We start from the raw sequence: 452,662 nt of genomic DNA, 5'->3' as shown, positions 1-452,662 counted from the left end.
GTCGCCGTCGATAACGCTTCCGTTTGCAAGCAGTGAATCTTTTACATCGGCCGTTTCGCGGTATTTCACCGGCGGCTCGTTACTGATTTTTGTCTGCACATATTCATTCTTGAAGAAAAGCTCGCGGTACGGATCGGGATCGAGCAGGTTCATGTTATGGCGGAAAAAGCTTTCGATCGAATTGACAAAGAAGCTGTAGCCGTCATATTGAAAATATTCTGCGTGTAGATCGTGCAGATTTTCTTTAATTCCGTGAAATAAAAAGTGGTCTTTATGGAACGCGATGCATTGATCGACGAGACGGAGCAGCACTTCTTTTTTGATGATATAGACGTTCGTAAACGCATGCATATTTTCCTGATCGTTGGTCAGGTTAATGACTTTTCCAGCTCCATCGGTCTCAAGCCTCAGCTGCGGAACGTGCTCCGGCAGTGACTCGTTCAGATGCACGCTGATAAGCGTGACGTCGGCGCCTGTTTCCAGGTGATGCTGAAACGCATCATCAAAATTCGTGTTTGCAATAAACTGGCTGCCGCTCACCAGAACATGATCGGCTTTTGAGCGGTGGAAGTAATCCCGATTATTGTGAAAATGGCGAAGATCCCCTCTTGAAATATCGGTCGGATCATTCCAGTCGGGAGGGAGAATGAAGAGTCCGCCGTGACGTCTTGCCAGCTCCCAGTCGGCGCCGGTGCCGACATGGTCCATCAGGGACCGGTATTTCTTATTCGTAAACACTGCTACTTCTTCAATGCGTGTTTTCACCATGTTCGACAGCGTAAAGTCAATCAGCCGATATCGTCCGGCAAAAGGTGCAGCTGCTCCGCAGCGGAAGTATGTCAGCTCTTCAAGAAAATCATGTTCATGCTCCAGGTTAATAAGCCCCATCAGTGTATTCATCGGCACATCCTCCTTTAAGTTAACTGTTCCACGTATTCGTCGTTGATGACCACCGGCTCGGGTTCTTTCGTTCCGTCAATCACCGTATTATCCGGAATCACGACGTTTTCCATAATAATCGCCCGCTCGATCGTGCAGTTTCTGCCGACCTTGACGTGCGGATGAAGGATCGACTTATTGACAGTCGTGCCAGTTCCAACCTCGACGCATTGGAACAAAATGGAGTTCTTAACGGTGCCGCTGATCCACGATCCGGAATTGATCAGGGAATTTTCGACGACAGCCCGGCTGTCAAGAAATTGAGGCGGGTAGTTAACGTCCTGGGAATACGTGCGCCATTCTTTGTTGTTAAGGGAGACGGAAAGATCTTCTTCAAGCAGATCCATATTCGCTTCCCAGTAGCTCTGAATGGTTCCTACGTCTTTCCAGTAGCCTTCAAAGCGGTAGGCAAACATGCGCTTCCCGTCATTCAGCATCGCTGGGATGATATCCTTACCGAAGTCGTGGTCGGAATCTGTTTTTTCCGCATCCTCCAGGAGGTAGCTGCGGAGTGTTTTCCAGTTAAAGATATAAATCCCCATGGAGGCCAAATTGTTTTTAGGCTCTTTCGGTTTTTCGTCAAACTCGTAAATTTCAAGATTGTCCTTCGTATTCAAAATACCGAAGCGGGATGCTTCTTCCCACGGCACTTCAATCACTGAAATGGTTGCATCCGACTGCTTTTCTTCATGGTGCTGAATCAGATCATCGTAGTTCATCTGATAGATATGGTCCCCGGAAATAACAAGAATATAATCCGGATCGTATTGATCGATGTAATGAATGTTCTGGTAAATGGCATCTGCTGTGCCGGAATACCAGCTTCCGCCGCGTTTAGCCGTGTATGGGGAAAGAATCGTGAGGCCGTCAAACTGACGGTCCATGTCCCACGGCTTGCCAATGCCGATATGCTTATGCAGAGCGAGCGGAGAGTACTGCGTCAGCACTCCGACTGTCTGAATACCGGAATTGGAGCAGTTGGAGAGTGTAAAATCAATAATTCGGTACTTTCCTCCGAAAGGAACGGCTGGCTTAGCCAAATCCTTCGTCAGCAGGCCGAGTCTTTTCCCTTCACCGCCGGCCAGCAGCATTCCTACACACTGTTTTTTCATGACAAATTCCTCCTCTTGAATAAAGCATGCCTTTGTCTGTCAGGAGTCTTTCCGGTACCTGTTTACGAGCGGCGGGCAGCTTTTGATTTCTGAAAAATGCAGACCGCAAAGGGAGGCACTTTTATTTGAATATGCTGCGGCATACTGTGCCATTGCTCAGGAAAGCTGAAATGCTTCTCTTCGTTCACCTGTCCAGAGCCACCGTAACGGTCCAGATCTGAATTAAAAACTTCTTCATACGTACCTGGCTCCGGTACGCCGATTTTGTAGTCGTAGTGAACGACCGGCGTAAAGTTGCAGACAACGAGCAGCGTCTCCTCGGGCTTGCGTGATTTACGCTGAAAACAAATAACACTTTGTTCGCTGTTGTGCGGATCGATCCATTCAAATCCGTTGCCGTCATGGTCCAGCTCATGCAGAGCAGGATAGTCTTTGTAAAGGTGATTCAGTTCCTTCACGTAGGACTTCATCGCATCGTGCAGCGGGTAGTCGAGCAGGAGCCAGTCAAGCCCCTCCTGGTCACGCCATTCGGCGTATTGGGCAAACTCCCCGCCCATAAACAGCAGCTTCTTTCCCGGGTGAGCTATCTTATATCCATACAGCAGCCGCAGCTGGGCAAACTGCTGCCATTGATCTCCCGGCATTTTATCGACAAGTGCCTTTTTCCCGTGGACAACTTCATCATGGGATAGGGGAAGTACATAGTTTTCACTGAAAGCATACATAAAGGAAAATGTCAGCAGGTTGTGATGCCATTTCCTGTAATAGGAATCATATTCCATATACTTCAGCATGTCGTTCATCCAGCCCATATTCCACTTATAGTTGAAGCCTAGACCGCCTGTATAGGTCGGAGCTGTGACGAGCGGAATGTCGGAGCTGTCTTCTGCCATCATGAGCGCATCGGGATTAAAGGCAAAGACGGCTTCGTTCAACTTTCGCAGAAAGGCAAGTGCCTCGAGATTCTCTTCGCCCCCGTACGTGTTATAAAGCTTCGGTTTATCGTCACCGCGGTCGAAGTTTAAATACAGCATACTTGCCACAGCATCAACGCGGATACCGTCAACGTGGCACTCTTCAAACCAGAACAGCGCATTGGAGACGAGGAAGCTTTGAATCTCCGGTCTGCCAAAGTCGAACGTGAGCGTCCCCCAGGATGGTTTGTCCGCTTTTTCAATATCTGCATATTCAAACAACGGCTCGCCGTCGAACATGCGCAGACCGTGGTCATCCCGGCAGAAGTGACCGGGCACCCAGTCCATGATCACTCCGATGCCCTGCTGGTGGCAGTCATCAACAAATGCTTTAAATTCATTGGGGGTCCCGTAGCGGCTTGTCACCGAAAAGTATCCGGTGATCTGATAGCCCCAGGATAAGTCAAAGGGGTGTTCGGCGAGCGGCATCAGCTCTATGTGGGTGTAGCCCATTTCTTTTACATAAGGAATCAGGAGCTCGGCCATCTCCGTATACGTATACAGCGAACCATCTTCTTTCTGCTTCCACGTTCCGAAATGAACTTCGTAAATGTTTACAGGTTTTTCATAGCTGGGAGTTTTCCCTTTCGAAGCCATCCATTCAGTATCATTCCATGTATAACCGTCATAGTCATACGGCACGACAGATGCCGTCGCAGGCCTCAGCTCTGACTGGCGTGCGAAGGGATCCGCTTTCAGGCCGCTCCATCCATTTTCGTGGCGGATGGCATATTTATAGGAAGCGCCGGCCTCAATGTCGGTAAAAAATGCGCCCCATAAGCCAGCTTCCGAGCACGGCTCCAGCGGGTGGCTTTCCCACTCCCAGTCGTTAAAGCTGCCAGTGACGCTGACAGATTTAGCGTGTGGAGCCCATACAACAAAACGGAAACCATGTACGCCATTTTCCTGATGAGGATGACAGCCAAGGATCCGGTGGGAGAAATAATTAGTACCCTGATGGAACAAATAAATGTCATCTTCCGTAATGAGGTTTTGCATGCAGGGCATTCCTCCTTTCATAGAATCAACGCGTAAAAACGCATACTACACTTATTCGATTTTAATAGGAAAAAGTCCTGTATGAATTTTAATTAAATTTAGAAAATTATTGAATGATCATTCATTTTATGCTTTGGCTTGAAACCTGTCGGAAAAGGGAATAGCATGGAACAGAATTCGAAGAGATGAGGGTGGGCAGGATGATGAAAGCATGGCTTGATGAACGTCACATTGTGACGATAGAAGCAGACCGTTTTGAGGACAGGGCAGAATTAATGTCGGAGAGCGGTCTTACTTACAGCTTGTATTACGAAAAGGCGCTTGATCATGAAACAGCGGTGTACCGCTGTACCGATCTGCTGCCGGTCGAACGCAGCATGCGGTTGAAGCTTGGAGCAGCTGAAGCCCCGGTGTATCTGCGCCGTATCGTCCGGGACCCGGCATTCGACGCAGAATTTCCTGGAGATTTGGAGAGACTTGGCGCTGTGCTTGAAAACGGCGTAACCGTTTTTCGTATGTGGTCGCCCTGTGCAGAAGCTGTTTCAGTGCAAATCGGGGAATCCAAAAAAGAAATGGTGATCAATGCGAACGGAACATGGGAAGCATGGGCTGACCGAGACCTTTCCGGCACACCCTATTTATATGAATGTTTCATCCACGGCGAGGAGGTCGTGGCTGTCGATCCATATGCGAAGGCGTTGACTGCCAATGGTGAAGAAGCGGTCGTCTATCACCCGCAGAGCCGGGAGGACGCCTCTGGACGTCCATTTATAGAGCATACGCAGGACAGCATCATTTATGAGCTTCATATCCGCGATGCCACGATTCATCCCGACAGCGGAGTCACATGGAAAGGGAAGTACAAAGGGTTGACGGAACGGGGAACGGTGAACAGCAGCGGAGACAGTACCGGCTTAAGCTATATCAAAGAGCTCGGTGTCACCCATGTGCAATGTCTGCCGTTTAATGATTTTGCACGGGTCGATGACAATCATCCGGACGACTATTATAACTGGGGCTATGATCCGCTTTTCTTTCAAGTACCGGAAGGCAGCTACGCAACGGACCCGCAGGATCCGCTCTGCCGGGTACGCGAGCTTCAGGAGATGATAGATGCTTTTCATGACGAGGGACTTGGCGTCATTGCCGATGTCGTATTCAATCACGTATTCATCCGTGAAGAATCCTCCTTTGAAAAGCTGGTGCCGGGCTATTACTTTCGCTTTCATTTAGACGGATCCCCGAGCAACGGAACGGGTGTCGGCAACGACTTTGCATCTGAGCGCCATATGGCGAGAAAATTTATTCTGGACACGATCGACTACTGGCTGACACACTTCCGACTCGACGGCTTTCGATTTGATTTAATGGGGGCACTCGACAAGCTGACCATAAGGCTGATATCAGCACGCTGCCAGGAGGAGAGCATCCCGGTTGTCCTGCTTGGAGAAGGATGGGACCTGCCGACGGCCCTCGCCTCCGATCAAAAAACGGTTAATACGCAGGCGGGAGATGTGCCGGAAGTCCGGTTCTTCAATGACTTTTTCAGAGACACGGTTAAAGGAGGATTGTTTGATTTTAATGACTTCGGATTTGTAAATGGAAAGGGCCGCTTTATTGAACGGATGCCTCAGCTCGTGAAAGGATCTGCCGATACGATGGAGTGGGCAGAGCCGCACGTTTCTGAAGTGACACAGACGGTTAATTATGTCGAGTGCCACGACAATCATACGCTGTGGGACAGGCTGCGGCGCTCAAACGAAGCGGAGAGCGAGGCGGACCGCAGAGCGATGCATGAGCTTGCTTCGGCGCTCGTTCTCATCAGCCAGGGTGTTCCGTTTCTTCATGCAGGTCAGGAGTTTTTCCGGACAAAATTCGGGGAAGGGAACAGCTACATCTCCGGTGACCGCATCAACCAGCTGGACTGGGAGCGCCGCACCGAATATGATCCGCACATTGATACGGTAAAAGAACTGATTGCTATCCGGAAAAAATACGGTGTCTTCCGGCTTCGCTCTGCTGAATCTGTTCGCAGCAGACTTCATGTTTTAAGTACGCCTGCCCCGGTGTTCGGATTTTTGCTGCTTGCAGCGGAAGGGGACATCGCATTTTATGTGAATCCAACGAAGCGCCGCTATGAGCTGCAGCTTCCTGCTTCGGGTATTTGGCGCCTGCTCGTATCAAATAAAAAAGTGGAGCGCGTGCCGCTCGAAGGTGAATTTATGCACTTGGAGCCATATGAATTTATGCTCGTAAAAAAATCCCGTCAGTAGTTGAACAAACGGGAAAACTTATTTACAATGATAAAAGGCTTTTCCTGCGCTTTTTGAGCGTAAGTACGGAATCGGATAAGGGTGAAACGATTGGAACATTTCAGCATGGGGGAAGGATGGCACCTGCGCCCCGCCGGTGGAGCTACCGGTGAAGCGTACGTGGCCGAACAGGGACAACAAAAAATATTTGTGAAACGTAATTCGTCACCGTTCCTGGCAGTCCTTTCAGCTGAGGGAATTGTTCCAAAGCTGCTGTGGACGAAGCGCCTTGAGAACGGTGATGTTATTACAGCCCAGCAGTGGATCAGCGGCAGGGAGCTTAAGATAGCGGAAATGGACCATTCCCGCGTAGCAGAGCTTCTCGCTAAAATCCATCAGTCGCAGGAGCTTCTCGATATGTTTAAACGGATGGGCAACCGCCCGTTGATTCCGGGAAACATCTTTCGAGCCTTGCAGACACACGTGCGTCATAAAGGACTGGATCACGGCAGCTTGAAGCAGGCACTGCAGCAGCTGGAGTCCAGATTTCCCAATTTGACCGAACAGGATTTTGTCGTCTGCCATGCAGACGTGCATCATAATAACTGGATAGAGGACGAGAAAGGAAATTTATTCCTGATCGACTGGGATGGAGCGCAGGTAGCAGACCCTGCGCTCGATTTAGCCCCGCTTCTCTATGCCTATGTGCCGGAAGAAAGCTGGGAAATGTGGCTTCGAGCTTACGGCCGTAAGCCGGATGATAGCCTTTGGTACAGACTGTGGTGGTACCGCCTGGTGCAAAGCATCGAAAACATTCTCTGGTATAAAGAACGCGGAGATGAGGCACAGGCTGCAGGCTGGAATCTGAAGGTAGAAGAGCTTCTGCATAAAGGAAGCGGTGCACAGAGCTGAAACGCCGGTGCCGTGTGACAGGCTTCATGACGCATCAGCGTCGTGGAGCTCTTTTACTGTGTTTTTTACATGCTGCCTGCATGATGAACGGTACTGGATCATGAACGAACTTATTTGATAAAAGGAGAGACGAACGAAGATGAGATTGCGTAATAAGCCATGGGCCCCGGAATATTTAAAGGAAAACAATGATATTGTCGTGGAAGCACCATCCCGATGGAAAGGAAAGTGGCATGAGCATTTTAACAATGATGGGCCGCTGTATGTCGAAGTTGGGTCGGGTAAAGGAAAATTCGTAAACGATCTGGCAGAAGCCAATCCAGAAGTGAATGTGATCGGACTCGAACTGTATGAAAGTGTAATTGTGAATGGAGTCGAACAGGCGGTGGAAAAGCGAAAGCCTAATCTGCGGTTTCTGCAGGAAAACGCTGCAGATCTGCCGGACATGTTTGCTCCGGAAGAGATCGACCGGCTATATATTAATTTCACGGATCCGTGGCCGAAAAAGAGGCACGCAAAGAGAAGGCTCACACATGAAGGATTTCTGGATCTCTATCGAGAAGTACTACACAGAGAAGCAGAGATCCACTTTAAAACCGATAATCAGGGGCTGTTTGAATTCTCACTGGAGTCGTTCTCACGTGCAGGAGCACGTTTGAAAAATATCAGCCTGGACCTTCATCAAAGCGAAATGGAAGGAAACATCATGACAGAATATGAACAAAAGTTTTCGCAGAAGGGAATGCGGATTTACCGGCTGGAAGCTCAGCTTCATCATGATTAATAAGGTGGGGAAAGCATGGCATTGGAACAGCTGAACATCGGAAATAACATCACGCTTACTTGGCTTGACGGCGGCGACACGTTTATGGACGGAGGCGCTATGTTCGGAGTTGTACCAAAACCGCTCTGGTCGAGAAAGTATCCAGTTAATGAAAATAATCAGATTGAGCTTCGCTGCGATCCGATTCTCGTGCAGACGGAGGAGCAGATTCTGCTGATCGACAGTGGTATCGGCCGCAACAGGCTTTCGGAAAAAGCGCTGCGCAACTATGGCGTTACAGGAGAGTCCCGCGTCGAGGAAAATCTCGCGGAGCTTGGGCTTACGGCTGAGGATATTACGGATGTCGTGATGACCCACATGCATTTTGACCACGCTTGCGGTCTTGTTGCCGAGACAGAGGACGGGCCGGTTCCCGCCTTCCCGAATGCGGTCATTCACGTAAATGAAACGGAGTGGAAGGAGATGAGGGAGCCGAATATCCGCTCCAAAAACACGTATTTCAAAGAAAACTGGCAGCCGATTGAACAGCTCGTGCGCACCTATACAGACGAGCACGAGCCGTCGCCTGCGATTCGCATGATTCATACAGGCGGCCACAGCGCAGGTCATGCGATCATCCGCATTGAAGGTGCAGACAGCGTTTACTGGCACATGGCTGATATTATGCCGACGCATGCGCACCAAAACGCTCTTTGGGTGCTGGCGTATGACGACTACCCGATGGATTCGATTTATGCGAAGCAGAAATACGTGACAGAAGCACTTCAAAAAGAAAACTGGTTCTTTTTCTATCACGATTACAAATACCGCGCGATCCGCTGGGATGAAACCGGTAAAGAAGTAAAGGATGCTGTTGAACGGAAGGCAGCGGCAGAAAGTCCGTCCCGACGTTAACCAGTATTTAATCGAAAAAAGCGCTTCAGGATCTCATCATCCTGAAGCGCTTTTTGCTGCGCATCTACTCTTGCTTTTTGAAGTCTAAAATTGAACCTGTGGCTGCATCTACACGAAATTCGTAGGCGAAAACACCGTCTTCTTCCTCGATTGTGACACCGCCGCGGTAAACGTCATACACGAGCTGATCTTTTTCATATCGCTCTGTGATCATGTGTACCCAAGACCCTTCAATTTTTCCGATATCGGAAGCCTTCTTTTTTACGAGTTTCAATGCTTTCTCCGGTGCAAGCACCGTTTCCTTCTGATCCAGCGTATTTTTTGCGATCATCGTGACGGCAACTCCTGCCCCCACTCCAGCAGCAAAGCGTTTCCAGCTCATGTTGAACACTCCTCTTCCTTCACATCTATTTCCTTCAGTATAGCGAAAGTGGGGGACATTGCCAATGGAAATCAAAGCGGTTTCATGAAAAAATAGGCAGAGAAGCAGAATTATTTCGAATAGCGAAAAAAACTGGAATCCACGTAGCTGCTCCGGTAGAATAGCAGGTGGAACAGATTACAGAAAGGGAGTGCAAGCATGCATCAGGATACATATCAGTTATTTGAAACGTTGACGCAGCTTCCGGGAGCTCCGGGCTTTGAACATGAAGTACGCCGCTTCGTAAAAAACGAACTCAGTCAGTACAGTGACGAAGTCGTTCAGGACAGACTGGGAAGTGTGTTTGGCGTCAAGCACGGGTCCGAGGATGATCCGCGCGTAATGGTAGCAGGTCATATGGACGAAGTTGGTTTTATGGTTACGTCCATTGACGATAAAGGACTGATTCGCTTTCAGCCGCTGGGCGGCTGGTGGAGTCAGGTGCTGCTGGCACAGCGTCTGCATATCATAACGGACAACGGGCCGGTTACCGGTGTCATTGGATCCGTTCCGCCGCACCTTCTTGATGAAGCGAAGCGGAGTAAACCGATGGATATAAAAAATATGTATATTGACATTGGCGCTGATGATAAAGCAGATGCTGAAAAGATCGGTATTAAACCAGGTCAGCAGATCGTGCCGGTCTGTCCGATGGAAAGGCTCGCAAACGAGAAAAAACTGCTCGCCAAAGCCTGGGACAACCGCTACGGTGTCGGCCTTTCTATTGAGCTTTTAAAAGAGCTTCAGGGAGAAACGCTTCCGAATACGCTCTATTCCGGAGCAACTGTCCAGGAAGAAGTCGGTCTGCGCGGGGCACAGACAGCAGCCGCCATGATTCGTCCGGATATTTTTTACGCTCTGGATGCAAGCCCGGCTAACGATGCTTCCGGTGAAAAAGATGCGTTTGGAAAACTCGGTGGAGGAGCGCTGCTTCGTATTTTTGACCGGACGATGATCACACACCGGGGAATGCGTGAATTTATTCTGGATACGGCAGAATCGAACAAGATACCTTATCAGTTCTTTATCTCGCAAGGGGGCACCGATGCTGGACGAGTCCACATTTCCAATAACGGTGTACCATCAGCTGTCATTGGCATATGCTCGCGCTACATTCACACCGCTGCATCAATGATGCATGTAGATGACTACGCAGCGGCGAAAGAGCTGCTCGTCAAGCTGGTGAAAGCAACAGACCGCACGACGATGCAGACGATTCGTGACAACGTGTAACAGACGCGCATCATAAAAGCCTGCCGCAGTAACCTGTTCGGCAGGCTTTTCAGAGTGTGGATAAAGTCATTTTAAGTGAATAACGTTGCACCTGCCTGCATCTACGGACACTCGCTTTCCGGAGGGAACGGCTTCAGCTAACCGCTTCCTCCTGCTGTCCGCCGGATCTTCGCCTCGTTCGGATCCTCCTGGAGTCGAGATCCTCCAATTTGGCAGCTGCCAGTCCGCTTGAAACGCCTGGTGATGATTCGCACGTGCTTGTTCCATATGGGTGGAACCTTTATATAGGCAACGCTTCGATGTCGAATAAGGATTACCAGTGCTTTCACGTATGTACCATGGAACAGTCGTGTCTACCGATCGGAACGTTTTTCTCCAACAAACAAATCCATTTTCCCTTCGTGTCCGGCGTGCCCGTGGAAGCCGCGCAGCCTGAAGATTCCGTGCCGTTCAGATCTGCGAACGGCATCCACGCACGAGCGGAGCCGGACTGGCTTTTGAAGGCTTCTCGTGAGAAGCCTGAGTCCGCGTGAAGCCGCGTCATTCTCCCGTGCCCTTCTTCCCTTCATACGGGATCACCCTGAGAAATAGCTGAAGGCCAGCCCACGGCAGGCTCGGTTAACAGAGGGGAAAGTCAACCAAACGAATAAATAATGAAGTTGAAAGACTTTTTCGTCTTCACAAGGTTTCCAGCTTTCAAGAGGGGCCGGCGGTCTGCTGGTTTATGCCGCTTATGCTACTCGGTCTCAAAGATATAGGACAGAGCTTGCAGTGCTTGATCCGAGGTTTCAACGGTGACCTGTGCCTTTTCAGAGAGCTCTTTTAAGGCATGGTGAAGCTTTTCCGGACGCACGAGAATCAAGGGTTTGTTGAGGGCGATCGCAGCGCCGGCGTCCATCGCGCTGTTCCACTGACGGTAGTCTTCCCCAAAGAGTGCGAGCACTACATCCGAACGGTTCAGCAGCACTCTCGTACGTAAATTGTTCATTTGGGAAGCCGCCTCATCCTTGGCAATTTTATTAGCCTGCTCTCCGAGAATCTCTTCTCCGATATTGTCAGATCGGCTGTGGTTTTCCATCGGACCGGTAAAGTGGATCGGCAGGCCTTGCTTCTGTGCTTTATCCTTCAGATCGCGCCGCCAGTCATCGTGGATTTGTCCTGCCAGATAAACGGTGATTTCCATTCTGAACACTCCTTATCATTTAAGTGATGCCCGATTGAGAGGGCTTCCTCTACTATCATCAAAAACGTACCGGCTTGTCAACTAATTGGAAGCGGTGAACCGCTGACAGCTTGCCATGCTCGGACACGAGAAAAAATTGCGGGCTGCGGGAAGAAGAAATGCAAGAGCTGGTTTATCTGTTTAGAAAGGCAACTAAAGCTCCCATATAACCTCCGCAATTCGCCTTCATTCGACAAATGTTACAAAAATGTTTCGCGTTTGTAACAGAACTGTGATATGATTACAAAGGATTAAACAGCCGGAGTGTGCTCCGGGTCATATACAGCTTGAGCACATGCTCTGGCAAATCAATGAAACCGATTGTCTGGATTGGAGGAATTCCCGTGTGGTGGATGGGAAAACCAGCTGGTCTTGCGGCTGCCTGTATTCTGATGGGTGCGTGCAGCTTAAGTGATGACCAGCTCTCTGAAAAAGCAGAAAAACTGCTTCACGAAAAAGTGGAACAAGAGCCGGAAGAGCCGACCGTTCATCAGAATGGATTTTCTGTCTTTCTGCCCGATCAGGCTGAAATGGAGAAGAACGGCAGCGCTGAGTTTCACATTAGCATGGAAGAGCAAATTTTTATCTTGAACTTGGATGGTGCAGATGCAGAGGCGGAGGAGAGCCTTCTCCCTGAACGGGAGCCGCTTCTTGCCGAAGTGTCCCAAGAAGGGGCGGAAGAAGCCTTCTTTCACATCGCGCCGTTTGATGGAGATGCCTATGAAGTGATGGTAGGGTCCGGAAATGCCAAAATTTCTGCAGTCATGAAGCTTCAGGAGATCTCTGAACAGGCGGGAATGATGTTTGATATTGTTCAGTCTGTCGAAAAACATGATCATATTGGAAGAGGCATGGCTCCCGCAGTCGGGGAGTGATGCCTCTTTTCGTCTGCGCATCCTTCTTGACAAATCAGGTGTCAAGACAGCATGATGAACAAATGAGGAGGCGGAGGCGAAGAAATTATGAAGCAGTTTTTACATAAAAAAGGAATCGAGCTGTCGCTGCGGACTTATTTTATAACGGGTTTAAGCTATATGGCGTTAGGGCTGTTTTCTTCTTTGATTATCGGATTGATCATGCAGACGGCGGGTGACGCTGCTGGCATTGGATGGCTGGAGAATACCGGTACGCAGGCCATGGCGCTGGCAGGACCTGCAATCGGTGCTGCGGTCGCTTACGGCCTTAAGGCGCCGGGGCTCGTATTATTTGCAGCCTTGTTCGGAGGAGCTGCAGGTTACGATCTGGCAGGACCGGCAGGGGCGTTTATTGCTGCGGTTGGTGCAGTGGAAGCAGGCAAGCTTGTATCAGGTGAAACCAAAATAGATATTCTAGTAACACCGTTTGTAACGATCAGTGCCGGGGCAGCTGCAGCTGCGGCAATCGGTCCGCCGGTCAGTGCGTTGTTGATCGGCATCGGTCAGTTTGTCATGTGGGCGACAGAGCAGCAGCCGTTCATTATGGGGATTGTCATCGCAGCAGTTATGGGACTGGCGCTGACTGCACCAATTTCCAGCGCGGCTATCGCCATCATGCTGCAGCTTGACGGACTGGCTGCCGGGGCTGCCGCAGTCGGCTGTGCCGCGCAGATGGTTGGCTTTGCTGTAAGCAGCTATCGGGAAAATAAAGCTGCCGGGCTGATATCGCTTGGCATTGGCACCTCGATGCTGCAAATTGGCAATATTGTTCGTAACCCGCTGATCCTGATTCCGCCTACTGCAGCTGGAGCGCTGATCGGTCCGCTTGCAACGATCGTCTTTCTCATGGAGAATAACCCTGAAGGAGCCGGAATGGGGACGAGCGGATTTGTTGGACAGATCATGACGTTTCATACGATGGGATTTACCCAAAGTGTATTATGGTCCGTGCTTTTATTGCACGTTGTGCTCCCGGCTGTGATCAGTCTCTTGCTGTCGGAATGGATGAGGCATAAAGGCTGGATCAAAGCCGGTGATATGAAAATTGAACAAGCATAGGAGGCGTATTCGCTGTGAAAGAACTGACGCAGGAACACGAGATTCGAAGCGCAATGGAAGAAGGAGAGACCGTACTGATGTTTTCAGCCGGCTGGTGTCCGGACTGCACGGTAATCGAACCAGAACTTCCTGAAGTGGAAACACACTTTTCAACGATGAATTTTTATAAAATCGACCGGGATCTTCACCCTGATCTGGCTTCAGAACTTGATATCATGGGGATTCCAAGTTTTGTCGTCTTCCGCGATGGAACGGAAGCAGGGCGATTCGTAAGCCGGGATCGCAAAACGAAAGAAGAAATTATCCGGTTTTTGCAGGAAGTGTGAAGCCTGCCGCTAAAGCGTGTTAAAATGGCTTCAATGGAGGGATACGAACATGAAAACGATGGAAATAAAGCGGGCGCTTGAAAAAGAGCTGCAGCATGATCATTGGACGACATCATTTGATCGGGACAGGGAAACGTTCCGCATTGAAGACGACCGTGTGGGCAAAGGTATTACGGTCCGCTTAGGAAATGTAAAGCAGGCATTCGAAAACGATCCGGAGGAAGCACTTGCTTCAACCGTTTCAAAAATAAAAGAAGGGATGCGGCTTCTCATTGAGCGAGTTGATTTAACTGGCAAGGAGAAGCAGATCTTCCCGGTACTCCGTACGCCGGACTTCGCTGAGGATCAGAATTTAGTTAAAGACGAGCATACGGCAGAAACGAGCGTATTTTATGCAGTCGATGAAGGCGAGTCGTATTCTTTAATTGATGAGAATATGCTCGCCTCGTCGGGCAAGACGGCCCAGGAAGTGCGAGAAGCGGCTATGTTCAACATTCGCTCGCTTTCAACGGACATGAAGCAGGACACGGTTGCGGGAAACCACTTTTACTTTTTACGCGCAGGTGACGGGTATGAGGCAAGCCGCATTCTCAACGATCAGCTGCTGGAATCGATGAAGGATATGGCAAAGGGCGAGCTTGCGGTCGCAGTTCCTCATCACGATGTGCTCATTTTTGCAGACATTCGCAATGAAGCAGGCTACGATGTGCTGGCACAAATTACGTTTCAGTTTTTCTCAGAAGGCCATGTGCCGCTGACAGCCCTGCCATTTCTCTATGAAAATGATGAATTAGAGCCGATCTTTATTCTGGCTCAGAAAAAACCGAAGAGCACGAAAAAAGATGGATGATTTTTCTATGATGCATCCTGTATAGTTAGTGATGGAAAGGTAACTCATGCTGGGCACAGTCTGCGAGTTACCTTTTCCATATTTTACATAAAAGTCAGGTGAGCGTAGTGAGAGACCCAAAGCATTATATAGATAAAATGAGAGAATGGATGTTTGGCGTTGATGATCGGACAGAGCGTCCGCCGCGTGAGTTCCAAAAGCTGGAGAAGCAGGAGCGCCGGCGTCAAATTCCAGAGCTCGGTGAAGTCAAAATGCAGCATTATTATCCGAAGGAAAAGCGGAATACGGCTGAGCCGCTAAAGCCGCTGGAGCGCAAAAAAACGAAGACGGAATCAAAACCGCCGGCACGTAACAAGCCAAAGACAGAAGCAAAGCCGCCGGAAGAACGTCCGGCTTGGAGGAAACAACCGTTGGAAAAGCGCCGGCGTTCATCCGGTTCAGAGGAACAGGCCGTGCCGAAACCGCCTAAAAAACGTCCGGACGTTTACAGCCGCGGTCCGTTTAAAGCGCAGGAAATTCCTTCTCCTATTTACGGGCTGCAGCTCCAGCGGGAACGTGTTAAGCGCCGTCGTGAAGCGCTCTATCCATCCGCTGCACACGAAGTAGAAGCAGAGGGTCAAACACTGGAACAATTGGGCGTACCAAAAGCAGAGCAGCCTGCAGAGCTTCCCGCGACGGAGCAGCCGGAAGGATTGCCGGATGTCGCTGAAGGATACGGTGAGCAGCTGATAAAAGCAAAGGACGAGGCATCTGCTGACCGTGCGAAAAATGAGCTTGCAGACGCGGTGGAGGAAGTGTATGAGGCAGAGGAGATCGTTCCGGCTCCGGGACCTGATCAGGAAGAGCCTGCCGTCAGTGGCGTTGAGCCAGTGCGAGCTGCTGCAGAACCCGTGCCTCCGGCTGAGCCGAAGCGGAGCGCATCGGAGCAGTCAGATTGGAAAGCGGGACTCAGCCGGGAAGAAAGAAAGCAGCTGAAAGAAGCTGCTTCCGCCCCGCCACCGCAGAAGGAACGGCGTAAGCCCGAGGTACAGTCCGTCCGCAGGAAACAGGAAGACGCAAAAGTTCCTTTTAATGTCATGATGCAGCCATCGGATAAACGAAAGGCGAGAAAGCATGATGAAGGCTACCAAAAGCCCGAGCTCCATCTTCTTTCTATTCCGCCGAAACGGGATGAGAACCTGGACAGCTGGGCAGGTGAAACGGCCCAAAAACTAAACGAAACGATGGCCTATTTCCGAGTCCGTGCAGAAGTAGTAACCTACACGTCAGGCCCCTCTGTTACCCGTTTTGAGCTGCAGCCGGAGCCTGGGGTAAAAATCAATAAAATCGTTCAGCTCACAGATGACCTAAAGCGCAGTCTGGCGGCTACTGAAATTCGAATAGAAGCCCCGATTCCGGGGAAGACGACCGTAGGGATTGAAGTGCCGAACCCATCAGCCGTGCCTGTAATGCTCCGCACCATCCTGAGAGACAACGCCTTTCGTGAGGCCGGTTCTCCACTGACGGTCGCACTCGGAATGGACATCGGAGGCAACGCGATTACAACAGATATCGGCTCCATGCCGCACGGGCTGATTGCCGGTACGACCGGATCGGGTAAAAGTGTCTGTGTTAATTCGATGCTTTTGAGCCTGCTGTATAAAGCGTCTCCGGATGAAGTGAGACTGCTGCTGATTGACCCGAAAATGGTTGAACTTGCTCCGTTTAATGATGTACCGCATCTTGCGGCCCCTGTTATTACGGATACGAAGGAAGCAACAGCTGCCTTGAAATGGGCGGTAGAAGAAATGGAGAGACGGTACCAGCTCTTTGCAAAAACCGGCTCCAGAGATCTGGAGCGGTACAACAATAAAGCAGAAAAGAAGCTGCCGCGATTAGTTATTGTGGTTGATGAGCTGGCTGATTTAATGATGGTTGCCCCGCAGGAAGTGGAGGACGCCATTTGCCGGATTGCTCAGAAAGCAAGAGCGTGCGGCATCCACCTGCTCGTGGCGACGCAGCGGCCGTCGGTAGATGTAATTACTGGCTTAATTAAAGCGAACATTCCTTCAAGAATTGCTTTTTCTGTTTCGTCTTCCGCTGATTCGAGAACCATTTTGGACAGCGGCGGAGCGGAGCGGCTGCTGGGTAAAGGGGACATGCTTTTTCATCCAAACTCGCTCCCGAAGCCGATGCGGATTCAGGGGACCTTTGTCACCGATGATGAAATTGATCGGGTGATTCAGCACACCTCAGCTATGAAAAAGCCGGAACCGCTGTTTGACCCGGCTGAAATTCGTGAGCAGCAGGACAGTGCCTCTTCCGGAGATGAGCTTTACGAAGAAGCGGTTTCGTTCGTGGCAGAACGCCAATCGGCCTCCACCTCGCTGTTGCAGCGACGGTTTCAAATCGGCTATAATCGGGCAGCGAGACTGATCGATGATATGGAGTCCCAAGGAATTGTCTCTCCGGCAAAGGGAAGCCGCCCCAGAGACGTCTACACGTCAGAGGTATAAACCGGCATACGGATTTTTTAAGATATCAGCCGATGTACTGGATTATGTATATGAGGAAAGGGTATAGTAGAGGAAAGGTTGTACAGCCTTCCAACTGTACCCCCTTTTTTATGAAACAGGGAACCGTGATCATGCAGGCGGCCTGAACGGCCGGCCCCATACTTCGTCTGACTACCAATCAGACAGGGAGGGGATCAGAATGCATCAGATTTTACTTGGACATCTCGTAGAACAGATTTCACCTGCGTGGCTGCACCTCCTGACAGAGGAGGAACGGACGAAAGATATTGTCCTGCGCCACGGAGTCGATCAGGTCAACGAAGACGATGTGAAAGAGATCATGGAAGCAGTCATCTCAGAAAAAGCAGACAACACCCTGTACCATTAGAAACCAGCATAATTTTAATGATGAAGAATGAGGAGAACTGGATTAATGAAAGAAATAACGCTAAAGCTGCGTGGAGAGATAGACCGCCTGACAAACAAAACGTTTAAGTTCGATGAACGTGTCGGGGAAGGCTGGTTCTCAGCAGTTTATTTTTTGAAAACAAAAGAAATTGCAGAAAAAGTCATTCCCGATAACGTGGTGACGATGCAGTTTTTTCAAAAGCAGCATGCTGTCCTTTGCGGAACCGATGAAGCGATTGCTCTGCTGCAGGAGTTTGCTGTTGAACCGGAATCACTGGAAATTCATTCGCTTGAAGACGGAGATAAGGTGGAGCCGTTTGAAACTGTCCTGACGATCACGGGACCCTATCAGCATTTTGGCTTTTTAGAAGGAGTTATTGACGGCATTCTCGCCAGAAGAACATCGGTGGCGACGAACGTCTATGAAGTTGTTAAAGCAGCTAAAACGTCCGGAACAGAGAAACCTGTCATCTTCATGGGAGATCGCGATGATCATTTTACCATGCAGTCTGGTGACGGATATGCAGCGTTTATCGGCGGTTCGAAGGCCCAGGCGACTCACGCCATGAATGAATGGTGGGGCAAGAAAGGAATCGGCACGATGCCGCATGCGCTTATTCAGCTGTTCAAGGGAGATCTTGTGCAGGCGACAAAAGCCTATAAAGATACGTTTCCGGACGACGAGCTTCTTGCGCTTGTCGATTACAACAATGATGTGATTGAAGATTCACTTAAAGTAGCCAGGGAATTCGGCCGTGAGTTGAGCGGTGTCCGAGTAGATACCTCTAACCACATGGTAGACCGGTATTTTACAAGAAATCCGGACGTTCTCGGCAGTTTTGATCCGAGAGGCGTTAACCCAAAGCTGCTGTTTGCACTGAGAGATGCCCTTGATGCAGAAGGGTTTCATCATGTAAAAATTGTCGCTTCCGGAGGCTTCGATGCAAAACGGATCAGCCGGTATGAAAAAGACGGTGTTCCAGTTGATATGTACGGAGTAGGAAGCAGCCTGCTTAAGGTACATATCGGATTTACAGGAGATAACGTTCTTTTAAATGGAGAACCTCAGGCGAAAGAAGGAAGGAAATACAGGGAAAATCCGCGCTTAAAGAAAATAGAGCTCGAGGCGGCGGACATCCGGAAGTAAGGCGCCGTTCAGCAGTGCGCCTCATAAAAGAGTGACAGTGGGGAGCTGTGCCTTCGGGACGGCTCTTTTTTCTTCCCAAGTACGTACATAGCTGGAAAGGAGGCGTGCAGCATGCCCGAACGAAAAGCCACGTTTATGATTAATTTTGAGGAAATGAAGCGTGAAAAACAGGAAGCTTATCACCGGGAAGCGGAAGATTTGTACGAATGGCTGTTCCATTTCCTCGAACGGGATTTAAACATGAGAGAAAAGGTAAGGGCCAAGCATATGTTTCGAGATCTGTGCGGATTTCAGACAGAAACCGTGCTGACCCGGGAGGAGGAGCTGCACGCCGAGCACTGGATGCTGTTTGATTACATTACCGTCATCGGGTCCCGTCCATTTGATTTGTTTATCCGCAGCCACAGCAGTGAGCTGACGCCGAAAATGAAAGAAACGGCTGGCATGATGATGCTCATGCACCTGGCCCCGTATCGTGTCCTTCATACGAGCGGCAGTGAACACCTGCTTTCTCCTTTTCAGGAGGAACGTGAAATTGCAGTCCGTGCAGTCGGCAGCCCGCAGCAGGCAGAAGCAGGCGAGCTCATTTTAGCAAGAGTGGCTCAGGTCGGTTTTGAAAAGACAATGGTAGGCCCTTGTATTCGTATTGACCCGAAACATGAGGAAAAAGTACTTGAAAAACTCCGTTACTTTGAAGCGAAAGGGAGAAAATCCTACCATCGGTTTTTGAAGGAAACAGGCATATCGTTTCTGCAGTACCGTCCGTAAAATGGCACATAGCAGGGAGACGGTCTCTCTGTTATAATGAGGGAATGAACCGCCGGGACGATCCGGCAACACGACTTATTCAAAATTCGGAGGCAGTAGGAAATGACAAACTATCATTTCATTGGAATAAAAGGCTCAGGCATGAGTGCGCTGGCACAAATTTTGAGCGATATGAAAATGAACGTACAGGGCTCTGATGTGGAAAAGCGTTTTTTTACACAGATTCCGCTTGAAAATAAAAACATCCCAATCTATCCTTTTGAAGCTGACAACGTGCAGGAAGGACAGACTATCATAGCATCACCTGCGTATAACGAGACAAATCCTGAAGTTCAGCGGGCCGGTGAAAAAAAGATTACCGTCCACTCTTACCCGGACTTTTTAGGATCGTTTATTAAACAATTCACGAGTGTAGCTGTAACCGGGTCGCACGGGAAAACGACGACGACCGGGCTTCTTTCCCATGTCTTGTCTGAAGCCAGACCGACCTCGTACTTGATCGGGGACGGAACTGGAAAAGGAACAGAAAACAGCGAGTATTTCGCATTTGAAGCATGCGAGTACCGCCGTCACTTTTTGAATTATTATCCCGATTATGCAATTATGACAAATATTGATTTTGACCATCCCGACTATTTTAAAGATGTCGATGATGTCTTTCAAGCCTTTCAGGATATGGCTTCCCAGGTCCAAAAAGCAATTATCGCCTGCGGCGACGATCCGCATCTCCAGCATCTGCAGGCAGGTGTTCCGGTCATTTATTACGGGCTGTCAGAAGAAAGTGATTTTCAGGCACGGGACATCAAGACTGACGCGGAAGGGACGCACTTCGACTGCTACGTGCGGCAGGAGCATTATGGTCGGTTTACCATTCCCGGCTACGGCACCCACCACGTCCTGAACGCACTTGCAGTGATCGCGATCTGCCACTATGAGGAGATCGAAAAGGAAACAGTAGCCGCGCAGCTCGCTACGTTTTCCGGAGTGAAGCGCCGCTTCTCCGAAAAACAAGTCGGTACTCAGGTGCTCGTAGATGATTACGCTCATCACCCGACGGAAATTCGTGCAACAATTGAGTCTGCAAAAAAGAAGTACAGCGGCAGAGATGTCATCGCGATTTTTCAACCGCACACCTTTTCCAGAACCGAGGCATTTTTAGACGATTTTGCATCCGCTTTGGGTGACGCAGATTATGTGTATCTTTGCGACATCTTTTCGTCAGCCCGGGAAAAAAAGGCTGAGCTTACGATTCACGACCTGCAGCATAAAATTTCAGGTGCACAGATTCTGGAAGAATCCGGAACAGATGTCCTGATGCAGTACGAACAGGCGGTTCTGCTGTTTATGGGAGCCGGAGACGTACAGAAGTTTCAGCGGGCATACGAAGAAAACCGAAGCAGCCAGGAAGGTGCGCTGTAACGAAAACGATAAGGCTTCCATTCCGTTTCAGGATGGAAGCCTTTCTGCTGCCTGCTTTATAACAAAGAGACCGCTGTCAAGATGCTTCTGGCAGTCTCTTCAGATGACGGTTACTTCAAGTTTTCAGGATTCAGCTGTTCGAGATCAGAAACGATAAACCGTCCGTCGCGGCGAATGACTTCCCCGTCAAAGGAGATCGTACCGCCCCCGTATTCAGGACGCTGAATGTTTACAATGTCCCAGTGTACGGCTGAGTCGTTTCCGTTATAAGCATTTTCATAAGCTTGCCCTGGAGTGAAGTGGAAGCTGCCGTCAATTTTTTCATCAAACAAGATATCCTGCATAGGATGCTGAATGAATGGATTGACCCCAATTGCAAATTCACCAATAAATCGAGCGCCTTCATCCGTGTCGAGGATCTCGTTAAGCTTTTTCGTATCGCTCGATGCGGCATCGACAATTTTACCGTTTTCGAACGTGAGACGAATTTGTTCAAACGTTGTGCCCTGATAAGGAGAAGCGGTATTATAGGTGATGGTGCCGTTCACGGAATCTTTGACAGGAGCAGTGTAAACCTCCCCGTCCGGAATGTTCAGACGGCCCGCGCATTTGATGGCCGGGATATCCTTGATAGAAAAGTGCAGGTCTGTTCCATCCCCCTGGATGTGAACGCGGTCTGTGCGGTTCATTCGATCAACAAGGGCATCCATTGCCTGATCCATGTTGGCATAGTCAAGATTGCACACGTTAAAATAGAAATCCTCAAACGCTTCCGTGCTCATTCCAGCAAGCTGTGCCATCGAATCAGTCGGGTAACGCAGCACGACCCATTTCGTATTTGGTACACGAATTTTGCGGTGTACTTCTGTACCCACCGTTTTCTGGTGCAGGGCCATATTGGCTGAAGGTACATCGGACAGCTCGCTGATGTTGTCGCCGGCGCGAAGGCCTATGTAGGCATCCATCTCCTTCATCACGTCCGCTTCAAAACGAGCGGTCAGCTGCTGCTGTTCATCTGTAGCTCCCATAAGCAGGGAACGGTTTACATCATGCTCTTTCAGGGAAACAAAGGGAATAGCATGGACAGCATACGCTTCTTCCACCAGCGCCTTTACCAGCTCTTTTTGAAGGCCGAAATTTTCAATTAAGATTTTCTCTCCTTTTTGAAGATCAGTGGAATACTGAATCAGGTTTCGAGCAAGGGTTTGAATCCGTGGATCTCTCATGCTTACAGCACGCTCCTTCACACTTATAGTTTATGTATCCGTTTTCCATTCTACCGGCTGTACAGAAAAAACACCAGCCGGTGCTGTTTTCCGGGAGGATTTTGACAATTTATCTCGAATCTAGTTCAATAAGAGTTGGATACGGTAAAGTTAAACCGCAATCAGACAAGGAGGAACTAATTATGGAATGGCTCATGTATGTCAGCATTGCAATTGTCGCAGTGGCATTTGCACTTCTCGTTTTTTATCTCATCAAGACGCTGCAATCCTTGAAGGAAACGATGAACAACGTATCCAAAACAGTGGAGGACCTGCAGGGACAGGTGGAAGGAATCACAAATGAATCCACGAATCTTCTACATAAAACAAATGCGCTTGCAGACGACCTGCAGCGTAAATCAGATTCCTTGAACTCCGTATTTGCAGCAGCTCAGGATCTCGGCGTGACGTTTCAGAATATGAATACGTCCGTTAAACGCGTATCCGATTCGGTATCGCGCCAGGCCGACCAGCGGTCTGAACAGGTAGCAAAGGCCGTTCAATGGGGGAACGTAGCGCTTGAGCTGTGGACCCGCTATAAGAAGCAAAAAGAAACGAATGTGTAAGTATACGTGAAGGAGGCTGTGCCAATGAGCGACGAAGGCATGAACGTAAAGGATTTTGTAATCGGGGCACTGGTAGGCGGGCTGGCAGGAGCATCCGCTGCTTTTCTGCTTACGCCAAAATCCGGACGTGAAATCCGGCGTAATATTAATACGCAGGCAAGAGAGAGCACGAGCAGTCTTGCGGACAAAATGAGAGATTTGTCGCGCTCGGTGCGACGTGATATGAAAGAACTGACCGACTCTGCAGACTATCTGATGGAGGATTTTGAAGGATTGTCCGATGATATTGCAGCTTCTGTCCGTAAAGAAGTGGAAGACTTGCAGCGGTCTGTCGAGCAGCTGATCCAGGAAGTGGAAGAGCGCGAAAAGCAAAATCGGGGAGGAGCTTCTACATGACGTTAAAAAAGCTTGAAGACAACGAAACCCTCCGGACTCTTTATGAGCGCCCAGAGCCTTTTCTGATCTTTAAGCATAGTACGACCTGTCCGATCAGCTCGGAGGCTTGGAGCGAGCTCCAATCTTATGCAGACATTTCCGAACTGCCGATCTATTACTTGCATGTGCAGGAGTTTCGCAGCGGATCTGCCGATATTGCAGAGACCTACAGCGTTAAACACGAATCGCCCCAGGCACTGCTCGTGCACAATCAGCGGGTGCTCTGGCATGATTCACACTGGAATATTACGAAAGACAGCCTGCAGCAGGCAGAGGCCGGTGTACGCCGGTCGTAAATACTATAGCATCGTGATTCGATTCATCCGCCGAAGCAAGCTTCGGCGGATGTTATTTTCGCTCAAAAACAGAAACGAATGAATGAATGAAAAAAAGATATTATTTTTGTTAAATCCTCAACCCTATGAGCGAGAAGGAGTTTCGCGATATTTTGTCGCTTTAATGCTTAAAAGCGTTTAATTATTAAAGAAAAGGGGCTGACAAGCAGGCAAGTATCGTTTATAATGATCATTAAATCTAAAGGAAGCACAAGCTTGGTGCTAATCACGAGAGGAGTTTTATAGAATGGGTAACGAACAGCTGGAAGAGCTTAGAAAACAATTAGATGAGGTGAATGATCAGCTATTTGAACTGATCACAAAGCGTGCCGAGCTTGCACAGGAAGTTGGACGGGTAAAAGCAGCTCAGGGTCTGAACCGCTTCGATCCGGTTCGTGAACGAAAGATGCTTGATGCACTCGCAGCTAAAAACGAAGGACCATTTGAAACATCAACTATTCAGCATATATTTAAAGAAATTTTCAAGGCAAGCCTGGAGCTTCAGGAGGATGATCACAGTAAAGCGATGCTCGTCTCCCGTAAGCGCAAGCAGGATGATACAATTGTTACTATTAAAGGCGAGGCAATCGGGGATGGTCAGCAGCGCATAATCGCAGGACCATGTTCCGTAGAGAGCCGCGAACAAGTGGATCAGGTAGCTCAGACGCTGAAAAAGCAGGGCATTAAACTGATGCGGGGCGGCGCATTCAAGCCGAGAACATCTCCGTACGACTTTCAGGGGCTTGGGATTGAAGGACTTGAAATTTTAAAGGAAGCTGCTGACAAGCATGATCTTGCAGTGATCAGTGAGATCGTCACGCCGCACGATATCGAAAAAGCAGTGGACTACCTGGACGTGATCCAAATCGGTGCCCGCAATATGCAGAACTTCGAGCTTCTGAAGGCTGCAGGTAAAGTAGATAAACCAATTCTGTTGAAGCGAGGCCTCTCGGCAACTCTCGCTGAGTTCATTAATGCAGCAGAGTACATCCACTCTCAAGGCAATGGCAACATCATCCTTTGTGAGCGTGGTATCCGCACGTACGAAACTGCTACACGTAATACGCTGGACATTTCAGCTGTTCCGATTTTGAAGCAGGAAACACACCTGCCGGTTCTTGTCGATGTCACGCATTCTACCGGCCGCCGGGATCTGCTGCTTCCGGCAGCGAAGGCAGCTCTTGCAATCGGAGCCGACGGTGTGATGACCGAGGTTCACCCGGATCCTGCAGTAGCACTTTCCGATTCTGCGCAGCAGATGGACTTCCCGCAGTTTGATGAGTTCCTCAACAAACTGGAAGAATCCGGTCTTTACAAGCGTGGGAGTGTAACAGCAAACTAAGTGATGAAAAAAAGCGGACCAGTTCCTCCAGTTAAGGGAGGGCGGTCCGCTTTTACGTGTGCACTTTTGAAAACAATGTATGAAAACGTGAATATTGAATGTTGATTATGTCGTTTTTCAGGTGCGGCATTAGGGTCGCCCCATTCAGGACTAATCATGTTTTTTCGAGGAAATCACATCGATTCCTTCAGGAAGGAAAGCAGGCTGTCGATATAATCTATAGTTTGCGTGCCTCCTGAAAGTATACTATGATTAGCGTATATTATGAAAATATGAAAGTAAAATTTTTCTATATACCGTAAGGAGGAAACAGCAAATGAATAATGTAACGATTTATGATGTAGCTAGAGAAGCAGGTGTATCCATGGCTACCGTTTCACGAGTGGTAAACGGTAATCCAAACGTAAAACCGACGACTAGAAAGCGTGTTATGGAAGCAATTGAGCGGCTGGGCTATCGACCAAACGCTGTCGCGAGGGGGCTTGCGAGCAAACGGACGACGACTGTAGGGGTTATTATTCCGGACATCTCCAGCATCTTTTTCTCTGAACTGGCACGGGGGATAGAGGACATTGCAACAATGTATAAATATAACATTATCCTCAGCAACTCTGATCAAAACAAGGAAAAAGAAATTCACCTCATCAATACGATGCTTGAGAAACAGGTGGACGGTATTGTTTTCATGGGCGGAGAGATTACAAAGGAACATGAGGAAACGTTTAAACAGTCGCCGGTACCGATTGTGCTTTCCGCAACATTGGACGAAAAACGGGAGCTTCCATCGGTTAACATCGATTACAAGCAGGCTGCTTACGACGCTGTATCAGCCATCATTCGGCAGGGTCACAAGCGTGTCGCAATGCTTACAGGCACGCTGGAAGACCCGATCAACGGTTATCAGAAGTTTTCAGGCTACAAAGAAGCGCTTCACGACGCCGGCATCGACCTTGACGACAACCTGGTAGTGATCGGCGACTATACGCATGACGCTGGTGTGGATGCGATGGAACAGCTTCTGAAACTTGATGATCAGCCGACAGCTGTCTTTGCGAGCACCGATGAAATGGCGCTTGGTTTGATTCACGGTGCACAGGATCACGGCAAGCATGTGCCAGATGACTTTGAAATTGTTGGATTTGATAACACCCGTCTCGCAACGATGGTTCGCCCTACGCTTTCCACAGTCGTTCAGCCGATGTATGACATCGGCGCGGTTTCCATGCGTCTGCTTACGAAGCTCATGAATAAAGAAGAAGTAACAGAAAATGCAGTAGTACTGCCGCATCGTATCGAATACCGCCAGTCGACGTCCTTTTCTGAAGACGAGTAAGTTCTGGTAGGCGGTCATCCGGCGGCAGCTGCAGCGTGGGGAGCGACTTATGAAAAAAACAGATTTACTCACACCGATCGGACTGTTCATCGGCATGACCGCAATGTTTTTAGCCATTTTTTCAAGCACGGCTGGAACAGGAAACCTGACAGATTTTCTGCAGGTGACTTCCATTCTGATCGTACTTGGGGGGCTGACGGCTGCAATTTTCATCAACTTTTCCCTGACAGATATCAAGCTGATGCCCCGTGTATTCAAGGAGGCGTTTCAGACGCGTAATCACGACCTGAGATTGCTCATTGATACATTTGTCGACCTGTCGACGAAAGCGCGAAGGGAAGGGCTGCTAGCGCTTGAAGCTGGGTTGGAGGAAGTAGAGGACCCGTTTATTGAGAAAGGGGTCCTGCTCGCCGTGGACGGCATTGAGCCGGATGTTATTAAAGATATTATGATGGCAGAGGTCGTGGCGATGGAAGAGCGTCACCGGAAGGGCCGTCTTGTCATTGAAAAGGCTGCTGAATATGCACCTGCCTGGGGAATGATCGGTACGCTGGTCGGGCTCGTGCTAATGCTGCAAAATTTAAATGATCCGGCAACGCTCGGCCCTAATATGGCAGTCGCTTTATTGACGACGCTCTATGGTACGCTGCTCGCGAACCTCGTCTTTGGTCCGATGGGCCATAAACTCATGCTTAGTACGGAAGATGAAGTATTCGTCAAGCAAATTATTATCGAAGGTGTCATTGGTGTTCAATCCGGTCAAAATCCAAAGGTGCTGCAGGAAAAACTCGCTGCGTTTCTGCCAGCTTCTTCAAAAAAGAAGGAAGAAGAAGCACCTATAGGGGAGCCGGTTTCGAATGAATAGAAGACGCCGTGAAGAAGAACGCGGGGCTCCAAAATGGATGGTCACGTTCTCCGATATGATGACGCTGATTCTCGTCTTTTTTATTCTGCTGTTTTCCATGTCCGTCGTAGATGCGACGAAGTTTCGTGCGATTGCTGATTCATTTCAGGAACGGGCTGTGTTTGATGGATTCCCTTCCGTACTGCCGTTTGAAAGTCCGGCAGAAGAACGGGAGCTGGAAGCAGAGCCTTCGGACAGTCAAATGGATCCCTTTGAGCCATATGAGGAAATGGAGCAGGATGAGCTGAACGAACAGCTCGATGAACTGCTCGAAGACGTCAATGAATATTTGGAAGAGAATGAATTCACCGAAGAGATTACAGCTTCGCGGGATGATAGAGGTGTCGTGCTGGTTCTGCAGGAGCAGGCGCTGTTTGCAACAGCCAGTGCAGACTTGATTGACGAAGCTGAGCCGTTTCTTGATAAAGTATCTGAGCTGCTTGATACGATCCCTAACATGGTGAAAGTGGAAGGTCATACCGACAGCCGGCCAATCAGCACGATGCAGTTTCCATCCAACTGGGAGCTTTCCGGGGCGCGTGCAAGCAGCGTCATCCGCTATTTAACTGAGGCGGGAGAGCTTAATCCGCAGCGGTTCATGGCTGCGGGCTATGGGGATACGAGACCGGTGGCGCCGAACACGTCGGAAGAGAACCTTCAGCAGAACAGGCGTGTTGTGCTTGTGATTTCAGACCCATCCTTTGACGAGGACGATCTTTATTAAACGCACCCAGCATAGGGGACATAAACGTAAAGAACGGTCACCAAACGGAACAGTAAATGATACAATGGAGTCAGCAGAGGCTGTCGTTCCGCTGCGGCGGACGGCAGCCTGTTTTGACGCTTTTACAGAGGAGGGATCGCATGAAAATCGGATTAATCGGTGCAATGGAAGAAGAAATTGCCCACTTCATGCATCTGCTTACAGTTGAGGAAAAATATCAGCTCGCTAAAAACACGTATGCGGTCGGCAAATTTGGCATGTGTGATGTGGTTCTGACAAAAGCAGGTGTCGGCAAAGTGAACGCCGCAGCCGCTGCTCAGAAAATGATTGATGTGTTTGAAGTGGATGTGCTGCTCTTTACCGGCGTGGCCGGGGCTGCTAATCCTGACTATGAAATTGGGGATGTGGTAATCAGCACCTCATGCCAGCAGCATGACATTGAGGCAGAAGCACTGGGGTTTCCAAGAGGGACCATTCCTATGTCGGACACCCCTGCCGACATTCCGGCAGATGAATCTTGGCAGCAGCGGCTTTTGGAAGCTGCAAATGAGCTGGAGGACGATGTTAATGTCTATGCAGGTAAAGTGGTCAGCGGTGACCAATTCATTGCTGATAAAGACAAAGTAGCGGATCTCAGGCAGACGTTTCAGGCGGACTGTGTGGAAATGGAAGGTGCAGCAGTGGCGCAGATTGCATGGATGCACGATGTCCCCTTCGTGATTCTGCGCTCGATGTCTGACAAAGCCAACGGGGAAGCGCCCGAAGCCTTTCAGAAATGGGTGTACGAAACGGCTGAACGCTCGGCGGCTATTATTTCCAGTGCACTGACGAGGCTGTCATCTGAAATTAGCAGCAGCCAATAGAAGATGCGGGGCTGAAAACCATTACGAAACAAAAACAAGCAGAAGCCGGTCCCTAAAGGGAGGCTTCTGCTTTTTCTATGCCATCAGCACGAAGGCTTGGAACGATCACGTCTGTTTAGAAAGAAATTTGAGGGCTTGTTTAACCGTACGGGCATTTTTCTGATTGATTTCCTTGCGGCGGGGAATTTCCGGATACAGTCCTTTTGGATCGTGCCAAGAGTGGGGCAGCTTCACGGGAGACTCTTCCTGCCACTTTGCAAGCCAATCGTCCGGAATCGGTTCCTCGCGGAGAGCTGTCTGACCGCTCATTTCCATCCACAGGCTCCCCCACGCGCGCGGAACGACTCTCCAGATATCGTATCCGCCGCCGCCGACAGCAATCCATCGCCCATCGCAGTATTCATGCGCCAGCTCGTGGGCAATCCGCGGCACTTCATGAAAAAATTGAAGCGTCCCGCAAAGATGTGTAAGGGGATCAAAATAGTGCGCATCTGCTCCGTTTTGGGTTAAAATCACATCCGGCTTGAACGTCTCCACGACCTTGCGCATGACCTTTTCGCATGCTTCAAGCATCGTGTCGTCTTCCGAAAAAGCTTCAAACGGTACGTTGAAGGCAGTGCCGTAACCGTCGCCGTGACCGCGCTCCGACACATGGCCGGTTCCCGGAAACAGAAATCGTCCGCTCTCATGAAACGACAGCGTGCAGACATCCGGATCGTCATAAAAAGCCCATTGCACACCGTCCCCGTGATGCGCATCGGTGTCAATATAAAGGACTCGTGCCTGGTATTTCTGCTTCATGTATTCAATCGCGATTGAACTGTCGTTGTAAATACAAAAACCGGAAGCTTTGCCCCGGAACCCGTGATGCAGGCCACCACCTAAGTTGAGGGCATGCTCATATTTCTTTTCAAAAACGAGATCGGCTGCTTGCAGCGTTCCGCCGACAAGCCACGAAGCAGCGTCATGCATCATCGGAAAGACAGGCGTGTCTTCCGTACCGATCCCGTATTTCGTTGTAAATGACGATTTATGCTGACCATCTGTTGCACTCATCACGGCCGAAACGAAATCTTCATCGTGAACGAGGAGCAGTTCATCCACCGTCGCCATTCGCGCTGGAATAATGTCAGCCTCATTCAAGGCCCCTGCTTTTACTAAAAGGTCGTTGGTCATCGTCAGGCGCCGCTGGTTAAAGGGGTGATCCTCGTGAAATTTATAGCCAAGCTGCTCTTCAGAAAACACAAAAGCTGCTTCATGTTTCATAGTGTCATCTCCGGTTCTTCAGGCCAGATCAGTTCACAGCCGTTTTCTTTCAGTGCCTGGGCAAAGCGGCCCGGATTCATTGTCTGCAATCGCATCACGATCCGCATTCTGCCGTCCTCGGCGGGAATGACAAAGATGCTGCGGATATTCTGGGCGTGTTCTTTCGCTACTGCCGTCACGTCAGCCAGCTTGCCGCTTTTATCATCGACTTCTACTTCCACGCGGGAGGACGGCCGGTCTGATCCGGTAAGGCGCACGAGCGTCCGCAGCAGATCCGTGTCGGTTAATATGCCGATCACCTTCTCATTTGGATCAATGACGGGAAGACAGTGTATTTTATTTTCGAGCATCTGGTGAGCAGCGTCTTCAACAAAATCCCCTGGCAGGCAGGTATGTACGTGGCGTGTCATATAGTCTGCTACCGTACCGGAATCGACTCCGCGAACATCCCGGTTGGAAAGGACTCCCTCGAGCCCGTCTTCATCAACAACAGGAAGGTGGCGGACATCGTGCTGCTTCATCGCTTTAGCAGCCTCAGTTACAGATTTATTAGAGGATATCGTAATGACGTCTTTTTGCATCACTTCTTCTATTTTCATTGTCTGCACCTCCATCAATTAGATCATATAACGGTTTTGAAAACGGACGCGGTCGAATTCGTGAACGGATTCGGTGCTTACACGGCTGCCTACTCGGGCCATTAAGCAGTTAGCTGGGTGAGAGGTGATTTCCGGATCGTCTGTGGCATACCACATTAAGCCGCCGGACTTCATCACTTTTTCCATGATATCGCGATAATCCCAGATAGAAAGACCGGTCCCGCGAAGGTCCCAGTGCCAGTAGTATTCTGTTGTAATGATAATGTAATCTTCAACGGCATCGTCCATCATGGATACTTTTAAAATTTCTTTTGCGAGGTTATGGCCCCGGTAATCCATGGATACTTCAATGGCACCGAGTTCGATCAGGTTATCAAATCGGTACTGTGACCACCGCTCCATTTCATCCGGATATAAATAGACGGCATAGCCGACGATTTTATTGTTTTCAATGGCAGCAACAATACGGCTCTCCTCGAGCTTCGATACATCAATCAATGCTTTTTTCTGCTGTTCGGGTTGGCGGAACGCTTTCAGTCCGTCATCGAATTCAGCCTGTTCAATTGTATCGGTGCTGAGTGGCCCGGCGATCTGAAACTGTCGGTTTTCATTACCAGTATGCGTGATAGAGTGATATGTTCTCCGATGCTTCAAAGCCATCCCTACCTTCCCTCTTAATATGTCTAATATACCATAGTCTGCCACTCAAACCTACGGTAATACTGGAGGCGCTTTCAAAAAGGTTTGGTATGTATTTAACGAAAAACTCCTGCCGTATGCTCCGGCAGGAGTTCGCATCATGCTATTCGTTATTGTTTCCACTGTCATTTCCCGCCCCGTCATTATTTGCTGTATTTTCGTTATCTGCATTTGATTCTGCTTCGGCGTTATTATTGGAGTCAGCGCTGTTATTGCCACCACTGTTGTTTTCAGCGCTGTTATTCCCGCCATTGTTGCTTCCGGCTTCGTTGCTGCTCTCGTTGTTTCCGCCGGAATTGTTTGTGTCAGCTTCGTTGTTACCTGAGTCATCCGTTGTTTCTTCAGCGTTATTCCCGCCGCCGTTATTGTTCCCAGAGTTGTTTTCGTTGTTCGAGTTGGAGGGGGAGGAGGCCTCGTTGTTCGAGGCCTCCTCATTTGATTCATTATTCCCGCCATTCGAATTGTTGCTGTTATTGTCTCCGTTGTTGGAATTGTTGTTGTTACCATTGTTTGAATTGTTGTTGTTATTATTACCATTGTTTGCATTGCTGCCATTGTTATCTTCGTTATCATTGGCATTGCTGCTGTTGTCCGCATTGTTATCGCTGCTGTCATTCGTACTGGTATCGTTACTGCTGTCATCATTATTACTGCTGCTGTCACTGTCATTGCCATCGTCATTGCTGCTGCCGTTGTCGTCTGATTCGTTGTCTGAATCATTGGAGCCGTTATTGTTATTGTCATCATTATCGTCGTCATCGTCATCGCTGCTCGTGGAGCCAATGGTGACGGTTGAACTCGAGGATGATTCACGGCCGGCAACATCGACTGCTGTGACATAATAGGCTCCGCTGCTGCCTGAATACTCAAAGTCTTCATCCCAGCGGACGCTCGTTACTTCAGAAAAGTCTCCGTCTTCATTAGAAGCGCGGTAGACACGATAGCCGACGACATCGCCTTCCTCATGCTCGTTCCACGTAACGGTATCGCCGCTGGTGCTGATCGATGGGGCACCAGGAGTTCGTCCATTATCCGGTGCTTCTTCATCGGTTGAGATAAGGTTGTCCCAGTCATCCGGAAGGTATTCAGACAGGTCTTCATCTCCAAGATCAAAGAAGTCATCCTGGATCGACACCCCTTGACGGGTGAACTCGGACGGCGTGCTGTCCAGCGCCAGGTACGTATCACCATTAACGCGGACGTAGTCAACACGTTCCAGGCTGTCGTCCGTTTCATCCGGAACGAATTCTTCATTGAAAAGGTCGGTAGTAACAAAGCCGGCTTCTTCACAAAGATCCGATGGAAGCATGCCTGTAATGCCGCAAATCGTTTCTTCCACGATGCCGTCCGGCCGCTCAAAGTCTTCTTCCGGCGCCATCAGGTCCGGGTCAACTTCATAGGCAGCGTTCGCCAGGTCTGCCCAGAGCATCTGTGTACGCGGGCCATAACCGATGCCGTTATGCTCCTGCACAACCCGGAACTGATCATCATCATAGCCGATCCAGAGTCCCTGGGTGATGTGAGGGTTCAACCCGACAAACCAGGAGTCTCGCAGTGCCTGACTCGTTCCGGTTTTTCCGGAGAGATCGGAGTCGAAGTCGAGGTAGCCCGGCAAATTAGGAGCTGTACCGAGTCCGGATTCCATTACATCACGCATCACGTCAATCATCAGATAGGCAGTCTGCGGAGAGACAACCTCAATTTCTTCTTCTGTATCCTGTTCGAAGATCACGTTGCCTTCAGAATCTTCGATGGACGCAATCATATGCGCTTCCTTGCGTTTTCCTTCGTTTCCGAAAACCGAGTAGGCGCTTGTGTTGGCTTCCACGGTCATGCCCATCGTACCAAGCGGCGTTCCTTCGTACGGAAGGTTTTCATCATACATAAACCGCTCAAGACCGTAGTTAATCATCGCCTCACGGGCGAAGTCCTGGTCGACGCGGTGAAATTCGCGAACGGCAGGGACGTTTCGGGATCGGGACAATGCTTCCCGGGCGGTGATCATACCGCTGTGATCATTATCAAAGTTAGTCACTTCGCGGTCTTCTACTGATTCGTATTCATACGGCGTGTCTGGTGTAATGAACCCTGGCTGTAAGTCGCCGGTTTCAAAGCCAAGTGCATAGGTGAGCAGTGATTTCATTGTTGAACCAGTGTGGCGCAGGGCATTTCCTGTCGCGTGGTTGAACTGGCTCTGCTGGAAATCTCGCCCGCCGACGAAGCTGATGATCGCACCGGTCCGGTTGTCGATCAGTACAGAACCGACTTCCTCCTGATAGGTCACTTCGACTTCTTCGCCTTCTTCATTTTCAACAATATCCGTGCGGTCAGGACCGAAGTTTTCGTACTCGGCCACTGCTTCCTGCTGAGCATCGTAAATATCTTTGTCGATCGTCGTATGAATGACGTAGCCATTGCGCTGCAGCGCTTCGCGGGCAGCTTCCCGATAATTGCTGCTTTGCAGCTGACGGTATTCTTCGTCCTCAATCTCTTCGAGTACGACATCATCTTCCTCAAGCAGATGTTCAAAGATCACTTGTTCAGCACGGTCGCGGACGGTGTCTACGATGAACGGGTATTCTTCATAGCTCGACGGCGTCGGGTCCGTTAAACTCTCCCGTATGTCATAGTTCTGCGCCTCTTCATATTCCTCATCCGTAATATAGCCGTGTCTGTGCATCCGGTTTAAAACGGTATTCATTCGATTCAGACCGGCGTCCATGTCCTCCTTCACTTCACCTGAGCCTAGAAAAGGAGTATAGGAGAACGGGCTTTGCGGCATTCCTGCAATGAACGCAGCCTGCGGAATGTTAAGCTCGGAAGAACTGACACCGAAAATACCCTGAGCAGCTGCTTCTGCACCGGCAACCTGGCGTCCGTTGGCATTTCTGCCGAACGGTACGATGTTTAAGTATGCTTCCAAAATTTCGTCCTTCTCCATAAACTGTTCGACCCGCATCGCGAGGAGAATTTCAGCAGCTTTCCGGTCATGCGTGACTTCACTCGAGAGCACCTGGTTTTTCACAAGCTGCTGGGTGAGTGTGCTTCCGCCTGTCTGGGTAGCGGCATTGGAAAAGTCCTGATATACTGCACGCATAAGTGCTTTCGGAACGATTCCGTCGTGCTCGTAAAAGTATTCGTCTTCGGTTGCAATCACCGCGTTAATAAGGTGATCGGATATGTTCTCCAGATCGACCTCGCGTCGTTCAAGCGGAGACGGCAGGTCGCCGAGATATTCCTCACCGGCAAAATAAACTTCTGTCGTTTCTTCATAATTAAATATATCAACTGAGAGTTCTTCTACATCACGTACTGGTTCATCCTGAACGAGAGAAGCAAAATAGCCTGCTCCTGCACCTCCGGCAAACGCTGCACCTGCCAACCCTAAGATAAAGAAAATAAGCAATAAATTCCAGAAAACGGCAGATGTAATACGTACGCCTTTCGTTACAGCAGCTGGTCCGCGGCTCCCGAAAAACCTGGTACGTGAAGAACGTTCTTCACTCACCTGAAAACCTCCTCGCGAAAACATTATCACTCCACATTATAGCATACGGCTGCCGAACGCAAATAGGAGGCAAGCCTTAATTACATACAGGAGTCTCTTGACTTGGTTTTTTGACTGTGCTATTAATAGGAAAGTCAACGTGAAGATTTCCACAAAGAAGAGATAAAGTAGCGGGAAGGAACGTCTGCTTCAGAGAGCCGGTGGTGCTGGGAACCGGTGCAGATCCATCCGGTGAATTACGGTCTTGGAGTGGCCTTTCAGAAATGAGAGGCGCTGTCCCGGCGTTATCAGGGAAGAGTGGGAGAGCTGCGCGCTCTTCAACATGGGTGGTACCGCGTTATTCTATACGTCCCTTGCTGATTTCGGCAGGGGGCTTTTTTGTGCGCGCCTAATAATGAAGGAGGAACGGTCAATGACACTACTGGAAGATTTACAGCATCGCGGACTTGTGAACCAGATGACGAATGAAGAAGGATTGAAGGAGCTGCTGGATAAGGAGCAGGTAAAGCTGTACTGCGGATTTGATCCGACGGGTGACAGTCTCCATATCGGGCACCTGCTGACGATTATCACACTGAGAAGGTTCCAGCTCGCTGGACACAAGCCATATCCGCTCGTTGGAGGAGCGACCGGTCTTATTGGAGATCCAAGCGGTAAAAGTGTGGAACGGACGTTAAACGAGCAGAGCGTTGTAGAGGAGTTCAGTGACAAAATTAAAGGTCAGCTGATGCGTTTTCTGGACTTTGAAGGCGATAACGCTGCGGAATTAATGAACAACTATGACTGGATCGGACAAATGAGCATCATCGATTTTCTTCGTGATACCGGTAAACACTTCGGCGTGAACTACATGCTTGCGAAGGAATCTGTTGAAACACGGATTCAGAGCGGTATCTCTTTTACCGAATTCACGTACCAGATTCTGCAGTCGCTTGATTTTTACCATCTTTATAAGGAACACGGCGTCAAGCTGCAGATCGGCGGAAGCGATCAGTGGGGGAACATCACTGCAGGTCTTGAGCTGATTCGCAGAATGTACGGCAGGGAAGAAGAAGAGCGTGAGGCAGTCTTTGGGTTTACGATTCCACTTGTCACGAAAGCGGACGGTAAGAAATTCGGTAAAACAGAGGGCGGAGCTATTTGGCTCGATGCCGATAAAACATCTCCGTATGAATTTTACCAGTTCCTGCTGAATACGGAGGATTCTGATGTCATTAAGTTTCTTCATTACTTCACTTTCTTAACCGCCGACGAAATCGATGAGCTGAAAAAAGAAGTGGAAGAGCGGCCGCATGAGCGGGCTGCCCAAAAACGTCTTGCAGAAGAGCTTACGACGTTTGTGCATGGTGCGGCAGCACTCAGCCAGGCACAGAACATTACACATGCTCTCTTCGGCGGCGGAAGCTTGAAGGAGCTTACGAAAGACGAGGTCCTTCAAGGCTTTAAGGATGTGCCGTCCGCTGATATTCAAGCGGAAAGCATGCCGCTCGTTGATCTTCTGATTGAAGCCGGTATTGCGCCATCGAAGCGTCAGGCGCGGGAAGATATTAAAAACGGGGCGATTTCGATTAACGGGGAACGCTGCCAGGATCTCGACAAAGTAGTCGAATCAGAAGAGAAGCTGGAAGACAGCTTTACGATCATCCGGCGCGGCAAGAAAAAGTTCTTTCTTATTAAATGGATGTAAACGAAAGAAGCCGTCTCGATGCAGAGACGGCTTCTTTCAGGCTTTTGAAAAAGTCTTTCAATTTACATGTGTATTCGTTTGGTTGTATTTCCCCTATGCTTACAGAGCCTGCCGCGGGCTTGCCTTCAGCTATATTCAGACTGCTTGTTGCGCCTCCGCCGGGCACATCAAGAAAACGGCTCTGCTTGTTGGAGAATAACGTCACAACAGGAAGGTGCGACTGCTTTTTTACGTTTATCATGAATTCGATAAAGAACTGATTCCCCTGTTCAACATGGAAACGTCTCATCCGGAAGGTTCTATCCTGAATGGAAGCCGATCGTGCAGGCCTAACCAGGCACGTGAAACGCACTGCCAGCTGCCGACATCGAAGGACTTCGACTCCGAGAGGATCAGAACGAGGCGAAGATCCAGCGCTTCTGACGAAAGGAAGAAGCGGTTAGCTGAGCCCGTTCCCTCCGGAAAGCGAGGGTCCGCAGATACAGGCAGATGCCATCTTATTCACCTGAAATGACTATATCCACACTCTGAAAGAAGCCGTCTCGATGCAGAGAGGGCTTCTTTGCTTCAAAGAGAAGAGCTGTTTATTGTGGTCATTCGGAATCAGCCGTTAAAACACGCAAATCAGCTGAAGCTGTGACGCGAAACGATAAAAAAGACCCGGACGCAGTGGTCCGGGTCGAGATGTTGAGGCTATTAACGGGAATACCACTCAACGATCAGCTGTTCATTGATTTCTGCAGGAAGCTCAGAACGCTCCGGCAGACGAGTGAACGTACCTTCGCGCTTGTCTTCATCAAACTCAAGGTAAGATGGAACGAAGTCGTTTACTTCCAACGCATCCTTTACTGCATCCAGGTTCATGGAACGCTCACGAAGAGAGATCTTCTGACCAGGTGCTACGCGGTAGGATGGGATATCGACACGCTGGCCATCAACAGTCACGTGACCGTGGTTGACGAGCTGACGTGCTGCACGGCGAGTACGTGCAAGGCCTAAGCGGTAAACAAGGTTGTCCAGGCGGGATTCAAGAAGAATCATGAAGTTCTCACCGTGGATTCCTTCACGCTTGCCGGCAATTTCAAAGAGCTTGTGGAACTGACGCTCGTTCATGCCGTACATGTGGCGCAGCTTCTGCTTCTCCTGAAGCTGAAGTCCGTATTCTGTTACTTTTCTACGGGAATTCGGGCCGTGCTGGCCTGGTCCGTATGGGCGCTTTTGAAGCTCTTTTCCTGTGCCGCTCAGAGAGATTCCGAGACGACGGGAAAGCTTCCAGCTTGGTCCTGTGTATCGAGCCATAAATAGCTCCTCCTTTTTATTGAAAAGAATTCGTGAAATAAACAGGTCGTAATCTCGAGTCCCAGACATTTCATTTTAGGTATCTTCGCCTCGACAGCTAGAGGTTACACAATACCCCTCGACGTTCCGCGGGAATGAAATGAACTGAAAGCCGTTTACGCAGGCTGTCTTATTTGCACAACGTACAGTGTATAATGAAGCTTCCGTTGTGTCAATAGTTTACTGCGGATAATTAGGAGTATCCTAAAAGAGCTCTGCGCTTTTCACCAGCAGACAGAGGCGTACGTCTCAGAATCAGCCAGGGCCGGGTTCTTCGATGATGGTGCTGGCTGCAAACAAAAAAGACCCGGCTGTGCCGGATCCTTTGCCTAATTGCCAGCTGCCTGAAGAAGCGTGACACCGCGTTTATCTGACAGGGAGCGCTCTTACTATTTCCTACAAATGCTTTTCCAGAACGGCTGCGAAGGCTTCAATGCCCTGCTGATCTGTTTCAGTAAAACGGGCTTTAGAAGGACTGTCAATATCGAGCACGCCGAAAATCTCTCCGTCCTTAAATAATGGAACAACAATTTCGGAGTTGGAAGCAGCGTCACATGCGATGTGGCCGGGAAAAGCGTGAACATCTTCGATCCGCTGCGTTTTCTGCTCACTGACTGCCGTGCCGCAAACCCCTTTGCCGTAGGCGATGTGCACACACGCCGGGAGTCCCTGGAATGGTCCAAGAATTAATTCGTCGTTTTTCCAAAGGTAAAAGCCGACCCAGTTGACATCATTCAGGAACTGATTGAGTAGAGCAGAGGCATTACTCAGATTCGCGGTAACATCCGTCTCCCCCTCAAGGAGTGCATCCAGCTGACGGGACAGCATCGAATACTGCTCTTCAAGAGTGCCGGAAGTGGTAACAGCTTCAAACATGGGTCATCATCCTTTTTAGATAAAGTATATGACGAGCATTATAGCACAGCCTCATCAGAGGTGGAAAGGGCTCTGCTCGGTAAAAAATGCGTCTACAGCAGCGCGGGATGCACCGACTTGACTGCTTTTATGCGCATCAGAGCCGTAAACGAGCCGGACGCCCTTTGCGAGAGCGTGTTTGAGTGCTTCTTCAGGCGGGTAGTGCTCTTCGCATAGAGGCTTATAAAGACCGGCCGTATTAACATCAAGCGCCAGCTCTTTTTCTGCCGCTGTATCGATGACTGCCTGAATCCAGGGGCTGTCGTCAAAGCTTCGCGGAAACTGTTTCTGGAATTTACGTACGAGCGTAATATGGCCCAGCCGATCCGGCTTCCACTTTCCTAAATCAGCAGAGGCGGAAGCAAGAACCGTTTTATAATACAGCTGATACACTTCTTCCAGTGAGCCGCAGACTTTGATCAGCTCTGCAAATGTATCCTCATGGTAATCCATACAGACGTAGCCAGAGTCTGTGCGCAAGAAATGCACCGACAAAATCGCATCATCCAGGGATGGTCCAGCCTGATCGAGGAAGCGTTTCGTTTCGTTCTCCCAGCCATCGATATAATCGACTTCAAGCCCTGTCCGTATGATCAGATGCCCGGCATACTCCTGTTTCATTTTTTGGCATGCTTCGAAGTAACGAGACAGATCAGCGGCCTTCATACTGCTGTCCTGGTGCGGAACCGGGTCAACAAAGCCGTCAGGAAGCGGCGCATGTTCGGTGAAAGTAATTTCATGAAGTCCCGCCCGGAGAGCGGCTTCTGCATAGTCGTTCATCGTATCCGCAGATCCGTGCGGGCAAAAAGGAGTGTGTATATGAGCGTCGTGTTTAATGTGCAAGCAGGAACATCCTCTCATTAAATAGCATGCAGCTGCGGACAGCTGTTCGCATTGAAGCAACTTTCCGTGTAAAAAGGATAAAAAAGGGAGATTAATTGAAAGAAATTATGGAATAAGTTATTCCAAACCTTGTCTGTCATGATAAGATAGGAAAAGAAAGCTTTTCAATTCATTTATTATAGCACGACTATATACATATTTACTGCTGTCCAGGACGTTTTTAAAGCAGCAGGCTGGCGAAGGAGGGTTCTGATGAGCTATGTAATTTATGCAGTAATTGCCCTGCTCCTTGCAGGTATTATTTATGGGGCACTGGCACGCAGGAACATTTTCAAAGACGTGGACCGGCTAGGCGGACGGAAAGTGGAGCTGATGAACCGGCCCGTAACCGAAGAGCTGTCTAAGATGAAAGGACTGAAACTCTCCGGGGAGACCGAAGAGCGGTTCAATGAATGGCGGCGCGAATGGGACGAGATTGTAACCGTTCAGCTTCCAGACATTGAAGAAAAGCTTTTTGATATCGAAGAAGCAGCTAACCGGTACCGCTTCGGCAGAGCCCGTCAGCTGATAGGCGTGGTGGAAGAGGCGCTTTCCGCGATTGAAGCACATATTAACGATCTGATTCATGAAGTGCACGAGCTTGTACATAGTGAAGAACAGAACCGGCATGATATTCAACGTGTAGAAGAATACTATCAGGAAACGAAAAAGAAGCTTTGGGTCCATCGGGGCTCGCTTGGCACTGCCGCTGAACGGATTGACAGCGAGCTTGAGGCAGCCCACGGGAACTTCTCCGTGTTCCATGTGCAGACGGAAGAGGGCAACTATTTTCAGGCTAGAGAAACACTCCAGGGTGTCCGGGAAGCACTGGACCGCATCAATAAACTGATCGATGAGCTGCCAGCGCTGCAGCTGAAAGTAAAACGTGACGTTCCCGCTCAGCTGCGCGAGCTTGGGGACGGCATAGCAGAAATGAAGGAGCAGGGCTATCCGGTTGAACTGCTGGATCTGGAGCCGCTTCAAAAAGATCTGGAAGCAAAGTGTGCCAATGCAGAAGAAGCACTGGAGGAGCTCGATGTCGCCAGTTCATCGCTGCTGTTGGATGAAGTGGAGCAGGATCTTCAGCATATTTACGGCAAACTGGAAGAAGAAGCCGTTGCGCGCCAGGATGCAGAAACCGCGTTGCCGGAAACAGCGGCAAAGCTCGAGCAGGCAGGTCAGCTGATTGAAGCGATGAAAGAAGAGCTGGAAACTGTCAGGCTCAGCTATCAGCTGTCGGAAAAGGAAGAAGCAGAGCTTGCCGCAAGCGAAAAGAAGTGGAAAGAGCTTGTCTCCGCTTTTCGCGTACTCGAAGCTTCAAAAGAAGAGCGCAATCAGTCTTTTTCTGCTATTCAAGTCAGGCTGAAGGAGCTTGATGCCGATATTGCTGAAGTGGAAGCAGCGCTGGAAGATATGAAGGTAAACCTTGGGCATCTTCGCGAGGATGAGCTGAAGGCAGTCGAAACGGTTGCGGAAAAGAGGCGCTACCTTCGGGGAATTAAACGCCGGGTCGACCGCTGCTCCCTGCCAAGAGTGCCGGATCTGACAAAGAATCAGCTGCTGGAAGCGGAGAAACAGCTTTCGCAGGCAGAAGCCCAGCTGGAAGAGGCGCCGCTTGTCATGGAGGACGTGCGCCGTGCGGTGTCAGAGGCAGCTTCTGAAATTGATAAAGCTGCGGCGATGGTTGATAAAATGGTTGCAGATGGGGAGCTTGCTGAGCGGGTAATTCAATACGGCAACCGTTACCGCACGAAGCATGACGAGGTTCAAATTCTGCTGCTTCAAGCAGAAGACCGGTTTCGCCAGGGCCATTATGAGGAAGCAGTTGAGCTTTCGGTAAAAGGCGTCGAAAAAGTCGACAAGCAGGTACTGGACAAAGTAAATGGCACGTCGACAGAATGGAACAGTAAAGCAGGCAACGCCTGACTGCAGAGCCAGACAGCGGGGGAGATCCCGTTGTCTGGCTTTGAAATTGTCTCTTATTCTCGGACAGCTTATACGTATTTCCAGCTGCTAATTTCATACAAAACGTTCACTGTAGTTGAATTTGTGCCGATAAGGGGTATAATAGTACCAATATCATGTGAGGCGGAAGGACTGAAGCAGCGTGAAGAAGGAATGGTTGATAATCGGTGCTACTGGGGCAGTCTGTGCGGCGGTCTGGGGCGTGCTATTGATGACCGTATTTGAACCAAGCGGATCCGATCAGACTGAAACAGCTCTTTCAGAGGAAGAACAGGAATTGGTAGACTTTTATGCGCAGCAGCCGGATGATGAACCAGCTGCAGCAGCAGAACCAGATCCAGCTGATGAGCCGCCTGCAGCAGTTGAAGAAGAAAGCGAAGATTTAGAAAAGACAGAGCTCGAAGACGTACCGGAGCAGCTGATTGAGAAGATTAAGGATCAAGGGCTTGAAGTTGAGGACATCCGTGAAGCCGCGCCTGATCAGCGAATGTCAATCGATGACCTGCTTGCTTTCCTCGAGGAATTAGAAGCAATAGACGAGTAGTCAAGTGCACCGGCATCCCTTCACCGAAGCGTCGAATTCGAAAACGAGGCGAAGATCCGGTGGACACCACGAAGGAAGCCGATCCCGTTCCCTCCGGAAAGCAAATGTCCGCAGACAGCAGTCATTCATAAAACGTTATCAACATGCTGGAAACGAGCCAAACGGCTCGTTTTTTTGCTTGGAAGGAGAATGGGAAGCCTGCTGCTTATTCATCGAAATACCAGCGGGCATGTGTCTGACGCCTGGCTCGCTGGGTAAAAAGTGGGGCTGGAAAAGCGGGTCTATGTATGATAGGATTTTCCGGTGAATAAACGCACGGGGGGGGGCATCAGCAATCATGATTTATTTGGATAACAGCGCCACGACTATGCCGCACGAAGAAGTAGTTGAGACGTTCACGCGAGCGTCCACCAGCTACTTTGGCAACCCATCTTCGCTTCATAAGCTCGGCGGACACGCAGCAGCTCTGCTTGAGAAAGCACGTGCCAAAGCAGGGGAATTTCTGGAGGCAAAACAACAGCACGTCGTCTTTACATCCGGTGCAACGGAATCAAATAACCTGGCCGTGCAGGGGACGGCATATGCAAGACAAAGCAGAGGCAAGCATCTCGTCATTTCCTCGCTGGAGCATCCGTCCATTTTAGAATCAGCAGCTTACCTGGAACGGCAGGGCTTTGAGGTGACGCGTGTTCCTCCTCATACGAATGGAGAAGTAACCGTCTCATCTATAGAGAAGGCGCTTCGGAAGGATACCATTCTCGTCAGTTTGATGCATGTCAATAATGAAACAGGTGCGATCATGCCGATTGAGGCAGTCGGACGAATGCTGAAGCAATATCCAACTGTTCATTTTCATGTCGATGCTGTTCAGGCAATCGGAAAGATTCCAGTGTCATTTCAACAGAGCGGGGCAGACTCTCTGTCACTCTCGGCGCATAAAATACACGGCTTAAAAGGTACAGGATTATTGCTTTACCGTGATACAAGGCACATCATGCCGCTCTTGTTCGGAGGAGGACAGGAAGCTGGTGCACGAGCAGGGACGGAGAATCCAGCTGGAGCAGCAGCCGCTGTAAAAGCACTTCGCCTCGCCGTGGAAAACCAGGTGGAACACGCTGCTCATATGCGGGAGCTGAACGTGCAGCTCGAAGCATTTTTTGCTTCACGACCGGAAGTAGTCATCAACTCACCTGCGGAACGGGCACCGCATATATTAAACGTTTCCTGTCCGGGAAGGATGGCAGAAACGATCGTTCATGCGCTTGAAGAAAAGGATATCTATATTTCTACGACAAGCGCTTGCTCGTCAAAAATATCGAACGAAAGCAGCGTCCTTAAAGAGATGGGAGCCGATCAGGCTGTAGCAGAAAGTGCAGTGCGGATTTCGCTGTCCGGACTGACTGCTGCAGCTGAGGTCCATTCTTTCATTGAGGCCTGGGAGCAGACCGTCCCTCAAGTGGCGGCAGCGAAAGGAGCAGGAACATGAACGAAGATGCGATACTGATCCGCTATGCGGAGCTTGCGATAAAAGGGCGTAACCGGAAAAAATTCGAACGGCGCCTGGAAAAAACCATTCAACAGCTGCTGCAGCACCGTTTTCCGCAAGCAGCAACATCAAGAACGTTTGGGAGGCTTTATGTGGAGCTGAACGGAGAGGATGGAGCAAAGGTACTGGAAGCCCTGCGCCACGTTTTCGGCATTTCCTCTGTCAGTCCCGTCGTTCGAACGGCCAACATCGAAGCCGATATAAAAGAGGGAGCGGCAGCCGCGATTTCATCCGCTGTTAACCAGGGGAAACGTACGTTTAAGGTGTCATGCCGGCGAATTGATAAAAAATTCCCAACCGGTTCTCAGGAAATGAACCAGGTGATCGGCAAGTATGTGCTGCAGCAATTTTCTGAGCTGGCCGTAGACGTGCACCATCCGGATGTGGAGCTGTTCGTGGAAATTCGCCAGGAAGGGACGTCAATCACTGGGGAAAAATACAAGGGAGCAGGCGGACTGCCGACTGGAACCGGCGGTCGTGCCCTTTTGCTTCTGTCGGGTGGAATAGACAGTCCGGTTGCTGGTTTTGAAGCGATGAAGCGGGGAGTAACGCTTGAAGCTATCCATTTTCACAGTCCGCCATACACAAGCCCTCAGGCTAAGCAGAAGGTGGAGGACCTTGCAGCTGTCCTTTCTGAGTATGGGGGACCGGTGAAGCTGCACGTGGTCCCATTTACAGAAGCACAGCTGGCGATACATCAGCAGGTGCCGGATAATGTAGAGATCACCGTGATGAGGCGCTTTATGCTGCGAATGGCGGAACAGCTGGCGAATGCTGAGGACATCAAGGCGCTGATCAGCGGGGAAAGCCTTGGTCAAGTGGCAAGCCAAACGTTAGACAGCATGTATGCGATCAATCAGGTGACGTCGATGCCGGTTCTCAGGCCGCTGATCACACAAGATAAACTGGAGATCACTGAAAAAGCCCGGGAGGTCGGCACATACGATATATCGATTCGTCCTTTTGAGGACTGCTGCACGATTTTTCTTCCGGCTGATCCGAAGACGAAACCAAACGCTGAGAAAGTAGCCTACTATGAAAGTTTTCTCGCAATCGATGATATCGTAGCGGATGCAGTTGAACGAACCGAGGTCCGGACGATTGACGGCAGAACAAAGCAGGATAAAGAACTGGAGGACCTTTTTTAAGGTCCGCTGCGGCAGGCAGAATCTTTGAGAAGGGATTCTGCTTTTTTTGATAGGGAGCGCTGGCTCTGCCAAAGCATGCCAGTCGTCTGTCCGCCTGCCGGGCAGAACGGTTTTGGATAACCTGCAGCGGCGTTGGTCGCCGTGTAAGGAAACTGGAGGTGTATACCGTTGTTCTGTGTGCAAATAGGAGGCTACTGCTTGCAGGAGATGGCTCGATAACGCCATAATAGAAAGGTAAAGGAGGAAAGCGGAAATGGGGACACTTTGGTTTGGAGGAACAGTTGTACCGATGACAGAAGAAGAGCGAAGGGAGGAGGCTGTTTTCACGGAAAACGGCATCGTTGCAGCGATCGGTTCAGAAAAAGCGCTGCGCTCGGAATTTGGGGCATCGATTCATAAAGAAGTCGACCTTCGCGGAGGCGCTTTGTACCCGGGCTTTATCGACAGCCATCTGCATATGATCGGCCACGGGGAAAAGCTGCTGAAGCTGGACGTATCGTCAGTTACAAGCCTGGATCAGCTGAAAAAACTGCTCGAGCAGCAGGCTGCGGCAGTACCTGATGGCGAGTGGGTGCTCGCAGAAGGCTTTAACGAAAACTTATATGAAAACCGGACGGTTCCGGACAGGTTGTTTTTGGACGAAATATCAGCGACGAAACCGATCATGATTACACGAGTGTGCAGGCATGCGATGGCGGTAAATTCTGCTGCTCTTGAGCTTGCCGGTGTTTCAAAAGAAACGCAGTCACCGGCAGGAGGAAGGATCGAACGCTGGGACGATGGAGAGCCGACTGGTTATTTACACGACCAGGCACAGGAATTGATTAAGCCTTATTTACCTAAGATCGACCGGAATTATGTGAAGCGCGCCCTGGAAACGGCGCTTGCTGATCTGTATCAGCATGGCTTTACCGGTGGACATACGGAGGATCTGTTTTATTACAACAAGCCGGAAGAAACGGCTTCTGTCTTTCGGGAGGTAATTGGACCCCATCGAAAATTCCGGACCAATTTACTGGTACACCATGAAGCTGTCGATGTGCTGGATTCCTTTCCCGAATCGGAATTTCTGCAGCCGGGATCGATAAAATTGTTTGCTGACGGGGCACTCGGCGGGCGGACCGCGCTCTTAAAAGCTCCTTATTCCGATGCGGACACATCAGGAGTGGCGATACATACTCAGCAGCAGCTGGAAGCGATCGTGAAAAAGGCACGGACGCTGCAAATGCCGGTAGCCGTGCATACAATCGGAGATGAGGCGCTGGAGATGGCAGTGACAGCAATTGAGAACGATCCGCCTCCGGCAGGGAAACGAGACCGCTTGATTCATTTGCAGGTAACGACACCCGAGCTTCGCAGCCGGCTGAGAAATCTGCAAGTGGCGCTCGATATTCAGCCGCGCTTTACGGCCTCTGATTTTCCATGGGTAATGGACCGGCTGGGGGAAGACAGGCTCCCTCATTCATTTGCATGGAAAACGCTGCTCGAGGACGGATTGATCTGTGCGGGTGGCTCGGATGCCCCGATCGAACCGGTCGATCCGCTGCTTGGTATTCATGCCGCGGTTACGCGCCGGCGCCACGATGAAGCTCATGAGGGATGGCTTCCTGATCAAAAGCTCACGCTCTTTGAGGCGCTGCGCCTGTTTACGTCAGGGAGTGCGGCGGCCGTTTCCGAAGAACATAAAGCGGGGATGGTAAAGCCAGGCTACCGAGCTGACTTTACCGTCTTGAGCAGGGATCTTTCATTACTGGAGCCTGATGAGTGGCTGCACGTCAAAACGGTGATGACAGTAGTGGATGATACGATTGTCTATCACCGCAATCCGGAATGTGCAGAACAGCAGTAACCCCGCATCTGCTGAGCAGCGCGGGGCATCTGGTTAAAGAAAGCTTCGTTTGACTTTATGGTAAAAGAGATTGTCTTTCATTCGAAGCGTTTTGACGATCCGGTTTGACACTTTTACGTGAAGCTCGTGGCTGTGCCGGATTCCCATTGCTTCATTGTCGATTCCGACGATTGGATGATCATTGCCGTCCTGTACTATTTTCAGCGTAAGCTCCCGTTCCTTTCCCATCACAAGCGGCGAACCGAGCGTGCGGTACCTGTTGTTGTTCACGGACGCCATTTCTGTCAGCTGCATGGACGGGAGCTTCGGGTCGACGATTGCGCCCCCGAGGGACTTGTTATAGGCCGTGCTTCCTGTTGGCGTGGAAACGAGGAGGCCATCTCCGCGGAAGGTTTCAAAGTAAAGGCCGTCCACGTAAACATCGATGACAAATGTTTTAATAATGTTGGAGCGGATGGATAATTCGTTAAGGCAGTGAAACTTTTGTCCGTCGTCAGTCGTAACTTCCAGTGTCGGATAGCGCAGCACCTCCACCATGTCAGACTGCATCGCGAGTTCTACCCGGTCCGGATCGTGGATGCTGAAGTCGGTATAAAAACCGAACTCTCCGTCGTTGATGCCGATATAGAGGGCGTCTTCCCGGAAGCCTGTTTTTTGAAGCGCCTGCAGAAACGTTCCGTCGCCGCCGAAGCTCGCAATGATGTTGGCATCTTTCGGGTGGTCGACAAGCTTGAATCCGTATTTTCGTCCAAGTTCCCGGAACTCAAGTATTTTTTGTTCAATTTCTTCTGTTTTTTTGGAAAACAGATAGACATTTTTACGGTCAGTCATAGCATAAGCACCCTTTCTGATTCCAGTCATGATACGTACATGTTTATTCTACCAAAACAGACAGAACCGCGCAGTAAGGAAGAAAAACAATGAAAGAGGAGGAGTACATAATGAATGCAAAACGTTGGATTGCCCTTGTGGCAGTATTAGCTATTATTGCCGTATCGGGAGCGGTCAGCCTCGTCACCTCTCCGGCAGATACAGATGATTTTGCCGGCGGATTCCCTGGATTCGCTGATGAACCGGTACAGGAGCGGCTGGTGGAGCAGGGGACCGATGACGGGAAAATTGCGGTTATCCGTCTTGAAGGAATTATTCAGGCTGGAGGCGACGCTCTCTTTGGCGGAGGGTACAACCATCAGCTGTTACTCGATCAGCTGGACCACGCAGCTCGCGACGCATCGGTGGACGGTATCGTTCTGCGAGTAGATACGCCGGGCGGAGGCGTTGTGGAAAGCGATGAAATACATGACAAAATTGTCGAAGTTCGGGATGAGTATGCCAAGGACATTTACGTGTCGATGGGCGGTCAGGCAGCAAGCGGCGGGTATTACGTTTCTGCTCCTGCCGATCGGATTTACGCAAACGGCCAGACGATTACCGGCTCACTTGGAGTCATTATGCAGTCGATCAACTTTGCGGAGCTTGCAGACGAGCTCGGGATCAGTGATCAGACGATCAAAAGCGGAGAATTCAAAGATATCATGTCAGCGACTCGTGAAATGACAGATGAGGATGAGGAAATTCTGCAGTCAATTGTAGATGACGCTTACGAGCAGTTTCTTGATGTTATTGAAGGCGGACGTGATTTGAGCCGCTCAGAAGTAGAGGAATTAGCAGACGGCCGAATTTTCACCGGAAACCAGGCAGTGGAAAATGGCCTAATTGATGATCTCGGAAATCTCGAAGACGTGATTGAGGATATGAAAGAAGACCTCGGCCGTGATACAGATGTGGTTGAATATGAACAAGGTTTTGGATTCGGGTCCTTTTTCGGACTTACGATGGATTCATTGTTTGAACAGCGTCAGCTGAATCAGCTGACAGAATGGCTCCATCAAAATCAGGGCGGCAGACTCCTGTATCTTTATACGAACTGAGGTGAGCAAGATGAATGAACATACAGAAGCAACAGAAACAGTGCAGGCAGAAGAACCACACGCCGTCCCTTACGCTCCTGCTGCAGAATACATGCAGGCCGGTTTCTGGATTCGTCTCTGGGCGTATACGGTCGACATTCTCGTCACGTTCTCTGCAAGCGCAGCTGTAACTGGACTGTATTTTGCAGTTACAGGAACCGACGTAACTATTCTCACGTTCAGTGTGAGCGGCATCTTATCCGGACTGGTGACCTTTTTGTATTTCATCCTGCTCACGAAATATACGGGGCGGACGCTCGGCAAACAGCTTTTCGGCCTGCGCGTCGTTTCCTTCCGACATGAAGAGATATCATGGATGGATGTGCTGTTCCGCGAATTTGTCGGGCGGTTTTTACACCGGTTTTTGATTGTAACAAATGCTTTGTATCTCGTTGTTGCGTTTCACCCGAAGAAGCGTGGGATCCACGATTTTCTTGGTGATACGGTAGTTGTTATGGAGAAGCGTGCCACTGTAACGGTACCAGAACGCAGGGAAGACAGACCGCAGCAATTGGAAAGTTCCCCAGGCGTATGATACAGTAAATTCGTAAACGAATGAATGAGAGGATGGATACCGATGGGAATTACGTTCAAAGAAAAACCAGTTACCCTCAGCGGAGCACAGCCGCAGACAGGGGAGAAAGCCCCTTCCTTTACCGTGCTCGGAACGGATTTATCGGAGGTGACGTTCGAAGCCGGAACGAAAACGCTCATCAGTGTTGTTCCGTCAATTGATACGAGCACATGTGATAAGCAGACGCGCACCTTCAATGAAGAAGCAGCTGCAGTGGAGAACGCTGAAATTTGGACGATCAGTGCAGACTTGCCTTTTGCCCAGCGCCGCTGGTGTGCAAACGCCGGACTTGAGGGTGCTCACATTTATTCAGACCACAAAACGCTCGATTTCGGTACAGCTTACGGTCTCGTGATCGAAGAGCTCCGCTTATTGTCGAGAGCGGTATTTGTTGTAGACAGCTCTGGAACGATTGTGTACAGCGAAATTGTTGGAGAAGTGAGCGGACACCCGGAGTACGACAAAGCAATCGAAGCATTGAAGCAAGCCGATTAAGGCATGAAGCCAGATGAAACAGGATACGGAAAGAACGGAGCTGACCGGCAGATGCCGGGTCAGCTCCGTTCTGTTACGCCGCATGCTGTTGAACTTTGAAAGCTGCTGTATAACAGCAGCATCGTGAAAGAAGGCGTTTTAGGTGAGATGGATTCAGCCATACTTATATATGATTTACACGCCGGTGATTGCGCTGTACCTGCTTGTCGTCTTTACCGGAAATCCGCTGCTGGAATGGATGCTGGCACCGGCTGCAGTCGTGCTGCTCGTACTCTCGTATCCGGGAGCGCCTCGTTTGTTTAAAATATTAGGAGCGGGCTTTATGGGGGCTGGTGCGGTTTTTCACTGGTATGCAGGAGGCTCGCTTGTGGAAATCCCGTTTTTGTTAACAGACAACTACGGGCTGCTGGCGCTGCTGCTCATGCTGCCGTGGATGAAAAGCGTCGTCGAAAGCGGCAAATTTGACCGGAAAATAGCAGAGCTGCTGCGGGTCAACGCGGACAGTCTCGGGAGTCTTTACCCACGCAGCTTGTTTACCTCCGTCATTCTGACTGCCTTTTTAAACCTGTCCGCAGCCCCCATATCACAAGGTGTTTTGCGTCGGAATTTAGCGTCACTGCCAGTGCGGCTTCGTAATACGTTTATCAGCCGGGCGACTTTGCGGGGGAATTCACTTGCATTGATCTGGAGTCCGCTGGAGGTGCTCATTGCCCTCACGATTTTCATCACCGGCACTGCGTATCTGGAGCTTCTCCCGTGGCTGCTGCTGATCGCGCTGCTCATGTTCTGCGGGGATGCTCTCTGGAACTACGTACGCTACAGGAATGAACCGCTTGATCAAGAGGGCATGGTGTCGCTTGACTGGAGCGGGTGGAAGCGGCTCGCAGGCAGCATGATTCATTTATTTGCTGCGCTGAGTATTTTTCTTGCCGCAGTCATTATCATGGGAAACGTAACTGGATTTGATTTTATTCTGACTGTTACGCTCCTCATTTTTCCATTCGCTTTTTGCTGGTCGCTTGTACTGCGGCGGCGCCGGCGCTTCTTGCGTATCGGCTGGCAAACGTGGAAAGAGAAAACAAATACGATGCAGCACTTTTTTGTATTGTTTCTGACCCTCTCATTTTTTGCGGCGGCTCTGGAGCAGACTGGACTGCTGGAGCTGCTGGAAGCCCCGGTGATGTATGTGCAGGATTATCCGATTCTCGTGTTCATGCTGATCCAGATAACTTTTGTATTTCTCAGCCTGTTCGGGGTGCATCCAATTGCGACAATCGGTATTCTCAGTTCTCTTAGTCCGCTGCTCATGAGCGTAATCAGCCCGCTCAGTCTGTCGATTATTTTGATCACAAGTTCGATTGCTACACTGACGGTAAACACGTACGGCCTGTTTGTACAAATTACATCTGCCAACCTCAGTGAGAACCCATACCGGATCTCGCTGCACAATCTCGGATTCGCAGGTGCCTTTTTCATCGTCAGCATATTCGTCGCCTATTTGGTGCTGTAAATGAGGTTTTAGTTTTCCGGATTCGCCATATCTGCTAAGGTGGATGACTGGGTACGACTTTATGAAAGAAGGGATGGACCAATGAAGGAGTCTACAAAAACAGAGCAGTATTTTCAAGTGCTCGATCAAGGTACGGAAAAGATCCGCGCAAAAGAGGATAATCTATATATAGAAGCGCTCGGTACGATGGGAGAAGCACTGTTTCAACGCAATTTTGCATTAGCCGGGGAGGACCTGCGCGCAGAGCTGGAACAAGCTGCTGCTTCGCTTCCAACTGAGATGCATCGGGAAGAAGTCAGAAGAGCTATTCAGCTGGCGGTTTTAAAAGGGATGAAGGAAGCCGTCCAGCCACACCATGCGATGACGCCGGATGCGGTGGCGTTGTTCATGGGGTACCTGACCAACCTGCTGCTGCAAAAGGAAGAAGGCAAGCCAGTGCTGCTTGATCCTGCAGCAGGCAGCGGAAATTTGATGACAGCCGTTTTGAATCAGCTGTCCATGGACGCTCATTTCGTTGCAGCTGAACCAGATGAAACGCTGCTGAAACTGGCATTTATGAATGCAAACCTGCAGGAGCATGAGGTCGATCTTTTCCATCAGGACAGCGTCGCCTCCCCTTTGCTCGATCATGCGGATGCAGTCGTATGTGATCTGCCAGCAGGATACTATCCCGATGATGAGACAGCGTCCGGCTTCCTCGTTAAAGCAGAGGAGGAAAAAACGTATGTGCACCATTTGCTGATAGAGCGGTCTATTCGGCACGTGAAAGAGGGCGGCTTCCTTGTGCTGCTCGTGCCAAATCAGCTGTTTCACTCCAATCAGGCAGCACAGCTTCAGGAGATGATCCGGAAGAGCGCGTACATTTATGCGGTGCTGCAGCTGCCGGAAACAATGTTTAAGACACGTGGTTCCGGGAAAAGTATGTTGATCCTGCGTAAAAAAAAGGATGGGATTGTGCCTCCGTCGCAGGCGCTGCTTGCAGAGATGCCTTCGTTTACAAAAGAAGCGGCACTGGCAGATATGATGAAACGGATCTCTGGATGGATAGAGGATAACGTCCACGAATAACTGTATCAATTCAGAATCGGCATGGTGTAGTATAGTTTTCTTTTTAGTGAAGAAAACCCTTTCATTGCAACGTTTTTGGAATGTTATTGTGTTACAATTCTGTTTTTATTTTTAGTTAGCACAGAGGTTGCATTCTGCTCTGCACAGTGTTTTAATTATGGTTGACAAACAATCGTATACACGATGAAGGAGCGATGAACAGATGTCGAAAATCATGGCGATCAACGCCGGCAGCTCATCACTGAAGTTTCAGCTGCTGACGATGCCTGAAGAGACGGTCGTAACTAAGGGCCTTGTGGAACGGATTGGAATGGATGACGCTGTATTTGCAATAGAGGTAGATGGCGAAAAGAGAAAGGAAACGACGTCCATCCCGGATCATGCAGAGGCGGTGAGACTACTGCTTGATAAGCTGACACGCTACCGGATTATCTCATCTCTGGATGAAATTGAAGGAATCGGCCACCGTGTCGTGCACGGCGGAGAGAAGTTCAACGATTCCGTCTTTATTACAGATGAGGTTATTCAGGGGATTGAGGATGTGTCAGAGCTCGCGCCGCTTCATAATCCGGCCAACCTGACTGGTATTCGGGCTTTTCGGGAGGTGCTTCCAAACGTACCAGCTGTAGCGGTATTTGACACAGCCTTCCACCAGACGATGCCGGAAGAGTCTTATTTGTACAGCCTTCCGTATGAATATTATGAGAAATACGGCATTCGGAAATACGGTTTTCACGGAACGTCGCACAAATATGTCTCGGAGCGTGCCTCTGAAATGCTTGGCCGTCCTGTCGAAAATCTGCGCCTCATTTCCTGCCACTTGGGCAACGGTGCGTCCATTGCAGCGATTGACGGCGGTAAATCGATTGACACTTCCATGGGCTTTACCCCGCTTGCAGGTGTCACGATGGGGACGCGTTCCGGAAACATTGACCCGGCTCTGATCCCGTACATTATGGAAAAGGCAGATCTAAGTGCTGAAGAAGTAATGAACGTACTGAACAAGCGCAGCGGTATGCTCGCATTGTCCGGCTTTTCCAGCGACCTGCGCGATATTGAACTTCAGGCTTCCGATGGCAATGAACGGGCGAAGCTGGCGCTGGATGTGTTTACATCACGAATTCATAAATATATCGGTTCCTACGCGGCTCGTATGCATGGTCTTGATGCCGTTATTTTCACGGCAGGAATCGGGGAAAACAGTGATGTGATCCGCTCCCAGGTGCTCAAAGGCCTCGAATTTATGGGGATATACTGGGATCCTGCACTGAACAAGACGCGGGGCGAAGAGGCGTTTATCAACTATCCGCATTCTCCAGTAAAAGTGCTCGTCATTCCAACGAATGAAGAAGTAATGATTGCACGCGATACGCTGCGACTCGCTCATTAATAAGATAACAAGGCCGTCCCTTCCGAGGGGCGGCTCTATTTATGCTGTAAACATGGACTCGCCAGGCAGGTGTTGCTCCGCTTATCGAGATGGCCGTGAGCTTCTAAGCAGGAGAAGAGCACGGCTTTGCGCGTGCGTGCCGTTCAGCATGGAAACAAAAAGATGACAAATGTCATATGAACAGACTGACAGCTATGCCTACCTGATGGAGTTGTATGGATGTAAACTAAACGTATTGATCAACCATCAGGAGGAATGATTATGAGCCGGCAACAGTTAGCAGAACTTAAAAAGAGCGTCGCACCATTCGCAGCATCGGATACAAAAAAGAGCATCTGGCAGATGGTCAATTCGATCGTGCCACTCGTTCTTCTTTGGTACGGAGCCTATATGAGCCTTTCCGTTTCTTACTGGCTGACCTTGCCATTAGTCATCGTCGCAGCAGGCTTTGTCGTACGGACGTTTATCATTTTCCACGATTGTACCCACGGTTCCTTTTTTAAGAGCGCAAAGGCGAATAAGGCAGTCGGATTTTTAACAGGTGTGATCACACACTTTGCTTTTGATAAATGGAAACGAAGCCATACGATTCACCATGCAACGAGCGGAAATCTGGACAAGCGCGGCACAGGAGATATATGGATTATGACGGTGGAGGAATATGCGGCTGCCGGATTCTGGCAGCGAATGTCCTACCGGCTTTACCGGAATCCGATCGTTATGTTCGGACTCGGGCCCATTTTTCTCTTTCTGATTGACAACCGGTTTAACCGCCGCGGAGCTAAAACGAAAGAGCGTTTAAATACACACCTGATAACAGCTACGATCGCAGTCGTGTACGGTCTTTTGATCTGGGCTGTAGGCCTGCAGGCATTCCTGCTTGTTCAGCTGCCGATCCTCTTCATTTCCGGAGCTCTCGGTATTTGGCTGTTTTACGTCCAGCATCAGTTTGAGGATTCCTATTTCGAGAATGAATCAGAGTGGGATTTTGTCAAAGCGGCAGTCGACGGCAGCTCTTACTATCAGCTGCCGAAAGTGGTACAATGGCTGACCGGCAACATCGGCTACCATCACGTCCATCATCTCAGCCCGAAGGTTCCAAACTATCGGCTTGAGCAGACACATGAAAACACAAAGCCTTTGCAAAAGGTGACCACGATTACGCTCTGGACGAGTTTAAAAGCCGTCAACTTTCGGCTGTACGATGAGAAGAACAAACGGTTTACCGGCTACCAAGCAGCCAGAAAAATCAGAGCTGTACCGGCCAAGCCGACTTCTCCTGTTAAGACACGAAAGGGAGCATAACCAATTGAGAAGCCGTCTCTCCGCTTTGGAGGGCGGCTTCTTCTTAAAATTGCGGTTCACAGGTCCGGCGGCTCCCTGCAGGACCTGCTTTTTGATACAATAGAGGAAGAGCCGGCTGCATGCTGTACAGCCGGGTACTGACGTGTCATGGTTTACTCCGGGGGACCGTCAGATAGGGAGAGGTGCCGTATGAAAAACTGGTTTCACATATTTCCGCAGCACACCGGCTTGAGTTTGTATGCCTGGATTATATTCTGTCTGCTGCCGTTTTATTTCGTTATTGCCAATTCTGCCCCGCGTGAAATTGTAGCAGGGGTGCTGATGATCATCATTTTTTTCGCGGCTTACCGTTTTTCTTTTGTAAAACGGGGCTCGATTGTTTATGCGGCAGTCGGTATTGAACTGGCCGTAAGTATCGGGATGACGCTGTACTTCGGGTACATTTATTTCTTTTTATTTCTGGCCTTCTTTATCGGAAATATCACGCAGCGCCGTGAATTCGTTCTGCTGTACACGTTAAACGTTGTGGCAGGCGTATCATCTGCTGCTTTCGGCTTTTATATCCAAAGTGAGATTTTCATGATGCAGCTGCCGTTTATCGTTATCAGTCTGATTGGCATCCTGCTTCTTCCGTTTACGATATATTTACGAAAAAAGCAGGAGAAGCTCGAAGGGGAACTCAAGGACGCTAATAAAAAGATCTCCCAGCTGATCGTCATGGAAGAGCGCCAGCGCATAGCCCGAGATTTGCATGACACACTCGGTCAAAAGCTCTCGCTGATAGGGTTGAAAAGCGACCTTGCGGAAAAGCTGATTGAGATCAACGGCCAGGAAGCCAAGAAAGAGATCGGCGATATTAACCGCACCGCCCGGCTTGCGTTGAAAGAAGTTCGTGAGCTCGTATCGGATATGCGGGGAACGCGGCTTGCAGAAGAAATGCGGCATGTGCAGGAGATCTTGGAAATAGCCGGAATCCACTTACACGTATCAGGCAGTCCGGAGCTGAAGGAAGTGCCGCTGCTCGCAGAAAACACGCTCAGCATGTGTCTGAAAGAAGCGGTCACAAACATCGTCAAACACAGCAAGGCAACGCTGTGCGAGATTTCGATTTTGGATTCAGCGGGTGAAATTTTGGTGAAAGTAACAGATAACGGCAGCGGTTTTTCGCTTCATACAGTGCAGCAGAATGAAAGCGGAATTCAAGGAATGAAGGAACGACTGGAGTTTGTAAATGGAACGCTCGACATCGTATCGAATGATGGCACAAGCCTGTTTATGCGGATTCCGCGTATCGTGCAGCCGGTTAGAAAGGAGCAGCCGTTATGATTCGAATTGTACTTGCTGAAGACCAGCAGATGCTGCTTGGGGCTCTAGGAACCCTGCTTGGTCTAAAAGAAGACATGGAGGTTGTCGGAAAGGCAGAAAACGGCGAGGAAGCAGTGGAGTTAGTACGCACGCTGAATCCGGATGTGTGCATGATGGACATTGAAATGCCGTCTAAAACAGGTCTGGATGCGGCAGAAGAGCTGGCGGATCATCCCTGTAAAATTATCATTCTGACTACGTTTGCTCGTTCCGGCTATTTTCAGCGTGCAAGAAAAGCCGGTGTGAGCGGCTACCTGCTCAAAGACAGTCCCAGCGAAGAGCTGGCCAATTCAATCCGCACGATTATGAGCGGGCGCAAAGTATACGCGCCGGAGCTGATTGATATTGCCTACAGTACACCTAATCCGCTTACAGACAGGGAAAAAGAAGTCATGAAGCTGATCGCGGATGGGCAGACAACGAAGGAGATTTCTGCCGGCCTTTATTTAACGAACGGCACGGTTCGAAATTATATTTCGTCTATTCTTGATAAACTGGAAGTGCCCAACCGGATTGCAGCTGTCACCCTTTGCCGGGAAGAAGGATGGCTCGATTAATGGGTTGCTGCACGTTAAAACCGCCTGCGCACATTGCGCAGGCGGTTTATGTTTACTCGTGAATCAGCGTCCATCTGTAGCATTTTCTGTACGGACGATCAATACGTCGCACTTCGCATGACGCGTAATGTGTTCGGATACGCTGCCGATCAGGAACCGCTCTACAGCGTTCAAGCCGGTCGCACCGGTGACAATTAAATCCACTTCATGCTTTTTAGCGACATCTTTCGCGATTTTTACCTTTGGAGAACCGTAGTCCAAAATGAGGGTGACATCCGTTAAGCCTTGATCTTCAGCGAGCTTTTTGTACTCATTAAGCATGTCTTTGGCATACTGCTCGGCTTCTGAAAAGATCGTGCGGTCGTAGTGTTCAACCGAGGCGAAAGTCCTTGTATCGACAATGTGGGCAAGTAAGAGCTTGGCGTCGTGATCTTTCGCCAGAAGGGCGGCTTTGCGAAAAGCGCGCTTTGCTTCATCAGAGCCATCAACAGCAACGAGAATGTTAGAATAACGAACAGACATTAGTAACGCCTCCCATTTCCCAAAGTGCCGGTTTACCCGGTTATATTGTCATTCTACCATACTTATTCCCGAAAAAATGGAATGAAAACGCATTATCAGCTACTTTAATGCGTTGCAGTTGAGAACAAAGACGGATTCAGCGACAATAGATATATCACAAGATGAAGGTGGTTTTGGAATTGCGGCATGCTATTATTACGGCTGGAACGAAAGGTCTTGGCAGAAAAATGACGGAAACGATGCTGAAGGCCGGCTACGCAGTAACCGTGAATTACCGTTCGGATATAGAAGCGGTGCGTGAAAGACAGAAAGACTGGCAGGATTATGGCGATCAAATTCAGTTCGTGCAGGGAGATGTCCAGAACAAAGAGGATCTGAACCGGCTTGCTGACGAAGGGCTGAAGCGTTTCGGCAGAATTGATGTGCTTCTTCTGAACGCCGGTCCCTACATCTTTGAACGCAAAGCTCTCGCTGACTATGAGGACAGCGAATGGCATGAAATGATCAACGGCAACTTAAATGCAGCATTCTATTTACTGAAAAAAGTGATACCTGTTATGCGGGAGCAGCAGTTCGGCCGGGTGGTTACATATGGCTTTCAAGGGGCCGACCACTCACCGGGGTGGCTGTTTCGCGCAGCCTTCGCAGCATCGAAGGCAGGGCTTGCTTCTTTAACAAAATCACTGGCAATTGAGGAAGCGCCGAACGGGATCACTGCCAATATGGTATGCCCCGGTGAAATTCTTGATGAGATGAAGGAAAGTTCGATTGATTATTCGCGCCGTCAGCCCGACGATAAAACGCCGGTTGGGCGAAGCGGCACCGGGGAAGATATAGCCAGGACGGTCATGTTTCTCTTAGATGACAAAGCTGATATGATCACGGGCAGTGTTATTGAAGTGACAGGAGGCCTGGACGTTCTCCATAAGCACCGCTCTTAAAGGGAAGAGTGCATGAGCGAAGCCGCCGGCAGGCGGCTTCGTTCATGTTCCTATTCTGGTCGACGAAAAGTGCGGCATGAACTGTCAAACGGCACTGGAAGCTGCCAACATCGGCCGGTGACGACTTCGAAAAGGCTGTGTCTGCAGATGCGGGTTGAAATGGATGATCAATGATCGCGTGAGCCATAGAAGAAGGGACTGCCGCTCTGATGCTGAGTGGCAGTCCCTTTGCTTAACGTCCTTAAATGACGGTCAGGCTCGTCGGAGTCGATGTAAGCGTAACAGCTCCATCCTCTGTTAAGAGAACGTCGTCCTCAATTCGAACGCCGATTTTACCGGGAATGTAGATCCCGGGTTCAATCGTAAACGTCATACCCGGCTTCAACAAGTCAGTGTTGTCTGCGTGCATGGAAGGAAGCTCATGGACCTCGATCCCGAGGCCGTGTCCAATCCGGTGAGGAAAATACTCTCCATAGCCGGCTTCCTCAATAACTGAGCGGGCGGCATGATCGAGCGTGCCAATCGTTTCACCGGGTACGGCAGCCTTCAAGGCTTGTTCCAGTGCAGAACGGACGGTTTCATACACGCGTCGGCTCTCGTCGTCCGGCTCTCCGAAGAAGACAGTCCGGGTAATGTCAGATGCATAGCCTTTCCACATGACACCGAGGTCGAACAACACACTGTCTCCTTTTTTGAGCGGGGCAGTCCCCGGCACACCGTGCGGATCTCCGCCGTTGCCGCCAAACAGAACCATCGGCTGAAAGGACATTTCCCGAACGCCCTGTTTTTTCAAGGAATATTCGATAGCGGCGACAACCTCTACCTCGGTAACGCCTTCCTGAAGAGCGTTAATACCGGCTGAAATGCCTTTGTCTGCAAGAGCAGCTGCTTCCTTCAACAACTCTTGTTCGTCAGGTGCTTTCACAAGGCGGCTGCCCGTTAACACGTCATCTGCTTCGACGAATGTTGCATCCGGTGCAAGGCGCTGCCAGGATTTCAGCCTGCTCCAGGAGATGCCGCTTTCCAGTGCGATCGTCTCCGCACGGACGTGTTGATCTGACAAATACTGCTGCAGCTTTTCCCACGGATCTTCGGTATCGGTGTAGCCGATAATGGGAGCATCGATCATTTGCCTAATCTGATTTATTTCCATTGCGGGACATACGATGAGCGGGTCGCCCTCGGCAAAAAGAAGCACGGCGAGCAGCCTCTCGTGCGGATCGGCATCAAAGCCGCTTATGTAAAACACATTTGGTCTTGACTGAGCCATCAGCACATCGATTCCCTGCTGCATCATCTGTTTTTGAAGAGTTTGTATACGGGTCATCTGCCACCACTCCTTAAAAGTATCTGCACTCAGTCTAGCATACAGACAACCGGTGGGAAGCCGCAGGAAATTAATTTGGGGATTTTCATGCATATTCACGTTGCTGAACGGGTACGGGAAAGAGGAAAATATAAAGGAGGAGAGATGGCAGATGAAAGTATCTTATCATGGACATTCCGTTGTAAAAATTGAAACGAACGGCACGAACATTCTCATTGATCCTTTTATAACCGGTAACGGCCTGACCGATTTGGAGGCTGATAACACGAAGGCAGACGTCATTCTGCTTACACATGGACATAATGACCATGTCGGCGACACAGTAGATATCGCGAAGCGCAACGATGCCCTTGTCGTGGCGCCGTTTGAATTGGCCACATATCTTGGTTTTCAGGGAGTGAATGCTCATCCAATGCATATCGGCGGCAGCCATGAATTTGCGTTCGGTACCGTTAAGCTCACTCAGGCGTTCCATGGCTCTGCCTATACAGAGGAAGAGAACCAGCGGATCGTCTATACCGGCATGCCGGCGGGAATTTTATTTTCGGCAGAAGGAAAAACAATTTATCATGCCGGAGATACAGGACTCTTTTCCGACCTGAAGCTGATTGGCGAGCGCAATAAAATTGATTTGGCTTTTCTGCCGATCGGAGACAACTTTACGATGGGGCCTGAAGATGCTGCCACCGCAGCGGAGTGGATACAGGCCTCCCACGTCGTTCCGGTTCATTACGACACGTTCGATGTCATTAAACAGGACCCTCAGGCATTCGTTGACCTGCTCGATGTAAAAGGAAGCGTTATGAAGGCGGGAGATTCCCTCGATCTGTAGGCAGCTTCTGCATGAAAATACGCCCGGTGCATGAATGCGCCGGGCGTTTGTACGCTTAAGAGGAATTACGGATAGAGCTCATTTCCTGATTCCATATAAAGCATTACTTCCTCATTATAAGCATTGGCGATAGAGATGCTGTTGCCTTCATCAGAGGCGTTGTTATATTCTTCCTCAAGCAGCGGGTACAGCTCTTCCCAAATAACGCTTCGTTCAATATGATCCCGGTCAAATTCAAGAAAAAAATCTTCTGGAGAAATGTCGAGTGCCTCTGACATACCTTGTACAGAAGCCGGCATGTTCCCTTCATAAAGTTCCACGTTATAGCGGGCGTGGTTTTCGACCATTTCTTCTGTTACTTCCACTTCATAAGCGATCAGGGCATATTCCCGCCAGAGCGTTTCAAATTCACTCCGTTCATGTGCGAAAAGAAGGATGTCTTCAGGAGACCATGACTCATTATATTCATAGCGCTGAATGTAATAACGGATAAACCAGCGCTCCAGCTGTGCGTCCAGGCGCTGAGAGGGAGCTGCTGTTTCTGCAAACAGGTCAAGCGCTTCATTCGTCATCCGTTCATAGTGTCCGGCAGTAAAGCTAACTTCCTGATCGCCAAAAATAAGCTCTACCGTGCCGTCTTCTTCAGCAGGTACAGCATCTGGCGATTCATTCGTGCACGCTGCAGCCAGTAATAGCACTAGAAGTGCCGTCAGGATTTTCATCACGCTTCACCCATTTCTGTTCGAACACTATTCTCCCACTCTTCCTATACCCTGAACAATGAGAAAAATATCGTTAATTGTCAAATTTAGTGTGAAATTGGAGCGAAACCTCGAATTTGAGAGCATGGTCCTGATTTGGATCCATCCCCATGGGGAAAAATGGTTCATGTACCCACGCCCCCAAGACTTGCTGCCATTCTTCTCCTTCTCTGCCTTGAACTCCCGTCACGGGAAACGTATACTTGTAGTAGTACAGAGTAATGATGTAAAGGTAAACAGTTTTGAAATAAAGGATGTGCGCCTGCGATGACAAAGCACGAGCAGATATTACAGTTTATCCGATCGCTGGAAGTAGGGAATAAAATATCCGTCCGGCATATTGCCAAGGAGCTTCATGTCAGTGAAGGAACAGCGTACCGGGCGATTAAAGATGCGGAAAACCAGGGAATGGTCAGTACGATTGAACGAGTCGGCACGATTCGGATCGAGAAGAAGCAAAAAGAGAACATCGAAAAGTTAACGTATGCTGAAGTTGTCAATATCGTGGAAGGAACGGTGCTTGGCGGCAGAAACGGACTTTATAAAACGCTGAACAAGTTCGTTATCGGGGCCATGAAGGCAGAGGCGATGATGCGTTACGTAGAGGCAGGAAACCTGCTGATTGTCGGCAATCGGGATAAAGTTCACCATATGGCACTTGAAGCTGGCTCAGCGGTACTCGTAACGGGTGGATTTGACACGGCGGAAGAAACAAAGCAGCTGGCAGATAAGCTGGATCTGCCTGTTATTTCAACGAGCTATGATACGTTTACTGTGGCGACGATGATTAACCGTGCTATTTACGATCAGCTGATTAAAAAAGAAATTATTGCGGTGGAGGATATCTTGATTCCGCTTGATAAAACGGATCACCTTACCCTTCAGCATACGGTGGAAAAATATCAAAACCTGAATAATCAGACCGGCCACAGCCGCTATCCGGTCATCGATGAAAATGGGAAGCTGCAGGGCATCGTGACGGCAAAGGATATAATGGGGACGAGTCCGTTTACCGATATTGAAAAAGTCATGACGAAGCAGCCGATAACCGTGACGCGGCAGACGTCTGTCGCATCCGCTGCGCATATGATGGTGTGGGAAGGAATTGAGATGCTGCCTGTCATCACGTCATCCAAGCAGCTTCTCGGGATCATCAGCCGTCAGGATGTGCTGAAAGCGCTGCAGATGATCCAGCGGCAGCCTCACGTCGGCGATACGATCGAAGATCTGGTCACCCGTCACTTGGAGGATGTTTCGGATAACCGGACAACTTTATACAAGCTCGAAGTGACGCCGCAGATGACGAATCATCTCGGAACCATTTCCTATGGTGTCATCACTACAATCGTAACGGAAGCATCCAGCCGGGTGCTGCGGAAGTACAAGAAAGGCGACCTTGTCGTGGAAAACATGACGGTTTTCTTTATGAAGCCGGTGCAGATCGATGCAAAGATTGAAATTCGGCCACGCGTTCTGGAAGTCGGCCGCAAGTTTGGAAAGGTCGACGTAGAGCTCTATTATAACGAGCAGATTGTTGGAAAAGCGATGCTGATGGCACAGCTGCTTGACCGCTAAGAAACAAAAACCTCCATGACAGATGTCATGGAGGAAGTGTCAGGCAGTCTGCTGTTTTTCTTCTTTGGCAAGCGGACTGAAGTAGCGATGCTGACGAGAGCCGAAGTAGATGTTTGCTGCACCTAAAGCAGTGAAAATCAAGCCGATCACAGCTGCTGTCGTCGTCTGATAGTTGATGTAGGCGTTAACGCCAAAGGACAGAACGAAAATGCCAAGTGAAATCGACGCTTTTGCACCATAAAGCTGGCGCTGGGCAGGCCCGTAACCGCGGGATTGAAACACTTTGAAATATACGAACGCGATCAGAGAAAAAACGATCACCAATGGGAAAATAATCATGATGCATACTCCTTTACATACTTGTAGCCTTCGTTCATTGTACCGGAGCACAAGGAAGGGCGCAACAAACAACGGGAGGGAATCCAGTGACAAAACAAGTAATTTTTAATATTTGGGATACGATTGAGAAGGCAGAGCGTATTATTATTCACCGGCACGTCAGACCGGACCCTGATGCGGTCGGCTCACAGGCAGGACTTGGCGAGCTGATTCAAGAAGCGTTTCCGGATAAGATCGTCAAGCTTGCCGGTGAAGAAGAGCAGTCGCTTACGTTTCTTTCCGGTATGGATGAGGTGACGGCAGAAGAGTACCGGGGAGCGCTCGTTATCGTGACGGATACTGCCAATGAAGCGCGAATTGATGGAGAGATTCCGGAGTCAGATACGTTGATTAAAATCGATCACCATCCAGAAGTCGATGCTTACGGTGATATTCAGTGGGTGAACACGGAAGCAAGCTCGACCTGCGAAATGATTTTCCGGCTTGCAGACGTCACCGGTATAAAAGTAACGGCTCGTGCTGCGCGGCTTCTTTTCGCAGGTATGTCGGCAGATACCGGACGATTCCGGTTTTCCAACACGACTCCGGCTACGTTCCGGGCTGCTGCGTCGTTGAGCGAGCATTCGTTTGACCGTCATTCGTTGTATAACGAAATGGATGTGACGACGCTGCCGATGCTTCGCCTGCAAGGCTACGTGCTGCAGGAAGTGGAAGTGACCGAGGAAGGGGCTGCCAAGGTGTACCTCACACGCGAGCGGATGGAATCGTTTGGTGTAACCTCGCGTGAAGCCGCTTCGATCGTAAACTGCTTTTCTAATTTGGAAGGCCTTCGGGCATGGGTGTTTTTTGTGGAAGAGGAGGATCAGATCCGTATGCGCATTCGGTCAAAAGGACCTGTGATCAACAAGCTCGCAGAAAAGTACCGCGGCGGCGGTCATCCGATGGCCTCAGGAGCAAGTGCGTTCAGCTGGGAAGAGACCGACTCCTTTTTTGACGAGCTTCGTCACGTCTGCCGTGATAGTGAAGCTGCGAACCATGCATAGATTTCCCGTTCAAGCAGACACCAGGTTACGTCAACCCGGTGTCTGCTTTTTGTCGGGATGAAGACGATCGGAAACGGTGATTGCTTGTAATAGGCTGAATAGATAACGGTCGCTTCCTTTTCGGTGGCTGCCCCAGCGCGTGATGAAAGTGGCTGCTTTTAAGCAGGTGCAGCCGGCGGCTTGCAAATCGGTTTCCAGACGAGCAGAATAGAAGAAGAATGAAACGCCTGGATGAAAGAACGTGTGTTCGTGTATAATGAAAGCAACCAAACCGTCTGTTAGAACGGGGAAAGGAAAATAGCGATGACATTTCCTCATCTTCACGTGCACAGTGAATACAGCCTGCTGGATTCGTCGGCCAGAATAGAGGATCTGGCAGTCAGGGCGGCAGCCCAGAAAGCTCCTGCACTGGCACTCACCGATAAAAACGCGATGTATGGGGTTCCGGCGTTTGCTGCAGCCTGCCGAAAAGCAGGAGTCCGTCCAATCATAGGAGCAGAACTGGACTATTCAGGAAACACGAGCCTGATCGTGCTTGCGAAAACGGCTCGCGGCTACCGCGGACTTGTCCGGCTCGTCAGCAGAATTCAGCTCCAGGATACACCGCTCGAATTCGCAGATTTGGAAGCAATTGAAGACTGTGTGATCATCCAGCCGCTTCACGAAGGACCTGTACCCTTCCTGCTTAAACAAGGAAAGCAGGAGGAAGCAGCTGTCCTGCAGGGGCAGTTCGAGCGGCTTGCAAGCGATGTGTATATAGAAGTACGCAATCATTACACGAAAGCGGACAGACATATGCTGCTCGAGCTGAGAAAGTGGCTGGAAAGCTTTCCGGCTAAAGTCATCGCGTGCAATCACGTACATGCAGTTGAGCGGGAAACGACCGACGTTCTTCCGGTGCTGCAGGCTGTTAAGCAGGGCTCACTTCTTTCTGAAACGGAGCCGGAGGCCGGATTGGAAGAAGGCTATTTGAAATCCCATACAGAAATGGAAGAAGCATTGAAGGGATGGGAGCATGCATTAACTGCGGCTGAAGAGATTGTCAGCGAATTCGCTGACAATCCGGTACCGGAGCCGGAACAGCATCTGCCAGCGTATCCGTCCGACGTGCCGGCTGATCAGCTCCTGCGGCAATGGTGCGCAGAGGCATTGGAAGCTGTCTATTCGGACCGGCTAGAGGAAGCCCAAAGCCGGCTCGACTACGAGCTGTCCGTCATCTCGTCTATGGGGTTCTCAGATTACTTCCTAATCACAGCGGATTTTATGCGCTTCGCAAAAAGAAGCGGCATTCGTACCGGTCCTGGACGCGGGTCAGCAGCAGGCTCGCTTACCGCCTACCTGCTGCAAATTACAGATGTTGATCCGCTGGCGTATAACCTGCTGTTCGAACGGTTTTTAAATCCTGACCGGGTTACGATGCCGGATATCGATATTGACTTTGCAGACTCAGACCGGGACCGCGTTATTCAATACGTGGCAGAAAAATACGGCAGGGAGCATGTAGCCCAGATTATTACGTTTGGAACGTTTGCGGCGAAAGCTGCGCTCCGGGACTCCGGGAAAGCGCTCGGCATCGATCCTTATGCGATTGACCGGGCTGCCAAGCTCGTGCCGGCCCGGCCGGGCGTGACACTCGCGGAAGCCTTTCAGCAGAAGCAGCTGGCAATGATGAAGGAGGAACACAGCCACTGGTTTCACGTTGCGGCCCGTATGGAAGGACTGCCGCGGCATACGTCGGTGCATGCAGCCGGAATTGTTATGAGCCGTGCTCCGCTGACAGAGCTTGTGCCGCTTATGCAGGGGCACGACGGCCTCGTTTTGACGCAGTATCCGATGGGAGATTTGGAGCGGATGGGGCTGCTGAAGATGGATTTTCTCGGTCTGCGGAACCTGACGCTCCTCGACAGGCTGGAAGAGCTCTCCGGGTTGTCGGCATCAAACGCCCCGCTTGACGACAGCGCCGTTTACGAGCTGCTGAGCCGGGGAGATACTTCCGGCATTTTTCAGCTGGAGTCAGAAGGCATGCAGCGCGTATTGAAAAAGCTGAAGCCGACAAGCTTTGAAGACATTGTAGCCGTCAATGCTCTCTACCGGCCGGGTCCGATGAAGTATATTCCGGACTACATTGACGGAAAGTACGGCCGCAGGCAGATCCGCTACATTCACCCGGATTTGGAGCCGGTGCTGAAGCAGACCTACGGCGTGCTCATTTATCAGGAGCAGATTATGCAGATTGCCTCGCTTATGGCAGGCTATTCGATGGGAGAGGCCGATCTGCTGAGACGGGCTGTCAGTAAGAAAAAACGCGAGGATTTAGAAGAGGGACGGCAAGGCTTTTTGAAAGGGGCCCGCAGAAAAGGCTACGAAGAAGCAGAGGCGGAGGCGGTCTATGATTTGATCGTCCGCTTTGCCGACTACGGCTTCAACCGGAGCCATGCTGTCGCCTACAGCTTTATTGCCTACCAGCTGGCCTACATGAAAGCACGAGCGCCTGAAGCGTTTTATACCGCCTTAATGGAGAGCGTGACGCATGACAAGGAAAAACTGGCGTTTCTGATTCACGAGGCAAAACGGGCCGGCATCCGGATTCTCCCGCCCTCTGTTCAGGACGGCGGTGCAGCGTTCCGCATGGAAAACGGCGCTGTCCGGCTCGGACTTCACGTTCTGCGTCACGTCAATGCGCGCGCTGCCGCTTCCGTCGAAGAAGCGAGAGGAAGCGGACCGTTTCAAAGTTTGTTTGACCTGTGCGCCCGCATCCCGGCTGTCCATCGGCAGCGGCGCTTTTTCGAAGCGCTGATCGGAGGAGGGGCGCTTGAGGCGTTCGGCGAAAATAAAGCTGTGCTGCTGGCCACACTTGATGATGCGCTGGACTATGCAGCACAGGAAGATAAAACGGCGGAGCGCGGAGAAGCTTTGTTTGCAGATGAAGAGGTAGAAACCACCTACCGGGAAGCGAAGCCGATGCCGCGCATGCAGGAGCTGCAGCTTGAAAAAGAAATGGTAGGCTGCTATATCAGCGGCCATCCGCTGGAAGAAGCTGCAGAACTGCTCGAAAAGTATGGGAGAACGGTCTGTGCAGAAGCCATTCAGCTTTCTCATAAAACACCGGTCCGTATGGCAGGAATCGTCATGTCCATCAGACAAATTCAGACAAAAAAAGGAAAACAGATGGCCTTTATGGAATTAGAAGATGAGACAGGAACGATCGATGTTACCGTGTTTCCGGAGGAATACAGCAGCTGTCAGCTAAAGCTGCAAAAACAGGAAAAGCTGTTTATCGAGGCTGTGATAGAGGAATATGAGGGAACGAGAAAGGCGATTCTGAAAAAATGTATTCTGATTGACGAGCTGGTCGACAGGCAGAAGGCTCACGAGAAGGAAACGCTGTACCTGTATATTACACCGGAAGCAGAACGCCGCAGCCTCGATAAGGTGAAGGAGCTGCTGGAAGACACCCCGGGAAGTGTTCCCGTTGTGCTCAAATACGGCGCAGCAGGGGAGCTTGTCCGTCTGTCTGAAATGTGGAACGTGAAGCCGGATGATCGTCTGGTGGACCGCCTCGGTGCCCTGCTTGGAAAAAAACATGTCTTTCTGAAAAGACCGAGGGTGTAACGCGTTCGAGAATCTGCTATAATAAGTGATGGCTCATGGTGGTCAGACCACCTGAAAAATGGATCTTGATACAGAGGAGAGTGGCGACTGTGCCTACATTGAGAGAAGAAGCACTGCACATGCACCGAATGAAAAAAGGGAAAATCGAAACGACGCCGAAGGTACCGGTACGAAACGCCGACGACCTTTCACTCGCTTACTCCCCGGGAGTGGCAGAGCCTTGCAAAGCGATTTTCGATGATCCTCAAAGCGTGTATGACTACACGGTTAAAGGAAATATGGTAGCAGTCGTATCGGACGGCACAGCTGTCCTCGGTCTTGGAAACATTGGACCGGAAGCAGCGATGCCCGTTATGGAAGGAAAGGCCGTTCTGTTTAAATCATTTGCAGGAGTCGATGCGTTCCCAATCTGTCTGGACACCAACGACGTGGATGAAATCGTCCGCACAGTTAAGCTGATGCAGCCGACTTTCGGCGGAGTGAACCTGGAAGATATCGCAGCACCGCGCTGCTTTGAAATTGAAGAACGTCTGAAGCGGGAGATGAACATTCCGGTTTTCCACGATGATCAGCACGGAACGGCCATCGTTACAGCGGCAGGTCTTGTGAATGCGCTCAAGATCAGCGGCAAAGCGATGAAAGAAATACGTGTTGTCATCAACGGAGCCGGAGCAGCCGGCATTGCAATTATGAAGCTGCTGCAGAGCATGGGCTGCAAGGATATCATCCTGTGTGACTCGAAAGGTGCTATTTATGAAGGCCGTCCGTACGGCATGAATGACCTGAAGCACGAAATTGCCCAGGTCACCAACAGCCAGCACCTTGACGGCAAGCTGGGGGAAGTGATTGCAGACAGCGATGTGTTTGTCGGAGTATCCGTTGAAGGAGCGCTGACGAAAGAAATGGTGGAAAGCATGAACGAAGACCCGATTATTTTTGCTATGGCCAATCCGGTGCCGGAAATCATGCCGGAGGATGCAAAAGAAGCTGGCGCGAGCGTGATCGGAACAGGCCGTTCCGACTTTCCGAACCAGGTAAACAACGTGCTGGCGTTCCCTGGAATTTTCCGAGGCGCACTCGACGTCAATGCGACGCATATCAATGAAGAAATGAAGGTAGCAGCAGTGAAGGCGATTGCCGATCTCGTAGCTGACGCCGAACGGCACGCAGATTACGTGATTCCTGCTCCGTTTGATAAGCGGGTAGCACCAGCAGTAGCGAAGGCTGTTGCGCAGGCAGCTATGGAGACCGGCGTTGCCCGGCGTCAGGTAAATGCGGAGGAGGTTGCCGAGAAAACCCGCCGCCTGACAATGATTGAGCACGATGCCTGATCACCTGCTGAAGCTGTCCCCGTTCCGGCGGACAGCTTCTTCGCCATTTAAGGAAGGAGGCTGGCAGCTTGACAGCAGGATCGAAAGTATACGTTCGTATATTGGAACATATCGAAACGATGATTATGCAGGGAAATCTGGAGGCAGGAGACCGGCTCCCGTCTGAGCGGGAGCTCGCGGAGCGGCTTCAGGTTGGGCGTTCCTCTGTTCGAGAAGCGTTCCGCGCTCTGGAACTTCTGGATTTGATTGAAACAAGAAAAGGAGAGGGAACCTTTCTCCGCCAGGCCGGAAGCCACCGCCTTGCTGAGATTCTTGCGGGCTTCTTTTTAAAGGACGCAAAAGCCCGACAGGATCTTGCCGAGACGAGGCGTATATTAGAAGTGGAAGCAGTCAAGCTTGGCTGTGAGCGTGCAGAGCCGGAAGAGCTGGAAGCACTGCAGAAGCTGGTGTCTTCCTCGCTGGAGACAGGGCAGGACGGCTATTTTATCGATGAAGATATTCAATTTCACAAGTCGCTTGTCGCACTGAGTAAAAATAGGCTTCTGCTGAACATTTGGCGTCCGCTCGTAGAGTACAGCCGGGAGGCGCTGAAACAGTCCCTTTCCAGAGAAGGACGCACCGTTCACGCCTGGGAAGAGCATCGTGACATTCTGGAAGCCATTCGTGAAAAAGACAGTACCCGGGCAGCTGATGCGTTGAACCGGCATTTGAGCAACAGCCGGTTTTAACCGGGGAAGAGGAGGAATCAGCATGATACGAGATTTGTTTTCTAAAAAAGGCCGTAAAGCAAAAGTACCATCCAAAAAAGGCAAAAACGATGTACCGGAAGGAATTATGGCGAAGTGTCCGGAATGCCGTTCCATTTCCTACATAAAAGAGCTTCGTAAAAATGACATGGTCTGTGACCAGTGCGGCTATCATCATCGTTTAACTGCGGGAGAACGGCTTCACTGCACAATCGATGAAGGCTCGTTTGAAGAATTTGACTCCGGCATGATTGCCAAAGACCCGCTGGGCTTCCCGGAATACAAAGAGAAGTCGCAAAAAGACCGGGAGAACTCCGGGTTGAACGAAGCGATCGTGACCGGACGTGCAGCGATCGAAGGCAGACCGGTGATCATCGGCGTGATGGATGCCGGATTCCGTATGGGCTCGATGGGCTCAGTCGTCGGAGAAAAAATCGTCCGGGCCTGCGATCAAGCTGTAAAAGAGCGGATGCCGCTGCTATTGTTCGCAGCTTCCGGAGGAGCACGTATGCAGGAAGGCGTCGTCAGTCTGATGCAAATGGCAAAAACGAGCACAGCGCTTCAACGCCTGGACGAAGCAGGACTTCCATTCATCAGTATTATGACCCACCCGACGACAGGCGGTGTGTCTGCAAGCTTCGCTTCGCTCGGGGATATCAACCTGGCAGAACCAGGTGCTTTAATCGGCTTTGCAGGGCGCCGTATCATTGAACAAACGATCCGACAGAAGCTGCCGGATGATTTTCAGACTGCAGAATTTTTGCTGGAGCACGGTCAGCTAGATAAAGTGGTTCACCGGCACGACATGCGCGGGACGCTGAGCCTGCTTCTTGCTGTACATGAACCTGCTGGAAAGGAGCGTGATGGAGATGGCTGAACACCTGTCATTTGAAAAGCCGATTATTGAACTGCGTGCAAAGATCACGGAGCTGAAGCAATTTACGGCTGAAAAAGAAATTGATTTAAGCGGTGAAATCGAAAAGCTGGAAAAGCGGCTCGAACAGCTCGAAGAAGATATTTACGGAAACATGAAGCCGTGGGACCGGGTTCAGCTGGCTCGTCATTCCCAGCGGCCGACGACGCTCGACTACATTCATCAGCTTTTCACAGGATTTATGGAGCTTCACGGTGACAGGCTGCACGGCGACGACGAGGCAATCGTTGGCGGCGTTGCCATGTTTGAAGGTACGCCTGTAACGGTAATAGGCCACCAGCGGGGCAAGGATACGAAAGAGAATATCAGACGTAACTTCGGCATGCCGCATCCAGAAGGCTATCGTAAAGCGCTCCGGCTCATGAAACAGGCCGAAAAATTCAGCCGTCCCGTTGTCTGCTTTATCGATACAAAGGGGGCTTACCCGGGTATGGCCGCTGAAGAGCGGGGCCAAAGCGAGGCGATCGCCCGCAACCTGCTGGAAATGGCCGGCCTGCAGACGCCGATAATCTGCGTAGTGATCGGTGAAGGAGGCAGCGGCGGAGCACTTGCGCTCGGCATTGGGGACAGACTGTTTATGCTGGAAAACTCGACTTATTCCGTTATCTCACCTGAAGGAGCTGCGGCACTGCTATGGAAGGATGCCGGACAGGCGAAGCGCGCAGCCGAAACGATGAAAATTACAGCGCCGGACTTGCACGAGCTTGGCATTATTGACAGCGTGATTCCAGAAGTGCGAGGCGGCGCCCACCGTGATTTATACGCGCAGGCTGAGGCAATCCGCCAAGTACTGGAGCAGAGCCTGCAGGAATTGCTAAAATTGGATAAAACTGCACTCGTTGAGCAAAGGCACGAAAAATTTAATCGCATCGGAGAGTTCGATGATGTAAACGATGCCATTACCGAAGAATAGGGATTCTTGTCGAAACCGCGCTGTGATGCAGGCTCCAGTCGTCGTCTGATGTCTATTGTGTTTGAAAATCGAAAGTGGTATTTTTAACTCATGCAAGAATATGATGCTTAAGGACGAGGTGAATGCAGTCGATGAAACGTATTGGAGTATTAACCAGCGGCGGGGACTCACCCGGCATGAATGCCGCGATCCGCGCGGTGGTACGAAAAGCGATTTATCACAACTTGGAAGTGTACGGAATTTACTACGGCTTCCAGGGACTGATTAATGGAGATATTGAAAAGCTGGAGCTCGGGTCTGTCGGGGATATTATCCACCGCGGCGGCACGAAGCTGTATACAGCTCGATGCGAAGAGTTTAAGACAGAAGAAGGGCAGCTTAAAGGGATTGAGCAGCTGAAGAAATTCGGAATCGAAGCACTTGTCGTGATTGGCGGCGACGGCTCTTTTCAAGGTGCAAAAAAACTGGCAGAGCGCGGTTTTCCAACAATTGGCGTTCCAGGCACGATTGATAACGACATTCCGGGAACGGACTACACGATCGGCTTTGACACAGCCTTGAATACAGTGATTGATGCAGTCGATAAAATCCGTGATACCGCTACTTCCCATGAACGGACGTATGTCGTGGAAGTAATGGGCCGCGATGCCGGTGATCTGGCTCTTTGGGCCGGGCTTGCAGACGGTGCCGAAACAATCATGATTCCAGAAGTGAATGAGAATATGGAAGAGATTGTAAAGCGATTGAAGCGAGGGCATGACCGCGGGAAAAAGCACAGTATCATTCTCGTAGCAGAGGGAGTCGGATCCGGAGTGGAAATCGGCCGCCAAATTAAAGAAGCTACCGATTTGGAAACGCGTGTGACGGTTCTTGGTCACATTCAGCGCGGCGGTTCTCCGACGGCGCAGGACCGCGTACTTGCAAGCAGGCTTGCAGCTAAAGCAGTAGAACTGCTGCTCGTAGGTGAAGCAGGCCAGATGGTCGGAATTGAAGATAATAAGCTTGTTTATCATCCAATTGATGACGCACTTGCGAAAAAAAAGACGCTCGACCAGGAAATGTACCAGCTTTCGAAGGAGCTTTCTATTTAAACAAACATGGTGCCACGCACCCGGCTGGGACGCCTTCAGGGCGGTCCTGGCTTTTGTATGGGCACCCTGCCCACAACTGAAGGAGGAACAAACGTATGCGTAAAACGAAAATTGTATGTACGATCGGACCGGCCAGTGAATCGAAGGAAAAGCTCGCCGAACTGATTGACTCAGGAATGAACGTCGCCCGCCTTAACTTCTCGCACGGTGATTTTGACGAGCACGGCGCACGTATTAAAAACATTCGTGAAGCAGCAAAGGCGGCAGGCACAGACACGGCCATCCTGCTTGATACAAAAGGACCGGAAATCCGTACACAAACAATTGAAGGCGGAGCGGTAGAGCTTGAAAAAGGCCAGAAGCTGCGCGTATCGATGGAAGAAGTGACGGGGAACAAAGACGTTATCTCCATCACGTATCCAGGACTTGTAAATGACGTTCATGTCGGCTCCAAGCTGCTTCTGGACGATGGACTGATCGAGCTGCTCGTTACTGAAATCAAGGACACAGAGCTCGTGACAGAAGTGCTCAACAGCGGAGAATTGAAGAATAAAAAAGGCGTAAACGTTCCAAATGTGAGCGTGAACCTGCCTGGTATTACGGAGAAAGATGCAGCGGATATCGAATTCGGCATTGAGCAGGACGTTGATTTTATCGCCGCTTCCTTCGTTCGCCGTGCATCTGACGTGCTGGAAATCCGCGAGCTGCTTGAGAAGCATCATGCCGAGCACATTCAGATTATCCCAAAGATTGAAAACCAGGAAGGCGTCGACAACATCGAAGAAATTCTCGAGGTATCTGACGGCCTGATGGTTGCCCGCGGGGATCTCGGTGTGGAAATTCCGTCTGAAGAAGTACCGCTCGTCCAGAAAGATCTGATCAAGCGCTGCAACCGGCTCGGGAAGCCGGTCATTACCGCGACACAAATGTTGGATTCGATGCAGCGCAACCCGCGTCCAACGCGTGCAGAAGCATCTGATGTCTTTAATGCGATTCTCGATGGTACCGATGCGATTATGCTTTCTGGTGAAACGGCAGCAGGTCTGTATCCGGTAGAATCTGTTCAGACGATGCAGAATATTGCGCTTCGTGCAGAAACAGCGATGAAGCATGAAGATGCGCTCCGCCGCATTACGAAGGAAAGCGACCGCACGATTACAGAGGCGATCAGCCAGTCGGTGGCCCATACAGCGCTGAACCTGGAAGCTTCTGCTATTCTGACAGCTACGCAAAGCGGTCATACGGCACGCATGATCTCCAAGTATCGTCCGGAATCGGTTATCATTGCTGTTACAAGCAGTGCACGAGTCAGCCGGGCGCTGTCACTCGTTTGGGGCGTTCACAGCCAGATCGGCCAGCCGGTCAGCTCAACGGATGAAATGCTGCAGCTTTCTGTTGATGAAGCACTCAAATCGGGCCACGTGAAAAACGGCGATCTCGTCGTGATCACAGCCGGTGTACCAGTGGGCGAGCAGGGTACGACAAACCTGCTTAAGGTGCACGTCATCGGAGAAGTAGTCGCTCAAGGTCAGGGAATCGGCCGTAAAGTAACAAAGGGTGCTGTAGTCGTCGCAGACTCAGCTGAAGAAGCAATCAGCAAAATGAAGCAGGGAGATATCCTTGTAACCAACAGTACGGACCGCGACATGATGGAAGCATTTGAGAAAGCAGCAGCCGTGATTACCGAACAGGGCGGCCTGACGTCGCATGCGGCTGTAGTCGGCCTCAACCTTGGTATTCCGGTAGTCGTCGGTGTGGAGAACGCCCGGGCTTCCTTCCAGGATGGGGACGAGGTTACTGTCGACGGCACGCAAGGAAAGATTTACAAAGGCTCTGCGAGTATTCTATAATAGAAGAAGCGAGCAGGTTATTCAGACGTGAAAAAGAGCCAGGCTCTTTTTCACGTCTTTTTTCAAAGCGCGTCTCGTAGGAAAGGAAGGAACCACTGTGAAGAAACTTCTGCTTTTACTGCTGATTGTTGTACCGACGCTTGAAATGATCGTGATTCTGCTGTCATGGAACTTCATCGGCTTGTTTTGGACGATCATCCTCATCATTCTGACCGGTGTTCTTGGTGCATGGCTTGCGAGAAGAGAAGGTCTGCAGGCTATTCGAAAAGCCCAGCTGCGATCCTCCCAGGGACAGATACCGGGCAGTGAAATTCTGGACGGGGTTTGTATTCTGATTGGTGGTATCGTACTGTTGACGCCAGGCTTTATCACGGATACGCTTGGTTTTCTTCTGCTTATCCCGCAGACCCGCGAAATGTTTAAGGCACTGCTTCAGCGCATGTATGAGCGTATGATTCAGGCCGGAAATGTCTATGTCATCAATACACAGAACGGCAGACGATAGCTGTTGCAACCGCCGGATAGGCGGTTTTTTTCTGTTCATAACGAAAGGAAGTGGTTCGATGAATCAGGCGCTTGTCTTTATGCTGCTTTTACTTGCGGTCGGATTCTTTGCTCGCAATGTCACGCTGATGACAGCGGTCGCCGTACTGCTGATCCTATACTACGGCGGAATGGCGGGCAGTGTGCTGCCGTTTTTGCAGGAAAGAGGCATCCAGATCGGGGTGACAATTATTACGATTGCTGTGCTGGTTCCGATCGTAACCGGTGAGATCGGCCTTCAGGATCTGCGGCAGGCAATGGGCTCTTCGTATGCCTGGATCGCACTCATATCGGGCGTGTTTGTCGCTGTGATTGCGTCAAACGGCATCGACCTGCTGCAAAGCGACCCGCATATTACCACGGCGCTCGTATTTGGTACCATTCTTGCGGTCGCCCTGTTTGGAGGCGTCGCGGTCGGTCCGGTAATCGGTGCAGGCATTGCTTATTTAGCGATGCGGGCTGTTCAATTTTTTTTGGGACTAATCGGTTGAGCCAAGGATCTGTATTTATACACATTAAGGTATAATCGTGCAATTGTGAGCCGGGGCAGGAAACGTTCTGCACCGGCTTCTAATCGAAGGGCTACTGCGACGGCTGTCGAAAACTGTATGAATCTTCTTGTCGATTTCAGAACTTTTCGATTCACAAAAATACGAAAAATGGTATAATAGGAATCGTGACACTGCCAAATACATAGAAGAAATGGTTTGGTTTCTGCGGTTAATGTTTTTCGTAACCGCTTTCTATTATCCAGGAAAGCCGGACGAAAACGCACGCCGGCTGCTTCCTTTGTTCAACCCGGGCTTGGCCCGTATTTTGTGTGTAAAGGAGAGATAGCATGAGTCAGACTAAAGGGTTAGAAGGTATTGTTGCAACACAGTCGCAGGTCAGCTCCATCATTGACGGGGTTTTGACATACCACGGCTACAATATTGACGATCTTGCGGACAACGCATCATTTGAGGAAGTTGTCTACCTGCTCTGGAATAACCGTCTTCCGAATAAAGAGGAACTGGATGCATTTGCTAAAGAGCTTGCTCAGGCTTCCAAGGTACCGGATGAAGTGCTCGATCAGCTGAAGTCATTTCCGATCGACAAGGTGCACCCGATGGCTGCCCTTCGTACGGCGGTTTCCAATCTTGCTCTGTTTGATGAGGAAGCAGATGAGATGGAAGAGGAAGCAAACCGCAGAAAAGCAGTAAAACTCCAGGCGCAGCTTCCAACAATTGTGACGGCTTTCTCGCGTATCCGCCAGGGGAAAGAGCCGGTCGCTCCAAAACCGGAACTCAGCTTTGCTGCGAATTTCCTTTACATGCTGAACGGAGAAGAGCCGGATGAAATTTCCGAGAAGGCCTTTAACAAGGCGCTTGTGCTTCACGCGGATCACGAGCTGAATGCTTCCACGTTTACAGCGCGCGTTTGTGTAGCAACGCTTTCCGACGTATACTCCGGTGTAACAGCTGCAATCGGCGCCCTGAAAGGTCCGCTGCACGGCGGAGCCAACGAGCGCGTAATGGCGATGCTGAGCGAAATCGGCGATGTCGATAAAGCGGAAGCATATATCAAAGAAGCTCTCGCCAATAAAGTGAAAATCATGGGCTTTGGTCACCGCGTTTATAAAAACGGCGACCCTCGTGCCAAGCACCTGCGTGAAATGTCCCGTCAGCTGACGGAAATTACCGGGGAATCCAACTGGTATGAGATGAGCGTTAAGATTGATGAAATCGTAACAAATGAAAAAGGGCTGCTGCCAAACGTCGATTTCTATTCGGCTTCTGTTTACCACAGCCTCGGCATTGAGCACGACATTTTTACGCCGATTTTTGCAGTAAGCCGTGTGTCCGGCTGGCTTGCTCACATTCTTGAGCAGTATGCAGACAACCGTCTCATCCGTCCGCGTGCAGAATACACTGGACCGGATAAGCAGGAATGGATCCCGCTCGAGAAACGATAATCACATAAAGGCGGCGGGGCTGTATCGATACAGCCCTGTCCTTTATGATATATTTGTGAAGGAACGAACTATATTTAGGAGGTTTTTTACGAATGGCTGGAGAAAAAATTACGGTAACAAATGGAGAACTGAACGTACCTGCTAAACCGATTATTCCTTTCATTGAAGGGGACGGCATCGGTCCGGATATTTGGAAAGCTGCTTCCAGAGTTATTGAAGCTGCAGTAGATAAAGCGTATAACGGAGAAAAAGCCATCGAGTGGAAAGAAGTGCTCGCAGGTGAAAAAGCACATAATCAGACTGGCGAATGGCTTCCGGAAGAAACGCTTGAAACCATCCGCGAATACATGATCGCAATTAAAGGTCCTCTGACGACGCCAATCGGCGGCGGCTTCCGTTCCCTGAACGTAGCGCTTCGTCAGGAGCTTGACCTGTTTGCATGCGTACGTCCGGTACGCTGGTATGAAGGCGTACCTTCTCCAGTAAAGCGTCCGGAAGATACGGATATGGTTATTTTTCGTGAAAACTCGGAAGACATTTATGCGGGTATTGAATTCCAGGAGGGAACAGACGAAGCGAAAAAGCTGATCAGCTTCCTCCAGGATGAAATGGGCGCAACGAAGATCCGTTTCCCGGAAACGTCCGGAATCGGCATCAAGCCTGTTTCCAAGGAAGGCACGGAGCGTCTCGTACGTTCTGCGATTCAGTATGCGCTTGATGAAGGCCGCAAGAGCGTCACGCTCGTGCACAAAGGCAACATCATGAAGTTCACAGAGGGAGCCTTCAAAACGTGGGGCTATGACCTCGCTGAACGCGAATTCGGCGATAAGGTGTTCACATGGGCTGAGTATGACCGCATCGTAGAAGAAAAAGGCAAGGACGCTGCCAACGAAGCGCAGGATCAGGCAGAAGCTGCCGGAAAGATTATCATCAAGGATTCTATCGCAGACATCTTCCTGCAGCAGATTCTGACTCGTCCGAAAGAATTCTCCGTTGTCGCAACGATGAACCTGAACGGGGACTACGTTTCCGATGCACTTGCTGCGCAGGTTGGCGGAATCGGAATCGCACCAGGTGCGAACATTAACTACGACTCCGGTCACGCGATCTTTGAAGCAACACACGGCACTGCACCAAAGTATGCGGGACAGGATAAAGTAAATCCTTCCTCCGTTCTTCTTTCCGGTGTGCTCATGCTCCGCCACCTCGGCTGGGGCGAAGCTGCTGACATGATTGAAAACGCAATGGATAAAACAATTGCAGAAAAAACGGTAACGTATGACTTCGCGCGCCTGATGGATGGTGCTCAAGAAGTGAAATGCTCCGAGTTTGGTGACGCACTGATTAAAAACCTGGGCTGATCGGACGACCGATTTCCGGCAGCATGCGAAGCCTCTGCACGATAAAGACGAACGTGTCTCCTGCCGGCAAGGCGGGAGCGCGCTCCTTAAGAGGCTGTCTCGCGAATGTTAGTCGAGGCAGCCTTTTTCTCTTTGCAAGCTATTTATTTTCTGGAAGGATGTGTTGGTATGGCTACGATTAAACGCAGAAAAATCACCGTGGTCGGAGGAGGATTCACCGGTACGACGACGGCTTTGATGACAGCACAAAAGGAACTTGGAGACGTGGTCCTCGTTGATATTCCCGATAATGAAGGACCGGTGAAGGGCAAGGCGCTCGATATGCTGGAGGCAGCACCCGTTCAAGGCTTTGATGCCAAGGTGACAGGTACGTCCGACTACGCAGATACCGCTGACTCTGATATCGTCGTCATTACAGCCGGTATTCCGCGCAAGCCGGGGATGAGCCGCGATGACTTGATCAGTACGAATGCCGGCATTATGCGCAGCGTAACGAAAGAAATTGTCCGCTACTCGCCGGAGTGTCTGATTATCGTGCTCACAAATCCTGTTGATGCGATGACGTATGCGGTGTATCAGGAATCCGGATTTCCGAAAAACCGCGTAATCGGACAGTCAGGTGTACTTGATACGGCACGATTTAATACGTTTATTGCCGAGGAGCTGAACGTCTCTGTCGAAGATGTCCGCGGTTTCGTACTCGGCGGACATGGAGATGACATGGTGCCGATGCTTCGCTACAGCTCTGTTGGCGGGATTCCCGTTGAAAAGCTGATTGCACCGGACCGTCTCGAGGCAATCGTCGAGCGGACGAGAAAAGGCGGAGGCGAAATCGTCGGCCTTCTTGGCACCGGCAGCGCCTACTATGCACCGGCCGCAGCCATCACCCAGATGGTGGAAGCGGTGCTGAAGGATAAGAAGCGAGTCCTGCCTGCGATTGCCTACCTGGAAGGAGAATACGGCTACAGCGATATGTATCTCGGTGTACCGTGTATGCTTGGCGGAGCCGGTCTCGAAAAAGTCTTCGAACTGGATCTGAACGATGAAGAGAAAAAGCAGCTGGATCAATCCGCTGAATCCGTCAAAAATGTTATGAAGGCTCTTTAATTACACCGAACGTCCCGTTAGATGACAGGACCAGTCAGCTTCTTATGCTGACTGGTCCTCGTGCGTTCTACCGGAAGAAGAAGTATTCTATCTGTAAAGGATTGGCTGCTTTTCGAGAGCCGAGCGGCATAGCAATATCCATGAAAAGCTGTGCCAGTTCATGCCTGTCTGGTATACTGGTAGTGTAAGCGCTTACGATAGCGAAGTACGACGATGGAAGGGGACGAACGGTATGTTTTCTAAACGAAAAAAGCTTGGGAAAACGCTGAAAGAGCTGCAGGAAGGTTCTTCGGTGTCAAAGGAATTTGAAATAAACGATAAGGATATTCTGCTGTATCTCGGATTCAGTGACGATGCTAATCCGATTTACATTCAGCATGATTATGCGTCGCGGACACCCTATGAGAGACCAATTGTTCCGCAGCTGATGCTGATAGGGTTTGTGACGTCACTCATTTCAACCGGGCTTCCAGGACCAGGTTCTGTCATTCGTGAACAGCAGCTCGCTTTCCCAAAGCCGCTTTATCATTATGGAAAGCTGACGCTTACGCTTACCGTGGAAAAGCTGAACACAGAGAAGGGAACCGCACTGATGACCGTTGATGGACGCGATGAGTATAACGATTCCATTATTCTCGGCACAATGGACGTCACCCCGCCTTACCCGTGGAAGCCGATGACGGAACAAGCAGGTACGTTTGAAAACTTTTAACCGACCGCATATTTACCGAACAGGAGGCATGCAGCTTCCTGTTTTTTGATAGCTTAAACGCAGCTGCACGTGCGCTGCTTGATCCGATGAGGCGGGACAGTCCGCGACGCAGTTGAAGGCTAGCTTCCGCCGGGAAACAGAGTAGAAAAACAGCCAAACGAATCAACATGTGAGTTGGCGGACTTTTGTCATAGAAAAGCACCGCTTCCTTGTCATCCGCATAAAGTATAGTAAGATAAAGGCAGAAGCAGTTTACGATTTTATCTGCCGGCCTGCATCAGGGGGCGGGTCCGGCAACAGGGAGGATGACACATGGCACAGCGCCTGTTGGTGGTGGATGATGAAGAATCAATCCTGACCCTGCTCCAGTTTAATTTGGAGCAGGGCGGATTTGAGGTAACGACTGCAATGGATGGAAAAGAGGCACTCGGAAAAGCGCTTGACGAACAGTTTGATCTGATCGTACTCGATCTAATGCTGCCCGGAATGGACGGCATGGAGGTTTGCAAGGAGCTTCGGCAAAGCAAAGTGCAGACGCCGATCCTGATGCTGACAGCAAAAGGCGACGAGTTTGACAAAGTGCTCGGTCTGGAGCTAGGGGCAGATGACTATTTAACAAAGCCGTTCAGCCCGAGAGAGGTGACCGCGCGGATCCGGGCAATTTTACGCCGCTCTCAATCAGCTCCAGCCGAGGAAAAACGGAAGGAAAACAAGCTGAAAATCGGCGACGTCGAAATCTTTCCGGATAATTATGAAGTGTTTTTAAAGGGACAGGCTTTGGAATTGACTCCGAAGGAATTTGAGCTGCTCCTGTATTTGATCAACAACCGGGGCCGGGTGCTGACACGTGACCAGCTTCTCAATTCCGTCTGGAACTACGATTTTGTTGGAGATACGAGAATTGTTGACGTGCATATCAGCCACCTTCGTGAAAAGATTGAACCGGTGACGAAGAAGCCGGTTTACATCAAAACAGTGCGGGGACTGGGTTATAAAATGGAGGATCCATATCGGGATGAATAGCTATCGTTTTCGGCTGATTGTGCCGCTGTCACTTATCATTCTCGCGGTATTAGCCAGTCTTGGCGCCCTGCTTGGACCGTTCATTCAAGACTTTTACCAGGAGCGGATGAACGAACGGGTACAGAAAGAGGCTGCCGTTGTGTCGTATGCCGTCGCACAAAGCGATCCGGCTTCCGGCGGTGACTTTCAGGAGGTAGTCGTCGAACTTTCGGAACGGCTCGGTGCCCGCATTACGATCATCGCAGAGGATGGCACCGTGCTTGCAGAGAGTGCAGAGGATCCGAACATCATGGAGAATCATGCCGATCGCCCGGAAATCATCGGGGCGCGGGAAGGCTCAGAGGCGTTTGAGGTTCGCTTTAGTGATACAGTCGGACAGGAACTGCTTTATTATGCCGAACCGCTTGCGGTAAACGGAGAAGAGATTGGGTTTTTGCGGCTTGGTCTGGAAATGAGCGAGCTGAACGACGTTTACCAGAACGTCTGGCTGCTGCTGTTCGTTTCCTTCTTCATTGCCTTTATCATCATCGTGATGTTTGCGACAAAGCTTGCAAACCAGCTGATCAAACCGATTGAGGATGCGCGGCGCGTTGCCAATGAGCTGGCCCGCGGCAATTACCAGGCGAGAACCTATGAGGGACTGCACCTGGAAACAGGAGAATTAAACCGGTCGATTAACGTGCTCGCTGAAAATCTGGATCAGATTACGAAAACGTATGAAAATCAGCAGGAACGGCTGGAGACGCTGATTGAAAATATGGGAAGCGGTCTTGTGCTGATTAATTCCAAAGGCGATATTACGCTCGTAAACCGATCATGCCGGGAGCTGTTTGAAGAAGATACGGACCGGTGGCTGAACAAGCTGTATTATAACGCGATCGACCGAAAGGCTGTGATCCGGTTCGTGCAGGAGCTGTTCCTCGTCGAACGGCCGCTGCGCCGTCAGATAAAATGGCCGATCGGTATTTACATCCGTCATTTTGACGTACACGGTGCTCCGATTATCGGACATGATGATGAGCTGAAAGGGGTCGTGCTTGTCTTTCACGATATCACAGAGCTGAAAAAGCTGGAGCAGGCACGAAAGGATTTCGTGGCAAACGTGTCTCATGAACTGAAGACACCGGTAACCTCGTTAAAAGGGTTTACCGAAACACTCCTGGACGGTGCTATGCATGACGAAGCACTAAGGGAAAAGTTTTTAACGATTATTTCCAAGGAGTCCGTGCGGCTGGAGGGTCTGATTACCGACCTGCTCGAGCTTTCCAAAATAGAAGGGGAGCACTTTGAGCTCAACTGGGATGAAGTAGATCTTGGCAGAATGATTGAGGAAACGACAGTGATGCTGAACGAAAAAGCATCCGCGAAAAACATGACGATTCATACAAAGACCGATGGAGATATTCACGTGCCGGCAGATGGAGCCCGACTGAAGCAGGTGCTGATCAATCTAGTGAATAATGCGATTGTCTATACACCGGAAGGCGGCGATATTTTCGTGCGGGCTTACGGGCAGACAGAGACAGTCGTGCTGGAAGTAGCTGATACGGGAATCGGCATTTCGAAAAAGGAGATTCCGCGTATATTTGAACGGTTTTACCGGGTTGACCGCGCGCGCAGCCGCAATTCAGGCGGTACAGGCCTCGGTCTGGCTATCGTCAAGCATCTGGCAGAAGCCCACCATGCGAAGCTTTCTGTCGACAGCAAGCCAGGCAAGGGGACGACGTTCCGTCTCGTATTCAAGCGGCAGCCGTTTGACGACGAGGGGTAACTTTACAATTTCTTTACATGAGCTTAAAACACGCTTAGTATTCACGCGCTATACTACGAAGTGTGAACTGCTTCATGTACTGCCGGCTGCCCCCCGCAGCAGCAGTATATGATACATCCCCTTTTGCGGACTGGAAGCCCTCCCCTGAGCTTCCGGTCCTTTTCTGTTTTTCCAGACAGAAGGAGAAGCATAAGCGAAAGTACGTTCGTTTTTTCGCCTATCGTTTATGTCATCGCCGGAGATTCATGCTAGAATAGCAGAAGGAAGAAATCATGAAACCGGGGTGGATGGAATGACGAACAAACTAGTGTTAATAGATGGAAACAGTATCGCGTACCGGGCCTTTTTTGCATTGCCCCTTCTGAATAATGACAAGGGTGTTTATACGAATGCGGTATACGGCTTTACAACGATGCTGCTGAAGGTGCTTGAAGAAGAAAAGCCGACGCACATGCTTGTCGCGTTTGATGCAGGAAAAACGACGTTCCGGCACGAAACGTTTAAAGACTATAAAGGCACGCGCCAAAAAACACCGCCCGAGCTTGCGGAACAGCTTCCGGTCATGCGGGACCTGTTGAACGCGTTCCGGATTCCATTTGAGGAAGTGGAAAACTATGAAGCGGACGATATCATCGGAACGCTTTCGGTAAAAGCGGCCAAAGAAGGCTGGGAAACGAAGATATATACGGGAGACAAGGATCTGCTTCAGCTCGTTGACGAGCATGTGCAGGTCGCATTGACGCGCAAAGGGATTACCAATGTGGATACATATGATCTGAAGGCACTCGATGAGAAGTACGGCCTTACACCGGATCAGATCATCGATATGAAAGGATTGATGGGCGACAGCTCTGATAACATTCCCGGCGTACCGGGGGTCGGTGAGAAGACAGCTTTGAAGCTGCTGGCAGCCCACAAAACAGTCGAAGGCGTTTACGAAAACCTGGATCAAGTTTCAGGAAAGAAGATGAAGGAGAAGCTGGAAGCCAATGAAGAGCAGGCGCTCATGAGTAAGAAGCTTGCGACGATTTTGACTGAGGCGCCAATTGAAACCAACATCGAGGACCTTCCAGTTCAGGAAGCAGATCAGGGCGCGCTGGCGTCGTTGTTTAAAGAGCTCGGATTTCAGTCGCTGCTGGACCGCATCGGAGCGGAAGCGGAAACGAAAGAGGATCTTAAAGATCTGGAAGTGATCATCCCGGAGAAGCTGACAGATGAGGTGCTGACAGAGGAATGCGCGCTTGTGGTTGAATCACTGGAGGATAATTATCATCATGCAGCCATCATCGGCGCAGCGGCCGCGAACGAGAACGGTGTGTACTTCTTAAAACCGGACATGCTGCAGGACCCGGCATTTCAGGAGTGGGCTGCTGATCCGGATAAGAAGAAATGGGTCTTTAACGCAAAGCGAGCCGTCGTCAGCCTCGGCTGGGAGGAAATTAAGCTGGATGGTGCTGCTTTTGATGTACAGATGGCTTCCTATCTCCTGGATCCGGGGGCATCCTCACATGACATGGCTGATATAGCAGAACGAAAGAGCGGCCTGCAGGTCCAGCACGATGAAGCGGTCTATGGCAAAGGGAAAAAGCAGCAAGTGCCGGATGAAGATGTGCTCAGCCAGCACTTAGGGAGAAAAGCGGCTGCCTTGCTGGAGCTGAAGCCGGCCCTTGAACAGGAGCTTGACGACAATGAACAGCTTGAGCTGCTGATTGACCTGGAAATGCCGCTCTCTGTTATTTTAGGCCGCATGGAGCAGCATGGCGTTGCCATCGATAAAGAGGAGCTGGAGGCGCTCGGGAAAAGTCTTACAGAGCGTCTTGAGGCGATTGAGGCGAAAATTCACGATCTTGCCGGCACTGCATTCAACATCAATTCACCAAAACAGCTTGGAGAGATATTATTTGAGAAGCTGCAGCTTCCGCCGGTCAAAAAAACGAAGACAGGCTACTCGACCTCTGCTGACGTGCTCGAGAAGCTGGAGGATTCCCATGAGATTATTCCCGAGATTTTACTTTACCGCCAGCTCGGCAAGCTGAATTCGACGTACATCGAAGGTCTGCTGAAGGCCGTTAACGATAAAACGGGGCGTATTCATACGATCTTCAATCAGGCATTGACGCAGACCGGACGGCTCAGCTCGACGGAGCCCAACCTGCAGAATATCCCGATCCGGCTGGAAGAAGGACGGAAGATTCGACACGCATTTGTGCCGACAAGAGAGGATTCTGTGATCCTTGCAGCTGACTATTCACAGATTGAGCTGCGGGTGCTCGCACACATTTCCCAGGATGAAAACCTGCTTAAGGCGTTTCAGGAAGACATGGATATCCACACGAAGACAGCGATGGACGTATTCAGTGTCGCAGCAGAGGAAGTGGACGGAGGCATGAGACGCACTGCCAAAGCTGTCAACTTCGGTATCGTCTACGGGATCAGTGACTATGGATTGTCTCAAAGTCTTGGCGTAACAAGAAAAGAAGCACAGTCGTTTATCGATAAATACTTTGAAAGCTATCCTGGAGTAAAAGACTATATGGATACGATTGTGGATCAGGCCCGGGAAAACGGCTACGTCACTACGATGATGAACAGGCGGCGGTACCTCCCGGAAATCACCAGCCGCAACTTTAATCAGCGCAGCTTTGCTGAACGGACAGCGATGAACACTCCCATTCAGGGCAGTGCCGCTGATATTATCAAAAAAGCAATGGTTGATGTGGATGCAGCATTGGAAGAATCGCTATTAGAAGCGGTGATGCTGCTGCAGGTGCACGATGAACTAATTTTTGAAGTATCTGCATCACAAGCGGATGAGCTGTCGGAGCTTGTAAGCCGGGTGATGGAATCGTGTGTAGAACTCGACGTTCCGTTAAAAGTCGATGCCGACTATGGAAAGACATGGTACGACGCGAAGTAGCGCAGCCAGTCTGAAAGGAGTGCTTACATGCCGGAACTGCCGGAAGTGGAAACGGTTAAACAAACATTAAATCAATTGATTCAACAGAAAACCATCGACGATGTTGTTATCACGCTGCCGCGAATTATTCAGCGTCCAGACGATGTGGAAGCATTTCGGACGCTGCTGCAGGGGCAGACGTTCCGCCGGGTTGAGCGGCGAGGCAAATTTTTGCGGCTGCTGCTGGATGACTATGTGCTCGTCTCTCATCTGCGGATGGAGGGCAGGTACGGAATGTTTTCAAAAGAGGACCCGGTTGATAAACATACCCACGTCCGCTTTGTGTTTACGGACGGGGAGGAGCTCCGCTATACGGACGTACGTCAGTTTGGAACGATGCACATCTTTGAGGCAGGTACCGATTTGACAGAGCTGCCGCTGCGTCAGCTTGGTCCCGAGCCGTTGGAAGATTCTTTTACGCCGGAGGTGCTGAAAAGCAGGCTCTTGTCTTCACGGGCGGTGAAAACCCAGCTCCTTGATCAAACGAAGCTCGTTGGATTAGGCAACATTTACGTGGACGAAGCGCTGTTTTCAGCAGGTATTCACCCGGAGACGGTCTCTTCTGAACTGACGGATGAGGAGATCAGCCGCCTGCACGGATGTATCGTCCAAACGCTTGCGGATGCGATAGCAGCAGGCGGATCCTCAGTAAAGTCGTACGTGAACGGCCAGGGCGAAATGGGCATGTTTCAGCAGCAGCTAAACGTGTACGGACGAAAAAATGAACCGTGTAAGCATTGCGGAGAAACGATTATCCGCTTTACCGTCGGCGGCCGCGGGACGCATATTTGTCCCAGCTGCCAGCCTGAAAAGGAGCGTGCTGTATGAAGCTTGGTCTGACAGGAAGTATTGCAACAGGCAAAAGCACGGCTGCCGGATTTTTCCGCGAGGAAGGCTGCCCGGTGATCGATGCGGATGTCATTGCACGGGAGGTAGTCCAGCCGGGAGCACCAGCATTGCAGGAAATTGAGTCCGCTTTTGGAAGCTCAGTCATTGCCGGTGACGGGACTCTGGACCGGGAGAAGCTGGGCACCATTATTTTTAACGATCCTCAAAAGCGCGAGCAGCTGAATGCAATGGTTCATCCTGCCATTCGGGAGAAGATGAAAGAGCAGGCAGAAGAGGCCGAAGCATCTCATCCGATTGTCGTGCTGGACATTCCCCTTTTATTTGAGAATGAACTGTTTTATTTAGTCGATCAAACAGCAGTCGTCTATGTGCCCGAGCAGGTCCAAAAGGAACGGTTAATGAAGCGGAACAACTACTCCGAAGAGGAGGCGCTCAGCAGAATGGACTCACAGCTGTCGATTGAAGAAAAAAAGCAGCGGGCGGATTTTGTGATCTTGAACACAGGCCCGGAAGAAGAGACCTCCAGGCAGGTGAAAAAGCTCGTTGAGGCGCTTCTGAAAAAGCATCAGGACGGTACGCCTTAAAAAGAGCAGGAAGAGTGCGAATGAATAGCAGGACGCCCCTTGTCATCGAAGTGACAGGGGGTTTTTGTATGTACGACTGCTGAACTGTCTGTTCTCTTCATAGTGGGTTAAGCCCGGAAAAAATGTCATGCAGAAAGAACGATGGCATAAGCGAGGGAATATTGTATAATGAGAAAAACAGTTCGTTTTTAAGAACTTTATAGACTCAATTATTCGCTCACAGTGAACGACTGACTATCAGCAGATTTTGAATGGAGGGGAAACGTATGTATGAACGGACGAATCACTTTCCTCACAGCTTGTTTCAGGAAGCCAAACCGCCGTTTTTGTCACTCTATCAGCCTACGGAGCGGGCAGGAAGAGAAAAGCAGTCGAACGAAGTAGTCTTCCGCAATATGCTGAAGGCTCTGGAAGGCGCGCTGGAAGAGCGGTATCCGCACGTCAAAGCAGATAGGCTTCTAAAGCCGCTTCATGACATTGCGAGCGATCGTACCTTTTGGCGTCAAGTAACAGAAGGAATTGCCGTATTCGCTGCGGACGAGCGCTGCATCGTTTATCAGCTTGCAAGACCGGTAAAGGCGATTACAGCGGTCTCAGAGCGCCCATTCATCAGTCCGCTGATCCGCGTATTTCAATCTGCGGATAAGTACCAGCTTCTCGGTCTGACGAAGAATACATTTCGATTATTCGAAGGAAACCGGTACGGCATAAACGAAGTGGAACTGCCGGATGACATTGCGACGACAAAGGAAGAGGCCGTCGGTGCAGAAAAGAAGGAAGCGCACGTTGATCAGGTAACGTACAGCGGCGGAAATGCTGCCTATTTCGGACAAGGCGGACGCAAAGATGAAATGGACAAAGAAACGGAGAAGTTTTTCCGGTATGTCGATCGGTATGTAACAGAGCATCATTCGAATATATCAAAGCTCCCGCTCATACTTGTTGCTGTAAAGGAGCACCACGGGCTGTTCCATAAAGTAAGCAGCAATACGTTTCTGATGAAATCAGGCATCAAACGGGATGTCAGTTCGGTGGAAATGGACGAATTGACCAAGCTTGCTTGGCAGCGTATAGAGCCGGTTTATTTAGAAAAAACGAAAAAAGCGGTCGATGCTTTCGAGTCAGCACGGGCAAATGGCAAAGGCTCCTCCCGATTGGAAGAGATTGCACTGGCCTTAACGGAAAACCGGCTGGCCCATCTGCTTATAGAGGATGGGAAAAACGTTCCCGGCCATATTGAAGAAACAACTGGAGAAGTGATTGGAGCTAAACCAGAAGAGCGACAGGCAGGCGATATTTTAGGAGATTTAACAGAGCTTGCCTTTCGGCGTAACGTCCCGCTTGTGGTGCTGCCGCAGGAACGGATGCCGGCTGATACCGGGGCAGCTGCTGTATTTCGATAGCACTTCATGCTTTGGGATGACTACAATGACAAAGACACCGTCTATACAAACTGGTCAACGTGCCAACGTCGTATGGACGGTGTTTTTTTGGCATCCTCTCATACAGGCTGCATCGAAGGAACTTAGCCGCAGCCATAGCAGCAGAAGTCATCCAAATTCATTATTCCATGACGGCTTCATTCGTCCGCTTATCCATCTATCTCCTCGCTTCCGTTCAGCACAATAGAATGATGAAAGGAAGGGAGCGCCAAGTATACGTGCCCCTTGCCTTAAAGGAAGGAAATCTTTTGTAATTTACAAAAATAGATAGTATCTTTTTTGACTAATGTGCTATACTATATCCATGAAAACGCTTATATAATATAGCACATTAGCTTGGGAGGGGTATTATATGATACGAGTAGCAATTAATGGGTTTGGCAGAATTGGACGGATGGTGTTTCGCAAGGCGATGATGGATGAAAAGGTGGAAATCGCGGCTGTGAACGCAGGGTATCCGGCGGAGACGCTAGCCCACCTCGTAAACTATGATACAGTACACGGGACATTTAAAAAGCGCGTGGAAGCTGTCGACGGAAAGCTGGTAGTAGACGGGAAGCAGGTAGAACTGGTTAATTCCCGTGACCCGCTTGAGCTGCCGTGGAGAGAGCTTGGTATCGATATTGTACTGGAAGCAACAGGCAAGTTCCGCGAAAAGAAAGAAGCGGAAAAGCACCTGGAAGCAGGGGCAAAAAAGGTGATTATCACGGCGCCAGGTAAAAATGAAGATGTGACCATCGTATACGGCGTTAATGAAGAAGACTACGATCACACAAACCATCATGTCCTTTCTAATGCTTCCTGCACAACGAACTGCCTGGCACCTGTCGTCAAAGTGCTGCATGATGAGCTCGACATTGTGTCCGGAATGATGACAACGGTTCATTCCTACACAGGAGACCAGCGAAATATTGATAATCCGCACAAAGATCTGCGCCGTGCACGTGCATGCGGCCAGTCGATCATACCGACTACAACCGGAGCAGCAAAGGCAATTTCGTCTGTGCTTCCGGAAATGGAAGGAAAGCTTCACGGACTTGCTCTGCGGGTTCCGACTCCAAACGTATCGCTCGTTGACCTCGTCGTCGATGTCGGCCGCGATACGTCGGTGGAAGAAGTAAACCACATTCTTCGTGAATCCGGGATGAACGGCATGGCCGGCATTATCGGCTACACGGATGATCCGCTCGTTTCCGTTGATTTTAACGGCGACGCACGCTCTGCTATCATCGACGGACAGTCCACTATGGTCGTGAACGATCGTCAGGTAAAGGTACTTGCCTGGTACGATAACGAGTGGGGCTACTCCTGCCGTCTGCTCGACCTTGTTTACCACGTCGGCAGCTACTTAAATGCCGACCGCAGCACATACGCATCCTGATCGGTCAACATGACGGCCGTCTTCCGGAACATTCCGGAGGACGGCTTTCGCTATGAATGGCTAAAAACAGAGTGAATTGCCCGGCATAATCAGCTTTATACAGCTGGAAGATACGGTAAAAAATGATTGCATTATTGTTGTAAAAAACGTATACTAACTCTCGTAAACTTCGCTTAGCCTGATTATTAAAGGGTTAGGACCTCACCGGACTAACTTTCCCCCCAGTAATCCCGGATTAAGTGATCGACAAACAGCTTTGAAACTGAAGAAGGGGGATTTTGCAATGGATACAATGGGAAGACATGTAATTGCAGAACTATGGAAGTGCAACATCGACAAGCTTAATGATATGGCATTTATTGAACGAACCTTCGTTGACGCCGCACTTGAAGCAGGCGCAGAAGTTAGAGAGGTCGCTTTTCATAAGTTCGCACCGCAGGGTGTCAGCGGTGTGGTGATTATCAGCGAGTCGCATTTGACGATTCACAGTTTTCCGGAACATGGATATGCAAGTATTGACGTATATACGTGCGGAGACCGGATCGACCCGAACGTGGCAGCCGATTTTATTGCGAACGCACTTGGTGCTGGACGATCAGAAGTAGTTGAGGTACCACGAGGTATTGGACCGATTGAAGTCATGCAGAAATCAGGGGAAGGCTCATACAGCAGCACTTCTTCGTAAAATAGCATTATCGTTTTAAAACCGCTCCGGCAGATCAGCCGGAGCGGTTTTTTCAGGGTGGTGATCACGTCCTTTCAGGTAAATCATTTTGCATCTGCCTGTATTTGCGGATACTCGCTTTCTGGAGAGAACAGGCTCAGCTAGCTGCTTCTTTCTTTCGTTGGAAGCGATGGATCTTCACTTCGTTCTGAGCCGAGGTCCTCTGATGTCGGCAGGGGTATATACGCATCTCACTTTACAGCGCCTGAAATTTCCAGATGAAGGAATGCTGAGGATCGACTCGTTCCACCATTTTCCTGCTGATTCCATCCGATGCTCAGTCTTTCATTCCAAGCAATGCGTTTTGACCGGTCTGTCATATTCGATTGAATCAGCGGCCGTTTCTTGCTATTCTTAGAGAAGGCGAGGTGCATATAAATGGGAATCAAACAAACGTTGCAAAAAGCATTCAGTACCAGAACAGAAACAAACGAAAAACATCCGGACGAAACGCTGCAAACCCATTACTATAAAGCCATGAAAGATAAAGTGATGGCGGAGCTTCAGACAATGTTTTCCCAGAAGCAGGGGTACACGGTCAGTTCCGTATCAGAAGAGCATGGGGAAATTATCGTCAATACGACGTCTGGAAAAAAGCAATTTATCGTCATAACGGTCATCATGGTACGTCCGTACCGTACTGCGGTTGATTTTGCTGTGAATACGGATACCGTCCTGTTTACAGACTTCGGAAGCAGCGCCAAGATGGTGCGAAGCCTCTACAAAGAGCTGAACAGCAGGCTGACGTTCGTCGGTACGGCACTCGGAGATGAACTGAGCAGATAAAGTGAGGTGTCCGCAATGATATGTCCGCACTGTTCTCATAACGGAACAAAGGTATTAGATTCTAGACCGAGCGACGAAGGAAGAGCGATCCGGCGCCGCCGGGAGTGTGAAGCGTGCGGCTACCGCTATACAACTTTCGAGCGCGTTGAGAAAACGCCTCTGATTGTGGTAAAGAAAGACGGCAACCGGGAAGAGTTCAGCCGTGAAAAGCTGCTTCGCGGTCTGGTGCGGGCATGTGAAAAGCGGCCGATTCCGCTCGAGCGTTTGGAGCAGCTGACGACGGAAGTGGAAAAAGAGATGCGGAACCGAAGCGCACCGGAAATAAGCAGCAACGATATTGGTGAATACGTCATGCAGCATTTAGCTGATATCGACGATGTAGCTTACGTGCGATTTGCATCTGTCTACAGACAGTTTAAAGATATTAATGTATTTGTTGACGAATTGAAGGATCTGATCAACCGGGAAAACAAACGATCGTAACTACCGGGGCTGTCCCAGTCTGTTTCGGGGCGGCTCTTTTCTATGGAGGGATGACGACATGCGCTGGCAGGACATACAGCCCGCAACACCATTTACCGCCGTCATGTCCGCAGCGGTGCCGGACGAACGTGTCCGCTCGCTGACACTTTTATATCAGCCGCTTATCGGACCAGTCGCTTACAGCCTGTATATGATGCTCGCATCAGAGATCAGCATGAGTGCGGACCTCTCCATCCGGGGCACGCATAAACAGTGGATGACGCATACCGGACAGCCGCTGCCGATGCTGGCAGATGAACGGAGAAAGCTCGAAGCAATGGGGCTGCTCGACACATTTAAAAAGCAGGAAGACGGAGACAGCGTGTATTTATATGAGCTCAAGCAGCCGCTTTCGCCTGCCGACTTTTTTGCGGACGATTTACTGAGCGTGTATTTGTACAATCGAATAGGCAGCCGTGAACGATACCGCAGACTCCGGGAATCCTTTTCCGTACATAAAGCAGATAAAAGCGGCTTTGAAAAAGTGACGCAAGGATTCGATGAAGTATTCACTTCGATCCATCCGTCTGAAATGCGAAGTACGTCCGGGGAAATGGCCGACGCTGTCTCGTCTGCCTCGATCCTGCAGGGGAGCGGCGACGAAGCCTCCTTCAGTTTTGGCAGTGAGGAGCTGACGCTCGAAGAAATTGCAGCTCATCTGCCTCCGTTTGTTAAACGGGAGGAGCTGTACACCGAAATCAATGAAACGTGTATTCGTCAAATTGCGTTTTTATACCGGTACAGCGCGGAAGAAATTGCTTATTTAATTCAGGATGCGATGCTTCACACCGATCATCTCGACGTAAAGGAGCTGCGTGAGGCCGCTAAAAGGCGATACCGTCTGCAGGAAAACGGCAAACCGCCGATGCTTGGCATGCGCAGCCAGCCGCCGCAGCTGCGCACCGTGCAAAAGGAGCCTGCTACTGACGAAGAGCGGCAGATTCAGTACTTTGAAACGACATCGCCTCTTGAATACCTGCATGCCTTGAGCGACGGGGCAAAAGTGTTCCCGGGCGACGTAGATATTATCGAAGAGTTGATGGCCGATTACGGACTTCCGGCAGGCGTTGTGAATGTTTTAATCGACTATTTGTATATCGTCAACAACGGCAATCTGGCGAAAGGGCTCGCTTTTAAAATCGCGACCCAGTGGAAGCGTAAAAAAGTAAAGACTGTCTCGGATGCGATGGCACTGGCCAAGCAGGAGCATGAAGGCAGAAAGAATTATGAACAAAAGCAGAAGCAGCCGCAGGGAAAACAGGTAAAGCAGCCACTCCCGAAGTGGATGCAGGAGCCCCAGGAAGAAAAAAAGCAGGATGAGCAGTCTCTGCAGCGGGCCAGGCAGGAAGCGGAAAAATACAAAGCGCTGCTGCGCGAGAAAAAAGAAAAGAGAGGAGGATAAGCGATGGACCCGATTAACCAGTCGCTGCGCCGGTTTGGTGACGGACGGATTCAGGAGCGGCTGAACAAGCTGACGCGGGAAGTGACAGCAGACAGCAGAGTGGCGGCATTCTTAAACGAGCATCCGGAGATTGGCCGCGAAGCTGTTGAAAGCGGTCTGAACGACCTGTATCAGTATAAAGAACAGTGGCACAACTGCGATCACTGTCCTGGACTTGCCGCCTGTCCGAATGTGATGCAGGGCTATCAGCCGCAGCTCGATGCAGTGCGCGGGCGCATTCATCTTTCCTATCAGACGTGCCCGCTAAAGAGGCGGGACGACGAACGGAAAAGACACGAATCATTTATGAAGAGTCTTTACCTGCCGAAGGATATGCTGACTGTGACGTTCGATGACTTTGAGTCAGATACGGAAACCAGAACAGACGCCTACGTCAAAGCGCTGGCGTTTTGTACCAACACAGTACCTGGGGAAACGGCTAAAGGTCTTTACATCCACGGTCCATTCGGGGTCGGAAAAACGTTTTTGGTCAGTGCGATCGCCAACGAGTTTGCTGACCAGGAAGTAGAAACAATGCTCGTTTACACACCTGACTTTTTACGGGAGCTGAAAAGCGGAATTGCTGACGGATCCTATCAGGATAAACTCGATAACGTGAAACGGGCCAGCGTGCTGATTCTCGATGACATCGGCGCAGAGACGATGACGCCTTGGGTGCGGGACGAAGTATTCGGCTCCCTGCTGCAGTTCCGCATGATGGAAAAGCTGCCTACCGTCTTCACCTCTAATTTCAGCCTGGACGACCTGGAGCTGCACTTCGCCTCCACACAGACGCGCGGAGCGGAAAAGGTAGACGAACTGAAAGCGAAGCGGATCATGGAACGGATTCGTCACCTGACTGATGAAATCCCCATGAGCGGCCGCAACCGGCGGACAGACTGATGAATGGAGACAGAAGAAGAAGCATGCCGTTTTCTATGCAAGCCTGCTCCGCTTTTCGCTAAAAGCTTCCCTTCAGCTATTTCCAGGAGTTCCCTCCGGAAAGCGAGGGTCCGCAGATGCAGGCAGATGCAAGGTCATTCACCTGTAATAACGTTATCAATACTCTGGGAGAAGCTGCCTGATCAAGGCAGCTTCTTTATTTAACAGGGAGGAGATGATCAGAAGTACGTGCAGAAAGATAGATTTGGAGGGGAATGTACAGCTGGAACGTCTGCAGAAGCTGCGTGTGGACACAGACTGTTCACTGGTTGATTACAACGGTTTCTTTTTGACCGCCGCACAGAATGTGGTACGATAGGACAAGAGCTTGTAAGTTATGAATGGGGGATTCCTAGATGAGTATCGATGATATTCTGGAACGCTCTCGGAACGGGGAGCGAATTACTGTAGAAGATGCCATCCGTCTTTACGAATCAGATGAAGTAGAGAAGATGGGTGAGCTCGCAAACGAGAAGATGAAGCAGTGGCATCCGGAGCCGGAGACCACTTTTGTGATTGGACGCAACGTCAACTATACGAACTTCTGCGACACATACTGCCGTTTTTGTGCGTTTTACCGGCCTCCGAACGCGAAGGACGGCTATACGCTGGATAACGAAGTGATTTTTCAAAAGATCCAGGAGACCATCGATGTCGGCGGGACGGAGATTCTAATGCAGGGCGGTACGAACCCGAACCTGCCGTTCAGCTATTATACGGATCTGCTTCGCGAAATCAAGAAGCGGTTCGACATCACGATGCACTCGTTTTCACCTGCAGAGATTTACAAAATGGCCGATGTTTCCGGTCTGTCCGTCGATGAGGTTCTCAAGCAGCTGAAGGAAGCGGGACTGGACTCTGTGCCGGGCGGCGGCGCGGAAATTCTGGATAACCGGACGAGACGTAAGATCAGCCGGTTGAAAGGCACCTGGGAGCAGTGGATCGACTGCATGAAGGCTGTGAAACGCGCCGGGATGCATGGTACGGCTACGATGGTCATCGGCTTTGGCGAATCCATGGAAGAGAGAGCACTGCACCTGCAGCGTGTCCGCGATGCACAGGATGATGCAGACTGCTTCCTCGCCTTTATTTCCTGGACATTCCAGCCAGAAAACACGAATATGAAAGGGGAAAAAGTAACGCCGCGCGACTACCTGAAAAACTTGGCGATTTCCCGTATTTTCCTCGATAACATTCCGAATTTCCAGTCGTCCTGGGTGACGATGGGGCCGGAAGTCGGCAAAACGTCTCTTTCTTACGGCTGTAACGACTTCGGCAGTACGATGATTGAAGAAAATGTCGTTTCCGCTGCAGGCGCCACTTATAAGGTTGATACGAACCTGATTCTGCGATTGATCCGCGAGGCAGGTAAGACACCGGTTCAGCGCAATACGAAGTATAAGCATCTCCGTACTTTTGCAGAAGGCGAAACGGTTGAAAAAGACTTTATTATGCAAAACTGACCGGCTCTTGATTTTTATGAGGAGCCCCGCTATACTAAGTTTCAGATTCATACGCACAGCGTTGAGAAGGACGAGATCGTACTTGAAGGCCGGAACAGAGAGGGAAGCAGCCTGCTGAGAGCTTCCTGCGGTACGGGGTATTGATTACCACCTTTGAGCACCCGTTTTGACCCGGGTTACCGGATAGAGACGGGCGGCAGCCGCCGTTAACGGCTGAACGAAGCGGGCTTTGGCCCGGAATAAGGGTGGAACCACGTCGGCACACGTCCCTTCTGATTTTTAAATCAGAAGGCGTGTGCTTTTTTGTGCTTGATCTTGCAGATATACTTAAAGGAGGAACAGGACAATGGCAGAAATTCAGCTGACTTTTCCAGACGGAGCCGTAAAGGCATTTGAGGCTGGTGTTACGACAGAGGATGTGGCCCAGTCCATATCACCCGGTCTGCGTAAAAATGCGCTGGCGGGCAAGTGGAACGGAGAAGAGATTGATTTGCGCACACCAATTCAAGAGAGCGGAGATATTGAAATTATTACGTATCAGTCCGATGAAGGGCTGCATATACTCCGGCACAGCACGGCTCATTTGCTCGCGCAGGCTGTGAAGCGGCTTTACGGCGACGTGCAGCTCGGTGTGGGCCCTGTGATTGAGGAAGGTTTTTACTATGATATCGACGTAGATGAGCCGATTACGAGCGATGATTTGCCAAAGATTGAGAAGGAAATGAAGAAGATCATCGATGAGAATCATGAAATTAAACGAGTGGAAGTCTCCCGTGAGGAGGCGATCGAGCGCTATAAAGAGCTAGGCGACGAGCTGAAGCTGGAGCTGCTGGAAGAGATTCCGGCTGGAGAAACGATCTCGATTTATGAACAGGGAGAGTTTTTCGATCTTTGCCGCGGCGTCCACGTACCGCAGACGTCCAAGCTGAAGAAATTTAAGCTGATGCAGGTGAACGGTGCTTACTGGCGTGGCGACAGCAATAATAAAATGCTTCAGCGCATTTACGGAACTGCTTTTGTGAAGCAGCAGGAAGTCGATGATTACCTGCAGCTGCTTGAGGAGCGAAAAGAGCGCGATCACCGTAAACTTGGCAAGGAACTGGGCATTTTTGCAGTCAATCAGAAAGTAGGGCAGGGGCTGCCGCTATGGCTTCCAAACGGCGCAACGATCCGCCGCATCGTCGAACGTTACATCGTCGATATCGAAGAAAAGCTCGGCTACAATCATGTGTATACACCGGTACTCGGCAGCGTGGATTTGTATAAAACATCCGGCCACTGGGATCACTATCAGGACGATATGTTTCCGGTGATGGAAATGGACGGCGAGGATCTTGTACTGCGCCCGATGAACTGTCCGCATCACATGATGGTGTACAAAAATGACAAGCACAGCTACCGCAATCTGCCCCTGCGGATTGCAGAGCTCGGCACGATGCATCGGCACGAGATGTCAGGAGCGCTTGCGGGTCTGCAGCGCGTAAGAGCAATGACCTTAAACGATGCCCACATTTTTTGCCGTCCGGATCAGCTGAAGCAGGAATTCATCCGCGTGGTGGAGCTGATTCAGGCCGTGTACAGCGACTTCGGCATCAACGATTACTATTTCCGCCTTTCTTACCGAGATAAAGAAAACACAGAGAAATACGTGGATAACGACGAGATGTGGGAGAAGGCTCAGGATATGCTGAAAGAAGCCGTCGATGATATGGGCGTGGAGTACGTGGAAGCAGAAGGGGAAGCGGCCTTTTACGGACCGAAGCTAGACGTTCAAGTCAAGACAGCGCTCGGCAAGGACGAAACGCTCTCCACTGTACAGCTTGACTTCCATCTGCCGGAGCGATTCGACTTGACGTATACAGGGGAAGACGGCAAAGATCATCGTCCGGTCGTGATTCACCGTGGTGTCGTCTCGACGATGGAACGGTTTATTGCATTTCTGATTGAAGAATACAAAGGGGCATTCCCGGCCTGGCTGGCACCTGTACAGGTGAAGGCGATTCCGGTAAGCGACGTGCATCTTGACTACGTGAAGCAGGTCGAGGACCGGCTGCGACGTGAAGGTGTGCGGGTGGAGATCGATACGCGTGATGAAAAACTCGGTTATAAAATCCGCGATGCGCAAATGAAAAAAATACCTTATCTGCTCGTGCTGGGCGATAAGGAAATTGAGAGCAGCGGCGTCAACGTACGCCGATACGGACAAAAAGAAACAGAAGAAATGAGCCTTGAAGCGTTCGCCTCTCATATGAAGCAGGCGATCGCCGATAAATCCAAGTAAGAGAAGCAGTTGACAGGAGCGGGCGTACCTGATAGAGTGTACTGGTGAACAATATACGGACTCCAAAGCAAGAAGAAGCGCCCGCTTCTCACCTGTTTCGTCATCAGTACGTTCAGGTTATCGTGGATCTATTTTACGATAGGTGAAGTGTGGGCGAAGTGTGCCCACGCTTTTTTTCTGCTTTCACGACACGTGAAAGCTCTTGCTTTGCTCCGAGACATTATGGAGGTGGCTCAATATTAGTAAGGATATGTTCGTCAACGAAAATATTCGTGCCCGTGAAGTTCGTCTGATTGGTGCAAACGGCGATCAGATCGGTGTGAAATCCAAGCAGGAAGCATTGGACATGGCCCGCAATGCTGACCTTGATCTTGTGATGGTAGCACCGAACGCAAAGCCGCCTGTATGCCGTATCATGGACTACGGTAAGTATCGCTTCGAGCAACAGAAGAAAGAAAAAGAAGCGCGCAAGAAGCAGAAAATCATTAACTTGAAAGAAGTTCGACTCAGCCCGAACATCGAAGAACATGATTTCAACACAAAGCTTCGCAATGCACGAAAGTTTCTTGAAAAAGGCGATAAAGTAAAGGCTGCGATCCGCTTCCGCGGACGTGCCATTACGCATTCCGAACTCGGCCGCAAAGTTCTCGTCCGTCTTGCCGATGAGTGCAAGGATCTCGCGACGATTGAACAGAAGCCGAAGATGGAAGGCCGCAGCATGTTCCTCGTGCTTGCGCCAAATAAAGAAAACGAAAAATAGAGCGGCGGCCTGTGATTCAGCCCACGACCGTTTCCGCTTCACCTTGAGACAACAACGATTTCTATAGCAGGAAAGGATGTTTGACCATGCCAAAGATGAAGACGCACAGCGGTGCATCAAAACGTTTTAAAAGAACAGGTTCCGGCAAGCTTAAGCGCAGCCACGGCTACACAAGCCACCTGGCGGCAAACAAGTCCCAGAAGCAGAAGCGTAAGCTCCGTAAATCTGCTCTCGTCTCTAAAGGCGACCAGAAGCGCATCAACGAGCTCGTAAAGTAACGAACAGATAACGGAAGCTGCAGCGCAGCCCGTGAAACTATATCATTTGAGGAGGGATTACGATGGCTCGAGTAAAAGGCGGATATGTATCCCGTCGTCGTCGTAAAAGAGTATTAAAACTAGCGAAAGGTTATTACGGTTCCAAACACCGTCTGTTCCGCGTCGCGCAGGATCAGGTAATGAAATCTCACCTGTATGCCTACCGTGACCGCCGTCAGAAGAAGCGTGACTTCCGTCAGCTGTGGATTACACGAATCAATGCGGCAGCCCGCATGAATGGTCTTTCCTACAGCCGTCTGATGCACGGTCTGAAGACAGCAGGAATCGACATGAACCGTAAAATGCTCGCTGATATCGCGATCAACGACGAGCAGGCGTTTGCAGATCTTGCTGCAAAAGCGAAAGAAAACCTGAAGTAATGAAACAGTCGGCTGCCCCGCACTTATGCCGGGCAGCCTTTTTTCATGGCCGCCGCGCTTTGTATGGCGGGCTTGGATATCGATGATGGAGGCAGTGTGGATGATAACAGCAGCAGTCTATTATATCACCGTCAATGCAATTGGAGCTGCGTTTTTTGCAGCGGATAAGCGAAAGGCCCGGCTCGGCAAGTGGCGGATTCAGGAAAAGACGCTGCTGCTTTGGGCATTTGCGGGAGCAGCGCCGCTGATGATCGTGACTGGAAGGCTTATCCGGCATAAAACGCGTACGCTTGTTTTTCGCGCCGCTATGCCGGCTGCTGTCCTGATCCACGCTGGATTCTGGATCTGGATGCTGATGTAAAGGAGTCTGGTAACGTGGAAGAACTGGAAACGACGATTTTTCAAGTCATTGAACAGGCAGGATGGCTCGCGCCGATCATTTTTGTGCTGCTGCACCTGTTCCGGCCATTCCTGTTTCTTCCGGTCGTCATTGTTTGTATGGCCGGCGGGTACTTTTTTGGTTTTGTACAGGGAAGCCTTTACTCCATTGCCGGTCTTGCCCTTATGTCCGCCGCCTTTTATGCGGTTGTGCAGAAGATGCCCCGTTTTCGCGAACGTGTGGCCCGTTTGAAAAAGAAAGTGTTTCACGACAGGCAGATGACAATCGGACAAGTCATGATTTTACGGATGCTCCCGTTTATTCATTTTCATCTGCTGTCACTTTACTTGATGGAGATGACGAACACCTTTCGACGTTACATGACGTACAGCGTGCTTGGCATTATTCTGCCGGCGATGCTGTTTACCGGCTTCGGGCATATTCTGGTAGAACTATCGTGGATATATGCACTGCCGATTCTCGGACTTCTCGCAATCGCTTTTTTCTATTTAGGCCGTCGGGAAGAGCGGCCTGATCCAATGCGCCCGTCGACGAGCAAGGCCGGATGATGGTTGGCTTCTCTTCCTTCGATTATCAGAAGCAGCGCATCGACAGCACTCAAAAAAGGCACTCATCCCTGACTGCGGGTGAGTGCCTTTTAAGGTGTCGTACCGGTTTAGGTTTTGGACTGCTTCTGCTGATTGCGCAGACGCTTAATGATATCATGCACCGGAAGGCCCCATTCGATCGATGCCTTCGGATAGCGGACAAGAATCTCTTTTTCCATCGTCTCAAAGTCAGCGAGCGTCATCCCCCGCAGTTCATCGAGGTTTTCGGCCTGGATGACGATCGTTGTCACTTCTACTGACTGATCGGCAGTTCCGAGAAATTTTTCACCTTCAAACATGGCGCCCTGGGTTGTGATAAAAAGGTGGCGCCGCACGTTTTCCGGGTCGTCAAGCACGTAAAAGTCATGATTGCGTCTGGCTCTTTCCAGTTTGCGCGTGGGATCGGTTATATATTTAATGATACTGAAGGCGATGATTCCGACAGCGATAAGCAGAAAAAGCCGAAAAAGAATTACGGTCATCATGGTAATCTCTCCTTCTCTCAAGGTCGTACCAGAGTATCTGTATCTATCGTACACGCCAGATGATTTAAACGTAAAGAAATAGCTCTTGTTATGTTACGATAGAGCATGCGGGAAGGTTTCATCATGCATTGATTTTCCTGTTAAAAGACGTGAATAAGGCTCTGTATCAAGGGGAAAAAGAGCAGAAAAAGGAGACGGTTACATATGGATCTGCAGATGCTGTTTAAACGCCAGCAGGAGCTGGACAGTTATATTGAAGAAAAGCGTCAGGTCAAACCGGAGGACGTATTTGAAGAGAAGCTGCTGGCTTTTTCTGTGGAAGCGGGGGAGCTTGCCAATGAGGTCCGCAGCTTTAAATTTTGGAGCAGCCGCGGCCCTTCTGACGACCGTGTGATTTTAGAAGAATATGTAGACGGCCTGCATTTTTTGCTGTCGATCGGTAATACCCTTGCGCTGTCCCCGGAGGTCGATGAGGTGGACTTGGCACAGGAAAAAGCGGATAAGAAAGAGCAGACCGCAGCGTTTCTGGAGCTGTTCGCGGCTGTATCTCTGCTGCGAATTGAGCCGTCTGCTGAAACGTACGGCGCGCTGTTCTCCGCTTATTTGAATCTGGCAGGGCAGCTCGGATATTCGTGGGAGGATGTGACTCTCGCCTATCATGCAAAAAACGAGGAGAATTATTCCCGGCAGGAAAACGGTTATTAATTCGATATACGAAGGAATTGAGACGAAGCCGGAAAAACGCTATACTGAACTAGAGTACATACTAACGGAATACAGGAGGATGATCGATCATGGATGAAATGCTCAGCATGCTGAAGGATCTGACAGACGCGAACGGCGTTCCAGGTAACGAACGGGAGCCGCGTGACGTCATGAAACGCTACATTGAACCGTTTGCGGACGAAGTCGAAACGGATCAGCTCGGAAGCCTGATTGCGAAAAAACACGGAAGCGTTCAAAACGGGCCGAAAATCATGGTGGCAGGCCACCTCGATGAAATTGGCTTCATGATTACAAATATTGATGACAACGGCTTTTTAAAATTTCAGTGCGTCGGCGGCTGGTGGGAGCAGGTGATGCTGGCTCAGCGTGTCACTGTCATGACCAAGGAAGGCGACATTCCAGGTGTCATCGGCTCGAAGCCTCCGCACATTCTTCCGGCAGAAGCACGAAAAAAGTCGGTTGATAAAAAGGAAATGTTCATTGATATCGGTGCCAAGGACCGGGCAGAAGCAGAATCTTTCGGCGTGCGCCCTGGCGATTCGGTCGTACCGGTTTGTGATTTCACGGTGATGAAAAACGAAAAGTACCTGATGGCTAAAGCGTGGGATAACCGCATCGGCTGTGCGATAGCAATTGAAGTGCTGCGCCGCTTGAAAGACGAAGATCATCCAAACACCGTCTATGGTGTTGGCACCGTGCAGGAAGAGGTTGGCCTGCGCGGAGCAAAAACGTCTGCCAATCAGATTCAGCCGGACATCGGCTTCGGTGTAGACGTGGGAATTGCAGGTGACACACCTGGTGTATCCGACAAAGACGCCCTTGCAAAAATGGGGGAAGGTCCACAGATCATCGTCTATGATGCATCGATGATTTCGCACAAAGGCCTGCGTGATTTCGTAACGGATACAGCAGATGCTGCTGACATTCCGTACCAGTTTGATTCGGTCCCGGGAGGCGGAACAGATTCTGGAGCCATTCATTTAACAGCGAACGGAGTGCCTGCCCTGTCGATCACGATCGCGACACGCTACATTCACACACATGCTGGTATTCTGCACCGGGATGACTTTGAAAACGCAGTGAAACTAATCGTGGAAGTGATTAAAAAGCTGGATCGCGACACCGTCAACACGATTACGTTCTCGTAATAAGTAATGTGAACCTGCTCCCTGGTAAGGGGGCAGGTTTTTTTATACAACCAGACAGCTGGCTCTATGAAGGAAATCGGGCCTGCACCTGATTTTTCTAAATAAAAGACAGATGGAGGAGCTCCAGGCTCAATCGCCGGATTGAAAAGAAGCTTCTTTTTATGTTTTATAAACATATTGGAAACGAACCTTTTAACAGGCAGGCTTTTACGTGCCGGACATCAATTGATCATAACTTGGGAGAAGAAAGAGACGTCAGAATAGCAGGACGATGCAATCTCATGTTGACGGGATGGGTCTGTTTCCCTATAATGCAGAGAGTTGTTTACTCTTCGGACGAAAGGAGCCCGCTGTTGAACTATTTTGTTAAACTATCTATTATTGTCGCGGCATCCATTTTACTCGGTTTTGCCTTCAACGTGTTTTTGCTGCCGCATGAAGTCCTGACGGGCGGCGTAACGGGTGTTGCCATGATCTTTGGGCTGATGACACCGGTCAATACAGGGTTTTGGATTATCATCCTGAACATTCCTATTGTCATCTTGGGCTGGATGAAACTCGGAAAAGAGTTTATTATAAACAGTATTATCTCTGTAGCGGTTACATCGGTGTCGATGCTCTACATTCCGATTGTGCAAATCACGGAGGACGCCCTGCTTTCTTCCGTTTGGGGCGGCGTCTTGACAGGGGTCGGCATCGGTTTAATCATTCGCTACTACAGTTCGACAGGCGGTTTTGACGTGATCGGAATCCTGCTCATTAAAAAATGGGACATTCCGCTCGGCGGACTGATTTTTGCGCTGAACTCCGGCGTCGTTGTCCTTTCCGGATTTTTCTTCGGCTGGGAGCTTGCGCTGTATACGATGCTCTCGATCTACATTACGGGAATTGTCATTGACCGGATTCACACCCGCCACGTGAAACTGAACCTCATGGTTGTCACTAGCCACGGGGAAGAGCTCCGGCGTGCGCTGCTGGAAAATCTCGTCAGAGGAATCACCGTGATTGACGGTCAGGGCGCTTACTCCCGTGAGGAGAAAAAAGTGCTTTATACGGTGATCACACGCTACGAGCTGGAAATCATCCGAAATGTGCTGAAGGATATTGATCCGGATGCGTTTGTCAGCATCAGTCAGTCGATGCAGGTGATGGGGAATTTCAGAAAAGACGATTAGTCCGGTATCACTGCCGGCATACAAGAGGGGGGAGTACCGGTGGAAGCTATCTCATCGGTCCAGAATCCACGAATTAAAGCATGGAAAAAACTGCAAAAGAAACGGGAGCGGGACCGCTCCGGCCTCTTTCTCGTAGAAGGCGAGCATCTCGTTGAAGAAGCGTTAAAAGCGGCAGTTTCTGTCAAAGAAATCATCATCCGGGAAGACCGGGAAATCCCGAAGCGCTGGCTCATTGATCATATTGAGCTGGTTTACGTGACGGAGCGGGTGATGACGGAGCTGGCGGAAACAGAGACGCCTCAAGGAATGATTGCAGTCTGCGAAAAGCCCGCGCTCGAAAACATCGTGTTTGAGTCCGGACGCTATCTGCTGCTGGACCGGATTCAGGACCCCGGAAATCTGGGCAGTATGCTCCGGACTGCAGAAGCAGCAGGACTGGAGGGCGTCATTTTTGGTGAGGGCTGCGCGGATCCATTTAACGGAAAAGTTGTTCGTTCCACCCAGGGTGCTATTTTTCATATTTACGTGCAGCAGATGGATCTGCACGATGCGGTGGATCGCTGCAGGGAGAACGGCATTCCCGTTTTTGGAACAAGCTTGAACGGCAGCACATTCACTGCGATAGAGCCGCAGGAATCCTTTGCGCTGCTGATGGGCAATGAAGGGGCAGGCGTCGAGCCGTCCCTGCTCGAGAAGACGGATCAGAATTTGTACATTCCAATATACGGGGAGGCAGAATCCCTGAACGTTGGAGCTGCAGCCGGCATTTTGATCTATCATTTGCGCGGAGATTAAAAAGCAATTGAAAAGCGTCTCCGATCCTTATATAATGAACTACAGATCGAATCATTGAACGCGATGAAGGAGAGCAGTAAGCGGATTCATCTTTTTGCCAGGGAGACAGTGCCGAAGACTGGAAGCACTGTTCGAAAAGAACCGCTGAATTCACTCCCGAGCTGGTGCCGGAGTAAGCTGATCAGCTGAAAAGGCAGCCCGGAAGGAAGACCGTTATCTTCCTGTTTGAGAGAACAGAAGCAGCTGCTTCTGTTAACTAGGGTGGTACCGCGAAGTCTTTTCGTCCCTCGGTCCGGGGCGGGAAGGCTTTTTTTCGTGGCAGGACCCCGATGCAAGAATGGATGACGCGGTTTATATTTAAAGGAGGTAATGACAGTATGCTGGAACGTCTGCAGGAACTGCACGATGAAGCAGTAGTAAAAGTAGCAGAAGCGCAGGACCTTGATTCCCTGCAGCAGGTACGGATCTCTTACCTGGGGAAAAAGGGCCCGATCACAGAAGTGATGAAAGGAATGGGAAAGCTTTCTAACGAAGAGCGCCCGGTCGTCGGCGCAAAAGCCAACGAAGTGCGTCAATCGGTGCAAAAGCTTATTGAAGAGAAGGAGCAGACGCTTCAGGCGGCTGCTGTGCAAAAGCAGCTGGCAGAAGAAAGCATCGATGTGACGCTTCCCGGCAGACCGGTAGCGCGCGGTGCACGTCACCCGCTTACGTCAGTGGTGGAGACGATTGAAGATATCTTTACCGGCATGGGCTTTCAGGTGGCAGAGGGACCGGAAGTGGAAACCGACTATTACAACTTTGAATCACTGAACCTGCCGAAGCACCATCCGGCACGAGATATGCAGGATACGTTCTTTGTCACACCGGATCTGCTGCTGAGAACGCAGACATCCCCCGTGCAGACACGGACGATGGAGAAGCATGAGGGCAAGGGGCCGGTTAAGATCATCTGCCCTGGTAAAGTGTATCGCCGTGACGAAGATGATGCGACCCATTCCCATCAGTTCATGCAGATTGAAGGTCTTGTTGTCGATAAAGGCATCCGTATGAGTGACCTGAAGGGCATGTTTGAAGCCTTTGTAAAAAGTTATTTCGGAGAAGACCGGGACATGCGGCTTCGTCCGAGCTTTTTTCCATTCACAGAGCCGTCTGCTGAGCTGGACGTTTCCTGCGCTATGTGCGGCGGAAAAGGCTGCAGAACGTGCAAGGGAACCGGCTGGATTGAGGTTCTGGGTTCCGGTATGGTGCACCCGAACGTGCTGAAAATGGGCGGATTTGATCCGGAGGTTTATTCCGGGTTCGCATTCGGCATGGGTGTCGAGCGTTTTGCAATGCTGAAATACGGGATCGACGACATCCGTCATTTTTACACGAACGATACCCGTTTCTTGGAACAGTTTATCAGAGAATAGAAAAGTGAAGGAGGAAGCAGCGTGCTTTTATCATATAAATGGCTGAGTGATTATGTGGATTTATCCGGCATTACGCCGGAAAAACTGGCTGAGGAACTGACGCTTCACGGTGTCGAGGTTGATGCCGTTCAGGAGCTTGGAGCAGACATTACGAACCTTGTCGTCGGTAAAGTCGTTTCCTGTGAGCAGCATCCGGATGCGGATAAGCTGAAGGTCTGCCAGGTTGATATCGGGGAAGAAGCCGTTCAGATCGTATGCGGAGCTCCAAACGTGGCGGAAGGCCAGTCTGTGGCCGTTGCCCGTGTCGGAGGCCGTTTGCCTGGCGGGATGAAAATCAAGCGGGCTAAGCTGCGAGGGCAGGTTTCAGAAGGAATGATCTGTTCTCTGCAGGAGCTTGGCTTCGAAGGAAAAGTAGTGCCGAAGAAATACAGCGAAGGCATTTTCGTTTTCCCTGAAGAAGTGGTGCCAGGAACAGATGCGAAGGAGCCGCTTGGTCTAGATGACACAGTGCTGGAGCTGGATCTTACGCCGAACCGGTCGGACTGCCTGAGCTATCTGGGAGCTGCTTACGAAGCGGCTGCCGTACTCAACCGCGACGTCTACATGCCTGAGCCTCGCATTGTGCCTGCAAAGGACCGGACCGAGGAATTCGTCAACGTCAGAGTGGAAGCAGATGAATGGAACCCGTACTACGGAGCTACGATGATCCGCGGTGTCCAAGTAAGTGAATCCCCGCTCTGGCTGCAGACCGCGCTGATGACAAGCGGCGTGCGCCCGCTGAATAACGTAGTCGATATTACGAACTACGTGCTGCTTGAATACGGGCAGCCGCTGCATGCGTTCGACTTTGACCGCTTCGGTTCGGATGAAGTAGTCGTGCGCCGCGCTGAGCAGGATGAAACGATGACAACGCTTGACGGCGAGGAGCGGACTCTGAGCGCCGAGCATCTCGTCATCACGAACGGTATTCGCCCAACGGCACTTGCTGGGGTCATGGGAGGAGCTGACTCTGAGGTGGAAGCAACCTCGGAAAACCTGCTTCTGGAATCGGCTTACTTTAAGCCGGAAACCGTCCGGAAAGCCCAAAAGGATCTCGGCATACGCAGTGACTCGAGCATCCGCTTTGAAAAAGGAGTAGATCCGAACCGCGTAGCAGCCGCTGGCGAACGTGCCGCTTCTCTCATTCAGCAGCTGGCCGGCGGTGTCGTGTTAGCCGATCCGGTGGAGCACGATACGCTGAACCGCGATGAGCTGGAGCTCGATGTTCAGGCAGACCGGATCAATGCTTCACTGGGCACAGACATATCAGCAGATGAGATGACGTCGGTGCTGGAACGGCTCCGCTTTCCTGTGAAGGAAAAGAAAGGAACCCTTCACGTGACGGTCCCGACACGGCGGCAGGACATCTCCATCGAACCGGATATCGTGGAGGAAGTGGCTCGTCTTTACGGCTATGACAACATCCCGGTTACACTGCCGAATACGCCGTCGACAAAAGGCGGTCTTACCGTCGCACAAAAGCGAAAGCGCCGCATCCGCCGCTTTTTGGAAAGTGCGGGCATGCACGAAGCAGTAAGCTATTCGTTGACGACAGCAGAAAAGGAAGCACACTTCCGCAGCAAAGAGGAGCCTCGTGTATCAGTCGCTTTGCCGATGAGCGAGGACCGAAGCAGCTTGCGCACGACGCTGATTCCGCATCTGCTGGAAGCGCTCAGTCACAACCGCAACCGGAATTTGTACAACGTATCGCTGTTTGAGCTTGGTTCTGTGTTTCACACGGCTGAAACAGACGTAACGAAGCAGCCTGAAGAAAAAACGTATCTCGCCGGTGCATTTACAGGCTTGTGGGAATCGCATGAGTGGCAGGGAGAAAAGAAGCCGGTCGACTTTTTCGTTGTGAAAGGCGTTGTAGAAGGACTGCTCGCGGAGCTGAAGGCGGAAGTTTCCTTTGAAAAAGCGGAACGAAGCGGATTGCATCCAGGGCGTACGGCTTCTGTGCTGATCCATGATCGTCCGGCAGGCGTCATCGGTCAGCTTCATCCGGATACAGCAAAAGCGTTCTCGCTCCCGGAAACGTACATCGTAGAGCTCGACATCGACGCCGTGCTGAAGGCAGAGGAAAAAACGGTTCGTTATCGCCCGATTCCGCGCTATCCGTCTGTCGACCGAGACATTGCACTGGTCGTTGATCAAACTGTCAGTGCAGCGGAACTGGAGCGGATTATTAAGGAAAACGGCCAGCCGCTGCTGGACCGGGTGCATCTGTTTGATTTGTATGAAGGCGAGCACATTGCTCCCGGAAAGAAATCAGCTGCCTTCTCGCTCCGTTACTTGGACCGCGACAAGACGCTTACCGAGGAAGATGTAGCGTCCGTCCACCAAAACGTGCTGGACGCACTGGAACAGAAGGCTGGAGCTCAGCTGCGCCAGCAGTAACGCGCGACCAGCTGATCATGATAAACTGCCGAAGAGGGCTCTCCAACGCGGAGAGCCCTCTTCGTTAATACTACCGGTGGTTTATGCGCCAGGCTCATCCGGTCCGTTACGTCTGAACGACGCGGTCCGTATTGGAGAAGTGCCATTTTACGGACTGGCGGAGCGTATCTTCGCCGTGCAGGCGCAGGACGTCGCGGGCGGCCTGGTCGACTTTCGGGCCTGCTCCTTTTGGAATCGGAACGCCAAGCTTTTTCGCCAGCTTGTCCATTTCCTGAAGGAACGCATATCGTGCGAGGATCGAGCCAGCTGCGACAGCCGGGTGCATATCTTCTGCTTTTGTGGCAAAATAGATCGGAATCGAATCCGGCCACTGCTTGCCGCTCTGCTTTAAATAGTTAAAATAGCCTTCCGGTTTGACGAACTGATCGATAAACACGCCGTCGTAGGGTGTTTTGCTTTCTTGGAGCTTCCGGATCACGCCTTTGATCGCCTCGTGGTGAAGGAGAGCCTTCATCCGGCCTTGATTCATGCCCTGCTGCTGAAGCTCATTGTATTTTTCGTTGCGTAAAATGGTCAGACTGTATGTGCATTGCTTCAATAGCTTTGGCGCGGTCTGGCGGATTTCCGGGTCGGTAATCGTTTTGGAATCACGCAGGCCGAGCGCTTCGGTCTGTTGAAGCTGATCGCTCGTTAAATGAACGGCCACGACCGTCATCGGACCAAAGTAATCTCCAGTACCGGTTTCATCGCTTCCAATGACAGACAACGAGCGAATATCAGCAGGCGGAGCCCACCGGTGCGAAGCAGGCGCCGGACGTTTGCGGACCGCTCCTCCAGAAGAACGGCCCCACTTTGACGCTTCGGCGTCAGCCTGCTTGCCTTGAAATAGTACCTTGCCGGACTTATAGGCTGTAACGGTACAGCCGGATGTCTTCGCCTGAAAGACAGCGCCCTGCGGCGGTGACTGAATCGAGCCGGCATAATGCTTTTCCATACTGTTCAAAAGCTGCCGGTCTGCTTGGATGACCTGCTGTCCCATATATGTAACCTCCTTGATTGCGATACCTTTTCGATTGTACCAGAAAGGTCCGTGCTTGATTCACATGAATTTATTTTTCATCTGTCCCTCTGTCATGTTATGATAACAGGTAGTCTATGCTGTCATGTCAGGGGGGACTATTGTGGAACAGGATGAGGAAAAAATCCGTACGATTGTGAAAATAGCGAATCAAACGTATACCGTGATCGGAAAGGAATCATCAGACCACGTAAGGGAAGCTTCCGAACTGGTTGATACTAAAATGAAGCAGCTCCGTGAGTCCAATCCTTATCTGACATCGACACAGCTGGCTGTACTGGCAGCATTGAACATCAGCAACGAATACGTATCGCTGAAGCGCCAGCAGGAGAATGAGACGAAAGACGAGGATGGGACAACATGATTTTGAGTTTATTTTTACTGCTAATGCTTGCCGTAAGTTTTTCTGTCGGCTACCGGCGGGGTTTCATGCTGCAGATCGTACATATTGCAGGACTGGCAGCGGCGTTTATTGTCGCGTGGCTGTACTATGAGCCGTTTGCACAAATGATTCAACTGTGGATACCATTTCCCCAGCTGCCGTCTGAGAGTTCACTTGAATTGTTAAATGAAGCTTTCGGTACAGAACGGGTTTACTATAACGGAATTGCATTTGTCATTATTTTTATTGTCGTTAAAATCATTGCGCAGATCATTGGTTCGCTGTTCGATTTTATTGCGAACCTGCCGATTCTGCACTTTTTCAATAACTGGCTCGGAGCGGTGCTCGGACTGGTAGAGGGTCTGATTATTATTACGATCCTGCTCCACCTGGCTGCTTTGATTCAGGTCGATTTTCTGCAGGAAATTCTGCAGTCATCATCTATTGCTCAATGGATTTTCTACTACACACCGATCGTTTCCAATGAACTTCGTGAGCTTTGGCTCCAGGGAAGCTGGGACTGATACGCTGATTAAAGAGCCTGTTTTTCTGCGCTAGCGTAGCTGAAACAGGACTTTTTTATGCCGGGAGGATACGACTATGAATAAAAAAGAGATCATCAAAACGCTTGAAACGATTGCTGTCTATTTAGAAGTAGAAGGAGCGAACGCGTTTCGCGTGTCGGCTTATCGTAAAGCTGCCGGTGCATTGGAACGCGATGAGCGCAGCATGGAGGAGCTTGACGACCCGGCGGCGTTATCCGGTATCGGCAAAGGGACCGCAGGCATCATTACCGATTTGCGCGAAACAGGAACGACCGAGCTGCTGGAGGAGCTTCGGGAAAGCATCCCTGAAGGTCTGATCCCGTTGTTGAAGCTGCAGGGCCTCGGCGGTAAAAAGATCGGGCGCCTCTACCGGGAGCTCGGGGTAACCAATGCAGCAGAACTGAAGGAAGCCTGTGAAGCAGGCAGGGTGGAAGAGCTGAGCGGCTTCGGAAAGAAATCACAGGACAAAATCCTCGCCGCCGTTGAGGATATGGGGAAACGGCCGGAAAGGCTGCCGGTTGCAGGAGTGATGGGCGCCGTGCATGATTTGCATACCCGGCTTCAGGCAGCTGATGCTGTAACCAGATATGAGCTTGCAGGCAGCTTTCGAAGAGGCCGGGAAACGGTAAAGGACCTCGATTTCATTATCAGTACGGAAGAGCCGGAGGACGTTAAGGAGCTGCTGCTCGGACTGGGAAACATTCATGCCGTGATCGGCAGCGGCGATACGAAAATATCGGTCGAACTCTCCTACGATGATACGATCGTACCGGTTGATTTCAGGCTTGTAGAGGACGGTGCCTTTGCTACGACGTTGCATCATTTTACCGGGTCGAAGGATCATAACGTCCAGATGCGTCAGCTGGCAAAGGAGCGCGGTGAAAAGATCAGCGAATACGGTGTGGAGGATGCTGACGGAAACGTCAAGCAGTTTGATACGGAGCAGGCCTTCTTTGCCCATTTCAATCTTCCTTACGTGCCGCCTGAACAGCGTGAAGGCAGAGACGAACTGGAACAGTCGTTTGATGACCTTGTTGCTCTGGAAGACGTGAAGGGTGACCTCCATATGCATACAACGTGGAGTGACGGAGCGCAGTCGATTCAGGAAATGGCCGAAGCGTGTATCGCAAAAGGCTACTCGTACACGGCCATCACAGATCATTCGAAGTTTCTGCGTGTAGCAAACGGATTAAATGAAGAGAGACTCGCCCGGCAGCATGAAGAAATACGCTCCACGAATGCAGATATTCTTATTTTTACAGGGACGGAAATGGACATACTGCCCGACGGATCACTTGATTTTGAAGATGATATCATTAGCGGCGTAGACATGGTTATCGCCTCCATTCATTCGTCTTTCCAGCAGTCAGAGGAAGAAATCATGAAACGTCTGGAGGCCGCTTGCCGTAATCCATACGTGACGATGATCGCACACCCGACAGGAAGACTAATTGGCAAAAGAGACGGGTACAAAGTGGACATGAAGCGATTGATTGAGCTTGCTGCAGAGACCGGCACCGTGCTGGAGGTAAATGCGAATCCGAGCAGGCTCGATTTGTCTGCGGAGCATCTGCGCATGCTGCTGGATTCCGACGTGCGGATTGCGATCAACACAGATGCTCATCACTTTGATATGCTGGAGGATATGGAGTCCGGCGTCAAAACGGCGCGGCGGGCAGGCATACCGCGAGACAGGATCATTAATACGTGGAGTGCAGACGACTTGAAGGCGTTTCTTCAAACGTTCCGCACAAAGTCATAAGGAGAGAAAACCATGCAGGAACGCGTTCTACGAGTGTTGGAGTACGACAAAATGAAAGAACAGCTGCTTCCGCACGCTGGATCGTCGCTCGGCAAACAGCGTGTCCGCAGTCTGAAGCCTTCTTACAGTCTGGATGAGGTTCAAAAGGGACAGCAGCGAACGGCAGAAGCAGGAAAGGTGCTGCGTTTAAAAGGAAACGCACCGCTTGGCGGTATTCGTGACATCCGCGCTTCCATCAAGCGTGCAGAAATCGGTGGAAGTCTGAATGCCTCTGAGCTGAACGATATCGCATCGATGATATACGCGTCGAGAACGTTTAAGTCGTTTGTTCAGCAAATGGCAGAGGATGAAATCGAGCTCACCGTGCTGCCGGAGCTTACCGAAGATATTGTACCGCTGACCGATCTGCAGCGCGAAATAAATCAGGCACTCGATGATGACGGCCGGGTGCTCGATTCGGCAAGTCCGGAGCTGCGCACGATCCGCCAGCAGATCCGCTCTCACGAATCGGCAGTCCGGTCCCGCCTGGAAGGAATCACCCGCTCTGCTTCCGGCAGAAAAATGCTGTCTGATGCCATTGTGACTATTCGGAATGACCGGTACGTGATTCCTGCGAAGGCAGAGTACCGGTCCCATTTTGGAGGGATTGTGCACGATCAATCCGCGTCCGGCCAGACCCTCTTCATTGAACCGGAGAGCGTCGTGCAGACGAACAATCAGCTGCGCGAGGCCAAGACGAAAGAAGCGTATGAGATTGAACGCATTTTACAGGCCCTTTCTGCTTCTGTCAGCGGGTATACGTATGAACTGAGCGCCATCACAGATATCATGACAGAAATTGATTTTATGTTCGCAAAAGCTTTTTATGCACGGGCGATCCGGGCCAGCGAACCAAAGCTGAATGACAGCGGCAGGCTTCACTTAAAAGAGGCACGTCACCCGCTGATTGCAGACGAGGAGATTGTGCCGATTGATGTGGAACTCGGTGCAGACTTTACCTCATTAGTGATTACGGGGCCGAACACAGGCGGAAAAACAGTCACTCTGAAGACGGTAGGCCTCCTGACGCTGATGGCGCAGTCCGGCCTGCAAATACCGTGTTCGGATGGATCTGAGGCTGCGGTCTTTGGCAGCGTGTTTGCTGATATTGGCGACGAGCAGTCTATCGAGCAGTCGCTTAGTACGTTTTCCTCGCATATGACGAATATCGTCTCGATTTTAGAAAACGTCGGACACGATTCCCTTGTCCTGTTTGACGAGCTCGGGGCAGGCACCGATCCGACTGAGGGTGCGGCGCTTGCGATCTCCATTCTCGATTTTGTTTACAGTACCGGTGCCAGAACAATCGCAACGACGCACTACAGTGAGCTGAAAGGCTATGCGTATAACCGGGAAGGTGTCATGAACGCGAGCGTGGAGTTTAACGTAGAAACCCTTCGCCCCACATACCGACTGCTGATTGGTGTTCCAGGACGAAGCAATGCATTTGCGATTTCGGAACGTCTCGGCTTGGGCCGTGAGGTTATTGATGCTGCGAAAGCCCAGATTTCCACGGAAACGAATAAAGTGGAAAATATGATCACATCGCTTGAGGAAAGCCGTAAAAAAGCGGAGTTGGAGATGGAAGCGGCGGCAGTTATTCGACAGGAAGCGGAGGAGCTGCATCAGGAACTGCAGGAAGAAGTCAGCCGCTGGCAGGAAGAAAAGGACCGCCTTTTGCAGAGCGCACAGGATAAAGCATCAGGCTACGTGCAGCAGGCCCGCGAAGAAGCGGATCTGATCATCGGAGAGCTCCGTGAGATGCAGAAAAACAATCCATCGATCAAAGAACATCAGCTGATCGATGCGAAGAAGCATCTGGAAGAAGCAGAGCCGGAGATTGCGAAGCCTAAGCCGAAGCCGAAAAAGGCGAAACCGTCCGTCGATACGCTGCAGCCAGGGGATGAAGTGAAGGTAGAAAGCATTAATCAAAAGGGCCACATCGTTGAAAAAGTAAACGACAAGGAGTTTACGGTTCAGCTTGGTATGATGAAAATGAAGGTAAATAAGGACAATCTGATTTATGTGAGCCGGCCGAAGCAGGTGGAAACGAAGCCGCTGACAGCCGTACGCGGCCGCAGTGCACACGTGAAAACAGAGCTCGATCTGCGGGGCGAGCGGTACGAGGACGCGATGCTGCAAGTGGAAAAATATCTCGACGACGCCGTGCTGGCAGGCTATCATCAAGTTTCCATCATTCACGGAAAAGGAACCGGTGCGCTCCGGAAAGGCGTGGAGGAGCTGCTGAAAACCCATCGAAATGTCGGTGAAACACGGCTCGGCTCTCAGGGTGAGGGCGGATCCGGTGTGACGATCGCCCAGCTAAGGTAGGTGCATGATGACCGATTTGTTCAGCCATCCATATGTATATACCGCAGGCCTTTACAGCCTCACGACTGCGGCGATTGTATTCTCGCTCGTTGTATTTGAACTCGTGACTAAATACCGGACGTGGGAGGAGATCAAACGGGGAAATGTAGCGGTGGCACTCGCATCGTCGGGGAAAATATTCGGGATCGCGAACATTTTTCGATATTCAATAGAAGCAAATGATTCTGTGATGGACATGCTCGGGTGGGGGTTGTTCGGATTCATGCTGCTTCTGCTCGTCTATTTTGTTTACGAGTTCTTAACACCGGCATTTAACGTGGATGAGGAGCTGTCTGCCGGCAACCGGGCAGCGGGACTCATTTCATTTGTTCTCTCCGTGTCGCTCTCCTTCGTCATCGGCGCAACCATTTAATCCGGAGGTAATAGTATGGAACGACTTGCCAAAATATTGATGATTTTCTGTGCCGTGTTTATGCTTGGCGGCGTGATTTACTGGCTCTTCTTTATTTAAGAAACGGATAAAAAATCCGCCGCTGCCAATCGAATGACGGCCTCTGTTTCCGGCGGGAGCTTGATTCGGCTCTTTCTCAGGATGAGCCTTCCAACTCCTGACCGCACTCTGACAGGCTATGCACACCGCAGCAGATCAGAGCGTGAAAGCGTCTTTCTTTGTCTCTCTGTTAAAGCTGAAGCGCTCCGTATGGCTTTTAACGAGAGAATAGCTGTTAGAAACCAGGGGCCTCGTCCCGAAGAGCATCTTTTCGAAGACGGGAGCAGTCAGCTGTATGCAGACAGAAAAGCTTTTCGAGCCTGTGATCCAACACGGATGGCAGGCTCTTTTTGACGTATTGGCTGAACCAGATTCCGAAACGGACGCCGCATTTCCGACTGGAACAGGGCAGTTTTACAAGCGAAGAATGAGTGTTCATTCATTTTTTTGACTGAATTTATGAAATCTTGTTTCTTTTTGGATGCGTTTTCATTACAATATTAGTAAGAGAGAATGTTTGACTATTCTGTGACAACAGAATATGGTCAGCGTCCGGCTGACAGGGAGAAGATAGACAAACAGGGAGGGAACTATCATGACTACATTGACGCAGAAGCCGTGGCTGGAGTCGTATCCGCAGGAAATACCGCATTCGATCCAGTACGAGGAAAAGACGCTGCAGAGTTATCTGAAGCGTGCTGCCGATGAGTTTCCTGATAAAGTCGCGTTTCATTTCATGGGGAAAGAAATGGCGTACAAGGCGGTTTATGAGGAAGCACTGAAGCTGGCGAACGAACTGCGCGCTCTTGGAGTAGAGCAGGGAGACCGCGTTGCGATCATGCTTGCCAATACGCCGCAGGCTGTTATCAGCTATTACGGGTCACTGCTGGCAGGCGCAGTCGTCGTACAAACGAATCCGCTGTACGTTGAGCGTGAAATCGAACACCAGATGATCGACTCCGGCGCCAAAGTAATGATTTGCCTTGACCTTGTCTATCCGAGAGTGGCGAAAGTGAAAGACCGGACACCGCTGACGCACATCATCGTTACCGGGATCAAGGATTACCTGCCGTTCCCGAAAAATATGGTGTACCCGTTTATCCAGAAGAAGAATACTGGAATCAAGGTCGATTTGACGTATTCGGAGACGCTCTTGTCCTTTACGTCGCTGATTGACAACGGAAAGGCGGAAGAGATTGAGCTGTCGATCGATCCGAAGGAGGATCTGGCGCTGCTCCAGTATACGGGAGGGACGACCGGACCCGCAAAAGGTGTCATGCTCACTCACTACAACCTGACCGTCAACACGCAGCAGTGTGAGGACTGGATGTACAAAATGAAGCCGGGTGAAGAAGTCATTATGGCTGCACTTCCGTTTTTCCACGTCTACGGGATGACGACGGTGATGAACCTTGCCGTCCGGATGGCGTTTAAAATGATTATTATGCCGAAATTTGATCCGAAGGCCATTCTGAAATCGATTGAAAAGCATAAAGCAACGCTCTATCCGGGAGCGCCGACGATGTATATCGGACTGCTGAACCACCCGGATATGAAAAAGCATGATTTGTCCTCTATTAAAGCGTGCATCAGCGGATCAGCGCCGCTGCCGGTGGAAGTGCAGACGAAGTTTGAAGAGCTTTCAGGGGGAAGCCTGGTAGAGGGATACGGACTGACGGAAACCTCTCCGGTGGCCATCGCAAACTTTATCTGGGGCCGACGCAAGCAAGGATCCATCGGTGTGCCGTGGCCGGATACCGATGTGAAAGTGCTCTCTGCTGAAACGGGAGAGGATGCGCGCCCGAATGAAGTGGGAGAGCTGATGATCAAAGGACCGCAGGTGATGAAGGGCTATTGGAACCAGCCGGAAGCAACCCAGGCCTCTTTCCGGGAGGAATGGTTTCTAACGGGCGACATGGGCTACATGGATGAAGAAGGCTTTTTCTACATCGTTGACCGGAAGAAAGACATGATTATTGCGGGTGGATTTAATATTTATCCGCGCGAAGTAGAAGAAGTGCTGTACGAGCACGAAGCGATTCAGGAAGCGTGCGTCATCGGCGTACCAGATCCGTACCGTGGGGAGACGGTCAAGGCATTTATCGTGCTTAAAGAAGGAGCACAGGTGTCGGAAGAGGATCTCGATGAACACTGCAGACAGGAGCTGGCATCGTTCAAGCTGCCAAAGTATTACGAGTTCCGTGACGAACTGCCAAAAACGATGGTCGGTAAAATACTGCGCCGCGTACTGGTGGAAGAAGAAAAAGAAAAGCGCAACAGCTGATCGGACAGGTTCCGGAGGAGTTCTGCTCTTCCGGAACTGCTGTGAATGAGAGAATGTGATGCTGCCGGAAAGTCATCAGGGGGAATAGAGATGCTCACCGAAACGATAACCCAGCCCTGGCTGGAGCAGTACCCGCCGGAAATTCCGGCAAAGCTCGACTATGAGCGAAAGCCGCTTGAACAATACTTGGCAGATGCGGCATTTGAAACACCGGATAAAGAGCTGCTTGATTTTCTAGGGAAATCGATGACCTTCCGCGAAGTGTACGAAGCAGCTGCAAGATTTGCCGCGGCTCTTCAGGGAATGGGACTGAAAAAAGGCGACCGCGCCGCGATAATGCTCGCCAATACGCCTCAGTCGGTCATCAGCTATTACGGCATTCTTCTGGCAGGAGGAGTTGTCGTGCAGACAAATCCGCTTTACGTGGAACGGGAGCTGGAGCACCAGCTTGTCGACTCCGGCGCAGAGATTATCGTCTGTCTTGATCTCGTATATCCGAAGGTAGAAGCAGTTAAGGATAAGACATCTCTGCGGCACGTGATTGTGACGCGGATCAAAGACTACCTCCCTTTTCCGAAGAATATGATTTATCCGTTCATCCAGAAGAAAAATACAGGAATGAACGTAAAGCCTGCCTACAATGAGACGTGCCATGATTTCGTCAAGCTGATCAAACAGGCGCCGGCGAAGCCGGACCCTGTCGAGGTCGATCCGGAAAAGGATCTCGCGCTGCTGCAGTATACCGGGGGCACAACAGGAGCCGCAAAAGGGGTCATGCTCACGCATGCAAACCTGGTTGCGAATACGACACAATGTATCCGCTGGATGTATAACATCAACCACGGAGAAGAAGTGATTCTTTGCGCTCTGCCCTTTTTCCACGTATACGGCATGACCGTCGGGATGAACTTCGCCGTCATGGATCGATCCAAAATGGTCATTCTGCCGAAGTTTGATACAAAGCAGACGCTCGAGGCAATCCAACATCAGAAAGTAACGATTTTCCCGGGAGCGCCTACGATGTACGTCGGGTTGATCAATGACCCAAATGTAACCAACTATGACTTGAGCTCCGTTGAGGTCTGTATCAGCGGATCCGCCCCGCTGCCGCTTGAAGTGCAGCAAAAATTTGAGCAAATGACCGGCGGCAAGCTGTCTGAAGGCTTCGGGCTTACGGAAGCCTCTCCGGTTACCCATTTTAATCTCATGTGGGGAAAACGGCCGCAGGGAAGCATCGGACTTCCGTGGCCGGATACAGACGTGATGATACTGAGCGCGGAAACGGGAGAGCCTGCTGAACCGGAAGAAGTCGGGGAGCTGCTCATCCGCGGACCGCAAGTGATGCAGGGCTACTGGAACCGTCCCGAGGAGACGGCACAGACGCTTCAAAACGGCTGGCTCTACACCGGTGATATGGGCTATATGGATAAAGAGGGCTTTTTCTACATCGTCGACCGGAAGAAGGACATGATCATTGCCGGTGGATTTAACATTTACCCGCGGGAAATTGAAGAAGTGCTTTACGAGCACGAAGCGGTCAAAGAGGCAGTCGCGGTCGGGATACCGGATCCGTACCGTGGAGAAACCGTCAAGGCCTATATCGTGTTAAAGGACGGCCGGGAAGCAGATGAGGCAGAGCTGAATGCCTACTGCCGATCACAGCTGGCGTCCTACAAGGTGCCGCGCCTGTATGAATTCCGTGAAGAGCTGCCAAAAACAATGGTCGGAAAAGTACTGCGCCGGGCTCTCCAGGAAGAGGAAAAAGCAAAGCATGCTGGTCAGACCAGTTCAGATAAGGTATGATACAGATAGAAAGAATTTCCGCTCCGGTCATTGACACACGGAGCGGAGTTCGATATGATTTGATTATGAATGAACAGTCATTCATTTTTGCCGGAGGAGTCGAAAGCCATGGCTAAAAAGCGCGGATTGAAATACGATAAAATTATAGATGCTGCCGTAAAAGTGATCGCACAAAACGGCTATCATCATTCGCAGGTTTCCAAAATTGCAAAAGAAGCCGGCGTCGCAGATGGAACAATCTATCTTTACTTCAAAAACAAAGAAGATATCCTCATCTCCCTGTTTGAAGAGAAGATGGGTCATTTCGTAGACTACATTAAGCATAAGCTGGAAGGTGTTACCTCAGATGAGGAAAAACTGGCGATTTTAATTAACATGCACCTTGCTCAGCTTGAAAAAGATCATAACCTGGCACTCGTTACCCAGCTCGAGCTCAGGCAGTCGAACATCTCGATTCGCTTTAAAGTGAATGAAGTGCTGAAAGGCTACCTCGGGCTGATCGATTCGATTATCGAACAAGGCAAAGAAAACGGCTCATTTGATGAAGCAATCGACACGCGGATGATGCGGCAGGTCATTTTCGGATCGATCGATGAGGTCGTGACCAACTGGGTTATGAAAGATCACCGCTACGAGCTTGCCCCGCTGGCGGAGCCGTTGCACGCCTTTTTAATGAAAGGCATGATATCCCCGAAACGACTGGAGGAGAAACGATGAGCAGCTGGCAGTTTATTTCAGTAGAACTAGATGACTTTACAGCAGTGATTACGATGAATAAGCCGCCTGCCAATGCGTTGTCCAAGGACATGATTCAGGAGCTTGGCAGTGCAATGGAGCAGATAATGGAAGATGACAGCGTTCGCGCGGTCGTGCTTCATGGCGAAGGCCGTTTTTTTGCAGCCGGAGCTGATATTAAAGAATTTACGGAGATTAAGCATGGGAGTGAGTTTGCGGACCTCGCGAGGGACGGCCAGCGGATTTTCCGGCAGATTGAAACTGCTCAGAAGCCGGTTATTGCCGCGATTCACGGAGCCGCTCTCGGTGGCGGACTGGAGCTCGCAATGGCTTGTCACATGCGGATAGCCTGTGAGAACGCAAAGCTCGGTCTCCCGGAATTAAACCTGGGACTTGTTCCGGGATTTGCGGGTACGCAGCGGCTTCCGAAGCTTGTAGGCAGGCCGAGGGCCATGGAAATGCTCCTCACTGGCCAGCCGTTGACCGCAGCTGAAGCGGAAGCGTGGGGACTCGTTAACCGGACTGTTCCGGAAGGAGCCCATCTGGATGAGGCTAAAAAGCTTGCAAAAGCAGCAGCCGGAAAAAGCGTCCGTTCCGTACGGGCAGTCATGGAACTGCTGCAAAATGCAGAAACCGACCCAATTGAGCGAGGTCAGGAGAAAGAGGCCGTCCAGTTTGGTGACGTTTTTGAAACAAAAGATGCAAAAGAGGGCATCGCCGCCTTTCTGGAAAAACGAAAGCCGAGCTTTAATCAACGATAATAAAGCTGTTCTTACAGCTTTTTTATACTAAATTAATGAAAGCGCTTCATTGCAGCGCAGCATAAACAGGAGGGAAAAGCATGAATATTTTTGTTGTACTAAAGCGCACGTTTGATACGGAAGAGAAGATTCAAATCGAAAACGGCAAGATTGTGGAAGACGGTGCGGAATTTATTATTAACCCGTACGATGAGTATGCAGTAGAAGAAGCAATCCAGCTGCGCGACGAGCACGGAGGAGAAGTAACCGTTGTTACAGTCGGAGAAGAAGAAGCAGAAAAGCAGCTTCGCACCGCACTTGCGATGGGAGCAGATAAAGCGGTATTAATCGAAGACGAAGATATTGAAGACGGCGATACGTTCACGACGCAGGCGCTTCTGACTGCATACTTCAAGGATCAGGAAGCAGACGTGATTCTCGGCGGTAACGTTGCAGTAGACGGCGGTTCCGGCCAGGTCGGACCGCGGCTTGCCGACCAGCTCGGCATCAATCACGTGACATCGATTGTAAAGATTGATATCAGTGACGGGCGTGCCGTTATCGAAAAGGACGTGGAAGGGGATCAGATGATCGTGGAAGTGCCGCTTCCGGTTCTCGTGACCGCTCAGCAAGGGTTAAACGAGCCGCGCTATCCGTCGCTTCCGGGAATTATGAAGGCGAAGAAAAAGCCGCTTGAAACGCTTGACCTGGACGATCTGGACCTTGATGAAGAAGATGCAGAGCCGAAGACAAAGACGGTGGACCGCTACCTTCCGCCTGAAAAACAGGCTGGCCGGATTCTCGAAGGTGACGTGGACCAGCAGGTTTCTGAACTCGTATCTCTCCTGAAAAACGAAGCGAAAGTTATATAAACAAAAAACGGACAGGAAAGGGTGACTGGTAATGGCAAAATTTCTCGTGATTGGTGAAGTAAAGGATGGCGCGTTCCGTAACGTTTCCTTTGAAGCAGTAGGAGCAGCAAACATGATCGATGAGAGTGCAGAAACGGTAGGAGTTGTACTGGGAAGCGGGATTGCTGACGCAGCAGACGCGTTTTTTCAGTACGGCGTGGACCGCGTGCTCACGGTAGACGATGAGAAGCTGGAAAACTATACGCCGGAAGGCTGGACGCAGGCGCTCATGACGGTGATCGAGCAGGAAAACCCGGACGGCATCGTGATGGGACATACGTCCATCGGCCGGGATATTACACCGAAGCTTGCAAGCCGTCTCGGCTCCGGTCTCGTATCGGATGTCGTTGCAATCGAGGGCGGAGCGACGTTTATCCGGCCTATCTACTCCGGTAAAGCGTTTGAAAAAGTGGAAATCGAAGACGGTCTCACGTTTGTCACGATCCGTCCAAACAACATTCCAGCTCCGGAGCAGGACAATTCTCTCAACGGTTCAGCTGAAGCAGTCCAGGCAGAGATTAAAGATCTGGATACGATCATTAAAGAAGTTGTGAAAAATACTACATCCGGCGTGGATCTTTCCGAGGCCTCCGTTATTGTAGCCGGCGGCCGCGGCATGAAAAACGAAGAGAACTTTAAAATACTCGATGAGCTGGCCGAGGTTCTGAACGGCGCAGTGGGTGCTTCCCGAGGGGCATGTGACGCAGAATACTGTGATTATGCGCTTCAGATCGGGCAGACAGGAAAAGTCGTAACACCGGATCTGTATATTGCAGTTGGTCTCAGCGGTGCGATTCAGCACGTAGCTGGTATGTCCAACTCCAAAATTATTGTCGCGATCAATAAGGATCCGGAAGCTGATATTTTCTCTATCGCTGACTACGGCATCGTCGGAGACTTGTTCGACATCGTGCCGAAGCTCACCGAAGAATTCAAAAAAGCAGTCGTCTCAGGCTGATAACAGGACAGGCCCGCATCCGGACACTTCTGATGCGGGCTTTTACGTGCGTTGAAGCCTGATCCTAAACCGGTTCAGCTGAGACAGGCAGTTTTTTTGCATTTGAAAATATGGTACGCTACTATTGATGACAGCGAACCGGGACATCTGTGAGCAGACTGTTTTTCAACCCCGGGGAGTATCCGTTATACTGGATTTAACAGCTCAGGCTGATATATGAAGGAGGAGTTAAGAAATGGCAATTACTAACGTTACAGATGCAAACTTCGGTCAGGAAACAAGTGAAGGTCTCGTTCTCGCAGACTTTTGGGCACCTTGGTGCGGACCTTGTAAGATGATCGCGCCTGTTCTGGAAGATCTCGACGGCGACATGGGCGACGAAGTGAAAATCGTGAAGCTCGATGTTGACGAGAACCAGGAAACTGCAAGCAAGTACGGTGTGATGAGCATCCCGACGCTTCTCGTGATGAAAGACGGCGAGGTTGTCGATCAGGTAGTCGGCTTTAAGCCGAAAGAAGAGCTCGTAAACACACTGAACAAGCATAAGTAAGCACATGAGACAACGATACGGCTGTCCGTCTTTCGAGACGGCAGCCTTTTTCTTTCCTGATAAGGCCCTACATAAAACGAGAGGAGGATAACGATGGATCCGCTTAAGGAAAAGCTGCAGCTGCTGCCAGATCAGCCCGGCTGCTATTTAATGAAAAATAAACAGGGCGGCATTATTTACGTCGGCAAAGCGAAGGTTCTACGGAATCGAGTCCGCTCGTACTTTACAGGCTCGCACGACAAAAAAACACAGCGGCTCGTCAGCGAAATCCGCGACTTCGAATACATTGTCACCTCCTCTGATCTGGAAGCGCTCGTCCTGGAACAAAATTTAATTAAAAAGCACGAGCCCCGATACAATATTTTATTGAAGGACGATAAATCCTATCCGTTTTTAAAAATTACAAAAGAAGCACATCCTCGCCTTATTACAACTCGAAAGGTGAAGAAAGACGGTGCCAAGTACTTCGGTCCTTATCCGAATGCGCAGGCAGCGAATCAGACGAAGAAGCTGCTCGACCGATTGTATCCGCTTCGGAAATGCCGTACGATGCCGGACCGGGTGTGCCTGTACTACCATATCGGCCAGTGCCTGGCACCGTGTGAATTTGATGTCACTCAGGAGCAGAACCAGCAGATGATCAGGGAAATTACTCGGTTTCTAAACGGAGGCCATGAGGAGATTAAGAACAACATCGAAGCGAAAATGTACGCTGCCTCTGAAGAGATGGATTTTGAACGGGCAAAGGAATTCCGCGATCAGATTAAGCATATCGAAGCGGTTATGGAAAAGCAGAAAATGACGATGACCGAGCAGACGAACCGGGACGTATTCGGCTACTACGTTGATAACGGCTGGATGTGCGTTCAGGTCTTTTTCGTACGCCAGGGAAAACTGATCGAACGGGATGTCTCCATGTTTCCAGTCTACCAGGACCCCGTAGACGACTTTTATACGTTTCTCGGCCAATTTTACCTCGAGGAGCACCACAAACCGCCGAAGGAGCTGTTTATTCCCCAGGAGCCGGATGCGCAGGTCGTGGAGGAGTTTCTTCAGATTAAAGCCGTCCAGCCGAAGCGCGGCCAGAAGAAAGAGCTTGTGGAACTCGCCGTGAAAAACGCAAAAATGGCCCTGCGTGAAAAGTTCCAGCTGATCGAGCGGGATGAAAAGCGAACGGTGGTCGCTGTCGAAAAGCTCGGGCAGGCGATGCATATCGATACGCCGCACCGGATTGAAGCATTCGATAATTCCAACATCATGGGCGTCGATCCAGTTTCGGCAATGGTTTCGTTTCTGGACGGGAAGCCCGATAAGAAAAACTACCGGAAGTATAAGGTCCGCTCGGTCCAGGGACCGGATGATTACGAATCAATGCGCGAGGTCGTCAGAAGGCGCTACAGCCGTCTGCTTAAAGATGAAGAGTCGCTTCCGGATCTAATTGTCATCGATGGGGGGAAAGGCCAGATCAGCGCCGCCCAGGAGGTCGTCGAGCACGAGCTTGGTTTGTCCATCCCCGTATGCGGTCTGGCGAAAGACGACCGTCACCGGACCTCCCAGCTCATGATGGGCGATCCGCCGGTTGCAGTTGAGCTTTCGCGCACGAGTGAAGAATTCTATCTGCTGCAGCGAATACAGGATGAGGTACACCGATTTGCGATCAGCTTTCACCGCAACGTACGAAAAAAATCGATGTTTACCTCTGTTCTGGATGATATTGAAGGAATTGGAGAAAAACGCAAACGTATGCTGTTAAAGGAGTTTGGGTCGCTCAAACGGCTGAAAGAGGCGTCAGTGGAAGAAATCGAGAGAGTAGGCATCCCTCAGCCAGTTGCCCGCTCCTTAAGAGACCGTTTACAGGAAGATACCGCTAAATAGAGTTTAAAACGGTTTGTCAATAAATCTACCCTTTGTTACGCTTTTAAAGGTGTGAGAAATACCTGAAAAAAGGCGCAAATTCAGGTTTTCTTTTGGTGTAAAGCAGGTATTTAAATATCGAAGCTTTGCGGCTTAAAATTTGAAGGAGGCGTAAACTATTGGCTACGATCGTTCAGAAGTTCGGTGGTACTTCCGTCGGAGATACCGACAAGATTAAGCGTGTTGCTAAACGGATCAAGCAAGGTATGGATGAGGGGCACAGCGTGGTCACTGTCGTATCTGCGATGGGGAAATCAACCGATAAACTGGTGGAACTTGCGGATGAGATCACAGATAATCCGGATCCACGTGAAATGGACATGCTTCTGACGACCGGTGAGCAGGTAACAATTTCGCTGGTGGTTATGGCGCTGAAGGAACTCGGCGTGGACGCTGTTTCCCTGACCGGCTGGCAGGCAGGCATCGTAACGGAAGAAGTTCATCAGGATGCACGTATTACCGACATTAACACGTCGACGCTCGAAGGGCACCTCAATGACGGTAAAGCTGTACTCGTTGCCGGATTCCAGGGTGTCAGCGAAGACGGCAATATTACGACGCTGGGTCGCGGAGGATCTGATACGACAGCTGTTGCACTCGCGGCTGCACTGGAGGCAGAATCCTGCTCGATTTTTACCGATGTGACCGGGGTATATACGTCGGACCCGCGCTATGTCAAAAAGGCGCGCCAGCTCGGCAGCATTTCCTATGATGAAATGCTGGAGCTTGCTCATTTAGGAGCGGGCGTCCTGCATCCGCGTGCAGTGGAATTTGCGAAGAATTACAACGTGAAGCTGGTCGTCCGGTCCAGCATGGAAAATGTAGAAGGAACGATTGTGGAGGAGGAAGCAACTATGGAGCAGAACTTAACGGTGCGGGGCCTCGCATTTGATAAAAACGTCACGAAGGTCACCGTGGAACGTCTGCCAAACCACTACGATACGATGTCCAATCTGTTCAAGCTTCTCGCTGAAGAAGGCATCAACGTCGATATCATTATTCAGCAGATGACTGCCGATCATGGGGTGAACGTATCATTTTCGATTGATTCCGGGAACCTTGGAAAGACGCTGGACCTGATTCACGGGGCGAAAGAAACGCTGTGCTACAGCGAAGTACGCCACGAGAGCTCTCAGTCGAAAGTATCTATTGTCGGCTCCGGGATGATCTCTAATCCGGGTGTCGCCGCTGATATGTTCAAAGTGCTGGCAGAAGAAGAGGTGGCGATTAAGATGGTCAGCACCTCTGAAATTGCCGTATCAGCGGTCGTGCCGGAAAAAGATATGATCCGTGCCTCCGAAGCGCTGCACACGTACTTCGGACTCGACGAAAAAGAACAGGAAAAAATTGAGCTTGCCAAGCAGGCATAAAACAAGAGCCTCCGTCTCGAAGCAGACGGAGGCTTTTCAGGCTGTTGAATAAGTGTTTTCAACTTACATGTTTATTCGTTTGCTTGTATTTCCCTTCTGCATTATTGAGCCTGGCGTGGGCTGGCCTTCAACTATTGCTCAGGGTGACCCCTGTATGAAGGGAAAATGACGCGGCTTCACTCGGACACAGGCTTCTCACAAGAAGCCTTCAAGAGCCGGTCCGGCTCCGCTCGCGCTTGTCATGCCGTTCAAGTTCGAACGGTGATGAGGCTTCACTCGGACACATCGGGAAAACGGCTCTGATTCGTGGGGAACAATGTCACGACAGGCAGACGCGACTGCTTTTTTACGTGCATCATGAATTCGATGAAGGATGGACACCCCGATTCGACATCGAAACGCCTCATCGGGAAAGTTCTATCCTGTATGGAAGCCGATCGTGCAGACCTAACCAAGTACGTGAAACAGACTGCCAGCTGCCGGCATCGAAGGAGCTCGACTCCTGGAGGATCAGAACGAGGCGAAGATCCAGCGCTTCCGACAGCAGGAGGAAGCGGTTAGCTTAGCCCGTTCCCTCCGGAAAGCGAAGGTCCGCAGATACAGGCAGATGCCATCTTATTCACCTATAACGACTATATCAACATTCTGAAGAGCCTCCGTCTCGAAGCAGACGGAGGCTCTTTAATGCGGGAAAATCAACGTATCTTAGAATCAGAGAAGCTTCATAAACGAATGTATGCTGACGGAGCACCCTGCCGGTGGGTTCCGGAAAGAGACCAGCAGCTGACGTTGGCACTGCTCGTTCGTGCCGATTGACTCAGCGCAGCTTTCATTTCTTTGCCGGCGGCTTGAATGGCAGCCAGTTGCTTTCACCGAAGAGTCTGACCATCAGCGGAATGAACAGCGGCAGCATCACAAAGGCGTAAAGCAGAAGGCCTGTGAGGACGAGCGTACCGATCTGGACGAGAGATAAAACGCCGGACGGCATCATTGCTCCGAATGTTCCGGCCAGAATCACAGCAGCGGATAAAATGACGGTTCCGATTTTCGTCATTGCATTGACGAGTGATTCGCGAACGTCCATTGTCTGCATGTTTTCCGCAAAGCGCCCCATAAGGAAGATGGAATAGTCGACTCCAAGCGCCATCAGCATTACGAAGCCGAAAAATGGAACGGCCCAGCTGATTCCCGGATATCCGAGAATCGTAATAAAAATAAACTCCGTAACGGCCATGGAAATAATGTACGTTCCAATCAGCGATGCAAGGATATATACCGGCATGATGAACGAACGAAGCATTACGATCAAGACGATGAAGATTCCGCTCAGCATAATTAAGGCTGTTCTGTCGAAGTCCTGATCAGAGATCGTGGACAAGTCGGCGTTCACGGCAGGAAGCCCGCCGATAGAAAAGGTGACATCGTCCCAATGACTGAGTGCTGCAGCGGTCTGCTCGTTGATCTCTTCTGTAATTTCCATCGCTTCCGTGCTGTACGGATCGACTGCGAGAACCACTTCCAGAGTGGCTGCCTGGCGGTTTGGAGAAAGAAAGGCGTCTATGAGGTCTTCGGTGCCATCTTCACTCCACGTCTCTTCGGGAACGTAAAAGCCTTCCAGCGGATGAGCCGGCTGTTCCGCAATTTCTGCGAGCAGGTCATATACGTCCTCAAGCCCTTCGCGAATGTCCTCCACTCCTTGTGCCAGCTCGCCGGCAGCTTCACCAATTTCGTCAAATGCTTCCGCCGATTCATCCAGAGCGTCAATCAGTTCAGCTTGTCCTTCCGCCAGTTCGGCCTGTCCGTCAGCCGTCTGCTCCAAACCCTGCTGCAGCTCCTGCTGCCCCTCGGCGAGTGAGTTTGTGCCATCGGCCGTCTCGGAGAGCGCAGCGGAAAGTTCTGCTAAGCCTCCGCCGCTTTCTTCAAGCAGCCCGGCTGTCTGCTGATCCAGTGCAGGGTTCGAAGCAGCCTCTTCCAGTCCTGTCTGCACGGCAGCGAGTTCATTGGCGATGCCCTCTTGAGCTTCAGCAAGTTCGCTTGCTGCTTCTGCTGCTTCACCAGCCCCGTCTGCCTGAGTCCGAATACCGTCCTCCAGCTCATCAGCAGCATCAGTAAGCTCAGACGCATCGTCATCCGGGGTTTCAGCTAAATCCTCTTCGAGCTCACGGAGTCCCTCTTCGATTTCCATCAGGCCGTCATCGATTTCTTCCAAGCCATCGCGAAGGCTGTCTGCGAGCTCCGGAATCCGGAAATCTTCTATCCGTTCACCATCAGGTCTCGAAAAGCTGCGAACTTCTTCGACACCTTCCAGTTGAGCCGTCTGCAGAGATACATATTCGATGATGGGTATCCGCTCTGACTGATCCCAAGGCTCGTCAGATTCAAGCACGATCTGCGCCGGGAAAGCAAAGCCGGTACCGAAGCGTTCTCCAACAAGCTCTACGGCTTCGACCGATTCATACTCGCTGCTGATTTCATCGAGAGATTCGAAAGACAGCCGCTGATCATAAAAGAGAAAGGCCGGGACGAGCAGGACGAGCAGCAGCATCGAGGTCCAGCCGGGGCGGGCAATGGAAAACACGCCGAGCCCTTTCCAGATTTTGCTGTCCGTCGCATCAAGTGCCCGTTTGCTCGGCCAGAACAGCTTTTCACCGAGCAGCAGCATCGCGGCCGGCACCCAGACACCGAGCGCAATCACGAGCAGCACGATCCCGACAGCTACGCCCGATGCTGACTGGTAGAGATCAAAATCGGCCAGTCCGATTGCAGCAAACCCGATAAAACCGGTGAGGGCGCTTGAAAATACGGTCGGCCCGACTGCCCGGTATGTGCGGACCACAGCAGCCGTCCGGTCAGGGGAGACGGCAAGCTCCTCTTTGAAGCGGTTCATGAGGAGAATGCAGTAATCCGTTCCGATCCCAAACAGGATAGCGACGATAAAAATCTGCGTAAAGTTAGATACAGGGAAATCGACTCCCTCAATTAAGAAAGAGACAACCGGTACGGTCATAAAGTACGTTGCCCCTACTGTTAAAAGCGGGACAAACGGAGCAACAATCGAACGGAACACGAGCAGCAGGATGCTGATGACGAAAATAACGGTAATTATTTCAGTCGTCTGCAGGCCTTCCTCGGAGCTGATTATCACATCGTCCTCGATAATGGGAGAGCCGCTGACAAGCGTACGGATGCTGTCTGCTTCAACGGCGTCTTCAATATGACTGCGCACAGCAGGCACATCATTCAGAGTCATGTCGATGGTGATGACCGTCATGATTGTCGTGTTGTCATCGCTGCGGAGGGCATCGCTTCCTTCGCCGTCAAAGGGAGTTGCTGTATCTTCAATTGCGAACCCGTTCAGGTTATCCGGCAGCGAAGCAAAAATGCGTTCGACTTCCTCTTCCTGCTCCGCCGTAATGCCGTCCTCTTCATAATAAACAACAAGAATTTCTTCCCCGGCAGCTGCTTCGTTCCGTTCCAATATGTCAGCTGTAACTGCTGTAGGATACGTATCGGGAATATCGAACTGCCCTCGTTCCCGCACGAGCTGATCGAGGTCCGGGCTGATGATGGTGAGCCAGACGGCAACCGCTGCCCATATTAAGGGAAGCAGATAAAAAATCCGTTTCATGACTGATCCTCCTTGAGCATACGGTTTAGTTTGCTGTAGACGCGCAGGAAGACTTCCAACTCATGTTCCTCAAGCTTAGAAAAATAAGGCGCTGTAAAAGCAGTGATTGTTTTCATCCCTTCAGACAGAGCTTCTTCGCCGACAGGGGTGAGCGCAACCAGTACGCTGCGCCGGTCCATGCTCTGCACGGTTCGGGTGACGAGCCCCCGTTCTTCCAGGCGGGAAACCTTGGCCGTCACGGCACTTTTATGTACATCTGTTTCGGCAGCGATCTGTTTGGCAGACAGAGGGCCCTGAGTCTGGAGCACCCGCAGGATGCCGAACTGTTCCAGAGAGAGCGGCATTGCCTGATCGACAAGCACACGGTCGAGCCGTTTAGTCGCAAATAAATACACGTTCGCATATTCTTCAATGAGCTGATGCAGCCTTGATTCATTCATCATTGTTCCTCCATGATTCAGTATGTAAGTAGTTTACCCTGTAAACTAAAAACCGGCAATAAAAAACCTCTCCAGCCAAAAGGCAGAGAGGAGAGGCATTATTCCTGACTGGCGGATGCAGCAGGATCCTTCTTGTCCCATTTCACCGTGACGTGAAAGGTGACAGGCTTTTTCTTTTTAATTTCATAGTTGGCTTCTGCCAGGAGCCCCTTTTCAAGCTCGGTTGCCTGGGCGAGAAAGCCGGTTTCCAGTGAATATGGCCGCTTTGGCTCGTAGCTGCTGGTCGTCACTTCGTAAATACGCTCTGCACGCTTTTCTTTGATGAGGCGGAGCTCTCCCCACTGCGCCGTACGAAACCACTGCATAAGCGCTTCTTCATCCGTTTTCTTTTTCTCCCGTGCGAGGCTTTTCCCCGCCCAGTAAAGGATCACTTCTTCATCTTCCCCGAGAATAATCGGAAGGAGCTCGTGCCGCATGACATCATAGCCCGCTGCTGTTTCGGCTTGCTGCTGTTCTTCAGACATGTATCTCATTCCTTCTCTGCTGATTAAGTATGCTTTCAGTCTATCATAATTCCAGACGGGAAGGTACGGGCGCCGAAAGCTCGTGCTGTAAAACAGCATAGAAGATTATGGGAGAACGTGATATACTAAGGCGCGATATGATTTGACTGGAAAGCCGGGTGTTTTGTATGAAGCTGGGCATGACGAAATTTCTCACGCCTTTTCGCGTTATTGTAATCTCCTATGTGGCAGCGATGTTTGTCATCAGCCTGCTGCTGTTCCTGCCGTTCTCTTCACAGGCTGGAGTGAACGTTACATATGATGAAGCACTCTTTACCGCCGTCAGCGCCGTCAGTGTAACGGGCTTAACGGTCGTAAACGTCTCCGAAACGTACAGTTGGGCCGGCATACTTTTTCTTGCGCTCGGTATACAGCTGGGCGGCATCGGGGTCATGACGCTCGGCACGTTCGTATGGATGGTGCTCGGGCGTAAAATTCCGCTTTCGCAGCGGATGCTGATCATGGTCGACCAGAATCAGATCTCATTTTCAGGCCTTGTACGTCTTATGCGCGGCATTCTGCTCACCGCTCTCGTGATCGAGCTGATCGGGGCAGCGATACTCGGTACGTACTACTTAAACTACTTTGATACGACATTTGAAGCATACTATCAGGGTGCTTTCTCAGCCATGTCTGCCTTCACAAACGCAGGTTTTGATATAACCGGGGAATCCCTGGCTCCGTTCGTCGATGATTACTTCGTGCAGCTCGTGCATATCCTGCTCATTTTTGCGGGCGCGATCGGATTTCCGGTGCTGCTGGAGCTGCGCGAGTATTTCTCGCCGAAGAATCCGAACTTCCGCTTCAGCCTGTTTACGAAAATTGCCACGTCGACCTACTTTATCGTTTTCGGTATTGGGGTGGCAATGCTGTGGATCTTCGAGCGGAACGCCTTTTACGATGGGATGCCGTGGCATTCCCAGTTGTTTTTCTCCCTGTTTAATTCGGCAACGGCAAGAAGCGGCGGCCTTTCTACGATGGACATGAATGAACTGACGCTTGCAAGCCTGCTTTTGATGTCCGGTCTCATGATAATCGGCGCGAGTCCCTCCAGTGTGGGGGGAGGAATCCGGACGACGACGCTTGCCGTCATGTTTCTGACGATTCGCAGCTTCGCGCTCGGTCGTGATGATGTAAAAGTGTTCGGTCGCGAAATTCACACGGAAGATAAACAGAAGGCCTTTATCGTTCTCTCGGTGTTTGCAGTCGGACTGTTCGGTGCGATCATGATGATCGCCGCCTTCGAAGGAACCGGAGAATTTGCACTGATGGCGATTTTATTTGAAGCAAGCTCCGCCTTCGGGACCTCCGGACTGTCGATGGGCATCACGCCGGATTTGTCCTTTCCTAGTCAGGTTGTGCTGATGATTCTTATGCTCGTCGGACGGGTCGGACTCGTCGCCTTCCTGTTCTCGATCCGGGCACAGGAAAAGAAAACGACGTATAAACATCCTACCGAGCGTATTATTATCGGGTAAAAGATATTGCGAAAAAGCAGCGTGTGCATTGCTGAACAGGACCGGAAGGGGAAAGCTTTCTTCCGGTCTTTTTTTCATATATCCGCCCGCTCCCTGCATGATTCGACAAAATTGACGCCTTTACAGGGACGTTCAGCTCGATTTGGATATATTTTGAGAAAACCCTTAAACCGTGTCGAAATTGTGGTACAATTTTATACGTTACATACGGAACGGCTGAATACGGAAAAACGTTTTTCTCTAAAAGCTTCTGTGAATCCGCTTTCTTGACTATGGCGCGAGCCGGGAGTAAAATGAAAATTGTCAAAAACCTTCTGACACCTTGGGGCGGCAAGACATCACGAGCTAAAGGAGGACAATTGATTTATCCGACTTCATCGTTCGAAATCATCGTTTTAGGGGGAAAGACAGATGTCATCTAACCGTGAGTTTTTGTACCGCAGACTTCATTCACTGCTTGGAGTTGTGGCCATCGGGGCCTTCTTGGTCGTTCACCTGACAGTCAACTGGTTTGCTGTCCGCGGCGAGCAGGAATACAACCAGGCAGCAGCGTTCATGGAGTCTTTGCCATTCCGCTACGCACTTGAAATCTTTATTATTTTTCTTCCACTGATCTTCCACGCTGTCTACGGACTTTACATCGCATTTCAAGCCCGTAACAATACTTCCCGGTTCAGCTATTTCCGTAACTGGATGTTCCGCCTGCAGCGGATCTCAGGTGTTCTCGTTCTCATCTTTGTGACGTGGCACGTCTGGGAAACACGAATCGCAGCTGCATTCGGCGCAGAAGTAAACTTTCAGATGATGGAAGAGATTGTAGCCAATCCAATCGCACTTATTGCATACATTATCGGTATCACAGCAACCACGTTCCATTTCGCGAACGGTCTGTGGTCATTCGCAGTAACCTGGGGGATTACGGTAACACCGAGATCCCAGCAGATTTCGACGTATGTGACAGCCGGTGTATTCCTTGCTCTCACATTTGTTGGAATTCGTTCCATCCTTGCGTTCGTAGGGGTATAGCATAAAAGAAGGAGTGACCAACTATGAGTAAAGGCGATATTATCGTTGTCGGCGGCGGTCTGGCCGGATTAATGGCAACGATTAAAGCGGCCGAAAAAGGCAAGCACGTTAAATTATTTTCGATTGTTCCGGTAAAGCGTTCCCACTCCGTATGTGCCCAGGGCGGTATTAACGGCGCTCTCAATACAATGGGGGAAGGGGATTCAACGTGGGAGCATTTCGATGATTCCGTATACGGCGGGGACTTCCTTGCCAACCAGCCGCCTGTAAAGGCAATGGCTGATGCAGCACCTGGTATTATTCATCTTTTAGACCGGATGGGCGTTATGTTCAACCGGACGCCGGAGGGACTTCTGTCTCTGCGCCGCTTCGGCGGAACGCAGCATCACCGCACCGCTTATGCAGGGGCCACTACCGGTCAGCAGCTCTTATACGCTCTCGACGAGCAGGTGCGCCGTCATGAAGCGAACGGGCTCGTGACAAAGTACGAAGGCTGGGAATTCCTGCACGCTGTACTGGACGACGAAGGAGCTTGCCGCGGCATAACCGCCCAGAACCTGAACTCGTCTGAGATCGAATCCTTCCGCGCTGATGCTGTTATTATGGCAACAGGCGGACCTGGTATCGTGTTTGGCAAGTCAACGAACTCAATGATCAACACAGGCTATGCGGCTGCAGCTGTTTACGAGCAGGGCGTTTACTATGCCAACGGAGAATTTATTCAAATTCACCCGACAGCCATTCCCGGCGACGACAAGCTTCGCCTCATGAGTGAGTCGGCGCGCGGAGAAGGCGGACGCGTCTGGACGTATGATGAAGACGGCAAGCCTTGGTACTTCCTCGAGGAGAAATATCCGGCATACGGTAACCTCGTTCCGCGTGACATTGCGACGCGTGAAATATTCCACGTCTGCGTGGACTTGAAGCGCGGCATCAACGGTGAAAACATGGTCTATCTTGACCTGTCTCATAAAGATCCGAAAGAGCTTGACATTAAGCTTGGCGGCATCATGGAAATTTACGAAAAGTTCATGGGGGATGACCCTCGTAAAGTACCGATGAAGATTTTCCCGGCGGTTCACTACTCTATGGGCGGTCTTTGGGTCGACTATGACCAGATGACGAATATTCCAGGCCTGTTTGCTGCTGGAGAAGTGGACTATTCCATTCACGGCGCCAACCGTCTCGGAGCGAACTCGCTTCTCTCCTCCATTTACGGGGGGATGGTAGCAGGTCCGAACGCAGCCAAGTATATTGAGGAACTGGAAACGTCCGCTGAGGATCTTCCGGACTCGGTTTATGAGCATCAAGTGAATGAAGATAAAGCCTTCTTCGATCAGATTCTGAACATGAAGGGCGACGAGAACGCATTCGCGATTCACCAGGAGCTCGGCCAGCTCATGACAGAAAATGTAACGGTAGTTCGTGAAAACAAAAAGCTCAAGGAAACAGATGAGAAAATTCAGGAGCTGTTAAAGCGATTTGACAATATCAATTTGGCTGACACAGCAAAGTGGACAAATCAGAGTGCCATGTTTGTCCGCCAGCTGAAATCGATGCTGAACCTGGCACGAGTGATTACGATCGGTGCCTACAACCGTAACGAGAGCCGCGGCGCTCACTACAAGCCGGAATTCCCGGAACGTAATGATGAAGACTGGCTCAAGACAACGAAAGCGAAGTATAATCCGGATACGAAAGATCCGGAGTTTGAATATGAAGAAGTCGACACTTCGCTGATAAAGCCGCGTAAGCGCGACTATACTTCTAAGAAGAAAGCCGGTGAAAAAGTATGAGCACAGAAACAGCCTCAAAAACAATTGAGCTGATCATCGTCCGGCAGGAAGACCCGGATAGCAAACCGTTCGAAGAAAAATTTTCGATTCCTTACCGTTCGAATATGAACGTGATCTCTGCGCTGATGGAAATCCGCCGCAACCCGGTGAACGCAGATGGCGAAGACACGACTCCAGTTGCCTGGGATGCCAGCTGTCTGGAAGAGGTGTGCGGTGCTTGTTCGATGGTTATCAACGGCAAGCCGCGCCAGTCCTGCACGGCGCTGATCGATAAGCTCGAGCAGCCGATCCGTTTAGAGCCGATGAGCACGTTCCCGGTTATGCGTGACCTCACGGTAGACCGCTCCCGCATGTTTGATTCGCTCAAGCGTGTAAAAGCATGGGTGCCGATCGACGGAACGTACGATCTCGGTCCTGGACCGCGTATGCCGGAAGCGAAGCGCCAGTGGGCGTACGAGCTTTCCAAATGTATGTCCTGCGGCGTCTGTCTCCAGGCATGCCCGAACGTAAACGACAAGTCCGAGTTTATCGGACCGGCAGCACTGTCCCAGGTTCGTCTCTTTAACGCGCATCCGACTGGTGCCATGCACAAGGCAGAGCGTCTGCAGACGATTATGGACGGGGACGGCGGCCTTGCGCAGTGCGGAAACTCGCAGAACTGCGTGGAATCCTGCCCGAAGGAAATCCCGCTGACGACGTCTATTGCGGCGCTGAACCGCGCGACGACGCTGCAATCGTTTAAGAACTTCTTTGGATCAGACAACACGGCATGATCGTTTAAAAGGTGCAACCGGCTTTCCGGCTCTGCACCTTCTTTTCCATTCAATAATGAATGATCGTTCATTTTGAACGCTGTTTCGTATTTTTACAAAAAGGGTCTATTAAAAGGAGGAAGGTTTAATGGGAAAGCCAGCGTACATAGAGGATGAAAAACAATGGGCAGAGGAATTTACGTTTTTTGACGAGATCAGCGTGCGTTTTTCGGAAACCGATGCGTTCGGTCACGTGAATAATACGGTTGCGTTTATTTATTTTGAACAAGCCCGCATCCGCTTTTTCCAGCACGGCGGATTAATGGACGAATGGGTAAACGGACCGTATATGATTGTCACCGGCGACCTGCAGTGCGATTATATCCGTCAGATTACATTCGGCGAAACGCTCCGCGTTGGCGTGAAAGCAGCAAAAATCGGGCGCACGTCCGTCGATATTCATTATATGGTATTGAACGAAAAAGACGAGCTCTGTATGACAGGGCGCGGTCGTATTGTGCAGGTAGATAAGACGACTGGCAAGCCTGCCGCCTGGGAGAACCATCTGCTGGAGAAAATGGAAGTATAACCTGCTTGCACAGGCCCACTCCACTCGTTATGATAGTACAAGATGGTAGGAGGGTCCGGTATGAATCAGGAATTTACGGTACTGAAGGCACTGAACAATAATGTGGTCATCTGCCAGGCAGAAGAAGGCCGGGAAGCGATTTTCATCGGCAGAGGTATCGGCTTTGGAAAAAAGCGCGGCGACCTTTTCAATGAAACATCGTATGACAAAGCATATGCCCTCGTCACGGAATCCGAGCGGGAGCAGTACGACCGCCTGTTTGACCGGGAGCCCGAAGATACGATGCTTGTCATCCACGAGGCGATCGGCATGATTCAAAAAGCGATCGGAAAGCGACTGCATGACAGAACGCTGTTTGCCCTTACGCAGCACATCATCCTCGCGCTTCAGCGGACGCGGGATGATACGGAAATTCAGAATCCGTTTCTAACGGAGACGAAATGGCTGTATCATGACACATACAGAATTGCCGAAGAAGTAGTCCGCTATATAGAAGCCGAAACGGGCGTGCTGCTGCCGGAAGCGGAAATCGGCTTCATTACGCTTCACATCCAAAGCGCGTTCGGCTACGTGGAGCGGTCGGCCCCGGATATCATTACGCGGTGCGTTCATTACGCAGAAGAAAAAAGTGCCACGAATTTTGATCGTGAATCACCTGCATTCCGGCGCCTGATCCAGCACCTGCGCCAACTGATTGATCTGCCGCCGCAGCATCCGGAGCAAAAAGTGGATCGGGAGATGTATTTGTTGTTGAAAAAGTCCCATCCTGTGTGCTATGATATTTCCCGAAACGTCATCCGCATGATGGAGAAAGCATCTGGCATGGAAGCCTCTAAGCGCGACCTTGTCCAGACGGTGCTCACCTTTATGAGCGCAATAGAATCAGGCGAAAAGGTATTACGTGTAACTGATCCGATCAGGCATGAGTAATCCGCTTAATTGCTGTCTATCCGGACAGCAGCGGGCTGCTCATGCCTTTTTTGCGTCTTCTGCTTGCACGTAAGCGTGTTCATTTGTATGATTAGTAGCATATGAGCATTAGGCTTTCCCATAAGCGGGTAATAGACTATGAGTTTAAAACTTTTGAAGGAGTGTTCAATCATGGCAGAAAAAACGTATACGATTACAGCAGAAACAGGAATTCACGCTCGTCCGGCAACACAGCTGGTTAACAAAGCAGGACAGTTTGAATCAGAAATCACGCTCGACTACAAAGGCAAGTCTGTTAACCTGAAGTCCATCATGGGTGTTATGTCCCTCGGTGTCGGCCAGGGAGCGGAAGTAACGATTAAGGCAGAAGGTCCGGACGAAGAAGAAGCGCTCAGCTCTCTTGATGACGTCATGAAGCAGGGGCTTTCCGAATAATGAGCACTTCCCTTACCGGTATTGCAGCCTCGGCAGGGATCGCCATTGCGAAAGCGTTCCGCTACGAAGAACCGGACCTGACTGTTGAGAAAAAGAGCGGCGTAGACGTAAAGGCAGAAATTCAGGCCTTCGATGCAGCGCTGGAAAAGTCTCGCGCTGAGCTTGAAGAAATTAAAGAAAAAACACGCCGGGACATGGGGGATGAGCACGCTGAGATTTTCTCTGCACACCTGCTCGTTCTCCGGGACCCGGAGTTTGTTGATGCAGTCAGACAAAAGGTGCAGGACGATCAAGTGAATGCTTCCTTTGCCCTCGATGAAAAAGCAAATGAATTTATCATGATTTTCGAGAGCATGGATAACGAGTACATGAAAGAACGTGCGGCAGACATCCGCGACGTATCCAAACGTGTACTGGCACATCTACTTGGAAAGCCAATTGTATCACTTGCTGAAATCAACGAAGAGGTTATCGTAGTTGGTGAGGACCTCACTCCGTCTGACACCGCACAGCTGAATAAAGAGTTTGTCAAAGGCTTCGCCACTAACATTGGCGGACGCACGTCTCACTCTGCAATCATGGCCCGCTCGCTGGAAATTCCAGCAGTCGTCGGCACGAAGACGGTGACACATGATACCGGACAGCACCAGTACATCATCGTTGACGGGAACGACGGTACGGTCATCATTGATCCGTCCGAAGACGAGCTGGCAGATTATCGCAGCCGCCAGGAGGCGTTTGAACAGCAGAAAGCCGAATGGGCCAAGCTGAAAAACGAGCCTTCCGTTTCCAAAGACGGGACGCACGTGGAGCTTGTCGCGAATATCGGGACGCCGAATGATCTTGAAGGCGTGCACAACAACGGCGCAGAAGGTGTTGGTCTTTACCGGACCGAGTTTCTGTATATGGGCCGCAGCGAGCTGCCGACAGAGGACGAACAGTTTGACGCCTATAAGCAGGTCGTCGAGTCACTTGACGGCAAACCGGTCGTCATCCGCACGTTGGATATCGGCGGGGACAAGGAACTTCCATACCTTGACCTTCCGGAGGAAATGAATCCGTTTCTCGGCTTCCGAGCGATCCGCCTCTGTCTGGAGATGACGGACATGTTCCGCACCCAGCTGCGGGCGCTGCTTCGTGCCGGCGCATATGGAAACTTGAAAATCATGTTCCCGATGATCGCAACGCTTGAGGAGTTCCGTGAAGCAAAAGCGCTCCTTGAAGAGGAGCAGCAGAAGCTGGAAGCGGAAGGTGTTCAGACAGGGACGGATATCGAAGTCGGCATCATGGTGGAAATTCCATCGACTGCCGTTATGGCGCCTCAGTTTGCCAAAGAGGTTGACTTTTTCAGTATCGGAACAAACGATCTGATTCAGTATACGATGGCTGCAGACCGGATGAATGAACGGGTTTCCTACCTGTATCAGCCGTATAATCCGGCCATTTTAGGGCTTGTAAAGTCCGTGATTGATGCGTCCCATGCAGAAGGAAAATGGACTGGCATGTGCGGGGAAATGGCAGGAGATCCAATTGCGGTTCCGCTTCTGTTCGGTCTCGGCCTCGACGAATTCAGCATGAGCGCTACGTCCGTGCTGCCTGCACGCAGCCAGCTTCTTAAAATGACGAAGCAGGAAGCAGCAGACACAGCAGCCGAAGCGCTGAAGCTTTCCACAGCAGATGAAGTACAACAGCTTGTGGAATCCCGTTTTCCAATGGCATAAAACAGCAGTTTTTGATATACGTGATGGAGGAGCCGGCGATCTTTCGCCGGCTCCTTCTCTTTGTTTACAACAACATTCTGCTTATATGCGAAATGCTGTATCGGAAAGTCCAATCGGTATTTGCCGGCTTGTGCCTGCAGGATGAAAGCGAAAGAACGTTTACCTGGATGAAAAAACACGTTACATCCATAGTATTTATCTACGGAGATTTGTTTGCTTATCGGAATTTGCGGCGGTCGTGCAACTTTTGTGCACGGCTGTCGACCAATAGGAAGAGAGAGCCCTGCTTCTTTTTTTACAAAGACGGAATGTTTTTCTTTCGACTCTCTTGATATTTCCAGTCAAAGTGTGGACAATGAGTACTATACAGATGGCGGCTGCGTCAAAGAAAGGGAGAGGGTCATGACCAACAAACAGGAAGCGGTACCCGTTGAATTGGAGCAGGTAGCAAAAATAGAGAAATCGCTGCGGATGATTGCAGATATTGTGAAGCAGAAGGGGCGGGAGATTTTAAGCGATTTTCCGATTACACCCCCACAGTTTATTGCCTTGCAGTGGCTGCACGAATTTGGCGATATGACGATCGGCGAGCTTTCTACAAAAATGTACCTTGCCTGCAGCACAACGACGGACTTAATTGATCGCATGGAAAAAAACGAGCTTGTGGAACGCGTGAAGGACACAAACGATCGCCGTGTTGTGCGCATTCACCTTTTGGATAAAGGAAAGACGATTATCCAGGAAGTTATTCAGCAGCGTCAGGTTTACCTGCAGGACGTACTGGAAGGCTTTTCGCAGGAAAACGTCGATTTTCTGGATCAAAGCTTGAACTACCTGTATGAGGAAATGAAGAAAGATGCAGAAACGTGGAAGTCATTTTAACGTAGGAAGAAGGCAGACAGTGTGAAGCATCAGCAGCAGACGGAGCAGCCCATCGGCGTAATTGATTCCGGAGTAGGCGGACTAACGGTCGCTTCCGAAATTATGCGGCAGCTGCCAAAGGAAAAAATCATATACATGGGTGATACGAAACGGTGTCCATATGGTCCAAGGCCGGAAGAAGAAGTGCGCCAATACACATGGGAAATGATCGACTATCTTCGATCCAAGTCAATGAAGATGCTTGTCATTGCCTGCAATACGGCGACAGCGGTTGTATTGGATGAAGCAAGAGAGGCGCTCGACATACCAGTGATCGGCGTCATTCATCCAGGTGCCGTGGCGGCGCTGAAGGCGACAAAGCGCCAGCACGTAGGCGTGATCGGCACAGAAGGCACGATCTACAGCGGTGCCTATCATAAAGAACTGACGGACATTAACAACAGCGTCCGGGTTGTGAGTCTGGCGTGTCCGCCGCTCGTTCCGCTTGTGGAATCAGGCGTGCTGGACGGAAAAACGGCTGAAGAAACCGTTCGGCATACGCTGGAGCCGATGCTTGCTTATGACATTGACAGTCTCATTCTCGGCTGCACCCACTACCCGCTGCTCGCGCCGGTCATACGCCGGGTAGTCGGAGACGGGGTGGAAGTGATTTCGTCGGGGGACGAAACGGCAAGGGAAGTTAGCTCGCTGCTTTATCACCAGCATATGCAGTACAGCGGGGACCGAGAGCCCGAGCACTGCTTTTATACGTCAGGCGAGGCAGGGGCATTTGCGGCGATTGCTGATGAATGGCTCGGCCGGAAGCTCCCGGTCCGCTCGGTGGACTTGGAGAAATCCGGACAGGGATTGAGCTCGTTTCGCTGAGAAAATCTGATCATGAATGCAAGCCGGTCTGACGAATGTGCAGGCCGGCTTTTCGACTTAGTGCCCCGCACCGGAGTTTTTTCAGCCTCACAGACGTGCTGGAACAGCCGTCAGAATAGTGCGAATCAGCCGCGGGGTTTGAAATCGGGCCGGCAACCGATTATGATGAAAGTGGGTAACGATACATGAAAAGGAGCGTGACAGCATGAGAGCAGATGAGCGCAGGCCGGATCAAATACGGCACGTAGAGCTCATTCCGGACTATATTAAACATCCGGAGGGATCCGTCCTCGTCTCGTTCGGCGACACGAAAGTGATTTGTTCGGCGAGCGTGGAAGACAGGGTTCCTCCTTTTCTGAGAGGAAAAGGACAGGGCTGGATTACAGCAGAATACGCCATGCTTCCGCGGGCGACATCGCAGCGGAACATACGGGAATCATCGAAAGGGAAGGTAGCAGGACGCACGATGGAGATTCAGCGTCTGATCGGCCGGGCTCTGCGTTCGGTCGTAGACCTGACGAAGATTGGCGAACGGACGATCTGGGTGGACTGCGACGTCATTCAGGCTGACGGCGGAACACGAACAGCTGCCGTAACAGGAGCCTTCGCCGCCGTGGCGCTGGCAGTCAGCCGGATGCTCGAAAAGGAAAAGATTAAGGAAAATCCGCTAACTGGCTATCTTGCTGCAGTATCGGTCGGAAAGACGGCAGATGGAAGCAAATTGCTCGACCTCGATTTTAAAGAAGATTCCGCAGCAGACGTCGATATGAACGTCGTCATGAAGAGCGGAGGACGTCTCGTCGAAGTGCAGGGGACCGGAGAAGAGGCAACCTTTTCCCGAGCAGAGCTGAACGATATGCTCGACCTTGCGGAAGCCGGAATTGAAGAGCTTTTTGAGCTGCAAAAAGAGGTGCTTGGAGAGTTTGGAGAAGAGCTCGCACAGCTTCAAGGAGAAACAGCCAATGCGTGAGATTTTCATTGCCTCCAATAATAAGGGAAAGATAAAGGAGTTTGCGGATTTTTTCCGCGAATATGATGCTGACGTAAAATCACTGGCAGACCTGCCGGAAGCGATTGATGTGGTTGAAGACGGCGACACGTTTGAAGCGAATGCTGTAAAAAAAGCAGAAGAAATCGGCCGCCGTTTCAATCGCGCGGTCCTTGCAGATGATTCCGGCCTGGAAGTGGATTCGTTGAACGGCGCACCTGGTATTTATTCTGCACGCTATGCAGGTGAAGCGAAGAGCGACGAGGCGAACAACGCCAAGCTCCTGCGCGAATTGGATGGTGCTGCAGACCGCCGCGCCCGTTTCGTCTGCGTGCTGGCCTTGTACCGGCCCGGCCGGGAAACCGTTACAGTGCGTGGAACGGCGGAAGGCGAAATTGGAACGGAGCTGCACGGAGAAGGCGGATTCGGCTACGACCCGCTCTTTTACGTGCCGGGGGAAAAACGTTTTATGGCAGAACTCTCTCGGGAAGAGAAAAACAGGATCAGCCATCGCGCCGATGCTGTCCGGAAGCTGCGGGAATATTTGCAGCAAGAAGGAGGGAACCTTCTGTGAAGGTATTAATCATGAGTGACAGCCACGGCTGGACGAGTGAAGTGGCGGAAGTAGTAGAACGACACCGCGGTGAAGTTGAGGGCGTCATTCACTGCGGAGACTCTGAACTTGAAGCGGACGCTGAAGAGCTGAAAGGCACAGCAGTCGTCCGCGGGAACTGTGACATGCACAGCGGATTTCCGGAGGAAGTCACGGAGGATATGGCCGGACTCCGCTTTTTCGCAGCGCACGGCCATCTGCTGAACGTAAAAACGACTGAGATGAATTTGCTGTACAAAGCAGAGGAGCAGGCTGCCGACATCGTCTGTTTCGGTCACACCCACGTTCCGGCTGCCGTTCAGGAAAAAGGAACGATCCTGATTAATCCAGGCAGCATGCGGCTGCCAAGGCAGTATCCGGACGGCACTTACGTGCTCCTCGAAAACGGCGGTGCCCAAGTGACCGTTACGTTTATGACCATGGACGGGGAGCCGGTAGACGAGCTCTCGAAAACTTTCACGTTAAGAGGTTGACACCAAGGAAGGAATTGTTTTATATTTAATATTGTCGCTGAAGCGGCAGGCAATTCCTTCCGCCTTTTACATACTAGATTGTCCCAGTAGCTCAGCTGGATAGAGCAACAGCCTTCTAAGCTGTCGGTCGCAGGTTCGAATCCTGCCTGGGACGCCATATCGCAATGACTCAAACCCTTGCTATGCAAGGGTTTTTCTGTTTTTTTATAGGTGGGTTGACTCCATCCAGCATATCCAGAGCCAGCTCCTCATCCGTTCAGCTTCAAACAGCAGCAGCGCGCTGGATGGCCGTAAACGTTCCGTAAAGCTCCGCTTCTCCGCCTGTAAAGTACCGGATTAACGGGAAGCCGGGAAACGGTTTACATCTGCGCTGTGACGGGAATAAAAAGGTTTGACAGCAGAATTGAGTTTCATGAATACTCCTGCTACACTGATACTAAAGAATCATATACGTCTTGTTTAAGGAGGTGAACCAATGACCAAAGAAGAAAACCGAGACAACGTGGTGCTGTTCCCGGGGCTGATCTCCAGACTGGTCGAACGAGGTATGCAGGCTTTGAAAGAAAAACGGTATTACGATGCCCTTTCCTGCTTTCAGCAGACGACCGACTTGGAGCCGAACCATCCTCAGGCCAGGTACGGCATGGTGATCACCAACATAGAACTGAACAGAATGGAACAGGCTGAATCGCACTGCCGGTCTATGCTCGATGAAGGCGTCGGCGATTATTACGAAATCCTGCAGGTTTACATATCGATTCTCGTCCAGCTGGGCGACTATGAGGAAGTCGTACATATGCTTGAATCCGTGATGGAGGAAGACAGGCTTCCTTCCGATAAAGCAGAGCATTTTTATCAGCTGCTTTCGTTTGCACGGCAAATGACGGAAACCCCTATACATAAAAGTCAGGATGCAGAGTTTGAACTGCCGCGCGGAGAGCTCGTCGAACAGCTGGAAAAAGGCACCGTCGATCAGCAGCTCGGGGCGATCCAGCAGCTGAGCAAGTACGACGTTCAAGCAGTGAAGGAAACATACAGCCAGTTTTTAGCCGACCCGCAGCAAAATCCGGTATTGAAAAGCTATATTTTGCAGCTGTTAAAAGAGCTCGACTGCACGGATACGTTTGAGGTGTACAAATTCGGCGAGACGTATGAAGTGGATATCAACAGGTTGGAAGCGGTGTTTCATGAGCAATTCGGCAAAGCGGTGTTCAAAGAGCTTGAGCAGGAGTTGGACCAGGAAAACCCGTCGATGCTCGACATGATCGGGCAGATGTGGTGGCACTTTCTCTTCGCCCTGTACCCTAAATCTCCGCGTCCAATTGATGCACCGGTTTGGGCCGCGGCACTGCATGCAACGGCGAGGAGAATGTTCGGAGAAGATCCGGGTGACGTGACGGCGCTTTACGGTGCTGAAGAAGCAGATGTGAAACAGGCAGAAGAGCTGCTGCGGGAGCTGGAATCGATTGTGCTTCCAAGTGAAGAGGGACCTACATAAAGAATGAACGCTACCCGTTGAAATGAAATTGTGCTGTGTTATAATTGAATGGTTGTCAACAAGGAAAAAAGAATGAATTGAACAAACATGTTGGAGGGAATAGATCCTATGGCAGTTAATTGGGAAAAACAAGAAGGAAACACCGGCGTACTGACGGTGGAGGTAGACAGCAAGCGAGTGAACGAAGCGCTTGATCAGGCATTCAAAAAAGTTGTGAAGTCGGTTAACGTACCGGGCTTCCGTAAAGGAAAAGTACCGCGTCCGATTTTTGAACAGCGCTTTGGCGTTGAAGCTCTGTATCAGGATGCGCTGGATATTCTGCTACCACAGGCTTATTCAGAAGCTGTAGAGGAAGCAGGCATCGATCCAGTTGCACAGCCGGATATCGACATCGAAGAGATGGCGAAAAACGAGCCGCTTACGTTCAAGGCAACGGTTACAGTAAAGCCGGAAGTAACGCTCGGCGAGTACAAAGGTCTTGAAGTCGAAGCACCGGCTACAGACGTAACAGATGAAGAAGTAGACGATGATATTAAGCGTCTGCAGAGTGAAAATGCGGAGCTCGCCGTTATTGAAGACGGTGAAGTGCAGGACGGCGACACAGTTGTGATGGACTTTAAAGGATTCGTTGACGGAGAGGCATTCGAAGGCGGCGAAGCGGAAAACCATACGCTTGAAATCGGATCCGGTCAGTTTATCCCAGGCTTTGAAGAAAAGCTTGTCGGTGCAAAATCCGGTGAAGAAACGTCCGTCGAAGTAGAATTTCCGGAAGAGTACCACGCAGAAGAGCTCGCTGGTAAGCCGGCTGTCTTTGAAGTGAAGGTTCACGACATCAAGCGTAAAGAGCTTCCGGAGCTGGACGACGAATTTGCGAAAGACGTAGACGAGTCGTACGAGTCGTTTGACGACATGAAGAAGGCAGTTCGTGAGCGTCTTGAAAACGAGAAGCAGCAGCAGGCAGATATGACGATCAAGGATCAGCTTGTTGAAAAGGCGTCCGAAAACGCAGAGATCGACATTCCGGAAGCAATGGTCGATACAGAAGTAGACCGCATGCTTCAGGAGTTCGGACAGCGTCTCCAGTCTCAGGGAATGTCCCTTGACATGTACTATCAGTTCGCTCAGACGGACGAAGAAGGCATGAAGGAGCAGTTCAAAGAAGATGCTCAAAAGCGTGTACGCATGAACCTGACGCTTGAGGCAGTAGCAGCAGCGGAAAACCTCGAAGCCTCTGAGGAAGATATTGAGCAGGAGCTCGAGAAGATGGCTGAAATGTATCAGCGACCAGTTGATGAAATCAAGCAGCTGCTTGAGATGCAGGGCGGAACAGATATGCTGAAAGGTGATCTGCAGGTTCGCAAAGCGATTGAATTTCTTGAGGAAAACAGCAAGAAAGTAGCGCCGAAAGAAGACGCTGAAACGAACGAATAAATTGATACCGGTCAGAATTTATCTGACCGCCTCGGGTGTCCCGGATCATGCTGCCGGGACACCTCTTTCTACATATTTGACATACTGCCTGCGCCTCCCGTATTCTTGTTAGGAAGTGCGGCAGCAAACCGCTTCTAATAGGAAGCGCAAACATAATGTGATACACTATGATTGTATATAAGAAGGACGGTTCGGGGTTCACTCCTCCTTTCGTTCTGCCGCAAGCAGTTTACCAGACCGGGACTTACTCGGCAGCCGGATGTTTTGTGTTCAAGCCGGACATATGATTCAATACTCTTTAAGAGGGGTGAAAGCGGATGTTTAAATTTAATGAAGAAAAGGGACAGCTCAAGTGTTCATTTTGCGGCAAGACGCAGGACCAGGTGCGCAAGCTTGTAGCCGGTCCGGGTGTGTATATATGCGATGAGTGCATCGAGCTGTGTACGGAGATTGTGGAAGAGGAGCTTGGCTCTGATGAAGAAGTAGAGCTTGAAGATATTCCGAAACCGCAGGAGATCCGCAGCATTTTAAACGAATACGTCATCGGACAGGATCAGGCGAAGAAAACGCTCTCTGTTGCGGTGTACAACCATTATAAGCGAATTAATGCAAGTGGCCGGAACGACGAGGTGGAGCTTGCGAAAAGTAACATCTGTCTGATTGGACCGACAGGAAGCGGTAAGACGCTTCTTGCTCAGACGCTTGCCCGTATTTTGAACGTTCCGTTTGCTATTGCAGATGCGACGTCGCTTACGGAAGCCGGTTACGTTGGGGAGGATGTGGAAAACATTCTTCTGAAGCTGATTCAGGCTGCCGATTACGACGTTGAAAAAGCAGAGCGCGGCATTATTTATATCGATGAGATCGATAAAGTTGCGCGAAAATCAGAGAACCCGTCCATCACGCGTGATGTTTCCGGTGAAGGGGTACAGCAGGCCCTTCTTAAAATTCTGGAAGGGACAACAGCAAGCGTTCCTCCGCAGGGCGGACGAAAGCATCCGCACCAGGAGTTTATTCAGATTGATACGACGAACGTGCTGTTCATTATCGGCGGAGCGTTTGACGGCATCGACCAGATCATCAAGCGCCGTCTCGGTAAAAAGGTGATCGGATTCGGATCTGAAAACGAAACGTCCCAGCTGGAGGAGCATCAGTATCTGTCCAAGATTCTGCCGGAAGACCTTCTCCGCTACGGGCTGATTCCGGAATTTATCGGCCGTATGCCGGTCATTGCATCTCTGGAATACCTGGATGAAGAGGCTCTCGTGGAAATTCTGACCGCACCGAAAAATGCTCTTGTCAAGCAGTACAAGAAGCTGCTCGAACTCGATGATGTCGAGCTTGAGTTTACGGATGAAGCGTTGAAGGAAGTTGCCCGCCTCGCGATTGAGCGAAAGACTGGTGCACGGGGTCTCCGTTCCATCATTGAATCGCTCATGCTGGACGTCATGTATGATCTCCCGTCCCGTGAGGATATTGTCAAGTGTGTCATTACAGGCGAAACGGTGCGCGACAATAAAGCTCCAACCCTCATTGATGAGGATGGAAGTGAAATTCAGCGCGAACCGAAAGAGAGTGCTTAATTAACCAGACGGAACCTGGTGTGCAGCTCCGGCGTGCAGCGGTACCGGGAATCTTGATTCCCGGCAGCGGCGCCGGACTGGACACTTTTTTTATGTGCAGGTTTCCCGACTAAGCCAGAAAGGGAACAGATACATACGCTTTCAAATCGTAAGCGATTCAACGGAGGTGCGAGACTATGTCAGAACGAATTAAACAGCTTCCGCTCCTGCCGCTCAGAGGGGTGCTCGTCTATCCGACAATGGTGCTGCATCTGGACGTCGGCCGTAAAAAATCGGTCAGCGCGCTGGAGCAGGCGATGGTAGAGGAGAACGAGATATTTCTGCTGACGCAGAAGGAAGTCGCTACAGAAGAGCCTTCTGTATCGGATTTATATACAATCGGAACGTGTGCACACGTCAAGCAGATGCTGAAGCTGCCTAACGGGACGATCCGGGTGCTCGTAGAAGGGCTGCAGCGCGGCAAAGTACTGTCGGTCAACGAAAAAGACGAGTATACGACGGTGGACATGGAACCGATCGAAGAACGTCAGGAAGCTAATGTCGAAGAACAGGCGCTCATGCGCAACGTGCTGGATGAGTTTGAACAGTATACCCAGCTGTCGAAAAAGATCTCCCAGGAAACGTTTGCGTCGGTTGCCGACATCATTGAGCCTGGACGTCTTGCGGACATCGTGGCGTCCCACCTGCCTCTGAAGGTCGTTCAGAAACAGGAAGTGCTCGAAACGCTGACGCTGGAAGAGCGGTTGAAGCTGATTCTCCGCATTTTATCCAACGAGCGGGAAGTGCTCGGACTGGAGAAGAAAATTGGCCAGCGCGTGAAAAAATCAATGGAGCGCACGCAAAAAGAATACTACCTGCGCGAACAGATGAAAGCGATCCAAAAAGAGCTGGGAGACCGGGAAGGCAAAGAGGATGAAACGGAAGAACTGCGTGATAAAATTTACGCTGCAGGGATGCCCGATCAAATTGAAGAGAAGGCACTCAAAGAGCTGAAGCGCTACGAAAAAATGCCTCCGAACGCAGCTGAGAGCTCTGTCATTCGGAACTACATTGAATGGCTCACGCAGATACCCTGGTCGGAGGAGACAGAGGACCTGCTCGACATTCACCGGTCAGAGGCTGTACTGAATGAAGATCATTACGGCCTGGAAAAGGTGAAAGAGCGGGTGCTCGAATACCTGGCTGTTCAGCAGCTGACGAAAAAGCTGAAGGGGCCGATTCTCTGTCTGTCCGGACCTCCAGGTGTCGGTAAAACGTCACTCGCCCGTTCCATCGCCCGCTCGCTCGACCGGCACTTTGTCCGCATGTCACTCGGCGGAGTACGGGATGAAGCGGAAATCCGCGGCCATCGTCGAACGTACGTCGGATCCATGCCGGGCCGTATTATTCAGGGCATGAAAAAAGCCGGTACGGTCAATCCGGTCTTTCTGCTCGATGAAATTGATAAGATGGCAAGTGATTTCCGCGGAGACCCGTCATCGGCGCTGCTTGAGGTGTTGGATCCTGAGCAGAATAATACGTTCAGCGACCACTTTATCGAGGAACCGTATGATCTTTCCAAGGTGCTGTTTGTCACGACAGCGAATAACATCGGAGCGATCCCGCCGCCGCTTCGCGACCGAATGGAAATCATTCATATTTCCGGATATACCGAAGTCGAAAAGCTGGAGATTGCCAAAGGATACCTGCTGCCGAAGCAGATTGGCGAGCACGGTCTGACGAAGAGCAGTCTGCAGGTGCGGGATGAAGCAGTGCTTTCGATTATCCGTCATTACACGCGTGAAGCCGGCGTGCGTAACTTGGAGCGGGAACTGGCTACCGTCTGCCGAAAAGCAGCGAAAATGATCGTAGCCGGTGAAAAGAAGCGGGTCGTTGTCACCGACAAAACGCTGGAAACGATGCTCGGCAAGCGCCGCTTCCGCTACGGAAAGGCAGAGCTTGAAAATCAGATCGGTGCCGCTACCGGCCTTGCCTATACGGCTGCCGGCGGTGACACGCTCACGATTGAAGTGGCTCTGACACCGGGAGACGGAAAGCTTACGCTTACCGGGAAGCTCGGCGATGTCATGAAGGAATCGGCTCAGGCTGCTTTCAGCTACATCCGCACGAAAGCATCCGAGCTGAACATTGATCCGGAGTTTAACCGGAAAAACGACATTCACGTTCACGTACCGGAAGGCGCGATTCCAAAGGACGGCCCGTCAGCCGGGATTACGATGGCGACGGCGCTTATTTCCGCTCTTACCGGTCGACCGGTCCGCAAGGAAGTCGGTATGACCGGGGAGATTACGCTGCGCGGACGCGTGCTGCCGATCGGCGGACTGAAGGAAAAGGCGATGAGCGCCCACCGTGCCGGCCTTACGCATATCGTCATGCCGAAAGACAATGAAAAAGATTTAGAAGATATACCGGAAAGCGTCCGGGAGGATTTAACCTTCATTTCTGTGTCTCATCTCGATGAGGTGCTGGAGCAGGCGCTCGTTCCCGAAAAGGAGAAATCATGAAAGTAACACAAGCCGAACTGACCATCAGTGCCGCAAAGCCTGACCAGTTCCCTAAAAACCCAGCCCCGGAGATCGCACTCTCCGGGCGTTCCAATGTCGGCAAGTCCTCGCTTATTAATACGCTGCTCGCTCGAAAGGGGCTTGCGCGAACGTCCCAGCGCCCTGGTAAAACGCAGACGCTGAATTACTACTGGATCAACGACCGGTTTCATTTCGTTGACGTCCCGGGCTACGGCTACGCTAAAGTGTCCAAAAAAGAACGGGAAGCATGGGGCCGCGTTATGGAAACGTATTTTCAGGAGCGCGAGCAGCTTAAGGCTGTCGTACAGCTGATTGATGCCCGTCATGAGCCTACAGAAGACGATATCATGATGTACGACTGGCTGAAGTATCATGAACTGCCGGTAATTGTGATCGGAACGAAGGCAGATAAAGTACCGAAAAACAAATGGGATACCCATAAAAAGAAGATCAGGGAAGCGCTTGAACTGGAAGAGGAGGATCCGCTGCTTCTGTTCTCGTCTGAAACAGGATACGGTAAAGACAAAGCTTGGAGCCATATTCAGCGGGCGCTGTTCGACAGCTGAGCAAGGAGCTGAAACACATGATTCGTGTGGAAAACCTGAAGAAATCATTTGATGGAAAAGACGTGCTGCAGGATATCAGCTTTACAGTGGACGAGGGCGAGGTCGTTTGTGTGATCGGGGCGAGCGGCTCCGGCAAAAGCACGATGCTGCGCTGCTTGAACTACTTAGAGCAGAAAGACAGCGGCACGATTGAAATCAGCGGCTCTCTCATTGAAGGAAGGCGCGCCGAGACAGAGCTTCGTCAAAAGGTGGGCATGGTATTTCAGCATTTCCATCTCTTCCCGCATAAAACGGTGCTGGAAAACGTCATAGAAGCCCCGGTGCACGTTCTAGGGAGAAAGAAGCATGAAGCGGCAGCTGAAGCAATGGATCTGCTGGAAAAAGTCGGCATGAAGGAAAAAGCGGATGACTATCCGGCATCGCTTTCCGGCGGACAGCAGCAGCGGGCTGCGATCGCCAGAGCACTGGCGATGAAGCCTGACGTGATGCTGTTTGATGAGCCGACGTCAGCGCTTGATCCGGAGCTTGTCGGTGAGGTGCTGGAGACGATGAAGCAGCTCGCAGCAGAAGGGATGACGATGATGATCGTCACGCACGAAATGAACTTCGCGCGGGAAGTCTCCGACCGCACGATGCTGCTCCACGAAGGCCGCATCGTAGAAGACCGCCCCTCCAAAGAGCTGTTCAGCACGCCGCAAGAAGAAGCAACAAAATCATTTCTGCACCGCGTGCTCGGAAGGGAAGCCGCCGAGTAAGCAGCTGCAAACAGGCAGGTCCCCGACGGAATGGGGGACCTGCCTGTTTCATAAATTGACGAATACTATGTAAAAACAGGTTTAGCGGCGCCGAAAAAAGAGGAAATAAACGCCAAGGAGTATAAACAGCACCGGCCAGTAGGCAAGGAGCCCTCCCAGGTGGTCCTGGACTGCCGGCATCAGTCTGGCAGAGAAAACAGCGGCTGCAGTAACGGTAAGCAGAATCAAGCCGGTACCCAGTCCGTCGCGCCGTCCGAACGCGTATTTCAAAAGGAAGGCAGTGCCGATTACAAGCGTAAAATAGGGCCACTCATAGCCCCACAGGCCGAGCGTATGTACACCGTGGAACAGGATGCCGAGTCCGGCTAGTACGCTGCCGGAGAAAAGACGCTGATCGTCCCGGTTTGAAAATCCCTGCCACATGAGTACGAGGCCGATGCCAAGCAGAATACTCTGCCACGTCAGCAGCAGCTCTACATAAGGGATGGACCATCCCAGCTCGTCGACTAAAAAATAGAGCCCAATTACCAGCAGGATCAGTCCCGGCAGTGCGTAATTTGCTTTCACTTTCCACGTCCCCCAGTCATGTATCCGCTCGTCACAATTTCTTCAAATGTATCGGTTTCTTCCAGTGACGAAGCCAGATTAAAAATGTTATAATGTAGAACGAATGAAGTAAGAGCGGGACGAATGTGTAACATTGTCACGTTCCGTATGATCGTGTAAAATAGATAACGGTTGAAATCAGGGGGGTGTACCCGCAGCATGCATATTTTAGTAACCAGTTTGAATTATAAATCAACTCCGGTTGAAATTCGAGAGAAATTTACCTTTACCGGGGATCTTTCACCTGCACTGAAAACGCTGCGGCAGTCTAAGAGTATTCTGGAAAGTGTCATCGTTTCCACGTGCAACCGGACCGAGCTGTATGTAGTAGCAGATCAGCTCCATACCGGACGCTATTATACAAAATTATTTTTACAGGAATGGTTTGAAGTGCCGAAAGAGGACTTCAGTCACTACCTGCAGGTACGTGAAGACGAGCACGCAATTGAACACTTGTTCCGTGTGGCATGCGGACTGGACTCTATGGTACTCGGAGAAACGCAGATTCTCGGTCAGGTGCGCCAGAGCTTTGATCAGGCGCGTGAACTCGGCACGACCGGTACGATTTTTAATCATCTGTTCCGCCAGGCTGTCACGCTGGCAAAACGCGGCCAGTCTGAAACCGCCATCAATGAAAATGCCGTCTCCGTCAGCTATGCAGCGGTGGAGCTTGGACGTAAGATTTTTGGCGGATTTGACAATAAAAAAGTGCTCGTCATGGGTGCCGGTAAGATGAGTGAACTGACGGCCAAGCACCTGTCATCAAGCGGTGTAACGGACATCACGGTGATGAACCGTACGAGGGAAAAAGCACAGGAGCTTGCGGACCGGTTTTTCGGCCGGGCAGAGGGAATGGATTCCCTCTATGAATCGCTTGCAGAGTCTGACATTCTGATCAGCTCAACCGGTGCAACGGATTATGTCGTCCGTCAGGAAGAAGTGAAAAAGCTTCTGAAAAAGCGCCGCGGACGTCCGCTTTTCCTTGTCGACATTGCGGTGCCGCGTGACCTCGATCCGGCACTTGCAGAGCTTGATAACGTTTATTTATATGACATCGATGATTTGCAGGGAATCGTGAATGCGAATCTGGCAGAGCGTAAAAAGGAAGCAGAAAAAATTGAGCTGATGATCGAAGAAGAGCTCGTGGCGTTCAGCCAGTGGCTCGACACGCTCGGTGTTGTTCCCGTTATTTCTGCGCTGCGCCAAAAAGCGTCTGTCGTACAGGAACAGACGATGGAAAGCCTGGAGCGAAAGCTTTCCAGCCTGTCTGAGCGGGAAAAGAAAGTGATCCGCAAGCATATGAAAAGCATCGTCAATCAACTGCTCCGCGATCCGGTAACGGCTCTGAAAGAAATTCCGGACGAAGAGGACCCGGAAAAGCTGCTTGAATATATGACAAAAGTGTTTGGGCTCGAAGAGGAAATCCGCGACAGCGGCTCTCCGCTCACTCATGATATACAGATCAATAAAGCAGAACGGGAGTGGAGTATTGAACAACGGCGCTCCAGGATGGAAGCAGCAATACAGGAGCCAGCACGGACGTATCTTTCATGAGTCTCCTATACGTGCTGATTCTGGCGCTGTACTCGATCAGCATCCTCGGCTATTTTATTGATTTCATGCAGAACAACCAGAAAGTCAATCGATTGGCTTTCTGGTTGCTTTCTATTGTTTGGGTGCTGCTCGGCCTTTTGTTTGCCTGGCGATTTATGATGTTTGACCGCCTTCCGCTCATGACTGCTTTTGAGGGGATGTTTGTCTACGCGTGGATGCTCGTCAGTATCTCCCTCGTGCTGAACCGGTTTGTACGCATGAACGTGCTGATGCTGCTGTTGAATACGATTGGCTTTATTATGCTTGCCTTCAGCATGGCTGCACCGGATGCCGGGGTGTCTGAAGAACTGAACCGGGTGCTGATCACCGAATTTCTCGTCGTCCACGTCATCCTTCTGCTGCTGTCCTACGCAGCATTTACCATCTCATTTGCGTTCTCCTTGATCTACTTAATCCAGCACCGCTTTTTAAAGCAGAAAAAATGGCTGAAATGGATGCAGAAATTTGGATCGCTTTCCACATTGGAGCGGAATTCGTATGCGTCAGCGCTCATTGGCGTTCCGCTGCTTCTTACCGGACTGATTCTCGGCATTATTTGGGCATCAATCACCGTGGGAGGTGTGCCATGGGCCGACTGGAAGGTGCTGACGTCCTTTCTTGTGCTTGGAGCCTACGCCGTCTACCTGATCCAATATCAGCTGTTTAAGCGGCGCGGCTATAACATTGCACTGTACAACACAGCAGCGTTCCTGCTTTTATTAATCAACTACTTTTTGTCGGGGGCACTCTCCGATTTTCATATCTGGTAAAATGCCGCTCTTCATCCTGATGAAGGAAGCGGAGTCCGGCCGCTGCATGTTACAATAAGTGCGGACCGGAACATGCCGAAGGAGGATTTTGTTAATGCGTAAAATTGTAATCGGATCACGCCGGAGCAACCTGGCGATGACGCAGACACGTTGGGTGATCGACCAGCTTGAGAAACTCGGGCTTCCATATGAGTTCGAAATAAAGGAAATTGTAACGAAAGGTGACCAAATCCTTGATGTGACGCTTTCCAAAGTAGGCGGAAAAGGGCTTTTCGTGAAAGAAATTGAGCAGGCCATGTACGATAAGGAAATCGATATGGCGGTGCATTCCATGAAGGACCTTCCGTCAGAGATTTCACCAGGATTGACTGTCGGTGCCGTTCCGGAGCGGGAAGATCCCCGGGACGCGTTCATTTCGAACAGCGGTGCGAAGCTGATGGATCTGCCTGCAGGGGCTGTCGTCGGAACGAGCAGCCTGCGCCGCGGTGCGATGGTGCTCATGCAGCGTCCGGACCTGACGATACACTGGATCCGCGGGAACATTGAGACACGGCTGCGAAAGTGCCGCGAGGAAGGATTCGATGCGATTATTTTAGCAGCAGCCGGCCTGAAGCGTGTCGGCTGGGATGAATCAATTGTTTCGGAATTCCTTGCTCCTGAAGTGAGCATCCCTGCAGTTGGACAAGGTGCACTCGGAATAGAGTGCCGGGAAGATGATAGCGATCTGCTGGAGCTGCTCGCAAAAATCAATGATCCGGTTACAGCACGGACGACTGCTGCAGAGAGGGCGTTTTTAAATAAGGTGGAAGGAAGCTGCCAAGTGCCGATTGCCGGTTACGCCGAGTTGACAGAAGACAACCAGGTATCCCTGACGGCGCTCGTTTCGTCTCCGGATGGAAAAGAAGTCTTTAAAGAACACATCGTCGGAGACGATCCGGTTGCGATTGGACATCACGTAGCTGAAAAAATGCTGTCAGAAGGTGCGAAGGAAGTCCTGGACCGCGTGAAGGCAGAGCTGGACGGACAGTAGCACATGAATAAGCCGCTGCGTCTCCTCATTACGAGAGCTGCCCATCAACAGCAGCCGGTCGCAGATCTGATCCGACGTGCCGGAATGGAGCCTGTGTCACTGCCGCTTATCCGCATTCAGATGCTTCCGGCGCAATTGCCGGAACCAGCGAACAGCTGGGTGGCGTTTACGAGCGTCAACAGCGTCACCTGGTGGAAGGAAAGCGGCGCCGGGGCTCCTGAAAAAACGGCCTGTGTCGGAGAGAAAACGGCGCACGCCTGCCGGGAAGCCGGCTATCCTGTATCGCTCGTGCCGGACGTGTATGACGCCGAGCACCTGGCTGCGGCGCTGGAAGTGGCTACGAGCGAGGGGGACGTTGTGCTTTATCCGCGCAGCGCCAAAGCAAGAACCTACTTACGCGATTATTTGATGAACCGGGGCAGAAACGTGATCGATCTGCCGGTTTACGATACGATTCCGAATGAGAACGGCCGGGAAGCGCTCCAGCAGCAGCTGCCTGACCTGGATGGTGTGCTCTTTTTCAGTCCAACGGCTGTACGGGCTTTTTTTGAGCTCGGCGGCAGCGACGCCGGTCTTTTTTTCGGCTGCGTTGGTACGAAGACCGAAGAAGAGCTGCGCCGCTTCACGGATGCAGAAGCACTGACGCCGGATACGTATACGGCGGAAGCGCTGATTGAATTGATTTCACTACGCAAAGGAGTACGATAGCATGCAGTCATTTGACCGTCACCGCCGTCTGCGAACGTCGGCTGGAATGCGCGATCTCGTTCGTGAAACACACCTTCACACAGAAGATTTGATTTACCCGCTGTTTGTGATGGAAGGGGAAGACATTAAAAACCCGGTGAAATCAATGCCGAGGGTTTATCAGTGGTCGCTGGACCGTGTCGATACCGAAGTGCAGGAAGCGGTCGATCTCGGCATCCGGTCGATCATTTTGTTCGGCGTCCCGGCTGAAAAGGATGCAGTAGGCTCCAGTGCCTATGATCCGGAGGGGATTGTGCAAAAAGCGGTGCGCCAGGTAAAAGCTGCACACCCAGAACTGACGGTAATTGCGGATACGTGCCTGTGCCAGTTTACCGATCACGGCCACTGCGGCGTCGTGGAAGACGGCGAGATTCTTAACGATGAATCGCTTGATCTTCTCGTCAAAACGGCTGTTTCTCAGGCAGAGGCTGGAGCAGATATCATTGCACCGTCCAACATGATGGATGGATTTGTAACAGCGATTCGCTCCGGGTTAGATGAAGCCGGATTTAAGCACGTTCCGGTGATGAGCTATGCGGTAAAATACGCGTCTGCCTTCTACGGCCCGTTCCGGGACGCTGCCCACTCTTCCCCGCAGTCCGGGGACCGGAAGACGTATCAGATGGACCCGGCGAACCGGCGCGAAGCTTTTCGGGAAGCACGATCAGACGTGCAGGAAGGGGCAGACTTTCTGATTGTAAAGCCGGCTCTTTCCTATCTCGACATTATCCGCGACATCCGGGAGCGCGAACAGCTGCCGATTGTGGCGTATAACGTGAGCGGAGAATATTCCATGATCAAAGCGGCTGCCGAAAACGGCTGGATCGATGAAAAGGCGGTCGTACTGGAAAAAATAACGAGCATGAAGCGTGCAGGAGCTGATCTGATCCTTACGTATTTCTCCAAAGATATCGCACGCTGGCTGCAGAATTAATTCTATTGCGGGGTGAAAACATGAACTGGAACAAATCATCAGAAGCATTTCAAGAAGCAAAGCCCCTCATGCCGGGGGGCGTGAACTCGCCGGTCCGCGCGTTTAACTCGGTCGGACGCGATCCGGTTTATTTTGAAAAAGGAAAAGGCTCCAGACTCTGGGACGTAGACGGCAACGAATACATCGACTACGTGCTTTCCTGGGGGCCGCTCGTGCACGGTCACGCGGATGATCAGGTGATCGACGCGGTGAAAGACATGGCGGATAAAGGCACAAGCTTTGGCGCTCCCCATGAAATGGAAACGAAGCTTGCGGAGCTTGTAATTGAGCGTGTTCCTTCTGTCGAGGTGGTCCGCATGACGAGCTCCGGCACCGAAGCGACGATGAGCGCGCTGCGGCTTGCGCGCGGATACACGGGACGCAGCAAGATCGTCAAGTTCGAAGGCTGCTACCACGGGCACGGAGATTCTCTGCTGATTAAAGCAGGCTCCGGCGTGGCGACACTCGGCCTTCCGGACAGTCCCGGCGTACCAGAGGAAGTGGCAGCGAATACGCTGACGGTTCCCTACAACGATCTCGAAAGCCTCAAGCTCGCTTTTGAAAAATTCGGCAATGAAATCGCGGGTGTGATTTTGGAGCCGGTGACGGGCAACATGGGTGTAGTAAGGCCTGAGGAAGGCTATCTGGAAGGTATTCGGGAGCTGACGAATGAACACGGGTCCCTGCTCATCTTTGATGAAGTGATGACCGGCTTCCGCGTCGGCTACAACTGTGCACAGGGAGAGCTCGGTGTGACGCCTGATCTCACGTGCTTAGGCAAGGTGATCGGCGGCGGCCTGCCAGCTGGAGCATTTGGCGGACGTCGGGACATTATGGAGCAGATTGCGCCGGCCGGACCGATTTACCAGGCAGGCACCCTGTCCGGAAATCCGCTTGCTATGACGGCAGGCTACGAAACGATTCGCCAGCTGACGCCGGAAAGCTATACCTACTTCGACCAGATTGGCGATAAGCTTGAAAAAGGACTGGCAGCTGCGGCTGAAAAGCACGGCATTCCGCACTGGACGACTCGTGCAGGCTCCATGGTCGGCTTTTTCCTTACAAATGAGAAGGTGAAGAACTTTGAAACGGCGAAAACGTCGGATCTCGACATGTTCAGCCGTTTCTTCAACCTGATGCTAGAAAACGGCGTATCACTGCCGCCGTCACAGTTTGAAGGGTTGTTTCTTTCTACGAAACATACGGAGGAAGACATTGACCTGACGCTGGAAGCAGCGGAAAAGGCGTTTCAGACAATCGCTGCAGAACGCGGTTAGGATAAGGTATGAAGAGCGGTCTGCGCGTCAGCAGGCCGCTTTGCAGCATGCAGGGCTTAGAAGACCGGATTAGTCGAACAGCGTGAGACTTGACGGATGGAAACTAACTGTCGCACGCGGTCCTGCGTGAAACGTCGAAAAGACAGAAGGGAGAACCTGCATGAGCTACGTGAAACGAATACGGGAGAAGGTCGGTCAGGAAACGCTGCTGCTGCCTGGCTCCGCCGTTATTATACATACTCCGGACGGAGAAATTCTGCTGCAAAAGCGCGAGGATGGAGATTGGGGGCTTCCGGGCGGTCTGATGGAGCCGGGAGAGAGCTACGAAGAAACGGCCGTACGCGAAGTGGAAGAAGAAACGGGTGTCACAATTCGGAAGCAGGATCTGCAGCTCTTCAACGTCTTCTCCGGCGAAGACTATTTTGTGGAGGCACCGAACGGCGACCCCTATTATGCAGTGACCGCGCTGTATACGTGCGCCGATCCTGCACAGCCGTTATCGGACGGGGACGAAGAGACGCTGGAGCTCCGTTACTTTCCGCTCACTGCACTGCCCGAAAAGCTGAGGCGTTCCCACCGGTATTTTCTCGGTCTGTTTGCAGATCATGCAACAGATCGTAAACGAGGTTGATTCCGGCAACGGACCGTTGTAGAATAAAATCAGAATGCACCGATGGAGAAGAGTAGGATGGAAATTCCGCCAGAGAGGAAAGCCGGCCGCACCGGCCGCTGTGAGGCTTTCCCGGAAGGAACATCCGAAGGTCGCTCCGGAGCAGCCGCGTGGAAACACTCGGACGAATCAGCCGCGTTAAGGCCGTGAGTGTACCGGGGGAATGCTCCGGTGAACAAAGGTGGTACCGCGGGAGACAGCCCTCTTCGTCCTTTCAGACAAGAGGGCTTTTTGTATGCGCACATAACTGGGAGAGAGGATGATTTAGATGGATGAAAAACAGGTTTCCATGCCGCCGAAATACGATCCGCAGGCGGTTGAATCAAAATGGTACAGCTACTGGGTGGAGGGAAAGTTTTTTGAGGCAGGAAAAAATCCGGAAGCAACGCCTTACACGGTAGTTATTCCGCCGCCGAACGTAACGGGAAGGCTGCACCTCGGTCACGCCTGGGACACGACGCTGCAGGACATCTTGATCCGCACGAAGCGCATGCAGGGATACGATGCCCTCTGGCTTCCGGGTATGGATCATGCCGGAATTGCGACACAGGCGAAGGTAGAAGGCAAGCTGCGCGAGGAAGGCATCAGCCGTCATGATCTCGGTCGTGAAGCATTCCTTGCTAAAAGCTGGGACTGGAAAGAAGAGTACGCGTCATTTATCCGTGATCAGTGGTCTAAAATGGGGCTTTCCCTCGACTATTCTCGTGAGCGGTTCACCCTCGATGACGGCTTGTCGGATGCTGTAAAGGAAGTGTTCGTCCGCCTGTATGAAGAAGGTCTGATTTACCGCGGCGAATACATTATTAACTGGGATCCATCGACGAAAACAGCACTTTCGGATATCGAAGTCATTTACGAAGATGTGAAAGGCGCGTTTTATCATATGCGCTACCCGCTTGCCGATGGGGAAGGTTCGATTGAGGTAGCCACGACGCGGCCGGAGACGATGCTCGGAGATACGGCTGTCGCTGTGCATCCGAAGGACGAGCGTTATGCACATCTGATTGGCAAAACGGTAAAGCTTCCAATCGTCGGACGGGAAATTCCGATTGTGGCAGACGACTACGTTGATCGTGACTTCGGTTCCGGTGCGGTTAAAATCACGCCGGCGCACGATCCAAACGACTTTGAGATCGGCAATCGCCATGACCTTGAACGTGTTCTTGTAATGGACGAAGGCGGCGTGATGAATGAAAATGCCGGACGTTACGAAGGGCTGGACCGGTTCGACTGCCGCAAGCAGATTGTACAGGACCTGCAGGCAGACGGTATTCTGTTTCAGATCGAAGACCATGATCACAGCGTCGGCCACTCTGAGCGCAGCGGCGCGGTCGTAGAGCCGTATTTGTCCACGCAGTGGTTCGTTAAAATGGGGCCGCTTGCTGAGCAGGCGATTGAGCTGCAAAAACAGGACGGCAAGGTTCACTTCGTACCGGACCGCTTCGAGAAGACGTATATGCACTGGATCGAAAATATACGTGACTGGTGCATTTCCCGCCAGCTCTGGTGGGGTCACCGGATTCCGGCATGGCATCATAAGGAAACCGGAGAAATCTACGTCGGACGCACGGCGCCAAAGGATGCGGAGAACTGGGAGCAGGACGAAGACGTTCTCGACACGTGGTTCTCTTCTGCGCTATGGCCGTTTTCGACGATGGGCTGGCCGGATGAGCAGGCGGATGACTTTAAACGCTACTATCCGACTGATACGCTCGTAACCGGCTATGACATTATTTACTTCTGGGTGGCACGCATGATTTTCCAAGGGAAACACTTTACCGATGAGCGGCCGTTTAAAGATGTGCTCGTTCACGGACTCGTCCGGGACGCGGAAGGCCGCAAAATGAGTAAATCACTTGGGAACGGTGTCGACCCGATGGATGTAATCGATAAATACGGTGCGGATGCGCTGCGCTTTTTCCTCAGCACAGGCAGCACGCCCGGTCAGGACTTGCGCTTTTATTGGGAAAAAGTCGAAGCAAACTGGAACTTTGGCAACAAGATTTGGAATGCTTCACGGTTTGCGCTCATGAATCTCGACGGTCTCTCTTTTGAAGATATGGATCTGTCCGGGCCGAAAACGATTGCAGACGAATGGATTTTGACACGTTTGAATGAAACCATTACGCACGTGACGAAGTACATCGATGCGTATGAATTCGGAGAAGTAGGGCGCTCCTTGTACAACTTTATCTGGGACGACTTCTGCGACTGGTACATTGAAATGGCAAAGCTGCCGTTAAACGGCGACGACGAACAGGCGAAGCACACGACTCGCTCCGTTCTTGCTTACGTGCTCGACCAGACGATGCGTCTGTTGCATCCATTTATGCCGTTTATCACCGAAGAAGTGTGGCAGCACCTGCCGCATGAAGGGGAGTCAATTACACGCGCATCATGGCCGGAAGAAAATCCGTACGGCAACGATCAGGCAGTAAAAGACATGCAGCTGCTGCAGGAAATCATCCGCTCTGTCCGAAATACACGTGCGGAGCTGAATGTGCCGATGTCACGTGAAATTACGCTGCACGTAAAAGCAGCCGATGAGCACGTAAAAGAGCAGCTTGAGCGCGGCCAGGCGTATCTGGAGCGGTTCTGCAACCCGTCAGAGCTTTTGATCGGCACCGAACTGGAAGCACCGGAAAAATCGATGAGCTCCGTGCTTTCAGGCGTTGAGCTGTACATGCCGCTTGCCGGCCTGCTCGATCTTGATGCGGAAGTAAAGCGTCTGGAAAAAGAAGTGAAGCGGCTCGACGGGGAAGTCACGCGAGTCGAGAAAAAGCTTTCGAATAAAGGCTTCACGGACAAAGCGCCGGAGCATGTGGTAGAAGAAGAAAAGCGGAAGCAGAAGGACTATGCGGAGCAGTGGGAAAAAGTGCAGGCGAGGCTCGAGGAACTGAAGCAGTAGGGAGGAACGAGCAATGAAAGAGATTGCCTATTATCACGACCGGTTCGTCGATGTTGATGAACGGGTTATACCGATCCAGGAACGCGGGCATCAGTTCGGCGACGGTATTTATGAGGTTATCCGCGTCTATGATGGCGAACCGTTTACGATGAAGGAGCACATGGAGCGTTTGGAGAAGAGTGCTGAAGCGATCGGCATGGGACTTCCATACAGCCGGGAAAAGATCGAAGCTCTTGCGCTGGAGGCGCTTGAGCGGTCCGGCATCCAGGAGGCAGAGATTTACATGCAGATCACCCGCGGGATCCACCTGCGGCAGCATCATTATCCGGATCCGTCAGAGCCGGTGCTCTCGATGGTCGTCAAAGAGGCACGCAAACTGACGCCGGAAAAGCGTGCTTCCGGTGTGCCGGTGATTACAACAGAAGAGATTCGCTGGAAAATGTGCTGGATCAAGTCGCTTAATCTGCTGCCTAACGTCATGGCAAAGCAAAAGGCGATGGAGGCCGGTGCACACGAAGCTGTCTTTGTCGACGAAGGCATAGTGACAGAAGGATCAAGCTCCAATTTGTTTATCGTTAAAGATGGGACGCTGCTGACACATCCGGCGACGAATGCCATTTTACACGGGATTACGCGCCGCGTTATCCTCGACATTGCAGAAGAGCTCGGTATTCCCGTGGAAGAACGAACGTTTACACTGGAAGAGCTTTTAGAGGCCGACGAAGCGTTTCTCAGCTCGACGACGATGGAAGCTGCGAGTATTTCTGCTGTCGATGGAACGCCGCTGAACGGCGGCCGGACGATTCTCGACCGCATTCACGCCAGGTTCGTCGAAAGGACCAGAAGAGAAACCGTCGATTCCTGATCGGCGCGGTAACATGCGAAGGCCCGCTGCAGAAGCAGCGGGCCTTCGTACGTGCCTTCCGATCGCCGGCCTATCAGCAGTACGCCTCCGGTCTTAGAAGAAAATACGGCCACGGCTCATTCCGGCGCTTGCGTGTGCCGCGGTATGATACAGACAGAAGGAGGGATTGAAGATGAAATTACTTGCTGTACTACTCGGAATTGCGGCATTTTTACTTGCGATCGGTAATCTCGGCTCGATCATCCTGTTTGCCCTTTCCGCCTGGCTGCTCTGGCTCGTCTGGAAGCAGTTCGTGAACACAACGTCCACCGGCGGACGGATTGGATGGGGAATTGCAGGCGCCATCATTATTCTCGTCATGCTCGGCAACCTGCAGGCAGTGATCGGTCTGGCCGCTCTTTACGTGCTGTATGTCCTGATTAGAAGCTGGAAGGAAAAAGAAGATGGAGGGATGCACCATGCGTAACATTTGGGAACGAATGGCAGATACGATGAAGCAGGATCTGGCAAAGCTGAAAGGAACGGCTGCAGGCGTAACGAAAAAAACTGGCGAGAAGCTGCGCAAAGCGGAAATGCTGCAAAAGCAGATAGCAGCTCAGCGTCTGGAAGCCGATGAGCTGCGGACGCGCCGCGATCAGGCCCTCGTTCAGGCAGCGGACAGACGCCGCCAGCAGCAGCTTGCGGAGGAAGCCGGAGAGAAAGCGCTCGCTGCCTTTGCTGAACGGGATGCAGAAGCATTTGACCAGGAAGCAGAAACACTTGCCCGTATGACAGATGATGCAGATGCACGTATCGTCGAGCTTGAGCAGCTGTTTCAGGAGGTCCGGCACGCATTAACGAGGCAGGAGCTGGAAGAACAAGAGCTGGTACGCCGGGAAACGACAGCGAAGCTGCGCCGGGAGATGAGCGGGCTGAAAGAGACCGAGCCGGCTCATGCAGAGCAGGAAGAGCCCTCAGCAGATGAGGTTCGCAGCAGCATGGAACGACAGCTGATGCTGCTCGAAAAGCGGCACGGCGAGCGTAAAAATCCATCCGATTATTTGGAAACATGATACAATAATTACAACGAAGGGGGAGAAGGCCATGATCAGGGAAATTCCAGTGAACCGATTGAATCTGCTTCTCCTCCTGTCCGTTTTTTTTCTCGTCACCGAGCTGCTCTCCCGCGGAGCGGGCATGCTGCTTGGTGTCGGGATTCTGTTGTTTATGGTCTACCTCGGCTGGAAGGAATACGAATCTACGTTCGGTAAAGTCATCTGCTGGATCGGCGTCATTGGGCTCATCATTCAAGTGCTGAGCCTGTTTGCTGTTGGTTTCTTTATCATCGGATTTCTGATTCTGCTCGTTCTGGAGTACCGGAGGCAGCAGAAGCAGCCGCCGGTGATCCAGCCGGAAACAGCTGCCGCTCCCAAGCAGGGAAGCGGTCTGGTGGAAAGCGGCATCCTTCTGCCTCAGAAGCTGATCGGAAGGCAGTCGACCGGGACGGAGCCGTATCAGTGGCGGGACATCCATATTCAAACCGGCATCGGCAGCAAAACGATTGACCTGTCAAATACGGTCGTGCACGGAACAGCGGTCGTGTCCGTCCGGCATATTATCGGACAGGTCACCGTCCTCGTGCCGTATGAGATGGAGGTACAGGTATTGCATAGTGCCCTGTATGGAAGCGCAGAAATTTTAGGCGAGCGAAAGCGTTTGTTAAATGAATCGATCTCCTTGGAGACGCCGGGCTATGCGGAAGCGGACGTTCGCGTCAAAATCATGACATCGGTCATGAGCGGGGAGCTGGAGGTGCGGCGCATATGAAAATACGTCCGCTGCTGTACGTTCAGCTTGCAATCGTGATTTTTGTCACAGCAGCTGCAGCTGCCGGTGCGCTGCTGGTCATTTTACCCACAGGTGTCTGGCCGCTGTTGATGACGCGCCTTTACGGCGTGCCGTTTCCAATCCTTGCAGGCGGAGCGGCGCTTTTGCTGCTGTTGTTTATCGGCGTGTTTGTACAAGGGGCATGGCGCAGGGCGGCTGCAGATACAGTCAGCTACGCAAACGATGCTGTAAAAGGAGAGGCAGCACCGCCTGCAAACCAGCAGGAGCTTCAGCTGGCACTTTACGACCTGCAGGAGCAGGTAGCACGTCAAACTCAGCACGCCAGACAGATAGCGGCTGAAAAAGCGGACGTGCGGGAGCAGAGTTTACAGGAGGTTGTGGTACAGGAGCGGACACGGCTTGCGCGCGAGCTTCACGACTCTGTCAGCCAGCAGCTGTTCGCTGCTTCGATGCTGACAGCGGCGATCAATGAAACGGCCGATTTGGATGAAACGACCGCCGGTCAGTTTCGATTAGTAGAAAACATGATTAATCAGTCCCAGCTGGAGATGCGTGCGCTGCTTCTGCATCTGCGTCCGGCCGCGCTCAAGGGACGTTCTCTGATTGACGGCATGGACGAACTGCTGGCTGAGCTGGAGCAGAAAGTGCCGCTTGAGATCGTTGTTTCACTTGAGGAAGTGCCGCTGGATAAAGGCTCGGAGGATCATCTGTTCCGTATTTTACAAGAAGCGGTTTCCAACTGTCTGCGACATGCAGAGGCAACGAGACTGAAGGTGTTTTTGTTAAATCGCGATGAGAAAGCAATATTGCAGGTGATCGATAATGGAAAAGGGTTTGAAGCCGGGAAGGACGCGTTCGGCTCATACGGGCTGTCGACGATGAAGGAGCGTGCGGAAGAAATCGGCGGCCGCTTCCGCATTATCAGCGTGCCTGGAGAAGGTACAAAAGTGGACGTACAGCTGCCGCTGTGGAAGGAGGAACAAGCATGATCCGAATCGTATTTGCAGATGACCACGAAATGGTGCGCATCGGTGTCTCCGCCTATTTAACCTCGCAGGCGGATATTGAAGTCGTCGCAGAGGCATCGGACGGGCAGGAGGCGGTCGAGCTCGTCCGAATGCACCAGCCGGACGTCGTCCTGATGGACCTGGTGATGGAGCCGATGGATGGGATCGAGGCAACGCGGTTAATAACCGAAGAAAATCCAGAAGCAAAGGTGCTGATCATGACCAGCTTCGTAGACGATGAAAAAGTGTATCCGGCTTTAGAAGCCGGCGCGTTCAGCTACATGCTGAAAACGTCGAAGGCAGCGGATATTGCAGAAGCCGTGCGCCGTACATATCGAGGTGAATCGGTGCTGGAGCCGGCCGTTGCCCGCAAAGTCATGACGAGAATGCGGCCGCAGCCAAATGCGCTGCACGACGCTCTGACGGCGAGAGAGCTGGACGTACTGAAGCTGATGGCAGACGGTATGTCCAATCAGGAGATCGCAGATGAGCTGTTTATTGCCGTCAAAACGGTGAAAGTGCACGTCAGCAGCATTTTAAGCAAGCTGGAGGTGCAGGACCGGACCCAGGCCGTAATTTACGCGCTCAAGCACGATTTATTTTAGCTGAGCCGCGACATGCTCGATGAAGACGTCGGCGATGTCGATATCACTCTGGTCATACAGGCTGCGGCATCCGACTGCGTCCTCCATTTCGTTAAACAGAAGCGAGCCGTCGTCGGCGATGAGAAAATCAATCCCTGCAAAATCGATCGGGAGCGCGCGCGTCACCTTCTCAATCAGCTCAGTGTCCTCCTGTGAAAGCCGGTAGAGCGATGCGCTCGCGCCTCCGGAAATATTGGCTTTAAAGTTTGTTTCTGATTCACGTACGACGGCCGCAACGATTGCCCCGCCGACGATATAGACGCGCACATCGCGTCCGCGCTGTCCGCCGACCGGCTGCATCAGCAGCTCGTCATCCGCTGTCATGGCGCCGAGCTGCTGCGGGCGGGCGACCCAGTCGACTCCCGTACCGCCGCGTCCGAGCGGATCTTTTAAGATGAGCGGATAAGACGGGCTCAAGGACGAAAGGCGGCGCTGGTGAACGGCCGTACTCGGAAGCATCGGAATTCCCAAGGCGGATAAACAGGCGTGGGAAAGCCGCTTATCGTTAGCGGTCCTGCTCACTCGGGAGCTGTTAAAGACGCGGATGCCGTGCAGCTCAGCCGCTTCATTCAGCCACGGGGTGCACGTCCGGATGATCAGAAAATCCGGATTTTCCCTGCGTCCGAACAAAGAAGCTCCGCCAGATACTGCATAAATCATCTCCTCGTAAATCACGACCTCGAGCGTCATGCCCCTTTTTGCACTCGCCTGCTGCAGCAGACGGATAAACGCTTCGTTCCGAATCCGGTCATGTTCTTTATAAATCAGCCAGCCTCTCATATACGGGTCCTCCCCTGCAGCATTTTTTCGATCATCGTGTGATGAACTGGCACGCCGGTGCATTCGATGATGCTGCGGACGTGCGGATTGGAATTAATTTCACAGACGAGCGGCTGCTCGCTTCCGGTAAACAAATCGACGCCAGCCATATCGGCGCCAACGGCCCGTGCAGCTGCTACGGCAACGTTAATTTCCTCCTGAGACGGTTCGTACGGTTCAGTTGTTCCGCCTGCCGTCACGTTTGCGCGGAAGCCTTCAGCCTTCCGTTTCATCGCTGCAACTGGGGAAGAGCCGACGATATTAATACGGATATCAGAGCCGAAGCTTTCTGTCACCGCTTTCTGATACAAGTGTGGCACCCCGGCAAGCCGTTCGACGAGGTCTTCCAGCTCGGTCATCGTTTCCACCCAGTACACCTGCTCTCCAAAAGAACCGAATGCTTCTTTTACGACGAGCGGAAAGCCGAGTAAGGAGGCTGCCTGCCTGCAAAAGGCAGTGTTCCGGTAGCCAAGCTTCGGATACGCCATTGGCGCTGTGATCGTCAGCGGCTGCGGGACACCGTATCCGGCAAAGGCCTGGTGCATGAGCCGTTTATCGTCGCAGAGCTCGATCGTCCGAGCTCTGTTATAAAGCCGGTATCCTTCGCGCTCAAGCGCATTGGCAAGCGGCAGGTCCTTATCTGCAAAGTGGATAAATGCAGGCTCCGCAAGGTCGGAGCGACAGGGGGTGACACCGTCTGTTGTGACGAGAAGCTCATCATTGGCAACCGTCGTAAGCTCGACGCCGCGGAGTCTGGCAGCCCGCTGCATCAGCGAGGCATAATCTTGAAATTTATGTGTAAACAAGCCGCCGTTGTAAACGAGCCAGGCAGTTTCTTTCATGAGAGAAGCGCTCCTTTGCTCCAGAAATGTATAATAGCCAGTATGGCATATTTTTTCATTGTTCGACAGATTATGCAACGACGGAGGGAAAACGATGGACATTCACAAGCTGTTTCACGACCGGAAACAGGCAGGAATCAACTATACGCTCGAGCGGATGAGAGCGTTGTATCAAAAGCTTGATCGGCCTGAGCAGGATGCAGAAGTTATTCATATTGCCGGTACAAACGGGAAGGGCTCTACTGTCTCCTACTTGGAGGCGCTGTTTGCCGGAAGCAGCAAAACAGTGCTTTCTTTCGTATCGCCGTCATTCGGCGGCAGAGAAGGGCATCTTCTCTGGAACGGTGAACCAGTCACAGCTGACGCATTCGCAGAGGTGTGCCGGGATGCGGCAGCTTTTCTTCCCGGCGTAGAGCGCGTACATGGCATGGTGAGTCCGTTTGAACTGCTGACAGCAACAGCATTTGCTGCCTGTAAACGATGGAAGCCGGATGTGTTTCTTGTAGAATGCGGGCTGGGCGGAAGACTCGATGCAACAAACGTGCTCGAAAACAAGGCTGTGACCATTCTTACTTCCATCGGCACCGATCATGGGGCGTTTCTCGGACATGGCAGAGAGCAGGTTGCACGGGAAAAAGCCGGTATTATGCGGCAGGGAGTACCAGTCGTATCCGGCTGCGGCGATGCAGACACCTGGCTGAAGGAAGAAGCAGAAAAATGCGGTGCGGACTGGATGGAGCTGGAGAGGACGTGGTCATTTTTACCGCCTGAGACACTGGAAACACCGAAAGGATCCGTTACGCTGCCGGCACCCGGTGCTCATCAGGAGCAAAATGCAGCGTGTGCCTGGACGGCAGCACGGCTGTTCGGAGTCCCGCTGCAGGAAGCCTGGCTCAGCCAAGCACGGATGCCGGGCAGGTTCGAACAGATACAGCCAGGCGTATATGTCGATTCCGCTCATAACATAGAAGCGGTCGAGGCTATGCTTAACAGTGTCCCAAACGAATGGGACGTGACGTTTCTTTTCGGAGCGATGCGGGATAAAGCCGTTCACGAGATGATCAGCAGGCTGACAGCCAGGGGCCGAGTGGTGCCGGCCCTCTTTCCGGACAGCCGGGCCATGACAGAGCATGAGTGGCTGAAGCTTCTTCCGTCTGAATCAGTCTGTTCTGATCCAAAGCAGTTCGTACTTGCCTGCTCCGGTTCCGCTGAGGGAAAGCTGATCGTTACCGGCTCACACGCATTTACGAGCATGATTCGTAATTGATTCTTTAGAACTAGTTATAAAGATTCAATTTAGATGTTGTATATGGTATGATATAGCAGATAGTTCAGAATAGTTCGTACAAAAGACAGGGGAGGATGACGGATGGACCGGAAATACCGACGAGTCATCTGGGTGCTTTGGATGCTTTTGTTTCCTGCAGCTGCGGCCGCCATCGTGCCGGTCTACGCCGGCTGGCAGGTGTCAGACTGGCTTTCGTTTCTTCCATTTGTTCTGCTGATCGCCCTTGCAGCAATGTTTCCGATTCACATACGGGAAACGTCGATTGTGCCGCTGCAAGGAGTTGCGCTTGCGGTGTTCCTACTTCAGGGATTTTCCGGAGAGCTTTTAATTACGCAAATCGGGATAGTAATTGGAATTGCACGCATGAAGCTTGATCCGGAAGACTGGTACCGGCTCCCGCTCAATTCGCTTATTTTTCTGGCAACGTCATCCGGGGCAGCTGCGGTCTATTATGCAGCCGGAGGACAAACGGGGAGCGCTCTGCTCGATGAACTTGCGCTTGGCTTGATTGTGCTCTATGTTGTCACGTATTTCTTTATTAACAACGGACTCATATATGCCGTGCAGCGGCTTACTGTCACAGACCGAAGCGTCCGCTTCTTTGATGAAGCATTGAAGTGGGAAGTGCTTTCGCTGCTGTTCGTGCTTCCGGTCGGACTGACGCTGGCACTCCTGTATGAGATTGCCGGTCCGGTCGTATTAATTCTTGCGGCACTGCCGGTGACATCGATCGCGATTATTCTCTCGTTTTACGGAGCAAGCAGGGAAACGGCCAATCAGCTGAAAAAAGTAAGTCAATTCGGAGCGAGCATCAACGAACGCCTTGATACGGCGGAAGTGCTGGAGCTGTTTATGGACACATGCTGGGATTTGTTCGACCCGCGTGACGTTTGTCTGTACGAGGAAGACGGAGAGGGCGGACTGCAGCCGGTCTTCCGCCACACGAAGGCCCCCGGCTCCCAGCTGCCTCCTGAAAGCGGAGACGGGGTAAGCCGGCTCGTGTATAAAAGCGGACGCTCGCGACTGTACGAACAGGACAGCGAGATTCCAAAGCTTGCCCGCACTGGTCTTCCTTCCCATACTAAGTCGGTGATGAGCGCTCCAGCTGTGCGCGCTCAAAAAAATGTTGGCGTAGTCACCCTTCTTTCCGAGGAGAAACGGGCGTTCGGCAAGGACGAATTGATGCTCCTGGAAATTATGGCCGGCTATTTGACCGTTGCGATGCAGAATGCCAGGCATTTGTCGCGGGCAAAAAAGCGCGGAGAGCGCTGTGCACTTACGGGCTTGTACAATTTCCGCTTTTTTGAAGAGAAGCTGGTGGAATGCCGTGAACCGTTTGCAGTCGTGCTGCTGGACCTTGATCACTTCAAGCAAGTGAACGACACGTTCGGGCATGACGGCGGAAATGATGTTCTTCGGGAAGCAGCGGAAATGATTGAAACATGTGCACCGGACGATGCCCTGGCAGCACGGTACGGCGGTGAAGAATTTGTGCTGCTCCTTCCTTCGTATACGGCAGAAGAAGCGGCGGAAACCGCCGAACATTTACGGGAGCAGCTGGCAGAGCGTGAGTTTACGCTTCCTGACCTGCGCGGAGAAGAACGAAAAGCAGCAGTGACGGCAAGTATCGGCGTAGCCGGTTCAGTGCCGGGAGAAGACCCGCTCGATGTGCTGCGAAATGCCGACCGGGCCATGTATACCGGGGCAAAGCAAAAAGGACGAAACCGGGTGGCGATGCATGGTCTTCCAGGACGGGCAGGATAATGTCCGCTGCTTGATTATGAACGAAAAGCGCGTTGGCCACAGGCGAACGCGCTTTTTCATTTTCAGGAAAGAGAAAACATGCTGTTTATGTTACCGCGAGCCTTCTCGGACTTAAGGGGACGATACTGGTTCTTTCGCTTCCGATTCGCGCAGGTTTCAAGATGTATCTTTCATTCACGGTCCTTGTAAGATAAGATAGGAGTAGCAACCTATAATCTGCCAGAAAGGGGCCGGGGCGCCTTGATGTACCTGTTTATTCTTATTTGTTATGCCGTTCTTCTCGGCATTATGCTGCTCATCCCATCCGTGTTTTCCAGGACGGTGACAGCGCTGCTCGTAACGGCGGCACTGCTCGTATCGCTCGGAGGATACTGGATTTTATCTGTTTTTGGCTGGGTTCCCGGCGTCATGCTGATGCTGGCAGCGGTACTGCTCGTTTCCCTGCTCGCCTCCTGGTATCTGGCAGGGAGGGAACAGAGCGGAGAGGGGGAAAACGTATGACGTCCAAACAATGGTTCGGCGCCTCTTTCCTTGTCATTGCCGGAAGCGTGGTCTTCATGATGCTGTTCGCCTTCACGGGGAAGCTGATGTATGAATTCAGCTTTCAGGAGGAAGAATTAGCGGAAGAAACGACTATCGCGGGCGTTCAGGTCGGTGAAATGCGGCCGGAGGAGGCGGAGGCTGCCCTGCAGGAGCGGATTGAAACCTTTGAGGAAAATGTCCGCTATGAGTTAACCTGGTTCGATGAACAGATTCCGCTCCCGCGCGAAGCAGTATCCTTTCACACCGGTGCTTCTGTCGGTCGGGCGGCTGAGGACGGCTCGCAGGAAACGGCTGCTGTGTCCGTGGATGAAGAAGCACTGCGGGAAGCAGTAGCGAGCTTTTCCTTTAACAGCAGCATGGAAGAAGCTGTTCGGCTGGATGAGCTGGCAGCGCAGATTGAGGAAGAGGCCGGGGCCCTTGCACAAACCGATTATTCCTGGATGCTCCATCCGCACCTGCACGCGCACGCGCAGCCGGCAGAAGACGTGCTTACTGCAGCTGACAGAAGCATGATTTCAGAAGAGATGGCGCAGCTGCTTCAGCAGCAGCCTGCCATCACGATTCCGGGAAACAGCGACGTTTCCGTCATGGAATCGCTTGGCCTTCACGATTATCCGGACATGGATGAAGCGTCTCTGGCAGCGCTTGGCTCGGCTGTATTTGAGGCGGTGGCGCCAACTAACTTTACGATCGAGGAGCGTCATATCCGTCATACGCTGCTTGATCACGTGCCGGCCGGATTTGACGCACACCTTTCTCCTGGGCGAAAGGATTTTGCATTCGGCAACCCGAACGATTACGACTACGAGCTGCAGCTGGAAGTCACAGGCGGCACGCTTCAGGTGGAGCTCTACGGCTACGCCTATCCACATGCGATTAACGTAGACGTTATGGAAAACGGCGGACTAACAGCAGCTACGCGAATTCGCTATACGGCACCGGACGAGGATGCCGCTGGATTTGACGCTGGTCAAGGAAGTGACTGGGGAATGGACGACGACACCGGGTTCGATTCGTCCTTTGAAGATGAAACCAGCTTTGATGACGACGGAAGCAGTGCGTCCGGCGGCTCAGAAGGTATGCTGGTGGAAACGATTCGTACAATTTTCCGCGGCGATTCGACCGAGGACGAGGATACGATCGTGCTCGCAGAGGATTACTATGCCCCGGTACACGCGCTGGAAAGCCGTTCCATTTCGGTGCGGGAGCCTGAGGAAGAGGAAGAGGAGGATCTGGAGCCGGACGACGAGTGGGACTTCCCATGGGAGCACACGCCAGAGAACGGATTCGACTCTGGAGATAACCGTTTCAACGGCGGTGATGATTCATTCGACGGCGGAAACGGCTTTGACGGAGGGGAGGGGTCCTTCAACGGAGACGGCGGCTTTGATGAGGGAGACGATTTCTTCGACGGAGACGGCGATTTTGACGGGGGAGACGATTTCTTCGATAGAGACGGTGATTTTGACGGGGGAGACGATTTCTTCGATGGAGACGGCGGCTTTGACGGAGGGGACGATTTCTTCGACGGAGGCAGCGGTTTTGACGGAGGAGATGATTTCTTCGACGGAGGCAACGGCAATGGATTTTCTGATGGGAATGACTTTGACAGTGGAAGCAGCGGTTTAACGCCCGAGCAGCAACGCGCAGAACAGCAGTTCCGAAGCGGGAGCGGCTTTGACAGCTGGCTCGATCAAGGCGGTGGAGAGGCCTTTGATACATGGGCAGAAAGCGGTACACCCGGAGATTACAACAACTGGCTCCGGGAGCATGGGGGAGACCCGCAGATGGGGATTGATTACACAGGCGATGAGATTGAATTCGGCCGTCCCGGAACATTTCCGGACAGTGGGGACGGCAGCACATTTCCCGGCTTTGAGCGTCCACCTGTAAAAGGGGATGGGCGCTGACCAGTTACTGACTGGAAAGGGACGATGGGCAAATGGAAACGATAATCGTTGGCGTCATCGGGTTACTGATAGGCTCATTTTTAACGGCTGCGGGGCTTCGGCTTCCAGCGAAGCAATCCATTGTATATCCACCCTCTGCATGTCCTTTCTGCAGCGCAAGGTTGAGGCCGTGGAACCTGGTTCCGGTGTTTTCTTATGTGTGGCAGTTCGGACGCTGCACACGCTGCAGGGAGCGGATCTCTCCCATTTATCCGGCAGGAGAGCTTGCGTTTGCTGTGCTGGCAGTTGCCAGCTACTACATATTCGGCTGGTCCATGGAACTGGCCGCTGCGCTTTTATTTTCCGCGATGCTGGTCATGATCACCGTCAGCGACCTGCGCTATATGGTGATTCCAGATCGCATCCTGCTCGTTTTTAGTGTGCCGATTGCGTTAGTAAGGCTGACAGTTGCCCCGCTTGATCCTTGGTGGGATGCTGCGGCCGGCAGTGCAGGAGGATTCCTGCTGCTGTTTGCTGCGGCGGTTGTATCGCGAGGGGGTCTCGGTGGAGGGGACGTTAAGCTTTACGCGGTGGTCGGGCTCATGCTTGGCTTTTCAGGTATGCTCCTGTCTCTTGCTGCCGCCTCGATTCTCGGCCTGTGTGCTGGTCTTGCGGGCGTTTTTATGAACAAGTGGGGCAGAAAAACCGAAATACCGTTTGGCCCGTTTATCGCTGCAGGTGCACTGCTCGTTTATTTCGCAGGAGCCTGACGGTACACGAATCGAAAAGTGAAATCTGACCCGGGACGAACGAGTCTTCAGGGCACGCAGAAAAGGAGAGCAATGATGTCTGGTTCCCAAAACATGTCTACTAAAGAAAAGCGAAGCCGCTCGGCGCTGCCGCTCGTAGCTGCGCTGCTTGTCGCCCTGGCGCTGATCATTTTTCTTGCCCTTTTTTCAATCGGACAGACGATGGATGAGCAGCGGCTCGGAGCTGAAGCTGAGCTGGAGGAATCCCGTCAGCACACCGAGGAGCTGGAGGCGCAGCTGGAAGAGATAAAGAACAGTGATCCTGAACGGCTGCTTGCAGCAATGGATCAGCTGGAAGATGAAATCGTACCGGCTTCGGTCGTGCTTGAGGAAACGATGGCACTTCTCCCTGAGGATGCTGCTATTACGATGTTTGACTATACATATCCTGATAAAATTGAACTGGAGGCGCTTATGACGGCTGCCCCTGAACTGGCCGCCTTTCAATTTCACGCGGAGGAATCGGCTTTAATACAAAAAGCAGAAATCGATATCGTGCAAGGGGAAGCTGTGCTGGAAGAGGCAGCCGATAATCCGCTCTGGTTTGACGACTTCCTCCCATCCTATTTTGCGACCATTCACCTCGTTCTGCATCCGGACGCCATCCAGGCGTATGAGCCTGGGGAAGAGGAAGAGGAGGTGGAGCTGCCATGACGACGCGAATGTGGACGGCTGCGGGCATCGTTATTCTGACAGCCGCCCTTGTCCTCTATTTTTTTCTCGCAGTGTTTCCAGATATTCAGGACAGAGATCAGGCTGAAGCCGATCTCGTGGAGGAAGAGCAGTATCAGCAGCAGCTGGAAACTGCAATCCGCGAAGAGGCTGAAGCCCGCGCCTCGGAACCGGAGGATACGACGGAGCTGCAGCGGAGACTACCTGTTGTCCGCCAGACGGACAGGTTTATTATGGATCTAAATCAGGCAGAGGAAGTGTCGGATGCGAGAATCGTCTCGATCAGCATGCGTTATGATCTTCCCGTGCAAGGCTTTGATACAATTGAAGCGCCGCATACTGAAGACGTGGAAGAACAGGCATCGACGCCGGCAGATGTCCGCCGAAGTGAGTATGAGGATCTTGAGGAAGAGCCGGAAGAGGATCCGGAAGAAGCAGTCGAAGAAGAGGGTGTGCCGCCGGAAGAAGCAGAGCCGGACATTACTGACCGGCAGGAACAGGTTGACGACACCGCCGGAAATGGTGCCGTGCGCACAGACGAGCTTGACGGCCTGCTCAAGCAGACCGCGACAGTCGAGCTTCGCGTCAGCAGCTACGATGCCCTTGCCGGCTTTATTGACGAGCTGGATCAGCTCGTCCGGTTCGTCAACATTGAATCGATCTTGTTCCTTGGGGCGACGGACGACCGGATCTTTGACGGAGCCTCCGATATCTTCCTGGAAGTGCAGGTGTCCTCGTACTATTATGAAGAGCTGGAGCATCTGGAGCCTGAAGCGCCAGTGCTGGATTATCCCGATCCAGGGGAAGAAGCAGAGCCGTTTCTCGATTCAGAATAACACGAAAGCAGAAACGCGAAGGTACGTTCGTGTTTCTGCTTTTCTTTTTGACATGGATATGGTATGTTTTAACATACCAATTCCTTTCTCAGGTGAGACGGAACAGGCTACATAACAGAGGTACCATTCAGAGGCGGAAGGAGCTGGCAGCATGAAACACCTTATACTGGCATCGAAGTCCCCGCGCCGCAAAGAACTGCTGACACAGCTTGGCGTGGCTTACCAGGCCGTGCCTGCAGAAGGAGAGGAACGAATCACACCGGGCATGACGCCGGAAGAAGCGGTTCGCTCGCTGGCCAGGCAAAAAGCAGAGGAGGTGGCTGCACGCTTTCCACATTCTCTCGTACTCGGTGCTGATACGGTCGTTGCCGCAGCCGGCAGGATACTGGGAAAGCCTCAGAACAGGCAGGAGGCGGCGTCTATGCTCCGGACGCTTTCCGGCGGCACGCACAAGGTGTACACCGGTGTAGCGCTTGCAGAAAACGGCGAAACAGACGTGTTTGTTTCTGATGCAGCAGTAACATTTTATCAGCTTGATGATGACGAGATCAGCTGGTACACGGCAACCGGTGAGCCCGATGACAAGGCAGGCGCATACGGGATTCAGGGCCTGGGAGCCGTGCTCGTGGAAAGAGTCGAAGGAGACTACAGTGCGGTGGTGGGCCTTCCTGCCGCCAAGGTGTTCCGTGCGTTAAAAAAGCGCGGATATGTCTGACTGACATCGTCCGGGAGAGGACGTAAGGAATGGGAAAAGCAATGATGATCCGGGACGTGCCGAAAAGTGAACGTCCGCGGGAGCGGCTCATGCACTATGGCCCTGAAGCGCTGAGCAATCAGGAGCTGCTCGCTCTGCTTCTTGGAAGCGGTACGAGAAGAGAGTCGGTGATGGATTTAGCGGGAAGGCTGATCCAGACGTTCGACGGCCTGAAGCTCTTAAAGGATGCAACCGTGTCTGAGCTGATGGATGTAAAGGGGATCGGAGAGGCGAAAGCCGTGCAGGTGCGGGCTGCACTGGAGATCGGCAGGAGGATTAAGCAGTTTCCGGTGGAGGAAACGCACGTCGTCCGTTCTCCCCAGGACGTAGCTGATTACATGATGGAGGAAATGCGGCACCTGAAGCAGGAGCACTTTGTCGCGTTATACCTCAATACGAAAAACGCGGTGCTTCACAAAAAGACGATTTTTATCGGCAGCCTGAACGCCAGTCTGGTGCACCCGCGGGAAGTGTTTAAAGAAGCGCTCCGCTATTCAAGCGCATCGCTTATCTGCCTGCACAATCATCCTTCCGGCATACCGGATCCTAGTCAGGAGGATATTGACGTAACGAAGCGGCTGCAGGAAACGGGGCGCATGCTCGGCGTGGAGCTGCTGGATCATGTGATTATCGGCGATAGGCGTTTTTGCTCACTAAAAGAAAAAGGCTACTTGTAGCACCTTTCAAACGGCCGGCCGGGAGATTTTGTCCCGGCCGGCTTTCGTTCGTCCAGTCGTCATAACGCCTCAGAAAGAGGATGAGAAGCTCATGGAACCGGCTCTCGGCTCCCAGGTATTCTATGCGAAGGAGGAGACGTATGTTAGGATAAAGTGAGGAAATTTTGGCTCGTGCGGAAAAACGCTACTCTTTCCTGAAAAAGTTGCGTATAATGAAACGTATCGGCCAAATTTAACGACATGTAGAATGGAAGCCTATGAATAGAGAAGTTGAAGGGAGATTACATAGATGTTTTCTGGATTTTCAAAAGATTTGGGGATTGACCTCGGTACAGCAAACACGCTCGTTTATGTAAAAGGGAAAGGTGTTATTCTTCGTGAACCGTCCGTCGTAGCGATCCGCTCGGACTCCGGTTCCATTGAAGCAGTCGGAAACGACGCGAAAAACATGATCGGACGTACCCCCGGCAACATCATTGCCATTCGCCCAATGAAGGACGGGGTTATCGCCGACTTTGACACGACATCCACGATGATGAAACACTTCATTCAGCAGGCGCTCCGCAAGCGTTCGTCGCTGACGAAGAAGCCGAACGTGATGGTCTGCGTACCGTCCGGCATCACAGCGGTTGAAAAGCGTGCGGTGGAAGACGCGACGAAACAGGCAGGCGCTCGGGAAGCTTACACGATTGAAGAGCCGTTTGCAGCAGCGATCGGTGCCAACCTGCCAGTATGGGAGCCGACTGGAAGCATGATTGTCGACATCGGCGGCGGAACGACGGAAGTGGCGATTATTTCCCTCGGCGGCATTGTCACCAGCCAGTCTGTCCGTGTAGCAGGTGACGAAATGGATGATTCCATCGTCCAGTATGTAAAGAAGACGTACAGCTTGATGATCGGGGAGCGCACGGCGGAAGCGATTAAATTCGAAGTCGGGGCAGCCGGCGATGTCAGCAGCGAAGAATCAATGGAAATTCGCGGACGCGACCTCGTCACTGGTCTTCCGAAAACGATCACGATCACTGGAAAGGAAATTTCCGGCGCGCTCGTTGAGACGGTCTCGTCGATTGTAGAAGCCGTGAAAAATACGCTGGAGCAGTCGCCGCCTGAGCTCGCCGCAGATATCATGGACCGCGGCATCGTGCTGACCGGCGGAGGAGCGCTCCTGCGCAACCTTGATAAAGTGCTCAGCGATGAAACGAACATGCCGGTGCTCGTTGCCGATGAGCCGCTTGACAGCGTCGCTGTCGGAACAGGAAAAGCACTGGAGAACCTGCACCTCTTCCGTTCCAAAGCAGGGATTACAGCCCGTTCCAACCGGAAAGCTTAAGCGGGTGCTGTAAATGTCCCCATTTTTCTCGAACCGGCGCCTGATCGTCCTGCTCGTCTGCTTAATATTCCTGGTTGGGCTGATTGGATATTCATTAAGCGACCAGCGGGGACTTTCGTGGCCGGAGCAGTTTATACAAGATTCTGTCGGTACCGTACAATCTGTCTTTTCAAGACCGGCTTACATGATTTCAAACGCAGTGGATTCGGTAAATGAGCTGCGCAGCGTTTACGAGGAAAACCAGATGCTTCGTTCGCATCTGGATGAATATGCCGCGCTGCAGTCTGAGCTGACGCAGCTTCAGCGGCGGAATGAAGAGCTGGAGGAAGCGATGGACGTGCAGGATAACCTGCTCGACTATTCGGTTCGAAATGCGACCGTCATTCACCGCTCGCCGGACCGCTGGAATGAGCTGATCGGCATCAACCTCGGCGCGCAGCACGGCATCGAGCAGGATATGGCCGTCATCACGTCACAGGGATTGATCGGCAAGATCCGTGACGTCTCCCAGTTTTCGTCATCCGTGCAGCTGCTTAGCGATCAGGATGCCAACAACCGGATTTCGGCGATGGCAGAGGGTGATGATGATACGATCTACGGCTTTATGGAAGGCATTGATGATGAGACCGGCCATCTGCGTTTTACAAAGATAGACGTAGACATTGAGGTGGAAGAAGGCATGACGGTGTCGACGTCCGGGCTCGGCGGCGTCTTTCCTGACGGACTGACGATCGGTGAAATCGTCGACGTCACTACTGATGAATACGGCTTAAGCCAGACGGCACTCGTAGAGCCCGCAGCAGATTATTACCACCTCGACTACGTGATGGTAATTGAACGCGGCGCGGCCCAGACAAGCCTCTTCGACGAGCTGGATGAAGAAGAGGAAGAAATGGTGCCAGAGATAGACCCGGCGGCTGACCCGGATGAAGATCCGGCTGCCGATCCGGAAGCGGTTCCGGAGGAGGGCGTGGAATGACCCGTTTTATTCTTCCGGCAGCGCTGTTCTTTCTGCTTGTGTTTGAAGGAACGGTGTTTCAGGTATTTGCTCCGGATAACCGGGGATCTGCCTTGGAGCTCGTTCCGCGCTTTATGTTCATTCTGATCATGCTAACCGGAATTATCCGGGGCAGAAGCTACAGCCTGTTTTACGGTATTATTTTCGGTATCCTCTACGATATCGTCTATTCACCAGTTCTTGGTATTTATACGTTCGGATTTGGTTTTTTTGCCTACTTATTTTCTATTTCCAACTCTTACGTGAAGCGTCGTCCCTCTGTGACGGCTCTGCTCGTTACCGCCGCGGTAATTGGATTGGAATATTATATTTACGGGATGATGCTGCTGCTCGGAATCACCGCGCTGCCGCATGAAGCGATATTCACGTCGAGGCTGCTGCCGTCGTTCATCATGAACGGCCTGCTTGCAGCGATTCTCGCCGTTCCGGTCCGTGCATGGTTTATCCGCACGGACGGAGCTGATATGGATTAGCGACTAAGGGGATGGAGGTGACGCAGGTGGCACAGGTTCGCTCTTATGTCACGCTGAAAGGTACGAAACAGGGACTTCAGCTGCTGCTGGATGATGAAAGTCCTTTCCGTACCATGCTTGAACAGATGGAAAAGCAGTTGAACGATCAAAAGGATAAGCTGATATCTGCAAAGGATGAACGACTCCAGGTGATCGTAGATGCTGGAAGACGGTATCTCAGCGACGGCGACAGACGGGAGCTCAAGGAGCTTCTGGAAACCAGCTTTCCGCTTGACGTCACCGACATCAGGTCCGAAGTCGTTTCCCGGAAAGAGGCAGAAGCCCTCGTCCGTAAAAAGCAGATGATCCGGATGGCCCGCGTTATCCGATCCGGCCAGGTGCTTGAGCTTGAGGGAGACGTGATTCTCATAGGCGATATCAATCCCGGGGCCGTTTTGAAGACGACCGGCAGCATTTACGTGCTCGGCAGTCTGAAGGGCGTGGCGCATGCAGGAACAGACGGCGATGTACGAGCAGTGATCTCCGCCTCTTTTATGGATCCATCCCAGCTGCGGATTGCCCACGTCGTCCGGCAGCCGCCGGAGGATGAGGAGTGGCGCGGGATGTTCGAATGTGCCTATGTGAACGATGAAGGTTCTCTAGAGCTTGAGCGGGCCCAGAAGCTCGGGATTCTCCGACCGGAATTGTCCGGGGAGGAGTAGACGAGCGGCGATTGTATGATAGAATAAAAGCAGAATTCGGCAACGTGCGAAAGGGGAGAGTGCAGTGGGAGAAGCCATCGTCGTGACGTCAGGAAAAGGCGGCGTCGGAAAAACAACGACAACTGCAAATATTGGAACGGCACTGGCATTAAACGGTTTCAGCGTATGCCTGGTTGATACAGATATCGGCCTGCGCAACCTGGATGTCGTTATGGGGCTTGAAAACCGGATCATTTATGATCTGGTCGATGTCGCAGAAGGCAACTGCCGGCTGCAGCAGGCCCTGATTAAAGACAAACGGTTTGAATCTCTCTACCTGCTGCCTGCTGCGCAGACGAAAGACAAAGACGCAGTGGCACCGGAACAGATCAAGGAGCTTGTCACGGAGCTGAAAGAGCAGTTTGACTACATATTAATCGACTGTCCTGCAGGAATTGAGCAGGGGTACAAAAATGCAGTCGCAGGAGCAGACAAAGCAATCGTGGTTACGACCCCGGAAATTTCGTCTGTACGTGACGCAGACCGCATCATCGGTCTTCTGGAGAAGGAGACGCACGTGGAAACGCCGCGGCTTGTTGTCAATCGGATCCGCAGCCATATGATGAAGTCAGGTGAATCGATGGACGTCGATGAAATTGTCTCCATTCTCGCCGTTGACCTTCTCGGTATCGTAGCAGATGATGACCACGTCATCAAATCATCCAACTCGGGTGAGCCTGCTGCGCTGTCTCCAAAAAGCCGGGCATCGATCGCATACCGCAACATTGCCCGCCGCTTAAATGGTGAATCGGTACCGCTTATGTCGCTGGAAGAAGATACGAGCATGCTGACGCGCGTGAAGAAATTTCTCGGTATGCGAGGCTGAAACTCCGCTTCCTAAAACCGCCCATCCGGGCGGTTTTTTTTGCTTTTACCGGCATGCAGCCGCGCTTGTTTCGCACATTTTCGAATCACTCACGGTTTTATGAATAGATCAGAACAATTTCTCGCTCTCTTCACAGGCATCTTTCTGCACGAACCACAGGTCTAAATCAGGGTGGAATTGACACAATTTGTTTGTTGTCCCTTGTGTGCGGACAGATTTTTTTACAGAGTAAACAGTTGGGGCGCAAGGGTTTATCATTATGTTGTTATCGAAATATAAAATTTTCTAAAAATAAAGCTTGAAATCGTTATCATATGGAAATATACTAAGCGTATGAAAGCGATTCCAGTCGCACCGACAAGTTGTGGATGTTGTTCGTTTGGCGAAATAACCGGCGGAAAGGCATCCATTTTTATGAGCGGACTCTGAAATCGTTATCACACATCTAATTTCTTTAAGGGGGAAACGGCATGCGCATTAGAAACAGAGTTCTGACGAGTGTCCTGGCATTATCAATGGTAGGTGTTCTTGCAGCGTGTGGAGGCAATGACGGCGGAGACAACATGGAGAACAACGGCGGGGCTGACAACGCAAATGCAGACACAAATAATGCTGCAGACAACGATGCGGATGACATGAATGAAGACATGGATAACGACGATGAGGCGGCTGACGAAGACGCAGAAGAGAACGATGGGGAAGAAGCAGCGGACGGCGAAGAGGTAACGATCACTTATGCCCGGGGACAGGATGCTACAGGTGCGACAGATGTACTCGTAGAAGCATTTGAAGAAGAGTTTCCAAACATCAACGTTGAATTCCGGGAAATGCCGGCTGATACAGGTCAGTCCCATGACCAGTACGTAACGGAATTTTCCGGCGGCGATGCCTCGATCGACGTTTTTGATGCAGACGTAATCTGGCCGGCTGAATTTGCACAGGCAAACTACGTGCTTGAGCTGGACCGCTTTATTGAGCGTGACGGAATTGACCTCGATGACTACTTTGAAGGAACGGTAGATTCCGGTACGTTTGACGGCCGTATGTGGGCGATGCCGAAGTTTACAGATGCCGGACTTCTCTACTACCGCTCTGACATCGTAGACGGACCTCCTGAAACATGGGACGAGCTGATCGACATGGCTGGCGAATATGCAGGTGAAGAAGGCACAGACTTTGGGTACCTGATGCAGGCGAACCAGTATGAGGGACTTGTGGTAAACGCGATTGAATTCTTCGGTGCATACGGCGCAGAAGTTATTGACGAAGATCAGAACGTAACGATTAACTCTCCGGAAGCCGTTGCTGCTCTTGAGAAAATGATTGAAATTGTACAGTCTGATTTCGTACCAGGCGACATTTTAAACTTTGATGAGCCTGCTACGCACACCGCCTTCCTTGAAGGACAGTCTGTCTTTGCTCGTAACTGGCCGTACATGCAGGCGATGACGGAAGACGAGGAAATCTCCCAGGTGCAGGGCAACGTGGAGTTTGCGCTCCTGCCGGCAGGCGATGAGGGAAGTGCAGCTGGTCTCGGCGGCTGGATGACAATGATTAACCGTAACTCTGAACATCCGGAAGAAGCGTGGGAGTTCGTGAAGTTTATGACAGGCCCTGAAGGACAGAAGATTACGGCAATTGAAGGCGGATCAGCGCCGACGCTGCGTGACCTTTACGAAGATGAGGAAGTACAGGATGCTGCTCCGCTGTTTGCAGACGAGGAATTCGTTGCAACGCTCGAGAATGCGGTACCGCGTCCGGTTACACCAATCTACCCGCAGATTTCAGATATCATGCAGATCGAACTGTCCCGTGCGCTTTCCGGCGATATTTCAGCTGAAGAAGCGATCGAGAACATGGAACAGGAAATTCAGTCCGCACTGGACGAATAAGCACACACAGGGGCGTCTCGGACCAGAGGGATTCACCTCTGGCCGGGATGCTCTTTTTTACAAGCCTAGCGCGTGAAACCATCATACGGCCAACAGGCTCTTTTGGTGTAGAAAGGCGGGGAGGGAGGGCATGGTATGGCAACGATTAAGGAAGTGGCAGCAAAGACAGGACTGTCTCCGACGACAGTCTCACGCGTAATTAACAACCATCCCTACGTCGATCCGAAAAAACGGAAGCTGGTGCTCACGGCGATGGAAGAGCTCGGATATGTTCCGAATTCGTCGGCAAGAAGGCTCCGCGGGCAGCGTACGAATACTATTGCCGTCATTATTTCACGGATCGTCAATCCTTTTTTTGGCCACCTTGTGGATGCGATGGAGAAAATAGCAGCAGAACGGGGTTACCAGCTTATTCTCTGCGATTCGAGGCTGGAAAAGGAACGGGAGCTCCAGCAGCTGGAGCTGCTGAAGACAAAGCAGGTCGATGGCATTATTCTCGCGTCCCTGCAGAATCGCTGGAAGGATATTGAACCGTATACCCGCTTCGGTCCGATCATCAGCTGCAACGAATATGACTCTGCTGCTGATATGCCGATGATCGTCTGCGATCAGGAGTACGGAGGGTATATCGGGACGAAGCATTTGATTGACCGCGGGCATAAAAACATCGCCTATGCAGGCGGAACCGACCGGATTGAGCTGACGCGTGACCGATTCGCAGGCTTCAAACGGGCAATGATGGAAGCAGGCATTCCGATTGTCGACGACTACTTATTTCCAAGCTTTTACGGCATTGAAGACGGAAAAAACATTTTCCACCGCATGTATGCGATGGAAAACCGGCCGACTGCTATTTTTGCAGGAGGAGATGAGGTTGCTGCCGGGGTAATCCAGGAGGCAAAACGGTTCCATTGCCGTGTGCCCGATGACCTGGCTGTCGTAGGCTTTGATAATCAGCCGCTGGCAGATTTAATTGATCCAGGCATTACGACAATTGATCAGCCGACGAAGCTCATGGGGACGAGGGCAATGGAAATGATGGTGGATATGATCCGTCACAACCGTGAAGTAACCTACAAAAAAGAACTGCTCCCGCTGCAGTTGATCATCAGAGAGTCAACGTAACGAAGAAGGGACAGCCATGCTTGGTACTGAAATCGATTTCAATAGCAGGTCATAACGTGCCGCGGAGAAGGAGGAAGATGACATGGGAGATAAAAAGAAAAAGTTTCAGCTCAGTGAGTCACAGCTCGGCTACCTGATGGTGCTTCCGGCGCTGATACTCATCTTTGCTGTCACACTCTGGCCGGTGGCGCAGTCATTTTATAACAGTATGTTTGACTACCGGTTAAATGATCCGACGAGAAACCAGACGACGCTCAGCTATCAAATTGACTTGGAGCGGTACGCGGATAATTACTTTTTCTACGAGCGTGATATGGAGCAGCTCGTAGCTGAAACAGAAGGGACCGAAATGGGAGATACGGTGATCTCCATTCAAAATGAGATCGCTGACTATCATCAAATGATTGTAGAATCTGACAATATCGGCGACCAGTTTGCTATCGTTGACGAAATGGTGATGAACTTTGAGCCGGTGAACGATAACGACTTGAAGTACGGTCAGATCGATAACAGTTTTTCGGAAGACTACATTGACGTTCTGGAATCGGCTGATGAACAGCTGGGTACCTTCTTTGAACAAGAAGAGGATGAAGAACTCGCGCAGACAATCGCCGATGCCAATGCTCAAATCGGCCAGCTGGATCGCAGCATGATCCGCCCGAACTTTATCGGACTGCAAAACTACGGCAAGTACTTAACAGAAGCGAGAACGTGGTCAGCGATGTGGAACACCGTGTTCTTCACTGTCGTATCCGTCTTCTTTGAATTGATCATCGGACTCGCCGTCGCACTCGTCATCAACCGGGCTTTCATCGGCCGCGGTGCGGTGCGGGCTGCCGTACTGATTCCGTGGGCGATTCCGACAGCGGTCAGTGCGATGATGTGGAGCTACCTTTACGACGGACAGTCCGGGATTGTGGCGCATTACTTTGAACAGCTCGGATTGATCTCTGACTCATCGGTATTACTGAGTACAGGATCAGGTGCTATGTTCTCCATCATTTTGGCAGACGTCTGGAAAACGATGCCGTACATGGCACTCCTGCTTCTTGCCGGTCTGCAGACGATTTCCGAGTCGCTATACGAAGCGGCGGAAGTAGATGGTGCAGGGAGAGTGCAGCGCTTCTTCTATGTCACGCTGCCGATGCTGAAATCAGCGATTCTCGTTGCCTTGCTGTTCCGTACGCTTGATGCCTTCCGGGTATTTGACTTGATCTACGTTTTAACAGGCGGGGGCCCGGCAAACTCGACGGAATCAATTTCGGTTTATGCCTACCAGGTGCTCTTTGCCCAGCAGAATTTTGGAGAAGGCTCCGTGCTTTCCGTGATCATGTTTATTTCCGTCGCTCTGATCAGTATTCTCTTCATTAAGCTGATTGGCTCGGATCTGTTCGAGGACAAAAAATAACGCAGAAGGAGGCGATTCACGATGAGGAAAAAAGCAGGACTGCCGTTTTACATCTTTTTGAGCATCTTTATTTTCGTCACGATGTTCCCGTTTATCTGGGTCTTCCTGACTTCCCTGAAGCCGCCGAGTGAAATATTCTCGAGCTTTGCCTGGTTTACAACGGAACCATCGCTGAATTCGTATATCAATGCGATTCAGACGCGTCCGCTGTTTTTGTACATGTGGAATAGTATCGCTGTCTCCGGTCTGACGACGATTCTGGCGATCTCGGTAGCATCGCTAGCGGCTTATGCCGTCACAAGGCTGCCGATTAAATTTAAAGGAACGATACTCGGGATCGTGCTCGCAGCGGCTATGTTTCCACAGATTGCGATCATTTCCCCAATCTTTAACCTGATCCAGGGACTGGGCCTGCGTAACAGCTACATGGGGCTTGTCATTCCGTATATTACGATCAGCTTGCCGCTCGCTATCTGGATTCTGGCAACCTTCTTTAAAAAGATTCCGTATGAGCTGGAGGAGTCAGCAAAGCTGGATGGAGCGACACCGTTTCAGACATTTCGGAAAATTATTTTTCCGCTTGCGGCTCCCGGGGTTTTCACGACAGCGATTCTCGTGTTTATTGCCGCCTGGAACGAGTTTCTGTTCGCATTAACAATTAACTCGGACGACAGCTGGCGGACGATTCCGGTCGGGCTGTCCCTCTATCAGTCGCAGTTCACCATTCCGTGGGGCGACATTACGGCAGCAACCGTGATTGTGACGATTCCAATTGTCATCATCGTGCTGATCTTCCAGCGACGAATTGTAGCAGGACTCACGTCCGGTTCTGTAAAAGAATAACGGTCCATCAGACGCGCCCGGGTCAGCCACCCTGCGGCGCGTTTTTTTGCATGATTAGCTGCAGGGGAAAATGAATGCCTGTCTTGAGGAGGCATCTGCCGGTTATACACGGAGGAATAGGCTGGGAGCGGGCAGGTATGCTACACTTAACGTTCAGAGGAGGCGGACGACATGGATCGCACGGTGATAGTCGAAAAATTGGATATCGGACACCGCGGGGCGGTGCTGGAGCATGGATCGGTGCGGGAATGGCTCATTGATGACGTGCACGGACCACTGCAGGAGGGCATGATCATTGCAGGACGAGTGGAAAATGTCTTAAACGGTATGGATGCTGCGTTTATCGACATTGGTGATGACAAGCACGGGTATCTACATATAAAAGAGCACCCTGACTATCAGGCGTGGAAGCTGCAGGAGAACGGCAAGCCGGCTCCGAAAGCAGGATCGCTTCTGCAAAAAGGAGACCGGGTTATCGTTCAAGTGAAAAAGGAAGCAGCCGGGTCGAAGGGCTGCTCGCTGACGATGCTGCTGTCGATTTCCGGCACATACACGATCTATATGCCGTTCGGCGGCTATGCGGCTGTCTCCAAAAAAATATCGGATGAGAGCCGCGCCGGTCTCAGGCGGGAGGTGCGCAGCTGGCTGACGGGGCAGGAGGGCATCATCGTACGGACGAATGCCGAACAGGCCGAGCTGTTACGCTTACAGGATGAGTTTGAACTGCTCCGCTCCCGGATTGCAGGCATACTTCAAGAAAAACCGAAGGCGCCTGGAACGCTTTACTACGATGAGTCGCGGACCGACCTTCGTGTGGAAAAGGATTACGTCGGCGCTGCCGGTACCGAAGTGATCACCAATGATGCGGAGCTTGCGGCGCAGTGGAAACGGAAATCCCCGCACGTGACGTGGCAGAATGGTTCGCTGTTTTCTGCCTATCATCTCGATAAGGAGCTTGAAAAAAGCCTGCGTCCGTTTGTATGGATGAAAAACGGCGGTTCCCTTATGATTCAGGAAACCGAAGCGATGACGATTATAGATGTAAACTCTGGCAAATACACCGGGACCTCCGGGATGCGTGATACTGCGTTTGAGGTCAACATGGCCGCAGCGGAGGAGATCTCCAGGCAGCTCCGCCTGCGCAACATCGGAGGCATGGTGATCATTGATTTCATCGAAATGAATGCCAGGGAGGCGGCGCAGCAGGTGGACGATACGCTGCGGAAGGCGCTGAGGCGGGACGGATCGACGACAAACGTCGCCGGCTTTACGAAGCTTGGAAATATGGAAATGACGCGTAAGCAGACGAGACGGAAGCTGAGCCAGCTGCTGACGGAGCCGTGCACATGCTGCTCCGGCGGCGGCAGGCAGAAAACCCGCTGGCAGCTGACAGAAGAGCTGAAGCAGCAGGCAGCCGCGGTTGAGGCGGAGGCGTGCCTGTTCGAGGTGCCGGAACGGCTTGCCGCTTATTTAAGGAAGGAAACCTTCTCAACCTCTCTGCCGGAGCTGTTTATCCGCATCCGCCGCACAAGCGGAAACGCAGAGCTTGTTCGAACCGGCACGGTGGATGAAGTAAAGGAGAGCGGAGAGCGTCTCGGGGGCGTTCGTTCCTGATCGAAAAAGCGATTGACGCTGATAGTTCTGCTATGGTATGATTTCCTTTGTTAGTTATTTGGCTGCGCCCAAATGACTGTAACCGCACGGAGCAGGTTTTTAAGCGTCTGACGCACCTGCAAAGGCGAGTCTGAGTCCAAGAGGAGGTGCGCAAGATGTACGCAATCATTGAAACTGGTGGTAAGCAGGTTAAAGTGGAAGAAGGCCAGGAGATTTTCGTTGAAAAGCTTGACGTGGAAGCAGGTGACACTGTCACATTTGACCGTGTTCTGCTCGTAGGCGGAGACGAAACAAAGGTCGGAGCTCCACTTCTCGACGGAGCTACTGTTACTGCAAAGGTTGAGAAAAACGGCCGCGGCAAGAAAATCACTGTCTTTAAGTACAAGGCAAAGAAGAACTACCGCCGCAAGCAGGGTCACCGTCAGCCATACACAAAGCTGACTGTCGACAAGATCAGCCTGTAACAGGGTCCAAGCTATATGATACATGTTCACTTCGAACGCGATGAAAACGGGGCGGTCACGTCCTTTACAATGAGCGGTCACGCTGAATCCGGTCCCTATGGATACGATCTCGTCTGTGCCGGAGCTTCTGCGGTTTCATTCGGAGCCGTTAACGCGGTGTATGAATTGACCGGGACGAAGCTTGACGTCGGCATGGAGAGCGGAGGCGGATATTTGTCTGCAGCAGTGCCGCAAGGCCTGCCGGAGCGGGTATTCAGCCAGGTTCAGCTCCTGCTTGAAGGACTTCTCGTTTCTCTCAAAACGATCGAAGACCAGTACGGCGAATTTATTCGTGTCCATTCTTAAATCACGGGAGGTGAAGACCATGCTATTCAATCTGGATCTTCAGTTTTTCGCACAGAAAAAAGGTGTAGGTAGTACAAAGAACGGCCGTGACTCCGAGTCCAAGCGTCTTGGTGCTAAGCGTGCAGACGGACAGTCTGTAACTGGCGGCTCTATTCTCGTACGTCAGCGCGGAACGCGCATCTACCCAGGTGTGAACGTTGGAAAAGGCGGCGACGACACGCTATTTGCGAAAGTCGACGGCGTTGTTAAATTTGAACGTGTTGGACGCGACCGCAAGCGCGTCAGCGTTTACCCGGTACCGGCAGCTGTTGAAGCATAAGCCGGCAGGCTTCTTCCTTTATGGAAGGAGCTTTTTTTGTATACGAAAACAAGGGTAAGGGGAACCTTCTGCCAGCAGCGAGTCCGGTGAAACGGTTTTGAAAAAATGGGTTACATACGTGAAGTAAAAGCTTGTCTGGGGAGGATTGCTACAGCTGCTTTAACTTTCGCCAATAGTAGTCGAGAACAAGCCCTTGGGTAAGCCTTCGCCGAGAGTGGAACAGCTTGATGTATGTTGGTTGAACGAGCTATTTTCAAGGTAGCTCATAAAAAAAAGGAGCGTGACAGCAAATGAAAATAACAGTTGTCGGCAGGTGGGGGGCGTTTCCGGAACAGGGGGAAGCGTCAGCCTGCTATATCGTTGAGCATAAAGGTTACAGCTTTTTAATCGACTGTGGAAGCGGGGCGTTAAGTACGCTTCAGGCATATACAGACCGAAGGAACATTGCTGCTGTTATTTCCACGCATCATCATTTTGACCACGTGGCCGATCTAGGGGCTCTCGTATACAGCCGCGTTGTCGACCAGGCACTCAACGATACGGATCAGACGCTTGCGATCCACTACCCGGAGGAAAGCAGGCTGCACTACGAGCAGTACGAAAAAGAGCCGGCAGCGGTCATCATTCCTTATGATCCGACGGAACGCCTGACGTTCGGCGGCGTCACGGTTACTTTTCAAAAGACTGGACACCCTGTGCCGTGCTATGCGGTCAAGCTCGAGGCAGAGGGGCGCACGATCGTCTTTACGGCCGACGCCGTTTATGATGAAAAGCTGGCCGCGTTTGCGAAAAGAGCAGATCTGCTCATCGCCGAATGCAGCTTTTATGCTGGACAGGATGCAGGCGCGTTCGGACACATGACGAGCGTGGAGTGCGGCAGACTAGCTGCCTTAGCCGGTGTCCAGGAGCTGTGGCTGACCCATTTGCCTCACTTTGGGGAGGTGGCAGAGCTGAAACGCGAAGCGGAAGCTACGTTCGGCGGCAGTGTAAAGCTTGCTGAAGCGGGACTTACGATGCAAGCAGAATAGAGATGAACAACCTGAGAGGCTGCTCGTATTTAAACGATCAGCCTCTCAGGCTGTTGAAAAGGTCTTTCAACTTACATATTTGTTCGTTTGATTGTATTTCCCCTCCGCTTACCGAGCCTGCCGTGGGCTGGCCTTCAGCTATTTCTCAGGGCGACCCCTGAGAAAGGATCTTCAGACTGCGCTGATCCCACGGGCGTCCCCGCCGGACACATCGGGGAAACGGCTCTGATTCATGGAGAACAACGTCACGACAGGCAGGTGCGACCGCTTTTTTAACCTTTTATACGGAATTGTAGGAAGAATTGGCATCCCTATTCAACATCGAAACGTCGTATAGGGAAGGTTCTATCCGTATGGAAGCCGACGTGCAGGCCTAACCACACATATGAACCGTACTGCCAGCTGCCGACATCGAAGGAGCTCGACTCCTGGAGGATCAGAACGAGGCGAAGATCCAGCGCTTCCGACAGCAGGAGGAAGCGGTTAGCTGAGCCCGTTCCCTCCGGAAAGCGAGTGTCCGCAGATACAGGCAGATGCAACGTTATTCACTTAAAATGACTTTATCAACACTCTGAGAGGCTGATCGTATTTAAACGATCAGCCTCTCTTTTTTAGTAATATGCGTTTCTATGCCCCGCAGCATTTTTTATACTTTTTTCCGCTCCCGCACGGGCAGGGGGCGTTTCGTGATACTTTGGAGACGACCGGTGATTTGGCAGCTGCCGGATTGGGCACCTCAACAGGCGCATAGCCTTTTAACATCCACTGCTTCGTATGATTGTACAGCTGCTGCATCGCTGCCATCGTTTTCGCTGCATCCTGATCATCTGCTATTTCAAACCGTTCCACGAACTCGACTGCTTCCTCATTGAATGAATCACCCATTCGGAACGAGTGCTCTAAAAGTGCGGCGTCTTTCCATGCTTCCTCTTTCTCGATACCGAGTGTGTTCTCCATAAATGCGGCAAACTTCCGCACCGGAGCAGTATCTGCCGGGCCGGCGCTGTCCTGGTAGCTGGCGAGAAGCTCAGGCGCTACCTCTGCATAGCCGATCGGCCTTGAAAACTGCTCCTCCAGGAGACCGAGAGGATCACGGTTAGGAAGCGTCAGCTCGGTCTGTGCGAGCAGCCCGTCCTCTAAAAACACTTCGTACGGATTCCAGTAAGTAAATTCTTCGAAAATACCTAAAATCGTCGATTCATCAGCGTCAGGCAGGGCGCGCTGGACCATCGCGACGTACGTCGGCACGGTGACGACGCCGTAATGAACGGCGCAGCCAAGCGCTGTGCCGCAGATGATATCGTTTCGCTCCCAGACAGCGCTGAATTCAGGGTTTTCTTTTAACACTTCCTGCATCCGCTGCTGTACATCCGGACTGACCGCCAGATAAAACCGCTCTGATTCCCGAACGGCACGAATGAAATAGAGCTGCTGTAAATATTCAATGTGAACAAAATGAAGATCGTTAATATCAGCAACGTCATAAACCCCATCAGCCGCAAGCTGTTGCAGAACGTTAGCCCGTCTGCTGTCGGCTTTCATGAGAACGTCGGTTATTTGATGCAGCGCGTGCTCCCGCAGTGCTTCAGCCAGCGCTGCTTTGTTCAGCTTGCTGAAGCCTTTCACAGCTGCAAGCTTTCTCAGATGATCCAGTTCTCTTCTCGTATAGCGCATCAGCGTTTCCATCAGGGATGCGGGCGCCGATGAATCAGTAAAGACGGCTTCCCAGTCCATCCGCTCCACCTGCTGAGCGACTTCCGCATCAAGCTTTACCTCCATCCTATCTCCTCCTCCACCCTTCTCTTTCCTGTATTGTCTCAAAACTCAGCTTCTCTTACCACCTTCCTAAGTCACGTTCATATGTAAAGACAATCTTAACAATTGCTTTACAAACCTTTACATGCAATTCATGTGAGGTTAACAAACGGAGCCTATACTCATTCTTGTGAGGCAAAACAAAACGGTTTCTAACCAAGGAGGAAATGTACGTGAAAAAGTTTGGACTCAGCGTCATCGCAATCAGCTCAATGGCCGTTATGGCAGCATGTGGTGGAAATGAAGAAGCATCCGGTGACAACGCAGCAAATAACGCAGGCGGAAACAATGCAGAGGAAGCAAACGAAGCTGCTGACAATAATGAAGGAGCAAATAGCAGCGCTGATGAGGACATTTCCGGCTCCGTATCAATTGACGGATCTGGTACCGTTTATCCGCTCATGTCCAGAATTGCAGAGCAGTACATGGTAGAAGAAAATCCGAACGTCAGCGTAGAAGTAAGCCGAGCAGGAACGAGCGCCGGCATGCAGCGCTACGTTGAAGGCGAAACGGATTTTGCGAACGCGTCCCGAAACGTGCGCGATGAGGAAATAGAGGAAATGGAAGCAAACGGAATCGAAAATATGGAGTTTCCGGTTGCGCTTGACGGCATGACGATCGTGCTTCACCCGGATAACGACTGGGCAACAGAAATGACGGTGGAAGAAGTAGAGTCGATCTTTATTTCCGGCGCAATCAGCGATGATGATACGGTGATGTGGTCTGATATTAACTCCGACTGGCCGGAAGAAGAAATTAACACATACGGCCCGAACGAGAACCATGGTACGTACGAATTTTTCATTGATGAACTGATCGATGGTCAAGATCTGAAAGATGGCACGAACCTGCAGCAGGAATATCCGACACTCGTTGAACTCGTAAACGACGACGAGAACGCCATTGGATTCTTCGGCTTTGGTTATTATGAGAACAACCAGGACGCACTTGGCGTTGTGTCCATCGATTTTGGGGAAGGCAATATCACCCCGTCACTCGATACGATCGACCTCGAAGGTGACTATGCAGAATATACGCGTGAAGTATTTACAAACCTGAACGTAGATGCTGCCCGTGAGAACCCGGCTGTGAAAGATTATGCCCGCTACGTATTTGAAGTAGCAGATGAGCTTGCGCCGGAAACAGGTTTTGCACCGCTGCCGGAAGAACAGCTTCAGGAGCAGATTGAAGAAGTAGAAGCGATTAATTAATTTAGGGAAAGCGGCAGGTGCAGCACGTGCTGCCCTGCTTTCCTTCTGTTCAATACCCAGGGGGCCTTTAAAGAGGCGGGAGAAAAGAGAGGAGAATCGGGGATGGCACAGTCCACGAGTGTAAGTGCATTAATTAAAGAAAAACGGCAAAAGAGCAAAAGGCAGAAGCTGGAGAAGCTTGTACCAGCCTTTCTGTTTGCGGCAGCTTCTGTATCGGTTCTCACGACCGTCGGTATTCTGCTGACGCTGATCGTGGAAACGGTGATGTTTTTTTCAGAGGTTTCATTCAGGGAGTTCTTTACATCAACTGACATGCAGCCGCTGAACCGCAACAATCCAACATTCAGTATTTTGCCGCTGTTATCCGCCACGCTGTTATCGACGGTGATTGCCATGTTTGTGGCGATTCCGATTGGTTTAACGACGGCTGTTTATTTAAGTGAGTATGCGACAGAATCAGCAAGGCGCGTACTGAAGCCGATCGTTGAAGTTTTAGCAGGAATTCCAACAATTGTTTACGGGTTTTTCGCCTTTACGTTTGTTACACCAGTGCTCAGAGAAATCATACCGATTCTGGACCGTACGAACATTCTCAGTCCGGGGATCGTCATGGGGATCATGATCATTCCGATGGTCGCCTCGTTATCCGAGGATGCACTGAGCTCGGTTCCGAACTCCATGAGAGAAGGCGCAATGGCCTTTGGAGCCACAAAGTTTGAAGCAACCGTCCGTGTTGTCATTCCTGCTGCAATTTCCGGTATTATCGCTTCATTCGTTCTCGGTATTTCCCGGGCAATAGGGGAAACGATGATCGTCACGATTGCAAGCGGAAGCAACAAGAACCTTACCTTCGATATCACCCAGTCGATGCAGACGATGACCGCCTACATTGTAGAGGTCACAAGCGGAGATGCCGGAGCCGGCACGACCGCCTACTACAGTCTGTACGCCGTCGCCATCACGCTCTTCTTCTTTACGCTGGCGATGAACATGCTGGCGAAATATATATCGAAGCGATTCAGGGAGGCATACTGATATGGCAATGAATTATATCGACCAGGAAGCGGTATCCAGGCAGCTGCCAAAGCGGATTGCCGTCAACAAAATCATCCGCGGCCTCTTTTTCGGCTCGACGCTGTTCGGTCTTGTCGTGCTGGCTGTTCTGCTGTACGACGTGATTACCGACAGCTGGGGCTGGATTAACTGGAACTTTTTAACGAGCGTCACATCATTTGATGCACAAAATGCAGGCATTATCGGTGCGATCACCGGTACGCTCTGGCTCATGATTATCGTCGGTCCGCTCACGATGATTCTTGGGGTCGCGACCGCCATTTACCTGGAAGAGTATGTGAAAGAAGGACGTGTCCGCACGTTTTTTGAAACGAATATATCCAACCTTGCAGGTGTGCCGTCGATCGTTTTCGGACTGCTCGGTCTGACCGTGTTCGTCCGGATGCTCGGTATGGGTTCTGTCGTGCTGGCAGGTGCTCTGACGATGTCGCTGCTCGTACTGCCGATCGTCATCGTAGCCTCGCAGGAAGCGCTCCGTGCGGTCCCGTCTTATTTGCGGGAAGCGTCGTTCGGTATGGGGGCGACGCGCTGGCAGACGATCAAAAACGTCGTACTTCCTGCTGCGCTTCCAAGTATCTTAACCGGAATGATTTTAGCAATGTCGCGTGCCATCGGAGAAACCGCACCGCTGATTGCGATCGGGATTCCGGCACTGCTCATTCCGCTCCCATCCGGACTGTTCGACAGCTTTACCGTGCTGCCGGTGCAGATTTACTACTGGACAATTGACGCTGCACTGAACGCTGAGCTTGCGTCACTGGCGGCTGCAACGATCGTCGTGCTGCTCGTCGTCATGTTCATTCTGAATGCAACTGCGATTTTAATCCGCAACAAGTTCCAGAAACGATTCTAACGATAACGAAAGGGGATGTCTGATCATGAGTCAGGTATCAGTAAAGCAAAACACAAAGGTAGAGCTGCAGCCGCAAGGGGAAAAGGCTGAAGCGAAAAAAGAAGTTGTCTACAGTACAGAAAAGGTTAACCTCTGGTACGGAAAAACACACGCGCTGCATGATATTGAGCTGGAGCAGCGTGAGCAGGAAGTAACGGCGATTATCGGTCCGTCCGGCTGCGGCAAATCAACGTACATTAAAACATTGAACCGCATGGTGGAAATGAATCCAGACGTCAAGGTGACAGGCAAGATCTACTACCGCGGCCAGAATATTTACGACCGCCGCTTTCCGGTAGAAGAGCTCCGCACGCGTGTCGGCATGGTGTTTCAAAAGCCGAATCCGTTCCCAAAGTCAGTGTTTGATAACGTTGCGTACGGCCCGAAAATTCACGGCATTCGTGATAAAAAACTGCTTGAGCAGATTGTGGAGGAAAGCTTAAAAGGCGCAGCTATCTGGGATGAAGTAAAAGACCGTCTGCAGGAGAACGCATTCGGCCTGTCCGGCGGCCAGCAGCAGCGTCTCTGCATTGCCCGGTGCCTCGCGGTAGAGCCGGACGTCATTCTCATGGACGAACCGACATCGGCACTTGACCCGAAATCAACCTTGAAGGTAGAAGAACTCGTTCAGGAACTGAAAGCGAAATACTCGATTATGATCGTCACACACAATATGCAGCAGGCGGCACGAATTTCCGACCGGACGGCATTTTTCCTGAACGGCGAAGTAGTTGAATTTGATAAAACCGATACGATTTTCTCAAATCCGAATGACAGCCGTACAGAAGACTATATCACCGGACGATTCGGGTAAGGAGAGAACAACATGATCCGAAATACATTTATGACTGAACTGGAACAGCTGAAGCAGGACATTACCGCACTTGGAAAGGATATTCAGCAGGCGTTTCACAGCGTGTACGATGCGATGGACGGCGACTGCGTGCCGGCGCTGAAAGACTTAATTGATGCAGATGATGCGATTAACGCAAAAGAGCTCGAAATCAATGAACAGGCGACGCTCGTCATTGCCAAGCAGCAGCCTGTCGCGAGCGACCTGCGCCACATTATCGTCTGTCTGAAAATAAGCAGTGATTTAGAGCGGATGGGCGATTTGAGCGTTGATATGGCGAAAGCGTATATGCACATGTCGTCACGAGAGGCATTCCTTGCCTATAAAGCGGATCTCGATCAGATTCAGGCATCGGTTACCGTGATGATCGACCGCGTACTGGAGGCCTATGCATCGCTAGACGTGTTAAAAGCACAGCAGATTGCCAGCATGGATGATGAGATTGACCGGGCTTACGGGGATCTTGTTAAAGCACTGTTCAAATCGGACTACAGCGCTGATCAGACAGCTCAGCTTGCGTTTATCGCGCGCTATATGGAGCGAATCGGCGATTACTGCACGAACATTGCAGAGTGGATCATTTATGAAGTGAACGGAAAAAGGTTTGATCTCAACTAGGTGGTGGTTGGATGAAGGAACGGTCGGTTCTGATTCTTGAGACGAATCCGGACCTCCTGGATAAATTGAAGCAAAGCTTTTCCGGCGGAGGCTTTATCGTCTGGACGGAAAACTCGGTGCGGGAAGCGGAAAAGACGCTCCTGCACCGACGGCCGGACGGCATCGTCGTGTCAGCCGTGCTCGACGGGGACAGCGGACTCGATTTTTGCCGGCACATCCGTGCGGACCAAAACTGGACGCCGCTGATTATGCTGACAGAGAGTGACGATGAATTAGACTGCGTGCTGAGCCTGGAACTCGGCGCAGACGACTATATCCGAAAGCCGGTCCGCTACAAAGAGGTGGTCGCCCGCATGAAATCAGTGCTTCGCAGAGGGGATCTCTGCTGCACCTTGACACAGGACGAGACCGAACCGGATATGATTATCCGTAACGGCAGGCTGCTGATTGATCTGAATCAGCACAGCGTGTTTGTAGAAGAGGAGTGGGTGGAAATGACGAAGCGGGAGTTTGAGCTTCTGCTTTATCTCACGCAGCATCCAGACCGCTCCTTTTCGCGAGGCGACCTGCTTGAAGCCGTATCTAATGTAGAACGGGATCTGGATGAGCGGATCATCGATGTGTTTATCAGCAGGCTTCGTCAGAAAATCGAACCGAACAAACGAAATCCAACTTACATCAAAACCGTTCGCGGCGTTGGCTACATGATGCGAAGCCAAGAACAGGGCAGATCCCGCGCCACGCACTCATAGCCTGAACAGGCATCATACAGCAGTAGGGGAAAACGGGCCGGTGCCCGTTTTTTCTTTTTTTACAGGATACATTAATCGATATAACGACTCAAGCAGCCCAAGGCTCTGTAAATCACAGCCGCTGAGGATCGGTCTATCCAGCATCAGATCGTCCAGCTGATCCATGCTGCAGTCTGATTGTGACAGAAAAGCTGATGGCGATTAAAGCAAAAGGATTCGCTGATTTGTCACCAGACCGTTTTGCACGGCTGATTTTTTTCCGATATAATGAAATGTGCGAAAGAAGAGGGAAGGAGGGGACTGGTTTGAGTTATGATGTATTTCTTCATTCACACTCGCTGTTCTGGCTGGTGGGAGTGATTTTGTTTGCCCTGATTACGATTTTTTATAATAAAGGCAAAGCAAAGCCTGCAAAGATCATGCACATGGTGCTGCGCCTGATGTATATTCTGCTTCTTGTCACGGGTATTACGATGGTGATCATGAATTTCTATTGGGCAACTGCTGTAAAAGGAATTCTTGCGTTCTGGCTGATTTATACGATGGAAATGATCGCAACGCGCACTGGTAAAGGAACGCTGACAGGCGGTTTCAAAACCAATATGTGGATTCAATTTGCCGTAGCGCTCGTTGTCGTTCTCGTATTTGGCTTTGTTGTCACGTAATAGGAAGTCCTAGCTGTCCTGCCTTGCAGGGCAGTTTTTTTGTATGAAATTGTCAACCATCGACCTAATTTTCAAAAAACGCTTTACAGGGACTGGAAGGTTCAGTATGTTTAACGTATAACAAATTCTAACAGAGAGGAGCGGTGTTCCCATGACAGTTACACGTACGCAATCTATCCACACACATACATATAGTAGGAACACCGCTTCGTAAGAGAACGGCTGTCTGTTACAGATCGTTCTTTAATAAACCGGAACCGGAGTTCCTTTTCCTGTACACGCCTCTTCGATGAATCGTCAGCTGCCCGGCTGACTGGAGAAGAACCAGCTGTACAGGAAGGGCTCCGGTTTTTTAATTGGTTGGAAAGGAGGAGAACAGGGAGAGACCTTCCGCGCGGCAGATCCACCGGGCGCAGGAGGGATGTACGATGCAGCTGAACTTGATCTTTTTCACTGTGCTGATCAAGCGGAGGCGCTTCAGCGAACAGGAGCGGAAGCGGGAAGCAGCCGTTGCCAGACGCCGAGAAGCGTTTCGACGGAATCAGGAAAGACCTATGCAGAACAGACGGCTTTACTAAGGTTTACAATTAACTGAAGGAGTGATGTTGATATGATCAGAGTAACGAATGGAACCCGGATGAAAGGCACGATTTGGACGGGATTTATATAGCCGCGTCCGGCCGGAACGAGAAGATGACAAGATAAGGAACACGCCCGGCTGACTGTCAGCCGGGCGTTTCTGTTTGTTTTCTATTTCAGGATGTGTTCTGAGCTGAAAAGAGCCAGGTAGGCCTTGTACAGCTGACGAAGGTATTCCCGGCGCCAGGCGGTGTCCTTCGGATCAAATAAGGCCCGGAAGTGTTCCCGGATATCCTGGGAGGAGGTCGACACGTAGTCACTGGAGATCGACAGAGCGTGCTCTTCAATCATGGCACGGCTGCAAAACAGCAGGCCGTCGGCATTTTCCGGAACTGTTCCAGCTTCCATCAAGGCAGAGACGATGCGTTTGCCGGGATACGTTCTCATTAAGTACTGCTGCAAAACGGCGGTCGCATCGCCAAGTGTGACGGAGCCGTCGGCCTTTTGAATCCACGGATGTGCTACCTCGAGCTCCAGTTCTTCGAGGGAACGGGTTTCATTTTCATTGAATATCATCTGAAGCTCGCCCTGTGGACCCCCGCCCGTGTGCAGATCAAGGTGGAGGATTCGTTTATAGCCCGCAGCCCAGTCGGAAAAGCTGAGCGCAAGCTTTTGGGAAGCCTCCTCCATCTGCGCGCCGCCGAAATAGAGACCGAACCGCTCCTGATGCTGAGGCGGCGGTGTGTTTTTCATTTCCTCGAGCTCGCTGTCAGAATAGGTAACAGCAAGCTCGTGCCGGACATCTGGCGGCAGCGGAGACTCTGGCGTAAATAAATCGCGGCGCCGCTGGTACAGAAGGGGCATAAGCGTCCGCCTGTACGCCCAGTCTTTATGGAAGTTGCGGTTTAAATCAATGTTTCTCGCCGTGACCCTGCGGCGGTGCCGCATGCCCCATGGATTCACGCCGTGAACGAGCCGGATGCCGGTAACTTTCGGATCGACATATGGAAACAATTCATCAATAAAGAGATGCAGCCCGGCAGCCCCGGCATAGCCTTCTATGCCGTGAAGACCGCTTGTAATGATGAGCAGTGTCTCAGGAGATTCAGAGGCATCTGCCAGCAGAACGTCCGCCGTATTGTCATCCTGCGGCACCCCAATAAACCACTTGTAGAGAGCTACCCTGTCCCACTTCGCACGCAAATCGTCGATGCGCGTCCGGAAGAGGGCTCTGGACTGTTCATAGCTTTCCTGAAAATAGGTGCTTTCCTTCATCATTCCGGCCCCTTTCCTGTCTGTAAATCCGTTCCACGTTTCAGGGGAGGTGAAACATCCGTTTATAGAGGCGTTATTGGCGGCGGGGAAGCTGGTCCCATCCGTAAATAACTTCGTGCATGCGTACGTCATCTATGAAAAATGTATCGTCGCCGATCTGCTTCCCGCCGTGTGCTTCATAAAACAGCCGGGCAGATTCGTTTTCTGCCAGCACACAGCAGACGGCTGAGCGGCAGCCTAGCTGTTCCAGTTCGTTTACAGCAGCGTTAAACAGCTGGATACCGATACCCTGCCGGTGATGCCGCCTTCGTATGTAAAGTGCATATAGTTCCCCGTCAAAGCCAGGCCAGCTGCCGGAGCGCTCCGGTCCGTAATGAATAAACCCGACTATTTCCCCTCTGCTCTCTGCCACTATAACCGAACCTGTTTTTTTCGCCCACTTTTGTTTCCGGTCCGCTGTTGACATTCTGTTTAAATACGAATCAGGAACGATGCCGCCATATGTTTCCCGCCAGCTGTCCACCTGCACACCGGCTATGCCTGCAGCGTCTTCAGGCTGCGCGCAGCGTATTATCATCAGCCTCCACTCCTCTCTCCCATTATTATACAAATAACAGGCGTTCCTGCACAAATGTTTAGAAATAGCGCAGGCGGGAAGTACAGGAAACAGGGCAACAGCCAATACGTATGCTTAGCCACGTCAGGCATTCCTCATGAGCAGGATGCCGGAAAGCAGAGGAGATTGTATGCGTCGAAATACCATTTTAGGAAACGTGCTGCTGCAGACGATGCACATCGGGCTTGCTGTCATTCTGCTGATGCAATACGGGGCGCAGAGTGCGGCGTCAGAACCGGCAGCTTCAAAGAATGCACTGGCCTTGGAGCGCAGTGCAGGATTTGACAGCGCCCTGCTGGAGCTTGCTGATACGTCGTCAGAGCTTCCGGAGGATTACACGATCCGGGGAGCAGTCAACTGGAAGGACATCAAAGGACTCTCTGAGTTTCTCTACATAGACAGTGACGGTTATTTCAAACGGGACTGGGCGGTGCTGCTCGGTCTGGAAGCGGACAAGTATGGGATTGATCCGTTAATTGTCTATGAGCTGTTAAAAGTCGAGTCTGGTGAAACGTTTGACCCGGATGCCGTAGGTCCGGAAACACGCTACGGACAGGCGTACGGACTTGCTCAATTTATGGAGAATACAGGTCCGTGGATTGCAGAGAAGGCCGGGATGGACTATGAAAAGGAGAAGCTGTTTGATCCGCACTATGCGATTCAGCTTTCCGTCACCTATCTTGCCTATCTGTATGATAAATACGAGGATTGGGATCATGCACTGACGGCGTATCACCGCGGCATGACAGGGCTTGAGGAGTATATAGATGAGAACGGAGATGCAGCAAGCTGGTATGCGGTTGAAATTCAGAAAAACGCTGAATTGACAGCTGCGAACCGCTAACAACCTAAACGGTGCCGGTGGATCAGCAGATGATCCCCGGCACCGTTTTGTGTTCGGCTTACACGATTCGTTTGCGGATAAAGGAACTGAGATAATCGATCGCGGTGACGACGAGAATGATGACGATCAGGGCCATGCCAACCTCGTCCCAGTTCCGGTTCATGGTGGCGAGCTGGATCATTAAACCGATCCCGCCTGCACCGACGAGACCGAGAATGGTAGAGGAGCGGACGTCGATTTCATAGCGGTAAATCGCATAGGACAAAAATTCCGGCGTAATCTGCGGCACGATGCCGTACCAGAGAATCTGCGCTCGGTTCGCCCCGTTTGCCTCCAGCGACTCGACAATCTTCATGTCCACTGACTCAATCACTTCAGCGTACAGCTTTCCGAGCATGCCGATGGATCCGATCGCAATCGCCAGCACGCCGGCAAAGGGCGATGGACCGACAGCGGAAACAAAAATCAACGCCAGCATGATCTCGGGAAAAGCGCGGATTGCATCCAGTGACCACTTCGACGACAGGTTCAGCGTTTTCGAAGCAATCATATTTTTAGACGCCAAAAAGCCGAAGGGAACAGCAAGTACCGCAGCGATAAGCGTTCCTGCAAAAGCCATGGCGAGCGTTTGCAGCATGAGTACAGCAGCTTCACCGGCGACGGCTGTATTCGGCTGGAACAGCTGCGGAATCACGCGGGTGACATTTTGCAGCGTCTGTTCGCTGAATACTCTCGCGAAATCGATGCCGATCCCGGCAAACGTCCAAGCGTAAATTAGGACGAGCGCCGCCGTGACTGCAGCGATCTTCCATTTTCGTTTCGGACTGACGACTTTTTTCGGCGGGAGGTTGAGTGTTTGTTCCATCAGAGAATCGCCTCCCGGATTTTTCCGCTGACGTACTCAATCAGGACGACAGCAAGAAATATAATAAAGATGATCATCATGGTACGGTCGTAGTCCATGAAGCTGATCGAGCGTTGCAGCAGCTGGCCGATCCCGCCTGCACCAACAAAGCCGAGTACAAGCGAGGCCCGGACGTTAATTTCAAAGACGTAGAGGCTGAACGACGTATACTGCGGCAGAATTTGCGGGATCACTCCGTAAGCAATCACCTGAAGCGTATTGCCGCCGCTTGCGCGGATCGCGTCGAGCGGCTCGCTATCGATCGCTTCAATCGTTTCTGCAAGCAGTTTGGCAAGGATGCCGAGCGAAAAGATAATCAGCGCGAGAATCCCGGAGAAAACACCGATCCCGAATAATCCGACGAAAATAACAGCGAGCAGCAAATCGGGGATCGTGCGCAGGATATTCATCAGCTGCTTCGTCGTGTGGTGCAGAACGCGATTCTCCATAATGTTGGACGACGCCATGAGGCTGACGGGAATACAAATGACGGCAGCTACCGTGGACGCAATGATCGCCATTTGAATCGTCTGCGCAAGCCAGAACCAAGCCTCAAGCGCATAGCCCCAGTTCGGCGGAAACAGCTGGCCGAACATCGCCAGAATCGTTGGAATGCCTGCGATCAGATCTGCAAGGGAAGCATTGGTATAAAGCAGCGACAGCGCATAAAGCACGGCTACCGATGTGAAAATAAAGGTGAGCCGCCATTTTGTTTTTTTCGCGCGAAGTCCCGGTGCTTCCGCAGCGTGTTGCTGCATGACGGCAGTGCTAGGAGGCATGGTCTTCGCCTCCGACTTTGTCCTCTTCACGAATCGTGCGGCCGTAAATTTCCTCGAACGTTTTTTCTGAGACGTCGGACGCCGGGCCGTCATACACGACTTCACCGCCGCGCATGCCGATAATGCGATCGGCGTATTCCATTGCCATATCGATAAAGTGCAGGTTGACGATCGTGGTAATCTGGTCCTCCTGATTAACACGTTTTAAATAAGACATCACCTGACGCGACGTCGGGGGATCCAAGCTTGCAACGGGCTCATCGGCGAGCAGAATGTCCGGTTCCTGCGTCAGTACACGTGCGATCGACACACGCTGCTGCTGGCCTCCGGAAAGCTCGTCCGCTCGGGCATGAACTTTTTCGGCAATGTTCACCCGCTGCAGCGACGTGTAGGCGAGCGAGAGATCCTCTTTGCTGTAGAGCTGCAGGAGCGTGCGGAGCGTTCCGGTATGACCGAGACGACCGGCAATCACGTTTTTCATCACGCTTGAGCGCTTGACGAGGTTATAATGCTGAAAGATCATGCCGACGTTTGTGCGCAGATCCCGCAGCTTCTTTCCTTTATACGGCAGGATGTTGTCGCCGTTCACGCGAAGTTCACCGTCTGTCGCGGTTACCATGCGGTTAATGCTGCGGATAAACGTCGATTTACCGGCACCTGAGAGGCCGACGATCACGACAAAGTCGCCTTTATTGATCGTGACGTTAATGTTCTTTAATCCCTTCGTCCCGTTTGGATAGGTAAGGGAGACGTTGTTAAATTCAATCATTCTGATTCCTCCTGGTCATCAAAACACCCGCCGGACGCTGCTCCGACGGGCGTACATGCATTAGTCGAGCGGGTCTACTTCGTCAGAGAACTCATTGTACGCATCGCGGACGATGTCGTAGTCACTGTCATCTGCTTCGGTGATTCCGGTCCACTCGTAAACCTCATCCATAATCTGAATCATGTCTTCGTCATCGTTAAATGAAAGGAACGCTTCCTGAATCTCATCGATAAAGTCCTGCGGCATGTCGCCGAGTATGGAAATCGTATCGTTTGGAATTGGCTCCGTGTAGCCGAGCACGCGCAGGCCGTCTTCTTCGTCCATTACTTCCGGATAGTCGTCTTCGATGATGCCGCGCGCATCTTCAAACGTTGTAGCCACATCAGCATTTCCTTCAAGCACCGTAATCAGCGCGTTGTCATGGGAGCCGGCTTCGACCATGCCGCCGAAGAACTCCTCTTCATTCATGCCGAAGTCATTGCGGATTTCGGTAGCAGGGAACAAATACCCGGACGTTGATGCGACGTCGACAAAGGCCCAGTCAGCCCCCTCAAGGTCCTCGAGTGTTTCAAAATCTGAATCAGCTCTTACTGAATACTGGGCGCGGTAGCTGTCCTCGCCGTCGCGGACGGATTTGAGAATGGCATCAATATCGTAGCGCTCGCTTGCCAGTACGTAAGCGAAAGCCGGAATAAAGCCAATTTGTACCTGACCGCTTCCCATTGCTTCTACAAGTGCGGAGTAGTTCGTCATCACCGTTCCTTCAACTTCTACGCCGAGAATCTCAGACAGCTCGTCTGCGAGCGGCTCGACAGTGCTTGCGATCTGGTCCGAGTCAGATGACGGTACAAATCCCATGACGATTTCATCCGGCCGGTCTGCATCTTCTTCTGCTGCTTCGGCTTCATCTTCTCCGTTCATATCGTTATCGACGTTTACTTCTGCGTCGGCATTGTCGGCCGGTGCGTTGTTGTCGCTGCCGCCGTTCATATTTTCATCGTTTCCGTCCCCGCAGGCTGCAAGCATCATAGCTGCAGCAGCTGCTGTGAATAGCGCTGTTGCCTTTTTCATGTCCTCAAAACCCCTTATCATGATTTAATTTGCTTGTTCGTCCCTGATTATGCAGGAAGGGGGCCAGCGTGCCTACCGAATTTACGGTTTCCTAACAAAGGATTTACAGAAACCGGCATCTATTCATGACTTGTTCATAAACTTCAAGAAAATCCATGCAGGCGGAGGTGAAAAACGAGCGGCTGCCTGTCACATCGGAGAACGTACAGCTTTACAAAGCTGTAACCGAAATCTGCTTGCACGATCTCTGCAGGGACGGTAAACTGCAGCAGGAAAGAAAGGAGCGAGCGATGTATATCTTTGATTTGGATGGCACACTTTATGAAGGAACGGCACACTTTGACTACTACGCAGCGTTAATGAAGCAGGAGCTGCCGGCAGAATGGCAGAAGGCGTTCGAGCGGGACTACGAACAAATGAAGCGGGGAGAGCATGCGGTAAAAATCGGTACCGCTTATGACACAGAGCAGGATGCTGTACTGGAACTTGATCCCTTTACGTCGCGCATTACGGCTGTCAAAGCCTGGAATGGGGACGAACTCGATGCGTCTATGTATACGAACGGGCCGCAGGAGTTTGATTTTGAACAGATCGTTGCAATTGGAGACGGCTGGTGGCTGCCGTTCGCCTGTGCACGCCATTATGGCATCCGCGACTGTCAGCCGTTTTATCATGAAACAAAGCGTTATATGGCGAGTGAAGCGTTTCAGCTGGAGAAAATTGAAGGGCTGCCTGTATTTCTAAAGCAGCTGAGTGAGGCTGTGCCGACGGTGCTCGTAACAAACAGCGATGCTGAAGATACAGACCGGCTTTTAGGAGAACTGGATATGCGAGGTATTTTTCACAAAGTCGTACCATCTGCCGGAAAGCCGGCGGCTGCAGCGTCTTTATTTGAAGAACTGATTAACGAATTCGAACACATGCCTCAATCCGTTACGTCCGTAGGGGACAACCTCATGAACGATGTAGCACCGGCTTTAAGGCTCGGCATGCGCGGTGTGTTTATCGGTACCTCAGTCAAGTCGGGAGACAGGCTGGAGCAGGCTTACACAATGAGTGAATGGATGGAACGGGAAAAGCACCGGATCAGCCGTTACGCGCGATAAACCGCTCCAGCGCACGATTGGATGATAGTCGAATTAATTTTCTTTCCGGCACTTCAGAAAGAAGCTTCGGCAGTTTTTCGCGTCGAAAGCGGATTGTATAGAGCAGGAACTCCACGTTCAGCTGCTCTGGGCATCCGGATGCCATATCGGGTCTGGTTGTTTTGCGGTAGCGAATACGCCGTTTTACAATGCGGTACAAGGATAGCAGCAGCGGACGTTCGAAAAGCAGCACCCAGTCTGCTCGCTGGATGCGCTCCTGTAAGGAGGCGCGGTAATTGCCGTCGATAATCCAGCGATGTTTTGCAGCAAGCGTATGGGAGATGCGGCGCTGGTCTTCCGCGTTCAAAAGCTGCCAGCCAGCTGACCACATATACGTATCGAGATGATAGACAGGCAATTGCAGGGAGGCACCGAGTTTTCTTGCGGCAGTAGACTTCCCGGTGCCGGGACTCCCGATGATAACGATTCGATTCATCGATTCAGCTCCTCTCCAAGTCATCATACGAAGAGGCCCGTTCCGAATTCAGGAGCGGGCTTTTTCGTCCATCATGATCGAATCACCCGCTGAGAACGGCAAGCGGGTCTTTATGTTCATAGCCGAGATCCCGGGCGACAGCTTCATACGTAACGAAGCCGCCGGCTGTGTTGACGCCTTTCCGCAGACCGGGGTGCTGCCGGCAGGCTTCGTGGATACCGTGCCGGGCAATGAGCGCCGCATACGGCACGGTCACATTTGTGAGTCCGATCGTCGACGTGCGCGGCACCGCTCCCGGCATGTTGGCAACAGCATAGTGAACAACGCCGTGCTTCGTATACGTCGGGTCATCGTGCGTCGTGATGTGATCAATCGTTTCAACGATGCCGCCCTGATCGATCGCAACATCGACTATCACGGACCCGGGATGCATCGTACGAACCATATCTTCTGTCACAAGCTTCGGCGCTTTCGCACCAGGGATGAGCACCGCTCCAATGAGCAGGTCCGACTCTTTGACGGCCTGCGCGATGGTAAGCGGGTTGCTCATCAGCGTATTGATTTCCGTGCCGAATAAATCATCGAGCTCCCGCAGCCGGTCAGGACTTAAATCAATAATCGTCACGTCTGCCCCGAGGCCCATCGCAATTTTCGCTGCATTGGTGCCGACAACACCTCCGCCGATGACGGTTACTCGGCCGCGCTTGACGCCTGGAATACCGGAAAGCAGGACTCCGCTTCCGCCTTTCGGACGTTCGAGAAACTGGGCCCCGATCTGTGCTGCCATTCGGCCGGCGACCTCGCTCATCGGCGTCAGCAGCGGCAGCGTGCCGTCTTTTTCGACAGTTTCATAGGCGACCGCTGTCACCTTGTGCTTCGTCAGCGCCTCCGCGAGCTGCGGTTCAGCTGCAAGGTGCAGGTACGTAAACAGCAGCAGGCCTTCACGAAAATAGCCGTATTCCTCCGGGAGCGGCTCTTTTACCTTCATCACCATGTCGCTCCGCTGCCAGAGCGCTCCTGCTTCGTTGACGAGCTCTGCGCCCGCCTGCTCGTAGTCGGCGTCCGGAAAGCCGCTGCCGGTCCCGGCTTCATGCTCTACTAAAATGGAGTGCCCTTCTTGCCTGAGCGTCATGACGCCGGCGGGGGTGAGGGCGACGCGGTTTTCGTGATTTTTCATTTCTCTTGGAACTCCGATAATCATCCAGATCCGCTCCCTTCTGAAAATAGGACCGCACAGCAAACCGGCTGCCCGCTGAACGGACAGCCGTAAACGCGGCCGTTACTGAGAAACCTCTGTGTAAGGAAACCGGTTGACGATATTGTTTTCGTAAAACTCGCGCATGTTGCGGCTGGAATACATGCCGACGTAATCTGACTCACGCACTTCGTAGTAAATGATGTATTTCCCATCCTCTGTACGGACGTGCAATTGCTTGAGCTCTTCGTCGTAGCCGACCCGTTTGAAGCCGTTACTGTTCAGATCTGCCCATTCCATGTGTAACTGCCCCCTTTATACCAGTTTATAGTATTCAATTCCCTGCCGATATAAGAGATAAACGTCCCTTCGTAAGGCGGAAGGCTTATCTGGCTGGGACGAAGTTAACTAAGGTTGATGAATAATCTGGGATGAGCTGATACATAACATCATGACGAGGACGGAGGACATGTATGGAACACATCGATCAAACTGGTCTTCTGGCTTCCCTAAAGCTGGAAGGAGAGCACTTGTATAATCTGCTTCAATTTATGGAAGAGCATGCCTATCCGGTGCTGCTGGATGAAACGAACCACATTTTGAAAATGAGCAGCACGCTTGCCGGCCTCCTTGGCCTCAGCAACTCAGCCGCTGAAGGAGTCTCGTACGAGCAGTGGAGCGGACTGCCGGCTGCCGAATGGCAGGAAGCCGTCCGCTCAGGAGATTCCATTTCTATTACAGGCAAAGAAAATACGGCCTGTACGTTTCAGCTGCTGCCTTATCCGATCCCTCATCTGGGGCGGACAATTTTGTTTCACCGTAACTTAACGCTTCTGGAAGAGGCAAAGGCAGCTATTGACGAGCTGAGTGCAACAGATTCGCTTACCGGACTTCCAAACCGGAAGGAGCTGGAGAAGGCGATCACCCGGACGGAGCTTGAGAAGACGCCCGTTACACTCATCATCATCGATATCAACCGGTTTAAGTATTACAACGATACGCTGGGGCCGTTCACCGGCGATGCCCTGATCGCGCAGATGGGCGACAAACTGCGCCGGTTTCGGACGAATGGGTTTCAGCTGTTCCGGGTGGGAGGAGACAAGTTTGCGTTTCTGCTGGAGGGAATTTACCGGAGTGAAACTGCCGCAGCGTTTGCAGAGCGGATGCTTCCGCTCATCCGTGAGCCGTTTTTTATTAAAGGAAAAGAGCTGTCTGTTTCCGTCAGTTTAGGAGCAGCGGTTCGCCCCGGTAAGGACAGTGCTGGACGGAGCCTGATCCAGCAGGCAACGACTGCAGTGCAGTCGGCAAAAGAGGAAGGAATCGAGGGCGTTGTCTTTTACGATCCGGAGCTTCGCTGCCGGTTTGACAAACGGCTCCAGCTGGAGCACCGGCTGCGCCGAGCGCTTCGCAGGAAAGACTTTTCGCTGCATTTCCAGCCGCAGTATGACCTTGCGACAAAGGAGATGACCGGTGTTGAAGCATTGCTTCGCTGGACGGACGACGAGCTCGGCATGGTGCCGCCTGCCAGGTTTATTCCTGCTGCCGAAGAGTCCGGTATGATCGTGCCGCTTGGACGCTGGGTGCTCCTGGAAGCGTGCCGCGAAGGCAAACGACTCAGCGATGCCGGCCACCGGCTTTCAGTCGGCGTCAATATTTCGCCGCTGCAGTTTCAGAGCAGGGATTTTGTGGCGACAGTCCGCAATGCCTTGCACACCAGCGGTTTTGATGCAGAGCTGCTCGATTTGGAAATCACAGAAAACGACCTGCTTTATCATCGGGAAGAGTGTCTGGAGACGCTGCAGCAGCTCAAGTCGCTAGGGGTCCGGATTTCAATTGATGATTTTGGGACCGGCTACAGCTCGCTCAGCTATTTGCGGCAGTTCCCGGTCGATACGCTGAAGATTGATAAATCGTTTATCCGTGAAGTACTGGACAACCGGAATGATCAGGCGATTGTTGCTTCGATCATTCAGCTGGCCCACAACATGAACATGCGCGTTGTAGCGGAAGGCGTCGAGAAACAGGAGACCATTCCGTTCCTGGCGGCGCGCTCCTGCGACGCGATGCAAGGTTTCTTATACAGCAGACCGATGCCGGCAGCAAGCTTATACAAGCAGCTCGGCATCGCGACATAATCCAACTGCATCACAGTTCGAATGAAACGGGCGGATGCCCGTTTTTCCGTTTATCTGAAGAAAAAATAAGAACAAAAGCATCGGTGACTGCTCTTTTTCAAAAAGGCTCTGGATCCTATTTACAAATACGTTTTAACTTTTCTTTACAAAGAATTTGCGGTCGGCTATCATTTAGGTAGAATAGGGGAGAGGCCGATGAAAAACAGGGTGGAATCATTGCTTGCCGGTGCGTGGATCACAGCATTCACGGCGACACTTGGCTCGCTTTTCTTTTCAGAAGTCATGAATTATGTGCCGTGCGACCTTTGCTGGGTGCAGCGTATTTTTATGTATCCGCTCGCCGTGATTCTTGCAGTTGCGGCAGTAAAGAAAGATGCAGGCGTGGTGAAATACTCGCTCCCGCTCTCTGTTATTGGAGCAGGTGTCGCGCTGTATCATTATTTAATTCAAAAGGTACCGGCCATGCAGGAGCAGGGAAGCGCATGCGGAATTGTCCCGTGTAATGCTCAGTACATGAACTGGTTCGGCTTTATCACGATTCCGTTTCTGGCCTTAACTGCGTTTACAATCATCAGTGTGCTGCTCATTTTCGTGATGCGCACAGTGAAAAGGGGATAGCACCATGAAAAAGATTTTACTGTTCGGCGGTATTGCCGTCGCACTTTTTGTGACATTGATCGTCGTCGTTCAGCTGCAGAACCAGCAGCAGGCAGAAGGAAATCCGTTTGGCAAAAGCACGCTCGCTCAGGAAACGATCGACCAGCTTGATGATCCGAACTACCAGAACGTGATTTTGCCGGAGGAGCTGGATGAGCGCCTGGCAAACGGGGAAGATGCGCTGATTTATTTCTACAGCGGGCAGTGTGAATACTGCAATCAGGCAACGCCTGTCCTTGTGCCGATGGCAGAGGATGCCGGGGCTGACCTTGAGCTGTATAACGTGCTCGAATTTAACGAAGGATGGGAAGACTACAACCTCGAGGGAACCCCGACGGTTATCCTGTTTGAGGACGGGGAGGAAGTAGACCGGATTACCGGCCTCGGTCCCGAAGAAGAGTACGAGCAGCTGTTTGAACGAGCTGCCGATTAAGAAAGGAGCGATTGCATGAAACGACTGGCAATGATGATCGGCATCATTATTTTTGCCGGGTGGACGGTTGCGATGCTGATGAACTACGGTATCTATGCCGCATCGGACGATCCAGCCTTCTTCAGTCCGCTCGTGGACGGCATTTTATTCATGGCCGTCATGTTCGGTCTGTATCTGCTGTTATTTAATGTCTATCAATCAAATCGAAAAGCGGCAACCATTCAGCTCGTTGCCGGGGGATCGCTGGCCCTGATAGGCGCCGTCGTCCTCTTATAGCAAACAGAAGGTAAAGAGCCGGATTCGTGATAAGGAATCGTTCCAAAAGGAGCGGTTCTTTTTTGTTCAATAAATCGCCACAAAATCAGAGCACGCATCCTTTGACAGGATAAAGAGGACTTGCATATAGTTAAGTAAGTTAATAATTAAAATACTTAACTGTTTAGGTGGTGTACCGATGGGAAAAGCAGGCTTGATCACCGATATTGAAGAATACATGCTTGATATTACGCTGCTCATGCAGCATAAATACGGCAGCCACTTTGACAATGAACTGACGCCGAATCAGCAGCTCGTCCTGTTTCTCGTTGCCAAACGCAGCGTGACGAGAGTAAAAGAACTCGCAGGATTCATGAATGTCTCGGCCAGTGCGGTCAGTCAGATGATCGCGAAGCTCGAGCAGGGAGGCTACGTCACGCGCAGCATCGATCCGGAGAACCGGAGACAGACGGTGCTGAAGCTTGAGGATGCCGGAGCGGAGCTGATCGGACAGCTTGAACAAAAGCGGAGGCTGATTATGGAAGACCTGCTGATGAAGCTTCCGGAGAAGGATTTGCAGGCAATGCGGGCAGCGTTTGGGAGCATGCATCATCTGCTGCTGAAATCTGTTAACGAAGGAGACGAGTCATGAGAATAACCAATTTTTCGATTGCCAGACCAGTTTTTACAATTGTGACGATGCTCTTATTTCTTTTGCTCGGGTTCGTCTCGCTTACGAACATCCCGCTGAAGCTGATTCCGGACATTGATGCGCCGATAGCAGCGGTCGTGACAACCTATGATGACGCCGGACCGGAGGAAGTGTCCCAGCGCGTTTCCCAGCCGATGGAGCAGGGGCTTGCGACGGTTTCCGGTCTGAATAACATCAGCACGATTTCCATGGAAGGGCAGTCGCTGACGATCCTCGAGTTTTCGTGGACGCAGACGATTGATGAGGTCGAAAATGACATCATCACGCAGATGAACCAGGTCCAGCTGCCGGACGGTGCCGGCAACCCGTCATTCATTAAATTTGATCCGTCACAGTTCCCGATTATTCAGCTTTCGCTGTCTTCGGACAACGGCGAAGCGATCGACGGGCTCGTGCAGGATATTGAAAATGATCTGCTCCGAGTGGACGGTGTCGGCACGATCAACCTCGATGGAGATAACGTAGAGGAAATTGCCGTCACGCTCGATCAGGATGAATTAGAAGACAATAACCTGACGCAAAGCGATGTCGTCCAGGTGCTGCAGTCCCACAATGTGACGGCTCCAGGCGGCGTTGTAGAGAATGAAGGCAATGAAATTACGACGCGTGTGCTGTTTGAGCTCGCAGACGTTGAGGACATCGAAAATATCGTCGTTTCAGAAACCGTAACGGAAGACGAGGACACCGAAACGGTGACCGTAGCCGATGTGGCCGAAGTGACCCGCGGACCGGAGCCGTCAGATGTTATCACCCGAACTAATCAGGACGACGCCATTTTAATGAGCGTGCAGCAGCAGGCTGATGCGAATACCGCAAATGTGGCATCCGATTTCATGGAAGAACTGGAGGCACTTCTGGATGAAGAGCAGTACGAAGAGCTTCAGGCAGACGTCCTGTTTAACCAGGGAGAGTACATTGAGGATGCCGTCCAGAACGTGACGCTGGCACTCGTTGCCGGTGGCGCGATCGCGATGATCGTTCTGTTCTTCTTCTTAAGAAGCGTGAAAACACCGCTCTTGATTGGCATTGCCATTCCGTTCTCTGTTATCGTGACGTTCGTGCTGCTGTTCTTTACGAACTTCTCACTGAACATCATGACGCTCGGCGGACTGGCACTCGGGATCGGGATGCTCGTCGATAACTCGATCGTTGTCATCGAGAACATTTACCGCCACCTGTCGATGAAAAAATCTCCGCGTCAGGCAGCACAGGACGGAACGAAAGAGGTCGCTACCGCGATCACAGCGTCTACGCTTACGACGATCTCCGTATTCCTGCCAGTCGTCTTTATCAGCGGGATTGTCGGGAACCTGTTCCGAGAATTTGCGCTGACGGTTGCGTTCAGCCTGCTTGCCTCGCTTGCGGTCGCACTGACGGTCGTTCCGATGATCGCAAGCCGCTGGCTCAAGGCACCGAGTGAAAAAATCGAAGAAAAGCGCCGCAATTCAGGCTTTATCCGCTTTTTTGATAAAACGGCCCGCTGGTCGCTTAAAAACCGGCTCGTTGTCTTTCTTGTAACTCTCGGTCTGCTGGGCGGGGGAGCTGCAGGCATCACAACGGTCGGAACGGAATTTCTGCCTGCGACCGATGAAAGTTTTATGCAGATTGAAGTAGAAAACGAACCAGGAACGCCGCTCGACACAACGTTTGAGAACATTCAGGAGATAGAAGCCATTTTAGATGACTATTCTGAAATAGAGGCTTATACGACCGTCACCGGAACGAGCGGGGATCAAGGTCCGATGGGAGAAGGAACGCAGGGCAATCAGGGTGCCGTCTACGTGACACTCGTACCAGTCGCCGAACGGGATATTTCCACGATTGATTTCTCAGAGGAAATCCGCCGGGACGTGGAAAATGCGGCACCGGATGCTGACGTTACGATTTCCGTCGATGCTTCTTTTGGTGGAGACCCGAATACGTTCAGCTTCGACCTGACTGATCAGAATCCACAGCGCTTGCAGGAAGCGGCGGATGATCTGCTCGAAGAGTTTGAAGATCAGTCAGAATTTACGGAAGTGACGAATACGTTTGAAGAAACGCTGCCAGAGCTGCAGATCCAAATCGATGAGGAAGCAGCACGGGAGGAAGGCCTGACACCGGCTGAAATTGCTGATACCGTCGACAGCCTGACGCGCGGCGCGTTTGCGACACAGGTAGTCACCGCAGAAGAGGACGTATTGGAAGTGAACGTCCGCATGGCTGACGAGGTGACGGAAAATACAGAAGCACTGGAAGACCTGCTGCTTCGCAACCAGGAGGGTGACTTCATTGCCCTGGCTGACGTTGCTGCATTTGAAGTCGGTGACTCTCCGGAGACGATCAACCGGATCAATCAGGAGCCGTCCGTTCAGTTCACGCTGACGTACACGTCGGATAATACGCTGAACGAGATCAATCAGATCGTTAACGACATCATAGACGACTATGACCTGCCGGCTGAAACGAATGTATCCTTTACCGGCGATCAGCAGCTGCTAGAGGACGCTATTTCAGATCTTACGCTCGCTCTCATTTTGGCGATAGTGTTTGTCTACTTCGTGCTGGCAGCCCAGTTTGAGTCGTTGAAGTATCCGTTCGTTGTCATGTTTACGGTACCGCTCGTGATCATCGGGGTCACGCTTGCCCTGACGCTGACGAGAACGCCAATCAGCGTCACCGGCTTTATCGGTCTCATTGTACTCGTCGGGATCGTTGTCAACAATGCGATCGTGCTCGTCGACTACATGAACAGGCTGAAGAGCTATGGCTTTAAGAGCTACGACGCGATTGTCGAAGGGGTAAAAAACCGGGCGCGTCCGATTTTAATGACAGCGACGACGACGATTCTTGCGTTGATTCCGCTTGCGCTTGGTCTTGGAGAAGGATCGGAAATTCAGCAGCCGCTTGCGATTACGGTGATCGGCGGCATGGTCAGCGCCACCTTCCTGACCCTCGTGCTGATTCCAGTCGTCTACAGCTTCTTTGACAGAGAAACCCGTCACTTAAATAAGAAGTATGTGACGCCGGACGGTCAGCTCGTGCCTGCTTATCTGCTCGATGACCGCATAAGCAGCAGCGAAACGAACCGCAAGCAGCTGCAGGAGCCGGAAAAGGCGAAGGAACTTGATGAAGATATGATGGTCACGTCGTATGAAGAGTACTACCGCGACGTGGAGGACAGCTGGGATCCGGAGCTGCAGGAATATGCACCGGAGGAAGTAGAGGAGCTGCGCTACGACGATCCAGCATACAGCAGCCAGGTTCAACAGGAGCCAAGGCGTCAGAAGGAAGACATGTCGAAGGAAGAACTGCTCGACGTGCTCGAAGAACTAATCCGGCGCAATAAAGAAGATAAATAAAGAGAAAAGGAGAACCGTCCATGTGGGCGGTTCTTTCTGTATGCAGCTTGCCGGCTTCGGTGTTCGTTTTTCAGCGAAGCTGAGAAACGTTTGAGGAGGAACGAGTTATCTTTATCGCAAAACGTATTGGGAAGTAACGTTCGCATTGAGAATGCAGCCCGGCGGTTTTCGCAGTACATGATACAGCTTTAAGGCATGGGGAGGCCGTTTTCAGCCGGCGACGCTCATTGCAGCAAGAATAGAACAAGCGAGCAATTGCCAAAAACTGCCGGAAGCTCTGGTCAAATCAGACGGAATTCTGTATGATAGGGAAAGATAACCTGTCCGGTACGAGGTACGATGAAAAGAGGGAACACGTATGAAGACAAAATTGGCACTGCTTGCCTGCCCGATTCTGCTCGTTGGGGCCTGCTCCGATCAGGAGCCGTCGGCCGGCGACGAAAACAACACCGATTCCTTGATCAAGACGAATGAAAGCTTGACGGACCAGCTTGAAAAGGAACGCAACCGGACGCTTGAGCTGGAGGAGGAACTTGCAGAGCTGCACGAGGAAAACGCCGAGCTGAAGGACGATCTGTTGACGAGCAAACAGGAGACCGTGGATACGGAATCAGACCACCGCATGGCGGCGGATGAAATGGAGCAGATTGAAACCCGTATCCGCGAGGCGCTTACAGCGATGCATGAACAAAACGCCGATGTGCTGGAAGAGGTGACGTCGGAAGGAACTGTGATTAACGAAGAAGAAGCACTGCTCACGTTTCAGCTTGAGGAGGATGAAACCCGCTCGCTGCACTGGGTAAACCTTGAGCGCATGAATCTGGTGCAGGTGCGTGATATCGATGTGAACGATGATGAGGCTGCGGTCGTCATTGAATTCGTACACGCAGCGGAAGAGGAAATACAGGCGACGGGGATGCTGGAGGCCGAGCTGATCCGGGAAGAAGAGGAATGGAAGCTGCAGCTGATGTCGTACACGCAGCCTCAAAAATAACAGCGGAAAATCAACAAGCGGTGCCGGAGGTCTAGGAATAGACCGCGGCACCGCTTGTTATTCACGCTTGCTTGTCAGCCTGATCTGCGGCTGCGGTCGAGCGGCGGAGACGCCGGCCGGTTCAGCGCGAGGATCGAGCTGTTAATGACGTCCAGCTTTTTCTCCATCCGATAGAGAAGATAGAACGTGATCGTCATCGGAAACCCATACTCCCCAAGCGCCTGCATCCAGAGCTCCATAAAGCAGGACACCTCCTTTCGTTTCCACTTATGAAAAAAGCCGGCCGGGCATCAATGCCTCGGCCGGACAAGCTTACTCGACGCCAATGTCGATGGTTTCTACGTGGCGCTCTACTACGCGAGCGCCAATCTTCGAAACATAGTAGCCGCTCGGGCCATAAAATACACCGGCAGCAAGAATGCTGTCCATCGCATCGCGGATGTCAGCTGGTGTGACAGGCTCCTTCGGGTCATCGATCCCAAGTGTAGCCGTCGTGCCAGCCTCTGTACGAAAAAGCAGTTCCAGTCGTTTTGCCATTGTTGTCACCTCCTTTTAGTATGAAGCACTTCGTTTACAGCTCGTACGTGTTGAATCGTTGAACGTTGGACAAACCGTGCTGCTGCAGGGATGCTAAAGCTTCTCCTGCTGCTTTAAGGCTCTCATCGGCTGCATCTGTGCGCACGTTCTGAAACGAACGTGTGACGAGCATTACCATACCGTCTTCGTCGTACCCCTGGTTTAAGGTAAGAACGAGTCTGGAGCGGGATGTGATGACCATGCTGACCACCTCCTTTCACAGATGAAGTACATCCGGGACTGAAAAAGGGAGGGGGCTGCTTGAAAAAAAGAGCCGAACAGGAGAAAATGAAGACAGGGATTAAAAGAGGAGGAACGATCGTGAGAATACTCGTAACCGGATTTGAACCGTTTGGAGGCATGACGCAGAACCCGTCATCAAAGCTTGTATCGTGGATCGACGAGGAGACATTTCCTGAAGCTGAGGTGAAAACAATGACGCTTCCGGTCACGTACAGCCAGTGCGCAGAGCCGGTAGTAGAGGCATTGCACAGCTGGAAGCCGGACGTCGTTCTGCTGTTCGGCGTTGCCGCGGGCCGGCCGTCGATCAGCCTGGAGCGGATCGCGATCAACATGGAGGATGCGCCAGGTCTTGAAGATAATGAAGGAGAGGCGCCCGTTGACAGGCCAGTCGTTAACGAAGGGCCGGCAGCTTATTTTTCCACGCTGCCGCTGCGCGAGATAAAGGAGACGCTCCAACAGGGCGGAGTGCCGGCCGCTTTTTCCTATTCAGCAGGCACGTATATTTGCAATACAACGATGTACCGGGTGCTGCATGAAGCTTCTGCTCACAGCCTCCCGGTTCAGGCAGGGTTTATCCATCTGCCGGCGTCGCCGGACATGATTCCGGATGGATCCAAACCGACGATGGCACCGGAAACTGTTCAGCGGGCGTTCCGGCACATCCTGCAGACGATAATAAAAAAGGAGGCGGCGGTATGACAACGGCAGCAGAAAGGATGACGGTAGAAGCAGCAGCGGATTTGTTCAAGCTTTTAGGTGATAAAACGAGGCTCCATATGGTGTCGATGCTCGCCGTTGATGAAATTTGCGTGTGTGAATTTGTGGAGCTGTTTCATATGAGCCAGCCGTCGATCAGCCAGCATTTGAAAAAGCTGAAGCAAAAAGAAATCGTCCGGGAACGAAAATATAATCAGTGGGTGTTTTATTCGCTTAACACCGATTCGCCGTTTTATCCAATGATTACGTCGATTGTCAGCGAGCTGCCTGATCCGAAGCCGAAGCTTCTGCAAATCGAAAAAGACGGTCTGCGCGTTAACTGCTGCTGATCTTTACAAACTCTTCATACACGTATAACGACCGGCATGTTATCATATAAACGAACGTTTATATATGATGCTGGAGGTATGCAGACATGACAAAACCAATTCTTTATTTTCTATGTACAGGAAATTCATGCCGGAGCCAGATGGCAGAAGGCTGGGGAAAGCACTACTTGAGCGGCGAGTGGGACGTTTACTCTGCCGGGATAGAAGCACACGGTGTAAATCCGAATGCCGTGAAGGCGATGCAGGAGGCAGGCATTGACATCAGCAGCCAGACGTCTGATACGATCGATCAGGAGCTGCTGCAGAAGGCAGATCTCGTAGTGACGCTTTGCGGCCATGCGAATGACGTCTGTCCGGCGACGCCGCCGAATAAGGAGCGGGAGCACTGGGGCTTCGACGATCCAGCAAAAGCAGAGGGCACCGACGAAGAAAAGTGGGCGTTCTTTCAGCGCGTCCGCGATGAAATCGGCGAGCGCATTAAGACATTTCAGCAAACAGGACGCTGATTGAGCCTTCCTGAACAAAAGAGAACCCCGGGCGATCATCATTCGCCCGGGGTTCTCTTTATCGGTATTTATTGAGCTACCGGCCCGTTGGTTTGCCGGCCTGCGCACGTTCCTGATCTGTTTCAAAATGACAGTAAACGGACAGCGTTTCTTCCACGTCTTCCTTTGCTTCATTGGCAATCGTCGTTTTAATCTTCTGGCCTTTTGCAAGCTCCATCACGAGCTGACGGCGGCTGGACTTCTGGCGCCCCCAGCGAATTTTCTGGATCGTAGACCAGCGGGCGTGATAGCCGGCAAAAATCAGGGCATCTCCCTGAATTTCAAAGACGCGGTCGAGCGTCAGCAAAATGAAGAGGCCGAGCGTCAAAATAAAGACGAACAATATCGTCGCGTTTTGAAAACTGTTAAATACTTCCACAAACAGCACGATTGACAAAATCAGGACGAGGTAACAGGAATAAACAGAAACTTTATAGACGGCAGAATGGGTGCTGATTTTTTTCGTGTCAGCGGGTGTATACGTCGTTTCTGCACCGCGGAGGCGGCGGAGACGGTCCGTGAACAGGTGATAGATGGCAATGACGCTTGCCACAACCCCTGTAAATAAGTAGATCCACTGCATGTGCGTTCCTCCCGATTATTTCGGCTCCCTCTATTTTAGCACGGAGAATCGGGAGCGGAAAGAGGAAAACCGTCAGCTGTAACGGTCAAACAGCTTATCATAGGCGTGCGCCGACTCGAAATCCTTTTGAGTGAGACCGCCTTCGTCGATTGTCGAGAGCTTCAGCGTGACGTTTTTATGGTCGATGATTGTGTAGGGATGATGCTGGCGGTCTTCCGCAATGTCGGCAATGGCATTCACGAACTGAATCGCCTTCGGATAGGATGAGAGCGTGTACGATTTCATAATCCAGTCGTCCCCTTCAAGCTTCCAGCCGTCTGCTTCGTTAATGTTAGCCTTTACCTCTTCATGCGTTAATACCATCTGTTCATCCTCCTTCTATTGTCTGAAAATTCAGCATTGTACAAGCATCATAGCAGATATTTCCTTCCGTGTATAGATCCATCAATCCGGTTAGAATTTCATTGCTCCGGGGTATAGGAATGGCAGAGGTGACAAGCTGATGATACACAAGTTGAAGGAATGGGTGTTTCGTAAGATTGCAGCGAGATCGATCCGAAAGTACGGCGGTGAACGAGTGGCGCCTGCTTCGATCAAGACGAAGCCGGAAGAATGGCGCGTCGCGTTTTTAACAACAGCGGGCGTGCATCTGAAATCCGATAAGCCGTTTGACGTGGATGCCGGCGACTGGAGCGTCCGACTCCTGCCGGCGGATGCGGAAACGAGCAAGCTGACGGTGACCCACACACACTACGACACGAAAGCAGCGGAAGAAGATATCAACACCGTGTTTCCGATCGATGCGTTGCGGTCGCTTGCTTTAGAAGGCGTGATCAAGGAAGTATCACCGACGAATTTCGGCATGATGGGATACATCCCGCGTACCGATAAGCTGTTAAAGGAAAGCGTGCCGGAGATCATGAAGACGCTGCGTCAGGATAAGCCCGATGTCGTGCTGCTGTCACCCGGCTGATATATCTGCCATCAGTCCGTGGGGCTGATTCAGAAAGAAATTGAAAAAGAAGGCATACCGACTGTGTCGATGACCCATTTTCCAGAACTTACGGAAAAGGTTCATGCACCTCGTGCTCTACACATCCGCTTTCCGCTTGGCCGTACGTTCGGACAGCCGGGGCGGGGGGATTTGCAAAAGCGGATTCTGCAGGATATGCTGGAAGCTGCCCAACAGGCAGAGCCAGAAATCCTGAGGCGATTAGACTATAAATGGAGACGAGATTAACCGATAAAGGAAGTAAGCTTCCTTTTGTAGGTTTTTAGAACTAAAAGTAGGGGAAAGGAAGAGAAAACGAATGGACAGAAAGTTGGTGGCTCAGCATATGGAAACGTGTCAAATCTGTCAGGGTAAAATTCCGCTCGATGAGAGCGGGAGACTGATCCTCTCCAGTATAGAACCGGGAGTAACGGAAACGCTGCACCGATCTTTTAAAAAGTACGGAGCAGAAATGTCAAAGCAGGGCAGGTTGTTTATCCCATACGATTCCTGGGATAACCTGGAGAAACATTTGTTCAGAACCGAGAATATCCTTCCGGAAGAAGAGCTCGGGCGCCTTAGAGGCAGCTTAATGACGGATACGGGCAGCAAGCATTTTCCGGGAAATGATTTCTCCTACTACGAATTGTTTGAGCAGGTGAAACATCCAATCTTTGTGAAGATTATTCAGGAGCGGCTGTTTCAATCGTTTATGCAGCCTGTCATTGATACAGCAACCGGCGAACCGTTCGGCTATGAGTTTCTGCTGAGGCCGAACAGCAAGCTGTTTCCATTTTCACCGGGCGAGTTATTCGCGTTTTCCCAGCGATCGGGTCTGCAGTCGATGCTCGATAGCCAGGCGCGCATCAATGCGATCCGCACCGGTGCTCACATGCTTGAAAACGGCATGAAGCGGTTCATTAACTTTCTCCCGTCGTCTATCTATGATCCCCGCCACTGTTTGCAGAGCACGTTTAAAGCAGTGAGAGAGTACGGGGTGCAGGCTGATGATCTCGTCTTTGAAGTAGTGGAGACAGAGAAGATTGAAGACATTAATCACCTGCAGTTTATTTTCGATGAATACAAAAAAGCCGGCGTACACGTGGCACTGGATGATGTGGGCAGCGGACATGCCACGCTTGAAGTGCTGCAAAAGCTGAAGCCGGACTATGCCAAAATAGACCGCTCGCTCGTCGATCACTGCGATCAGCATCCGGAGAAAATTGCCTACATTAAAAAACTGAAGGAAACGGCTGCTGCGCAGGGAACGCTGCTGCTTGCAGAAGGAATTGAACGGCCTGAGGAATACGAAGCATTAAAACCGATCGTGGATCTCGTACAGGGATACTTTTTCGGACGCCCGCTGATGAAGCCTGCCTGACACGTACGAAAGCCTGGCGTGAATCTTTCGCGTCAGGCTTTGCTGATGGTAAAAGGACAGTTGAAAGGAGATTTCGTTATGTCTGTAATGGTCATTTATATGCACCCGACAGAAGACAGCTTAAACGGGGCGATGCTCGCCCAGGTGCTGGAGGAAATACCGGAGGCCGTCTTGTACCGTCCCGGCGTAGATGGGTTTGATCCGCATTTAACGCATAAGGAATACAAGCGCAGCATGGAAGGGGAATATGAAGCCGACGTGGCCGAAGCTGCAAAAGATCTGCAGGCTGCAGATCACGTCATCTTTATGTTTCCGCTCTGGTGGGGCGGCTTCCCCGCTGCCGGCAAGGGATTTATTGACCGGGTCTTCGCTTATGGGGCTGCCTATGAGCTTAAAGGGGAAGAGCCGGTGCCGAAGCTCTCAGGCAAAGCATCGCTCGTGTTTACGACCGGAACGCCGCCCGATGTGTTTCATGAGGAAGGCCTGTACGATAATGTGGTAGAAGGTCTCGACAAGCACCTGCTCTCCTTTGTCGGTCTCCAACTGATGGATGTCGTTCATTTCGGGGATGTCATTCAGGCTTCAGACGAGCAGCGCGCGGACATGCTTACTCATCTGCGCGAAAAAGCAGCCGCCTGGCAGCGGCTGCATGGGAAGGAACGTACTATGTAAGCGGTACAGTGAAGGAGAAGCGCCATACGGGAAGCGACGCTGGAAATCGTTCCAGTTCGAGCTGGATCGGCAGCTCCTGTTCGGAGGCAAACGTCAGCTCTGCCCGGCCGCTGTAAGGCTCGACACTTGAGAAGACAGGATAAACGTACTCGTCTTCGTCAAAAAGCCTGAATTGATACTGAGCGGTGTCCTGGCGGGCCTGCAGATGACTGTCCTCAAGCACAAACTGGAGCGACGTGGCATCCTGCTCCAGTCCGCTCAGCTGAATATCGCCCAGCCGGACCGGCGTATCCTCCGCTTCAATGTAAAACGTATAGCCGTCTGCATACACGGCAGGCGTCACGTAAAAGGGCACGTGGATGTATCCCTCAGCCTCCGGCGGAGGAGGGGAAAGGGTCAGCGTCAGCGAAAGTTCATGCTCTTCCAGTCCCTCCCTGCTGATCTCAGAATCGATCAGGCGGTAGGGAACATCCGCATCATCCCAGACAAGATCCGGGAAGTCGAATTCATAGTCCGCTTCCAGAAGCGGCCGTTCGTCTGTATGTTCGAGCAGAAAATGAACGTCGACGCCGTCCCCGCCCTTCACCGATTCTACGTGCGTCATGTGGAGCGGCTCAATGGAAATGGACGTTTGTTCGTTTACCGGCTGCTCTTCAGGCGGCTCATCAGCGCTGCATGCCGCAGCGAGGAGCAGCCAGGTCCAATTGCGCATACGAACGCCTCCTGTCGTTGGATATCTTCCTATTGTATCAGACTATTACAGGAAAAAAGTCATGTTTTTGATGATGTATACGAAAGAAGGAACACGTATGACCCGTCAGCTAAAGCTGCTGCATGCATCGGCAGAGGCAGTATTATACGAGTTTGAACGAAAAAACCGCGCCTATTTTGAAGCCTTTATCCCGTCGCGCGGAGACGATTTTTATCGTCCCGAGGTGTTCAGCGAACGGCTTCAGCAGCTTCTCGCTGAACAGGAACGGGGCGAAGACCGCTACTACTTGTACTATGAAGGGGAGACGCTCATCGGCCGGATGAACCTGACGAACATCACCGGGGAAGGCACTGCGGAAGCCGGGTACCGGATCGGCGCAGCTGCGGCTGGGAACGGAGCGGCAACTGCCGGACTGGCACTGCTTCTCAACGAAGCTGCAGACATAGGCCTGACGACCGTGACCGCACGAGCAACTGTAACGAATCCGGCGTCAGTAAAAGTGCTGGAGCGCAACGGATTTGTGCCGCACGCTGTCGAATCGATCGTCTGGAACGGAATGAAGGATAAACTGCATCACTATACGTGTCACATCCCTGCAAAAAGACCGTCCCGGAGCTGAAGCTCGTCCGGAACGGTCTTTTTTGTGTCGGTCAGCCTACAGCTGTTCGGCTGTTTCTTTCTGCTTGATTTTTTCGTTGGCACCTGTGAACTCTTCCCATTTCTTCTTTGGCGGCTCCCAGTGTGCTTCGTTTCCTGGCAAATCATCAAACCAGGCAGCATCATCCGGACAGTCAAGCACCATGAATTTACCGTACTGGTTGTCGCGGGACTGGTGGTACTTCAAGTAAGCTTTTCCGTCTTCGATCGCCAGAATTTCGATTTTTCCGGACGTATGGCTCATGGAAAGACGCACACGCTTGCCGAGACCGGACGTTTTCGCTTTTGCCTGCTCGACGGCATCGTATGCTTCCTTCAAGGAGAGCACGAAGTCGTTGTTGCCGGCTACCGGACGGTTGATGAAGAAGTAGTACGGCGTTACGCCGGCCCAGGAAAGCTTATCGAGCAGCTCTGCAAGTACTTCCGGATCGTCGTTGATGCCGCGCAGTACCGGCGTCTGATTGACGACGATCGCTCCTGCGTTGTGAAGCGCCTCAAAGCCTTTCTTCGCTTCCGGCGTGATTTCACGCGGGTGGTTGATGTGTGCCATGACGTAAATGCGCTGCTCCGGCGTGGAGTATTCCCGAATCAGCTCATGCAGATCTTCATCCTCGTAAATGCGCATCGGGTTAAAGACCGGCATTTTCGAACCGAGACGAATAATTTTTACGTGCGGAATTTCGCGGAGCTGCTCGATGATTTTACGCAGCTTGCGCGTGGCAAGAATAAGCGAATCTCCGCCTGTCAGCAGCACGTTCGTGATTTCCGGATGGTTGCGGATGTACTCGATTCCCGGTGAAACATCCGACATGGCTTCTTTAATGTCATTACGGAACAGACGCTTGCGGAAGCAGTAACGGCAGTAAGCTCCGCAAACTTCAGAAACGATTAAGAGAGCCGTCTGGTCGTATTTATGCTGGCAGCCTGGTACGACGTAGTTCGTGTCTTCATCTGATGCATCCCAGCGGCCGTATTCCTCCAGCTCCCCCTCGTTCGGGATGACGAGCTTACGAATCGGATCCTGCGGGTCGCCCCAGTCGATGAGTCCAAGGTAATATTCGTTCACGCGGAAGACGAACTTTTCTGTGATCTGCTTCAGCTTGGCCTTTTCCTCGTCGGACAGGTGCGGCACCTTTTCAATATTCATAATGTACTTCGGCTGCGCCATCGTGCATCTCTCCTTTTTTCCATGATGTATCTTCATTTAAACATAAAGGTAAAAATTGGTCAAAAATGGATGATATCCTTTTCATTTTGATAAAGGTGGAGGGAATCATTCATTCTGAAAGCGATTTCTCCATGTGCCGGCTGGCAGAGAGGAGGAGTTTGATTTACACTAAGAAAAGGAAGGACGGTGCCGCCTATGACTGATATGAATGTATACGCACGCATCAGCCGTGCCCAGGAGGATTTAAGTAAATCCCATAAAAAAATTGCCCGCTACCTCGTCGAGCATCGGGAATCCGCACCATTTCTCACTGCGAGCCGTCTGGCTCAGAATGCAGAAGTAGGGGAAGCAACGGTGATCCGCTTTGCGACGGTATTAGGTTATAAAGGCTATACTGACCTGCAGCGCCATCTGCAGGAAGCGCTCACGAAAAAATATACGTCCGCTGAAGTGCTGAAACGGACGACGTCCGGCAAAGAAGCATCGCAGGAGACGATTACAGAGATTCTACACGACGACATGCAGAACCTGCAGGCTACGACCGAGCAGGTGGACCCGGCAGAATTTGAAGCGATTGTGAAAAATCTGATTGAGGCAGACCGCATTTATATTGTCGCCTATCGCAGCGCTGCGAGCATTGGCTCGTATTTAGCGTTTTATCTGGATCTCGTTTTACAGAACACCGAGCTGATCGAGGAAGCGGACGGGGTGTCGGAGCATCTGCTTGATATCACGGAGAACGATGTCGTCATCGGCCTCGGCTTTGCCCGCTACACAAAGCGGACGGTCGAAGTGATGAAGTACGTCAAGCAGCGGGGGGCGAATACGATTGTGATGACAGATCATCTGCTCAGTCCGCTCTATCCTTACGGAAATAAGCATTTGATCACTGCAACCGAAATCAATTCCTTCATTGATTCCTTCGCAGCTCCGATGAGTGTAGCGAGCGCCCTCATCACAGCGTTAACCCGGGCTGAGCATGACAAAGTTGCCCGGCGCCTGGAGGAGCTTGAATCACTCTGGGAAACGTTCGACGTGTTTCACGACGGCGGAAAGTAGACAAGGGTTGCTCTCGTATGGAAACATTTTCTGAAGAAAAGGCACGCAAAAGCCGTTCCCGCATGGTGCGGGAACGGCTTTTCAGGCTGTTGATAAAGTCAATTTATTTACATGTTTATTCGATTGATTGACTTTCCCCTCTGTTTACCGGCGGTAGCTTGCCGTGGGCTTGCCTTCAGCTATTTCTCAGGATAAACCTCTGAGAAAGGATCTTCAGGCTGCGCTAATTCCACAGGCGTCCCCGCCGGACACAAAGGGGAGATTAATTTGTTTGATGGAGAAAAACGTTTCATCCCGATTCGACATCGAAGCGCTGCCTAACGAAAGGTTCCCTCTAGATGGAACAAGCTCGTGTGAATCATCACCAGGGTTTTAACCGGACAGCCAGCTGCTAAATCGGAGGAAACTCGACTCCGAGAGGATCAGAACGAGGCGAAGATCCAGCGCTTCTGACGAAAGGAAGAAGCGGTTAGCTGAGGCCGTTCCCTCCGGAAAGCGAGTGTCCGCAGATGCAGGCAAATGCAAAGTCATTCACCTGAAATGACTTTATCAACACTCTGAAAGCCGTTCCCGCATGGTGCGGGAACGGCTTTTTAATCATGCCATTATGCTTTTTTAGCTGCACGCTTCTTCCGGATCGTCTGGAGAACAGCGATCAGAATGAAAATGACGAGCCCGCCGCCCTCTATCATGACGTTACCAGGATAGATGAGCATGATGCCGGCCGCAAACAGAAGCAGCCGTTCATACAACAGGAACGTATTGAAGAAGTAGCCCATAATGGATGCACTCACAGCCGCCATGCCGAGCATTGATGTAATAATCAACAGAACGACCGTTCCGAATTGGGCGTCTACAAGCAACAGCTGCGGATTGTAGACGAACACGTACGGAATAATGAAGGCTGCGATTGCAAGCTTGAAGGCGTTCACCCCGGCCCTCATCGGGTTCGCTTTGGCTATTCCGGCCCCCGCGTAGGCCGCGAGACAAACAGGCGGTGTGATGTCCGCCACGATACCGAAATAGAAGACGAAAAAGTGTGCTGCAATCTCCGGTACCCCGAAGTTGATCAGCGCCGGAGCGGCCATGGATGCTGTTACGACGTAGTTCGCCGTCGTCGGCAGACCCATACCGAGCAGGATGCAGGCAATCATCGTAAAGAAGAGAAGCAGGAACAGGTTCTCGCCTGCCATCTGAATCAGTCCGCCCGCAATCCGGCCTCCGAGGCCGGTGAAGACGACGGTACCGACGATGATCCCTGCGGTCGCACACGCTGCGATTACCGGAAGTGCAATGCGGGCACCCTGTTCAAAGGCGTCCAGAATGTCCTTCGGCATCAGGCGCGTATCCTTGCGCACATAACTTACGGCAAAGGCTGTACCGATACCCGTCAAAGCTGCATACGTCGGCGTAAAGCCGTTAACGAGCATCGTTACAATCACGATCAGCGGCAGGAGCAGGTAGGAGCCTTTCAAGAGCCCTTTGCGGGACGGAAGCTCTTCCTTCGGCAAACCGTGAATGCCGTACCGTTTCGCTTCAAAATGCGTGCCGAGGAAAACCCCGGAGAAGTAAAGCAGCGCCGGGATGATCCCGATGATAATAATGTCACTGTAGCTGACGTCTGACACGTACTCCGCCATGATAAAAGCTGCCGCACCCATGATCGGCGGCATAATCTGTCCACCGGTGGAGGCAGATGCTTCTGCGGCAGCGGCAAACTCGGGACGGAATTTTGCGCGCTTCATCATTGGAATCGTAAACGAGCCGGAAGCAACCGTGTTGGCAACCGAGCTCCCGGTTACCGTTCCCTGCATAGCTGAAGCCGCGACAGCAGCTTTAGCCGTACCGCCCGTGAAACGCCCGGTCATGCCAAAAGCGAGATCGTTAAAGTACTGGCCGACGCCTGTTTTCGTCAGCATGACTCCAAAGAACAAGAATAAGTATATATACGTTGAGGAGATTTGAATCGGCGTTCCGAAAATCGCGTCTGTCGAGAAGAACAGCCGCCGGGAAAGACCGGTCCAGTCAAAGCCTCCATGACCAAAATATGGAATGTTTGTTCCGAACATACCGTACACAATTGCAAGCGTACCAATAATGACGATTGGAAGACCAACCGCACGCCTGGTTGCTTCAAGCAGCAGCACGATCGCAATCGTCGCGACTGCTATATCATAGGTAGTAAAACCGACAATTCTCGCTGCGCCGGTAATCCACTCATAGCGGAATAAAATGTAGTAACACGAACCCATGGCAAGAAAGGCGAATATGACGTCGTACCAAGGGACGCCGTGTTTCTTTAACCCGCTTCGTTTAAATGGATAAAGAAGGAAAATAAGACCCATTGCTGTACCGAGGTGCACCGCTCCCTGCATCAGAGAGACGAGCGGACCGCCTGTCTGCGGAAAGGCCCGGTAAAGATGGAAAATCGTTAAGGAAACAGCGATGAAGGTAATCACCCACGCCCATTTACCGGTACGTTGACGGACGGAGGATTCCTTATCGTACTTGGCGAGCATCTCCTCTTTTTCTTTTTCAGTCATCAGTTCCTGATCATTGCGATCATTGTGCTGATCCGCCATAAAACCTCACCTCACTTATCTGAATCAATGCTGCATATCATCCGACGAAAGGCCAGGAAGTTTTTCCTGCTCTTTCGTCGCTGTTCCGCCAAAACTGGCAGAGCACAGGATTATGCAGGGCGGCAACAAGGAGACCGGACGAAACTGTCCGGTCTCCGTACCGCTTTGCTGTTTTAGTCGAGCCAGCCTTGTTCTTCAAAGTAGCGCTCGGAACCTGGGTGCATCGGCAGGTCGTCAGAACCATTCAGAGCGTTTTCCTCTGTAATGTTTTCTGCCTGTGGATGCGCGATTTCGTCCGCGTACTCGAACATTGCTTTTGTGATTTCATAGCCGAGATCTTCGTCAATGGTATCTGTGTTTCCTACAAGTACCGCAAAGGCAGTGATTGCCTGCACGTCTTCTTCAAGGAAGTCATAGGAATCAGCAGGAATATCGAAGCCTTCATAGCCGCTGTTTTCTTCAACGTAATCAACACCCTCGTCGCTGAGCGGCAGGAGGTCGATGTCAGAAGAAGCAGCAAGCTCTTCAATACCGCCGGCTGGAAGGCCGAGGAGACCGAAGGAAGCTGAAAGCTGTCCATCCTGGATACGGCCCTGTGCATCACCGAAGTCTTCTTCGAATGCTTCGTAGTCGCCGTCTTCAAGACCATACGCTTCTAAAATGAGGCGTGCAGCTGCCTGCGTACCGCTTCCTGGTGGTCCAATCGCAATCTGTTCGCCTTCAAGGTCAGCGACAGATTCGAAGTCGGAATCAGCAGGAATAACGATCTGCATCACTTCCGGGTAAATATGGCCCATGAAACCGAAGTTGTCGATTTCAACGCCTTCAAAATCGCCGTCGCCGGTCAGAGCGTCAACTGCTGGAAGATGAACCGTCATACCAAGATCAAAGTTGCCTTGGAAGATTTCCGAGAGGTTGTCCACAGAAGCACCGGATGATACGGCACTGAGGTCAAAATCATCGAAGTTCTCAATGTTGTTGTTCACTACAGTCGCGATCTCCTGACCGAGCGGGTAGTATGTACCCCCGGTGGAGCCGGTTCCCATCTGCAGGTTGCTGATGTCGCCGGACGCTTCGCCGCCGTCATTGTCTGCATTGTTGTCTGCTTCTTCGCCGTCATCGTCATTGAGGTCGGTTTCTGTGTTCTCATTCACGTTGCCGGACGCGTTGTCAGTGTTCTCATCCACGGTATTGCCGCCGCCGTCGTTGTCACCGCATGCAGCGAGGACGAGAGCACCGGAAAGCATGAGAGCTGACAGGGATGTAACCTTTTTCATGAACGTATTCCCCCTTTAGAAAATAGTGTCCGAATATGATGCACATATTCTTCTTCATTTAATCAGAATCATGGGGGAATGTCAAAACTTTCCCCGTATCTGACGCAGAAGAGCGGCGCCTGTGCCACTGCGCCGCTATCTGCTCCATTATGAGGTATTGAGAGGTTTATTGCCGGTGTGTATCATTCATATACTCCGTTAAAAACTGATACAGATGATACAGTCTTCAGCTGCCAGCTGTCTGGGGGACCGGTTCGTCCGTTTCTGCCGCGGGATTATCAGCAAACGACATTTTCTGCCATTTTTTCGTGCGCCAGCGCCAGAGCATGAGCAGACCGCGCAGCCATTCATCAAGCGCCATCGCAATCCAGATCCCGGCCAGGCCGAAGCCGAGCCAGATGCCGGCTCCATACGAGACGGTTACGGCCACGCCCCACATCGATAGGATCCCGATGTAAACCGGGAAGCGGACATCGCCGCCGGCCCGGAGCGCGTTGATGACGATCAAATTAAAGGCCCGCCCCGGCTCCAGCAGAATCGTCAACAGCAATAACGTCATGCCGAGCTCGACGATCTGCTGATTGGAGGTGAAGATAGAGAAAATCTGTTCACCTAAGATGTAGACGGTGATCGCTGCAAATGTAGAAACACCGATACCGATCGACAGGCTTCTGAGGCAGCGCCTGTATGCATCATCGAAGCGCTTTTCCCCGACCATATGACCGATGAGGATTTGTGTACCTTGCCCGATGGCGATAGAGAAAAGCAGGGTAAACATGATGATATTCAGCGTATAGACGCGTGTTGTCAGCGCGACGGTTCCCATGGAAGCGATAAACATCGTAATGACGACCTGAGAGCCGTTGTAGGCGAGGTGCTCTCCCGCTGTGGGAACACCGATTTTAAGCAGATCCCGTACGTCCCGTTTCGGAAAGCGCGCCGTTAAGTAGCTCCACGGCAGTTCGCCGCGCACCCGTCTGACGAGCAGTGCAAAGAGGACCACGGTCCCGATTGTGCGGGCAGCGGCTGTGCTGATCGCGACACCCATTGCCCCAAGCTCGGGGGCACCAAACATCCCGAAAATCAGGATGAAATTTCCGAATACGTTCAGCACATTCATACCGAGCGTGACGTACATCACGTCTTTTGTGAATCCATGGCTCTTCAGCACAGCACCGACGGTCATGATAACCGCCTGCACAAACGCAAAGCCGCCGACAATCTGCAAATAAATCAGCGCCATATCCATCAGCTCAGGCGGAAGGTTCATTGCACCGAGAATCGGTCTGCCGAAAAAGAGAAGTGCGGCGCTCAGCATGAGACCGGTGATGATGTTTAGTACGATCGAAACGACTGCTGTCTGCCCGGCACGCTCCCGGTCTCCGGCCCCGAGATACTGCGCAACGAGAATCGTCGTTCCCGTTGCGACAAAGCCAAACATGACGATAATGACGCTCATAAGCTGGTTGGAGACTCCGACCGCCGCAACCGCGTTGTCATCGTACTGGCTCAGCATGAGCGTATCGGCGTTTCCCATCAGCATATGAAGCAGAATTTCGATAAAGATCGGCCACGTTAGAGCAAACAGCGTCATCTGCCCGGCTTGTTTTTTCGACATACCGCACCCTCCTTTCTGGACAATCTATCTGTCTTTCTTCCTTATTAAACGGAAGCAGCGTTTTCGCATGAAGCCGTTATCATCGGAATGAATTGTACAAATCCGTTTACATACGTGGTACAGTTTAGCTGATTACAGCAAGTTGGCATAGAGACAAATCCGGTTAAACTTGAACGTTTCCGACCAGAGGAGAAGATGACGATGACGATGATCCATACATTAGTGCCGCCGCTTCCTACGTATGTAAAAGGAGGCGCAGGGATGTTTGCGAAAGGGACAAAGCACTTTGCACGCACCTTTCACCTGTTTGATTTTCTCTTTGTAACAAAAGGGACATTATATATGAAAGAAGCCGGGCAGGAATTTAAGCTGAAGCCAGGTGATTACCTCATTTTGGTACCGGACAGGCATCACGCCGGCTACCGCCTGTGCGAGGAGGATACGAGCTTTTACTGGGCACACTTCCAGCTGAATGCGCCGTTTACGGTTAAGCACGGGACGAAGCCGGACTGGTCGCAGGTATACCGCAGACAGGCGACCCATCAAACGCCGGATGAGTTTCAGCTGCAAATCGGACAGACCGGCACATTTGGATATCCGGAACGGGCGCAGACGGTGTTTGAAAATCTGCTTGCAGCGGAGCAGTCAGACGATCCGGAAATGAGGATGCACCGCCAGAGCCGTTTTTTTGACTGCCTGATTTATTTGCAAAAGGAAGCGATGGAGCTTCCGTCAGGCGCGCAGGAGGTCGCACGCAGAGCGATGGCCTATATTCAGAATCACTATAAAGCGGGTGTACGGATTGATGAGCTGGCCCAGCAGCTGCTCTACCATCCGGACTACGTAACGAGATCGATGAAAAAAGTGACGGGTCTCACGCCAAAACAGTACTTGCATCACGTACGTCTGGAAAAGGCGAAGGAGCTCTTGCAGCACGGCTCCTATCATGTGGAAGCTGTTGCAGAGGAAAGCGGGTTTCGGGACGTCAGCTATTTTTCCAGATTGTTTAAAGAGCGCGAGGGAATGACGCCCGGTCAGTACCGAAGGCTTATAGGACGAAGTGGTTTCTAGGTATAAAAGCATAGATTTGCAAACGGATACATGCTATACTTCCTAGTAAAGAGCAATGATGCAAGCGATTGCACCTTTTCGCGGGCATGCTCTAAGTCGAGGAAAGCAGGGGATAGCATGAAACAGAAGCGATTGGTGAGGAGGCTCTATGTGCTCACCGTGATGCTCGTACTCATTTGTGCCGGGACCGGTGCCGTACTGTTTACTTACATATCGGAGGCAAGCGTTCAAAGTGCAGAGCTGGAAGAACTGGATGCATTTCAGCAGCATTATTACGATTTATCCGGACATTTACAGGAGCTGAGCCTGATTCAGCTGCAGCTTTCTCAAACCGGCTGGCGCGAGCAGGGCGCAGACAGGATGGAAGAGCTGCTTGTCGAATCCGCCAGCTTGCTCGATGCCCTGCAGGCCGACGCCGGTGACGGCGATCTGGCTCACTATTTGTCCTTCATGGAAGAACCGGTGACGCTTTATCAAGCTCACTACGAGACGTATTTCTCCACCATCTTTACAGGCGATGAAGCAGCACAGACGGCGAGCCGGGTTCTGCCGGGTGTCACAAGGACAGAAGAGCAGCGGGCTGCGTATGATGAACGGATTCAAGCCGTGCTGCAGGAGGATCGGGAAGCGGCTCAGGCAGCCGCTGACGGGGCGCTTGAAGGGGCGGGAACGGCTGCTTGGAGCGGTCTGCTCATTTTGATTCTTGTACCGGTCGTTCTGCTTGGCTTGTTTGCCCGGGCTATATCAAAGGGTCTGCTTCATGTTATGAAGCGGATTCGCGCCTTCGAAAATGGCGATTTAACGTATAAGCAAGCATCGAGAAAGGATGAATTCGGCTCGATTGACGAGGCGTTGGGCCGTTTAGGGGCAGGACTCGCCGCCTATCAGGCTCGTTCCCGGGAGGCAGGAAGGGATGTACGTCAAATAGCTGCCGCTGCGGCTGAGCGATCGCACGGACAAAGTGCGGCAGCTGGCGATATGGAGCAGCATACGCGCACACTCAACCGAAAAATGGAGGCACAGTCTGTCCAGACAGCTGCGATTTCTGCCGCGGCTGGCCAAATGTCGTCGTCTGTAGATGCTGTCAATGGATCAATGGAACGGCTGCATGCGTTTATGCAGGAGCTGCAGCAGGAGTCTGCAGACGGACTCTATGCAATGGAGGAAGTCGAAACCATCGTTGCCGAGGTCAGTCACGAGAGCAGAGACGCAGCTGCAGGCGCTCTGCAAATGAGTCAGGATCTCGAACAGATGGATGCTTTTTTAAACGGCATTCGCGACATCAACCGGCAGACGGAGCTGTTGGCAATCAATGCATCTATCGAGGCAGCAAAAGCAGGAGAAGCAGGCAGAAGCTTTGCCGTCGTGGCAAAGGAAATCCGCCGTTTGTCGGAGCAAACAGCTTCATTTGCGGAAGAAACCGGCAGCGGACTGATGACGGTGCGCACGGATGCAGCTACGCTGAGTGAAACATTTTCTGCGCTGAGTGAGCAGATCGCCGAAGCGTCATCCGCTACAAAAGCTGCAGGTGCTTCTTTCAGGAAAATAGAAGAGGGCAACCGCCGTGCAACACGTGAGCAACAGGAAGTAAAATCCGCTGTAGAAGAAATGAAGCGCGCGCTTTTAGAATCAGCATCGCATACTGAAGAACTGGCATCTCATGCAACGGAATTGCTTTCCAGAACAGGGGAGATGGAGGAAATCATCCGCGTGCAGTATGTACAGCAGCGCGAACTTTCCAACGAAGTGAGCAGACTTGAAGAAATGGCTGAAAGCCTTGATACGAAAGAGAAAGAGACTGCCTGAGAGGCAGTCTCTTTTTGCAGGTAAACAAAGAAGTCAAAAAACTTCACATAAAAAGCTTGTATTTAAACGAGGGAACGTGTATATTGAAATCAGAAAGTGATGCAAACGATTTCACTAACGTTTCCGCAGTCGGGAATCGCGTATTCACTTCTTATGCAATCGGTTGTCTTAATTGTGTCATGCCGGCGGAAGCAAAGCCTTACGGATGGCGAGCGCTGTTCTTTTTTACAGGGACTATGCAAGCGATTACGTAAAGCGCTGTCAAACAGGCATACAAATAGAGACACCACCTTTCATTATTCCAACATTCATTTAAGGGGGAAACTGGTAATGAAAAGAAGTAAATCACTCTTGGTCACGCTTGCAGTTGTACCGGCACTGATGCTTGCTGCCTGCGGCGGCGACGACGCTGAGAACAACGGCGGTGCTGAAAACAATGGCGGAGCGGACAACGTAGAGAACAACGCAGACACGGACAACAACGCGGACGACGCGGAAAACGATGGTGAAGAAGCAGCCGCTGACGGTGACGCTCCAGAACCGCCGGAAGAGCTCACTATGTGGGTTAACGATGAAGAAGCACAGCTTGATGCATACGAAGAAATCGTACAGGGATTCGAAGAGGAGCACGGCATTGAAGTAAGCATTACACCTTACTCCATGCTCGAGCAGACAGAGGGTATGTCTCTTGACGGACCGGCCGGACAAGGACCTGACCTTTTCTTCCAGCCGCACGACCGTCTTGGTGACATTCACCTGCAGGGTCTTGCAGCGGAGCTTGAGCTCACAGAAGATCAGCAGGAGCGTCTGAGCGAGTACAACGAAGAAGCAGTAACATCATTCAGCTTTGACGGCATTCAGTACGGCATTCCGGCAGTCGTCGAAACATATGCACTCTTCCATAACACGGATCTCGTTGAAGAAGCTCCGGAAACGATGGATGAGTTGATGGACGTTGCACGTGACCTGACGGACGGCGATCAGTACGGATTCCTTATGGAAGCAACGAATTTCTACTTTACCTACCCATTCCTGACTGCTGAAGGCGGATACGTATTCGCACAGGATGACGATGGGGTCTATGATCCGGAAGATATCGGACTGAACACGGATGGTGCCGTAGCAGGCGCTGAAACGATCCAGTCCTGGTTTGAAGAAGACCTGATGCCGACTGGTATCGACGGCGACATCATGAACGGCCTCTTCACAGACGGAGATGTCGGCATGGTCGTAACGGGTCCATGGGCGATTCCTGAATACGAAGAAGCACTCGGCGACAGCCTCGCTGTATCCACGCTTCCGGAACAGGACGGAGAGCCGCTCAGCTCGTTCGCAGGAAACAAAGGCTGGCTCGTGAACTTTTACACGGAACACGAGTACTGGGCAACAGAGCTTGCGCTTTACCTGACGAACGCAGAAAACTCGGAAACATATTTTGAAGTAGCCGGCGAGCTGCCTGCGCACACAGCAGTTGAAATCGACGACGAGTTCATGGGACCAATCTTCGACCAGACTGAATTCGCAGAGCCAATGCCGAACATTCCTGAAATGTCCCAGGTGTGGGATCCAATCGGGGAAGCAATGGAGTTCATTTCCCAGGGAGATGACCCGCAGGAAGTACTCGATGAAGCTGTCGAGCAGATCCGCGAGCAGATCGCGATCAGTCAACAATAGTTTAGAGCAGGAGGGCTGGGCGGCTCAGTCCGGCCCTCTGTTCTTTCAGATTTGGAGGTAGCATCTATGGCTGCAAAAAAAGAACGTGACCCAAATACAATTGTGGTCAATCCGAAACATAATCCGACCTTAGCCGCTCTTTTGTCCATCATTCCCGGACTCGGTCAGGCATACAACAAGCGCTTTATTAAAGGCGCGGTCTTATTCATTCTCTTTGCAGCTTTTGTGATTGCTGCAGTTGATTTCATGTCAAACGGCCTGCAGGGTCTGATCACACTCGGGGATGTCCCGCGTGAAGACGACTCGAGAGTGTTCCTTAGTAACGGAATCATCTCGCTCATCCTGCTGACCTTTTTCATTGCTTTTTATGCCCTGAACATTCAGGACGCGCTGAAAGACGCAAAGAGAATTCAATTAGGCTGGCAAGTACCGAACATTCGCGAAGGATTTAAAAACGCATGGGACGCAGGGTTTCCATACCTGCTCGTTGGTCCGGGACTGCTGCTCCTCGTGTTTGTTGTTATTTTCCCACTTATGTTTATGGTATTTCTCGCATTCACAAACTACAATTTATACAACGCACCGCCGCGAAATCTGCTTGAATGGGTCGGTTTCCAAAACTTTGTAAACCTGTTTACGATTAACGAATGGCGCAACACATTTATTAACGTGTTGTCCTGGACGCTGATCTGGACGTTTGTCGCGACGACGCTGCAGATCGCGCTTGCCTTGTTTTTGGCAACGATCGTCAACGATCCACGCATCAAGTTTAAAAAGCTGATCCGCACCGTATTCATTCTGCCTTGGGCAGTACCGGCATTTACGACGATCATCATTTTCTCTGCGTTGTTTAATGACAACTTCGGGGCGATCAATACGGGAATTATTCAGCCGATCTTCGGCACCGGCATTCCGTGGCTGACTGACGCTACGTGGACGAGAATTGCGATCATTATGATTCAAGTCTGGCTCGGTTTCCCATTTGTTTATGCTCTCTTTACCGGCGTGCTGCAAAGTATTTCGGCCGACTGGTACGAGGCAGCGGACATCGACGGCGCAAGCCGGATTCAGAAGTTCCGCCACATTACGTTCCCGCACGTGATGTTTGCAACGGCACCGCTTTTGATCATGCAATACTCGTTTAACTTCAACAACTTTAATATCATCTATCTGTTCAACCAGGGGGGACCTGCCGTCAGAGGCCAGACCGCCGGTGGCTCAGACATACTCATATCGTGGATTTACGGGCTTACGTTCGAAAACCAGCAGTTTAACATGGCTGCGGCAATTTCGATTATTCTCGGTCTGCTGGTCGCATCGTTCGCGTTCTTCCAGTTCCGCCGGTCCCGTTCCTTTAAAGAGGAGGGAACATTCTAAATGGCTGCTAAAACAAAGAAACCTCTCGATAGAAAGCTGGTTAACCGTCTTGAACTGATCGGAAGCTACACGGTTATCGCGATCATGTTCGTCATTATTTTGTACCCGCTCGCCTGGGCGCTCGGTATCTCGTTAAACACAGGTACCGGCGTGTACGGCGCATCGATTATTCCGGATAACATTACGTTTGAGCACTATGCGTGGCTGTTTACCGACCCGCGCAGTAACTACCTGCTCTGGTACCGAAATACGCTGATTGTTGCCTTTTCCGTGACGATTATCGCAACCTTTATGATTGCCCTGACAGCGTATGCGTTCTCCCGCTACCGCTTTAAGGGACGAAAAAACGGCCTTTACGCGTTTCTGCTGCTGCAGATGTTCCCGGTTCTCATGGCGATGGTGGCACTTTACATCCTTCTGAACACGGTGAACCTGCTCGACAGCCTGCTCGGCTTGATTATCATTTACGTCGGCGGGGCGATTCCGATGAACGCCTTCCTCGTAAAAGGATATTTTGATACGATTCCGCGTGAACTGGATGAGTCGGCGAAGATTGACGGAGCCGGACATTTCCGGATTTTCTTCCAGATCATGCTGCCGCTTGCAAAGCCGATTCTCGCCGTCGTTGCGCTGTTTAACTTCATGGCCCCGTTCATGGACTTTATCCTGCCGCGTATCGTGCTGCGGAGTCCGGAAAACTTCACGCTCGCACTCGGTCTGTTCAACTTTGTAAACGACCAGTTTGCGAACAACTTCACCCGGTTCGCTGCCGGTGCGATTCTGATCGCGGTTCCGATCGCGCTCGTTTATCTCTTCCTGCAGCGCTACCTGATCTCCGGTCTGACTTCCGGAGCAACAAAAGGATAACCGTTCAACCAGTGGGGAAGGAGGCAGCCGCCTGCTTCCCCCTTTTTTAAAGGTTAACCGAGGAGCGCTTTTTTCACGCTGCGTTTCCAGCTTTCGGGGGACGGGTAGAGAAGAAGACATGCGTAATGTGAAAAGGGTATTCAAAATGTTTGTGAAACCCTTTACAATAGAAAGAAACGAGACCTGTTTTTTACAGACAGAGAAAAGGGGTTGAAGACCATGACTGTAACGATAAAAGACGTCGCCAAAGCTGCCAGCGTTGCCCCTTCCACCGTATCCCGGGTTATTTCAGACAGTCCCCGCATCAGCGACCGGACGAAAGATAAAGTACGTGAAGCGATGAAGCAGCTCGGCTATCACCCGAACTTCAATGCCCGCAGCCTGGCGAATCAGACGACGAAAACGATCGGCGTCATCATGCCGAACTCCGCAAACAAAACGTTCCAAAATCCGTTCTTCCCGGAGGTTATCCGCGGCATCAGTACGAAGGCGCACCAGCTCGAGTACGGTCTTTACCTCTCGACAGGCCAGTCGGATGAAGAGATATTCGAAGAAGTGCAGCATATGGTACAAGGAAAGCGCGTCGACGGCATTATCCTGCTGTACTCAAAGGTGAATGACAAAGTAATGAAGTATTTACACGAGCAGAACTTTCCGTTTACGCTGATCGGCCGTCCGTATGACGAGACAGTTCGTGGTGTTTCCTACGTGAACAACGACAACTTCAAAGCTGCGAAGACAGTAACGGAATACTTGCTGCTGCTCGGTCACAAGCGGATCGCTTTTGTCGGCGGGAACCTCGATTACGTCGTGACGATCGACCATATGGAAGGCTACCGCCGTGCGTTAAATAACGCTGGTATTGAGGTGTGCGACGATTATATCGTCTTTCACGAGGAGCTGCAGGAAGGTGGCCAGGAAGCTGTTATCGACCTGATGAGCCTGAGTGAACGTCCGACAGCACTGATCGTCGCCGATGACATTATGACGTTCGGCGTCATGCGCATGCTGAGCGAAATGGAAGTGAACGTGCCGGACGATATTTCCATCATCAGCTTCAATAATGTCATGATCTCGGAGCTCTCGGCACCGCCGATGACGACGGTGGACATTAACATTTACAGCCTCGGCTATGAAGCAGCGAACCTGCTCATTGATAAAATTCTTCACCCGAATATCGAGGCACGAAAAATTCTCATCCCCCATAAAATGATCAAGCGCCAGACGTGCCGCCGACTCGTCGAAAGCGCCAAAAAAACCGTGTAGAGCGATGCTCTGCACGGTTTTTGTTTTTGGAAGGGAGTATTATAGCGGGTACACCATTGTACGAAAAAGTGGTCACCCTGGGTTGCCGGCGAAAGTTTTCAAACTGCGCGGCAAACGTATTATTTGGCAGCGGAAACGTTTTATTCTCCGGCCCCAACTTATCATATCGAGGTGCAATCTTATTACCGTTATCAACAATCGTTCGCAATAGCGAAAAACGTTTCATTCAGACTCTGAAAGGGATCATTCTCCAACCTGAAGGTATCATTTGCATAACGGCAAGCTGTATAACAAAAAAACAGCTTACGGATCGCAGCTGGAAAGCCGAGCAGGATGATGCTGATGTAAATAAAAGCTGGCGAAGGTAAAGTCGACCGACAGCCAGAGCTTGAACGTTTCATGCGTCGTCTATGCAGGCATCGTGACAGCGATGATGAGAAATACAGAAAGACGTGGCAGCTCCAGCGCCCTAATAGGTAAACCGTGAAAAGGATCATTAAGGTAATTGGCAATGGGAGAGTGCGATCCCAAAGTTTCCGACCGTAGCGTGCAAACAAATCCGCCTTTAGCAAACGGAAAGGGAGGATTAAAAAAAGCTTAGCGAGTACACATATAAAACAACTGGGATGAAAACGAGCATCGCCCCGCCGAACATAGTCGTTACCATCATGATCAGCATGCGGATCACGTCGTAGACGGCGCCTGCCAGATCCTCTAAAAATGAGAGCATAGGAGAACCTCCTTTTTTCATGATCACAGCCAGGTCATCAGCGCCAGTGCAGCAGCGGCGAGCCAGGCGATGGCTGCAAGCGCCGTGGTCTTCGCAAGGCGCTTCGTGAGGTCAGCACGGATTTCTTCTTCCGTGCGCCCTGTGTACCGGTAGGCCTCAGCAAATATAGATGCATTCACGATCAGCGCGCCCATTGCCCCGGCAACGATGACGGTCTGAACGCTGTACGGCCCGTCCGGAAGTCCCCCTGGCCACGTGATGACGATCAGTGCTGCGACACCGGCATAAAGGAGGCCGGCTCTGCGGCGGTTCAGCCGGTATGCAGGTCCGGCAAGCTCTTCCCGTTCTTCATGCAGCCGGCGAAACGGAAGATCAGTCATGTGCACGATCGCAGCACCGCCAGCGAGAGCTGTTACAAAGAATCCGGCGAGCGCTGTATGGAGTGTGCCAACGAGTGCGACAAGCACAGCTGCTGCAAGCAGCAGTAACAGCGCAGTGTTTAAAGCCGCCGCATAGGTCAACTGAAGTCGGTTTTCTGTCATTCCTTTGACCTCCATTAGTATAGCTGGATGAGGTATACACCCATCAAAACAGCCCCGATAATACCGGCAATACCCACTGTGTAAAAGACATTCATCAGCCCGGACACTTCACCACCGGCGCCTTCATCATACTGTGTCACTTGCAGGAATGTCGCTACATTCAAAATAGGCACAATCAGTAGAAATCCACCTGCGACCCACCAGCTGAAGCTCGTTTGCTCGAACTGCGTAAAAGCTTGAAACAGTAAAAGCAGCGGAAGTACAACACTGAGCATTTTTTGGCTGGAGCGGTCCCTAGCAAATCGGACCGGACTTGCTTCCTGTTCGTGACGGTCGAGCTCTTCTAAAAAGGAAATCGGCACGGCGCTTTTTCCACGGAAAAGCCGGAAAGCCTGGAAAATAAACAAGGCGGCCGCTGCAAACAGAAGGATTGAGATCCCGGGCAGTCCAGCTGCAGAGAGAGCTATATACGTCATGATAATGGCGACTAAGAGGGCGTTCATGAACAGGAGCTGTTTTTTTCGTAACGTTTTAATACGGTCTGACATGTCGGTTCTCCTTTTATCCGGCATACACTACGCCGGCAAGAATAGCGGAACTAATTGTAACGCCGGCTGCATAGGGCAGCATCGTTTGAAAAGACAGTTCGGCGCCGCTCCCCTCATCATAACGCTTCATGCGAAGATGTAAAAGTACGTACGTCAGCGGAGCAGCAAGAACTAAAAAACCGATAAACTGCGAGCTGGTCTCCGTTTCGGACGTGAACTGCTGCACGCCATTCGAGAGCAGAAGCACTGCGGAGAGTGGATAACCGAGCTTCAGCGCCAGCGCGTCCCGCTGCCAGCGGCGGGGCCAGGCTTCTCGTTCATGCTGGTCAAGCTCGATTAAGAAAGGAAGCGGAAACAGTCGAATCGACGCCATAGCGGAGAGAAACTGCAGCATGAGAACACCTGCAAACGCAATAAAAAGCAGGGCAGATGCAGGAAGTCCTGCCAAGGTGAGAATAGCATAGAGAGCCACGGTTAACAGAAAGAGAAACGTCGTCAGCTGAATTTGCTTTAAGCGGAGCGATTGCAGTCGTTCCCGAGTCATGTTTCAGCTGCCTCAGCCTTACGATCGAAGCGGCGTACACGTACGTATATCCCAATATTTCCAGCAATGGTACCGGCAATAACCGGGACGAAAGGATCTGCAGAAAGGTTGCTGAGGGGAACAAGCACGCAAATAACAGCCAGCACCGGCATGAAGTATTTCGATCTGTTTTTTTCTTTTTGAACACGCTCGGGATCGACTGCCATTTCATGCGCTTCGAGCTTTTTTTCGTGAGGCAACAGGGCGAGCGTATTATCGCGCCATAATCGGACGGTGAAGACGAGTAAGAGAACAGCACCTGCAGTAAAAAGGATGGTCAGGCCTGTTTCCTGAAGCACGGCAACGAAGATAAGAGCTGCGAGAAAAAAGGCGTTATACAGGGCAAATTGTTTTGTTCGAAGCGAGCGAATGGACATAATCAGCCTCCAGTAGTGAGTACGAATTTATTGTAAGATGACGGTGAAAAGGACGATGCCCCAAATGAAAACAGCCCCAGGTGTACTCCAGAGCAACGCGATTTTAAACTGCTTTGGTTCTGCGTCCTCAAAGCGATCCCATTCAAGCTGGTGACCGAGCACTGATCCCGCAAGCAGGATGATCGCAAAGATGGAAAAGAATCCTGGATGTACCAAAAAGAAGACGTGGTAGGCTGAAAAGCCAATCAGTAAAAATAGCGTCCCCAGGCCAATCAGGCCGAGACCTTGCATGAGAGACGTCAGCATCCAGTACAAGCCGCCGCGTTCGTGTTTTCGTTGCTCGAGCGGATCCAGATGCGGAAAGCGGATCATGATCAAGGAAAGGACACCGGCAGCAATGATCAGCAGGGAAAAGGTGAGCCCGGCCGTCGCCGGATCTGTCCAGAGGATGGCCGCGAGCTGAATGACTGCACCAGCAGTCCAGGGAAGAGACCGTACGATGAACGATTGTGTTTTCGGTGTCATGCATAAGTCTCCCTTCTACAGTCCGGGCACTCCGGCGTTAATAAAAAAGTAATGAATCGCAAACAACGACATGACCTTCCATTTCGTAAACTTCGGCTTCAGCATCTGATATTCCCAGCCCGCGGTTGCCAGATCAATCGGTTTTTTCTCAAAGTGGTAGTAGACGACGAAGGTGAGCAGAACGAGAAGCGTGAAGCCGGTAAATTCAGCCATGGTTAACGAGTAATACGTCCCCGGCTCGGTCAGCCAGCCGCCTGTCAGCAGCAAAACAACACCGAAGGCGCTCAGCCAGGCGTAGCGCTTCTGACGCGGATTATGCTGTTTTACTGCTTTTGGCCAATCCGGGCCGAGCTTTTGCTTTTCGTACGCCTCAAGCCTTCTGGAAGCGGCGAGCCATGGTTCACGGGGACCTCGCTGTATGCGGTAAATGGTGTACGACGTCAGCGCAGCGGCAGCAGCAAACAGGAGCAGCTGCAGCGGAATGACGTGCGCAAGCAGAGCACTGCCTGCACTGTACGCTACGATCATCCCGGCGGACGCCAGCTTCTCCAGGCGGCGCAGCCGGTAAAGCTCATATTTTGATAAGGAATCAGGGTGGGCAGACATGATATGTCCTCCTTCGCGAGATTTCGAATCAGGTAGTCGTTTGATCGACGATTCCAATGACGGTTAAAAGAGCAAATAACACGATAAAAACGATTATGACACCGGTGATGATTTTGTTCTCCTTGTATGCCGTTATCGTATCAGAGCGGTCCAGCTGAAAGCCGCTTACGAAAACGATGGCACCTGTTGAAAGCATTGCTAAAGCGATGAACGAGAGAGAGGCGGGGACAGTCGTTGGAAGTGCTATATGATCCAGCTGATATAAAGCGGAAAGCACAAGCGCGAGGCTTAAAGCCCCTTGCAGCATACCTGCTTTCGTGCGCATGTTCTGTCTCCATTCATATAGCGGCCAGCTGTCACCGAGCTTGTCAATTTCATACAGCTGCAGCCTGCGAATCGACGAAAACCGGGAAAGCGAAACGTCTTTTGTTTTCCAATGATACGTCCGCCATCCAATAAATACCGTAACAGCGATAAATAGGACAATCTGAAGGGAAAACACGAGTTGTAGGGCAAGCAGCACCCCCATTACAATTCCCGATATGAAACTTTTAATGACGACTTCTTTCAAGCGCAGGACGCGTCGTTCAGTTTGGGTCACGATGGATCAGCCTCATTTACTAAAAAATCACGATATCGAATTGCTCAACAACGCCAAAGACTGCCAGGACGAAAAAGAAGTATACGATTAGGTTTGCAACATCTGCAGACTGCTGGTGATCCTTAAATTCTTCAATCGATTCAGCTTTGTCGACAGCGGCGTAGTGAAAGGCGTTCGTGAGGACCGTCACCGCCGTCAGCATCAGCACCGTCACGAGGCCGCCGGCAAAGCCGAAGCGAATCGGTTCATCTGCTGGCAGCTACGTGATGCCGGCCCACGTAATCGCGAACGATACGGCTATATAAAGCCTCGTAGACAGGCGGCGATTTTTCTGGACGCTTTTATACGCCGGCCATTCTGTTCCTAGTTTTGCCCATTCGTACTGCTGGGCCTGACGGAAAAGAGACAGGCGGGGATTCGGAACCTCTTTTCGGGACAAACGCAAAGTAGTTAGGATAATCCCGATGAGCAGGATCGAGGCTGCAGCGTAACGAATGGTCAGCTCGGCCTGTTCAATGACAACTAACGTAACGGAGAGCAGAACCGCCGTGCTGCAGGCGATCACGCTCAGCTGCTTGATGCGAAGTTTGCGAATGGAAGACACGTCTGACACCTCCGGAACCTTTAGAGCGCTGATACAATGAATGAAAGAATCGTAAATAGAGCAAAGAGATTCAGGCCTGCAGCGAATCGAATCAGGGCCCGGCGCTGCTGAAAATGAGCCGGACTATTAGCGCCGTCGACTGCTGCTATGTGCGTAAGCTTATGCAGGTTCATCGTGAAAGCCAGCACACCCGCAGCGGTAATGACGGCTCCGAGCGGTACAGGGAGCGTCGAATCCGGCGCTAAACCAGCTGCTGCGACAGCAGCAGCTGTGAAGATGGCAAGCGGATATTGATTCGGCCGCGGTGTCAGATCAACAGCTTCTTTCTCATAGCGCTCCATCTCTTTCTTCAAAGGAAACGGGATGAGTTCCCGCACAAGAACGAAAGCACCGGCTGCGGCACAAAAGGCGAACAGCAGCTGCAGCGACAGCCCTAGTCGTTCAATAAGGAGAACCGTTCCGGCAAGTGCTGTTAGCAGCACCAGATTAAAAACGAGCATTTGTATCGTTCGCAGTTTAACGAGTGCTGACATGAAAATCCCTCTCTGACTGGTCTGTAATAATATCGTAACATAAGATAATCGGTATTTTTTTCCTCTTAAAGGAAGTCAGAACGGAAGTCACACGACACATGAACCAGTTGTACATGTGTATATAAGACGAAAGAAGCTGTTTTCATTTCCATTTCAGGATATCATAGCTAATATTGACATTATTCAGACAGTTTCATATACTAGAAAAATGTTACATATTTAGGAAGAGAGCATAAAATAATAATTCAGGGGAGGAAGACAGCATGAAGAAGTACGCAGGGCTATTAGTCGGGACGTTGATTCTTGCCGGCTGTGCCGGAGAACCGGAGAACACGAATGATCCGGCAGAAAACACTGACGCTGAAAACAATGTGGAAGCCGCAGAAGGAAACGAAGAAGGAGACGGCGAGCGGGTGGAAGAAGATTACCTGCAAATCGGGGTGCAGACAGACCCGGTAGCGCTTGATCCGCATGGAGCGAATGAGAACGTCGCTAACGCAATCAATTCGTCCGTATACGATCGGCTTGTTTACGTAGATGAAGACTTGGAAATCGTGCCTGGGCTTGCTGAAGAATTTGAACAGCTGGATGAAATGACGTGGGAGTTTAACATCCGGGAAGGCATCACGTTCCATGATGGCGAGGAGCTGAACGCCGAGGTCGTGCAAATGAACTTCGAGCGGATTCTCGATGAAGATATCGGATCTCCTGTCGCCTTTATCTTTGACATGATTGAAGAGGTAGAAGTCATCGACGATTACACGGTACAGATGACGACGGACGTTCCGTTTGCGCCGCTTCCGTCCCACCTCGCGCATCCGGGCGGCGGAATTGTGAGCCCGGCTTTAATCGAGGCTTCCTATGAAGAAATGGAAGAAGGCGGCTCGCCATTTAACGCGGCGAATACGCAGGCAGCAGGCACCGGATACTTCCAGCTGGAAGACTATAACTCCGGGGAATACGTCACCTTCAGCCGGAATGAAGACTACTGGAACGGCGAGGCAAATGTCGAAGGTGTCACGTTCCGAATTATTCCGGAGCCGCTGACGCGTATTGGCGAACTGGAAACTGGCGGTATTGATATTTCCGTACCAGTCGTTCCTTCTGACATCGGCCGGGTGGAGCAGGCTGATGGCGTCAACCTGAACGAGCAGCCGAGCTCTATGCTCGCCTATCTCGGCTTTAACACAGACGTTGAGCCGTTTAACGACCCGGAAGTACGACGAGCCATTCACATGGCACTAAACAAGGACGATATCATTGAAGGCGTGCTGAACGGCACCGGTATTAAAGCAGACGGACCGATTGCACCGGAAGTGTTCGGAGCGTCGGAAAACCTGGACGCGCTGGAATACGACCCAGAAGAAGCGGAGCAGATGCTGCGGGATGCCGGCGTGGAGGAAGGTTTTGAAGTAAGTCTTCTCACAAGTGAATCCCAGGATTCTATCGATGCTGCAGAATTGATTCAGGCGCAGCTGAGCGTACTTGGTATCGACGTTTCGATCGAATCGTATGAAATCGGAACATATCTCGAAATGGCTGGCGACGGGGATACCGAAATGTTCTACGGCACGTGGGGCACGGTGACAATGGATGCAGACTACGGCCTCTATGGACCGTTCCATTCCAGTAACGCCGGACCACCGGGTAACCGTTCTTTCATTGAAAATGACGAGCTCGACTCTCTGCTCGAAGCTGGTCGTGAAGCACAGACGGAGGAAGAGCGACTGGAAATTTATGAAGAAGCACAGAACCTGCTTATTGAAGAATCTCCTTACGCATTCCTTTACTACCCAAGCTCGATCTCGGCAGTTACAGACGATGTCGAAGGCTTCTGGCAGTATCCATCCGGATACTACTACCTGAAGGACGTTGAGCTGAACCGCTAAAAAACGAACCGCTCCTCTCATGTGAGGAGCGGTTTCTTAATGAAAGGCTACCTTGAAAATAGCTCGGTCAGACAACTTACATCAAGCTGTTCCACTCTCGGCGAAGGCTTACCCAAGGGCTTGTTCTCGACTAATGTTGGCGAAAGAGCCTGTCGCCAACATGGATTCTCGCACTGCGCTGATCCTTTGGGTGTCCTCGCCTTCGTTCCACAGCGTTCGTGATGTTCCTCTTTCATGGTGCAGATTGTCATTGCATGAGTGTCTCAGTTAAAATTCAGTGTTGAAATCGATAAATAGGAACTTTTGTTCTATAATAGAGGTACTGACTTTTATGAGGAAAGGACCATGGATAAGAATTAATAGTGAAAGCCTTAAAAAACCTTTTGGAAGAAGCAAAGTTGCGAATACGGAATCACAATATGAGCATCTTATCGTTGAACTCTTCCATGGAGCCTTATCTAGAGGAGATTCGAGAGCGAAAACACCATAGAGGGTAGACATACCCGAACTGTCATTCCACAAGCATTGTAAGGTTCGGGGCATATGTATCTAAAGTTGATGATAAAACTCACAAAAAACAGTGATATTAAGTGTAAAGGCTGACGTAAAACCTTTACCGATTTAACTAACAGCCCTCTATATCGAACGTTTCGACTATCAGCATGGGTAAAATTCATTGAATGTATGATTGAGGGCCATTCTCTAAGAAAATCTGCTTCTATGACTCCAAATGTACATTATGTGACTCTATTTTACTGGCTGCACAAAGTTTTGCGTACACTCCAGCTAGTAGCACATCCTTACTTAGAAAGCATCGTAGAAATGGACAAACTTACTTTCTTTACTCTCAAAATAATCCTGTACAGTAAAAGAGTTTTTAGTGAATGGAAGTGCTCTTACTTGCCATGAAACTAATATGACATTAAGACTTTCGGCGTTTCATCACATCTAACTAGTGGAATAATTTAGTAACTAGCGCTATAAAAGGTGGTTGTAACATGAGGTATTTCTATTTGGGGATTATGAGTATGGTTGTTTTAAGTGCTTGTGGAACAAATACTGTGGATGTTGATTCAGCAGATATTGAATTAAATGAAAATAACGATACTACAGAAAATAGTTCTGAAGTTAGTTATCAAGAACCGCCTGCTAATATTGTGCAAGAGAATAAATATGAGATTGCGATATTTGTAGATGAAGAAGAAGGTTTTGAGGGAATTAATGCTAAGTTCACTTATCTAGGTGACAAAGAAGAACTCACTGTTTATCATCCAACCGATACGATTTTTTTATTCAAGCTTATTGATGATGAAAATGTTTTTACTAATATAACCACAGGTGAAGATAATATTGGAAACACTACATTTGTGCCAAAAGAACCTAAGAAAACAACGTTAATTCCAAATCAATTCCCCGATAATATTGAGGAAGGAACATACGACATTGTAGCTACTGCTCATTTTACCTTAGAAGAAAACTATGAAGATGGAGAAAGTGTTTATACTAATGAAATGAATGTCTCCACCACCATCCATATTGTAAACGATTAAATTTACGTTTTATTTATCAGCCTTAGCTATTCATCGATTGAACAGCTAAGGTTTTTATTAAATGAATTTTTTTATTATATCAACACTAAACATTAACATAGCCTAATGAAAAGTGAAGAGGGCCCTGTGATCAGTAAAATAAGCGCTGCGTGCCTTCTCCGATATGCTCTTTTTGGCGGAGAAGGGCTGCTGTACATGAACTGGAAACCCTGCTAAGCTGAGGGAAACGGAGATAAAGGAGCCCTGCCAATGGGAGATCTATTCGGAAACCTGCAGAGCCTGCTGATCCCGGTTCTTCTGATCGCGATGTTTCTCGTTTATGCGAGCACCGCGTCGAAACGGAACGATCACATGCGTGACGTGGAACGACGGGCAAAGGAAGCAGAAGAAAAAGAAAAGCATCGTCACGACTAAACCAGAGCTCCGGAATCAGCGGGAGCTCTGGTTTTTTTACAGTTGAAACGCAGCGGGATACCGAATGGTGCCTGACTGAAGCGTTCCTGGTTCAAGCTCCATGGCCATCAACGCCTCATCCGGTACATCAAACGGAGCGCGGACGCCAAATCCGGAGGCCGGCTGAAAGCCAAACCGCGGGTAATAGCCAGGATGTCCAAGCACGATCACAGAGGGATATCCGGCCGATGCAGCGCGCTGAAGGGCATCATGTATTAAAGCACTGCCAATGCCGCGCCCCTGAAGCTCCGGCAGCACGGAAACAGGGGCCAGGGCCAGTGACGGGATCCGCGTTTGATCCGTTTGCTCAATGTCGATTCGGGAAAGCATAATATGACCGGCAATGGTTCCGTTTAGGAAAGCCGAAAGGGCAAGCTCCGGTATATAAGTCTCGGACTGGCGAATGCGTTTCACCAGTTCATGCTCAGTCTGATCACTCATTTCTTCTTTTTGAAACGCCTCTGCAATCACGTTTTCGATTGTTTCCATATCTGCGCGAGTTTCTTGCCTGATCTGTATATCCACCTATACATCCTCCTTTTTTTATCCAGCATAGCACAGATGCAATCAACTCAGTTGACACGTCAGGGAAGCTTTTCTATACTAATAAAAGTCCATAAAGCCGATATAGTTTGTCGGTTTAGAGTGAGAAGGGGGAAATGAACGTGAAAAAGTATGCAGCACTGATGATTGGTGCCGGTTTGCTGGCCGCTTGTGCAGGGGAGCCGGAGGAAGGGTTAAACAACGGGAATAACGGTGAAGAGCCGTCAAATAATAACGAAGCACCGGAAGCAGAGGGGGAGCGGATTGAGGAGGACTACCTGCAGGTTGGTGTGGCATCTGACCCGGTAGCACTGGATCCGCACGGTGCGAACGAGAACGTATCCAATTCAATTAACGCGACAATTTACGACCGCCTCGTTTTTATGAATGAAGACCTGGAGCTGGAACCGTGGCTCGCGGAAAGCTATGAGCAGGTTGAGGATACGGTGTGGGAATTTGAGATCCGTGAAGGCGTGACGTTTCATGACGGCGAAGAGCTGGACGCTGAAATCGTAAAAATGAATTTTGACCGGATTTTAGATGAGGATATCGCATCACCGGTCTCGTTTATTTTCAGCATGATTGAAGAAGTGGAAGTAGTCGATGAGTATACGGTACGCATGCATACGGATGCGCCGTTCGCGGCGCTCCCGTCTCATTTGGCGCATCCTGGCGGCGGCATTGTCAGCCCCAACATGATCGAAGCTTCCTACGAAGAACTGGAGGCAGGCGGCAACCCATTTGACGTGGCTGATGAGGAAGCCGCAGGCACTGGCTATTTCCAGCTGGAAGACTACGTATCCGGCGATTATGTGACCCTCGCAAGAAATGACGACTATTGGGAAGAGCCTGCAAATGTCGAAGGTGTTTCCTTCCAGGTGGTACCGGAAAGTCTGACGCGGATCGGCGAGCTGGAAACGGGTGGTCTTGACGTCATTTATCCGGTAAATCCACAGGATATGGAACGACTAGAAGAAGCAGAAGGCGTTGGTACGTATGAGCAAAACAGTGTCCGCATGGCTTATCTCGGCTTCAATACAGAAGCGGAGCCATTTGATGATGCTGATGTGCGCCGCGCTATTTACATGGCACTGAATAAAGAGGACATCGTAGAAGGCGTGCTTGACGGTGCCGGCATCACAGCAGAAGGTCCGCTGGCACCTGACGTGTTCGGCTATTCTGACAGCATTGAAGCTCCGGCATACGACCCGGAACAAGCACAGCAGTTGCTTGAAGAAGCTGGCTACGGCGACGGGCTGGAAGTCACGCTCGTCACAAACGATGACCGCGAAAACGAAGATGCCGCTGCCTTGATACAGGCACAGCTTTCACAGATCGGCGTTGACGTATCGATTGAGTCGTATGAGCAGGGCACCTACCTGGAGCTTGCCGGACAGGGAGACACAGAGCTGTTTCTCGGCAGCTGGGGGACGGTAACGCTTGACGCGGACTACGGCATGTACGCTCTTTATCACTCGAGCAATGCCGGTACGTCCGGAAACAGGGCCTTTTACGAAAACGATGAAATCGATGCGCTCTTAACAGAAGCACGTCAGGAAAGCGACGAGGACGCCCGCTTTGCGCTTTATGAAGAAGCTCAGGAGATTCTTGCAGATGAACTTCCTTACGGCTATTTATATTACCCGGATCTTGTAACGGGACTCTCCGACGATGTAGAAGGGTATTTCCAGTATCCGGCAAGCTTCTACTACTTGCGTGATGTGGAATTAAACCGCTGATCGTTTACAGGAGACACTAATCAGCGTTAAAATAAGCAGAGAATGAGCGAGAAGGAGTGAAGTCGATGAGCTACGAACAGGACGGCATCAAGCAGGTTGATAAAGAGGAACTAAAGCAGATTCTGGAGCAGAAAAGTCCGAATCAGATCGTTATTGACGTTCGGGAGCCGGAGGAATACACGAAGCGCCACATTCCCGGCGTGCCGCTGCTGCCGATGATGTCGATTCCAGAGCTTGCGGACGGAATCGATAAAGAAAAAGAGTATGTGTTCGTCTGCCGCAGCGGCAATCGCTCGCAGAAGGTTTCCTTGTTTTTAAAAGGACAGGGCTACGAGAACGTCGCAAACTATGAAGGCGGCATGCTGGAGTGGGACGGCGATGAAGCAGACGGTGACGAAGTACACTTGCAGTCCGTAGACGAACTAAAAAGCTGGAGAAACAGCTGAATCGGGTTTGATGAGCAGCCTTTCGCATGAGCGGGAGGCTGCTTTTTTAAGAGAATTCAGAACGTACGTGCTCCTGTATAAAAGCTGAACATGGGTGTACAAATGTTTTACAAAAAACAGCAGATCATGGTATACTTAGACTACTTATTGAGGGTGCCGAACTAAAAGGCAGACGAGGAGGCGGATTCGTGGATATTAGACAGATCGAATCACTTTATCAAAGCGGAGAGTACGAATTGAAGTTGAATATTGACGAATCTGCCAGTGGTTCTCCGCTATTCTACGTGCATTTAATCCCGATTGAAGAAGGAAGGCCGAAAAAACTGTACATAACGGAAAAGGAAACTGTCTATAAAGCAGTTCAGCATATTGTCAGACGCTCGAAACGAGGGCTGACTGACTGAGGCAGAAAACCAGCGAGGCAGAAGCCTTTCTGGTTTTTTGTTTGAATGCTGTTTAGTAAGCGGGTGAAAGTTATCAAGCTGCGGCTGAACCTAATCATTTGCCGGCCGGAAGTTTTCATCCTCGCTATCAAACGTTTCATCCTCAGCGGGCAGCTTATCACGGTTATCATCCGGCGTACGCTATAACGAAAATCTTATCATTTGCCGTGGAGATGTTTTCGAACTTTGCTGCAAGTTTATATAGTGGCTACGGCGAGGCTGTTAATCGATTCTCATACTGTTTTTCTAAAAAAACCTTGCAAGCCCTTTCATGTTGTGACATAATCGAACACAAGTTATCCAAAACGTTTCGGGAGGTGAATGATGGCCACGATAAAAGATATTGCAAAAGAGGCAGGCGTTTCTGTCACAACGGTTTCCCGAGCGTTAAACGGGTATTCCGATGTCAGTGAAAAAACGAGGAAACGAATCGAAGAAACAGCTGAACGGCTCAATTATTCACCGAACAGCCTGGCGCGAAGCTTAGTGATGAACAAGTCTCGCACCATCGGGCTGCTCGTTTCAGAGCTGAACAGGTCCGGTGCAAAGGATATGTTTACGTTTGAAGTCATGTGCGGTATTAACGATTCAGCGTCTGACATTGGCTATGATTTAATTTTGATCAGTACGAACCCGGATAAGCAGCAGCAGAAAAGCTATTCACAGCTGTGCCGGGAGCGTCAGGTGGAAGGCGTCATCATGCAGGGAATCAAGCTCGATGACCCGTACATTCAGGATGTGCTGAACAGCAGTATTCCGTGCGTGCTAGTCGATGTGGAAGTAGAAGCGGATAACGTGGGCTACGTGACGACAGATAACGTCTTTGGTGCCCAGATGGCGGTGAAGCATCTTTTAAATCTCGGACATACCCGGATTGCGATGATGAACGGCCACGACCAGGCACACGTCAGTATGAAGCGGCGCAAAGGATATGAACGTGAGCTGAATGATGCTGGTATCAACGTAAAGGACGAATATGTGCTTAACGGCGAATTTCTCGAGCCTGCTGCAGAAACAGAAGCCTATACATTTTTGCAGCAGCATCCAGAAGTAACGGCTATGTTTTGTGCCAGTGACTTGATGGCGCTCGGTGTGATGAGAGCCGCCGCAAGACTGAATCTGCGCGTCCCGGAGGATTTATCCATCGTAGGCTTTGATAACATTGTTCTCTCGGAATATGCGTCCCCGCCGCTGACCACGATCAGCCAGGATAAATATCAAATGGGCTATGAAGCCGCAAAACTGCTGACATCCATGCTCGCCAAATCTGACGGTGCGAGAAAGGCAGTTTTAGACAATCAATTAATCGTCAGAGAAACGACAGCTCCTGCTCCATCATAAGGAGCTGCTATCTTGTACATAAATCCGAAACGTTTCGGATTATTTTTCGAACTATTATCCAAAACGTTTCGGACCATTTCTATAACTTGCTGGAGGTTGTTGTTCATGAATTATAGGGTCATCAAAGAAAACGATTTGTTTTTCCTGACAGATGAAAGCGGAGATATCCCGAAAGATCACCCGTATGGTCCTGGATTATATGCAAAGGATACACGCTTTTTAAGCAGCTACAGTTTAAAAATCAATGGCGAGAAACCGATTTTGCTCTCGTCCACCGCAGATGATGCTTATCACGCCACAATGCTGCTGACAAATCCTCATATGGAAGACGAGGATGGAGTGACGCTTTGGCGTGAATCTATTGAACTGAAGCGTGAACGGTTTATTTATAATGACGTACTGTATGAGCGGATTACGGCCCGGAACTACAATCCGTCAGCTGCACAATTCACGGTCAGTTTGCAGCTTGATGCAGATTTTCACGACATGTTTATCGTCCGTGGCTTTCAGCATGGCAAAACAGGTCAAAAACGTCCGCCGATTTTAGCTCCTAACAGCCTGACGCTTCGCTATCTTGGAGCAGATCACGTGGAGCGGAGCACAAAAGCCACGTGGAAGCCGGATGCGTCTTCAGTATCGGAAAAAGGAGAAGTCGTTTTCTCATGCAGCTTGGAGCACGACGAAGCCGAAGTAATCGACGTGCAAATTGCACCGTCGCTAAAGCAGGAAGAGACAAGGACGCTCGCTTTTGACGAGGCGCTTGAGCGATTGCGCGAGCAGTATAAAGACTGGAAAACGAATACGACAACTGTGAAGACCGATCACGCTCCGCTGCAGCGGCTGATCGACCGTGGGCTGACGGATCTGCGCGTGCTGTTAACAGATTTGGGTCACGGTGCCTTTCCGGTAGCGGGCCTGCCATGGTTTGCTGTTCCGTTTGGACGAGACAGCCTGATCGCCGCCCTGCAAATGCTCCCATTCAATCCCTCGATTGCAAAAGGAACGTTGTGCACGATGGCTGCTGAGCAAGGCACAAAGAAAGACAGCTGGTGGGATGAGGAACCGGGTAAAATCATGCACGAAATCCGGTTTGGTGAACTGGCGAATACCGGCCAGATACCGTTTACTCCTTATTACGGAACGATCGATGCGACGCCTCTTTTCCTAGTTCTGCTGAGCGAGTATATGAAATGGACCGGGGACACGGCCCTGTTTGAGGAGCTGGAGCAAAACGTGGAAGCCGCGCTCGACTGGATCGATCACTACGGGGACCGGGATGGTGATGGCTTTGTCGAGTACCATCAGGAAGCTGCAAAAGGGATTGCCAACCAAGGCTGGAAGGATTCCGGTGACTCGATCGTCCATCGAACTGGTGAGCTTGGAGAAACACCCATCGCGCTTTCCGAAGTACAGGGCTACGTGTACCAGGCAAAAACGAGTATAGCAGCGGTGTATGAGCAAAAAGGCAAGACGGAGAAGGCAGAAGTCCTTCGCAGCGAGGCCGAGAAATTGAAACACCGCTTTGACGAACATTTCTGGATAGAGGAATTGGGTTATTATGCGCTCGCACTCGACAAGCAGAAGCAGCAGGTGGGAACCATCACCTCCAATCCAGGTCATGTCTTAATGTCCGGGATGCTTGACGAGGAGCGAGCACGACTTGTCAGCGGCATGCTGACGTCTGAAAAAATGTACTCCGGCTACGGCATCCGGACGATGGGGCGGGGAGAAGCAGGCTACAACCCGATCAGCTACCATAACGGCACGGTGTGGCCGCACGATAACAGTCTGATCATCCTCGGCATGAGCCGAACAGGCAACAAAGAAGCTGCTGCAAAAGCAATGAGCGGCTTAATCGCCTCAGCCGATTCCTTTGAATATGACCGGCTCCCGGAATTGTTCTGCGGCTATGAAGCTAAAGGCAAAGCGGTGAAATATCCGGTTGCCTGCTCGCCGCAGGCATGGGCAGCAGGGACGCCGCTGCTGTTCGTACAGGCGATGCTGGGACTTTTTCCTAATACTGCAGCAGGCACGATCACGCTGGATCCGCTCCTTCCTGAAGGAGTAAATCAGCTTACGATAAACGACATGAAAATCGGTGATGGCCATTTGAGCTTTGAGGTTCAACGGCAAGCGTCCAATTTCAGCGTGACGATCAACGAAAACACGACAGGCTGTGACATTGTGAAATCAGAAAAAGATCAGCAGGCAACTCGTTCACTCTAAAACTGAAAGGGGAAGATGAGGATGAAAAAAATGCGATGGAGCAACAAGGCTTGGTTGGCAGGAGCAGGATTGGTTTCAGTGGGGCTGCTTGCCGCATGCGGCGGCGATAATGACGGCAGTGAAGCGGCAGGTAACGGCGGTGATGAAAACAATGGGGAGCAGGAAGAGGTCACGGTCCGTCTTACCGGCTGGCAGTCCTCGCCAACAGAGCAGCGCTATTTTGAAGAAACAATTGCAGCGTTCGAAGAAGAATACCCGCATATTACGGTAGAAGTGGATACGATTGCAGATCAGTACATGGATGTTCTTCGTACGAGGCTGATCGGCGGTGAAGCAGCGGACGTCTTTTTCCTCGATGCGTTTGAGGCGCCGGGGCTGATAGATGCAGGCGTACTGGAGCCGCTGGAAGGATATGTAACAGATGAATTTAATATCGATGACTTTGAAGAACCGTTAATCGATGCGTTCCGTCGGGATGATGAGCTTTGGGGACTGCCGAAGGACACCTCGACGCTCGCGCTTTTTTACAACAAAGAGCATTTTGAAGAAGCCGGCATCGACAACCCGCCGGAAACGTGGGATGAAATGGAAGAAATTGCAGCGGAGCTGACAACAGAAGACCGCTATGGCTTCGGGATCGTGACAGACTTGGCACGTCTTTACTTTATCGCGGAATCGCTTGGCGGCGATGTGGTGCAGGACAACATGGCTAACTTTACCGATCCCGCTGTGATTGAGGCTCTGCAGCCGATCGTGGATATGCGTAATGAATCCGAAATCGGTGCCTCGCCGGCTGACATCGGTGCAGAGTGGGGCGGCGATATGTTCGGTACGGGCCGAGCTTCTATGATTCTCGAAGGGAACTGGATGATTGAATTTATGGAAGACGCGTTCCCGGAAGTCGATTACGGCGTGGTGGAAGTACCGGTGATCGAAGACGAGCGGTCCACGATGGCGTATACCGTGTCGTACTCCATGAACGCAGAGTCAGAAGTAAAAGAGGAAGCGTGGCAGCTGATTGAGTTTCTGACTGGCGAAGACGGCATGGAAATATGGACATCAAGCGGCCTGGCGCTTCCTTCCAGGCAGTCCGTAGCAGAACAGCTTGATTATGCAGACGATGATATATATGAGCCGTTTATTGAAGGGGCAAGCTACGCGACAGTCTGGGCAGACGATACGAATCTGCCTATCATCAATTCCAACTTTGAAAACCAGTTCTCAAGCACGTTCCTGGGCGAGCAGACGCTGCAGGAAGCGATGGAAGAAGCAGAGCGAACAGCCAATAACGAAATCGATAATTAACGAATCGCCTGGCAGGCCGGGAGTCTACGCTCCCGGTCCAAATGGGCGGAAAAGAATGACATACTGAGTGGTTTAGTCATAGAAAGGGGTTCTTATCATGGGGAAGTGGAAGCTTTCAAAAAGCCAGCTGAGAGATGCCGGTCAGGGCTATTTGTTTATGTCCCCCACCATCTTTACGATCGTCGTTTTTTTAATTGGACCGATCTTGTTCGCGCTGTACCTGGCGTTTAATAATGTATCCCTTCTCGGAGGAACTAATCTAGATTTTGTCGGCTTTGATAACTTTACAAGAATGGTTCAGGACGACCGAGCCATCATCGCCTTACAAAATACAGCTTTTTACGTCGTGATTGTGGTGCCGACGCAGACGATCCTTGCCTTGGTTCTTGCTGCGACGCTGAATGCAGGAATGAAGGGAGAGAGATGGTTCAGAGTTATTTATTTCCTGCCGACTTTGACCTCGTCTGCCGTACTCGTCATGATTTTCATGTGGATGTACCGTCCGGACGGGCTGGTGAACTCGATGCTTGGTTCTGTCGGTCTTCCTACATATAACTGGATCAATGATCCAAGCGTTGCGCTTATATCGATTATGATTATGAACATTTGGGCGACGGCACCGATGTTTATGGTGATCTACCTGGCAGCGCTTCAGGATATATCAGAGTCGCTTTACGAGGCTTCGGAGCTTGATGGAGCTGGACCGATTCAGAAATTCTGGTATGTCACTGTTCCGCTGCTGCGCCCGGTGACCGGATTTGTCGTCATCATCGGTGTTATCGGAACGTTCCAGCTGTTTGACCAGTCCTACATGTTCTCCGGAGGCTCTGGCGGACCGAACAACTCAACGCTCACGGTCGTCCTGCTGATTTATCAGTATGCGTTCTCGAACAACCAAATGGGCTACGCAGCAGCATTGGCTGTATCACTTGCACTCATCATCCTGGCAGCTACGCTGATTCAGCGAAAGCTGCAAAAGGATGAACAGGTTTATTAAAGGAGGGACCCCAGCATGCAGAAAAAGAAAACGAACATCCTAAAGCCGTTTCTCTACATCCTGCTGATCAGCTATGCGTTTATCACGCTGCTGCCGTTCGCGTGGGCCCTGTCAGCGTCGTTTAAGCCGTTGAACGAAATCTTGTCAGCCGGACTGAATATATTCCCGGAGAACTTTACGTTTGATAACTACGTGACGATTTTTACCGAGCAGGCGCTCTTCCCGCGCTGGCTGTTAAACAGTGTGATTGTCGCGGTCGTTGGGACAGCGTTGAATCTGGTATTTAACTCGATGGCAGGATACGCGCTCGCACGTGTCAGTTTCCCGGGCCGCACTGCCTGGTTCGTAATCGTGCTCGCTGTTCTGATGATTCCGGCTCAGGTGACAATGATTCCGAACTTCCTTATTTTGCGGGAGCTAGGCTGGCTGAACAGCTACCAGGGATTAATCGTTCCTGGCATGATTAATGCCACGTTCATTTTCATGATGCGCCAGTTTTTCGTTAACTTCCCGAAAGAAGTAGAAGAAGCCGCCGCGATCGACGGACTGAGCCGTATCGGGACGTTTTTCCGGATCGTTATGCCAATGGCGAAGCCGGCGCTTGGTGCAATGGCGATCTTCGTATTCATGGGTTTCTGGAACAACTTTATGGCACCGCTCATTATTATGACTGATGCCTCCATGTATACGCTGCCGGTCGGCTTAAATGCCTTCCAGTCTGACTATGCGACCTACTGGAACTACATCATGGCAGCCTCCATGGTCTTTACGCTGCCTGTTTTGATCCTGTATTTATTCTTTAATAAATACTTCCTTAAAGGCTTGTCCTTCAGAGGAGATAAATAAAGGGAGGAAAGCCGTTCTGCTTTGTGCAGAGCGGTTTTTTTGCGGCGGGGGATGGGGGATCGAATGAGGTAAAGTTATCAAGCTGCGGCGGAAACTTTTCATTTGAGGGCTGGAAGTTTTCATTCTCGCCCTCAAACGTTTCATTTTCAGCAGTCAACTTATCATTGTTATCAAACGGCGTGCGCTATAACGAAAAACGTATCATTTGCCAAGATGAAGATTTCATTTCAAATCGAAAGTTATCATTTGAAGAAAAACATGACGGCTTGAATCGGCCGAATGAAAATGAATACGCAGCGATGCACCGCTTCGCTGCGTGTATTCGTTTGTTTGAGGTTACTGAAACGGTTTTACCAAAGGCAGGCGCAGCCTGCAGAGGTCGATAACGGGGTTGACCTTTCAAGAAAGTATTCAACTTCTGCGGCTAACGTATTAACCTCGCCTGTCATTTATTCAACTTTTCCTTAAAAAGCTTCAACAACGTATGGCAACTGTTTACGAGCTTCAACTTGAACCTGCTATAACGAATAAACGTTCATTTGGACCAGTCAAATGATCAACTTGCTACTCAATACCATCAACTTTTCCGCACCCCCCTCGACGTCAAAAAAGCAGCCGGCAGGGGGAGCCGGCTGTCTCTGCTAAAGCTGCTTTAGCATCTGGCGGAACGTAAAGAGATCCGTGTTCGCGTCGATGCTGACGAATTCGATGCCGAGTGCGTCGGCGAGGTCAGCTGCCTGGTGCCTCGTCGCACTGAATGAGAGCACGGTATGATGCGCGCCGCCGGCATAAATCCAGGCCTCAGCAGAGGTGCGGAAGTCCGGCTTCGGCTCCCAAAGAACTTTGGCTACCGGGAGCTCCGGCGTGCTTTCCGGAACGCGGACGGCCGTCACGTCGTTTGCAATCATGCGGAAGCGGCCGCCCATATCGACGATGCTGACGTTAACCGCCTCGCCTTCAATGCCGTCAAAAATGAGCCGGGCAGGATCGTTTTTACCGCCAATGCCAAGCGGGTGAACGGCGATATCAGGGGTATTTGCAGCGATTGTCGGGCACACTTCCAGCATGTGCGAGCCCAGAACCTGCGTGCCTTCCGGCGTAAAGTGGTACGTATAGTCTTCCATGAAGCTTGTCCGGTCGTTGCCGGTCATCGTTTTCATCATGCGCAGAAGAGCGGCTGTTTTCCAATCACCCTCACCGGCAAAGCCGTAGCCTTTCTCCATTAAGCGCTGGACGGCCAGGCCGGGAAGCTGAGGCACGCCGTGCAAATCTTCAAAGGTTGTTGTAAACGCATGATAGCCGTTTTCGGTCAGCATGGCTTCGATGCCAAGCTCGATTTTCGCCTGCTCCCAGACCGATTGCCGGAAAGATGCATCATCTGACTTGGCTGCCGGAATCGAATAGCGGTCGCTGTATTCATCAAAGCGCGCCTGAATGTCCTGCTCTGAAAAACGGTCTGCAGCATCCGCGATATCACCGATGCCGTAGCCGTCTACGGTCCAGCCGAAATCTTTCTGCGCCTGAACCTTGTCACCTTCTGTGACGGCGACCCCGCGCATATTATCGCCGATGCGCAGCACCTTCAGCTGACGGCTTTCCTGCACGGCCGTCATCGTCCGCATCCAGGACGCAATGTCCTGCTGAATCGCCTCATGCTTCCAGTGGCCTGCAATGACGCGACGGTTCAGTCCGAGGCGCGTGCAAATAAAGCCGAATTCCCGATCGCCGTGCGCAGACTGATTCAGGTTCATAAAGTCCATATCAATCGACTGCCATGGGATCTGTTCATGGTGCTGGGTATGAAAATGAAGCATTGGCTTGCCGAGCTCCATCAGTCCCTGAATCCAGCGCTTGGCTGGAGAGAAGGTGTGCATCCATACAATCACGCCGGCACAGCTTTCGTGCTCGTTTGCCTCGCGAATTGCTCGCGTAATCTCTTGCTCAGTCGTCACGAGCGCGTGCGCTTTAACAGGGAAGGGGAGTGTCTCTGTCAGATGACCAGCGACTTCGTTCGCCTGACTGTTCACCTGATCGAGTGTTTCGGGACCGTATAGGTGCTGACTACCTGTTAACATCCAAAATTCACTGTTACCGTTCAATGCTGCCACCGCCTGCTGGTTCTGTCGTTTGTGTTTTCGTTCGTCCGCGCAGCAGATTCTTCATAAGGCTGCTGCTGCGTCCGAAATAATCGTGCAGTTCTTTATAAGCGCTGTACAAATCACGGTAAGCATCGCGCTTCTCGAGTGACGGCTGATACACGTCATCTTTTACTCGTGCCATGCGTGCTGCCGCATCGGTGATGGTTGCAAACCCGCCGTTTTCTTCACCGGCGGCGACTGCTGCAAACATAGCGGAGCCGAGTGCCGGCGTCTGTACGGAATCAGCTGTATAAATCGGCCGTTCTGTTACATCCGCGTATATTTGCATAAGCAGCGGGTTTTTCCGGGGAAGTCCGCCGCAGGCATATAAATCGTTCACCGGCACACCGGACTGATGCAAGGTTTCTACGATCTGCTTGGTTCCGAAGGCGGTTGCCTCGAGCAGGGCGCGGTATAGCTCTTCCGGTTTCGTCTGAAGGGTCATACCGATAAACAAGCCGGAAAGCTGGGTATCAACGAGCGTGGAGCGGTTGCCGTTCCACCAGTCTAGCGCGACAAGGCCGCTTTCACCGGGCTCAAGCTTTGCTGCTTTTTCTGTCAGCAGCTCATGAATCGACAGGCCTTTTTCTTCAGCTTCCTCGGTGAGGGAGGCTGGCACACACGTATCAACAAACCAGGCGAAAATGTCTCCAACTGCCGACTGGCCGGCTTCGTAGCCGTAGTAGCCGGGTAAAATGCCGTCTTCCACAACCCCGCAGATTCCCTCCGCATATCTCTCCTCTTTTCCAAGCAGCATATGACAGATCGAGGTTCCCATCGCCATCACCATGCTGCCTTCTTTTACAACGCCGACTGCGGGGACAGAAACGTGCGCATCGACATTGGCGACAGCAACCGGCGAGCCCTCCGGAAGGCCTGTTCTTTCTGCGGCAGAGGCGGTGATCGAGCCGGCTTTCGCGCCTGGCGGAAGAATCGGCCCCTTCAATTTCCCGGAGACAAGGTTTTCAAGCTTTGGATGAACGGATGCGAAAAACGAATCAGGCGGGAAGCCTTCTTCTTTATGCCAAGCGGCTTTATAACCGGCCGTGCAGCTGTTGCGTGTAAAGGTGCCGGTAAGCTGGGAAATGACCCAGTCAGCAGCTTCCACAAATTTATCTGCCTGGTCATAAATGTGAGGTGCTTCGTCCGCAATTTGATAGGCTTTCGCGAGCATCCATTCAGACGACAGCTTGCCGCCAAAGCGGTTAATAAAGTCTTCTCCCAATTCCGCTGCACGTTCATTCAACCGGTCTGCATGCGGCTGGGCAGCATGGTGCTTCCAGAGCTTCACCCAGCTGTGCGGATCGTTCTTATAAGCTTCCTTCAAGCAGAGCGGCTGATCGTGTTCATCTACCGGGAGCATCGTGCAGGCGGTAAAATCAATACCTATGCCGGCAACCTCATTAGGGTCGGCGTCCGCAGCTTGGATAACAGCGGGAACGGACGTATACAGTACATCCAAATAATCCTGCGGATGCTGCAGCGCCCATTCATGACCAAGCTTCGTGCCGTCCGGAAGCGCTGTATCCATCACGCCGTGAGCATATGGTGTTACGTGCTCCGAAAGCTCTTGGCCATCCTCCAGGGAGACGAGGACGGCTCTTCCTGATTCCGTTCCAAAATCGACGCCTATTGCATATTTTTTCATCGGCTTTCCTCCTTTCCAGTCTGCCCGTAATAGGCATGACTGCCGTGTTTTCGTGAGAAATGCTTGTTGAGCAGCTCGGGCGATATGCCGGACACATCCGGCTGAAGCGCTTTTGTTCGCGAGCCCATTTTGGCCGTTTCCTCAAGTACGACGGCATGATAGACGGCATCAGCCGGACTCGCTCCCCACGTAAACGGTGCGTGACCGTGAACAAAGACAGCTGGAACCTCCAGCGGGGAAATTCCGTTTGCTTCAAATGTTTCCGCAATCACGTTTCCGGTCGCAAGCTCATAATCGCCGCTGATTTCAGCAGCGGTCATAGGTCTCGTACATGGCACGGCTCCATTAAAGTAATCGGCATGAGTCGTACCGAAGACGGGCAGGTCCATGCCGGCCTGTGACCAGCTGGTGGCCCACGGCGAGTGGGTATGTACGATGCCGGCAATGCCGGGAAAGCGGCGGTACAGCTCCAGATGGGTCGGGGTATCAGACGACGGACGGAGTTCGCCTTCAACGGTGCGGCCGTCAAGATTCACCACGACCATCTGTTCAGCCGTCAATTCGTCATAGCTTACCCCACTCGGCTTTATTACCATCAGCTTCGATTCCTCATCAAAACCGCTTGCATTTCCCCACGTAAACGTCACGAGTTCATGGCGGGGGAGGGCGAGGTTTGCTTCGAGCACCTCCTGTTTCAACAGTTCAAGCACGACGCTTCCTCCTTTCGTTTGCTAAAAGATTCAGCCGGCTGCAGTTGCTTTCGCACGGCCGGCTGAACGGGGAATTGATTATTGATCCATACGCGGACGAATGCTTTCTTCTGCCTGCTCAAGCGCTTCTTCCGGCGTCTGGGACTGTTCACGGATTACGTTAAACATGATGTTTGTATTAATCTCGTCCAGTACATCCGGAGTATGCTGCGTAATATTAACGCCTTCTACTTCATCCCGGATGTCCAGGAGAAGGTCGAAGATATCATCATTAAAGTACTCATAAAATTCACTGTCCGCCTGAATTTCTTCCGTATCCCAAACGTCCCAGCGCGGTGGATCAAAGCCTAGCTGCGTCCAGAGGTTAATGTTGCCTTCCTCTGACATTTTGGCAAAGTAGAGGAATTCTTTTGCCAGATCAACATCATCTGACTGGCTAGTTACAGCTGTACCTGTTCCGCCCATCCCGACGGTACGTGCATCATCATCGTCAAAGACCGGCATTGGACGAATTTCCATTTTACCTTCAAGATCCGGCATCTCTGCGAGGAAGTTGGACATAAAGAAGAGCGGCATCACCGTGGAAGCAGCACCTCCGCTGTTCATAAACCCGTAGTATTCCTCAGAATGATTCTCGTCACCTGGTGTGATCTGGGCAATTTCGTATTCGTTAACGAGATCAGACATGAACTGCAGAGTTTCGATGTTTGTCTCATTTGCAAGTGTCAATTCATGATCATCATTGAAGAAATCAGATCCCTGCTGAGCAACGAAAGGCCATAGGCCGTACCAGTTAGCAGATACTGTCGTCATCGGAACGCCAGTCGCTTCCACAACCTGCTGGCCGGCTTCTACATAGTCATCCCACGTATGAATGTCATCGATGTCGACGCCTGCTTCATCCATGATCTCCATATTATAGTAGACGACGGTTGCGCCTAAGTGAGTTGGGGCTCCGTAATAGTTTCCGTCCTGCGCATAAATGTCCAGCCGTTCGGTGATAAACTGATCGAGCTCGTCTTCGATTAAATCGTTGAGCGGCTCGAGTTGAATATCGCCGACAAGAAAGTTAGGGAATCTGGCAATTTCAATGTCGACAATATCCGGAGCGTCAGAACCGGACTGAAGTGCCAGGAGCAGGTTATTGTGCATTTGATCAAACGGATATACTTCCGCCGTCAATTGAATCGGATTATCTTCGTTCTCTTCGTTCCAACGCTCAGCTGCATCCTCAAAAAATTCGGAATGCGTTTCAGCGAACGTCCAGAAGCTAAGCTCCGTTGCACCCTCAATGTCATCCCCGACAACTGCCGTTTCTTCTGCCTCTCCGCCGCTTGCATCTGCATTATCTCCATTACCGGCGTTGCCATCTTCGTTACCGCCGCCTCCGCAGGCAGCTAAAAACAGAGCAGAACCAATCATAGAAGACAGCCAAAGACTCTTTTTCATTCCACTTCCTCCTTCAATGTCATGTCAGCGCTTTCAGAACAGCGCCAAACATGCTGATGTGTTGGGTGCAGGACAGATACGAAATAGTTCCTTCAATATCGTCCTGCGCATTCAACGAAGATAATTCATTGAATAAATTATTGATTAATTAGTATTTTATTTTAGTTATGCGTACAAGTCAATTAGAAAATAATCTGACAAATAAAATTGAAAAAAGATGAGTTGGGGTAGAAGCACTGATGCAAAAGGGTTAAAACCATGAATAAATTATGAAAATAAAGAAATAAAAAATTCTGAACTTGCGAATAAAGCAAGAATAAAATATAATTCTCACATATACATACGTACAGGTTGTACGCATATGTAACCGTTTTAGTTATAGGAGTGAGGTGGGGTGAAGCGAGTCATCTATCAGAATAGTTTGAACCTTGCAGTGTTACATAGCTACTTAGTTCACTCAATAACTAAAGTGGTGTAGATTGAAAAGGAGGGTCATCAATGGAACGAACTGCCGAACGAACGGTGGAGAAGAAAAAGCGCTCGAGTATTTTGTATTCAAAAACAGCAGCTCCGTATATTTTTGTTTCTCCATTTATTTTGTCATTTCTGGTGCTGTCGCTTTATCCATTTATCAGTGCAATTAATATGAGCTTTCAGCGCGTCGTGCCGGGACAGACAGAATATATCGGGTTTTCAAACTTTGAAAGGGTATTCAATCCGGTCTTCTTTACGGCCGTTCAGAACACGACTATCTACGTGATCTGGACCGTAGTAATTTTGACGCTCATTCCTATGCTGTTTGCGATTTTCTTAAATCACAGACTGATTATGTTTACAAACGTATTCCGGGCAGCAATCTTTATTCCGGCACTGACGTCTGTTATCGTAGCCGGTACCATTTTCCGGATGATTTTCGGAGAATCTGATATGGCATTTGCAAACCAAGTGCTTTCCTTTATCGGACTGGAGACACAGGAGTGGCGATACAGCGCGGCAACGGCTATGTTTCTTATGGTCGGTCTTGCTTCTTGGCGCTGGATGGGGGTCAACGTTCTTTACTACCTGGCGGCCCTCCAGAATGTCAGCAAGGATTTATATGAAGCAGCAGATATTGACGGAGCAAACGCCTGGCAGAAGTTCCGTAACGTGACGTTTCCGGCGATCAAGCCAATCTTCATTTTCCTCTCTACGATTACGACGATTAACGGCTTCCGCATGTTTGAAGAGAGCTTCGTTTTCTTTGAAACGACTTCACCGGGTAACATTGGTCTGACGATCGTCGGCTATATTTATCAAGAGGGGATTCAGCGCAACGACATGGGCTTCGGGGCAGCAATTGGTATCGTACTGCTCGGCATCATCTTCGTTGTCAGTATCATTCAGCTCTATGTCACCGGAGCGTTTAAGAAGGAGGATTCATGATGGATAAGAAGCTGACTCCGAAAGAAAAAGGCATCCGCCTGCTGCTCGTCCTGATGTTCAGCTTTATCTCGCTTGTGGCGCTGTTTCCGGTCATCTCGCTCGTAGTCGCGTCATTCAGTCCATCGACGGACCTGATGCGCTTCGGGCTGACGGCCGAGCTGTTCTTCAGCGGGTTTACCGTAGAAAACTTTGAGGTTATTTTTGGAGGGGAAGCTGGAGCATACTGGCGCTGGTACGTGAACAGCCTGATTGTATCCGGCGTACTGATTGTGCTGTCGCTTTTCTTCTCTTCCATGGTCGGCTATGCGCTGGCTTTATATGAATTTAAAGGGAAGCGCTTCATTTTTATTCTCGTTCTCCTTATTCTCATGATTCCATTCGAGATTATGATGCTTCCTCTTTACACGATGATGGTAAACCTGCGGCTTGTTGACACGTATTTTGGTGTGATGCTGCCACTGATTGTCGCACCGATCGCGGTCTTCTTCTTCCGCCAGTACTGTCTCGGCCTTCCGAAGGAACTGATGGAGTCAGGACGCGTAGACGGCTGTACCGAGTTTGGGATCTTTGCGCGTATCATGGCACCGCTCATGCTGCCCTCGTTTGCAGCGATGGCGATTTTACAGGGCCTTTCCAGCTGGAATAACTTCCTCTGGCCGCTCATCGTGCTTCGTTCCAATGATATGTTCACGCTGCCGGTAGGACTGGCGACGCTCTTGACACCTTATGGCAACAACTATGAAATTCTTTTCTCCGGCTCGGTGATGGCGATCATTCCGATTATCGTCCTCTTCCTGTTCTTCCAGCGCTTCTTTATTGCTGGTCTGACATCCGGAGGCGTCAAAGGATAATAGCGAAAGGAGCACGAGTGCATGACGGCGAAAGTAGAAGAAGCCCTCCGGTTTATCAGCCGGTTCGCGTGGCTTAACATGATCTGGATCGGCTTTACGCTGCTCGGAGGGGTTTTACTCGGGCTGTTTCCAGCTACCTACGCCCTGTTTACAATGGTGCAGCGCTGGGTGCGCGACGGTGAACAGGACGGTGTAGGGAAACAGTTTAAGCAGGTGTATAAACAAAAATTCTGGCAGGCAAATGGTGCTGGGTGGCTGCTTGCAGTCATTGGTGCCGTGCTGTTTATCAATTATCAGGTGATCGTCAGTGCCGGGGGGAGCCTGCCGCTTCTCGTCGTTCTCGCATTTCTGTTCGTGGTGAGCTTCTATGCACTGATGCTGGTGATGATTTTTCCAGTCTGGGTGTTTTACCAGGGCGGGATTGTGCAGGCGCTTGGCTATACGGCGCGGTTTATTCTCGGCAGACTGCATGTCGCCGTCGGGTTTGCTGTAATCGTTTGGGGCGGCGTTTATCTGTCGCTCGCGTTTCCAGCGCTGATTCTCTTCTTTTCGGGGAGCGTGCTGGCGTATATGCTGGCATGGTTTTTAAACCGCTCGATTGAACGGCTGACAATGAAAACACAAGTAAAGCAGGAAGGGTGGCAGCAATCATGACCAAACAAGCGAACGTCATGCTCGATAAGCGTGCCGTTATTGCAAATATAGACGAACGAATTTACGGATCATTCATCGAGCATATGGGAAGAGCAGTGTACGGAGGTATTTACGAGCCGGATCATCCAGAAGCAGACGAGCAGGGATTTCGAAAGGATGTGCTGGAGCTCGTGAAGGATCTGCAAGTGCCGATCATCCGCTATCCGGGCGGCAACATGGTGTCTGCCTACAACTGGGAAGATGGGGTTGGACCGAAGGAGGACAGGCCGCGACGGCTCGAGCTCGCCTGGCAGGTGATTGAAACGAACCAGTTCGGCACGAATGAATTCGCTGACTTTGCCAAAAAAACGAATTCAGACGTGATGATGGCGATCAACCTCGGCACGCGCGGAATTGATGCAGCCAGAAATCTGGTGGAATACTGCAATCATCCGTCCGGTTCTTACTGGAGCGACCTGCGCCGCTCGCACGGCTATGAAGCACCGCACAAGTTTAAAACGTGGTGCCTCGGGAACGAAATGGACGGTGACTGGCAGATTGGCCAGAAGACAGCGGTCGAATACGGACGCCTTGCAGCAGAAAGCGGAAAAGCGATGCGCCAGGTCGATCCTGATATTGAACTGGTCACGTGCGGCAGCTCGGGCTCCGGCATGCCGACGTTTCCGGAATGGGAAGCTGTGACGCTTGAGCATACGTATGACGTCGCCGACTACATTTCGCTCCATCAGTATTTTGGCAACCGCGACAATGATTCGCAAAACTACCTGGCGAGCACAATGGAGCTGGAGCATTTTATCAACACGGTCCGTTCGGTTTGTGATTATTTAAAGGCAAAAAAACGAAGTAAAAAAACAATGATGCTGAGCTTTGATGAGTGGAACGTCTGGTACCACTCAAACGAGGCTGATGAAAAACTGGAACGCTGGCAGCAGGCACCGCCGCAGCTGGAGGACCGTTATAACATGGAAGACGCGCTGCTCGTGGGCGGGATTCTGATTACGTTTTTAAAGCACGCCGACCGTATTAAAATGGCCTGTCTCGCGCAGCTCGTGAACGTGATTGCTCCGATCGTGACGGAAAACGGAGGAGGCTCCTGGAAGCAGACGATTTATTATCCGTACATGCACGCTTCCGTATTCGGACGAGGAAAATCGCTTCACACCGTATCAGCCTCGCCGAAGTTTGATACGAAGGACTTCACCGATGTGCCGCATACGGACTCTGCTGTTGTGTATCGGGAAGAGGAAGAAGAAGTTACGATTTTTGCGTTGAACAGGCATACGGAAGAGGACATCCGCGTCCACTACGCGCTGCATGATTTTAAGGGCTACGAGGTAGAGGAGCATATCACACTCCACCATGAAGACCTGAAAGCAGGCAATTCGCTGGCGCAGGAGAACGTTAAACCGGCTCTCAGCAAGGCACACACATGGGAAGAACAGGAGCTTCAGGTGGAGCTGAAGCATGCATCCTGGAACGTCATTCGTCTGAAGCGCCGCACCTAAACTATTCAAGGAGGAAGCAGCTATGACCCAAATCCAAAACCCGATTCTAACAGGATTTCACGCCGATCCGTCTATTTTGCGGGTAGGCGAGGATTATTATATTGCGACATCGACATTTGAGTGGTTACCGGGAGTTCGGATTCATCATTCCCGCGACTTAAAGCACTGGGAGTTCGTGTCGAGCCCGCTCACCAGAACGAGTCAGCTGGATATGCGCGGCAACATGAATTCCGGCGGCGTTTGGGCACCTGCCCTCAGCTGGCACGATGGCACCTTTTATCTGATTTATACCGACGTTAAACAATGGCACGGGGCGTATAAGGATGCCCATAATTATCTTGTGACAGCTGATGCCATCGAAGGCCCGTGGTCAGAGCCGGTTTATCTGAACAGCAGCGGCTTTGATCCGTCGTTGTTTCATGACGATGACGGCCGCAAGTGGCTCGTGAATATGATCTGGGACTACCGCGAAGGCAATCATCCGTTTGCCGGCATCGTGCTGCAGGAATTTGATGAGGCGGCGGGCGAACTGACAGGACCGGTTCGCACGATTTATGAAGGAACCGATCTTAAATTAACGGAAGGGCCGCACCTTTATAAAAAGGACGGCTGGTACTACTTGATTGTAGCGGAAGGCGGTACGCGCTATGAGCATGCAGAATCAGTCGCACGCTCGCGCAGTTTGGAAGGCCCGTACGAAACGGATCCGGATTACCCGCTGATCACCTCGCGCGGCGATGACACGCTCGTGCTGCAAAAGGCGGGTCACGGAAGCCTTGTGGAGACGCAGAACGGAGAGTGGTACTTCGTTCACCTTTGCGGACGTCCGTTAAACGGAACGTACTGCACGCTTGGACGAGAAACAGCGATTCAGAAGATTATCTGGACCGAGGACGGGTGGCCGAGACTTGCACATGGCGGCAATCGACCGGCTGAATTTGTAGAGGGGCCGGATCTGCCGGAAAGCACGATCAACGAGCTTCCGGTGCGTGATACGTTTGAAGGAACAGAGCTGCACGGAAACTGGAATTCGCTGCGTGTTCCGATGGAGGAGTCGTGGTGTACGTTAAAAGAGGCTTCTGGGCATCTGCGCCTTTACGGGCGGGAGTCACTCAGCTCGGTGCATAAACAGTCGCTCGTTGCAAGAAGGCAGACAGCGTTTGTGTGCACAGCAGCAACGAAGCTTTCATTCGACCCGGATACGTATCAGCAGAAGGCGGGGCTTGTCGTTTATTATGACACCGAGGATCATGTGTACCTGCACGTCACGTATCATGAAAGCAAAGGCCGTGTGCTGCAGCTGATCCGCACGAAAAACGGACAGTACGAAGAGCTGCTCCATCCTGCAAAGCGAATCACCCAGGAGGGGCCGGTCGAGCTGAAGGTGTCGATTTCCTACGACCGTATGCAGTTTTCATACCGCACAGAAGATGAAAACTGGCAGCTGATCGGGCAAGAGCTCGATACGACGCATATGTCAGATGACTCGGCGGCTGATGTCCGCTTTACCGGCACGTTTATCGGCATGGCCTGTCAGGATTACAGCGGCAGAAAGCGGCCCGCTGATTTTGATCACTTTGATTATAAGGCGGAAGGGGTTCCGAACACAGAGCAGGCTGTGACAAAGTAAGTTTATAAAGGGGCAGAGGGCGTTGTGGGACGCCCCTGCCTCTTTCTGTTCAATATAGCGGATGGTACTTGTATGTTTTTTGGAATGATATGAGAAAGTAATAGGTAAATGACGTGATGACAGCAAGAAAGCATGCTATACTAAATTTGTACGTATAAGTGTAAAAAATGAATGAGTGATGAGGTAAAAATAGACGGCGTTTCGGTCAGCCGGCAGAGGTGAGAAGAGCATGAAAACAAAATACAGCTATGTGAAAGCAGAAATTAAATCGAAAATCATGCAAGGGTACTTTCAGCCGCACGAAAAAGTCGGCTCTGAAAATGAACTGCTTCAGGAATATGGTGTAAGCCGCCATACGATTCGAAAAGCGATCGACGAGCTGGTGCACGAAGGCTGGATTTACAAAAAGCAGGGAGCAGGCACGTTCTGCGCCGATCGCACCCAGGAGACGGACGTCCGCTCCGGCAGAAAAAATATCGCCGTGATCACCACCTACTTTTCCGACTACATTTTTCCCTCTATTATCCGTGGAGCAGAGAAATTGTTCCGGGAGAACGGTTATCAGGTGACGGTGTTCAGTACAAACAACGATCATGAAGAGGAAAAGCGCTGTCTGGAAGCAGTGCTTTCTCAGCGGTTTGACGGTTTGCTGATTGAACCGACGAAGAGTGCGCTGCCGAATCCGAACATCAACTACTATTTAAATATCGAAAAGCTCGGTATTCCGTATGTGATGATCAACGCTTATTATGAAGAACTGGAGCCGCTGCACGTCGTTATGGACGATGTTGAAGGGGGACGGCTGCAAGCCTCCCACCTGCTTGAAGCAGGACACGAGCGGATTGTCGGCTTTTTCAAAAACGATGATATTCAAGGGGCAAAGCGGATGAAAGGCTTTATTAAGGCGCACCGCGAGCACGGCATGCCGCTCAGTCCGCAGCATATTGTCACATATCAGACGGAGAACATTCAGACGCTGCCGGCGCAGGAATTAACGCGCAAGCTGAAGGAGACCGCTGCCCATCGCCCGACTGCTGTGGTCTGCTACAACGATCAGCTCGCCCTTCTGCTGCTTGACGTGCTGCGTGAATCCAAGCTGCACGTGCCGGATGATATATCGATCATCGGATTTGACGACTCGTTTTTATCCACAGCATCCGAAGTAAAGCTGACAACGGTACCGCACCCGAAAGAGGAGCTTGGATCGGCAGCTGCGCAGACGGTGTTAAATATGATCGCGGATGCCCGTGACAGTGGGGGCAGGCGTACGGCAGTACCGATCATGTTTCCCTCGAGGCTCGTGGAGCGTCAGTCGACACGATCGCTGAATCCGCAGCCGATCAATCGGTAGTATATGCAGTCGAAAACACTGTTGAGAAGGTATTCCCCCTTTTCGCAGTGTTTTTTGTGCAGCGCCGTTAAAATGGCTTCTGTGAACGGTCAACATTTTGTAACAAGTTTTCACATTCTGTGCTGGTCAACCGGCTGTCGCTTCAGTAAACTGGAAAGAGAAAGGAGGCGGCTTCGATGAAACCGTTGGAACGACAGAAGATCATTGCCGATATGGTTCATCATCACGATGTGGTACAAGTAGCGGACATCAGCCGCGTCTGCCAGGTTTCCGAAATGACGATTTACCGGGATGTGCAGAAGCTGGAGCAGGAGGGACGCGTCCAGAAAACATCCCGCGGGATCACTGCGCTCGTGCCGGAGCAAAAAGGGAGCGAGACTTGCGCTTACTGCCAAAAGCCAGCGGGAGACAGACTTTCTGTGCAGCTCGTGTATCACGATCGCTCGCAGGAGAAAACATGCTGCAGTCACTGCGCGCTGCTTCGGTTCAACGAAAAAAGCGATGAGGTGGTGCAGTTGATCGGCCGGGATTTTTTACTCGATACGACGATCAATATCCGCCAGGCGGTATTCGTTGTGAACAGTTCACTGCCGCTGTTTTGCTGCAGCCCGCAGACGCTCGTTTTTCAGCGGCATGAAGAAGCCCGGAATTTTGCGGCTGGCTTTGGCGGAAGCCTGATGAACTTTGAAGAAGCGGTGCCGTTCGTGCGTCAGGATATGGGCTGCGCCTGCCAATCTTTACATACATAACCAGGAGGATACAAACATGAGGAAAGCATGGATACTGACAGCGGCGGTCGGCTTTCTGGCTGCCTGCGGAACGGATGAAGACAATAACGAACAAACCGGCGTAGTCGGAGTGGACGAAATCAATCTGGAGCCGCTTGAAGCGGAAATTGAGGCACCGGAGGCACTCGATCCAGGTGATGAAGCAGAGCTGCGTGTACTCGTTTCACAGGGAGACGAGCTCGTAGATGACGCCAGTGAGGTGAAATGGGAAATCTGGCAGGCTGGTTCAAAAGAAGGCAGTGAGATGGTGGAGTCTGATCTTCCGGGTGAAGCAGGCTGGTATGAGGTCAGCTATACGTTTGAAGACGAGGCGGTATACCACATTCAGCCGCACACAACCGCCCGAGGATCCCACGTCATGCCGGTTCACGATATTGTAGTCGGCGAACCGGATGAAGAAGAGCTTGAGGAGGCAGAAGACACCGAGCACGCTGACAGCATGGATGATCATGATCACAACCATAACGAAGAGGGTGAAGATCTTGATCAAGACAATGAAAACCACGACCACGACCACGAAGATCACAGTCACGATCATGGTCCGATGCATGAAAGCATGACGCTCGATTGGACGACACCCGAGCAGGTGAACGGGCTCGAGGAGCTGACGATTTCATTGGAAGTAAGCTGGGAGGAAGAGCCTTGGGAAAACGGAGACGTCCGGCTTGAAATCTGGCAGCACGGCGATGACGTGCGAACCTGGCTGGAAACAGAAGAAACGGCACCCGGTACCTACGAAAAAGCATTTGAGCCGGATGAATACGGCAGCTACCATATCATGGTTCACTTAGAGGATGATGATGTGCACGAGCACATTCAATACGAGCTTGAAGTAGAGGATGACGACGAATAGGCGTCTGTTTTAGCAGCACTGAAAGGAGGGAATCCCTTCTCTCAGTGCTTTTTTTGTGATCAACCGACGGTTTCGCCATGTAGGCAGGACGTTTCCTGTAGGCGGTTTATGCCGGTTTCAATTTTTTCAGGAAACGGGTTTCCATCAAACAGGGAAGAATGATACACTCGTGGTGGGAAAAAAGCAATGATAAATAGGGGTGTTTTTGGTGAATTCGGTACCGCTTAAATTTATGCTCGTGGTGGGGCTTCTCTTTATTGGCACGATCGTTGCTGCAGCGTTCAGCTACAGCGGCTATTCAGAAGCGGTCTCCACATGCGTGGAAGCAAACAAGCAGATTACAGAAAACGATCTCGGATTTATGGCCTTTAACTGGTCCGTCTCCTGTGGAAGCGGAGTAGAGTAAGGCAGCCAAACAGTCATGCGAAGCATGGCTGTTTTTTTTACAAGGAGGAAAAGCTATGAACAAACAAACGCTGTTCGCTTTTGCGGGAATCACGGCGATTACGGCCGCGGTGCTTATTATATTCAGCGAAACGCCTGTGATTGATCCGATTGGAGAGGAAGTGTCCATTTCCTACAGCTATCCGTCTTTTGAAGGCATGGAGATCGTGCTGGCCGCTGTAGCAGAGGACGAAAGTGAGATTTTGCTGCAGTACGCGGAGCAAGCAGGAGAAGCAGATGCCGATGAAGAAGCAGTGCCCGACCATATGACGGCACTCGAAGGGCCGTATGAGTATGAAGAGCCGGTGCTCACAATAAGACAGGGACCGGAGCCGGTCTGGCTGCGCGGTACCCCCACGGAATACAACGAAGACCATCACGGAGAGCTGTTCGAACTAGATGGACATGAACTATATGTTAGTACGGAAGAGACGCTGGGTCTTCTGCAGGTGATTACCAATTACCGCGATACGTCTTTTCTCATTCAACTGGAAGAGATCGACGTTGAGATGCCACGTGCAGAGCTTGAGGAGCTGATCCAGGATATCTTCTCGGAAATCCGGGCCTCTTATAATGAGCAGGAATGACGGGCTTCCCATTGGCAGTAACGGCGTAATTCTTCCAAAAAAGCATCATCCGCTTTTGGGGTAATCGTATCCCAGCTTTCATAGCGCCCTGCGCGTGCGAACGCGTGGTTGACTGCAGGGATGATCGTGATGATGACAGAGGACTCGGCGGCCTCCGTAAGAGCTTTCATGAGCGGTACGTTGCGGCTTACCGGCACGAGTGCATCGTTTTCAGCAAATACGTAATAAGCAGGAAGCCGGAGCACAGCGAGATACGGTCTGGCATCGTAGGCAATGATACGGCCTAAGTAACTCGTTCGTTTCAACGCATAATATCCTTTCAACAGGCTGCCCCACACCGGGACCAGCGGAAGCAGAAAGGCTGCCCTTGACTGGATCAGGCGCGAGGCCGTGTCATCTATGATTTGCTCGGTGACGCTGCACGCAGGTCCTGCGAGGCTGAGAACGGAGCTGAAAAATTGCGGATAAAGAGCACCGGCCAGCTGGACAATCCAGCCGCCCTGGCTGTGACCGGCGATGCTGAGCCGCTCTGAAATGACATCCGGTCTCTCTTTCATGATAAGTGCCATATCGCGAATATCTGCTGCCCGGCCGAAAAAAGACTGCGTTCTCCAGTCGCCTTCTGACTGACCGACGCCGCGCTTATCGAGCAACAGAACCGAGCGCCCTTCGTTAACGAGTGTTTCCGTGATGCTCTTATACAAAAAGAAATTGTCCTGTTCCCAGTCCAGCGTAATGGATAGGCCGCCGGAACCTGGTGCGAGAATAACGAGCGGGTGCGGACCGTGTTCTGGCGGTGAAACGAAAAAGCCTGCCAGTCTTGTACCGTCCGACATAGCTATCGATATCGGTTCGTGCTTCATAACGTGCCCCCCTTTTTCGTCAGTTTAGCGCTTTTGTCAGAAAAAAGAAACCTTTTCCAGCTTGCTCCGTAAAAGATAAACAAGAGGTGAGCGAACATGAAAAACTGGTTATTCTTTTTAACAGCGCTGATTTTGCTGTTCGTCGGACCGGCAGCTGCGTCTGCGTTTGAACTGGAGATTACGAATGCTGAAATCGATGCCTACTTGCAGGAGGACGGTTCGGCGCAAGTAGAGGAATCCTTTACGTATGCGTTTGAGGGTGAATTTAATGGCGTGATCCGATCGCTGATTGAGCCGGAGGAGATGACGATTCACAGCGTGGAAGCGTTTGAAGATGGTGAACCGCTCGCAATTGAGGTGGAGGAGAGCGAACACCGGATTCAGCGGCCCGGTGAGGATGAAACGTTTACGGTTGATTTAACGTACGTGATCGAAGACGCGGTCGTACGCTATACGGATTTTGGTGATTTCGACTATGCGTTTTTTGATCGCTCGAATGAAACAGCCTACGAGAACATGGAAATCCGTATCCATGCACCAGGACCGTCGGAAGAAGTTTTAGGCACCGGATTCGATGCACTTGAGGACGCCGAACAGCAGCTGGATGAAGCGACGGTCGCCTTTTTGCCGGGGCGGGTTCCGTCCGGTGAAAACGGGGATCTCCGCGTCGCGTTTGATGCAGAGCTGTTTCCGGCAGCGACCGTCACATCCGCGGACTCTTTGATGGAAATCTTGGAGGCTGAGGAGCGGGAAGCAGAGGAAGCAGCGGCAGCTGCAGCAGCAAGAGAAAACGTGATGACGACGCTTGCACCGATTCTGATTGTCCTGTTTGCGGGACTCTCGCTCGTGCCGATCTGGTTCGACCGACGCAAGTATCTCCCTAACAAACGGCGGGCGATGGAAAAGGGCTTTGAAAAAGGAGCGCCGGATTTGCAGCTGAGTTTGCCGGCAACGATGTTTTATGTGCAGCCTGCAGTCACGTCCGAGCTGCTCACGGCGTCGCTTCTGGACCTCGTCCGGCAGGGATATGCTGAGCAGGACGGAGACAGCTTTACGCTGAAGACGCGCGAGGGATTAAGCGGCCATGAGCAAATTTTAACCGCGATGCTCTTCGACGATATTGGAGATGGAACGACGTTTAACATGAGCGACCTCGAGCAGCATTTGAAAAAAGAAGCGAATTACAACGAGTTCGAAACGAAAAAAGCGGCCTGGGCAAAGGAAGTTGTTCATGAGAAAAATCAGGCAGAGCAGAAAATCCCGCGAACGGGTCTGAGAGTACTGGCGGGAGCAGCCGGAGTCGGCGCCATTGCAGCCTCCGTTATGTACTTCCTGTTCGGCTTGTTTCTACCGGCGATACTGCTTCTTCTCACCGGATTCGCCGGCATTGCGGCTGCTGCGCTGCACCAGCCGCGTACGGAAAAAGGCTGGCGGCTTCTCGGGGAGTGGCACGATTATAAAAAAGAGGTTGCCGGCTACGAGCCGGAAGACTGGCAGCGGCTCGATCCGGATGAGCAGCAGCTCGCCTTTATTTACGGCCTCGGGCTGAATGTAAAATCCGTCAGGCAGCTCAGCAAATCAATGCCGAAAATGAAGCAGGGCTCGGCGCCGGCTTATCAGGACAATATGATCCCGGTGTTTATGACAGCAGGCTTGTTTGCAAGTACACAGTTCTCCTCTTCTACAGCTGCAGCCTCGAGCACGCATAGCTCCGCGGGAACGAGCGCGGGCGGCGGGGCTGGAGCAGGCGGCGGAGGAGGCGGATCCGGTGGTTTTTAATTCACCGCCTGAAGTCAGGAATTGAATCGTTTAATGATCACCCTGTCCATAGGCGGCAGGGTGATGATTTAAAGTCTATTGAACGGTTCACTTAGGAGGAAACGGATGTCAGAATTTGATCATATGAGAGAAAAGCTTTCTTTACGGGGGAAAAACGGGATTGCATTTATTGCGGCAGCCAGCGTCATCTGGTGCCTGATTACAATGTTGTTTTTTCTGCCGCTTGATCAGCATACGCAAAATATAGGAATGCTGTTTGCGACTGGACTCATGTTCCCATTTGCAATGGCAGCTTCTGTGCTGTTAAAAGCGGAGTGGAAGTTTGACGGTCATCCGCTCGCGTCGCTCGGATCGCAGCTGAATGTTGCACAGGTGATGTACATACCGCTCGTGCTCTGGGCTGTTTCCATGGCCCCATCACAAGCGGTCCTATTTCTAGCAGTTATTGTAGCAGCGCATTTTTTTCCATATGGCTGGCTGTATAACACACGGGCTTTCTATGTCATGTCGCCTGTTATGGTTCTCGTGCTTTTTGGAACATCCATCGTCACAAATGCTGTCTGGGCCATTCCAGGCGTAATGGTTGTGCTGCTCCTTCTGCTAGCAGGCTGGCTTCATGTAGATTTTCGGAGCAAGGTCAAGCATCAGGAAGAGAGAAAGGAACAAGTTGCGGGTTAAAGAATGCAGTAAAAGCTGTCGCAATAGGATAACAGGTACTAAAAAGCAGCCGGTGATCCACAGGGAATCACCGGCTTCTGTCTGTTCAGTCGTATTCGTCAATCGTCCAGTCGTGGATGAATTCCACACAGCCTTTCAAGGTTTGTGCGACCGGGCATTTTTTCTCGAACACCGGCAGAACGCGCTCCGCCTGGTCACGTTTTCCACGAGGCACTTGAATGTGATAATGACAGTGAATTTTCGTGATTTTTAGCACGCCTTCGGGAGCTTCAATCGTACCTTGTACATCGGTTTTCAGTCGGTCCGGATAGGGAGGGATGTCACGCGCATCCAGCGCGCCGGCAAGGGTGCCGGTCAGTCAGCCGCCGGCAGCGGCGACGATGTGATCCAGCGTGGATGGATATTCCGTTTCGGGTTCGACTCTGTAAAACTCCTTCACACCTCCGTGAACGCCAAAATCAAACGGGTCCTCAAATCCTTCCAGATAGGCTTTACGGTGCGGGGGCTGCTGCTGTTCGATCCGGATGTTCGTTAACGCAATCGGTTTTGTCATGCAAGCACTCCTCTCTTTATGTCCGCTATTCCCGTGCTAAAAAAAGAGAAACCTGCCGGCACTTCCAATCGTAGGAAGCAATGAAACGTATTTTAGACGTAAAGGAGTGTCCGCAAGCATGAGCAGCTATTCGATTGAACAGTTTATTGAACGCACAGAACGAAAAGGACGTCCGGAGGAAGCGTTCGGACTTCAGTCAGACCGCATTCTAGAGGTGGAGCTGGCAGGAGACGTCTGGGCGAAAATGGGCGCGATGATCTCGTATACCGGTGAAATTAAGTTTGAACGGGAGCGGGCGCTGGAGCACGGGGTCGAGCGAATGTTTAAAAAGACGTTCACGAGCGAAGGCGGCGAATTGATGAAAGCAACGGGCCGCGGCAATCTGTTTCTGGCAGACCAGGGAAAGCGTGTGACGGTGCTGGAGCTTGGGAACAGACAGCTGACGGTCAACGGCAATGACCTGCTGGCATTTGAACCGACCGTCGAATGGGATATTGAGCTGATGCGAAAAGTCGCCGGCATGATGTCAGGCGGCCTGTTCAATGTTACGCTGAAAGGCGAGGGCAAAGTAGCGATCACCACGTATTTTGAGCCGCTTACCCTAAGCGTGACGCCGGATAAGCCGGTCTACACCGATCCGACCGCGACCGTCGCCTGGTCCGGCGGCCTCACACCGGAATTTCACACCGACATCAACTACCGCACCTTTTTAGGACGAGGCAGCGGGGAGTCGATTCAAATGAAATTTGAAGGCGACGGATTTGTCATCGTCCAGCCCGGGTTTGAAACAGAGTAAGCAATGCGTCATCATGAGCAGCCGGCCGTCTAAACGAACAGACCACGTATAAACAATGGCCGTACAGGGAGACCTGTACGGTTTTTTGCGTATCATTTTCTGGACTGCAAGATTCTCAAAGAGATAACGGACTCTAAGTGAAGGAACGTTTTTGCAGTACAAAAGCAGGGCTTATCCTTCACATTCCTTTTGAAGATTGGTCTATTTGCAGGGCGGCTATTATTGATATCGAACTAAATTACTTCCATCACGTTTACGTTAATAGCTCACTGGAAAATGAGTACCATAAAGAAACGAATGAACACAGGGGGGATGAGAATGGATGTCAGTCCGGAGCTGGTTGGATTCAGCTTGATTATTCTCGGTATCTTACTGTTAATCGGAAAGTGGATCCGCGTCTTTACACCGTTCTTTCAAAACTTCTTTTTGCCAAGCTCGATGATTGCTGGTTTAATTGGCTTGCTGCTCGGTCCTGAAATAGCAGGTCAATTTGGAGTGAATTTGTTTGACGAGGGAGGATTCTTTCCTCAATCCATGGTGGATGTGTGGAGCGAGCTACCGGGGTTACTGATCAACGTCATCTTTGCATCCCTATTTCTCGGCATGACATTCCCGTCTATTAAAAAGATGTGGGAGATTTCCGGTCCGCAGATTACATTTGCCCATTTTATTTCCTGGGGAATGTACGTTATCGGAACACTGTTAGCGCTCCTTATATTAACACCGGTTTTCGGCATGAATCCAGCTGCAGGAGCCTTGTTGGAAATCAGCTTTGTCGGCGGGCACGGTACAGCGGCAGGGTTATCCGGCACGTTTGAAGCCGTCGGTTTTGAAGAAGGACGGGATCTGGCGATTGGCCTTGCAACCATCGGGGTTCTAACCGGCGTATTTCTGGGAATGGGTTTGCTGAACTGGGCGGCCAGAAAAGGAAAAACAGAGATTATTAAAAACCCGGATGATATAAGCGAGGAGGAAAAGAAGGGGCTCATCGCAAAAGAAAATCAGCAGGAAGAACCGGCCGGGCATCAAACGACGCATTCAGAATTCATTGAAACCCTTACCGTTCATTTAGGATACATTGGGGTCGCCATCACCATCGGATTTTTGATGCTGGAAGGCATGATTCTGATCGAAGAAGCACTTTGGATCGAAGAGATCGAGATTTTTACTCATCTGCCGCTTTTTCCGCTTGCCATGATTGGAGCAGTCATCGTTCAGCTGTTTTTAACAAATGTGGTGAAGCATAACGTCATCGACCGGGGTGTGATTAATCGTATTCAAGGGCTGGCTCTGGATATGCTGATCACAGCAGCTATCGCGACGCTTGCACTTACGGTGATCGGCAATTACCTGTTTCCGTTTCTCATTATGGCAGCGGGTGCGATTTTATGGAACGTCGTTGCCTTTATATTTATTGCTCCGCGAATCATGCCGGACTACTGGTTCGAGCGAGGAATTGGTGATCTGGGGCAAGCGATGGGAATGAGCGCCGCCGGCTTGTTATTGATTAAATTGGCAGACCCGCAAAATGAGTCTCCTGCAAAAGATGGCTTCAGCTACAAGCAGCTGCTGCTCGATATCTTTGTAGGCGGCGGACTTGTAACAGCGGCATCAGTTCCGCTTATTATTGCATTTGGACCAGTTCCTGCATTGATTGTGGCTGCTGTGATTATGACAGGATGGCTGCTGCTGGGACTCTTTCATTTCGGTAAAAAAAGAAGTTGATGTTTGCAAGTACATGTTTTTGGGAATTCTGCCAATAGCTTCTAAAGAGGAGGAATGACAACATGAGTAAAACGGTTTTTATCACAGGCGCAGCGACAGGTCTGGGCAGAGGAACGGCACTTGGCTTAGCAAAAAAGGGGCACAAGGTGATCGCCGGTGTGGAAATCATTTCGCAGGTGACGCCGCTTCGGGAAGAGGCAGAAGCGGCAGGCCTCGATATAGAAGTGGTGAAGCTTGACATTACAGATAAACAAGATCAAAAGCTTCTGGAGTCCTACGATTACGATGTATTTGTTGCAAACGCGGCGATTGGTGAGGGTGGACCAATTTCGGAAATTCCCGTTGACAGAATGCGTGAAATTTATGAGACAAATGTATTCAGTACGCTTGAAAATGCACAAATTGCAGCGAAGAAGTTTGTTGAGAAGCAGCAAGGAAAGATCATTTTCCTCAGCTCCATCGTCGGGATCGTTCCGATGCCGTATCTCGGTGCCTATGGTTCATCAAAACATGCGATAGAATCCATCGCTAAAACGATGCGTGCAGAGCTGAAAGAGTTTGGCGTTCAAGTAGCTACGATTAATCCAGGGCCGTTTGAAACCGGATTTAATGACCGGATGTTTGAGGAACGAAAGAAATGGTTTCATCCGGATAAGCACTTCACTAAAGAACAATCGATCAAGGAGACGGAAACGATTTTGGATGAGCAGTATGATCCGGAAGATATGATCCGCAAGATGGTAGAGGTCATAGCGGATGACGACCACTTGTTCCGCACCGCTTATCCAGAGGAAGTTGAAGAGCAGATGAAAGAATCGGAGAAAGAAGCTTGGGAAGACAGGGTATAAACGGCAGGAAACTGAAATGTTTTTCCTGCTTAAGTGAAGAGGACGACTACCTGCGATAGGAAACAGGTAGTCGTCCTCTTTTTATGTTTCCGTTTTTAGGTGAAATGAATGTTACACTATCAGGGCCCAGTCTCCTGCACATCCATCGCAGCAAATATATGTAGTATCTGCACGTACGCTTAAAAAAACGCATGTTATAATTGGAAAAAACAGGAGGTGTCAGGGCAATGCCGATCGAGACACATGAACAGACTGTACTTGGTAAACGCAGGCAGATCAGCATCTACACACCGGACTCCTATAAGAGTAGTATAAGGCGCTATCCGGTGCTGTATATGCATGACGGCCAGAACATCTTTGATGATAAGCGCGCTTTTTACGGAAAAAGCTGGCGTGCTTCGCAAGCAGCGGAGCGGGCAGATGTAATAATAGCAGCCGTCGATTGCAACACAGAAGGAACCGGTCGGCTCGACGAATACAGCATGTGGGAGCTACAGGCAGACGTGAAACAAAAGCTGGCTCTCGATCCTTCTCTACGGGCAGGCGGTCAGGGAACGGCGTATATTCGCTATCTGATGGAAGAGCTGAAGCCAGCAATAGACCAAGAATGGCGCACAGATCCAGATCGAACAGGAATGGCCGGAAGCTCTGCTGGAGGAAACTGTACATTAAGCGCTGTCTGCCTGTATCCGCACTTGATTCGGTATGCGGCAGCGCTGAGCCCAGCCTGCTGGCTGTTTCAGGATAAGCTGGAGCAGCAGATAAAAGATGCGGCGTTAGCGCCTCAGCACCGGATTTACATCGATACAGGCACGGATGAACACGTTGGATCGGTCGGTCCGAAAGCTTACATGGAGTCGGTTTTTTCTGCGGCAAACGTGCTGCAGCGCACAAAGGCAGATACGCACTTTCACGTGCAGGAAAACGGGATGCATGAGGAAGCATCGTGGGGAGAACGTTTTTCAGAGGCTGTCATGTATTTATTTGAGGGGGGATCACGATGAAACGCGTCGATGTTGCATACGTACTGCTGCAGAAAGAAGGTCGTGTGTTGCTCGTACATAATAAAAAGCATGATTCATGGTCACTGCCGGGTGGCGGTGTGGAAGCAGGAGAGACACTCGCACAGGCAGCGGTACGTGAGGCGAAAGAGGAGACCGGTCTTGCCGTTACGCTTGAAGGAATCGCAGGCATCAATGAGGCGTTTATGAAAGACAATCACGTCCTCTTTATCACGTTCCATGGCACCGTTGTCGGAGGTGCGGAACAAATAGAGGATACGGCAACGGTTTCTGCGATAAAATGGACAGATACTGATACAGCTGCGGACATAATGCCGTATCTCGCTGATGTATGGAGACTGATGCTCGAAGGGGAGGCGCCTTACAAAGTACAATAAGCTGCCTCTTTATACATAGAAAAGCGCGCTTTTCTATTTGAGAAAAACGCGCTTTATTTCTATCCATATAGAAGGTGCCCATTGAACAGATGAAGGAGTCGTGATCACGTTTGCTTTTTCTTCTTACCTAAATTGACATAATATTCTCGGCCATATCTCGTTTTTGTCGCAAGACCGCCTTTTTTTCCGTTTGCGCGGTGCTGCTCACGCTGCTTATCCCGAATTTCCCGTTCCTTTTCTGATAATTCCTTTGGCTGGCTCATCATAAAACCTCCTTATAAAATTGAATTATCAAGCATGTCTTCATTAACTAAGTGCTTGAATGTTAGTAGCTGATTTGTCGTTGGTACGATTAATCTCCGTCACTGCATCATAGCGGGCGAATTCTTTTTGGTGGTCGTGAGTAAGCCATTCCGGCTGTATCGGACCGCCAGAGAGAAGCGCAGTGATCGCTGCAGGAATATCTGCTCCGCTCATATGGGAAAAACTGTACCCTCCTCCCATGCGTGGATTAATATCAATCACACATGGACCTTGTTCATCAACATACACGTCTGTATTGAGGTATCCTCTGTGCTGAAGCGTCGTGCCGATTTTTTCTCCCAGAAGCTCCAATTTCCTATCTCTTACTGTAATGCAGCGGTCCACGTCCCCCGCTCTCATCGCCAGTTGTTTTCTGACGAGCGTCGTTAAATAATTCCCATGTAAGTCGTTGATCACATCAACGCTGTATTTCTCCCCATCGACGACTTCCTGTATGACCACGGCCTGTTCAGGCGGAATATTATATTCTTTTCCGAGTGGAGACTGAAGAACTTCCTCTTTCACATACCGGTACGCATAGTACAAATCATCGCTGTTTCGAGCAAATAAAATACCGAATGAAGCAGAACCGTTGCGGGGCTTCAACACTAGCGGATAGGAGATCTCTCCGTTGGTAAGAGCCTCGTGCACCTCATTCATGGAAATAAACGTTTTTGGTGTTCGGACGTTGCTGAACGTCAGTAAATCGCTGTAAGCTGCTTTATCCCGAACTTTTCTAACAACCGCAGCATCCGGCACTAGCAGCTGTGTTCCGATACGGTGAAAGCGGTTCTTATTTTCAGCAAGCAGGTGAATCTCTAAATCATTCAGAGGAAAAACAGATTTTATCGCTTCTTTTTTGCAAATGTGCAATAGCGCTTCGACATACATTTGATCATTGTATTCCGGTACGACATAGCTTTTATCCGCTACTTGAAGAGAGGGGGCATTGTATTGGCTGTCACAGACGACCACCTCCCCGGAAACATTCTGGCTTTTAAAAGCTTCTTTGAAAAATGTAATTACATCCAATCTTCTTGCTGAGGACGTGATCAATAGATTCATGCTGACAACCTCCCTGATTATCGTGGTAGATAGCGTCCTTTCTTCGGACACTCTTCTTGAAAGTGGTCGGAAAGGTTTCGTATAGCTTTCGAGACTGTACAACCATGAAGTGCTGTGCCATGACCGGCTCCGAGATGATGGACAGAAAGCTCCGCAAGCCGTTTCAGGGAGCGTTCTGCTTCCTCCCAGTCCGGGGTAAAATAGACCGGTGGAACAGTGACATGTTGATCCTGGGTCACAACATCCAGGAGGCGATCCTGTTTAACGGTGCAGACAGCGTCTCCGGCAATCAGTGTCCGGGATAATCCGTGATAAAACGAGACGTGGCCGGGCGTGTGACCAGGAGTATGAATCACTCTCCAGTCGTCTAAATATGGCACAGATCCATCTTCAGGAAGTGCTTTTGCTCCTTGTGGCGGCATATAGCTATACCGAGGGAAGAAGCGGGAGGCTTTTGCGATCAAGCCTCCTTGTACTGTCGGATCCGGCGCCGGATATGGTCGTTGATTGAGCACGTAAGGAAGTTCCTCCCGATGTGCAAAAACCGGCATCTGCCACCTTTCCACAAGTTCCTTTATTCCTCCTGTGTGGTCGAAGTGCCCGTGAGTAAGGAACAAAGCCGATGGCTCAGCGTCTTTTCCAAACACGTTTGCTGCTTCCCGGATAATTCGGCTCGCCGAACGGGGCATCCCGGCATCGACGATAACCCAGGTGTCAGGGTCGTGCTCGTCGAGAATGAAAAAGACGTTCACTATCTGATGAGTAAAATAATATACGTGATCCGTCAGCCACTCACCGCTGCCAGCTCTTTTTTCCATTGGATTCGGTTTTCTACCCATTCGGCATCCCTCATTTACGAATAAATAACGGTTTGCTGTCGGTTATGATCAATGATATTGCGGAGCGGCTGATCGATCTTTGCGACGTTCGTCACCACAAATCTGCTTTTTGGCAAGGTCGGCATCCGCTTTAAATCGTAATCCAGCTGCTGCTCCGGAACGTCGTAGCGGATTTGCGTCGTGATATATTCAAAAAAGGTCTTCATCACCATGACCGTTATCCATTCTCCGGCACAGCGATGCCCGGAGTGGTGATCACCGCCGCCCATCGGAATAAAAGAAAACGGACTCTCTTTCCAGTCCTTAAAGCGCTCCGGACGAAATTCTTCCGGCTTTTCCCAGTGGGAAGGATGATGATTTGTCCCATAGAAGTCCAATATACAGAGCTGACCTTTTTTAAAGGTGTAACCGTTCCACTCAAAAGTTTCTCTTGCGACAGCTCCCATCGCAGGGGCAAATGGATAGAAGCGACGCACTTCCTGGGTGAACATTTGCCCGTATTCATCTGTGTTATGCTGCAATCTGCGTTTGATTTCAGGATTTTCATGAATGGCTAATGCACCAAAAACGAGAAAATAAGCTGCTGCAATGAGCGGACGGAATGCGTTGCTTAAATCGACAGCTGCCGTGTGCACATCCAGCTTTTTGCCTTTATCATCGCGATGGTGAGCGACAATGTAAGCTGGTGTGTACGGGGGGGCGTGCAGCTTATTTCGACGAACTTGCCTGATGACATCTTTAAGCCAGTCTTCATGGCTTTCACGGGCTTTTTTGCCTTTTTTAAATTGAGCAGGATGTCCGCCGAAGGAATCGACCATGGCCCCCATTTCCCTAGCGCGGCTTACGGCTTCTTCCTCCTTAAGCGGGACTCCGGCCCAGCGGCATGCAGCACGGGTCAGGATCAGCTCCATTTCATCGTATAAAACGACCTGATCCATGTTGGTCCATTGCTCCGTGCGCGCCTCCAGCTCCTCTAACGAAATTCGCTTCATCTCTTCAATTCGCTCCGGTGTCATCATCGATAAAAACATGCGCTTACGCTGTTTATGATGCGTATCGTCCGTTCCATGAATCGCACCTTCGCCAGTCAGTGTTTGGCGGAGCGGCTTTGGGATAGCTTTTTTTCGCTGAAACTTCGATTCGTTGTAAAACAGCTTGGCCGCTTCCTCACCGCGAAATACGAGCGTTTTCTTTCCCATCAGACGTGTTTCAAACATGTCGGAGCGGAGCTTTTTTCTCCGATTTTCAAAAAATAGAAACCCTTCTTTCACTAGTGCAGCTGTACTGTCCAGTTCCTTCGTACGCGGTATTTTTTTAGTCAAAGCGAATCCCTCCGAAACGTTATTAGTCTTTGCGAGCCAGCGGTTTAACAGCAGGCCCTTCGATCACCTCGCCCCGGTAATCAAAACGGGATCCGTGGCACGGGCAGTCCCAGCTTCGTTCAGCTGCGTTCCAGACAACACCGCATTTCATGTGCGTACACGTTGGATCCAGCTGATAGAGCAGGCCCTTTTCATCCCGGTAAGCAGCCACATTGCCGTCCGCCGCGCGCATCAGTTTGCCTTCATCAGGCTGAAGTTCTACCGGATTTTCGCGCTTTCCAGGAAGATTGGAATGAACAAACTCTTTCGCATCGCTTGTCGTCTCCTTTATAAGCTTTGCTCCTGCCTCCTTTGTAATATGGGAGCGGGCCGGATCAAACAGATCTTCATAAGGGTGTGTCTTTTCATTTATAGCATCCGTGATGATCCTCGCTGCCACAAAGCTGTTTGTCATCCCCCATTTTTTATAACCGGTCGCAACATATATATCCGGATGATTTTTCGTGATGCGGCCGATATATGGAATACCATCAAGCGACGTAAGATCCTGAGCAGACCAGCGATAAGAGGCTTTGTCAGAACCTAATTGATAAAAAGCCTGCTCAGCAAGCGCTTCATATGCCTCTGCGGCATCCTTGGTGCCCGTTTTATGTCCTTGGCCGCCGACAAGCACATGGCGTTTTCCATCAATAGTTGCTTCCCGGAGCGACAATTTAGAGCCGTCAATGCCAAGCATCATATGCTGGTGGAGCGACTTGTCGGTTTCAACCGCAATCGTATAGGAGCGCTCCGGATGAAGTCTTGCAAAATAGAAGCCAAGCGAATCCTTAAACGGCACATGCGTCGCCATCACGACTTTATCGGCGGTAATGGTGCGGTTGGATTCCAGTGAGAGGGAGACAGGATTCTCCCCGTTGACGTCGGTAACGCGGGTGTTCTCGCAAATTGTCACGCCTAAATCCATCAGCCTGGATATGAGAAACGCTAAAAATTTGACCGGATGAAACTGGGCCTGGTCCGGCATACTGAGCGCAGCCTTTACCGGCACGGGCCAGTCTCCTTCTTCTGCATACGTACCAGGAATGTGCAGCTGCCGGTAGGCCTCAGCTTCCTCTTGCAGCAATTCTGCCCCCTGGTTAGTCTGGGCAAACAACGTTGCCTCCTGTTTCTCAAACTCACAGTCGATCGCATGGCGCTCCACTAAAAGCTGAAAGTCTGCGACCGCCTGTTGCTGGGCATCGAAATAACGTTTGGCTGTATCGGCTCCTTTTGTGCTCATCAGTTTGTGATACATCATTCCGTGCTGAGCAGATATTTTGGCAGTGGTATTGCCGGTTGTTCCCTCTCCAAGTCGATCGGCTTCAATTAACGTGACTTGTTTACCGTGTAAAGCGGTATAGTAAGCGGCTAATAAGCCGGTCAGGCCGCCGCCAATAACCGCAACGTCAGAGTGATTTTTGTCAAAGGTACTGGAGAAAGAAGGCAAAGCTTGGCGTAACCAATAGGATGTTGAATTGGTTGGCATGCGGAAAGGCATGTAGGAACTTCTCCTTTCGTGTTTACAGGGTAACCAATTGAATAATAAACAAAAGATTGAATATTGAGATAGTTTTTAGATGTATTCTTCCTTGTCTATCTGGTACTGAGAGCAAGCACAGCCTTTTATGACAAGACCTCCTTTTCTGAAATAACATATTCGCTTTTTCGAATAAAAAGACATTTTTTGTCTTTAACTTACATACTGTAAGCTGGTTACATAAATTATTACTAATGAACCAAGTCTATATAGCGGTTCTATTCGTAGTGTAACCGATTATAGTCTATTGAAAACCTTACAGACTGTGCCGTACAACGTGTGTACACCTCGTATAGAGGGGATTTAACGAGAATAGTAAAAAAACAAACTTATGGCTTACATTGTATTACAATCAAGTTACAAATAAATCCCATCATCTAATTAATCATATTTTTGCTAGGTATTAAGTCATGATAGATACTGCTTTATTATCAGAAAATTCCGCTAAGTCGTTGACATTTCAACATAATAAGCGCATGTTTACGAGACAATCCCACAATAATATACAAATTATATGCAAAGAGAGGTGTATATGACATTTCTAGTCGACGACTTAAATAACACAATTCATCATTCGAAGTTTGCTGGAGATAAATGTTTAACAGCACAACAAAAAACCGCCCCACAATCTTCGTGGAACGGTTCGACGAGTGAGAAGTATATTGATTATCTGCTCTCGAGTGGCTACAAAAAATGCTCAAATTGTTTTCAAACACTCGTTTAACGGTTGTTTTTCTCAGATTTGTCATCTGTATTTTCACGCTGAGGGCTCTCATCCTGATCCGGATCTTTCTGCTTAATGCGCTGTTCTTTGGATTCTTCCTGCTCCTGCTTTTTCGTCAGCTTTTTTCGATCGCTCATCTCTATCACCTCGCTTTCGTATTAGTGTGAGCATAGAAGACGAGCAAAAAGGAAGCAATGCTATTTCAATAAAATAAGTCGTCCTAACTATTTTTGGTATTAATGTTTATAAATTGAATTTATCAGGAATGGCGGCTTTTGAAAGCTCACAGCTAATACAAGAAGGGAGGTTGAGCAATATGGCCCGACACCAATATGCTCCGCACGAGATGATCGAAGTGCATGAAGTGCTGACGCTGAAAACATCTGCTCTAGCGAAAGGCTATGTGATGTACGATGCAGCTGTTAACGAGGAGCTAAAGGAGCTTCTGCAGGAAGGCATTGATGAAGGCGAAAATGCAGTTAAAGAACTTCAGCAGCTAATCAGTCAATCTAACTAGGAGGGGATAAGTGATGACTAATCCTAAAACGGTATTACCGATGAAGTAATTTCAACAGAAATGCTGCTAACCGCGAAGCAGGCTGTCCGCACGTACAGCGTAGCGATTACTGAAACGGCTTCGCCAGATATCCACAAGTTGTTAAAGGCCCAGTTGGATAAAGCGATTGAGATGCATCAAAAGTTAGCGCAGTTTTTAAACAAAAAGGGATACTATTATGCGTATGACCTGAATAAGCAGCAGGAACATGATGTCGAGAAAGTTGACAAACTATTTAAGAAGCTCGATCGGTAATTGTCATATAAAAAGGAGGTCCTTGCAATGTTCTACCATCAGAAAGAGCTTCAGTTTCATGCAAAACCTGATAAACCAGACCCAGTCATGGCTAAGCACCTTCAGGAGATTCTTGGCGGTCAGTTCGGTGAAATGTCGGTTGCGATGCAGTATTTATTTCAAGGTTTTAATACGAGAGGAAACGAACAGTATAAAGATCTTGTGATGAGCACTGGTACGGAAGAACTCGGCCATATTGAAATGATCGCTACCATGATAGCCCGTCTATTGGAAAATGCTCCTTTAGATCAGCTGGATCAAGCAGCAAAAGATCCGGTGATTGGAGCCGTGCTGTCCGGCATGAATCCTCATCATGCTATTGTGTCCGGCTTAGGCGCAACTCCTGAAAATAGCGCTGGTGTGCCTTGGAACGCTGGTTACATCGTGGCAAGTGGCAATTTACTAACCGATATGCGTGCAAACGTGAACGCAGAATCACAGGGACGTCTTCAGGTGGCTCGTCTGTATGAGATGACGAGTGATTCCGGAGTCAGAGAAATGCTCTCTTTTCTGCTGGCCCGTGATACGATGCATCAGAATCAATGGATGGCGGCTGTGAAGGAATTGGAAGAAAAAGATGGAATAATCGCGCCAGGTTCGGTGCCGTCGGAGTGGGAAGCGACAGAATTTTCGCATCAATATATGAACTTTTCGAGCGGTACCAGTAAAGATGATCAAGTCTGGTCTCAGGGGGAAGCACCGGATGGCGCTACTTTTGAGTATGTCGAGCACCCAACCCCGCATGCAGAAAAGCCGATCTTACAGCCGGTGCCCAATTTCACGCATAATACGCCCCCAACCGAAGATGAGAAGCAGCAAACTTCTTCGCTAAAAGAAATCTTTAAAAAGAAGGAGGAGTAAACATGGATCACCTTATTGCGATTGCATTGAAATTTATTGGAATTGGACTGGTTCTCTGGATTGTGATGGATTTAATTCTTGGAGTCCTCACATTTGGCACTGCTGTCACGATTGCAGCAGTGATCACTCTCCTGGCTTATATTGGGGACATCACCATCATGCCGAAAACGGCGAACATGACTGCCTGTATAGGAGATGCCGCGGCATCCTTCTTGATTATATGGGCGATGGGAGCCTGGATTGCGCAGCAGTCAGATGTTCTTGTATGGGGAGCGGCGGTTTCAGCTATTTTGATTGCTGTGATGGAATATCCGTACCATATTTATCTGAAGCGTAACGTACTCGGCAACAATACCCACCGTCCGGTCACTAATAATGGCTGAGTCCATTAAGCATCAAATAGCCGTCCAGCCATGGACGGCTTTCCCATTTATCCATGAAAAATCAGAGGAGCAATGTACCGATTGTCAGCAGGGTGATCATCACAAATACGTTGATGACTGGATAGAGCGCAGCAAGCAGCGTTTCCTGGTAGAAACGGACGTTAATCACAATAAATACGATATTTTGCACTAGGAATACGCTGATAACGTAGCCGATAAAGAAATCAAATAAGGCAAGTGATAGTTGGAGACCATACATGATTAGAAAAGACCCGGTCACAAACAGGAAGGCAGAAAGCTGATGCCAGCTGACGTGAAAGGACGCTTTCGTTAACGAGGTAGCATTTGATTTTCGCAGATTTTGAATAATACGTTTTTCCCCCCAGGCTGCATGGGAAAAGCACGTGACAATCGCTAATATGCCACTGAGAATAAATAAGCCGTTCAAGCTGATCACCTGCTTTTTAAAGAGATTGAATACGAAAGGGGTTCTTAAACCATGAAACGATTTTGGATTGGCCGACAGGACTGGAAGCATACGCTGTTTGTACACTACCGTATTCCGGTCGAACTGCTCCGCCCGCACGTGCCTGATGAATTGACCATTGAAGAGTACGACGGAAGTGCCTGGATCGGGATTGTCAGTTTTGAAGCTTCGGAAAATAAAATCCGGCTTGCAAGCGGTATTTCTGTCGTACCATCCTTTCTGGAACTCAACGTCCGCACGTATGTGAATTACGAAGGGGAGCGTGGTGTATACTTTTTAACGATGGATGCCAACTCGCTTACGGCCGTAAAAGGAGCAAGATGGCTGACGTCGCTCCCTTATTATGAAGCGATTATGAACATTCGCACGTCTGAAAACGGCTGCGATTTCACTTCCATCCGAAAAGGGAAGGAGAAAGATTCGGCTGTATTCACCGTCAGTGCGGCTAGTAAGGATGTCGTTTATCCTGCGGTAAAACATCCGATGACAGAATTTCTGATGGAACGATATGCACTGTTTACGACCATTAAAGGAGAGTTGTACAAAGGCCCTATTGAACATGGTGTCTGGCAGGTGAAGGATGCAGATATAGAAGTGTACAACAATTCATTGTTTGACTTTATCGATGGATTTACTCCAGAAGAACCGGTTGTACATCTGGCCGAAACGCAGCGCACTGGCTTTTATCCGTTTGAGCCGGTACAAAAAAATCAGCCGACGGAATGACGTCGGCTGATCGTGAATGGGCGATGGAACTAGTTGTTAGCATCGCCTTTTTTAATTTCCTGCTGTGCACCTCCGGCAATAGCAGGATTTTCATCCGCCGCAATGTCCCCTAAGCTGACGATACCCTGTACCTTATCGTGCTCTACTACGAGCAGCCGTTTAATTTGGTGATTCTGCATTAAAAGCGACGCTTCTTCCAAATCCATATCTGCGTTAGCCGTAATCACGGTTTCATTCATAATATCCTCTGCGCGAACCTTGTCGATCGAACCTTTTGCTAGACCTTTCACGACGATGTCGCGATCCGTTACCACCCCTGCGTACTTCTCATTTTTCAAAATTGGAAGAAAACCGGTGTCGTGTTCCGCCATCAGCTTCGCAAGATCCTCCAGCGTCGCATCTGTTTCTGCAGACTGAATTTCCGTATTCATAAATTCTTTAATTACACTCATGGTAAGCCTCCTTTTAAAATTTGATTCACGATACTCATTGCCGATTCAAGCAATAATAAACGGAATGTATAGATATTTATCAAAAATAAGACTATGTTATTCCTTATATTTAGAAAAAGATTGCTTAAGACTCAAAAAAGACAGGTGGCTTTAGCAGGGAGAGTTTCACAACATTTTTTTTAGTTGCTGCTTTAGGCTTAATGTTGGCAATGGAGGTTAACGCTTTGCAAATTGTGGGTAGCAGAGGCGATAGGGACAACTAGAAAGCAGGTGATCAAATGACAGTATCAGAAGGAAAACGTGTTCCGGAATTTACGCTGCCATCCACAAAGCGGAAAAGCATAGCGCTCTCTGATTATACGGGGGAGAAGCATGTGCTGCTCGTGTTTTTTCCGCTTGCCTTCACCCCTGGCTGAATCAGAGAATTGACCTCTTGGAAAGAGGCCTACGATTTTTTTGACGAACGCCAGATTGAAGTGCTCGGGATCAGCGTCGATCATATGTACACGCAAAACGTGTTTGAGGCAACGCTCGGGACGCTTCCATATCCGCTTTTGGCCGACTGGCATAAGACAACGGCTCGTGACTTTGGCGTTTTAGAGCCCGAAGACGAAGTATCCAGCCGTGCCTGTTTCTTAATCCACAGAGACGGCAGACTCGTCTATCGGAATGAAGCCTTCGACGCGGAAAATGACGATCATTATCAAGGAGTGTTTGAAGCCTGCCGAAAGCTGGAGAGCAGGCAATCCTAAAAAAAGCTGCTGCCAATTAAACGGCAGCAGCTTTTTAATATCGCTATCGATTCTCATTATCTTTATCGTGCGTAACGTCTGCCTTTTCCTCATCTGTTTCAGCGCGGCCTTCTTTAACCGGCTTCATCGTGCCTTCTTCTTTTGAAACTTTGGCAAAAAGCAACGACCCTAATCCCAGGGCAAGAACGACGAGAATCAGGATGTCGACAGCAACTTGTGCAGGTCCGCCAATCGGATGCTCCTGCGTCGTTGTGTAAATAAAATAAATGGCAGCGCCGACGATCATAACGACCGCAAACAGCGGTGTAATGCCTCTTATTAAACGGCTCACTAGAAACCCTCCTTCATGTGTGCTGATAGTACGTAAATTCCTGTAAAATGAATATTATATTCGCGTTTTTGTGTGATTCATACGAAAGCAACCCCTTTAATGGAAATTTGTAAGTATTTAAGCCTGGTTATATAGATGATTATCAGGTCATTTTCATCACTATTTGTTGAATAAACGTCTTTTTTGTGTGAAATTATGTATTAGAAAAGATTTACTTTTCTTTCTGTCCGCTTCCAACTATCATAATAGTATACTCATCGTTTGGAGGGGATACCATGTATATTCTTTTTCGTAACAGATGGGGAACGGATGAAATACTGACTCATACTGGGTTGGACATTCCGAAGGTTTTTGACTCGAAGGAGGAAGCGGAATTGATGGCAGCAGCGCTGAATAAATCGATCCGTCCTACCATGGAGTGGCAGGTCAGACAAGCGTCGACAGAAGAAGCGACGTCACCTGTGTCCGAGAAGCCGAAGGGAACATTTGCATAAACCGGTTCGCAGCCGTACAACAGCATACAGCAGATTCAATACTCTTACTCACTCTACTATTCACTCTACTTATTCTACTTCAATCGTCACCGCGACCAATCTGCAAAGGAGATCTCTGTTCTCCTATGAAAAGCTCAGGAGCCAATGTGCTCCTGAGTTTTTTTGCAGTGTGCAATGAGAGGGGCGAAGTAACACGAAAGTTTTCATTCTGGCTCACGAAGTTTTCATTTGGGGAGGGAAAGTTATTAAATGACGAGGCAAACATTTCATCCTCTGCGTCGAAGTTATCAGTGTTATCATTTGGCGTTCTATATAGCGAAAAAGTTATTAGTTGACCGAGCCAACTTTTCATTTGGTGCCGTCAACTTATCAAGATCCTTAAAGGAAGCTTCCGGGGTCCGGAAGCAATCTGCTCCAGTTGGAAAAGTTGAATATATTTCAGAAAAGATGAACGTTTCCGTCCGGCAGATGAACGTTTCTTCGTTATAGCAGTTCGAAGTTGATGCTCGTAAACAGTTAGATGCCGAAGTTAAAGCTTTCACCTGAAAAGTTGAACACCTTCATAGAAAAGATAATGATTTTACCAGAAAAGATGAACACCTTCCCAAGCAACACCCTTCGTAAGGAAGCTTCCGGTGCCCGGAAGCGATCCGTGCATTCGTGACAAAAGTTTATGGGAGAACGTACCTGCAGTCTAAAAAAAGCATGAATAAAAGCACCGCTGCCTGTCAGACAACGATGCTTTCGAAAAGCTGTTTTACATCGATTTGTTCCGGGAAAGATGAGCAGCGCTGCTATCATTTTACACCAAACCGATCATATACACGCCAATCGCAAACACAACCGATACGACCGGGATCGCGGCAGCTACGACGAAGATGTCTTTATAGCTGTCTTTATGGGTCATGCCGGTAACTGCCAATAGCGTTAATACAGCGCCGTTATGCGGCAGGGCGTCTAAACCGCCTGACGCAATCGAAGCAACGCGGTGAAACGCTTCCGGCGGAATGCCCGCCTGATTAGCCATCTCCAAATACTGGGCACCAAGCGCTTCAAGGGCGATGCCCATCCCGCCTGAGGCTGAGCCAGTGGCGCCTGCCATCAGGTTAACGGCAACCGCCTGGGAGATGAGCGGATTGCCGGGGATGCCCATGACAAGCTCGGACAGCCGATCAAAACCCGGAACTGCCTGCACAACCGTTCCGAATCCGACAGCGGCGCTTGTGTTAATGATCGCCACTACAGAGCCGCCGGCGCCTTCGTTCACGGCTTGCACGAATGACGCGTATTTTGAGATGTTAAATAGAAGAATGGAGGCGATCCCCGTCAGAAGAGCGACGACGATGTCCCAGCCGAACACGTTCAGCGTGAGTATAACGAGTGCAAGAGGAACAAAGGATAAAAGAATGCTCGGCATCTCTCCATCGGCTTTTTTCTGTTTTTCCTTCGGCTCGGTATACACCTCTCCCGCTTCACGCAGCTTCTGTTCGCGCCAGCGGAGGTAAAAATACCCGCCGAACATCATCACTGCCGCTGCTGTTAACCCCATTACAGGACCGGCCATCGCATTTGTGCCATAGTAGCCGGTTGGAATCAGGTTCTGGATTTGCGGCGAACCGGGCAGCGCCGTCATCGTAAACGTCAGTGCGCCGAGTGCAATGGTCGGCGGAATCAGGCGCCTCGGGATGTTTGCCTCGCGGAATAAAGGGAGAGCGAGCGGATAGACGGCGAACACGACGACGAAAAGGCTCACACCTCCGTACGTTAAAGCTGCAGCAGACAAGACGACACCGAGAATCGCCCGTTTGACGCCGATCGTTTTCGTAATCGCCGTTGCGACAGAGCGTGACATTCCGGTGACGTCCATCAGCTTTCCGAAAATGGCACCGAGCATAAAGACCGGAAACCAATCCTGTGCAAATCCGACAAACCCGCCCATATATGTATCGCGATAGGCATCGAGCAGGTCGAGTCCTCCGGTTAGAGCGACAATACCGGCTGCGATAGGTGCCACCCAGATGATGGACCAGCCGAGATAGGCGAGGACCATGATCGTAATTAATCCTAATAAAATTCCAAGCATGATGAAGCAGCCTCCTTCCTAATAGTGAGAGCGGTTACAAAAAATCGTTCAGCCCCATCTTTCTATTCATGCAAGATAAATGCCAAATTTGCTATATTTTAGAGTGTAAAGAGAAAGGAGTGATTATCGTGAGAGTCAATAACCAGCTTTCAACCTCTTATACAGAAGAAATATATACGTTAAAAAGGTCCCTCACATTTAAAGAGCTTGTTTCGAAAAGTGCGCTCGAGTTCGTATTACTGACAGAGGAAACCGGGGAAGAACAGTGGCTTCTCACGCCTGAACTTCTGCGGGCAGCAGAGCGCGACGACGTGCACCCGGAGGAACCGATTCCGGATGCCTATTTGCTAAAGCCGGTTTACGTTGCGGATTCCGATCCACTTTCGACGTATCCGGCAGAGGAAACGGCTGCATTAGTCGAGGGAGATGGTCATATCACCGGACTGTTGAGACGAGAAAAGGTACTTCGTGAACTGCAGCGGCTGCGAGCAGAAAGCCGTCTGAATGAAGAAATTCTGCAGGTCGTGTTTGAAACGGCTTACGAGGGCATCGCCGTCGTCGATCAGCACGCGAACATCGTGCATATGAATGATGCTTACCGCAGCTTTCTCGGCATCACCCCTGAAGCAGAGGTGATCGGGCGAGCCGTTACAGACGTCATCGACAATACGCAGCTGCATCGCGTCGTCGAAACAGGAATTCCGGAGCGTGCGCAGACGCAGGTCATTCAAGGACAGAAAATGATTGTGCACCGAATACCGATCTGGCGCGGCGATGAGATTACCGGTGCAATCGGAATGCTGATTTTTGAAGGAGTTTCTGAGCTTTACCACATTTTGGAGCAGGAGGCAGAGGGAAAAACGCTGTCCGAAACGGCAAAGGCAGCACCTGAATATGAAGACGTCACGTTTGAAAATATGGTTGGGGAAAGTCATGCGATTCAGATGATGAAAAGCCGGGCCAGAAAAGCGTCGCGTACGAAGGCGACGGTAATGATTACCGGCGAAAGCGGCACGGGTAAAGAAGTATTTGCAAAAGCGATCCGCAATATGAGTCCGCGCGCCAAAGGCCCATACGTCAGCATAAACTGCGCGGCGATTCCGGACCAGCTGCTGGAGGCGGAGCTGTTCGGCTTTGAGGAAGGGTCGTTTACCGGAGCGAAAAAAGGCGGGCAGAGCGGTAAGTTTGAACAGGCGCATAAAGGAACGCTGTTTCTCGATGAAATTGGCGATATGCCGCTGCACATGCAGACGAAAATACTGCGCGTGCTGGAGGAGGAATCTGTTGTGCGTGTAGGCGGCAGCCGTGTGATTCAGCTGGACGTCCGAATCATTACGGCAACGAACCAAAACCTGCTGAAGAAGGTGGAGGAAGGTACGTTTCGAAAAGATTTGTATTACCGCCTGAACGTGATTCAGCTGGAGCTGCCGACGCTCCGTGAACGAAAGGAAGACATACCTGCGCTCGTGCAGCACTACATTCCGAAGCTTGCCTACAAGCACAGTCTGGAGCAGAAAACGTTCACGAAAGAAGCGATGCAGAAGCTGAGAAGCTATGACTGGCCGGGAAACATCCGTGAGCTAGTCAATGTCTTGGAGCAGGTGCTGACGCTTGCCGACGGCTCGGCGGTCGAGGTGCATGATTTGCCGCATGCCGTGCAGGCTGGTGCGGATCCGGAGCCAAAAGCGCTGCTGCATGAAGGGCAGGAGAGCCGGGAAAAAAGCATGATTGAATCTGTACTGGAAGAAGCAGCCGGCAACAAAACGAAAGCAGCTGAAAAGCTCGGTATTCACAGAACGACGCTTCATAAAAAGATAAAGCGTTACGGCATTGAAGTGTAGCGATGAAGCTACACTGTTTCGCTACACTCGTTGATAAATGAATACGCTTTCACATAAAACCGCTTACAAGGCTGCAGAGGAAAAGTTGGCATGGCTTTTGCATCTCTTTAGAAGATGAGAAAAGAAAAGGAGGTCTATCTTTGGGATATTCAACGGTACACTTACCCAAAAGCATTTTCTATGGAGAAAACAGCTTTTCAGCCATCGGCACAGAAGCAGCCAAGTCCGGCTCACGTGTCCTCCTGATCAGCGATGAGGTCATGAAAAAACTTGGCTACGTAGAGGAATGCCACGCCTTTCTTAAGGAGGCAAATGTAGCCTGCACCGACTATCTCGGCGTCGCATCAGAGCCGACGGACGTTTATGTAGCAGAAGCGCTGCAGCTGATTCGTGATCATCAATGTGATCAGGTTATCGCACTTGGAGGCGGGAGCTGTATTGATACGGCGAAAGCGGTCGCGGTGCTTGCGACAAATAAAGGAGACATCAGTGATTACATGGGCGGAAAAACCCTTGCTGCAAACGCGCCGCTTCCGTTGACCGCCATTCCAACCACAGGCGGAACAGGCTCGGAAGCGACCGATGTCACCGTGATTACCAATACACGCACCGACGTTAAAATGATGATTAAGCAGCCGGCATTCATGCCAGAAAAAGCGATCGTCGATCCGTATTTGACCGTATCTTCTCCCAAAAGTATCACTGCCGCTACCGGTGTCGATGCGCTCACGCATGCAGTGGAAGCGTTCATTTCCAAAAAAGCACATGCATTTACCGATGCGCTGGCGCTTTCTGCGATTAAACGAATCATGCTCTATCTGCCGAAGGCATTTGAAAACGGCAAGGATATCGAAGCCCGTGATCATATGATTTACGGCTCCATGCAGGCAGGAATGGCCTTTTCCAATTCATCGGTTTGTCTTGTGCACGGGATGTCGCGGCCGATCGGCGCCCTGTTCCACGTGCCGCACGGCATTTCCAACGCCATGCTGCTGCCGGTGCTGTTAAACTACGCAAAAGAAAGCTGCACGGATCGCCTTGCTACAATTGGGCGCTACGTATCTGACGAGCTGGATGCAGCAACAGATGCAGAAGCAGCTGATTACGTCGTATCCGAAATTCTTCATCTGTGCGAAACGCTCTCTATACCAAATTTGAAGGCGTGGGGTGTGGAAGCAGATAAGTTTCAGAGCGTGCTGGATAAAATGGCGTCCGATGCGCTCGACAGCGGCAGCCCGGCAAACAATCCGAAAGTGCCTACAAAGGAAGAAATTATCGACTTGTATAAAGAAGCGTATGACTTTCAGTATGCAAGCCTGCAAAACCAATAAGGAGGAATGAATCATGACCGTACAAACAGCAAAACAATTGAAGAACTTTATTAATGGAGAATGGGTGGAATCATCGACTGAGCAGTACCAGTCCGTGCCGAATCCGGCCACTGGAGAAGAGATTGCCCGCGTTCCGCTTTCTACGAAAGAAGACGTCGATAAAGCTGTGAAAAACGCCAGGGAAGCATATAAACTGTGGAAAAAAACGCCGGTTCCGAAACGGTCCCGTATTTTTTATAAGTATCATCAGCTGCTGATGGAGCACTACGAAGAGCTCGCAGAATTAATTACAATCGAAAACGGCAAGACGTATGAAGATGCCTATGGGGAAGTGCTGCGCGGGATTGAGTGCGTGGAATTCGCTTCAGGCGCCCCGCATTTAATGAAGGGCGAAGTGCTTCCAGAAATTGCGACAAACATTGAATCGAGTATGTACCGCTATCCGGTCGGTGTCGTCGGCGGCATTACGCCATTCAACTTCCCGATGATGGTGCCGTGCTGGATGTTCCCGCTCGCGATTGCATGCGGCAACTCATTTGTCATGAAGCCGTCCGAGCAGACACCGCTGCTTGCCGAACGACTTGTTGAGCTGTTTATGGAAGCCGGTCTCCCGAAAGGTGTGCTCAACATCGTACACGGTGCGCACGATGTCGTGAACGGTTTGCTGGAACATGATGAAGTCGATGCGATCTCGTTCGTTGGCTCACAGCCGGTAGCAGAATACGTGTATACAACTGGCACAAAGTATGGGAAACGCGTTCAGGCGCTGGCAGGAGCGAAGAACCATTCCATCGTGCTCGGCGATGCTGAGATGGATAAAACAATTGAAGGCATCATCGGCGGTGCGTTTGGCAGTGCCGGTCAACGCTGCATGGCAACAGCAGTCGTTGTCGTAACCGAGGACATTGCTGATGAAGTTGTCAACCGGCTCATTGAAGCAGCCGATCAGCTGAAGCTCGGTGACGGCCTGCAAAAGGACGTGAACCTTGGTCCGGTGATCCGCGACTCGCACCTGGAGCGCGTTCATCAAGCTATCGAAGAAGGTGTGGAAGAAGGCGCCAAGCTTGTCCGCGACGGACGCGAAGACGTGAAGAGCGAGCTGCCGCCAGGCTTTTTCCTCGGAGCCACCATCTTTGACCACGTGACGTCTGATATGAACGTATGGGAGAAAGAAATTTTCGCTCCCGTCCTCTCGATCGTACGTGTGAAGGATCTGACAGAAGCGATCGAATTCACGAACCGATCCGAGTTCGGAAACGGCTCCGTCCTCTACACGACAAGCGGGGCTGCCGTACGCGAATACCGAGAGGACATCGAAGTCGGCATGCTCGGCGTGAACGTCAACGTACCAGCGCCGATGGCCTTCTTCCCGTTCTCCGGCTGGAAAAAATCATTTTACGGAGATCTGCATGCAAACGGCATGGACGGCGTTAACTTCTACACGCGCCGCAAAATGGTCACCTCCAGATGGTCGTAATATAGAAGCAAAGAGAAGCCCGGGAGCCGATGCGCTTCCGGGCATTTCTGCGGGCGAAAGTTTTCATTTCGGTTGCGGAAGTTTTCATTTGGGGAGAGAAAGTTATTAATTGACGAGGCAAACATTTCATCCTCTGTCTCAACGTTATCATTGTTATCATTTGGCGTTCTACATAGCGAAGAACTTATCATTTGACGGGTCCATGTTTTTATTTGATGCCGTCAACTTATCAAGATCCTCAAAGGAAGCTTCCGGACCCCCGGAAGCAATCTGCTCCAGTCGGAAAAGTTGAACATTTTCCAGAAAAGATGAACGTTTTAGTCCGGCAGATGAACGTTTCTTCGTTATAGCAGATTAAAGTTGATGCTCGTAAACAGACCGATGCTGAAGTTAAAGCTTTCACCTGAAAAGTTGAATATTTACAAAGAGAAGTTAATGATTTTGAAAAGGAAGATGAACACTTTCTCAAACAACACCCTTCGTAAGGAAGCTTCCGGCTCCGGAAGCAGTTCCGACATCATGTTCTCCTAAACAGCACCAGTTTTCCATGCAGATCCAGCGTGTTCACAGTTCGTTGCGACTTTTTTTCAATGTAAGCGGTTAGCATCGTTGAGCGTTTGCGCCGGCTGCGGTAAGCTAGAGAGCGGACGTTTAACTAGAAAGGAACGAGAGCTTATTATGACGAACCTGGATTTTTTGAACCAGTTTTGGATTATCGTGTTTTTCCTGATTCCGATCGTGCTGATTTCGAGAACGGTCGTAGCCGGGACTCGGTATTCTCCTATTTTGATCGTCGTGCTGTTCGGTTTGGCGATGGGCTTTTTACTTGAATACAGCGGGGTGAGCGATCCTGGTCTGACGGCATTCCCGATGGTCGGCATTATGGCGCAGACGACGATCATCGCTCTGATCGCTTCGTTTTTTGTCGGCGGACAGGAGCTGCGCAAAATTCTCGGGCGAAAATCGCTCGATGCGGAGGACATGGTCACGCCGGCAGATGAGGAAGTCATTCTCGGTACAACGCGTACGCAAATGTTTCTCATTGTTCGCTCGCTTTTCATTCTGCTCGGCATGTACGGACTGATGCATGCGATTCAGGGGACGGGCACTGCTGAACTGAGCAGCTATTATCCTGTTATCGCCTACATCGGCATCATCGGATCACTGATATTAATTGACAACAAGGCACGTATTACGAACAAGCCGCTCTATTTGCGTAAAGGTGTGGTAGAGCTTACGCTGCTGCTTGCAGTGCTGCTTCTTTCGTATTTAATCGCCCAGCTTGTGGCCCCGCTGATTGCACTGCCGCAGATTTTCTTTGCGATGATGGTTTCCGCTGCGATCGGAGCGGTCTTCTATAAGTGGACGTTCGGTCCGACGTTGCGCTCGCTCTTATTTGCGGGGATTCCGATCGTGCTTGCGGCGAACTTTCTCGTCGGCGGCTCGCGAATTGGCGAAGCATTCGACATTCCGGGCGTCAATGCCGTGCTCGTTTACGGCTTCTTCGGCCAGCTCGTCTGGATGTTCGGCGGGATCGCACTACTCATGTATTTTGCCCGGACAACGAACGCCCGCAATCTGGCGCCGGGCATGGCAGGAGCGCTGTCACACTCCGGTCTTACCGGCGCGTGTACAGCCGGAGACTTCGGAAAAACGGCCGCAAGCCGTGCGCCGATTATGATTAACATTCCGTTTTTCGGACACATTTTTGTATTTTCAATCCTTGCGGTAAGTGCAGAGCAGGGAAGCCTCTGGCTCTGGCCGGCGCTTCTGCTCGTTGCAATCGGCCTCGGTCTGACGGTGCTGGCACTGAAAAACCTGCGCGTAGCAGGAGGGGAGGATCGCCGCGAAGTCACGTCGCTGATGCAGTTCTCCTTCGGCTGGCAGCTTTGCGCGGTGTTCGGCGGACTGGCGTTTCTGTACATGGGGCCGCTCGCGATTGACTATGCCGCGATGGCGCAGGCTTCCGCGATTTCGCACTTCGGACTGTTTGCAGCGATTCAGGAAGGGATGTTCGGAGAGAATGCAGCACTGCTCATTCCGTTCGTCTTCTCGATGCCGTTCCTTGTGCACCCGCTCGTGTTTTACATGTTCGGACGCGCGATGGAAAACGGTGGCGACATGCCGAAAAAACCGGTATACATCATGGCCTTCATCGGTTTGATCGGTGTTACCATTTCCTTATTTGTTTAATAAGAAACCGTTCCCGTTATGGGAGCAGCTCAGAGGGGCGAAAAACGTCATTTAGGTGAATCACCCTGCATCTGCCTGTATCGATGGACACTCGCTTTCCGGAGGGAACGGGCTCAGCTAACCGCTTCTTCCTGCTGTCGGAAGCGGTGGATCTTCGCCTCGTTCTGATCCTCTTGGAGTCGAGGACCTTCGATGTCGGCAGCTGACAGTACGGGTGTAACGCCTGGTGATGATTGGCACGAGCTTGCTTGATTCGGGTAGAACCTTCGTTTAGGGAGAAACGTTACGAAACGGCATAGGGGCCGGTGCTTTCACATCTTTACCATGAAAGCAAAAAAGGCGTTGTTTCCGCCTGTTATGACGTTGTTCTTCAATAAGCAGATCCTTTTCCCCTGCGGAAAATGCCCCCTGAGAAACTGTTGAAGGTGAGCCCACGGCAGGCTTGGTAAACAGAGATGAAATACTACTAAACGAATAAACATATAAGTAGATTGACTTTGTAAACAGCCTGAGCCGTTCCCTTATGGGAGCGGCTCTTTTCTTTACTGATCAGCTTTTTTCCTCAATCTCCACCCTGCAGCAGTTCTTCGGTGTGTTGGACTTAACGCCGAGCAGCTGTTTGATCCATTTTTTTAGCATTGTTTATTCCTCCTATACGTATATGAGATAAAATAAAAATCCGGACACGGTCGACATCGTAATAACAGAGAGGACAAAGGTAACGATCAGCTCTGTTTTAAATATGGTTTTTAAAAGTACGAGCTCCGGAAGACTGGCTCCGGCTGAACTGATCAGCATCGCCATCACCGGTCCGACGGCCATGCCGCCGGCGATCATGACCTGCGATACCGGGATCATCGTGGAAAGGCGGATATAGAGAGGGATGCCGATCACCGCTGCAGCCGGAATGAGCCACCAGGCATCGCCGCCTAAATACGTACTGATGAAAACAGTTGGAACGACGCCGTGCAAAAGTGCTCCTAGGGCAGCGCCGATTGTCAAATAAGGAAAAACAGTTTTCATCATCGCCCACGTCTCGAGCCAGGCGCGTTTCACCGAGAACGTTTTGTGACGATTATCGTAGCCAATCATGACAACCTGCTTCACCGCCCGTTCCATGCCGAAACGTTCCAATATCAGACCAATTGCTAAAGAAAAACTGGCAGTAACGAGCGTGTAGGCGACTGCTATTTCCCAGCCCATAAACACGGTCATCACGGTTAAGATAGTCGGATCGAGCAGAGGAGAAGCAAACAAAAATACCATAACGACACCGAAGCGAATGTTGTTCTTTAATAAATGGACGACGATCGGAACGGTAGAACAGGAGCAGAACGGTGTCATAAAGGCGAAAACAAGCGCGATCATTCCGCCGCGAAAGCCGGAGTTCCGCCTCAGTAAATGTTCCAGCTTATGATACGGAATAAATACCTGAAGCAAATGAAGAATAAACGAGAGTATCATAAACAAGGCTGTGAGCTTCAACATGATAGAGGCAAACGACGCCAGCGTGTCGATCAGCATGATGAACCCTCCTTATATCAAATAAAATTGATGTATCAGGCAAAATGTGTACCCGGCTTACGGGGCCGGGCGGAAGATGCAGCATAATTCCTCTGAAAACAGGTGATTCATCGTTTCTGGATTCGCAGAATAGTAGTTCCACGTCCCACGCTTCTCGCGCGTGATCAGTCCGGCATCCAGCAGCAGCTTCACGTGATAGGATAGCTTCGACTGCGGCAAGTGCACAAGCTCCGTTAAATCACATACGCAAAGCTCCCCGCGCTCGCATAATAGATGCAGAATCTGCAGCCGCTTCTGATCACCAAGCGCTTTAAACTGCTTCTCATAAGCGGCATAGTCGACCGTCGTAGAAAACGATAATGGCAGTTCCATCGCTCATACTCCTTTCATCAAAAATAATTGATATATTCTCAGTGTAAGTGACATTCTCGGAAAAAGCAATCATTAAATCAAAAATAATTGATATAATAACTGTTCAAAAACCTCTGTGTACGCAGCACAGAGGCAGTAGATTAACTGGCAGATCCAGCCAGAACGTGCTTCATGGCATAGGTTTTTGGGGAGATGCCGTAGCGCTTTTTAAAAACGGAAGAATAATAGCTTGCGGATTGAAAGCCGACGCGAATCGAGACTTCTTCGATCGACAGCTGGTTATCCGCTAACAGGCGCAGGGAGGCATCGAGACGATACGCAACCAGGTAAGCCTTTAGACCGATCTGAAACTCCTTCTTAAACAGCATGCTGAGATGAGACTCGGAGATGTAGAGCTCCTTCGCAATACGACCAACAGTAAGTGACGGAGAACTGAAGTGACGGTGAACGATGTCGGCAGCCTGCTTTGCAGAAGTTAAAGACGGACTCATGATGCATTCCTCCTCAAGCGGGTATCGCTTGGTATTTCTATATATCTTACAAACAATGTCGAATTTTGTAAATAGTTCTAGTTAGGTCCAAGGGCTTATTTTTCAGTGAAGTGAACAACATGTCCCTAATTGTTCATTTCAGCGAATGTTACGAGCCAAGTACGAGCAGGCAGGCTCCCGCAAGCGCCATGAGAAAGCCGGTCATCTGCCAGCCGGAAAGCTTTTCCTGAATGATCAGGCGGGCGCAGAGAAGCGTGAACAATGGGGACATAGAGCCAGCAAGTCCAATGACTGAGAGAAGGCCCATGTTGACGCCTATAATATAGAGCACGGCAGCTAACGTTTGAAAAACGCCCATAATGGTAACGAGTACGCCGGCTCGAACGGTCAGCTGAAGGCTTGTTCGCTGCACGATCATCACAGCAGCGGTCAGAAAGAGCGCCCCGGCCATCGTAAACAGCACCGTCCACATCGCTTCACCAGCTGGCGGAACGTAAATGAGCACAAAAAAGAGTCCAAGCAAAAAGCCCGCGGCAGCTGCTTCCAGCATCACTTTGGCTGAAGCAGAAGTATCGTCATTCTCGTCCTGCTTTGAGATTAATACGATTGCCAGCGTGAGGACTACAAGACCTGCAAAAATAAGCAGCCCGGGGCGCTCACCGAATAACAAGCCGGCTGTTACCGGCATAATTGCAGACATAATCCCGCAAATGGACGCGGAAACGCCCATTTTTCCATTAGCCAGTGCCCGGAAATAAAACAAAAAGCCAGCGGCCAGCGCTGCGCCTGATAAACCTCCCCAAATAAGAGCATCCGTGCTGTATGTATCATTTGTAAGCAGTACAATTGGAATCATCATCAATGTTCCTGCTGCCTGCGCATAAAAAATGACCGCAAGCGTCGGCATGCGGCGCGTTACCTGTCCGGCCAGAAAATCACCGATACCAAATAAGACGGCAGTTAAAAATCCTAATAAGAGTGCCACGTGTCAAGGTCTCCTTTCCACAATCAGACTTCCAGTATACACGGTACAATATCATTTGTAAGGCGCGGTGCATGAAAAACAAGAAAAAACCAACCCGCCGCGGGGTCGGTTTCAAGGATATACGGTTTATGGTTCGGGTTCATGCTGCGGATTGGGGCCAAACCGGTTGCTGCCGGAATCGGATTCCAATGCCATAAACACGATAAAAATGATCCAGCCGAGAAACGGCAGAATATTGATCAGAATCCAGAAGCCGCTGCGGTTTGTGTCGTGCAGCCGTCTGACACCGACGGCAAGAGATGGAATAATGACCGCAAGGCTGTAAACGGAAGAAATCACCGTCGGCAGGCCGAACAGCGTCTCCAGCATGGCGAGCCCGACTAGAATCATAAAGTGGACGAGAAAAAACATCCAGTATTCTTTTCGGCGGGCCCGTCCGGAGAATGTTGCATAGTTTTTTAACACGTGCAGATACCAGTTCATAAAACGTCACTCCTTTTTGTATTATCCAGTGAAAATATCGCCTTTTGGATAGCGGACGTGGCTAGGCTCTGTTCGCGCAAGCGCAAATGCAAGCGTAACGGGACCAATACGGCCAATAATCATGAGCACAATGATAATGCCTTTTCCGGCATCCGTTAAGTCGCCTGTCAGACCCATAGAAAGTCCAACGGTTCCGAACGCAGAGAATGCTTCAAATACGATATGCAGGTAAGGGCCCTCTTCGGTGACAGCGAGCAGAAAGATGGAGAAAAACACGGTGATCAAACTAATCACTGCAATTGCGAGAGCGCGCATGATCGTTTTATCTTCAATGCGCTTTTCAAAGATTACAGGTTCTTTCTCTCTCTTTAAATACGTAAGCACCGCAAGAAGAATCACGAGAAACGTCGTCAATTTAATACCGGAGCCCGTAGAGGCACTTCCAGCCCCAATGAACATGAGCAGCAGCATAAACGTGATAGCAGCAGGCGTCATGTCTCCGATCTCCAGTGTGTTAAAGCCTGCTGTACGCGGTGTGACTGCCTGAAAGTAAGCAGCCCATACCTTTTCAGACCCGGAAAGGGAGCCGAGCGTCAGCGGGTTTTGAAACTCGAGTACAAATAATACGAGCGCCGCTGTGATGTTAATCAGCAGCGTGCCGACAAGCATGATCTTTGTATGAACGCTGAACCGGTGAAACTCTTTTGTCGTAATCAAGTCGTAGATGACGGTGAAGCCGATGCCGCCGGTGATAAACAAAAACGTAATCAGCAGGTTTACGACAGGATCCCCGACAAAGCCCATTAAGCTGTCGTCCCAAAGCGAAAAGCCGGCATTATTAAAGGCAGAAATGGCATGAAACAGGCTCGTCCAGATCCCAAAGCCGAGTCCATACTCCGGGACCCATCGCAGCGAAAGGATCACCGTCGCGATGCCTTCCAGCGTAAACGAAAAAATAAGCAGCATTTTTGCAAGGCGGATCATACCGCCTGCAGCCGGCTGGTTAAACGATTCTTGTACGAGAATCCGCTCACGCAGACCTATTCGTTTTCCAAGCGCCAAAATGATTAAAATCGCAAAGCTCATTAAGCCTAAGCCGCCAATTTTAATCAGAATCATGATTACGGCCTGGCCAAAAATCGTGAAATCGCTGCCCGTGTCAAGCACGACCAGCCCGGTCACCGTCGTCGCAGACGTTGCGGTAAAGAGCGCATCGATCAGCCTGATCGGCTCATGCGTCGAGACAGGGAGCATAAACAGAATCGTGCCGCTGATAATCGCACCAATAAAGCCAAGTGCGAGAAACTGAGGTGGAGTCAGCTGAGCGGCCCGATTCCGTAACCGGGCCGCCACCTACAGTTCCTCGTCTTCGAAACGCTCTAGATCGTTGTTATGGCCGATGACGAGCAGAATGTTACCGGAACGGATCGGCTCATCCGGCTTTGGTGAAATGTTCATCGCTTCACCATCTTTGATCGCGAGCAGCGTAATGCCGTATTTCGCTCGCAGCTGCAGTGACATGAGCGTTTCCCCGTCCACTTTGTCTGACGCGCGAAGTTCAATGATGCTGTAGTCATCAGACAGATCGATATAGTCGATGACTTTGTCGGAAACAATGTTATGGGCAATCCGTTTCCCCATATCAAATTCAGGGTGAACGACTACATCTGCACCGATTTTATCGAGCACCTTCTGATGGTACATATTTTGCGCTTTGACCCACACTTGCGAGACACCTTCATCCTTTAACACGAGCGTCGTTAAAATACTTGCCTGGATGTTATCGCCAATTGCAACGACTACGTGCTCGAAATTGCGGATGCCGATGCCGTGCAGCTGGCGTTCATCGGTGCTGTCGAGCTGAACGGCATGAGTGGAAAACCGGCTGTACTGGTCGACCTTATCTTGATCGATGTCGATTGCCATCACTTCATGACCCATATTGTGAAGCTCGCGGCAGACGCTTCCGCCGAAACGGCCAAGACCGATAACCGCATACTGTTTTTTGTGTTTTTTTAATTTTTTAGGCATTTTCATGACTGGACCACTCCTTTAAAAATGTCCATTCCGGTAAAGGCGGGCATAAGAAACAGCCTTTCTTCCTCGATCATCACGCTTACGGGGTCAGCTGTCGGATTCGGGATCGGAAGTATCCCTTCGCAGGCTTCTGCGATTCACCCCTAGGCTCTATAAGCCGTTCATCATGTGGGTCCCCCGCGCGCATCATGCGCTTCAGCGGTCTAAAAGGCCGAAATGGTCGTGTGATGAGATAAACCTACGCCTGTTACTGATAAAAGTCAATATTTGTGATAAAAGTGGATAAATTCTGAAAATTTGACGCAAGAAGGTATATAAATAAGTAGAAACTAAAGGAGGAGAGCGAAGCAAAACCAGGTGCAAACGGCGAAGGAGCTGCTCCGGGCAGAAGCAGCTCCAACTATTTTTAAGAATCGGCTAATCCTGCAGCAGCCGATAGACAATGACAGCGAGCAGCGCTCCGAGCACTGTTGCAGTCAGATAAATCCACAGGTGCTCAAGCGTTCCGGACGCGAGTGCGGGACCGAGTGAGCGCGCCGGGTTCATCGAGGCACCGCTGATTGGACCAGCGAACATCGCCTCCAGCCCGACCGTTGCCCCGATTGCGATGCCGGCGAAGCTTTTAATCGCCTTCGCATGTACAGCTGAAGCGGCGATGACGAGCATGAGAATGAACGTTAAAATGATTTCAAGGATGAACGACTGCTCAGGTGCATAGGCAGGCAGCGTCGCCCCGAGGTCCGCGACGTTTCCGAACAGGGCAAGCAGCGTCAAGCTTGCGGCAGTCGCACCGCCTGCCTGAGCCGCAATGTACGGAAGCACGCTTTTTCCGGGAAAGGTACGCATCGCCCAGAAGCCGATTGTTACCGCGGGGTTAAAATGGGCCCCGGATATATGACCAAACGTATAAATAAGCGCCATGACGACGAGTCCGAACGTAAGCGCGATTCCGACATGTGTAATGGCGCCGGTTAATTCATTGACGACCACGGCTCCTGTACCGGCGAATACAAGAATATAGGTACCGACAAATTCCGCCGTTAAATATTGTCTCATCTCAGCAAGCCTCCAGCATCGAGTGTGTATATAAGCATTCGTTTATATTCTGTCGCAGAGCTGAAGAGAAGTCAACCGGTAATTAGATGAATGTTGTCCATATGCCTGTTTCACCGAGAAAATCGTTTCGTGTGATCCGTTCCCCCGTTATATACTGACGATAGGCAGCAATCGTTCCGTCATGAGAAAACAGCCATACTTGTTCTGCCTGAGTCGAGCGGCACCACGTAAGCAGCTTCTCACAGTGCAGATAAAACGTCGGCTCCGGCATCGTATTCAGAGATCCGCGCCAAAGCAGCGGATCTGTTTCTGGCATCAGCAGCCACTGCGGAAAATCTTCGCTTATATGCTGTTTGGGAAGCAGCCGGTCACACGGAAGCGTGCGGCCGAGTGAAGGCACTGGAAAGACCCTCGGACCAATGAACGGTGTGACAACGTGTTCCACATCGCCAGGTGAGACGATCGAAGCGGTTTCCAGCGTTCGCCGAGTCGGGCTGCTTACAATAACGTCAGGCGGTGCCGCTTCAGAAAGAACAATGCGAAGGTCAGCCGCCTGCTGCACCCCGAGCTTCGTCAGGCGGGGATGCTCCAGCTGCAGACTATCCGGAGGGCGCAGCGTATGAGCTCCTTCACCGTGGCGAATAAAGGAAAGTTTCATAGATGCACCTTCTTTGAGGAACGGTCAGAACAAAGAGTACGGTAAACGACGTGCTCCACGTCGTTACGATAAAAGGTAGAGTGAAGGGTCATGCCAATTTTCTCAGCCGTTCGTCTGGAGGCAGCGTTGTCAGAAGTCATATAGGAATAAACAGCAGGAAGCTGAAGCGTCGAACATGCATATTGTCTAAACAAGGCGGCGGCTTCAGAGCCATATCCATATCCCTGATGGTCGCGGTGTATATGGTAGCCAATTTCAGGAAGCCATTCCCCTTCGATCATCTGATAGGTGATGCCGCAGTCCCCGATCATGGCATTGCTAGCTTTAATCTGAACGGCATATAAACCGACACCTTCCTGATACAACTTTTGACTGCGGGCCATCCAGTCTTGGCACATCTGTCTAGAAAACGGGCGCGGGTAAAAAGCCATCGTAGTTGGATCACCGAGTATATCGATAAGCCAGTCAATGTCTTCTCCGATAAACGGACGAAGGATCAGTCTCTCGGTTTCGAACATGCATATCCCTCCTTAGTAATAGTAAATCAATAAAAGGAATCTATGAAAAGGTCCTGTTTTCCTGGAGAAATCGCTTTCAGCTGCATAGTTTGATAAACTGGGTAAAATCAGGTTCGAAAGGAGTGGGGTTTATGAAGACGAAATTAGCGCACGTGCGAATTAACGTGAAGGATTTGGAGCGAGCGGTTCATTGGTATACGAGAACACTTGGATGGAAGGTGGAAACCGAGTGGCCGAGGGAAAAGCCGAACTACGTGCACTTTGAAGCAGCCGACGGAGCTGTTTTTGCCTTAATGGAGAACGAGGACTTTCCATCTGCCGGACGCTTTAACTTTCATGCTGAGGATGTTGACTCGCTTTGGGGCAAGTTGAAAAATCAGGTACGGGTTCTGGAGCCGCTGTTTGAAACTGAGTACGGGTCGCGCAAATTTACGATTCAGGATCCGGATGGTAACGAGCTCGGTTTCGTTCAGGAGCAGTAACATGGGGATGTTTGGCGCGGTCGTCGGTATTCTCGGCCTGCTCGTGCTGGGGATTCTGATTGCCGCCCTTCGCTTACTCGTTAAACAAGAGGAAGCAGCCGTTTCAGCGGAAGGCAAAGAGCGTACGAAGCTCGTGATTGGAGCGGCTTTTGCCTTTCTCGCGCTGGTTGGATTAGCCGGTCTCCTCTGGTGGTAAAGAAAGAGGACATGGAAAGGGGGCGCAGGTCATGCTGACAGCTGCCGTTATCATTGCGGTATTCGTACTTATCGGACAAAGTGTTCTGCTTCTCATTCTGCTGAAAGCAGTGAAGCAGCACTTCCGTGAACAACAGATTCTGCAGGAGCAGATGGTGTATCAGCTCGTTCATCTGCGGGAAGAATGGAAGGATAAACAGCAGATTTGATGACAGAGGGGGAACCAGTGTGGAAAAAGACGTTCGGATCAGACGGTCACAGCCTCAGGATGCAGAAGCACTGCAAAAGCTGATGCATGAGTATATTACCTTGTTTTACGAACAGACAGAGCCCGATCCAAAGCAGACTGCAGAGGTAATCAAGCGATTAATGGAGGATGAAGCGTTCGGCGTGCAGTTCGTCGCGGAAACGGACGACGGTCTTGCCGGATTTGCCACGCTGTACGTGAGCTTCAGCACGTTAAAAATGAAGCCGCAGGCGATTATGAATGACCTGTACGTGACGGCTGACATGCGCGGCGGCAAGGTCGGGGAAAAGCTGTTTACCGCGTGCGTGGATTTTGTGCGCGACGGCGATTATGCGTCGCTCGTCTGGGAAACCGCAGCGGACAACGAGCCGGCACAGGCATTTTACGCAAAAATGGGCGGAGCGTTATCGGAGTGGCTGCATTATGAAATCAGCTGATACACTAACCATTCGTCCGTTCACGGCAGAGGATGATGCGACGTTAATCAGCTGGATCACGTCGCCGGAAATGCTCGTGCAGTGGGCAGGAACGACGTTTAGCTTCCCGCTTACCTCGCTGCAGCTGGAGGAATACCGGAAGGAACCGGACAGCATTATCTGGAGCGCTGAAAAAGAAGGGCGGCTGATCGGCCACCTGGCGCTTCGAAAAATAGATCACACGCACAACAGCGCCAGAATCGGTAAAGTCATCGTAGGCGTGCCGGAAGAACGAGGCCGTGGCTATGCCGGACAGATGGTGTCACACGCCCTATCCACAGCATTTGAAGACCTGCAGCTTCATCGGGTCAGCCTCGGCGTATTTGATTTTAATGCGGCCGCCATTCATGCGTATCGGAAGCTCGGTTTTCATTACGAAGGCACGTACCGCGACTTTCGCAAAGTCGGCGATACATATTGGAACTTAATTGAAATGAGCATGCTGGAAGACGAATGGAGGGAACGGAACGCGTGAAGTACCCATCAATAGCAGCGTTAGCGATCATCGCAGTGTTTCTGCTGGTTAACGGCGTCGTCTTTTTCACGACTTCGTCCGAGACTGCCCAGCTGCTCGTGCTGCTTTCATCGGTCGCCTTTTTCGGGCTGCTGCTGATCGGAGTAAAGAAGCGGAATGAGCAAAAATCGTAAGGAGAAGAGGCTTTCCGCAGAGCATGTTGCAGAAAGCCTTTTCGTTGTTTAGTGACGTTCGAACCAGTCGAGTATCTCTACCTGCGCAGCATCCCAGTTTTCCTGCACGCTGTGATCATCCCCTTCATAGGTGAGCAGCGAGGACTCCTGCCCGGCGGCATTCATCGCTTCGTGCAGCTTTTCGGCCTGTTCAACCGGGACCTGTTCATCTGCCTCGCCGTGGAGAAGGAGGAGCGGTGCGTTGATCTCTTCTGCCCAATGAACAGCTGACCGTTTTTCATACTCCTCCGGCACCTCATCGGGAACACCGATCAGTTCAGCGAGCAGCGGCCGCATTTCGGGACGATCGTTTTCATACAGCTCGCGGATATCAGTCGCTCCTCCCACGACAGCAGCGGCCTGGATGTCCATGCCTTCTTGGATGGCCCGGGTCGTCATCATGCCTCCTCTGGAAAAGCCGAGCATATAGATCTCATCTGCGTCGGCGAAAGCGAGCTCTTCCGCAACGTGTGCCAGCTGCAGCACGTCGTGCACATCGTCCCCGCCAAATTCATCCTCGCCTTCGCTGTTGCCGCCCTCCCGGTACTGGCTCGCAATCACCGTGTAGCCCTGATCGGCCCAGTAGCTGTGAAAAAAGGCGAGTTCATCGTGCGTCACTTCACCAAAGCTTCGATTTCCGCCTCTATTAATGATCAGCGTCGGTGCCGGTTCTTCATCCGCACTGACCACATACCCATCAATCAGATAGCCGTCGCTTTCATATGTAATCTCCCAGGCGTTTACGTCAACATCACTTGAGAAATCCGGTATTTCCTGTTTGTCTGTGATGACCTCTTCTGTGGAGCAGGCTGAAACTAGCAGCACTGCAAGGACAAGTAACGATGATTTCATAACGGCCTCCTTTCGTATAACTACGTAATGAAGACGGAAGCGGTTTCAATAAACTGCCAATTTATTGAAACGTGTATGTACACTTCCCGTCTAACACGATAAGAGGAGGGTTTCCATGAAAAAGGGAATCATTGCGGCCATGTTGATACTGACGGCCTGTGGCGAAAGCGAGGAATCAGCTGGAGTAGCGGGAGAAAGCAGTGAGCCTGATTATACGACTGTAAACGTTCCGGCAGAAAACCGGGAAGCACTGCTGGACGTGATGCGCACCTGGAGCGAAGAGGAACTGGACGAGGACGGCGGATTGTTTCTCGCCTCCGACAGTTCAGCCGGAGCGGCGGCAAATGGAAGCGTCGTGCAGCAGGTGGCAGCCGATGATGTATCAGCCGCAGCAGAATCGCTGACGACGCTCGCTGAAACACTGGAGTCAGGTAACGAACAGACTGTTTATTTACAGAGCGTGCCCTATAGCGAAGACGAGCTGAAGCAGCTGGCGGAACGATTTACGGAAGAGGCCGGAAACTGGTACAATCACGGTGCCTTAATCGACGTCGTTTCGTCGATTCGCAATCAGGAAATGGACGTGCGCGTCACGTCTATGGATGCAGTGGATGAAGCTGCGATCAGGGCAAACCTCGGCTCAATTTCCTTTATAAACTGGCACGAAGCGCACTCCAACGAACGGGATGATGCAAACGTTCCGGTCGAAGCCCCTGACTATACCGGCACGGTGACAGAGATCGATGACGACTATTTCATGACGATTGACGACGAGAACGATGTCGATGTGATGGACGGGGACATCATGAAAGAAGGTGAGGAGCAGCTGCCGTCCGATATACTGGAAACAGGGGACGAGGTGGAAGTGTGGATAGGCGGTGCACCGAGCATGCGGGATGAGGCGTATGACGCAGTGATTGCCGTGCATGTGCTCACAGATGAGACAGAAGAACGATTGCCGACAGTGGACCATGAATCGTGGAGCGCTCTGCTTGAGGGTGAGACGAAAGTGACAATGCATCCTGACGGAGGCGAGCCGGACCGTGCGGCAATTGTGCATGAGCCAGAACCGCTTGCCGAAAGCCTGCGAATTCCGGGAGATCTGGATCCGGAAGAGACTCCTTTTCTTGCTGTCGTTACAGGTAAGTCCGGATCATGTGCGGTCGAACCTACTGAAATTCGCGTGTTTGAAAGCGGACTCGCCGAGCTGCATCCGGATCCGGCAGAGGGGCACGAGGGTTGCACCGACGACTATAATCCGTACACGCTGATCATTCCGATGCAGCCTGATGTGGCAGACAGGATTGAGCACGTGCAGCCGGCACCAGTCAGCGGACATTCGGAGCTGCCTGTTGAAGAGCCCGGCACCCTGTATTAACAAGTGCGTGTAAATGAAAGGAAGGAGAGGATACATGGTGAGGTTGTTATTTATAGCCGGCGCGATAATGCTCGCCGGCTGTGCAGCGGACGATCTGCGTGTTTATGAGTGGCAGCAGTCTTCAGATCATTGGGAGCTGCAAGTTTCCGTTGAAGAACTGGCAGCCGGTGACGATCAAGGGGAAGAAGTGCTTATTACAGCTGAGTATAGGAATGAATCAGCGGTTGCAGAAAATGTACGGATCACCTCGCTCTCCGCAGAATTGGATCAGAATGAAATGGCCTCTTCCTCAGTCGATGAAGTGGAGGCAGGCGAGACAGTGGAGCAGGAACGGAGAGGAAGCGCTCAGAATCCCGCCTTTTTAGGAAGTATTGTAAACGAAGAACCGATCATCATCACCCTGGACTGGCATGAAGCAGGAGAAGCGCGTCAGGAAACATTTCAGTTTCAGTTGGGAGAATGATAATGACGTCACATAGGAACAACGTAAAAACAGGCTCCCGTCAAATGATGACCGGGGGCCTGTCGCTTGTATTTAGCCCTTAAACTGCCTGCGGAGAATCAATCCACAATGATTAGGGTATAAGAACATTATCTATTGAAACGAAAAGAGTGGATTGAAAGCAGAAATGAGGGAGTTAAATGAGCTTATTTGCTCGGTTTAGAAAAAAGAAACAGCCACTAATGTCAAAACAGGCAGAGCAGGAACCATACTGGCTGCTTTGCACAGATGAAAGAGATTGCAGAGAGCCTGTTTGGGAACAAATCCAATCCGCTGTCAGAGAAGCGGGAGACGGCTATGCGACGTTTGTGCCGTTATCTTATGTATATACCGATAAAGCAATTGAAACATTGCAAACGATTGTCGATAATCAGTGCTACCGTATAGAAGCTTTGGCACCGGTGCATGCTGCCGAGCACGGTCAACGGTTTGTGATAAATGACTTATCAGAAGAAAAGACGCTTTCACTCTTCAACGAATTTTTCAGTACAAACAACTTACCGGTGTTCACAGCTGGACAGTTGAAAAATTGTGAAAACCCCATTCGCGCTTTGACGTAATTGAAGAAGAATTCATAGCAAATAATAAAATGAAGCTAACGAAAAAAGCGCCTTTCCAAGGGCGCTTTTTTGTTCCTTATGTATGGTCTTTCAGCGAAGCAGCAGGGAACACGAATACATTGATGAGCAGCACAGCGCCGAGGGCAATGTAAATCAGCGGTGTCAGTGAAAACGTTCCGCCGAGGAATTCTGCTGAGGCTGCGTAAAATCCGACGATCAACAGAAGCGCTCCGAAAACAGCGTTTGCTTTACCAAACAGTGTCAGCTTATTCATACTGATCTCCTTACTGAAGGTATTGGAATGACTGAGATTCCGAATCCAGTATACCATCAAATGCTGATGACGTCCGCATGAAAAAATTGGATGAGGAAACTGAATGGAAAAAAGGTGTGCTACAATGAGCTGGAAAAGATTTCTGGGAGGCGGAGGAATGAGAGGTTTGTGGTGGAAAGGAGTGGCCGTAGGAGTGACAGAAACCGTGCCGGGGATTAGCGGGAGCACGGTGGCCATGATCGTGGGTATTTATGAGAGACTAATCGCTTCGCTGAGCATGCTGTCAACGAAAGATCGGCATAAGGCGATTCCGTTTTTAGCGGTATTTGGATTTGGCATGGTGACGGGGCTGCTCGGAGCGATCTGGACAGTTGATCATTTGCTTCAAACCTATAGAACGCCAACCTTACTCTTTTTTGCAGGAATCATCACCGGTTTTTTACCTGGACTCGTAAAAGAAACGGCAGCGATGGGAAAAGGAATTCGAGTCAAAGAAGCAGGGTGGATTTTTGCAGGAATTGCTGCTGTTATAGTCTTGCAAGCAGCAGGAGGAAGAATCATGTTTGAAACAGAAGGCAGTACGTGGGTAAACTATCTATTCCTAGGATTGGCCGGAATAGCTGCCAGCACAGCGCTTGTCCTGCCTGGAATGAGCGGTGCACTTATTTTAACGATTCTCGGTGTGTACGAAACGGCGACATCGGCTGTTTTGCAACTGAATTTCTCTGTCTTGCTGCCAATCTCAGCAGGAGTTATAACGGGGCTGCTCGTCATTAGCAGACTTGTTAAAGCAGCTCTTACAAACCATCCTTTTCGTACATATTTGCTCATCACAGGCCTCGTAACGGGCTCTCTGTATGCACTCGGTGTCAATCTCGAAGCCTCAGCACCAGCAGTGTGGCTGGCTTCAGGTGTTACATTTACAGCTGGAGCTGCAGGAATGCTGTTTATCGCGAATCTATCCTTAACTAAAACATAACAGGAGGCTTCTCATGGTTGATTTGATCATTATCGGCGCGGGAACGATGGGGCTTGCGGCTGGCTATACGGCAGCGAAAGCTGGGAAAAGCGTGGTGATGTTAGATGCGGACGATCCGCCGCATACATCCGGCAGTCACCACGGCGATACTCGGATGATCCGGCTCGCCTATGCAGAAGGGGCACAGTACGTGCCGTTTATACTGCGGGCAAAATCACTTTGGGAGGAGCTGGAGCATGCGACGGGAGAAGAGCTGTACGTGAAAACAGGAGTGCTTGGAGCAGGAAAAAAAGATGGGGCGTTCGTGAATCAAATGATCGATAGTGCCCGTGAATACAACCTTCCGCTCGATGTTCTTACCGCTGAGGAGGCTAACGCACGCTGGGAGGGCCTCGCGCTTCCGGCTGATTATGCGGGCTGCTATGAACCGGAGGGAGGCGTTATCTACGCTGAAAAAGCGCTTCGCGTTTACAGGCGGGAGGCAGTCGCAGCCGGGGCAAAGCTTTATACACACACGACTGTGCAAACAGTTGAACCATCGGCGGATTATGTGACTGTGGTGACAAACCGCGGCAGCTTCACCGGGAAGCATCTGATTGTGTCTGCCGGATCGAGGAGCGGAGCTGTTTTAAAGCAGCTTGGGCTGCGAATCCCGCTGCAGCCTATTCGTAAAACGTTTTCCTGGTATGAAGCCGATGAAGCGCTTTACTCAGCAAACGTATTTCCAGGATTTGCGATGGAAACAGCGGACGGAACGTTTTACGGGTTTTCAAGTGTCGATGAGGCAGGAATCAAGCTGGGTCGCCACGACGGCGGGGAAGCGGTCGATCCGGAGCAGCTGCTCGCTCCTTTTCAGGCAGCGGAAAGCGCAGACGCATCAGCTTTTCTAAGCCGGTTCCTGCGACAGTCCGGAAAATTCAAGTATGGCAACACGTGTTTGTATACGATGACGCCGGACGGAAGCTTTGTCATCGACCGTCATCCGCAGTTTCCTCACATCGCAGTTGCAGCTGGCTTTTCCGGGCACGGGTTTAAATTCGAGCCGGCAGTAGGAGAAGCGCTCGTGCAGCTCGTCGAAGGCAGCGGTACGACAATGGATCTCACTTCGTTTACGCTAGGGCGGTTTTCAGATGAAGGCTGACACGTTTATCAGAATCAGTTACATATGTGCGCTCGCCTTTCCGCTGCCAATGCTGCTCATTTATCTCGACTATGGAAGCCGTTTTTACGATTGGTCTGTTCCAGGTGTATTTCGTCATATCATGGGCATGATGGTCATCAGCACGGCGGCAGCATTCCTGCTCGCACGGTGGGGAAGAAAGCAGCCGCCCGTTATAACGGCGGCCGGGATCGTGCTTTTATGTACGGTTACGTTTGTAACGGGACCGCTGCTGATGGAGGATAGCTTCTGGTTCGCACCGCTGAGCCGCAACGCCCTGCTCGGCATAGCGACCGGGCTCTATGCATCGGTTTTCATCCTTATGTGGCTGCCGATGTACCAGCGCACCGTCCGTTGAAAAGGGGATTTAATTTGTCTGACAGGAGATGCCTGAACGATTCCCGTGAAGTCAAACACAAATGAGGCTGATGCACAGTATCAGAGCATCAGCCTCATGGCGTTTTCTGTATTAAACAAACTGTTAATCTTCCAGCATCAGTTTCTTGCGTCGGTATTCCTGATCTGTCAGTTCGCCTTTGGCGTAACGTTCGTCCAATATGGCAATATCGTTGCGGCTTTCTCTTTTAGACCGGGAACTGCTGCGAACCACCGATACGATAGCGACGATGGCAGCGATGACGATTATAATTCCCAGAATCATCACGAGCGATCCGCCCATTCCCGGCATCAGGGACTGGTCCATTGGCATATCATCTTCTCCTTCTCCATAAGCCGTGCTCTCAGGTGGAGCGCGATTTCAAGTTTTTTCGAATATAGCTGACGATTTTTCGCAGTTCTTTCGCATTTGGTCTGCCGAACGGACTCGTCTGCTTTTGAACATACATCAGCTCGTTGTATTCGTTTAACAGGAAAACGGCAGGTTCTCCGTGCGTACCTTCATCCTCATACGGATCTCTCTGGTCATCGTGCTTAAACACGCCATAGGACTCCAACAGCTCAAACTGTTCGTCGGCCAAAACAGGGAATGGATAGCCGTTGTCCTCCTTCCATGTCGTTAATGCCTCAAGCCGGTCTGAGGATACAGTGGTGAAGTGAACATCATGCTTATCAAAGTAGCTTTTATTCTGCGTAAGATCATCCAGATCTTGTTTGCAGGCTGGTCACCAGGAACCGCGGAAATAAATAATAAACCGCCAGCCTTCCCGCTCCTTCTGGTCATGGGACAACGTGTAGCTTTCTCCGGATGCTTCCGGCAGCGTGAAGTCTGGCAAACGCTCGCCTAATTTCCATTCACTCATCGTTTAGTTCTCCTTTCATGATCCGAATTAAGGTGCTAGTTGCGAATGTTTCCCTCCGCCGGGATCGGCCGCTGCTGCAGCATTCGGGCGAAATGAACCAGGTTGTAAGACATGATTCTCGTATTTCGGATTGTAAAGTCATTGTTTCGCCCGGTTTCTAAATAAGAAGGACCTGGTCCCGCTTCACCGACCCAGTAGGCATCCACATTCGGCGGAATGGTAAACCCAATGTGAGAGAGGCCGTAAAGAATCGATTTAGCCGATTCTTTCGCCCCGTCTTCATTGCCTGTTACAACAGCACCGCCGACTTTATTGTAATAAATCGACTGCCCGTGCTCATTCCAATCCCCGCTTGCCGCATACAGCCGCTCCATCGCAAGCGTCGTCAAGCTGCTTTTTTCACCGATCCATATCGGCGTAGCGACAATTAAAATCGGCGCTTCCAGCACCTTTTGCAGGATCAATGGCCACTCATCGCCGTCACCCATATCTTTCTCCATCCCAGGAAAGATCCGGTAATCAGCGAGCCGGATCTCTTCCGTTTCCACACCAAGCTTTTTAAACCATGCCGCGGCCTCATCAAGAAGGCCGGACGTATGCGAAAGGGTGGGGGAAGGTTTCAACGAGCCGTTCAAAAAGAGTGCTTTCATAAGGCATTCTCCTTCTTAACCGTATCAGGCTTTTTTCCATTCCGCCCGTATTGGAATACCAGCAGCCTCCAGTGTCGTATAAACCGGGCAGCGAGCATCTGTTTTCTGCCTAAGCTCTTCAATCCGCTCATCCGTTTCCGATGTTTTTACGTCTGCTTCGATGGCAACATCGTAAAAATACGGTTTTATATCCGCTTGACCCATCAGCCCGCGCGGGTCGAGTTCGCCGGTTACTCGAAAATCAATTCCCTGAAGATCAAAGTCCATTTCTTTTGCAACCATGTTTGCGATGACGTTCTCACAGCCCGCCAAAGACGCAAGCAGATTCGACAGCGGATCCTGACCCTTATCAGCACCGCCCATGCTTTCCGGCTCGTCAATTACAATCGTATGATCTTTTGCCTGCAGCTCGGATGTCATTCCTTTGGAAGAACCTGTTACTTCAAACGACATTTTTTCACTCATGTTCATCGCCTCCTAAATTGGGTTACCTGCCTCTTTACCCAAAACATGACGATAAAAAAGTAAGCTGACTTACAGGGGCCAGAACAGCTGAACCAGGAGGTCAGTCCTGAATTTGCGTGAAAAGAAGGTCAAGTTCCTGCAGCATAAAATCAGCGTGAATTTTGTATCCGTCCGTCTGCTTTTGCAGCAGACCTTCTTTTTTTAGCTGGCTCATAACAGCGGAAATGGTTTCTCGCGTAGAACCGACCATCAAGGCAATGTCATAGTGGGTCAACTGCATGTGAATCGACTGCCACTGGCCGGACCGCGTTCCTTTTTTTTCGCTCATTTTATTCAGCAGAAAAATTGTCCGGTACCGCACGTCAGCGAGTGCGATTTGTTCACTGATGTCATTGACATCCTTCAGTCTTTCCGACAGAAGATGAATGACCTTGAACGCAACATCCGGTTTTCCAGCCAGAAACTGATCAAATTTATTCCGGTCCATCACGCAGACACAAGACGCACTCAGTGCTTCTGCAAACGTCGTTTCATCCGTCAGCGGCAGTTTGTCTGTCCGGCCGAATACGTTTCCGTCGACGAGTACATCAGACGTAAATTGCCTGCCCTCGTGATTCATACGGTAAAGCCTTACCTGGCCGCGCTTTAAAAAATAGAGTCTTGATTCCTTGTCGTTTGGACTCACGAGCACTTCGCCTTTTGGAACCGTCAACATGTCACTTTCATCGGCAATATAAGCAAGCTCCTCTTTAGCCAGATCCTCGAATATATTAATGTCTGAAAGCAGCTCCAGTTTATTCATCTGCTTTAACCTCCGCTCTGTGTAGTCTTCCCTCTATTAGACCATAAGAAGAGCAGGCTGTAAAAATGGAAGACTGCAATCGACACTCGAATTAGTTAGATTTTGTACAGCAGGAAAAGCCGCTGAAACCTCTCGCGGTTTCAGCGGCTTTTCATTTAGCGCAGTGCCGTATTTAATGTTTCCAGATTTTGTTCCATAATCGTAAAGTAAGAAGCGCCTTCTGCTTCCTCCTCTTCCGTCAGTGATTCGAGGTTATGCAGCTCCAGTGATTCTGCGCCGACCTGCTCTCGAACGGTTTCCGTAATATTTTCCGGAATGTTCTGCTCGAACATCACGTAGTTAATATCATTGTCTTCCATAAATTCAATCGTTTCTTCCATTTGCTGAATGGACGGCTCGTTTGAAGGGGAGAGTCCGGCAATGCCAAGCTGACGGATCCCATACTCTTCTTCCCAGTAGCCATAGCCGGCGTGGGAAACAACAATGATGTCCTGCGTCATGTTGTCAGAAAGCTCGACAAATTGTTCATCCAGCTCTTCAAACTGCGTCAGCAGCTCCTCGTAATTTTCTTCAAACGTATCAGCGGCATCCGGATTCGCTTCGCTCAGCGCGTTTTTAATGTTTTCTGCCTGTTCAGCAGCACGCTTCGGATCAAGCCATACGTGCGGATCTTCATCTCCGTGGCTGTGATCGTGGTCATGGTCGTGGTCATGATCGTCGTTGTTATCATCGTGATTATGACCATGATTGTTGTCATCGTGGTCGTGGTCATGATCGTCGTTGTTATCATCGTGATTATGGCCATGATCGTTGTCATCGTGGTCGTGGTCATGATCATCGTTGTTATCATCATGGTTATGGCCATGATTGTTGTCATCGTGGTCATGATCATCGTTGTTATCATCATGGTTATGGCCATGATCGTTGTCATCGTGGTCATGATCATGATCGTCATCAATGCCGTGGCTGTAAGAAATCAGATCGATTCCTTCAGAGGCTGTGACCATTTCGACATTTTGACCGTCAACAGCATCCTGCACGCTTTCTGTGAACCCTTCGAAATCGACTCCGTTATAAATGAACAGATCCGCTTCTGCGATGTCGATCATCTGACTCGAGGAAGGTTCAAACGTATGTGCATCCGCTCCAGCTGGGACGATGTTTTCCACTTCTACGTAGTCACCGCCAATTTCCTGAGCAAAATACTCAAGCGGGAAGAGCGTTGTTTTTACCGTAATCGGATCCTGATTCTCGGCGGCCTCGTTTTCCTCTTCATTCGTCGCGGCAGAGTTGTTGTTCTCCTCCGCGTTGTTCGTATTATTCTCCGCAGCCTCATTATTACCGCAGGCTGCTAAGAACACAGCCGAAAGCACGATGGCCGACAGTTTTGTTTTTCTCATTTGCTAAATACCCCTTTCGTAACGATTCCGTTTTACTCAACCTGTAGTATACGGAAAACAAGTCGATTTGTAAATCATAATCGTTACGATTGTAAAAAAGAATGAACGATTACGCTACAATGGAAAAGAGAGGAAGTGAGGCTGGTTGGCAGAAGCAATGATTATTTACCATACAAAAACAAAGCTCGTACTTCTTAGCTTTGGTGCATGGCTGTTCGTAGCAGCAGGAGTATTTTTCTATCTCAGTCGGGACATTGATTTAACGTTGATCATGGACCTGCTCGTTTTCTGGATCGGCGTTCCGTTTTTCGCCTTTGCAGGTGTCTATACGGCAAAACGGCTGATAATCAATAAACCTGCCGTCATTATCGACGCAGAAGGCCTCGTTGACTAGGCGTCTGCCGTCGGGGCAGGGCGCGTCTACTGGAAGGAAGTGAGTTCGCTGTTTATTTTTACTTACGGCGGTCAGCGCTTTCTCGGTGTTCGGCTGCAGGAAGGCAACAGTCTGGAACAGAGAATTTCGAAACGGAAAGCTGCGCTTCTGAAACTTAACCGGGAGCTGACCGGGGCTGAAGCGTCAATTCATATTCCGCAGACAGGGCTCGCCGTAAAGCTTGAAGACCTGCTTGCTGAAGCCGAAAAACGGCTTCAGCAAGCAGGTTGTTGACAAAGTCAATCAGCTTACATGATTATTCGATTAATTGTACTTCCCCTCTGATTGCCTTGCCTGCCGCGGGCTTGCTTTAAGCTATATCACAGGGGAAATCCCCTTTGTGAATGGAAGAAGGACAGGCCGGACATGACGGGAAAATGGGTTTGTTTGTTCGAGAAAAACATCCCGAAAGCCAAACGCTGCGGCTTATTGGGTGGATACGCTGACGTACTGGCACCCCCATTCGACGTCAAAACGTTGCCTATATATAGGGTTCATCCATATGGAATACGCTCGTGTTCATCATCACCATGCGTTTCAACCGGACGGGCAGCTGCCAAATTGAAGGACCTCGACTCCAGGAGGAAGCGCTTAGCAGAGGCCGTTCCCTCCGGAAAGCGAGTGTCCGCAGATGCAGGCAGATGCAAGGTTCTTCACCTGGAATTACTTTATCAACACTCTGGCTTGATGAAGCCGAAAAGCGGCTTCATCAGCAGCGGGGAACGTAATGCTCCGTATGCCAAAGATAGGAGTCAGCTTGGATGTAATTAAGAACAGAGGGGGATAGCGTGCAGGAGCAAAAAGTCATTAAACTGAACGTATCCGACAGCATAGAAAACAGGTTGTTAGGAGATTCGTCGCAACTCTTTTTTCCTTAAAAGGAGGAATTCTGTAGGCTTTCGAGAAGACTAACTAGAAAGGAGGTTGTTTTCATGCCGAATCACGAACGTCTCCCCCTACAGGTGGAATGTACGATGCTGTTTCAATCGAACCCCTGCCGGCTTCATTCAGCCGCTGATATTGCCCGCATGCTGCAGTGTCCGTCTGATGAAGTGTTGAGCGTCCTGGAGCTGCTGACGCAAAAAGAAATTGTCCGGCGCATTGAGTATAAAGAAGCACCGGCCTACCGCTATAACGAGCCGGCGGTCTCAGAAGAGATTGACGTGCATCAAGGTGAACGCCTATGATGCCGGATATTCATATCGCAGAAGAAATTTTAGACGTGTATGCGGAGCGGACAGGGCTCACGCTTTTTCTGCTTGATCACAACGGCGCGCAGGTAACGGAGGCCTCCGCCAAAAGTCCGCTCTGTATCGAACTGCTGGACCGTCCGAACGAAGCGTTGCTGCAAGCTTTTCAGGAACGGCTGACCGGCGGACGCTTTCCAAAGCGGGTAATCCCGTACGACATTGCCCCTGGCCTGTATAGTTTAATCATTCCAGTGATGGATAGCGCTTATTTTTTGTGCGCAGGTGTATACATAGAGCCAAATACCGCTTCTACTCTCCCAGAAACGCTCTCGGAGCTGTGCGGCGAAGGACCGTGGCAGCAGCTGACGGCGGAAACGGCTGTCGGCACACTCGAAAAAGAAAAAAAGTGGATGGCCGAAGTGGAAAAAGCGGCCTCGCTGCTGGATAGTTTGAAACGGGAACGCGCCTTTTCCTACGATAATCAAGTGCAGATGATCCGTTCCATCCCGCAGCGCGCCGGCATGGATCGCAGCGCGTTCATCGAGCTGGCGTTTCGAAACAACCCCCAGCTTGATTTCATCGGCCTTGCTGTCGAAGAAGAGGAAGAAACGTTTTGCATCACCGACATGGCAGGGGAAGGCAAAGCGCTGGAAGACTGCCGCTTTGTACTTGGGGAAGGCTTTCTCGGCCGGGCGCTTCTCGCAGACAGAGAAGTCGTCTGGGAGGACATCTCCGATGACACACGCTCTGCATTTTTCCGAGAGTATGACTTCGATCCGACATCGATTTACTGCTACCCGATTACGGAGCGAAGCGGATCCCGGCTCCTCCTTTTCACAGGAACCGTGCAGGGAAGGACGCTGACTGGAGCTGCACTCGAGCAAGGCCAGGTGCTGGCAGCAATTTTAGAGGCGGGCTCCTATACGTCGTCTCTGCAATTGGAGAACCGCCGGCAGATCCACCGGCTGACGTCGTTAGTGGATATTTGCATGACGATGGCTTCTACCGTCGATGTGAAGCGGATCGTCTACATTCTCGTAGATATCAGCATGAGCCTGTCCGGCGGGGCATTTTCGTGTGTGCTGCTCAAGTCAGAGAACTCCGACAAGATGCAGCTCGTCTCCCGCGGCGGGAACCGCGAGAAAATCAGCGCCTATGCCCGTAAAGCCGCAGCCCGTCACTACCGCGAATACAAACCGGCCTCACAGCTTCCGGAAATACACGAAACAGAAGACGGAAGCTGTATCGTGGAATGCCCGCTTGTTCACCGTGGAGAACTGCTCGGAATTCTTTGCGTGAGCTGTGATCACGTAACGCGCAAAGAGTTAGAGGAGCAGCAGACGTTCTTATATACGCTCTCGATCATTGGAGCGGTCAGCCTGCAGCTGGCGAGGCAGAAGGACGAGCATCCAGAAGAGAGGGTCATTTCCGCATTGGAGCGGGCAGTGGCGGAATTTGACTTGGAAAAGCATGCGCAAAGCGTGAAGTTGTTTGAAACGGCAGAAGGCTTCCTGGCCCGGCTGGAGCTTTCTGACAGACGTTCCTATCATATTCTCAGTGCCTGCCGGCTATCTGCCTACAGCCCTGCTTTTCTCGCAGAAGCGCTCAACGAGCAGGAGCCGGTGCGGCTGCTGCAGGAAGCGAGACAGCTGCTGGGAGGGAAGCCCTGGTCCGAAGCAGAGGAAGACAGCCAGCTGACAGCTGTTCTGCTTGCTTATACAGAGTCTGGAGACAGTCTCAAGGCCGTGCGGGCGCTTGGAGAAGAAGAAGGTGTGCTTCATGATTTCTGCGTGTTTATAGAAGAGATTATCATTTCAGAAGAGGAATTTGCGCTGGGCGAAGATGATCAGACGTCGGAGCCCTACAGCCGCATCATCAAAGAACGACTGCCGCTCTCTCCTCGTGAACAGGACGTGCTGGACCTGATTATAAAAGGACAGAACAACCGGGAAATTGCAGCTGCGCTGTTTATCAGCGATCACACCGTTAAAAATCACGTAACGAAAATCTTTCAAAAGCTGCGGGTCACGGACCGGGCTCAGGCGATCTCAAAGGTTTATCAAATGATGTATGAACCGAACAGCGCTCCTGGGCATTAAAGCGCTTATATAAGGAATTTATATCCATTAACAAGAAGCTCTCGTGCCTTTTCATAGGCTGCGGGAGTTTTTGCGTCTTTTGGCACGGGCAAAACGAAATGGGAGCGAAAAGGAAAGCAGTACCTTAAATAGGGGTACGGTCTTAATAAAGGTTCAACAGAGAGAACAGGAGCGGAGGGGGATAGTGTACCCGGGCGGTTCAGCCCATAATAAGCAATGTAAAGCGGATCTCAATTCGACAAAAGGAGGTGGCTCATGATGCAGGTGATCGTCCGGGAAACCGGACGGGTGCTAACCGAAGAAGGAAATACGGCGTATCGGTTCTGGCCCAGATTTAAAGGGCTGATGCTGCAAAAGCAAGTAAGAGCCTTGCACTTACAGCCTTGCAAAAGGGTGCATACGTGGTTCATGCGGGTTCCGATCGACGTTGTCTATCTGGATAAGGATCTCCGCATCACCGGAGTGGAGGCCTCACTCGCGCCATACCGGCTCGGAGCAGCTTTTCCGGGAACGACTTCTGTGCTGGAATTATCGGAAGGCTCGCTTGAAGCGATGCAGCTGGATCCGGGTCAGCACCTCCTTTTGGAAGAAAGAGCTCCGCTGTCAATGTCGTCGCACCATGTTTAAGGAACATACTTAACTAATTGAAGGAGTGGGGAAGATGAAAAACTGGATGCTAGGATTTGTAAGAGAAGAAGATGGACAGGGTATGACGGAGTACGGCTTAATTCTCGGAGGAATCGCCGTCATCGCAATTGCAGTCATCGCACTGCTGACACCGGGGCTGAACGGATTTTTCACCGATCTCGTCGGTCAGATTACGGGTACACTTGGCGGATAAGCACAAGCAGCGAACGAGGCAGTCTCCGTGCTTACGGAGCTGCCTTTTTCACGATATGTAAAACCTCGAGGAAAGGATGGCGGATATGGCGATACTGCTTTTACTTAGTTTGACAGCGGTCTGTGTCTGGACCGATCTCAGCGACCGCAAAATTTACAACAACGTGCTCTTGCCGGTGCTTGCTGCCGCATTTTTGCTGCACGGTCTGCAAGCAGGTCTTTCCGGCTTCGGCTATTCCTTCCTCGGACTTTTTACAGGTCTTGGACTGCTTATCATACCTTATCTGCTGGGGGGAATGGGGGCAGGAGACGTGAAGCTGCTCGGCGTGATCGGTGCGCTCATGGGACCAGCTTTCGTGTTTGATGCTTTTTTATACACTGCGCTCACAGGAGGCTTGATCGCGCTCGTGATCGTATCGATTCGCGGCCGCCTGTTTCGAGCCGGTTGGAACGGGGACCGCTGGCTCAAGGCGTTTCCGTACGGGGTTCCGATAGCCATCGGAACGCTGCTCGCTCTTATGACAGGGGGCGGGACAGGATGATGAAGAAACAATCCGGCCAGTCGATGGTGGAATTCGCCATCATGCTGCCTGTCTTTCTGCTCCTCGTTGTCGGCATCGTCGACTTCGGACGCGTCCTGTACACCCATCTGGAGCTGGAGCTCGTTGCCCAGGAATCAGCAAGGCTAGGCGGATTTGGTGAAACGTCTGCCTACATTGATAAGTTTGCAAAAGCAAAAACGAGCAGAGACAGCGCACTGCTGGAGGTAGACGTGAAGGTTGTACAAGAGCCCGATCCTTCCGTGATGAGAGAAACAGGCAAATATGTCATTGTCACGCTCGAATATCCCGAAGAGTTTTTTGGCATCTTCGGGCAGGCGGCGATTCCTTATACCGTACGTACAAGCTCTACGATTCGGATCGAGTGAGAGGTGAAAACATGAGGACATTCAAACAGGAAGAGTCCGGCAGTGTACTCGTGATGACGGGCTTCAGCATGCTGCTGATTCTGCTCTTGCTCGGGCTCGTCATTGACGGAGGGAACATGTACGTGACGAAAAGCCACCTGCAAAAAACGGCTAACGCAGCGGCGCTTTCCGGTGCGCAGGAAATACCTGCAAGTGAAACCGCCGTTAAAAATGTCGTAGAGGAGATTATCGGTTCTCATAATGAAACGGGAAGTCTGCTTGCCGCTGATGTTTCCGGCAATGAACTGCAGGTCCGCCTCGGCAGAAGCGTGCCGTTGTTTTTCGGCTCCTTGTTCGGACAGGAAGCGATGACACTTGAAGTGGAGGCGAAGGCAGGGATCGATCCGATTGCAAGCGGGATCGGAGCGGTTCCGCTCGGAATTAACGAGTCGATCCCGCTCGTCTATGGCCAGGAATATGAGCTGAAGGTGGACAGCGGAGATTCAGAAGCCGGCAACTTCGGCGTACTCGCCCTGGCGGGGCCTGGGGCACAAAATTATGAAAACAGTTTGATGCACGGCTTTCAGCAGGAGTTGAAAATCGGTGATATTGTACCAACTCAAACGGGTAACATTGCCGGAGCAACTCGAAAAGGCATCAACCACAGAATTGATACGTGCCCTTACCCGGACGGAGACTATCAGCAGCGTGACTGTCCGCGGGTGATGCTCGTCATTGTGTATAAACCGCATGAGAAATCAACCAATCAGCTAAAATCAATAAGAATCACCGGTTTTGCCTACTTTTACGTCAGCGAGCGCATGGGCAGCAACGATGACAGCATCCGCGGGACGTTCATCCGACGTACCGGTCCTGGAACGGCCGGCGAGCAGCCGGCACCGGACAAAGGCGCGTATACGGTCAGGCTGAAACGATAGGGGAACATATTTTAAACCAAGCAGGTGGTGCAGATGATGAAAGCGAAACGGATTTTATTGCTGGCCGTGCTGGCAGGACTAATTACAACAGGACTCTTTTATATGTATGTGAACGAAGCAGCCGGTTCTCAGCCTGACCCGCCTGTCATGACAAAGGTGACTGCAGCTGCTGTTGACATCGACCAATATACAGAGCTCAAAGAAGATATGCTGACGGTCAAGCAAGTTCCGGAAGAGGACGTTCATCCAGAAGCAGTCGCGAACCCGGAAGAGATCATCGGGCGCTTTGCCGCGGCTCCAATTCGCGAAGGAGAATTAGTCATGTATCACCGGCTTGACGGGGAAGGTCTCGAAAGCGACTACGTGTCAAAAAAACTCAGCTCCGGCAGCCGGGCTATTTCCATCAGCGTCGATTTTGTGCGTTCCGTCTCCAATTTAATTGAACCGGAGGACACGGTTGATATTGTCTTATCAGAAGAAAAAGAAGCTGGACCGATTGAAACGACGATGCTATTAGAAAACGTCCGCGTATTGGCAGTAGGAGAGCGGATGGTAGAAACGAATGAGGAAGAAGGAACGGAAGACGAGTATCACGCCGTTACGTTTGAGCTGAAGCCGGAGGAGGCGCTGAGTGTGATTCAGGCTTCGGAGCGAGGCAGCCTGCAGCTCGCGCTTCACAGCAAGCGGGATCAGCCTGATGAAGAAGATGAAGCTGATGACATGGAGAAGGAAGAAGCTGCTGAAGCAGAAGCGGCAGAAGAAGAGGCAGAGACAGAAGCGTTTGTCGTTCCGGTCGTAGAGCGTGCACTCGTCCGTTCAGGCCCGTCACTTGATGAAGATGTGATCACAGCAGTGGATAAAGACGAGGAGCTGCCTTACCTCGATGAGGAAGCAAAGGATGAGGAAGGGCGTACGTGGTATTACGTAGCACTTCCAGAGGAAGAAGAAGGCTGGATCAGCAGCCGCATTGCCCGCAAAGAAACAGACTGACGAGAGGAGAGGCTTTCATGGACGAAACCATCCGAGTGATTGCAGCAGGAAGTGCAGCCGGAGGCACCGGCCAGACAAGTTTTGCCGTAAATATAGCTGTAGAGCTTGCGAAATCAGGCAAAAAAACTGTACTCGTCGACGCGGACGCAGCTTTCGGCGACGGAGCACTGTTTCTTCATCTTCAGCCTCACCTTACACTGAAGGAAGCGGCAGAACGACAGGACAGCAGCCGCATCGCTGACTACTGCCTCAAACATGAATCCGGTCTGTTTCTGCTCGCAGCACCGGTACGTCCAGAGTTTGCTGAGTTAATAACAGCGGACTTTTTCGCTGACGCCATTGATTCCCTCCGGCAAACCTTCGACGTGATCGTCATAGATGCGGGAACAGGCCTTCACGCGCTCAGCCTTCCGTCCTTTGAGCTGGCTGATCAGATTTATGCCGTAACAGCCCCGGGACTTGCCCGCATGAAAAATACAAAGCTGTTCGTCGATACGATGGAGGCGCTGGAGCTGAAAGAAAAGCTGGCCCTCGTATCGGTAGAGCAAAAACGAAAGGCATTCGTAAAACCAGCTGAAGCTGCGGTTATCTGCGCAGCAGAGCGGCTCGTTGTGCTGCCGAATGCCGCAGACGAGCTAGCAGAAAGTATGGAAACGGGAGTGCCGGTTGTTGTGTCACATCCGCGCGGTGCCTATGCAGGAGCGATACGATCTGAGATCCGTCATCTGTTCGAGCCAAAACCGGCTCTGCCCGAAAAGCTGCGCAAATGGACGAAGTGGAAGGAGATGAAGCGTCATGAGCCTGCTCGCAAAGCTGCAGTCAAAGAATCCGACATCTGAAGCTGCTCCGCCGGCTGCGCCAGAAGAAAAGCTGCCTGAACTGGAAGTGCCAAAGCCGAAGCCGCAGTCGAAAAAGGCGATTACGCTCGATTCAAAAGACGAGATGAAAGAAATGAAGGAAATGAAGGAGCTGGCGCTGAACTATATTTTAAAAGAGCGTAAATCCGATGACATTGATGCAATTGTGGACGATCTGGAAGCAATCTTAAAGGAAATTGTGCAGGAAAATGAGCACATCACCCACATTCCCAATATGGCAAAGCTGATCGAGGATCTGACAAACGATCTTACCGGCTACGGTCCGATCAATCCGCTGCTGCTCGATGAGAATGTGACCGAGGTGATGGTGAACGGTCCGAAAAGCGTATATGCCGAAATCGGCGGACGGATACAGCTGACCGACGTCACCTTCCGGGATAACGATCACGTCATGGCCGTGCTGGAAAAAATCACGGCTCCGCTCGGCAGGCGCATTGATGAAAGCAGCCCGATGGTGGATGCCCGTCTGAAGGATGGATCCCGTGTGAACGCCATTATACCGCCGCTCGCGCTTGGCGGACCGACCATTACGATTCGAAAGTTTTCGAAGGATCCCTTTACGATTCACGACCTGATCCGCTTCGGAACGCTTACCGAAGAAATGGCTGCCTTTATTCAGGCGTGCGTGAAGGCGAAGCTGAACATCTTTGTCAGCGGCGGCACGGGCTCCGGTAAGACGACGACACTGAACGTGCTTTCCTCGTTTATCGCGAACGATGACCGCATCGTCACGATTGAGGACGCAGCCGAACTGCAGCTCGGGCAGGAGCACGTCGTCAGCCTGGAATCACGACCGCCGAATATCGAAGGCGAAGGAGCGGTGACGATTCGCGATCTCGTCCGCAACTCGCTGCGGATGCGTCCCGACCGGATCGTGATTGGAGAAGTGCGAAGCGGGGAAGCGCTGGATATGCTGCAGGCGATGAACACCGGTCACGACGGCTCTCTCGCCACCGGGCACTCAAACAGTCCGCGCGACATGATTTCCCGCCTGGAAACGATGGTGCTTATGGCAGGTATGGAGCTGCCGATTAAAGCGATCCGCAAGCAGATCGCCGGTGCCCTTGACGTCATCATTCAGCAATCGCGCCTCAAAGACGGATCACGGCGCATTACGAACATCACGGAAGTGCAGGGGATGGAAGGCGACGTGATCGTGCTGCAGGACATTTTCGTCTTCCGGCAGAGCGGCGTTGACGAAAACGGTAAAATCATCGGCAGGCTCGTTCCGACGGGCGTCCGGCCTCATTTTTATGAGCGCATGGAATACGAAGGCATCTATTTGCCGCCGTCGATTTTCACGGAAAAGGAGGCGTAGCAGATGGGAATTGCCGCTGCAGCTGGACTGTATCTGACAATCTTTCTATTTTTAGCCGCGATCGCTTCTCTGCTTCGCCCAGACCAAGGCGCAGATCAGCGCTGGTCGCTGAAGGAAAGCTTGAAAGCCTCCAACCGGCGTATGAAGCTGTTTCTCGTTCGGCATCGTAAAAAAAGCCGCCGCAAAGATGCGCTGGAGCAGCGCCTCAGTGCAGCTGGACTGCCAATTAAACCGGAAGAATTTGTCGTCTTTCAACTGTTCGCAGCACTCATCCTGGGCGGCCTGCTGCAAATCATCACCCAGCAGCTGCTTCTGCCGCTTCTCGGAGCTGCCTCGGCCTACATGATGAGCAGCATCTGGCTGAAAGCAAAACAGCGCAAGCGAATCAAGCAGTTTAACGAGGGGCTGCCGGATATGATCACGTCGATCATCGGTTCACTGAAGGCGGGTTTCAGTCTGCCGCAGTCGCTGCAGATGATTGCAGAAGAATCATACTCACCGATCAAAGAGGAAACAGAGTTTGTCATTAAATCCATGCAGTACGGGAAAAATGTAGAAGAAGCGATGATCGACTGGAAAACAAGAATGCCGAGTGCGGATCTGGATTTACTCGTCGAAGCAATTTTGATTCAGCGTCAAGTAGGTGGAAACCTCGCTTATTTGCTGGAGAAAATCGTGGAGACGATGCGGGAGCGAACGAGAATTGAGGGCCAGATTCGGACCCTGACCGCGCAGGGGAAGCTGTCCGGGATTATCATCGGTTTACTTCCGGCGGTGCTGGGGTTCGTTATTTATCTCATGAACCCGGAATATATGCAGACCTTGTTTGTGGAGACGATCGGTCAGATCATGCTTTTGATCGCAGCGGTCTCCGGCGTCATCGGATTTTTATTCGTGCGCAAGATTACAACGATTGAGGTGTAGCAGATGATCTGGCTTATCGTCCTCGTTTTTACGAGCATAACGCTGAGCGTGGCAGCCTTTCTGGCGCTGCAGGCAGAACGCATACTGCGCCGCGAACGGATACAGCAGTTTGCTGTCGGCTACGGCCAGCCAGCTGAACCGGAGGAAGAGCGTTCTTTTTATGACCGGCTGATCGCTCCGCTTTGGCGCAGAACAAAAAAGAAGCAGCAGCGCCGCCTCAAGCGGGCCAGCGTACAAAAGCTGGAAACGCAGCTGCTTCAGGCGGGCTCTCCTTACGGCATGGGTCCGGTAGAATTTCGGCTGCTGCAGAACATACTGATGATGGCTCTCCCGCTCTTTATGGCCGGGTTTTCTCTGCTGCTGGGAGCGGCAGTGCCAATAGTGATGCTGCTCTCATTGCTTGGGCTGCTCGCTGCTGCCATCTATCCGAAGCTGATGCTGCGCAGCCGGACTCGTGCCCGTGGAAAACAGGCGTTAAAGGAGCTGCCGGATACGATGGACTTATTTACGATCAGTTTGGAAGCGGGCCTCGGCTTTGATGCGGCCGTCAGCAAAGTCGTGGAGAAGAAAGACGGTATTCTTTCAGGGGAGTTTAAGACGTACCTGGAGGAGGTCCGCCTTGGCCAGACGCGCCGTGCCGCATTGTCTGCTATCAACGACCGGCTGGCACTGGAAGAGCTGCGCGCGCTGATTTATAACGTCATTCAAGCTGAAAAGCTCGGCATCGGTATGGTGTCGGTGCTGCGTGTTCAAACCGAAGACATTCGGGAAAAACGCAAGCAGCACGCCGAGGAAGCAGCAATGAAAGCACCGATCAAAATGCTGTTTCCGCTTGTCATCTTTATTTTTCCGACGCTTTTTATCATCCTGCTCGGTCCAGCTGTGCTGCAGCTAGTCGAGGCATTTTCCAACTAGAATCTCAAGTTAACAATCACATCGATCGTGTATCTTTTGTAAAAGCCGGGATGCCGGCTTTTTTAATTTGTTAGCTGCAGCACAGCAGAAGGCATGGAACAACGTTGTCCCATTACAACCGATGTGTACAAAGCAGGTATTATTACACATACAACCTCCTTTTTCTCAGCCAAAAGAAGGAAATTAGCACGTAACAGAGAAGTATAGAGAAAGGTACGGAATAAAGAAGGGGGCGGTCATCTTGACGAACGGTTTAGCGGTCCGGGTTCCCGGAGGGGAGCGATCATGAGCCTGAATCGAGCAATAGTTGAAACGATCCTGAACCTTTACAGCGAAAGGCTGGGCCTGACGCTTTATGTTGTAAACCGAAGCGGAAAACCGGTAGTGGAACCGATCGGCATAGATGAGATGTTCCACGAGCTCGTGCGGCGGTCAGATGCGAAGACGGAGCAGGATTTTGCTCACTACATTCACGATTATCAGTTCCCTGACCGTGTAACCGCTTTTGATTTTATACCTGGCTTATTCAGCTTTGTCCGTCCGTTCTCGATGGGGAATTACATTCTTTTTGCTGGAACTGCGGCAGAGCCGGATGTTAAAAAAAAGCTTCCGGAGGTCCTTCGGCAGCGGTATGGGGACGGCAGGTGGGAGACGCTCACTGCTGCTACCGCAGATTGGACAGATGACCAGGAACGAAGGTGGACCTCGGAATTAGAGCGGGCGGCTCTCTTGCTGGAACAATCAGCCGGCGGTCAGCTGCCGCTCATCAACAGCATGGAGGGCCGGGAACCGGACCGGACTGCGTTTCTTCAGCGTGCTTCGGGAGCCGGTTCAGTATTTGACTTTGCAGGTATTGCAGAAGAAATAGACGACGATTTATTTAGTATTACCGATGTCCAGGGGACGGCAGCTGCACTGGCGGAAAGCCGGTTTCGAAGTGGAGAGGGGTTTTTAGGACGAGCCTTGCTCGGAAAGCATGAATCGATCTGGGAGCACGTGCAAGCGGACAGCCGTGGGAGTTTATTCCGGGAAAAGGGAATAGATGCAGCTTATTTGTACTGCTGTCCAATCACGCACCGTGACGGTTCGCCTCTGCTCTTTTTTGCAGGGACGGAAACGTCTGCCCCGTCATCAGCAGCCGGAGAGCAGGGAAGGCTGCTTGCCTCCATGCTGGGAACGTCCGAGCTGCTAGCATCGTTAAAGCTGGAAAATGAGGCCTACCGCGTGCAGCTTCATTCGCTCATGGATCTATGCATGACGATGACTTATGCAGGCGACGTGAGGAAAATTATGTACATGCTTGTTGATATCGGCCTGCAGCTGACAGAGAGTACTTTTTCCTATATGTTCGTGCAGTCACCGCTGACAGGACGCATGCAGCTGGTGTCACGGGGCAGGCAGCAGCCGCTGCTGGAGCAGTATGCTAAGGAAGCAGCCGGCAGGTATTTTCACGCTGACGGTTACGCAGGCACCCTGCCGTCCGTGCAGCTGATGCAGGATGGGAGCGCTGTCATCGAATGTCCGTTTCTCCACAGGGGAGAGCTGATCGGCGTTTACGGAGTCGATGGCGGTTCTCTCGTCGGGGAGGAGCTGGAGAAGCTGCTCGCTTTTCTGCAGTCGTTATCCGTATTAGGAGCGATCAGTCTGCAGCGGGCGATGCAGCGCTGGGATGACGTGGAGGAACAGGTGATTACGGTGCTGGAAAGTGCTGCCGCCGAATTTGATCCGGATGCACGGACTCGCAGCGCCCTGTTAACACGAACGGCCGACCGGGTGCTTTCGGTCATGGACGTGCCGGAAGAAACGGTGCATACCGTATTGACTGTGTGCAGGCTTTCCTCCTACAGCAGTCTTTACTTGTCGACGGTGTTGAAAACACGCGAGACGGCGGATGCTGCGGGTGAAGCGAGACAGCTGTTTCTTTACCCGGAATCGTGGAGAAGTGCTTCAACCGCCGCGAAGCTGATTGCACTGCTGTTTGCCTTTGCCGAAGAGGAGGATTCCACAGCGGCAAAAGAGCTCGGGATCGATCCGGAGCTGACGGAGCTGTTTTGCGGAATCGTAGAAAATCACGTGTTTCAAGAGGCTGAATTCGAGCTGGACGGAAAGCAAGAGGAAGCCGAGTCGTTTTCGATTCTCGATGCAGATCTGCCCTTGTCTCCGCGGGAAAAAGAAGTACTCGACCAGCTTGTTAAAGGCAGCACAAACAAGGAAATTGCCGGTACGCTGTTTATCAGCGACCATACGGTGAAAAACCATATCACCAAAATCTTTCAAAAGCTGAACGTGGCCGATCGGGCCCAGGCGATTTCAAAAGTGTATCAGCTTATCTACCAGCGATAAAAACGTTCATGATGAAGCAGCCGGCACGCTCGAAGCGTGCCGGCTTATTTGTGGTGCCTGAGCAGTTAATGGAAGGGCTTTTTAGACCCCTTCCTGAATCTTAAGATTCTTTTAAATGGAATAAAATAGAAATAATAAAGTATAAATGATTAAAATAAGTTATTTAAGGACTTTCATAAATGTCTTAATGCCTATTATTGTTCGTTTAGACGAATTAAAAGATAGGATGTGTTTCTTATTAAGAACAAAAATAGGTCAACAGGAGGGATGGGGGATGGTTGCTTTTGGAGAAGCAGGACATAATAGGAATTGTAGCACAGGTTGAGCCACCCCAAGAAAGACAGGAGGAGATTCGATGCTGAAGGTGACAGAGCGAAAGTCGAACCGCCTGATCACAGAGAACGGGCTTCCTGCCTACCGGTTCTGGCCGCGCTTCAAAGGCCTCATGTTCCAGCGGCATGCTGGCGGAGGGATCCACTTGAAGCCTTGTACAGCGATACACACGTTTTTCATGAAAGTGAACATTGACGTCGTGTACCTGGATGAGAGCGGCATCATTACCGGGATCGAAGAACATCTGATCCCGAACCGAATCGGCAGGCGGTTTCCGCGGACCCGCTCCGTTCTCGAACTTCCGACCGGAACGGTCAGTCGGATTCGGCTTTCGCCCGGAGAGCAGCTTCGTATCGAAGAGACTCCCGCTCAAGCTGAGCAGTTGTTGTCGTCGGACGTGCGGTAAGATCATTCTATCACAAAAAAACAATGAGGAGATGGGGAAAATGACAAACTGGATGATGAGCTTTCTGAAGGAAGAAGATGGACAGGGCATGACGGAATACGGACTCATTCTTGGCGGCATCGCCGTTATCGCAGTCGCAGCAGTCGCACTGCTCACAGGCGCACTGGACGGCCTGTTTGCAAACATCGCGTCTCAAATTTCCGGCGCAGTTGGCGGCGGCGGAGGCGGCGGAGGCAGCTGATTGCATTATAGTACCGGAAAAGGCGGCCCCTCACAGCATCCGGGGCTGCCTTTTTTACAACCATTACAGGCTGGAAAGGACGGGATAGCATGCTAGCAGCAGTATTGATTACGATGATCGTCATTTGCGTTATCACCGACTGGAGAAAGCGGAAAATCTATAATGCAGTTCTCGCGCCGGCCCTGGGAGCCGCGTTCATTCTGCACGGTGCAGAGGCCGGGGCTGCCGGGGTCGGCTATTCCTTTCTCGGTCTCCTCGCCGGGATGGGGCTGCTGCTGATCCCTTATCTAATGAAGGGAATCGGTGCAGGCGACGTGAAAATGCTCGGGGTGATCGGCGCGCTGATGGGACCAGGCTTTGTCTTCAGCGCCTTTCTTTATACGGCCTTGATCGGCGGCGTGATTGCAGCAGCCGTGATCCTGATCCGCTACCGGCGGGTTCGAAGGGGACAGGACATCACTGCATACCGGGCGATTCCATACGGGATTCCCATTGCACTTGGAGCGGCTTGCGCACTCGTGATTGGCGGAGGTGTCCTCTCATGATCCGTAAACAGACCGGGCAGTCGCTCGTCGAATTCGCGCTTTTGCTTCCGGTGTTTATTATCTTAGTCGTCGGCATCGTCGATTTTGGGCGTGTACTCTATACTCAGCTGGAGCTGCAGCTTGTGGCTCAGGAATCGGTAAGGCTTGGCGGTCTTGGAGAAACGGATGGCGCGATTCAAACCTACGTCGCGAACAACGCAACCAGAACCGACGGGCTGCAGGTGTCGATTTCACCGTCCGGAAGCCGGGCTCCGGGAACGTACGTCACCGTAGAGCTCACGTACCCGGAGCAGGTGCTGGGCGTACTTGGCACAGCCTCAATTCCATATGAAGTCCGCGCGAGCTCCACGATCCGCGTGGAGTGAAGGGGGACAACCGAATGAAATCATTTTTCGCAAAGGAATCCGGAAGCATGCTTGTCATGTCAGCCGTAGCCATGCTGTTCGTGCTCGCTGCCACGGGGTTTGTTGTCGACGGCGGCCAGCTGTATTCGACGAAAAGCCATCTGCAGAAAACAGCAAACGCCGCAGCACTTTCTGGCGCACAGGAAATACCAAACAGCCAGGCTGCGGTTGAAGGAGTCGTTCAGGAAGTTATGGCCGCTCACAATGAAGCGGGCAGTCTTCAGTCGGTTAATGTCACATCGACCGAGGTACATGTCACAGTCGGGAGGCCGGCACCCGTCTTTTTTGCTTCCCTGTTCGGGCAGGAAACCATCCCGGTCGAAGTCGAGGCGAAGGCAGCGATTGAACCGATTGCGCGTGCAACGAAAGCGGTGCCGCTCGGTATCGATGAATCGATTCCGCTCGTGTACGGGCAGGACTATGATTTGAAAGTCGACAGCGGCGACGGTGAAGGCGGGCATTTCGGAATACTGGCGCTTGGAGGTCCGGGGGCGCAAAGCTACCAGTCCAGTCTGACATACGGCTATCAGGGAGAGCTTGCCATAGGCGACATCATTCAGACGCAGACCGGTAATATCGCCGGTCCGACAAGAGCAGGCATCAACCACCGCATCGCCAACTGTCCGTACCCTGCTGAGGGACTAGCGGAACGGGACTGCTCCCGCGTGATGCTTGTAATCGTATACGTGCCTCACGAGAAATCCAACAAACAGCTGAAATCGATCCGTATTACAGGGTTTGCCTATTTTTACGTGCATGATCCGATGGGCAAAAATGATGATTCCATTCGCGGCACGTTCATCAGACGAGCCGGTCCAGGCGAAGCCGGAGAAGCGCCCGCGCCAGATAAAGGCGCGTATACCGTCCGGCTCATTAAATAAAAATTTCAGACAGGTGGTGTGTGGTGTATGAAAGCGAAACGGATCATGCTGCTGGCAGCAGCAGCCGGTCTCATGACAACGGGTTTATTTTACGTCTATATGAACGAGGCAGCCGGCTCGCAGCCGGAACCGGTGGAAACCGTGGAGGCGGTTGTCGCCGGCAGTGATATCGAGCCTTATACGGAACTGCGCGAAGAGATGGTGTCCACGAAAGAAGTTCCCGCAGATGATCTGCATCCGGACGCCGTTACTGCGCTGGAGGAAGTGAGCGGCCGTTTCACGGCAGCACCTCTCCGGGAAGGCGAAATCATTTTACAGCACCGGCTGGACGGAGAAGGTCTGGAAAGCGATTTTGTATCGAAAAAGCTGGAGGAAGGAAACAGAGCCGTTTCGATCAGCGTGGACTACGTCCGCTCTGTCTCGAACTTAATTGAACCGGAGGATCACGTTGACATCGTGCTGTCGGTCGAGCCGCAGGAAGGACCTGTCGAAACGACCGTACTGCAGGAAAAAGTACGTGTGCTTGCCGTCGGGGAACGCATGATTGAGGTGAACGAGGAAGGAGAGACAGAAGAAGAGTACCATTCTGTTACCTTTGAAATGAAACCGGAAGAAGCGCTTAACGTGATCCATGCTTCCGAAACGGGCAGCCTGCAGCTGACCCTTCACAGTAAGCTTGGCGGTGAAGTCGAGGAGGAGGAGGCAGAAGAGGAGGAGATGCCGGAAGAAGAGACCGCTGCGGAAGACGAGGAAGCTGAAGAGGAGCCCGCTCAGGAATCGGTCGTGCCGGTTGCGGAAAAGGCGCTCGTCCGGGAAGGGCCGTCCCTAAATGCGAACGTGGTTACAGCAGTCGATAAAGGTGACGAGCTCCCATTTCTCCAGGAAGAGGAAGAAGATGATGACGGTCGTGCCTGGTATTACGTAGCGGTGCCGGACGAAGACGAGGAAGGCTGGATCAGCAGCCGGATCACCCGTCTTGAAATAGACGAATAGGGAGGGGGCTTCATCATGGATAAAAAACCAGCAGTGATCGTTATCGCAAGCTCTTCCGGAGGAACGGGAAAAACCACCTTTGCCGTCAACGTAGCAGCCGTCAACGCCTCCGAAGGGAAGAAAACGGCGTTAATCGATGCAGATACCGCTTTTGGAGATGCAGCTCTGATGCTGAATCTCGATCCGGTCATCACGATGAAAGAAGCGGCAGAGCGGAACGATACAACCGATATCCGCAGCTACTGCCTGCTGCACGAGAGCGGCATCCGCGTGCTGGCGGCGCCGGTGCGTCCGGAATATGCGGAGCTTGTGAAGCCGGGATTTGTAACAGAGGCCGTGCAGGCACTTGGAACACATGCAGATACGATTATCGTCGATACTGCCGCTGGATTGACCGAGCTGAACCTGGCATTGTTTGAAGCGGCGGACCGGATCATGATCGTGACAGCTCCGGGGCTTGCCAGGGCAAAGAACACGAAGCTGTTGATCGAAACGCTCGAAGCACTGCATTTAAAAGACAAGCTGACGCTTGTGTATACCGAACAGAAAAAGACAGCGTTTATACAAGCGAAAGAGGCGAAAGAGATAAGCGGGGGTGCGGCAGTTTGTCCAGTACCGGACGCAGCGAGAGCGCTGGCAGTCAGTATGGAAACAGGGGTGCCGCTCGTACGGACGCAGCCGAAGGGCCGATATGCCAAGGCTGTAGCGAAAGCCGCTTCACACAGAGAGGAAACTCCGGTGAAGCCACGCAGAAAGTGGAAATGGAAGGAGGAGCGTCAGCATGAGTTTATTAGAGAAACTGCAGTCAAAGAATCAGAAAGCTGATGCTGAGCTCTCAGCTCCGCCGAAGCCGGAACCTGCTCCGGAGCTTTACGTGCCGGAAAAAAAGCAGCCGGCTGCCGTGACAACCGATCAAAGCGAATTGAAGAAGCTGACGCTTGACTACATTTTAAAAGAACGTAAATCAGATCACGTAGACCAAATCGTCGATGATCTCGATGCGATCATCCAGGAGCTGATCGACGAGCATGAACACATTTCAGATACAGCGGATACCGCATCGCTGCGCAAGGAGCTCGTGAACGATCTCACCGGATACGGTCCGATCAACCCGCTCCTGCTGGATGAACAGGTGACAGAAGTGATGGTAAACGGGCCCGACAAAGTCTATGCCGAAATAAACGGCCGCATTCAGCTGACTGATATCACCTTCCGTGATAATGAGCATATTATGGCGGTGCTCGAGAAAATCACTGCCCCGCTCGGAAGGCGGATCGATGAGAGCAGCCCGATGGTCGATGCCCGGCTGAAGGACGGCTCTCGTGTGAACGCCATCATTCCGCCGCTCGCGCTCGGTGGTCCGACGATCACGGTGCGGAAATTTGCCAAGGATCCATTTACGATTCATGACCTGATCCGCTTTGGCACGCTGACAGAAGAGATGGCTTCGTTTATCAAAGCCTGCGTGCAGGCGAGGCTGAACATTTTTGTCAGCGGCGGTACCGGTTCCGGAAAAACGACGACGCTGAACGTGCTATCCTCCTTTATCGACAATCGGGACCGGATCGTCACGATCGAAGACGCCGCAGAGCTGCAGCTGGGCCAGGAGCACGTCGTCCGCCTGGAATCAAGGCCGCCAAACATCGAAGGCGAGGGCGTCGTCTCGATCCGCGACCTCGTCCGTAACTCGCTTCGGATGCGCCCGGATCGTATTGTCGTCGGCGAGGTGCGGAGCGGGGAGGCGCTTGACATGCTGCAGGCGATGAACACCGGCCACGAAGGTTCGCTTGCCACCGGTCACTCGAACAGCCCGCGCGACATGATATCGCGCCTGGAAACGATGGTGCTCATGGCCGGGATGGATTTGCCGCTAAAAGCCATCCGCAAGCAGATCGCAAGCGCCCTTGACGTCATCATTCAGCAGTCCCGCATGAAGGACGGCACAAGGCGGATCACAAACATCACCGAAGTACAGGGAATGGAAGGCGATGTGATCGTGCTGCAGGACATCTTCGTTTTTCGTCAGGAGGGCGTCGACCGGGAAGGACGTATTCTCGGAAAGCTCGTTCCCACCGGTGTGCGGCCTAAATTTTATGAGCAGATGGAATACGAGGGCATCCATCTTCCGCCGTCGATTTTCACTGCAGAGGAGGGGTGACCCGTGCTATACGCCGCAGCAGGTTCGTTGTTTCTGTTTTTGTTTCTCTCCATGCTCGCCGCAGCTCAGCTCCTCCGCCCGGCTGACGGAGCGTCGCCTGGGCCGTCATTAAAGGAAACGCTGAAAAGCTCCAACCGCCGCATGAAAGCACTGATCGTCAGGCGGGGCAGAAAAAGCCGCCGCAAAAAGCTGCTCGAACAGCGGCTGAGCGTCGCCGGGCTGCCGATCAAGCCGGAGGAATTCGTCGTCTTCAAGCTGTTTGCCGTCATCATCGTTTCAGCGCTGCTCTACATTGCCGAAGCACCTCTCCTGCTGCTGATCGCTGGTGCGGGTGGTGTTTACGCCATGGCGGAGATCTGGCTCAACATGCGCCGCAAAAAGCGGATCCGCCAGTTTAACGAAGGGTTTCCTGACATGGTTGCGTCCATCATCGGCTCCCTGAAAGCAGGCTTCAGCCTGCCGCAGTCCCTGCAGATGGTAGCAGAGGAGTCCTACCCGCCGATCCAGGAGGAAGTGGAGCTGGTGATCAAAGCGATGCAGTACGGCAAAAACATCGAGGAAGCGATGATCGACTGGAAAGAACGCATGCCGAGCGATGACCTGGATTTATTTGTGGAAGCGGTGCTCATCCAGCGCCAGGTCGGAGGCAATCTCGCCTACCTTCTGGAACGAATTGTGGAAACGACCCGTGAACGAGCGAGAATGGAAGGGCAGATCCGGACGCTCACCGCTCAGGGCAAGCTGTCCGGTCTCGTAGTCGGTCTGCTTCCGGTTGGACTTGCTTTTGTCATTTCAGCCATCAACCCGGTTTATATGGAAACACTTCTCACGAACGAAATCGGACGGATCCTGCTCGCAGGTGCAGCCGTCTCCAGCCTGATCGGCTTCTTGTCTGTCCGTAAAATAACTGCGATAGAGGTGTAGCGTATGCTTTGGCTTAGTAGTATGGTTTTCATCAGCGTCACACTGGCAGCCGGGGCCGTTTTCGTGTATCTGTCAGAGAAAGCGCTCCAGCGGGAACGCGTCGCCCGCTTTGTGACCGGCTATGGGGTGGAAAAAGAGGAGGAGCCGGAGCGGTCCTTTTATGAACGGGTAATTGCTCCGCTTTGGAACCGGTCCAGAAAAAAACAGCAGCGTAAGCTTCGCAGTGCAGACGTCCGCAAGCTGGAGCTGCTGCTGCTGCAGGCAGGTTCTCCTTACGGAATGGGCCCGGCGGAATTCCGGCTCATGCAAAAGCTTGTTACCGTCATGCTCGCGCTGTTTACAGCAGCACTTGGGATCGTGCTGCAGCTCGAAATGGCAGCCATCTTGCTTATGACAGCCGCTGTGATGCTGCTTTCACTCGTCGTCCCGAAACTTATGCTGAAAAACCGGGCGAAGGCACGCAGCAAGGAAGCACTGCAGCTGCTGCCGGATACGATGGACCTGTTTACGATCAGCCTGGAGGCGGGCCTTGGTTTCGATTCGGCCATCGCGAAGGTAACCGAAAAAAAGGCCGGTGTGCTCTCCAATGAATTTAAAACGTACCTGGAAGAAGTCCGGCTCGGTAAAACGCGCAAGGAAGCGCTCTCGGCTATCAATGACCGGCTTCATGTAGAGGAGCTGCGAACGCTCATCTACAACATCAACCAGGCAGAAAAACTCGGTATCGGCATGGTGTCCGTTCTGCGCGTGCAGACCGAAGACATCCGCCTGCGGCGAAAGCAGCGGATTGAGGAAAAAGCCATGAAGGCTCCTGTTAAGATGCTCTTCCCGCTCGTCTTTTTCATCTTTCCCACGCTGTTCATTATTCTGCTGGCGCCGGCAGCGCTGCAGATGATGGAGGCGTTTTCTAAATAGAAACGAAAAGACCTTGTCCAAGTCGGACAAGGTCTTTTCGCTGATTGGAACCAGCATTTGATCCGCAATCAATTTGTCCTGCTAGCAGCTGCAGACAGGAAGTCGGATCGTGGTAGACAGACCGAACTGAATCATGTAAAATGAACTTAAATTTGCCTTAAGGAAACATTTATAGCTTTAAACAAATATGTTACATAACGCCACAAAAAGGAGTTTGATAAGATGAAACGAACAAGTTTACTGGCCGGTGTGCTGCTCCTTGCAGCCTGCGGATCAGAAAACAACGAGAATGTGGAAGATGTAAATGAAAACAATGCAAACGAGGCTGAAGCGGCGTCGGACGAGACGCTTCAGGTAACAGCCAGCTTTTCTGTCATTGCTGACTTTGTCGAGCAGGTCGGCGGGGACCACGTCGAGGTCGACTATATCGTTCCCCGCGGTGAGGAGCCGGAAGAGCACGAGCCGACGCCCGGCAACTTCCAGACGGTAGCGGACAGTGAAGCGTTTTTCGTAAACGGCATGGGGCTGGAATCCTGGCTGCAGTCGCTCATGGACAATGCCTCTGAAACAGAAGCGGTGGAAACGGCTGAAGGCATTAACGGAATCGCACTGGAAGAGTCCGACGCGGAGGACCCTCACGCCTGGCTCAACCCGCAGAACGTGGAGATTTACGTAGAAAACATTAAAGAAAAGCTAATTGAGCTAAATCCGAATGCAGAAGCGGATTTTGAAGCCAATGCTGAAGCGTACGTGGACGAAATCAGCGAGCTGGATGCCTGGATCGAAGAGGAGCTGTCCGTCGTACCGGAAGAGCACCGCTTTTTGACGATAAGTGAAGATGCGCTCGTGTACTTTGGCGAGCGCTATGACTTTGATACAGCAGGCATTTGGGAGCTGAACTCGCACGAAGAAGGTACGCCTTCGCAAATTTCCAGCATGGTCGATGAGGTGCAGGAGCGGGGGGTTCCCTACGTCTTTGTGGAATCGACCGTAAGCCCGAACTATATGGAAACCGTATCGGACAATGCAGATGTGCCGATCTATGAAGAGATGCTCTACACAGACGGCATTGGGGCAGACGATACGGGCATCAGCTCGTATACTGACATGATGAAGCACAACACAGAAGCGATTCGAAGCGCTCTGGGTGAATAAGAGGTAAACCGGCGGAGTAAAGGTTCCGCCGGTTTTTTCTTTAAAAATGGTTTTAAGCCTGTCATGAGCGGGTATTTATGACGTAGCAACAAAAATCAGCATGGTAAAAGGGGCGATAGGGAGCACATGCAAACGTGGAAAATTAACTACGGGACAGGCACAACGCAGATTATCAGTGATGCGGTGCTGGACGAAGTGAAAGCCTTCGCAGCAGCTCAGATGGATCTAACAAAAAAGCACGTCACGATCTCCAGCCTGGACGAGAGCTATTCGGTTACGGCTAAGTGGAAAGAAGGAAATCCTCCGCGGACCGAAGAGGTCATTAAACGGTTTGACGGCCGCGGCTACTATCAGCAGTGGCAGGCATAACATCATTCATACATAGCGTTGCTGCAGTCTTTGGGACTGCGGCCTTTTTTTATTCGATAACGCTCGATCGGTTACCCTGATGGGAAGAAAGACGATAACTGGAAAATCATGTATGATGGTATCATAAGGCCGAATTGCGAGAAGTAGGTGAATGATGTGCATTATACAGAATGTGGAGAAGACCATGAAGTCCTTCTTATGTTTTTACATGGTGGCGGAGTAAGCGGATGGATGTGGAGATCCCAGCTGGAAAAATTTGCGGATAGCTATCATTGTCTTGTACCGGATCTTCCTCAGCATGGAAAAAGTAAGCAGTACACGTTTTTTTTCGATCGATGAGGCAGCCGATGAATGCCTGAAGTTAATAAAGAGGAAAGGGAGAGAGAAGAAGGTCGTGGTAGTGGGCTTCTCGTTAGGAGCACAGGTGGTCATTTCCATGCTTGAAAAGAAGCCTTCCCTGATTGATGCAGCGATGATCAATAGTGCATTAGTTAAACCGGTCCCTTTCGCAGGCTGTCTCACTCAGCTGATGAAGCACGCTCTGCCATTAGTGAAATGGAAAGCTATTTCGAAGGTGCAGGCGACATATATGTACCTTCCGGAGGATCAGCATGAGCAGTATTATCAGGAAAGCCGCCAGATGACGAAGCCAGCTTTTGCTGACGTGATGGAAGAGAACATGTCCTTTCGTCTGCCGGAATCATTTCGTTCCTTTCAAGGATCCCTTCTCATCACTGTCGGTGAAAAAGAAAGACCGATCATGAAGGCAAGTTTGCAAGAAATGGTTCATCGCAATGAGAACAGCAAAGGGATAATGATAGCTGACGTAGGTCACGGTTTTTCATTACGAGCACCTGATTTATTTAATACCATTTTAGAAGCATGGATAGCAGAAAGCTTACAGGATGCAACTAGAGAAGACGTGTCAAAACCCTCCTCCATACGTAAAGCAGTGCAAATAAAATAAAACTACTCCTTAACCCACCATTTTAGTAACCAAATAGAACTATGAAAAGATGAACACTAAAAAACGCTAAGCCTGTCGATCATTTTTTTGAAACTTACTATGCTTACAATCGTACTGTAGTCAGAGGTGATCAGATGAAGCGACTTCTGTTAGGAAGCACGGTCCTGCTCGTGACCGCCTGCAGCGGGGAGCGAGATGACTATGAGGAGCTGGCTGAGCTCGGAGGGGAAACTCCTGAAGAGCATGATCCGGCGAATTATGTCCCTGATTTAGAAGAAACAGGGTTGGAGGAGCTGTCCATATCGGAGTTGCAGCAGCTGGCTAATCCGATTACCCCGCCCTCGAATCAGCTTTCACAGGAAGAAATGAAAGAAGATGCTGTAACACTGCTGCGGCTTTTCCGCTACGGTTACGGCCCCATGGAGTATTACGGTGGTGAAGACGTATTTCTTGAACATCACAACGAACTGATTGACTGGATTGAGGAAGCCGAAACAGATATTTCTGCCCGCAACTTTATGAATCGGGTGAAAGAAACGTATGCATTTGTCACCGATCAGCACCTCTTTCTTGGCTCCGGCGTTCCATTTGAGCGGGAAGAAGGATTTTATTACATAGAAGATGTTTATGTGAATCAGGCCAACGACGAATGGTTTCTTGAGGACGCTCAAATTCTTTCTATAAACGGAGACGATCCGGACGAATGGATTGTCCCTCATATCAGCGAAGAAGGGAAGCTCGAACATATCATTGGACGATCCACTGCGGCAGATGACAGCTGGCAGGTGGAGACTGAGGATGAAACGCTGGACGTAACGGCTGTGCGGCCGCTGGGCACTGCTTCACCATCAGCGGACATTCTAGATGAAAGCATGACGGAAGGAGAGATTCCGATTATCCGCTTCGGGTCTATGACGGTCTTTGATGACGATGGTGTGACCTATGACGACATGCTGGAGACAGTCCAAACGGTGGAAGAGGCGGATGCTGCGATTATCGATTTGCGCGGCAATCGCGGCGGCCTGGGTATTTTCGTCACAAGATGGGTGCATGATTTAACGGGATCTCCTCCAACTGAATCTACTGAAGTTGGCTTGAAAACCAATACGAATCACATTCTGCTTTCAAATATGCGCGATATCTACGAGGAAGAGGGAATGGAAGTCGTTACGTTTTATGACCATATCGAACCGGAGATGTTCCAAGGATTCGATGTGTCAGAGGTGCCGGTTGAACCGGAAATAGAAGTGACGTCGTTTGATGATGAGTGGGAAGAGGCAGAAGTTCCGATAGCGGAAGAGCCGAAGCTTAACACGCCTCTGTATATTTTAGTGGATGAAGAAACGGCCTCTGCTTCAGAATATATGGTCATGAGCCTGCAGCCGTTTGAAGACGCGCATATTATCGGCGTACCGACGATGGGAGCGTTAATCAGTGATGCCGGCTCCTCCGTCCAGCTGCCGAACTCTCATATGCCGGTCCAGATGCCTGCTTTCTTTTTGTGGAATCCGCATGCCTACGGTCGGGAAGGCTACGGGCTCGAACCTGATATTTGGATGGCTCCCAGCGACGCACTGGATCACGTCTCTGCCTGGGTGGACCGGGTGCACGCGTCAGATACGCCGTAAGAGAGGGGATAAGACATGCATATACGCAACATGACGCTTCACGACTACGACGCGCTCATCGGACAGGTCAACGAATGGTGGGGCGGAAGGCAGATGAGCGATATGCTGCCAAGACTGTTCGTCCGTCATTTTAAGCAAACGTGCTTTATAGTAGAATCAGACGGAAACACGTGCGGCTTTTTAGTCGGTTTTCTTTCACAGGCCGATCCTCAGGCTGCTTATATTCACTTTGTCGGAATCGATCCGGCCTACCGCAGGCAGAAGCTTGCAAGGGAGCTGTACCAGATGTTTTGTAAGAAAGCGATGGAACAGGGACGAACCGATATCTATGCGGTCACATCACCAATTAACAAAACATCAATCGCGTTTCATCAGGCAAACGGCTTTTCTTTTATAGAAGGCACTCACGTTATCGATGGCATACCGGTTCATGCAGACTATGACGGTTCTGGAAAGGATCGTGTTTGTTTCGTCAAAAAGATATGGCAGACAGAAGCAGCTCCGTAAATTATGACAGTCGGAAAGCTATAAGAACGAAAAGCACCCCATTATTTCAAACAGGAGGCAACTGCATGACAATGATCGGCTGGATGCTGGAAAATCCGCTGCTTGCTTTTCTGGCAGTTGCAGCGGTGATTGCTATAATCGTTGTGGTCCGAAGCAGGCTACGGGATTCCCGGGAAGTATAAATAAACGAGGAGGTCCACAGAATGATAAAACAATACAACAAGCTTGTCCGGGATCGGATCCCCGCCATCATTGAACAGGATGGCAAAACGTGCGAGACAGCTACGCTGGAGGCGGACGACTACGAAACGAAACTGCTCGAAAAGCTGCGCGAGGAAACGCTGGAGCTGGAGCAGGCTGACTCTCAGCATGACAAACTCGAAGAGATCGCAGACGCGATGGAAGTGCTGTACGCGCTCACGGAATATTATGGAAGCACCTCGGAAGAAGTGGAGCAAACCCGCCTTAAAAAGCGCACCGAGCGTGGCGGATTCAGTCAGCGCAAGCTGCTCAAGCAGGTTCATGATACAGGCAGCAAGACGCTCAACGAGACATAAGCAAGCAATGGATACTTACCAGAAGTTAGCAAAAATAGTCCTTTTGCCCTTATAGATTTTCCCATATTTGCGTTTGAAGCACGACCGTTTAAGGAATATAAGCTGTAGGCGCTTTCAATTCTGGCGAGGGCGTTTTTTGGCTTGAATTCTACTCCTCTACTCCAACGACCAGGAAAACATGAAGGAGGAAGATGCACGTGAAACGGAACCTATCCCTGATAGAACAAAACACACTCTCTCGCTTGCGCAGAGAAGAACAGTCCCTGCAGCTCCAGCTGGACAGTTTAGGGAGGCGCCTTCATTTTTTACGGCGTATCAAACAGACTTATTCCGATCGGCATACGCACGATCACTACCAGAAAAAGATGACGGATGTGCTCCGGGAAATGCAGCACCTTCACCGGAAGCTGATGCTGAACAGATCCAAGCAGGAGAACATGCTCGGAACCGCACCAGTCAAAGAAGAAGCATAAGGACGAATACGGGGCAGGACACAGCCAGTGAAAGCTTCGCTTTGGGCAGAAAGCGGAAGCTTTTTTTGTGCGTTCAGTGATCTTCCGGATGTTGAATCGCCTCGATCGTTCCTTTGTAATAGTCGTATGCTCCGGAATCAAGGTGCCACATGATGCGAATCGCTTTCGGTATCAACAGCGGCCCCTGTGTCTGCCAAGATTCGACTTCCGCTGTAAATGGACGGAGCCGGTAGGTGCCGTCTTTTTCTTTGTACGGGCGGTCTTCGCTGTCAAAACGCCTGAACAAACCCGATTCGTCATGAGAAAACGTGCCGGTGACGTGAAGACCTGCGTGAGACAGCGATGCGTTGATGCCATGAGCAGTCGACTCCAGCCACCTAATGCCGGAATGCAGGAATAGAGCCGGAAGCAGCAGAGCCTCGGCAAAAATCGTAAGCAGCGCGCCTTGGCTGAGTTCAGGACCCGTTGTACGGAAGACGGGAATGACTTTCAGGAACCGCCCGTCCATACGTCCTGTTCCGTCCATAAATAAATCGCGCACTTCAAGCGGCATGCGCTTCGTCCGCATATAGGCTGTACGCGCAGGCTCCCGCACCGATACATACTGGAGCGTTTCCAGCTTCGTCCACGGTTTTCCGGGAGCAAGGCGAATAAAGCTTTCCTTCCAGACGACGTCCGCCTCCCGGATAACCGGCTGACCGATCCAGCCGGCTTTTCGCAAATGACTCGCTACGGCTTTCGGCAAAGCCTCTGCCATTTCCTCTGTCCAATGTTCCTGCTCACGTATAGAATGGTTGATCAGGTTCCGCCGCTCCGATTCAAACTGTCTTTTCATGTGGATGAACCCCTTCCTGAATGGAATAGGGACCTGTATCAGGCCCGTTCAGCACCTTTCATAAAAAGAATGTTTTGCATATAGGCTTTTTGGTAATAGATACTATAGCACCGCAGCAATAAAACGTATTATCTACAATTCAATCTAACTATGGACAAAGAAGGAGAGTGGACATTGTGATTTGGACTATTATTGGTATTCTTATTCTAGCATGGCTGCTTGGCTTCAGTCTGGATTTCGGCGGTGGACTCATTCATACGCTGCTCGTCATCGCACTGATCGTCGCTGTCGTGAACCTGATACTTGGAAGACGAGCCTGACTATTCTACAAGAAAGGTGGTGAGGTGCAGCGCTGACAAAGCGCGCACACGTATATGGCAAATAAACTACTCTTTTCCGCACTAACAGCAACAGCAGCGGCCGCCGTTTACTACTTGCGAAACAACGAGAACCGTGAGAAAGCAGCGGACTATGTAAAACGGGCGGTCGCAGAAGTGAAAGGCCAGACGAAAGAAGACGAAGACCGCGAGCTTCGGGAAAAGGTCGGACACTCCGATCCGCTCGACATTCAGGACAACTCGATGGTCGATGAGGGAGCGCAGTTCTCCGTCAATTACTACAACGAGAAGCTGAAGGAAGAGGAAGAAGAAGATCCAAAATAACAGGAAACAATCAAGGCTCTGCCACTTCTGGCAGAGCCTTCAGAGTGTGGATAAAGTCATTTTAAGTGAATAACGTTGCACCTGCCTGCATCTACGGACACTCGCTTTCCGGAGGGAACGGCTTCAGCTAACCGCTCCCTCCTGCTGTCGGAAGCGCTGGATCTTCGCCTCGTTCTGATCCTCCTGGAGTCGAGATCCTCCAATTTGGCAGCTGCCAGTCCGGTTGAAACGCCTGGTGGTGATTCATACGTGCTTGTTCCATATGGGTGGAACCTTTATATAGGCAACGCTTCGATGTCGAATAAGGATGATCAGTGCTTTCACGTATGTACCATGAAGCAGTCGTATCTACCGATCGGAACGTTTTTCTCCAACAAACAAATCCATTTTCCCTTCGTGTCCGGCGTGCCCGTGGAAGCCGCGCAGCCTGAAGATTCCGTGCCGTTCAGATCTGCGAACGGCATCCACGCACGAGCGGAGCCGGACTGGCTTTTGAAGGCTTCTCGTGAGAAGCCTGTGTCCGAGTGCAGCCGCGCCATTCTCCCGTGCCTTTTTTCCCTTCATACGGGATCACCCTGAGACATAGCTGAAGGCCAGCCCACGGCAGGCTCGGTTAACAGAGGGGAAAGTCAACCAAACGAATAAAGAATGAAGTTGAAAGACTTTTTCAACAGCCTGACGGCTCTGCCACTACCGGCAGAGCCTTTTTTATGCTCTGCGAAGCCGTTTTTTCGCTGCGAGATCTTCCTTCAGCAATTCTGCCTGCTTCCTGAGTGCGGAAAGGGTTTCCGGAGAAGCCGGTATGGCAGGCGGCTCATTGGTCAGCCAGTCCGGCACCGGTGCTTTAAAGACAGGGTTGATCCGGGATGGCGGTCGTTTTTCAGTTTTCCAGGACTGCAGCATGGTTTCCACATACGAGAAAGATCGTGCCCCGTAGGAGGCAGCTTTTTCAAGAGCCTCCCGGAGCACTGCTTCAAAGTCGTGAAACAATGGCCGCCAAGCTGCCAGCCGCTTCTCCAATCCTTTAATCGGTCCAAACTGATCCACACACAGTGCAGCTAACGGATCCTCTTGTCTTTCTGTTGTTATCTTTGCTTGAATCTCTGGTATTGCAGCTGCATTATTTTCTCTCGAAGCGGAATTTTTTTCGTTCGAAGGGGATTCTTCCTCCCAGCTGTATCCTGCCTTCACCACAGCGTTTTGGACCGTTCCCCAGCAGATGCGGTACTGCATCGTTTTATCCCACTTCATCACCGGATTACGGCGCTCTTCCATGAAGCCAAGCTGCGTCAGCTTCTTCAAGTACGTCCGCATCGAGTAAGCAGACACGTTCATCAGCATGTCCTCCGCCAGCTCCTGTCCGCTTTTATACACCCAGCCGTCGCGGTTTTTCGTGCGGCGGCTCCAGTACATCATCTGATTCAGCACCATCGCCAGCTTATAGTCCCCCGTGATCGCAGCAAGCTCTTCTTTCAACACAATTCGTTTCATCTCGATTCCTCCTTATTTGTTTTCCATCCTTCAGGTACACCATAAACATGGAAAGGGAGGGGACCGATCGCAAAAAAATGGTTTTGGAAAGAAAGATTCCGATCAGCCATCATTTCAATCAAAACAATGCCAGCATACAGTCAATCTGCGAGTGAAATTCGTTATAACAGTTTCATTTTGATACCTGGATACAAACGTCCCCTTAGATGCACATAAACTTTCATCGAATGTCCTAAGTCAGATAAGAGGAAATCGCAGACTCGCGTCGAATCATATAACGAACAGGCGATGTCCGTTGGTTTGAACTGGGGAGGAGAACATGTTGGAAAAAATGATGCAGTTTCAGCGCCGAAACGGTCTGCACATCCGGCTTGCCGCCGCGATGATTTCCACGTTGCAGCAGCACGTGTCCTCATCAGATGATTTGCAGCACGTATGGATTGAATACGGCGGCAGAAGGGCGCAGATCGCAAATTTGTTGGCGATTGTATCGCTGCGTATTCCGTCCGGGGCGTCGTTCCGGATTTATACGGAAGAACCAGATGCCGATCCGCTGCTGGATGTGATTGAAGCGTTTTTTGCTCAAGAGCAGGAAGAAGAACCGAATACGATGGCGGATGAGCTACTTATTGAAAGCTCTGTCAGTATGGAAGCGGCGATGGCCGCCATGCGTCACGGCGTACTCGTTGTAAACAGAGAAAACCGGATTACGTACGTCAACGAAGCAGCCGCAGCGCTCATCGGCAGAACGCAGGCAGAGCTCCACGGTAGCCGGGCCGACCGGAGCGTGCCGGGGTCGATGATGCACCGCGTGCTGAAGACAGGAGAAGCGCAGTGGAACGTGAAAATGAAGCTGCACCGTACACAGATCATTACGAACCGGGCGCCGGTTTACTACGACGGGGAGATCATTGGAGCCGTTGCCACATTTGAGGATATTTCCAACGTGGAGAGCGTCTCAAGGGAGCTCGAATCCGTGCGTCTTTTGAAAGAAAGGCTGCAGCTGTTGCTCTCTGCGATTCAGGATGCGATTGTCTTTCTCGACGAAGCAGGCGACAGCGTTTATGAAAATACGGCTTTTACAAAATGGCAGGAACGGGAAACGATCGAGCCGCGGCGTCTAATGAAGCGGGAAGAGTGGGCGTCGCTGAAGCGGCAGCTTCCCGTTACAAGGGCGATTCGCACGAAGGATGGAGATGTCTACGTCATGCAGGCGGATCCGGTTTTTCTGAGCGGTCAGTTTCGCGGAGCCGTTATTACCCTGCGGGCGTCGCGCGGCATGCGCGAATTGTTGAAAGGCGTACCAGCCGTATCGCGTCAGCAGGCGGACTCAGCCGATGAACTGGCGTTTCAGTCTCTCGTTGGAGAAAGTCCAGCGCTTCGGGCGATTATACGGGCTGCCATGCGCGCAGCTGAGACCGATGCGACGGTGTTTATCAGCGGGGAGAGCGGCACGGGCAAAGAGCTGCTTGCACGCGGGATTCATCAAGCCGGAGCAAGAAGGCTGAAGCCGTTTATCGCGGTAAACTGTGCCTCGATTCCGGTGACGCTTTTGGAAAGTGAATTGTTCGGGCATGAGAAAGGAGCGTTTACGAGCGCGTTTAAAACCCATATCGGCGCTTTTGAGCAGGCAGACGGCGGCACTCTCTTTCTCGACGAGATTTCCGAGCTTGCGCCGGAAGTGCAAAGCAAGCTGCTGCGTGTGATTCAGGAACGAGAAATCGTCCGTGTCGGTGGCAGAGAGCGAATTCCAGTAGATATTCGTATTATAACCGCTACCAATCGGGCTGCCGATGAGCTGATCACGAGTGATGCGTTCCGCGACGATTTATTTTACCGGCTGTACGTCGTCCCCCTTCATCTGCCGGCACTAAGGGAGCGAGGCAGCGACATCCGGCTCCTTGCGGCCAACTACATTCACTACTTTTCACGTCTCATGGAGCGGGAAGATCCCCAGGTCGATCCGTCGTTTCTGGAGGCTTTGGAAAAAAGAAGCTGGCCGGGAAACGTCCGTGAGCTGCAAAACGTGATCGAGCGGATGATGACGCTGTACCCGGATGAACGATTAACCGCGGCGCACGTACCAGGAGCGTTTGCCGGAAAAGAGGAAGCGCCGCTCACGCTGGCAGAAGCGGAGCGCGAAGCCGTCAAGCGCGCAGCACCTTATGCGGCAAGCTATTCCGAGCTTGGTCGGATGCTCGGGGTCTCCCATAAAACAGCTGCCCGAAAGCTGCACGAGCATGGACTTACAGCGCTTTTTGGTCAATCCGCCCAGCCACCTGGTCATTATGACCAGGTACTCCAGAAAGAACAGCCGTAACCGCTTCGCGTAAGCGTTTTCAAATTGGCACGATCCTTGCATATGTTTAGAGGCAGCTCGACATTTCAAAGGAGGTTACACGCATGAAAAAACTGATGAACGATGTGGACCAGATTGTTGATGAAATGTTAAACGGGATGGTAGCAGCCCACCCAGAGGCGCTAAAACGGGTGGAGGGAACGACGGTCGTCGTTCGTAAAGACGCTCCGGTGAAAGGAAAAGTCGGTGTTGTCAGTGGAGGCGGAAGCGGTCATGAACCGGCTCACGGCGGTTTCGTCGGCAAAGGCATGCTCGATGGTGCAATCGCAGGTGAAGTGTTCACTTCTCCAACTCCGGACCAAGTGTTTGAGGCGATCAAAGCCGTAGACGGCGGGGCAGGCGTTCTGCTCGTCATTAAAAATTACACCGGCGACGTCATGAACTTTGAGATGGCTGGAGAAATGGCGGAAGCAGAAGGGATCAGCGTCAAGCAGGTCGTCGTCAATGATGATGTCGCTGTGGAAGACAGCTCCTTTACGAGCGGACGACGTGGTATTGCGGGTACGATATTTGTCCATAAAATTGCAGGAGCTGCTGCGGAAGACGGCAAGTCGCTCGATGAAGTGCAGCAGATCGCAGAAGGCGTTATTAAAAACGTGAAATCGATGGGAATGTCGCTTCACCCATGTACGGTGCCGGCTGCCGGAAAACCAGGCTTCGAGCTTGCCGACAACGAGATGGAAATCGGCACCGGTATTCACGGCGAGCCAGGAACCGAGCGTACTGCACTTAAGCCGGCGAAAGAAATAGCGCAGATTTTGTTTGATAAAATTCATGAAGACATGAAGCTTGAAAGCGGGGAAGAGATTGCGGTCATGATAAACGGGCTCGGAGCAACCCCGCTCATGGAGCTGTACGTGATGAATCACACGGTCGCAGACATACTCAAGCAGCACGGGCTCCGCGTCACAGAAACCATCGTCGGCGAATATATGACGTCTCTGGAAATGGCCGGGGCCTCCTTGTCGATTCTGCGGCTGGATGATACGCGTAAAAAATATCTCGCTGCAGAGGCAGACACAACAGCATTTAAGCGATAAGCAGGGGAGGATTTGCCATGACATGGACGGCAGAAGACATTCAGCACTGGCTGAAGCAGTTCGCAGATAAAATTAACGAGCACAAAGACGAATTGACGGACTTGGACCAGAAGATCGGCGACGGGGACCACGGGATCAATATGGCAAGAGGCGTCAAAGAGATGAATAAGCTGTTTGATGAAAAAACATTTACGACACCAGGGGAGCTGTTTAAGGCGGTGGCGATGGTGTATATCGGAAAGATCGGCGGAGCATCCGGTCCGCTGTACGGATCAGCCATGATGAAAATGGCGTCAGCTGCCGGGACGCAGGAGACGCTGTCCGACAAGGAGCTGCTCGATGCGCTGAAAGCCGGAAAAACAGCGATCGAGCAGCGCGGCAAAGCTTCTGTCGGGGAAAAAACGATGGTGGACGTATGGGTGCCGCTCCTGCAGAAATTTGACGGAAGCGACATGGATTGGAACGCCTTTTCCGATGAAGCCGATGAGCTGAAAGCAAAAACGAAAGAGATGCACGCCAAAAAAGGGCGGGCAGCCTATCTCGGCGCCCGCTCCGTAGGCCACATTGATCCGGGCTCTGCAAGCTCCGCCCTTTTCTTTCAGACGCTTGCAGCAACAGCCCGCGAAAGGGGATGAGACAATGGATCGGGTCAGTCTCGTATTTGTCTCCCACAGCGCCGACATTGTCAAAGGCATCAAGGCGCTGCTGTATGAAATGCAGCCGGAAGTCAACATCGCCGTCGCCGGCGGTGAAGAAGACGGCGGCATCGGCACGAATGCCATGGATATTCAGCAGGCAATTGATTCTGTTTACACCAATAAAGGGACGGTGATCCTGTTTGATTTAGGCAGTGCGCTGATCAATGCTGAGCTCGCGATCGACATGGCGGGCGAAGAGCGCCATATCAAAATTGCAGATGCCCCGATTTTAGAAGGCGGGTACGCTGCCGTTGTTGAAGCAGGGTTTGGAAGCTGTATTGATAAAGTAATCGACGCCGCAGAAAAAGCGCGCAGCATGCGAAAGATCCCTCAGGATTAATTCGAAAAAAGCAGGTGATAGTGATGCTGTTTGAAAACCAGCGCGTCACCCCGTCCGTATCCGGCGCCGGAGAATTTATGAAAGCGGCGCTGGAAGGGGCGGAAGCGATCGTGCTCGCCCAATCCAGTATGGAGGAGCTCGTCAAAGTGCATAAGATCTGCCGGCGCCGGCCGGGTATGAAGCTGCTGCTTCACTTAGACAGCATGAAGGGGCTGTCGAAAACACCGGAAGCAGTCTCGTTTCTTGCCGGCTACATTAAACCGGATGCGCTCATCACGTCGAGCCCGCAGGCGGCCGTGGAGGCGCGCCGGCACGGCATCACGAGCGTGCTGCGCTGTTTTGCATTTGACGAGGAAAGCATTGACTCAAGCCTGAAGCTGATTGAACGTGCCAATCCGGACTATGTGCAGGTTGTGCCGGGTGTCATACCCGTGACGATCCGGCTCATGCGCGCGAAAACTGGTCTGCCTGTCTTGGCCGGCGGCCTCGTGCGCACCGATGCCGATGTCTGCCGCGCCGAAAAAGCAGGCGCCATCGGGATTACCTCGTCCTGTCCAGATTTATGGCAGGCAGTTTATGTCAGCAGAGCCAAGCGCTCCTGAACAGGGAACTGTAACGTTTTCCCTGTCGGAGCGTCTATACATACAAAAAGGGGCGGTTCTGCATGAAACGAACAGCTATGCTGGCAGCGCTGCTGCTTGCAGCAACGGCATGCGGCACGGCAGATAATGAAGAAGCCGACAGCCCGCAGTCGATCGGCAATAATAATAATGGCGCAGAGGAAGCGCCTGAAGAGAACGAGCCAGGCAACGAGGAAGCGATGGAAGGAGAGGCTGATATGGGAGACCTGCACCTGCAGGCTGATGCAGACGAACAGGACGGCGAAATAAATGTGACGCTGACGCTTACGAATAACGGTGACAGCGATGCCGCACTCGACTTTCGTTCCGGACAGAAGTATGACGTGAAAATCTACGACAGCAGCGGCACGAAGGTATACGACTACTCCGAAGATATGATGTTCACCCAGGCCCTTGAAACAGTTGAGCTTGCGGCAGGAGAAAGCATTTCCTACGAAGTGCGGGCCTCCGTAAACGGGGAAGGGCCGTATCAGATTGAAGCGGCCGTTACTGCCGCTGAGGTGAACGGGAAAGCCATGTCCGAGGGCGAATTGAGCACGGAAACCGACGCGTAGACCGCCCGCGCTTTTCAGCAGAAAGCGCGCGTGCTACACTAGAGCTATATGCTGATAAAGGAGGAACTATTCACATGCCTGTAAACGTACGCGCAGACGTAACACCTAACCCGAACGCAATGAAATTCACAACTGATCAGGTGCTCTTCGAAGGAAGCGGCAGCGCTTCTTTTAAAAAGAGCGATGACACGGATCACCCGCTCGCAAAAGAGCTGCTCGCCCTCGACGGCGTCGATAACATCTTTGGCTTTCAGGACTTCGTCACAGTCAACAAAGAGCCTGACGCAGAGTGGGACACACTCGTACCGAAAGTACAAGAAACAATCGAAAAAGTATACGGCTAAACATTAAGGAACCGGGCGGATGCCCGGTTTTCTTTTTGTTTGGAGAGGATGAGGAGGCTTTCGGCAGGGCGCCGAAAGGCAACCACCTTGAAAAGCAACGTAACGGCGACGGAAAGTAAGCTCCCTCAAAAAGAACACAAACCGATGCCAAAGCAACTTTCACCCCCAATAAGGAAATCGGGCCAGTGCCCGATGTTCCACACAGAAACCTCCGGCAGCGGGCCTTGTCTTCCACAGCTTTCCAGATTCTGTTATGATGAAAGCAAATCGATGGAATGTGGAAGGTGTTTTTATGACGGTGCTGGATATGCGGGAGGTGTCGGGTGGATACTCGACGAAGGAGGATACGATTCACGAGATTACGCTTTCGGTAAAGGAGGGCGAGTGGCTCGGGCTGCTCGGACCGAACGGGGCCGGGAAAAGCACGATCATCAAGGCGCTGCTTGACCTGCTTCCGGTGAAGCGGGGGGAGATTACGCTTCCGGGACCGGAGGAGTATGCCTTCATCCCGGAGCACCCGATCTTTTTTGAGGATCTGACCTTGTGGGAGCACATTGACTTTATGCGCGCCGTGACCGGCCTGGATGAGGAAGAGACGACGGAGCGCGCGGAGTATTTATTGAAGCTGTTTCGCCTGACGAAGGTGCGCAATCATTATCCGACGGCGTTTTCCAAAGGCATGCAGCAGAAGCTGATGATTATCCTCGCGCTTACGGCGAAGCCGAAGCTGTACATCATTGATGAACCGTTTATCGGACTCGATCCGAAGGCGATGAAGGATTTGCTTAGGGAGCTGGAAGCGGAGCGGGAGCGGGGTGCCTGTGTGCTGATGTCGACTCACGTGCTCGATACGGCAGAAAAAATATGCGACCGCTTCGTGCTCGTTAACTACGGCACGATCATTGCAGAAGGGACGCTGGACGACATTCGCCGTGAGAGCGGCGTCGACGGATCGCTGCTAGACTGCTTTGACGAGCTGATGACTGAGGAAGAGTTATGAGAACCGGCATCGGACGAATCAAACTGGAGTGGAAGGATAAAATCGCGATCTGGCGGATGGTTATCGACTGGACGGTAGCGCTTTACATCGTCGTTCCCATCCTGGCAATCGGCGGCTACTACTACGTGCAGCTCTGGCAGGGGAATTTGGAGCACCTGTTTACGTGGATGACGCCGTTTCGCTGGTCGTTTCTGCTACTGATCATCATCCATGCAGGTACGCTTCGACTGTTCGTCGTCGAGGCAGATATGCTGTTTCTGCGTAAATTCCCGGCGGCGTTTCAGCGTATTAAACGAACAGGCGTCGTCTATACGCTCCTCCTCAATGGAGGTATGATTCTGCTGTTTGCGATCGCGCTCGTTCCTGTTTGGACCGTATACGGCGGCTACTCGGCCGGCTGGATTCTCTCTGTGCTGGCAGCAGCGTTCGTGACGAAAATCACGGCGCAGACAACGAAGCAGCTGTTGGACGTGCGCTATGAGCGGGGGAAGCTGTATGCGATGAATACGGTTGTCACATTCCTGTTTACAGGTGTTTATATCGGGCTCGTGTTTGCTCCGATCTGGCTGACATTGCTCGGTTCCCTGTTTCTCGCAGGAGCGGCAGCGTATCTCATCCGCATGAGGCTCCGCGAGGACTGGGCGTTTTCACTGGACTGTCTTCGTGAAATGGGTCAGCGGATTAATCTGTCCGCCTTTTTTCTGCAGCAAAGCGGGACCCAGGAAAAGCCGAAGAAATATCCGCGTAAAAAGCCGATGCTCCTTTTTACGGAATCGGAAAGCTTTTTTAAAGAGCCGACGAACGACAAGCGGCTGTTTGAATGGTTCATGAAGCGCTGGCTTAGAAGCAAGATGAGAATGCTCGTCTACGCGCAGTTTTTCATTCTCTTCACAATTGCGATTGCCGTAGCGCCGTTTTATATAAAGTGGCTGCTGCTTGTGCTCTGCACGACGATCGTTGTCTACACGACGTACCAAATGTGGCTGGAAAGCTGGAAGCATCCGTTTATGAAGCTGTTGAAGCGGCATGAGAGCACCGATATGTCCGTGCCGATCCGGCAGGCGGTCGGGGTGATTACGCTCCCGGCTGCTGCTGTGTTCGGATTTTTTGCCGGCGCAACCGGCATTGGGCTCTGGAGCGGACTTGTTACAGCGGCGCTTATGATCAGCATCATTTTCTTTCTTTTTATCAAACCTCCGTCAAAGGCTGTATTGGAAAAGCAGAAAGGAGACGTTGTATGAAAAAAGCGGGAGTGACAGCGGCCGTACTCGTACTTGCCGGCTGCGGGGCACAAATGGATGAAACGGCCGAAGAAACGGTGGAGGGGCTGACCGTCGGCGTGGATTACGGGGCTGGAACGAATGAATTAAATGCCGACATCTTTATCCGCAACGACCGTGAGGAAACGATTACGGTTTCCGCCGGACAGAACATTACAGATATTGAGCTGTACGAAAACGGGGAATCAGTAGACGTGGAGCGGGAACCGGTCGATGATCTGGCGGTGTCATATACGCTGGAGCCGGATGATACGGAATATGGCGAAGAGCTGCGCGGCGTTGTGTTAGACGGGGATCATGAGTATGAGATTCACGTTACGCTGGAAGTCGCCAGCTGGCGCGGTGAAGAAAGCGGCGACCTCGAGCCGGTGGAGCTTGAGATAACAGAACCGATCGAGCTGGAGTAAAAAAGACGAGTCATGCGCTCGTCTTTTTTGTGTGGTTATCGTTACGACTACCAAGGTGCGCATACAAAGCAATGCAGCCTAACACAGTCGCAATTATGGCCGCAATCATGAGCGGCTGTGAGAAGGCATTTGATACTGGCTGAACCTCGTTCAGCACAACGTGTCGCAATTCACGTACAATTTGAGAACCGGCAAACAAAATGGCCGCTGCAATCAGCAATCCTGCTCCGATAACATCCAAGCGCATAGCATCCTCCTATTCAAAACATGATCATAAGTCAACGTTCTTCAGTTTAGCATATCAGCTGGAACAATCAACCAATTATAGAAGCAGATATCCAAAGGTACTAGTTTTAGCTGCCCTTTTCGGTATCAAGCCAGATCACCTTCGTTGTATCTACCATTAAAGCAGGATAGCTTTTTCATAGACAAGCTCTGTTTCCAAAAGGGAAAAAGCACTCCTTACTCCTCATCGGAAACAAAACGGAACCATTTATGTTAAAATAAGTAAACGATACTGTGCGAGGTGAACCAATGGCATACATACTGGAACATGTAACTGTTATCGATGTCGAACGGGAAAAGGTCTTTACAGGAGCAATCCGAATCGAAGGCGACACGATCGCCGCCGTACATGAAGGCGATGCGCCGGAAACGGATGCACAGAGGGTTGATCTGGAGGGCCGGTACGTGATGCCGGGCTTAATCGACATGCACTGCCATATCAAAGAAGGATTCGCGCCGCACTTTACGGCAGCGGGCGTGACGACCGTCCGCAATACGGCAGGAAACGTCATCGAACTGGAAAAACTGATTCATGCGCCTACGGACGCGCCGACGCCGCGCGTGTATGCGTCTGACCGCATGATTGATGGACCGCCCGGGCTCTGGGGCGAGACGGCTCTAGCCAATTTCGTCACCGACGATCTGGAAGCAGCGCGCGCAGAAGTAAGGCGGCAGGCCGCAGCCGGAGCGCAGTTTATCAAAGTATACGGGTTGCTTTCGAAGGAGGCGATGCGCGCGGTTGCAGAAGAAGCGAAGCAGCACGGACTAGAAGTGAGCGGTGATTTGATTCATTCCTCTGTGACGGCCGTCGAAGCAGCAGAACTGGGCGTCACCTGGTTGGAGCACGCCTCAGGTATCGTGCAGGCGATGTATCCAGGCTGGACAATGGCGTCAACGGACGTTGATATTGATTGGGAACAGCCTGATCTCGAGCGGATGGAAGCCGTATGCCGCGAGCTGCTAAGGCATAACGTAAACCTGTGTCCGACGCTGCTCGTCCTCGATCAGATTCAACAGCTGCCTTCGCCGTGGGAGGCGGAGTTCTTGTTTAAAGAAGACGGCCGCTTAAGCGGATCAGGCATGCTGAATACGCACTGGATAGGGCTCGCACAACAGGAGGAGCTGCTGAAAACGCATATGGGCTTTCTGCTGGAAACGGTGAAGGCAGCTGCCAAAATGTATCGTGCCCTCGGGGGAACCGTCGTAGCCGGGACCGATTGTCCGGCGGGCGTCTGGACTTACGCCGGAACCGGGCTGCACCGAGAGCTGGAGCTGTTTACCGACATGGGATGGACGGAAATGGAGGCGCTCCAGTCTGCAACCTCGACCGCTGCGGCTTCAATCGGCTTGACCGACCGCGGCACGATAAAAGCTGGCTGCAAAGCGGATCTGCTGATACTCGATCAAAATCCGCTGGAGTCGATTTCCAATACGCAAACGATTCATCAGGTCATCAAAGGCGGCAAATGCTATACGTCTAACGACATTCTCGGTCACGTGCCGTCACCCGCTTATCTTAAACAACGCGAAGAAGAAGTAGCGGCTGCATTTCCGCTTTAGAAAGGAAGAGACTGATGAAACGACCGACTTGTGAAGCCTGCCATCAAACGCTGTCGTGGAAGCAGGCGCTGAAAGCACAGCGATTGTTATATGAATATACGAACTGTCCGCACTGCAATGAGACGCAGTACATCACGACACATGGGAAAGTCGTTTTCTGGATCGCGATCCTGCCAACGACACCGCTTATGCTCAACTTTTTCTTCGACCTCGCCATCGGGACGAGCATCGCTTTATTTTTTCTGATTGCACTCATAGCACTTGGCATCACGCCTTATGCGTACACGCTGACGAATGAGGACAAACGTGCGATCGTTCGGGAGAGCTAATAATTTGATTGGAAAGCCTTTGTAGCTAGTATACAAACATGAAAGGAAGCTGTGTGCCAGGCTTGTGAAAGGACAGCATATCCACTCCTTATTCTACATACAAGCTTACAGCGATTTTATGCGTTTCCTCAAATGTTCCATGCTCAAACGCGAACACGAGACGGACGACTTGTGCCTCATAGTCTGGGAGAGAAACCTCGATTGTCTCCGTCGCGCCGGCTGAGAGCGTTTGCGGCAACTCCCTCATCTCTGCGGCCTCTATACCAGTTGTTTCCCAGTCGTCTGTCCCGGCGGCCTGCCAGTACAGGTCTTGAGGTACAATATCATCCAAGGCTTCCACGGAAACCGTTACGGTGTCGCTCCTGTCATACACCATCTCGTCGATCTCAATACGCGCGTGCGCATGCTCCGAAGGAAGATCACCTTCACGAATCTGCTCGACGAGCGCTTCACGGTCGGTCTCCCCGGAAAGCACCCGGAGCAGTACGTACAACAGTGCTGCTCCGGTTATCAGGTAAAACGCTCCTTTGTTTTTCATGTCTGCCTCCTTGCCTTGTGATGATTCCAATTTTCCTTAAACGGGTATGAAACCTGTGAGCCGCTTCATGCGTATTAGAAAATAATGGCTCTTTGCTGGTTCTATATGAACACAGCAAGTTTATTTTTAGAAACAGGTGATGATGTGAAAAATTGGGCAGTAAAACTTTCAGTCAGTGCAGGCTTTATTAGTATTCCCGCGTGCGCGGCGGACGAACCGCCGAGCGCGAGTGTACATATGGGAGACATTACCGCGGCGACGCTTATGGGCTCCTACGAATGGAATGAGGGCGCAACCGGCGGCTCCCGGGAAGAGTCCGTGGTACCTCCGCAGGCAGTTGAAATGGAGGATCTGGAAGCAGTCGAGGTAGAAGCAGGAGCGGATGCGACCGTGGCGCTGGAAGGCGCAGAAAACGCGGAGATCGATGTGCTGCTCTGGAATGAGCAGTCGGTGCAGGAAGAGCTTGCCAGCGGCACAGGTGAATTCACCGTACCGTCTGAGGAGGGCGAGCATATTATTGAAATATTCGCGGATTGGGGCGAACAGGGCTACGCCTCCTACACGCTGTTTATTGATGTGTCAGAAGAGGATGAAGACGAAGAGGAAGGGTGAAGATGGATGAAAAAATGGGAACTGGACAGCAGCACCGTTTTAAAATGGGGCATTCCAGCAGCTGCCTTTTTACTGATCGGCGCCGTTTTTCTGCCGCCGGCGCTCGTCGTTTTCTTTCAGGAAATCCTTTATTTCTCCGAACATCATTGGGCCTTTATTCCGTATCCGAGCGCGTTTCAGCTTATGGCAGCCGCCATGGCCTGGGCGGCACTCTGTATTATTTCCCTGTTTGTGACGATGCTGATCGCAGAAGGAAAAAAGCGTACATACCGTGGAACGGCTGTGCACGCAGGACTCGGCCTTCTCAGCTTGCCGCTGTTTGCCTTCTCGCTCGCGCATTACGCCTATCTTGATGCGGAAGGCGTCCATACGAATGCGATGTGGTCCTTCAGCGAAGAAACGATGGTTTGGGAGGACGTTCAGCACGTGGAGCGGCTCACGTCAGGAGAATCGGTGACCGTCAATGAGTATGCCTTTGCTGACGAGAACCGTACGTTCGTCATCCCTTACGACGCAAATGATTTTCCGACTACACGCGCGATGAGCCGGATGGAAGAAGAGCACGGACTGGAAGCAGAGTCTCCGAGCTGAGCTACTCCCAGTTTGAGAGCGCCCATGTTTTGGACTCAAGCGTGACGAGGCCTTTCTGCAGCTGGGACGGACATTTCTGGTTATAGAGCCGGATGAGAAAATTCACGTTATCGATGTCTGCATCTGTTTCTGCCTGGAGGAGAGCTGCGTGCACCTTTTTGCGCACCTTGACCCATTCCGGCAGGAAACCCTGCTCACGGGCTGTCTTCTGAAACTGCTGATAGACGTCCATGCTCCGGTATTCAGCAGAAAGGCGCTTCCCTTTTTGTTTTGGTTCAGCATCAGCATGTTTGATGATGTCACCGATCGGATCCCGATATTCCATACGCTTCACTCCCTTTCATTTCTTAATAAAATCAGTATAACAGAATTTGGAAAAGAAAGCGTATGCAAAAAAGGTGTGTCCGGATGAAAACACATAGTTTTGTTAGTTGTGGAGTCGGCCTGCTGCTTTTGGTCGTCTTCTTTTACTCCCTCATACCTTCCATCTATATTACTCTTCCAGCGTAAACGTAATCAGCATGCAGCAGGGGCTGGCAGGTGATTCACGAGACGACCATTCTAATTCCGGAGGACGATACGACGGCACAGCTGCTTTGGGAAATGCTGCGCTATCACCCGTACAACATCGAATCGATTCTTTTCAGCGCGATCACGACAGGCACACTGCTCGCCGTTCAGCTGCTCATGAAGCCGGTAAACCGGGAAAGCCGTCTCTTTATGCCACTCGTGATCGGACTGCTCTGCTTAAGTGCATGGCTTTTATTTCAATACATGCAGGAAGTATCAAGCTTGCAGCAGCAAATGGAACTGCTGACGGAGCGGGTGCAAGTTTTAGAGAATGAATAGACTTATGCACACTGAATAATCAAACCATTGCTTAATGCGATCAAATACATGCTTACGGGGCATGTGTCCAATTTTTATGCAGAATGACTAAAAAGGAGAGATTCTTATCAAATACACTCTTATCCTGTCAGGCAGCGCCCTGCTTTTCGTAACCGGATGCAGCGACTCGCCAGAAGAGGAAATCAAAGCACTTGGAGATGAGTACGGACTGGAGGTGCAGGTCTTAGAAAATACCGACATGGAGAGTGACGAAATGGCCGATCTTGATGAAGATGGGGCAGAGCAGTTATTTCAATACATCCGTTCCGCGCTGGAAGATGGCACAGAGGAAGGCGACGGTGATGTACCATTCACACCGGAGCTGGGAGAGCCTGTGGTAGACGCTGGCTCAAGCGGTGCTGAGACAATAACTCGGAAAGAACACGTATCTGAGGAGGATCACCGCTTTGAACGGCACATATCGTTCAGCTATGATCTCGAGCAGGGGGCAGAAGAAGTCGCACCTGACACGATCCATATCATCGACCCTAATGCATATTCAACCGGAATGCCTGGATTTAACTGGGTGGACAGAGGCACGAGTGGCAATTACGACGAAGAGACCGGGGAGGTCGAATTTTACACGAATGGCGAATGGGAGATACACTTCTTATACAAAGGAGAAGAAGTGCACTTTACCATATTGGACGACTGGTTTATCACGCTCGATCCACAGGGGATTCTCGACGACGTTCCTGGTGTTTGGTGAACCACTGAAGCAGCAAATACCACTGTTCGTCAGATTGATTTGTTAGGTGTTCATCATGCTCACCGCAAAGGGCTTCACGTGGTGCTAAACACTGTCCATCTGGTGATCGAGAGATTGATCATGACGATACATAAAAACAGCAGGAAAGTTCCGGCAGATAGCAGACCGCCGGTTTTTTAGTCGTTAAGTGAAGGAGGGGCTTTCGGCAGAGCGCCGAAAGGCAACCGTCTTAAAAAGTAACTTAACTCCGGCGAAAAGCAACTTAACGCGACTTGAAAGGGACGTAACGTCCCACAAAAGTAACTTACGCAACGTAACAGGAGGTTAAAACGAATAAAACGACTTAAGCATTCCCAAAACGAACTTAAAACCGATTGAAAGCAACTTTCAACTTTAAGAAGGACATCGGGCCAGCGCCTGATCGTGAAATCTCCTGCAAAACAGCACTCAATCCTTCCATCAATGAAACAAAGCAGCGCCCCTTAAGGACGCTGCTTGGCTTATTTTTTCAACGGTGCTTTTTCTGCTACAAACAGTCCGTTGCGGATCAGCTTGCTGAGGGAGTTTGTGCTTTCCTGAAGCTGGTGCAGTTCGTTTTTCACTGCTTCGAGCAGCTCCGGATCGGCTTCGGTTTCTTCCAGAATTTCCACGATCTCCAGACGAAGCAGCCAATCCTCCGGATAGTCACGCAGCTGGTCGTGCACCTCCTGCAGCTCAGGAGTGCCGTCAGCCGCTGACTGTTCACGGACAGTCCGGACGCGGCCGTAAAGCTCATCCAGTGCGGTTTCCTCCTGCTCGTGCGCGAGCGTCGATTCCGCGGGAAGCTCTTCGCCAAAGTACGCTTCGCTGTCGGCGGCTCCGGCGAAAACAGACGCCACCTTTGCGCCAACCGCCATGTCAAAGTCGCCCCAGTCCGGTTCAAAGAGACGCTTTTCGCCGAGAGTGACGCTGGCATCTTGCCACTGAATCAGCAGTGGAGTTCCGTCATTGGTCAGGACGTTTTGCACCGTTCCGGAAACCGTCACGCCAGACGCAAAGCGAAGCGTCGTTTCACGGCCAGTTTGAATACCGGCTGCTTTAAGCTGCTCCTCTGACATGTCCTCTAACGCGCTGCCGTCTTCCAGTCGTCCGATTGGCGTGCCGTAGCCGTCTGTATGCGTGCTGCGGCCGTGCCCCTTCAGCTCGTAGTTTTCGACGGCAAGCGCTGTCGGTTTGGAAGCCTGCAGGTAGACAACCTCACCGTCAGCATCCCGCTCACCCTCCGCCCACGTGCTTGTAATCTGGAGGCCGGACGAGAGTTCAATCGTCGCCGTGCTGCCGGAAGCAACGGCTTTATCGACGCTTTCGGTGCCGCCGCGGCGGAACGCCATCGTCTCAGCAAACTGCTCGAGCCCTTCCATGAGCTCCTCAAACGAGGACGTCACGAACAGCTGCGGCTGCGGCTTTGTGATATCGAACGTGGTAGCGACCACCTGATCCACGTCGTAGCGGACCTTCTCCACTTCCGAACTTAAAATGTTGCCGCCCTCTTCAACCGAGGAAAGCAGGCCGGCACCGTAAATTTTCGGATTCTCAAGCGTGCCGATTAAGCCATATTCCACCGTCCACCAGTAGAGACGTCCGATCAGCTCGGCTTCTGATTCGCCTTGTACGAGCGCTTCTTTTTCAGCGATGTTTTTTTGTGCCGCCTCCAGCTGCTCTTCGGTGGCGCTGCCTTTTTCCAGCAGGTTGGAGTAGGTGCGCACGGCTTCAAACACATCGTGCTCTTCCTTCGTTGCAATTGCCTTTTTCCCGATTTCGCCAAAGCGTTTTACATACGCTGCATAGGTTTCATCCGCCAGAATCGGGGCGTGCCCGGCAGCTTCGTGGATCATATCCGGGGCCGGGGTGTACTGAATGTTTTCCAGCTTGCGGATTTCCGCCACGACCGGCAGGATACCGTTTGACTGAAAATCAAAGAATGCAACGCCGGGGATAAACCCGTCAATCGTTGCAGCTCCAAGGCCGAATCGCCCAAGCTTTTCATTCATTTCCGCAACGTCTGGAATCTGTTCAATGGAAATACCGGAAGCCGTCAGTCCGTCCGTATACGCTTCATGCGCGAGATCCTTCAGCGTCTCGTGATTCTGCCGCATCACATAGCGCCACACGGCATGGTTGATCGGCGTATAGCTCTCGTAGTTTTGCTTTACCGTATATTGACGCAAATGCGCCGGAATGCGTTTTACCATAAAAGGTGCCTCCTTCAAAATTGCAATCGTTTCCAATTCACTACAATGCAATAACGCTTCACCTAAGTAAAGCGTTTGACCTTATTTTCGCACGACTGCTCCTGATCGTCAACTGTTTAGTGTGGCGAAAGAACCGCAAAGCAACTACAGACTGGTTATGGTAAAATAAGGTGCAGAATAGGAGCAGCGAAAGGAGATAGAATATGACTACTATGTTGATCAGCCTCATGCTCATTCTGAACGTCGTACTGATTGGTGTTATTACAAAAAGCCCGGCAGCGGTTATCAGTATGGCCGTGTTATCCGGCCTGACGATTTTCTATCTGATTCGAGGGAAAAGAGAAGCAACAGAATAAGCGAGAGAACGAATGGAAGAATTTTATTAAATAGATAGTATCTCAGAACATCTCCAGAAGCGGGGGCTGGTTCAGTCAATTAATCAAATTCAGAGAGGGCGAAGTCTGATGCTGCGTCGAAAAGGTTCAGCGGCGGTCGTTACCGGCTTCGCTGCGCTGGTCGTAGTGATGGGGATGGACGAACTTGCTTCCGGGAATGACGTGTTCATCATGCTCGTCGTCTATACGTTATGTATCACCGTTATCATGCTCGTGTATGCAATACCTGCTTCGATTGCGGCGGATTTTTTCGCGCCGGGAAGACGGACTTCACTGGCGCTCCACATCATGTTCGGCGCATTTTTTATTCTTCCGTTTCACGTGTGGATCGCGTACGTCGGCTGGAATGACATGCTCACGCATCCAATGCTCTACATTGGAATAGCGGCTTCCATTGTTTTCTATGGGGTCGATCACGTGCTTGATAAACGAATGGCGACTTAGAAAGGACGGAGGTCGAGATGGGAAAAGCAGCAGCTGCCGTTCTGGCAATCCTTTTACTGGCGGCTTGTCAGGATCAGCCTCCTGATGCAGCAATGGAATCGGCTCAAAGTCAAGCATCCGGAGTGCTCGGTACGTACAGTTGGGAATGGACGGGAGGCGCTGAAGATGCCGAGAGTGGAACTCCGCCGGAAATTATATTAGCTAGGAATATGGAAGAACTCACGGCTCGTCCCGGCGAGCAAGTGACCGTGAGCTTCGATGACGACTCCAGTCCGACTCTGCAGGCTGAAACGTGGGACGGCGGGGCTCCTGATGAAACGCTCGAGGTCGATGAGCAGCAGGTGACGATGCCTGCAGAACCGGGAGGCTATCCGCTCGGGATTCATGCAGACTGGCCCGACAGTCGGAACAACGCGCACTATACGTTTTTCATCCAAATTGAGGAAGAATGAAACGTGGACGCCGTTCATTCGTAGGAGAGGTATAAGCAATGATCGCAATTCAAAGGAGGGTTCGACAATGCACGTGATGCACGCAGGACGTCTGTGGCAGTCTCTTTCTTTTTAAACAAAAAAAGGAGGAGATAGGGAATGGAAATGATTATAAAACGAGCGAAGCAGCACGGTCTAGAGCTCCGTGAACATACTATGCAAGTAAATGAATCCGGACTCGACTTTTTAGCGGCGACTGCAGAGGACGTGTACGGGAAAACGTGGCTGCTGCGCATGCCGCGCCGGCCGGACGTGCTGAATGGGATCGAAAAAGAGAGAAGCATGCTGGCACATATCCGGCAGTATGCGGCGTTCGCTGTCCCAAATTGGGAAATCGTCACAGACGAGCTGATCGCGTACGAAGCGCTGCCTGGCAAGCCCGCGGGCGTGATCGATAAAGAAGCACAGGCATATGTGTGGAACATGGATCCAGAACGCGTAACGCAGAACTATGAAAAGAGCTTTGCGGAGGCGGTAGCATCACTGCATCAGATTCCAAAGCCGGAACAGCGCTCCATGCAGGAGGTACGAAAGACGTACCTGCAGCAGCTGGAACAGGTGGAAAAACAGTTCACCACAGCGCCTGCAAACAGCCGCCGCTGGCGTGACTGGATCGAGGATGACCGCTATTGGCCGCAGGAAACCGCACTCACTCATGGAGATTTGCATGCGGGGCATATTTTAATCGTTGCCGATGAGCGAGTGACCGGATTCATCGATTGGACAGAGGCAGCGGTGCACGACCCGGCTCAGGATTTCACCGCGCACTATCACACGTTTGGAAAAGCATCACTGGAGCGGGTGCTGGCTCACTATGAGCGTGCCGGGGGATACGTTTCTGCTTGGATGCTGCCTCATATTGAGGCGATTGCAGGAGCAGGCGCGATTCAGGTCGCCTTGTTCGCTATCCGGTCTGGTGAAAGTGACTATGTGGAGATGGCAAAAACGATGCTCATGAACACGGACGCTTAGGAGGTCACGGATGAAGGACCATCGAGATGAACAGGAAAAGCAAGTGAACGAGGAACGAAAAAACCATCCTGGCGGCAACGCAGCCGACAGCTTTGATCGCGCTAAAACAGGCAGTATGCAAGGTATCAGCTGGAAAGCGATGCTCGGTATCATTGCTGTCCTGATCCTGATTTTATTGTTGATTTAACAAAAGACCGTCCGGTTGCAATAATCGGACGGTCTTCCGCGTATTACCTTGAAGGAGGCGGTGCAGATGAAGAACGTATTTATGTTTGTGTTTATAATTGTCGGCGGCGGAATCACGATCCGCTCCATCTACAATTATATCCGCTTCGAGGAGTCGGATTGGACACCAGCCATTCTGGCAGCTGCCGTCATCGTTGCTTTCATGCTGCTGAATGACTGGGCTAAAAAGCCGTATGATTGGAATAAGAAGAAAAACAATGAAACGAATTCTTAAGAAGACGAGACTACATAAAGGAGGCTTCATATGAAGATTATTCGAGACGTCGGGACCGGTGTTGATCTGGATGCAGTGCTTGCAAAGCCGCTCGTCGCTCACTTGGCAACGAGTGCTCCAGAAGGACCGCGTGATTCACCGCTTTGGTTTTTGTGGGAGAAAGAACGACTATGGATTATTGGCACAGCTGGGGATACGTTTCCGGAGCGTGTTCGACAAACGGCGGCTTGTGCAATGGGGATCGTTGATTTTGACGCTTCAAGCGGAACGTTCATTCACATCGGTTTTCGCGGAACGGCTGACGTGAAGCCGTTTGACAAGCAAAGAGCAGACAGGCTTTTAGCGAAGTATCTGGGGCCGGAACGAGCAGCATGGGATCCGCGCTTTCAAGCGTTAGGGCAGGAGAATGTACTGATCTGTTTTCAGCCGGAATCAGTCGTCGTACGCGATCAGTCGTATCAACCGCTATCACCTATAAGGGAGTAAAGTGATGAAACACGTATATGCATTTGAATCAAGCTCAGAAAGTGAACGTTATCAGGCTCGGATCAGCCGGTTTACTCAGAAGCTTTCAGACTATCAGTGCTATTTGGAAGCTAATTTTGAACTGAAGGAACCTCCCGAAGCGTTCGTATGGACGTCGGAGGAATTGGCTACTACTGTTTTTTCCAAACTGCCAATTCCGGCCTTTACGAACCGCAATTTGATTTACATATCTCCTGACTTAGATGGCTGGCGACAGTTGTTTCTCCGGCAGCTGGAGGATAAACATGTACCCGAAATCAGACCATACTATGAACAGATGCCTGAGGCGCAGGTGCTTACGATCGCAGGGCATGAACTGACGCACCACCTGGACTTGTTTCCAGGCGGGTTTGAGGATGCGCGTGAAGATAGTATCTGGTTTGAAGAGGGGATGTGTGATTATCTTTCGCGCAGCTTCTTCCTGTCAAACGATGAACTTCAGAAAATTACCGAGGTGGAAACAGAGCTTGTTTCTCAGTTTCAGGAGCAGTATGGCACTCACTCATTGAATACGTTTGGTCAGGAGAGCTACAGCGGTACCTTAACGAGCATTATGTTCGACTACTGGCGCAGTTTTTTAACCGTGAAGGAACTTGTAGAACGATCCGACGACGATATTCTAACCATATTTAAAGCGTATCAGCATTGGTATAACCATGAAAAAACGATTTCTTTGACCGATTATTTTGAGATTTAAGGAAGAGGATCCTGCATCATCTCGTCCTCTTTTGCAGGGTTTTTCTCATGTACTCGCTTTACACTGGTTACAGAAGGGAGGTCAGCTGATGGATTCGATCAGTCGATTAAATCAAGCGATGACGTTTGTCGAAGAGCATTTGCACGAGGAGCTTGATGAGGAACGTGTCGCTATGCTTGCAGGCACCACAGTATATCATTTTAAGCGAATGTTCTCTTTTTTGGCAGGTATGCCGTTTTCTGAGTATGTCCGCCGGCGCAGGCTCAGTATCGCAGCAAACGAGCTCTACCAGACCGATGCGAAGGTGATTGATATTGCCCTTTTGTCAGGGTATCAGTCACCGGACGCATTCACGCGGGCTTTTTTACAGATGCACGGCGTTACGCCAAGCGAATCCCGCAAAACGGGACGAATGAGAGCATTCCCGAAGCTGACTTTCCAACTGCAGCTTAAAGGAGGAAATGAGATGGATTACAGACTGACAGAAAAAGAAGCGTTTTATATTAACGGGTTGAAAAAGCGCGTGTCGATTCAGTTTGAAGGCGAGAATGAAGAAATTGCAGAGATGCACAAGGAACTGACGACTTCAATGACAGAGGAATTGCTGGAGCACAGTCTAGCGGAGCCGGAAGGAATCATACAGGCTTCCGCTAACTTTTCAGAAGGCAGGATGGAAGAAGCCGGATCACTCGATCAGTATTTAGGGACAGCAGGAAACAGGCCGCTCGAGGGCTATGCGTCATTGGAAGTTGCAGCTGGGAAATGGGCCGTTTTTACTTCAGTAGGAGCATTTCCGGAGCACCTGCAGCAGACGTGGGGAAGCATTTATGCCGAATGGCTGCCATCTTCCGGATACGAAGTGCGGGAAGGACCGGAGATACTCGTCGTCACATCAGACGACTTACAATCGGAGCAAGTGGAGTCTCACATTTGGATACCGATCCGCTGATCAAATCCAGCCACCTCTAGGTAATAGAGGTGGTTTTTTGCATCGCGGGCTTACTCGATCTAACGACAGCCTGCTGATAAAAGGGAAAGGAGTAGTGCTTCATAAAACCTCAACAGCAGCATTTCTAATTGTAAATCAAATTCGATTAGCACATGAATTCAATAAAGAGGAAGCGGTACCTCATTGATTTTTAAGTAGCCTGAAATACGTATTGATCTAGTAAATATGGTTACAATTGTTAATTGTAGGGGAAGCAAATAAGAGTAACTATTAATAAATAGGACACGTAATAAAGGAGTTTTTCTATGCGAATGTTAAGCTATGTCACATTCATTTCTTTCTTCACTTTCGGATGTTTCAATCAGGAGGATTATGATGCTGGATACTTTAAACATGCAGAGGATATATTTTATGGATTTGAATACACAGTAGAGGAGAATGAAATTCGTGCTCAAGTAGTGATAGAAAATCGATCCGATTCGGAAGTTGAAGTATATCTGACTGATCGACGGTATTTATCTGGAATAGGCGTTTGGAAAGATGAGGAGCTCAAAGCCTCTGAGCCTGAAGATGAGCTTGTTGAACAAGGCGATACTATTCGGTTAGATCCAGGTGAACGTGAAGAAGGAAGCTCTATCAATTATGAATTTGATCCCGAAAAAACGTATACCCTAAGAAGTGAGTATATGATATTGAATATGAATAAAATCGAGAACGGAACTCGTGAAAGCATAGATATCACTGAAGAAACTGTAGAATTTGAGTTTGGTTCTGACTAAGCATATCAATGGACTAATTTAAAGAAGTATCAATTCGTCCTGAATAGTGATTGAAAAAATACAATTATTTTTCAAGAAACCCAATTGAGCGATTCAATATTAATGTCAACTGAAGGGAATGGATCGTGTGAACTATCGCCTGTATTTAGTATGTTTAGGACTGTTACTATTATTCGGTTGTACTAATGTAAATGAGATCAGTAATAATAATGAAGACAATAATCAGAACAGCACGGAAAATATGTCGTTCGGTCAAAGTAACGAAATGACAGAAGTTGAAACGAATAATAGCAGTCTTTCTCAAGAGCCTGAAGGAATAGAGCCAGAATTAGTACAGCCAGATATTACACTGGATGATCAGAGGTTAACTTACGATCAACGAATCATTTGCTGGGGGAGTTGTGAAGAAAACGATATAGATAGATACGATTCAGATTTAACGAATTATATCGAATCGGAATTTAATTATGTTGGAGAAGCTGGATCTGTTATTGGGATTTCGTTTCATGAGGATAACCCAGATGCTTTAGATTATCGTTCGCTCTCTGAAGACAGTACTTATTCTGACCATGTCATTGAGGAAAATGAGTTTGTAATTCAAGGAAGTGGACATACAATATATTCTATCGTAGCTACTTGGCAGGACGAAGAAGAAAATACGCTCGGAGTAATAAGTTATTCATTCGAAATAGACATCCCATAAAGAAATGATGGAAATATTCGTGAGAAAATCCCATAAGCATTATTTCGAATATAACTTAAATAGCGAATCACAATGATTAGTGAATTGACATCTGCTTCAGTACGTTTAGATTCTCTGAAGTTTCTTTGACAGGTGAATATGCTGGAAAAGAGTTTATGAAATGACTCTTCTACAAAACGTTTTAATAGAACAGGTGATGAATAGTTGCTGGAGGCGATGGGATGAAGGTGTTTTTGATCAGCGGTGTTGTCATCGCAGCGGTTGTGCTGTTAACGCTTCTGCCGAATTATTTTCAAAATCCGCTTGCTGAGTTTCGTGATCATGAGCCGGAGGCGATCGTCATCGATCAGTTTGATGAAGGCGGAAGCCAGGTGGAGCAGACAGTGAGGCTGGAAGAGTCGGCAGAGATCGAGGAGGTGGCATCTGCCTTTCGGGAGGCGGACTGGACGGAAACTGACTTTCCCGACGGAGTCCCTTTTTATGCGTATACGCTGCGCTTTTATGAGGAGGAGCTGATGTTTAACATCGATCTCTTCGACGACTACATGGAGATCACGTCTATGGAAACGGGACAGAGCCGGGTATACGAAGCGGAGGATGAGCCGCTTCAGGTGATCGAGCAGTATACCGATGACATGGAACCAATTGGGGAGCTGGATTAAAAAATAGGAAAAAAGATACCAGTGAAAGATGATACACTGAAAAGAACAATGACAACAACGAGGCTGATGATCAATATCTGCCTGTTGGAAAGGGGATAGCTTATGGAACAACGAGCGGCTGGCGTTCTAGGTCCGGTCAGCACTGGAGCGTATGCAGCATTTGCCTACGCCATCCTGTTTGTCGCACTGATGCTGTTGTTTGGCGGCGCTATTACAGCAAGCGGCATCGGCATACCGGGACTGCTGCTTTATGCAGCGGTGACGATCACGGAGAAAACGTTAATTCGTAAAATAGGCAGCCTGCCAGACGGCTTTACCGCCGGTGCCTTTTTTCTTGCCACGATAGCGGCTTTAGCCGTGAGCATCGGAATCGCATTTTTATGACGCTGCGAGTATGTAATCAACTGCTAGGCATGAGCTGGCTCCTTCTGCTCGCGGTGGCATTGCTGACAGGTCAGCGTTCCGATCTGTTAGGACAGCTGCTTATGAACACGGTGCCGCTTTTATTCCTTTTATTTGGAGTTGCCGAGCTGCGCTCCAGAAAAAGCATGCTCGGGTATCTTTATCTCGGAGCAGCCGCTGCAGGTGGGATGGAGATGCTTGTCTGACACCCGGTTTCCTGATTCGTTCAGGATCCGGGCTTTTTTCGTCGCTTAGCCGATTCAGACCAGCTTCGCAGCCCGCGGGATCACTCGCTCCAGCGTCAGCTTCGTGATGAGAAGGTTGATAAGCAGGATCGTCAGTGTAAAGAGCAGTAGAAAAAACGTATCTGTAACGGGCAAGACTCGATTCACGACTTGAACCATCGCGAAGGTCAGCACAAGATAAAACGGTACGGCCAGGATCAGATAGCTGAATCGATTCATGGTTTCACCCCTTTCATGCTTGTTAACGTCGCTTCTTTAGCGCAGTCAAATAGAAGCGAAATTCCTCGGAATCAACTTGCAGGTTCGACAACACTTAAGTTGACGAGCGAAACAATCCGTCCACTCATCCAACTGTGCTTCCAAGTATAGCGAATCAGTTAGGTCTAAACAACCTGACATAACTGCCTCCATTAGTAAGCCTTTTTACCCAATAAAAAGCTTGTTTACCTTCAAAATTGGTTTTTATTTCCATGGAGAGGGAATGGAAATATATACTTACATACAGGAGGTAACGATGAAAAACTCACTTACTTTCAGCTCTGTGATTCTCATCTTTTTTGCTGCAGGTTGTTCGGATAACCCGGCGGAGGACATGCAGGCGCTCGGGGAGGAATATGGCATCGATCTCTCCACCGGTTCGCAGCAGCAAACCGGGATCGGTGATACGGATGAGATAGATCGTGACCAGGCGGACATGCTGTTTCAGTACATAAGCAGCTCGTTGGAAGAAGGATCTCCTTACGAAGGCGATGTCCCGATTGAATCCGAGCTGACCGAACCGGCAGAGCCTTATAACGCAGGCGGGACGCACCTGGCGCAAAACGCTGACTACGCTGAGGAGGACGATGAGTTTGCTGCGTTCAGTCGTAACGTTTCGTTTGATTACCAGCTGCAGGAAGATACTGAAACGATCACCCCGGACACGATCTATATTGAAGACATGGAAGCGGAACTGTCAGGAACGTTGCCTGGCGCCTCCTGGGACGATTACTTTGTGAGCGCAGACTTCGATGCAGACACCGGAGAATTCATCTTTTTTACCGAAGGAGTTTGGAATATTCATTTTGAGTACGAAGGAGAAGAAATGTATGCGGCAATCCCGGATACCTGGTTTGTTCATTTTGACCCGGATGAGATTTTAGATTCTCTGCCTGATTTACTATAAAAATGCTCCTGTTGTTCACGTTGACTAACCAATTGGTCTTTTGTACAAGAGACAGGAATTAAATAGGATAGATAACAGGTTGATCAAGATACCAATAGATTGTAGGTTTGCATCATCGGGCTCATTCTAAATTGTCTTATCGAGATCTTCACGATCGTTTGTATGTTTATAGTTAACCTCTATATATCTGGAAACAACCAATAGGCATAATCAAAGAGCCCGTGCAGCGCCTCTGCCGGGCTCTTTGAATTGATTTACCACTCGAAGAAAAACTTCAGTGACATCGTAAGAACGGAGTAGAGGATGACGGCAAGGGCAAAGGTCGGAAAGTGTATTTGCTTTTCTCCCGGGAGTTCATGCTTAAAGACCGTAAAGATCATTGCCCCGGCTACGAAAGCAAAGATAATGGACTTTACGAGAGGGCGGAAATCGGTGGTGAGCGCCAATATCCAGCCGACAACGATGCCAATAGCAAGGACATATCTGCCGTACTTATTGTACTCTTCCGGAAACTCGCGCCACATGTCCTGCGCGACGGCGATAAAATGCAGCCCGATCGCGAAGCAGTAAAAAATCGCCTGAATGCCGTAGACTTCAAAGGAAAGTACCGTATAGGAGACAAGTGCATTATATAACGCGTAAAACGTGATCGCCGACCAGAACGAGGACGTATGCGAGACGTAATTTTGCCTGATCATGATCTGAATGCCGAGAAACACGACAACGCCGATCAGTCCGATAAAGTAAATCTCTGACTCCATCGTCAGACGCCGGTAGGGTTCTTCGATCGCTGCCTGCTCCTGGTGAAGCGTCGGCAGCAGGTAAATAAAAATGTACGATACCGCAAGTCCGCCCGAGAACGAGAACCATTTCATCCGCTTGATTCGTTCGGAGGGCAGAAGCACGTTTGCGAGAAAATGAATGCCAATAAACACAATGCCGACAAAGAACGGAATAAAAGACATCGCTTCAGCCTCCATTCAAAATTGGAATAAATGGCGGGAATCGGAAAATGATATACATAAAGTATACATTTTGGTCGAGAAAAATGCGAGCGAAACGGTTTGTTTGTATTGCCAAAACCTTCACATGGAAAGGTTTGTCTGACATAAATTGTTCACAACTTTTTGTATAAAAACGTATATAAATGAATGATGAACGGGTATAAAATATATAAGTAATTGTTTATGTTGTTGGGTAATTTACTAAAAAGGAGGAGTTATGAACAAAAAGTGGTTTTCTCTATCCGTTGATGATGTTGTCAGAGAGCTTCACACCGACCAGGATCAGGGGATCTCCGCTTCCGATGCAGATCATCTGCTAGAAGCCTATGGAAAAAACGAACTGCCTGAAAAAGAGACGGAGAGCATCTTCGTAAAATTTTTCAAGCACTTTAACGATATTCTGATCTACATTCTGCTGGCAGCAGGAGTACTCAAGTTTTTGCTTGGCTATTACATCGATACGGCGATTATCGTTCTCGTTGCGGTCATCAATGCGACCATCGGGTTTTTACAGGAAAACAAAGCCGAAAAAGCACTGGAAGGGATTAAAAACATGCTGTCGCTGGACGCTGTCGTCATTCGCGACGGCAGACGTCAGGAAATCAGCGCCGCAGATCTCGTTCCAGGAGACATTGTTGTACTGAATGCCGGTGATAAAGTACCAGCAGACATCCGCATTCTCTCTTCTGCCAATTTAGGTGCGGAAGAAGCTGCACTTACCGGCGAGTCAGTATCCGCACGGAAGCAGCCCGATGCGCTGCCGGAAGACACTGTGCTCGGCGACCAGACGAACATGCTTTTTTCGAGCACGTCGATCACGTCTGGAAGTGGAGTTGGAGTTGTCGTTGCAACTGGAGAAGACACGGAAATCGGTAAAATCAACGAGTCAATCAATGAAGTAGATGAGCTGAAAACGCCGCTCATGCGCCAGACGGATAAGTTTGGCAAGACGATCGCGCTGTTTATCGTCGGTGCATCGGTGTTCATTTACGCATTCGGATTCTTTTTCCGCGACTATGCGCCGGTTGATCTGCTGCTGTCGATCGTTGGTCTGGCCGTAGCTGCGATTCCGGAGGGGCTGCCGGCGATCATCTCGATCATTCTCGCGCTCGGCGTGCAGAACATGGTCAAGCGCAAGGCGATTGTGCGTAACCTGCCTTCTGTTGAAACGCTCGGGGCCGTATCGGTTATCTGCTCGGATAAGACCGGGACGCTTACGAAAAATGAAATGACCGTAACGGCGCTTATGACACCGAGTGACACCTATGAGGTAACCGGCACGGGCTACGACCCGGAAGGAAGCATCATGGATGGTGACAAAGAAGTAGAGCCGGACAATACCGAGGTGTATGAGCTGCTCACAGCAATGAAAACGTGTAACGACGCCTCGCTTCATCAGGAGGAGGACGGCACGTGGGTGATGAGCGGCGAGCCAACCGAAGGCTGTCTGTTAACCGTCGCGGAAAAAGCAGCCACCGAGATCCCGAGACACAAAGCCATTTCGAAAATACCGTTTGACTCTGATTACAAGTATATGGCGGTATTGATCGAAGAGGAAGGCAAGCGCCGCATTTTTGTAAAAGGAGCACCGGACCGGCTGTTTGATATGGCAGCGTCCGACGCCAGCTTTGACCGTGCTTCCTGGGAAAAGGCGATGAAGAGCCGGACCTCGCAGGGCGAGCGCGTGCTCGCGGCAGGCGTCATCGATGTGGATGCATCGACGTCGGAGATCGATCATGAGGACCTGACGTCCGGCCTGCGCCTGCTCGGGATGACAGGGATCATCGACCCGCCGCGGGAAGAAGCAGTTGCCGCTGTGGCAGAGTGCCACCGTGCCGGCATCGGGGTCAAGATGATTACCGGGGACCATCTCGATACGGCGCTTGCGATCAGTGATCAGCTCGGGATTGGGGACGGCACAAACGGCGTTGAAGGTCGCGACATCGATACCATGTCCGATGAGGAGCTTGATGAGGCCGTTTTGTCTAACGACGTTTTTGCACGCACGAGTCCGGACAACAAGCTTCGTCTCGTAAAAGCACTGCAGAAAAACGGCAACGTCTCCGCGATGACAGGGGACGGCGTCAATGATGCACCTGCTTTAAAGCGCGCGGATATCGGCGTTGCAATGGGCATCAAAGGAACAGAGGTTGCCAAAGAGTCGGCGCAGATGGTACTCGTGGACGATAATTTTGAAACGATCGTCGGCGCAGTTGAGGAAGGCCGCCGCGTGTATGCGAACTTGAAAAAGACGATCCTCTTCATTCTGCCGACAAACGGCGCCCAGGCGCTATTGATCATCATTGCGATTCTGCTTGGCGCCGCCGTCATGCCGGTGACCCCGATCCAGATTCTCTGGATTAACATGGTGATTGCGATCACCGTTTCTCTCGCGCTCGCCTTTGAGCCGCTTGAGAAGGGGGCTATGGACCGGCCGCCGCGTCCGATCGATACACCGCTCTTAACGCCGTACTACGTGTTCCGGATTATCTTCGTTTCCCTGCTCATCGGCGGCACCTCATTCGCCTTTTATCTCATGATGCTGCAGGAGACGACGGATCAGGCGTTGCTCAATTCCGTTGTGCTGCATACGATCGTCATGCTGCAGATGTTCCACTTGTTTAACGTCCGCAACGAGACCGGATTCGCGTTCAACCGCAATTTCTTTAAAAACAAAGTCGCGTTTCTCGTCTCCGGCGTTCTGATCCTGCTGCAGCTGCTGATTTTGTACGTGCCGTTTATGAACACTGCATTCGGCACGGTGCCGCTCAGCATCGAATTCTGGATCATCCCTGCCGTACTCGGCGTCGTGATCTTTACCATTATCGAAATTGAAAAGACCATCACCCGCTCTGTCATGAAGCGGCTCGAAGCCAAAAAGGCAGGCTAGCGGAAGGAGCCTCTGGAGCTGATCCAGAGGCTCTTTTTCGTTTTTGGCGGCGATGGCAGGTTCTGCATGGGAAGATGATCGTGAAAGTGTTTAACTTTCCCAGACAAAACGTTAAGCTTGCTCATCAAAGCTTCAACTATGCTCCGCAAATGATTAAGATTGGCTGCCAAGTGTTTACGAGCATCAACCTGGGACTGTTATAACGAATAAGTGATTAACACGTTGAGCAATATATTCAACTTTGCCTCTAAAAACGTCAACTTTTTTACAGAGACACTTATGCAATGACAATCTGCACCATGAAAGATAAAAATCAAGAACGCTGTGAAACGAATGCAAGAACAAGCCTTGGATATAGTGGAACAGCTTGATATACGTTGGTTGAACGAGCTATTTTCAAGGTAGCCTGCGTCTGAAAATAGATTCCAATCAAATGATAAAAGTAGCCTTCAAAATAAAAAGGTTGGGGGCAAGAATGATAAGTTTTTCGATATAAAGAACGCAGGATGATAACACGTATAAGGTTGAGCTTGGAAATGATAAGTTTGACGCAACGGTTAAAAAGTTTCCCCTCAAGGATGAAAACATTCCCTCCACAATTAATAACTTTCCCCAATCCAAACGAAAGAAGGAAGCTTTCGGCCCGCCGAAAGCCAAATCAATCTAAAAAGCTTCTGTCATCAAACTGCAATATTCGTAACAAATCTGTAAAATTCCATGTTTAATCCCAGTTTTGAGAAGGTATGGGATTACTAACAACCTCATAGCTTCACAGATTAAGCCAGTTCAGACGCGGCTACTAATCTTAACGAGGAGGCTAATTGTGAGACGTACGAAGCTAATGGCGGGTACGCTCGCCGCAGCGGGTGCGACGATGATGGTCGGAGGTTTTTCAGTAAGTGCAGAAGACGTGACGCATACGGTAACGGAAGGCGAGACGATGTACAGCATTGCGGAAGCGAACACTACTGTGACGCTGGATGAATTGCAGGACATGAACCCGGACGCTGATCCGTACAACCTGCAAATTGGAGAGCAGCTGACGATCACAGCTGCAGATGATGCTGGAAGCGGAGTGGAAACCCACGTTGTCCAGGAAGGGGAAACGTTCTATAGCATCGCATCGGAGCACGACGAGGTGACAGCGGACGATCTCGATAATTGGAACGCAGACGTGGATCGATATGACTTGCAGCAGGGCATGCACGTTGTCGTAGAAGCACCAATTTCCGTAGATGACGCAGCTCCGGACGGGGCTTATCATCACGCCGATGAAGGCGAAAACTTTCACAGCATAGCACGGCAGTATCATGACGTAACCGCAAATGAGCTGATTGAAATGAACCACTCTGTCTATTCCGACGAAATAAGCATCGGGCAGATGATTCAGCTTGATCCTCAGCCGTTAGAATAAAAAATGCCTGCAGGAAGGTCGCCTTCCTGCAGGCTTTCTTTCGTCAACGCTATTGCGCCACGCTTTCTTCTATATAGCCGTCTGCTTGTTTAATTGTTTTTAGCACCTGCTCTTTGTATTCCTCCGGCACGCGGAACGAAATCAAATAATGCGGATAGTCACGCCTGCTGACGCTGCGGTCCTTGCGAATGTTTCGAAGCGACGTAAACACCTGCACGTTGCCCGGGGTGCCGCCAATACTTCCAGTAGCAATAAACGGGGTACGAAGCTCTGCGCCGTCCGGCAGTTCGTCGATGTACAAATCCGTGACATGATACCTCAGCAGCTTGGTTCTGAGCGACTCTGCGGCATTCTCATTCTTGAGATACACGTTCATATGCACAGACATCGGTAAAACCCCTTTCTGCAAGTTGGTATCACTATTTTTCCCGTTTTATACTTAAATGAAACGCTCAGAACCGAGCTTCGTCAACCGCCTCCCAGATTTCTTCATAGGCCTCCTCTTCTCTTCTCTCCCCGTTATCGTCCAGCAGCGGAACCTGCAGCGTGGAGTGCGAGTCGCCATCGTGCTTCAGTAAAATTAAACCCGTACCGCCGTGCCATTTCGGCTTTTCGGTTTCATAGGAAGCATCGACTACAAACGGGAGGGGACCAGCCTCTGATTCAGCAAACACATACGTAAATTCGGTTTCTTCGTACATCGCCACATAGACCGGATCGGCTGCTTCCGACAGCTGATCGGCCAAAATGAGCCCCGCATCATAGCCGTCCGGGCGCTCCTCTTCAAACTGCGGCAGCGAATAACGCTCTGCTGATAATGCATCGTTTTCTTCAACTGAGGCAGGTGTTTCCTCACCGATTATCGCAATGGAAAGCGGCGAACCCTCGTAGGTCTCCGCCGACTGACAGGCGCTTATAAGCAGAATGAGAATAAGATATTTAGTCATGAATCGTTTCCTCCGTAATCGTGTATGAAAGAGAAGAGTTCCGTGAGATATGCAGCGGGCTGATCCTGATGAACCAGATGGCCGGCATTTGATACGAGAACGGTTCGGCCATACGTTAGCTGCTTTTTGTAAACATCCAGCGAGCTCGCTTCATTCAGATTTTTGTCCCCTGCGCAAATAAGAACCGGCATCGAAAGGTCGGCAACATTTCCCGTAATAGCAAATGGATCGTAGTCATCCTGCGCCATACGCAAAATAGCACGCCAGCCTCCTCCATGAAGGCTGTCGAAATGCGAGACAGCCGCCTCGTTTTCTAAAAGGGCTTTATAATGGGCGTTCTCCTGAGATCGCAGTTCAGACCAATTAGCTGGTTTTTCAGCGATGATTCCATGAACAGCGAGGGCAGTCACCAGGTCCGGACTACGCCGGGCAAAACATAAGGCGACGAGTGCGCCCAGTGAAGCGCCGATAACGATAGCAGCCCTGATGTGATGAGCTTGCAGCGTTTCTGCAACATCATCCGCGCATGCCTCAACGTAAGCATGTAAACTCGCAGGCTGAGAGCGGCCATGCCCTCGTAAATCCATCGTCACAACTTGAAAATTTGATTGCAGCATGTCCCGCTGATAAACAAAGTCCGTTTCACCTGTTTCAAGTCCGGCATGAAGAAAGAGAAGGGGGGAGCCGGTTCCATTTAATGTCGTATGTAAGAGCATTTTGAATTCCTTTCCTGAGCGGTGGTGACGTGCATGTTAGGTTACGGAGGGTGTTCGTCGGTATTTTTTATCACGTCCAGCAAAAGTCATTCTCGCGATCAATCGCACGACTCCATAAATAATCAGCACGTTCAGTACGAGGGCGCCGATACTGACAAACATGCCGTCGTTGCCGCTGAAAAAGTTAGTGAAAAACCAGCCGCTCCCTGGTTCAAGCTGATAGATGGTAATGAACTCAAATGGCAGTCCGAAGCTGTAGCTGCCCCGGCCGGCGCTCTCATAAGCGCTTGGAACCACATGTGGGATCATCAGGCATAGAACGAGACTCCATGCCAGCTGCGTTTTGTTTACCAATCGCATCACTGGTGTTCCCCTTTCTGCAAAAAGAATCTGTATGTCTATGTTTCCATATTTAAGGAAAAACTGCAACGATATCCATGAAAAACCGCTATGCAACGTGAAGGAACGGCAGCTGCATGATCTTTGCTACCAATCAATCCCGTATGGAGGCTCTACTAAACTGAGCAGAGCGAAAACGATAATAATAAGAGTGGCATAGCTAACGACATAGCAGCCAAGCTGACGATGAAGATAGCGATAGATAGTCTGCACGGTTTCCCTGCTGTTAAACAAACTGAGTTTGTTAACAATCTTTTTCGAACGCCTTAGCTGAACGGCATACTGAACCGTCTCCACTATTAATCGGGCCATCATATAAAAAAGGATCATATAGCCGCCGACAGCAAGCAGTTCCCATGGCGGGCTTGGATCATAAGGTTGATCGCCAACATGCTCCAACGTAATCACTAATGGCATAAAGCCAACAGCAAAAACATACAGAAAGAAGAAAAGATAGTGGGACAGAAAGCGTAAAGGCCACATTCGCCAGCCCGGTGACAACTCCAGATTGATCACACCGAGCATTTTTGCGACCCTGGCATAATCAATCGTCTTCTGACTGATCCGGACAGCATCAGCAAGATAGTGCGACCACGTTGCGCCTGTTGTGGTTCCGGCAGGCCTGAAATGAAAAAAGACATCTCTTCGTGCAGACTCTCGTGTATACCCTGGAATCGAGCCGTTATGTGTGAACGGAAGCCCCTCATCAAACAATGCACCGGCAGTCACATCCTCTAACACCTCACGAGGTTTCATTCCTTTCATGGGGAAAAAGCGGTCCCGCCGGTAACGCCGAGGACCACGCCAGCCCCAAATTAGTCCAATGCCATAGATCGCGCAAAGCATTAAAAAGATAGGTAACGGAATAAATTCCCCGAATATATGCATGTCGTCCTGCTCCTTCTGAAAAGCAATTGATTAGGATCGTGCACGTTCAGATAGCTCATGGCATTCACTGCATCCATATGAAAGTGCTTGGGATGGATGGTGTAGATTGATTCCGCACGCTATAAAAGTGAATTAATTGTATAGCATTATAATGACGAACATCAACGTGGCGATCAGTAACCATTTGAGAAACTGAGTACTGAAAAATAAGATGAATGACGTCCAAAGATAGATGAAAACAGATTTATATTCATTTGTTGTCACACCAAATGATTTGGAAAGCTTTAAGGAATAAATGTTTTGCAGAAAATAAGCAATAAACTCTTTTAACAAATATAAGGCGTAAAAAAACAATCCGAACATGACAAAGATTCCAATAAATTCTGTGAAGAATGCAAGACTTTCATCTAAGGAAAAAGAGATTAATGCGGTGAAAATAAGACCCATGACCAATAACCTGCCTCGCAGGAGGTAAGAAGCGGCGGCGACCCCGGATCTTACCATATTCACCAAAACATTCGGGTTCATTAACCGATTGGTATAGCCCAATAGTTTAAACATTTGGGCGATATTTCTTCGGGACTGTTTTTCAAGAAAACCACGTTCAACATATAAAGCAGTAATTTGAACCTTCCTTTCATTCGAGGAGGGATAAAAGATCACTTCTTCATATTGTCGATCTTTATCAACTTGATAAAAAAATTCATAATGGGCCTTCGTCTTCGTATAGTAGTCAAGAATCGAAAGAGGAGTAGTAGTTGAATGAGCCTCTTTCGGCTGATTAGATTTTTTAATTTCTGACCTGTGAAACCAGGCAGTTTTTTTTAGCAATAAATACATAGCTAAACAAAACGTGAGAATTCCAACGATTGCCGTTACATAATAGTTCATCTTCTACCGCCCTCTGTCTGTTAGAAATAATGATCTGAACGGAGTAACTGAGCAAAAAAAGACTTCGCGTTCCAGCTGCATTGCTAAAGACCCCAGATACGCTACAGCCTGCAGTTGTCGAGATACGTTCCTTTCAGCTGAATCGACCTGCGGTGCGGATTGAGCTAGCAAAGCTATATGCAGCTTTGCTAAGATGCCTTTCATTTAGTGATGTATTTTGATGGGAGCAGGAAGAAAAGTAATGAGAGCTTGGATGATGGTAACCAGGTTTAACTCATGTTTTTGATTCTTTCTCATTTCGCTTCTTGCGCGCGATCGAGGTAATGATCACTAACATAATTCCCGCAGGAACTGCAATGACGGATGCAATAATCAACGTCTCTACTGCTTCAAGCGTTGCCACAGAGCCGGAGTCGGGGAAAGTCGAATCCAATATCATGACCGCCGCGATAAGACAAATGAGACCGGCTGCCGACAGTCCAATACTGCCGTAAAGTGATTTTTTGCTGTTGGTATCCCAATGAATCATGACATAAATAACTGCCGAAACTACAAGAATCAGACCGATTACCATATCCATACCTCCCTTTGAGTCAGGAACGAGACCTGAATGAAGAAGCTGCCAAACAACTAAGAAAACCGAAATTTCAGTAAACTTATCGCAAAATGAAGGAAAGCCTTTAGAGCTGAACCGTGCATCGGCTGATTTCCTGTTCGGATTCGATGAAGATGTTCTCTTTAATGTACGTAAGACCGTATCGTTATGTTTCCATATGTAAGAACAAATAGCAACTATTTGCATAAAAAATCCGCTCCTTATCGCTAAGGAGCGGTACGTTTATCGCTTTGGTTCCGGCGGAATGCTGGTGACATATGTTTTAGCAAGCAGATCATGCAGCGCACGTTTATCCTTACGCGCAATCACCATGATGACAGATGCGATGAAGCCGATGCCGAACGTCAGTGCATACAGAATGTAGGACACCGGTTCGCGGACGATCATCGTCAGCAGCCCTACCTGAGAGCCGTCTGTGCGAACAATGCGAATGCCAAGCGCCCGTTTTCCGATTGTATATCCGGTCCAGATCACGGGTAGCAGCACGTAATAAACGATGGGTAAAATGCCTTCAAATACTTGCAAAAGCCGTTCTTCAGCCGCAAATTCACCGAAAACAATCAGCGCAAAAATAAAGATCGTTGCAGTGATGACGATCCCGTCTAATATGACGGCCGCAAGCCGCTTCCAAAAGCCGACTGGTTCTCGAACCTCCATGGAAAATCCCCCTTTTTTCATATCTACGATAAAAGTTCCCTTCCCGATCTTCTGCTAAACTGCAGGTGTGTTTATACGTGGAAAGGGGTCATCTGCCAGTATAACGCAAAGGCGGCGAAAAAGACGACCGCTGCCTGGATCAGCAGAAAGCCGACGCTGCTTTTTGCCCGGTCTGCCCGCCACCAGACGAGCGCGTAGATCAACGCCAGCAGGAGCGGTACGAGCGGGGCAGCCAGCATAAACGTACCAGCTGTCACATAGCCAAAGATCAACAGCTGCACAGACGCGGCCATTGTACCGGCTGCAAGCAGCAGGAATAGCACCGTAAAGAAGGCGAGAATTCGAAGGCGTTTATCCGGCACCTTACGCCGGCGGATAATCCGGTACAATCCTCGTACCGGGATCACGAGCAGGAAAAAGACCGCCACTGCTCCGATAAAGCCAAGCACAGCGTAGGAAAGATAACGTTCGCCAATGAGCGGCACCCGGTTAAACACCATCATCGGGTAGACGGAGCTGATAAACTGATCATTTTCCAAAAGCGCCAGCGTCTCATCGTCGTTTACCTGCTGGAAAACGAGCGGAGAACTCGATTCCTGCATGGTGTATCTGCCTCCGGAAAAATGCAGATCATCAACGGACAGCGTGCCGTCTGAAGCAGCTTCGATCGAAATCGTCGGATTAAAGATCGAAATGATGCTGAGCGGACCTTTTTCATTGACCCGGTTCATCGTGTAGGAGCCTGAAAAATTCGCAAGATCGTCCTCTGTTGTCGGCGTTTCAGCGAGAGTGTGGGGCTCAGTTTCCACTCCCATCGCTTCAGCGAGCCCGCTTAAATAATCAGCAATTACCCGCTGCGATTCGATCCCGGTCACGCCGTTTGTGGAGACAAAAATACCAAGATCAAGCTCCGGAACGAGCATCATCGTCGACATGAACGCGTCAATCGAGCCGTCATGGCGAACCGCATCGAGGCCGCCAAACTGCGATCCATAATGACCGAAATGCATCCCGGGCACGTCCTCGTGCATGTGAAACTGCGGCTCATGCATCAGCGAAAAGCTTTCTGAACTGGCAAGCTCCTCGTTTTGTTCCAGATGCGCGAGCATGTAAAGCGCCATGTCGTTCGCGGATGTTGTGATCGAGCCTGCCGGAACCATGTGAATATAAGAATACGGATAAGGCTGATCGCCAATGTAGCTCGCGGCTACGGCAGAGGAATCCTCGTGCTGGCGAAAGGAGGAATCATTCATGCCTAACGGTTCGAAAATATGTGCTTCCACATAGTCAGGAAACGGTTCACCGGAAGCATCCTCCACCAGCTGACCAGCAATCGCGAGTCCCACATTGCTGTACTCCACCTCGGTGCCTGGCGAGCGCTTTAAAGCAGGTGTCCGCTCCTCGAGAAAGCGAACCGGATCCACCTCATCGTAGGACGTAGCATAAAAGCCCGTCATCGTTTCATCAAAGCCAGCCGTATGGGTTAACAGGTGCGGGATCGTCACCGTCTCTGCCGGCTCGTTGGCGAGCTCAATGGAAAGCATATCGGTGATTGAAGCTTCAAGCGACAGCGTACCAGCCTCGACCTGCTGCAGCACGGCGGCAGCGGTCATGCTTTTACCGACAGAACCGGCGCGAAACAGCGTATCGGCATCCGCTTCCAGTGAAGCATGGGCCATCCCGTAACCGTCTGCAAGCACGACGTCCCCGTCCTGGACGATGCTGACGATCGCTCCTTTAAAACTTCCTTCTTCGATTCGTTCTTCCATGTAGGTTTCGGTATAGTTTGTCGCATTCTGCTCGATTGCCTGAACCGGAACTGCTGCAAGCAGTGAGACCGCAAGCAGGCTTAAAATCGTTCGCATCGTCATCGCCTCCACATTTTCTCTACGTAAGTTACGGACGACACGTGACAATTGTTTCATGATGTTGGAAAATATATTTTGTTAAACTGAATGAAGAGAGGAGTGGGGGAAATGGACACGGTTTCACTTAGCACGGCTAAAGAAGCACTGGCATTGGCAGGAGAAAAGCTTGCCGCAAACCAGGCAGCCAATGGATTGCCGTATGGTATTTTACATAACTTGGTTGAGAGCGATCAGCCACTGCTTGTAGCTGTTAAAGAGAAAGAAGAGGTGCTCGCTTTGCTCGTAAGGACGCCGCCGCACCATTTGATCTTATCGGCGTTTACTACGGAGTTGGAACCCGTTTGGACGAGCGCCATCAAGGAGCTTGCCGTTCATGACGTGCCAAGTATCATCGGCAGCATTCCGGCAGTAGAAGCGTTTCAAACGATTTGGCAGGCGACGCACGGCTGTCAAAGTGAAGTCGGCATGGAGCAGCGGATTTTTCGTGCGGACCGGGTGATCCCGCCGAGAAAAACTAGCGGAGCACCGCGCTGGGCGGAAGAGGAAGATGCAGCACTGTTAACCGAATGGATTGAGGCCTTCGCAGAGGAGGCACTCGACGGAGTAACAAAAGAGGAAGCAGCAGAGCTTGCGGAGCGCTTTATTTCCAAGCGAAGCGTGCTGCTCTGGGAGGATGATGGTCAAGCGGTTTCGATGGCGGGAGCTGGTCGTCCCGCAGCCGGATCGTGTGCCGTGCAGCATGTGTACACGCCAAAGGAGTATAGAGGAAGAGGCTACGCCGAAAACGTCACCGCCGCGCTCACGAAAGAGCTGTTAAGCCGCTATTCGTTCTGTACGCTCTACACCGATTTGGCAAACCCGACATCCAACGCCATTTACACCCGCATCGGCTACGAGCCCGTCGCCGATTCACGAGTCGTCAACTTCATCTACCGCTGAGTTCCAACTGAACATCCCCATTAAAAGGATATGCCGGCAGCGCACTTCAAGGCGCTGCGCCGGCTTTTCTGCTTTTGATCAACAGGGTAAGCGAGACAGCTGTTGTGACAAGAACTGCGAGAAACAGATACACGAGCGGGCTGCGAAACTGCGCCAGCACCGCATCGGCTGTATGCATCTGCCCGCACGTCTGCACACTGTCAGACGTGAAAATAAAGAACGGTCTGCACGCCTCAATCGGAAGAATCGCAGTTTGAGCAGTGAAATACACGACATACGCGCCGGTGACGAAAGCAAAAACAGCAGAAACAAGTGCCAGCAAAGCGTAAAAAATTCGTTTCATGGCCGACCTCCGTTGTATGAATACTGCTTACAACGTAACATAAATTGGTAAATAAAGGTATGTCCAATTGGTATTAGGCAGGGCAACGGAGAAAGGGACACGCCTCTCAACACTTTTTAACAGGCAGGTGATGCAAAGTTGGATTTATGATGGTGTTTTTCCTCATTTGGTTTTGCGCTTTTATGATCGCAAGGTTGTTCAGTTTTTACACAAAGTCTCATTGGAAAGACGAAGCATTGATTACAGGCGCCCAAGCACTCGTGATGATCCTGATTTTTTATATTATCAGCAACGATTACCTCGACATTTTTAACCGATAGGTCGCATGACATTAAGTTGATTAGTGTATGCCAATAAAGAAGCAGAGGTGATTATGTTGTGGATGATCGTCAGCATGCTGGCGTTTGCAGCAACTGTAATCAATCTGTATTTGTACGTCACCGGAAAAGATTATACATTAGCGATGGCATTCGGTTTAGCATTGACTGCACTAACGCTCGCCTCCGTGCAGAGTATGATTGGAAGCTGGGTCCAACATGAAGATTGGACAGCTCTGTAGAATTTCGTATCGGCAATAGAACCTTTATTTTGGAGCGCAACGGGGATTTCGATTTTGTTGAACGTATCTCCAGCAATAAAGGATGCCAGTCAACTTATCGAAGCGAACGAGGATATTCCCCACATTAAGATTAATAGCACCGTTTATTACCCAAGACGACAGCTGATGCATTGGCTTGAGGAGATTGGCAACTAATCGTTAAATATGGAAACAGGAACATGCATTTAAACCGGTCCATAGACTTCCTGAATAGTGAAGTAGTAAAGAGACAGTTCAGGAGTCTATTCATGACCGTAATAACAGCTATCCTTCTAATATCGTAGTGAGAAATATTAAAATCAACAAAGCTGCAAAGAGAAAATGAGAGAAGCTTAATTAGCAATCGCTTCGTCCATTACATAGAAGGCTCCGTCATCATATTCGTAAGCAAACTTCAAATTTCGATTATGATACGTATCAGTCCAGAAAACAGCAATCTCAGCTACATTGCCAGCTCCTTTATTCGCATAGTGGGCAGCGATATCTGATGAAACTGCGCGCATCATGTCTTCGCCTGTATCCCGCGTGTTCTGAACAGGGAACTCTACATCGATTAAAACGATGAAAGTATCTGATTCTGCATCTTCAGAAAGATTATCATTTACTCGTACGTTTTCGATCACAGTATAATGATCATGCTCATCTTCTATATAAGAAGTAAAGTAACGTATCAATTCATCCTCTGTTGTTGAGAGATCAGCAGGGTTTTCTTCAGTTCCATTTCCTGTTTTCTCTTCTTCATATGTTAAAAACTCTTCAGCAATGTCGGTCGTTAATTGCTCGCAGGGAACCCCGTTTGAATCTCCGTCCCAGCCCATTGGATCATTTTCAGATGTGTAGCCCTCTTCAGTCCAATACATATAAACTTGCTCGGCTGACTCGAAATCTTTGCAATTGACTGGAGAAAAAGCTTCTGTTTTGTCGTTCTCATCTTCGGAATTCACTTTCGTATTCGTTTCTTCGCTTTCATCCGCTATAATCTCATTTTCGTCAGCATGATTGTTCTGAGAAGAAGCTGACGTATCTTCTTCTGTGTTCTCATTTTCCTCAGCGGAAACATCTGCTTCTTCATTCGCAAGATCTTCTTCATCTTGAGCTGTAGCAACAGAAATAGCTAAAATAATAATAAGAGTGATAAACCACCAACGTTTGTAAAACGCCTTTTTTGTAGATGAAATTGCTTGGTTATCCAAAGATAATACCTCCTAAGTCGTAGTTGTTTTTTAGCTGATTTAGTCTTTTACGTTTCAGTACATGTATATTGCTAGAAAAGCTGAGGCACAGACATAATAAGTGTACGCACTCCCAAATAAGCAGTTAAGACAACAATAATCGCTCCAAAAATAGTTAGCCAGAAAGGGTGTTCATAGCTGCCTACAATCTTTTTATTATGAGCTGCAAGTAATATCGATCCGAGCGTTAGCGGAAGGATTAATCCGTTAAATGCTCCTGCAAGCACTAGCAGCGTAACCGGTTCACCGACAAGCGCAAAAACACCTGTTGAAAAAAGAATAAACCCGATTACCCAATAATTCCGATTCGAGTCGATCGATCGGTGAAAGGAAGCTAGAAAAGTAACAGAAGTATAGGCGGCGCCAATAACAGACGTGATCCCTGCAGCCCACAGCACCAATCCAAACATGCGGAATCCAATCTCACCTGCAGCAATCTGGAAAGCGGAAGCTGTTGGATTTTCCGGATCTAATGAAGAACCCGCTGCAACCACTCCTAATATTGCAAGAAATAATAAATATCGCATGACTGAAGCGGTAACAATGCCGCCTATAGCTGTATTAGTTACATATTTTAAATTTTGTTTTCCGGTAATCCCAGCATCAAGAAGGCGATGACCGCCGGCAAACGTGATGTAACCGCCAACTGTGCCGCCTACAATTGTAATAATCGCGAGGATATCCAATTCGAGAGGGGCTACAGTTCGCAGCACGGCTTCCTGATAGGGAGGCTGGCTGACAAACATGACATAAGCGGTCAATAAAATCATGAGGGCTCCAAGGTAGCGAACAACTTTATCCATTGCCATATTAGCCTGCCTGAAAAGAAAAATAACGATACAAACAGTGCTCGTCATAATGGCACCGATTACTGGATTAAACCCGAATAAAGCATTTACACCTAATCCGCCTCCAGCCACATTGCCAATATTGAAAGCTAAGCCTCCAAGTACTACAAAAAAAGCGACGATATAGCCGAGACCAGGCAGTACTTGATTTGCAATGTCCTGTCCTCTTTTTTCTGTTACTGCAATAATTCTCCAAATGTTTACCTGAGCACCGATATCCAAAATAATTGAAGCAAGAATGACAAACGCAAAACTCGCAAGTAATTGTTCGGTGAATACGGCAGTCTGAGTCAGAAAGCCTGGTCCAACAGCTGATGTTGCCATCAGGAACGCAGCACCGGCCAAAGCGCTAAGTCTTTCTTTCGGGGTCATCGTAGGTTTTGTTAATGAGTGTTGTTCCATATTTTCCTCCTGCCTGACGACTGTTCCTTCCAAAATCTAGTATCAAGTGAAGTCGGTAATTAGTCGAATAGATAAGTGTTGTGACTTCCTTATTATGAATTAAATTCTTTAAATTGGAAACCTCTTTAAGTCGATTGTGAGAATAGAAAAATTGGTTTCTATATAAACAGGAATTTTATTATGCGCAACACAAGGAAATAAAAACATACTAAGTCTCTATCTAGTTACACTAGTATAAAAACGGGGTACGGTATTCAAAAAAGGGGTGGGAGTTATGGCGAAAAAAATTATCGTAGTCGGTGCGGGCTTTTCGGGTCTGGCAGCAGCTCATGCACTGCTGGAAATGGGCTGCGAGCCGATCATACTCGAGGCGGAGAGCCGCATCGGCGGCAAGGTAAAATCGGAGGTAAGTGACGACGGAAAGCACTTTGTCGAACGCGGGGCGCAGCTGATTAATCCGGATATGACGGAGATCGTGCAGCTGGCAGCAAAAACTGGCTTTTCGCTCATTCGGACGGGCGTTTCAGATGATGGCCTGCTGATTCAGGCTCCGGAGCCAAAAGTGATTGAAGAGCAGGTGGAGGATCACGAGGAGCAGCTGGAGTACATGCAAATCGAGACGGAGCGCGATGACATTCCCCTGACCGATCTATACAAACGACTGGATATTAAAGAAAAAGAGAAGCGGGTTATTTCGAGCATGTACGGCGAGGAGCTGAACGTCGAGCCGCATCTCGTGAGTACTGCCGGCTTTTTGTCGATGAACGACCGCTATCCGTCTGAAAAAGAAGACACGACGCATCAGGTGAACGGCCCGCTCACGAAGCTGGCTGAGCACCTCGCAGCACCGCTGCAAGACGCTCTGCATATGGAACAGGCTGTTACGGAAATCAACACGTCCGTAGGCGAAGTCTCTGTGAGTACGGAATCAAATACGTGGGACGCAGACGGCGTGATCATCGCCGTCCCACCAACCGTAGCAGCACGTATCAAGCTGTCGGAGCTTGCAGCAAAGCAGTACGAGGAGGCGCTTCACAGCTATGTAAATGGCTCCATCATTAAGATAACGTGGGAATATAACGAAGCCTTCTGGACGCAGATGGAGGTGGAAGGGGAAGAAACATCCGTTGCCGAGGTCATTTTTACGAATCCGGACGGGGTAAACGTGATAGATTCCTCGATGAGAGGAAAAAATGCGCGATTGACGATGTTTATTGGAGCGGCTACCGCCGAATCAATGGCGACAGAAGAGGAAGACCGCATGCTGGAGGAAGCAGAGAGCTGGCTTACGGATGCATTTGGAGAAGCAGCCGCATCCTATACGTCCCGGACGGCTGAATCATGGGTGCATCATCCATTTTGCGGCGGAGGCTACGGCGATTCGATCCGCTACGGTCATATGATCAAGCCGTATGTGATTTTGAGAGAGCCACATGAAGGCATGGTCTTTGCGAGCAGCGAGCTTGCCGAAACGTATCCGCACTTTATGGAAGGTGCGCTCCGGGCGGGACGGGCAGCAGCAGGCAGACTGATCGTGCATCTGCAGGAGCGGACAACCTAAAAAAAGGGCCTCACAGGGCCATTTCTCTCATACATAAGCACGGCAGTTCTCGCAATATGCCGTCTCTTCCTTCGTTTCAATCTCGTTGCCGCACGTACCGCACGTCAGAACCGACGTGGACGCTTTTTTCCAGCCGTTTTTTCGCGCGAGACCCCGGCTTAACATCGACGCACCGGAAAGCTGATAGCGAAAAATCAGCCACGTGAATAAAGCAACGAGAATCAGTGCAACCATCAATTCCATCAAATCGCCTCCAGTAATTGGAATACGTCAGTTGCATGGAAAAGGTTTCAGTTAGAGGCATTAAATGCCACACGGGAAATGCGCCACTCATTATCCTCTTCGATAAGCAGGTAGTCCATGAAAAACGGCGCGTGGCTCGGTACATCGGGAACATCAGCTGCATAGCTCAGCACAAGTCCGGCCTCCGTCATGCGAAAATCGGCAAACTGCTGCTCCAGTTCGTCCGGAGAAAGCCACTGGTACGTATGCATATCGTCAAACTGAATCACGCCGGTCGGCCTGCCTTCGTGGCGGATGACGTTAGCATGAACAGATAAAAGTCCGGAAGCCTCGTCAAGTGAGTCCGCCTGTACAAACTGCTCCGTAATTTGCACCGCCTGCGCTACCTGATAGGTCTCCGGATAGCCGTTCAGCGAATCGAGCAGGTCATCCCGCTCCTCCGTCAGCGCTTCGACCTCTGCTTCAAGCTCGGCAATTTGCGGATCGTCCGTTGGCTCCTGAAACACGAACATCGCACCTCCGACAAGCATCGCAATCGCGAGCAATGGTATCCACTGTTTCAACCCCTTCACCGCCCTCATCCGTTCTTAATCTAAGATTATCACGGCACCTGCCGAAGCTCTCATCATATGCCTCATTCCTTTTAAATGGAAATTATGGTACGGTAATGAAGTGGTTTTACATAATGAAGAATGAATTTTTAAAGAAAAGAATGGATAGCTGTCTGGTACAAAGGAGGTAGAGAATGAAATATGGGTTGATTTTTGGTGCAGCATTTTTAGTCGGGTTAATGATTATATTTGGAACTGGAAGTGAAATCGGATTTTACATTATGGCGGTTTTACCGTTTGTGGTTTATCCAATCTTAATTAGTCTAGCCGTCTGGTTCTTCATCAGCCTGATTAATCTTCAAAAAGAAAGAAATAGGTATCTTGCTGAAATTGTCAGGAAGCTAGAGAAAGACAATACGTAAAGGAATCTTCATCAGCGAATGTTTCAGCGATCGCAGCTTAATTGGGGAATCTTTTTTAGATCTGAATCAACCATGCCAATAAGCCGGACACGTATTAGTACATGATACATGGAGGGTAATATGATTCGAATTTTATTTTTCTTCGCAGCCGTTGCGCTCGGGTTTATTTTAAGCCTGCTGGTGGGTTAAATGAGAGCGAGCACCTAAAAATGAAGTCGTCTTCCTGAGGGATGATGACTTCATTGCGATATATCTGTATGAATATGAGCGGTGTTTCAGCTATCCTACGTATAAAACAGAGATTAGGTACATAAAAAAGAACTAGCTATATGTTCGATCAAGCTAAGCCATTCTCAAAAATGAAAAATTGACTACTTTCTACAATGCTTTAAATGTAAAATAAAACCAACTAATAGTAATGAAAGATAATATATTAAGTGAATCAATTGGATATAAGTTAATTTGACTAAGTATTCTTAATCGTTATTTTACATTAATTTCTTGACAGCGTTATCATTAATGGGTAAGATTAGCCTTATATTAATAAAGATAGTGCTGAGACGATGGAATGCACGCCTTTTGATGGGGATATCCCCATACATTTGGCGTGCGTTTTTTTATGGGCTCACACAAAATCGAAGGGAGATCGATGTGAGTAAAAAATGGATCACGATGCTTGTCGTGTCAATTGTGCTGATATTTGGAGGAAGTTTTGCAGCATTTTTGGCTAATAGCTCTTCGGGGGATGTAGATGTTACGAGAGTTAGTTTTGGAACAGAAGGAGGAGAATTGTCAGGTTTGCTTTATGTACCTGATGGAGCGGCTGACGAACCGCGGCCAACGATCGTCGCCACACACGGCTACTTAAATTCAGCTGAAATGCAGGCACCTCAGGCAATTGAAATGTCTAAAAGAGGATATGTCGTTTTGGCACTGGACCAATACGACCACGGTCATTCGATTGGGACGATGGACAAACCAATTCCGTTCTTCTCATTTTGGCCTACGTCGATATACGACGCAGTGAATTACATGTATGAGCAGGATTTTGTGTTAAAGGATGATGAAGGGAATGGTATCATAGCTGCTTCAGGTCACTCAATGGGTGGATTTTCTTCAACACATGCTATCATGCTTGATGAAATGTTTTATGAAGAAACAGGTGTTAGAAAAATCGACAGTTACTTAACGATGGGCTCTGACTATCAATGGATTTATGCTTTAGAGTATGAACTTGAAGATATCGTTGCAGCTTATGGACCAAGAACAGCCGGAAAGATCGCAGCTACGTATGATGAGTTTTTCTTTGACCCGGAAGCTGCTGCCGAAGAACGGCCTGTTCAGCGTAAAAATTATATAGAAACAGAAGAAGCTCAAGCATTTCTTGGAAATCCTGATACTCCGGAACAAGGTGAATTTTTTGAAAATAATCAAGGACAAAGAGTGATTTATCAACCGGAAGAGATTCATCCATGGAATCATTTTTCTATGACAACTACAGGACACGCTATCGAATTTTATGACGAAGCCTTTGCTGATTACAGCGAAGTTGTTCAAATTGGAGAAAGCGGACAATCTTGGATGTACAAAGAATGGTTTTCCTTTGTAGCTTTAATTGGTTTCTTCCTTTTGTTCGTTCCTTCTATTCGACTTCTCACACAGGCACCTGTCTTATCAAACGTTAATGTCAAAGCTCCTGAAGCGGTGCCAGTTCCTAAGTCAGATGGAGAAAAGGCTGCAAATTTAATTTTGATTTTGTTTGGGGCCTTTTTTCCGGCATTGTTATTTACGGCATTCTACAGTGCTGATGAGAGTGCTATTCGTCTAGTGTTGATGGTTAATATCATTATAATGTTCACAAGTATTGCAGTATTTGTTGCTTCCTTTGCACGTAAACAAAGCAGGATCGCCATCAAAAAGGCTTCGGGGTTTATACTGATCGTTAGTGTTATCCAATTTGCTTTATTGCAATTTCAGAATGAGCTCATTACTGTTACTGAATTACTGGGAGCACCTACTGGAAATCCAATTTTATTTTGGGCTGTAAACGTAGCTTTAATCACACTGATGGTCGTTATTGGTCAGTATCATTTATCAAGTGGCTCTCAAAAAATGGAGCTACACCGTACTGGGCTAAAGGTTAATCCAAAGGCGATTGTTGCTGCACTGATGATAGCTGTTCTTTCGATCGTGATAGGCTATGCTTTACTGTATCTGGTTGATGCATTATTCAAAACCGACTTCCGTCTGTGGACGTTAGCCGTAAAAACGTTTGGATTTCACCATTTGATGGCGTTATTCATTTATGCGCCTCTCTTCTTCATTTTTTATTTTATTGTCGGATATTCAGTAAATAGGACGACTTCTGACGAGAGTTTTAACGGTATTAAAGGCTACGCTGTTTCTATTTTCATGTTCGTTGGAGGACTGGTCTTTTATCTTGTTTATCATTATGGGCTCTTGTTTACCACAGGAACAGCTGGTTTCCCTGCAGAGTCCTTATCCTCAATCGTAGTGATTGGATTAGTTCCAATACTGACAATCGCTGCTATATACAATCGCTATTTTTTCAAATTAACAGGCAATGTCTACCTTGGTGCGTTTTTAAACTCAATTTTGATGACGCTAATCCTCTTAGCTAATACAGCATTTCACGCTACTTTGTAGAGATTGCGAGATGCCAAATCTGCTTTTAAGCGTATCGTCGATCGATCAAGAATAGCGTGTACGTGTAAATCCAAAAAACAGGTTCATTTTTTTACCAGGTACAGACTTTTCAAACCTTTATCTTTAAACATGATCGCAAGGTTCACTGCTGTACCGATAAACGTTGTTGCGTAAAATCCGTACGACGCTATACACCTGTGTAACAAACAAAAAGGAAGATGATGCTCCAGAAACGGAGCGTCATCTTCCTTTTGTATTTATTCTTTTTCCAGCAAACGGAATCTGATAGATCTCTGATGGCGAGACACCGGCCTTACGTGCAGGTTCGAACGTTTGGCTTTAACATTACTGTATGTCTGCTGGCTAGAAATAAGTCCGCCTTAAAATAATTAGACAGAGGCAGCGATTTCTTTTAACGAAGCGGAAACAGCTTGCTTGTCACCTTTTGCGTAAAAGCCAGTTACGAGATCGTAAGCAGTAGCCAGATCAACTAAAAAGCAGTCGTGCGTTGATGTATCGTACACGAAGTGGCTACGTGTTTCTCCTTTGTAGCCATCCACCACTTTATACTGCTCCAAATCAAACAATTCCACCATCCCGGACTGAGCCAGGTCCATAAATTCCTCGCGCGTTACTTTCCGTTCAGCTTGCACACTCATCTAAAAACCTCCTGTTATCATCCGTTTTGCATTACCTACTTTAGCATGATCGATCGCTTGAGCAAACGAAAAAGCATTAAAAGAGTTGCATGTGATAGGTGTTCAACTCATCTACTAAGAAATATTCAGTATAAAATGTTTACTTTGTAAACTTGATGTGCTACGTTGTATACAAAGTAAACAAAGGGGTGTTAAGGATGAACGCTACGTTAAAGGAACTGCTTACTTCTTTTCCGCATTTTGAGCAGACAGCACCGGAACAGCTTACGGATCAGGAATACCCGTTTTACGCACTGTATTTGTTTTTGAAAGACCCTGATACGAACGGCTTTGATATTCGTCTGTTAAACAGCCTCACGGACAGAGAAGATGCGCTAATGATACTGTCGTTTATTGAGAGGTATATACAAACGTGCCGCTATTCAACCTCTAAAGCGACGATGCCTATCAAACGGCCTCCGGTAGCATATAAGACAAAGAAAGAGCCTGTATATTTCAATCAGACGGATGTCGCGCGATATTTACAGGATCAAGGCCATAAATCCTGGAACCGCCATAAGGTTCATGTCTACTATAAACGGGGAAAGCTCCCCGAGCCAGATAAGCAATTATCGAATACGCCTTATTGGGAGTTAGAAACAGTTCAATTGTTTTCTCGCGCGCTATTCTCACGGTTAGACTGAAATAAGAGCATGATAGGATGTCTCAAAGGTGACGATCATGCTTTTTACGTTCTTTACTGAATTTTGAATACCAACTACTATAGACCCTTTTTAAGTTAAGCAGCAACAACAGATACCCAATCATGAGGAGCGCTTACTCCCACTGCCACTTTGAAAATAAGCAGGTGAAGATCGAGTACTTGCAAGGCGGAAAAAAGCATGAGAAAAGAGAAGGGATAAGCCATCCAGCTGATCTCCCTGCTGTATCAGTTTCTCACTCTCTTCACGAAACGCTCTGCGAACATATAAGTGACATAAAATCCTGCTAAGATCAGTATCGTAGATAGGAATATCATCATTGGATTCTTTCTTTTTTAATGAAAGCCGTTTCACTTGCTATCCGCTCCTGACAGCTATATGCTTCGTTTATTGAGAATACGAAAAGCGGCGTTATGCCGCTGAAGAAACCAGGAGGGCTGTACATGGCAAAGGTAGTAGTGACAGGCGGAAGCGGACTGCTCGGCAGAGATGTGATTCAGGAGTTTATCGATCACGGATATGAGGTCGTGAATGCAGACGTGAAGCACCCGAAGGAAGCACGGTGTAAGACGGTGATCACCGATTTAACAAACCTCGGTGAAGTTTACGGCGTCTTGGCCGGTGCCGATGCTGTCGTTCATCTCGCCGCGATCCCGGTGGCGTATTCACACCCAAATGAAGTGACGTTTGAAAACAATACGATGTCGACGTATAACATTCTCGAAGCGGCTGCTCATCTCGGCATACAAAAAGCGGTGCTTTCGTCGAGTGAATCGTCCTACGGCATCTGTTTTTCAAGACAGGGGCTGGAGCCGCAGTACGTGCCGATCGACGAAGAACATCCGCAGCTTCCGGACGACAGCTACGGATTTTCCAAAATTGTCAATGAGCAGACGGCCGATATGATGCACCGCCGCACTGGCATGCAGATCGTCTCGTTCCGGCTCGGAAACGTGATTACGCCGGAGATGTACAAAAACTTCCCGAGCTTCATTCACGAACCGGAAATACGTAAACCAATTCTCTGGAGCTACATCGATACCCGCGATGCGGCTTCTGCTTACCGGCTTGCAGTTGAAGCAGAAGGCCTCGGCTCAGTTGCGCTGAACATTGGAGCAGATGAGAGCAGCATGGATATCGAAAGCCAGGAGCTGATGAAAACCTGCTTCCCGAACGTAACAGACATCCGTCAGGACATTTCTGGCTACGCACCGCTTCTGGATAACAAAAAAGCGAAGCGGCTGCTCAACTGGCAGCCGGTTCAAAACTGGCGGGACAACGTGAACAAACTCGCCGATTAACAGAAAGACCCTCGAAAACACGGCGTGCTTTCGGGGTCTTTACGCTTGCCTAGAGCTTCATGAATGGATTGGTATGGACGTCGACCCACAGCTCTGACTGTTCAAGTGCAGAAGCGAGCTGAATCAGCAGATCCTCCTGGCCTCTCGCACCCATTATCTGCACCCCGACCGGGAGACCGTCACCTGTTTGATGCAATGGAACGCTCATCGCCGGCTGGCCAGTCAGGTTTGCCAGCTGCGTAAACGGAATTCGCTCGAGGCTTTCGGTAATCATCTGGTCGAGCATATCTGTTTTTAGCAGGAGCTTCCCGACATTCAGTTTGGAAACAAGCTGCACCTGCAGCTCTTCGGTTTTCGTCAGCTGGAAAGCGCCAATGTCAGCCGGAAGCATAGCCGTTGCCGGCGTGATGTACAGATCATACGTCTTGTGAAATGCCTCCATTTGCATCGCAGCCTCATCCCAGATACGCATTTGGAGAACAAATTCCTCTGCGGTAATAGCTCTTCCCAGCATGCCAAGGAGCCACGTGGTCGTTTCCACATCGCTCATCGTCACTTTTCTGCCGATCATCGATCCAATTTCTGTCAATCGTGCAGCGACTTCCCCGTAATAGAGCGTCATGTAGCTTTTGGCGATGGCGAGTCCGTCGACTGGAGCTGCTTTTTCTTCCACCTGATGTCCCTGTGCCTCGAGCCAGCGAACGGTCTGCAGTACTGCTTTTTGACACTCCTCGTCTACTGCTGTACCGATTGGGGAATCGATCGAGTAGGCGATTGTGAATGATTTCGATAGCGGTTTGTCCAGACTCGCTGTAAACGACTCAGGCTTCGGGGGTGCTCGAAACGCGCCAGTCGTCTCTTTGTCCGCTAATATGTCTAACATGGCCGCACTGTCCCGCACCGTTTTTGAAAGGATATGATCACCGGACGCACCTTGCCAGGCACGTCCTCGAATCGGTCCCATCGGCGTCCTTCCGCGCGTCGGCTTTAATCCGAACAGCCCGCAGTAGGCAGCAGGAATGCGAATCGAACCGCCGCCGTCGTTCGCACCGGCGATTGGAACCATTCCGGAAGCAACTGCGGCAGCCGATCCGCCGCTGGAGCCGCCTGGAGTGACGTTCACGTTCCACGGATTTCTTGTCGCGCCGTACTGGACCGGCTCGGTAATGCCCATCAGTGCAAATTCAGGCACATTTGTTACGCCGATCACATTCATACCGGACTGCTTTACAAGAGACGTATACGTCGAATCCTGAGGAGCCCGGTGATGGTGGAGAACGCGTGAGCCTTCCGAAGCGAGGGCGCCCTTCCATTCCTGATTGATATTTTTAACCAGCATCGGCACACCCGCAAAAGGGCCTTCTGAAGGAGTGCGATCCACTTGTTCGATCACCGCCTCGTAAGCCTTATCAATCACCGCATTAAGCGCAGGATTCATCCCTTCAATACGCGTAATCGCCTCCAGCAACACCTCCTTCTCCGTCACTTCTTTAGCGCGTATCAGCGCAGCAAGACCTGTCGCATCGTATTGTTTATATACAAACCCTCTCACGAACATCCCTCCAGCGCGGTTTAGTAGCTTTATCTTATAGCTGATTTCCTCCGATTACAACAACTTACTTCTATTCATAAAAATAGGAAGTATGAATATCAAAAAATAGTGTTTTCTTAGCCAATATTTACGCAAAGATAATCATCTAGTCATATTCGCTAGCACACAAAATGGAAAGTTCGCTTTGCATCCAGATATTACCTATGATAAGGTAGTGGAAAGTTTACTTTCCGTAAGAAGGAGGGGTTATGAAAAACCGGTTAGCGGAAATTCGCAGAGAGAAAGGGATCAAGCAGGACGAATTGGCACTGGCGATGGAAGTGACTCGGCAAACGATCGGGTCGATTGAAAATGGACGCTATAATCCATCGATCACGCTGGCCTTTAAGTTAGCGACTTATTTTGACAGACGTATTGAGGACATTTTTATTTATGAGGGGGATGAACATGACGCATAAAATCTGGATCGCCATATCGTTGACAGGTATCGGTTTACTACTGCTGGCCGCAGTGACGGCAAATAGAGGGGCAGAGATAATCGGAGTGTCATTTGAACGCATGGATCTTGTGCCACTTGGATTCACATTGCTGGGATTTCTCGTATTACTCACAGGACTAAGCATTCCATATGATGAAAAAACAAAATCGACTAAGCAGAAAATAAAAGACAAGGATGAGCGGGTGATCACGATTCGCCGCTCAGCCGCCGAAGCGACCTTTATTTATGGCGCCATAGCGATCCCGCTTGCGCTGCTCGGACTGGCGATGTTCGGCTATATGAATCATGTTTCGTTTTTTACGCTTTACATTATTTGTACCATCGGGGCAGGCGTGTACGGAATGACGTACCTGCGTATGAAGCGGGCGTATTAACGGGGAGGAGATGGCACAGCATGGAGAAAAACGTGTTTGAGAAGCTTGCCAGACAATACGATACGAAGGAGCGAAAGCAGCTGGCTTCGGTTATTGCAGAGCGGGTGAAGCTGGAACTTTCCGACAGCACCGACAAAGCGCTGCTCGATTACGGGGGAGGCACGGGGCTCGTAAGCCTTGAGTTTACCGACCTCGTGCAAGAGCTTACGATCGCAGACGCTTCTGAACAAATGCTGAAGCTCGCACAAGCGAAAATCGTGGAACGAGAGCTTTCGAACGCGACCGTGCTTCACGCCGATTTCGTCAAAACAGAACCGAGCGTAAGCGCCGATATCGTGCTCCTATCTCTCGTACTGCTTCATATTCCCGATACGGAGCGGATCCTGCAGGCGATCGCTCATGTCTTACATGAAACAGGCAGGCTGATCATTGTCGATTTTAACGAAAACGCACGCGTTCATCATCCGGCTTTGCACAGCGGATTTGACCAAAAAAAGCTGGAGCTGCTTTTGCAGAAAGCAGGATTTACAGCCATCACGTTCGAAACGTTTTACGAAGGGGAAGGTATTTTTATGAAACAGGACGCGTCGATGTTTATATGTACGTGTGAGAAGGCAGTACCAGTATGAGAAAGCGAACGATCGTGTACGGAGGGTTATCGAAGGAAGCGTTGATGGAGGCATTTGAAGCAGAGCGATTTATTTGAACATGTATGCAGTGGGATTTCCTGAAGGATCAGCTGTTTTGAGTTCCCTGAAGTGAAAAGGAAGTGGGCTGCTGGATATGTTCGTTAGCGGAGATCGGCTCAACGGAAGGCGGTACGTGGTTGGAAATCGTCTTGGCAGCTTTTCAGCGTGGGTTCACGCTCGTTCTGCTTGAAGCTGCATCGTATGTACGATTTAGTATGACGCTGCCGACATCTGACAGCATCGAAAGGAAAGACGGGGTCCCGAACGGTGCAATCAGCTTTGCTTCCCCAAGACTCAGAGAGAACCCCAATTTCCCAGCAGGATTTTATGTGAGAGATATAGAAGGCAAAAAGTAGCTTCGAGGATATGTCACAGATGATCTGCACGTTTGACGGCATTCGGATATATATTTATTTGCGGTTTCAGTCAGGGGATCAAGGTTGATTTATTCCACCCGTGACGCCACGATGAACTCCATTCCGACTGCAATAGCAAACGATAAAAAAGGGAGAATGACTGCTGAAGCTGTTGGATAGAAGGGAAGGTCCCTCGAGAAAATCTGGTGATAAGCAAGTTCATAACCGATAACAACGACAAACGAAGCTGCTGGAGCAGCCAGCTTTCTGCCGGTTACCACATATAATGCAATTCCGATCCCAATGCTCGCAAGCGGCAGAACGAATACTTGTAAAATGACTAAATCCAGCATATGAGCACCACCTCAAATTGATATCTACACCTATTCGCCTTCTAACGTCCTATTTCCTTTATCGATTTCAGCTTTTACGTTCAACTTTTTGCAAATGGGAGAGGGTGGAAAACAATGCCTGTTTTTCGGTCAGGTTATGCAGTCATTTATTATGAAACGACGGGTCATGGACCACCGCTTGTCCTGACACACGGGGCTACGCTTGATCATCATCAATGGACCCCGCAAGTAAAGGCACTTGCAAAGGATTTTCTGATCATCAGCTGGGATGTCCGCGGTCACGGACGCTCCGTTACACCCCCGGGGACATTTCAGCATCATGAAGCAGCGGCAGATCTCATCCGCCTGCTCGACCATCTTCACATAGAAAAAGCGCATATGTGCGGACTGTCGATGGGAGCAGCGATCAGTCTGGAGGCTGCTGTCACATCGCCTCACCGGGCAGCTTCTCTCATTCTTATGAACAGCTACCATTCACTTTCTACAAGTGGTTTTCGCAAGCTGTTTGCACCGCTTACGCATTGGACGAGACGATTCGTGCCGCGCCTTCCTGTTGCGAAAACACAGGCGAAATTGCTGGCGCGGTTTAACCGGAATAATCAGCCCTATATTGAACAAACCGTCCGCTCGATGCCAAAGACGACCTGGTCGCAAACATGGCACGGACTTTCTGAAACGGAACGGACCGGGAAACTGGAAAAGGTCAGCTGTCCAGTGCTCCTCATGCACGGGAAACAGGATCTCGTCACAAAAAATCAGCAGAACACGCTTTTCACACGTCTTGCGGGTGCAACACGTTTGGAACTAGATGATTCCCATCATTTGATGAACCTGGATCAGCCGGAGCAAGTGAATGAAGCGATCCATTCCTTTTTGAAAGAAGTAGACAACTAGCTTCAAAACAATTGAACGGTACACCTCAGGAAGGAGAGCTGCTGCATGTACACATCTATCGCCGTTCTGCTTCCATTTGTTGTTTCACCCGGAGCGAGCTATGTGCTCACGCTCGCAGCGGTCGAACAAGCCGGCTTGAAAGGAGTAAGGACTGTTATCAGTGGTACCGTTGCAGGAATTGCCATTCATGCCTTGCTTGCTGCTTTCGGTGTCTCGGCACTGCTCCTGCAGCTGCCGGAGCTGATGAGCGCGGTTCGAATTGTCGGGTCGATGATGCTGATCTACATCGGCATCATCTTGCTGAGAGCGCTATTCGTTTCTGGAGGGCAGCAAAACAGGCAGTCGATTACCTTTCGACGCGTCTTTTTACTGAATCTGCTGAACGTCAAACCACTGCTTTTATATATTACGATCATTCCGTCGCTAAGCCCCTATACAGGTTGGGAGCTGTCTCTTCACTATGCATTCATCGGCTTCGTTCATATCACCATGCAAATTGGATGGCTTACGCTGCTGGGATGGCTGACCGCAGTCGCAGCAAAAGGAAAGCTGTATTCATTAATTCGAGTACTATCAGGAGTCGGGAGCTTGTTTTTGATTGGAATGGGACTCTGGAATTTACTGCTATGGATATAGCCGATGAAAAAGGAGAGGTTCTATGCTATACGAAACAATGCACGTTGCTGTACCGACTGTTTTTGATCAAAAAGAGGATGTAAACATGGAGGCGACAAATGCGCACATTAAATCCCTTCAGAAAAAAGGAGTCCGCTCAGTGCTGATCAGCGGTTCTACGGGCGAGCAGCACAGCTTAAGTGTGGGTGAACGGTTGGAAATGATGGAATCCATCAGCGAATCAGCGATTCATCAGATGGAGGTTTTGTTTGGCATCGCAGCAGTCCGGCTGAAGGATGCAGAGAAGCTGGCCGCAAAGGCTTCCGAAACGAATCTGTCTGGCGTAATGATCGGGTTTCCGCCGTACATACGACCTTCTCAGGATGAAGCCGTAGCCTATGCGAAACGGCTGATCGAGCGCTGTCAAAAACCAGTCATTCTCTATAACAATCCAGGCAGAACCGGGTTTGATTTATCATCTGAGAGCGCAATCACACTTGCGCAAAATGAGAATGTGATCGGCATCAAGGATCTCGGCGGACCTGAAAAAATACAAGCCGTGCAAAACGGATTCGATCGCGAATTTTCGTTTTATGCAGGCGGAGAGGAAGGTCTTGCTGAGAAGATCCGCTTCGGCTATAACCGGCTTTCGTCCATCGCCGGGAATGTTTATCCTGTTGAAATAAAGCAATGGCTGCAGCAGCTTTTGGCAAATGAAACGCCCGATGCCTCTGAACAGAAGGACATCGAGCGTATGATGAAGACAGTGTATAGCAAAAATCCGATCATTCGGGTGAAGCATGAATTGAAGCTGGGCTCGTGCAGACCACCGCTTGGAATGAGCAGCGATTAAAACAAGTGCTCAAATGGAGCGGTGATCGGTCTGAGCAGTCGTTTTCCGATTTCAGCAGTAATCGGCGTCTCCGCACGGTCCACATGGTCCGACTCTGCATAGTCTCCGTCTTCTGTCACCTGCAAGCTTTGCTCGTTCATCAGCTGCTCGAGCTCGGTGCGCAGCTCATGATTCACATCCTCGCTGTCGATAACAAGCATGCTCTCAGTACTCAAATACACGCTTCTCGGATCAAGGTTAAAGGAGCCGATTGCGGATAAACGGTCGTCGAACACGTACGATTTTCCGTGAATCGAGTGTCCTTCTGCCTGATACTCCAATAAATCAGCTTCAGAACCGGCTAAGTCCTCCCGGTGAGCAGCAAAGCGGGAGTAAGTTGGCAGATTGGGAGAAGCCGCGAGAGAATTGGTTACAACCCGGACTTCCTCTGGCAGCGCTTCCCGATTCAATGCATCAAGCATTGGATTCGTCGGCACGATAAACGGACTTTGCATCAGCACAGACGACTCGGCTTCCTCCATCAGCGCAGTCAGGTCCTTCCACACCCAAGGCTCCTTATTCATTCTGCCAAGCGGGTTATGAATAAACGTCACTTGGTTAACAGGAGATGTGAGTTCTTCCCAATCATACGTATGGCCGTAAAGATCAGCCTCTTCGTGCTGCAGTGACGTATGCTCTGCGCGGAGCACTTCCAGCATTTCTTCCGCATCATCCAGCTGACTGTCTGATAAACCATCTGCGGCATCCTCGACATAATCACTCGTCCACACCTCATCAAAATACCGCTGCATTTGCATCACGCCGCTCTCTTGATACTCGGCGCCCTCTGGATTAAACACGACAGCATCGCGGTCATCCGTTGCCCCTTCGAAGCCTTCCCGTGCAAAATACCTGTCGCCGATATTTCTGCCGCTGATCATGCCAAACGTATCGTCGGCAATCAGCAATTTATCATGCATGCGGTTATTGAGCGCCCACGGCTTCAACACATTAACCGGTTCAAAAAAGCGCAGTTCCATGTTGTCATGGTGTGTAAACGCCTCGGCAATAGCGCCTTTTTCACCGCGCAGGTTATGAAACATGCCGTCTAATAGCACGCGTACCTGAACGCCACGATCTGCAGCTTCTAATAAAGATGTATAAAAGATCATGTCCACTGTGCCATCCGTTATTTTAAACATCGTCACATCGAGCGTGTCTTCCGCTTGCTCCTTCAGTGACGTGCGGGTCTGCTTCGATTCAATCCGGTCGTGAATCAGCGCCACCCGATCGTGAGAGCCTGATTCACTAACAAAACGATCCGTATCAGGTTGGCCTGTTTCCTCCGGTACCGTCAGCTGCAGCATGAGCACCCCGCCGATCCAGAGATACAGCAAAAACGCACCGACCAGACCGCCGGCAATAAAAAGAACCTTCTTCACCATAAAACGCCTCCAAAAATAGGTCAAAAGATGATTATTAACGTATATACCTCAAAAACAAGCCGGTGCAAACATAGAAACGATCCATAACTAATGTGAGGTAGCTACAGCTTTGTTAAATAAAAGAAATATAAGTCTGGACCGCTATGATGCAAAATCCCATGCGTTGATGAAGATATCTCATCTGAAAGATGTTTACCGTGTAAGTGATAGTAGGTAAAAGGGAATAAACACCAAATGATAAGCCCTATGATATAATTATTATGCTCAAGTAAATAACATATTATTTATTTGATCTCTGGGTCCCTAAAATCTTTTTCGATGATTAATGAGAGATCTTTGATCTAAAAAGGAGTGTGTTTAATGAAATTCGTTGTGCTGTTTGTTTTATTTGCTCTAATGAGTGCCTGCTCAAGTGAGCCTGAGTATCGAGACTATAACGCCATTAACGCAGAGGTATATAATAAATGGTGGACAGAAGATGAAGACGGAGACAGAAGCTGGTACATTGATATAAGGGAAATTTTTGAAGAAGAAGCACCTGAATATACTGTTTTAGTCGGTACGGAAGACGAATCACCAGTCTGGAACTTAATCGAAACGGAGCAGGAACGAGAATATTATATTGTATTCTCAGAAAATGTCGAGACAGAGGAGTTTGAAATGCAAAGAATGCATTATACGGATGCCACACATCAATCTGATCTTGAAGATAAACGGGTGGAGTGATCCTGCAAAATGGAACAGCCTATGCCAAATATTAATTGTGCCTTTCATTTTGATGAGTCAATTATGTTTTTGTTAGATACTAGTAAAGCTAGGTCGTTCGATTCGAATATAGGATAACTGCTTAAATGTAAATAAACTCAAAGTTTTATTTGGTAATATTAAACTATACTGTTTATTTCTTATAGGGGTGAATTCATTTGAAACGAATCGTCGTGCCTGCTTTGCTTATTCTAAGTCTTTTCGCATTTGTATTGTATACGGGAAATGACGGTAATGATATTGAAGCCGCGGAGAATAAGTTAGAGGAGACATTGCAGCTTTTCGTAGATCGTAACATTGATGACTATGCAGAAAATGTGAAAAACGAAAGGTTTTCTTCTCCAGAGGAAGCTCGCTCTAATTATATTGAGGTAGTCATGTACGATCCTACTCATGACTTTGAGATCCTTGAAATGATAGAGAGATCAGAAAATCGTGCAGTATTCAGCGTTAAAATTGAGCTGGACACTGTATTTTTAGTGGAGCCTTATGAAATGATTTACGAGGATAACGAGTGGCTTCTTCTCATAAGCGAGGAAGACTTAAAAGTAGATGAATACGAAATAGTGGAATATAAGTAATCGTGGATTGATAATCATACATGTTGAACTTACTGATTTTTTCAAATATTGGGGAGTCTACATTTATCGACTGCAGTATTTGAACTGATAGGCACTTTCGTCTTGAATATATCTGTAAAACGGATTCAGGTAGTGGAAAGAGTGATTAAGATGAGTAGCTTCACTAATGGCCTAACTGCAAATCAGCACGCCTATTGTCAGATACAGACATTAAGAAATGAACTATTGTCATTGTTTGGCTCGTCATATGTGGGGATATATCTTCACGGCTCCCTTGCCACATCAAGCTTTGTACCGAACAGAAGTGATGTCGACGTTATAATAGTCGTTAACAGACCCTTAATTTTTAATGAAAAGAAAATGGCTGCTAGCATTTTGTTAGCGATATCATTAAATCCGTATCCGATCGAACTGCATGTGGTTTGCCTTGATAAATTACGAAACTGGCACTCTTCAGGACCGTTTGAATTTCATTACAGTGAACATTGGAGATTCTCTTATGAAATGAACGCAACCCTTACATTGACACAAGCCATGCCCAAGGAAGATTCAGACCTTACTTCTCATATAAAGCTTCTGCATGTTCAGGGAATTAGTATAGACGGGCCGCCTATAGCGAGAATTTTCCCAGATATCAGCGACGAAGAGTTTCTCAAAATAGTGCAACAAGAATATCAGATGTGCTTAACAACTATGTTTGAACAACCAGATTACTGCATTTTGACAATTATTCGCTTTTGGGTCTTCATGATTGACCGCAGCTTGATTACGAAACAAGAGGCCGTTCAAGCAGGAAAACGTTTCTTACCTGAGGTCTACCATAAGCTTTTAGATGCAAGTTTTTATGACGCTAATCACACGTTTACTGATGAGGATTTACAAGCATTTCTACAGTATGTTGAAAATCACATTCCTTTTAAAAAAATCAATAAATCAGTTGGGAGAGAGCTCCATGACATCGTATATCGAATCGCTGAGAGAGTCTACTGAACTTTCTGGAGACTTGGAAAACGACATCGTGTCCTTTTTGCATCAGCACGATTGTCATGCTACTGCAGACCATTCTCTTCAGGTCGCAAAAGCAGCTGAGTCACTGGCTTACCAATTCCATGCGGATCCTGTTCAGGCAAAGACAGCAGCTCTTTTGCACGATTGCAGTGCTGTTATTCCTAACAAGGACAAAATTGCTGTCGCCAAGGAGCTTCACCTGCCTATATATGAAGAAGAAAAGCAGTTTCCGATGGTTATTCATCAACGACTTTCCAACGTTATGGGATCAGAGCTTTTTCACGTGAAAGAGGCGGCTATTTTAAATGCTGTTGAATGCCATACAACGTTGAAAAAAGAAGCTTCGATCTTGGATGAGATTCTGTTTGTCGCGGATAAACTGGAATGGGATCAAAAGGGGAAGCCCCCTTATCTAGATGAACTGACTTTACAGCTTGAACATTCTCTCAGTCACGCTGCTTTTGCCTATCTTGATTTCATGTGGAGTAAGCGACACACGCTAAAAGTCATTCATCCGTGGCTAAAAGAGGCCCATCAGGATTTGAAGGCTAAGTTAAAAGCGGACACAACCTGAAAGTGGCTCCGTACAAAAGAACGCTAGTTCTCCGTTTGAATTCGTGCAATCAGTTCATCTAACGAGCCAATTACTTGCTGTACGTCTGACAGATGATAGAAAGTACTGGTCGTTTCAAAGTCGTTCACTGCATCGGTCTCGGAAAAAAGATACACATGCTTTCCCATACCAAGCGCCATCCCCATTTCGATATGGCTGCCTTTTCCTGCAGGCAGGAGCATAATGAAAACATCTGCAGCTGCTACGGCCTCTTTTTCGAACGTACCAATTTCCTTCAGTTCTGCAAACGTTGCAGCCCGCTCATTTTTCGTCCAATCATACGTATGTCTCCAGCCGCAGGCTTGCAGCTGACTGCTGACATAGCGAACCGCGTCTTTATTTGAGAAACTGGAAGCAACATAAAAGGTTGTCATGATGGTTCCTCCATCTTCAACGCTTGAATGAGACGAGTTTGCGCCTCTTTCAGCTCCTCATTAGATACCGGTTCAGTTTCTGGAAAGGCACGGTGAAAGTCAGCGAAATCCTGTTCCTCATACCGCGGCACAACGTGCATATGATAGTGATCCAAGTCGTTAAACATTCCGCCGTTTTGGACAATCGAGATGCCATCCGGCTGATAAGCAGCTTTCATCGCCCTGGACATAACCCGTGAAGCCTCCATCACCGCGTGAGCAGTCGGTTGATCGAGATCGTCCACGTCGAGCGCATGCCGCTTCGGTAAAATTAGCACATGCCCCGGATTAAAAGGAAGACTATCAAGGATACACGTCACCCATTTAGTTTCGTACACAACAAAAGCACGTTCTTCCTGCAGCGCCAGCCGGCAGCCTAAACACGTCATCGCACAAACCTCCTAAAACACATCGTCTGTGCTTATGATATCATAGAAACAGTAAATAAATTCCTTTTACTATACATACGGAAAGGTGGATTCACTATGGAAACCATGAGCATCATAGCATTCGCATTAGCCTCAGGTGCGATAGGACTTGCTGTCACTTTAAACGGAAAAGTCATCAAACTGGAGAAAAAAGTGACGGAGCTGGAGGAAAAGCTAAATCAAGACTAGGAAGGCTCCGCTGATAAGTGAAATAGCAGGTTGCAGAAGGGAGCTACGATGTTGTTTGAACAGTGTTACACCATTACTAAGTTCATGAGCGGTTTTACTAGACCGTGGTATATCGCCGGAGGGTGGGCAGTTGATTTAGCAATTGGGCGTGAAACAAGGGTTCATCAAGACGCTGAAATCGCGGTGTTTCGGGACGATCAGCTTCGCTTAAAGAAACATTTAAGCCAATTCGACTTCTCAAAAGCAGCTAACGGAAAGCTTTTGGGTTGGGAAGGGGAACGTGTGGAATTGCCGATTCATGAGCTGCATGCGTTCCACAGAACAGAAGACATACAAGTGGAATGTTTATTAAACGAAAGCCGTGACGAAGATTGGCTGTTTCGACGGGACGAACGAGTGCGCTTTCCAATCAACTCGATCGGCTCCGTTTACCAACATAGTATCCCTTATCTGCGACCGGAAATCACGCTGCTGTATAAATCAAAACATCCCGGCATCAAAGATGAACAAGATTTTTGCCACCTGCTGAACCATATGAGCGACCAGTCAACTCTTAGGCTGCAAACGGCGCTGCAAACGTATCAGCCGAATCATCGATGGTTAAAGTTGCTAAGAGAGAAAAAGAGGTAATGATGAAGCAATTGCAACTCAAGCAATCCAAGCGTTAGATGATTTTTTATCTCCATGATGAGAAGGAGCGTTTAATACGCTTTGTAAATGAACAGGTAGCAGCGCACGGTAGAAGACACTTCGATGGATTCACGTTAGGCCAGGAATAAGTTTATCTGGTTACCATACAACAGCATTCTGCAGGAGGAGGCAATGATGAAAACCGAGCTTAGTCGATTTCGAGTAAAGCCTGGAAAATCAGAAAAAGTGGATGAATGGATGGCGTTTCTAAGCGAACATATGGCGGATGTGCTCCTGACGCTTGATCAGGAAAACATGTACGTTGAATCGATTTTTCGTGATCACCGGGACGGTTATGAGTATTTATATTGGTTCTCGATTCAAGGAGATCATGGTGCAGAAGTGGAAGACTCGGATCATTGGATCGATAAGCAGCACCTTGCCTATTGGGAAGAGTGCGTAGACAAGTCCTATCCGCCGGCAGATCTTACGACAGAGGTCGTGATGATTCCATCTGCTATTCGAGCACAAATGAAAGATTAATCATGATAGCTAAGTATAAATAGAACAGGATGGTGTTAAACGTGTCCTGGACCATTACGCTATTATCGCAAAAGCAGGCTGAAGAGATTGCTTATTCGTGGAAATATGAAGGCAGCTATAGTTTTTATGATATGACGTCAGATCAAGAGGACTTAACACACTTTCTTGATCCTGCAGCTAGAGGCACTCATGTGCATGCAGTCATGTATGAGGCAGAGCTTGTTGGATTTATTGAAGTAACTCCGAAAGACCGTATTGCCGAAGTGGGAATGGGGTTGAAGCCTTCCTGGACAGGTCGAGGTATCGGACTGCAGTTTATGGAAAAAATGATCGACTTCCTGCGCTCCCATTACCATGTAGAGCGCATTACACTCGCAGTAGCTGCTTTTAATAAAAGGGCAATCACCGTATATGAGCGAGCCGGATTTAGCAAAACAGGTGTCAGTCAGCAGCAAACCAATGACTCTATATATGAGTTCATTCACATGTCTCTCTCTATAAATATAGACTGATTGTCCGCTAGATGGTTCTTAGTATGTTGAACAGTTCAGTCAGCTGGTGAGCAGAAAAATAGCAATACCTATGATCTTGACGTCATTCCTTTATAACAGTAAACTTATGGTAATGAAACGAAACGGAGGTGATGGAGATGAATAACGCTGCAGTGGTTTTAGCGGCACTGGCTGGACGGATGGCACACCTGCATCTTGTCCGAGCTATTTTTTCCGGTTATGCGATCAAGGGGACCAGTCTGTCCATTTTTAATCAGCATAATCAGAAAGAACAGCGGAATCATCTCTATCATCGTGCATAGCGTTATGTACGGATAAGAGTGTGTTTGCAGCTGTCCTGCTGCGAGCGCACTCTTTTTTTGCCTTTGGTAGAGAACCAAAGGAGGAACAATCATGACATTGCATGTGAATGCGTTAAGTAAAAATATCGGCGGAGAACAAATCTTAAATGCGATAAGCTTCGAGGTTCAGGAGAAGGAATGCGTTGCGATCGTTGGCATCAATGGATCAGGCAAATCAACCTTGTTTCGCCTGTTGAACGGACACGATGTGCCTGACAGCGGAGCGATCCATTGGAAGAAGGGAACGACAATTGGAACGATCGAACAGCTTCCCGATGAAGGAATCCGGATTGGAAAGCAGGTGTTGGACGAAGCGTTTGAGTCTGCCAATGATCTGGAAGCAACGTTGCAGGAGCTTGAAAACAGGCTTCAACATGAATCAAATGAACAGAAACTAATGCAGCTGGCAGAGCGGTATACAGACTGCCAGGAAGCTTTTTCTCAAGCTGGGGGATATGAAAGAGACACGAACATTCGCAGAGTGGCAAAGGGTCTCGGCATTACACACCTGCTGGAACAGCCTTTCTCCAGCATGAGTGGAGGCGAAAAAACAAAGCTGGCTCTCGGAAAGGTGCTTCTGCAAAAGCCAGCTGTTTTACTGCTGGATGAACCAACCAATCATTTGGACATTCATGCCATGGAGTGGCTGACGGAATACGTTCGCAGCGTCGATGCGACGGTGCTGTTTATTTCACATGATCGCCAATTTCTGTCGGATACAGCAGAGCGTGTGATTGAGCTAGAGGACGGAGAAGCAGTGACGTATGAAGCAGGCTTTGAGAGATATGAAAAGCTGAAAGAGGAGCGGCTTCTTGCTGAGTTCAAGAACTACCAGGAACAACAGAAAAAGATTAAGAAAATGAAGGAAACCATCAAACAGCTGCGAATTTGGGCGAACCAGGCAAATCCGCCAAATGACAGCATGCATCGACGCGCGGGAAGCATGGAGAAAGCCTTGAATCGAATGGAAAAAGTAAAACGGCCAACCATGCATCGCAGGCAGATGAACGTGCAGATGGATGTGAAACATAGAAGTGGGACAGATGCAATCGTCGCAGAAAATGTGAGGAAGCAAGTTGGCGACAAGGCACTGTTTCATTCCTTATCTTTTACGATTTATTATCAGGATCGGATTGCGATCGTAGGCAGGAACGGTTCCGGGAAAACGACGTTACTTCGTCTTTTACTTGAAGAGATCAAGCCAGATGAAGGCAGGATTCAACTTGGAAGCCAGGTTGACGTTGGCTACGTGTCTCAGCACCTATTTACAGATGAGAAGCGGACCGTTTTGGAAACGTTCCGGGATCACGTGCATGTGGATGAAGGAGAAGCGAGACGACTGCTTGCCACGTTTTTATTTTATGGTAACAGCGTCTGGAAAAAAGTGAGTCAGTTGAGTGGAGGAGAACGGGTCAGGCTTCGTTTAGCACAATTTATTCATCAAAACGTGAACCTGCTGATTCTTGATGAACCAACGAATCACCTTGACTTAGCGTCGCAGGAAGTATTAGAAGAGGCGCTGTCCACCTACGCAGGTACAATCGTGCTCGTTTCTCACGACCGCTACCTGATTGATCGACTGGCAGAGGGGGTCTACTGGCTTGAAAATGGTACGATGACTTTTACCGACGGAGGATACACGCGGGCGAAGCAAAAGCAGCTGGAAACGCACGGCGCTTTATAAATCAAAAGACACTGAACAGGGGAATTCCCCTGTTCAGTGTCTTTTTTAAACAGTGGTGACGCCCAATAGACTCGACTGCGCGTGAGAAGCGGGCCTTTTATCTGTCTGCCTGGAAGGTATCGGTCAAAAAGGCGACTGTTTTTTCCCATGAATTCTGAGCGGCAGATCCATTGGCGGCGCGTGTACCGCCGAATTGCATGGTCATATGATAATTCGTATCGCCAATAGACTGGGGCAGATTCGGCAAACTGCTTGGGAAAGCAGAAAAATGCCCGGCTCCTTCATGATAGACATACTGGTGTTTGTACTCATGATGGTCGTCTAGTGTTGATTCCATTCGTTTGGTGAAAAAAGCTGCCGGCTGCACGTGATCGTCTGTTCCTGCAAAGAATAAAATTGGCGCTTGTATGTTTTCGACAGGGATCAGGTGGGCGTTGATCTTCTGTTCATCTGTTAAATTACGATAGATGGGAGTGAGTCCTGAATAAGGTTTCCTCGTGATCCAGTGATAGAAAAAGGAAAGCGTATCTCCGAACGTACGGATGGCTCGAAAGTAGGGAAACGCTTCTCCCTGGTACGTCCAGGCTGGTTTTGCAATAGGCTGAAAATGCAGCACGCCTGAAAAAATAATCGCGCTCGGTGCTGCTGCGATGACCGCCTTGACGCTCGGATACTGACTCGCATATAGCAGCGCCAGCTCCGCCCCTCTGGAATGGCCGATAATCCCGAGCTGATGTGGATCGACAAAACTCCTGTTTTGCAGGTGCTTAAAAGCGGATTCGACATATTCGAGCGGGATACGTTCGATTCCTTTCGGAAGGTGTGCTTTCCCAAAGTAGGCGAGTGCCATCACAGCAAACCCTTGCGATGCCAGCAACGCTGCGGCAGCTTCATGCACAGAAGCATCCGAGCCGCCGACGATCACGAGTCCCGGCAAATCTGAAGCATCCTTTGGATAATAGATCGTGCCGACGATATCACCCTGAAGCTCCTCCCGAATAATGTCATCCGCATGAATAGTGCGCGTGACAGACCGGTGAGCCAGGCACGTCTTCGACTGATCAAACACTTCGACATCGACCGTTAACGGATCTGGACGGTGCTTCACAAACATCGCTTCTTTTTTTACCTTACACTGCATTTCCCACATAAAACTCATCGCGTCATCACCAAAGAAGTCTCCTTGCAACGGTTGATGCGAAGCAGGATCAATCAATCCGTTTTCGTCGCTCTCAAATGTCGCCGAAGACTGGAATTCTGTTTCATGGTCGTCTTTCGTCGTGAACACAAGTGTAAAAAAGGTATGCGGCTGATGCGTATGTACTTGAATGGACCATAGATCCAGCAGTGAACTGAAGGAAAAATGAACGTCTATTTCAACAAGTGTATCCGTTCCATGCATGCAGTATCTCTCCCTAAATAGCTCATTTAGCAAATGACCCGTATATGAACATGCCGAATCACTACTCATATGATACCATAGTAATAGTAAATAAATTCCTTTTAACGTGTGCTTGGAGGAGAAACGATGAGTATCGATAAACGAAATCAGCTCGGTCACGAGCCCTTTCGCTACCGCGTGTCGAAGCAGGAGACAGTGTTCATTGACTACGAGGGAAGACAGGTTACGACGCTGAAGGGAAAGCAGGCGCAGAAGTTTTTAGCGCGGGCAGCAAATGCCACTGACGAAAAAGAACGGCAGCTTCTGATGGCAAAAGCTACTGGTAATTTTAAGCGGGGGAATGAAAGAGGTTAAGTTGGCAAAGCGTTTCGAATGGAATGGAGGTGAGCGTATGCTGGTTACGGATCGGGCAGAACGAGTAATGAGGGAAGCGCATCGAGCTGCAACGGAAGCGGACCAGACAGCCTCTGTTTTTCATGTGCTCATCGGTGCCCTTCGCGAAGGAACCGGCCCGCTTCAGGAGTTGCGTGAAACGATGCCGGATCTGATTCTGGCTTTATGGGAAAAAGCCGGAAGCTTTACGATTGTTCCAATCGATTACGCCCTAAAGAGGGCAGAAGACATAGCGAATCGGTACCGGCAGGTGTATATCAATGAAGGGCATCTTGTTGAAGCCGCTTTGATGCTCGAGAAACATGCGATACAAGATGTTTTATCGGAAGAACAGCTACAACGCATCATCAAACTCGTTTGCTCTCCAAGAGATATGAGCGTTTCACTGAGAACGTATAGACAGCCTGCGCTAAAAGAGGCTGGTGGAGCCATTTCAAGAGCAAAATTGCAAGATGAAAGCCGCATCATCGAATACGTCATAGACGAGTTTGGAGAACGCTGGGTCGAGCGGGTAAGAGAGTGTATGCAGATGACCCCGCCAACAGTGTACGTAGCTGAACGAAACAACCGTCTGATTGGGTTTGCGTGTTTTTTGGCAGACCATCAAACAGCACGCTTTGGTCCGATGGGCGTCACGCATTATGCTAAAAACAAAGGAATCGGGTACAACCTGTTGCACCGGTGCTTACAGGACCTTTATATGCAAGGTGTTACAGATATTCGAATCGAAGAAGCAGGACCTGTCGAATTTTATGAGAAAGCGTGCGGAGCGGGGCTTATTTCGAAATAAATAAAAAACACGGCACCCCGATTGTTCCCGGATGCCGTTTGATCTATCCATGAACCTGCCATTGATCGCGAGCGTCTAAAATCTCTGCAACAAAGGCGTCCACTTGCTCTTCCGTTTCCTGTATATCGTTGTCGGAATCGAACTTCATTTTTGATGCGATTAACGTGCCGTGCTGCTCGCGAACTGCTTCATCCATCCGGTCGACAGCTCCCGCAAAATGCTCGTAGCTCGTATCTCCCGAGCCAAACAAAGCGAATAGCTGCCCTGTCAGGTCAGTTTGCTGCAGTTCTTCGTAAAAATCAATTACGTCATCAGGAATATCTCCATCGCCGAACGTATACGTGCCGATGATAACCAAGTCATAGGAAGCAAATTCGTGCGGCTCCGCTTCATAGGCCTCTTTTACGGTCACGCTAACATCCGCCTCTTTCAAGCGATCCTTTATCAATTCCGCAAGCTCTTCGGTGTGACCACTGAGCGTCGCGTAAACGAGCAGGACAGACATTGCCTACACTTCCTTTCCTGAATCGATCAAGTATGGTGCGTTTCTGGTGGCTTGGTTTACATCCTAACATATGACACGGCGCGCCGAATATGGCTTCCCTGACACCGGCTTCGCGATCTCAATAGATGAGAGATGAGGGAACGCCATCACACATCAACATTTGTCCTAATGAAATTTGCTTCGTATTTCATAAATCAGATCAATTGATGAAATATAAGGATGCGGCTTTTGGGTCTACAATGTCTGATCTTCTCAAAAGCAAAAGGTGTTGCCTGCTAAACAGAGAAGGAGTAGGTGAAGGAAAGGTGGGAGTGGACGATGCCTAAACAGAAAGCCTACAGCAAAAAGGGATGGTATTGTACGGTGGATAAACAGTGGATGGCCGAAATTGATGCCCATCTGCAAAAAGACGATTCAATCGAAACGCCTGCCAGTACGGTGATCTGGTTTGCCGATGCGGAGCTGCCGTTTAAAATTGCGCCGCTGCCAAATGTAAAGGAGCATGACTATAACGTCCTCTTCACTGAGAGGACGCTGACGTATGAAGAAAATAAGCGGCTCGCCCTCTGGTTTGATGTCGTTGCCGCCTACCAGGATATTTTTTCCCACCGAAAGCTTGTCGGGCTTACGATTCACTATAAAGGATACTACTGTTCTTCGGACACGGTGATCCAGCTCGTACGAGACATGCCGGCAGTTCAGCCGCAGCTGCAGGAGCGCGAAATCATGATGAAACCGGAGCTGCTGCCGGAGTGCTTGTCCGCTTCGGAGCGGATCGTTATTCAAGAAGTGCTGTCCGGTAAAAACAACAAAGAAATCGCCCGCACGCTGTATTATTCGCCAAACTCGATTACGAGCATGCTGAATCGTATTTTTCACAAGCTCGACTTATCCAGCAAGCGAAAGCCAGCCCTCATTCAGCAGGGCATTCGCGACGGCTGGATCGTGATCAGACAGGTGCGTAAAGCTAAATAGCATTCTCGTCATCCACAAGATAGCGTGTCAAATAGCCAAGCAGGGTCGCGGGCTGATCCTCCTGAACGAGGTGACCTGCGTTTGGAATGGAGCGGAAGGACGCATTCGGAATCCGCCTCCGCAGCTCACGGCCTCTGCCAATCGGAATCCACTCATCTTCCGCGCCCCACAGGATCAGCGTCGGCACCGTCATCGATGCATATAACGGTTCAATTTCGTCGGTATAGCGCTGATCTGCCTGCGCAATTTGCCGGTAAAACGCCGCCTGGCCGATGTCTTTCAGCCAGGGAGTGATCGTCCCTTTCAGCGTATCGGACGGCATCGGCGTATACATTGCATCCTGAACATAGGCGGCAACCATCGCCTCGTGAATATAACCGGGAATGCCGCGAAATGCCTCCTCGTGCTTGAATACGTGCGAAAAAAAGGATGACCCCCACGGAGCGAGCGCGACAGGGTCAATCAGCACGAGTTTTTTGTATGAAACATTCAGAAGCAGGTGCGTTCGGAGCGCAGTCGTTCCGCCAAAGTCATGGCCGACAACGATCGGCTCGTTTATCCGCCATTCTTGAAGCAGCTCGTCCAGCACGTGGTGCTGAATGCCAAGGGAGACGTCGCCGGTCGCTTTTTCAGACTTTCCGTAGCCGACTAAATCATAGTAATAGACCGTAAACCATTCGCTTAAACCCGGAATAAGATGCCGCCAGTTAAAGGAAGACCAAGGTGTGCCGTGAACGAGAACGAGCGGCGGGCCCTCTCCGCATATGCCATACCTTACATACCCGTACGAAGAGTGAAATGTCTTCGCTAACCAGTAGCTATTCACGCTGCTAACCTCCTTCTTTTTCAAGCGCGACGATCGTAGTGTTCTTAGTTTACCACTTTCCCCTGAAAAAGCACGCACGAACTGTGGCGAGTGAAAAGAAAAGCGGAACCCTTACGTTTTATCACCAAATACGTTATTGTAGGGGAGCATGGCAGAAAGGATGAATCAGGATGAAACAAGTTGAAATCATAGTGCTGTCCGGCTTTTTAGGAGCAGGAAAAACGACGCTCCTCCAGCAGCTGCTTGCGCATGAGAAGGAGCAGGGAAGAAAAATCGGTGTCGTTATGAACGAAATGGGAAACGTCTCGATTGACTCGGATTCGGTTCCGGAAGACACTCCGCTGCAGGAGCTGTTAAACGGCTGTGTCTGCTGCACGCTCTCCGACAAGCTGGAGATTAAGCTGGCCGGACTGGTGCAGGACCACGATCTGGACGCCATTTATATCGAAACTACCGGCGTCGCTCATCCGGTCGACGTTCTGCACGCGTCGCTGTCTCCAATGCTTGCGAACCGATTAAATATAAAATCTGTCATCACGCTGCTCGATGCGGTGACCTGGCAGAAGCGGCAAACGCTGAATATCCAAATGCGACAGCTTATTTCAGAGCAGGTCAAACACGCGGATCTCGTGCTTTTAAATAAAACCGACAGCGTATCGACTGACGAGCAACGAGCAATCGAAGCGGAGATCCGGGGGCTAAATCCGGATGGAAACATTGTTCCGACGACCTTTGCGAGAGTGGACCCGAGCGAGCTGACCGCGGCCCGGAAAAAGGTTACCAGAGACCACATCAAGCTGCACGCAGCTGATCAGCTGCATATCAAAACGTTTGTTTATACGTTTTCGAAGCCAATTGACGAGGAGCAGTTTGAGTCGTTTTTGCGTCACATGCCGGATTCGATCTACCGTATTAAAGGCTACCTCCGGTTTCAGGAAGGGAAAACGCTTCTGTTTCAATACTCCTACGGCATGCCGGTCTATCAGCCGGCGGATTTAAAGTATACGAACACGCTCGTCTTCATCGGCGATCAGCTCGATCACGACGCGCTGCATCACGCAATGGAAGAGCTGGAGCAGCAAAAGCAGGCCTGAATTGGGCCTGCTTTTTTAGTGCGCGAGCGGAAAGTGTTCAACTTTTGGCGCAAAAGCATTAGCTTTGCTTTCGAAATCATTAACTTCAGCCGCAAAAGCATTAACCTTCGCCGGAAAGTGTTTACGAGCATCAACTTAAGACTGCTATAACGAAAAAAACGTTATTTTAGGGGCCAGAACGAAAACGTTCAACTTTCAGCTGAATATGTTCAACTTTTTCTCCTGAGCCGAGCTTCCTTTGGTTTACCAAACGCAGAAATGGAAATGATAACTTCAGCGTCGAGTTTGAAAACTTCAGTCAAGACATTAATAAGATTTTCGCTATTGAGAACGAAAGTTGATAACAGTGAAAAGATGCAGCTTGAGGTTGATAAGTTCAGCACCGAGTTTGAAACGTTTGACGCTCCGTTTAATAAACTGGCACGTCATTTTAATAACTTTCCCCCAGCAGACTTTTTAAAAGGAATGATGGCGTGTTTGTATAAAAAGGAAAGTAGCCGGGATACGCTAAGCGTGTATGCTTAACTACAGGAAGACTCGCAAAGACCACTTGAGGCAAAAGGGAGGCACAGAGAATGAAGCTCATTCCGATGACAGAGGCGTATTTTCGTACATATTTGCAAACGGCACTGAGATTGTACGCCGCTGAAAAAGTAAAAGCTGGCAATTGGCGGGAGGAAGATGCGGAGGCGAACGCGAAAGAATCCTATGAGCAGCTATTGCCAGATGGTGTGTATTCAGATGGACACTATTTATATGAAGCTGTCGTCGATGGGAATACAATCGGCATGATTTGGTTCGCGACGCAGGAAAATAGCAAGGGCTTCATTTACGATGTGCTGATTGACGAAGCATTTCGTGGCAGAGGATATGGCAGTCTGTTGCTTCAAGAGGCTGAGCGGGAGGCCCGGCGAATCGGCATCACCGTGTTCGGTCTTCACGTATTTGCACACAACAAGCGTGCAGTACAGCTGTATCAGTCCGCCGGTTATGAGTTGACGAATATTATAATGGAAAAGAAGCTGGAGGGAGAAGAATGAGCCACCATGTTCGACCAATGACATCAGATGATATCCCGTCTGTGCAGGAAGTCGCTGTACGTTCGTGGAAGGATACATACGAAGGCATTATTCCAGAGGCCTCACAGGAAAGGTTTTTACAGGCAGCCTACAGCACGGAGCGAATGGAGCTGCGTCTCGAAAGATCAAGACTATTCGTAGCAGAAGAGGAAGGCCGTGTAGTTGGTTTTATTTCCACGACAAACGTTAACGAAGAGGGAAAAGCCATGCTTGGTGCAATTTACCTTCTTCCGGAAGTACAGGGAAACGGCATTGGCACAAAGCTCTTAGATGCCGCGATCAGCGCTTTATCGGAGCTTCAGGAGCTTTATGTAGAAGTTGAAAAAGACAACAGATCAGGAAAAGCATTTTATGATGCAAAAGGGTTTACGTTTGTAAGAGAGTACGACGACCCGATTGATGGTCACGTTTTAAAAACAGTGGAGATGGTGTTGGAGGTGAAGCAGAATTCAGGAGCAAGCGCCAGTGTCGATCATTAAGCCTATTGGCCAGTATGTGAAAGTTGATCAAGATGGTTTTATCATAAACGAAACAAGTGCCTCTCACATTGATATGCATTATTGGAAGAGTATTGAAGAGGCTGTTGATGCATGTATTTTTCACGTGAAAGATCATTTACAGAGCATCTATCTCCGAGGATCTGTGCCAAAAGGACAAGCAATCAAGTACATATCTGACCTGGACATGATTCTAGTAACAAAAGAACCAATCACAAATCAAGTGGAGGCTGCTCTGGATAATTCGTTGTCGGAGATAGCTGAAAGGCACGACGTATTGAGCGGGATTGAACTGAATTCGGTGACAGCTGAAACCTTAACAGGCAGCCGGGAGTTTTCCATGATGGCGTTCATGATATCAACACAAAGCGTATGTATGTATGGAGAACACATAAAACCAAAGCTGCCGCCGTTTAGGATTAGCAGAGCTCTCGCAAACGCTCACCTCCTTTATGTAGAAAGCCACTTAGCAAGCGCCAGGCAGGACATTGTTGACAATGAAGATGATCCTGAGGACATGTTGGACTGCTGCAGCTGGATCATGAAAATCATCGTTCGAGCTGGCATGGCTCTCAAAACAGTAGAAGCTCAGCGCTTTTCACGTGACTTGTATCCCGCTTATCTACTGTTCAGTCAGAATTTCCCTGCTTTACAGGAGAAAATGCGTCTGATGCTGAGTTATGCTATTTCTCCATCTGGTGACCGAGACGAGTTGTTAACTATCTTAAAAGATGCGGAAGGGTGGCTGCTTCCGGAAGTGAAAAAATGGATGGACGAACATAACCCGGATCGCAACACAAATCTGAGAATAAATGATTAGCGAGGAATATAAAAAACCAGCCGGTGCTCCCGGCTGGCTCTCACTTAACAAAACGGGGATTTTCGGAAGACGGTCAGGAAAGCACCTGCGTTTTCCAGGTAGTTAAATGCCTCAGCGTATGAGTCAAAGCGCTTTTGAAGACAGTTGTCCTGGTAGACGTCCAGACAAAGTGTGCCGACGGCTTCTTCTTTGAATTCCATTACGCGCCACTTCAGTTTAAGCTGCCTGTTCTGCTTGTCAACATAATCATGAAACTGATGGGTATGCATGGCTCACCTCGGATTGGCTTGTTACGTTTAGTTATACCCAATCTCTGGAGTTTCGTGAAAGGGCTTTCGAATCATTTTTCCGAAAATGGAAATAGTCATGTGGCATACTGTTAAGACAAGCTCCACGCCTTACTCACTAATAGGAGGATCCGATGAATGTACAGCGAATGTTAGCATTTGTCATGATAGCTGCTGCGATCGTTTTTTTCCTGCTGGCCATCGTCGTACCGGCAGAGTTCAGCCTTGGTGCAGGGGTCGTATCCCTGCTGCTGGCCGCGTACTTTTATAATTCATCCAAACGAGATTATCACTAACGGAAAAGGGGGCACGACTCATGAAGGTCAAATCATTTTACGCACTAAGCAGCAGACAGCTGGATAAACGAATCAATGTATTTCTCGAAGATAGCCAGATCGATGTGGAGGACATCAAGTTTTCAGCCACGCTGTTTTACGTAGCAGCGATGGTCGTGTACCGAAACCGCTGATCACTCGTCTCCGCCATACATCTCCATAAAGCGGTACATGCCGTATTGAATCATAAACATGTCTTTCTCTAATTTTTCCGGCGGAGCGAAGTCGATCATTTCCAGCACGAGGTGCGTAAATGCCACCGGAGCCGTCCCGTTCGCTGTCACGACACGTCCATCCTGAACGGCCTGTTCGTGAAGAAAGGACCCGGACGGCTCATAGTTCCGGAAATCCGCCCAGTTGGAAACATCATTCCCTGTATGGTCAACGTCGTTCAAGAATCCTTTTCTCGCTAGGTAATCGACTGCCCCGCAAATCGCACCGACTGGAATGCCGTTGTCAAATGCCTGCTTCACGAATTGGGTCAGCTCCGGCCAGTCCTCGTGCCAGCTATTGCCGCCTACCATGACAAGCAGGTGGTACTCCTCCGGTTCAGCTCCAGCCAGATAGTCAACGAGCGTCGTAAATCCGCCAATGGACGTCACTGAATGCTTAACAGATACCGTTTTTACCTGCCAGTCTGCATCTTCATTCAGCATCGAAGCCAAATAAGCACCTTCCCAATCTGCGTATTGATCCAATACGAGAAACAACGCTGTTTTCATCATGCACGCCTCCTTGTATAGGATGAACATAATTACATTACCCACTGAAAACACGGATTCCATAGCTTATCGTGAAAATAAACAATAGCAGACCGATCAGCATATACACCCGGTCGCGGGCCTGATTCTTTTCATACTCAGAGCGGCTGTTTTTGTCAATATGAGTAAAAATCGTAATATTTGCGACAAGAATACCCATAATAACTAAAGCAGAGCTGATCAAAATAACCGCGAGGATTTCCATTGCATGTTCCCCCTAAGAAGCACACTCATGATGTCAATTGAAATGGAAGCTGACTTTCGTTACTACGTTCATTCCCGTTATTAGTGATTCCAATCCTGCAGACAAACGAAAATAAGACATAGAATTATCCGATTGGAGATCTTTCAGCGATTAGCTATTAAGGATTTTAGATAAAGCCATTTATGATAAGCATCGACTTTTGTATCACGGTGTAGCGAGCTAATGAATCAGATAGGAGCGTGTACGCAATATTTAGCATAGATGACATTCCAAAGAAGATTAAATCCGCTGTAAAGGGGATTGATGATATACACTATCCCAGGCAAGGTCATGCCTCGCAGCTCGGCATTATCCAAACGCAAGCAGGCACGTTTGCGCTTAAACATACGCATGGCGCTGATGGTTGTGCCTCGTTAAAGCGAGAAGTATACGTGCTTTCATTGTTGCAAAACCAATCTAATCTGCCCGTGCCTCGCGTTTATGCTTTTATCAATGATGAACAGGCTAATGAAACTTGGGCCCTTCTCACATTCATAAAAGGCAAAACTGTGAGAGCAGCTCTGAGCGATTGCTGCAGCTTGGAAGAACGGAACATAATAGTGACGCAGTTTGGAGCGGCATTAGCTGACATCCACGCGACACCGTGTCCGCTGGAACTAAAAGAACAAGTGGGACCGTGGCTTAACCGCATGCTTGATCAGGCGGAAATCAATTTAAAAAACGGAATGTCTGACGGGAGCGAATCGCTATTGAGCAATCTGCAGCCCCATAAACCAATCTTCGAGACCGAAAAGCTGATTCATGGCGATTTTACAATCGATAACGTTCTGATTCATGAGGGCAATGTAACTGGCATAATCGACTGGGGAGGAGGAGCCCTTGGTGACGCTAGATATGATCTTGCGTTAGCGATCAGGCCAAAACCGCCAATTGTCACGAAGGCTGATGCAGAAGCTTTTTATCGAGGCTATGGAAAACGCAAGCTGACAGATGAAGAGTTTCGCTATTTTGTAGACCTGTATGAGTTTTTTTAATGGGGTATTCGGTTTTTATGGTGGAAAAGGGCTTATAAATCACCCTTCTCCAAATTCTTAATAAGTGTGGAAAAATCGACACCAAAGTTGTCTGTAATGTTATGATCATTCACTTCATACCAATTGAAATTATCGTGTAACATAGCTTTATTGAAAGCACTTGAATTAAATCGTGGCTTACGCTTTTTATGGAGCTTCTCATTGAAAAGGATTTTGGCTCGTAAGGCATCAAACGAGTAACCTCTACCCATTCGCTCTACCTGCCTAATAATGCTGTTAATTGACTCCGTATAAGCGTTAGTGAGCCTTTTATCAAAGTAGTTGAATATTTCGACATGCCAGTTGTCTACGGCTCTCACGAGGTCTTTATATGCATCTTTAGAGTTACTGGACATACAACGGTGTCTCCATTGACTATAACGAAGACGACCTTCATCTGAATCAGGAGTATCCCATATCCAGTAAAACTCTTCTTTGAGTTCATAGGCTTCTTTTAAGGCAGGAAGATTACCTAACCAAGTCTCTAAGAGGAATGATTCACGTTCATTTAGATCGTGTTTACGCTTTAGAAGGATAAACCTTTCACGCATAAGGGTACGTCTTTCTTTTTGGCTCATATGAGCTTTCAAAGACTTTCTGACGTTATCTAAGGCTTGATTAGCCATTCTAATTACATGAAACTTATCTACGACCACTTTAGCGTGTGGAAGGATAGTGTTCACTGCGTCTTTGTAGGGCTTCCACATATCCATTGTGACGTACTCAATATAAGTCCTGTCACTGATTTCTGAAAGACGTTGGATGACTGTTTCCTTGTTACGGTTAGGCTTGATGTCATAAATAGTCCTGCGTTCAATATTAGTCAATACAAGCCGAGGTCTTCGGATAATATGTATCTCGTCTATCCCAAGCCACTTAGGAGTTTCAAACTGGTATTCACGTTCTTTGAGTGCCACATAGTCCTTAAAAACGTTCCTAATAGTTTTCTCGTCAACGCCAACGCTTTCTGCGACTTCTACAAAGGTCTTAGACATGGATTGCTCTTGAATAGACTTTAAAAGCCTTTTGGTCATACTACGCTTTTCATCTACAGATACTAGGCGTTCCCAGAAGGTAGATTCGCATTCACGACATTTGTATCGTCTACGGTTCAATTGTAAGCCCACTCGCTTTAAACGAATGGGCAAATCCATAATTAGTTGATTTCTTGAACTGTGTTTGTACAACTTGTCAAAACCACATTCAGGACAACGTTCAGGTGGTCCGACTGCTTCAACTTTAAACATCATATCGGTTTCATTTTCTTGTGGTGATTCTATTGTTTTAATGTCTGGTAGGGATAATAAGTCTGACATATTGTTCATCCTTTATTACTCTGCGGTGTTAAGGTATCAAATATAGATTTGATGTCGAAATCATCAGTGTTAAATTATTTTTGTGACCACAAATGCACTTAGAAAATCCCTTAAAGCATTTATATAATGGGTGATCGCAAAATAGTGTATGAAATCCTTTTGTAGACTTTGCTAAACTACTGCACACTTTAGTACAGTATTAGCTGGTTCACTTGAATAGGGAATTGTAAAAAAAGTTCCCTTAGCCTGCACAACAAGATAATTTCGAAACATCTTTATCGAACGTAAGTGCAGCTAATTTTAGCCCTTCAGCCATTGTTAAATATGGTGCTAGGGTTTCTGTTAAATCTTCTATCGTTAAGCCAAATTTAACAGCTAATGATGCTGCATAGATGACATTTCCTGCATTCTCAGATACAATATGAACCCCTAATACTTTTAGTGTTTCTGCATCTGCTACTAGTTTAAATACACCGGCTGTTTCACGGTTTACAATTGCTCTTGGAACAGCATCTAAAGGTAATACAGATGTCTTCACATCATACCCTTTCTCTTTTGCTTGTTCTTCTGTTAAACCAACCGTTGCAACCGTTGGATTCGTAAACGTAACAGCAGGGACTACCGATAAATCTATTTTTTTGTTTAACCCACCGATAGCATTATCAGTAATAATTCCACCTTCATAGGCTGCTACATATACAAATTGCGGTCCTAACGTCACATCTCCTGCTGCATAAATCTTTTCATTACTTGTTTGACCAAAATCATTGATCAGGATTTCATTATTTTTTCCGGTTTCAACACCTGCCGCACTTAAATTTAAAGAATCCGTATTTGGTTTTCTTCCAGTGGCAACAAGTAACTGATCTGATTCAATAACTTCTTTACTGCCATTTACTGTTACGTAAACCTTTTTTATCTCTCCACTTTGTACAACACGCTCAAAAGTTGCCCCTTTGACAAGGTTTATACCCTGTTCAATTAACGCTTTTTCAACTGACTCTGAAATCTCAGGATCATACTCCTTTAAAAGTCGCTCACTTCTTTGCATAAGCGTTATTTCTGAACCTAAATGATGAAATAGTTGTCCAAGCTCCATTCCAATGTATCCTGAACCAATTACAGTTAATCGTTTTGGTATTTTCTTTAACTCAAGAAGTGTTGTACTAGTTAAATAGTCCATTTCTTCAAGTCCTGAAATTTGGGGCAACGAAGGAGATGCACCTGTTGCAATTAAAAAGCGTTTTGCAGATAACTTTGCCCCATTGACCTCAACCGTACTAGCATCAACGAATTTTGCTTCACCTTTAATTAAATCAAAATTATATTCATCAATTAAATCCACATATTTTTGATTCCGAAGTTCGCTCACCAATTTATCCTTTTGCGTGATTAAACTAGCTAAATCCACTTCTCCAGCGGATGTTTGTAAACCTATAAACGGGTTGTCTTTTGATAAATGATTGATTTCCCCTGCCCTAAGAAGAGTTTTTGACGGAACACAGCCAATATTCACACAGGTTCCCCCAACCGTTCCACACTCAATCATTCCAACTTTTGCACCGTATTCTATAGCTTTAATTGCCGATGAAAAGGCAGCAGCACCAGAACCAATAATAAGAAGGTCATAATTGTCTTCATTACTTAACGCCACGTTTTCTTGTGACGATACTTCTTCAATTTCTCTGGCTTTGTAATTTGCTTCATCAATCACCTTTATTGCACTTTCAACCTCAATATCATTGGGTAGTTCAAATACTGCTTCACCACGACGAAAACTAGACTCAATATTTTTAGCACCTATCTTTTCAAGTGCTGATTCAACGTGTTTTTCACAACCCGCACAGGTCATTCCTTGAATGTTTACCTTAAATTTATTCATAATAAAGCCCCTTTCGTTAATCTCTCATGTTAATGTTTCTATTATTGGACACGAATGTAATTGCTTTTCATCTGGACATCGTTGTTTTAAGTCGTCTAACATAGTTTCAATTCGTTTTAAATCCTCTATTTGTTTTTGAACTTCCTTTTGTTTTTTAGAAACAAATTCGAACATATCTTGACAACGAACTTCATCTTTATCTACAACACCAAGTAATTTATAAATCTCGTTTAAAGAAAATCCAAGTTCCTGTATTCGTTTAATAAACCCAACACGCTTAACGTCATCATATGAATATATCCGATAACCAGCTTCCGTTCGGTGAGGTTCTTGTAGTAAATTTTTTCGCTCGTAATATCTAATCGTTTCTTTATTAACGCCACATTTTTCTGCAAACTCACTAATGCGGTAAATCATCTTATTTCACCCCATGAATATTATAAACCGTGTACCATAGTACACGGTCAAGTAAATTGGACTATTTTATTTTTTTCCCAACGTATCACTCGTATGTGATTGATACTTTTATAATACTATTGATTGTCCTAACATCCCACTAGAAAATCCGATTTAAACACCAGTTGTTTTAAACTATTAAAAAAGTAATTCCACTATATATTCCGAAGTCCCTTTTAATGAAAGAACAGACCCAAAATTGAGGTCCGTTCTTTTTTACGTGGAAAGCTCAGGTTCTTTCTCTTCCTCCCACCGGTACACGTTCCGAAAAAGTACCGTGAGTACTGTCACGAGCACAATCGAGAGTAGGATGGTCATAAATGTGTATAATATCTCAGCTAATACACTGTAACCGAAAATCGAGAGAAGGATGAGCTCTGCACCAAAGATCAGCCCATACCCGGGCAAGCCAAGCAAAAGGAAAAATAAGATTGCTTTACCGGTATGACCGGCCATCAAGTGATAGGCTGGATTGAACTGTGGAGTTGAGCCCGTTAGCACGACTAAAATATAGTAAAAGCTGAAGCGGACAAAGCCTATTAGGACGATTAGAAAGGTCAAAACGAGCAAAAATAGTGCAAATCCAGGACCGCCTGCGAGTCCAAGCAAAACAGGCAGTAGTAAAATGACCGCAAGTATGATACCAAATAGTACATTGGCGATTAACAGCGGCCCTATCCGCTTGCCTGCGATTTTGCAAAGCTGTTTGCTCTCTCGCTTCGGAAACAGCAGCCTCAAAATAAGAAAGGCATAAATTCCGGGAAGGACTACAATGTAAAAAATTTGTTCAAAAAGAACAAATGTCTCACCGCCGCCGCGGAAAGGATGATCGTTCGCCCCGCCGGTTTGATTCAATTCACCTAAGGACAGTTCGCGCCCTTCACCATAGAGAAACGGCTGATCCGAAATTAGAAGAAAGATCCATACAGGCAACGATACCGCAATCAGCGCCAAAAAAGTGGGAGCCCACCATCCGGGCTGTTTGATGCAGCGGAACGTTTCGGTAATTAATTCACTGACAGATAGCAGCTTAGGCATGCTGGTCACTCCTCCCCATGTAATTTGTGGTTGTACTGAACTCAAAGAAACCGGGCTTCTGTTTGAAAAGCCCGGTATTTATTAGGTTGCAAGCTCTGGTTCTTTTTCTTCCTCCCACGTATAGATGTTGCGGAAAAGCATGGTGTAGCCTGTTAAAAGCACAATCCAGAACAGGAAATTGAGCAGCGTAGCGATGATTTCTGCTGCCACGCTGTATCCGAGGATCGAGAGAATAACGAGTTCGATGCCGAATACGAGTGCAAATCCTGGCACACCCAGTGCAAGCAGGAAGAGAAAGGCTTTCCCGGTATGTCCGGTCATCAGGTGCCAGGCCGGACTAAAGTGTGGTGTTTCTCCGCTGATCGTAATCAGCGCAAAGAAAAAGCTGAGCCTGATCAACAGTGCGGCTAAAAGAATCAGGGCGAACACCAGCATCACTAACGAAACAAACGGACCGCCGGCCATGCCAAGAACGAGTGGTACCATTAGTACGACAAAGGCCACAATACCGAGGATAAGGTTCGCAATTAACAGCGGCAGAATGCGTTTCCCTGACGTTTTCCAGATCTGTTTCGATTCCTTTGCAGGAAACAGCAGCCTTAAGATGAGAAAGGCATAAATACCCGGGAGAAGCACAAAGTAGATAATCTGCTCCAGCAACGTTAACGCTCCGCCGCCTGCACGGTAGGGGTGCTCATTTGCGCCACCTGTCTGCATCAGTTCCCCAAATGAAAATTGCCGGCCTTCTCCAAGAAAGATCGGCTGATTGGATACGAGGAGAAAAATCCACACCGGCAGCGTTACGACAATGAGTGCAACAAATGCCGGCAGCCATGTGCCGGGCTGCTTCATTTGTTGGAAGGTTTCCTTTACTAATGTTTTGACTGACTTCGGTTTCGTCTCCATCATGCCTCCTAGAAAAATGCGTCTGGTTTTCCTTTCCCTCATTTACACTATTTAACCATTATTTACTATAAAAAAAGTCAAAAGCAGGGGGTCACCCTAGAGCGAAAAGCTCTATCCAAAAAACAGATAGAGCCTTCTTGTGCATGCCAGATTACTTGCGGGTAAGCCGCCGCTTGTGGGATTTCGTTAATCTGTTTTTAATTGAAAGGACCGTCTCGTCCTCCCGCAAGTAATCCCATGGGGAAGGCGCTTCGTGGCGGGGCGCATAACCTGGCAGTGACGTTAATTCATCTGGTGACAACAAAATGCGGCAGCCAAGATCGGCCCGCATCGCTCCGGCCCACATGAGCATGCCGATTTCGATCTCGCTGAAGGCATCGAGATCAGTCCGTACGTTTGCGAGCATGCGCTCAATTTGTTCGAATTCCGTCTCATAGTTCGGCAGCTCTAAACGGCGACCGAATCCCTCTTTCTCCCAGTGGGCATTCCAATAGGTGGTTTGAAACTCGATATTTTGCTGCATCGTTTCAACGTTTACGAGCTGCACGCCAAGGGAATCGTGACCGCGGATCAGCTTTTTTCGAAGCTCGGCGACCTGATCCATACTGACGCTTAAAATGCGCCACTGCCGCTTCCCCCACCAGCGCCTCTCTTTAGGGCTCCAGGCTGCTTTTCTGGCGGACGCATCGAGAATGAGGTAAGGGACCGGCTTATCCTTTTCATTGGATGCCTCAGACAGGAACGCCTCAGATCCGAGGTTATCGTACACGCCCCCGTCGGACAGCAGGAAAAACGAATATGGCTGATCCATGTTCGAAAACGACCGCTTTGACACATCAAGGCGGACTGGTTCAAACATGAACGGAAACGCAGCAGAGGCAGCGACGGCAGCCGCTACCGAAATGTCTGCAACGTCCGGGCTGTAGCCAAACACTTCATCCGTGATGCCTTTTTTACTGAATGAAAGCCGCTTCAATGTATGCAGATTGGTGGCATTGCACTCCCATTCCGGCGAATCCGGCAGCTGGTCAAGCGTGATTCCGGAAACGATGTCTTCGTCGCGCATCAGGGAACGAAACAGCTCGTTGTCCAGTGTGATCGGGGACAGGCTGCTGAACCTGGCACGTGGCAGCACAGGGCGGAGCGGTCTTCTTGGCGGAAGCAGGGCGTTTCGGATCACATGGTTGCGAAATCCGCGCCTGCCAAACTCCCTCAGCGGAACCTCTACCCGTTCCTTAAAATCATCCAGGTTCGTAAACGATCCGTGCCAAAGCTCCTTCATAATCACTGCCGCTGTGATGCTCCCACCGGAAACCGAGCTGATTTTCGAAACAAATTCGTGCACGCCGAGCTCAACAAAGCGACTGTACGCGCCTAAACAAAAGAAAGCTGCACGAAACCCACCGCCGGAGAACGCCAAATTGAACCGTTTCATCATCGCATCTCCTCTGCTCGTTTTTAGAGAATGAGCGCAGCGATAGCCGTTAATCTTCCATACCCGAATCCATTTAATGCCAACCGGTTAGCTGGTACCGATATGAATCAAGACGACGCAAGAAAAGTGTGCAGGATAACGGAGCGAACGTCAGCCGGCGAAAGGTCATCTGTATCAATGATTAGATCAGCGCTTTTCTCCAGCAGGGGTAAAACGTGTTCCCAGTTATGAAGAATCTCCTCGAGCTCCTCTGGCGTTTTGCCGTACGGATTGGTTGTTCGTTTGGAAACGCGTTTCAACATGACCTCAGGCTTCGACCTCAGCAGAACGACAGCATCGACCTGATCCGCAAATTTCCCTTGATTGCGGCAGCAGCCTGCCATGATCAAAGAAGTACTGCGTTCAGCAGCTAACAGCGCTGTTACGTTTTCCTCAATGAGAAGCCATTCGTATCCGCCTCCAGCTACCGGCACCTGCTCTGTAAAGCCTTCATCTAAATCAACGGTTTCCATTCCTTCTCGATTCAGCTCTTCCAATAATGTCGTTGTACCCGAACCGGAAAGACCGGTGATGTATAAAACGGTCAAATCTGCCGCCTCCATTTGGTTCAAAATAGGTTGATACCTCATTTTATCATGTCTAACTGACTATGTTAGGCAGCTAAGGACGAATAACTATTTCTTGCTTTTAACGTTTACTGTCACGATATAAAAGGAAAAAATTAGTGACGCTAATGAATGTTCCGTTTCGCCTCTTACGTGCCATTGAGAAATATGTTAACAGAGTACATGACTGCTTCAGAACGCGCACCGAGCGAATATTTCCCCGATTGCCAGCAAAGGAGGAACCCACATCATGACATACACGCACGATGAATTAACGAACAGACTGAAAGAGAAAATCACTCATACGACCAAAGGAGAATTAAATATTCTCTATAAAGGAATTCCGTTTGAAGAGGAGAGACGCGGACTTGATCCGCGAGTGAAGCGATTTCTGATGGAGCATGTTCATCCCGGGGCACGCCGCCCTCTTGAGATTGATGATTTGGAAGTAACGAGAAGCAAGGTGGAAGTAAACAACCGTGATTTAAGCTCTGGCATCCGTGCCACTAAGACCTCTGTACACGCCGATCGGCGCGAGATTAACGTGACGATCTACAATCAGCAAAAAAAGCCGCAGCCCGTTCTGATCTATTTGCATGGAGGCGGCTTTTTTGAGCGCGACGTGGACGTGATGGAAAATGTGTGCAGGCTGCTCGCACAAAAGGCAGAAGCTCTCGTCGTTGGTGTAGAATATCGTCTGGCGCCGGAGCATCCGTATCAGGATGGCTTAGAGGACTGTCTGGAGGCAGTAAAATTTATATACGAACATGCAGACGAGTACGGCGTCCGAACCAACCAGATTGGGATCGTAGGGGACAGCGTAGGAGCTAACTTGGCACTTGCCGTGCAGCACTTGAGCACAGACGAGCCTTGGCAAATCTGCTACATTGGGATGCTTTGCCCGCTGGTCGATTTTTCAGATGTATCGAGAGAATCCTGGAATATTACGCATTACGATCTGGATACCGATTATGAGCTTATCTACGAGGAGCTTGTTACGTTAAAAGAGTCGCTTATCTTTATTCAAACGCTCTATTTGACGAATTTGGAAGACGTTCACCTGCCGCTTGTTTCCCCGCTGCTTCGAAAGGATAAATCCAGCCTGCCGCCGATCACCCTTATTACGGCAGAATTTGATTATTTACGCATTCAAGGAGAGGCATTTTCACGGCAGCTCCAGAAAGCAGGAGTCCCTTTCCGGCATTTTGAATACAAAGGGATGGACCACGCCTTCGTCCGTAAGCTCGGGTACTATCCTCAGGCAGCAGATGCTATCAGTGAAATTGCCGCCCATTTTAAACAGGTGTTAAAAAAAGCGAACAATGACCTGTAGCGAAGTGCACACCCATTAAAGCAAGCCGTAAACAACCTGTAAGGCTTTCTTTTTTCCTATTAAATTTAAATGCGTAAACGTATATACGACTATTTTCTGTTGAAGACGTTTAGTTAAATAGATGAAGTGGAAGAGAATTTACAAAAACATTCCCGCTTGTTCATCTTATGAAATAAGGGTCCCGCGCACTGCTGTTGTGAAGCATTCCCCCAGCAGATTTGTTTTGGTAAAAAGGAGGCAGACGCCTGTGTCACATACACATGAGGAACTCGTTCGCAGGCTGGAAGGAAATATCGCTCACTCGACAGAAGATAATATCAGTATTCTGCATAAAGAGATTCCCTTTGAGGAAGGCCGACGCGGTCTCGATCCGCGCGTCAAACACTATTTAAAAACAGAGGCAGGTTTACGGAACAGACGTCCGATGGACATGGAAGATTTAGAAGCAGCTAGACGTCGCGTGGAGCTGCACAACTGGGATTTGAGTACAGGCGTCGAAAAAACGATGGCGACGATTCATGCAGAAAACCGAAGCCTTCCATTATCGGTATTTCGCCACGGTAAGGGAAAAAAACCTGTTGTGCTTTATCTGCACGGAGGAGGGTTTTTTGAACGGGACGTTGAGGCGATGGAAAACGTATGTAAGCTGCTCGCAGAGAAAGCGGACGCAGTGGTAGCAGCTGTCCATTACCGGCTGGCACCTGAACACCCGTATCAAGAAGGACTGAACGACTGTCTGGAAGCGGCCCGCTATCTTTATGATCATGCAGAGGAATGGAACATGGACAGGAGCAAATTTGGTTTAATCGGTGACAGCGTAGGCGGCAACCTTGCGCTCGGTCTTCACCAGCTCAGCGGCAGAGAACCGTGGGAGATCACGTATATCGGTATGTTTTGCCCGCTTGTTGATTTGTCCGAGCTATCCCGAAACACGTGGAGGATCAACGACTATAATATGATAGAAGACGCAGATTTAATATACCGGGAGCTCGTGACGATGAAGGATTCGCTCATGTTTGTGCAAAGCTTGTATTTGGAAAACCTCGAAGACGTTTACAGACCCCTCGTCTCTCCGCTATTGCGAAAAGACAAATCAACGTTTCCGCCGATGACCATTATCACAGCCGAATACGACTACCTGCGTGTTCAGGCTGAGGCGTTCTCCAAGCAGCTGGCTGAAGCGCAGGTACCGGTTCGGCATTTTCGTTACAAGGGCATGGATCATGCTTTTGTCCGCAAGCTCGGGTATTACCCGCAGGCAGCGGATGCGATCAATGAAATCTCCAAACACTTTCAGCACGAAGTAAACAAGTCTGCCCGCCTTTAAGGCGAAGGCAGACTTTTTTAGGTTGAATCACTGGCACGCGTCGCAAATCGTATTCGTTTCCTCGGCCCGATACGTTTCGTTCAGTACCTTCCCGCAGGAAGAACAAATCGTCGTTTCCTGAAGCGCAGTCGTATAAGGTCCATAGTTCTCATCGTGCACGTCGAGCGCCTTTCGCAGCACAAAAAAGAAGACGTACGGCAGCAACAATCAGCAGTTCAACGATTATCATCGACTCCTTCTAAAGTATGGCGTACGAATGGAACGCATGTTAATCAGTTCTTATGAGATAAGCGCCTTAACCACAGTGAGCGACTTATTATGTACATATACGAGATGATTTTTTGAATGGCTACCTTGAAAATAACCCATTTAAACAACGTACAGCGAGCTGTTTCACTCTCGGCGAAGGCTTACCCAAGGGCTTGTGCTCGACTACTATTGGCGAAAGAGCGTGTCGCCAACATGGATTCTCACACTGCGCTGATCCTTTAGGTGTCCTCGCCTTCGTTTCACAGCGTTAAATGTTCATCTGTCATCGTGCAGGTTGTCATTGCATAAGTGTCACTGTTGATGACTAATGTTGATAGAAACGCAATACGCCTGCCGCTACTTTTTCGCTTACAGCATTGAAGTCCTTTGTGATTCTTCTTTTCAGTACGGGATGATATTAAATCTGTCTCTTACCGCAGACATCTTGAAATTCACTTTCTCTCTTTTTTACGGAGCGGAAAGGGAGAGATCGAAGCGATTTCTCTTTTGTAAGATCGAATAGAAGCGAATCGAAAACCGGTGGACGCCTGTGCGCCGAGAAGAACCTGCAGCGCAGCGAGGAAGCGGAGGAGCTCGTCCACGGCAAGCTTGCCGCGTTGTCGTGAGGTGCCCTTCTGTCAGCAATACATAGTAACAGAACTCTTTGTATAAAGCCTGCCCTGCGACGATTATCCTATGAATACCAGTGAAAGGAAAATAAATGGTGAAATCAACCTTGTGTTTGAAGGCCTCCTCCTGTAACGTACGGGTCAGCACCTTTATAAAGGGGACTTTCTTATGAAAAAAGCACTGGCTGTTTCCATCATTGGCGTAATCGGAATTTCTGCCACAGTTGCATTAGCATCAGACATCGAGCTGTCTGAATCGTCATCGGCACAGGATGAATCGAATCAAGCGAATGAGGACCGTTCACACGATGCAGAGCAGGACAACGATACAGAAGCAGAAGAGACGGAGATGAAGGAAGGACAAGAGACAGACTCGATTTCCTTAGATCGTTCAGAGGCTGCGGAAGATATTGCTTACCAGGAAGGAAAACGGGAGGAAGCAGAACAGCTGATATACGAGGTTCACGAAGCCTTTAATAACATCACCGGGTACGGCGCAATTGACGAGTTTCGATTTGCGGACTTCGTGCATGAAACGAGAGAGTTTGAAGGTGAAAGCTACGTGCCGATGGGATCGGACTTAAGCTATTTACTCTCGTACCTGCTCGACGACTCGAAGCTGCGGGATGACGTGGAAAACGCACGGGAGCTGTTTTATTACGGTGTTAACAACGAAGACACCTCCGTTCTGCGATACGCCCATCGCATCATGCATGACTTGGACGTGTATATTAACGAGGAAGGTCGTCAATCCGATAAAGATATTTTCGGCGTCACGGAAACGTTCGGTCTGGAAAAGTCCATTGAACGCATGCACGACAGAGTAAATACAGAATAAGATAAGGCAGGTTCAAGAAGCATAAAACGGCAGGCGAGGTTGTGGTTAGAATCGTTGGTACAAGTATAAAGGACGCTTTTCAGCTATTAAGAGGCAACTGGTTAAACATAATCGGAGTCGTCGTGCTCGCATATGTCATCAAGCTCGTATTCGAAACGCTGCCCGTGCAGGGGACGGTGCAAGTTCGAATGGAGCCGCTGACAATAGCAAATACAAATAATTTACTGTCGCTCGCAATTGCGGCTGTCGTGAACAGCATCCTCTTTTTTATCATAATTGATTACATCACAAAAACGGCTCATACGATGCGCAGGCGATTTTGGAGCACTTGTGCGTATCCATTTAAGCAGTGGAGCCTCTTGTATAAAGGGACCGCCGTGTTTTTCATGACGTATCTGCTGCTTGATGTAGTGGGAACACTGTTTATGTATGGCGGGATCCTCGGGCTGTTCGGTAATATGATGGCGCTGCAGGCAGGAGGAGCTATGCTGCTCGCGTTTTATGCAGGCATCTTTACGCTGTTAATCTGGATCCTATTGGGCATCTCCCAGGTCGGGTATATTCTCTATGAGTACCCGGAGAAAAGCGTGCTGAAAAGCATCCGGGAAAGCTTCACGATGATGAAAGGCTATCGCCTCTCACTACTCGGCCTGTTCGTGCTCGCAGTCATCAGCATCCTCGCAGGCGCTCTGCTGTTTATAATCGGAGCAGTTATCATGATCGTGGTGTACGAAGTCGTACGGCTCGCTTTTTATCAGGAGCTGAAACGCAGAAAAAGGCGGGAGGACTGGCACAGGAAAGTAAACGCAGGAGCATAGAGGTTATTAAAAAAAGCAGCCGTGCGCTGCTTTTTTTATATCTGTTGATATAGTAAGTACGTTGTAGCACATAGCCTTATAATAAGAATGATCTTACAAACAAACCCCAGTGCGCTCACATTAGCACTGGGGTTTTAGCATGAATTCTCATCAGTCATTGATCACGACGATTTTCTGACTGTGATAGGAGCCGAGAATATCTGGCTGATCGGCATCTGTAATGAGGTACGTCAATGTGTTGGCAGGTGCGACTATATGATTGGAGAACGTATTCAGTTTATCCGAGGTAACCATGCTTAACACTTCGTTGGAGACGGAAGCCATTTTGCGTTTAACCGCCGCTTCGCCAATGCTTGGAACGCTGATGCCGATTTGCGGATCAATTTTATGAATTCCCATCACGTACAAATCAGCGCGGACATGATTTAAAAAGTCTGCAGCTTCAATCCCGAGATTCACCATCGATTCTTTAAACAATGTTCCGCCGATCATGATGACCTCAATCCCTTTATGACTTGATAACGCCATGGCGATTGGCGGACTGTTCGTAATAATCGTAGCGTTTAACGATGAGGGAAGCTGATTAACGAAGTGGAGGTTCGTCGTTCCGCCATCAATCAACAGTACCATGTTGTCTTTAATATAATCCAACGCTTTTTTCGCGAGTTCGCTTTTGACATCGCTCTTTACGTTTTTTCGAGTGGAAAAGTCGACTACCGGCGGGCCGATTCGTAAAGCACCGCTGTGCACTCGGCGAACAAGTCCCTGCGAATCAAGCTCCTTTAAATCTCTCCGAATTGTATCCTCTGAAACCTGCAGACGCTGGCTTAAATCGCTTGCGATTACTTTTTGCTCGCTATTTAAAAACTCCAGTATTTTTTGCTGTCGTTCCTGTTTTAACAAGGGTTTCACTTCCTACTGTTTATTTTTATCGTAACATATTCCCAATCTGGAAGTTAAATTGCATGAACGTGCAAGAAAACGTAAAAATATCTGCAATTTTATCTTTACATATGCGTTTTTAAGTATTATACTCATAAAAAACGCGTAAAGGAGCAAAAACATGCAAAAAAACAGCGTAATTATTGCACCTTCCATTATGAGTGCGGATTTGTGCAACTTGGAAACCAGCATCAAGGCGTTAGAAAAGGAAGGACTGGATACCCTTCACATAGACATTATTGATGGCGCTTTCAGTCCGAGCATGCCTTTAGGGATCGATACGGTAAAACAAATGCGAAAGCTGACGGACATGCAGTTCGACGTCCATCTAATGACAAACGATAACGAATTTTTCATCCAGGAAATGATTGATATCGGCGTTGAGCAAATTTCGTTTCACCTGGAGAGCAGCATGCATACCGACCGCTACTTAAATTTGATTAAAAACAGCGGAGCGAAGGCAGGCGTCGCATTAAACCCAACGACCCCGCTTTCCACACTGGATTACCTGCTTCCGCAGTGCGATACGGTTCTGTTGATGCTGATCAACCCTGGATTTGCCACATTTAAAAGCGAAAAACAAGTGCCGTATGCAGCTGAAAAAGTGCAGGACTTGTATGAACTGATCCAGAGAAGAAATCTGCAGACACAAATTGAAGTGGACGGCAGGGTATCGATGGATTCGATCGCGACACTCGTTGAGCACGGAGCAGATACGCTCGTCGCCGGAAGCACCAGCTTATTTATGAAAGATCAATCTGTCTCAGAAAACAAGCAGACGATGGAGCAGCATATTCAAGCAGGGTTATCCCGCAGAAAGGTAGTGAACTCATGAGCTACACCGACTATCAGAAAGAAATAATGGACGAGCTGTCGACGACGCTCGCTAGCATCGATGCAGAGAGTGTGGCAGCACTGTTAGAAGAAATCGAAAAAGCGGACAAAGTATTTTTTGTCGGGGTCGGAAGAGTGTTCCTGTCACTGCAGTCAATTGCAAAGCGCTTGGCTCATTTAGGCATTCAGACGTATCTGGTCGGACAAATCACAGAACCAGCAATTACAGAAAACGACCTGCTCATTGTTGGCTCCGGAAGTGGAGAAACGGCGTTCCCGCTTGTGATTGCGAAAAAAGCAAAGCAGCACCAGGCAAGAGTAGCGCACATCGGTGCGAATCCGGACAGCTCCATGAAGCAGTATACCGATCATTTTGTACGTATTCCTGTGCGCACAAAGCTCGAGCTGCCAAATGAGGTTCCGTCCGTACAGCCGATGACGAGCTTATTTGAGCAAAGCTTGCTGGTGCTTGGCGATACGCTGGCGCTGATGCTCATTAAGCAGAAGAACATAGATATGCCGAGTCTGTGGGAATATCACGCAAATCTTGAGTAGAAAAGAAATTGAAAGAGAGAGGAGACCGACTATGAGAGCGCTTCATTTCGGCGGCGGTAACATCGGCAAAGGGCTGATCGGATATGTGCTTAACCAAAACGGGTTTCTCGTCGAGTTTGTCGATGTTTCGGATGAATCGATCGACCGGTTTAACCGAAATAAACGGTATATAATCGAACAGCTCGACGACAAGAAAACAACTCATATCCTTGAGCCTGTTGCTGCGTTGCACGGGCTGTCGCAAAAGGAAGATGTGCTTACGAGCATACAAGAGGCTGACATCATCACCACTTCAGTAGGCGTGACGAACCTGGAAAAACTGGCGCCGACGCTGGCAGAAGGACTCGTCAGACGGTTGGAACAGAAAGGAACAACAGTCGATGTTATGGCGAATGAGAATGCGCTGCATGCCACAGCTCTGTTAAAAGAAGCCGTTAAAAAGCATCTGTCACCTGAGCAATTTGCGGCGATAGCTGAGAAAACCGGATTTCCGAACGTGGCGATCGATCGTTTATCGTTGACGAAAGCAGACGACCAGGTAGAGATGGTGCTCGTCGAACCATATTTTGAATGGATCGTGGAACAGCCGGCCATAGTCAACGATACCACTGCACAACTAGAGGGGGTGACGTACGTAGAGGATTTAGCCCCCTACATCGAACGAAAGCTGTTTATCGTCAACATGGGTCATGCCGCTACCGCTTATTTGGGCCACCTGCATCACGAGCCGACGATTCAGCACGCACTGAAGCATCCGGACATTGAAGAAACGGTGCGCGGCGCGATGACTGAGGTGTCCCGGTATTTGGAGGCAGCTTATGACATGAAGCCGGAGGAGTTAGCCGATTATATAGACCGAACGATCTCCCGCTTTAAAAACGACCTGATTGCTGATGATATTTACCGCGTCGGCCGCGCTCCGATCCGAAAGCTTCATGCAGAAGAGAGACTCGTCAAGCCAGCAAAGGCTCTGGCCGACAGAGGTCTCAGCTATACGAATCTGGCGAAAGCGATCGCGGCAGGATACCTGTTCAATCCATCTGAGGATGAAGAGGCGCTTGCGATTCAGGCGTATATAGCGGAAACGAGTATGGAAGAAGCCTTGGAGCATTTTTCGCAAATTGAACAGCCATCGTTCAAAAAGAAGGTCATTTCCTTTTACGAGACGATGGCACAAACCAGCTGGTGAAGGCTGAAATAGAGAGGGATGAGTTAGATGCTGAGAGCATATTTACAAGAAACGACTGCGCTGAGAGAACGGGTCCACAGCTGGGAGGATTCCATCAAAATAGCGGCACACGCGCTGCTCGAACAGGGGTATATTAAAGAGAGCTACGTTGAAAAGATGATCAGCAACGTGCATGAATTTGGCCCGTACATTGTGATTGTGCCTGGTATTGCGCTGCCTCATGCGCAAAACGAAGGCGAAGTGAATAAAAACGGGATCTCGATGCTGAAGCTGGAAGAGCCGGTCCTGTATCCGGAGGATAAGGAAGTGCAGATCGTCATGGTGCTGGCAGCAACCGACAGCTCCGGTCACCTTGATCTTATATCTGAACTGGCATCCATGTTTGCAGATGATGATATTAAACAAGCGCTGGAAGCAGCTCAGTCGAAAGAAGAAATATTAAGCATCGTGGAGAATGTTGAATAATAGCTGTGTATCAGGTGATCAATGTGTGTTGATGCGCCTGAAGATGAATGCGCTTACTTGACGTGTGAGGCGTTTGAAAAAAAGCGACGAAGCTGATAGGAAGGGAACTCGGCACCTGGTGTCTGTGTGACCTCCTGAGGAAAAAAGAAAGGTGGATAACCAATGTCAGATCAAATTCCAATGCAGGATTCTACCGCCCCAAAGTCGTCAATAAGAGCTAAAATACAAGCAATGGGCGGCTTCCTTACGAACATGGTTCTGCCTAATATCGGCGCCTTTATTGCATGGGGCCTGTTAACGGCCCTCTTTATCGAAAGCGGCTGGCTTCCGAATGAACACCTTGCTGAATTGGTTGGCCCGACGATTACCTTCCTGTTACCGCTTTTACTAGCCTACACAGGGGGCTGGATGGTAGGAGGCCGTCGTGGAGCCGTCATGGGGTCGATCGGAGCAATCGGTTTGATCATCGGCTCTGATATTCCAATGTTTTTAGGAGCAATGCTGATCGGTCCGTTGGGAGGCTTGATTATCAAGAAGTTTGATAATCTCCTCCACAACAGAATCCCGGCTGGCTTCGAGATGATCGTCAATAACTTCTCCATCGGGATTCTCGGTTTTTTCCTGATGCTATTGTCTTATACAACGATTGGACCGATCATTCAGGCTGCTAACGAAGGGGTCACCGTAGCGATTGAAGCGTTAGTGGCAACCGGATTCCTGCCACTGCTCTCCTTAATTAACGAACCGGCAAAGGTGTTGTTCTTAAACAACGTCATTGACCAGGGAATCTATTACCCACTTGGACTTCAGCAGTCGCTTGAAGTTGGTCAGTCGATTTACTTTGTCGTAGCATCCAACCCGGGACCAGGTTTAGGCTTGCTTTTAGCCTATACATTTTTTGGGAATAAGATTGCGAGACGAACAGCTCCTGGTGCGATCGTGATCCACTTCTTTGGCGGGATTCACGAGCTCTATTTCCCATACGTTCTGATGAAGCCGCTCACGATTCTTGGTGTGATCGCAGGCGGTATGGCCGGGATTGCGACCTTCCAGCTCTTTGACGCAGGTCTCGTAGCCGGTCCAAGTCCAGGTTCTATTTTCGCGTATCTTGCGCTGACACCTAGAGGCAACTTTACTGGCATCATCCTGGGTGTTATCGCGGCGACAGTCGTCTCCTTTATCGTCACGTCGATTATCTTAAGATTAGATCGACGAACCGAAGATGACGAAAAGGGTCTGATGGAGTCGATCGATAAATCCAAGCAGATGAAACAAGAAGGTAAGCAGGCTATGGGAACGACAGCTGCTGCAGGAAGCACTTCTGCAACTGGTCCGATCAACAAAATAGCGTTTGCCTGTGATGCCGGAGCAGGAAGCAGCGCCATGGGTGCCACGACGTTTAGAAAAAAGATGCAAAAAGCAGATGTTGAAGGAATTGAGTGCAAGCACTATCGAATCGAAGATATTCCAAGAGACTCGGATATTATCGTCGTGCATAAAAATTTAGCCGACCGTGCACGCATGTCGTACGAGGATTATGAGATTATTCCGATCGACAACTATATCGGGGATCCAAAGCTGGAAGAATTACTAGAACGCCTTAAAGATTCGTAAGTAATGAACACGAGAAAGAAGCAGCCAAACGCTGCTTCTTTTCTTTTGCAATATATATATTGCAAAATGGAAGTTTCTCCTATAAGATAAAGGTAATTCAAGTCGAAGGAGTGATGGTCAATGGTTTCTTTAACCCGTCAGAAGGATGAGCGAGTAGTAGGACTGGAAAACAAGGTGTACCGGGAGCTGATGTACATTGTATACGCACTGCTGCTGGCCTCGCTGATCTATAACTACGTACAATTTGGTGCGCAGGAAGCGTTTCTAAGCATCGAGGTCGCGCTGTTGCTGTTGCTGAGTCTGTACAGCGGCATCCGCTATCAGATGATGGGGCTCTATACGGATAAAGCGGAGGAGTACCTCGTCAAAAAGAAGAAGAAATATTCCACATTTTATTTTGTTGCAGGAGGCCTGCTGGGGCTGGGGTTCTCGTTCAGCTTCGCTTTTAACAGCGCGATAAACTATGCAGAAACGACCGCGCAAAGTATCACCTATTTCGCCACCGTCTTTTTTGTCTGTGTGATCATCTATATCGTCCCGCTCGCTCTGCTGACCGGATTAATGCCGTGGATCTCGGAGCGCAAGGCGAAAAAGCGGCTTCAGGAGGATGAAGGTGAATCTTAATCGCGTCAAACAAGCACGCCAGGAAGCAAATCTTTCCCAGCAAAAGCTCGCTGAACAAGTGCAGGTGACGAGACAGACGATCAGCTTAATCGAAGTCGGTAAATATAATCCGACAATCAATCTCTGCATCGCCATCTGTAAAGCTTTAAACAAACGGCTTGACGATTTGTTTTGGCCGGAAGACGAATAGCTCGTCCTCACAAGGGCTCCTTTCCTCCTTGTCAGTCAGGCATCGCAGCTTGTTGAACGTCCATGGCCTGCGATGCTTCTTTTAGTAGCTGAGGTATTCATTGTGAATCAATTGTCTCTCTAGGAAAGGATACAATCTGGATTTCATCATGTGCGCATATCTGACAGCTGTTTTATCCTTGAGCTCAGTATGTTACGGTCTGACTAATGGGAAGTCATCACCAGTCAGCGTAAAGGGGAGTTTTATGAGGATCAGAGAAGCAAAGCCGCGAGATGCACGAGCGGTTGCCAAAGTGCAGGTCGATACATGGAAAAGTACATACAGCGACATCGTTCCGGACAAAGTATTGAATAAAATGACGTATGAAAGCCGCGCGAAGCAGTGGCGCAGCATCATTTCCAATCAGATGGTCTACGTTGCCGAAGATGAGTTTGGAACGATCATTGGATTTGCGAACGCGAGTGAGCAGCGCCTAAGTGAATACAGCGACTACGAAGCAGAGCTTTACGCCATGTACATACTCGACGAATATCAGCGAATGGGCATCGGTAAACAGCTGCTGGAGCCCATCGTTGACGAATTAGTAAGGAAAGAGATGCACTCCATGACAGTGCTCGTATTAGAAGAAAATGAGTCGCGGGAGTTTTACGAATCACTCGGCGGTAAAGAAATCGACCGTGTCGAAATCGAACTGCTGGATCAAAAGCTGAACGAAATCGTGTACGGCTGGGAGGATATCCGGGAGATCGAGCTGGGTCACTAAGAAAATGGATCAATGAATAGCATCAGGCCAAAGCCTGATGCTATTTACGTGTTCAATTAAAGAATCAACCTAACCCGAGTTCGACAGTTACTAGGTAAACGAAATGCCTGGGAACCCTACTAAGACAAGGGTTCTCA

At 50.3% G+C, this 452,662-nt stretch carries 487 protein-coding genes, 1 tRNA gene, 2 pseudogenes, 1 riboswitch and 5 other annotated features (1 of these 496 cut by a window edge); of the genes and pseudogenes, 349 read left to right on the top strand and 141 right to left on the bottom strand.

What is annotated here, in order from left to right:
- The 3 genes from glgD to glgB form a co-directional block, all read right to left on the bottom strand.
- On the bottom strand, window positions 1-900 hold the 5' portion of the coding sequence (glgD, locus tag ACFO4L_RS13455) for a glucose-1-phosphate adenylyltransferase subunit GlgD (RefSeq protein ID WP_377910192.1). Its footprint begins 207 nt before the window's first position; 900 of the gene's 1,107 nt are visible here — the first part of the coding sequence; it begins with the start codon at window positions 898-900; its stop codon lies beyond the left edge, outside the window.
- Window positions 901-914: 14 nt separating this feature from the next.
- Window positions 915-2,051 (bottom strand): glucose-1-phosphate adenylyltransferase, encoded by a 1,137-nt coding sequence (locus ACFO4L_RS13450; RefSeq protein WP_377910191.1) that lies wholly within the window; start codon window positions 2,049-2,051, stop codon window positions 915-917.
- A 62-nt stretch (window positions 2,052-2,113) separates the two neighbouring features.
- The gene (glgB, locus tag ACFO4L_RS13445) at window positions 2,114-4,024 is read right to left on the bottom strand and encodes a 1,4-alpha-glucan branching protein GlgB (protein WP_377910190.1); all 1,911 of its coding nucleotides are present in this window, start codon (window positions 4,022-4,024) and stop codon (window positions 2,114-2,116) included.
- Window positions 4,025-4,224: 200 nt separating this feature from the next.
- On the opposite strand from glgB, the gene pulA reads away from it, so the two are divergent.
- The 4 genes from pulA to ACFO4L_RS13425 all read left to right on the top strand — a co-directional run bounded on the left by pulA (window position 4,225) and on the right by ACFO4L_RS13425 (window position 8,866).
- The gene (gene pulA / locus ACFO4L_RS13440; protein ID WP_377910189.1) at window positions 4,225-6,297 is read left to right on the top strand and encodes a type I pullulanase; all 2,073 of its coding nucleotides are present in this window, start codon (window positions 4,225-4,227) and stop codon (window positions 6,295-6,297) included.
- A 90-nt stretch (window positions 6,298-6,387) separates the two neighbouring features.
- Entirely contained in the window at window positions 6,388-7,188 is an 801-nt protein-coding gene (locus ACFO4L_RS13435) for a phosphotransferase family protein (protein WP_377910325.1), read from the top strand.
- Window positions 7,189-7,327: 139 nt separating this feature from the next.
- Window positions 7,328-7,972, top strand: a complete 645-nt coding sequence (gene trmB / locus ACFO4L_RS13430; RefSeq protein ID WP_377910188.1) for a tRNA (guanosine(46)-N7)-methyltransferase TrmB — start codon at window positions 7,328-7,330, stop codon at window positions 7,970-7,972.
- Between the two features lie 21 nt (window positions 7,973-7,993).
- On the top strand, window positions 7,994-8,866 hold the full coding sequence (locus tag ACFO4L_RS13425) for a YtnP family quorum-quenching lactonase (protein ID WP_417281519.1): 873 nt from the start codon (window positions 7,994-7,996) through the stop codon (window positions 8,864-8,866).
- Between the two features lie 64 nt (window positions 8,867-8,930).
- Here the strand turns inward: ACFO4L_RS13425 and ACFO4L_RS13420 are convergent, their stop codons facing one another.
- Window positions 8,931-9,248 carry a PepSY domain-containing protein gene (locus tag ACFO4L_RS13420; RefSeq protein WP_377910186.1) on the bottom strand — a complete coding sequence of 106 codons (318 nt, stop codon included), beginning with the start codon at window positions 9,246-9,248 and terminating at the stop codon, window positions 8,931-8,933.
- 198 nt (window positions 9,249-9,446) lie between these two features.
- Here ACFO4L_RS13420 and ACFO4L_RS13415 point away from each other — a divergent pair, with 198 nt between their 5' ends.
- Entirely contained in the window at window positions 9,447-10,520 is a 1,074-nt protein-coding gene (locus ACFO4L_RS13415) for a M42 family metallopeptidase (protein ID WP_377910185.1), read from the top strand.
- A gap of 66 nt (window positions 10,521-10,586) precedes the next feature.
- Here the strand turns inward: ACFO4L_RS13415 and ACFO4L_RS13410 are convergent, their stop codons facing one another.
- From ACFO4L_RS13410 to ACFO4L_RS13400, 3 genes are all read right to left on the bottom strand, one after another.
- Window positions 10,587-10,787, bottom strand: a complete 201-nt coding sequence (locus ACFO4L_RS13410; protein WP_377910183.1) for a hypothetical protein — start codon at window positions 10,785-10,787, stop codon at window positions 10,587-10,589.
- Between the two features lie 86 nt (window positions 10,788-10,873).
- Window positions 10,874-11,089: a hypothetical protein gene (locus tag ACFO4L_RS13405; protein WP_377910182.1), complete on the bottom strand. Its 216-nt coding sequence runs from the start codon at window positions 11,087-11,089 to the stop codon at window positions 10,874-10,876.
- Window positions 11,090-11,256: 167 nt separating this feature from the next.
- Window positions 11,257-11,703: a YtoQ family protein gene (locus tag ACFO4L_RS13400; protein ID WP_377910181.1), complete on the bottom strand. Its 447-nt coding sequence runs from the start codon at window positions 11,701-11,703 to the stop codon at window positions 11,257-11,259.
- A gap of 383 nt (window positions 11,704-12,086) precedes the next feature.
- On the opposite strand from ACFO4L_RS13400, the gene ACFO4L_RS13395 reads away from it, so the two are divergent.
- The 9 genes from ACFO4L_RS13395 to murC all read left to right on the top strand — a co-directional run bounded on the left by ACFO4L_RS13395 (window position 12,087) and on the right by murC (window position 21,128).
- Window positions 12,087-12,617, top strand: coding sequence for a hypothetical protein (locus ACFO4L_RS13395; RefSeq protein WP_377910180.1), 531 nt, complete (start codon window positions 12,087-12,089; stop codon window positions 12,615-12,617).
- Window positions 12,618-12,704: 87 nt separating this feature from the next.
- Complete coding sequence (locus ACFO4L_RS13390; protein ID WP_377910179.1) at window positions 12,705-13,715, top strand: PTS sugar transporter subunit IIC; 1,011 nt, start codon at window positions 12,705-12,707, stop codon at window positions 13,713-13,715.
- Between the two features lie 14 nt (window positions 13,716-13,729).
- Window positions 13,730-14,041, top strand: coding sequence for a thioredoxin family protein (locus ACFO4L_RS13385; RefSeq protein WP_377910178.1), 312 nt, complete (start codon window positions 13,730-13,732; stop codon window positions 14,039-14,041).
- Between the two features lie 49 nt (window positions 14,042-14,090).
- Window positions 14,091-14,891: a DUF1444 family protein gene (locus tag ACFO4L_RS13380; protein WP_377910177.1), complete on the top strand. Its 801-nt coding sequence runs from the start codon at window positions 14,091-14,093 to the stop codon at window positions 14,889-14,891.
- Between the two features lie 107 nt (window positions 14,892-14,998).
- Window positions 14,999-17,386, top strand: a complete 2,388-nt coding sequence (locus ACFO4L_RS13375; RefSeq protein ID WP_417281518.1) for a DNA translocase FtsK — start codon at window positions 14,999-15,001, stop codon at window positions 17,384-17,386.
- Between the two features lie 199 nt (window positions 17,387-17,585).
- The gene (locus ACFO4L_RS13370; protein ID WP_377910176.1) at window positions 17,586-17,774 is read left to right on the top strand and encodes a hypothetical protein; all 189 of its coding nucleotides are present in this window, start codon (window positions 17,586-17,588) and stop codon (window positions 17,772-17,774) included.
- A gap of 45 nt (window positions 17,775-17,819) precedes the next feature.
- The gene (locus ACFO4L_RS13365; RefSeq protein WP_377910175.1) at window positions 17,820-18,941 is read left to right on the top strand and encodes a nicotinate phosphoribosyltransferase; all 1,122 of its coding nucleotides are present in this window, start codon (window positions 17,820-17,822) and stop codon (window positions 18,939-18,941) included.
- A 111-nt stretch (window positions 18,942-19,052) separates the two neighbouring features.
- Window positions 19,053-19,709, top strand: coding sequence for a hypothetical protein (locus ACFO4L_RS13360; protein ID WP_377910174.1), 657 nt, complete (start codon window positions 19,053-19,055; stop codon window positions 19,707-19,709).
- A 102-nt stretch (window positions 19,710-19,811) separates the two neighbouring features.
- Complete coding sequence (gene murC / locus ACFO4L_RS13355; RefSeq protein WP_377910173.1) at window positions 19,812-21,128, top strand: UDP-N-acetylmuramate--L-alanine ligase; 1,317 nt, start codon at window positions 19,812-19,814, stop codon at window positions 21,126-21,128.
- Window positions 21,129-21,238: 110 nt separating this feature from the next.
- Here the strand turns inward: murC and ACFO4L_RS13350 are convergent, their stop codons facing one another.
- Window positions 21,239-22,354 (bottom strand): aminopeptidase, encoded by a 1,116-nt coding sequence (locus ACFO4L_RS13350; RefSeq protein ID WP_377910172.1) that lies wholly within the window; start codon window positions 22,352-22,354, stop codon window positions 21,239-21,241.
- A 182-nt stretch (window positions 22,355-22,536) separates the two neighbouring features.
- Between ACFO4L_RS13350 and ACFO4L_RS13345 the strand changes: the two genes are divergently transcribed.
- The 8 genes from ACFO4L_RS13345 to ACFO4L_RS13310 all read left to right on the top strand — a co-directional run bounded on the left by ACFO4L_RS13345 (window position 22,537) and on the right by ACFO4L_RS13310 (window position 28,895).
- Window positions 22,537-22,959, top strand: a complete 423-nt coding sequence (locus ACFO4L_RS13345; protein ID WP_377910171.1) for a DUF948 domain-containing protein — start codon at window positions 22,537-22,539, stop codon at window positions 22,957-22,959.
- A 24-nt stretch (window positions 22,960-22,983) separates the two neighbouring features.
- Window positions 22,984-23,355: a YtxH domain-containing protein gene (locus ACFO4L_RS13340; RefSeq protein WP_377910170.1), complete on the top strand. Its 372-nt coding sequence runs from the start codon at window positions 22,984-22,986 to the stop codon at window positions 23,353-23,355.
- Complete coding sequence (ytxJ, locus tag ACFO4L_RS13335; protein WP_377910169.1) at window positions 23,352-23,690, top strand: bacillithiol system redox-active protein YtxJ; 339 nt, start codon at window positions 23,352-23,354, stop codon at window positions 23,688-23,690. The genes ACFO4L_RS13340 and ytxJ overlap by 4 nt, the downstream gene beginning before the upstream one ends.
- A gap of 286 nt (window positions 23,691-23,976) precedes the next feature.
- Window positions 23,977-25,071 carry a bifunctional 3-deoxy-7-phosphoheptulonate synthase/chorismate mutase gene (locus ACFO4L_RS13330; protein WP_377910168.1) on the top strand — a complete coding sequence of 365 codons (1,095 nt, stop codon included), beginning with the start codon at window positions 23,977-23,979 and terminating at the stop codon, window positions 25,069-25,071.
- Window positions 25,072-25,387: 316 nt separating this feature from the next.
- Window positions 25,388-26,404 (top strand): catabolite control protein A, encoded by a 1,017-nt coding sequence (ccpA, locus tag ACFO4L_RS13325; RefSeq protein WP_377910167.1) that lies wholly within the window; start codon window positions 25,388-25,390, stop codon window positions 26,402-26,404.
- A 49-nt stretch (window positions 26,405-26,453) separates the two neighbouring features.
- A complete protein-coding gene (gene motP / locus ACFO4L_RS13320; RefSeq protein ID WP_377910166.1) occupies window positions 26,454-27,269 on the top strand; it encodes a flagellar motor protein MotP in 816 nt (271 codons plus the stop codon).
- A complete protein-coding gene (motS, locus tag ACFO4L_RS13315; protein ID WP_377910165.1) occupies window positions 27,262-28,032 on the top strand; it encodes a flagellar motor protein MotS in 771 nt (256 codons plus the stop codon). Before motP ends, motS begins: the two co-directional genes overlap by 8 nt.
- A gap of 140 nt (window positions 28,033-28,172) precedes the next feature.
- A complete protein-coding gene (locus ACFO4L_RS13310; RefSeq protein WP_377910164.1) occupies window positions 28,173-28,895 on the top strand; it encodes a 5'-methylthioadenosine/adenosylhomocysteine nucleosidase in 723 nt (240 codons plus the stop codon).
- A gap of 105 nt (window positions 28,896-29,000) precedes the next feature.
- Here ACFO4L_RS13310 and ACFO4L_RS13305 read toward each other — a convergent pair whose 3' ends face one another.
- The 4 genes from ACFO4L_RS13305 to ACFO4L_RS13290 all read right to left on the bottom strand — a co-directional run bounded on the left by ACFO4L_RS13305 (window position 29,001) and on the right by ACFO4L_RS13290 (window position 34,967).
- A complete protein-coding gene (locus ACFO4L_RS13305; protein WP_377910163.1) occupies window positions 29,001-30,161 on the bottom strand; it encodes an acetoin utilization protein AcuC in 1,161 nt (386 codons plus the stop codon).
- Window positions 30,158-30,760, bottom strand: a complete 603-nt coding sequence (locus ACFO4L_RS13300) for a CBS and ACT domain-containing protein (RefSeq protein ID WP_377910161.1) — start codon at window positions 30,758-30,760, stop codon at window positions 30,158-30,160. The genes ACFO4L_RS13305 and ACFO4L_RS13300 overlap by 4 nt, the downstream gene beginning before the upstream one ends.
- An 18-nt stretch (window positions 30,761-30,778) precedes the next feature.
- A complete protein-coding gene (locus ACFO4L_RS13295; protein WP_377910323.1) occupies window positions 30,779-31,414 on the bottom strand; it encodes a GNAT family N-acetyltransferase in 636 nt (211 codons plus the stop codon).
- 148 nt (window positions 31,415-31,562) lie between these two features.
- The gene (locus tag ACFO4L_RS13290) at window positions 31,563-34,967 is read right to left on the bottom strand and encodes a transglycosylase domain-containing protein (RefSeq protein WP_377910160.1); all 3,405 of its coding nucleotides are present in this window, start codon (window positions 34,965-34,967) and stop codon (window positions 31,563-31,565) included.
- A 145-nt stretch (window positions 34,968-35,112) separates the two neighbouring features.
- Window positions 35,113-35,324: a binding site (T-box leader), on the top strand.
- Window positions 35,325-35,379: 55 nt separating this feature from the next.
- Here ACFO4L_RS13290 and tyrS point away from each other — a divergent pair.
- Window positions 35,380-36,654: a tyrosine--tRNA ligase gene (gene tyrS, locus ACFO4L_RS13285; RefSeq protein WP_377910159.1), complete on the top strand. Its 1,275-nt coding sequence runs from the start codon at window positions 35,380-35,382 to the stop codon at window positions 36,652-36,654.
- A gap of 696 nt (window positions 36,655-37,350) precedes the next feature.
- Here tyrS and rpsD read toward each other — a convergent pair.
- From rpsD to hisJ, 3 genes are all read right to left on the bottom strand, one after another.
- The gene (gene rpsD, locus ACFO4L_RS13280; RefSeq protein ID WP_377910158.1) at window positions 37,351-37,953 is read right to left on the bottom strand and encodes a 30S ribosomal protein S4; all 603 of its coding nucleotides are present in this window, start codon (window positions 37,951-37,953) and stop codon (window positions 37,351-37,353) included.
- A 435-nt stretch (window positions 37,954-38,388) separates the two neighbouring features.
- Window positions 38,389-38,868, bottom strand: a complete 480-nt coding sequence (locus tag ACFO4L_RS13275; RefSeq protein WP_377910157.1) for a GAF domain-containing protein — start codon at window positions 38,866-38,868, stop codon at window positions 38,389-38,391.
- 54 nt (window positions 38,869-38,922) lie between these two features.
- Window positions 38,923-39,750 carry a histidinol-phosphatase HisJ gene (hisJ, locus tag ACFO4L_RS13270; protein WP_377910156.1) on the bottom strand — a complete coding sequence of 276 codons (828 nt, stop codon included), beginning with the start codon at window positions 39,748-39,750 and terminating at the stop codon, window positions 38,923-38,925.
- A gap of 252 nt (window positions 39,751-40,002) precedes the next feature.
- On the opposite strand from hisJ, the gene ACFO4L_RS13265 reads away from it, so the two are divergent.
- The 5 genes from ACFO4L_RS13265 (at window position 40,003) to ACFO4L_RS13245 (ending at window position 46,841) form a co-directional block, all read left to right on the top strand.
- Window positions 40,003-41,715, top strand: a complete 1,713-nt coding sequence (locus ACFO4L_RS13265; protein WP_377910155.1) for a septation ring formation regulator EzrA — start codon at window positions 40,003-40,005, stop codon at window positions 41,713-41,715.
- Between the two features lie 181 nt (window positions 41,716-41,896).
- On the top strand, window positions 41,897-42,298 hold the full coding sequence (locus ACFO4L_RS13260) for a hypothetical protein (protein WP_377910154.1): 402 nt from the start codon (window positions 41,897-41,899) through the stop codon (window positions 42,296-42,298).
- A gap of 337 nt (window positions 42,299-42,635) precedes the next feature.
- Window positions 42,636-43,784, top strand: a complete 1,149-nt coding sequence (locus tag ACFO4L_RS13255) for a cysteine desulfurase family protein (protein WP_377910153.1) — start codon at window positions 42,636-42,638, stop codon at window positions 43,782-43,784.
- Window positions 43,781-44,992: a tRNA uracil 4-sulfurtransferase ThiI gene (gene thiI, locus ACFO4L_RS13250; protein WP_377910152.1), complete on the top strand. Its 1,212-nt coding sequence runs from the start codon at window positions 43,781-43,783 to the stop codon at window positions 44,990-44,992. The genes ACFO4L_RS13255 and thiI overlap by 4 nt, the downstream gene beginning before the upstream one ends.
- 253 nt (window positions 44,993-45,245) lie before the next feature.
- The gene (locus tag ACFO4L_RS13245) at window positions 45,246-46,841 is read left to right on the top strand and encodes an amidohydrolase (protein ID WP_377910151.1); all 1,596 of its coding nucleotides are present in this window, start codon (window positions 45,246-45,248) and stop codon (window positions 46,839-46,841) included.
- A 33-nt stretch (window positions 46,842-46,874) separates the two neighbouring features.
- Here the strand turns inward: ACFO4L_RS13245 and ACFO4L_RS13240 are convergent, their stop codons facing one another.
- The gene (locus ACFO4L_RS13240; RefSeq protein WP_377910150.1) at window positions 46,875-47,672 is read right to left on the bottom strand and encodes an NAD kinase; all 798 of its coding nucleotides are present in this window, start codon (window positions 47,670-47,672) and stop codon (window positions 46,875-46,877) included.
- 110 nt (window positions 47,673-47,782) lie between these two features.
- Between ACFO4L_RS13240 and sppA the strand changes: the two genes are divergently transcribed.
- From sppA to ACFO4L_RS13195, 9 genes are all read left to right on the top strand, one after another.
- Complete coding sequence (gene sppA / locus ACFO4L_RS13235; RefSeq protein WP_377910149.1) at window positions 47,783-48,772, top strand: signal peptide peptidase SppA; 990 nt, start codon at window positions 47,783-47,785, stop codon at window positions 48,770-48,772.
- A 10-nt stretch (window positions 48,773-48,782) separates the two neighbouring features.
- Window positions 48,783-49,346, top strand: a complete 564-nt coding sequence (locus ACFO4L_RS13230; protein ID WP_377910148.1) for an RDD family protein — start codon at window positions 48,783-48,785, stop codon at window positions 49,344-49,346.
- A gap of 42 nt (window positions 49,347-49,388) precedes the next feature.
- Window positions 49,389-49,880, top strand: a complete 492-nt coding sequence (gene tpx / locus ACFO4L_RS13225; protein ID WP_377910147.1) for a thiol peroxidase — start codon at window positions 49,389-49,391, stop codon at window positions 49,878-49,880.
- Window positions 49,881-50,022: 142 nt separating this feature from the next.
- A complete protein-coding gene (locus tag ACFO4L_RS13220) occupies window positions 50,023-51,390 on the top strand; it encodes a hypothetical protein (RefSeq protein ID WP_377910146.1) in 1,368 nt (455 codons plus the stop codon).
- Between the two features lie 81 nt (window positions 51,391-51,471).
- Complete coding sequence (locus tag ACFO4L_RS13215) at window positions 51,472-52,458, top strand: class I SAM-dependent methyltransferase (RefSeq protein WP_377910145.1); 987 nt, start codon at window positions 51,472-51,474, stop codon at window positions 52,456-52,458.
- A 202-nt stretch (window positions 52,459-52,660) separates the two neighbouring features.
- Entirely contained in the window at window positions 52,661-53,848 is a 1,188-nt protein-coding gene (locus tag ACFO4L_RS13210) for an acetate kinase (protein ID WP_377910144.1), read from the top strand.
- 261 nt (window positions 53,849-54,109) lie between these two features.
- Window positions 54,110-55,153: a Delta(5) desaturase DesA gene (gene desA / locus ACFO4L_RS13205; RefSeq protein WP_377910143.1), complete on the top strand. Its 1,044-nt coding sequence runs from the start codon at window positions 54,110-54,112 to the stop codon at window positions 55,151-55,153.
- Between the two features lie 189 nt (window positions 55,154-55,342).
- Window positions 55,343-56,479, top strand: a complete 1,137-nt coding sequence (locus ACFO4L_RS13200; protein ID WP_377910142.1) for a sensor histidine kinase — start codon at window positions 55,343-55,345, stop codon at window positions 56,477-56,479.
- Window positions 56,476-57,075: a response regulator gene (locus ACFO4L_RS13195; RefSeq protein WP_377910141.1), complete on the top strand. Its 600-nt coding sequence runs from the start codon at window positions 56,476-56,478 to the stop codon at window positions 57,073-57,075. The genes ACFO4L_RS13200 and ACFO4L_RS13195 overlap by 4 nt, the downstream gene beginning before the upstream one ends.
- Before the next feature lie 63 nt (window positions 57,076-57,138).
- On the opposite strand, the gene ACFO4L_RS13190 is transcribed toward ACFO4L_RS13195, so the two are convergent.
- Window positions 57,139-57,597 carry a universal stress protein gene (locus tag ACFO4L_RS13190; protein ID WP_377910140.1) on the bottom strand — a complete coding sequence of 153 codons (459 nt, stop codon included), beginning with the start codon at window positions 57,595-57,597 and terminating at the stop codon, window positions 57,139-57,141.
- A gap of 179 nt (window positions 57,598-57,776) precedes the next feature.
- Between ACFO4L_RS13190 and ACFO4L_RS13185 the strand changes: the two genes are divergently transcribed.
- Window positions 57,777-58,538: an SDR family oxidoreductase gene (locus tag ACFO4L_RS13185; protein ID WP_377910139.1), complete on the top strand. Its 762-nt coding sequence runs from the start codon at window positions 57,777-57,779 to the stop codon at window positions 58,536-58,538.
- Between the two features lie 241 nt (window positions 58,539-58,779).
- Here the strand turns inward: ACFO4L_RS13185 and ACFO4L_RS13180 are convergent, their stop codons facing one another.
- Window positions 58,780-59,865: a M24 family metallopeptidase gene (locus ACFO4L_RS13180; RefSeq protein ID WP_377910138.1), complete on the bottom strand. Its 1,086-nt coding sequence runs from the start codon at window positions 59,863-59,865 to the stop codon at window positions 58,780-58,782.
- A 151-nt stretch (window positions 59,866-60,016) separates the two neighbouring features.
- Between ACFO4L_RS13180 and ACFO4L_RS13175 the strand changes: the two genes are divergently transcribed.
- Entirely contained in the window at window positions 60,017-60,697 is a 681-nt protein-coding gene (locus ACFO4L_RS13175; protein WP_377910137.1) for a metal-dependent hydrolase, read from the top strand.
- A 65-nt stretch (window positions 60,698-60,762) separates the two neighbouring features.
- Here ACFO4L_RS13175 and ACFO4L_RS13170 read toward each other — a convergent pair whose 3' ends face one another.
- Window positions 60,763-61,419, bottom strand: coding sequence for a hypothetical protein (locus ACFO4L_RS13170; RefSeq protein ID WP_377910136.1), 657 nt, complete (start codon window positions 61,417-61,419; stop codon window positions 60,763-60,765).
- Between the two features lie 306 nt (window positions 61,420-61,725).
- Between ACFO4L_RS13170 and ACFO4L_RS13165 the strand changes: the two genes are divergently transcribed.
- A complete protein-coding gene (locus tag ACFO4L_RS13165; RefSeq protein ID WP_377910135.1) occupies window positions 61,726-63,033 on the top strand; it encodes a DRTGG domain-containing protein in 1,308 nt (435 codons plus the stop codon).
- Between the two features lie 39 nt (window positions 63,034-63,072).
- On the opposite strand, the gene ACFO4L_RS13160 is transcribed toward ACFO4L_RS13165, so the two are convergent.
- On the bottom strand, window positions 63,073-63,372 hold the full coding sequence (locus tag ACFO4L_RS13160) for a YtpI family protein (protein ID WP_377910134.1): 300 nt from the start codon (window positions 63,370-63,372) through the stop codon (window positions 63,073-63,075).
- Between the two features lie 86 nt (window positions 63,373-63,458).
- Between ACFO4L_RS13160 and ACFO4L_RS13155 the strand changes: the two genes are divergently transcribed.
- The 33 genes from ACFO4L_RS13155 (at window position 63,459) to ACFO4L_RS12995 (ending at window position 101,139) form a co-directional block, all read left to right on the top strand.
- Window positions 63,459-64,415, top strand: coding sequence for a DHH family phosphoesterase (locus tag ACFO4L_RS13155; RefSeq protein WP_377910133.1), 957 nt, complete (start codon window positions 63,459-63,461; stop codon window positions 64,413-64,415).
- A gap of 303 nt (window positions 64,416-64,718) precedes the next feature.
- Window positions 64,719-68,027 (top strand): DNA polymerase III subunit alpha, encoded by a 3,309-nt coding sequence (gene dnaE, locus ACFO4L_RS13150; RefSeq protein ID WP_377910132.1) that lies wholly within the window; start codon window positions 64,719-64,721, stop codon window positions 68,025-68,027.
- 119 nt (window positions 68,028-68,146) lie between these two features.
- A complete protein-coding gene (gene ystJ, locus ACFO4L_RS13145) occupies window positions 68,147-69,358 on the top strand; it encodes an NADP-dependent malic enzyme (protein ID WP_377910322.1) in 1,212 nt (403 codons plus the stop codon).
- A 68-nt stretch (window positions 69,359-69,426) separates the two neighbouring features.
- Window positions 69,427-70,086 (top strand): FadR/GntR family transcriptional regulator, encoded by a 660-nt coding sequence (locus tag ACFO4L_RS13140; RefSeq protein ID WP_377910131.1) that lies wholly within the window; start codon window positions 69,427-69,429, stop codon window positions 70,084-70,086.
- Window positions 70,087-70,108: 22 nt separating this feature from the next.
- Complete coding sequence (gene accD / locus ACFO4L_RS13135) at window positions 70,109-70,981, top strand: acetyl-CoA carboxylase, carboxyltransferase subunit beta (protein WP_377910130.1); 873 nt, start codon at window positions 70,109-70,111, stop codon at window positions 70,979-70,981.
- The gene (locus tag ACFO4L_RS13130; RefSeq protein ID WP_377910129.1) at window positions 70,974-71,951 is read left to right on the top strand and encodes an acetyl-CoA carboxylase carboxyltransferase subunit alpha; all 978 of its coding nucleotides are present in this window, start codon (window positions 70,974-70,976) and stop codon (window positions 71,949-71,951) included. The genes accD and ACFO4L_RS13130 overlap by 8 nt, the downstream gene beginning before the upstream one ends.
- Before the next feature lie 131 nt (window positions 71,952-72,082).
- Complete coding sequence (gene pfkA / locus ACFO4L_RS13125; RefSeq protein ID WP_377910128.1) at window positions 72,083-73,042, top strand: 6-phosphofructokinase; 960 nt, start codon at window positions 72,083-72,085, stop codon at window positions 73,040-73,042.
- A 95-nt stretch (window positions 73,043-73,137) separates the two neighbouring features.
- Window positions 73,138-74,892 (top strand): pyruvate kinase, encoded by a 1,755-nt coding sequence (pyk, locus tag ACFO4L_RS13120; RefSeq protein WP_377910127.1) that lies wholly within the window; start codon window positions 73,138-73,140, stop codon window positions 74,890-74,892.
- A 97-nt stretch (window positions 74,893-74,989) separates the two neighbouring features.
- Complete coding sequence (locus tag ACFO4L_RS13115; protein WP_377910126.1) at window positions 74,990-75,397, top strand: FxsA family protein; 408 nt, start codon at window positions 74,990-74,992, stop codon at window positions 75,395-75,397.
- Between the two features lie 58 nt (window positions 75,398-75,455).
- Window positions 75,456-75,926 (top strand): DUF441 domain-containing protein, encoded by a 471-nt coding sequence (locus tag ACFO4L_RS13110; RefSeq protein WP_377910125.1) that lies wholly within the window; start codon window positions 75,456-75,458, stop codon window positions 75,924-75,926.
- 347 nt (window positions 75,927-76,273) lie between these two features.
- On the top strand, window positions 76,274-77,389 hold the full coding sequence (gene citZ, locus ACFO4L_RS13105; protein ID WP_377910124.1) for a citrate synthase: 1,116 nt from the start codon (window positions 76,274-76,276) through the stop codon (window positions 77,387-77,389).
- Between the two features lie 92 nt (window positions 77,390-77,481).
- Window positions 77,482-78,750, top strand: a complete 1,269-nt coding sequence (gene icd, locus ACFO4L_RS13100; RefSeq protein ID WP_377910123.1) for an NADP-dependent isocitrate dehydrogenase — start codon at window positions 77,482-77,484, stop codon at window positions 78,748-78,750.
- 168 nt (window positions 78,751-78,918) lie between these two features.
- Window positions 78,919-79,857: a malate dehydrogenase gene (gene mdh / locus ACFO4L_RS13095; protein WP_377910121.1), complete on the top strand. Its 939-nt coding sequence runs from the start codon at window positions 78,919-78,921 to the stop codon at window positions 79,855-79,857.
- A 232-nt stretch (window positions 79,858-80,089) separates the two neighbouring features.
- Window positions 80,090-80,569, top strand: a complete 480-nt coding sequence (locus tag ACFO4L_RS13090) for a MaoC/PaaZ C-terminal domain-containing protein (protein WP_377910120.1) — start codon at window positions 80,090-80,092, stop codon at window positions 80,567-80,569.
- Between the two features lie 312 nt (window positions 80,570-80,881).
- Complete coding sequence (locus ACFO4L_RS13085) at window positions 80,882-81,592, top strand: response regulator transcription factor (RefSeq protein ID WP_377910119.1); 711 nt, start codon at window positions 80,882-80,884, stop codon at window positions 81,590-81,592.
- Window positions 81,585-83,363, top strand: coding sequence for a two-component system histidine kinase PnpS (gene pnpS, locus ACFO4L_RS13080; RefSeq protein WP_377910118.1), 1,779 nt, complete (start codon window positions 81,585-81,587; stop codon window positions 83,361-83,363). Before ACFO4L_RS13085 ends, pnpS begins: the two co-directional genes overlap by 8 nt.
- Window positions 83,364-83,655: 292 nt before the next feature.
- Window positions 83,656-86,280 (top strand): DNA polymerase I, encoded by a 2,625-nt coding sequence (gene polA, locus ACFO4L_RS13075; RefSeq protein WP_377910117.1) that lies wholly within the window; start codon window positions 83,656-83,658, stop codon window positions 86,278-86,280.
- A gap of 27 nt (window positions 86,281-86,307) precedes the next feature.
- Entirely contained in the window at window positions 86,308-87,147 is an 840-nt protein-coding gene (gene mutM / locus ACFO4L_RS13070; protein WP_377910116.1) for a DNA-formamidopyrimidine glycosylase, read from the top strand.
- Window positions 87,144-87,752, top strand: a complete 609-nt coding sequence (coaE, locus tag ACFO4L_RS13065) for a dephospho-CoA kinase (RefSeq protein ID WP_377910115.1) — start codon at window positions 87,144-87,146, stop codon at window positions 87,750-87,752. The genes mutM and coaE overlap by 4 nt, the downstream gene beginning before the upstream one ends.
- A 266-nt stretch (window positions 87,753-88,018) precedes the next feature.
- A complete protein-coding gene (locus tag ACFO4L_RS13060; protein WP_377910114.1) occupies window positions 88,019-89,155 on the top strand; it encodes a baeRF3 domain-containing protein in 1,137 nt (378 codons plus the stop codon).
- A gap of 391 nt (window positions 89,156-89,546) precedes the next feature.
- The gene (locus tag ACFO4L_RS13055; RefSeq protein ID WP_377910113.1) at window positions 89,547-90,575 is read left to right on the top strand and encodes a glyceraldehyde-3-phosphate dehydrogenase; all 1,029 of its coding nucleotides are present in this window, start codon (window positions 89,547-89,549) and stop codon (window positions 90,573-90,575) included.
- Window positions 90,576-90,858: 283 nt separating this feature from the next.
- Window positions 90,859-91,260, top strand: coding sequence for an adenosylmethionine decarboxylase (speD, locus tag ACFO4L_RS13050; RefSeq protein ID WP_377910112.1), 402 nt, complete (start codon window positions 90,859-90,861; stop codon window positions 91,258-91,260).
- 417 nt (window positions 91,261-91,677) lie between these two features.
- The gene (locus tag ACFO4L_RS13045; protein ID WP_377910111.1) at window positions 91,678-92,085 is read left to right on the top strand and encodes a DUF1499 domain-containing protein; all 408 of its coding nucleotides are present in this window, start codon (window positions 91,678-91,680) and stop codon (window positions 92,083-92,085) included.
- A 15-nt stretch (window positions 92,086-92,100) separates the two neighbouring features.
- Complete coding sequence (gene nrdR / locus ACFO4L_RS13040) at window positions 92,101-92,568, top strand: transcriptional regulator NrdR (protein ID WP_377910321.1); 468 nt, start codon at window positions 92,101-92,103, stop codon at window positions 92,566-92,568.
- Window positions 92,569-92,626: 58 nt separating this feature from the next.
- A complete protein-coding gene (locus tag ACFO4L_RS13035) occupies window positions 92,627-94,009 on the top strand; it encodes a replication initiation and membrane attachment family protein (RefSeq protein WP_377910110.1) in 1,383 nt (460 codons plus the stop codon).
- 3 nt (window positions 94,010-94,012) lie between these two features.
- Window positions 94,013-94,951, top strand: coding sequence for a primosomal protein DnaI (gene dnaI / locus ACFO4L_RS13030; protein ID WP_377910109.1), 939 nt, complete (start codon window positions 94,013-94,015; stop codon window positions 94,949-94,951).
- Between the two features lie 395 nt (window positions 94,952-95,346).
- Complete coding sequence (gene mqnC / locus ACFO4L_RS13025; RefSeq protein WP_377910108.1) at window positions 95,347-96,453, top strand: cyclic dehypoxanthinyl futalosine synthase; 1,107 nt, start codon at window positions 95,347-95,349, stop codon at window positions 96,451-96,453.
- A gap of 346 nt (window positions 96,454-96,799) precedes the next feature.
- Entirely contained in the window at window positions 96,800-98,734 is a 1,935-nt protein-coding gene (thrS, locus tag ACFO4L_RS13020) for a threonine--tRNA ligase (RefSeq protein WP_377910107.1), read from the top strand.
- Window positions 98,735-98,797: 63 nt separating this feature from the next.
- Window positions 98,798-98,916 (top strand) — a sequence feature (ribosomal protein L20 leader region).
- A gap of 68 nt (window positions 98,917-98,984) precedes the next feature.
- Window positions 98,985-99,494, top strand: a complete 510-nt coding sequence (infC, locus tag ACFO4L_RS13015; protein ID WP_377910106.1) for a translation initiation factor IF-3 — start codon at window positions 98,985-98,987, stop codon at window positions 99,492-99,494.
- A gap of 86 nt (window positions 99,495-99,580) precedes the next feature.
- Window positions 99,581-99,772, top strand: a complete 192-nt coding sequence (gene rpmI / locus ACFO4L_RS13010) for a 50S ribosomal protein L35 (RefSeq protein WP_168005323.1) — start codon at window positions 99,581-99,583, stop codon at window positions 99,770-99,772.
- A gap of 62 nt (window positions 99,773-99,834) precedes the next feature.
- Window positions 99,835-100,191, top strand: a complete 357-nt coding sequence (gene rplT / locus ACFO4L_RS13005) for a 50S ribosomal protein L20 (protein ID WP_168005324.1) — start codon at window positions 99,835-99,837, stop codon at window positions 100,189-100,191.
- Window positions 100,192-100,291: 100 nt separating this feature from the next.
- Window positions 100,292-100,552, top strand: a complete 261-nt coding sequence (locus tag ACFO4L_RS13000; protein WP_377910105.1) for a DUF1294 domain-containing protein — start codon at window positions 100,292-100,294, stop codon at window positions 100,550-100,552.
- 14 nt (window positions 100,553-100,566) lie between these two features.
- Window positions 100,567-101,139 (top strand): TVP38/TMEM64 family protein, encoded by a 573-nt coding sequence (locus ACFO4L_RS12995; RefSeq protein ID WP_377910104.1) that lies wholly within the window; start codon window positions 100,567-100,569, stop codon window positions 101,137-101,139.
- 107 nt (window positions 101,140-101,246) lie between these two features.
- Here ACFO4L_RS12995 and ACFO4L_RS12990 read toward each other — a convergent pair whose 3' ends face one another.
- Window positions 101,247-101,663, bottom strand: coding sequence for a sigma-w pathway protein ysdB (locus ACFO4L_RS12990; RefSeq protein ID WP_377910103.1), 417 nt, complete (start codon window positions 101,661-101,663; stop codon window positions 101,247-101,249).
- A 204-nt stretch (window positions 101,664-101,867) separates the two neighbouring features.
- Between ACFO4L_RS12990 and ACFO4L_RS12985 the strand changes: the two genes are divergently transcribed.
- The 6 genes from ACFO4L_RS12985 (at window position 101,868) to pheT (ending at window position 109,355) form a co-directional block, all read left to right on the top strand.
- The gene (locus tag ACFO4L_RS12985; protein ID WP_377910102.1) at window positions 101,868-102,368 is read left to right on the top strand and encodes a dUTP diphosphatase; all 501 of its coding nucleotides are present in this window, start codon (window positions 101,868-101,870) and stop codon (window positions 102,366-102,368) included.
- A gap of 89 nt (window positions 102,369-102,457) precedes the next feature.
- A complete protein-coding gene (locus ACFO4L_RS12980) occupies window positions 102,458-103,537 on the top strand; it encodes a M42 family metallopeptidase (RefSeq protein WP_377910101.1) in 1,080 nt (359 codons plus the stop codon).
- 353 nt (window positions 103,538-103,890) lie between these two features.
- A complete protein-coding gene (locus tag ACFO4L_RS12975) occupies window positions 103,891-104,712 on the top strand; it encodes a YitT family protein (protein ID WP_377910100.1) in 822 nt (273 codons plus the stop codon).
- A gap of 39 nt (window positions 104,713-104,751) precedes the next feature.
- Window positions 104,752-105,507, top strand: coding sequence for a TrmH family RNA methyltransferase (locus ACFO4L_RS12970; RefSeq protein WP_377910099.1), 756 nt, complete (start codon window positions 104,752-104,754; stop codon window positions 105,505-105,507).
- Between the two features lie 54 nt (window positions 105,508-105,561).
- Window positions 105,562-105,798: a binding site (T-box leader), on the top strand.
- A gap of 86 nt (window positions 105,799-105,884) precedes the next feature.
- Complete coding sequence (pheS, locus tag ACFO4L_RS12965) at window positions 105,885-106,919, top strand: phenylalanine--tRNA ligase subunit alpha (protein WP_377910097.1); 1,035 nt, start codon at window positions 105,885-105,887, stop codon at window positions 106,917-106,919.
- A gap of 21 nt (window positions 106,920-106,940) precedes the next feature.
- Window positions 106,941-109,355 (top strand): phenylalanine--tRNA ligase subunit beta, encoded by a 2,415-nt coding sequence (gene pheT, locus ACFO4L_RS12960; RefSeq protein ID WP_377910096.1) that lies wholly within the window; start codon window positions 106,941-106,943, stop codon window positions 109,353-109,355.
- A 106-nt stretch (window positions 109,356-109,461) separates the two neighbouring features.
- On the opposite strand, the gene rnhC is transcribed toward pheT, so the two are convergent.
- Complete coding sequence (gene rnhC, locus ACFO4L_RS12955; RefSeq protein ID WP_377910095.1) at window positions 109,462-110,394, bottom strand: ribonuclease HIII; 933 nt, start codon at window positions 110,392-110,394, stop codon at window positions 109,462-109,464.
- Between the two features lie 142 nt (window positions 110,395-110,536).
- Between rnhC and zapA the strand changes: the two genes are divergently transcribed.
- The 14 genes from zapA (at window position 110,537) to ACFO4L_RS12885 (ending at window position 127,247) form a co-directional block, all read left to right on the top strand.
- Complete coding sequence (zapA, locus tag ACFO4L_RS12950) at window positions 110,537-110,797, top strand: cell division protein ZapA (RefSeq protein ID WP_377910094.1); 261 nt, start codon at window positions 110,537-110,539, stop codon at window positions 110,795-110,797.
- The gene (locus ACFO4L_RS12945) at window positions 110,794-111,339 is read left to right on the top strand and encodes a CvpA family protein (protein WP_377910093.1); all 546 of its coding nucleotides are present in this window, start codon (window positions 110,794-110,796) and stop codon (window positions 111,337-111,339) included. The genes zapA and ACFO4L_RS12945 overlap by 4 nt, the downstream gene beginning before the upstream one ends.
- Before the next feature lie 76 nt (window positions 111,340-111,415).
- Complete coding sequence (gene polX / locus ACFO4L_RS12940; RefSeq protein ID WP_377910092.1) at window positions 111,416-113,122, top strand: DNA polymerase/3'-5' exonuclease PolX; 1,707 nt, start codon at window positions 111,416-111,418, stop codon at window positions 113,120-113,122.
- Between the two features lie 12 nt (window positions 113,123-113,134).
- Window positions 113,135-115,492, top strand: coding sequence for an endonuclease MutS2 (locus ACFO4L_RS12935; protein ID WP_377910091.1), 2,358 nt, complete (start codon window positions 113,135-113,137; stop codon window positions 115,490-115,492).
- A gap of 7 nt (window positions 115,493-115,499) precedes the next feature.
- On the top strand, window positions 115,500-115,904 hold the full coding sequence (locus tag ACFO4L_RS12930; protein ID WP_377910090.1) for a DUF350 domain-containing protein: 405 nt from the start codon (window positions 115,500-115,502) through the stop codon (window positions 115,902-115,904).
- Between the two features lie 673 nt (window positions 115,905-116,577).
- Entirely contained in the window at window positions 116,578-118,266 is a 1,689-nt protein-coding gene (locus tag ACFO4L_RS12925) for an AMP-binding protein (RefSeq protein ID WP_377910089.1), read from the top strand.
- A gap of 90 nt (window positions 118,267-118,356) precedes the next feature.
- A complete protein-coding gene (locus tag ACFO4L_RS12920; RefSeq protein WP_377910088.1) occupies window positions 118,357-120,069 on the top strand; it encodes an AMP-binding protein in 1,713 nt (570 codons plus the stop codon).
- Window positions 120,070-120,177: 108 nt separating this feature from the next.
- Window positions 120,178-120,786: a TetR/AcrR family transcriptional regulator gene (locus ACFO4L_RS12915; protein WP_377910087.1), complete on the top strand. Its 609-nt coding sequence runs from the start codon at window positions 120,178-120,180 to the stop codon at window positions 120,784-120,786.
- Window positions 120,783-121,565: an enoyl-CoA hydratase gene (locus ACFO4L_RS12910; protein ID WP_377910086.1), complete on the top strand. Its 783-nt coding sequence runs from the start codon at window positions 120,783-120,785 to the stop codon at window positions 121,563-121,565. The genes ACFO4L_RS12915 and ACFO4L_RS12910 overlap by 4 nt, the downstream gene beginning before the upstream one ends.
- 80 nt (window positions 121,566-121,645) lie before the next feature.
- Window positions 121,646-122,416 carry an electron transfer flavoprotein subunit beta/FixA family protein gene (locus tag ACFO4L_RS12905; protein WP_168004999.1) on the top strand — a complete coding sequence of 257 codons (771 nt, stop codon included), beginning with the start codon at window positions 121,646-121,648 and terminating at the stop codon, window positions 122,414-122,416.
- Window positions 122,417-122,447: 31 nt separating this feature from the next.
- Window positions 122,448-123,413 (top strand): electron transfer flavoprotein subunit alpha/FixB family protein, encoded by a 966-nt coding sequence (locus ACFO4L_RS12900; RefSeq protein WP_377910085.1) that lies wholly within the window; start codon window positions 122,448-122,450, stop codon window positions 123,411-123,413.
- A 235-nt stretch (window positions 123,414-123,648) separates the two neighbouring features.
- Window positions 123,649-123,963 carry a thioredoxin gene (gene trxA / locus ACFO4L_RS12895; protein WP_168005001.1) on the top strand — a complete coding sequence of 105 codons (315 nt, stop codon included), beginning with the start codon at window positions 123,649-123,651 and terminating at the stop codon, window positions 123,961-123,963.
- A 93-nt stretch (window positions 123,964-124,056) separates the two neighbouring features.
- Window positions 124,057-125,838: an excinuclease ABC subunit UvrC gene (gene uvrC, locus ACFO4L_RS12890; RefSeq protein WP_377910084.1), complete on the top strand. Its 1,782-nt coding sequence runs from the start codon at window positions 124,057-124,059 to the stop codon at window positions 125,836-125,838.
- 158 nt (window positions 125,839-125,996) lie between these two features.
- Window positions 125,997-127,247 carry an aspartate kinase gene (locus ACFO4L_RS12885; protein ID WP_377910083.1) on the top strand — a complete coding sequence of 417 codons (1,251 nt, stop codon included), beginning with the start codon at window positions 125,997-125,999 and terminating at the stop codon, window positions 127,245-127,247.
- A gap of 829 nt (window positions 127,248-128,076) precedes the next feature.
- On the opposite strand, the gene ACFO4L_RS12880 is transcribed toward ACFO4L_RS12885, so the two are convergent.
- From ACFO4L_RS12880 to ACFO4L_RS12870, 3 genes are all read right to left on the bottom strand, one after another.
- The gene (locus ACFO4L_RS12880) at window positions 128,077-130,875 is read right to left on the bottom strand and encodes an MMPL family transporter (RefSeq protein WP_377910082.1); all 2,799 of its coding nucleotides are present in this window, start codon (window positions 130,873-130,875) and stop codon (window positions 128,077-128,079) included.
- On the bottom strand, window positions 130,872-131,315 hold the full coding sequence (locus tag ACFO4L_RS12875) for a MarR family winged helix-turn-helix transcriptional regulator (RefSeq protein ID WP_377910081.1): 444 nt from the start codon (window positions 131,313-131,315) through the stop codon (window positions 130,872-130,874). The genes ACFO4L_RS12880 and ACFO4L_RS12875 overlap by 4 nt, the downstream gene beginning before the upstream one ends.
- A gap of 98 nt (window positions 131,316-131,413) precedes the next feature.
- Window positions 131,414-131,839, bottom strand: a complete 426-nt coding sequence (locus ACFO4L_RS12870) for a DUF2507 domain-containing protein (protein WP_377910080.1) — start codon at window positions 131,837-131,839, stop codon at window positions 131,414-131,416.
- Between the two features lie 167 nt (window positions 131,840-132,006).
- On the opposite strand from ACFO4L_RS12870, the gene ACFO4L_RS12865 reads away from it, so the two are divergent.
- The 20 genes from ACFO4L_RS12865 (at window position 132,007) to ACFO4L_RS12770 (ending at window position 152,783) form a co-directional block, all read left to right on the top strand.
- Complete coding sequence (locus tag ACFO4L_RS12865) at window positions 132,007-133,356, top strand: TrkH family potassium uptake protein (protein ID WP_377910079.1); 1,350 nt, start codon at window positions 132,007-132,009, stop codon at window positions 133,354-133,356.
- Between the two features lie 411 nt (window positions 133,357-133,767).
- Window positions 133,768-134,382: a succinate dehydrogenase cytochrome b558 subunit gene (locus ACFO4L_RS12860; protein ID WP_168005008.1), complete on the top strand. Its 615-nt coding sequence runs from the start codon at window positions 133,768-133,770 to the stop codon at window positions 134,380-134,382.
- 23 nt (window positions 134,383-134,405) lie between these two features.
- Window positions 134,406-136,178 carry a succinate dehydrogenase flavoprotein subunit gene (sdhA, locus tag ACFO4L_RS12855; protein ID WP_377910078.1) on the top strand — a complete coding sequence of 591 codons (1,773 nt, stop codon included), beginning with the start codon at window positions 134,406-134,408 and terminating at the stop codon, window positions 136,176-136,178.
- Window positions 136,175-136,951 carry a succinate dehydrogenase iron-sulfur subunit gene (gene sdhB / locus ACFO4L_RS12850; RefSeq protein ID WP_377910077.1) on the top strand — a complete coding sequence of 259 codons (777 nt, stop codon included), beginning with the start codon at window positions 136,175-136,177 and terminating at the stop codon, window positions 136,949-136,951. Before sdhA ends, sdhB begins: the two co-directional genes overlap by 4 nt.
- Before the next feature lie 127 nt (window positions 136,952-137,078).
- Window positions 137,079-137,519, top strand: a complete 441-nt coding sequence (locus ACFO4L_RS12845; RefSeq protein WP_377910076.1) for an acyl-CoA thioesterase — start codon at window positions 137,079-137,081, stop codon at window positions 137,517-137,519.
- Between the two features lie 60 nt (window positions 137,520-137,579).
- Window positions 137,580-138,449: a PRD domain-containing protein gene (locus tag ACFO4L_RS12840; RefSeq protein ID WP_377910075.1), complete on the top strand. Its 870-nt coding sequence runs from the start codon at window positions 137,580-137,582 to the stop codon at window positions 138,447-138,449.
- A 171-nt stretch (window positions 138,450-138,620) separates the two neighbouring features.
- The gene (locus tag ACFO4L_RS12835) at window positions 138,621-138,884 is read left to right on the top strand and encodes a phosphocarrier protein HPr (protein ID WP_377910074.1); all 264 of its coding nucleotides are present in this window, start codon (window positions 138,621-138,623) and stop codon (window positions 138,882-138,884) included.
- Window positions 138,884-140,605, top strand: a complete 1,722-nt coding sequence (gene ptsP, locus ACFO4L_RS12830; protein WP_377910073.1) for a phosphoenolpyruvate--protein phosphotransferase — start codon at window positions 138,884-138,886, stop codon at window positions 140,603-140,605. Before ACFO4L_RS12835 ends, ptsP begins: the two co-directional genes overlap by 1 nt.
- Window positions 140,606-141,007: 402 nt before the next feature.
- Window positions 141,008-141,487, top strand: a complete 480-nt coding sequence (locus tag ACFO4L_RS12825) for a MarR family winged helix-turn-helix transcriptional regulator (RefSeq protein ID WP_168005015.1) — start codon at window positions 141,008-141,010, stop codon at window positions 141,485-141,487.
- A 21-nt stretch (window positions 141,488-141,508) separates the two neighbouring features.
- Entirely contained in the window at window positions 141,509-142,351 is an 843-nt protein-coding gene (gene racE, locus ACFO4L_RS12820) for a glutamate racemase (protein ID WP_377910072.1), read from the top strand.
- A gap of 205 nt (window positions 142,352-142,556) precedes the next feature.
- The gene (gene rph / locus ACFO4L_RS12815; RefSeq protein WP_377910071.1) at window positions 142,557-143,321 is read left to right on the top strand and encodes a ribonuclease PH; all 765 of its coding nucleotides are present in this window, start codon (window positions 142,557-142,559) and stop codon (window positions 143,319-143,321) included.
- Window positions 143,314-143,913: an XTP/dITP diphosphatase gene (locus ACFO4L_RS12810; RefSeq protein ID WP_377910070.1), complete on the top strand. Its 600-nt coding sequence runs from the start codon at window positions 143,314-143,316 to the stop codon at window positions 143,911-143,913. Before rph ends, ACFO4L_RS12810 begins: the two co-directional genes overlap by 8 nt.
- Window positions 143,910-144,425: a metallophosphoesterase family protein gene (locus tag ACFO4L_RS12805; RefSeq protein WP_377910069.1), complete on the top strand. Its 516-nt coding sequence runs from the start codon at window positions 143,910-143,912 to the stop codon at window positions 144,423-144,425. Before ACFO4L_RS12810 ends, ACFO4L_RS12805 begins: the two co-directional genes overlap by 4 nt.
- Window positions 144,426-144,505: 80 nt before the next feature.
- Window positions 144,506-144,582: transfer RNA gene (locus ACFO4L_RS12800), tRNA-Arg, on the top strand.
- Window positions 144,583-144,900: 318 nt separating this feature from the next.
- The gene (locus ACFO4L_RS12795) at window positions 144,901-145,923 is read left to right on the top strand and encodes a tetratricopeptide repeat protein (protein WP_377910068.1); all 1,023 of its coding nucleotides are present in this window, start codon (window positions 144,901-144,903) and stop codon (window positions 145,921-145,923) included.
- A gap of 108 nt (window positions 145,924-146,031) precedes the next feature.
- Window positions 146,032-147,354 (top strand): trigger factor, encoded by a 1,323-nt coding sequence (gene tig, locus ACFO4L_RS12790; RefSeq protein ID WP_377910067.1) that lies wholly within the window; start codon window positions 146,032-146,034, stop codon window positions 147,352-147,354.
- A gap of 317 nt (window positions 147,355-147,671) precedes the next feature.
- Complete coding sequence (clpX, locus tag ACFO4L_RS12785; RefSeq protein WP_377910066.1) at window positions 147,672-148,937, top strand: ATP-dependent protease ATP-binding subunit ClpX; 1,266 nt, start codon at window positions 147,672-147,674, stop codon at window positions 148,935-148,937.
- Window positions 148,938-149,113: 176 nt separating this feature from the next.
- Window positions 149,114-151,441: an endopeptidase La gene (gene lon, locus ACFO4L_RS12780; RefSeq protein WP_377910065.1), complete on the top strand. Its 2,328-nt coding sequence runs from the start codon at window positions 149,114-149,116 to the stop codon at window positions 151,439-151,441.
- Window positions 151,438-152,028 carry a ribosome biogenesis GTP-binding protein YihA/YsxC gene (gene yihA, locus ACFO4L_RS12775; RefSeq protein ID WP_377910064.1) on the top strand — a complete coding sequence of 197 codons (591 nt, stop codon included), beginning with the start codon at window positions 151,438-151,440 and terminating at the stop codon, window positions 152,026-152,028. The genes lon and yihA overlap by 4 nt, the downstream gene beginning before the upstream one ends.
- A 17-nt stretch (window positions 152,029-152,045) precedes the next feature.
- Complete coding sequence (locus ACFO4L_RS12770; protein ID WP_377910063.1) at window positions 152,046-152,783, top strand: amino acid ABC transporter ATP-binding protein; 738 nt, start codon at window positions 152,046-152,048, stop codon at window positions 152,781-152,783.
- A gap of 81 nt (window positions 152,784-152,864) precedes the next feature.
- Here ACFO4L_RS12770 and ACFO4L_RS12765 read toward each other — a convergent pair whose 3' ends face one another.
- Window positions 152,865-153,350 (bottom strand): LiaF transmembrane domain-containing protein, encoded by a 486-nt coding sequence (locus ACFO4L_RS12765; RefSeq protein WP_377910062.1) that lies wholly within the window; start codon window positions 153,348-153,350, stop codon window positions 152,865-152,867.
- A 198-nt stretch (window positions 153,351-153,548) separates the two neighbouring features.
- Here ACFO4L_RS12765 and hemA point away from each other — a divergent pair, with 198 nt between their 5' ends.
- From hemA to ACFO4L_RS12695, 14 genes are all read left to right on the top strand, one after another.
- The gene (gene hemA, locus ACFO4L_RS12760; protein ID WP_377910061.1) at window positions 153,549-154,943 is read left to right on the top strand and encodes a glutamyl-tRNA reductase; all 1,395 of its coding nucleotides are present in this window, start codon (window positions 153,549-153,551) and stop codon (window positions 154,941-154,943) included.
- On the top strand, window positions 154,940-155,752 hold the full coding sequence (gene ccsA / locus ACFO4L_RS12755; protein ID WP_377910060.1) for a cytochrome c biogenesis protein CcsA: 813 nt from the start codon (window positions 154,940-154,942) through the stop codon (window positions 155,750-155,752). The genes hemA and ccsA overlap by 4 nt, the downstream gene beginning before the upstream one ends.
- Before the next feature lie 94 nt (window positions 155,753-155,846).
- On the top strand, window positions 155,847-156,782 hold the full coding sequence (gene hemC, locus ACFO4L_RS12750; RefSeq protein ID WP_377910059.1) for a hydroxymethylbilane synthase: 936 nt from the start codon (window positions 155,847-155,849) through the stop codon (window positions 156,780-156,782).
- A 3-nt stretch (window positions 156,783-156,785) separates the two neighbouring features.
- Window positions 156,786-157,490 carry a uroporphyrinogen-III synthase gene (locus ACFO4L_RS12745; RefSeq protein ID WP_377910058.1) on the top strand — a complete coding sequence of 235 codons (705 nt, stop codon included), beginning with the start codon at window positions 156,786-156,788 and terminating at the stop codon, window positions 157,488-157,490.
- 1 nt (window position 157,491) lies between these two features.
- Complete coding sequence (hemB, locus tag ACFO4L_RS12740; protein WP_377910057.1) at window positions 157,492-158,463, top strand: porphobilinogen synthase; 972 nt, start codon at window positions 157,492-157,494, stop codon at window positions 158,461-158,463.
- A gap of 20 nt (window positions 158,464-158,483) precedes the next feature.
- A complete protein-coding gene (gene hemL, locus ACFO4L_RS12735; RefSeq protein ID WP_377910056.1) occupies window positions 158,484-159,779 on the top strand; it encodes a glutamate-1-semialdehyde 2,1-aminomutase in 1,296 nt (431 codons plus the stop codon).
- A 160-nt stretch (window positions 159,780-159,939) separates the two neighbouring features.
- Window positions 159,940-160,410: an NUDIX hydrolase gene (locus tag ACFO4L_RS12730; protein ID WP_377910055.1), complete on the top strand. Its 471-nt coding sequence runs from the start codon at window positions 159,940-159,942 to the stop codon at window positions 160,408-160,410.
- Window positions 160,411-160,440: 30 nt separating this feature from the next.
- Window positions 160,441-160,666, top strand: a binding site (T-box leader).
- A 51-nt stretch (window positions 160,667-160,717) separates the two neighbouring features.
- Window positions 160,718-163,357, top strand: coding sequence for a valine--tRNA ligase (locus ACFO4L_RS12725; protein WP_377910054.1), 2,640 nt, complete (start codon window positions 160,718-160,720; stop codon window positions 163,355-163,357).
- Between the two features lie 13 nt (window positions 163,358-163,370).
- On the top strand, window positions 163,371-164,222 hold the full coding sequence (dat, locus tag ACFO4L_RS12720; protein ID WP_377910053.1) for a D-amino-acid transaminase: 852 nt from the start codon (window positions 163,371-163,373) through the stop codon (window positions 164,220-164,222).
- Between the two features lie 172 nt (window positions 164,223-164,394).
- Window positions 164,395-164,688 (top strand): lmo0954 family membrane protein, encoded by a 294-nt coding sequence (locus ACFO4L_RS12715; RefSeq protein WP_377910052.1) that lies wholly within the window; start codon window positions 164,395-164,397, stop codon window positions 164,686-164,688.
- On the top strand, window positions 164,681-165,274 hold the full coding sequence (locus ACFO4L_RS12710; protein ID WP_377910051.1) for a hypothetical protein: 594 nt from the start codon (window positions 164,681-164,683) through the stop codon (window positions 165,272-165,274). The genes ACFO4L_RS12715 and ACFO4L_RS12710 overlap by 8 nt, the downstream gene beginning before the upstream one ends.
- Before the next feature lie 31 nt (window positions 165,275-165,305).
- Window positions 165,306-166,028, top strand: coding sequence for a cell wall-active antibiotics response protein LiaF (liaF, locus tag ACFO4L_RS12705; protein WP_377910050.1), 723 nt, complete (start codon window positions 165,306-165,308; stop codon window positions 166,026-166,028).
- Complete coding sequence (locus tag ACFO4L_RS12700; RefSeq protein ID WP_377910049.1) at window positions 166,025-167,038, top strand: sensor histidine kinase; 1,014 nt, start codon at window positions 166,025-166,027, stop codon at window positions 167,036-167,038. The genes liaF and ACFO4L_RS12700 overlap by 4 nt, the downstream gene beginning before the upstream one ends.
- Entirely contained in the window at window positions 167,035-167,661 is a 627-nt protein-coding gene (locus ACFO4L_RS12695; protein WP_377910048.1) for a response regulator transcription factor, read from the top strand. Before ACFO4L_RS12700 ends, ACFO4L_RS12695 begins: the two co-directional genes overlap by 4 nt.
- Here ACFO4L_RS12695 and ACFO4L_RS12690 read toward each other — a convergent pair.
- Together ACFO4L_RS12690 and ACFO4L_RS12685 are read right to left on the bottom strand one after the other, a co-directional pair.
- Window positions 167,653-168,480 carry an ATP-grasp domain-containing protein gene (locus tag ACFO4L_RS12690; protein ID WP_377910047.1) on the bottom strand — a complete coding sequence of 276 codons (828 nt, stop codon included), beginning with the start codon at window positions 168,478-168,480 and terminating at the stop codon, window positions 167,653-167,655. The genes ACFO4L_RS12695 and ACFO4L_RS12690 overlap by 9 nt on opposite strands.
- Window positions 168,477-169,361, bottom strand: a complete 885-nt coding sequence (locus tag ACFO4L_RS12685) for an ATP-grasp domain-containing protein (protein WP_377910046.1) — start codon at window positions 169,359-169,361, stop codon at window positions 168,477-168,479. Before ACFO4L_RS12685 ends, ACFO4L_RS12690 begins: the two co-directional genes overlap by 4 nt.
- Before the next feature lie 94 nt (window positions 169,362-169,455).
- Between ACFO4L_RS12685 and ACFO4L_RS12680 the strand changes: the two genes are divergently transcribed.
- The 23 genes from ACFO4L_RS12680 (at window position 169,456) to ACFO4L_RS12570 (ending at window position 192,018) form a co-directional block, all read left to right on the top strand.
- Window positions 169,456-170,628 (top strand): bifunctional folylpolyglutamate synthase/dihydrofolate synthase, encoded by a 1,173-nt coding sequence (locus ACFO4L_RS12680; RefSeq protein ID WP_377910045.1) that lies wholly within the window; start codon window positions 169,456-169,458, stop codon window positions 170,626-170,628.
- Between the two features lie 102 nt (window positions 170,629-170,730).
- Window positions 170,731-172,413, top strand: a complete 1,683-nt coding sequence (locus tag ACFO4L_RS12675; RefSeq protein WP_377910044.1) for a sensor domain-containing diguanylate cyclase — start codon at window positions 170,731-170,733, stop codon at window positions 172,411-172,413.
- A 240-nt stretch (window positions 172,414-172,653) separates the two neighbouring features.
- Window positions 172,654-172,914 (top strand): hypothetical protein, encoded by a 261-nt coding sequence (locus tag ACFO4L_RS12670; protein ID WP_377910043.1) that lies wholly within the window; start codon window positions 172,654-172,656, stop codon window positions 172,912-172,914.
- Window positions 172,911-174,866 carry a VanW family protein gene (locus ACFO4L_RS12665; RefSeq protein ID WP_377910042.1) on the top strand — a complete coding sequence of 652 codons (1,956 nt, stop codon included), beginning with the start codon at window positions 172,911-172,913 and terminating at the stop codon, window positions 174,864-174,866. The genes ACFO4L_RS12670 and ACFO4L_RS12665 overlap by 4 nt, the downstream gene beginning before the upstream one ends.
- Window positions 174,867-174,898: 32 nt before the next feature.
- On the top strand, window positions 174,899-175,615 hold the full coding sequence (locus ACFO4L_RS12660; protein ID WP_377910041.1) for a prepilin peptidase: 717 nt from the start codon (window positions 174,899-174,901) through the stop codon (window positions 175,613-175,615).
- Between the two features lie 75 nt (window positions 175,616-175,690).
- On the top strand, window positions 175,691-176,308 hold the full coding sequence (locus tag ACFO4L_RS12655) for a hypothetical protein (RefSeq protein WP_377910040.1): 618 nt from the start codon (window positions 175,691-175,693) through the stop codon (window positions 176,306-176,308).
- Window positions 176,305-177,162 carry a hypothetical protein gene (locus ACFO4L_RS12650; RefSeq protein WP_377910039.1) on the top strand — a complete coding sequence of 286 codons (858 nt, stop codon included), beginning with the start codon at window positions 176,305-176,307 and terminating at the stop codon, window positions 177,160-177,162. The genes ACFO4L_RS12655 and ACFO4L_RS12650 overlap by 4 nt, the downstream gene beginning before the upstream one ends.
- A gap of 151 nt (window positions 177,163-177,313) precedes the next feature.
- The gene (locus ACFO4L_RS12645) at window positions 177,314-177,877 is read left to right on the top strand and encodes a Maf family protein (RefSeq protein WP_377910038.1); all 564 of its coding nucleotides are present in this window, start codon (window positions 177,314-177,316) and stop codon (window positions 177,875-177,877) included.
- Between the two features lie 29 nt (window positions 177,878-177,906).
- Window positions 177,907-178,593, top strand: coding sequence for a RadC family protein (gene radC, locus ACFO4L_RS12640; RefSeq protein ID WP_377910037.1), 687 nt, complete (start codon window positions 177,907-177,909; stop codon window positions 178,591-178,593).
- Between the two features lie 289 nt (window positions 178,594-178,882).
- The gene (locus tag ACFO4L_RS12635; RefSeq protein WP_377910036.1) at window positions 178,883-179,923 is read left to right on the top strand and encodes a rod shape-determining protein; all 1,041 of its coding nucleotides are present in this window, start codon (window positions 178,883-178,885) and stop codon (window positions 179,921-179,923) included.
- Between the two features lie 13 nt (window positions 179,924-179,936).
- Window positions 179,937-180,902 (top strand): rod shape-determining protein MreC, encoded by a 966-nt coding sequence (mreC, locus tag ACFO4L_RS12630; protein ID WP_377910035.1) that lies wholly within the window; start codon window positions 179,937-179,939, stop codon window positions 180,900-180,902.
- Window positions 180,899-181,414, top strand: coding sequence for a rod shape-determining protein MreD (gene mreD, locus ACFO4L_RS12625; protein WP_377910034.1), 516 nt, complete (start codon window positions 180,899-180,901; stop codon window positions 181,412-181,414). The genes mreC and mreD overlap by 4 nt, the downstream gene beginning before the upstream one ends.
- Before the next feature lie 26 nt (window positions 181,415-181,440).
- A complete protein-coding gene (locus ACFO4L_RS12620) occupies window positions 181,441-182,115 on the top strand; it encodes a septum site-determining protein MinC (protein WP_377910033.1) in 675 nt (224 codons plus the stop codon).
- A 64-nt stretch (window positions 182,116-182,179) separates the two neighbouring features.
- Window positions 182,180-182,980, top strand: coding sequence for a septum site-determining protein MinD (minD, locus tag ACFO4L_RS12615; protein WP_377910032.1), 801 nt, complete (start codon window positions 182,180-182,182; stop codon window positions 182,978-182,980).
- Between the two features lie 470 nt (window positions 182,981-183,450).
- Window positions 183,451-184,872, top strand: a complete 1,422-nt coding sequence (locus tag ACFO4L_RS12610; protein WP_377910031.1) for an ABC transporter substrate-binding protein — start codon at window positions 183,451-183,453, stop codon at window positions 184,870-184,872.
- 135 nt (window positions 184,873-185,007) lie between these two features.
- Window positions 185,008-185,997, top strand: a complete 990-nt coding sequence (locus tag ACFO4L_RS12605) for a LacI family DNA-binding transcriptional regulator (protein WP_377910030.1) — start codon at window positions 185,008-185,010, stop codon at window positions 185,995-185,997.
- Between the two features lie 82 nt (window positions 185,998-186,079).
- The gene (locus ACFO4L_RS12600; RefSeq protein ID WP_377910029.1) at window positions 186,080-187,405 is read left to right on the top strand and encodes a carbohydrate ABC transporter permease; all 1,326 of its coding nucleotides are present in this window, start codon (window positions 186,080-186,082) and stop codon (window positions 187,403-187,405) included.
- 21 nt (window positions 187,406-187,426) lie between these two features.
- Entirely contained in the window at window positions 187,427-188,248 is an 822-nt protein-coding gene (locus tag ACFO4L_RS12595) for a carbohydrate ABC transporter permease (RefSeq protein WP_168005059.1), read from the top strand.
- 171 nt (window positions 188,249-188,419) lie between these two features.
- On the top strand, window positions 188,420-189,862 hold the full coding sequence (locus ACFO4L_RS12590) for a ribonuclease E/G (RefSeq protein ID WP_377910028.1): 1,443 nt from the start codon (window positions 188,420-188,422) through the stop codon (window positions 189,860-189,862).
- 70 nt (window positions 189,863-189,932) lie between these two features.
- Window positions 189,933-190,004, top strand: a sequence feature (ribosomal protein L21 leader region).
- 13 nt (window positions 190,005-190,017) lie between these two features.
- A complete protein-coding gene (gene rplU, locus ACFO4L_RS12585) occupies window positions 190,018-190,326 on the top strand; it encodes a 50S ribosomal protein L21 (protein WP_377910027.1) in 309 nt (102 codons plus the stop codon).
- Window positions 190,327-190,341: 15 nt separating this feature from the next.
- On the top strand, window positions 190,342-190,671 hold the full coding sequence (locus tag ACFO4L_RS12580; protein ID WP_377910026.1) for a ribosomal-processing cysteine protease Prp: 330 nt from the start codon (window positions 190,342-190,344) through the stop codon (window positions 190,669-190,671).
- Between the two features lie 19 nt (window positions 190,672-190,690).
- On the top strand, window positions 190,691-190,990 hold the full coding sequence (rpmA, locus tag ACFO4L_RS12575; protein WP_377910025.1) for a 50S ribosomal protein L27: 300 nt from the start codon (window positions 190,691-190,693) through the stop codon (window positions 190,988-190,990).
- A 290-nt stretch (window positions 190,991-191,280) separates the two neighbouring features.
- Complete coding sequence (locus ACFO4L_RS12570) at window positions 191,281-192,018, top strand: MBL fold metallo-hydrolase (protein WP_377910024.1); 738 nt, start codon at window positions 191,281-191,283, stop codon at window positions 192,016-192,018.
- A 627-nt stretch (window positions 192,019-192,645) separates the two neighbouring features.
- On the opposite strand, the gene ACFO4L_RS12565 is transcribed toward ACFO4L_RS12570, so the two are convergent.
- On the bottom strand, window positions 192,646-193,797 hold the full coding sequence (locus ACFO4L_RS12565) for an SEC-C metal-binding domain-containing protein (protein ID WP_377910023.1): 1,152 nt from the start codon (window positions 193,795-193,797) through the stop codon (window positions 192,646-192,648).
- Between the two features lie 203 nt (window positions 193,798-194,000).
- Here ACFO4L_RS12565 and ACFO4L_RS12560 point away from each other — a divergent pair, with 203 nt between their 5' ends.
- From ACFO4L_RS12560 to ACFO4L_RS12525, 8 genes are all read left to right on the top strand, one after another.
- The gene (locus ACFO4L_RS12560) at window positions 194,001-195,044 is read left to right on the top strand and encodes a phosphate ABC transporter substrate-binding protein PstS family protein (protein WP_377910022.1); all 1,044 of its coding nucleotides are present in this window, start codon (window positions 194,001-194,003) and stop codon (window positions 195,042-195,044) included.
- A gap of 102 nt (window positions 195,045-195,146) precedes the next feature.
- On the top strand, window positions 195,147-196,079 hold the full coding sequence (gene pstC / locus ACFO4L_RS12555; protein ID WP_377910021.1) for a phosphate ABC transporter permease subunit PstC: 933 nt from the start codon (window positions 195,147-195,149) through the stop codon (window positions 196,077-196,079).
- Between the two features lie 7 nt (window positions 196,080-196,086).
- A complete protein-coding gene (gene pstA, locus ACFO4L_RS12550; protein WP_377910320.1) occupies window positions 196,087-196,971 on the top strand; it encodes a phosphate ABC transporter permease PstA in 885 nt (294 codons plus the stop codon).
- Between the two features lie 25 nt (window positions 196,972-196,996).
- Window positions 196,997-197,824 (top strand): phosphate ABC transporter ATP-binding protein PstB, encoded by an 828-nt coding sequence (gene pstB, locus ACFO4L_RS12545; protein WP_377910020.1) that lies wholly within the window; start codon window positions 196,997-196,999, stop codon window positions 197,822-197,824.
- Window positions 197,825-197,836: 12 nt separating this feature from the next.
- The gene (gene phoU / locus ACFO4L_RS12540) at window positions 197,837-198,481 is read left to right on the top strand and encodes a phosphate signaling complex protein PhoU (protein WP_377910019.1); all 645 of its coding nucleotides are present in this window, start codon (window positions 197,837-197,839) and stop codon (window positions 198,479-198,481) included.
- A gap of 11 nt (window positions 198,482-198,492) precedes the next feature.
- The gene (locus ACFO4L_RS12535) at window positions 198,493-199,233 is read left to right on the top strand and encodes a response regulator transcription factor (RefSeq protein ID WP_377910018.1); all 741 of its coding nucleotides are present in this window, start codon (window positions 198,493-198,495) and stop codon (window positions 199,231-199,233) included.
- A gap of 305 nt (window positions 199,234-199,538) precedes the next feature.
- On the top strand, window positions 199,539-199,898 hold the full coding sequence (locus ACFO4L_RS12530) for a DUF1516 family protein (RefSeq protein WP_377910017.1): 360 nt from the start codon (window positions 199,539-199,541) through the stop codon (window positions 199,896-199,898).
- A 428-nt stretch (window positions 199,899-200,326) separates the two neighbouring features.
- Window positions 200,327-200,476 (top strand): YrzI family small protein, encoded by a 150-nt coding sequence (locus tag ACFO4L_RS12525; RefSeq protein WP_377910016.1) that lies wholly within the window; start codon window positions 200,327-200,329, stop codon window positions 200,474-200,476.
- Window positions 200,477-200,648: 172 nt separating this feature from the next.
- Here ACFO4L_RS12525 and ACFO4L_RS12520 read toward each other — a convergent pair whose 3' ends face one another.
- Window positions 200,649-201,752, bottom strand: coding sequence for a M14 family metallopeptidase (locus tag ACFO4L_RS12520; protein ID WP_377910015.1), 1,104 nt, complete (start codon window positions 201,750-201,752; stop codon window positions 200,649-200,651).
- 73 nt (window positions 201,753-201,825) lie between these two features.
- Window positions 201,826-202,329 carry a GNAT family N-acetyltransferase gene (locus ACFO4L_RS12515; RefSeq protein WP_377910014.1) on the bottom strand — a complete coding sequence of 168 codons (504 nt, stop codon included), beginning with the start codon at window positions 202,327-202,329 and terminating at the stop codon, window positions 201,826-201,828.
- 169 nt (window positions 202,330-202,498) lie between these two features.
- On the opposite strand from ACFO4L_RS12515, the gene ACFO4L_RS12510 reads away from it, so the two are divergent.
- Entirely contained in the window at window positions 202,499-203,212 is a 714-nt protein-coding gene (locus tag ACFO4L_RS12510) for a lytic transglycosylase domain-containing protein (RefSeq protein WP_377910013.1), read from the top strand.
- Window positions 203,213-203,270: 58 nt separating this feature from the next.
- Here ACFO4L_RS12510 and phnE (ACFO4L_RS12505) read toward each other — a convergent pair whose 3' ends face one another.
- Genes phnE (ACFO4L_RS12505) through ACFO4L_RS12490 form a run of 4 tightly spaced genes read right to left on the bottom strand, consistent with a single transcriptional unit; the run spans window position 203,271 to window position 206,735 of the window.
- Complete coding sequence (gene phnE, locus ACFO4L_RS12505) at window positions 203,271-204,077, bottom strand: phosphonate ABC transporter, permease protein PhnE (protein WP_377910012.1); 807 nt, start codon at window positions 204,075-204,077, stop codon at window positions 203,271-203,273.
- Complete coding sequence (gene phnE, locus ACFO4L_RS12500; RefSeq protein WP_377910011.1) at window positions 204,077-204,895, bottom strand: phosphonate ABC transporter, permease protein PhnE; 819 nt, start codon at window positions 204,893-204,895, stop codon at window positions 204,077-204,079. Before phnE (ACFO4L_RS12500) ends, phnE (ACFO4L_RS12505) begins: the two co-directional genes overlap by 1 nt.
- Window positions 204,885-205,664 carry a phosphonate ABC transporter ATP-binding protein gene (phnC, locus tag ACFO4L_RS12495; RefSeq protein WP_377910010.1) on the bottom strand — a complete coding sequence of 260 codons (780 nt, stop codon included), beginning with the start codon at window positions 205,662-205,664 and terminating at the stop codon, window positions 204,885-204,887. Before phnC ends, phnE (ACFO4L_RS12500) begins: the two co-directional genes overlap by 11 nt.
- Before the next feature lie 60 nt (window positions 205,665-205,724).
- The gene (locus tag ACFO4L_RS12490) at window positions 205,725-206,735 is read right to left on the bottom strand and encodes a phosphate/phosphite/phosphonate ABC transporter substrate-binding protein (RefSeq protein WP_377910009.1); all 1,011 of its coding nucleotides are present in this window, start codon (window positions 206,733-206,735) and stop codon (window positions 205,725-205,727) included.
- 290 nt (window positions 206,736-207,025) lie between these two features.
- Between ACFO4L_RS12490 and ACFO4L_RS12485 the strand changes: the two genes are divergently transcribed.
- The gene (locus ACFO4L_RS12485) at window positions 207,026-207,841 is read left to right on the top strand and encodes an HAD family hydrolase (RefSeq protein WP_377910008.1); all 816 of its coding nucleotides are present in this window, start codon (window positions 207,026-207,028) and stop codon (window positions 207,839-207,841) included.
- Here ACFO4L_RS12485 and ACFO4L_RS12480 read toward each other — a convergent pair.
- The 3 genes from ACFO4L_RS12480 to ACFO4L_RS12470 all read right to left on the bottom strand — a co-directional run bounded on the left by ACFO4L_RS12480 (window position 207,822) and on the right by ACFO4L_RS12470 (window position 209,811).
- Window positions 207,822-208,316, bottom strand: coding sequence for a P-loop NTPase family protein (locus ACFO4L_RS12480; protein ID WP_377910007.1), 495 nt, complete (start codon window positions 208,314-208,316; stop codon window positions 207,822-207,824). The two genes, ACFO4L_RS12485 and ACFO4L_RS12480, sit on opposite strands and share 20 nt — an antisense overlap.
- Before the next feature lie 82 nt (window positions 208,317-208,398).
- Window positions 208,399-209,517: an alanine dehydrogenase gene (ald, locus tag ACFO4L_RS12475; RefSeq protein ID WP_377910006.1), complete on the bottom strand. Its 1,119-nt coding sequence runs from the start codon at window positions 209,515-209,517 to the stop codon at window positions 208,399-208,401.
- A gap of 78 nt (window positions 209,518-209,595) precedes the next feature.
- Window positions 209,596-209,811 carry a KTSC domain-containing protein gene (locus ACFO4L_RS12470; protein WP_168005080.1) on the bottom strand — a complete coding sequence of 72 codons (216 nt, stop codon included), beginning with the start codon at window positions 209,809-209,811 and terminating at the stop codon, window positions 209,596-209,598.
- A 173-nt stretch (window positions 209,812-209,984) separates the two neighbouring features.
- On the opposite strand from ACFO4L_RS12470, the gene ACFO4L_RS12465 reads away from it, so the two are divergent.
- From ACFO4L_RS12465 to ACFO4L_RS12435, 7 genes are all read left to right on the top strand, one after another.
- A complete protein-coding gene (locus ACFO4L_RS12465) occupies window positions 209,985-211,646 on the top strand; it encodes a putative bifunctional diguanylate cyclase/phosphodiesterase (RefSeq protein ID WP_377910005.1) in 1,662 nt (553 codons plus the stop codon).
- 195 nt (window positions 211,647-211,841) lie between these two features.
- The gene (locus ACFO4L_RS12460; RefSeq protein WP_377910004.1) at window positions 211,842-212,264 is read left to right on the top strand and encodes a disulfide oxidoreductase; all 423 of its coding nucleotides are present in this window, start codon (window positions 211,842-211,844) and stop codon (window positions 212,262-212,264) included.
- Between the two features lie 4 nt (window positions 212,265-212,268).
- Window positions 212,269-212,736, top strand: coding sequence for a thioredoxin family protein (locus ACFO4L_RS12455; protein WP_377910003.1), 468 nt, complete (start codon window positions 212,269-212,271; stop codon window positions 212,734-212,736).
- Between the two features lie 15 nt (window positions 212,737-212,751).
- On the top strand, window positions 212,752-213,012 hold the full coding sequence (locus tag ACFO4L_RS12450; RefSeq protein WP_377910002.1) for a hypothetical protein: 261 nt from the start codon (window positions 212,752-212,754) through the stop codon (window positions 213,010-213,012).
- 178 nt (window positions 213,013-213,190) lie between these two features.
- Window positions 213,191-213,643, top strand: a complete 453-nt coding sequence (locus ACFO4L_RS12445) for a MarR family winged helix-turn-helix transcriptional regulator (RefSeq protein WP_377910001.1) — start codon at window positions 213,191-213,193, stop codon at window positions 213,641-213,643.
- Window positions 213,640-217,044: an efflux RND transporter permease subunit gene (locus ACFO4L_RS12440; RefSeq protein ID WP_377910000.1), complete on the top strand. Its 3,405-nt coding sequence runs from the start codon at window positions 213,640-213,642 to the stop codon at window positions 217,042-217,044. Before ACFO4L_RS12445 ends, ACFO4L_RS12440 begins: the two co-directional genes overlap by 4 nt.
- A 358-nt stretch (window positions 217,045-217,402) precedes the next feature.
- Window positions 217,403-218,038, top strand: a complete 636-nt coding sequence (locus ACFO4L_RS12435; RefSeq protein WP_377909999.1) for a hypothetical protein — start codon at window positions 217,403-217,405, stop codon at window positions 218,036-218,038.
- A gap of 74 nt (window positions 218,039-218,112) precedes the next feature.
- Here the strand turns inward: ACFO4L_RS12435 and ACFO4L_RS12430 are convergent, their stop codons facing one another.
- From ACFO4L_RS12430 to ACFO4L_RS12420, 3 genes are all read right to left on the bottom strand, one after another.
- Window positions 218,113-218,277 (bottom strand): YvrJ family protein, encoded by a 165-nt coding sequence (locus ACFO4L_RS12430; protein WP_377909998.1) that lies wholly within the window; start codon window positions 218,275-218,277, stop codon window positions 218,113-218,115.
- Window positions 218,278-218,350: 73 nt separating this feature from the next.
- Entirely contained in the window at window positions 218,351-218,575 is a 225-nt protein-coding gene (locus ACFO4L_RS12425; RefSeq protein WP_377909997.1) for a DUF2922 domain-containing protein, read from the bottom strand.
- A 34-nt stretch (window positions 218,576-218,609) separates the two neighbouring features.
- Window positions 218,610-218,816, bottom strand: coding sequence for a DUF1659 domain-containing protein (locus ACFO4L_RS12420; RefSeq protein WP_377909996.1), 207 nt, complete (start codon window positions 218,814-218,816; stop codon window positions 218,610-218,612).
- 119 nt (window positions 218,817-218,935) lie between these two features.
- Here ACFO4L_RS12420 and pcp point away from each other — a divergent pair, with 119 nt between their 5' ends.
- From pcp to arsC, 3 genes are all read left to right on the top strand, one after another.
- On the top strand, window positions 218,936-219,556 hold the full coding sequence (gene pcp, locus ACFO4L_RS12415) for a pyroglutamyl-peptidase I (protein WP_377909995.1): 621 nt from the start codon (window positions 218,936-218,938) through the stop codon (window positions 219,554-219,556).
- Window positions 219,553-219,903: an ArsR/SmtB family transcription factor gene (locus ACFO4L_RS12410; RefSeq protein WP_377909994.1), complete on the top strand. Its 351-nt coding sequence runs from the start codon at window positions 219,553-219,555 to the stop codon at window positions 219,901-219,903. Before pcp ends, ACFO4L_RS12410 begins: the two co-directional genes overlap by 4 nt.
- An 86-nt stretch (window positions 219,904-219,989) precedes the next feature.
- Window positions 219,990-220,409, top strand: a complete 420-nt coding sequence (arsC, locus tag ACFO4L_RS12405; RefSeq protein WP_377909993.1) for an arsenate reductase (thioredoxin) — start codon at window positions 219,990-219,992, stop codon at window positions 220,407-220,409.
- Between the two features lie 76 nt (window positions 220,410-220,485).
- Here arsC and ACFO4L_RS12400 read toward each other — a convergent pair whose 3' ends face one another.
- The gene (locus ACFO4L_RS12400) at window positions 220,486-221,031 is read right to left on the bottom strand and encodes a hypothetical protein (protein WP_377909992.1); all 546 of its coding nucleotides are present in this window, start codon (window positions 221,029-221,031) and stop codon (window positions 220,486-220,488) included.
- Between the two features lie 72 nt (window positions 221,032-221,103).
- Window positions 221,104-221,394: a 4a-hydroxytetrahydrobiopterin dehydratase gene (locus tag ACFO4L_RS12395; RefSeq protein WP_377909991.1), complete on the bottom strand. Its 291-nt coding sequence runs from the start codon at window positions 221,392-221,394 to the stop codon at window positions 221,104-221,106.
- A 139-nt stretch (window positions 221,395-221,533) separates the two neighbouring features.
- Between ACFO4L_RS12395 and ACFO4L_RS12390 the strand changes: the two genes are divergently transcribed.
- The 4 genes from ACFO4L_RS12390 to ACFO4L_RS12375 all read left to right on the top strand — a co-directional run bounded on the left by ACFO4L_RS12390 (window position 221,534) and on the right by ACFO4L_RS12375 (window position 224,075).
- Window positions 221,534-222,004: a glycine/sarcosine/betaine reductase selenoprotein B family protein gene (locus ACFO4L_RS12390; RefSeq protein WP_377909990.1), complete on the top strand. Its 471-nt coding sequence runs from the start codon at window positions 221,534-221,536 to the stop codon at window positions 222,002-222,004.
- A 63-nt stretch (window positions 222,005-222,067) separates the two neighbouring features.
- Window positions 222,068-222,271 carry a hypothetical protein gene (locus tag ACFO4L_RS12385; protein ID WP_377909989.1) on the top strand — a complete coding sequence of 68 codons (204 nt, stop codon included), beginning with the start codon at window positions 222,068-222,070 and terminating at the stop codon, window positions 222,269-222,271.
- A gap of 70 nt (window positions 222,272-222,341) precedes the next feature.
- Window positions 222,342-223,403: an EAL domain-containing protein gene (locus ACFO4L_RS12380; RefSeq protein ID WP_377909988.1), complete on the top strand. Its 1,062-nt coding sequence runs from the start codon at window positions 222,342-222,344 to the stop codon at window positions 223,401-223,403.
- A gap of 78 nt (window positions 223,404-223,481) precedes the next feature.
- Entirely contained in the window at window positions 223,482-224,075 is a 594-nt protein-coding gene (locus ACFO4L_RS12375; RefSeq protein ID WP_377909987.1) for an NAD(P)H-dependent oxidoreductase, read from the top strand.
- Here the strand turns inward: ACFO4L_RS12375 and ACFO4L_RS12370 are convergent.
- Window positions 224,068-224,787, bottom strand: coding sequence for a hypothetical protein (locus ACFO4L_RS12370; RefSeq protein ID WP_377909986.1), 720 nt, complete (start codon window positions 224,785-224,787; stop codon window positions 224,068-224,070). The two genes, ACFO4L_RS12375 and ACFO4L_RS12370, sit on opposite strands and share 8 nt — an antisense overlap.
- 97 nt (window positions 224,788-224,884) lie before the next feature.
- On the opposite strand from ACFO4L_RS12370, the gene ACFO4L_RS12365 reads away from it, so the two are divergent.
- A complete protein-coding gene (locus tag ACFO4L_RS12365) occupies window positions 224,885-225,406 on the top strand; it encodes a GNAT family N-acetyltransferase (RefSeq protein ID WP_377909985.1) in 522 nt (173 codons plus the stop codon).
- A gap of 36 nt (window positions 225,407-225,442) precedes the next feature.
- Here ACFO4L_RS12365 and ACFO4L_RS12360 read toward each other — a convergent pair whose 3' ends face one another.
- Window positions 225,443-226,612 carry a KamA family radical SAM protein gene (locus tag ACFO4L_RS12360; RefSeq protein WP_377909984.1) on the bottom strand — a complete coding sequence of 390 codons (1,170 nt, stop codon included), beginning with the start codon at window positions 226,610-226,612 and terminating at the stop codon, window positions 225,443-225,445.
- 195 nt (window positions 226,613-226,807) lie between these two features.
- Here ACFO4L_RS12360 and ACFO4L_RS12355 point away from each other — a divergent pair, with 195 nt between their 5' ends.
- Window positions 226,808-227,671, top strand: coding sequence for a MurR/RpiR family transcriptional regulator (locus ACFO4L_RS12355; protein ID WP_377909983.1), 864 nt, complete (start codon window positions 226,808-226,810; stop codon window positions 227,669-227,671).
- Between the two features lie 605 nt (window positions 227,672-228,276).
- Here ACFO4L_RS12355 and ACFO4L_RS12350 read toward each other — a convergent pair.
- From ACFO4L_RS12350 to ACFO4L_RS12340, 3 genes are all read right to left on the bottom strand, one after another.
- Entirely contained in the window at window positions 228,277-230,253 is a 1,977-nt protein-coding gene (locus tag ACFO4L_RS12350) for a TRAP transporter permease (RefSeq protein WP_377909982.1), read from the bottom strand.
- 173 nt (window positions 230,254-230,426) lie between these two features.
- Window positions 230,427-231,530, bottom strand: a complete 1,104-nt coding sequence (locus ACFO4L_RS12345) for a TAXI family TRAP transporter solute-binding subunit (RefSeq protein WP_377909981.1) — start codon at window positions 231,528-231,530, stop codon at window positions 230,427-230,429.
- Between the two features lie 226 nt (window positions 231,531-231,756).
- Window positions 231,757-233,148 carry an MATE family efflux transporter gene (locus tag ACFO4L_RS12340; RefSeq protein WP_377909980.1) on the bottom strand — a complete coding sequence of 464 codons (1,392 nt, stop codon included), beginning with the start codon at window positions 233,146-233,148 and terminating at the stop codon, window positions 231,757-231,759.
- Between the two features lie 201 nt (window positions 233,149-233,349).
- On the opposite strand from ACFO4L_RS12340, the gene ACFO4L_RS12335 reads away from it, so the two are divergent.
- The 6 genes from ACFO4L_RS12335 (at window position 233,350) to ACFO4L_RS12310 (ending at window position 241,209) form a co-directional block, all read left to right on the top strand.
- Window positions 233,350-234,219: a helix-turn-helix transcriptional regulator gene (locus ACFO4L_RS12335; RefSeq protein WP_377909979.1), complete on the top strand. Its 870-nt coding sequence runs from the start codon at window positions 233,350-233,352 to the stop codon at window positions 234,217-234,219.
- Between the two features lie 117 nt (window positions 234,220-234,336).
- The gene (locus tag ACFO4L_RS12330; protein WP_377909978.1) at window positions 234,337-236,025 is read left to right on the top strand and encodes a methyl-accepting chemotaxis protein; all 1,689 of its coding nucleotides are present in this window, start codon (window positions 234,337-234,339) and stop codon (window positions 236,023-236,025) included.
- A gap of 330 nt (window positions 236,026-236,355) precedes the next feature.
- Window positions 236,356-237,699 carry a sugar ABC transporter substrate-binding protein gene (locus ACFO4L_RS12325; protein ID WP_377909977.1) on the top strand — a complete coding sequence of 448 codons (1,344 nt, stop codon included), beginning with the start codon at window positions 236,356-236,358 and terminating at the stop codon, window positions 237,697-237,699.
- Window positions 237,700-237,765: 66 nt separating this feature from the next.
- Complete coding sequence (locus ACFO4L_RS12320) at window positions 237,766-239,076, top strand: sugar ABC transporter permease (RefSeq protein ID WP_377909976.1); 1,311 nt, start codon at window positions 237,766-237,768, stop codon at window positions 239,074-239,076.
- Window positions 239,077-239,943, top strand: a complete 867-nt coding sequence (locus ACFO4L_RS12315; RefSeq protein WP_377909975.1) for a sugar ABC transporter permease — start codon at window positions 239,077-239,079, stop codon at window positions 239,941-239,943.
- A gap of 219 nt (window positions 239,944-240,162) precedes the next feature.
- Window positions 240,163-241,209, top strand: a complete 1,047-nt coding sequence (locus tag ACFO4L_RS12310) for a LacI family DNA-binding transcriptional regulator (protein ID WP_168005111.1) — start codon at window positions 240,163-240,165, stop codon at window positions 241,207-241,209.
- A gap of 586 nt (window positions 241,210-241,795) precedes the next feature.
- Here the strand turns inward: ACFO4L_RS12310 and ACFO4L_RS12305 are convergent.
- The 11 genes from ACFO4L_RS12305 to ACFO4L_RS12255 are packed head-to-tail and all read right to left on the bottom strand — an operon-like array spanning window position 241,796 to window position 246,858.
- Window positions 241,796-241,939, bottom strand: coding sequence for a hypothetical protein (locus tag ACFO4L_RS12305; protein ID WP_377909974.1), 144 nt, complete (start codon window positions 241,937-241,939; stop codon window positions 241,796-241,798).
- Between the two features lie 23 nt (window positions 241,940-241,962).
- Window positions 241,963-242,481: a hypothetical protein gene (locus ACFO4L_RS12300; RefSeq protein ID WP_377909973.1), complete on the bottom strand. Its 519-nt coding sequence runs from the start codon at window positions 242,479-242,481 to the stop codon at window positions 241,963-241,965.
- 14 nt (window positions 242,482-242,495) lie between these two features.
- Window positions 242,496-243,029, bottom strand: coding sequence for a hypothetical protein (locus ACFO4L_RS12295; RefSeq protein ID WP_377909972.1), 534 nt, complete (start codon window positions 243,027-243,029; stop codon window positions 242,496-242,498).
- Window positions 243,030-243,042: 13 nt separating this feature from the next.
- Window positions 243,043-243,573 (bottom strand): hypothetical protein, encoded by a 531-nt coding sequence (locus ACFO4L_RS12290; RefSeq protein WP_377909971.1) that lies wholly within the window; start codon window positions 243,571-243,573, stop codon window positions 243,043-243,045.
- Window positions 243,570-243,989 (bottom strand): hypothetical protein, encoded by a 420-nt coding sequence (locus tag ACFO4L_RS12285; RefSeq protein ID WP_377909970.1) that lies wholly within the window; start codon window positions 243,987-243,989, stop codon window positions 243,570-243,572. The genes ACFO4L_RS12290 and ACFO4L_RS12285 overlap by 4 nt, the downstream gene beginning before the upstream one ends.
- A 27-nt stretch (window positions 243,990-244,016) precedes the next feature.
- A complete protein-coding gene (locus tag ACFO4L_RS12280) occupies window positions 244,017-244,514 on the bottom strand; it encodes a hypothetical protein (protein ID WP_377909969.1) in 498 nt (165 codons plus the stop codon).
- Window positions 244,515-244,529: 15 nt separating this feature from the next.
- Window positions 244,530-245,120, bottom strand: a complete 591-nt coding sequence (locus ACFO4L_RS12275; protein WP_377909968.1) for a hypothetical protein — start codon at window positions 245,118-245,120, stop codon at window positions 244,530-244,532.
- A gap of 28 nt (window positions 245,121-245,148) precedes the next feature.
- Window positions 245,149-245,721 (bottom strand): hypothetical protein, encoded by a 573-nt coding sequence (locus tag ACFO4L_RS12270; protein ID WP_377909967.1) that lies wholly within the window; start codon window positions 245,719-245,721, stop codon window positions 245,149-245,151.
- A gap of 19 nt (window positions 245,722-245,740) precedes the next feature.
- Window positions 245,741-245,929, bottom strand: coding sequence for a hypothetical protein (locus tag ACFO4L_RS12265; protein ID WP_377909966.1), 189 nt, complete (start codon window positions 245,927-245,929; stop codon window positions 245,741-245,743).
- Between the two features lie 51 nt (window positions 245,930-245,980).
- The gene (locus ACFO4L_RS12260) at window positions 245,981-246,325 is read right to left on the bottom strand and encodes a hypothetical protein (RefSeq protein WP_377909965.1); all 345 of its coding nucleotides are present in this window, start codon (window positions 246,323-246,325) and stop codon (window positions 245,981-245,983) included.
- A 20-nt stretch (window positions 246,326-246,345) separates the two neighbouring features.
- Window positions 246,346-246,858 carry a hypothetical protein gene (locus ACFO4L_RS12255; RefSeq protein WP_377909964.1) on the bottom strand — a complete coding sequence of 171 codons (513 nt, stop codon included), beginning with the start codon at window positions 246,856-246,858 and terminating at the stop codon, window positions 246,346-246,348.
- A 263-nt stretch (window positions 246,859-247,121) separates the two neighbouring features.
- On the opposite strand from ACFO4L_RS12255, the gene ACFO4L_RS12250 reads away from it, so the two are divergent.
- The 4 genes and pseudogenes from ACFO4L_RS12250 (at window position 247,122) to ACFO4L_RS12240 (ending at window position 250,711) form a co-directional block, all read left to right on the top strand.
- Window positions 247,122-248,747, top strand: a complete 1,626-nt coding sequence (locus tag ACFO4L_RS12250) for a glutathione ABC transporter substrate-binding protein (RefSeq protein ID WP_377909963.1) — start codon at window positions 247,122-247,124, stop codon at window positions 248,745-248,747.
- Between the two features lie 603 nt (window positions 248,748-249,350).
- Window positions 249,351-249,598: pseudogene (locus ACFO4L_RS17585) on the top strand (IS1595 family transposase); the annotation flags it as partial.
- Between the two features lie 147 nt (window positions 249,599-249,745).
- Window positions 249,746-250,297, top strand: a complete 552-nt coding sequence (locus tag ACFO4L_RS12245; protein ID WP_377909962.1) for a hypothetical protein — start codon at window positions 249,746-249,748, stop codon at window positions 250,295-250,297.
- 249 nt (window positions 250,298-250,546) lie between these two features.
- On the top strand, window positions 250,547-250,711 hold the full coding sequence (locus ACFO4L_RS12240; RefSeq protein ID WP_377909961.1) for a hypothetical protein: 165 nt from the start codon (window positions 250,547-250,549) through the stop codon (window positions 250,709-250,711).
- Between the two features lie 36 nt (window positions 250,712-250,747).
- On the opposite strand, the gene ACFO4L_RS12235 is transcribed toward ACFO4L_RS12240, so the two are convergent.
- Window positions 250,748-251,275, bottom strand: coding sequence for a GNAT family N-acetyltransferase (locus ACFO4L_RS12235; protein WP_377909960.1), 528 nt, complete (start codon window positions 251,273-251,275; stop codon window positions 250,748-250,750).
- 140 nt (window positions 251,276-251,415) lie between these two features.
- On the opposite strand from ACFO4L_RS12235, the gene ACFO4L_RS12230 reads away from it, so the two are divergent.
- From ACFO4L_RS12230 to ACFO4L_RS12190, 9 genes are all read left to right on the top strand, one after another.
- Window positions 251,416-253,032, top strand: coding sequence for a glutathione ABC transporter substrate-binding protein (locus tag ACFO4L_RS12230; RefSeq protein ID WP_377909959.1), 1,617 nt, complete (start codon window positions 251,416-251,418; stop codon window positions 253,030-253,032).
- A gap of 65 nt (window positions 253,033-253,097) precedes the next feature.
- The gene (locus tag ACFO4L_RS12225) at window positions 253,098-253,478 is read left to right on the top strand and encodes a rhodanese-like domain-containing protein (protein ID WP_377909958.1); all 381 of its coding nucleotides are present in this window, start codon (window positions 253,098-253,100) and stop codon (window positions 253,476-253,478) included.
- A gap of 188 nt (window positions 253,479-253,666) precedes the next feature.
- Complete coding sequence (locus ACFO4L_RS12220; protein WP_377909957.1) at window positions 253,667-253,882, top strand: hypothetical protein; 216 nt, start codon at window positions 253,667-253,669, stop codon at window positions 253,880-253,882.
- A 363-nt stretch (window positions 253,883-254,245) separates the two neighbouring features.
- Window positions 254,246-255,262: a LacI family DNA-binding transcriptional regulator gene (locus ACFO4L_RS12215; protein ID WP_377909956.1), complete on the top strand. Its 1,017-nt coding sequence runs from the start codon at window positions 254,246-254,248 to the stop codon at window positions 255,260-255,262.
- A gap of 105 nt (window positions 255,263-255,367) precedes the next feature.
- Window positions 255,368-257,488, top strand: coding sequence for an amylo-alpha-1,6-glucosidase (locus ACFO4L_RS12210; protein WP_377909955.1), 2,121 nt, complete (start codon window positions 255,368-255,370; stop codon window positions 257,486-257,488).
- A 21-nt stretch (window positions 257,489-257,509) separates the two neighbouring features.
- A complete protein-coding gene (locus tag ACFO4L_RS12205; RefSeq protein WP_377909954.1) occupies window positions 257,510-258,793 on the top strand; it encodes an ABC transporter substrate-binding protein in 1,284 nt (427 codons plus the stop codon).
- A 97-nt stretch (window positions 258,794-258,890) separates the two neighbouring features.
- A complete protein-coding gene (locus ACFO4L_RS12200) occupies window positions 258,891-259,790 on the top strand; it encodes a carbohydrate ABC transporter permease (protein WP_377909953.1) in 900 nt (299 codons plus the stop codon).
- A gap of 15 nt (window positions 259,791-259,805) precedes the next feature.
- Entirely contained in the window at window positions 259,806-260,636 is an 831-nt protein-coding gene (locus ACFO4L_RS12195; protein ID WP_377909952.1) for a carbohydrate ABC transporter permease, read from the top strand.
- A gap of 23 nt (window positions 260,637-260,659) precedes the next feature.
- On the top strand, window positions 260,660-261,022 hold the full coding sequence (locus tag ACFO4L_RS12190; protein ID WP_377909951.1) for a hypothetical protein: 363 nt from the start codon (window positions 260,660-260,662) through the stop codon (window positions 261,020-261,022).
- A gap of 255 nt (window positions 261,023-261,277) precedes the next feature.
- Here ACFO4L_RS12190 and araA read toward each other — a convergent pair whose 3' ends face one another.
- The 4 genes from araA to ACFO4L_RS12170 form a co-directional block, all read right to left on the bottom strand.
- Window positions 261,278-262,735, bottom strand: coding sequence for an L-arabinose isomerase (gene araA / locus ACFO4L_RS12185; RefSeq protein ID WP_377909950.1), 1,458 nt, complete (start codon window positions 262,733-262,735; stop codon window positions 261,278-261,280).
- Window positions 262,725-264,422 carry a ribulokinase gene (locus ACFO4L_RS12180; protein ID WP_377909949.1) on the bottom strand — a complete coding sequence of 566 codons (1,698 nt, stop codon included), beginning with the start codon at window positions 264,420-264,422 and terminating at the stop codon, window positions 262,725-262,727. The genes araA and ACFO4L_RS12180 overlap by 11 nt, the downstream gene beginning before the upstream one ends.
- The gene (locus tag ACFO4L_RS12175; protein WP_377909948.1) at window positions 264,419-265,132 is read right to left on the bottom strand and encodes an L-ribulose-5-phosphate 4-epimerase; all 714 of its coding nucleotides are present in this window, start codon (window positions 265,130-265,132) and stop codon (window positions 264,419-264,421) included. The genes ACFO4L_RS12180 and ACFO4L_RS12175 overlap by 4 nt, the downstream gene beginning before the upstream one ends.
- 78 nt (window positions 265,133-265,210) lie before the next feature.
- Window positions 265,211-266,581, bottom strand: a complete 1,371-nt coding sequence (locus ACFO4L_RS12170) for an ABC transporter substrate-binding protein (protein WP_377909947.1) — start codon at window positions 266,579-266,581, stop codon at window positions 265,211-265,213.
- 498 nt (window positions 266,582-267,079) lie between these two features.
- On the opposite strand from ACFO4L_RS12170, the gene ACFO4L_RS12165 reads away from it, so the two are divergent.
- From ACFO4L_RS12165 to ACFO4L_RS12120, 10 genes are all read left to right on the top strand, one after another.
- A complete protein-coding gene (locus ACFO4L_RS12165; RefSeq protein WP_377909946.1) occupies window positions 267,080-268,003 on the top strand; it encodes a carbohydrate ABC transporter permease in 924 nt (307 codons plus the stop codon).
- Window positions 268,003-268,854 (top strand): carbohydrate ABC transporter permease, encoded by an 852-nt coding sequence (locus ACFO4L_RS12160; protein WP_377909945.1) that lies wholly within the window; start codon window positions 268,003-268,005, stop codon window positions 268,852-268,854. Before ACFO4L_RS12165 ends, ACFO4L_RS12160 begins: the two co-directional genes overlap by 1 nt.
- Before the next feature lie 21 nt (window positions 268,855-268,875).
- Window positions 268,876-269,508, top strand: a complete 633-nt coding sequence (locus ACFO4L_RS12155) for a YesL family protein (protein WP_377909944.1) — start codon at window positions 268,876-268,878, stop codon at window positions 269,506-269,508.
- Window positions 269,505-271,013 (top strand): arabinosylfuranosidase ArfA, encoded by a 1,509-nt coding sequence (gene arfA / locus ACFO4L_RS12150; protein WP_377909943.1) that lies wholly within the window; start codon window positions 269,505-269,507, stop codon window positions 271,011-271,013. The genes ACFO4L_RS12155 and arfA overlap by 4 nt, the downstream gene beginning before the upstream one ends.
- Window positions 271,014-271,035: 22 nt before the next feature.
- Complete coding sequence (locus ACFO4L_RS12145) at window positions 271,036-272,643, top strand: glycoside hydrolase family 43 protein (protein ID WP_377909942.1); 1,608 nt, start codon at window positions 271,036-271,038, stop codon at window positions 272,641-272,643.
- Between the two features lie 229 nt (window positions 272,644-272,872).
- Window positions 272,873-273,994, top strand: a complete 1,122-nt coding sequence (locus tag ACFO4L_RS12140; protein WP_377909941.1) for a GntR family transcriptional regulator — start codon at window positions 272,873-272,875, stop codon at window positions 273,992-273,994.
- Between the two features lie 176 nt (window positions 273,995-274,170).
- The gene (locus ACFO4L_RS12135; protein WP_377909940.1) at window positions 274,171-274,743 is read left to right on the top strand and encodes a DeoR family transcriptional regulator; all 573 of its coding nucleotides are present in this window, start codon (window positions 274,171-274,173) and stop codon (window positions 274,741-274,743) included.
- A gap of 16 nt (window positions 274,744-274,759) precedes the next feature.
- A complete protein-coding gene (locus ACFO4L_RS12130; protein WP_377909939.1) occupies window positions 274,760-275,635 on the top strand; it encodes a FixH family protein in 876 nt (291 codons plus the stop codon).
- 208 nt (window positions 275,636-275,843) lie between these two features.
- On the top strand, window positions 275,844-276,041 hold the full coding sequence (locus tag ACFO4L_RS12125) for a hypothetical protein (RefSeq protein ID WP_377909938.1): 198 nt from the start codon (window positions 275,844-275,846) through the stop codon (window positions 276,039-276,041).
- 55 nt (window positions 276,042-276,096) lie between these two features.
- Window positions 276,097-276,666: a hypothetical protein gene (locus ACFO4L_RS12120; protein ID WP_377909937.1), complete on the top strand. Its 570-nt coding sequence runs from the start codon at window positions 276,097-276,099 to the stop codon at window positions 276,664-276,666.
- Here ACFO4L_RS12120 and ACFO4L_RS12115 read toward each other — a convergent pair.
- Complete coding sequence (locus tag ACFO4L_RS12115; RefSeq protein WP_377909936.1) at window positions 276,648-277,529, bottom strand: alpha/beta hydrolase family protein; 882 nt, start codon at window positions 277,527-277,529, stop codon at window positions 276,648-276,650. The genes ACFO4L_RS12120 and ACFO4L_RS12115 overlap by 19 nt on opposite strands.
- Before the next feature lie 96 nt (window positions 277,530-277,625).
- On the opposite strand from ACFO4L_RS12115, the gene ACFO4L_RS12110 reads away from it, so the two are divergent.
- Window positions 277,626-279,308: a DUF2207 domain-containing protein gene (locus ACFO4L_RS12110; RefSeq protein ID WP_377909935.1), complete on the top strand. Its 1,683-nt coding sequence runs from the start codon at window positions 277,626-277,628 to the stop codon at window positions 279,306-279,308.
- 105 nt (window positions 279,309-279,413) lie between these two features.
- Window positions 279,414-279,986 (top strand): DUF7010 family protein, encoded by a 573-nt coding sequence (locus tag ACFO4L_RS12105; protein WP_377909934.1) that lies wholly within the window; start codon window positions 279,414-279,416, stop codon window positions 279,984-279,986.
- Between the two features lie 85 nt (window positions 279,987-280,071).
- Here ACFO4L_RS12105 and ACFO4L_RS12100 read toward each other — a convergent pair whose 3' ends face one another.
- Together ACFO4L_RS12100 and ACFO4L_RS12095 are read right to left on the bottom strand one after the other, a co-directional pair.
- Window positions 280,072-280,305: an OsmC family protein gene (locus tag ACFO4L_RS12100; protein WP_377910319.1), complete on the bottom strand. Its 234-nt coding sequence runs from the start codon at window positions 280,303-280,305 to the stop codon at window positions 280,072-280,074.
- A gap of 39 nt (window positions 280,306-280,344) precedes the next feature.
- Window positions 280,345-280,539 carry a hypothetical protein gene (locus ACFO4L_RS12095; RefSeq protein ID WP_377909933.1) on the bottom strand — a complete coding sequence of 65 codons (195 nt, stop codon included), beginning with the start codon at window positions 280,537-280,539 and terminating at the stop codon, window positions 280,345-280,347.
- Window positions 280,540-280,657: 118 nt separating this feature from the next.
- On the opposite strand from ACFO4L_RS12095, the gene ACFO4L_RS12090 reads away from it, so the two are divergent.
- The 5 genes from ACFO4L_RS12090 (at window position 280,658) to ACFO4L_RS12070 (ending at window position 285,307) form a co-directional block, all read left to right on the top strand.
- A complete protein-coding gene (locus ACFO4L_RS12090) occupies window positions 280,658-281,335 on the top strand; it encodes an AIM24 family protein (RefSeq protein ID WP_377909932.1) in 678 nt (225 codons plus the stop codon).
- A 318-nt stretch (window positions 281,336-281,653) separates the two neighbouring features.
- Entirely contained in the window at window positions 281,654-283,060 is a 1,407-nt protein-coding gene (locus ACFO4L_RS12085) for a sodium/glutamate symporter (RefSeq protein WP_377909931.1), read from the top strand.
- Between the two features lie 62 nt (window positions 283,061-283,122).
- Window positions 283,123-283,908, top strand: a complete 786-nt coding sequence (locus ACFO4L_RS12080; RefSeq protein ID WP_377909930.1) for an SDR family oxidoreductase — start codon at window positions 283,123-283,125, stop codon at window positions 283,906-283,908.
- A 227-nt stretch (window positions 283,909-284,135) separates the two neighbouring features.
- A complete protein-coding gene (locus ACFO4L_RS12075) occupies window positions 284,136-284,912 on the top strand; it encodes an alpha/beta hydrolase (protein ID WP_377909929.1) in 777 nt (258 codons plus the stop codon).
- Window positions 284,909-285,307, top strand: a complete 399-nt coding sequence (locus ACFO4L_RS12070; protein WP_377909928.1) for an NUDIX hydrolase — start codon at window positions 284,909-284,911, stop codon at window positions 285,305-285,307. Before ACFO4L_RS12075 ends, ACFO4L_RS12070 begins: the two co-directional genes overlap by 4 nt.
- 104 nt (window positions 285,308-285,411) lie before the next feature.
- On the opposite strand, the gene ACFO4L_RS12065 is transcribed toward ACFO4L_RS12070, so the two are convergent.
- The 6 genes from ACFO4L_RS12065 to ACFO4L_RS12040 all read right to left on the bottom strand — a co-directional run bounded on the left by ACFO4L_RS12065 (window position 285,412) and on the right by ACFO4L_RS12040 (window position 291,273).
- Window positions 285,412-285,570 (bottom strand): hypothetical protein, encoded by a 159-nt coding sequence (locus ACFO4L_RS12065; protein WP_377909927.1) that lies wholly within the window; start codon window positions 285,568-285,570, stop codon window positions 285,412-285,414.
- Between the two features lie 43 nt (window positions 285,571-285,613).
- Window positions 285,614-286,675, bottom strand: a complete 1,062-nt coding sequence (locus ACFO4L_RS12060; protein WP_377909926.1) for an ATP-grasp domain-containing protein — start codon at window positions 286,673-286,675, stop codon at window positions 285,614-285,616.
- A 17-nt stretch (window positions 286,676-286,692) separates the two neighbouring features.
- Window positions 286,693-287,514, bottom strand: coding sequence for an MBL fold metallo-hydrolase (locus tag ACFO4L_RS12055; protein WP_377909925.1), 822 nt, complete (start codon window positions 287,512-287,514; stop codon window positions 286,693-286,695).
- Window positions 287,515-287,528: 14 nt separating this feature from the next.
- Complete coding sequence (locus ACFO4L_RS12050) at window positions 287,529-288,836, bottom strand: cytochrome P450 (RefSeq protein WP_377909924.1); 1,308 nt, start codon at window positions 288,834-288,836, stop codon at window positions 287,529-287,531.
- A 22-nt stretch (window positions 288,837-288,858) separates the two neighbouring features.
- Window positions 288,859-290,373 (bottom strand): FAD-dependent oxidoreductase, encoded by a 1,515-nt coding sequence (locus ACFO4L_RS12045; protein WP_377909923.1) that lies wholly within the window; start codon window positions 290,371-290,373, stop codon window positions 288,859-288,861.
- A gap of 759 nt (window positions 290,374-291,132) precedes the next feature.
- Window positions 291,133-291,273: a hypothetical protein gene (locus tag ACFO4L_RS12040; protein WP_377909922.1), complete on the bottom strand. Its 141-nt coding sequence runs from the start codon at window positions 291,271-291,273 to the stop codon at window positions 291,133-291,135.
- 179 nt (window positions 291,274-291,452) lie between these two features.
- On the opposite strand from ACFO4L_RS12040, the gene ACFO4L_RS12035 reads away from it, so the two are divergent.
- Genes ACFO4L_RS12035 through ACFO4L_RS12020 form a run of 4 tightly spaced genes read left to right on the top strand, consistent with a single transcriptional unit; the run spans window position 291,453 to window position 293,230 of the window.
- A complete protein-coding gene (locus ACFO4L_RS12035; RefSeq protein ID WP_377909921.1) occupies window positions 291,453-291,653 on the top strand; it encodes a spore coat protein in 201 nt (66 codons plus the stop codon).
- Window positions 291,654-291,686: 33 nt separating this feature from the next.
- Window positions 291,687-291,947: a spore coat protein gene (locus tag ACFO4L_RS12030; RefSeq protein WP_377910318.1), complete on the top strand. Its 261-nt coding sequence runs from the start codon at window positions 291,687-291,689 to the stop codon at window positions 291,945-291,947.
- A 27-nt stretch (window positions 291,948-291,974) separates the two neighbouring features.
- The gene (locus ACFO4L_RS12025; protein WP_377909920.1) at window positions 291,975-292,847 is read left to right on the top strand and encodes a manganese catalase; all 873 of its coding nucleotides are present in this window, start codon (window positions 291,975-291,977) and stop codon (window positions 292,845-292,847) included.
- 2 nt (window positions 292,848-292,849) lie between these two features.
- Window positions 292,850-293,230, top strand: a complete 381-nt coding sequence (locus tag ACFO4L_RS12020; protein WP_377909919.1) for a DUF2512 family protein — start codon at window positions 292,850-292,852, stop codon at window positions 293,228-293,230.
- Window positions 293,231-293,291: 61 nt separating this feature from the next.
- On the opposite strand, the gene ACFO4L_RS12015 is transcribed toward ACFO4L_RS12020, so the two are convergent.
- The gene (locus tag ACFO4L_RS12015; RefSeq protein WP_377909918.1) at window positions 293,292-293,678 is read right to left on the bottom strand and encodes a hypothetical protein; all 387 of its coding nucleotides are present in this window, start codon (window positions 293,676-293,678) and stop codon (window positions 293,292-293,294) included.
- Window positions 293,679-293,729: 51 nt separating this feature from the next.
- Here ACFO4L_RS12015 and ACFO4L_RS12010 point away from each other — a divergent pair, with 51 nt between their 5' ends.
- Window positions 293,730-294,443 (top strand): YqjF family protein, encoded by a 714-nt coding sequence (locus ACFO4L_RS12010; RefSeq protein WP_377909917.1) that lies wholly within the window; start codon window positions 293,730-293,732, stop codon window positions 294,441-294,443.
- 29 nt (window positions 294,444-294,472) lie between these two features.
- On the opposite strand, the gene ACFO4L_RS12005 is transcribed toward ACFO4L_RS12010, so the two are convergent.
- Window positions 294,473-294,895, bottom strand: coding sequence for a CBS domain-containing protein (locus ACFO4L_RS12005; protein ID WP_377909916.1), 423 nt, complete (start codon window positions 294,893-294,895; stop codon window positions 294,473-294,475).
- A 278-nt stretch (window positions 294,896-295,173) separates the two neighbouring features.
- Between ACFO4L_RS12005 and ACFO4L_RS12000 the strand changes: the two genes are divergently transcribed.
- A complete protein-coding gene (locus ACFO4L_RS12000; protein ID WP_377909915.1) occupies window positions 295,174-295,647 on the top strand; it encodes a redoxin domain-containing protein in 474 nt (157 codons plus the stop codon).
- A gap of 43 nt (window positions 295,648-295,690) precedes the next feature.
- On the opposite strand, the gene ACFO4L_RS11995 is transcribed toward ACFO4L_RS12000, so the two are convergent.
- Window positions 295,691-295,978 carry a hypothetical protein gene (locus ACFO4L_RS11995; RefSeq protein WP_377909914.1) on the bottom strand — a complete coding sequence of 96 codons (288 nt, stop codon included), beginning with the start codon at window positions 295,976-295,978 and terminating at the stop codon, window positions 295,691-295,693.
- A 275-nt stretch (window positions 295,979-296,253) separates the two neighbouring features.
- Between ACFO4L_RS11995 and ACFO4L_RS11990 the strand changes: the two genes are divergently transcribed.
- The gene (locus ACFO4L_RS11990; protein ID WP_377909913.1) at window positions 296,254-296,472 is read left to right on the top strand and encodes a hypothetical protein; all 219 of its coding nucleotides are present in this window, start codon (window positions 296,254-296,256) and stop codon (window positions 296,470-296,472) included.
- Between the two features lie 802 nt (window positions 296,473-297,274).
- On the opposite strand, the gene ACFO4L_RS11985 is transcribed toward ACFO4L_RS11990, so the two are convergent.
- Complete coding sequence (locus ACFO4L_RS11985; protein ID WP_377909912.1) at window positions 297,275-298,555, bottom strand: GntP family permease; 1,281 nt, start codon at window positions 298,553-298,555, stop codon at window positions 297,275-297,277.
- A gap of 128 nt (window positions 298,556-298,683) precedes the next feature.
- Between ACFO4L_RS11985 and ACFO4L_RS11980 the strand changes: the two genes are divergently transcribed.
- From ACFO4L_RS11980 to ACFO4L_RS11965, 4 genes are all read left to right on the top strand, one after another.
- Window positions 298,684-300,396 carry a sigma-54 interaction domain-containing protein gene (locus ACFO4L_RS11980; RefSeq protein ID WP_377909911.1) on the top strand — a complete coding sequence of 571 codons (1,713 nt, stop codon included), beginning with the start codon at window positions 298,684-298,686 and terminating at the stop codon, window positions 300,394-300,396.
- Between the two features lie 140 nt (window positions 300,397-300,536).
- Window positions 300,537-301,727, top strand: a complete 1,191-nt coding sequence (locus ACFO4L_RS11975) for an iron-containing alcohol dehydrogenase (RefSeq protein WP_377909910.1) — start codon at window positions 300,537-300,539, stop codon at window positions 301,725-301,727.
- 13 nt (window positions 301,728-301,740) lie between these two features.
- The gene (locus ACFO4L_RS11970) at window positions 301,741-303,204 is read left to right on the top strand and encodes a CoA-acylating methylmalonate-semialdehyde dehydrogenase (RefSeq protein ID WP_377909909.1); all 1,464 of its coding nucleotides are present in this window, start codon (window positions 301,741-301,743) and stop codon (window positions 303,202-303,204) included.
- Between the two features lie 678 nt (window positions 303,205-303,882).
- Window positions 303,883-305,397 (top strand): hypothetical protein, encoded by a 1,515-nt coding sequence (locus ACFO4L_RS11965; RefSeq protein WP_377909908.1) that lies wholly within the window; start codon window positions 303,883-303,885, stop codon window positions 305,395-305,397.
- Window positions 305,398-306,048: 651 nt separating this feature from the next.
- On the opposite strand, the gene ACFO4L_RS11960 is transcribed toward ACFO4L_RS11965, so the two are convergent.
- The 10 genes from ACFO4L_RS11960 to ACFO4L_RS11915 all read right to left on the bottom strand — a co-directional run bounded on the left by ACFO4L_RS11960 (window position 306,049) and on the right by ACFO4L_RS11915 (window position 313,521).
- Window positions 306,049-306,921 (bottom strand): permease, encoded by an 873-nt coding sequence (locus tag ACFO4L_RS11960; protein WP_377909907.1) that lies wholly within the window; start codon window positions 306,919-306,921, stop codon window positions 306,049-306,051.
- Between the two features lie 57 nt (window positions 306,922-306,978).
- Window positions 306,979-307,293, bottom strand: a complete 315-nt coding sequence (locus tag ACFO4L_RS11955) for an ArsR/SmtB family transcription factor (RefSeq protein WP_377909906.1) — start codon at window positions 307,291-307,293, stop codon at window positions 306,979-306,981.
- Window positions 307,294-307,433: 140 nt separating this feature from the next.
- Window positions 307,434-307,784 carry a helix-turn-helix transcriptional regulator gene (locus ACFO4L_RS11950; protein ID WP_377909905.1) on the bottom strand — a complete coding sequence of 117 codons (351 nt, stop codon included), beginning with the start codon at window positions 307,782-307,784 and terminating at the stop codon, window positions 307,434-307,436.
- Between the two features lie 148 nt (window positions 307,785-307,932).
- Window positions 307,933-308,769 (bottom strand): EamA family transporter, encoded by an 837-nt coding sequence (locus ACFO4L_RS11945; RefSeq protein ID WP_377909904.1) that lies wholly within the window; start codon window positions 308,767-308,769, stop codon window positions 307,933-307,935.
- A 126-nt stretch (window positions 308,770-308,895) separates the two neighbouring features.
- Window positions 308,896-309,252 (bottom strand): DUF805 domain-containing protein, encoded by a 357-nt coding sequence (locus ACFO4L_RS11940; protein ID WP_377909903.1) that lies wholly within the window; start codon window positions 309,250-309,252, stop codon window positions 308,896-308,898.
- Window positions 309,253-309,273: 21 nt separating this feature from the next.
- Window positions 309,274-310,605, bottom strand: coding sequence for a TrkH family potassium uptake protein (locus ACFO4L_RS11935; protein WP_377909902.1), 1,332 nt, complete (start codon window positions 310,603-310,605; stop codon window positions 309,274-309,276).
- The gene (locus ACFO4L_RS11930; RefSeq protein ID WP_377910317.1) at window positions 310,606-311,283 is read right to left on the bottom strand and encodes a potassium channel family protein; all 678 of its coding nucleotides are present in this window, start codon (window positions 311,281-311,283) and stop codon (window positions 310,606-310,608) included.
- 66 nt (window positions 311,284-311,349) lie between these two features.
- Window positions 311,350-311,500: riboswitch (cyclic di-AMP (ydaO/yuaA leader) on the bottom strand.
- Between the two features lie 206 nt (window positions 311,501-311,706).
- Window positions 311,707-312,345, bottom strand: coding sequence for an MIP family channel protein (locus ACFO4L_RS11925; protein ID WP_377909901.1), 639 nt, complete (start codon window positions 312,343-312,345; stop codon window positions 311,707-311,709).
- Window positions 312,346-312,427: 82 nt separating this feature from the next.
- Window positions 312,428-313,003 carry a histidine phosphatase family protein gene (locus tag ACFO4L_RS11920; RefSeq protein ID WP_377909900.1) on the bottom strand — a complete coding sequence of 192 codons (576 nt, stop codon included), beginning with the start codon at window positions 313,001-313,003 and terminating at the stop codon, window positions 312,428-312,430.
- Window positions 313,000-313,521, bottom strand: coding sequence for a GNAT family N-acetyltransferase (locus ACFO4L_RS11915; protein ID WP_377909899.1), 522 nt, complete (start codon window positions 313,519-313,521; stop codon window positions 313,000-313,002). The genes ACFO4L_RS11920 and ACFO4L_RS11915 overlap by 4 nt, the downstream gene beginning before the upstream one ends.
- A 131-nt stretch (window positions 313,522-313,652) precedes the next feature.
- On the opposite strand from ACFO4L_RS11915, the gene ACFO4L_RS11910 reads away from it, so the two are divergent.
- The 6 genes from ACFO4L_RS11910 to ACFO4L_RS11885 are packed head-to-tail and all read left to right on the top strand — an operon-like array spanning window position 313,653 to window position 315,569.
- A complete protein-coding gene (locus ACFO4L_RS11910; RefSeq protein WP_377909898.1) occupies window positions 313,653-314,003 on the top strand; it encodes a VOC family protein in 351 nt (116 codons plus the stop codon).
- A 1-nt stretch (window position 314,004) separates the two neighbouring features.
- Complete coding sequence (locus ACFO4L_RS11905) at window positions 314,005-314,199, top strand: hypothetical protein (protein ID WP_377909897.1); 195 nt, start codon at window positions 314,005-314,007, stop codon at window positions 314,197-314,199.
- Between the two features lie 31 nt (window positions 314,200-314,230).
- Window positions 314,231-314,407 carry a hypothetical protein gene (locus ACFO4L_RS11900; protein WP_377909896.1) on the top strand — a complete coding sequence of 59 codons (177 nt, stop codon included), beginning with the start codon at window positions 314,231-314,233 and terminating at the stop codon, window positions 314,405-314,407.
- Between the two features lie 19 nt (window positions 314,408-314,426).
- A complete protein-coding gene (locus tag ACFO4L_RS11895) occupies window positions 314,427-314,882 on the top strand; it encodes a GNAT family N-acetyltransferase (protein ID WP_377909895.1) in 456 nt (151 codons plus the stop codon).
- Window positions 314,869-315,396, top strand: a complete 528-nt coding sequence (locus tag ACFO4L_RS11890) for a GNAT family N-acetyltransferase (RefSeq protein WP_377909894.1) — start codon at window positions 314,869-314,871, stop codon at window positions 315,394-315,396. The genes ACFO4L_RS11895 and ACFO4L_RS11890 overlap by 14 nt, the downstream gene beginning before the upstream one ends.
- Window positions 315,393-315,569: a hypothetical protein gene (locus ACFO4L_RS11885; protein WP_377909893.1), complete on the top strand. Its 177-nt coding sequence runs from the start codon at window positions 315,393-315,395 to the stop codon at window positions 315,567-315,569. The genes ACFO4L_RS11890 and ACFO4L_RS11885 overlap by 4 nt, the downstream gene beginning before the upstream one ends.
- 48 nt (window positions 315,570-315,617) lie before the next feature.
- Here ACFO4L_RS11885 and ACFO4L_RS11880 read toward each other — a convergent pair whose 3' ends face one another.
- On the bottom strand, window positions 315,618-316,460 hold the full coding sequence (locus ACFO4L_RS11880; protein WP_377909892.1) for an alpha/beta hydrolase family protein: 843 nt from the start codon (window positions 316,458-316,460) through the stop codon (window positions 315,618-315,620).
- A 115-nt stretch (window positions 316,461-316,575) separates the two neighbouring features.
- Here ACFO4L_RS11880 and ACFO4L_RS11875 point away from each other — a divergent pair, with 115 nt between their 5' ends.
- The 3 genes from ACFO4L_RS11875 (at window position 316,576) to ACFO4L_RS11865 (ending at window position 318,900) form a co-directional block, all read left to right on the top strand.
- Window positions 316,576-317,838: a hypothetical protein gene (locus tag ACFO4L_RS11875; protein ID WP_377909891.1), complete on the top strand. Its 1,263-nt coding sequence runs from the start codon at window positions 316,576-316,578 to the stop codon at window positions 317,836-317,838.
- A 34-nt stretch (window positions 317,839-317,872) separates the two neighbouring features.
- Window positions 317,873-318,301, top strand: coding sequence for a hypothetical protein (locus tag ACFO4L_RS11870; protein WP_377909890.1), 429 nt, complete (start codon window positions 317,873-317,875; stop codon window positions 318,299-318,301).
- Window positions 318,302-318,480: 179 nt separating this feature from the next.
- Window positions 318,481-318,900 (top strand): hypothetical protein, encoded by a 420-nt coding sequence (locus tag ACFO4L_RS11865; protein ID WP_377909889.1) that lies wholly within the window; start codon window positions 318,481-318,483, stop codon window positions 318,898-318,900.
- 76 nt (window positions 318,901-318,976) lie between these two features.
- Here the strand turns inward: ACFO4L_RS11865 and ACFO4L_RS11860 are convergent, their stop codons facing one another.
- A complete protein-coding gene (locus ACFO4L_RS11860) occupies window positions 318,977-319,174 on the bottom strand; it encodes a hypothetical protein (RefSeq protein WP_377909888.1) in 198 nt (65 codons plus the stop codon).
- Window positions 319,175-319,331: 157 nt separating this feature from the next.
- On the opposite strand from ACFO4L_RS11860, the gene ACFO4L_RS11855 reads away from it, so the two are divergent.
- Genes ACFO4L_RS11855 through ACFO4L_RS11845 form a run of 3 tightly spaced genes read left to right on the top strand, consistent with a single transcriptional unit; the run spans window position 319,332 to window position 321,670 of the window.
- Window positions 319,332-320,153, top strand: coding sequence for a DUF368 domain-containing protein (locus ACFO4L_RS11855; RefSeq protein ID WP_377909887.1), 822 nt, complete (start codon window positions 319,332-319,334; stop codon window positions 320,151-320,153).
- A gap of 13 nt (window positions 320,154-320,166) precedes the next feature.
- The gene (gene solA, locus ACFO4L_RS11850) at window positions 320,167-321,294 is read left to right on the top strand and encodes an N-methyl-L-tryptophan oxidase (protein WP_377909886.1); all 1,128 of its coding nucleotides are present in this window, start codon (window positions 320,167-320,169) and stop codon (window positions 321,292-321,294) included.
- Window positions 321,284-321,670, top strand: coding sequence for a hypothetical protein (locus tag ACFO4L_RS11845; protein WP_377909885.1), 387 nt, complete (start codon window positions 321,284-321,286; stop codon window positions 321,668-321,670). Before solA ends, ACFO4L_RS11845 begins: the two co-directional genes overlap by 11 nt.
- Window positions 321,671-321,793: 123 nt before the next feature.
- Here ACFO4L_RS11845 and ACFO4L_RS11840 read toward each other — a convergent pair whose 3' ends face one another.
- The 7 genes and pseudogenes from ACFO4L_RS11840 to ACFO4L_RS11810 all read right to left on the bottom strand — a co-directional run bounded on the left by ACFO4L_RS11840 (window position 321,794) and on the right by ACFO4L_RS11810 (window position 325,888).
- Window positions 321,794-322,021: an SHOCT domain-containing protein gene (locus ACFO4L_RS11840; RefSeq protein ID WP_377909884.1), complete on the bottom strand. Its 228-nt coding sequence runs from the start codon at window positions 322,019-322,021 to the stop codon at window positions 321,794-321,796.
- Between the two features lie 31 nt (window positions 322,022-322,052).
- Window positions 322,053-322,421: pseudogene (locus tag ACFO4L_RS11835) on the bottom strand (peroxiredoxin family protein); the annotation flags it as partial.
- A gap of 12 nt (window positions 322,422-322,433) precedes the next feature.
- Complete coding sequence (locus tag ACFO4L_RS11830; RefSeq protein ID WP_377909883.1) at window positions 322,434-322,571, bottom strand: hypothetical protein; 138 nt, start codon at window positions 322,569-322,571, stop codon at window positions 322,434-322,436.
- A gap of 35 nt (window positions 322,572-322,606) precedes the next feature.
- The gene (locus tag ACFO4L_RS11825) at window positions 322,607-323,221 is read right to left on the bottom strand and encodes a flavodoxin family protein (protein ID WP_377909882.1); all 615 of its coding nucleotides are present in this window, start codon (window positions 323,219-323,221) and stop codon (window positions 322,607-322,609) included.
- Window positions 323,222-323,245: 24 nt separating this feature from the next.
- Entirely contained in the window at window positions 323,246-323,686 is a 441-nt protein-coding gene (locus tag ACFO4L_RS11820) for an OsmC family protein (protein WP_377909881.1), read from the bottom strand.
- 100 nt (window positions 323,687-323,786) lie between these two features.
- Window positions 323,787-324,488 (bottom strand): Crp/Fnr family transcriptional regulator, encoded by a 702-nt coding sequence (locus ACFO4L_RS11815; RefSeq protein WP_377909880.1) that lies wholly within the window; start codon window positions 324,486-324,488, stop codon window positions 323,787-323,789.
- Between the two features lie 155 nt (window positions 324,489-324,643).
- Window positions 324,644-325,888 (bottom strand): metal ABC transporter solute-binding protein, Zn/Mn family, encoded by a 1,245-nt coding sequence (locus ACFO4L_RS11810; RefSeq protein ID WP_377909879.1) that lies wholly within the window; start codon window positions 325,886-325,888, stop codon window positions 324,644-324,646.
- Between the two features lie 145 nt (window positions 325,889-326,033).
- Between ACFO4L_RS11810 and ACFO4L_RS11805 the strand changes: the two genes are divergently transcribed.
- The 33 genes from ACFO4L_RS11805 (at window position 326,034) to ACFO4L_RS11645 (ending at window position 353,119) form a co-directional block, all read left to right on the top strand.
- Window positions 326,034-326,282, top strand: coding sequence for an STM3941 family protein (locus ACFO4L_RS11805; protein ID WP_377909878.1), 249 nt, complete (start codon window positions 326,034-326,036; stop codon window positions 326,280-326,282).
- A 39-nt stretch (window positions 326,283-326,321) separates the two neighbouring features.
- Window positions 326,322-326,555, top strand: coding sequence for a hypothetical protein (locus ACFO4L_RS11800; protein ID WP_377909877.1), 234 nt, complete (start codon window positions 326,322-326,324; stop codon window positions 326,553-326,555).
- A 698-nt stretch (window positions 326,556-327,253) separates the two neighbouring features.
- Window positions 327,254-327,508 carry a hypothetical protein gene (locus tag ACFO4L_RS11795; protein WP_377909876.1) on the top strand — a complete coding sequence of 85 codons (255 nt, stop codon included), beginning with the start codon at window positions 327,254-327,256 and terminating at the stop codon, window positions 327,506-327,508.
- Window positions 327,505-329,610: a helix-turn-helix transcriptional regulator gene (locus ACFO4L_RS11790; RefSeq protein ID WP_377909875.1), complete on the top strand. Its 2,106-nt coding sequence runs from the start codon at window positions 327,505-327,507 to the stop codon at window positions 329,608-329,610. Before ACFO4L_RS11795 ends, ACFO4L_RS11790 begins: the two co-directional genes overlap by 4 nt.
- Before the next feature lie 255 nt (window positions 329,611-329,865).
- Window positions 329,866-330,237 carry a DUF192 domain-containing protein gene (locus ACFO4L_RS11785; RefSeq protein WP_377909874.1) on the top strand — a complete coding sequence of 124 codons (372 nt, stop codon included), beginning with the start codon at window positions 329,866-329,868 and terminating at the stop codon, window positions 330,235-330,237.
- Between the two features lie 34 nt (window positions 330,238-330,271).
- Window positions 330,272-330,451, top strand: a complete 180-nt coding sequence (locus ACFO4L_RS11780; protein WP_377909873.1) for a Flp family type IVb pilin — start codon at window positions 330,272-330,274, stop codon at window positions 330,449-330,451.
- Window positions 330,452-330,536: 85 nt separating this feature from the next.
- Complete coding sequence (locus tag ACFO4L_RS11775) at window positions 330,537-330,992, top strand: A24 family peptidase (RefSeq protein ID WP_377909872.1); 456 nt, start codon at window positions 330,537-330,539, stop codon at window positions 330,990-330,992.
- On the top strand, window positions 330,989-331,378 hold the full coding sequence (locus tag ACFO4L_RS11770) for a TadE/TadG family type IV pilus assembly protein (RefSeq protein WP_377909871.1): 390 nt from the start codon (window positions 330,989-330,991) through the stop codon (window positions 331,376-331,378). The genes ACFO4L_RS11775 and ACFO4L_RS11770 overlap by 4 nt, the downstream gene beginning before the upstream one ends.
- Before the next feature lie 11 nt (window positions 331,379-331,389).
- Window positions 331,390-332,295 (top strand): pilus assembly protein TadG-related protein, encoded by a 906-nt coding sequence (locus ACFO4L_RS11765; RefSeq protein WP_377909870.1) that lies wholly within the window; start codon window positions 331,390-331,392, stop codon window positions 332,293-332,295.
- A 33-nt stretch (window positions 332,296-332,328) separates the two neighbouring features.
- Entirely contained in the window at window positions 332,329-333,285 is a 957-nt protein-coding gene (gene cpaB, locus ACFO4L_RS11760) for a Flp pilus assembly protein CpaB (RefSeq protein ID WP_377909869.1), read from the top strand.
- Window positions 333,286-333,302: 17 nt separating this feature from the next.
- Window positions 333,303-334,124, top strand: coding sequence for an AAA family ATPase (locus tag ACFO4L_RS11755; protein ID WP_377909868.1), 822 nt, complete (start codon window positions 333,303-333,305; stop codon window positions 334,122-334,124).
- Window positions 334,081-335,481, top strand: coding sequence for a CpaF family protein (locus ACFO4L_RS11750; RefSeq protein ID WP_377909867.1), 1,401 nt, complete (start codon window positions 334,081-334,083; stop codon window positions 335,479-335,481). Before ACFO4L_RS11755 ends, ACFO4L_RS11750 begins: the two co-directional genes overlap by 44 nt.
- A gap of 3 nt (window positions 335,482-335,484) precedes the next feature.
- On the top strand, window positions 335,485-336,405 hold the full coding sequence (locus tag ACFO4L_RS11745; protein ID WP_377909866.1) for a type II secretion system F family protein: 921 nt from the start codon (window positions 335,485-335,487) through the stop codon (window positions 336,403-336,405).
- Between the two features lie 3 nt (window positions 336,406-336,408).
- Window positions 336,409-337,320: a type II secretion system F family protein gene (locus ACFO4L_RS11740; protein WP_377909865.1), complete on the top strand. Its 912-nt coding sequence runs from the start codon at window positions 336,409-336,411 to the stop codon at window positions 337,318-337,320.
- A gap of 285 nt (window positions 337,321-337,605) precedes the next feature.
- Window positions 337,606-339,663, top strand: a complete 2,058-nt coding sequence (locus ACFO4L_RS11735) for a helix-turn-helix transcriptional regulator (RefSeq protein ID WP_377909864.1) — start codon at window positions 337,606-337,608, stop codon at window positions 339,661-339,663.
- Between the two features lie 355 nt (window positions 339,664-340,018).
- Entirely contained in the window at window positions 340,019-340,402 is a 384-nt protein-coding gene (locus ACFO4L_RS11730) for a DUF192 domain-containing protein (protein WP_377909863.1), read from the top strand.
- 40 nt (window positions 340,403-340,442) lie between these two features.
- Window positions 340,443-340,643: a Flp family type IVb pilin gene (locus ACFO4L_RS11725; protein ID WP_377909862.1), complete on the top strand. Its 201-nt coding sequence runs from the start codon at window positions 340,443-340,445 to the stop codon at window positions 340,641-340,643.
- Window positions 340,644-340,732: 89 nt separating this feature from the next.
- On the top strand, window positions 340,733-341,188 hold the full coding sequence (locus ACFO4L_RS11720) for an A24 family peptidase (protein ID WP_377909861.1): 456 nt from the start codon (window positions 340,733-340,735) through the stop codon (window positions 341,186-341,188).
- Window positions 341,185-341,553 carry a TadE/TadG family type IV pilus assembly protein gene (locus ACFO4L_RS11715; RefSeq protein ID WP_377909860.1) on the top strand — a complete coding sequence of 123 codons (369 nt, stop codon included), beginning with the start codon at window positions 341,185-341,187 and terminating at the stop codon, window positions 341,551-341,553. Before ACFO4L_RS11720 ends, ACFO4L_RS11715 begins: the two co-directional genes overlap by 4 nt.
- 14 nt (window positions 341,554-341,567) lie before the next feature.
- Complete coding sequence (locus ACFO4L_RS11710) at window positions 341,568-342,473, top strand: pilus assembly protein TadG-related protein (protein WP_377909859.1); 906 nt, start codon at window positions 341,568-341,570, stop codon at window positions 342,471-342,473.
- Window positions 342,474-342,500: 27 nt separating this feature from the next.
- The gene (gene cpaB, locus ACFO4L_RS11705) at window positions 342,501-343,466 is read left to right on the top strand and encodes a Flp pilus assembly protein CpaB (RefSeq protein WP_377909858.1); all 966 of its coding nucleotides are present in this window, start codon (window positions 342,501-342,503) and stop codon (window positions 343,464-343,466) included.
- 15 nt (window positions 343,467-343,481) lie between these two features.
- Window positions 343,482-344,291 (top strand): AAA family ATPase, encoded by an 810-nt coding sequence (locus ACFO4L_RS11700; RefSeq protein ID WP_377909857.1) that lies wholly within the window; start codon window positions 343,482-343,484, stop codon window positions 344,289-344,291.
- The gene (locus tag ACFO4L_RS11695; protein WP_377909856.1) at window positions 344,248-345,624 is read left to right on the top strand and encodes a CpaF family protein; all 1,377 of its coding nucleotides are present in this window, start codon (window positions 344,248-344,250) and stop codon (window positions 345,622-345,624) included. Before ACFO4L_RS11700 ends, ACFO4L_RS11695 begins: the two co-directional genes overlap by 44 nt.
- A 3-nt stretch (window positions 345,625-345,627) precedes the next feature.
- The gene (locus ACFO4L_RS11690) at window positions 345,628-346,548 is read left to right on the top strand and encodes a type II secretion system F family protein (RefSeq protein WP_377909855.1); all 921 of its coding nucleotides are present in this window, start codon (window positions 345,628-345,630) and stop codon (window positions 346,546-346,548) included.
- A gap of 3 nt (window positions 346,549-346,551) precedes the next feature.
- Window positions 346,552-347,463, top strand: a complete 912-nt coding sequence (locus ACFO4L_RS11685; protein ID WP_377909854.1) for a type II secretion system F family protein — start codon at window positions 346,552-346,554, stop codon at window positions 347,461-347,463.
- Window positions 347,464-347,685: 222 nt separating this feature from the next.
- Window positions 347,686-348,618 (top strand): metal ABC transporter solute-binding protein, Zn/Mn family, encoded by a 933-nt coding sequence (locus tag ACFO4L_RS11680; RefSeq protein ID WP_377909853.1) that lies wholly within the window; start codon window positions 347,686-347,688, stop codon window positions 348,616-348,618.
- 126 nt (window positions 348,619-348,744) lie between these two features.
- Window positions 348,745-348,987 (top strand): hypothetical protein, encoded by a 243-nt coding sequence (locus ACFO4L_RS11675; RefSeq protein WP_377909852.1) that lies wholly within the window; start codon window positions 348,745-348,747, stop codon window positions 348,985-348,987.
- Window positions 348,988-349,185: 198 nt separating this feature from the next.
- Window positions 349,186-349,326, top strand: coding sequence for an alpha/beta fold hydrolase (locus tag ACFO4L_RS11670; RefSeq protein WP_377910316.1), 141 nt, complete (start codon window positions 349,186-349,188; stop codon window positions 349,324-349,326).
- Window positions 349,286-349,954 (top strand): alpha/beta fold hydrolase, encoded by a 669-nt coding sequence (locus ACFO4L_RS11665; RefSeq protein ID WP_377909851.1) that lies wholly within the window; start codon window positions 349,286-349,288, stop codon window positions 349,952-349,954. The genes ACFO4L_RS11670 and ACFO4L_RS11665 overlap by 41 nt, the downstream gene beginning before the upstream one ends.
- Before the next feature lie 134 nt (window positions 349,955-350,088).
- Window positions 350,089-351,582 carry a S41 family peptidase gene (locus tag ACFO4L_RS11660; protein WP_377909850.1) on the top strand — a complete coding sequence of 498 codons (1,494 nt, stop codon included), beginning with the start codon at window positions 350,089-350,091 and terminating at the stop codon, window positions 351,580-351,582.
- Window positions 351,583-351,597: 15 nt separating this feature from the next.
- Window positions 351,598-352,089, top strand: coding sequence for a GNAT family N-acetyltransferase (locus tag ACFO4L_RS11655; RefSeq protein WP_377909849.1), 492 nt, complete (start codon window positions 351,598-351,600; stop codon window positions 352,087-352,089).
- A gap of 203 nt (window positions 352,090-352,292) precedes the next feature.
- Window positions 352,293-352,646 (top strand): phosphoribosyl-ATP pyrophosphohydrolase, encoded by a 354-nt coding sequence (locus ACFO4L_RS11650; protein ID WP_377909848.1) that lies wholly within the window; start codon window positions 352,293-352,295, stop codon window positions 352,644-352,646.
- A gap of 197 nt (window positions 352,647-352,843) precedes the next feature.
- On the top strand, window positions 352,844-353,119 hold the full coding sequence (locus ACFO4L_RS11645) for a hypothetical protein (RefSeq protein ID WP_377909847.1): 276 nt from the start codon (window positions 352,844-352,846) through the stop codon (window positions 353,117-353,119).
- 73 nt (window positions 353,120-353,192) lie between these two features.
- Here ACFO4L_RS11645 and ACFO4L_RS11640 read toward each other — a convergent pair whose 3' ends face one another.
- Complete coding sequence (locus ACFO4L_RS11640) at window positions 353,193-353,954, bottom strand: DUF6544 family protein (RefSeq protein ID WP_377909846.1); 762 nt, start codon at window positions 353,952-353,954, stop codon at window positions 353,193-353,195.
- A gap of 176 nt (window positions 353,955-354,130) precedes the next feature.
- Between ACFO4L_RS11640 and ACFO4L_RS11635 the strand changes: the two genes are divergently transcribed.
- The gene (locus ACFO4L_RS11635) at window positions 354,131-354,274 is read left to right on the top strand and encodes a lmo0937 family membrane protein (protein WP_377909845.1); all 144 of its coding nucleotides are present in this window, start codon (window positions 354,131-354,133) and stop codon (window positions 354,272-354,274) included.
- 54 nt (window positions 354,275-354,328) lie between these two features.
- A complete protein-coding gene (locus tag ACFO4L_RS11630; protein ID WP_377909844.1) occupies window positions 354,329-354,616 on the top strand; it encodes a hypothetical protein in 288 nt (95 codons plus the stop codon).
- A 127-nt stretch (window positions 354,617-354,743) separates the two neighbouring features.
- On the opposite strand, the gene ACFO4L_RS11625 is transcribed toward ACFO4L_RS11630, so the two are convergent.
- From ACFO4L_RS11625 to ACFO4L_RS11615, 3 genes are all read right to left on the bottom strand, one after another.
- Window positions 354,744-354,878: a hypothetical protein gene (locus ACFO4L_RS11625; protein WP_377909843.1), complete on the bottom strand. Its 135-nt coding sequence runs from the start codon at window positions 354,876-354,878 to the stop codon at window positions 354,744-354,746.
- 86 nt (window positions 354,879-354,964) lie between these two features.
- Complete coding sequence (locus ACFO4L_RS11620) at window positions 354,965-355,180, bottom strand: hypothetical protein (RefSeq protein ID WP_377909842.1); 216 nt, start codon at window positions 355,178-355,180, stop codon at window positions 354,965-354,967.
- Between the two features lie 144 nt (window positions 355,181-355,324).
- Entirely contained in the window at window positions 355,325-356,107 is a 783-nt protein-coding gene (locus tag ACFO4L_RS11615; RefSeq protein ID WP_377909841.1) for a DnaD domain-containing protein, read from the bottom strand.
- 319 nt (window positions 356,108-356,426) lie between these two features.
- On the opposite strand from ACFO4L_RS11615, the gene ACFO4L_RS11610 reads away from it, so the two are divergent.
- From ACFO4L_RS11610 to ACFO4L_RS11565, 10 genes are all read left to right on the top strand, one after another.
- Window positions 356,427-358,427, top strand: coding sequence for a sigma 54-interacting transcriptional regulator (locus ACFO4L_RS11610; RefSeq protein ID WP_377909840.1), 2,001 nt, complete (start codon window positions 356,427-356,429; stop codon window positions 358,425-358,427).
- Window positions 358,428-358,510: 83 nt separating this feature from the next.
- Window positions 358,511-359,506, top strand: coding sequence for a dihydroxyacetone kinase subunit DhaK (gene dhaK / locus ACFO4L_RS11605; RefSeq protein WP_377909839.1), 996 nt, complete (start codon window positions 358,511-358,513; stop codon window positions 359,504-359,506).
- Between the two features lie 17 nt (window positions 359,507-359,523).
- Complete coding sequence (gene dhaL, locus ACFO4L_RS11600) at window positions 359,524-360,141, top strand: dihydroxyacetone kinase subunit DhaL (protein WP_377909838.1); 618 nt, start codon at window positions 359,524-359,526, stop codon at window positions 360,139-360,141.
- Between the two features lie 4 nt (window positions 360,142-360,145).
- On the top strand, window positions 360,146-360,544 hold the full coding sequence (gene dhaM, locus ACFO4L_RS11595) for a dihydroxyacetone kinase phosphoryl donor subunit DhaM (protein WP_377909837.1): 399 nt from the start codon (window positions 360,146-360,148) through the stop codon (window positions 360,542-360,544).
- A gap of 23 nt (window positions 360,545-360,567) precedes the next feature.
- Window positions 360,568-361,146 (top strand): glycerol-3-phosphate responsive antiterminator, encoded by a 579-nt coding sequence (locus ACFO4L_RS11590; RefSeq protein ID WP_377909836.1) that lies wholly within the window; start codon window positions 360,568-360,570, stop codon window positions 361,144-361,146.
- A 62-nt stretch (window positions 361,147-361,208) separates the two neighbouring features.
- Complete coding sequence (locus tag ACFO4L_RS11585) at window positions 361,209-361,739, top strand: BsuPI-related putative proteinase inhibitor (RefSeq protein ID WP_377909835.1); 531 nt, start codon at window positions 361,209-361,211, stop codon at window positions 361,737-361,739.
- Between the two features lie 74 nt (window positions 361,740-361,813).
- A complete protein-coding gene (locus tag ACFO4L_RS11580; RefSeq protein ID WP_377909834.1) occupies window positions 361,814-362,083 on the top strand; it encodes a NifU N-terminal domain-containing protein in 270 nt (89 codons plus the stop codon).
- Window positions 362,084-362,375: 292 nt separating this feature from the next.
- Window positions 362,376-363,083, top strand: coding sequence for an ABC transporter ATP-binding protein (locus ACFO4L_RS11575; RefSeq protein ID WP_168007995.1), 708 nt, complete (start codon window positions 362,376-362,378; stop codon window positions 363,081-363,083).
- Complete coding sequence (locus tag ACFO4L_RS11570; RefSeq protein ID WP_377909833.1) at window positions 363,080-364,324, top strand: ABC transporter permease; 1,245 nt, start codon at window positions 363,080-363,082, stop codon at window positions 364,322-364,324. The genes ACFO4L_RS11575 and ACFO4L_RS11570 overlap by 4 nt, the downstream gene beginning before the upstream one ends.
- The gene (locus ACFO4L_RS11565; RefSeq protein WP_377909832.1) at window positions 364,321-364,770 is read left to right on the top strand and encodes a hypothetical protein; all 450 of its coding nucleotides are present in this window, start codon (window positions 364,321-364,323) and stop codon (window positions 364,768-364,770) included. The genes ACFO4L_RS11570 and ACFO4L_RS11565 overlap by 4 nt, the downstream gene beginning before the upstream one ends.
- 10 nt (window positions 364,771-364,780) lie before the next feature.
- On the opposite strand, the gene ACFO4L_RS11560 is transcribed toward ACFO4L_RS11565, so the two are convergent.
- Complete coding sequence (locus ACFO4L_RS11560) at window positions 364,781-365,017, bottom strand: hypothetical protein (protein WP_377909831.1); 237 nt, start codon at window positions 365,015-365,017, stop codon at window positions 364,781-364,783.
- 287 nt (window positions 365,018-365,304) lie between these two features.
- On the opposite strand from ACFO4L_RS11560, the gene ACFO4L_RS11555 reads away from it, so the two are divergent.
- Together ACFO4L_RS11555 and ACFO4L_RS11550 are read left to right on the top strand one after the other, a co-directional pair.
- A complete protein-coding gene (locus tag ACFO4L_RS11555; protein WP_377909830.1) occupies window positions 365,305-366,615 on the top strand; it encodes an amidohydrolase family protein in 1,311 nt (436 codons plus the stop codon).
- 14 nt (window positions 366,616-366,629) lie between these two features.
- The gene (locus tag ACFO4L_RS11550; RefSeq protein ID WP_377909829.1) at window positions 366,630-366,944 is read left to right on the top strand and encodes a TIGR04104 family putative zinc finger protein; all 315 of its coding nucleotides are present in this window, start codon (window positions 366,630-366,632) and stop codon (window positions 366,942-366,944) included.
- A gap of 88 nt (window positions 366,945-367,032) precedes the next feature.
- Here ACFO4L_RS11550 and ACFO4L_RS11545 read toward each other — a convergent pair whose 3' ends face one another.
- On the bottom strand, window positions 367,033-367,482 hold the full coding sequence (locus tag ACFO4L_RS11545; protein WP_377909828.1) for a hypothetical protein: 450 nt from the start codon (window positions 367,480-367,482) through the stop codon (window positions 367,033-367,035).
- Window positions 367,483-367,626: 144 nt separating this feature from the next.
- On the opposite strand from ACFO4L_RS11545, the gene ACFO4L_RS11540 reads away from it, so the two are divergent.
- Both ACFO4L_RS11540 and ACFO4L_RS11535 read left to right on the top strand, forming a co-directional pair.
- Window positions 367,627-368,094, top strand: coding sequence for a hypothetical protein (locus tag ACFO4L_RS11540; RefSeq protein ID WP_377909827.1), 468 nt, complete (start codon window positions 367,627-367,629; stop codon window positions 368,092-368,094).
- A gap of 6 nt (window positions 368,095-368,100) precedes the next feature.
- On the top strand, window positions 368,101-368,685 hold the full coding sequence (locus ACFO4L_RS11535; protein WP_377909826.1) for a hypothetical protein: 585 nt from the start codon (window positions 368,101-368,103) through the stop codon (window positions 368,683-368,685).
- Window position 368,686: 1 nt separating this feature from the next.
- Here ACFO4L_RS11535 and ACFO4L_RS11530 read toward each other — a convergent pair whose 3' ends face one another.
- Window positions 368,687-369,010, bottom strand: a complete 324-nt coding sequence (locus tag ACFO4L_RS11530) for a hypothetical protein (RefSeq protein WP_377909825.1) — start codon at window positions 369,008-369,010, stop codon at window positions 368,687-368,689.
- Window positions 369,011-369,225: 215 nt separating this feature from the next.
- Here ACFO4L_RS11530 and ACFO4L_RS11525 point away from each other — a divergent pair, with 215 nt between their 5' ends.
- Both ACFO4L_RS11525 and ACFO4L_RS11520 read left to right on the top strand, forming a co-directional pair.
- On the top strand, window positions 369,226-369,534 hold the full coding sequence (locus ACFO4L_RS11525; protein WP_377909824.1) for a hypothetical protein: 309 nt from the start codon (window positions 369,226-369,228) through the stop codon (window positions 369,532-369,534).
- A gap of 214 nt (window positions 369,535-369,748) precedes the next feature.
- A complete protein-coding gene (locus tag ACFO4L_RS11520; protein WP_377909823.1) occupies window positions 369,749-370,282 on the top strand; it encodes a hypothetical protein in 534 nt (177 codons plus the stop codon).
- Between the two features lie 500 nt (window positions 370,283-370,782).
- Here the strand turns inward: ACFO4L_RS11520 and ACFO4L_RS11515 are convergent, their stop codons facing one another.
- Entirely contained in the window at window positions 370,783-372,513 is a 1,731-nt protein-coding gene (locus tag ACFO4L_RS11515; protein WP_377909822.1) for an aromatic amino acid hydroxylase, read from the bottom strand.
- 203 nt (window positions 372,514-372,716) lie between these two features.
- Here ACFO4L_RS11515 and ACFO4L_RS11510 point away from each other — a divergent pair, with 203 nt between their 5' ends.
- From ACFO4L_RS11510 to ACFO4L_RS11445, 14 genes are all read left to right on the top strand, one after another.
- A complete protein-coding gene (locus ACFO4L_RS11510; RefSeq protein WP_377909821.1) occupies window positions 372,717-372,869 on the top strand; it encodes a hypothetical protein in 153 nt (50 codons plus the stop codon).
- Window positions 372,870-372,977: 108 nt separating this feature from the next.
- Entirely contained in the window at window positions 372,978-373,352 is a 375-nt protein-coding gene (locus ACFO4L_RS11505) for a hypothetical protein (protein ID WP_377909820.1), read from the top strand.
- A 17-nt stretch (window positions 373,353-373,369) separates the two neighbouring features.
- Complete coding sequence (locus ACFO4L_RS11500; RefSeq protein WP_377909819.1) at window positions 373,370-373,804, top strand: hypothetical protein; 435 nt, start codon at window positions 373,370-373,372, stop codon at window positions 373,802-373,804.
- Window positions 373,805-373,942: 138 nt separating this feature from the next.
- Window positions 373,943-374,815: a macrolide 2'-phosphotransferase gene (locus ACFO4L_RS11495; protein ID WP_377909818.1), complete on the top strand. Its 873-nt coding sequence runs from the start codon at window positions 373,943-373,945 to the stop codon at window positions 374,813-374,815.
- A gap of 10 nt (window positions 374,816-374,825) precedes the next feature.
- Window positions 374,826-375,002: a DUF6366 family protein gene (locus tag ACFO4L_RS11490; RefSeq protein ID WP_377909817.1), complete on the top strand. Its 177-nt coding sequence runs from the start codon at window positions 374,826-374,828 to the stop codon at window positions 375,000-375,002.
- A gap of 66 nt (window positions 375,003-375,068) precedes the next feature.
- Entirely contained in the window at window positions 375,069-375,275 is a 207-nt protein-coding gene (locus ACFO4L_RS11485; protein WP_377909816.1) for a hypothetical protein, read from the top strand.
- Between the two features lie 30 nt (window positions 375,276-375,305).
- Complete coding sequence (locus ACFO4L_RS11480) at window positions 375,306-375,761, top strand: pyridoxamine 5'-phosphate oxidase family protein (RefSeq protein ID WP_377909815.1); 456 nt, start codon at window positions 375,306-375,308, stop codon at window positions 375,759-375,761.
- A 4-nt stretch (window positions 375,762-375,765) separates the two neighbouring features.
- On the top strand, window positions 375,766-376,497 hold the full coding sequence (locus ACFO4L_RS11475; RefSeq protein WP_377909814.1) for a collagenase: 732 nt from the start codon (window positions 375,766-375,768) through the stop codon (window positions 376,495-376,497).
- 88 nt (window positions 376,498-376,585) lie between these two features.
- Window positions 376,586-377,446: an AraC family transcriptional regulator gene (locus tag ACFO4L_RS11470; RefSeq protein ID WP_377909813.1), complete on the top strand. Its 861-nt coding sequence runs from the start codon at window positions 376,586-376,588 to the stop codon at window positions 377,444-377,446.
- Window positions 377,447-377,751: 305 nt separating this feature from the next.
- The gene (locus ACFO4L_RS11465; RefSeq protein WP_377909812.1) at window positions 377,752-378,225 is read left to right on the top strand and encodes a hypothetical protein; all 474 of its coding nucleotides are present in this window, start codon (window positions 377,752-377,754) and stop codon (window positions 378,223-378,225) included.
- Between the two features lie 127 nt (window positions 378,226-378,352).
- The gene (locus ACFO4L_RS11460) at window positions 378,353-378,928 is read left to right on the top strand and encodes a hypothetical protein (protein ID WP_377909811.1); all 576 of its coding nucleotides are present in this window, start codon (window positions 378,353-378,355) and stop codon (window positions 378,926-378,928) included.
- Between the two features lie 221 nt (window positions 378,929-379,149).
- The gene (locus tag ACFO4L_RS11455) at window positions 379,150-379,590 is read left to right on the top strand and encodes a hypothetical protein (RefSeq protein ID WP_377909810.1); all 441 of its coding nucleotides are present in this window, start codon (window positions 379,150-379,152) and stop codon (window positions 379,588-379,590) included.
- A gap of 102 nt (window positions 379,591-379,692) precedes the next feature.
- The gene (locus ACFO4L_RS11450) at window positions 379,693-379,974 is read left to right on the top strand and encodes a hypothetical protein (RefSeq protein WP_377909809.1); all 282 of its coding nucleotides are present in this window, start codon (window positions 379,693-379,695) and stop codon (window positions 379,972-379,974) included.
- Complete coding sequence (locus ACFO4L_RS11445) at window positions 379,971-380,198, top strand: hypothetical protein (protein WP_377909808.1); 228 nt, start codon at window positions 379,971-379,973, stop codon at window positions 380,196-380,198. Before ACFO4L_RS11450 ends, ACFO4L_RS11445 begins: the two co-directional genes overlap by 4 nt.
- A gap of 54 nt (window positions 380,199-380,252) precedes the next feature.
- Here ACFO4L_RS11445 and ACFO4L_RS11440 read toward each other — a convergent pair whose 3' ends face one another.
- Window positions 380,253-380,456 carry a hypothetical protein gene (locus ACFO4L_RS11440; RefSeq protein ID WP_377909807.1) on the bottom strand — a complete coding sequence of 68 codons (204 nt, stop codon included), beginning with the start codon at window positions 380,454-380,456 and terminating at the stop codon, window positions 380,253-380,255.
- Between the two features lie 295 nt (window positions 380,457-380,751).
- Between ACFO4L_RS11440 and ACFO4L_RS11435 the strand changes: the two genes are divergently transcribed.
- Complete coding sequence (locus ACFO4L_RS11435; protein WP_377909806.1) at window positions 380,752-381,402, top strand: hypothetical protein; 651 nt, start codon at window positions 380,752-380,754, stop codon at window positions 381,400-381,402.
- A gap of 254 nt (window positions 381,403-381,656) precedes the next feature.
- Here ACFO4L_RS11435 and ACFO4L_RS11430 read toward each other — a convergent pair whose 3' ends face one another.
- Window positions 381,657-382,367, bottom strand: coding sequence for a hypothetical protein (locus ACFO4L_RS11430; protein ID WP_377909805.1), 711 nt, complete (start codon window positions 382,365-382,367; stop codon window positions 381,657-381,659).
- A gap of 256 nt (window positions 382,368-382,623) precedes the next feature.
- On the opposite strand from ACFO4L_RS11430, the gene ACFO4L_RS11425 reads away from it, so the two are divergent.
- Both ACFO4L_RS11425 and ACFO4L_RS11420 read left to right on the top strand, forming a co-directional pair.
- Window positions 382,624-385,296 carry an HAD-IC family P-type ATPase gene (locus tag ACFO4L_RS11425; RefSeq protein ID WP_377909804.1) on the top strand — a complete coding sequence of 891 codons (2,673 nt, stop codon included), beginning with the start codon at window positions 382,624-382,626 and terminating at the stop codon, window positions 385,294-385,296.
- Between the two features lie 823 nt (window positions 385,297-386,119).
- Window positions 386,120-386,710 (top strand): lytic transglycosylase, encoded by a 591-nt coding sequence (locus ACFO4L_RS11420; protein WP_377909803.1) that lies wholly within the window; start codon window positions 386,120-386,122, stop codon window positions 386,708-386,710.
- A 49-nt stretch (window positions 386,711-386,759) separates the two neighbouring features.
- On the opposite strand, the gene ACFO4L_RS11415 is transcribed toward ACFO4L_RS11420, so the two are convergent.
- The 9 genes from ACFO4L_RS11415 to ACFO4L_RS11375 form a co-directional block, all read right to left on the bottom strand.
- Complete coding sequence (locus ACFO4L_RS11415) at window positions 386,760-387,098, bottom strand: hypothetical protein (RefSeq protein WP_377909802.1); 339 nt, start codon at window positions 387,096-387,098, stop codon at window positions 386,760-386,762.
- A 64-nt stretch (window positions 387,099-387,162) separates the two neighbouring features.
- Window positions 387,163-387,657, bottom strand: coding sequence for a hypothetical protein (locus ACFO4L_RS11410; protein WP_377909801.1), 495 nt, complete (start codon window positions 387,655-387,657; stop codon window positions 387,163-387,165).
- Entirely contained in the window at window positions 387,654-388,373 is a 720-nt protein-coding gene (locus ACFO4L_RS11405) for an alpha/beta fold hydrolase (protein WP_377909800.1), read from the bottom strand. Before ACFO4L_RS11405 ends, ACFO4L_RS11410 begins: the two co-directional genes overlap by 4 nt.
- Before the next feature lie 36 nt (window positions 388,374-388,409).
- Window positions 388,410-388,733, bottom strand: a complete 324-nt coding sequence (locus tag ACFO4L_RS11400) for a hypothetical protein (RefSeq protein ID WP_377909799.1) — start codon at window positions 388,731-388,733, stop codon at window positions 388,410-388,412.
- Window positions 388,734-388,859: 126 nt separating this feature from the next.
- Entirely contained in the window at window positions 388,860-389,660 is an 801-nt protein-coding gene (locus tag ACFO4L_RS11395) for a hypothetical protein (protein WP_377909798.1), read from the bottom strand.
- 132 nt (window positions 389,661-389,792) lie between these two features.
- The gene (locus tag ACFO4L_RS11390; protein ID WP_377909797.1) at window positions 389,793-390,551 is read right to left on the bottom strand and encodes a hypothetical protein; all 759 of its coding nucleotides are present in this window, start codon (window positions 390,549-390,551) and stop codon (window positions 389,793-389,795) included.
- A 274-nt stretch (window positions 390,552-390,825) separates the two neighbouring features.
- Window positions 390,826-391,125 (bottom strand): hypothetical protein, encoded by a 300-nt coding sequence (locus tag ACFO4L_RS11385; RefSeq protein ID WP_377909796.1) that lies wholly within the window; start codon window positions 391,123-391,125, stop codon window positions 390,826-390,828.
- A gap of 264 nt (window positions 391,126-391,389) precedes the next feature.
- Window positions 391,390-391,824 carry an RDD family protein gene (locus tag ACFO4L_RS11380; RefSeq protein WP_377909795.1) on the bottom strand — a complete coding sequence of 145 codons (435 nt, stop codon included), beginning with the start codon at window positions 391,822-391,824 and terminating at the stop codon, window positions 391,390-391,392.
- Window positions 391,825-391,895: 71 nt separating this feature from the next.
- Entirely contained in the window at window positions 391,896-393,689 is a 1,794-nt protein-coding gene (locus ACFO4L_RS11375) for a serine hydrolase domain-containing protein (protein WP_377909794.1), read from the bottom strand.
- A gap of 111 nt (window positions 393,690-393,800) precedes the next feature.
- On the opposite strand from ACFO4L_RS11375, the gene ACFO4L_RS11370 reads away from it, so the two are divergent.
- Window positions 393,801-394,631 carry a GNAT family N-acetyltransferase gene (locus ACFO4L_RS11370; RefSeq protein ID WP_377909793.1) on the top strand — a complete coding sequence of 277 codons (831 nt, stop codon included), beginning with the start codon at window positions 393,801-393,803 and terminating at the stop codon, window positions 394,629-394,631.
- Between the two features lie 46 nt (window positions 394,632-394,677).
- Here the strand turns inward: ACFO4L_RS11370 and ACFO4L_RS11365 are convergent, their stop codons facing one another.
- Window positions 394,678-394,974: a hypothetical protein gene (locus ACFO4L_RS11365; RefSeq protein ID WP_377909792.1), complete on the bottom strand. Its 297-nt coding sequence runs from the start codon at window positions 394,972-394,974 to the stop codon at window positions 394,678-394,680.
- 373 nt (window positions 394,975-395,347) lie between these two features.
- On the opposite strand from ACFO4L_RS11365, the gene ACFO4L_RS11360 reads away from it, so the two are divergent.
- A complete protein-coding gene (locus ACFO4L_RS11360; RefSeq protein WP_377909791.1) occupies window positions 395,348-395,533 on the top strand; it encodes a hypothetical protein in 186 nt (61 codons plus the stop codon).
- Between the two features lie 371 nt (window positions 395,534-395,904).
- Here ACFO4L_RS11360 and ACFO4L_RS11355 read toward each other — a convergent pair whose 3' ends face one another.
- Window positions 395,905-396,765 (bottom strand): excalibur calcium-binding domain-containing protein, encoded by an 861-nt coding sequence (locus ACFO4L_RS11355; RefSeq protein ID WP_377909790.1) that lies wholly within the window; start codon window positions 396,763-396,765, stop codon window positions 395,905-395,907.
- A gap of 71 nt (window positions 396,766-396,836) precedes the next feature.
- Entirely contained in the window at window positions 396,837-398,054 is a 1,218-nt protein-coding gene (locus ACFO4L_RS11350) for an NRAMP family divalent metal transporter (protein WP_377909789.1), read from the bottom strand.
- Between the two features lie 274 nt (window positions 398,055-398,328).
- Between ACFO4L_RS11350 and ACFO4L_RS11345 the strand changes: the two genes are divergently transcribed.
- Window positions 398,329-399,615 (top strand): flavin monoamine oxidase family protein, encoded by a 1,287-nt coding sequence (locus ACFO4L_RS11345; protein WP_377909788.1) that lies wholly within the window; start codon window positions 398,329-398,331, stop codon window positions 399,613-399,615.
- A gap of 27 nt (window positions 399,616-399,642) precedes the next feature.
- Here ACFO4L_RS11345 and ACFO4L_RS11340 read toward each other — a convergent pair whose 3' ends face one another.
- Together ACFO4L_RS11340 and ACFO4L_RS11335 are read right to left on the bottom strand one after the other, a co-directional pair.
- Window positions 399,643-399,858, bottom strand: coding sequence for a hypothetical protein (locus ACFO4L_RS11340; protein WP_377909787.1), 216 nt, complete (start codon window positions 399,856-399,858; stop codon window positions 399,643-399,645).
- A gap of 47 nt (window positions 399,859-399,905) precedes the next feature.
- Window positions 399,906-400,421, bottom strand: coding sequence for a hypothetical protein (locus ACFO4L_RS11335; protein WP_377909786.1), 516 nt, complete (start codon window positions 400,419-400,421; stop codon window positions 399,906-399,908).
- Window positions 400,422-400,603: 182 nt separating this feature from the next.
- Here ACFO4L_RS11335 and ACFO4L_RS11330 point away from each other — a divergent pair, with 182 nt between their 5' ends.
- Together ACFO4L_RS11330 and ACFO4L_RS11325 are read left to right on the top strand one after the other, a co-directional pair.
- Window positions 400,604-400,831: a hypothetical protein gene (locus ACFO4L_RS11330; protein ID WP_377909785.1), complete on the top strand. Its 228-nt coding sequence runs from the start codon at window positions 400,604-400,606 to the stop codon at window positions 400,829-400,831.
- A gap of 651 nt (window positions 400,832-401,482) precedes the next feature.
- The gene (locus ACFO4L_RS11325; protein ID WP_377909784.1) at window positions 401,483-403,498 is read left to right on the top strand and encodes a serine aminopeptidase domain-containing protein; all 2,016 of its coding nucleotides are present in this window, start codon (window positions 401,483-401,485) and stop codon (window positions 403,496-403,498) included.
- A gap of 389 nt (window positions 403,499-403,887) precedes the next feature.
- On the opposite strand, the gene ACFO4L_RS11320 is transcribed toward ACFO4L_RS11325, so the two are convergent.
- Window positions 403,888-404,157, bottom strand: coding sequence for a hypothetical protein (locus ACFO4L_RS11320; RefSeq protein ID WP_168009119.1), 270 nt, complete (start codon window positions 404,155-404,157; stop codon window positions 403,888-403,890).
- A gap of 197 nt (window positions 404,158-404,354) precedes the next feature.
- Here ACFO4L_RS11320 and ACFO4L_RS11315 point away from each other — a divergent pair, with 197 nt between their 5' ends.
- Window positions 404,355-404,840, top strand: coding sequence for a hypothetical protein (locus ACFO4L_RS11315; RefSeq protein WP_377909783.1), 486 nt, complete (start codon window positions 404,355-404,357; stop codon window positions 404,838-404,840).
- Between the two features lie 461 nt (window positions 404,841-405,301).
- On the top strand, window positions 405,302-406,159 hold the full coding sequence (locus ACFO4L_RS11310) for an NAD-dependent epimerase/dehydratase family protein (RefSeq protein ID WP_377909782.1): 858 nt from the start codon (window positions 405,302-405,304) through the stop codon (window positions 406,157-406,159).
- Between the two features lie 49 nt (window positions 406,160-406,208).
- On the opposite strand, the gene ACFO4L_RS11305 is transcribed toward ACFO4L_RS11310, so the two are convergent.
- A complete protein-coding gene (locus ACFO4L_RS11305; RefSeq protein WP_377909781.1) occupies window positions 406,209-407,711 on the bottom strand; it encodes an amidase family protein in 1,503 nt (500 codons plus the stop codon).
- Window positions 407,712-407,959: 248 nt separating this feature from the next.
- Here ACFO4L_RS11305 and ACFO4L_RS11300 point away from each other — a divergent pair, with 248 nt between their 5' ends.
- The 4 genes from ACFO4L_RS11300 (at window position 407,960) to ACFO4L_RS11285 (ending at window position 409,629) form a co-directional block, all read left to right on the top strand.
- The gene (locus tag ACFO4L_RS11300; RefSeq protein ID WP_377909780.1) at window positions 407,960-408,169 is read left to right on the top strand and encodes a helix-turn-helix transcriptional regulator; all 210 of its coding nucleotides are present in this window, start codon (window positions 407,960-407,962) and stop codon (window positions 408,167-408,169) included.
- Window positions 408,159-408,584, top strand: a complete 426-nt coding sequence (locus tag ACFO4L_RS11295) for a hypothetical protein (protein ID WP_377909779.1) — start codon at window positions 408,159-408,161, stop codon at window positions 408,582-408,584. Before ACFO4L_RS11300 ends, ACFO4L_RS11295 begins: the two co-directional genes overlap by 11 nt.
- A gap of 20 nt (window positions 408,585-408,604) precedes the next feature.
- On the top strand, window positions 408,605-409,213 hold the full coding sequence (locus ACFO4L_RS11290) for a class I SAM-dependent methyltransferase (protein ID WP_377909778.1): 609 nt from the start codon (window positions 408,605-408,607) through the stop codon (window positions 409,211-409,213).
- A gap of 197 nt (window positions 409,214-409,410) precedes the next feature.
- The gene (locus ACFO4L_RS11285) at window positions 409,411-409,629 is read left to right on the top strand and encodes a hypothetical protein (protein WP_377909777.1); all 219 of its coding nucleotides are present in this window, start codon (window positions 409,411-409,413) and stop codon (window positions 409,627-409,629) included.
- Window positions 409,630-409,718: 89 nt separating this feature from the next.
- On the opposite strand, the gene ACFO4L_RS11280 is transcribed toward ACFO4L_RS11285, so the two are convergent.
- Entirely contained in the window at window positions 409,719-409,982 is a 264-nt protein-coding gene (locus tag ACFO4L_RS11280) for a hypothetical protein (RefSeq protein ID WP_377909776.1), read from the bottom strand.
- 114 nt (window positions 409,983-410,096) lie between these two features.
- On the opposite strand from ACFO4L_RS11280, the gene ACFO4L_RS11275 reads away from it, so the two are divergent.
- The 3 genes from ACFO4L_RS11275 to ACFO4L_RS11265 are packed head-to-tail and all read left to right on the top strand — an operon-like array spanning window position 410,097 to window position 412,344.
- Window positions 410,097-410,876: an alpha/beta fold hydrolase gene (locus ACFO4L_RS11275; RefSeq protein WP_377909775.1), complete on the top strand. Its 780-nt coding sequence runs from the start codon at window positions 410,097-410,099 to the stop codon at window positions 410,874-410,876.
- A gap of 45 nt (window positions 410,877-410,921) precedes the next feature.
- Window positions 410,922-411,512, top strand: a complete 591-nt coding sequence (locus tag ACFO4L_RS11270; RefSeq protein ID WP_377909774.1) for a LysE family translocator — start codon at window positions 410,922-410,924, stop codon at window positions 411,510-411,512.
- Between the two features lie 22 nt (window positions 411,513-411,534).
- Window positions 411,535-412,344, top strand: a complete 810-nt coding sequence (locus ACFO4L_RS11265) for a dihydrodipicolinate synthase family protein (RefSeq protein ID WP_377909773.1) — start codon at window positions 411,535-411,537, stop codon at window positions 412,342-412,344.
- Here ACFO4L_RS11265 and ACFO4L_RS11260 read toward each other — a convergent pair.
- The gene (locus ACFO4L_RS11260; protein ID WP_377909772.1) at window positions 412,341-413,765 is read right to left on the bottom strand and encodes a phospholipase D-like domain-containing protein; all 1,425 of its coding nucleotides are present in this window, start codon (window positions 413,763-413,765) and stop codon (window positions 412,341-412,343) included. The genes ACFO4L_RS11265 and ACFO4L_RS11260 overlap by 4 nt on opposite strands.
- 363 nt (window positions 413,766-414,128) lie before the next feature.
- On the opposite strand from ACFO4L_RS11260, the gene ACFO4L_RS11255 reads away from it, so the two are divergent.
- The 4 genes from ACFO4L_RS11255 to yqeK all read left to right on the top strand — a co-directional run bounded on the left by ACFO4L_RS11255 (window position 414,129) and on the right by yqeK (window position 416,696).
- Window positions 414,129-414,494 (top strand): hypothetical protein, encoded by a 366-nt coding sequence (locus ACFO4L_RS11255; RefSeq protein WP_377909771.1) that lies wholly within the window; start codon window positions 414,129-414,131, stop codon window positions 414,492-414,494.
- A 197-nt stretch (window positions 414,495-414,691) separates the two neighbouring features.
- Window positions 414,692-415,114 (top strand): hypothetical protein, encoded by a 423-nt coding sequence (locus ACFO4L_RS11250; protein ID WP_377909770.1) that lies wholly within the window; start codon window positions 414,692-414,694, stop codon window positions 415,112-415,114.
- A 150-nt stretch (window positions 415,115-415,264) separates the two neighbouring features.
- Complete coding sequence (locus ACFO4L_RS11245) at window positions 415,265-416,104, top strand: aminoglycoside adenylyltransferase domain-containing protein (RefSeq protein WP_377909769.1); 840 nt, start codon at window positions 415,265-415,267, stop codon at window positions 416,102-416,104.
- A complete protein-coding gene (gene yqeK, locus ACFO4L_RS11240; RefSeq protein WP_377909768.1) occupies window positions 416,067-416,696 on the top strand; it encodes a bis(5'-nucleosyl)-tetraphosphatase (symmetrical) YqeK in 630 nt (209 codons plus the stop codon). The genes ACFO4L_RS11245 and yqeK overlap by 38 nt, the downstream gene beginning before the upstream one ends.
- A 23-nt stretch (window positions 416,697-416,719) precedes the next feature.
- Here the strand turns inward: yqeK and ACFO4L_RS11235 are convergent, their stop codons facing one another.
- Together ACFO4L_RS11235 and ACFO4L_RS11230 are read right to left on the bottom strand one after the other, a co-directional pair.
- Window positions 416,720-417,109: a group-specific protein gene (locus ACFO4L_RS11235; RefSeq protein WP_377909767.1), complete on the bottom strand. Its 390-nt coding sequence runs from the start codon at window positions 417,107-417,109 to the stop codon at window positions 416,720-416,722.
- Complete coding sequence (locus ACFO4L_RS11230; protein WP_377909766.1) at window positions 417,106-417,537, bottom strand: HIT family protein; 432 nt, start codon at window positions 417,535-417,537, stop codon at window positions 417,106-417,108. Before ACFO4L_RS11230 ends, ACFO4L_RS11235 begins: the two co-directional genes overlap by 4 nt.
- Window positions 417,538-417,633: 96 nt before the next feature.
- On the opposite strand from ACFO4L_RS11230, the gene ACFO4L_RS11225 reads away from it, so the two are divergent.
- The 6 genes from ACFO4L_RS11225 to abc-f all read left to right on the top strand — a co-directional run bounded on the left by ACFO4L_RS11225 (window position 417,634) and on the right by abc-f (window position 421,475).
- Window positions 417,634-417,765, top strand: coding sequence for a hypothetical protein (locus ACFO4L_RS11225; RefSeq protein WP_377909765.1), 132 nt, complete (start codon window positions 417,634-417,636; stop codon window positions 417,763-417,765).
- A gap of 48 nt (window positions 417,766-417,813) precedes the next feature.
- Entirely contained in the window at window positions 417,814-418,395 is a 582-nt protein-coding gene (locus ACFO4L_RS11220; protein ID WP_377909764.1) for a nucleotidyltransferase domain-containing protein, read from the top strand.
- A gap of 195 nt (window positions 418,396-418,590) precedes the next feature.
- Complete coding sequence (locus ACFO4L_RS11215) at window positions 418,591-418,938, top strand: DUF6176 family protein (RefSeq protein WP_377909763.1); 348 nt, start codon at window positions 418,591-418,593, stop codon at window positions 418,936-418,938.
- Between the two features lie 41 nt (window positions 418,939-418,979).
- The gene (locus ACFO4L_RS11210; protein ID WP_377909762.1) at window positions 418,980-419,450 is read left to right on the top strand and encodes a GNAT family N-acetyltransferase; all 471 of its coding nucleotides are present in this window, start codon (window positions 418,980-418,982) and stop codon (window positions 419,448-419,450) included.
- Between the two features lie 137 nt (window positions 419,451-419,587).
- A complete protein-coding gene (locus ACFO4L_RS11205; RefSeq protein WP_377909761.1) occupies window positions 419,588-419,752 on the top strand; it encodes an RAxF-45 family protein in 165 nt (54 codons plus the stop codon).
- A gap of 91 nt (window positions 419,753-419,843) precedes the next feature.
- Window positions 419,844-421,475: a ribosomal protection-like ABC-F family protein gene (gene abc-f, locus ACFO4L_RS11200; RefSeq protein ID WP_377909760.1), complete on the top strand. Its 1,632-nt coding sequence runs from the start codon at window positions 419,844-419,846 to the stop codon at window positions 421,473-421,475.
- A gap of 97 nt (window positions 421,476-421,572) precedes the next feature.
- Here the strand turns inward: abc-f and ACFO4L_RS11195 are convergent, their stop codons facing one another.
- On the bottom strand, window positions 421,573-422,877 hold the full coding sequence (locus ACFO4L_RS11195) for an acyl-CoA thioester hydrolase/BAAT C-terminal domain-containing protein (protein ID WP_377909759.1): 1,305 nt from the start codon (window positions 422,875-422,877) through the stop codon (window positions 421,573-421,575).
- Between the two features lie 126 nt (window positions 422,878-423,003).
- On the opposite strand from ACFO4L_RS11195, the gene ACFO4L_RS11190 reads away from it, so the two are divergent.
- Together ACFO4L_RS11190 and ACFO4L_RS11185 are read left to right on the top strand one after the other, a co-directional pair.
- Complete coding sequence (locus ACFO4L_RS11190; RefSeq protein ID WP_377909758.1) at window positions 423,004-423,231, top strand: hypothetical protein; 228 nt, start codon at window positions 423,004-423,006, stop codon at window positions 423,229-423,231.
- 37 nt (window positions 423,232-423,268) lie between these two features.
- Window positions 423,269-424,060, top strand: a complete 792-nt coding sequence (locus tag ACFO4L_RS11185) for a GNAT family N-acetyltransferase (RefSeq protein WP_377909757.1) — start codon at window positions 423,269-423,271, stop codon at window positions 424,058-424,060.
- Between the two features lie 43 nt (window positions 424,061-424,103).
- Here the strand turns inward: ACFO4L_RS11185 and ACFO4L_RS11180 are convergent, their stop codons facing one another.
- On the bottom strand, window positions 424,104-424,565 hold the full coding sequence (locus ACFO4L_RS11180; RefSeq protein ID WP_377909756.1) for a flavodoxin: 462 nt from the start codon (window positions 424,563-424,565) through the stop codon (window positions 424,104-424,106).
- Between the two features lie 318 nt (window positions 424,566-424,883).
- Here ACFO4L_RS11180 and ACFO4L_RS11175 point away from each other — a divergent pair, with 318 nt between their 5' ends.
- Window positions 424,884-425,540 (top strand): response regulator transcription factor, encoded by a 657-nt coding sequence (locus ACFO4L_RS11175; protein ID WP_377909755.1) that lies wholly within the window; start codon window positions 424,884-424,886, stop codon window positions 425,538-425,540.
- On the opposite strand, the gene ACFO4L_RS11170 is transcribed toward ACFO4L_RS11175, so the two are convergent.
- Window positions 425,533-426,366, bottom strand: a complete 834-nt coding sequence (locus ACFO4L_RS11170; RefSeq protein ID WP_377909754.1) for an alpha/beta fold hydrolase — start codon at window positions 426,364-426,366, stop codon at window positions 425,533-425,535. The genes ACFO4L_RS11175 and ACFO4L_RS11170 overlap by 8 nt on opposite strands.
- A 170-nt stretch (window positions 426,367-426,536) precedes the next feature.
- Between ACFO4L_RS11170 and ACFO4L_RS11165 the strand changes: the two genes are divergently transcribed.
- From ACFO4L_RS11165 to ACFO4L_RS11150, 4 genes are all read left to right on the top strand, one after another.
- Window positions 426,537-427,460 carry a CobW family GTP-binding protein gene (locus tag ACFO4L_RS11165; protein WP_377909753.1) on the top strand — a complete coding sequence of 308 codons (924 nt, stop codon included), beginning with the start codon at window positions 426,537-426,539 and terminating at the stop codon, window positions 427,458-427,460.
- 575 nt (window positions 427,461-428,035) lie between these two features.
- Entirely contained in the window at window positions 428,036-428,500 is a 465-nt protein-coding gene (locus ACFO4L_RS11160) for a GNAT family N-acetyltransferase (protein WP_377909752.1), read from the top strand.
- Window positions 428,497-429,018 carry a GNAT family N-acetyltransferase gene (locus ACFO4L_RS11155; protein ID WP_377909751.1) on the top strand — a complete coding sequence of 174 codons (522 nt, stop codon included), beginning with the start codon at window positions 428,497-428,499 and terminating at the stop codon, window positions 429,016-429,018. Before ACFO4L_RS11160 ends, ACFO4L_RS11155 begins: the two co-directional genes overlap by 4 nt.
- Complete coding sequence (locus ACFO4L_RS11150) at window positions 429,005-429,856, top strand: nucleotidyltransferase (RefSeq protein ID WP_377909750.1); 852 nt, start codon at window positions 429,005-429,007, stop codon at window positions 429,854-429,856. The genes ACFO4L_RS11155 and ACFO4L_RS11150 overlap by 14 nt, the downstream gene beginning before the upstream one ends.
- 44 nt (window positions 429,857-429,900) lie before the next feature.
- Here the strand turns inward: ACFO4L_RS11150 and ACFO4L_RS11145 are convergent, their stop codons facing one another.
- Window positions 429,901-430,056 (bottom strand): hypothetical protein, encoded by a 156-nt coding sequence (locus tag ACFO4L_RS11145; RefSeq protein WP_377909749.1) that lies wholly within the window; start codon window positions 430,054-430,056, stop codon window positions 429,901-429,903.
- Window positions 430,057-430,277: 221 nt separating this feature from the next.
- Here ACFO4L_RS11145 and ACFO4L_RS11140 point away from each other — a divergent pair, with 221 nt between their 5' ends.
- Together ACFO4L_RS11140 and ACFO4L_RS11135 are read left to right on the top strand one after the other, a co-directional pair.
- Window positions 430,278-430,439, top strand: a complete 162-nt coding sequence (locus ACFO4L_RS11140; RefSeq protein ID WP_377909748.1) for a hypothetical protein — start codon at window positions 430,278-430,280, stop codon at window positions 430,437-430,439.
- 20 nt (window positions 430,440-430,459) lie between these two features.
- Window positions 430,460-430,612 carry a hypothetical protein gene (locus ACFO4L_RS11135; protein ID WP_377909747.1) on the top strand — a complete coding sequence of 51 codons (153 nt, stop codon included), beginning with the start codon at window positions 430,460-430,462 and terminating at the stop codon, window positions 430,610-430,612.
- Here ACFO4L_RS11135 and ACFO4L_RS11130 read toward each other — a convergent pair whose 3' ends face one another.
- On the bottom strand, window positions 430,613-431,200 hold the full coding sequence (locus tag ACFO4L_RS11130; RefSeq protein ID WP_377909746.1) for a type 1 glutamine amidotransferase family protein: 588 nt from the start codon (window positions 431,198-431,200) through the stop codon (window positions 430,613-430,615). It abuts the gene before it with no gap.
- Window positions 431,201-431,237: 37 nt separating this feature from the next.
- Complete coding sequence (locus tag ACFO4L_RS11125; protein ID WP_377909745.1) at window positions 431,238-431,444, bottom strand: hypothetical protein; 207 nt, start codon at window positions 431,442-431,444, stop codon at window positions 431,238-431,240.
- A 239-nt stretch (window positions 431,445-431,683) separates the two neighbouring features.
- Here ACFO4L_RS11125 and ACFO4L_RS11120 point away from each other — a divergent pair, with 239 nt between their 5' ends.
- On the top strand, window positions 431,684-432,478 hold the full coding sequence (locus tag ACFO4L_RS11120) for a phosphotransferase family protein (RefSeq protein WP_377909744.1): 795 nt from the start codon (window positions 431,684-431,686) through the stop codon (window positions 432,476-432,478).
- Between the two features lie 32 nt (window positions 432,479-432,510).
- Here the strand turns inward: ACFO4L_RS11120 and ACFO4L_RS11115 are convergent, their stop codons facing one another.
- The 7 genes from ACFO4L_RS11115 to ACFO4L_RS11085 form a co-directional block, all read right to left on the bottom strand.
- Window positions 432,511-433,833 carry an ISL3 family transposase gene (locus ACFO4L_RS11115; protein ID WP_017187526.1) on the bottom strand — a complete coding sequence of 441 codons (1,323 nt, stop codon included), beginning with the start codon at window positions 433,831-433,833 and terminating at the stop codon, window positions 432,511-432,513.
- A 241-nt stretch (window positions 433,834-434,074) separates the two neighbouring features.
- Window positions 434,075-435,715: a mercury(II) reductase gene (gene merA / locus ACFO4L_RS11110; RefSeq protein WP_377909743.1), complete on the bottom strand. Its 1,641-nt coding sequence runs from the start codon at window positions 435,713-435,715 to the stop codon at window positions 434,075-434,077.
- 24 nt (window positions 435,716-435,739) lie between these two features.
- Entirely contained in the window at window positions 435,740-436,132 is a 393-nt protein-coding gene (merR, locus tag ACFO4L_RS11105) for an Hg(II)-responsive transcriptional regulator (RefSeq protein ID WP_017186745.1), read from the bottom strand.
- Window positions 436,133-436,387: 255 nt separating this feature from the next.
- Window positions 436,388-437,209 carry a hypothetical protein gene (locus ACFO4L_RS11100; RefSeq protein WP_377909742.1) on the bottom strand — a complete coding sequence of 274 codons (822 nt, stop codon included), beginning with the start codon at window positions 437,207-437,209 and terminating at the stop codon, window positions 436,388-436,390.
- Window positions 437,210-437,290: 81 nt separating this feature from the next.
- On the bottom strand, window positions 437,291-438,118 hold the full coding sequence (locus ACFO4L_RS11095) for a hypothetical protein (protein WP_377909741.1): 828 nt from the start codon (window positions 438,116-438,118) through the stop codon (window positions 437,291-437,293).
- A gap of 148 nt (window positions 438,119-438,266) precedes the next feature.
- Window positions 438,267-439,550 (bottom strand): patatin-like phospholipase family protein, encoded by a 1,284-nt coding sequence (locus tag ACFO4L_RS11090; protein ID WP_377909740.1) that lies wholly within the window; start codon window positions 439,548-439,550, stop codon window positions 438,267-438,269.
- A gap of 107 nt (window positions 439,551-439,657) precedes the next feature.
- Window positions 439,658-440,137: an AAA family ATPase gene (locus tag ACFO4L_RS11085; protein WP_377909739.1), complete on the bottom strand. Its 480-nt coding sequence runs from the start codon at window positions 440,135-440,137 to the stop codon at window positions 439,658-439,660.
- A 268-nt stretch (window positions 440,138-440,405) separates the two neighbouring features.
- Between ACFO4L_RS11085 and ACFO4L_RS11080 the strand changes: the two genes are divergently transcribed.
- Window positions 440,406-441,488 (top strand): alpha/beta hydrolase, encoded by a 1,083-nt coding sequence (locus ACFO4L_RS11080; RefSeq protein WP_377909738.1) that lies wholly within the window; start codon window positions 440,406-440,408, stop codon window positions 441,486-441,488.
- Between the two features lie 247 nt (window positions 441,489-441,735).
- Window positions 441,736-442,815, top strand: a complete 1,080-nt coding sequence (locus ACFO4L_RS11075) for an alpha/beta hydrolase (RefSeq protein ID WP_377909737.1) — start codon at window positions 441,736-441,738, stop codon at window positions 442,813-442,815.
- Window positions 442,816-442,842: 27 nt separating this feature from the next.
- Here the strand turns inward: ACFO4L_RS11075 and ACFO4L_RS11070 are convergent, their stop codons facing one another.
- Complete coding sequence (locus tag ACFO4L_RS11070; RefSeq protein WP_377909736.1) at window positions 442,843-443,019, bottom strand: hypothetical protein; 177 nt, start codon at window positions 443,017-443,019, stop codon at window positions 442,843-442,845.
- A gap of 843 nt (window positions 443,020-443,862) precedes the next feature.
- Here ACFO4L_RS11070 and ACFO4L_RS11065 point away from each other — a divergent pair.
- A complete protein-coding gene (locus ACFO4L_RS11065) occupies window positions 443,863-444,531 on the top strand; it encodes a hypothetical protein (RefSeq protein ID WP_377909735.1) in 669 nt (222 codons plus the stop codon).
- A 41-nt stretch (window positions 444,532-444,572) separates the two neighbouring features.
- Window positions 444,573-445,349 carry a DUF975 family protein gene (locus tag ACFO4L_RS11060; RefSeq protein WP_377909734.1) on the top strand — a complete coding sequence of 259 codons (777 nt, stop codon included), beginning with the start codon at window positions 444,573-444,575 and terminating at the stop codon, window positions 445,347-445,349.
- A 150-nt stretch (window positions 445,350-445,499) separates the two neighbouring features.
- On the opposite strand, the gene ACFO4L_RS11055 is transcribed toward ACFO4L_RS11060, so the two are convergent.
- Window positions 445,500-446,252, bottom strand: coding sequence for a DeoR/GlpR family DNA-binding transcription regulator (locus tag ACFO4L_RS11055; RefSeq protein ID WP_377909733.1), 753 nt, complete (start codon window positions 446,250-446,252; stop codon window positions 445,500-445,502).
- A 160-nt stretch (window positions 446,253-446,412) separates the two neighbouring features.
- Here ACFO4L_RS11055 and ACFO4L_RS11050 point away from each other — a divergent pair, with 160 nt between their 5' ends.
- From ACFO4L_RS11050 to ACFO4L_RS11015, 8 genes are all read left to right on the top strand, one after another.
- Window positions 446,413-447,126 carry a ribulose-phosphate 3-epimerase gene (locus ACFO4L_RS11050; RefSeq protein ID WP_377909732.1) on the top strand — a complete coding sequence of 238 codons (714 nt, stop codon included), beginning with the start codon at window positions 446,413-446,415 and terminating at the stop codon, window positions 447,124-447,126.
- Window positions 447,123-447,680, top strand: coding sequence for a 6-phospho-3-hexuloisomerase (hxlB, locus tag ACFO4L_RS11045; protein ID WP_377909731.1), 558 nt, complete (start codon window positions 447,123-447,125; stop codon window positions 447,678-447,680). The genes ACFO4L_RS11050 and hxlB overlap by 4 nt, the downstream gene beginning before the upstream one ends.
- A 31-nt stretch (window positions 447,681-447,711) precedes the next feature.
- Window positions 447,712-448,869 (top strand): mannitol-1-phosphate 5-dehydrogenase, encoded by a 1,158-nt coding sequence (locus ACFO4L_RS11040; protein WP_377909730.1) that lies wholly within the window; start codon window positions 447,712-447,714, stop codon window positions 448,867-448,869.
- A 27-nt stretch (window positions 448,870-448,896) separates the two neighbouring features.
- Window positions 448,897-449,334, top strand: coding sequence for a PTS sugar transporter subunit IIA (locus tag ACFO4L_RS11035; protein WP_377909729.1), 438 nt, complete (start codon window positions 448,897-448,899; stop codon window positions 449,332-449,334).
- Between the two features lie 162 nt (window positions 449,335-449,496).
- The gene (locus tag ACFO4L_RS11030; protein WP_377909728.1) at window positions 449,497-450,948 is read left to right on the top strand and encodes a PTS mannitol transporter subunit IIBC; all 1,452 of its coding nucleotides are present in this window, start codon (window positions 449,497-449,499) and stop codon (window positions 450,946-450,948) included.
- A gap of 120 nt (window positions 450,949-451,068) precedes the next feature.
- Window positions 451,069-451,572, top strand: coding sequence for a DUF6773 family protein (locus tag ACFO4L_RS11025; protein ID WP_377909727.1), 504 nt, complete (start codon window positions 451,069-451,071; stop codon window positions 451,570-451,572).
- Window positions 451,556-451,762 (top strand): helix-turn-helix transcriptional regulator, encoded by a 207-nt coding sequence (locus tag ACFO4L_RS11020; protein WP_377909726.1) that lies wholly within the window; start codon window positions 451,556-451,558, stop codon window positions 451,760-451,762. The genes ACFO4L_RS11025 and ACFO4L_RS11020 overlap by 17 nt, the downstream gene beginning before the upstream one ends.
- A gap of 244 nt (window positions 451,763-452,006) precedes the next feature.
- Window positions 452,007-452,525 (top strand): GNAT family N-acetyltransferase, encoded by a 519-nt coding sequence (locus ACFO4L_RS11015; RefSeq protein WP_377909725.1) that lies wholly within the window; start codon window positions 452,007-452,009, stop codon window positions 452,523-452,525.
- Window positions 452,526-452,662: the final 137 nt, after the last annotated feature.

Source organism: Bacillus daqingensis, from assembly GCF_042654445.1.
Classification (GTDB): Bacteria; Bacillota; Bacilli; order Bacillales; family Salisediminibacteriaceae; genus Alkalicoccus; species Alkalicoccus luteus.
Note: the sequence above shows the minus strand (reverse complement) of the source record. Positions and strands in the feature narration are given on the sequence as shown.

Coding starts and splice junctions, on each gene's coding strand:
- ACFO4L_RS13450 (WP_377910191.1), bottom strand. CDS start 2,051: ATGAAAAAACAGTGTGTAGGAATGCTGCTGGCCGGCGGTGAAGGGAAA.
- glgB (WP_377910190.1), bottom strand. CDS start 4,024: ATGCAAAACCTCATTACGGAAGATGACATTTATTTGTTCCATCAGGGT.
- pulA (WP_377910189.1), top strand. CDS start 4,225: ATGATGAAAGCATGGCTTGATGAACGTCACATTGTGACGATAGAAGCA.
- trmB (WP_377910188.1), top strand. CDS start 7,328: ATGAGATTGCGTAATAAGCCATGGGCCCCGGAATATTTAAAGGAAAAC.
- ACFO4L_RS13420 (WP_377910186.1), bottom strand. CDS start 9,248: ATGAGCTGGAAACGCTTTGCTGCTGGAGTGGGGGCAGGAGTTGCCGTC.
- ACFO4L_RS13415 (WP_377910185.1), top strand. CDS start 9,447: ATGCATCAGGATACATATCAGTTATTTGAAACGTTGACGCAGCTTCCG.
- ACFO4L_RS13410 (WP_377910183.1), bottom strand. CDS start 10,787: ATGGAACAAGCACGTGCGAATCATCACCAGGCGTTTCAAGCGGACTGG.
- ACFO4L_RS13405 (WP_377910182.1), bottom strand. CDS start 11,089: ATGAAGGGAAGAAGGGCACGGGAGAATGACGCGGCTTCACGCGGACTC.
- ACFO4L_RS13400 (WP_377910181.1), bottom strand. CDS start 11,703: ATGGAAATCACCGTTTATCTGGCAGGACAAATCCACGATGACTGGCGG.
- ACFO4L_RS13390 (WP_377910179.1), top strand. CDS start 12,705: ATGAAGCAGTTTTTACATAAAAAAGGAATCGAGCTGTCGCTGCGGACT.
- ACFO4L_RS13380 (WP_377910177.1), top strand. CDS start 14,091: ATGAAAACGATGGAAATAAAGCGGGCGCTTGAAAAAGAGCTGCAGCAT.
- ACFO4L_RS13370 (WP_377910176.1), top strand. CDS start 17,586: ATGCATCAGATTTTACTTGGACATCTCGTAGAACAGATTTCACCTGCG.
- ACFO4L_RS13365 (WP_377910175.1), top strand. CDS start 17,820: ATGAAAGAAATAACGCTAAAGCTGCGTGGAGAGATAGACCGCCTGACA.
- ACFO4L_RS13360 (WP_377910174.1), top strand. CDS start 19,053: ATGCCCGAACGAAAAGCCACGTTTATGATTAATTTTGAGGAAATGAAG.
- murC (WP_377910173.1), top strand. CDS start 19,812: ATGACAAACTATCATTTCATTGGAATAAAAGGCTCAGGCATGAGTGCG.
- ACFO4L_RS13350 (WP_377910172.1), bottom strand. CDS start 22,354: ATGAGAGATCCACGGATTCAAACCCTTGCTCGAAACCTGATTCAGTAT.
- ACFO4L_RS13345 (WP_377910171.1), top strand. CDS start 22,537: ATGGAATGGCTCATGTATGTCAGCATTGCAATTGTCGCAGTGGCATTT.
- ACFO4L_RS13340 (WP_377910170.1), top strand. CDS start 22,984: ATGAGCGACGAAGGCATGAACGTAAAGGATTTTGTAATCGGGGCACTG.
- ytxJ (WP_377910169.1), top strand. CDS start 23,352: ATGACGTTAAAAAAGCTTGAAGACAACGAAACCCTCCGGACTCTTTAT.
- ACFO4L_RS13330 (WP_377910168.1), top strand. CDS start 23,977: ATGGGTAACGAACAGCTGGAAGAGCTTAGAAAACAATTAGATGAGGTG.
- ccpA (WP_377910167.1), top strand. CDS start 25,388: ATGAATAATGTAACGATTTATGATGTAGCTAGAGAAGCAGGTGTATCC.
- motP (WP_377910166.1), top strand. CDS start 26,454: ATGAAAAAAACAGATTTACTCACACCGATCGGACTGTTCATCGGCATG.
- motS (WP_377910165.1), top strand. CDS start 27,262: ATGAATAGAAGACGCCGTGAAGAAGAACGCGGGGCTCCAAAATGGATG.
- ACFO4L_RS13310 (WP_377910164.1), top strand. CDS start 28,173: ATGAAAATCGGATTAATCGGTGCAATGGAAGAAGAAATTGCCCACTTC.
- ACFO4L_RS13305 (WP_377910163.1), bottom strand. CDS start 30,161: ATGAAACATGAAGCAGCTTTTGTGTTTTCTGAAGAGCAGCTTGGCTAT.
- ACFO4L_RS13300 (WP_377910161.1), bottom strand. CDS start 30,760: ATGAAAATAGAAGAAGTGATGCAAAAAGACGTCATTACGATATCCTCT.
- tyrS (WP_377910159.1), top strand. CDS start 35,380: ATGACACTACTGGAAGATTTACAGCATCGCGGACTTGTGAACCAGATG.
- rpsD (WP_377910158.1), bottom strand. CDS start 37,953: ATGGCTCGATACACAGGACCAAGCTGGAAGCTTTCCCGTCGTCTCGGA.
- ACFO4L_RS13275 (WP_377910157.1), bottom strand. CDS start 38,868: ATGTTTGAAGCTGTTACCACTTCCGGCACTCTTGAAGAGCAGTATTCG.
- ACFO4L_RS13265 (WP_377910155.1), top strand. CDS start 40,003: ATGAGCTATGTAATTTATGCAGTAATTGCCCTGCTCCTTGCAGGTATT.
- ACFO4L_RS13255 (WP_377910153.1), top strand. CDS start 42,636: ATGATTTATTTGGATAACAGCGCCACGACTATGCCGCACGAAGAAGTA.
- thiI (WP_377910152.1), top strand. CDS start 43,781: ATGAACGAAGATGCGATACTGATCCGCTATGCGGAGCTTGCGATAAAA.
- ACFO4L_RS13245 (WP_377910151.1), top strand. CDS start 45,246: ATGGGGACACTTTGGTTTGGAGGAACAGTTGTACCGATGACAGAAGAA.
- ACFO4L_RS13240 (WP_377910150.1), bottom strand. CDS start 47,672: ATGACTGACCGTAAAAATGTCTATCTGTTTTCCAAAAAAACAGAAGAA.
- sppA (WP_377910149.1), top strand. CDS start 47,783: ATGAATGCAAAACGTTGGATTGCCCTTGTGGCAGTATTAGCTATTATT.
- ACFO4L_RS13230 (WP_377910148.1), top strand. CDS start 48,783: ATGAATGAACATACAGAAGCAACAGAAACAGTGCAGGCAGAAGAACCA.
- tpx (WP_377910147.1), top strand. CDS start 49,389: ATGGGAATTACGTTCAAAGAAAAACCAGTTACCCTCAGCGGAGCACAG.
- ACFO4L_RS13215 (WP_377910145.1), top strand. CDS start 51,472: ATGAAGGAGTCTACAAAAACAGAGCAGTATTTTCAAGTGCTCGATCAA.
- ACFO4L_RS13210 (WP_377910144.1), top strand. CDS start 52,661: ATGTCGAAAATCATGGCGATCAACGCCGGCAGCTCATCACTGAAGTTT.
- desA (WP_377910143.1), top strand. CDS start 54,110: ATGAGCCGGCAACAGTTAGCAGAACTTAAAAAGAGCGTCGCACCATTC.
- ACFO4L_RS13200 (WP_377910142.1), top strand. CDS start 55,343: ATGAAAAACTGGTTTCACATATTTCCGCAGCACACCGGCTTGAGTTTG.
- ACFO4L_RS13195 (WP_377910141.1), top strand. CDS start 56,476: ATGATTCGAATTGTACTTGCTGAAGACCAGCAGATGCTGCTTGGGGCT.
- ACFO4L_RS13190 (WP_377910140.1), bottom strand. CDS start 57,597: ATGTCTGTTCGTTATTCTAACATTCTCGTTGCTGTTGATGGCTCTGAT.
- ACFO4L_RS13180 (WP_377910138.1), bottom strand. CDS start 59,865: ATGACCCGTATACAAACTCTTCAAAAACAGATGATGCAGCAGGGAATC.
- ACFO4L_RS13175 (WP_377910137.1), top strand. CDS start 60,017: ATGAAAGTATCTTATCATGGACATTCCGTTGTAAAAATTGAAACGAAC.
- ACFO4L_RS13170 (WP_377910136.1), bottom strand. CDS start 61,419: ATGAAAATCCTGACGGCACTTCTAGTGCTATTACTGGCTGCAGCGTGC.
- ACFO4L_RS13165 (WP_377910135.1), top strand. CDS start 61,726: ATGACAAAGCACGAGCAGATATTACAGTTTATCCGATCGCTGGAAGTA.
- ACFO4L_RS13160 (WP_377910134.1), bottom strand. CDS start 63,372: ATGATTATTTTCCCATTGGTGATCGTTTTTTCTCTGATCGCGTTCGTA.
- dnaE (WP_377910132.1), top strand. CDS start 64,719: ATGACATTTCCTCATCTTCACGTGCACAGTGAATACAGCCTGCTGGAT.
- ystJ (WP_377910322.1), top strand. CDS start 68,147: ATGCACCGAATGAAAAAAGGGAAAATCGAAACGACGCCGAAGGTACCG.
- accD (WP_377910130.1), top strand. CDS start 70,109: ATGATACGAGATTTGTTTTCTAAAAAAGGCCGTAAAGCAAAAGTACCA.
- ACFO4L_RS13130 (WP_377910129.1), top strand. CDS start 70,974: ATGGCTGAACACCTGTCATTTGAAAAGCCGATTATTGAACTGCGTGCA.
- pfkA (WP_377910128.1), top strand. CDS start 72,083: ATGAAACGTATTGGAGTATTAACCAGCGGCGGGGACTCACCCGGCATG.
- pyk (WP_377910127.1), top strand. CDS start 73,138: ATGCGTAAAACGAAAATTGTATGTACGATCGGACCGGCCAGTGAATCG.
- ACFO4L_RS13110 (WP_377910125.1), top strand. CDS start 75,456: ATGAATCAGGCGCTTGTCTTTATGCTGCTTTTACTTGCGGTCGGATTC.
- citZ (WP_377910124.1), top strand. CDS start 76,274: ATGAGTCAGACTAAAGGGTTAGAAGGTATTGTTGCAACACAGTCGCAG.
- icd (WP_377910123.1), top strand. CDS start 77,482: ATGGCTGGAGAAAAAATTACGGTAACAAATGGAGAACTGAACGTACCT.
- mdh (WP_377910121.1), top strand. CDS start 78,919: ATGGCTACGATTAAACGCAGAAAAATCACCGTGGTCGGAGGAGGATTC.
- ACFO4L_RS13090 (WP_377910120.1), top strand. CDS start 80,090: ATGTTTTCTAAACGAAAAAAGCTTGGGAAAACGCTGAAAGAGCTGCAG.
- ACFO4L_RS13085 (WP_377910119.1), top strand. CDS start 80,882: ATGGCACAGCGCCTGTTGGTGGTGGATGATGAAGAATCAATCCTGACC.
- pnpS (WP_377910118.1), top strand. CDS start 81,585: ATGAATAGCTATCGTTTTCGGCTGATTGTGCCGCTGTCACTTATCATT.
- polA (WP_377910117.1), top strand. CDS start 83,656: ATGACGAACAAACTAGTGTTAATAGATGGAAACAGTATCGCGTACCGG.
- mutM (WP_377910116.1), top strand. CDS start 86,308: ATGCCGGAACTGCCGGAAGTGGAAACGGTTAAACAAACATTAAATCAA.
- coaE (WP_377910115.1), top strand. CDS start 87,144: ATGAAGCTTGGTCTGACAGGAAGTATTGCAACAGGCAAAAGCACGGCT.
- ACFO4L_RS13060 (WP_377910114.1), top strand. CDS start 88,019: ATGTATGAACGGACGAATCACTTTCCTCACAGCTTGTTTCAGGAAGCC.
- ACFO4L_RS13055 (WP_377910113.1), top strand. CDS start 89,547: ATGATACGAGTAGCAATTAATGGGTTTGGCAGAATTGGACGGATGGTG.
- speD (WP_377910112.1), top strand. CDS start 90,859: ATGGATACAATGGGAAGACATGTAATTGCAGAACTATGGAAGTGCAAC.
- ACFO4L_RS13045 (WP_377910111.1), top strand. CDS start 91,678: ATGGGAATCAAACAAACGTTGCAAAAAGCATTCAGTACCAGAACAGAA.
- nrdR (WP_377910321.1), top strand. CDS start 92,101: ATGATATGTCCGCACTGTTCTCATAACGGAACAAAGGTATTAGATTCT.
- ACFO4L_RS13035 (WP_377910110.1), top strand. CDS start 92,627: ATGCGCTGGCAGGACATACAGCCCGCAACACCATTTACCGCCGTCATG.
- dnaI (WP_377910109.1), top strand. CDS start 94,013: ATGGACCCGATTAACCAGTCGCTGCGCCGGTTTGGTGACGGACGGATT.
- mqnC (WP_377910108.1), top strand. CDS start 95,347: ATGAGTATCGATGATATTCTGGAACGCTCTCGGAACGGGGAGCGAATT.
- thrS (WP_377910107.1), top strand. CDS start 96,800: ATGGCAGAAATTCAGCTGACTTTTCCAGACGGAGCCGTAAAGGCATTT.
- infC (WP_377910106.1), top strand. CDS start 98,985: ATGTTCGTCAACGAAAATATTCGTGCCCGTGAAGTTCGTCTGATTGGT.
- rpmI (WP_168005323.1), top strand. CDS start 99,581: ATGCCAAAGATGAAGACGCACAGCGGTGCATCAAAACGTTTTAAAAGA.
- rplT (WP_168005324.1), top strand. CDS start 99,835: ATGGCTCGAGTAAAAGGCGGATATGTATCCCGTCGTCGTCGTAAAAGA.
- ACFO4L_RS13000 (WP_377910105.1), top strand. CDS start 100,292: ATGATAACAGCAGCAGTCTATTATATCACCGTCAATGCAATTGGAGCT.
- ACFO4L_RS12990 (WP_377910103.1), bottom strand. CDS start 101,663: ATGATGACCGTAATTCTTTTTCGGCTTTTTCTGCTTATCGCTGTCGGA.
- ACFO4L_RS12985 (WP_377910102.1), top strand. CDS start 101,868: ATGGATCTGCAGATGCTGTTTAAACGCCAGCAGGAGCTGGACAGTTAT.
- ACFO4L_RS12980 (WP_377910101.1), top strand. CDS start 102,458: ATGGATGAAATGCTCAGCATGCTGAAGGATCTGACAGACGCGAACGGC.
- pheS (WP_377910097.1), top strand. CDS start 105,885: ATGCTGGAACGTCTGCAGGAACTGCACGATGAAGCAGTAGTAAAAGTA.
- rnhC (WP_377910095.1), bottom strand. CDS start 110,394: ATGGGACAGCAGGTCATCCAAGCAGACCGGCAGCTTTTGAACAGTATG.
- ACFO4L_RS12945 (WP_377910093.1), top strand. CDS start 110,794: ATGATTTTGAGTTTATTTTTACTGCTAATGCTTGCCGTAAGTTTTTCT.
- polX (WP_377910092.1), top strand. CDS start 111,416: ATGAATAAAAAAGAGATCATCAAAACGCTTGAAACGATTGCTGTCTAT.
- ACFO4L_RS12935 (WP_377910091.1), top strand. CDS start 113,135: ATGCAGGAACGCGTTCTACGAGTGTTGGAGTACGACAAAATGAAAGAA.
- ACFO4L_RS12930 (WP_377910090.1), top strand. CDS start 115,500: ATGACCGATTTGTTCAGCCATCCATATGTATATACCGCAGGCCTTTAC.
- ACFO4L_RS12925 (WP_377910089.1), top strand. CDS start 116,578: ATGACTACATTGACGCAGAAGCCGTGGCTGGAGTCGTATCCGCAGGAA.
- ACFO4L_RS12920 (WP_377910088.1), top strand. CDS start 118,357: ATGCTCACCGAAACGATAACCCAGCCCTGGCTGGAGCAGTACCCGCCG.
- ACFO4L_RS12915 (WP_377910087.1), top strand. CDS start 120,178: ATGGCTAAAAAGCGCGGATTGAAATACGATAAAATTATAGATGCTGCC.
- ACFO4L_RS12910 (WP_377910086.1), top strand. CDS start 120,783: ATGAGCAGCTGGCAGTTTATTTCAGTAGAACTAGATGACTTTACAGCA.
- ACFO4L_RS12905 (WP_168004999.1), top strand. CDS start 121,646: ATGAATATTTTTGTTGTACTAAAGCGCACGTTTGATACGGAAGAGAAG.
- ACFO4L_RS12900 (WP_377910085.1), top strand. CDS start 122,448: ATGGCAAAATTTCTCGTGATTGGTGAAGTAAAGGATGGCGCGTTCCGT.
- trxA (WP_168005001.1), top strand. CDS start 123,649: ATGGCAATTACTAACGTTACAGATGCAAACTTCGGTCAGGAAACAAGT.
- uvrC (WP_377910084.1), top strand. CDS start 124,057: ATGGATCCGCTTAAGGAAAAGCTGCAGCTGCTGCCAGATCAGCCCGGC.
- ACFO4L_RS12880 (WP_377910082.1), bottom strand. CDS start 130,875: ATGAAACGGATTTTTTATCTGCTTCCCTTAATATGGGCAGCGGTTGCC.
- ACFO4L_RS12875 (WP_377910081.1), bottom strand. CDS start 131,315: ATGAATGAATCAAGGCTGCATCAGCTCATTGAAGAATATGCGAACGTG.
- ACFO4L_RS12870 (WP_377910080.1), bottom strand. CDS start 131,839: ATGTCTGAAGAACAGCAGCAAGCCGAAACAGCAGCGGGCTATGATGTC.
- ACFO4L_RS12865 (WP_377910079.1), top strand. CDS start 132,007: ATGAAGCTGGGCATGACGAAATTTCTCACGCCTTTTCGCGTTATTGTA.
- ACFO4L_RS12860 (WP_168005008.1), top strand. CDS start 133,768: ATGTCATCTAACCGTGAGTTTTTGTACCGCAGACTTCATTCACTGCTT.
- sdhA (WP_377910078.1), top strand. CDS start 134,406: ATGAGTAAAGGCGATATTATCGTTGTCGGCGGCGGTCTGGCCGGATTA.
- sdhB (WP_377910077.1), top strand. CDS start 136,175: ATGAGCACAGAAACAGCCTCAAAAACAATTGAGCTGATCATCGTCCGG.
- ACFO4L_RS12845 (WP_377910076.1), top strand. CDS start 137,079: ATGGGAAAGCCAGCGTACATAGAGGATGAAAAACAATGGGCAGAGGAA.
- ACFO4L_RS12840 (WP_377910075.1), top strand. CDS start 137,580: ATGAATCAGGAATTTACGGTACTGAAGGCACTGAACAATAATGTGGTC.
- ACFO4L_RS12835 (WP_377910074.1), top strand. CDS start 138,621: ATGGCAGAAAAAACGTATACGATTACAGCAGAAACAGGAATTCACGCT.
- ptsP (WP_377910073.1), top strand. CDS start 138,884: ATGAGCACTTCCCTTACCGGTATTGCAGCCTCGGCAGGGATCGCCATT.
- ACFO4L_RS12825 (WP_168005015.1), top strand. CDS start 141,008: ATGACCAACAAACAGGAAGCGGTACCCGTTGAATTGGAGCAGGTAGCA.
- rph (WP_377910071.1), top strand. CDS start 142,557: ATGAGAGCAGATGAGCGCAGGCCGGATCAAATACGGCACGTAGAGCTC.
- ACFO4L_RS12810 (WP_377910070.1), top strand. CDS start 143,314: ATGCGTGAGATTTTCATTGCCTCCAATAATAAGGGAAAGATAAAGGAG.
- ACFO4L_RS12795 (WP_377910068.1), top strand. CDS start 144,901: ATGACCAAAGAAGAAAACCGAGACAACGTGGTGCTGTTCCCGGGGCTG.
- tig (WP_377910067.1), top strand. CDS start 146,032: ATGGCAGTTAATTGGGAAAAACAAGAAGGAAACACCGGCGTACTGACG.
- clpX (WP_377910066.1), top strand. CDS start 147,672: ATGTTTAAATTTAATGAAGAAAAGGGACAGCTCAAGTGTTCATTTTGC.
- lon (WP_377910065.1), top strand. CDS start 149,114: ATGTCAGAACGAATTAAACAGCTTCCGCTCCTGCCGCTCAGAGGGGTG.
- yihA (WP_377910064.1), top strand. CDS start 151,438: ATGAAAGTAACACAAGCCGAACTGACCATCAGTGCCGCAAAGCCTGAC.
- ACFO4L_RS12770 (WP_377910063.1), top strand. CDS start 152,046: ATGATTCGTGTGGAAAACCTGAAGAAATCATTTGATGGAAAAGACGTG.
- hemA (WP_377910061.1), top strand. CDS start 153,549: ATGCATATTTTAGTAACCAGTTTGAATTATAAATCAACTCCGGTTGAA.
- ccsA (WP_377910060.1), top strand. CDS start 154,940: ATGAGTCTCCTATACGTGCTGATTCTGGCGCTGTACTCGATCAGCATC.
- hemC (WP_377910059.1), top strand. CDS start 155,847: ATGCGTAAAATTGTAATCGGATCACGCCGGAGCAACCTGGCGATGACG.
- ACFO4L_RS12745 (WP_377910058.1), top strand. CDS start 156,786: ATGAATAAGCCGCTGCGTCTCCTCATTACGAGAGCTGCCCATCAACAG.
- hemB (WP_377910057.1), top strand. CDS start 157,492: ATGCAGTCATTTGACCGTCACCGCCGTCTGCGAACGTCGGCTGGAATG.
- hemL (WP_377910056.1), top strand. CDS start 158,484: ATGAACTGGAACAAATCATCAGAAGCATTTCAAGAAGCAAAGCCCCTC.
- ACFO4L_RS12730 (WP_377910055.1), top strand. CDS start 159,940: ATGAGCTACGTGAAACGAATACGGGAGAAGGTCGGTCAGGAAACGCTG.
- ACFO4L_RS12725 (WP_377910054.1), top strand. CDS start 160,718: ATGGATGAAAAACAGGTTTCCATGCCGCCGAAATACGATCCGCAGGCG.
- dat (WP_377910053.1), top strand. CDS start 163,371: ATGAAAGAGATTGCCTATTATCACGACCGGTTCGTCGATGTTGATGAA.
- ACFO4L_RS12715 (WP_377910052.1), top strand. CDS start 164,395: ATGAAATTACTTGCTGTACTACTCGGAATTGCGGCATTTTTACTTGCG.
- ACFO4L_RS12710 (WP_377910051.1), top strand. CDS start 164,681: ATGCGTAACATTTGGGAACGAATGGCAGATACGATGAAGCAGGATCTG.
- liaF (WP_377910050.1), top strand. CDS start 165,306: ATGATCAGGGAAATTCCAGTGAACCGATTGAATCTGCTTCTCCTCCTG.
- ACFO4L_RS12700 (WP_377910049.1), top strand. CDS start 166,025: ATGAAAATACGTCCGCTGCTGTACGTTCAGCTTGCAATCGTGATTTTT.
- ACFO4L_RS12695 (WP_377910048.1), top strand. CDS start 167,035: ATGATCCGAATCGTATTTGCAGATGACCACGAAATGGTGCGCATCGGT.
- ACFO4L_RS12690 (WP_377910047.1), bottom strand. CDS start 168,480: ATGAGAGGCTGGCTGATTTATAAAGAACATGACCGGATTCGGAACGAA.
- ACFO4L_RS12685 (WP_377910046.1), bottom strand. CDS start 169,361: ATGAAAGAAACTGCCTGGCTCGTTTACAACGGCGGCTTGTTTACACAT.
- ACFO4L_RS12680 (WP_377910045.1), top strand. CDS start 169,456: ATGGACATTCACAAGCTGTTTCACGACCGGAAACAGGCAGGAATCAAC.
- ACFO4L_RS12675 (WP_377910044.1), top strand. CDS start 170,731: ATGGACCGGAAATACCGACGAGTCATCTGGGTGCTTTGGATGCTTTTG.
- ACFO4L_RS12665 (WP_377910042.1), top strand. CDS start 172,911: ATGACGTCCAAACAATGGTTCGGCGCCTCTTTCCTTGTCATTGCCGGA.
- ACFO4L_RS12660 (WP_377910041.1), top strand. CDS start 174,899: ATGGAAACGATAATCGTTGGCGTCATCGGGTTACTGATAGGCTCATTT.
- ACFO4L_RS12655 (WP_377910040.1), top strand. CDS start 175,691: ATGTCTGGTTCCCAAAACATGTCTACTAAAGAAAAGCGAAGCCGCTCG.
- ACFO4L_RS12650 (WP_377910039.1), top strand. CDS start 176,305: ATGACGACGCGAATGTGGACGGCTGCGGGCATCGTTATTCTGACAGCC.
- ACFO4L_RS12645 (WP_377910038.1), top strand. CDS start 177,314: ATGAAACACCTTATACTGGCATCGAAGTCCCCGCGCCGCAAAGAACTG.
- radC (WP_377910037.1), top strand. CDS start 177,907: ATGGGAAAAGCAATGATGATCCGGGACGTGCCGAAAAGTGAACGTCCG.
- ACFO4L_RS12635 (WP_377910036.1), top strand. CDS start 178,883: ATGTTTTCTGGATTTTCAAAAGATTTGGGGATTGACCTCGGTACAGCA.
- mreC (WP_377910035.1), top strand. CDS start 179,937: ATGTCCCCATTTTTCTCGAACCGGCGCCTGATCGTCCTGCTCGTCTGC.
- mreD (WP_377910034.1), top strand. CDS start 180,899: ATGACCCGTTTTATTCTTCCGGCAGCGCTGTTCTTTCTGCTTGTGTTT.
- ACFO4L_RS12610 (WP_377910031.1), top strand. CDS start 183,451: ATGCGCATTAGAAACAGAGTTCTGACGAGTGTCCTGGCATTATCAATG.
- ACFO4L_RS12605 (WP_377910030.1), top strand. CDS start 185,008: ATGGCAACGATTAAGGAAGTGGCAGCAAAGACAGGACTGTCTCCGACG.
- ACFO4L_RS12600 (WP_377910029.1), top strand. CDS start 186,080: ATGGGAGATAAAAAGAAAAAGTTTCAGCTCAGTGAGTCACAGCTCGGC.
- ACFO4L_RS12595 (WP_168005059.1), top strand. CDS start 187,427: ATGAGGAAAAAAGCAGGACTGCCGTTTTACATCTTTTTGAGCATCTTT.
- ACFO4L_RS12590 (WP_377910028.1), top strand. CDS start 188,420: ATGGATCGCACGGTGATAGTCGAAAAATTGGATATCGGACACCGCGGG.
- rplU (WP_377910027.1), top strand. CDS start 190,018: ATGTACGCAATCATTGAAACTGGTGGTAAGCAGGTTAAAGTGGAAGAA.
- ACFO4L_RS12580 (WP_377910026.1), top strand. CDS start 190,342: ATGATACATGTTCACTTCGAACGCGATGAAAACGGGGCGGTCACGTCC.
- rpmA (WP_377910025.1), top strand. CDS start 190,691: ATGCTATTCAATCTGGATCTTCAGTTTTTCGCACAGAAAAAAGGTGTA.
- ACFO4L_RS12570 (WP_377910024.1), top strand. CDS start 191,281: ATGAAAATAACAGTTGTCGGCAGGTGGGGGGCGTTTCCGGAACAGGGG.
- ACFO4L_RS12565 (WP_377910023.1), bottom strand. CDS start 193,797: ATGGAGGTAAAGCTTGATGCGGAAGTCGCTCAGCAGGTGGAGCGGATG.
- ACFO4L_RS12560 (WP_377910022.1), top strand. CDS start 194,001: ATGTACGTGAAAAAGTTTGGACTCAGCGTCATCGCAATCAGCTCAATG.
- pstC (WP_377910021.1), top strand. CDS start 195,147: ATGGCACAGTCCACGAGTGTAAGTGCATTAATTAAAGAAAAACGGCAA.
- pstA (WP_377910320.1), top strand. CDS start 196,087: ATGAATTATATCGACCAGGAAGCGGTATCCAGGCAGCTGCCAAAGCGG.
- pstB (WP_377910020.1), top strand. CDS start 196,997: ATGAGTCAGGTATCAGTAAAGCAAAACACAAAGGTAGAGCTGCAGCCG.
- phoU (WP_377910019.1), top strand. CDS start 197,837: ATGATCCGAAATACATTTATGACTGAACTGGAACAGCTGAAGCAGGAC.
- ACFO4L_RS12535 (WP_377910018.1), top strand. CDS start 198,493: ATGAAGGAACGGTCGGTTCTGATTCTTGAGACGAATCCGGACCTCCTG.
- ACFO4L_RS12525 (WP_377910016.1), top strand. CDS start 200,327: ATGCAGCTGAACTTGATCTTTTTCACTGTGCTGATCAAGCGGAGGCGC.
- ACFO4L_RS12520 (WP_377910015.1), bottom strand. CDS start 201,752: ATGAAGGAAAGCACCTATTTTCAGGAAAGCTATGAACAGTCCAGAGCC.
- ACFO4L_RS12515 (WP_377910014.1), bottom strand. CDS start 202,329: ATGATAATACGCTGCGCGCAGCCTGAAGACGCTGCAGGCATAGCCGGT.
- ACFO4L_RS12510 (WP_377910013.1), top strand. CDS start 202,499: ATGCGTCGAAATACCATTTTAGGAAACGTGCTGCTGCAGACGATGCAC.
- phnE (WP_377910012.1), bottom strand. CDS start 204,077: ATGGAACAAACACTCAACCTCCCGCCGAAAAAAGTCGTCAGTCCGAAA.
- phnE (WP_377910011.1), bottom strand. CDS start 204,895: ATGCCTCCTAGCACTGCCGTCATGCAGCAACACGCTGCGGAAGCACCG.
- phnC (WP_377910010.1), bottom strand. CDS start 205,664: ATGATTGAATTTAACAACGTCTCCCTTACCTATCCAAACGGGACGAAG.
- ACFO4L_RS12490 (WP_377910009.1), bottom strand. CDS start 206,735: ATGAAAAAGGCAACAGCGCTATTCACAGCAGCTGCTGCAGCTATGATG.
- ACFO4L_RS12485 (WP_377910008.1), top strand. CDS start 207,026: ATGTATATCTTTGATTTGGATGGCACACTTTATGAAGGAACGGCACAC.
- ACFO4L_RS12480 (WP_377910007.1), bottom strand. CDS start 208,316: ATGAATCGAATCGTTATCATCGGGAGTCCCGGCACCGGGAAGTCTACT.
- ald (WP_377910006.1), bottom strand. CDS start 209,517: ATGATTATCGGAGTTCCAAGAGAAATGAAAAATCACGAAAACCGCGTC.
- ACFO4L_RS12470 (WP_168005080.1), bottom strand. CDS start 209,811: ATGGAATGGGCAGATCTGAACAGTAACGGCTTCAAACGGGTCGGCTAC.
- ACFO4L_RS12465 (WP_377910005.1), top strand. CDS start 209,985: ATGGAACACATCGATCAAACTGGTCTTCTGGCTTCCCTAAAGCTGGAA.
- ACFO4L_RS12460 (WP_377910004.1), top strand. CDS start 211,842: ATGAAAAACAGGGTGGAATCATTGCTTGCCGGTGCGTGGATCACAGCA.
- ACFO4L_RS12455 (WP_377910003.1), top strand. CDS start 212,269: ATGAAAAAGATTTTACTGTTCGGCGGTATTGCCGTCGCACTTTTTGTG.
- ACFO4L_RS12450 (WP_377910002.1), top strand. CDS start 212,752: ATGAAACGACTGGCAATGATGATCGGCATCATTATTTTTGCCGGGTGG.
- ACFO4L_RS12445 (WP_377910001.1), top strand. CDS start 213,191: ATGGGAAAAGCAGGCTTGATCACCGATATTGAAGAATACATGCTTGAT.
- ACFO4L_RS12440 (WP_377910000.1), top strand. CDS start 213,640: ATGAGAATAACCAATTTTTCGATTGCCAGACCAGTTTTTACAATTGTG.
- ACFO4L_RS12435 (WP_377909999.1), top strand. CDS start 217,403: ATGAAGACAAAATTGGCACTGCTTGCCTGCCCGATTCTGCTCGTTGGG.
- ACFO4L_RS12430 (WP_377909998.1), bottom strand. CDS start 218,277: ATGGAGCTCTGGATGCAGGCGCTTGGGGAGTATGGGTTTCCGATGACG.
- ACFO4L_RS12425 (WP_377909997.1), bottom strand. CDS start 218,575: ATGGCAAAACGACTGGAACTGCTTTTTCGTACAGAGGCTGGCACGACG.
- ACFO4L_RS12420 (WP_377909996.1), bottom strand. CDS start 218,816: ATGGTCATCACATCCCGCTCCAGACTCGTTCTTACCTTAAACCAGGGG.
- ACFO4L_RS12410 (WP_377909994.1), top strand. CDS start 219,553: ATGACAACGGCAGCAGAAAGGATGACGGTAGAAGCAGCAGCGGATTTG.
- arsC (WP_377909993.1), top strand. CDS start 219,990: ATGACAAAACCAATTCTTTATTTTCTATGTACAGGAAATTCATGCCGG.
- ACFO4L_RS12400 (WP_377909992.1), bottom strand. CDS start 221,031: ATGCAGTGGATCTACTTATTTACAGGGGTTGTGGCAAGCGTCATTGCC.
- ACFO4L_RS12395 (WP_377909991.1), bottom strand. CDS start 221,394: ATGGTATTAACGCATGAAGAGGTAAAGGCTAACATTAACGAAGCAGAC.
- ACFO4L_RS12390 (WP_377909990.1), top strand. CDS start 221,534: ATGATACACAAGTTGAAGGAATGGGTGTTTCGTAAGATTGCAGCGAGA.
- ACFO4L_RS12380 (WP_377909988.1), top strand. CDS start 222,342: ATGGACAGAAAGTTGGTGGCTCAGCATATGGAAACGTGTCAAATCTGT.
- ACFO4L_RS12375 (WP_377909987.1), top strand. CDS start 223,482: ATGTCTGTAATGGTCATTTATATGCACCCGACAGAAGACAGCTTAAAC.
- ACFO4L_RS12370 (WP_377909986.1), bottom strand. CDS start 224,787: ATGCGCAATTGGACCTGGCTGCTCCTCGCTGCGGCATGCAGCGCTGAT.
- ACFO4L_RS12365 (WP_377909985.1), top strand. CDS start 224,885: ATGACCCGTCAGCTAAAGCTGCTGCATGCATCGGCAGAGGCAGTATTA.
- ACFO4L_RS12360 (WP_377909984.1), bottom strand. CDS start 226,612: ATGGCGCAGCCGAAGTACATTATGAATATTGAAAAGGTGCCGCACCTG.
- ACFO4L_RS12355 (WP_377909983.1), top strand. CDS start 226,808: ATGACTGATATGAATGTATACGCACGCATCAGCCGTGCCCAGGAGGAT.
- ACFO4L_RS12350 (WP_377909982.1), bottom strand. CDS start 230,253: ATGGCGGATCAGCACAATGATCGCAATGATCAGGAACTGATGACTGAA.
- ACFO4L_RS12345 (WP_377909981.1), bottom strand. CDS start 231,530: ATGAAAAAGGTTACATCCCTGTCAGCTCTCATGCTTTCCGGTGCTCTC.
- ACFO4L_RS12340 (WP_377909980.1), bottom strand. CDS start 233,148: ATGTCGAAAAAACAAGCCGGGCAGATGACGCTGTTTGCTCTAACGTGG.
- ACFO4L_RS12335 (WP_377909979.1), top strand. CDS start 233,350: ATGACGATGATCCATACATTAGTGCCGCCGCTTCCTACGTATGTAAAA.
- ACFO4L_RS12330 (WP_377909978.1), top strand. CDS start 234,337: ATGAAACAGAAGCGATTGGTGAGGAGGCTCTATGTGCTCACCGTGATG.
- ACFO4L_RS12325 (WP_377909977.1), top strand. CDS start 236,356: ATGAAAAGAAGTAAATCACTCTTGGTCACGCTTGCAGTTGTACCGGCA.
- ACFO4L_RS12320 (WP_377909976.1), top strand. CDS start 237,766: ATGGCTGCAAAAAAAGAACGTGACCCAAATACAATTGTGGTCAATCCG.
- ACFO4L_RS12315 (WP_377909975.1), top strand. CDS start 239,077: ATGGCTGCTAAAACAAAGAAACCTCTCGATAGAAAGCTGGTTAACCGT.
- ACFO4L_RS12310 (WP_168005111.1), top strand. CDS start 240,163: ATGACTGTAACGATAAAAGACGTCGCCAAAGCTGCCAGCGTTGCCCCT.
- ACFO4L_RS12305 (WP_377909974.1), bottom strand. CDS start 241,939: ATGCTCTCATTTTTAGAGGATCTGGCAGGCGCCGTCTACGACGTGATC.
- ACFO4L_RS12300 (WP_377909973.1), bottom strand. CDS start 242,481: ATGACAGAAAACCGACTTCAGTTGACCTATGCGGCGGCTTTAAACACT.
- ACFO4L_RS12295 (WP_377909972.1), bottom strand. CDS start 243,029: ATGTCAGACCGTATTAAAACGTTACGAAAAAAACAGCTCCTGTTCATG.
- ACFO4L_RS12290 (WP_377909971.1), bottom strand. CDS start 243,573: ATGACTCGGGAACGACTGCAATCGCTCCGCTTAAAGCAAATTCAGCTG.
- ACFO4L_RS12285 (WP_377909970.1), bottom strand. CDS start 243,989: ATGTCCATTCGCTCGCTTCGAACAAAACAATTTGCCCTGTATAACGCC.
- ACFO4L_RS12280 (WP_377909969.1), bottom strand. CDS start 244,514: ATGACACCGAAAACACAATCGTTCATCGTACGGTCTCTTCCCTGGACT.
- ACFO4L_RS12275 (WP_377909968.1), bottom strand. CDS start 245,120: ATGTCTGCCCACCCTGATTCCTTATCAAAATATGAGCTTTACCGGCTG.
- ACFO4L_RS12255 (WP_377909964.1), bottom strand. CDS start 246,858: ATGTCAGCACTCGTTAAACTGCGAACGATACAAATGCTCGTTTTTAAT.
- ACFO4L_RS12250 (WP_377909963.1), top strand. CDS start 247,122: ATGAAGAAGTACGCAGGGCTATTAGTCGGGACGTTGATTCTTGCCGGC.
- ACFO4L_RS12245 (WP_377909962.1), top strand. CDS start 249,746: ATGAGGTATTTCTATTTGGGGATTATGAGTATGGTTGTTTTAAGTGCT.
- ACFO4L_RS12240 (WP_377909961.1), top strand. CDS start 250,547: ATGGGAGATCTATTCGGAAACCTGCAGAGCCTGCTGATCCCGGTTCTT.
- ACFO4L_RS12225 (WP_377909958.1), top strand. CDS start 253,098: ATGAGCTACGAACAGGACGGCATCAAGCAGGTTGATAAAGAGGAACTA.
- ACFO4L_RS12215 (WP_377909956.1), top strand. CDS start 254,246: ATGGCCACGATAAAAGATATTGCAAAAGAGGCAGGCGTTTCTGTCACA.
- ACFO4L_RS12210 (WP_377909955.1), top strand. CDS start 255,368: ATGAATTATAGGGTCATCAAAGAAAACGATTTGTTTTTCCTGACAGAT.
- ACFO4L_RS12205 (WP_377909954.1), top strand. CDS start 257,510: ATGAAAAAAATGCGATGGAGCAACAAGGCTTGGTTGGCAGGAGCAGGA.
- ACFO4L_RS12200 (WP_377909953.1), top strand. CDS start 258,891: ATGGGGAAGTGGAAGCTTTCAAAAAGCCAGCTGAGAGATGCCGGTCAG.
- ACFO4L_RS12195 (WP_377909952.1), top strand. CDS start 259,806: ATGCAGAAAAAGAAAACGAACATCCTAAAGCCGTTTCTCTACATCCTG.
- ACFO4L_RS12180 (WP_377909949.1), bottom strand. CDS start 264,422: ATGAAAAAATATGCAATAGGCGTCGATTTTGGAACGGAATCAGGAAGA.
- ACFO4L_RS12170 (WP_377909947.1), bottom strand. CDS start 266,581: ATGAAAAAGAGTCTTTGGCTGTCTTCTATGATTGGTTCTGCTCTGTTT.
- ACFO4L_RS12165 (WP_377909946.1), top strand. CDS start 267,080: ATGGAACGAACTGCCGAACGAACGGTGGAGAAGAAAAAGCGCTCGAGT.
- ACFO4L_RS12160 (WP_377909945.1), top strand. CDS start 268,003: ATGGATAAGAAGCTGACTCCGAAAGAAAAAGGCATCCGCCTGCTGCTC.
- ACFO4L_RS12155 (WP_377909944.1), top strand. CDS start 268,876: ATGACGGCGAAAGTAGAAGAAGCCCTCCGGTTTATCAGCCGGTTCGCG.
- arfA (WP_377909943.1), top strand. CDS start 269,505: ATGACCAAACAAGCGAACGTCATGCTCGATAAGCGTGCCGTTATTGCA.
- ACFO4L_RS12145 (WP_377909942.1), top strand. CDS start 271,036: ATGACCCAAATCCAAAACCCGATTCTAACAGGATTTCACGCCGATCCG.
- ACFO4L_RS12140 (WP_377909941.1), top strand. CDS start 272,873: ATGAAAACAAAATACAGCTATGTGAAAGCAGAAATTAAATCGAAAATC.
- ACFO4L_RS12135 (WP_377909940.1), top strand. CDS start 274,171: ATGAAACCGTTGGAACGACAGAAGATCATTGCCGATATGGTTCATCAT.
- ACFO4L_RS12130 (WP_377909939.1), top strand. CDS start 274,760: ATGAGGAAAGCATGGATACTGACAGCGGCGGTCGGCTTTCTGGCTGCC.
- ACFO4L_RS12120 (WP_377909937.1), top strand. CDS start 276,097: ATGAACAAACAAACGCTGTTCGCTTTTGCGGGAATCACGGCGATTACG.
- ACFO4L_RS12115 (WP_377909936.1), bottom strand. CDS start 277,529: ATGAAGCACGAACCGATATCGATAGCTATGTCGGACGGTACAAGACTG.
- ACFO4L_RS12110 (WP_377909935.1), top strand. CDS start 277,626: ATGAAAAACTGGTTATTCTTTTTAACAGCGCTGATTTTGCTGTTCGTC.
- ACFO4L_RS12105 (WP_377909934.1), top strand. CDS start 279,414: ATGTCAGAATTTGATCATATGAGAGAAAAGCTTTCTTTACGGGGGAAA.
- ACFO4L_RS12095 (WP_377909933.1), bottom strand. CDS start 280,539: ATGACAAAACCGATTGCGTTAACGAACATCCGGATCGAACAGCAGCAG.
- ACFO4L_RS12090 (WP_377909932.1), top strand. CDS start 280,658: ATGAGCAGCTATTCGATTGAACAGTTTATTGAACGCACAGAACGAAAA.
- ACFO4L_RS12085 (WP_377909931.1), top strand. CDS start 281,654: ATGGATGTCAGTCCGGAGCTGGTTGGATTCAGCTTGATTATTCTCGGT.
- ACFO4L_RS12080 (WP_377909930.1), top strand. CDS start 283,123: ATGAGTAAAACGGTTTTTATCACAGGCGCAGCGACAGGTCTGGGCAGA.
- ACFO4L_RS12075 (WP_377909929.1), top strand. CDS start 284,136: ATGCCGATCGAGACACATGAACAGACTGTACTTGGTAAACGCAGGCAG.
- ACFO4L_RS12070 (WP_377909928.1), top strand. CDS start 284,909: ATGAAACGCGTCGATGTTGCATACGTACTGCTGCAGAAAGAAGGTCGT.
- ACFO4L_RS12065 (WP_377909927.1), bottom strand. CDS start 285,570: ATGAGCCAGCCAAAGGAATTATCAGAAAAGGAACGGGAAATTCGGGAT.
- ACFO4L_RS12060 (WP_377909926.1), bottom strand. CDS start 286,675: ATGAATCTATTGATCACGTCCTCAGCAAGAAGATTGGATGTAATTACA.
- ACFO4L_RS12055 (WP_377909925.1), bottom strand. CDS start 287,514: ATGGGTAGAAAACCGAATCCAATGGAAAAAAGAGCTGGCAGCGGTGAG.
- ACFO4L_RS12045 (WP_377909923.1), bottom strand. CDS start 290,373: ATGCCTTTCCGCATGCCAACCAATTCAACATCCTATTGGTTACGCCAA.
- ACFO4L_RS12040 (WP_377909922.1), bottom strand. CDS start 291,273: ATGAGCGATCGAAAAAAGCTGACGAAAAAGCAGGAGCAGGAAGAATCC.
- ACFO4L_RS12035 (WP_377909921.1), top strand. CDS start 291,453: ATGGCCCGACACCAATATGCTCCGCACGAGATGATCGAAGTGCATGAA.
- ACFO4L_RS12025 (WP_377909920.1), top strand. CDS start 291,975: ATGTTCTACCATCAGAAAGAGCTTCAGTTTCATGCAAAACCTGATAAA.
- ACFO4L_RS12020 (WP_377909919.1), top strand. CDS start 292,850: ATGGATCACCTTATTGCGATTGCATTGAAATTTATTGGAATTGGACTG.
- ACFO4L_RS12010 (WP_377909917.1), top strand. CDS start 293,730: ATGAAACGATTTTGGATTGGCCGACAGGACTGGAAGCATACGCTGTTT.
- ACFO4L_RS12005 (WP_377909916.1), bottom strand. CDS start 294,895: ATGAGTGTAATTAAAGAATTTATGAATACGGAAATTCAGTCTGCAGAA.
- ACFO4L_RS11990 (WP_377909913.1), top strand. CDS start 296,254: ATGTATATTCTTTTTCGTAACAGATGGGGAACGGATGAAATACTGACT.
- ACFO4L_RS11985 (WP_377909912.1), bottom strand. CDS start 298,555: ATGCTTGGAATTTTATTAGGATTAATTACGATCATGGTCCTCGCCTAT.
- ACFO4L_RS11970 (WP_377909909.1), top strand. CDS start 301,741: ATGACCGTACAAACAGCAAAACAATTGAAGAACTTTATTAATGGAGAA.
- ACFO4L_RS11965 (WP_377909908.1), top strand. CDS start 303,883: ATGACGAACCTGGATTTTTTGAACCAGTTTTGGATTATCGTGTTTTTC.
- ACFO4L_RS11960 (WP_377909907.1), bottom strand. CDS start 306,921: ATGCTGATCGACACGCTGGCGTCGTTTGCCTCTATCATGTTGAAGCTC.
- ACFO4L_RS11955 (WP_377909906.1), bottom strand. CDS start 307,293: ATGGAACTGCCATTATCGTTTTCTACGACGGTCGACTATGCCGCTTAT.
- ACFO4L_RS11950 (WP_377909905.1), bottom strand. CDS start 307,784: ATGAGTCCGTCTTTAACTTCTGCAAAGCAGGCTGCCGACATCGTTCAC.
- ACFO4L_RS11940 (WP_377909903.1), bottom strand. CDS start 309,252: ATGAACTGGTATCTGCACGTGTTAAAAAACTATGCAACATTCTCCGGA.
- ACFO4L_RS11930 (WP_377910317.1), bottom strand. CDS start 311,283: ATGCCTAAAAAATTAAAAAAACACAAAAAACAGTATGCGGTTATCGGT.
- ACFO4L_RS11925 (WP_377909901.1), bottom strand. CDS start 312,345: ATGAGACAATATTTAACGGCGGAATTTGTCGGTACCTATATTCTTGTA.
- ACFO4L_RS11920 (WP_377909900.1), bottom strand. CDS start 313,003: ATGAAACTTTCCTTTATTCGCCACGGTGAAGGAGCTCATACGCTGCGC.
- ACFO4L_RS11915 (WP_377909899.1), bottom strand. CDS start 313,521: ATGTTCGAAACCGAGAGACTGATCCTTCGTCCGTTTATCGGAGAAGAC.
- ACFO4L_RS11910 (WP_377909898.1), top strand. CDS start 313,653: ATGAAGACGAAATTAGCGCACGTGCGAATTAACGTGAAGGATTTGGAG.
- ACFO4L_RS11905 (WP_377909897.1), top strand. CDS start 314,005: ATGGGGATGTTTGGCGCGGTCGTCGGTATTCTCGGCCTGCTCGTGCTG.
- ACFO4L_RS11900 (WP_377909896.1), top strand. CDS start 314,231: ATGCTGACAGCTGCCGTTATCATTGCGGTATTCGTACTTATCGGACAA.
- ACFO4L_RS11890 (WP_377909894.1), top strand. CDS start 314,869: ATGAAATCAGCTGATACACTAACCATTCGTCCGTTCACGGCAGAGGAT.
- ACFO4L_RS11880 (WP_377909892.1), bottom strand. CDS start 316,460: ATGAAATCATCGTTACTTGTCCTTGCAGTGCTGCTAGTTTCAGCCTGC.
- ACFO4L_RS11875 (WP_377909891.1), top strand. CDS start 316,576: ATGAAAAAGGGAATCATTGCGGCCATGTTGATACTGACGGCCTGTGGC.
- ACFO4L_RS11870 (WP_377909890.1), top strand. CDS start 317,873: ATGGTGAGGTTGTTATTTATAGCCGGCGCGATAATGCTCGCCGGCTGT.
- ACFO4L_RS11865 (WP_377909889.1), top strand. CDS start 318,481: ATGAGCTTATTTGCTCGGTTTAGAAAAAAGAAACAGCCACTAATGTCA.
- ACFO4L_RS11860 (WP_377909888.1), bottom strand. CDS start 319,174: ATGAATAAGCTGACACTGTTTGGTAAAGCAAACGCTGTTTTCGGAGCG.
- ACFO4L_RS11855 (WP_377909887.1), top strand. CDS start 319,332: ATGAGAGGTTTGTGGTGGAAAGGAGTGGCCGTAGGAGTGACAGAAACC.
- solA (WP_377909886.1), top strand. CDS start 320,167: ATGGTTGATTTGATCATTATCGGCGCGGGAACGATGGGGCTTGCGGCT.
- ACFO4L_RS11845 (WP_377909885.1), top strand. CDS start 321,284: ATGAAGGCTGACACGTTTATCAGAATCAGTTACATATGTGCGCTCGCC.
- ACFO4L_RS11840 (WP_377909884.1), bottom strand. CDS start 322,021: ATGCCAATGGACCAGTCCCTGATGCCGGGAATGGGCGGATCGCTCGTG.
- ACFO4L_RS11830 (WP_377909883.1), bottom strand. CDS start 322,571: ATGAGTGAATGGAAATTAGGCGAGCGTTTGCCAGACTTCACGCTGCCG.
- ACFO4L_RS11825 (WP_377909882.1), bottom strand. CDS start 323,221: ATGAAAGCACTCTTTTTGAACGGCTCGTTGAAACCTTCCCCCACCCTT.
- ACFO4L_RS11820 (WP_377909881.1), bottom strand. CDS start 323,686: ATGAGTGAAAAAATGTCGTTTGAAGTAACAGGTTCTTCCAAAGGAATG.
- ACFO4L_RS11815 (WP_377909880.1), bottom strand. CDS start 324,488: ATGAATAAACTGGAGCTGCTTTCAGACATTAATATATTCGAGGATCTG.
- ACFO4L_RS11810 (WP_377909879.1), bottom strand. CDS start 325,888: ATGAGAAAAACAAAACTGTCGGCCATCGTGCTTTCGGCTGTGTTCTTA.
- ACFO4L_RS11795 (WP_377909876.1), top strand. CDS start 327,254: ATGCCGAATCACGAACGTCTCCCCCTACAGGTGGAATGTACGATGCTG.
- ACFO4L_RS11790 (WP_377909875.1), top strand. CDS start 327,505: ATGATGCCGGATATTCATATCGCAGAAGAAATTTTAGACGTGTATGCG.
- ACFO4L_RS11785 (WP_377909874.1), top strand. CDS start 329,866: ATGATGCAGGTGATCGTCCGGGAAACCGGACGGGTGCTAACCGAAGAA.
- ACFO4L_RS11780 (WP_377909873.1), top strand. CDS start 330,272: ATGAAAAACTGGATGCTAGGATTTGTAAGAGAAGAAGATGGACAGGGT.
- ACFO4L_RS11775 (WP_377909872.1), top strand. CDS start 330,537: ATGGCGATACTGCTTTTACTTAGTTTGACAGCGGTCTGTGTCTGGACC.
- ACFO4L_RS11770 (WP_377909871.1), top strand. CDS start 330,989: ATGATGAAGAAACAATCCGGCCAGTCGATGGTGGAATTCGCCATCATG.
- ACFO4L_RS11765 (WP_377909870.1), top strand. CDS start 331,390: ATGAGGACATTCAAACAGGAAGAGTCCGGCAGTGTACTCGTGATGACG.
- cpaB (WP_377909869.1), top strand. CDS start 332,329: ATGATGAAAGCGAAACGGATTTTATTGCTGGCCGTGCTGGCAGGACTA.
- ACFO4L_RS11755 (WP_377909868.1), top strand. CDS start 333,303: ATGGACGAAACCATCCGAGTGATTGCAGCAGGAAGTGCAGCCGGAGGC.
- ACFO4L_RS11750 (WP_377909867.1), top strand. CDS start 334,081: ATGAGCCTGCTCGCAAAGCTGCAGTCAAAGAATCCGACATCTGAAGCT.
- ACFO4L_RS11745 (WP_377909866.1), top strand. CDS start 335,485: ATGGGAATTGCCGCTGCAGCTGGACTGTATCTGACAATCTTTCTATTT.
- ACFO4L_RS11740 (WP_377909865.1), top strand. CDS start 336,409: ATGATCTGGCTTATCGTCCTCGTTTTTACGAGCATAACGCTGAGCGTG.
- ACFO4L_RS11735 (WP_377909864.1), top strand. CDS start 337,606: ATGAGCCTGAATCGAGCAATAGTTGAAACGATCCTGAACCTTTACAGC.
- ACFO4L_RS11730 (WP_377909863.1), top strand. CDS start 340,019: ATGCTGAAGGTGACAGAGCGAAAGTCGAACCGCCTGATCACAGAGAAC.
- ACFO4L_RS11725 (WP_377909862.1), top strand. CDS start 340,443: ATGACAAACTGGATGATGAGCTTTCTGAAGGAAGAAGATGGACAGGGC.
- ACFO4L_RS11720 (WP_377909861.1), top strand. CDS start 340,733: ATGCTAGCAGCAGTATTGATTACGATGATCGTCATTTGCGTTATCACC.
- ACFO4L_RS11715 (WP_377909860.1), top strand. CDS start 341,185: ATGATCCGTAAACAGACCGGGCAGTCGCTCGTCGAATTCGCGCTTTTG.
- ACFO4L_RS11710 (WP_377909859.1), top strand. CDS start 341,568: ATGAAATCATTTTTCGCAAAGGAATCCGGAAGCATGCTTGTCATGTCA.
- cpaB (WP_377909858.1), top strand. CDS start 342,501: ATGAAAGCGAAACGGATCATGCTGCTGGCAGCAGCAGCCGGTCTCATG.
- ACFO4L_RS11700 (WP_377909857.1), top strand. CDS start 343,482: ATGGATAAAAAACCAGCAGTGATCGTTATCGCAAGCTCTTCCGGAGGA.
- ACFO4L_RS11695 (WP_377909856.1), top strand. CDS start 344,248: ATGAGTTTATTAGAGAAACTGCAGTCAAAGAATCAGAAAGCTGATGCT.
- ACFO4L_RS11685 (WP_377909854.1), top strand. CDS start 346,552: ATGCTTTGGCTTAGTAGTATGGTTTTCATCAGCGTCACACTGGCAGCC.
- ACFO4L_RS11680 (WP_377909853.1), top strand. CDS start 347,686: ATGAAACGAACAAGTTTACTGGCCGGTGTGCTGCTCCTTGCAGCCTGC.
- ACFO4L_RS11675 (WP_377909852.1), top strand. CDS start 348,745: ATGCAAACGTGGAAAATTAACTACGGGACAGGCACAACGCAGATTATC.
- ACFO4L_RS11670 (WP_377910316.1), top strand. CDS start 349,186: ATGTTTTTACATGGTGGCGGAGTAAGCGGATGGATGTGGAGATCCCAG.
- ACFO4L_RS11665 (WP_377909851.1), top strand. CDS start 349,286: ATGGAAAAAGTAAGCAGTACACGTTTTTTTTCGATCGATGAGGCAGCC.
- ACFO4L_RS11660 (WP_377909850.1), top strand. CDS start 350,089: ATGAAGCGACTTCTGTTAGGAAGCACGGTCCTGCTCGTGACCGCCTGC.
- ACFO4L_RS11655 (WP_377909849.1), top strand. CDS start 351,598: ATGCATATACGCAACATGACGCTTCACGACTACGACGCGCTCATCGGA.
- ACFO4L_RS11650 (WP_377909848.1), top strand. CDS start 352,293: ATGATAAAACAATACAACAAGCTTGTCCGGGATCGGATCCCCGCCATC.
- ACFO4L_RS11640 (WP_377909846.1), bottom strand. CDS start 353,954: ATGAAAAGACAGTTTGAATCGGAGCGGCGGAACCTGATCAACCATTCT.
- ACFO4L_RS11630 (WP_377909844.1), top strand. CDS start 354,329: ATGGCAAATAAACTACTCTTTTCCGCACTAACAGCAACAGCAGCGGCC.
- ACFO4L_RS11625 (WP_377909843.1), bottom strand. CDS start 354,878: ATGGAACAAGCACGTATGAATCACCACCAGGCGTTTCAACCGGACTGG.
- ACFO4L_RS11620 (WP_377909842.1), bottom strand. CDS start 355,180: ATGAAGGGAAAAAAGGCACGGGAGAATGGCGCGGCTGCACTCGGACAC.
- ACFO4L_RS11615 (WP_377909841.1), bottom strand. CDS start 356,107: ATGAAACGAATTGTGTTGAAAGAAGAGCTTGCTGCGATCACGGGGGAC.
- ACFO4L_RS11610 (WP_377909840.1), top strand. CDS start 356,427: ATGTTGGAAAAAATGATGCAGTTTCAGCGCCGAAACGGTCTGCACATC.
- dhaK (WP_377909839.1), top strand. CDS start 358,511: ATGAAAAAACTGATGAACGATGTGGACCAGATTGTTGATGAAATGTTA.
- dhaL (WP_377909838.1), top strand. CDS start 359,524: ATGACATGGACGGCAGAAGACATTCAGCACTGGCTGAAGCAGTTCGCA.
- dhaM (WP_377909837.1), top strand. CDS start 360,146: ATGGATCGGGTCAGTCTCGTATTTGTCTCCCACAGCGCCGACATTGTC.
- ACFO4L_RS11590 (WP_377909836.1), top strand. CDS start 360,568: ATGCTGTTTGAAAACCAGCGCGTCACCCCGTCCGTATCCGGCGCCGGA.
- ACFO4L_RS11585 (WP_377909835.1), top strand. CDS start 361,209: ATGAAACGAACAGCTATGCTGGCAGCGCTGCTGCTTGCAGCAACGGCA.
- ACFO4L_RS11580 (WP_377909834.1), top strand. CDS start 361,814: ATGCCTGTAAACGTACGCGCAGACGTAACACCTAACCCGAACGCAATG.
- ACFO4L_RS11575 (WP_168007995.1), top strand. CDS start 362,376: ATGACGGTGCTGGATATGCGGGAGGTGTCGGGTGGATACTCGACGAAG.
- ACFO4L_RS11570 (WP_377909833.1), top strand. CDS start 363,080: ATGAGAACCGGCATCGGACGAATCAAACTGGAGTGGAAGGATAAAATC.
- ACFO4L_RS11565 (WP_377909832.1), top strand. CDS start 364,321: ATGAAAAAAGCGGGAGTGACAGCGGCCGTACTCGTACTTGCCGGCTGC.
- ACFO4L_RS11560 (WP_377909831.1), bottom strand. CDS start 365,017: ATGCGCTTGGATGTTATCGGAGCAGGATTGCTGATTGCAGCGGCCATT.
- ACFO4L_RS11555 (WP_377909830.1), top strand. CDS start 365,305: ATGGCATACATACTGGAACATGTAACTGTTATCGATGTCGAACGGGAA.
- ACFO4L_RS11550 (WP_377909829.1), top strand. CDS start 366,630: ATGAAACGACCGACTTGTGAAGCCTGCCATCAAACGCTGTCGTGGAAG.
- ACFO4L_RS11545 (WP_377909828.1), bottom strand. CDS start 367,482: ATGAAAAACAAAGGAGCGTTTTACCTGATAACCGGAGCAGCACTGTTG.
- ACFO4L_RS11535 (WP_377909826.1), top strand. CDS start 368,101: ATGAAAAAATGGGAACTGGACAGCAGCACCGTTTTAAAATGGGGCATT.
- ACFO4L_RS11530 (WP_377909825.1), bottom strand. CDS start 369,010: ATGGAATATCGGGATCCGATCGGTGACATCATCAAACATGCTGATGCT.
- ACFO4L_RS11515 (WP_377909822.1), bottom strand. CDS start 372,513: ATGGTAAAACGCATTCCGGCGCATTTGCGTCAATATACGGTAAAGCAA.
- ACFO4L_RS11510 (WP_377909821.1), top strand. CDS start 372,717: ATGACTACTATGTTGATCAGCCTCATGCTCATTCTGAACGTCGTACTG.
- ACFO4L_RS11505 (WP_377909820.1), top strand. CDS start 372,978: ATGCTGCGTCGAAAAGGTTCAGCGGCGGTCGTTACCGGCTTCGCTGCG.
- ACFO4L_RS11500 (WP_377909819.1), top strand. CDS start 373,370: ATGGGAAAAGCAGCAGCTGCCGTTCTGGCAATCCTTTTACTGGCGGCT.
- ACFO4L_RS11495 (WP_377909818.1), top strand. CDS start 373,943: ATGGAAATGATTATAAAACGAGCGAAGCAGCACGGTCTAGAGCTCCGT.
- ACFO4L_RS11490 (WP_377909817.1), top strand. CDS start 374,826: ATGAAGGACCATCGAGATGAACAGGAAAAGCAAGTGAACGAGGAACGA.
- ACFO4L_RS11485 (WP_377909816.1), top strand. CDS start 375,069: ATGAAGAACGTATTTATGTTTGTGTTTATAATTGTCGGCGGCGGAATC.
- ACFO4L_RS11480 (WP_377909815.1), top strand. CDS start 375,306: ATGAAGATTATTCGAGACGTCGGGACCGGTGTTGATCTGGATGCAGTG.
- ACFO4L_RS11475 (WP_377909814.1), top strand. CDS start 375,766: ATGAAACACGTATATGCATTTGAATCAAGCTCAGAAAGTGAACGTTAT.
- ACFO4L_RS11470 (WP_377909813.1), top strand. CDS start 376,586: ATGGATTCGATCAGTCGATTAAATCAAGCGATGACGTTTGTCGAAGAG.
- ACFO4L_RS11465 (WP_377909812.1), top strand. CDS start 377,752: ATGCGAATGTTAAGCTATGTCACATTCATTTCTTTCTTCACTTTCGGA.
- ACFO4L_RS11455 (WP_377909810.1), top strand. CDS start 379,150: ATGAAGGTGTTTTTGATCAGCGGTGTTGTCATCGCAGCGGTTGTGCTG.
- ACFO4L_RS11450 (WP_377909809.1), top strand. CDS start 379,693: ATGGAACAACGAGCGGCTGGCGTTCTAGGTCCGGTCAGCACTGGAGCG.
- ACFO4L_RS11445 (WP_377909808.1), top strand. CDS start 379,971: ATGACGCTGCGAGTATGTAATCAACTGCTAGGCATGAGCTGGCTCCTT.
- ACFO4L_RS11440 (WP_377909807.1), bottom strand. CDS start 380,456: ATGAATCGATTCAGCTATCTGATCCTGGCCGTACCGTTTTATCTTGTG.
- ACFO4L_RS11435 (WP_377909806.1), top strand. CDS start 380,752: ATGAAAAACTCACTTACTTTCAGCTCTGTGATTCTCATCTTTTTTGCT.
- ACFO4L_RS11430 (WP_377909805.1), bottom strand. CDS start 382,367: ATGTCTTTTATTCCGTTCTTTGTCGGCATTGTGTTTATTGGCATTCAT.
- ACFO4L_RS11425 (WP_377909804.1), top strand. CDS start 382,624: ATGAACAAAAAGTGGTTTTCTCTATCCGTTGATGATGTTGTCAGAGAG.
- ACFO4L_RS11415 (WP_377909802.1), bottom strand. CDS start 387,098: ATGTCTGTGCATATGAACGTGTATCTCAAGAATGAGAATGCCGCAGAG.
- ACFO4L_RS11410 (WP_377909801.1), bottom strand. CDS start 387,657: ATGACTAAATATCTTATTCTCATTCTGCTTATAAGCGCCTGTCAGTCG.
- ACFO4L_RS11405 (WP_377909800.1), bottom strand. CDS start 388,373: ATGCTCTTACATACGACATTAAATGGAACCGGCTCCCCCCTTCTCTTT.
- ACFO4L_RS11400 (WP_377909799.1), bottom strand. CDS start 388,733: ATGCGATTGGTAAACAAAACGCAGCTGGCATGGAGTCTCGTTCTATGC.
- ACFO4L_RS11395 (WP_377909798.1), bottom strand. CDS start 389,660: ATGCATATATTCGGGGAATTTATTCCGTTACCTATCTTTTTAATGCTT.
- ACFO4L_RS11390 (WP_377909797.1), bottom strand. CDS start 390,551: ATGAACTATTATGTAACGGCAATCGTTGGAATTCTCACGTTTTGTTTA.
- ACFO4L_RS11385 (WP_377909796.1), bottom strand. CDS start 391,125: ATGGTAATCGGTCTGATTCTTGTAGTTTCGGCAGTTATTTATGTCATG.
- ACFO4L_RS11380 (WP_377909795.1), bottom strand. CDS start 391,824: ATGGAGGTTCGAGAACCAGTCGGCTTTTGGAAGCGGCTTGCGGCCGTC.
- ACFO4L_RS11375 (WP_377909794.1), bottom strand. CDS start 393,689: ATGCGAACGATTTTAAGCCTGCTTGCGGTCTCACTGCTTGCAGCAGTT.
- ACFO4L_RS11370 (WP_377909793.1), top strand. CDS start 393,801: ATGGACACGGTTTCACTTAGCACGGCTAAAGAAGCACTGGCATTGGCA.
- ACFO4L_RS11365 (WP_377909792.1), bottom strand. CDS start 394,974: ATGAAACGAATTTTTTACGCTTTGCTGGCACTTGTTTCTGCTGTTTTT.
- ACFO4L_RS11360 (WP_377909791.1), top strand. CDS start 395,348: ATGTTGTGGATGATCGTCAGCATGCTGGCGTTTGCAGCAACTGTAATC.
- ACFO4L_RS11350 (WP_377909789.1), bottom strand. CDS start 398,054: ATGGAACAACACTCATTAACAAAACCTACGATGACCCCGAAAGAAAGA.
- ACFO4L_RS11345 (WP_377909788.1), top strand. CDS start 398,329: ATGGCGAAAAAAATTATCGTAGTCGGTGCGGGCTTTTCGGGTCTGGCA.
- ACFO4L_RS11340 (WP_377909787.1), bottom strand. CDS start 399,858: ATGGAATTGATGGTTGCACTGATTCTCGTTGCTTTATTCACGTGGCTG.
- ACFO4L_RS11330 (WP_377909785.1), top strand. CDS start 400,604: ATGAAATATGGGTTGATTTTTGGTGCAGCATTTTTAGTCGGGTTAATG.
- ACFO4L_RS11320 (WP_168009119.1), bottom strand. CDS start 404,157: ATGAGTGTGCAAGCTGAACGGAAAGTAACGCGCGAGGAATTTATGGAC.
- ACFO4L_RS11315 (WP_377909783.1), top strand. CDS start 404,355: ATGAACGCTACGTTAAAGGAACTGCTTACTTCTTTTCCGCATTTTGAG.
- ACFO4L_RS11310 (WP_377909782.1), top strand. CDS start 405,302: ATGGCAAAGGTAGTAGTGACAGGCGGAAGCGGACTGCTCGGCAGAGAT.
- ACFO4L_RS11300 (WP_377909780.1), top strand. CDS start 407,960: ATGAAAAACCGGTTAGCGGAAATTCGCAGAGAGAAAGGGATCAAGCAG.
- ACFO4L_RS11295 (WP_377909779.1), top strand. CDS start 408,159: ATGACGCATAAAATCTGGATCGCCATATCGTTGACAGGTATCGGTTTA.
- ACFO4L_RS11290 (WP_377909778.1), top strand. CDS start 408,605: ATGGAGAAAAACGTGTTTGAGAAGCTTGCCAGACAATACGATACGAAG.
- ACFO4L_RS11280 (WP_377909776.1), bottom strand. CDS start 409,982: ATGCTGGATTTAGTCATTTTACAAGTATTCGTTCTGCCGCTTGCGAGC.
- ACFO4L_RS11275 (WP_377909775.1), top strand. CDS start 410,097: ATGCCTGTTTTTCGGTCAGGTTATGCAGTCATTTATTATGAAACGACG.
- ACFO4L_RS11270 (WP_377909774.1), top strand. CDS start 410,922: ATGTACACATCTATCGCCGTTCTGCTTCCATTTGTTGTTTCACCCGGA.
- ACFO4L_RS11265 (WP_377909773.1), top strand. CDS start 411,535: ATGCTATACGAAACAATGCACGTTGCTGTACCGACTGTTTTTGATCAA.
- ACFO4L_RS11255 (WP_377909771.1), top strand. CDS start 414,129: ATGAAATTCGTTGTGCTGTTTGTTTTATTTGCTCTAATGAGTGCCTGC.
- ACFO4L_RS11245 (WP_377909769.1), top strand. CDS start 415,265: ATGAGTAGCTTCACTAATGGCCTAACTGCAAATCAGCACGCCTATTGT.
- yqeK (WP_377909768.1), top strand. CDS start 416,067: ATGACATCGTATATCGAATCGCTGAGAGAGTCTACTGAACTTTCTGGA.
- ACFO4L_RS11235 (WP_377909767.1), bottom strand. CDS start 417,109: ATGACAACCTTTTATGTTGCTTCCAGTTTCTCAAATAAAGACGCGGTT.
- ACFO4L_RS11230 (WP_377909766.1), bottom strand. CDS start 417,537: ATGACGTGTTTAGGCTGCCGGCTGGCGCTGCAGGAAGAACGTGCTTTT.
- ACFO4L_RS11225 (WP_377909765.1), top strand. CDS start 417,634: ATGGAAACCATGAGCATCATAGCATTCGCATTAGCCTCAGGTGCGATA.
- ACFO4L_RS11220 (WP_377909764.1), top strand. CDS start 417,814: ATGTTGTTTGAACAGTGTTACACCATTACTAAGTTCATGAGCGGTTTT.
- ACFO4L_RS11215 (WP_377909763.1), top strand. CDS start 418,591: ATGAAAACCGAGCTTAGTCGATTTCGAGTAAAGCCTGGAAAATCAGAA.
- ACFO4L_RS11205 (WP_377909761.1), top strand. CDS start 419,588: ATGAATAACGCTGCAGTGGTTTTAGCGGCACTGGCTGGACGGATGGCA.
- abc-f (WP_377909760.1), top strand. CDS start 419,844: ATGACATTGCATGTGAATGCGTTAAGTAAAAATATCGGCGGAGAACAA.
- ACFO4L_RS11195 (WP_377909759.1), bottom strand. CDS start 422,877: ATGCATGGAACGGATACACTTGTTGAAATAGACGTTCATTTTTCCTTC.
- ACFO4L_RS11190 (WP_377909758.1), top strand. CDS start 423,004: ATGAGTATCGATAAACGAAATCAGCTCGGTCACGAGCCCTTTCGCTAC.
- ACFO4L_RS11185 (WP_377909757.1), top strand. CDS start 423,269: ATGCTGGTTACGGATCGGGCAGAACGAGTAATGAGGGAAGCGCATCGA.
- ACFO4L_RS11180 (WP_377909756.1), bottom strand. CDS start 424,565: ATGTCTGTCCTGCTCGTTTACGCGACGCTCAGTGGTCACACCGAAGAG.
- ACFO4L_RS11175 (WP_377909755.1), top strand. CDS start 424,884: ATGCCTAAACAGAAAGCCTACAGCAAAAAGGGATGGTATTGTACGGTG.
- ACFO4L_RS11165 (WP_377909753.1), top strand. CDS start 426,537: ATGAAACAAGTTGAAATCATAGTGCTGTCCGGCTTTTTAGGAGCAGGA.
- ACFO4L_RS11160 (WP_377909752.1), top strand. CDS start 428,036: ATGAAGCTCATTCCGATGACAGAGGCGTATTTTCGTACATATTTGCAA.
- ACFO4L_RS11155 (WP_377909751.1), top strand. CDS start 428,497: ATGAGCCACCATGTTCGACCAATGACATCAGATGATATCCCGTCTGTG.
- ACFO4L_RS11145 (WP_377909749.1), bottom strand. CDS start 430,056: ATGGAATTCAAAGAAGAAGCCGTCGGCACACTTTGTCTGGACGTCTAC.
- ACFO4L_RS11140 (WP_377909748.1), top strand. CDS start 430,278: ATGAATGTACAGCGAATGTTAGCATTTGTCATGATAGCTGCTGCGATC.
- ACFO4L_RS11135 (WP_377909747.1), top strand. CDS start 430,460: ATGAAGGTCAAATCATTTTACGCACTAAGCAGCAGACAGCTGGATAAA.
- ACFO4L_RS11130 (WP_377909746.1), bottom strand. CDS start 431,200: ATGAAAACAGCGTTGTTTCTCGTATTGGATCAATACGCAGATTGGGAA.
- ACFO4L_RS11125 (WP_377909745.1), bottom strand. CDS start 431,444: ATGGAAATCCTCGCGGTTATTTTGATCAGCTCTGCTTTAGTTATTATG.
- ACFO4L_RS11115 (WP_017187526.1), bottom strand. CDS start 433,833: ATGTCAGACTTATTATCCCTACCAGACATTAAAACAATAGAATCACCA.
- merA (WP_377909743.1), bottom strand. CDS start 435,715: ATGAATAAATTTAAGGTAAACATTCAAGGAATGACCTGTGCGGGTTGT.
- merR (WP_017186745.1), bottom strand. CDS start 436,132: ATGATTTACCGCATTAGTGAGTTTGCAGAAAAATGTGGCGTTAATAAA.
- ACFO4L_RS11100 (WP_377909742.1), bottom strand. CDS start 437,209: ATGCCTAAGCTGCTATCTGTCAGTGAATTAATTACCGAAACGTTCCGC.
- ACFO4L_RS11095 (WP_377909741.1), bottom strand. CDS start 438,118: ATGATGGAGACGAAACCGAAGTCAGTCAAAACATTAGTAAAGGAAACC.
- ACFO4L_RS11090 (WP_377909740.1), bottom strand. CDS start 439,550: ATGAAACGGTTCAATTTGGCGTTCTCCGGCGGTGGGTTTCGTGCAGCT.
- ACFO4L_RS11080 (WP_377909738.1), top strand. CDS start 440,406: ATGACATACACGCACGATGAATTAACGAACAGACTGAAAGAGAAAATC.
- ACFO4L_RS11065 (WP_377909735.1), top strand. CDS start 443,863: ATGAAAAAAGCACTGGCTGTTTCCATCATTGGCGTAATCGGAATTTCT.
- ACFO4L_RS11050 (WP_377909732.1), top strand. CDS start 446,413: ATGCAAAAAAACAGCGTAATTATTGCACCTTCCATTATGAGTGCGGAT.
- hxlB (WP_377909731.1), top strand. CDS start 447,123: ATGAGCTACACCGACTATCAGAAAGAAATAATGGACGAGCTGTCGACG.
- ACFO4L_RS11040 (WP_377909730.1), top strand. CDS start 447,712: ATGAGAGCGCTTCATTTCGGCGGCGGTAACATCGGCAAAGGGCTGATC.
- ACFO4L_RS11035 (WP_377909729.1), top strand. CDS start 448,897: ATGCTGAGAGCATATTTACAAGAAACGACTGCGCTGAGAGAACGGGTC.
- ACFO4L_RS11030 (WP_377909728.1), top strand. CDS start 449,497: ATGTCAGATCAAATTCCAATGCAGGATTCTACCGCCCCAAAGTCGTCA.
- ACFO4L_RS11025 (WP_377909727.1), top strand. CDS start 451,069: ATGGTTTCTTTAACCCGTCAGAAGGATGAGCGAGTAGTAGGACTGGAA.
- ACFO4L_RS11020 (WP_377909726.1), top strand. CDS start 451,556: ATGAAGGTGAATCTTAATCGCGTCAAACAAGCACGCCAGGAAGCAAAT.
- ACFO4L_RS11015 (WP_377909725.1), top strand. CDS start 452,007: ATGAGGATCAGAGAAGCAAAGCCGCGAGATGCACGAGCGGTTGCCAAA.